The sequence below is a fragment of the Nocardia sp. NPDC052566 genome (assembly GCF_044547285.1).
In the GTDB taxonomy this organism is placed as follows: Bacteria; Actinomycetota; Actinomycetes; order Mycobacteriales; family Mycobacteriaceae; genus Nocardia.
The window spans coordinates 730,765-1,098,561 of sequence record NZ_JBIUAF010000004.1 but is presented as its reverse complement, the minus strand read 5'-3'; the positions used below and the strand labels follow the sequence as shown (position 1 = coordinate 1,098,561).

The window sequence follows — 367,797 nt, the reverse complement described above, 5'->3', positions numbered from 1 at the left end:
TACGAGCGACCGTTGGCGGCCCGTCTCGCATCCGAGTGGCCGAAGCGCATGCGCCGCAGGCGCGAGTCTCGGCCGCTCGGATGCGAGACGGGCCGCCAACACGCGCCGCCGCAGGCGGCGCAAATTCAACACAGCTCAATACCACCAGCGTTCGAGCACCCGGGCCACCCCGTCCTCGGAGTTCGCCGCCGTGACCTCGTCCGCGGCCGCGAGCGCCTCCGGGTGCGCGTTGGCCATGGCGACGCCGCGCCCGGCCATGGTCAGCATGGGTACGTCGTTGGGCATATCGCCGAACGCGATGATCGAGGGATGTTCGACGCCGAGCCGCTGCGCCACGGTGGCCAGCCCGGAGGCCTTGGTGACGCCGGGCGCGGACAGTTCGATCAGCCCGTGATCGGTGGAGTAGGTGATATCGGCGCGGTCACCGATGAGCGGGGCGAGCACCGCGCGCATGTCGCCGCTGAGCGTGCCACGTAGCCGGATCAGCATCTTGATGGCGGGCGCCTCGATCACCTCGGCGCGCGAGACCATGGTGTCGTCCGGGTTCAGCCAGGCGTGCTCGTAGGCGGGTGAGCTGACGAACTGCGGCGTCACCGCGTCGTGCGCGCGTTCACCGACCCGCTCGGCGGCCAAACCGCAACCGGGCAGCGCGTTTTCGGCCAGGTCCGCGATCCAGGCCAGCGTCTCGACATCCAGGGTCCGGCTGGCGAGCACCCGATCGCTCGCACTGTCGTAGATGACCGCACCGTTGCCGCAGACGCACAGCGGCGCGTACCCGAGCCCGTCCACTACCGGATCGATCCAGCGGGGTGGCCGCCCGGTGGCGAGGACGAACGGCACACCGTCGGCGATCAGCGCGTCGACCGCGGCCTTGGTGCGTGGCGTGACCCGTTCGTCGTGGTCGATCAGGGTGCCGTCGACATCGGTGGCCACCAGTTTGGGCTTGGGCAGGTGCAAAGGTGTCACCTATTCCATCCTGCCCGAAAGGTCGGAGGCTAGGACGGGCGACGCCAGGTCTCGTCCTCGGGGGTGGGCGTGGGCTTGGTGAGCGAAGGGGTGCTGCCGGGCCGCTGATCGGGATTCGGCGGTGCGGGTTCGAACCGCGTCGTCGCATCCTGATTCAGGGTCGTCGCGTCGGAATTGACCCGTGTCGCGTCGGGATTCAGCGTTGTCGCATCGGGATTCAGCCGCGTCGCATCGGGATTCGGTGTCGCACCGGGGTACGGCGTAGTGCCCGCCCATGGCGATGCGCCGGAATTCGGTACGGCCGCACCCGGATACGGCGTTGTCCCCGGCTGCGGCGATGCGCCCGGATACGCCGGTGCGCCACCCGGGTACGGCGGATACGGTGACGCCCCTGGATACGGCGCGGGGGTCGCACCTGGATACGGCGAAGCAGGCGCGCCGGAATACGGCGACGGAGCGGCCCCCGGGTATCCGGCACCCGGGTACGGCGGAATCGCGCCCGGATATCCGGCCGCCGGTCCCGGATACACCGCGGGCGGCGTGTAGTTCAGCCAGCGCGTCGTCAACGGCAGCAGCGCGAGGACGGCGGTTATCACGGGGAAGATCAGCCCGATGAATCCGGACAGACCGGTGGTCAACGCGGTGCTGGAGGTTTCGAGGCCCGCGGTGAACACATACCCCACCACCTGCAACAGCACCACCGCGACACACGCGATGACGATGAGCGTGCGCCCGAACGACTTCCTGAGGAACAGCGCGACCGCACCAACGCCGAGCGCGACACCGACCAGAACGCCGACCACACCGACCACGAAGAAGTAGGGACGGAACCAGCCCTTCGAGAACAGCCCGGTCGTGTCGTAGTCGGTCAGGTCGCTGGCGATATCGGTGACCGCGAGGATGATGCTGAATACGCCGCTGAACAGGTGCGGAATACAGCCGAGGCAGGCAAGCACGCCGGCCGCGATCGCGGTGCCACCATTCGGCTTCGGCGCGTTGTACACCTGCTGCGGGTACGGATCGTACCCCTGCGGATAACTCACAAGTCCCCCTCTCGACCGGCTGGTTGCCGCTATTCCGCCAGGATAGAGGACATGCCGAATGTCCGCGTGGCGCCCGCGATCGCGGGCGCGTCCCTATGATTTAGGCCGGAAACCCAACCGATACCCCCGACCACGCTGGTGAGGACAGATGACCGGCTTCTTGCTGCGACGCGCGCTGAACTATGCGGTGCTGTTGCTGCTGGCTTCGTTCCTGACCTTCAGCCTGACCTCGCTGACATTCAACCCGCTGGAGAGCTACGAGCAGCGCAGCCCGCGCCCGCCGCAGGCGGTGATCGACGCGAAGGCCGCCGAGCTGCATCTGGACGATCCGATTCCAGAGCGGTATGTCACCTGGCTGAAAGGTGTGGCGCACGGCGATTTCGGCACGACACTGGCCGGTCAGCCGGTCAGCGACGAGCTGCCGCGCCGGATCGGGGTGAGCCTGCGGCTGCTGATCGCCGGTGCGCTGGTCGGCACCGTGCTCGGCGTGCTGATCGGCGCGGCGGGGGCGATCAGGCAGTACAAGTTCAGCGACTACTTCACCACCGTGCTGGCGCTGCTGCTGCTGAGCACGCCGGTGTTCCTGCTCGCCAACCTGCTGAAATACGGTGCGCTGGAGATCAATATGGCGGCGGGCAAGCAGCTGATCCTCTATACCGGTGAGACGTCGGCGAATGCGATCTCCGGCCTCGGCCCGCAGCTGCTCGACCGGTTGCAGCATCTGATCCTGCCGACGCTGGCGCTCGCGCTCGGCACCATGGCGGGCTACAGCCGCTACCAGCGCAACGCCATGCTCGATGTACTGCAGAGCGATTTCATCCGCACCGCGCGGGCCAAGGGCCTGACCAGGAACAAGGCGCTGTACAAGCACGGGCTGCGCACCGCGCTGATCCCGATGGCGACGCTGTTCGCCTACAGCTTCGGCGGGTTGATCACCGGCGCGACGTTCACCGAGAAGATCTTCGGCTGGCACGGCGTCGGCGAGTGGCTCGTCGATTCCATCAATACGCAGGACCTCTACGTGGTGGTGACGGTGACCTCGTTCGTCGGCCTGGTCGTGCTGGTGTCCGGCCTGCTGTCCGACATCGTGTACGCGATCCTCGATCCCCGGGTGCGTGTGGGATGACAGAAGCCGAGATCATCGTCCAGGGCGCGCCGCGCGTCAGCGCCGCGGGCAGGCGCAAACTCGTCTGGCGGCGGTTCCTGCGCAACCGGGCCGCGGTGATCGCCGCGATCGTGCTGATCGCGCTGTTCATCGCCAGCCTCGTACTGCCGCACTTCCTGCCGTGGAACTACCAGGAGCAGGACACCGCGGCCTACTACCACAAGCCACCGAGCGCGCGACATCTGTTCGGCACCAACCAGATCGGCCAGGATGTGCTGGCGCAGACGGTGCGCGGACTACAGAAGTCGATGCTGATCGGGTTCTGTGTCGCGCTGATATCGACCACACTGGCCGCGCTCGCCGGTTCGGTGGCCGGGCTGCTCGGCGGCTGGACCGACCGGGCCATCATGTGGCTGGTAGACCTGCTGCTCGTGGTGCCGAGCTTCATCATCATCGCGCTGTTCGCGCCGCGCACCAAGGGCAGCGGATCCATCGCACTGCTGATCCTGCTGCTCAGCGTCTTCGGCTGGATGATCAGCGCGCGGATGGTGCGCGGGTTGACGCAGAGCCTGCGCGAACGCGAATTCATCAGGGCGGCACGGTATATGGGCGCGCCGACCAGGACGGTCATCGTCAGCCACGTGCTGCCGAACATCGCGTCGATCCTGATCATCGACGTCACGCTGACCGTCGGCTCGGCGATTCTGGCCGAAACCGGTTTGAGCTACCTGGGATTCGGTGTGCAACCACCGGATATCTCGCTCGGCACGTTGATTCAGCGCGGCACCGGCTCCGCGCTCACCTCGCCATGGCTGTACATGTTCGCGGGCGGACTGCTCGTGCTGATCGTGCTGTGCGCCAACCTGGTCGGCGACGGCCTGCGCGACGCCTTCGATCCCGGCGCCAAGCGGGCGCGCGCATGGAAGAAGGACCCCAGCATGAGCGGTCAGGCCCGGAGGCGGCAGCGCAGCGTCACCACGCAGGGCTCCGCTCATGCTACGAAAGGCACAGCATGAGCGATCAGGCCCGGAGGCGGCAGCGCAGCGTCACCACGCAGGGCTCCGCTCATGCTCCGAAAGGCACAGCGTGACGGGGCAGGTGGGGCTCGAAAAGACCTCGACGGCACCGCTGTTGGAGGTCTCCGAGCTGCGAGTGTCCTTCCCCAGCGAAGAGGGCAGGATCGAGGCGGTACGCGGGGTCGGCTACACCGTATCCGAGGGTGAGGTGCTCGCCATCGTCGGTGAATCCGGCTCGGGCAAGTCGGTGTCCTCGCTCGCGGTGATGGGGCTGCTGCCCGAACAGGCCAGGATCAGCGGCTCGATCCGGCTGCGCGGGCGCGAACTGCTCGGGCTCGGCGATCGCGAACTGTCCCGGCTGCGCGGCAGATCCGTCAGCATGGTGTTCCAGGATCCGCTCTCGGCGCTGACCCCGGTGTACCGGGTGGGCGAGCAGGTCGCCGAAGCGCTGCTGGCGCACGGCACGATGAACCGCAAGGAGGCCGCCGCTCGGGCGGTCGAGCTGCTGGAGCTGGTCGGGATTCCCGATGCGGCCGTGCGCGCCAAGGCTTTTCCGCACGAGTTCTCCGGGGGTATGCGCCAGCGCGTCGTCATCGCGATGGCCATCGCCAACGATCCCGCGCTGATCATCTGCGACGAGCCGACCACCGCGCTCGACGTGACGGTGCAGAAACAAATACTGAACCTGCTGCGCAAGGCGCGCGATATCACCGGCGCCGGCGTCGTGATGATCACCCACGACATGGGCATCGCCGCGACCATCGCCGACCGGGTCGCGGTGATGTACGCGGGCAAGATCGTCGAAACCGCCACCGCCACTGAGCTTTTCACCGCGCCCCGGATGCCGTACACGGTCGGCCTGCTCGGCTCCATCCCGCGGATGGACGGCCCGGCCAGGTCACCGCTGATTCCGATCGTCGGCGCACCGCCCGCCATGCACGCGCTGCCGCCCGGCTGCTCGTTCGCGCCGCGCTGCCCGATCGCGATCGACGAATGCCGGGCCGCCGAACCGCCTTTGGAGATGACCAACCTCGGCCACGCGGCGGCCTGCATCCGCACCGCCGAGGTCGGCTCGGCCGAGCTGTTCGAGGCATACCGCCGCGAGATCGGCGAGCCGGAGACCACCGCCGAGACCGATGCCCATGTGGTGCTGCGCGTTTCGGATCTGGTGAAGACCTTCCCGATCACCTCGGGTGTGGTGTTCCGCCGCCGCACCGGCGAGATACGCGCCGTCGACGGCATCAGCTTCGAGGTGCGCGCGGGCCGTACGCTGGCGCTGGTCGGCGAGTCCGGCTCCGGGAAGTCCACCGCGCTCACCCAGATCCTCGACCTGGTGCGCCCCGAGCAGGGCAGCATCGAGATCATGGGCAGCGATATCGCGACCCTCACCAAGGCACGCAGGCGCGAGATCCGCAGGAAGATGCAGATCGTCTTCCAGGATCCGACCGCCTCGCTCGATCCGCGCCTGCCGGTCTTCGACGTGCTCGCCGAGCCGCTGCGCATCGACGGCAGACCGCAGGCCGAAATCCAGCGCCGGGTACCGGAACTGCTCGACCTGGTCGGCCTGCGTCCCGAACACGCCGACCGCTACCCGGCCGACTTCTCCGGCGGCCAGAAGCAGCGCATCAGCATCGCCAGGGCGCTCGCGCTCGAACCGGAACTGCTCGTCCTCGACGAGCCGGTGTCCTCACTCGACGTCTCCATTCAGGCCGGTGTGCTGAATCTGCTGCGCGACTTGCAGACCGAACGCGGCCTGTCCTATCTGTTCGTCTCGCACGATCTTTCGGTGGTGCGCAACCTGGCCCACGACATCGCCGTGATGTATCGCGGCAAGATCGTCGAATCCGGCCGGGCCGAGACGATTTTCACCGACCCGCAGCACGAGTACACCCGGTCCCTGATCGAAGCCGTGCCGGTGCCGATAGTCCAGCCGCGAGCGAGGAGAGCGTCGTGCGAGTCCGATCGAACGGAATCCGGTGGGCCGTCCCCCTCGTCGCAATCGGCCTGATCGCTTCGGGATGCGGTGCCGGCGACGATTCGGCACAGGGCCGGTCGGACGCGATCGGCACCACCAACGACATCAACCCCACCCCGCTCGACCAGGTGCGTGAGGGCGGCAACCTGCGGCTGGCGACGACCTCCTTCCCTGCCAACTGGAACACATTGTCCATCGACGGCGGCGAGGGCGAGATCGCCGATATCGAACGCCCGCTCATGCCGCGCTCGTTCGATACCGATGCGGCGGGCAAACTCTCGATCAACACCGACTACTTCACCGATATCGCGCTGACCGGCACCAGCCCGCAGCAGGTCACCTACACGATCAACCCGAAGGCGGTCTGGTCCGACAGCAGCCCGATCACCTGGGAGGACATCCGCTCCCAGGCATATGCGCTCAGCGGCGCCGACAAGGGCTTCCTGATCGCCATCTCCAACGGCTTCGATCTGGTCGCGAAGGTCGACCGCGGCGTCGACGACCGCCAAGCGATACTCACCTTCAAGCAGCCCTACGCCGAATGGCGCGGCCAGTTCGCCGGTAATCAGTCGCTGTTCCCGAAATCGGTGACCGCCGACCCGGATTCGTTCAACAAGAGCCTGGTGGACGGTATGGGCCTCACCTCGGGCCCGTTCTCGGTGCGGTCCACCGATCGCGGGCAGGGCCGAATCGTGCTGGGCCGCAACCCGAAATGGTGGGGCGCGCCGCCCAAGCTGGACACCATCACCTTCAGCGTGCTCGACCGGGCGACCTGGACCGCCGCCGTGCAGAACAACGAGCTCGACGCGGCGCTGCTCTCCACCGTCGACGATGTGCGCAACCTGCGCAACGTCCCGGGTGTCACCATCCGCCGCGCACCCGGAGTTCGCTGGCGGCACATCACGTTCAACGGCGCACCGGGCTCGATCCTGGCCGATCCGAAGGTGCGCGTAGCCATTTCGAAGGCGATCGACCGGCAGGGGATCGCGAGCGCAACCCAGAACGGTCTCGTCGAGAACCCGAAACCGCTCGACAATCACGTGTACGTGCAGGGCCAGGAGGGCTATCGGGACAACAGCCTCGGCTTCGATCCCGATGCCGCCGCACGGGAACTCGACGCGCTCGGCTGGAAGCTCAACGGTGACGTCCGCGAAAGGGAAGGCCGCAAGCTGATCATCCGCGACGTCATGTACAACGATCCGACCTGGGTGCAGATCGCCCAGATCATCCAGCAGAACCTGGCGCGCGTCGGCGTCAAGCTGGTGATCGACACCAAAGCCGCCGCGAAGTTCTTCACCGACGTGGTGCAGCCTGGCGATTTCGACGCCGTGCAGTTCACCTTCCAGGGTGACGCGTTCCCGCTGTCCAATATCCCGCAGATCTACGCTTACTACCCCGATAACCTGCAGGCCAACTTCGGCCGCATCGGTTCACCGGAGCTGAACGCGCTGATCGACCGTACAGTGGCGGAACTGGATCCGAAGAAGGCGATCGAATTGGCGAACGAGGTGGACCGCAAGGTCTTCGAAGAGGGACACTCCCTGCCGCTGACCCAGTCCGACGGCAGCTGGGGCGTGCGCGCCGCGCTCGCCAACTTCGGTTCCGCGGGCCTGGCGTCCTACGACTACACCAAGATCGGATTCGTGAAATGAGCAGACTGCGTGGCACTTTGCGGTTCGTGGCGCCCGCGGCGGCACTCGCCCTGATCCTGGCGGGCTGTGGTGATGACACCACCGTGCAGGAGGGGACGAGCACCGTCGGGTCGAGTAGTGATATCAACCCGCACGACCCTGCGGACCTGCGCGACGGCGGGAATCTGCGGTTGCCGATGACCAACTTCCCAGCCACCTTCAACGCGCTACACGTGGATGCGGACGGTGAGGCCGCCGAGCTGATCGGCTGGGCAATGCCCGGCACGCTGACTTCGAACGCGGCCGGTGAACTGACTGTCGACAAGAACTACTTCACCGACATGCAGCTCACCAACACGAGCCCACAGCAAGTCACCTACACGATCAATCCGAAGGCAGTCTGGTCCGACGGCAGTCCGATCACCTGGGAGGATCTCGCCACCCAGTTCAACGCGTTGAACGGGCGCAATAACAACTTCCTGGTCTCGGCGACACACGGCTACAGCCAGGTCGACCGAGTCGAGCGGGGTGTCGACGATCGCCAAGCCATCGTCACCTTCGGTAAGCACTACGCGGAGTGGCGCGGGCTGTTCAACCCGCTGTACCCCAAGTCGACGATGGCGACGCCACAGACGTTCAACGATGCCGACCGCAACGGGCTCCCGCTGTCATCTGGACCGTTCATGATCACCTCGGTCGACCGGGGCGGGCAGCGAATTGTGCTGGGGCGCAACCCGAAGTGGTGGGGCGACAAGCCCAAGTTGGACACTGTCACCTTCAGCGTGCTCGATCGTTCCGCTTGGCTGAACGCAGTGCAGAACAACGAACTCGACTACTCCGGCCTCACCGGAATCGATGAGGTGAAGGCGGCTTCCAATAGCCCGAGCATCAAAGTGCGCCGAGCGCCGGGACTCACCTTCACCCATATGACCTTCAACGGCGCGCCCGGCTCGATCCTCGCCGATCCCAAGCTGCGCGTTGCCATTTCGAAGGCGATCGACCGGCAGAGCATCGCGATCGCGAGCCAGCAGGGCGTGGTGCAGGATCCGAAGCCACTGAACAACCATCTGTATCTGGTGGGGCAGAAGGGTTATCAGGACAACGCGCAGTCGGTGGCCTTCGATCCTGAGCAGGCCGCGCGCGACCTCGACGCGCTCGGCTGGAAGCTCAACGGCGACGTCAGGGAGAAGGATGGGCGCAAGCTCGAAATCCGGAATGTGATGTACAAGGCCGACAGCTGGGTGCAGATCGCCCAGATCGCGCAGCAGAACCTGGCGAAGGTCGGCGTCAAGCTGATCATCGAGACCTATCCCGGAAACGGCCTCTTCACCGACGTCGTCGACCCCGGCAACTTCGATATCGTCAATTTCGTCTGGCAGAAGAGCATTTTCCCGCTCGGGGCGCTGCCGCAGATCTACGCATACGATCCGGCCAATCGGCTCAGCAACAAGGGCAGGATCGGCAGCCCCGAGCTCAACGCGCTGATCAATCAGACCCTCGCCGAACTCGATCCGGAGAAGGCGATCGAGCTCGCGAACAAGGTCGACAAGATGATCTTCGAGGAAGGCTTCTCGCTGCCGCTCACCCAAGGGCCGGGCACCGTCGCCGTGCGCGAGAACCTCGCCAACTACGGCGCGTTCGGGCTCGCCTCCACCGACTACACGAAAGTCGGCTTCCTGAAGTGACATTCGGATCGGGCCGCCCGCTGGCCTATCCGATCCTCGTGACGATCGGCGCCATGGTGATCTGCCTCGCCGTGGCGCCGTTCGCCGATCTGGACCAGCTCGCGGGCCTGGTCACGGTGGCTCTCGGCATCATCGGATATACGGCGCTGCGCCTCGCCACCGCCCTCGGCCACCTACCCAACGGTCTGCCCGAGGGCCCCGCCGAGATCAAACGGGTGCGCCAGCAGCACCGCCTGGTCAGCCGCTCCTGGCTGGAAATCACCACCCCCACCGAAACCCGCTGGCTACCGGTCTATTTCGACCCCGCCCTGCTCGAGCTGACCACCAGCACCGCTCGCGTATCACCCCGCCTCCTCCGCATCACGGACGGCACTCTCTACCCCTCGGGCCGAGCACGCGACACCGAACCCCCCGGCCGCCTCCTCGACAACCCCGCCCGCCCCGCCCCGGACGCCCCGACCCTGGCCACCCGCGCCACCCGCCTCCCGCGCCGCCTCCTCCTCGACGCCCAATCCGCCGTAGCCGCCCCTTTCGCCGCTCTCCTGTGGATCTACGTAATAGGAGGTGGCCTCCCCACCTTCGCGTGCACCACCCTCGTCGCCGCCGCAACCACCACCTGGCTCGCCGCCATCCGCGGCTCCGACCCGAGCTGACCACCACCAATTCCGCGGCGCCACAAGCGCCCCTGTCGCCCGACGAGACTCGGCGGACCGGACACCACGGCCGATACCCGGGGACAGCGCCGCAACCCGCGGTCGACGACGGCTGACGCGGCGACGAAGTCATCCGCACCTATTCACCCGCCCGGACTCGGCTGAACGGACAGTTTCCCCGCAAAACCGTCCGCCCAGCCGACTCCACGCCCCAGCGCCATATCGCAGAACCGTCGACGGTCCAGCCGACAGGATTCCCCTCGGCACCGCCGACACAACGCAGCTCAACGGCGGACCGACTCGGTTGAACAGACAGTTTTCCGGCGCTCGGGGCGGACTCGCGCAGTTCGGGCGGACTACAGCGCAATTGGTCTGACCACTTGACCACCTGGCCAATGCGGGGCACAGTAGGGATATGGCGTTGCAACCTGTGGTCAAGCGGTCGGTGTCGGCGGATGTTTTCGAGCAGATCGCGTCGGAGGTGCTGAGCGGGGAGTTGGCGCCGGGGGCGACGTTGCCGAGCGAGCGGCAGCTGGCCGAAGCGCTCGGGGTGTCGCGGCCCGCGGTGCGCGAGGCGTTGCAGCGGCTGTCGCAGGCCGGGCTGGTTTCGGTGCGGCAGGGGGATGCGACCACGGTGCTCGATTACCGGCGGGGAGCGGGCCTGGAGGTGTTGCCGCGCTTGCTGATTCAGTCCGGCGAGCTCGAACCCGGCGTGGCACGCAGCATTCTGGAGGCGCGATTGCACAACGGGCCCAAGGTGGCCGAGCTCGCCGCCGCGCGCTTCGGCAAGTCCGCCCCCGAGGAGGTGCGTGCGGCATTGGACAGCAGCGTTGCGGCGCTTGCCGCCGAACGTGATCCGATCGCGCAGCAGCGGATCGCGCTCGAGTTCTGGGATCACGTGGTCGACGCGGCCGATTCGATCGTATTCCGGCTGATGTTCAACATGCTGCGCGCCGCCTACGAACCCGCGCTCGCGGCGCTGGCCCCGCTGATGTCCGCCGAGGTCGGCAATGCCGACGGCTACCGCGAACTGGCCGCCGCCATCGAGGCGGGCAAACCCGGGTTGGCCGCCGAGAAGGCGCGCACTCTGCTCGAACCGGCGACCACCGCACTGATCGCCGCCCTCGGCGGGCAGTGATCACCCGCCACCACGGCGTGCGCAACGGACCCCACACCGTCGGACGAGGAACACCATGACGAACCCGAACACCTGAGCCCCGCTCGCACGGACACCATCAACGCACCACCCGCGGCTGACGCAGGCCACCGAGGCCAGCGGTCCCCCGCACCGTCCGACAAGGAACACCATGACGAAACCCGAGTCCACCGACCAAGATCCGATCGCCCTCGACGCGGCGAGCCGAATCCGCGGCGCACATCAGCAAGCGCCAAGCACCGGCACGACCGAGCTGATAGCCGATACCGACACCACCCCGCACGAACGCACACCCGGCGCCGGTGCGCGCGAACGGGCGTCAAGCATCGAGAGCGATGCGAGAGAACGGGTGCGCCGCGACGAGGCCGCGCTGTCGCGGCCGCTGCGGCGCGGGCTCAGCCTCGGCGGCGCGTTCCGCGAATTCGTCCGGCATCCCTCGCCGTGGATGATCGGCACGGCGCTCGTTGTCGCACTGACCGCCCGAATCATGGTGGGCGACTGGCGGTTGAGCGATGCGCTGGTGCCCGCGGTGATGCTCGCGGTGTTCCCGGCATTCGAGTGGGTCGTGCACGTCATGGTGCTGCATTGGCGCCCGAAGCGGCTCGGCCCGATCCCGCTGGACAGCGAGCTGGCGCGCAAACACCGCGCGCACCATGTGGATCCGCGCGATATCCCGCTGATCTTCATCCCGACCCGTTCGCTGAGCGTGGTGATCGTCGTCCTGCTCGCCATCACGGCGTTCGCGTTCCCCCGGCCCGGCCTCGGCCTGACCTTCCTGCTCACCATCACCCTGCTCGGCCTCGGCTACGAGTGGACCCACTACCTGATCCACACCGATTACAAACCGAAGCGCTCCCTCTACCGCGCGGTCTGGCGCAACCACCGCCACCACCACTACAAGAACGAGCACTTCTGGTTCACCGTCACCACCTCCGGCACCGCCGACCGCCTCTTCGGCACCGACCCCGACCCCGCCGCCACCGAAACCTCCCCCACCGCCCGCAACCTGCACGCCACCTGATCCGGCCGCCTCGCGCACACGACGCCGACCCGAGATCGAGCGCAGTCACATGGTCGCCGAATACGGCGTGTCGCACGGCCATTCGACTGCGCTCGGCGAGGGAGCCGAATGGCCGTGCCGGTCGGTCACGGGGTGGCGAGGAGGCGGGCGGCGATGGTGTGGGCGCGGGTGGCGGCGTCGGGGGTGCCCTCGCGGACGGCGGTGACAATGGCGCCGTCAACGAGGAGGGCCAATTCGGCGGCCAGCTCGGGGGCGTCGGGGTGGTCGGCGGCCACGAGTAACTCGGTGAGGTAGGCGATGACGCGGCGCTTGTGGCGGTCGGCGGCCTGGTGGGCCGCGGAGTCGCGGTCGGCCACCTCGACCATGGTGTTGATGAAGGCGCAGCCGCGGAAATCCTTGCGGGCGAAGCGTTGCGCGAGCGCGTCGAAGACCGCGAGCGGGCGCTCGGCCGGTTCGCCGGTCTGCGCTTCGACGGATTCGCGCAGCCATTCCAGCCAGCGGTGATCGCGCCCCTCCAGCACGGCGACGACCAAATCGTCCTTGCTGGCGAAGTGCCGATAGAACGAGGCGCGACCGACGCCGGACTCCTGCAGCAGGCGATCGAGCCCGACCGCACGGATGCCCTCGGCGTAGAACAACTCTTCCGCGGTGGTGAGTAACCGCTGCTTGGCCTGTGTTGCCATGCCTCCACCGTAGCAGAACGGCACCAGTCAGTACCGTCTCGCTTGACGGAGACGGTACCAATCAGTACCGTCTTGCTCCGGAACCGATTGGTACCACCAGATTTCGACCCTTGGAGCACAGATGTCCCGGCTACCCCTCGTCTCCACCGACACCGCCGACGCCGAGCAGAACGACCTGCTCACCGAGGTGCAACGCCAGCTCGGCCGCGTCCCGAACCTCTATGCCGCGATGGCGAACAGCCCGGCGACCCTGCGCGGTTACCTCGGCTTCCGCGACGCGCTGACCAAGGGCAAACTCAACGCGCGCACCCGCGAACAGCTGGCCCTTCTCGTCGCCGCGGAGAACGGCTGCGACTACTGCGTCGCGGCGCACACCATGCGCGCGGGCCGGATGGGCTTGACCGACAACCAGATCGCGGCGACCCGCGAGGCCAGGGCCGACGATCCGCACGCGGACGCGGTGCTGCGCTTCGCCAGCGAAGTACTGCGCGCACGCGGACGCGTCGACGACGAGCTCATCGCCTCCGCCAGGAAGCGCGGCGTCAGCGATGCCGAATTGAGCGAGACGGTGGGCCATGTCGCACTGAACATCCTGTCCAACTACTTCAACCACGTCGCCCAGCCGGAACTCGACTTCCCCGCCGCCGCACCCACCGCACCGAAAGGCCCGGCCATGACCCCGAAATGGCGCAACGCCACCAAAGTCCAACTGGCCGAGGGCTATTCACTGATCGGCCGCGATGGACAACCGGTCGGCGAGATCGATGACGTCCGCGTCGCGATCGAAGGCGGTTTCCTGCACGTCCAGGTCACGGAAGACGCTGCGGCCCAAGCAGTCTCCGCCCCCGCGGTGGCCTTGGTCACTTACAGCGCGGAATCCTGACTATCCACAACCGTCGCGCACCACACCGACACATAACAGGCCAAGAGCCCGGTCGAACGCCCACACACGGCGTCGGCCGGGCTCTTGCCATTTCCCAGGCATCGCGACCGAGCCACGAACGTCACCCCGATCGGCACATCGGCACGAAGAGCAACCCACTACGGCCTCCAACACCGGCGTGCCGGGCCGGTGCGCACCCGCCTTGTAGCGGGCCCCACAGCGTGGCATGCCGATCGTTTCGGGAGTAACCACGCTCCACACGCGTGACCAGACTTGCGGACCTCGAACACGAAACGGATGTCCATTACGACCCCACATACCGACCCTGACGTGCACTGCCGGGCTTGCCGCCTGGCGCCCGGCGCGGCGTCGCACCGGAGCGCGACGTGGCATTCCCGCACAGGCAACGGGTAGCGCCGGAAATTGGTGGCGGCACAGGTGTTGACAGATTAATACCCTAGGGGGGTATGGTACGGAGGCAGTCGGCGGAGCGAACCGCCGACAGGAGAGAGGAAGAACCCATGAGCAGCACTGTTACCGCGATCACCGTCACCGTTTCCGGCATGACCTGCGGCGGCTGCGCCAACAAGGTGCGCGGTGCGGTGGAGAGCCTCCCTGGCGTCACCGATGTCGAGGTGGACCTGGCCACCGGCACGGTCACCGTCGATGGCGACGCCTCGGTCGAGCGCGACACCGTCACCGCGGCCGTCACCGAGCTCGGCTACCGAGTCGCCGAGTAACCCCCGAAACAGGAACGGAGCATCCCGATGAACGCCTCGACCAAGTTCGCCGGATTCGCCCTCGGCCTCGCGGCGGTCTTCGGGATCGCCTTCGCCGCCGGGGCGGTACTCGGCCCGGAGCCGACCGAACCGGCCGCGCACGACATGCAGGCGCACGGTGGCGGGCCAGGCGCCAAGCCCGGCACCGACGAGATCCCCGCGGGGCTGATGGCCAGCGAGGGCGGCTACACCCTGCGGTTGGCCGCCACGCAGACAACCGCCGCGGCGAACACACCGTTGCGCTTCCAGATCCTCGACGCCAACGGCGCACCGCTGACCAAGTACGTCCGCAACCACGACAAGGATCTGCACCTGATCGTGGTCCGCCGCGATATGGCCCGCTTCCAGCACGTGCATCCGACGCTCGACGGCAGCGGAACATGGAGTGTGCCCTTGGATCTCAGCCGCGCCGGGGACTACCGGGTTTTCGCCGACTTCAAACCGGAGGGCGGCGAGAATCTGACTCTCGGTGCCGACCTTCGGGTCTCGGGCGGCTACGACCCGCAGCCGCTGCCCGCACCGGCGACCACCGCGACGGTCGGCGACTACACCGTCACCTTGGACGGCGCCATCGCACCGGGACAATCGTCGAAGGTCACCCTTTCGGTGAGCCGCAACGGCAAGCCGGTCAACGATTTACAGCCCTACCTCGGCGCATACGGCCACCTGGTGGCGCTGCGGGCAGCCGACCTCGGCTACCTGCACGTCCATCCCGAGGGCACACCGGGTGACGGCGTGACGCAGCCCGGTCCGGGGATCACCTTCTTCGTCAACGCACCCAGTGCGGGCGACTACCGGCTGTTCCTCGACTTCCAGCACGAGGGTGTCGTGCGCACAGCCGAATTCACCGTCGCCGTCGGACAGCCCGCCGGCGCCCCAGCACCCGCACCGCAACCGGCCGGCCACGGTCACTGAGGCCACACCTCGCATCGAAGGGAGATAGCGATGACCGCCGCGAGCCGGCACCGCACCGGCGATCCGCACCGAGTCGGCCGCAACGCGTCCGCCGCGCTGGTGCACCGCTGTCGCCCCTCACTGCCCGAGACGCCACGAACAGCAGTAATCATCCGCAGCGCACGTACTGCCGGTGATCCAAGCGCACCACACCGAATCGATATCCGACCACGGGATTCGCGCGCACAGAACGGAGCACTCGAAATGACCACCGCGACAACACCACCTACCACCGGACAGGTCGAATTGGTGATCGGTGGCATGACCTGCGCGTCCTGCGCCAATCGCATCGAGAAGAAGCTGAACAAACTCGACGGTGTCACCGCGACGGTGAACTACGCGACCGAGAAGGCCCGCGTCGATTTCACCGGTGACATCTCACCGGAACAGCTGATCGCCACCGTCGAGCAGGCGGGCTACACCGCGGCGCTGCCCGCGCCGAAGGTCGAGGCCACCGAAGCGGTTGCGGCCGAGCCGGATCCGACGGCGGCGTTGCGCACCCGGCTGCTGGTATCGCTGGCGCTGACCGTTCCGGTGATCGCGATGGCGATGGTGCCCGCGCTGCAATTCACCAACTGGCAGTGGCTTTCGCTGACGCTGGCCGCACCGGTTGTGGTGTGGGGCGCGCTGCCGTTCCACCGCGCGGCGCTGACCAACCTGCGCCACGGCGCCGCGACCATGGACACCCTGGTGTCGATGGGAACCCTTGCGGCACTGGGCTGGTCGCTGTACGCGCTGTTCTGGGGCACCGCGGGCACGCCGGGCATGACGCACCCGTTCGAATTCACCATCTCGCGCACCGACGGGTCAGGCAGCATCTACCTGGAGGCCGCGGCGGGCGTCACCACGTTCATCCTGGCCGGGCGCTTCTTCGAAGCCAGGTCCAAGCGGCGCGCGGGCGCGGCGCTGCGGGCACTGCTCGAGCTCGGCGCCAAAGAGGTTTCGGTGCTGCGCAACGGCACCGAGCAGCGGATTCCGGTGGAGCAGTTGGCCGTCGGCGACCGGTTCGTGGTCCGTCCCGGGGAGAAGATCGCCACCGATGGTGTTGTGGTCGAGGGGTCTTCGGCCGTCGACGCGTCCATGCTGACCGGTGAATCGGTACCGGTGGAGGTCGGGCCCGAGGATACCGTGGTCGGCGCGACGGTCAATGTCGGCGGCCGGATCGTGGTGCGCGCCGGCAGGATCGGCGCCGACACCCAGCTGGCACAGATGGCGAAGCTGGTCGAGGACGCGCAGACCGGCAAGGCGCAGGCGCAGCGGCTGGCCGACAAAATCTCCGGGATCTTCGTGCCGATCGTGATCGCGCTGTCGCTGGCCACGCTCGGATTCTGGCTCGGCACCGGCGGTTCCGTCGCGGCGGCCTTCACCGCCGCGGTCGCGGTGCTGATCATCGCCTGCCCGTGCGCCCTCGGGCTGGCCACGCCGACCGCGCTGATGGTCGGCACCGGACGCGGTGCGCAACTCGGCATCCTGATCAAGGGACCCGAGGTGCTGGAGTCGACCCGGCGGGTGGACACCATCGTGCTCGACAAGACCGGGACCGTGACCACCGGCCGGATGACGCTGCTCGACGTGGTCGCCGCCGACGGCGAGGACACCGGACGGCTGCTGGAACTGGCCGGCGCGCTGGAGGATTCGTCCGAGCACCCGATCGCTCAGGCGATCGCCAAGGGCGCGCGGGACAAGGTCGGCGAGCTGCCCGCGGTCGAGGGCTTCGCCAATATCGAAGGGCTCGGCGTACAGGGCGTGGTCGACGGCCACGCGGTGATCGTCGGGCGGGCCAGGCTGCTCGCCGATTGGTCGCAGCACCTGGACACCGACCTGGAGCGGGCGATGCACGCGGCCGAGGCCGAGGGGAAGACCGCGGTCGCGGTGGGCTGGGACGGTAAGGCACGCGGCGTGCTCGTGGTCGCCGATGCGGTGAAACCGACCTCGGCCGAGGCGATTTCGCAACTGCGTGCGCTCGGCCTCACCCCGATCATGCTGACCGGCGACAACAAGGCGGCGGCCCGTGCCATCGCCGATCAGGTCGGCATCGACGAGGTGATCGCCGAGGTGCTGCCGCAGGACAAGGTCGACACCGTGAAAAGGCTGCAGGCCGAAGGGAAAGTGGTCGCCATGGTCGGCGACGGCGTCAACGATGCCGCGGCGCTGGCCCAGGCCGATCTCGGCCTGGCCATGGGCACCGGTACCGACGTCGCCATCGAGGCGAGCGATCTCACCCTGGTCCGTGGCGACCTGCGGGCCGCGGCCGACGCGATCCGCCTGTCCCGCAAGACACTCGGCACCATCAAGGGAAACCTGTTCTGGGCCTTCGCCTACAACGTGGCGGCGATCCCGCTCGCGATGGCGGGCCTGCTGAACCCGATGCTCGCCGGCGGCGCCATGGCGTTCTCCTCGGTCTTCGTGGTCAGCAACAGCCTGCGCCTGCGCGGCTTCCGCTCCACCGCCGGATAGCCGCACACCGTTTGATTTCCCGCACACCGAATCGCCTGCGAAACGGTGTGCGGGAAATTCGGATGTGTGCGGCGGATCCTTTCTCGGGCAGCACATTGCGGCCTGCTTGCTCGCCGCCGTGCCGTACCGCGCCCAGCCGACCGGCCGTGACACGCACCGCACGCTTCGAGACGCGCCGCGAAACGCGTAGCGCAACCCTTCCCGGAGCACTGCCGCTCTAGTAAAGTTAGAACATGCGTTCGAATGAGACTCGGGAGCTGCTCTACGCCCATCGACTGTCCAACGCCGTCAACGACCTGCTGTACTACCCCACGGAAAAGCTGACCGACGACGAAATCCTCGACGTGCTCGACACGGTGCGCCTGTGCCGCGTCCTCGTCGACGCGATCAGCACCCGGTTATGCGCCGAGGCCGCCGGTCGGGCGATCCAGATTCCGGCGTATCAATAGAGCCGGTCGCGTGTCCGGAAGCCGGGCAAGATCGGCGGCACGGCCTCTCACAGTGCCGCCTTCCTGGTCCTCTTCGGTTTCGATCTCGCTCGCTGCTTCGACTGTTGATAGCCGAGCCGCGGGACCGCCGGGTAATGCGCGGTCTCCGATGCCCGCCTGAACCTACACAGCACGAACTCCCCCTGTTCCTCCACCTTGACGACACGAAGATCGACTGCTGGCAGCCCCTTGTGTGCACCGTGCGAGGATGCCCGGATCAGGACAGAGTCTCCGATGTGCAGGGGCTTGTCGAAGTTCATGGGGACGTACGCCACGGTTGACATCGTTTCGCTCGCGGACCCGTTGCTCGGCATCAGCGTGACCATCGTCGAAACCCCTTACGGCTTCGCATAATCCAGCGGATGCGGTGGCTGACCTGCGAGCCTGCCGAGGTGGATGCGTATTTGCCGATCGCGGGAGCCACAGGATGGGCCTGGTCGACGCGGATTCGCGCGGATTCACTGAGAACCGCTGGTAGACCTGGGCAGGTCCGGGATAGTGGATCCCGGACCTGGCCGGATAAGAGAGCGGATGACGGGATTTGAACCCGCGACCCTCACCTTGGCAAGGTGATGCGCTACCACTGCGCTACATCCGCGTGCCGCTGACGCTGCCTGCGTCATCGTGCTTGAAAACTGTAGCCGACCAGCAGCCGATTCCGAAAATCCGGTGGTTGGGGCGGCTGCCGGGCTACCTCTGCCAGGCGGACACCTTCGACCTGTTCGCCCCGGATCGGGGCAGGTGACGGCCGAAAGTGTCCGCGCAGCAGAGTGCCGCCGACTAGGCCAGCGTGACCTTGCCCTCGCGGGCCTGGTCGGCGGCGCCGAAGGCGGCGACATGGTCGGCGGCCCACTCCGCGTAGCCGCGCGGCGCACGGCCGAGTACCCGGCGGACGTCGTCGGTGAGTACGGCATTGCCGCCCGCGCGGACGTAAGCCTGACCGGCCAGCGCGCCATCGACGAACTCCGGCGACATGCCCATCGACTCCATCTGCGCACGAGCCGCCGTATCCGGGACATCGACGACCTCGACCGGCCGATCGAGCACCCGAGCCAACGCCGCGGCCTGATCGGCACCGGTGAGCAACTCCGGCCCGGTGAGCGTGTAGATCCGGCCCGCATGCTCGGCCGAGAGCAGTGCCTCGACCGCCACGGCGGACACGTCGCGAGGATCGATCACCCCCTGCTGCCCCTGCCCGGTCATATTCGGCACCGGCTGCCCGGCGCGCAAGGCGTCACCCCAAACAAGCGTGTTCGACGCAAAAGTGCTCGGCCGCAGGATCGTCCACTCGACCCCGCTGTCCCGCACCGCCTGCTCACCGGGCAAATGCCACGTCCCGACCCGGCCGAGCGCCGGCTCCCCGGTGCCGATCGCCGAAAGCTTCACGATCCGCCGCACCCCGGCATCGCGCGCCGTCTCGATCAAGGCCCGATCGATCTCGACGAAGTCCGGCCCGAGCACGCCGACCACGAACACCGCCTCGGCGCCGACCATCGCCGCCGCCATCGATGCGAGGTCGGTGTAATCCCCACGCACCACCTCGACCCCCGCGGGCACCTGCGCCCGCTTCGGATCGCGAGCGACCGCCCGAACCTGCTCCCCGCGCCCCGCCAACTGCCGCACGATTTCACTGCCGATGGTGCCCGTAGCACCGGTAATCACGATCATGCCCACCACCATCCCGCCTACCCACCCGGCACCTATAGGAAATTTCGGCACACTCGCACCGGCATCGAATGCCCACCGCAGTTGTTCGCGCACACCCGCGCCGGACAACTCGCATGCGCCCGCGGCGCAGCATGCGCCGTCCCGCGGCAAGTCGAGGTCACGAACATCGCTGGCACGCTGTCGATCACCGAGCCCGACTTTCCGGAGCCAGCCCAAGGTCGAGCGCAGTCAAATGGCCGTCGGTTGCGGCGTGTCGCACGGCCATTCGACTGCGCTCGGCGAAAGGGGTTGGCGCTGGGTGGGGTCGCTGGTCTGCATCGCGGTCCACATGGCTACGACCTGCGGCGCTAGGAAATTTCGGCACGGACTTGGTGGCGGGTGAGGATCTACAGTGGGGGTGGTGGGCACTGTGGAGCGGGCGGCGGTCAGGACGGCGGAGCGGATCGAGACGGTCGTGGCGCCGCCGGAATCGCTGCGGCCGTGGATCACCGAGCTCGGGCATATCGGGACGGTGCACGATGTGTCGGAGCCGTTCGCGCATGTGCCGACCGCGGTGACCACGATCGTGCTGCGCAGTGAGCAGTCCGGGCGGCGGGATGCGCTCGTGCTCGGGCCGCAGACCCGCGCCTCGTATTCGAAAGCCGACAAACCCGCCGCGTGTGTCCGGCTGCGCCTCGCACCCGGCGCGACCCGCCCGCTGCTCGGCGTATCCGCCGCCGACCTGGCGGACCGTGCGTTCCGCCTCGCCGACCTGCCCGGTGTCGCCGCCGATCTGGCGGACGACCTGTCCGAGCTCGCGCCCGACGAAATCCTGCCGTACCTGGAAAACACGCTGCCGCAACGGCTCACCGAGGATCCCACCCAGCGCGCCCACCGCACGCTGCTGCATTCGGCGATCACCGAGATCGCCTCGGGCGCACCGACTCCGGTGCATCAGCTGGCCAACACCCTCGCGGTCAGCGAACGCCAGCTACGCAACCTGTTCACCATCGGTGTCGGCGTATCCCCCAAGCACTACGCCCGCATCGACCGCGTCCGCCACGTCCTTGCCAACACGCCATGGGCCCAATCGTCCACTGACTCAGACGATCAGCGTCCCAGCTCGTTCGCCGAGGTCGCGTCCCGCAACGGTTACTACGACCAATCACACATGTCCGCGGACTTCCGCGCCTTGATGGGCGTACCCCCTGCCAGCTTCTTCCGCGGGCACCTGCCCACCGCCACCCCCTGCCAGGCCATCAGCCGTCCGTGAGCTCGGCGCAGTTGCCCAGCCACCTCAACCGCCGCCAGTCGTCCTCGACTCTTGCCGCCTGCTGCGGCGGACGTCTTCGCTGCACCACAGCGGTCGCCCCCGAATTCGGCTTCGCCTGTCTGCGGCGATGGTTACCGTCGGTTGTCCCGCGACTGCGCCTTCGCCCGCCTGCGCGCCATCTCCTCCTGTTCGAGCACCTTCGCCTGCTCGAGCGTCGGCGCGGTGCCGCCGAGCCGGGCGGGTACCCAGCGCGCACCCTCGACCATCGGGTAATCCCGTTGTGCCGCATCGAGTAGCGCACCGAGGTCGTGCCGCAGTGTGGCGGTCAGCTCGTCGACCGTTTCGGCGGGCGGGATCGGCGCACCGATCCTGATATTGATCGGAAACCGGTGGCGGCCCAGCTGTTTCGGGATGTCCTTCGTCCAAACGCGGTGTGCGCCCCAGATGGCCAGCGGAATGATCGGCACGTCCGCCGCGATCGCCATCCGCGCCGCGCCGGATTTGAATTCCTTCAGCTCGAAGCTGCGACTGATCGTCGCCTCCGGATACACCACGACCAGTTCGCCCGCGCGCAACGCGTCGACCGCGCGCCCGTAGGACTCGGAGCCGTGCGTACGGTCGACCCCGATCGCCTTGCAGTGCTTCATCAGAAAGCCGACGACGCCGTGCTCGAGTTCGGCCTTCATCATGTATCGGACGTTGCGGTGCGAACGCCGCCCGACCAGCCCGACCTCCATGAAATCCAGGTAGGCGGTGTGGTTCACCGCGAGCACCGCGCCGCCGGTGCGCGGAATCCCTTCCTGGCCCGCGATATCGATCCGCAGGCCCTGCGCCCAGAACACGGTGCGCACCAGCCCGGTGAGTATGTCGAAAACCGGTTCCCGTCGCGCCATCCGTGCTCCGAACCTACTGCTGCGCTTCCTTGGCGGCCTTGCGTGCGGCCTTCTCCTCGGCCTCGGCGGCGTCGAGCGCGTCGGCCTCCTCCAGTGTGGGGGCACTGCCGCCGAGGCGGGCGGGCACCCAGTAGGCGCCCGGTTCGTGTGCGTAGTCCTGCTGCAGGTCGAGCAGCATTTCCTGCATGACGCCGCGCAGCTGCTCGGTCAGTTCGGCGGCGGGCTCGTACGGCTGGATGGGCTCGCCGACGGCGATGGAGATCGGAGTGTTGGTGCGGCCGAGGCGTTTCGGGAACCCCTTGGTCCACACGCGCTGCGCACCCCAGATGACGATCGGGATGATCGGCACGTCCGCTTCGATCGCCATGCGGGCCGCGCCGGACTTGAAGTCCTTGATCTCGAAGCTGCGGCTGATCGTCGCCTCGGGATACACCCCGACCAGCTCGCCGCGGCGCAGGTATTCCACCGCGGCCTTGTACGAGTCGGCGCCCGCCCCGCGGTCGACCGGAATGTGCTTGAGCGCCCGCATGATCGGGCCGGAGATCTTGTCGTCGAAGACCTCCTTCTTGGCCATGAACCTGATGTAGCGCTTGGGGGTGCGCACCGGCAGGCCCGCATAGGTGAAGTCCATGTAACCGGTGTGGTTGACCGCGAGCACGGCGCCACCCCGCGCGGGGATATGTTCATCGCCCTTGACGGTGAACTTCAGACCTTCGACGAAGAAGACGGTACGGGCCAGCCCGATGATCGTCCGGTAGACGGGTTCCACAATTCCGCTAGCGTAGTCGCAGACTGTCTCATCCGGCAGCGTCGGCCATCCCCCGCGCGCCGAAACGCCGCCGATGGAATACGTCCGGCGCGCGCGACGAAGAACACGTAGGGTCCAGCGGACGCCGCCGACACCAGCCCGAGCGGCCGCACGCACATCTACGGAAGAGGATCGTCGAAGTGGAACGCGCCCGACCGGAATCGCTTGAACGCGACCGGAAGTCAACTCGGTATCGGGCGGCGGGCGTCGTCGTCGGCGGGCTCGCGACGACGCTGCTGCTTGCGGGCTGCGATGCCGCGGTCGGCATACCGGGCGACGAGCAGCGCGCGACCCCCGCCGCGCACACCACACCGGCCGCCGCGATTCCGACCACGGCGAGCACCTCGACCGTCGCCGCACCGCCCGCGGACGCGCCACCGGTCGGCGAGGTACCGGGTCTGCCCGCCGCGGCGCAGGCGCTGCGCCGCTGGGCCGCGGATCTGGAGGCCGATTCGATCGCCGGCCTGCAGGCCGAATGCTGGACCATGGCGCCGCGCAATGTCGCCGAGATGTACGACAACAAGCAGGCGATCCTGACCGCGCTGGCCCAGCCCGGCGTCGCCACCGCGGACACCGTCACCTGGAAGAGCCGGACCACGACGGTCACCGCCGACCCGGACGCGATCAAGACCGGTTACGCCTGCCCCCGGGTGTTCCCGACCGGCACCGAGCCCGGCTACAACGACGCCGACGCCAGGCACACCGTGCGGCGCTATCTGTCCCGTTTCGTCGGCACACCGCTCGACCCGAGCGACAAGGAAGGCACCTACCCGCTGGTCTGCAAGGCGAGCCCGGCCTCTTGGGATCCCACCGGCAGCGGCAAGCCGATCCCCGCACCACTGGCGAACAACCCGGGCAAGCTGACCGGCGTCACCAAATTCGCCGATCAGGAGATCCGTTCGGAACAGCTGCGCCAGGACTACCTCAGCGTGCTCGTCCCGGTCACCAACTCCTCCGGGGTGACCCAGACCCGCACCTTCACCCTCACCGAGGGCGCAGACGGCTACTGCATCGGCGACGTCTCGCCCTAACCACTACCCTGGATGGCTGGTAACGGTCAGGAGGCAACAGCTCGTGCAGATCACCAGCGTCGGACACGCAGGGTTCCACATCCGCACCGCGGCCGGGTCGATCCTTTGCGATCCCTGGGTCAACCCCGCCTACTTCGGATCATGGTTCCCGTTTCCGGACAACACCCAGCTGGACTGGGACGAGCTGGGCAATTGCGACTTCCTGTACGTCTCGCACCTGCACCGCGACCACTTCGACGCGAAGAACCTGGCCGAGCACGTCAACAAGGACGCGACCGTCCTGCTGCCGGACTACCCGGTCCCGGATCTGAAGCGTGAACTGGAGGCGCTCGGCTTCCACAAGTTCTTCGAGACCGAGGATTCGGTCAAGCACACCGTGACCGGCCCCGGCGGCGATATCGACATCATGATCATCGCGCTGCGCGCGCCCGCCGACGGTCCGATCGGCGACTCCGGGCTGGTTGTCTCGGACGGCCAGACCACCTGTTTCAACATGAACGACGCCCGCCCTGTCGATATGGATGTGCTGCACGACGCGTTCGGCCACATCGATATCCACCTGCTGCAGTACTCGGGCGCGATCTGGTACCCGATGGTCTACGACATCCCATCGCGCACCAAGTCCAACTTCGGCAAGCAGAAGCGTCAGCGCGGCATGGACCGGTGCCGCAGCTACATCGAACAGGTCGGCGCGACCTGGGTGGTGCCGTCGGCCGGCCCGCCGGTGTTCCTCGACGACGAGCTGCGCTACCTCAACGACGATCGCGGCGACGAGGGCAACATCTTCCCGGACCAGATGGTCTTCCTCGACCAGATGCGGATCCACGGCAACGAGGGCGGGATCCTGATGATCCCGGGTTCGGTCGCCGATGTGCGCGGCGCGGAACTCGAGCTGACCCACCCCTTCGAACCCGGCCTGATCTACGACAACAAGGCCGAGTACATCGAGCTGATGGCCCAGCGCCTCGCGCCCGTGCTCGCGGCCGAAAAGGCTTCCTGGGCTTGGCCTTCCGAAGGCGATGAGCCGCTGCTGGCGCCGCTGAAGGCGCTGTTCGAACCGATCATGGCGCAGAGCGATCTGATCTGCGACGGCATCGGTTACCCGGTCGGCCTGGTGATCGGCGACGAGACCGTGGTGCTCGACTTCCCCAAGCGCGTGGTGCGCGGACCGATAGACGGAGAAGGCAAGTACCGCTACGGCTTCCGTATCGCGCCCGAACTCGTGCGCACCGTGCTGCGCGACAACGAACCCGACTGGGTGAACACCATCTTCCTGTCCACCCGCTTCCAGGCGTGGCGCATCGGCGGCTACAACGAATTCCTCTACACCTTCTTCAAATGCCTCACCGACGAGCGGATCGCCTATGCCGACGGCTGGTTCGCCGAGGCGCACGACGATTCCGCGTCCACCGAACTGGCCGGCTGGGAAGTGCAGCGGCGGTGCCCGCATTTGAAGGCGGACCTGTCGAAATTCGGTGTGGTCGACGGCAATACGCTCACCTGTAATCTGCACGGCTGGCAGTGGGACCTGGAATCGGGGCGCTGCAAGACCTCCAAGGGCCACGAATTGCGCTCGCGCAAATTGAGCTGAACCGGTGGAGTCCGGCCGGGGCGCACCGAGATCCGGCCGGACTCCGGGGAGCGGCCCCGCAATCAGGCGGAAACCTCTCTGGTCAGCCTCGAGGACCAGGGACACCAGAAGCATCCGGGCAGGAAGGGACCGCATGCCTCGTCCAGGTGGTCTTCGGTGTAGGTGATGCTCGCGTCACAGACTTCGATCGCCACCGTGAAGAAGGTGATCGTGTCCGGGTCGAGATGGAAGCTCCAGCCAGGGTTGTAATCGGCCTGCTGTTTGCGAATACGTCCCATCACATGGGTCGACATCGTTTCCTCGCCGGAGAGGATGCGCCGCGCTTCGGCAATCCGCTGCTCGTTGTGCAGCCGGAAAACGAATTCCTTGCCGGAGTAATCCGTGAAAGCGAAGTCCGCCATGATTTTCACCTCGATGATGGTCGGGCGATGGAGCCTTGCCATTCGATGGTAACTACTATCGCCGGCGCATTTTCGGCGAAATCGATTGCGCGGCAACATAATTACAGAACCGGCCTGTATTGTCCGGACAAAACGGCCGGTGGTCCGGAGCTCACTGGGACTCGCGTACCGAAACCTTGCTCTGTCCGTTCAATCGCTGCCGCCCAGTACTTTTCGCTTGAACTATCAGTTCCCGAGTGGCCATCGCGCCGCGGGCGACCGGTGCGGCGACCCGCCCCTCGGCGTCGATCAACACCGCCGACGGCGTACCACGGATCCGATACCGCAGCGCCGCTTCGTTACCCTGCTGCACGAGTACCGGAATATCGGTGAGCCCCTGATCGCGCCCCCACACGGCATATTCGGCCGGATCCCCGTTGCCGAGCACCACGATGGTCAGCGCCTGCTCGGTACGGGTATGCCATCGCGGCAGCTCGCGCGCCAGGGCCGCACACATTTCGCAGCCGACGTGCACGAATACCAGAAGCACCTGTTTGCCTTGCACCAGTAGGGATTCCAAACCGGACCGGCCGCCGTCGACATCGATCAGCTCGAACTCCGGCGCCACCGCGCCGACCGGAAGCCCTTCCGCGCCAAGGGTGGACAGCACCTGCGCGTCCAGCCGACGGTGCAGCGCTCCGATCGCACCGATCGCCCACGCCAGCAGCGCGACCAGCACGGCCACGATCACCAGGCCGACCACATTGTCGGCGGGCAACCCGGCAGGCACCCGTGGCCGCGCGAACGCACCCACCACGACAAGCACGGCAAGCGCCAGCAGCACACCGTTGCGCACCAGCGTGCGCGCCCCGATCGGCGTCGCACTCGACGACCCGAAACACGAACAGGCGGGACGACGCCCCTGCGCCAGCAACCGGCCGATCGCCACCGTGAACACCGTGAGCAGCAGCGCGGCCAGCACCCCCGCCCCCGCCGCCGTCCACGGTGGCAGCACGGTCACCGCGAGCACCCCCTCCGCCACCGGCAGCCCCACCGCCACCGTCGGCGCCCACCGCAACGGCACCCCGAAATCGGCGACCGCCGCCCGCGCCCCCGCCCGATCCCTCAGCTTTCCCCACGCCGAGAGACCGAACACGACACTCACCACCAGCCGCGAAATCCACACCCCGTATCCGATCAGCATCCCCGCACCATCCCACACCCCTGCGGTCCCGAAATATGGATCGCCGGAATGCATTTCGGATAGCAACGCAGGCACTCGGCTCCGCCACGGCCACCGGCGAGACAGCGAACTCGACACCCCGACCCCACACGGCTCGACCTGTTCGACTCCGAGCGGAAAAGCGTGCCGACCGAGCCGCTACTTGCCTACACCGAGGTGCCGAGCGTCCTCGAGCTGGGTCGGTCAGGCGTGCTGGTCGGCGTCGAAGGATTTACGGGCCAGGACGATGGCGTCGTGGTTTTCGCGGGACCAGTCGATGAGGGTGACCAAAGGGGCGGAGAGACTGTGGCCGATGTCGGTGAGGGCGTATTCGACCTGGGGTGGGGCGGTGGGGTAGACGGTGCGGCTGATCAGGCCGTCGCGGAGCAGGTTTCGGGTGGTGACGGTGAGCATGCGCTGGGAGATCTCAGGGATGGCGCGCTGGATCTCGCGGAAGCGATGGGGACCCGAGGACAGGACGACCAGGATCAGCAGGCTCCAGCGGTCGCCGAGCCGATCGAGCACCTCCCTGATGCCACAGTGATCGCCGCCACAGGGATCGGCGGTGGCATCGGGTGCTTCCTGGTGAGTTACCCCGGTGTGTGCAGCAGCCATAAAAGTGCCTCCTGTTACTCGGGTCCAGGGTAGCCAATACTGCTGGGGCGGAGCCACGTTCGGTCTCGCCGCGAAGGGGGCGGCGAGACAACGGCGTCGGCTTCCCTCGCCTGGTACCGCGGTTGCCGACACACCCAGGAATGGTCGATCGCGGTATCAGCGCGTGGTCGGATTCGGGTGCGCCGCGTTGCCGAGCGGGCGACGCCCGGCGTGGCGTCAGGATTGACGCCCCTTTGCCGCGACTACGACGGCCACCGAGGTCAGTGCGCAGCCGACGACGGCGAATGCGGAAAGCCCGCTGCCCGTTGGGGTCGCGATGTCGAGTACCAGTGCGGCGATCAACTGGCCCGCGACCGAGGTGAGGCCGAGCAACAGGACACCGATCCATCGGACCGTCACGGCGGCGAGCGCGATGAACACGATGCCGATGATGCCGCCGAGGTACAGTCCAGGCGCGGTGGGGAATTCGGCGGGCCAACCGGTTCGCGCCAGCACCGCCGATTCGATCGCCAGCAGCGCGAGCAGTCCGATGCCGAAGTTGACCAGCGTCGCGGTGAACGGGCCGCCTGCTCCGCCTACGCGGCCGTTGACCGCCTGCTGCCAAGCCAGTCCGATACCGGCCAGCGCGGGCAGCGCGATCAAGAGCGCGGTTGGCGCACCACGCAGCGCCTCGGGTACCGCCAACGCTCCTGCCGCCGCACCGGAACGCCCTGCCGCGGCGAGGGATACCGCCAGAATTCCGAGCACGGCCCCGGCCAGCCGCAACGCCGTCACCGGGGTTCGGCCACTCGGCGCGAGCCCGAGCCGATCCACCAGCAGACTGCTCACCAACTGACCGGCGACCACCGCGACGGTGAAGGCGGTGACCCCGATCGCCGCCACCGTAAGCCCCTGACAGGCAACGAAATACGCCCCGCACAACCCACCGAGCAACTGCCACCATCGCAGCTCACCCGCCGCGACCGCCCGGCGGGCCCGCACCACCCCGGCCCGTAGTCGGCCACTACTCGCCAGCGCCACCATCAGCACCAGAAATCCCACCCCGAAGCTGATCACCGCCGCCGCTATCCCATCGTGCAGCCGAGCCCCGAGCGCCCCATTGATCCGCCCCTGCACTGCCACACCGGCCCCGATGCAGAACCCGAACCCCAACCCGACCCGCATCTGTCCATGCACCCCCGGCACGCTACCCACAACAACCACGCACCTCACGCGCTGCGTTCCAGCACCGCACACCGGTTATGCCCGGACTACCTCGCCAGTGGAGATGTGGCAGGTGGTGTGCCCGCACTCGACGATCGTCAGACGGCGCGGAGGGTGGTGGGCGGGGTGGCGTAGGTGTCGTGGCGGGCGTAGGTGCGGTCGCCGCCGTTGCGGGCGATGGAGCCGCGGACCAGGCGGGCGCGGATCTGGGCGCCGAGGCGTTCCTGGAAGCGGGTGGCGCCGGGGATGATTCGGCGCGGGAGTTCGAGGGCGGCGTTGGCGGCCGCGGTGGCAAGCACCGCACCCTGGAAGAGTTTGCGGTCGGGCAGGCCGAGGAAGTCGGAGTTGGTCGGCCCGAGCATGATTCGGCTGTAGGCGACCATGTACTGGGTGATGACCGCGCGCACCGCCCGCTTGGGCGCGGTGTCGTCGTCGATGAACAGCCCGCCGGCGGCCGGCACCAAAGCCTGGGCCAGGCGCCGGGAATCCTCGTCCGGGATGAATTCGGTGTCGGCCAGAATCCAGTAGGCGCGCCAGGTGTCGGTTTCGCAGGTGGGCAGGATTTCGGCGTCGACACCGAGCAGGAAGCCGACGTAGCGCCAGAGCTGGAACACCGCGTCCTTCTCCTTCGCGGAGAAGCGCAGGCCGAGTGCCTGGGCGCCAACGAGATTCGCCATCGAGAACAACCCGAGCGTGCCGACGGTGAGCACCTGGTTCACCGGATGGTCCCACGCGGCGTAATCCCAATCGGGCCGGTTGTTCATGCCGGAGCGGACGAGCGCGTGCATCAGGCGCACCCGCAGCGCGCTCTTGTAGCCGACCGAATTGCGTGCCAGCCCACCGGGTGTGGTGACATCCAGCCACCACTGAGTGGTCTCCGCGAGCCGGCGCGGTGCCATCGCGTCCAGGTCGCCGGTGCTGACCAGTGTCTTGTCCGCGCGCGAGGCGAGGTAGCCGCCCATCAGCGCGAACATGCCCATCGCGATACCGCCCCACACGCCGGTCCGCTCGACAACGCGGGCGCCGCGATCCAGTTTGGCGCGGTCGAGCCAGTAGGGCTCCGATTCGACCTGTTCGAAGAACGCGAGCAGTTCCCCCGGTGCGTCCGGCACCGCGTCGATGCCGTGTTCCACCGCGGTTTCGAACATCCTGCGGCCCGCGCCCACCGGCAAGCGCTTGATCATCGCCACCACGTCGTCGGCGAGCGGATCGCCGACCTCGGTGAACCGGCGGAACGAGTCGCGCTGTTCAGCCGTGCAGCGCAGGTCGCCGGGCGCGAGCATGGGCACCGCATAGCGGAACGGGAACTCGGTGAACAGCGGCGGTGTGGGCAGAAATGCCTGGTTGTCATGCGTCATTGCATTCCACCAATCAGCTCGGGGCAGTGGTCGCGCAGCGCTCGACCGCAGCCGATCGAGCATTCTGACAAGACCGTCCCACAGAATCGAATATCTGGCAAGGATGTATGCCAGAATGATGGGCAATGAGTACTACCTCGCGCTCCTACGGTGGCGTGCCGGTCGAGCAGCGCCGGGCGCGCCGCCGCGCCGCACTACTGGACGCCGCGCTCGAGATCATCGGCAGCACCGGATTCGCCAAGCTGACCGTCTCCGGCCTGTGCGCGCAGGCCAAGCTGTCCGAGCGCTACTACTACGAGAGCTACACCGACCTCGGCACCGTCTTCAGCGAACTGTTCGACCGCATCGTCGACGAGATCGGCCAGGCCGTGGTCGAGGCGTTCGTGACGACCGACGCGGACATTCGCGCCAAAACCAGGGCGGCCATCGCGGCAGCGGTCGACTTGATCGCGGATGACCCGCGCAAAGCGCGCATCGTCACGGTCGAGGCACAGCTGAATCCGGCGCTGCTCATGCGAAGAGCCGAGGTGATGCGCTCGTTCGCGGACATCATGATGGCCGCGTGCGCCGCCGAGGTCGGCGCCGAACTCGTCGAAAATGCCGGTGACCGCGCCGAATTCGCCGCGATACACCTGCTCGGCGGGCTGTGGGAGACGACGAACAGCTGGTTGTCGGGCATGCTGACGATCAGCCGCCACGAGCTGATCGAGCGGTCGACCGACCAATTCCTGTTGACGGCGGAGCATTTGGTCGGGGTGTCACTGGGGTGAAGTGTGCGGTGGTCGTTGCACGCGACGCTGGTGTGCGCTGCACACGACGCTGGTGTGCGCTGCACGTGACGCTGGTGGGGCTGGTTGCAATACTGGGCGCTGCTAGGCGGACACTTTTCGCCTCTTCGCGGCAGAATCTGCCACTCAACCGCGATTTGTGTCCGTCCAGCAGCGTTCCCTCTCCCCCGCCCAGCCAGCGCTCTCCCGCTATCCGCCCAGTAGCGCTCACTCCTGTTCCCGCTGCGGCAACCACGACGGCGTGACCACCGCGATCGCCACCATCATCACTCCGAACATCGCGACGGTCGTCGACATCGACCACCACGCCGTCGCCAGCGCGGCAAAGCCGAACACGCCGAACGACACCACCTCACCGAGCAGCCCGGATACCGAAGTAACCGTCGCACGCGCCGGTCCCTCGATCGCATCCTGCAACCGAGCACCCGCCACCACACCGGCGTTGTAGACGATGCCGTACGAGATGCCGATCGCGGTGAAGCCAACCCCCGCAAGCACATACACGGCACCCGGCGACCGCAGCGCCAGCCCCGCGACCATCGCACCACCGAGGAACAACACGCCGCCAAGCCCCACCGCGACACCCATGGTCCGCCCCGACATCCCCTCCGTCTGCCCGGCAAGCACCGATCCGATCAGCGACCCGAGCACGGTGACACCGACCAGCAACGGCACCACCGCCGTCGAAACACCGACCTCCTGAGCAAGCAGCGCGAAATACTCGTCGAACGCGGTAACCCCGAACAGCAAGGCACCGAGCAGCACACCATTACGCACCGCCCGCACCCGAACCGCCTCCCCGACACCGGACTTCAGCATCGTCAGATACCGCGCGAACGGCCGATCCACCACCGAATGCACTGACACCGCGAGCTCGCTCGCCACCGCGGAGCCCGTTGTGGCCGAAGCGCCCATCGACGTGGCGCAACATGAGGCGACGCAACCACTCACCGCCACACCGTCACCCGCCAGTGCATGGCCGTCCACCGGGTCGCCCGAATTACGCGCCGCCGCACCAAGGCCGGCTCCGGTGACACCTGCTCGGGCCATCGCGAGGACGACATCGGCGGGAACAGGTGCGGTCTTCGTCGAACCGTCCGCGGGAGGTTCGATTTCCGCTCCGTTCGATAAGCGCGGAGTCGACCGGAGCGGATCATCCTCGCCCGCTTCGTCTTCCAGATCGTCGATGTCCGCTGCGGATACCGACTTCGGTGCGCTCGGCAGGGAGAACGTGATCAGTGTGTGCACGGCCGCGAAGGCGACGCTGGACCAGCCGATCACGGCGTAGCCGCCCCAGAGGTACAGGGGTGTGGCGGCGACGATGCCGAGGACGACGGCGGATTCCGAAGCGGCACGGGTGTAGCCGAGGATGCGTGGATAGGCCGAGGCTTCGCCGCGGGCGGTGAGCTCGTCGTACAGCAGGGCCTCGAAGGTGCCGGATACCAAGGCGCCGGAGGTGCCCCACAGGATGAAGCCCGCCGCGAAGCCGAGGTAGGTCGGCACCAGCGTCCACAGGGCGAATCCGGCGGTGAGCAGGATGCCGCTGAGGATGAGCAGGGCGCGGCGCGACACCGTATCCGCCCAGGCGCCGGAGGGCACCTCGAGCAGGAACGCGGTCGCCGACCAGATCGCGAACAGCGAGGTGATCTGCCCGGTGCCGAGTCCGTGCTCGGCGAACAGCAGGGAGTACAGCGCGTACAGCGGAATCAGGTCACCGATGCCCTTGAAGAGCACCACCCGCACAGTGAGCGAGCGCAGCGAAAAGCCATGGCGTACCCCACGCTCCGCCCTGGCCGTGGACCCGGGCCGAGTGCCCCGCCAAACCCTGGCGAGGCCAGAACCAAGCGCGAGAGCCCAAGCGAACGGCGCCGGCAAGTACCGGCGCGGCATACGGAGTGAGCTGGACAGAGCTCGTGCGCCCACCGTAGCCACGAGCACGGCTTCGATGGCCCGCAGCCCGGCGCGAAGCACTCGAGCTGCCGCGGGCAATGAGCACTGCGGAGAGATCCCGGCCGCATCCTGTGCGCCCCGCTGAGCCGTGGGTGCGCGATCGGTCCGAGTGTCCGCGCTACCCGTCAGCCGGGCGCGCAGCGAGCTGGTAAATCAATAGGCATATACGAGCAAACGCATGTCGTCAGCATGTCACGTCGACGCTATGCGTCAAGCGATTATCCGAGCGGAACCCAGCCATTGGCGGTGTGCATGGTGTCGCCACCGCCGAGTTCACGCTCCGATAGCCCGGACCCCACCCGCCCGTGCCCCTCGTTGAGGTCGCTGATCAGCTCGGAAACCGGATGCGAATCGCTGTAGTGGTAGCCCTGCGCCAGCGCGAAACCGAGCTCGGTGAGCACCGCCGCCTGATATTCGGTCTCCACGCCCTCGGCGATCACCTGCAGATCGAGCGCGCTGCTGAGCGCGGCGATCACGCCGAGCAGCGGCGGCGCGGGCGAGTCGGAGCGGATCGCGGCGACGAAGGACTGATCGACCTTGAGAATGTCGCTCGGCAGCGTCGCGAGCCTGCTCAGCGACGAGTACCCGGTGCCGAAATCGTCGATGGCGATGCGCACGCCACGCTCGCGCAAAGTGTGCAGATTCGAGATGGCCGTTTGGGATTCGGCCGCGAGCTCGCTCTCGGTCACCTCGAGCACCAGCTGATCGGCGGGCCAGCCGGTGCTGGCCAGGATGTTCGACACCCGGTCGGCGTATTCCTGCTCGGCCAGTTCCAGCCCGCTGACGTTCACGTTCAACGTCAGATCGAGTTGGGCGAAAGTCTCCTGCAGTCGCGCCGCGTCGGCGCAGGCGCGGCGCAGCACCAGCTCGTCGAGATCGGAGATGAGGTCGTACTCCTCGGCGACCCGGATCAGTCCCTCGGTGGTGACATCCGGTTGGGCACTGGAGGACCAGCGCAGCAGCGCCTCGACGCCGACCGCCTTGCCGCCGCCCTCGGTGAGGCTGACGATCGGCTGGTAGTGCACGTCGAGCGCGCCGCGGTCGATGGCCTCGCGCAGTTCCACCGCGAGCGGCAGCTGCCGCGAGGATTCGAGCACGGTGCGGTTGCGGCCCGCCTGCTTGGCCCGGTACAGGCCGACGTCGGCGCGGCTGACCAGCAGCGAGCCGGATTCGCCTGGCTGCCAAGAGGTCACGCCCGCGGAGCAGCCGGTGGTCACCGCGGCGCGCAGCTGTTCGGTGAGCAGGATCGCGGCCTGTTCGGTGGTGTTGGGCAGCAGCAGCGCGAACGCGTCACCGCCGTAGCGGGCGAGGCGCTGGCCGGGGACGAGCAGCTTCGACCAGGTGTCGGCAACCCGTTGCAGCACCGCGTCTCCCGCGCGATGGCCGAGGTGGTCGTTGATCTTCTGGAAGCGGTCGAGGTCGACGAGCACCAGCGCGAGCCCCTGCCCGGTGCGGGTGGCCTGTTCGATCGCGGAATTCAGCGCCCGGTCGAAACCGCGCCGGTTGAGCAGCCCGGTGAGCACATCGATATCGGCCTCCGAGGCCATCCTGGTGAGGATGCCGACGACAACGCCGACGCCGAAGGTCACCCCCGCCGGAATCAGCCCGGACCACCACGGCAGCCCGTCGCGGGTCGGCAACACCCATAGACACATCGCCATCGCGAATCCGATGTGCGCGGCGGCCAGCGGCCAGGCGAAGAACAGCGCGGCGTCACACGCGACGAACACGTAGAACGACGCAAGACTGATGGCGCCCACCGTATTCGGGAACGAGTGCACCGCGATCGTCACCAGGATCGTCGCGATGGCGACGTAGACGTGATGGATGCCGTGCGGCAGCCGCGGCCCCCAGCCGAGCAGGCTGAGGCCGAGCAGCAGCGCGATCGCGGCGGCCCAGCCGACCAGCGCTCTGTTTCCCTCATTGCCCGGGGCGATCCCCGTGATCAACAGACCGAGGGCGCCTCCCATGACATAGAAGGCCCCGGTCGTCCGGGACATGACCATGGCCGTCGCCAGCGCTGACGCGGCCCGCACCCGGGTTCGGGTATCGCCGCGAGACCCGATTCCTCGCACGGGGAATAGCCTAGACACAACGATTCCCAGTGGTTGCCACATCCCGCGAATAGACCCTCGCGAACATTTAGCTATCCGTTCGCCAGGCACCCGGCACGAGACCCGGCGCCTGGCGAACGGCAGGCTCCGTCGATAGCCTGCGCCGGGCCGGAGCGAAGCCGGAGGCAGCCGCCCTTACTTCGGCGGGGCCAGCACCTCGGTGCCGACGAACGGAACGAGCGCGGCGGGCACGCGCACCGAACCGTCGGCCTGCTGGTGGTTCTCCAGAATCGCCACGATCCAGCGCGTTGTCGCGAGCGTGCCGTTCAAAGTGGCTGCGATCTGCGGCTTTCCGTTCTCGTCGCGGTAGCGCACGGACAGCCTGCGCGCCTGGAACGTGGTGCAGTTCGAGGTCGAGGTGAGTTCCCGATACGTCTGCTGAGTCGGCACCCAGGCCTCACAGTCGAATTTGCGCGCGGCGGAGCTGCCCAGATCGCCCGCGGCGGTATCGATGACGCGATAAGGCACCTCGACAGCCGCGAGCATGTCCTTCTCCCAGGCGAGCAGGCGCTGGTGTTCGGCGTCGGCCTCGTCGGGGGTGGTGAAGACGAACATCTCGATCTTGTCGAACTGGTGCACCCTGATGATGCCCCTGGTGTCCTTGCCGTAGCTGCCCGCTTCGCGGCGGAAGCACGTCGACCAGCCCGCGTACCGCTTGGCCCCGTTGCTCAGGTCGAGGATCTCGTCCGAGTGGTAGCCGGCCAGCGGCACTTCCGAGGTGCCGACCAGGTAGAGGTCGTCCTCCTCGAGGTGATAGATCTCGGCCGAATGCTGGCCGAGGAAGCCGGTGCCCGCCATGATCTCCGGGCGCACGAGCACCGGCGGGATCATCATGGTGAAGCCGTTGGCCACGGCCTTCTGCGCCGCCAGCTGCAGCAGCCCGAGCTGCAGCAGGGCGCCGTAGCCGGTCATGAAATAGAAGCGCGAACCCGAAACCTTGGCGCCGCGCTCCATGTCGAACAGGCCGAGCGCCTCGCCGAGCTCCAGGTGGTCCTTCGGCTCGAAGCCGAACTCCGTTGGCGCGCCGACGGTTTCCAGCACCACGTAGTCGTTCTCGCCGCCCGAGGGCGCGCCGTCCTGGACGACGTTCGAGATGGCGCGGTGCGCGGCGTCCATATCGGCGTCGGCGGCGTTCTGCGCGGCCTCGGCCTCCTTGACCTTGGCCGACATCTCCTGCGCCTGCTCGAGGAGAGCGGATCGTTCCTCCGGCTTCGCCTTGCCGACCAACTTGCCCATCGCCTTGTGCTCGGCGCGCAAGTTGTCGGCGGTGGCCACCGCCGCACGCCGCGCCGCATCCGCTTCGAGCAGTGCGTCGACGAGGGCGGGGTCTTCGCCGCGGGCGCGCTGCGAGGCGCGGACCGCGTCGGGGTTGTCCCGCAGGAATCGGAGGTCGATCATGGGCACCCAGCCTAATAGGAGCGCCGATTCGGTTTCACCCCGATATCCACGTGCCTTTCCACCCCTATGCGTCCTATTCCAGCGCGTCGCCGCGGTCACGCGCGCATAGTTGGTTGGTGGGAACGACTTTCGACGAATCAGCCATTGATGACGCACTGTCCGAGCTGGCCGCGGGCGAGAAGGTGTGGGCGCAGACCCCGCTGCGCGGGCGTCGCGAACTGCTCGACGACATCCACGCGCGCACCGCGCGCTACGCCGAGGATTGGGTGGCGGCCGCCCGCATCGTGAAGCGGCTCGACGCGGACTCGCCGCTGGTCGGCGAGGAGTGGATGTCGGGACCGCTGACCATCCTGCAGGCCACCGCCGCGCTGTCGGCCACGCTGACGGCGCTGGAAGAGGGGCGGAGCCCGCTCGACGGCGTCGCACTCGCCGAGGCGCCGGGCGAGCGCGTCGCGGTGCCGATCCTTCCGCTCGACATCTACGACAAGCTGCTGCTGAGCGGTTTCCACGGCGAGGTGTGGCTGCGTCAGGGCGTCGACGCCGATACCGCGCGCCGCCGCGCCGGACTCGCGCAACGGGAGCCCGCCGCCACCGGCGGTATCGGCGCGGTGCTCGGTGCGGGCAACATCATGTCCATCCCACCGCTGGACGTCCTCTACGAGCTGTACGCGCACAACCGGGTGGTCGCGCTGAAGCTGAACCCGATCACCGATCCGATGTTCACCGTGTTCGAGATGGTCTTCGCGCCGCTCATCGAGCTCGGCGTGCTGCGGATCGTGCTCGGCGGCGCCGATGTCGGCGGCTATCTGGTCGGCCACCCCTCGGTCGCGCACGTGCACATGACCGGAAGCGCGAACACCCACGACGCGATCGTCTGGGGTGTCGGCGAGGAGGCGGCGCGGCGCAGGGCCGATCAGCAGCCACGGTTGGACAAGCCGATCAGCAGCGAGCTCGGCGGCGTCTCGCCGACCATCGTCGTGCCCGGCGAATGGTCCGACGCCGATCTGCGCTATCAGGCCGAACACGTGGCGACCCAGCGGCTGCACAACGGCGGCTACAACTGCATCGCCGCGCAGGCCGTCGTGCTCAGCGCGAGCTGGCCGCTCAAGGACAAGTTCCTGGCCGAGCTGCGCGACGCGATCGCGCGGGCGCCGGAGCGGCCCGCCTACTACCCGGGCAGCGATACCCGCGTCGAGAGCGCGCTCGCGGCCTACCCGGACGCCGAACGCCTCGGCGGCGGCCGGGTGCTGGTGGACGAACTGCCGCACACCGGAACGCCTTTGCTGCGCACCGAATACTTCTCCCCCGTGCTCGGCGTCGTCGAACTGCCGTACGCGGGCGGTGAATTCCTGCAGCGCGCGGTCGATTTCGCGAACGACGAACTCGCGGGCACCCTCGGCGCCAACGTGCTCGCCGATCCGGCGACCATCCGCAAGCTCGGCATCGCCTTCGACCGGGCGATCGAGCGGCTGCGCTACGGCGCCGTCGCGGTGAACGCGTGGACCGGGCTCGCGTTCCTGACCCCGCGCGCGTCGTGGGGCGCGTTCCCCGGCCACACCCTCGACGATGTGCAGAGCGGAATCGGCGTGGTGCACAACGCTTTCCTGCTCGACGACGTGGAACGCACGGTGGTGACCGGACCGTTCCGGCCCGCGCCGCGCTCGGTGGTGCGCGGCGAGCTCGCGCTCTCGCCGAAGCCGCCGTGGTTCGTCACCAACACCACCGCCGGGGTGACCGGGCGCAAGCTCGCCGAGTTCTACGCCGACACCAATCCCGCACGGCTGCCGAGCCTGTTCCTGTCCGCGATGCGCGGCTGACCGGGGAACGAGCGGAGAATACGGGCAGGTCATGGCACGGTGCCGAAGACACTGCCATGATGGATCGCGATGTCCTCCGATCATGTGCCCCAGCCCCCGCCGCACCGCACGCCCGGTAAGCCCTCGCGTGCCGCCGCGGCCCGCCGGTCGGTGTTGTCCGCACGCGACGCGATCATGAGCGGCAATCTGCACCTGTCCGCGCCGACATTGCGCTGGGGTCTGCTGCTGGTGGCCGCGGGCGCGGTGATCGCGGCGATGGTCACCCTGTTCGTCACCGGTTTCGACAACGAGGCGGGCCTGGAGGCACATACGCCGGGATTCGCCGGTTCGACCGTGGTGGACAAGCAGTTCGGCACCGCCGATCGCGGCGACTGCCTGACCTGGTCGAAGGCGGACCGCACCGACCTGACGAAGGTCGCCTGCTCGGAGAAGCACCTGTTCGAGGTGGCCGCCGACATCGATATGAGCAAGTACCCCGGCGTCGAATTCGGGCCCGGCTCACGGTTCCCCGATTCGCTGCGGCTCACCGAACTGAAAGAGGAGCACTGCGTGCCCGCGGTGCAGGACTACCTCGGCGGCCGGTTCGATCCGCGCGGGCGCTACATCGTCAACGTCATGTATCCGAGCCAGGAGGGCTGGAAGCACGGCGACCGGAAGCTGCGCTGCGGCGTGCAGCTCGGCGGCAGCACCGGAACGCCGCGGGTGGCCAACGGCAGCGCGCTCGATCCCGACCAGTCGAAGGTGTATCCGCCCGGCACCTGCCTCGGCATCAACCAGAACCTGCCGACCGATCCGGTGGACTGCGCGCAGCCGCATGCGCTGGAGATCGTCTCCACCGTCGATCTCGGCCCGCGCTTCCCCGGCGGTCCGCCCGCGAAGGAGGAGCAGGACAAGTTCGTGCAGGAGCAGTGCGCCAACGCCGCCACCGACTATCTCGGCTCACCCGACGCGGTGCGCAACAAGACGCTGACGCTGTTCTTCGACTTCATCGATGCGCGCGGCTGGCTGGCCGGTAGCCGCAAGCTCGACTGCATGATCGGCAAGGGCACCGACCGCGAGGGTTTCGCGCCGATCACCGGCTCGGCCCGCGGCGACATCCTGATCAACGGCCAGGCGCCGGTGCCGCCGCCGAACTCGGGCCGCTCGACGCCGACCCCGCTGCCCGGCGCCGCGCCGCTGCCGCCGCAGCCGCGGTAGCCCGATGGCGGTATTCATGTCCGCCGACCGGTTCGAGGAACTGGTCGGCGATGCGCTCGACCTGATCCCATCGGAGCTGGCCCGCGCCATCGACAACGTGGTGGTGCTGATCGAACCTCGCAATCCGGATGATCCACACCTGCTCGGCCTCTACCACGGGATCGCGCTGACCGAACGGGACAGCCACTACGGCGGCGCGCTGCCCGATACGGTGACCATCTATCGCGACACCATCCTCGAAATCTGTTCCGACGAAGAGGAAGTGGTGCACGAGGTCGCGGTGACCGTGATCCACGAGATAGCGCACTACTTCGGGATTGACGAAGAGCGACTGCATCAGCTGGGATGGGGCTAGTCTTAGCCAAGCTGATCGCGAGCGTACGCATATGGGTGGGTGGGCTCGCGTTCGCGGAACGACCTGGAAAGAAAACTTTGGGGATTCGATGGAACCGATTGCCTGGCTCTCGCGTCCTATCACTCGAAGGGGGAATTCTCGTGGTTCCGCCCAATAGCCGCCACTAGAAGGAGTTCGAGACATGGTTCACGTACTGGTCTCACCCGAAGCCATGCTCGCGGCCGCCGCCGAGCTCGATCTACTCGCCGACCGACTGGCGGGCGTCGCCGCGCTCGCCGGACCCGCCACCCATGTCGGCCCCTCCGGGCTCGACGAGGTCTCACTGCTCGCCGCACAGCATTTCAACAAGGCGGCGATCACACACGATCAGTCCGTCGCTCAGGGTGTGCTCGAGCTGCATCACGCCGCCGCCACCCTGCGCATCCAGCTCGCGCAGTACCTGGCTCAGGATGTCGCGCGGGCAGGCGCTATCACCGCGGTCGGCGGAGCGCTCGGCGTCTAGGGCGCGCCGAGTATCGAACTGAAGGGGAGAACAAGATGACCGCAGGAATCACCGGGGTGTTCTGGCTGCCCCGTCTGGCAGAGTTCAATTCGGCCGCACTCAACGCGGGCGCACACGCCATTCCCATCTCCGCCGCCGCCACCTCGTGGGGCACGCTCACCGGCGCGTGGGTGGACGCCACCGCGACGGTGACCAGGGTGATGGCCGAACTGGGGATCGGCCTCGAGGGCGTCAACGGCGTCGCGGCGCTGTCCCGCCTCACCGGCTTCACCAGCTGGGCCGGCCAGCAGGTCGCCATGGCGGCCGCCATGGGCTCGAAGGCCGCGGCCAACGCGACCGCCTACACCGTTGCCTCGCTGGCCATGCCGAGCCTGCCCGAGATCGCGGCGGCCGATACCGCGCGCGTCGCGGCGTACTCCACCGGCGGCGTGCTCAACGGCACCGCCGAGGCGGCCGAGGCGGCGAAGGCCGCACTCGATCTGCGCGCCGCGCTGACCATGGAAACCTACGAGGCCGCCACCACCGCCACCGTGGTGACGCCCGGTGAATTCTTCACCCCGCCGCCGATCGCCAACGGCGCAGGCTCGGCCAACTCGAGCCAGGCGGCGGAACAGGCCGCGCAGAACACCAGTGGTGATCCGGTGCAGGCCGCGATCGCCGGCGCAACCGCCTTCGTGCAGAATCCGGCCGTGGTCAGTGCCGCGACCCAGGTCGCCAATGTCGTGGGGTCGCTCGCCACCAGCGGCGTGAGCACCGTGGGCAGCCTCGGCGCCAACGCGCTCGCGGCCGCGACCAGCGTCGGCGCACCCTCGCTCGGCGGTGCGCCCGCGGCGGCGATGCCGATGATCGGCGGCCTCGGTGCCGGTGCCGCCGCGGCGGCGACCAGCTCCGCGTCGCTCACCAAGTCGGGCGCCTCGGTCAGCCTCGGCAACGGTTCGCTCAAGCTGCCCGACGGCTGGGGTGCGGGTGCGCCCAACAACGCCATCGGCGCGACGCCGGACAGCGATCCCGTCACGATCACCCGCATCGACCCAGCGGCCCGCTCGGCGACCACGCCGGCCAGCCCGCTGCTCGGCAACCAGGTCCGCGACGACGAGGACGACGAGTCGCTGCACAACACCCCGGACTACCTGCGGTCCACCGACCACTTCGACGATGGCCGCTTCGCCACCGACGGGGTCATCGGCGCGGATGCGGCCGGGATGTCTAGGTGACGGTGCTCGGCGCGGGCCGCGGCCCGTCGTTACTCGCCGGGGTGGTGTTGTCGCTCGACGAGATGCAGTTTCTTTTGGAGAAGCTGGAATTCGACGAGCTGCCCACCGTGCTCGACGCACGGGGACGCTACGACAACGTGACCGCCCACGGCGAGGCGATGGCCGCGGCCGCACAGTCACTCATCGATCGGGAACTCCTGACCGATGACGTGGTGCACCCCGAACTCGAGGATCGGCTGCGGGCGCTGTACCGCCCGCACTGGGTGGTCGCGCTGCGGCTGATCGTCGAGGGGCAGGTCAGCCGGATGTGCCTGGCCAAGGGCGACGATGTCGTCACGGTCGCTCTGCGCGGCCCGCAGTCCTATGTCATCGACGAGGTCGAGGACGATCTGCCCGGCCCGCTGATCGCGGCACTCGGCCCGGCCGAACCGCTCGAGGTCACCGGCATGAACGCGCCGACCGAACAGCTCGTGCCGATCTTCGACGACGCGGGCGATGCCGCGGCCACCGCCGCACGCCTCGCCAAGGTCGGCAACCCACCGCGCGACGCCCAGGTGCTCGCCTCGGCGATGGTGCACTGCCACTCGCACGCCGAGATCATCGGCGTGATCTACGGCGACGGCACCCGCGACACCACCGACACCCACATCGCCGTATTCAACACGCGCAACGGCAGATTCATCGCCACCGCGAGCATCGCCGACGACGGCACCAAATGGACGTCGTTCAGCAGTGGCACCCCCGCCCGCCTCCGCACCGCGATCCAAGACCTGATCACCACCCTGCCCGAACGAGAAGAGTTCCCGCGCAAGCCGGAAACAACCTGACCGGGGTTATGCGGGGAAGAACCATTCGTCGAGCATGTGGTCGAGGATGATTCCGTTGTCGAAGCGCACTCGGTAACCGGAAACGACCTGACCGTCGCGGAGCCCGCGGTGGACGCAACGCCGAGGGCGGCGGACTTCGAGGCGTTGGGCGCGATCGGATGCCGAGCAGTCCACACCTCTTATCGCAGCCGCACACCCGGTACAGAGGGTGTGGAGTTGGCAGAAAGGGTGTGGCGCAATACAACTCGGCCGGCTGATCGCTAGCCCATGGGGTCGTCGGCGGTGGGGGACGCCTGGTAGGCGAAGGGTGGGGTGTAGTGGCCCCAGCGGAGGCAGTCCCAGCCGCCGTCGGGGCGCGGGACGAGCTCGATGGTCTCGGTGTTGTCCAGATGGTTGTTGGTCGCGAACTGGAGGGGGACGCCGGTCAGCACCCGGGAGACCAAACGCATTGCGGCACCGTGGATTACCAGCAGCACCTCGCCGGTGCTGCCCGGTGTCAGATAGGTGGTGCGTAGTCGGTCGATGACGGGCAGATAGCGGGCGAGCACGTCGTAGCCCGCCTCCCCGCCAGGCGCGCGATCCCACAGGTCACCGGCGTGCCAGGCACGGTAGACGCGCTGGAAGGTCGCGTGCGCCTCAGCGCCCGTCTGCCCCTCCAGGTCGCCGACCTGCACCTCGTGCACCCCGTCGAGTACCTCGGCGGTGACGCCGGTCGCCGCCTCGATGTAGCCCGCGGTCTGTCTGGCGCGCAGCGCGGCCGAGCAGAACAGCGCGCGCGGCGTCTCGCTCAGGTTCGCCCCGAACGTCTTCGCCTGTGCCGCACCACGTTCGGTGAGCGGCAGCCCCGGCACCCTGGTGTCGAGCATCTTGGCGACATTGCCTTCGGTCTCGCCGTGCCGGATCAGAATCAGCTTGCCGGTCACGACCGCACCTCCACTCACAGATCAGCCACCCCCTTGCGCAGCTGGGTCAACCACTCCGCGGCCGCCTCGTCCGAGGGCGGCGGCGTCCCGGTGGCCGAGGTCGCGGGCCACGACCCGAGGAAACGGATGCGCGCGGTGCGATACAGCGCCTTGAGCGCCTCGGCGACCGCCGCGTCATCGATATGCCCGACGCAGTCCAGATAGAAGCGGTAGGTACCGAAACCCGTTCGGGTGGGCCGGGATTCGATCCGCGTCAGATCGATGCCCCTGGTGGCGAATTCGGCGAAGGCGCGCATCAGCGAACCCGGCTCGTTCGACAGCTCTAGCACGATCGAGGTCCGATCGGCGCCGGTCGCGGGCGGCGCCGTGCAGGGCCGGGTGACCAATACGAAGCGGGTAATCGCGTCGGCATGGTCGGCGACACCGGAGGCAAGCGCGACCAGCCCGAGCCGTTCACCGGCCAGCGCGGTCGAGACGGCGGCATCGGCCTTACCGGCCGCGACATCCTCGGCGGCCGCGGCATTCGAGGCCGAGGTGAAGAACTGCGCGTCCGGCAGCGTGTCCGCGACCCACATGCGCACCTGCGCGCCCGCCACCGGGTAGGCGGCCAGCGACCTGATGTCGGCGAGCGTGGTGCCCGGCCTGGCCAGGATCGTAAAGCTCACCTCGAGCTCGGTCTCCGCGATGATCTGCAGGCGCGGCCCGACCGCCAGCGAGTCCAGCGTCGCCGAGATCGAACCCTCGACCGAGCTCTCGATCGGCACCACCGCGCCGTCGACGTCGCCGGAGCGGATCAGCTCCAGCGCGGCCCCCTGGCTGGGAGCGGCGACCCGCTCGACCGACCCGTCGAAGACCGCCGTCGATTCCAGTTGAGCGAGGGCCATCTCGGTGAAGGTTCCCGACGGCCCGAAGTAGGCGATACGCGGCACCCTTACGACATTACTTGCGTCCCGAGGGGAAGCTTCGCCGATCCGGCTATCTCCCCGCGCCCCACCCACACCGCACCGCGCGTTCGCCGACGCACTATCGCGCGTCGCTCGTGCGGCTCACGCTGTGCGTCGATCGCGGACACAGCGGCGCACTGGGCGCTACGCCAGCAATCCAACTCACCGCGCGTTCGCCGACATACAATCACCCCTCACTCGAGCAAGGCACCGTGGCGCACCGCTCGGACGCGGCACCGTCGTGCACTACGTCAGTGATTCGCTCGCTGGGTGGTGTCCAGAACGGCGAGTGCCCGCGTGACGTCTTCGGTCGCATCGGTTTCCACCGCGAGCAAGACACCGCGCGCCGCTTCGATAGCGGGCGGTTTCAGCGCGGTCAGAAAAGCGAGATCGGGATTCCGCAACGCCTGATGAATATCCTCGCCACACAGCGCGGCCACCGTCGCCGCGACAATGCCGAGCGCACGCTCCCCGTCGGACGTACGCGCCACGAACCCACCGTCACTGTGCGCGGCTTCCGCCAGAAAATCCGCGACCTCCGCATCCGGCACATCCCCGTCGAGCACCCGCACATCCGCATCGCCCGTACCGACCGCCCGCACCAACCCCGCCGCCAAACTCCGCCGCGCCGGCGCCGTCAACGACACCAACACCGGCTCCGATCCACTCCCATCCGCCATCCCCCCACCGTATCCCCGCCCCCATCCACCCATAACGACCAGACCAGTGATCACACACCCGATGCGACAACCACCTCGCCCATGCCCGAGCCCCCCACACGATCACTGAACGGCATCAACAACCCTGCCACCCGTGCGCGAAGCAAACCCGCAAGTCACCGCCGCGACCACGCACAAAGTTGAGAGCCTCGGCGAGGCCACGAGTCGCTGCGCGGCAACTGCCGCACTCCGCCGCGCGACCCCGAGGCGCCGGGCTGTCGCCAAACAGCATTACCCCCGGCCGCCACGCGAGGCGGACCAAAGGCAGGGCGTCCGTACCGACGGCGCTCGATGACCGCAGAACCTCGAGTCGCCTTGTGCCGACGCTGCTTCCCCGTATGCAAAGGGTGTTCACGTCCCCGATGCGGTCGACCAGCGATGCGAGGGTGGCTTCGGTACGCAGCTATCCGGGCGGGGCTGTCTATCGTCGGCGCGATGCGCCGGTTGACCGCAAACATGCTGTGGCCACGGCTTTATCCACTGGTGGGAGCAATTCGGGCCGACGCGAATGGTGAGGCGGCGCAGGCGGGAACGCTGCGAGCGCTTGCGCATGTTGGCCGCGTCACTTAGCTTAGGTTTACCTAATCTTTCGCCGAGCTACGCGAGGCACTCCCACCCAAACGGAGGTTTGTATGCCGAACGCGAACGTCGCACCGTCCAGCGCCGAGCGGGTACGCAGTGCGTGTGCCCACGCGGAGCAGGCGGTGCTGGCCATGCCCGGCATCGACCCGACGCCGACCTCGGTGCATCACCTGCGCGGCTGCGGCGATGCCGTGATCGCGGTGCCGACGGCGTCGATGGCCGCGGTGCTCGCGGGGAATTCGCCCGACGCGGGCGCGCCCGCGGTACTCGAGCTGACCGATCACGCACCGCTGCGGCTGCGCGAACCGGTACGCGCACTGGTCTGGCTGCGCGGCTGGGTGCGCGCGGTGCCGACCGACGCGCAGCGCGCGCTGGCCACCGAGGTGGCCAAGGAGAATCCGGATCCGAGCCTGCTCGATGTCGGCCACGGCGCGACGCTGCTGCGGCTGGTGATCAACTCCGCGGTGCTCGCCGATGCCACCGGCGCCGAGTCGGTCTGCGTCGACGAGCTGCGGCACGCGCGGCCGGATCCGTTCTGCGACATGGAATCCGCGTGGCTGCAGCACCTGACCGCCGATCACGGCGACGTGATCGCCCAGCTCGCCCGCCACCTGCCCGCCGGCCTCCAGCACGGCATCGTGCACCCGCTCGCCATCGACCGCTACGGCGTCACCCTGCGCGTCGAGAGCCACGACGGCGACCACGATTTCCGCCTCCCCTTCAGCGCACCCGCCGACGACATCGAATCCCTCAGCCGCGCCGTCCGCACCCTCGCGGGCTGCCCCTTCCTCAACGGCCTGCGCCGCATCTGATCCCCCTACCCACCAAGCGGACCGCGTCCACCGGGCGATTCGCACCGCAGCGGAGTCCAGCAGCCCCCGCGGACCGCATCCACCGAACGATCCTCACCACAGCGGGGCCTTCGTCGCCGCGGTCCGCACCGAGGCGTTCGCTCATCCGGTACAGCCGATGACCGCGGGCCACCGCAGCCGGTTGGCGGCCTTGATCATGGCGGCCGCCACCGTCGACAGGTCCAGCAGGTTGGTTCCGCCGCCGCCGCGAGCTGTGACCGCGTCACGATCGCCCCAGCGCCCCTTACAGATCCGGCTCAGCGACCAGAGCAGGCAAATCAAGCGAGGAAAAGCGCGGCGCGTCGAAAACGATAAGCCCCGCCAGCGCCTGCATCGCGACGATACGAAAAGTTCGCGGCCGAAAGGCAGTCGAACGGCGGGCGCCTCAGCCCGAGTGGATCCGGCGCAACAGGGCGCGCCGTGGTTGCGGGAGATGCCGGGGTGGGGTGCGGGCAATAGATTCGGGGGATGCGTGTCGAATCCGATGGGACCGGGGCCGGGCTGAGCGAGCGGGAGCGGCTGGCGATCCGGATCGAGATCGCGGTCGTGCTGGTGGTGACGTTCGGGCTCAGCGGGTTCAGCGCGGCGCTGTCGCTGCTGGAGAGCGCGCTGGCGCCGGGCGGCATCGGCGGGCGGACAGTAGCGCTGAATTCGACGCGGTCGGCGCAGTCGATCATCGATCTGCTGTTCCAGCTGGTGGGGGTGGCGCGGCTGGCCGGATGGGCGGCGCTCGGCCTGTACCTGTTGTGGCGCAGCGGGATCGGGCCGCGAATGATCGGCCTGGCGCGCATGCGGTTGCGGCCGGACGTGCTGCACGGGTTGGTGCTGGCGGCGATCATCGGGCTGCCAGGGCTCGGACTGTATCTGATCGCGCACGCGCTCGGCGCCAGCGTGACGATCGTGCCGAGCTCGCTCGGCGATCACTGGTGGCGGCTGCCCGTGCTGATTCTTTCCGCGTGCGCGAACTCCGTGGCCGAGGAGGTGATCGTGGTCGCGTTCCTGATCACCCGGCTGCGCAAGCTCGGCTGGTCGGAGAATTCCTCGCTGCTCGCCTCGGCGCTGCTGCGCGGCAGCTACCACCTCTATCAGGGCCTCGGCGGCGGCCTCGGCAACCTCGTCATGGGCGTGATCTTCGGCCGCTACTGGCAGCGCACGAATCGACTGTGGCCACTGGTGATCGCCCACGCCACCATCGACGCGGTCGCCTACATCGGCTACACCCTGCTGCGCGGCCACGTCTCCTGGCTGCCATAAACGCAACCCGATACCGCGGCCGAGCGGCACAACGTCCATGCCCGACGCGAGCGGAAGCTTCCCCGACCTGCCGATGGCTGCGGGACACAGCGTGCAGGCACTCGAGATCGGCGTCCCGCCGGACCGGTCAGCGGCCGAGTGCCCGCTCGCACAGGTGCTATTCGACAGATGGCGCCGTGATCGCGCATTCGGCAGCGGTGGGTGCGCGTGGAACAGGGTGTGCGGAAAGCGGATTCGCGTTGCTGCCCGATCACGTTTCGGGGCAGCCGATAACGCCGGTGCGGTGCGTCGTGATTCCATACCGGGTGCGATCGGGCGGCGAAGAACTTGCTCGACACGCACCACACTCCGGCGGACCGGTAACGGATCGTCGCAGGACAACCCAATCAACTCGCAGATAAGTAGAGTCTCAAGGATGAACGGCGACGACCCGGACGCGCGGGCGCGCCGGGTGCCGCCGCGGCAGGGCGGCAGCGGCGAACCCGGTCAGTACCGTCCACGCCCCGCGCAGGGCAGGCCCGGCGGGCAACCGCCGCGGCCCGGTGGCCCGCCGCCACGTCGCGGTGCGCCACCGCCCTCCAGCGAGCATCCGCCGTATGACCCGACCCGGACCTACGACCTGCGACAGCCGGGATCGCAGGCGCCGCCGCACAACTCCCCGCCACCACGCAATCCCCCACCGCCGCTGATCAAGCGGCCGACGCACGCGCCGCGACAGGAACCGGTCCCCTACCGCGAAGAGCCGCCGCGCACCCACGCCCCGACGCAGCAACCGGTGCCGTATCACGAAGAGCCGCCACGCCGGGGCGCACCGCCACCGCCGCCCTCCCTCCCCCCGAAACGCGGTCAACGCCCGCCGCGCGGCGAACGCCCGCGCCGCAAACGCCATCCGTTCCGCTGGTTCCTCGCCCTGCTGCTCATCCTCGTGCTCACCGCGATCGGCGGCCTGATCAAACTGGATTCCTCGCTGAACCGGATCGACGCGCTCGCCGGTTACAAGGGCAGGGTCGGCGATACGCCGGGCACCAACTGGCTGCTCGTCGGCTCGGACGGCCGAGCCGGGCTGACTCCCGAGCAGGAGCAAGAGTTGGCGACCGGCGGCGATGCCGGTCCGGAGCGCACCGACACCATCATGCTCGTGCACGTCCCGAAGTCGGGCGCGACGACGCTCGTCAGCCTGCCGCGCGATTCGTACGTGAGCATTCCCGGCCACGGCAAGGACAAGCTGAACGCCGCCTTCGCTTTCGGCGGCCCGCAGTTGCTCGTACAGACCGTGGAGATCGCCACCGGCTTGCGCATCGATCACTACGCGCAGATCGGCTTCGCCGGATTCGCCGGCGTGGTCGACGCGCTCGGCGGCATCGAATTGTGCCTGGACGCACCGATCAACGACCCGCTGGCCGGCATCAACCTGCCCGCGGGCTGCCAGAAGCTGAGCGGTCCCGAGGCACTCGGCTTCGTCAGAACGCGCGCGACGCCGAACGCCGACCTGGACCGGGTCAAGAACCAGCGCATGTTCATGTCGGCCCTGCTGAAGAAGATGACCCAGGCGGGCACACTGCTCAATCCGTTCCGGCTGTGGCCGGTGGCCAGCGATACCGCCAAATCGCTGAAGGTCGATGAGGGCGACCACATCTGGAATCTCGGTAGCCTCGGCTGGGCGCTGCGCGGCGATCCGGTGGCCACCACGGTGCCGATCGGCGGTTTCACCGATACCGACAGCGGCAATGTGGTGCTGTGGGACAAGGACAAGGCGAGCCGCTTTTTCGAGTTCCTCGCGAAGGATCAACCCATCCCGGAGGATCTGCTGACGCGGTAACGTCGAGCACATGCCCGACACCGATCTCGCTCAGCCCTTTCCGGATCTGTTGCGCATCCAGATCCGACGTGGGTTCACCGCCGCCCAGCAGTATCTCGCCGCCGCCGTGTACTTCGACGCGAATCGCTTGCCGCAGTTGGCAAGACACACCTACGCCAGTTCGCTCGACAATCGCGCGCACGCGCTGCGCATGGTGCAGTACCTGCTCGACCGCGATCTCGAGGTACAGGTCGGCGGCCTCGACGAGGTCGTACCGACCTTCGAATCCCCGCGCGCCGCAATAGATTTCCTGCTGCAGGGCGAGCGCGCCCGCACCGAGCAGATCGGCGCACTCGCCAGGGCGGCCCGCGAATCCGGCGACTATCTGGGCGAGCGATTCATCCAGTGGTTCCTCGAGGAGCAGGTGGACGACGTCGCCGCGATGAAGACGCTGCTGACCGTGATCGACCGCGCCGAGGGCGACCTGTTCGACGTCGAAGCATTCATCGCGCGCGAGCTGCGGACGCCGCCCCGCACCGATAACGCGGCGCCGAAAATGGCCGGGGCACACCGTAATTAATTAGGCAATACTAGCCTCAATAAGGTTGCACTTGGATGACACGCGCGCTGACCAGCGCTAATGTCACCCCTATGTCCAGCCATCCGGAGACCCCACACAGCAAATTCCACAGCCTGCTCCACGACCAGATCAGGCATGAATTCAACGCCGAGCACCAATACATCGCGATCGCGGTGTGGTTCGACAATGCTGATCTGCCGCAGCTGGCCAAGCGTTTCTATCAGCAGGCGGTCGAAGAGCGTAACCACGCGATGATGATCGTTCAGTACTTCCTCGATCGGGATATCAGCGTCGACTTCACCGGTGTCGACAGCCCGAAGTCCCAGTTCAAGGAGGTGCGCGAACCCATCGCGCTGGCACTGGCGCAGGAGAAGACCGTCACCGACCAGATCATCCAGCTCGCGAGCACGGCCCGCGAGGAGGGCGACTACCTCGGCGAACAGTTCATGCAGTGGTTCCTGAAGGAGCAGGTCGAGGAGGTCGCCAATATGACGACGCTCGCCACCATCGCCGATCGCGCAGGTAAGAATCTGTTCGATCTGGAGGATTTCATCGCCCGCGAAATGGGCGGCCCGAGTGATGCTTCCGGCGCACCGTCCGCCGCTGGTGGAGCGATCTGAAACAATTCCTTCTCACGAAAACAGGTCCGGCTCGTCACGAGCCGGACCTGTTTCTTACATTCGCAATAGTGCGTGGAAATTCCACGGATAATTGTTCCGGGAATTCCGTAGCTCAGTCGATCGAACCGAACTCAGCGCAGCGTGACCTGACGCGACCGCAGACCATCGCGCGAGCGACGCTCATCGGCCGTCAGCGGCGCGTCCGAGGCCAGCGCCTCGGCCAGCCGCGCGCCGAATTCCTCAGCGTGCGCGGTCCATTCGGTGGCGTGCAGTTCGGGATCCAGATCGAACACCGGCACGAGCAGCCCGTGCGTGCGGAACGAGCCGGCGAACCGGGAGCCCTCGCCGAGGTGCAATCCGCCCGCGGCATGCAGCCGGGCGAGCGCCAGCATCAGATCGTCCTCGGATTCCGGCCGCACCCAGCGCACGTGCGCCTTGTCGCCCGCGTCGACCCACCAGGCCGCGCCGACCGCGTCGGGGCTCAGCGCGAGTCGCGCCGACGGCATGATCGCCTGCTTGGCCTGTTCGATGGTGGCGGCCACCTGTGCGTCGGGCTGCACGCCCTCCGGCACCCACCAGTCGAAGTCCTGGTGCACGGTGAGCTCGAGGTCGGCGCCGGGATCGATGACATCGGCCAGGCGCGGCCCGCCCTCGACCGCGTCGGCGGCATTGAGCGATTCACCGGGCTCGGCCGACTGCGTCCACAGGATCGACGTGGCGAGATCGGCTCCCGCGTCGGCGCCCTGGAACTGCGTCTGCACACCGACGTAGCCGACCGGCTCATCGCCGGCGCGCACCAGCGCGGCGACCGCACCGGGAAGCACCGTGGCCAGCACGACATCGCGTTCGGCCGCGACGCCGGGGGCCAGCTTCAGCGTCGCGGTCGCGGACGGTACGAACTCCCGCAGCGCGACGAGATCGCATTCGGCCGCCATGCCCTCGAACGGACGCGTCACGGCCTGCGCGGCCTGCTCCTGCGCCGCCCGCCGCTCGGCGAGACGCTGGGCCCGGTTCCCGCCGGGCTTCGGACTATTCCGCTTGCTTTTACCCACGACGCGCGAGCGTAGCAGGAACAGTCCATTTTCCCCGCTTTGACCTGCAAATTTGCGTGTCCCGTTCCCTGCGAACCTACTTGCGGTCGCCGCCGTCGAGCGAGTCCAGCATCAGCAAGATCATGACAAAAATACTGATTGCCCCGAGCGTTGCCGCCACCGGGCCGAGCGGCGATCCCCATCCGAATATCGCAATTACGACGATGCAAGCGATGAGCAGGACTGTGCACAGGCTGAACCAGACGGCGATGATGTTGCGGTCCGAGGGATCGCTGTGCCTCGCGAACTGATGCATTGCCGCGACTATCCCGACCACGGCTCCGGCAATGCCGACTACGGACGCAGCGACTTCGAGCCCGCTCACCCTGTCAGTATGACCAACGCCAGTGCCGCCCGGGCCGAGAAGCGAGAAGCGGTGCCGGCCTGTCGGTCAACGGCTTTCGCCCGCCGGGCATACGGTACCGGGGTTAGGTCACAGCAAGGCCAGGCGGCTGGCATGATCGCGGTGTGAACTTACGATTCGGTATTCAGTTGGCGCCAACGGTGACCGAGCTGCCGCAGCTCCGCGCGATGGCCAAGGAGGCGGACCGGGAAGGCCTCGACCTGCTCGGCATCCAGGATCATCCGTACGCGGGCGGGCTGGCGGATACCTTCGCGGTGATCGCCACGGTGCTGGCGGAAACCGAACGGCTGCGGGTGTTTCCGGATGTGGCCAGCCTGCCGCTGCGCGGGCCCGCGATGCTCGGCAAGCAGGCCGCGACCCTGGATCTGCTGAGCGGCGGGCGATTCGACCTCGCCCTGGGCGCCGGCGCGTTCTGGCCCGCGATCGGCGCCATGGGCGGCCCGGTGCGGTCGAATCCCGAAGCGCTGCAGGCGCTCGAAGAGGCCACCGAGATCATCCGGGCCATGTGGCTGCCAGGGACGAAGGCGAAAGTCCATGGCACGCACTACACGGTGCACGGCGTGCAATCCGGACCCGCACCCGTGCATCCGGTCGGGATCTGGTTCGGCAGCGTCGGCCCCAAGGCCAACGCGCTCACCGGGCGGATAGCCGACGGGTGGGCCGCGCCCATCCCGCACTACCTGCCGTACGAGAAATGGCAAGCGACACAGGACATCATCTCCGCGGCCGCGATCGACGCGGGACGCAAGCCGGCCGACATCACCCGGATGGCACAGCTCGTCGGAACGATCACCGAGACTCCGGGACCGGTGACCCTGCGCGGCGAGGAACCGATCCGCACCGACGCCGCGGGCTGGGCCCGCGTCCTGGCCGATCTCGCCATGGAGACCGGCTTCGACACCTTCGTGTACTGGCCGGAACATGCCGAGGAAACCCAGCTGCGCCGCTGGATCGGTGACGTCGTGCCCGCCACTCGCGCCCTGTGCGCCTGACCATTTCAGGCACACGCCGTCAGGCGGCCAGCAGCGCCTTGGTGCGGCCGGGATGGTTGGTGGCGATCCAGCTGACGCCGAGGTCAGCGCACAGGCGCACGTCATCGGGGTCGTCGACGGTCCAGCAGTAGGTCGCGCGGCCCGCCGCGGCCGCCTTGTCGACGAGTTCCGGGTGGTCGCGCAGGGTTTTCACCGAGGGGCCGACGGCGGTGGCCCCGACCGTAGTGGCGGCGCCACCGCCGAGGTAGCGCGAGGATTCACCGAGCAGCACCGTCGGCAGCAGCGGCGCCGCACGGCGGATCCGCCACATCGCGGTGGCCGCGAACGACATGACAACGGCGCGTGAGTGATCGGCGGAGGCGGGGGTCGCGATGCCGAACCGCTGCAGTTCGGCGAGCAGCTTGTTCTCCACCAGCGCGCCGTAGCGGACGGGATGTTTGGTCTCGATGAAAAGCTTGGTCGGCCTGCTGCGCCAGTCGAGCACCAGCGTGATCAGCTCGCTGAGGGTGAGCACCTCGGCGGGTGCGCCGTCGGCGCCGAAGTCGAATGCCTTGAGCTCGTCCAGTGTCAGCTCGCTGACCAGGCCGGTGCCGGAGGAGGTCCGGTCGATGGTGCGGTCGTGCACGCAGACCAGGTGCCCGTCGCGGGTCAGCCGGACATCGCATTCGACTCCGTCCGCGCCCTCCTCCAGCGCGAGTTCGTAGGCGGCGAGCGTGTGCTCCGGACGCGCCGCCGACGCGCCCCGGTGCGCGACGACGAACGGTGCGCGACTGCCCTGGCTCACGACTGCGCCTCGCTGGCGCTCGGCTCCGTCGTGCGCCAAGACGCCCTGTGCCTTCGGTTCACTCGCTGACGCTCGCTCACTTGGCCACAACCTCCTCGTGTTCACGGTCTTGCGCGTCAGTGTCCGCCGCGATGCGCGGCGCCGCGACACCAGCACCCGGCTGGACCGGCTCGATCACTGGCACCGCGGGATCGACGGCGATCACCCACCGGCGCGCGATCCTGCTGCGACCGAACAGATCACGGCCCTCGACCGCGCGCATCATCCACAGCGTCAGCACGGCGAGCGCCGCCGCGACCAGGTCGGCGAACGCGGTGAATGCCACGCCGTCCGCCTTGGCCTGCAGCGAATCCGCGAGCTTCCACAGCAGCGCCGCCGTGGCGATCGCGCCGCCGAATACCCAGCCGAGCCACCAGAGGCGGATCACTCGCAGCACCCGTGGGTCTTCGCGGTCCGCGACGGCCTCGGTGAGAAAGACGCCGGGCCACAACAGATTCACCACCGGGATCACGCAGCCGAGCGTCAGCGACCAGACGGGCCGCGGATCGGTGCGTCCCTGGCGGCGATAGGCGGCGCGGCGCATCTCGATCAGCCAGCCGAGCGCGGCGACCGCGGTGAGCAGCGCGAGCACCAGCGCGAGCATCGAGGACACCACGACCAGTGCGTCGGACACCCACAGCACCGCGGGATGGACCAGCCGGGTGCGGTTGTACAGCAGGATCGCGTAGCGCAGCAGTTCGCCGACCGCGGCGAGGGTGAAGATGCCCGCGGTCGCGATCAGCAAGCGGGTCGTCCAGCGGACGAAGGCGCCGAGCGGATTGGGCGGCAGTCCGACGGCGGGCGCGGGCGGCGGATCGAGCAGACCCCAGCGCGGCACCTGCGCATAACGCGGTGTGGGTGTCGCGGCCGTTTGCCTACCGCCGTGCGTGCGGCGGCCGCGCTGATCGGGGCGCCTGGCCACCCAGCGATAGTTGCGCCGTTCGGCGGGCGCATCGATGGGCGCGGGCGAGAGCAGCACGCCGTGGCAGCGTGGGCACCAGTGCAGCGGCGTCGCCTGCACGGCCCAGCGCGCGCCGCAGCGCGCGCAAGGTTGCACCACCGTACTCACTGTGTCTCCTTTGCGGCATTCGCGGGCCCTCCGTGGTTACGCAAGCTGCCGCCTCCGGGCCTGACGCTCATGCCGCACCCCACCTCAGCTCTTTCGTCAGTAGATCTTGGCCGGGTGGTCGCCGTCGGCGACGAGCGGACGACCGGCCTGCTGCCATGCCACCATGCCGCCGCTGACGTTGACCGCGTCGAAACCGATATGCGTCAGGTACTTGACCACTTCGAAGGAGCGGCCGCCCTGTCGGCAGACCACGTAGAGCTGGGCGTCGTAATCCAGTTCGGCCACACGGGCGGGCACGTCGACCATCGGGATGTGGATCGCGCCCGGCGCGTGCCCGAGCTGCCATTCGTCGTCCTCGCGCACGTCGAGCAGCAGCGCCGAGGCGCCGGGTTCGGCGGTGTCGAATTCGGCGGGCACGGCATCCACCGGCACGCTGGAGACTTCGGAGCTCGTCACGACTTCGATCCTGCCATGGGTGCCGCGCGGCCGGGGAGTAGCGGGGGCCGCGGGAGCACGGGCAACGGTCCCTGACCTCGGGTATGTTCCATGCCCAACGATCCTGTCCGGCACCCCGCTCCGACCCCGCATCTACCCACCCGGATCGTAGTTATCCACATAATCCACAACTTGATCCACAGGCCACAGCTATCGAACAGCGGACAAACCACAGACTCTAGCTATAAAGCAAACCATTGGCGAACCACTGCTGGCTGGCGCATACGTCGCGAGATACGGGCAATTCGGCGACATCAGCTGACTTTCAGCGAACTGCGCGTCGCGAGCGACCGATCCGAGACTCCCCTCCTAGCCAATCCCGGAGCGGTCATTCGCCTCCGACCTCGGAACTCTGTGCGCACAAAGCCCGATATGTACTTGGACGGCGCCGGAGCCGGATCGGTTCCATTAAAACGAGAACACTAGCGAAAATATGAAATACCGGGTTCCCGCAGCACCTGTCGGTAGCCTTGCGCTATGAACGTGAGCAGGGGGCTACTCGACGGCATGGACACCACCGGACTCAACACGGCGCTGTCCGAGGCGGCATGTCTCGGACTCGAGGTCGACACCGCGGCGCGCGAGTTGCGCCTCGACCTGGAAGTACTGACTTTGCCGGAGAACGGTCCGGCACCCGAGGACCATCGCGTCCGGATGACTATCACCGGCGTCAGCCGGGTCGCCGCGTCGCTGCGCATCCAGAAGTGGGACGACGTGGAAGCCCGCGTCCTGCCGCTGGAACTGGAGGGCCTCGGCGAGGCGATCGCCAGCTTCGGCGGCGGCAGGCTGCACGGCTGGGAATTCATCGACATCGACGACAGCGGCTGGTCGCACTGGAGCGAGTTGCTCAGCTTCGACACGCTGGTCGACGGGCACGTCTCCGCGCACGTGCTGGAGTTCTCCCAGGAGGAGGGCGTCGATCCGCGCGAACTCGATGTCCGGGTGTGGTTCGACAACATGACCATTCAGGACGCGAGCGGCAAGTCGATCCCGCTCGCCGAATTCGTCGCCGACGGTGCGCGCTGGTGGAAGGCGCACGACGAGGGCGATCCGCGGACCTTCCGGCACGGGATCGTGCCGCAGCTCTAGATGTCGAGACCGCACACCTTCACCGGGTGTGCGGATTTCGTTCAAGCGCCGAGGCCGACCGGGCAACTCACGCCGGTGGCGTGCACGGGGCAGTAGCCGTGGGGATTCTTCGCCAGGTATTGCTGGTGATAGCCCTCGGCGTAATAGAACCCCGACAGATCGGCCAGCGGCGCGATCTGCGTGGTGATCGTGCCGAAGCCCGCTTCGGCCAGCCGCATGCCGTACGCCGCCGCGGTGGCCGCGGCGATCTCGGCCTGTTCGGCATCGAGAGTGAAGACGGCGGAACGGTATTGGGTGCCGCGATCGTTGCCCTGCCGCATGCCCTGGGTCGGATCGTGATCCTCCCAGAAGTGCCGCAGCACGGCGGCGTAATCCAGCACCGCCGGATCGAATACCACGAGCACCGCTTCGGTATGCCCGGTCCGGCCGCTGCACACCTCCTCGTAGGTCGGGTTCGGCGTGTACCCGCCGACGTAACCGACCGCGGTGGAGTAGACGCCGTCGAGTTCCCAGAACCCCTTCTCGGCGCCCCAGAAACAGCCCATCGCGACGACCGCCACCCGCATGCCGTCCGGGAACGGCGGATGAATCGGATGCCCGTTCACATAGTGCGTATCGGGAACGACCAGTGGTTGCGCCCGCCCCGGCAGCGCCTGCTCCCGCGTCACCATCACCGGTTCCGGGAGGCGAACCCGCCCCACTAGTTCGTCGTACCACGACATGGTTCGATGCTACGCGTGTGGATACCCACGAACCGGGGGTTCGTGGGAAGGTCCACACCTGTGGCTTGCCCTGGAATGCAGGGGTATCCGGCCCGGTTGCTACCGAGCGGGTGTACGAATGATGGTTGGAAGCGCTCGACACGATGGGCGCGCACAGCCCGACATTAGGAAGGGACATCGTGGCTGAGTACACGTTGCCAGATCTGGAATACGACTACAGCGCCCTGGAGCCCCACATCTCCGGGCAGATCAACGAACTTCATCATTCCAAGCACCACGCCGCTTACGTGGCCGGCGCCAACGCGGCGCTGGAGAAGCTCGAAGCGGCTCGTGAGTCCGGCGATCACAGCGCCATCTTCCTCAACGAGAAGAACCTGGCGTTCCACCTCGGCGGCCACGTCAACCACTCGATCTGGTGGAAGAACCTCTCCCCCAACGGCGGCGACAAGCCGGTCGGCGAGCTCGCCGCCGCGATCGACGACCAGTTCGGTTCGTTCGACAAGTTCCGCGGCCAGTTCACCGCCGCCGCGAACGGCCTGCAGGGCTCCGGCTGGGCGGTGCTCGGCTACGACACCCTCGGTCAGAAGCTGCTGACCTTCCAGCTGTACGACCAGCAGGCCAACGTGCCGCTCGGCATCATCCCGCTGCTGCAGGTCGACATGTGGGAGCACGCCTTCTACCTGCAGTACAAGAACGTCAAGGCGGACTACGTCACCGCGTTCTGGAACGTCGTCAACTGGGAAGACGTCCAGGAGCGCTTCGCGCGCGCCGTCGGCCAGTCCAAGGGCCTGATCTTCGGCTGAACCATCGCGTGAGCGGTACGAACCCGCGGACGGTGCGACCGTCCGCGGGTTTTTGTTTGTCCAGTTCAACTTCCGTCCGATTAGCACTCTTTGGTACTTGTGTGCCAGGTGTTGCTCGAGCGATCCTCGGGAATCCCCTTAAAGAGGACGGGCAAGGCCGCCCCCGGGTTTCATGACGGGAGGCACGATGCATACGAACGAACCGATCGGCATCACGCCGTTCCACTCGCGCGGATCGCTGCGGGGATTCGTTATCTCCGGCCGGTGGCCGGATACCACCAAGGAATGGGCTCAGGTGCTGGTGCTCGCGGTGCGCGTTGCCACGTTGCCCGGCCTGCTCGCCACCTCGACGGTGTTCGGGGTGCGGGAGGAGGTGCCCGACGATCCCATGCCGGGCACGGTCGGGCTGGTGCTGGCCGAGGGCACGGTGCTCGGCGCGGACGCATTGGCGCCGGGGAGCTTCGCCGACCACGTCCCGCCCGCGCTGCTGATGTTGCATCCGCCGTCGGAGACCCGGCCGTCGCTGCCGGAATGCGCGGGTGCGGCATCCGGGTGTGTGCTGCTGCCCGGAGTGCCTTATCTGGGGCTGGAGCACCGGGCGGCGTGGGCCGAGGCCGAGTCCGATGGCACCGTCACGTCGCTGGTGAGCCGGGTCGGTTTGGACCCGATCAGCGATCCCGACACCGCCGTGCTCGCCATGCTGCTCGCCGCGTAACCGCCTGCGCCCCACCATCATCGCGGGCGATCGCGGCCGCCCACGGCTGCCCTTGCCGATTGCCGAGGGTGTGCTGATGCCTCGATCACGGCTGTGCGCCCAATCGAGTAAGGGCACCCGAAACATCTGGCTTGGATCGCCAAACTTATTGTGCGCATTGCGATTTCGACAACATCAAAGTGGCGCGACGGCGCGCCGCGCGGTAGAGTCGGTGGCATCGAAGGGGAGTAGCCCCCAATCATGCAGTCGACATACTGACCCCGACCGGGTCCGGTTGCATGAACCGGAATCACCCGGTGGGCGAGACCTTCGGCCTGGACAACCCATTCGTTGTCGGCCGGAGACGTACCCAGATCCCCGGCCGGCAGGCCGAAGCCCCTGGAGTACGCCACCATGATCGCCATGATATTGCTGAGTATCGGCATCGTCTTCCTCGCCGAACTGGGCGACAAATCCCAGCTGATGGCGCTGACCTTCGCGCTGCGCTACCGCTGGTGGGTGGTGCTGGGCGGCATCGCCACCGCCTCGGCCGCGGTGCACCTGATCTCGGTCGGCGTCGGCTACTTCCTCGGCGCCGCGCTGCCGACCAGGACGATCTCACTGCTCGCGGCGCTCACCTTCCTGGCCGTCGGCCTGTGGACGCTACGCGAACATCTCGGCAGCGTGGACGACGACGAGCCGAAACCGCCGCGCACCAGCATGGCGCCGTTCTTCGTGGTGCTCTCCGCGTTTCTACTCGCCGAACTCGGCGACCGGACCATGTTCGCGACCGCCGCGCTGGCCACCGACTACGACTGGGTCGGCGTCTGGCTCGGCTCGACCATCGGCATGGTCGTCGCCGACGCGCTGGCCATCGCGATCGGCATCCTGGTCGGCAAACACCTGCCCGAGCACGCGATCGGCATCGGCTCCGGGCTGCTGTTCCTCTATTTCGGGTCGGCGACCATGCTCAGCACGGCAGCACCGGGATTGAGCGGCGTGGCCGTGGCCGCGATCGCTGCGATCACCCCTGCGCTGGCAGGTGCGTTCGTGTTTGCCCGACGCGGACGGACTCGATCGCGCACCGAATCCGGCGGGCCCGAGGCGGTGGCGGTGCCTCGGTCGACCGAGGCTCGTCCGTAGCCTGCGTCGCGCCCTCGAACGGCGAACCGCGACATCGCCGTATCCGGCGAGATCGGCGCCGAGTTCGCGCAGTCCGGCAAGGGTCCTCTCCGCGTCAGGCGCGCTGGTGTTGCAGCAGCGCGGTGCCGTACAGCTCACCACCGCGACGAACCAGTTCGAGCAACGGTTGCCGCAGGGCACGGAGCCCATCCAGGTCGTCGACCGCGATCCGCGCGGTGACCATCGCGCTGATCGCGGCTGCCAGGGTCTGGCAGGCGAAGCGCTGCTGTTCGGTGCGGGCACCGAGCACGTCGGCGATCATCGCGACGAACGACTCCTGCAACAGCGCCCGGCGGGCCACCGCCTTCGAACCCACCGCGTAGACCTCGACCAGGAACAAGCGGGCGTAGGCGGGCTCGGCGACAAGGCCGTCCAGGTAGGCGCCGAGGATGCGATCGATCCGATCCGGGTCGGCCGCGGTCTCCCGCGCCGAATTACCGTGCGCGCCCTCGGCGTCGGCGATCCGGCCGAGCATCTGGCCGACCGCCCGCTCGTAGGCGGCCTCGAAGCAGTCCTCCTTGGACCGGAACTGCTCGTAGAACGTCTCCCGGGATACCCCGGCGCGCTTGAGGATCGCGGCCACCGACGTGCCGACGTAACCGCTCTCGGCCATCGCCTCCGCCATCGCCTGCAGGATCCGCTCCCGCTGGGAGGCGATCACCTGCTCGCGCGGCAGGCCGTGGCGACCGCGCGGGAGTTGGCGGGCGTGGCCGGCGGATTCGGTCATACAAGTCACTCCGTGTCGTTTGGCGGTGTTCGCGGGCCCCTACGTGGTTACACAAGCTGCCGCCTCCGGGTCCGTCGCTCACACCGCGTGTCGTTCGGCGGTGATCGCGCGGTGTTCAGGCGGGCCGCTCCATTCTGCGTGGTCGGGGTGGCTGATCCGTCGTAAAGGGGGTGTCTTCGGCGCGGGCGATGTCCAGCGCGCCCGCGACGCCGCGGTGCAGCGCGCGATCGACGACGCGCTGCGCCAGCGCACGCGACGGCAGCACCATCGTGACCCACCACGGCGAAACCACCTGCCGCTTGCGCCGGGCGATCGACCGCTCGATCGCATCGATGGCGGGCCCGAGCGGCGCGACGCCCGAGACCGTCGAGCGGCCGAGGATGGCGCGCGCGGCGGCGGTGCCGAACGCGCGCGAGGTCATATCGGTGTCGAGTTCGGCGAAGTACGCGACGCCGACTTTCGCCCCGGTGTGCCGGATTTCGTTGCGCAGCGTATTGCCGAGCGCCTCGGCCGCGGCCTTGGACGCGCTGTAGGCACCCGCCAGCGGCAGGTGCACGGCGGCGGCCAGCGAGGAGACGACGAGCGCGTACCCATCGGGGTGCCCGATATGCGGCCCGGCGGCGCGCAGCGTGTAGTAGACGCCGAGCACGTTCACCGCCAGCGTCTGCTCCATCACCACCGGGTCACCGCCGATCAGCGGAAGTTGTTTCGCCACTCCGGCATTCACCACCACCACATCGAGCCCGCCGAGCTCGCCGAGCTCGCCGACCAGCGTCGTCACCACCCGCTCCACCTGCGCGGGATCACCGACATCGCAGTACCGCCACGGCACGTCCCCGCACTCACGCGCCACCTCCCCCAACAGCTCCGGCTCCAACCCCATCAGCGCCACCTCGGCCCCACTCGCACAGAGCTGCCGAGCGAGCGCCGCCCCGATCCCCCGCGCCGCCCCCGTGATCAACACCTTGCGCCCGGCCACAGATGCCCGGGAGAAGAGCTTCATCCAGCGACCGTACCACCGGAGAACATGCCCGTTCGCAAATATTTTTCCGGCATTTATTTGCCATGTTCTCGCAGGTCCGATGCCTGTATGGAACGCCGAATCCCGCACGACACCACCTCGAATTAGTGATAGCTGAACGACATAATCGCTGTAACGCGTGGGTTGCCGCCTCGATAGGGACTACATCGGTTCCACCGCTCCACCAGGAAAGACAATGACGTCTACACCCCAGGGGCCGCCTCAGCCGCCCCAAAACCCGAACTGGGGCAATCGAACGCCGCAAGGACCGGTCTGGTCACAGGGGCCCGGATACCGCCCATTTCCCAGTCCGAGATACGAAGCCCCGCACCCGCCGAAGAAGTCGAACAGCGGCATCATCCTTCTCATCGTGATCGCCAGCATTGTCGGGTTCTGCGGATTCGTCGGCATGATCGTCTCGGTCAGCGGTAGCGACGGGAAGAAGGCGGACAACGTCACATCCAGCGCGCCAGCGGCCCCCGTCGTCGCCAAACCCACAGCACCAGACAAACCCACAGCGACTGCCGTACCCACATTGCCGGCCGTACCGTCGCCACCCACCAAACCCGAGGCAGACACGCCGCTACCCAAGACTGCTGCGCCTCCGGCGACGCCCGGCCTCGACACACCGGTGCGCGACGGCAAGTTCGAGTTCGTCGTGACCGCGATCGAGACCGGAGTGAGTGCGGTCGGCGATAGCCCGTACCTGCAGGATAAGGCGCAGGGCGCGTACACGATCGTGTCGATGACCGTGAAGAACATCTCCAACAACCCGAAGACTTTCTATTCAAGCGACCAATATCTGTACGACACGCAGGGACGAAGGTTCGAGAACGACAGCGCGGCGGAGTTTCACGTAGACCGGAACACCTGGCTGTCCAGCGATATCAACCCGGGCAACTCGGTCACCGCCAAGGTTGTATTCGATCTACCGCCGGATGCCATCCCGAGTTACCTCGTACTACACGACTCCATGTTCTCCTGGGGCGCCAAAGTGACTCTGCGGTAACACCTCTCGACGGCACGGTCACGGTGTGAGCAACCCGTGACCGAGCTCTCATCAAGCACCCGTTAGGGTGCAATTGACGAAGGGCCAACTGGCTGTCACGAACGAGAGGACCATCGTGGAGATTTCGGGTTCCGCCGCCATTGTCACCGGAGGCGCATCCGGCCTCGGCGCCGCCACCGCCAAGCGTTTCGCCGAGCTCGGCGCCACCGTCTTCGGCCTCGACGTGCCGCAATCCATCGAGCGCGCGGGTGACAGCGTGCCCGCGGGCGTCACCCTCATCCCGGCCGATGTGACCAGCAACGACGAGGTTTCGGCCGCGATCGCCAAGGTGGTCGACTCCGGCGTGCCGCTGCGCATCGTGGTCAACTGCGCCGGTGTCGGCTGGGCCGGGCGCATCCTGTCCAAGAACGGCCCGCACGATCTGGAGCTGTTCCGCACCGTCATCACCGTGAACCTGCTCGGCACCTTCAACGTCATGCGCCTGGCCGCCGACGCGATCGCCAAGACCGACGCCGTCGACGAGTACGGACAGCGCGGCGTGGTCATCAACACCGCCTCGGTCGCGGCGTTCGAGGGCCAGGTCGGCCAGATCGCCTACTCCGCATCCAAGGGTGGCGTGCACGGCATGACCGTGCCCGCCGCGCGTGACCTCGCCCAGTTCGGCATCCGCGTGAACACCATCGCCCCCGGCATCATCGACACCCCGATGCTGGCCGGTGTCACCGAAGAGTACCGCAAGGGCCTCGAGGCCGGCGTCCCGTTCCCGTCGCGCCTCGGCCGCCCCGACGAGTACGCGCAGCTGTCGCAGTACATCGTCGAGCACGACTACCTCAACGGCGAGACCATCCGCATGGACGGCGCCCTGCGCATGGCCCCGCGTTAATAGCCTGCGGCACAACGACAACGGCACCTCGTCGCCCGACGGGGTGCCGTTCGCGTCTCAGGCCTCGGGTTTGTGGCCGATGCCGAGGAAGGCGGTGGTGGACAGCGGATGGCCGGGCCGGTAGTGCTCGGTGAGGTAGGCGCGCATCGCCTCGACCCGCTCGGCCCACACCGTCTCACCGACGCTGCGCCGCATCAGCACCAGTGGCGCGCTGCTGCGCACCATGGTCTCCCACATCTCGTCCGCGCCGGCGAATCGCAGCGAGGTCGAATGCCGTTGAATGGAGACCGCTTCGAAGCCTGCCCCGCGCATCTCGGTCTCGAAGACCTCCGGATTCTCCAGGCTCAGATAGTTCGGCTGCGGCTCCTGGATACTCGGGTCGGCGGCGTGGAAGGCGCCGAACATCATCCGCATCAGCGGTGATTCGAGTACCGGCGCCCAGCTGGACACGACCGCCGTCGCGCCGGGCCGCAGCACGCGGAACAGTTCGGCGAAACCCTTGGCCCGTTCGGGAAAAAACATCAGGCCGAACATCGAGAAACCCGCGTCGAAGCCGTCGTCCGGAAACGGCAGCGCCTGACCGTCGCCGACCGTCGCCTCGATATTGGTGACGCCCGCCGCGTCCGCCGCCGCGTTCAGCCGCGCGATCATCGGCGCGGAGAAGTCGATCGCGGCGACCGAGGCCACCCGCGGCGCGGCGAGCAGGCTGAGCATGCCGGTCCCCGCGGCGACGTCGACGACCCGCGAACCCGGTGTCAGACCGGCGAATTCGAGGGCGCGTGCGGAGAAGGGCTGCATGACCGCCGGTGCGAATTCGGCGTATCCGTCGGCGACGAGGTCCCAGGGCTCGGCCGCGGCCAGAGGGTTTGCGGACATGGGCAGACGATCCTTTCGACCGCCCAAGGCTACGCGCGCGAACAGCGCTGCGCACGAACGGATTCGGCGACCCGCGGCGATACCGTCATCCCATGACTCGGGGCGTTTGCCGGGCGCGGGCGGCGGTGTCGGCCGCCGCCCGCGTCGCACTCAGAGCGTGCGGGTGAGGCGGTCGGTCAGGATGTGCGCGAAGTGCGCGGGATCCTTGAGCTCGCCACCCTCCGCGAGAACCGCTGTGCCGTAGAGCAGTTCGGCGGTTTCCGACAGTTCGGTCGCGGTACCGGCGTCGGCGGAGTCCCTCTTGCCCGCGTACGCGTCACGCAGGCCGGTGACCAGCGGATGCGTCGGGTTCAGCTCCAGAATCCGCTTGGTTTCCGGCAGCGCCTGCCCCGACGCGCGATACATGCGCTCCAGCTGGGGGCTGAAATCGAAGACGTCGCCGACCAGGCAGGCAGGAGAGGTGGTGAGCCGGTTGGTCAGGCGCACCTCCTTGACGCTCTCGTCGAGCGTCTTGCCGAGCCAGCCCAGCACATCCGCGAAATCCTTGTCCTGCTGTTCGCGCAGCGCCTCGGAGGCCTTCTTCTCGTCCTCGGTCTCCAGGTCGACCTCGCCCTTGGCGATGGACTGGAAGCGCTTACCGTCGAATTCGGGCACCGAGCCGACCCACATCTCGTCGACCGGGTCGGTGAGGATCAGCACCTCGAGGCCCTTGGCGGTGAAAGCCTCCAGGTGCGGGGAGGATTCGATCTGCTGACGGGTCTCGCCCGTCATGTAGTAGATCGTGTCCTGGCCGTCCTTCATCCGCTCCACGTACTGCGCGAGGGTCGTTTGGTCCTCGGTGGAGTTGGTGGAGGCGAACGACGAGACCTGCAGGATGGTGTCGCGGTTGTCGGTATCCGACAGCAGGCCCTCCTTGAGGACGCGGCCGAATTCCTTCCAGAAGGTCTGGTACTTCTCCTGCTCTTCGGCCCCTTGCAGGTCCTTGACCGTCGACAGCACCTTCTTGACCAGGCGCTTGCGGATCATCTGGATCTGGCGGTCCTGCTGCAGGATCTCGCGGGACACGTTGAGCGACAGGTCCTGCGCGTCCACCACACCCTTGACGAAGCGCAGGTACTCCGGCATCAGCTCTTCGCAGTTGTCCATGATGAACACCCGCTTGACGTAGAGCTGCACGCCGCGCTTGTGCTCGCGCATGAACAGGTCGAACGGCGCGTGCGACGGAATGAACAGCAGCGCTTGATATTCGAAGGTGCCCTCGGCCTTCATCGGGATGATCTCCAGCGGATCGTCCCAGGCATGGCTGACGTGGTGGTAGAACTCCTTGTACTCCTCGTCGCTGACCTCGCTCTTCGGGCGGGTCCACAGCGCCTTCATGGAGTTGAGGGTCTGATCCTCGAGGACGGTGGTTTCCTTCTTGTCCTCACCTTCTCCCTCGGTGACGGTCCGCTCCACCTGCATGCGGACCGGCCACGCGATGAAATCGGAGTACTTCTTGACGATCTCGCGGAGCTTCCACTCCTGCGTGTAATCGAAGAGGTGATCGTCCTCGTCGGCGGGCTTGAGGTGCAGCGAGACCGCGGTGCCCTGCGGCGCCTCGTCGAGGGTTTCGATGGTGTAGGTGGACTGGCCGGTGGATTCCCAGCGGGTGCCCTCGGTCTCGCCCGCCTTGCGGGTGGTCAACGTGACCTTGTCCGCGACCATGAAGGTGGAGTAGAAGCCGATACCGAACTGGCCGATCAGCTCCTCGGCCGCGGCTTCGGACTTCGCCTCGTTGAGCTTCTTACGCAGCTCGGCCGTGCCGGATTTGGCGAGGGTACCGATCAGATCGACGACCTCCGCACGGGACATGCCGATGCCGTTGTCCCTGACCGTCAGGATCCGATTGTCCTTGTCGACCGCCAGATCGATGTGCAGATCCGAGGTGTCGACGTGCAGATCCTTGTCACGGAAGGATTCCAGCCGCAGCTTGTCCAGCGCGTCGGAGGCATTCGAGATCAGCTCCCGCAGGAACGTGTCCTTGTTGGAGTAGACCGAATGGATCATCAGCTCGAGCAGCTGATGGGTTTCCGCCTGGAACTCGAGTTGTTCGACGTGCTCTGTCACGTCGCGATGGTACCGCCCGGCGGTCGAGCGACGGGGCCGGAGGCGGCAGCGCAGCGTCACCACGCAGGCCCCCGGGAGACCGCCGATCAAACATTGCCGAGCGACGGGGCCGGAGGCGGTAGCGCAGCGTCACCACGGAGGCCCCCGCTCGGCCGCGAATCAGATACAGCTCGGAAATCGGCCAGAGCCGGAACCTCGAGGTCGGCGCGGTCGGTCATCCAATCGCGCAGCACCTTGGTGGCGAGCACATCGTCCTCGTTGTACTCCAGCAACCGGGTGCGCTGGGACATATCCGGCTCGCCCTCGTACCCGACCGCGAGGCGGTACCAGCTCATCGACGCCTCACCGCTCGCCTCGGCGTCCCGCCACGCGAACCCGGCCACCGGCGCGATCTTCTTGAGCCCCTTGCCGTTCGGGCAGATGAACTGGTCGGAGACGGCCTGGAACATATCGACCCACTGCGGGCCGTCGACGAACGCGCGCACCTGCTCGTGCGTCGGCACCCCGGGCCGTCCGGCGAACCGGCGCGCCGACTCGTACAGCCACTTGTCCTCCGCGGTGCGCGAATAGCAGTAGGCGGCAAAGGTTTTCCCCTCCGCCGCGGCCTGTTCGCGCACCGACATCAGCCAGCTCCAGAACTCGCCGAAGGAGCGGCCCTCGTCCTCGGTCGGTAGCGGATCCCAGGTGACGAACGGGCGATACTGCCCGTCGAGCAGCGTGCCCCACAGGTAGGCGCCGTGCTCCTGAAAACTCTCCAGATCGACATCCACCTCGACGTCGGCGCGGCGCACCCGCACCTGATTCACCCTGCGGACCAGCGGCGCACCCGCGATCCAGGCGCGCGCGGTGACCACGGCCTCGTCGAACGGACCGTGCTGCCAGTCCTCCGGATCCGGGCCGGTCCACGCGGCCAGATCGTCGATCGTCTCGACGCCGTGCCCGCGCAGCACCTCGGCCCGCGAACCCGGCGCGACCAGGCTGACATCGCGATGTTCGGCCAGCCAGCCCGAGCAGCTCGGCGCGTCGTCGGCGGCGCGCGTCCACCACGGGCACTGCCTGCACTCGGGCACCTTCGACGGCACCGTCGGCAACTCGTTGCGCACCACCGCGACCCGATCGGCGTAGCGGCGGTCGTAATCGGCGAGCACGGGGCCCAGGTCGTGCACCAGGATGCGGTCGGGTTCGTAGAGATTGCCGTTGACGCCCTCGTGGCCGCGACCGGCCCGATCGGTGCGGCCGGTGTAGTAGCCGATCACACCGCCGACCAGCGCCGGGCTGGCCAGGCCGTGCCGCTGCAGCATCCGGTACAGGTGGGCCAGGCGCTGCTGATCGCGCGGCTGCTGGCGCAGCTTGCGATACGGATCCGGTTGCGGATTCCAGTGATACGGGTCGGAGGTGGTCGGGTGGAAATCGGCGGGTTCCGGCTGGCGCGGATCGGTCACCTTGTGGTTCACCACGATCACCGGGATATAGCCGCCGCGATCCACATCGCGCAGCAGGATCTCCGAACCGCCGCGCCTGCCGGTATCCGGCTCCTGCGGCAGCAGCGCGCCCCAAATGTGGTGCGTCGCCTCGGCACACGCGTTCATGGTCGCCGCGGCGCGCTCGTGCGCGCGCAACGCCGGATCGATCACCACCCACGAACCGGGATCGGCGGCGATCAACGCCTCGCGCACTCGGTTGCGATGCGCGCTCGCGGCCTCCCGCCGCTGCCGCACGCCGGGATCCTCGGTGACACCGACCAGAACGTCGGGATGCGTGGCGTCCAAATGCAATCGATGACGGCAGCCGATCAGCGAACGAGCATCGATGAAGGCGACCGGCGCGCTGGTCTGCCGATCCCCGGCCACGCCGTCATCCTTGCGACCATCTCGGTCACCAATGCCCGATTCCACGTAAGCAGTATGGTCCCTCCCCCCGACAGTGTTCGATTTGCGTCGCCTGCGGCGCCGCGTGTTGGCGGCCCCCTGTGTCTCGCATCCGAGCGGCCGAGACTCGCGCCTGCGGCGCATGCGCTTCGGCCACTCGGATGCGAGACGGGCCGCCAACGGTCGCTCGTACGACTCGCTCCGAACGGGGTTCGCGGTGCTTTGGTGGTTGCGGCGGCGGTGTCGCGGCACTCGCGGCGAGGGCGCACCTCCTCGCAGGTGACCGGCTTGACCGGATAGGGTGAGGCCAACCGCAGACAGCAATACGGAGGGCCTTCGATGGGGTTGTTCACGAAGCGCAAGCGGCGCCCGAGCCGCAGGGCCGAGGCGAAAGCCCTGAAGCACAAGGCCGCGATGGAGGCCAAGCTCGGCGCCAAGAATGATCGCAAGGCCCGCCGAGCGGAGGCGCGTACCGGGCGCAAGGTCGCCAAAGCCCAGATCGCGACGCTGCAGGCGGAGGAGAAGGCCGCGCTGAAGGTAGCGGCCAAGGCCGAGCGTGAGCTGTTCAGCGCGGCGCAGATCAAGAAGTACCTCGGCGTGGCGCGGGTACTCGTCCCGGTGCTCGCGCCGCTGGCCTACCGCGGTGCGACGTTCATCCGCGCCCAGATCGATACCCGCAGGGCACAGCAGCTCGGGATCGGCATCGACCAGCTCGGCGACTTCAGCGGGCACGGCGCGAAGCTGCAGGCACGCATCGCGAATACCGAAGCGGCGCTTGGCAAGATCGGCGCACGCAACGGCTCGGACAAGGCCGACGCGCAGAAGTTCGTCAGCAGCACACAGGATCGGCTCGGCAACCTGACCGCCGCCGTGCGGACCGCCGAGCAGATGCCGGCGCCACGCCGCCGCGCCGTGCACGAGTCGATCTCGAACGAGCTGTCCGGTATCGAGGCGGACGTGCTCGCCCGCCTCGGCGTGAACTGATCCCGATGCCCCGCGCGACGGCAGCGCAGGCCCCGGCGGCAGTCGCCGCGCAGGGGCACGCCGCCGTCGCATCGCGTCCCGCCGCCGCCCCCATTCGCGGCGGCTCGGTCGGCGCGCTGGCCGGTGCGCTCGCGATCGCCGCGCACGGCGCGGCGGGCGGTGGCTATCCCGAATCGTCGGGTGTGGCGCTACTGCTGATCGCCGCCGGGCTGGCCGGAGGCGCGGCGGGCGCACTCGGGCGGCAGGCACTATTCGGCCGGACCGCGCTGCTCGACCGGACGGCACTGCTCGGTCTGCTCGGGATCGGGCAGCTGGCAGGGCATGCCGCGCTCTCGGGCCGGCTCGTGCACGACCATGCCGCGCCGGCCGAGTCGCCACTGCCACAGGGCTGGATGCTGCTCGCCCATGCGATAGCGACATTCGCCTGTGCCGCACTGATTCTCGTGGCCGAGCGGCTCTACGCCGTGGCCTCGGGCGCGGTGCGCGCGGTGCTCACGGCCCCGCGCACCACCGGGATCATCGGCCGGGTCAGCTGGTCGAATCCCGGCCTCCCGCACTACGTCTTTCATCCGAACGGCGCGATCGGCCCGCGCGCGCCACCGGTGCCTGCCTGACCCGCCGCACCAAACCTCTTCGGACAGAAAGATTCCCACGCTCATGCGCACTTCGATTTCGCGCGCCTGCGGTGGCGCCGTCGCCGCGACCAGCCTCATCCTGCTCGCCGGTGGTACCGCAAGCGCCCACGTCACGGTGGACGGACCAGGCGCCATCCAGGGCAAGTACTCGGTGGTCACCTTCCGCGTGCCCGACGAATCCGAGACCGCGAACACCACCGCGCTCACCGTCTCCCTTCCGGCCGTGAAAAGCGCACGCCCGGAAGCCATTCCGGGCTGGACCGCCAAGGTCGAGCGCAACGACAAGAAGGAGGTCACCGCGGTCACCTGGACCGCGGACGCGGGCTCGGTCGGCGTGCTGCCCGGCCAGTTCCAGCGCTTCGTCGTCTCGCTCGGACCGCTGCCCGCGCAGGACACGGTGACCTTCCCCGCCAAGCAGACCTACAGCGACGGCAAGATCGTCAGCTGGGATCAGCCCGCGGGCAAGGACGGCGCCGAACCCGAACATCCCGCCCCGACGCTCACGCTCGCCGCGGCCAAGGGCGGCGACGAGCACGGCGCCGACACCAGTGCCGCGAAGAAGTCCGAGAGCTCCGACAACACCGCCCGCTGGCTGGGCGGCGCCGGGCTCGCCCTCGGCCTGCTCGGCGTCGCGCTCGGCCTCGGCTCCGTGATCCGCGGACGTCAGTCGTGAACACTCACGCATATACCCAGCGGCTGCTGACCATGCTGGTCACCGGCCTGTTCCTGCTCGGCTTCGGTGTGGTGGCCGCCGGTGCGGCACTGGCGCATTCGGCCGCGACGGGCAGCTCGCCGGAGGACGGCTCCACCGTCGACGCCGGTCCGGCGCAGGTCAGCGTCAGTTTCAACGAGGAGTTGCAGCCGAGCTTCCCGTCGCTGACCGTGGTCGGCCCGGACGGCAACCTGTGGTCGAAGGGCACGCCGACGGTGGACGGCAAGACGATCAGCGTCACGGTGGGCGACCTCGGCCCCGCGGGCGAGTACACGATCGCCTACCGGGTGACCTCCGCCGACGGCCATCCGGTCGCGGGCACCAGGAAGTTCACGCTGAGCAAGCCGGGCAACGGCACACCGGGACCGAAGCCTGGCAAGCAGGGCGACGCCTCGGGCAGCGACGACGGCTCCGGCGGAATTCCGCTGTGGGTCTTCATCGTCGGCGCCGTCGTGCTCTTCGGCGGCGGGCTGGCCTTCGCGCTGTTCGGCGGCCGGAGTCGCAAGCCGGGTCAGTAAGCCAGTGCACGATAAGACGAACAGCAGCGGCGCCGGCCATCCGTGGTCGGCGCTGCTGCTCGTCGTCCCGGCCGGGCTGCTCGGTGTCGCGCTGGCGTGGGTGCTGACGCTGCCGTCGGGGCTGTCCGGCGAGGCGATCGTGCGCGCACTCGCGGACGGCACCGGCGCGACCGTGCTCGGCCTGGCCGCACTCCCCCGGCTGCACGAGCGACTGCGCCCACCGTGGCGGCCACTCGCCGTGCTCGCCGGGATCTGGTGCGGCGCCGAGTTCGCCGTGCTCGTCTTCGATGCCGCCGCGGTGGTCGGCGTCCCGGTGCGGCGGCTCGGCGCGGGGCAGTTCCGCGACTTCCTTGTCCACGTCAGCGGTGGTCAGGTCGGCATCGCGATCCTGATCGGCAGCGGCGCGGTGGCCTGCTACAGCGCGCTGGCCTTCCGCAGGCCCGATACCGCGTCGGTCGATCTGGTGCTGGTGTTCGCCGCGGTGACGCTGGCACTGCGGCCGATCACCGGGCATATGTCGCAGCAGGCGTTCGGCTCCGTGCTCGCCGCGGTACACGCGCTCGCGGCCGCGACCTGGTTCGGGCTGCTCGTCGCGCTGGCGCTGGTGGTACGCACCCGCGGCGAGTGGGCGGTCACGCTGCCCCGCTATTCGGCGCTGGCGCTGCCGCTGATCGGCGCGGTCGCGCTCACCGGGATACTCAACGGGCTCATCAGGATCAGCGGCGTCACCCCGCTGGCGACCACCGGTTACGGCCGCATCCTGCTCGCGAAAACCGCTGTGCTGCTTACCTTGCTCGTCCTCGGCTGGTGGTGGCGGCGCACCTGGGTGCGGCGCGCGGCCGACCACCGGATGAGCGCGCGGGATTCGCTGCACCGTGCCGTCATCGAGGTGGCGGTGATGGCGCTGGCCTTCGGGCTCGCGGCCACCTTGGCGGTCACCGCGTAGCCGACCCCCCTGCGGGAAACCGGTTACAGTTTTCGGTCATGACCGAAGTGAAGATCGTCGAAGACTGTGCTGCCTCGGCCGAATCCGCGTTCGCGTACGTGAACGATTACCGCAACCTGACCCACTTCCTGCACGGCATCGAATCCTTCACCCCGACCGGCGAACAGACCGAGGGCGTCGGCGCGACCTTCGACGGCGTGCTCAAGCTCGGGCCCGCCACGCTGCGCTCGCGCGTGGAAGTGGTGCGCTGGGAGGCGAATTACGCCATCGGGATCAAGTCGATCAAGGGCTTCGAGATCGAGTCGACCTTCCTGTTCCACGCCAAGGGCGACGCGCAGTGCACGGTCGACGCCATCGTCGAGTACCGGGTGCCCGGCGGCCTCGCCGGTCGTGCGCTCGGTAAGACCATCGAACCGTTCGTGAAGATCGCGGTGAAGCACACCACCGACAACCTGATTCGCCAGATCGCGCAGTTCCACATCGCCAGCGCGAAGGAATCCGACGCCACGCACTGATCAGCGGGCCACCGCGCCGGGATGGGATGCTGGAGCCATGAGCGAGCGCACCACCCCGAGCTTCGGCCAGCGGATTCGCTATATCTGCGGACGCACGCTCCCGCCATCGATGTCGGGGTGGGTGCGCGACGATCTCACCGGGCCCGGCGCCACCCGCCGGTATCTGACCCGGTTCCTGATTCCGATCATTCCGGTGCTGTGCCTTTTCCTGCTCGTCCCCGGCCCGAAGTGGATGGGGCTGGCGATGATGGCGCTGCTGTATCTGCCGCTGATCTATTTCACGGTGGCGCTGATGTATGTCTACCGGCGCCACCGCCTGATCAAGCACGGGCTCGATCCGGCCCAGGCCGACGCGGGCGCGAAACAGCGCGCCGAAACCCAGCGCCTGGAGTACGAGCGGCGCCACGGCCGCGCCTGAGAGTCCACTCAGCAACCTGGCGGTGACCGCCGTTACAGGCATAGCCTGAGGAGATGAATACCCCCACGATCAGGCAGCGGATCGCTTACGATCTGGGCCGCGAGCTCCCCAGGGAGCTGCACGAGTGGGTTATCCACGACCTCGTCGGACACGGGGCCGTGGAGCGCTATCTCGTCCGGTTCCTCGTCCCGTTCATCCCGTTCTTCGCGTTGTGGTTGTGGCTGTTCCCGGCCCCGATGCCGATCAGGATCCTCACGGTCCTGATGATGCTCGCCCCGCTGGTCATCTTCTTCCTCGCGCCGCTGAGCTATGTCTGGCGCCGCTTCCGCATGGTCCAGCACGGCCTCGATCCGGAATGGATCAACCACAACAAGATTCGCGAAAGCGATCGGGTCAAATACCAGATGCAATACGGGCACAGGTAGCAACCTGCCCGCATCCCACGGACCAACCGAACGGTCCGTTCAGAGTCGCGCCCGACCAGCTCTCTAAGCTGAACCCGTGACCGAATCGAATGTTGTGGCTACCGCCGACCTGGCCGACGAAATCGGGCCCGAGATCCGCAGCTGCGATACGCAGTTCATCCAGTTCGGCGGCCGCGAGGCGTTCGCCGGACGGATCACCACCATCCGATGCTTCCAGGACAACCTGCTGGTCAAGCAGACCCTCGGCGAGCCGGGCGAGGGCAAGGTGCTCGTCGTCGACGGCGGCGCGAGCGTGCACACCGCACTGGTCGGCGACATCATCGCCGGACGCGGCGTCGCCAACGGCTGGGCCGGTGTCATCGTCAACGGCGCGGTCCGCGACTCGGCGATCCTGCGCACGCTGGACATCGGCATCAAGGCGCTCGGCACCAACCCGCGCAAGAGCACCCAGACCGGCGCGGGCGACAAGGACATCCCCGTCGAATTCGGCGGCGTCACCTTCGTCCCTGGCGACATGCTCTACAGCGACCACGATGGCGTCGTGGTCCGTGCTGTGTCTGATTAGCGGCGCTCCCTGTGCCCTGCCTACCGCCTCCGGGCCATGAGCTCGCGCCGCGGGGACTAACCGGTAACTCTGACCTTGTGACCGGCGAGGACGACGATGTCGCCGACGTGCAACTGCCGTCCGCGACGTAGCTCGACCTCGTCGTTCACCCGCACCAACCCTGCGGCGATCACGGTCTTGGCCTCCGATCCGGAGTCGATCAGGTTGGCCAGCTTCAGGAACTGACCGAGTCGAATGACGTCGTCATCGATCGGCACATCGACTGCATCTGACATGGGATACATCCTTACCGTGCTGCCCCGTTCCGGTAAACGGCAACCCCCGCGCGCGCGTGGACACACGTATGCGACGCGCCGATAACCGACATGCCCGGGCAGTCTTCGAGCACCGGGACGGGGGCACCACGCACACTGGTGCAGTGACTTCCACGCAAGCCCCGCAACACCTGGACACCGAACCACCGGATAAACCCTCTCCACCCGTCCCGCATCGCGGGCACGGACGCCTCAGCGAGGTCCCGCACATCGCGGGCATGGTGCTCGGTGTGTTCGCGGTGCTGTGCTTCCTGTGGAGCCTTTCGCCGGGACTGCGTTTCCTGACCCAGGTGCCGCGACGCTACGTCGACGCCTATTACTTCGACGCGCCGGACACCAGCCTCGTCTGGGCCCTCGTCGTCGGCCTGCTCGCGGGCGCGACGGCCAGCCGCAAACGCATCGCCTGGTGGCTGCTGCTCGGCTACCTCGGGCTGTTCACCGTCGTCAACTTCGCGGAGTTCGCCGAGCAGGGCGATATGCACGCGCTGGTGGCGATGGTGGTGCACCTGGCGGCGCTCGGTGTGCTCATCGCGGCGTGGCGCGAGTTCTACACCAAGGTCCGTCGCGGCGCGGGCTGGAAGGCGCTCGGCGCGCTGGCCGCCGGGCTCGCCATCGGCTGCCTGCTCGGCTGGGGCTTGATCGAACTGTTCCCCGGTTCGCTGCCCGCGGGCGTGCAGCGGCCGCTGTGGGCGGTCTACCGGGTGACCGCCGCGGTGCTGGTGGACAACGAGCACTTCGACGGCCATCCGCGCCCGTTCGTGAACTTCCTGCTCGGACTGTTCGGCGCGATCGCGCTGCTCGGCGCGGTGATCATCCTGCTGCGCTCCCAGCGCGCGGCCAACGCGATGACCGGCACCGACGAATCCGCGATCCGCGGCCTGCTCGAGCGTTCCGATATCGAGGATTCGCTCGGCTACTTCGCCACCCGCCGCGACAAGGCGGTGGTGTTCGCGCCGAGCGGTAAGGCCGCGGTGACCTACCGCGTCGAACTCGGCGTCTGCCTGGCCAGCGGCGATCCGATCGGTATCCGCGAGGCCTGGCCGCAGGCGATCGACGCCTGGCTGCGGCTGGCCGACCAATTCGGCTGGGCGCCCGCGGTGATGGGCGCCAGCGAGCTCGGCGCGACGGCCTACCGCAAGGCCGGGCTCTCGGCGATCCGCCTCGGCGACGAGGCCATCCTGGAGACCCGCGGCTTCTCGCTGGCCGGACCCGAGATGAAACAGGTCCGTCAGGCGGTGAACCGGGCGCGCAAGCAGGGCATCGTGGTGCGCATCCGTCGTCATCGCGACGTGCCACCGGAGGAATTCCCCTCGGTGATCGCGCGCGCGGATGCCTGGCGCGACACCGAAACCGAGCGCGGCTTCTCGATGGCGCTCGGCAGGCTCGGCGATCCGCTCGACGGCGACTGCCTGCTGGTGGAGGCGATCAACCCGCAGGGCCGGGTACTCGGGCTGCTCTCGCTGGTGCCGTGGGGCCGCACCGGCGCGTCGCTCGAGCTGATGCGCCGCGATCCGCGCAGCCCCAACGGCATTGTCGAGCTGATGGTTTCGCAGTTCTGCCTGACCTCCGAACAGCATGGCATCACCAAACTGTCGCTGAACTTCGCGGTATTCCGCTCGGTCTTCGAGGAGGGCGGGCGGATCGGCGCCGGCCCGGTGCTTCGCCTGTGGCGCGGTGTGCTGCTGTTCTTTTCGCGGTGGTGGCAGCTGGAGGCGCTGTACCGCTCCAACGTGAAATACCAGCCGCATTGGGTGCCACGGTTCTTCCTGTTCGAGGAGCGCAGGCAGCTACCGCGCGTCGCGGTGGCCAGCGCGCTGGCCGAGGGCTTCCTGCCGCGCTTCGGCAAGGAACCCGATACCGCGACGCACACCGGTATGCACAGCGCCGCCCCCGCGACGCTGACCGGTCTGCACGCCGACGGCAGCGCACCCGACCTGCCGGACACCATCGGCGTCGAACACCTGCCGCGCCGCCCCGAACAGGTGCGGGTGCGGATGGACAAGCTGGACCGGCTCACCGAATCCGGTATCGAGGCCTACCCGGTCGCCTACCCGCCGACACACACCGTCAAGGCGGCGCGGCATTCACCGCGCGGCACCACCGTCCGGGTCTGCGGCAGGCTGCTGCGCATCCGCGACTACGGCGGCGTCATCTTCGCGGTGGTGCGTGACTGGACCGACGAGATCCAGCTCGTCATCGATCGGGACCGGGTCGGCACCGAGCGCAGCGCCGAATTCGGCGAGTTCTTCGACCTCGGCGACCTGATCGAGGTGAGCGGCCAGATCGGGCGCAGCCGCCGCGGTGAGCTATCGCTGCTCGCCGCCGACTGGCGAATGCTCGGCAAATGCCTGCATCCGTTGCCGGACAAGTGGAAAGGCCTGTCCGATCCCGAGGCGCGGGTGCGCCAGCGCTACGTCGACATGGCGATCAACACCGAGATCCGCGAGGTGCTCGCCAAGCGCAGCGCGGTGGTGCGTTCGCTGCGGGATTCGCTGAACGCCTGGGGATACCTGGAGGTGGAGACCCCGATCCTGCAGCAGGTGCACGGCGGCGCCAACGCCGCTCCGTTCCTCACCCATATCAACGCCTACGACCTCGACCTGTATCTGCGCATCGCGCCGGAGCTGTATCTCAAGCGACTGTGCGTCGGCGGGATGGAGAAGGTGTTCGAGATCGGGCGCACCTTCCGCAACGAGGGCGTCGACTTCAGCCACAACCCCGAATTCACCATTCTCGAGGCGTACGAGGCGCACAGCGACTACGAGCGGATGATGCACACCTGCCGCCAGCTCATCCAGAACGCCGCGCTCGCGGCCAACGGCAAGATGGTCGCGCTGCGCCCGCAACCGGACGGAACCTATGAGCCGGTGGACATCTCGGGCGAATGGCCGGTCAAGACGGTGCACGGCGCGGTCTCCGAGGCGATCGGCGCCGACGTCACCCCGGAGACCGAACTCGACAAGCTGCGCGAGCTGTGCGATCAGGCGCAGGTGCCGTATCAGCACGGCTGGGACGCCGGGCAGGTCGTCCTGGAAATGTATGAGCATCTGGTGGAATCGCGCACCGAGGAGCCGACCTTCTACATCGACTTCCCGACCTCGGTATCGCCGCTGACCCGCGCGCACCGCAGCATTCCCGGCGTTACCGAACGCTGGGATCTGGTGGCGTGGGGCGTCGAATTGGGCACCGCCTACAGCGAACTCACCGATCCGGTCGAGCAGCGGCGCAGGCTCACCGAACAGTCGATGCTCGCCGCCAACGGCGATCCCGAGGCGATGGAACTCGACGAGGACTTCCTGCAGGCGCTCGAGCACGCGATGCCGCCGACCGGCGGACTCGGCATGGGTGTCGACCGGGTGGTCATGCTGATCACCGGGCGCAGCATCCGCGAAACACTGCCGTTCCCGCTGGTGAAACCGCGGTGACCAGAACTGTGGGCTTCCCACTGAGCGAATAGCCCCGCTACCCTTGAGCTTTCGGGCCCGGGAGGGGCCCGAAAGAACGAGATGGGGTTGCCATGTATGTGGATCTGCTGACGAATACCAGCCTGCTGGATCCCTCGGTGTGGACCAGCTCGGATGTGTTGAGCGCCGCGGTGGACTACCAGGCGAAGAAGCGCAAGGGCGGCAGTGGACTGTTCATCATCGGCGGGCTGTGCTGCCTGCTCGTCATCGTGGGGATCGTCGGGATCATCTACCTGCTGACCAAGCGCAAGAACCAGCAATAGACGACACGAATTCGGCCCGGCCCGCCCACCGCGGACCGGGCCGAATTCGTCTGCGCCGATAAAACGATCATCGGGTAACCCGGGTGAAGCGGACAATTTCCATGGGGCAAAGTGTGGGCCGTGCAGTTGATACTCGTGCGTCATGCTCAGCCGGTTCGGGTTCTGCGGGCGACGGGACAGGCCGACCCGGAATTGGCCGCCGTCGGGGTGGAACAGGCCGAACGGTTACCTGCGGCCCTTGGCCACCATCGGATCAGCCGAGTGGTCAGCAGCCCGCAGCTACGCGCGCGAGCGACGGCGGCACCGGTGGCGGACAAGCTCGGCCTCGGCGTCGATATCGTCGATGATCTGGCCGAATACGATCGCGACCTGCCCGCCTACATTCCGATCGAGGACGCCAAGGTCGAATTCAGAGAGGCATACGAGCGGATCAAGGCCGGGCAGCTGCCGGAACTGATCGACGGACGCGCGTTCAAGGGCCGGGTATACGACGCGATCAGCGAAATCGCGGCGGCCACCGAATCCGCCGACACCGTGGTGGTATTCGCGCACGGCGGCGTGATCAATGTGCTGCTGCAGGACGTGCTGAAGCTGGAGCGGCCGCTGACCTTCCCGATCGACTACTGCTCGATCACCCGAATCCTGTACTCGCGCACCGGCCGCCGCACCGCCGCGACCATCAACGAGAACGGGCACGTCTGGGATCTGTTGCCGCGCAATATCGCTGCGGGCTGATCTCACAGCCGATTGCCAGGGACATCGCACCGCGGTCCCAGCGCCGGAAACTTCGATGGGACCGGTGAGCCGCCCCCAAGCGGTTCACCGTTCCAGAGAAAGGAATTCCGTGTTGTTCTCCAAGACATCGCCGCTGTTCCGACGCACACTCACTCGGGTCGCCGTCGCTGGCGCGCTGGTTGCCGTTCCGCTCGGCGCCCTCGCGGTCACCGCGTCCGCCGATACCCCTGAATCCCCCGACACCGTGGTCCTGCAGCAGCCGGGTGAGGTGCAGGAAGGCACCGAAATCGGCAGGCACCCCCGGCACCATCAATTCCCCGGGCCCGGCGAGCACCGCCGCCCCGATGGCCCGCGGTTCTTCCAGCTGCGGCCGCCGACCGGTTCCGCGGGTAGCAGCTGAACACCCGCTCCCACAACTGAATACGAGCGCTGATCAAAGACGAAGACCCCCTCGGCACTACCGAGGGGGTCTTCGATTCCGGTCTGATCAGGCCTGGCCCGCGATCCAGTTGTGCATCCAGGACACCGCGGTCTGCCCACCGCCGACCTGGTAGCTGCCGTACAGGGTGTGCGCCTGCGACTTGTAGAAGTGCTCGAGATCCTTGGCCCGCTGCTGGTTGGCCGAATCGGTGAGCTGAGACTGCAGCGTCGGCACGCCGCCGTGCGCCCACAGGTCGTTCATGATCGAGCCCATCTCCAGCTGGTAGCGCCAGATATTGGCCGGGTTGGCATCGGAGCTCTGCGCGAGCCAGCCCGCGAACCGGGTGACGAAGTCGTCGGTCGCGGTGGCGCAGTAGAGGTCGTCTTGCGCGCAGATGGTCCTGGTGCGGTCGCTGAGCCAGCCGAAGCCGCCGACACGGGGGCCGCCGGCGCCCGCGCCCTGGGCGGGCGGGCCGACCTGAGCGTCGGTGGGTGAGCGGCGCGGGTCGGAGATCAGGCCGACGGCCGCGACCCGGTCCGGCGAGATGACGCCGATGCCGGTGCCGATCTCGGCCGCGAGATCACCCGCGGCGTCCGCACCCTGGCTGTAGCCGACGATGGCGATCTTGGTGGCGCCACACGTGCGTGCCTTGGCGGCGATCATGCCTCGCGCGTTGTTCACGGCCTCCTTCTTGGAGTTGCCGTAGATATCGCCCTCCCACGGGAAGGCGGTCGCCGCGTAGGTCACGTAGTCGACATCGACCGAACTCGGCATGTTGTTGGTGACACCGGCCAGCATGCCAGGCTGTGGCTTCTTCTCGTGGCCGGTCTCCCACGTGCCGGGGATCGCCACCACATACAGGCTCGGGCATCCCGGATCCGCCGTGACGGAACCGGCGCCGAACATCAAGCCGGACGCAACTGTCGCGGAAACACCGAGAGTCGCGACAATCTTCTTCAACCGCATACTGCTCCAGTTCAAACTTCTGTCCCTGTGTGGGACAGTCCCCGACACGTTGCCGCTTCGATGCTGACCTCGACGGATGTCGTCCCAGTGCACGCCGGGTTAACTCCTGTTATCCAGCGATACGACATGCACGACCCGACCCACATCCCAAGATCATCAGCACGCCGTTGACCACAATAGGGCCCCACCCGCCCCAACGCCATCCGAACCCCCACCCCATGTCCGATTTCCGACCCTTTGCCCAAAACCTTTACACCCCACCACGACCCATCCCCCGAACACTCCCGACATACCGGACAGCCTCGCCCGACAACCCAACTTCGGCTGCCCCGTGATAGCCAAAGCGTCTTGCCCGTCCAGCCACACTCGCCGAGAACAAGATCACCTCAGCACCCGGATGGCCCACGCTGTACCGACCGACTGTCGCGGTATCCACCGAACGACACCGCTCTGGCATGTACAGCTGACGACCGCAACCTGCGGAGTACTTCGACACAGAATTCCTACGGCAATTCGAGGAGATGTGGCGCAAGGCGCACCCGATCGAGGAAGGCTCTTGATGATCGAAGCCGAGCTCAAAGCACGGGCAAGCGAATCGAAACCGGAGCACGAGACCGAGATCGCAGACCCGAGAGTCATCGACGTCGTCCTACGGCAACTTGGTGCGACACCGCTGATCGCATTCCAAAAGCACTGCACCAACTATCGTTTCACCGCTGGCGGCCGGGAGCTGGTAGCTACGCTCGTGACAGTCCCCGAACTGGACGGCACTTTTCTGGAGCTGGAATCCCTTGTCCCCGAATCCGATACAGCAGCCGTTCTCGAAGACATCAGAGCCATTTTGTACGAACTCGGGATCCCCGACACCGACCTGACGACCGAGCGCTACTCCGACGCGGTACTGTCCGCCCGCCTGCAGCCGACGCAACAGCATGCTACCGACTGATCGGAACGTCGATCGGCCCGTTTCCGCAGGATGGTTATTGGATCCATGGTATGGCCAGGCGTGCCAGGGACTAGAACCAGCCGCTACCATCGGGCGAAGATCGACCTCGGAGGGAAAATTTCATGCTGATGATCGTGGGCATCGTGGTGGCGGCCTTGATCATGATCGCGGTCGGCGGGTCGGTTGTCGCCGCGTCCCGCGCGAAGTCGCGGAAGTCATGCGCTTCGTCCGAGACTGGCAGTAACGCATTCAGGTCCCCCTCCTCAGCAGGTGGAATTCGGTCGAGTCTCATAAGTCGTTGGGGGGCAGCAATCTTCCCGGCCGAAACTCCCACATCGGCGCCTTCGCCGCTCATCGTCCGCAGAATCAAAGCTATTCGCTTCACCACCCCGATCGTCATATTGATGATGACGCCAGTCCTGCTGACCGGATGTGGCTATTTCGAACAAGGACGCGACCAGGCCGAGCGTGACAGCTGGTCACGCAAGATCGAGACTGCCATCCGGGCCCTTCCGGCGGTGACGGACGCGTCACACCGGTTCGAGCACTACAAGGGCAGACACTTCAACGCCAAACTCGACGTGCGGCTCAGGGACGACGCCACACCGGCCGAGACCGCCTCTGTGGTGAGTGCCATGGGCGCTCAACAGCTTCCGCGGCGTTTCCAGGGCGACCCGACAGAGGTCACCATCGACCGGATGGCGGACTCCTATTCCGCATACTGGCTTTTCGGCCGTGACGTGAGCACTGAAGCGAACGCCGCAGACACCTGGGCGCGGCTATGGGCCGCCGGCACCGAAGTGCACTGGTCCTCGAGAGGCGGCGACGCGAGCCGCATAACCAACGCCATCGACGTCCGAGCGGGCTCCGAGAGCGAACCTCACCGCGCCACCGCGGCGATGCGCCGAATCATCCGGGACTTCCCCGAACTGGCATCCAACCAGTGGACCGTATCCACCGTTCACGAGTGGGACCGCGGGTTAACCAATCACTCGGAACGAAGCCCCGGGTCTTATCCATGGCCCCACGATCGCCTCATCCCCCACCAAGAGCCCGCCCCCCGCTTCCCGTCCAATGACGAACTCGAGCTGTGGCAGTGGTTCCTGACCGATCAACCCATCCCGTTCTTTGTTCGGGTGTCGGTCTACGACCCGCCTTCCGAGGGCCGCACACTGGGCGTCAGCGTATTCCCTCCCGTGGGTACGGAATTCAGCGCCGCGCAGACCACACAACTCGCCGATCTGCATCTTCCCTACCTGGCTGACTCCGGTGCGGTGGTCGACTACACGATCCACACACCTAACGGCCCCGGCTACTCCATGGGCCCCTTTTTCGAGGTCGTGGTCGGCGGCTGCCAGACACCCGGATACAACGTCTTACCGGAGTCGCAGCCCTATGTGCGTCAGTACGAACGCTGCTGATGAATGAATTCTGAATCGCCTCCGCCAGTTGAAAACACGCTCGGCCGACTGAGTAGTAGGTGTCCCAGTCCACCTTCATGCCCGGTACCCCGGCGCATCCCTATGTGTCCTTGCGACCGAACATCTCGAGGTTCGCCGACGCCGCGCCCGTGTAGTTCTCGTGGGCGGACTTGGCCGCCGCCTCGAGCACATCGAGGCCTTCACGGACATCCGTCGCACCGACTGCCCAATCGCGATGGGCCTGGGCGTATGCGTCCGCTGCGGGACCGGTCCATGAGGTTCCGATCGCGGCGGCTCGGTTGTCGAGTTCGGTCAGGTGGTTGGTGACGAACTCTTTGAACGCGCGCATGCGGATGGTCACCTCGTCGAGATGCGGGAGATCGACCTGAAAGCCTTGTCCGTCAGCCATGGTTCATCACGCCAACCCGCCGAGCGAGCTGATGCCGGACGCGCTGCCGGTGTCGGTGGTCCGGTAGTTCTCCGCGGTGATACCCAGCTTCTCGGCCAGGGCGAAGAGCACATCCCACACCCGCACCGCCCCTTGGTGCATTTCGTCCCACCCCGCGCCGTAGGAGTCGGCGGCGCCCCCCTTCCAGGTTTCGAGCAGTCCGCGGACCTCGCCGTCCAGCGAGTTGGATCCCGAACGCAATTCGGTGGCGATCCCGTACGCGTACCGCCCCAGGTCCTTGACCTGTTCGGGAATCACCTGAAGTGGATCCGCACCGTTCGATTCGCCGGTCATCGGCTCCCCCCTTCTGCACGCAGTGCTTGTCCAGGGTAAAGCAAAGGCGCCCGGGGACATTGGAGTCCACGGGCGCCTCGCTGCTCCGGTAAGAGAGCGGTCTGTGTTGAATTGGCGGCGCTCACGGCCCTACGTGGTTACGCAGGGCCTGAGCTCACGCCGCTGGGGGTCAGCGCTGGGCGACCATCGTGGGGGTGATGGGCGACGGGAGCGCGGTTTCGCCTTCCAGGTAGTTGTCGACGGCGGCCGCGGCGGCGCGGCCCTCGGCGATGGCCCAGACGATGAGCGACTGGCCGCGGCCGATGTCACCGGCGACGAAGACGCCGGGCACGTTGGTTGCCCAGTTCTTGTCGCGCTGGACGTTGCCGCGCTGGTCGTAGCCGACGCCGAGATCGGTGAGCAGGCCCGGCTTCTCGGGGCCGACGAAGCCCATGGCGAGCAGCACCAGATCGGCCTCGAGGGTGAAGTCGGTGCCGTCGACCTTCTCGAAGCGGCCGTTCACCATCTTGACCTCGTGCGCCTCCAGCGCCGTGACCTTGCCGTCCTTGCCGACGAAACGCTCGGTGTTCACGGAGAACACCCGCTCGCCGCCCTCTTCGTGCGCCGAGGACACCCGGTACATCAGCGGGTAGGTCGGCCACGGGGTCGAGGTGGCGCGCTCCTCCGGCGGGCGCGGCATGATCTCGAACTGGTGGATGCTCTCCGCACCCTGCCGGTGCGAGGTGCCGAGGCAGTCGGCGCCGGTGTCACCGCCACCGATGATGATGACCTTCTTGCCCTTCGCGTGGATGGGCGGCAGGCCGTCGGCATCGGTGACGTCGTCACCGAGCTGCACCCGGTTGGCCCACGGCAGGAACTCCATCGCCTGGTGGATGCCGTCCAGATCGCGACCCGGGATCGGCAGGTCACGCGCGAGGGTGGCGCCACCGGCGAGCACGACCGCGTCGAACCGCTCACGCAGCTGCTCGGCGGTGATGTCGACACCGACGTTCACACCGGTCTTGAAGATGGTGCCCTCGGCCTCCATCTGCGCGAGACGGCGGTCGATGAAGCGCTTCTCCATCTTGAATTCCGGGATGCCGTAGCGCAGCAGGCCGCCGATGCGGTCGGCGCGCTCGAACACGGTCACGGTGTGACCGGCGCGGGTCAGCTGCTGCGCCGCGGCCAGACCGGCCGGGCCGGAGCCGACGACGGCGACCTTCTTGCCGGTGAGACGGGTCGGGTAGACCGGGGTCACCCAGCCCTCGTCGAAGGCGTTCTCGATGAGCTCGACCTCGACCTGCTTGATCGTCACCGGGTCCTGGTTGATGCCGAGGACACAGGACGCCTCACACGGCGCGGGGCACAGCCGCCCGGTGAACTCCGGGAAGTTGTTGGTCGCGTGCAGCCGGTCGATGCCTTCGCGCCACTGGCCCTTGTAGACCAGGTCGTTCCACTCCGGGATCAGGTTGCCCAGCGGGCAGCCGTTGTGGCAGAACGGAATACCGCAGTCCATGCAGCGGCTGGCCTGGGTCTTGAGCGTGTCCTTGGCGAACCCCTCCTCATAGACCTCTTTCCAGTCCATGAGCCGCAGCGGAACGGGACGACGCGTCGGCAGTTCCCGCTTGGTGTGCTTCAGAAATCCCTGTGGGTCAGCCACGTGCCGCCTCCATGATCGCCTCGTCGACATCCGTGCCGTTCTTCTCGGCCTCGGAGATCGCGAGCAAAACCTTCTTGTATTCGCGCGGCATGAGCTTCACGAAGTGGTTCACCTGCTGCGACCAATCGCTCAGGATGCGTTCGGCGACAGCCGAACCCGTCTGATCGCGGTGCTGGGTGATGATGTCGCGCAGCCAGGTGAAGTCGTCGCCGGACAGCTGCTCGACGGCGTCGGCCTGCTCGGGGTTGAGCCTGGCCTCGAAGGTGCCGTTCGGGTTGTAGACGAACGCGACACCGCCGGACATACCGGCGCCGAAGTTGCGGCCGGTCTCGCCGAGGATGACGACGCGGCCACCGGTCATGTATTCGAGGCCGTGGTCACCGACGCCCTCGACGACCGTGAGCGCGCCCGAGTTGCGCACGGCGAACCGCTCGCCGACGACACCGCGGATGAACGCCTTACCGCTGGTGGCGCCGAACAGGATCACGTTGCCCGCGATGATGTTCTGCTCCGCGACGAAGGCGTCCGGCGCGTTCTGTGCCGGGCGGACGACGATGTGGCCACCCGAAAGACCCTTGCCGACATAGTCGTTCGCGTCACCGTTGACCCGCAGGGTGATACCGGCCGGGACGAACGCGCCGAAGCTGTTGCCCGCGGAACCGGTGAAGGTGATGTCGATCGTGTTGTCGGGCAGGCCCGTTCCGCCGTAGAGCTTGGTCACCTCGTGGCCGAGCATGGTGCCGACGGTGCGGTTCACGTTCGTGATCTTGGTTTCGAACTTCACCGCCTGGCCGCGCTCGAGCGCGTCCCTGCTCTGCGCGATCAGCTGCTGATCGAGTGCCTTGTCCAGGCCGTGGTCCTGCGTCTTGGTGCAGCGGCGATCCTGGTACATGAACGCCGTCTCGACGTCGTCGAGGATCGGCGACAGGTCCAGCTTGCTGGCCTTCCAGTGCGCCTTGGCCTTGGCGGTGTCGAGCATGTCGACCCGGCCGATGGCCTCGTTCAGCGTGCGGAAGCCCAACTGCGCCAGCAGTTCCCGAACCTCTTCGGCGATGAACAGCATGAAGTTCTCGACGAATTCCGGCTTGCCGGTGAAGCGCTCGCGCAGCACCGGGTTCTGCGTCGCGACACCGACGGGGCAGGTGTCGAGGTGGCAGACGCGCATCATGATGCAGCCCGAGACCACCAAAGGCGCAGTGGCGAAACCGAATTCCTCGGCGCCGAGCAGCGCGGCGATCATCACGTCGCGGCCGGTCTTCATCTGACCGTCGACCTGGACCACGATGCGGTCGCGAAGTCCGTTGAGCAGCAACGTCTGCTGGGTCTCGGCCAGGCCGAGCTCCCACGGACCACCCGCGTGCTTGAGCGAGGTGAGCGGCGAGGCGCCGGTGCCACCATCGTGACCCGAGATCAGCACGACGTCCGCGTGCGCCTTCGAGACGCCGGCGGCAACGGTGCCGACGCCGGGCTCCGCAACAAGTTTCACGTGAATCCGCGCCTGCGGGTTCGCGTTCTTCAGGTCGTGGATCAGCTGCGCCAGATCCTCGATCGAGTAGATGTCGTGGTGCGGCGGCGGCGAGATCAGGCCGACGCCCGGCGTCGAGTGCCGCACCTCGGCGACCCATGGGTACACCTTGTGCGCGGGCAGCTGGCCGCCCTCACCGGGCTTGGCGCCCTGCGCCATCTTGATCTGGATATCGGTGCAGTTGGTCAGGTAGTGCGCGGTCACGCCGAAGCGGCCGGAGGCCACCTGCTTGATCGCGCTGCGCCGCCAGTCACCGTTCTCCTCGACCTCGAAGCGGGCCGGGTGCTCGCCGCCCTCACCGGAGTTCGAGCGACCGCCGAGGCGGTTCATCGCGACCGCGAGGGTCTCGTGCGCCTCCGAGGAGATGGAGCCGTAGCTCATCGCGCCGGTGGAGAACCGCTTCACGATCTCCGAGGCGGGCTCGACCTCGTCGATCGAGATCGGCGCGCGCTCCTTGGTCTTGAACTTGAACAGGCCGCGCAGCGAGGCGAGCCGCTCGGACTGGTCGTCGACCAGCTTGGTGTACTCCTTGAAGATCGAGTACTGGCCGGTGCGGGTCGCGTGCTGCAGCTTGAACACGGTGTCCGGGTTGAACAGGTGGTATTCACCCTCGCGCCGCCACTGGTACTCGCCGCCCACCTCGAGCTCGCGGTGCGCGCGCTCGTTGCGGTTCTCCAGGAACGCGACCTTGTGCCGCTCGGCGACATCGGTGGCGATGTCGTCCAGGCCGATGCCGTCGAGGTGCGAGCGCAGGCCGGTGAAGTACTCGTCCACCAGTTCCTGCGACAGGCCGATCACCTGGAACAGCTGCGCGCCGTTGTAGGAGGCCATGGTGGAGATGCCCATCTTGGACATCACCTTCAGCACACCCTTGCCCGCGGCCTTGTTGAAGTTCGCGACCGCCTTGCGGTAGTCGGCGGCGAGATCGCCTGTGCTGCCCGGCAATTCGAGCGCGCCGCGCTCGAGCATGTCCTCGATGGTCTCGAAGGCCATGTACGGGTTGATCGCGGCCGCGCCGAAGCCGACCAGCATCGCCATGTGGTGCACCTCGCGGGCGTCACCGGCCTCCACGACCAGGCCGACCATGGTGCGGGTGCGCTCGCGCACCAGGTGGTGGTGCACCGACGAGGTCAGCAGCAGCGACGGGATCGGCGCCAGCTTCTCGTTGGATTCGCGGTCGGACAGCACGATGATCCGCGCGCCGCCGTCGATGGCCGCCGACACCTGGGTGTTGATGGCCTCGAGCGCCTTGCGCAGGCCCTTGCCACCCTTCTTCACCGGGTACAGGCCGCGCACGACCACCGAGCGCAGCTCGGGGTGCGAGCCGTCGTCGTTGATGTGCACCAGCTTGGCCAACTCGTCGTTGTCCAGGATGGGCTGTTCGATGGCGATCTGCTTGCAGGACTCAGGGCCCGGGTGCAGCAGGTCGGCCTCGGGGCCGATGGCCCGCTTCAGGCTGGTGACGACCTCTTCCCGGATCGCGTCCAGCGGCGGGTTGGTGACCTGCGCGAACAGCTGGGAGAAGTAGTCGAACAGCAGCCGGGGCCGCGCCGACAGCACCGCGATCGGGGTGTCGGTGCCCATCGAGCCGAGCGCCTCGCCGCCGGTCTTGGCCATCGGCGAGATCAGCAGGTTCAGTTCCTCGTTGGTGTATCCGAAGATCTGCTGACGGATCAGCACGCGATCGTGCGACATGTGCACGTGCGGGCGGTCGGGCAGGTCGGCCAGCTTGGTCACGCCCTCGTCGAGCCACTGCTGGTACGGGTACTCGGCGGCCAGCTGCGACTTGAACTCGTCATCGGTGACGATGCGGCCCTGCGCGGTGTCGACCAGGAACATCCGGCCCGGCTGCAGCCGCACCTTCTGGACCACCTTGGACGGGTCGATATCGAGCACGCCGACCTCGGAGGCCAGCACGACCAGGCCGTCCTCGGTCACCCAGATGCGGCCGGGGCGAAGGCCGTTGCGGTCGAGCACGGCGCCGACGACGGTGCCGTCGGAGAAGCACACCGAGGCCGGGCCGTCCCACGGCTCCATCAGCATCGAGTGGTACTCGTAGAAGGCGCGGCGCTGCGGGTCCATCGACTCGCTGCGCTCCCACGCCTCGGGGATCATCATCAGCATCGCGTGGGGCAAGCTGCGGCCGCCGAGGTGCAGCAGTTCCAGCACCTCGTCGAAGCGCGCGGTATCGCTCGCCCCCGGCGTACAGACGGGGAAGATCTTCGCGAGCCGGTTGTTGCCCGCGGAGTCGGTGCCGAAGATGTCCGAACGCAGCAGCGCCTCGCGCGCCCGCATCCAGTTCTCGTTGCCGGTGACGGTGTTGATCTCACCGTTGTGCGCGACCCGGCGGAATGGGTGCGCCAGCGGCCACGACGGGAAGGTGTTGGTGGAGAAGCGCGAGTGCACGATGCCGAGGGCGCTTTCCACCCGGCCGTCTTGCAGGTCCAGGTAGAAGGCGCGCAGCTGCGGCGTGGTGAACATGCCCTTGTAGACGAAGGTCTGGCCGGACAGGCTCGGGAAGTACACCGATTCCTTGCCGACCGAGCCCTCACCGGAGCCCGACTTGCCGAGCTGGTGCTCGACCCGCTTGCGGATGACGTAGGCGCGGCGCTCCAGGTCCATGCCGGACAGCTGCTCGGCCGAATCCTTGGGCGAGGCAATGAAGATCTGCCGGAAGGTCGGCATCGCATCACGCGACAGCGCGCCGAGCGACGACTCGTCGATCGGGACCTCGCGCCAGCCGAGGACATCGAGGCCCTCTTCCTTGACGATCTTCTCGACGCCGTAGGCGGCGCGCGCGGCCTCACGACGGGCCTGCGGCAGGAACGCGATACCGGTGGCGTAGGAACCCTCTGCCGGCAGCTCGAAATCGACGATGGCGCGGAAGAAGCGGTCCGGAATCTGGATCAGGATGCCCGCGCCGTCACCGCTGTTCGGTTCAGCGCCGGCGGCACCGCGATGCTCCAGGTTCAACAGAGCCGTAATGGCCTTGTCGACGATGTCGCGGCTGCGGCGGCCGTGCATGTCGACGACGAATGCGACACCGCAGGCGTCGTGTTCGTTCGCCGGGTCATAGAGCCCGATGGGTCCAGGGGACCTGTGGCCAGGAAGTTGCGTCATGCCTCTGCCTTCAAGAAATCGGCCTTCGATGAAAACGGCCTTCGTCGAACGCCTCCGTCAGACTGTCCGTACATCCGGGAAACCAGCCGCGCTGATGGTCTTCGGCGTGCAGTCACGTCTCCAGTTGTTTCCACCCGCTTCTGTGACGTTGTGGGTGCCCGTTGGTAACGGATCGCTTACATGATCCTTACCTCCGCGCGGGTGCTCGCCCGCTACGCTGGGGGCTGCCCTAGCGGGCGATGTGCCGAGCATTTGTGAGTTCGGCGTAAGAGCAAACGATAAGTCAGGTCCGGGGCCCAACCAACTAAGGCTGTACTAATAACCAGGTCTAGCTGGGCTTCTTCATGCGGTCCTCCACGTGTGCGCGTTGTCCAGTGTAAAGCAGCGAGCCCGGACCGATCGATCCCTTGACACCCGGTGCCATGCAGCCACAACGGCGCGGGAGTACCGATTCCACACCGCGCAACGGGCCCGATAACCGCCGCCCACCTGCGTCGAACTGGATTTCCCCCGTGACCGCCGCGGCAAACCATCGGACGGACGGCTATCGGGGCGGTGCGCCCGTGAGAGATTTCCGACAGGGTCGTGACAAGCCAGGAATGTGATCCGACCGTCCGGATTCTTTTGCCCGCTGTGGTTTTCAGCACACCTTCAGCAAACGTTGCGGAGTGGGATTCGACACATTCGATCGGGCGCGTCGCGGTGCCGGCCCGCGGCACCGTCCGCACGCTTGCCGTAAATCCGAAACATTCGCGGCCACAGCGACTAACGGCCGGAACATTCCCGCCGCGATGGCATCAATTTCCGTAGAGTGCCTGTTTCTTTCAAGGACTGCACAGCGCGGCGGCTGCGCGTGCCAGGACGACGCGATGCAGTCCGTCACCGCGCCGGGCGGCATACAAATCGAAGACGCTGTGCGCCAGCCGTTCCGCGCAGGCCGGTCCGGACAACTCCGCGCGATGATCCGCCAGCTGCTCGATGATGCCGATGTTGAGCCGATCGATCTCCGGCCGCACCGCCGCCAGCTCCGGCGAAACCGTCGGCGCGACCGCGGGATCGAAGCGCCAGCGGGTGATCAGGCCGCGCTGCACCATCTTGTTGGCCTCGATCTGACCGGAAAACACCTGCCTGACCCAGTTCTCGGACAGTCCGCGGTCGGCGCCGAGCCTGGTCATCGCGTCGTAGACCATCGCCTCGCGCGCCGGATCGTCGATCATCGGCTCGGATCCGTTGTGCGCGGCGCTGACCCACTTGGCGGCGGCGACCACGTCACCGGTGTCGAGCCGGTCGGCGACCAGCTCGACAAGGCGATCCAGCGACCCGGGATTCGGGTCGCCGGGTGCGGCTTGGGCGCTATCGACGGTGACAACCAAGAATGCCGCCGAGAGCACCATGAGGACGAAAGTTCGCATGTCCAGACCTTTTTGCTCGGAAACGAACCACCCGGTCAGTTTACTCGGGGTGGGATGAGCGCACCCGTCCTCGATGTCCGATACCCGCCGCCTGTGAGGCTGACCACATACCCGCGACCGTACTCGGTGTGTCGGGCCCCGGCCTGTCACGCTGTCACCACGAATCCGTGACAGTTTCGCAGAATGCTCGACTGCAGGCAGGCAGGTTGTTCCGAGCGACCTGCAAGCAGTCGCCGGCGGTGTTGTTCCGAGCGACCTGCAAGCGGTCGCTCGTGGCGGCGAAAGTGACTGGGACGTAGAGGATGTGGGCTTCCATGACGGTCACCGGCATATTCACCTGGCTCGGCGGCGGCCAGCACAGTGAACTGAACGAGGCCCACGAGCGATCCGGATACGCCGTCACCGGCGCCGTCGTGCTGTTGTTCGCCGCGGTCGCGGGGACGATCACCACGCTCGCCCTCGCCGCGACCGGTACCTGGTCGTTGTGGGCCACAATCTTCCTCGCTGTGCTCGTCACCGCGTTGGCGGCCGCGGTCGGTCGCGCACTGGCGACCGTGCGCCCAGGCCGGATGCCGGACCGGCTCGGCCTGATCGCGCGGATCGCGGTCGCCGTGCTGTTCGGCGGTGTCATCGCGGAGCTGGCCGCGATCGTGCTCTTCGGTAGCACCGTCGAACGGCTGCTCGACGAAAAGGCGCAACGCACAGCGAGTTCGGCGCCCGCGGTGATCGCGGCGAACACCGAGCTGACGCGGGCCAAAGCGGAGCGGACCGCGCTGGATCAATCGATTGCCAAGGCGCAGGCCGATGTCGACCGCACACTGGTGATCGCGCGGTGCGAGCTCAGCCCCGCGCCCGAATGCCCGGCGCTCGGCACCACCAGGGTGCCGGGGCGCGGACCCGAAGCGCTGACCGCCAACGACATGCTCGAGGACGCCCGCAAGCAGCTCGCCGGGGAGCGGGCCAAGGTCGACGGGATCGACAAGCGCATCACCGACGGCGAAAAGGCGCTCACCGCGGCCGAATCCACCGCGGCGGCGACACCGGAGCGCGGCCTCGGCCCGCGCTGGCAGGCCATGAACGACTACACCGTCGACTCCGCGCTGCCACTGCGTGTGCTGACCATCCTGACGCTGATCGCGCTCGCGCTACTGCCGCTGATCATGCGCTGGTGGCGCGGCGACACCTTCTTCGATCGGCGCCTGGCGGCCCGGCTGGTCCAGGATCAGGCCGAGCGCACCGCCGACGAGGCCATCGCCGTCAAACGCGCCGAGGTGCGCGCGGAGGCCGAAACCCTGCGCGCCGAACAACAACTCACCGCCGCACGGCTCGCCGTCGAGGCGGATACCGCCATCGACCGGGAACGCCAGCGCACCCGCATCATCGCCGCCATCGGCGGACTGGAGATCGGGGTCACCGAGCCACCGCGGCTCGACGAAGCGACGCGGCGCACCGAATTACCCGCCGGAACCACCGGCGACCGAACTCAGGAGGGGACCATGACACCGAACCTGCCCGCGCCCGTCACCGGAAACGCGCTCACTCCAGCCACTTCGGGCGGCGCGCTCGCGCCACAGGCACCGCGCGGCGGCGGGCTCGAACTCCCGATCATCGGCATGGTGCCGTTCAGCGACACCGCCGCCCGGCTGATCCGCCCGCTCGTCCCGTCGTTCGTCGCCAACGCCATCGACACCGCGACCCACCCGCTGCGCACCGCCCGCCAAGCCTTCGAAGAGGTCGAGGAAATCACCTTCACCCTGCGCCGCACCCGGAAAGTCACGGTGGACTCCCAGGATTCGCACGGCGCCGTCCCGGGTGTGCCCCAACCCGGCTACCAACTCCCGCCGAGCTCCCCCGACGCCTTGCACGCCCACCGCGTCGCCGCCACCGTCGTCGACGCCGACCCGCACTACGCCGCACTCCCGCCCGCCACCGAACCGCAGGCCACCGCCCTGGCCCCCGCCGACCGCAACGACGAACTCCCCACCCGCCGCCGCCTCCAACTCCCAGGCCGCCGCGGCCCCCGCGAACTCCCGCCCGCCAACTGACCCGCTCACGGTCGCGCGAATTCCCACCCGCCGCATCGTTTCTGGTGCCCTGCTCACTACACGCGAGCCCGCGAAAGGCGGAGCCAACCCGGCTGCTGCGCTAGAGGCGAGGTCCTCGTGGCTGGCCGCGGGCGCCACCACACTCGTGGTGGACCTGCCGGAGCCGCATGCTGTTGTTCCGCTCGACGCTGCGCCGCCGGTCCCTGCCGTTCGACGATGACCGCACCGATGATCTGCATCCGGGGGAAATTGCCCGGCGGCGCCACACCTAACCGGGTGCACACCGCGATGACCGGCAACTGCCCGAGCCTGACCTGCGCGCCGGAGTGAGCGTACGGAAGCGGTTCTCGTGCTGGCGCATGGCGAGCGCTCGTGCCGCTGCCGCCGAAAACTCACCTTCGGGTGAGCACCATTTATCGACGCTCACGGGCGACCCACACCTACGGGTTCGAGATCCGGGGGTGGGTCGGCGTGGGCCACTGGCAGGTGGATCGGCGTGTCGGGGCGGGGCGGAAACCGAGCGGGAGCGTTTAACCTGCTCGCATGCGCCACAGCGAGTTGCGGGCCGATAAGCGGTCGGCCGCCCCGTGGGGGTCGCGGCTGCTCGGGTCCGAGGAGGAATCGTCGGGGCTGCGGCGGCTGCGTATTCAGTTGCTGTTGACGGTGTCGCTGGTGGTATCGAACTTCATCGGGATCGTGCTGTCGATCGTGCTGATCGGGTTCGTACTGCCAGGACCCACGATTTACAGCCGTGAGCTGGTGGTGCTCGATGCGGTGGTCGCGCCGGTCTACGGGACGCTGGCGTTCCTCGTCGGCATCGCGTGGGGTACGGCGCGCAGCCTGCGTACCCTGCGGTGGGCCACCGATCCGGACCAGCTGCCGACTGCGGCGGAGCAGGCAGCGGCGGCGGCCGTGCCGAGGCAGCTGGTGTCGAGCCAGGCGCTGCTGTGGCTCGGCGGGCTCGTCGTCATCACCACCGCGTACGGGCTGGTCGATCCTGCGCTGATTCCGAAGTTCGTCTTCGGCATCGCGTTCAGCGCGATCGTCGTCTGCGCCAACAGTTATCTGCTGATCGAATTCGCGCTGCGGCCGATCACGGCGCGGGTGCTCGACGTGGCGGAATCGCGGCGGCGCAGCGGCATGGGTGTCTTCGGCCGCTCGCTGGTGGTGTGGGTGCTCGGCTCCGGTATGCCGGTCGCGGGGCTGATGGTGATCGCGGTGCTCGCGCTGACCATGTCCGATGTGAGCACCGCGCGGCTCGCAGTGTGCGTGCTGTCGCTCGGCGGTGCGGCGCTCGTCTTCGGCCTGCTGTTGATGACGCAGACCATGTCGGCCATCGTCGCCCCCATCCGCGGCGTGCGGCGCGCGCTGCGCCAGGTCGAGGACGGCGACCTCGGCGTCGCGATCACGGTCTACGACGGCACCGAATTGGGTGAGCTGCAAAGCGGTTTCAACCACATGGTCGACGGTCTGCGCGAACGCGAGCAGATCAGGGACCTGTTCGGCAAGCACGTCGGCCGCGAGGTCGCCGATGCCGCCCTCGCGGGCGATCCGACCCTCGGCGGCGTGGAATGCGAAGCGGCCGCGCTGTTCATCGACATCGTCGGCTCGACAACCATGGCCGCCACCCTGCCCGCCCCCGAAATCGTCGCCATCCTCAACCGCTTCTTCGCCATCGTCGTCGACGAGGTCGAACGCCACGGCGGCCTGCTGAACAAATTCGAAGGCGACGCCGCCCTGGCCGTATTCGGCACCCCCGCAACCCTTCCCGACGCCCCCGGCGCCGCCCTCGCCTGCGCCCGCGCAATGCGCCGCCGCCTCGACGGCACCGCCGCCAACAGCACCTCATCCAAGAGCACTGCCGCCGATAACATCTCGTTCGCCAGCACCGCCTCAGCCGGCGAGACCGCCGATAGCACCACGCCCGACGGCAGCACCGCCGAAATCATCGCCGCCATCGGCGTAGCCGCGGGCAAGGTCGTCGCAGGCAATGTGGGCGCCCACCAGCGCTACGAGTTCACCGTCATCGGCGACGCCGTCAACGAGGCCGCCCGCCTCTGCGAACTGGCCAAACAAGACAACCTCCTCCTGGCCTCCGCCCACACCATCACCTCCGCCGCCCCCGCCGAAGCCACCCACTGGCACCTAGGCGAATCCGTAACCCTCCGAGGCCGCCTGACCCCCACCCAACTAGCCCGCCCCACCCCCTAACCCCGGCACCACTCACCACCGAGAGGCAAGCCGAGCACAGCCACCCCAAACCCTGTGGCGCTCAATCCCCTCCGCAACGGACAGCCGAGCGCAGTCAAATAACCCCATTTACCGCGTGTCGCAGGGCCATTCGACTGCGCTCGCGGGTTGTGATCTCGAGAACGGGACCACGGCCAGATGACCGGGATGGAAGTCCAGCACATGCACCTGGCTCATGTTCCAAGCCGGGTACGGCACACGACGCGCCCAGCACTGCCCAGGTAAACCCCTTGCCGCCGAACCCTTTCCGGACGGTAGCGCCCGAGGTGGTCAAGTCCCGTACACACCGCACCGTCGAGCGCAGTCAAATGGCCCCTATTTGCGGCGTGTCGCAGGGCCATTCGACTGCGCTCGGCGCGGTCGGGGGTTAGGGGTTGGTGGTGCGGAGGCGGAAGGCGATCAGGGCGGCGAGCAGCATGATGACGGCGGTGCCGATGGCGGCCACGTGGATGCCGGCGACGAATGCCTCGTGTACCGAGGTGAGGAAGGCGTCGGCGGCTGTCTCCGGGAGTTCGGCGGCGAATGTGGTGGCGCCGCCGAGGGATTCGGAGGCGGCGGTGACGCGGTCGGCGGGGACCTGGGTGAGGTCGATGCCGTTGCGGAAGATCGCCATCACCACGCTGCCGAGTACCGCGACACCGAGCGCGATACCGGTCTCGTAGGCGGTTTCGGAGACCGCGGCGGCCGCGCCGGCCCGTTCCACCGGCGCCGAGCTCACCACCAGATCCGACGAAACCGTCAGCGCCACACCGACACCCGCGCCGATCAGCAGGAAGCCGAGGATGAACGGCGTGGTGCTTGTCGCCGCGTCCGGGCTGAGCCACAGGTATAGCACCGCACCGAGCGCCGCCGTGGTCAGCGCGCCGCCGAGCACCATGCCCGGCCGCCAGCGCCGCATCATCCACGCCGCCGCCAGCGAGGCGAATACGCTGGCCGCCAGGCCAGGCAGCAGGAGCAGCCCCGCCTCCAGCGGCGAATGCCCGAGCACCAACTGCACATACTGCGAACCGAAGAACAGCACACCGGCCAGCGCGAACACCGAAAGCAGATTGGTCAGCACCGCGGTGCGGAACCTGGGCAGCGCGAACAACTTCAGGTCGAGCATCGGATGGTCGAGCCGCCGCTGCCTGCGCACGAACAGCACACCGGCCAGCACGCCGAACGCGCCGATCACCAGCTTCACCGGGCTCACACCGTGCGCCGCGGTTTCCTTCACCGCGTACACGAACGGGATCAGCGCCAGCATGGACAGCGCCGCACTAGGCAGATCGAAGCGGCCGGGGTTGGGGTCACGCGATTCCGGAATCAGCAACGGCCCCAAGGCGATCAGCACCAGCATGACCGGCAGGTTCACCAGGAACACCGAACCCCACCAGAAGTGCTCGAGCAGCCAGCCGCCGAGCAGCGGCCCCGCCGCCGCGCCACCACCGGCCATCGCGGCCCACACCGAGATCGCCATGGTCCGCTCGCGCGGATCGAGGAACATCGACCGGATCAGGCCGAGCGTGGCGGGCATCAGCGTCGCACCGGCGACACCCTGCAGTACGCGCGCGGCGATCAGCATTTCGGGCGATACCGCCCATGCCGCGATCGCGGAGGCGAGGCCGAAGCCGACCGCGCCGATCAGCAGCAGCCTGCGCCGCCCGATCCGGTCGCCGAGGTTGCCCATCACGACGAGCAGGCCGGCCAGCACGAACGAGTAGACGTCGATGATCCACAGCAGCTGTGGTGTGGTCGGCGCGAGATCGGCGCTGATCGCGGGGACGGCCAGGTCGAGCACCGTCGCGTCGACCGCGAGCAGCAGCAGGGCGAGCGCGAGTACGGCCAGGCCCGCCCATGTCCGCGGCGTCGCCCGCGGTGGCGCGACCGCTTCGGCACGGGTGTCGTTCACGGTTTCGGTAGTCATCTGTTCGGCTTCCGTCGCACGTTTCATTACCGTCCAGACGGTACAGTAATTTCACCTTACCGTCCAGCCGGTATAGTGACCGTCGTGACCACGAACACCCGCGACCGCATCCTGGACGCGCTCGAAACCCTGCTGCTGGAAAAGGGCATGTCCCAGGTGACGCTGGAGAACGTCGCCGCGGCCGCCGGCGTGTCCAAGGGCGGCCTGCTCTATCACTTCAAGAGCAAGGACGCGCTGCTCGCCGGCCTGGTCCGCCGCCTGAGCGAACGCGCGACGAAGCAGATGGACGGCGCGGTGCAGCGCGGCATGACGACCGCCGAGTGGTACTTGCAGACCCCGAATCCGGATAACGCGACCGATGCGATCGAGTTGGAGCTGTACCGCTCCATGCTCGCGACCATGCGCACCATCGACGCCAAATCCGGCTCGGAGGTCGACGAGGTGCAGCAGGCGCTCACCGAATTGCTGGACGCCTGGTCGGCAGGCCTCGACCGGGAAGTCGACGATCCGGTGCGCGCCGATCTGATCCGCCTCGTCGGCGACGGCGTGTATCTGCGCGCCCTGCTCGGCCTGCCGCCGATCGACCCGACGCGCTATCGCGACGTAGTACAGCGCCTGTTGGAGAACTGACAGCTAGACTCGGCCGCGTGTTACCAGCCGCTGATCCGGCCGGTGCCGTCGGGGCGGGGAAAGATCCGGTACCAGGGTCGCCTGGAACGACGGTGCCGATCCGTCCTATGAGCTTTCGCGAACTGCTCGACGTGCCGTTCGCGGTGATCCAGGCGAATATCCTCGTCCTGGCCGGTTTCGGGGCGGCCGTGCTGGTCACCGCCGAAGCCGGCGTGCTCGCGGCGACCGCGGCGGGTTCCGCGCTGACCGACGGCGCCGACGCGGGCACCACCTGGTCCGCCGTGCTGTCCACCGCGTTCGCCATCCTGCTGCTGCGCTGCGTACTGCGCGGGGTCACCGTCCCGATCGGGCTCGCCGCCGTGGCCGGTACCCGGCTCGGCTGGACCGGCGCGCTGGCCGCCTCCGGTGCGCGCCTGCATCCGCTGCTGATCTTCCAGCTGATGTTCTCGCTGATCGGTCTCGGACTGCTGGCGCTCGGCGGCGGATTGCTGTTCACCCTGCCCTGGATCGGCGCGCTCGGCTCCGCGGTGATCGTGCTGACCTTCTTCACGCTGCCCGCGGCGCTGGTGTGGCTCGGCTCCCTGCGTGCGAGCCGATTCCTCACCGTCCCAGCGATTTTCGCCGAACAGGCGGACTACACCACCGCGGTGGCGCGGTCGAAACTGCTCACCGCAGGAACGGGACGGTCCATCACCGGGCTGTATCTGACCCAGCGCTGCCTGCTGGTGTTGCTCGCCGTTCCGCTGCTGGGCGTCCCGCTGTACCTCTCCGATTTCTCCGGAACCCATCGCTGGGCGGTGATCGCACTGATCACCTCGGGTGTGCTGCTGATCGCCGTCTTCGGTGAGATCGTCGAATCGACGACGCGCGTGGTGAGCTACGTCGACCTGCGCTGCCGCCGCGAAGGTATGGATATCCGCATCCCGGATGTAGAGCGACGATGACCGATCCCATTCCACCCACCCCACGCCTCGGCGCGGCCGAAGAGCACCGGGCCGCCGCCGAGAATGCCGCGCAGCACCGCGATTTCGACCGCGCGGTGCGCGAACGCTTCCGCGCCGTACTCCGCGGCCTCGAACAGCGGGGCATGCTGGAGGTGCGCCGCTCGCGCACCGCGCAGGAGACCGCCACCGACGCCTCGTCCACCCTCTCCGCCGAGGCCGCCAACGAATTACAGCCCGCCGCTTCGAGTTTCGATGAGGTGGTCTACGGCGGCAGGCAGGCCACCGAGGACGAGTACCGCAGGCTCGAATACGCCGACCGGTACTCCCAGGCCGCACCGCCGCCCGCACCCGAACCCGACGAGCTGGTGGCCACCGAGGCGCCACCGCGGACAAGGCGGCAACTACCGCCGCTGCCCGAACTGCTCCGCAATCCGAAGTTCTGGGCGGCCCTGATCGGCGCCATCACCGTGCTGCTGCTGTTGTACGCGGCATTGCAGTCCTGCGGCACGCCGCCCGCGGCGAACCCGCCGCCCAAACATCCGCCGCCCGCGACATCGCCGCACAAGCCGCCCCCGGAACAGAAGGAACCCGAGCAGGACCGGGAATACGGCAGGGGCCAGGATTCGATCTTCGACAGGTTGCCGGGCCCGGTCGCATTCGGCGGCCTCCAGTTCCTGATCGCGGGCGGCGCGCTGGTGTGGTGGCGGGCGCGCAGGCGCGGCGCGCTGGTCGGTGAGCCGCGCCCGGTCGAAGTGGCCGCGAACGAGCTGCTCGCCGGGCAGGCGGCGCTGTATCGCCGCGCGAAGGACTACGACCATGTCGCGGCGAAGCTGCGGGCCGCGACGCTGCGTCGCATCCGCCCGATGCTCGACGTGACCAGTGACGCACCGCAGGACCGCGTGATCGCGGCCATCGCCACCCGCACCGGCGCCGCACCGGCGCAGGTCCAGCAAGCGCTGTTCGGGCCGGTGCCCGACGCGGGCACCTTGGAACTTGTTGCCGCGCAACTCGAATGGATCGAGGAGGAGGTCGGATGACGGCCATGGACACCACCCACACCCCCACCGCCGAGCAGGCGGGCGCCGCGTTCGCCGCGCTGCGCGGCGAGATCGGCAAGGCGGTGGTCGGCAACGACAGCGCGATCATGTACCTGGTGCTCGCCCTGCTGTGCCGCGGTCACGTCCTGCTGGAAGGCGTGCCAGGCGTGGCGAAGACGCTGCTGGTGCGCGCGCTGGCGATGGCATTGGATCTCGAGCACACCCGCGTGCAGTTCACCCCCGACCTGATGCCGGGCGATGTCACCGGCTCGCAGATCTACGACCCGCATTCGGCGGAGTTCACCTTCCGGCACGGCCCGGTGTTCACCAACCTGCTGCTGGCCGACGAGATCAACCGGACGCCGCCGAAAACCCAGTCGGCACTGCTGGAATCGATGGAGGAGCGCCAGGTCTCCGTCGACGGCAAGCCGAGGGCGCTGCCGGATCCGTTCGTGGTGGTCGCCACCCAGAACCCGATCGAGCAGGAGGGCACCTACCCGCTGCCCGAGGCGCAGCTGGACCGGTTCCTCTTCAAGGTCGACATCCACCTGCCCGGCCGCGATGACGAATTCCGCATCCTGCAGCGCCATGCCGCCGGTTTCGATCCGCGCGATCTCGGCGCCGCCGGACTGCGCCCGGTCGCCAACGCCGCGCATGTCGCGGCGGGCCGCGCCGCGGTCGCGCAGGTGAACATCAGCCCGGAGGTGCTCGCCTACACGGTGGACATCTGCCGGGCCACCCGCAACTCCCCCGCCGTCCAGCACGGCGCGTCGACCCGGGGCGCGACCGCACTGATGGCCGCGTCGCGCGCGTTCGCCTGGCTCAACGGCCGCGGCTACGTAACCCCCGACGACGTGAAATCCGTTGCCATCGCGGTGCTGCGGCACCGGCTGCACCTGCGCCCCGAGGCGGAACTGGACGGGGTGACCACCGAGGGTGTCATGTCGTCGCTGCTGCTTTCGGTTCCGGTTCCGGTCTAGCCCATGGTCGTCACCGGACGGCTGGCCGCCGCGGCAGCGGTGGCGGCGCTGATCGTCACCCTGCTACTACCGAACTGGTTCGGCGTGCTGGTCATGACCGGTGCGCTCGCCGCGGCGGTGCTGTTCGACGTCGCGGCGACCGCGGCGGCGAGCGAGCTCACTCTGTCCCGCCCGCCGCTGACGACAGTGCGGCTCGGCCGGGCCGCCGAGGTGAAACTCGTCGTGACCAATACCGGCACCCGCACCGTGCGCGGCACCCTGTGGGACGACTGGCCCGACAGCGCACGCGCCGAAAACCGCGCGCACCGGCTGGATCTCGCCCCCGGCGTGTTCACCCGCTTCGGCACCGCGCTGACCCCCACCTACCGCGGCGACCGGGTGGCCGGGCCGATCACGCTGCGCCTCGTCGGGCCGCTCGGCTTGGCGGGCAGGCAGACCAGGCGCACCGTACCGGCCAGGGTGCGCGCGCTGCCGCCGTTCCGCAGCGAACCGCTGCTGCGCTCGAAGGTCAAACAGCTGCAACACCTCGAGGGCCGCAACGTGGCGAATATGCGCGGCCAGGGCACCGAATTCGATTCGTTCCGTGAATATGTCGCCGGCGATGACGTCCGCGCCATCGACTGGCGGGTCACCGCGCGCGCCACCGACGTGCTGGTGCGCACCTGGCGCCCGGAACGCAACCGGCACATGCTGATGCTGCTCGACAGCGGCCGGATCAGCGCGGGCCGGGTCGGCGACGGCACCAGGCTCGACGCGAGCATCGAGGCGGCGCTGCTGCTCGGTGGTCTCGCCGCCGCCGCGGGCGATACGGTGGACCTGCTCGCCTACGACAGGCAGGTGCGCGCCGAGGTGCGCGGTGTCGGCGGAAAAGGCTTGCAGGTCAAGCTGATGCACGCGATGGCGGGCGTCACCCCCGCGCTGCTCGACACCGACACCACCGGATTGGTGCGCACCGCCGTCCAGCGGACCAGGCGGCGCAGCCTGGTGGTCTGGTTCACCAGCCTCGACGGCGCGGCGATCCGGGAGAACCTGCTGCCCGTGCTTCCGGTGCTCACCCAGCGCCACCGCGTGCTGATCGTCTCGGTCACCGATCCGGATCTCGCGCAGGCCGCCACTCAGCGCGACAGCCTGGCCGACCTCTACAGCGCGGCCGCCGCCGAAACCGTGCTCGCCGAGCGCGCGGTGGTCCAGGAATCGTTGCGGCGCAGGGGCGTCGCGGTCGTTTCCGCCGCCCCCGACCGGCTGCCCGAAGCACTCGCCGACGAGTATCTGGAACTCAAGCAGTCCGGCACCATGTGAGCGGATGATGGCGAGATGACAACGGATCTCGCCGCTTTCGCCCGTGGGCTGCCCAAGGCTGAGTTGCACGTGCATCTGGAGGGCACGCTGGAACCGGAGCTGAAGTTCCAGCTCGCCGCGCGCAACGGCATCGCGCTGCCGGAGAAAACCGTCGCGGAGGTCAAGCAGACCTACAAGTTCCACGACCTCACCTCATTCCTGCAGGTCTACTACCCGGCCATGCGGGTACTGCAGCAGGCGCAGGACTTCCACGATCTGGCGTTCGACTATCTGACCAGGGCACATGCCGACGGCGTCCGCCACGCCGAAATGTTCTTCGACCCGCAGGCACACACCGGCCGCGGCGTCGCCTTCGACACCGTGATCACCGGATACCACTCGGCGGTCGTGCGTGCCCGCCGCGAGCTCGGCATCTCCGCCGAGCTGATCCTGTGCTTCCTGCGCGATCACTCCGCCGAGTACGCGATGGCGACACTGATGGAGGCGCTGCCCTACCGGGACCGGATCATCGGCGTCGGACTGGATTCGGACGAGCGCGGCAACCCACCGCGCAAATTCGCCGACGTCTTCGCGCGCGCACGCGGCGAGGGTTTCCTGCTGACCATGCACTGCGATATCGACCAGCCCGATTCCATCGAGCACATCAGGCAGGCGCTCGAGGAGATCGAGGTGGACCGGATCGACCACGGCACCAATATCGTCGAGGACGATCGGCTCGTCGAACTCGCCAAGAGCAAGGGCATCGGGCTCACCTGCTGCCCGGTCTCGAACTCGTTCGTCACCGAACAGATGAAATCCGCGGAGCTGAGCGCACTGCTGGATCGCGGGCTCACCGTCACCGTCAACAGCGACGATCCCGCCTATTTCGGCGCGTACGCCGCGGACAACTATGTGGCGCTGGCCCGGCACGCCGGACTCGGCATCGAGCAACTGGTGACGTTGGCGGAGAACTCGTTCCGCGCCGCCTGGCTCAGCAAGGCGCGACTGGACGGCTTCCTCGCCGAGATCCACGACTACGTGGCCGCAAGGCCGTAACGGGCGGCTACTGGAAGGGGCGCGTCCGCAGACCGCGCATGGCCGGAATGCCCTAGCCGCGCACAGCCGCCAGCGCGGCCGGGGTGAGGCCGAGCAGTTCCGGGTTGCTGTACGGCGGGGTGAGCGCCCGGCGCTGCCGTTCGGCGATGACCGCGCCGATGATCTGCATCGCCGGGAAGTTGCCCGGTGGCGCCACACCCAAGCGCGTACAGACCGTGATGACCAGCGACTGCCCGAGCCCAACCTGCGCGGCCGGCGTGAGCGTGCGGAAGCGGGTCTCGTATTGGCGCATGGCGAGCGCCAGATCCTCGGGAATGCCGGAAAGATCGAGCTGCACCACCCAGTTCGCCAGCCACGGCGGCGGCACCGCGAGCGCGGGCGCGGGCAGCTGCTTCTGCCCGTAGATGACGACCGTGCCCGCGAGCACATCGCCGACCCGGCGCGCGTTCGGCGAGCACATCGAGGTGATCACCGCGATCGCACCGAATCCGCCGAGCATCCAGAAGTCGACGATCGCGCCGGTCAGTCCCCTGGTGAGCGCGTGCCGGAAGTCGATGGGCCCGCCGTCGGTGCGCACCACCCGCAGCCCGAGCACCAGCTTGCCGACGGTCCGCCCGCGCATGAGTGTTTCGCACACCACCGGATAGCCGACCAGCGTCCCGACGATGACGGTGGTGACCGCGACGTCGATCCAGGCCGAGTCCGCGCCCATCAGTGCGATCATCAGCGTGGCGATCAAGCCGAGCACCAGGGCAAGCCCGATCTGCACCACCAGGTCCAGAATGAACGCGGTGGCGCGAGTGGGAACGCGGGCGATCGGCAGGTCGAGCGCGACCGCTTCGCCGGTTGTGAACGCAGCCATGTCAGTAGCATTCTTCCGACAGCGGGAGTGGGAGGCAACCGGTATGGATGTTGACGCGTACAGCTACGCGCATCGGCGCTCGTGGGACCGGCTGGATCAGCTGGCCAAGCGGCGCAGACTGAGCGGTGCCGAGGCCGACGAACTGGTGATGCTGTATCGGCGCACCTCCCAGCAGCTCGCCCGGTTGCAGACGCACAGCCCCGACCCCGAACTCATCGCCGGGCTCAGCGCGGTGCTCGCCCGCGCCCGCGGCCGGATCGTCGGCGCGAAGGCCGACACCTGGCGCGAGGTCGGCCGGTTCTTCACCCACCGCTTCCCCGCGGCGGTGTATCGCGCCGCGCCGTGGTGGATCGCGGTGGCCGTGGTCTTCCTCGTGGTCGCCGCCGGACTGGCCATCTGGGTCGCCGAATTCGACTCGGCGCGTGAGGTGCTCGGTATCAGGGGCAATACCGACTCGCTCACCAGGCCGGGCGGCAAATTCGAGACCTATTACACCGAACACCCGAACAGTGCCTTCGCCGCGCAGGTGTGGACCAACAACGCGTGGGTGTCCGCGCTCGCCCTGTTCACCGGTGTGCTGATCCTGCCTGCGGTTTCGCTGCTGTTCGGCAATGCGCTCAATCTGGGCGTGAGCGCCGGGCTGATGGCCGACGCGGGCCGCCTCGACGCGTTCTTCGGCTACATCCTGCCGCACGGCACGCTGGAGCTGACCGCGGTGTTCGTGGCGGGTGGCGCGGGATTGAAGCTGGGCTGGACGCTCATCGATCCCGGCAGGCTCAGCAGGCTGGAAGCGGTAGCGCGGCAAGGCAGGGCGACCGCGACCATCGCGCTCGGACTGGTCGTCGTGCTGTTCGTGTCGGGCTTGCTGGAGGGCTTCGTGACGCCGAGCGCACTGCCCGCCGCACTGCGCATCGGGATCGGATTCGCCGCCGAGGCAGCGTTTCTCGGGTACGTGTTCGTGATCGGACGGCGTGCCGTGCTGGAACAGGGCGGCGAGTCCTGGGAAATTCCGGTAGATGGACCGGCAGGCAACGGTGAGCACACGGTCAGCAAGGCGACGCTGGACAACCTTCAGCAACCGCTGGCATCTGTTCGATCTTGAACTCCCCCATTTGAGTTCCGCTGACCGCAGCGAGTCGTGCTCAGCTGCGGTCAGCGTTACCACTAACTGTACACAATCGTTATCCCGATGCAACCCTCCTCGCCGAGGTCAAGCGTATAAACCCGGACCCCAGCAAACCCATGTGGGCACATGGTTTTTCACTGTTCCAGCTAACCCGCGGCGGGGGTACGGGCAACCCTCATAAGGCACTCGAAAACACCCACCGGAACGATCCGCTCCTACGTGTGAATCGCCCTACGAAAACCGTCGACCATTCTCGAGACGATTAGCTGCACCCCCTGGATAGAGCAGTCCATGTTCTCCTGTTGTGCCGTGCCACCTGCGCGTTCGACCGCGTTAATGGCGGTAGCTGGCCGTTGGATGAACAGAAAGCGACTTAAAGTTTGTTTAGGGTGGAATAAACAAGGTCGCCATTCGGCAGTGCACCCTGCGCACCTACTCGCCCCCGGTCGCCATCCGAAATAACCAGTCGCGGAAAGGTTGTCCGACAGGCACCTCACCGCCCCGCCGCCAGCACCACGACCGCAACTTCGGCAACCGGTGTGATCTTCGCCTCACTCACCTCGAACCCGGCGAAACCGGCAGTGCGACAGGCGATCACGCCGGGGCGCGACCCGCGCGGAAGCGCCGGCTTGCCCCGCCATGTGTGCGGGTGTCAACATCGAGTCGATGACTGACATGGAAACCAAGCGCACCGAGCGGCAGGGGTACCACCACGGCGACCTGCGCAATGCACTCATCGGCGCGGCGGCCGAACTCGCCGAGACCGGTGGACCGGAGGCCGTGACCGTGCGTGCCGCGGCCCGGCTGGCCGGTGTCACCCCCACCGCGGCCTACCGGCACTTCACGAATCACGAGCAGTTGCTCGGCGCGGCCCAGGACAAAGCGCAGCACGAGCTGTTCACCGCCATGTCGATGGGGATGAACACCCTTGGGCCCGATGCCCATCCAGCACTCCGGCTCGACGCTGCCGGGCGGGGCTATATCGAGTTCGCCATCCGCGAGCCCGGACTGTTCCGCACCGCGTTCTGCGCCGCGCCTCCGCAGGCGGCGGACACGCAGGCGGCTCCGTCCTTCGGCCTGCTCTCCGGAGTGATCGATGACCTTGTCGCGGTGGGTTTCCTGGCTCCCGAGCATCGGCAGGACGCGGAGATCACCGCTTGGGCGGCGGTGCACGGCCTGGCCTGCCTCATCGTCGACGGCGCCGTCGCGTGGGCCGACGAGGCGGGCCGCGAGCGGGCGATCACCACCATGCTCGCCACGGTCGAACGCGGCTTCGCCACAGGTGCACAGACCGCTGTGCAGTAGCACCGATCCGTGAGTGGTTGCCCACCAGTGCCATCCACAGGCTGTGCACAAAAGCTGTGGAGAACGCCGTCAGCCGACGCGAATGATGCCGGTGATGGTGCCCTGGAAAACCCTGTGCGAGTTGGTGATCAGCGGAGCTGTCTGCAGCGGGTCATCGACAATAGTGCCTGGTAGAGACGATTTCGCGGCGATTGTCCCACTGTTCGGGTCGACCACGGTGAACGCGTAGCCGTCGAGTGGCGTCGTGGCGTCGGCACCTGTGCGCGTCGTTGTGTAGATGAAGCCATCGGCTGTGGATAACCGGGGCACCGCGGCGCTGCGAATCGTGTTGTCCCAAACGGTGTGGCAGCCGGAGTCATCGATATCCACACGGGTCATGCCACCCGTGAACGGCGCGGTCGGCGGGATCGCGGGACCGGCGTCCTCGGGGACGGCGGGATAGGGATAGCCGTAGGTACTCGCGACGAAGACAGACCGGCCGCTGCCGATCGGCGAGTTCTCGCTGCCCGCACCGCCTTTGGTGAGCACCGGCTGTTCACACACCGGCGCTCCGCTGCCCGATCGGTACACCAGGAGCTGCACCTGGGTGTCGGCGTTGTCGACGATGGCGAGGTAGTCGGCGCCGTCGCCCGGCCCGAAATAGGTTGGCGTCGAGCCGGTTCCCCAACTGAGCTGACCGGGTTTGCGCGCCGAGCCGCGATCGTAGGGCTGCCGCCACAGCACCCGCGGCCGCCCGGACGCATCGGCGGCGAACTCGTAGAGCGCGTGCGTGGTCGCCACCGCGATCCGCCCGCTCGGCGCGGCCGAAATGCTGTTGGCCACCAGTTCTCCCGTGGGCAGCGCGAGGGTGGCAGCCGCACCCGACGGCGTCACCGCACCAACCACGCCCTTGCCGGTGGCGAACCAGACCGTGCCGGACCAATCCGGCACCAGACCGGTCACGTTGTCGCCCTGTGGAATCACCGCGGTCAGATCGGTGGACGTATCGACAGTGAGCCGCCAACCGCTGCCATTGCGTACATGGCCCACCCGCAGCAGCTTGCGATTGCCGTCCACCACGACGAGCCGGTCGTCGTTGTCCAGATAGGCGTACACACCGCCGAGCAAGCTGCCCGTGGCGAGTTCGAGCGAGGCGAGTGAGCCGCCGAGCGGACCCGGTGCGGCCGGATCGAGCAGGTGCACGGTCGGTGCCCTGCCGATGATCGCCGTGCACAGCGCGACAACGAGACCGTCGGCCCCTTGCAGCAACGTCGGGCAGGCCGCCGCCAGCGGATAGACGGCGACGGGCGCCGCACCCGTGCCGGGTCCAGCCAAGGGGGTGGCATCCGACGAACCCGCGTCGCCGTGCATGGTCGCGGTGCCGAGCGGGCCCAGATATGGATTCGGCACGGCCAGCGGGCCCCACGTCCCGGTGGCGTCGGCCGCACCGGTCGGTACCAGCGCGAGCGCGCACGTAGCGAGCACAACCAACTGTCTACGCATCACGGTCTACCTTCGTCTCGGCACGGAATTCGATCGAATCGGATCGAGCGGCACAGGAACAGCATTCGAAACATGAATGATCCAAACAATGTGCCTACCAGGCCGGACGCACCATACGACGAGATGCCAGCGACCGATTCCGCACACACGCAACCTCACCGGCGATGCCGATTCCGCCGGGCACGGGACGGCACCCGACTTTCGTGCATCGACCGGCACCGAACACGCGGAACGGCCGATCGGCCGCGGATACGCTGGGCCCATGAATGGCGTTCGGACCCGCATCCTGTCGGCTTTCGCCGGACAACTCGGCAATCCCCACGGCGTCCTCGGCAAAGGTGTCGCGCTCATGCTCAACCGCGGCAACCGGCGCGCCGTCGAGGCGGCCGTCAACGCCACCGGCATCGAGCAGGGCGCGACCGTGGCCGATATCGGATTCGGCGGTGGCGTCGGGCTTTCCCTGCTGCTCGGATACGCGGGCAGCAAAGGCGTGGTGCACGGCTTCGAGATCTCCCCCGACATGCTGGCTCGCGCCCGCGATCGATTCGCGGGCGAAATCGCCTCGGGCCGTATGCGACTCGACGAGGGTTCGCTCACCGCGCTGCCGCTGCCCGGCGACAGCCTCGACGCGGCGATCACCGTCAACACGGTGTACTTCGTGCCGGATCTCGACGCCGTCTGCGCTGAGCTGGTGCGCGTCGTCCGGCCGGGCGGCACGCTGGTGATCGGTATCGGCGATCCGGAGGCCATGGCCACATTGCCGTTCACCGCATACGGATTCACGCTGCGCCCGGTCGCCGAGGTGATCGCCGCGCTGGAACGCGCCGGCTGCACCGTCGACCACCGGCAGCTGCCCAACCCGCCGATCCCGTTTCATCTGCTCGTCGCCACCCCGAAATAGCGGCGCTCCTACATCAACGCGCCGCCGTCGATCCTGATCTCGGTGCCCGTCATATAGCGGCCGTCGTCGGAGGCGACCATCGCCACCACACCCGCGATGTCCTCCGGACTGCCGAGCGCGCCGCCGTTCAACCACCCGGTCATCCGCGCGAACAGCTTGTAGTCGATACCTTCCGGCTGATCGAGAATCGACTTCGTGGTGATGCCACTGGTGATGCCGGCGGGCACGATATTCACCGCGCGCAATCCCTGCTTGGCGTATTCGAGCGCGATCGCATGGGTGAACGCGTTGACCCCGCCCTTCGACGCCGCGTACGCCGCGAGATAGGGCGCGGCACTGAAGGCCGCCGTCGACGACAGGTTCACCACCACGCCGTGCCCGGATTCCAGCAGCGCGGGCAGCGCGCTCTGCGTCATCAGGAAGGTCCCGGTCAGGTTCACCGTGATCACCTGATTCCACACCTCCAGCGGCATCTCGTGGGTCCGCGCCGGCCGCAGGATCCCCGCCGCGTTCACCAGTACATCGAGCCCGCCGAGAAATTCGAGCGCCGTCGCGGTCGCCGCGCGCACCGATTCGGCATCGGCGATATTCACCGGCACCGTCCGCAGCCGCTCGGCGGCCGCGTCACCCGCCTTCTCCGCCGTGGCCGCCAACCCGGGTTCGTCGATATCGGCGGCAACCAGGGTCGCCCCCTCGTCCAGTAATCGCAGGGCGATCCCCTGCCCGATCCCTGACCCCGCTCCGGTCACCACCACACGACGCCCGTCATATCTGCGCATGCCAAGAATTAGAACAGGTTCCTATCGCCAGTCAACCCACTTAGGCACGTCATTTCGGATCTATGCGACTGCAACACGTTCTAGTCTGGCGGCATGATTCGCGACGCGTTCCAGCCTGCCGCGCTCGGACCGCTCCGGCTGCGCAACCGCATCATCAAGGCCGCGACCTTCGAGGGCCGCACACCAGACGCCTTCGTGACCGATGAGCTCATCGCTTTTCATCGTGCGGTCGCGGAGGGCGGTGCTGGGCTCACCACGGTCGCCTACTGCGCGGTCGCGCCCGAAGGGCGGACCGATCGGCATCAAATCTGGATGCGGCCCGAGGCGGTGCTCGGGCTGCGGCGGCTGACCGATGCGGTGCACGAGGCGGGCGGCGCGGTCTCCGCGCAATTGGGGCATGCGGGGCCGGTGGCGAACGCGGCGTCCAATCGGGCGCATGCGCTCGCGCCGAGCCGGCAGCTGAGTCCGCTCAGCCTGCGCGTCACGCGGGCGGCGACGCCTGGCGACATCCGTCGCATCATCACCGCACATGCCAGAGCGGCACGGCTTGCCGTCGAGTCCGGATTCGATGCCGTCGAACTGCATTTCGGCCACAACTACTTCGTCAGCGCGTTTCTCAGTCCCGCGCTGAACAAGCGCACCGATGAATACGGCGGCACGCTGGCCCATCGCGCCCGGCTGGCCAGGCAGATCGCCGACGCGGTGCGCGCCGAGGTGCACGACGAGATCGCGGTGCTGGCGAAGTTCAATATGGACGACGGTGTTCGCGGCGGATTCGGTCTGGACGAAAGCCGCACCGTCGCAGGATGGTTGGCCGAGGACGGGAACCTCGACGCGCTCGAGTTGACCGTCGGCAGTTCGCTGCGCAACCCCATGTACCTGTTCCGCGGCGACGTCCCGCTGCGCGAATTCGCCGACCAGTTCCCGCCGCTCCAGCGCTGGGGCATCCGCCTCGGCGGCCGGAAGTTCCTGCGTACCTATCCCTTTCACGAGGCCTACCTGCTCGAACAGGCGCTGAAGTTCCGCGCCGAAATCGATATGCCGCTGATCCTGCTCGGCGGCATCGCCTCCCGCGCATCCGTCGACACCGCGATGGCCAACGGCTTCGATTTCGTAGCGATGGCCCGCGCCCTGCTCTACGACCCACAACTGGTCAACCGCATGCGCGAGGAATCCGAGGCCGTCTCGCCATGCACCCACTGCAACCGGTGTATGCCGACCATCTACCGCGGCACCCACTGCGTCCTGACCAGCCCATAGCGCGGCCCCGGCAACCGAACGGAAGGAAACCGTAAACCCATCCCGGCACTGTGTGGTCAACGCACCGAACACAACCGGAACAGGACAGAAATCATGCGGAAGATCATCGAATCCACCTTCGTCACCCTTGACGGCGCCATTGCCGAGCCGCACAAGTGGAGCGCGCCGTACTGGGATGCCGAGCACGCCGCGTACGCCGCAAAGCTGCTCTTCGCCGCCGATGCCCTGCTGCTCGGCCGCGAGACCTACCAGAACTTCGCTCAGGTGTGGCCGACACGCCCCAGCGGTGACGAATACACCGACCGCATCAACGCGATGCCCAAGTACGTCGCCTCCACCACCTTGGCGCAGTCCGACGCGATCTGGAACGCGACGATCCTGCAGGGCGACACCGCCGACGCCGTCCGCGCACTGAAGAAACAGGACGGCGGTGACGTCTTGAAGTTCGGCACCGGCTCTCTGTCGCGAACCCTGTTGGCACACAAGCTGGTCGACGAATACCACCTCTGGGTCTTCCCCGTCGTCGCGGGCGCGGGCACTCGGTTGTTCGACGGTCAGCCCGACGTCGCCCACCTGCGACTGCTCGGCACCACCACCCTCGCATCCGGGATCGTCATCCACCGTCTGGCCCCGCGATAACCCGCCGTACCGTGGTAGACACCGCGACCGAATCCGGTCGCGACCCGTGGTGAACCCGGCAGGAGGCGATCACTCGTGAAGGTGTTCCAGATCGGCGCGGCGGGCGGTGTCGGACGCAGGCTCGCCCGGCTGCTCACCGAAGGCGGTGACCAGGTGACCGGCATGTACCGCAATCCCGATCAGGTCGAGACCATCTCGGTCACCGGCGCGACACCGCTGGCGGGCGATCTCATCCACGACTCGGTCGACGACCTGGCAAAGAAGTTCGCGGGCCACGACGCGATCGTCTTCTCCGCGGGCGCGCACGGCACCGGCATGGACAAAACCACCGCCATCGACGGCGAGGGCCTGGTCAAGGCCGCCGATGCCGCCGCACGCGCGGGCGTCCAACGCTTCCTGCTCGTCTCGGTGTTCCCCGACGCGGGCCGCGACCGCGCGACCTCCGAGGGCTTCGAGCACTACATGCGCGTGAAGAAAACCGCCGACGTCCACCTCACCCGCACCACACTCGACTGGCTCATCGTCCGCCCGGGCACCCTGCGCGACGAACCGGGCACCGGCAACGTCACCGCGGGCCTCGCCATCGAATACGGCGACGTGGCCCGCGACAACGTAGCCGCCTTCCTCGCCGCCGCCCTGCACGAACCGGCGCTCACTCGAACCATCATCGAACTCACCGACGGCGAAACCCCAGCCGCGGCAGCGGTAACCGCGCTGCTGACCACGCCTTAGATCCCACCACCGGCGTTCGGCCGGGCATTTCCCGAATCTCGTCGTGCGTCAGGTCCACCACTCACACGCTGACCGGATCGGAGCGGCGGCGTAGCGAACCGCCTGGCGAGCGCTGGCGCAGTATCTGTTCGAGTACCGAGATGCCGTCGTCGAGCAGCTCGGGACCGATCACCAGTGGGGGAAGCAGCCGGATGACGTTGCCGTAGGTGCCGCAGGTCAGCAGTACGACGCCCTGCGTGAGCGCTTCGGCCGCAATGGCTTTCGTCAAGTCGGGCGCGGGTTCGGTGGTGCCGGGCGCGACGATCTCGAGTGCGAGCATGGCGCCGCGGCCGCGTACGTCGCCGATGACGTCGAGCTCGTGAGCGAGCGCGCGCAGCCGTGGGAGCACCGTGGCCTCGATCATCCTGGCGCGGGCGGGCAGGTCCAGTTCGCGCATCGTCCGCAGGGTGGCCACGGCCGCGGCGCACGCGACCGGGTTACCGCTGTAGGTGCCGCCGAGTCCACCGGCGTGCACCGCGTCGAGCAGCTCGGCGCGCCCGGTGACGGCGGCGAGCGGCATACCGCCCGCGATGCCCTTGGCCAGCGTGAGGATATCGGGCACGACGCCCTCGGCTTCGCAGGCGAACCACGTTCCGGTGCGGGCGAATCCGGTCTGCACCTCGTCGGCGATGAAGACGGCGCCGTTGCTGGTCGCCCAATCGGCCAGTGCGGGAAGGAATCCCGGCGCGGGCACGATGAATCCGCCCTCGCCTTGGATCGGTTCGACGATGAGGGCGGCCACCGAGCCGGCGCCGATCTGCTTCTCGATCTGAATGATGGCGCGCCGTGCGGCCTGTGCTCCGGTAATTCCCGGCTCGTCCCGGAACGGATACGACATCGGCATTCGATAGATCTCCGGCGCGAACGGACCGAAGTGCGCCTTGTACGGCATCGCTTTCGCGGTAAGCGCCATCGTGAGGTTGGTGCGGCCGTGATAGGCGTGGTCGAACGCGACCACGGCGGCACGGCCGGTCGCCAGCCGCGCCACCTTGATCGCGTTCTCGACCGCCTCGGCGCCCGAATTGACCAGTACGGAACGCTTTTCGTGGGTGCCGGGCGTCAGCGCCGCCAGTTCCTCCGCCACCCGGACGTACCCCTCGTATGGCGTGACCATGAAGCAGGTGTGCGTGAACCGGTTCGCCTGTTCGGCGATCGCTTGTGCGACAGCGGCATTGGATCCGCCGACGCCGGTGACCGCGATGCCCGAGCCGAGATCGATGAGGCTGTTGCCGTCGACATCGACGAGGATGCCACCGTCGACATCCGCGGCGAAGATCGGCACCGAGGGGCCGACACCCGCCGCGACGGCGGCCATCCGCCGCGCGTTCAACGCCACCGAACGCGGCCCGGGCAGTGCGGTGCGCAGGGCGCGCACCTGCGGCACCCGGTACGCGACCGCCGGTAGCCGATCAGACAACAGTCGCCGTCCTCCCGGCGTTTTCGAGGTAGGCGACCTCCCTGCGCAGGTCGGTCATCAGCATTTCGGCGACGTCGCGGCTGAAGCCGTTGCGGATGACGAACCTGATCACCGAGATGTGTTCCAGGTTGGGCGGCAGCGCGTAGGTGGGCGCCTGCCAACCGCGCAGCCGCAATCGGTCGGCCAGATCGTAAACGGTGAACCGGTGCTCGTGGTCGGGATCGATCCGCACCGCGAGGACGGGAATGTGCTCACCACCCGAAAGCACTTGCAGGCTGCCGATTTCGGCCATTTCCGCGGCCAGATAGCGCGCCACGTCGCAGCAGGTCTGCTGCACCGCGCGATAGCCCTCGAAGCCGAGGCGAAGGAAGTTGTAGTACTGCGCGATGACCGGCGCACCGGAACGGGAGAAGTTCAGCGTGAAGGTATCGATGCTGCCGCCGAGCAGCTCACAGCTCATCACCAGATCCTTCGGCAGCGCCGACGGCTCCTGCCAGACGATCCAGCCGACGCCGGGGAACACCAGGCCGAATTTGTGCCCCGAGGTGTTGATCGACTGCACCCGCGGCAACCGGAAGTCCCACACCAGATCCGGTTCCAGGAACGGGGTGACGAATCCGCCGACCGCGGCGTCCACGTGCAGTGGGATGTCGAGCCCGGTCCGCTGCTGGAGTGCGTCCAGCTCCGCCGCCATCCGCTCGATCGGATCGAGCTTGCCGACCTGGGTCGACCCGAGCACGCCGATCACCCCGATGGTGTTCTCGTCGCAGAACTCAGGCAGCCGGGTGGGATCGAGTGTGTACTCCGGCGCTTCGATCGGCATCCACCTCGGTTCCACGTCCCAGTACTGGCAGAACTTCGGCCAGCAGGTGTGCACCGCCGTCGGCAGCACCAGATTCGGCCGATCCTCCGGCAGCCCCGCCGCGCGCCTGCGGTCGCGCCAGCTGAATTTCATGGCCAGGCCGCCGAGCATCGCGGCCTCGCTGGAGCCGCCGGTCGAGCAGCCGACGCTGATGCCGTCGGGATCGCGCCACAGGTTGTCGAGCATGTTGACGCAGCGCGCCTCGAGCTCGACCGTCTGCGGATACTGATCGTGGTCGACCACGTTGCGGTCCAGAGTTTCCACGATCAGCGCGCGGGCCTGCGGTTCCATCCAGGTCGTGCAGAACGTCGCCATGTTCAGCCGCGCGTTGCCGTCGAGGATGAGTTCGTCGCGGATCAGCGCGGCGGCGGCGTCGGGCGACATCGGCCCGTCGGGCACCTTGAACCGCGGCACACCGCCGTCCGGCACCAGCCCGCTGTAGAGGGGATTGATCGCGACCGATTCGGTCCACCGGTGTGACTGCACATGCGTGAGCATTGTTCGCATTCCTCCTCAGCGCGGACGGCTCAGCCGACCAGCGCACCGGTCCTGTGGGACAACAGCATTCGCAAGGTCTCCAGCGCGTCGGGGGGCAGCGGCAGCAGCGGCGGCCGCGGATCCCCGACGTCCATCCCGTCCAGCGCCAAGCCTGCCTTCACCGTGCTCGGCAGCCCGCCGGTCAGAATGAACCGCAACAAGGGCAGCAACTCGTAGAAGATGCGGCGTGCCGCCGCGTAATCGCCGACCCGGACCATGTCGTACAGCTCGAGACACGGTTGCGGGGCCAGGCATGGCGTGGCGGTGCACCAGCCGGTGGCGCCGGCCAGGAACGCCTCGAGCGCAAGGGGATTGGACCCGTTGAAGAACGGAATCCGGTCACCGGACAGCTCGACGATCCGATGCATGCGCTGGATGTCACCGCTGCTCTCCTTGATCATCGTGACATTGCCGATCTGCGCGACCAGCTCGACCAGGAACTCGGGTGACATATCGATGCCGCTGGTCGCAGGGTTGTTGTACGCCATGATGGGGATATCGATGGATTCGGCGATCCGGCGGAAGTGGCGCGCGATTTCTCGTTCGGCGAGTTTCCAATACGACACCGGCAGCACCATGACCGCGTCGGCGCCCGCCTGCTGGGCGAACACCGCACGGCGCACGGCGGTGTCGGTGGTCAGATCGGAGACGCCGATGATCGTCGGCACCCGCCCCGCGACCGCGCGCAACGCGGTCTCGGCGGCCGTGTGCCATTCCGTGTCGTCGAGGTAGGCGCATTCACCTGTCGAACCGAGCGGGGCGATGACGTGGCAGCCCGCGTCGACGAGCCGGTCGATCAGCGCCGTCAGCTTTCCGGTGTCGACCGATCCGTCGGTACGGCTGAACGGCGTGATCGGATACGCGATGATGCCGCGGAATTCGGCCGCCATCTCAGTACCCGCCGATCGTCGCGAGATTGCCCGCCGCGGCGCCAACCGGAGTCGCCTGGATGCAGGTCGGGTCGGCGCGCAACGCGCGCCTGGCGTAGTAGGAGAAGGTCGCTTGGCTACGTTTGGCGGTCAGCACCCAGTCGTGTGCCTCCGAAGCCAGATCGTGCGGCAGGCTCTTGACCGTCCCCGCCGCCATCGCGAGCAACTGCAGCCGCGCCGCGCGCTCGAACAGCAGCGCCATCACACAGGCCTCCTCCACCGACGAGCAGGCGACGAGCTGACCGTGATGACTCAGCAGCAACGCCCGCTTGTCACCGAGCGCCGCGCTGATGGTTTCGCCTTCCTCGTTGCCCACCGGAACGCCGGGCCACAGCTCGAGGAAGGCGCAGTCGTCGTACAGCGGGGTGGTGTCCATCTGCGATACCGCGAGCGGCGTTTCCAGCATGGACAGCGCCGCGACATGCAGCGGGTGCGTGTGCACGATGCAGTTCACATCGGGACGCGCGCGATAGATCCAGCTGTGGAAGCGGTTGGCCGGGTTGGCCATACCGTGACCGTCGAGCACGTTGAGGTCCTCGTCCACGTGCACCAGGTTGAGGTCGGTGATCTCGTCGAAGCCGAGCCCGAGGCGCTGGGTGTAATAGGTGCCAGGCAGTTCGGCCCGGGCGGTGATCTGCCCGGCCAAGCCGGAATCGTGCCCGGCGGCGAACAGGATTCGGCAGGTCAGGGCGATCTTCTGCCGAATGGTCCAGGTGTTGTCCGGTATAGCGGACTGCATGCGTTCCTTGGCGAGCTCGACCAGATCCGATTTGCTGGCGGAAAGAGTGTCGGACATGGGACAGCACTCCTCTGTGGTCTGCGATTACCGACTCTTGCTGAAGCGATGACGCCATCCGGCCGCGGCGGGCCTCGCCGCCTGGGCGGTAGCGGCGCGTAGTTCTTGCAGGCCGCGAAACTTCCAGCCGCGCAACTGTTCCGCGTCGGGCCGGACACGCAGGTCGGGGCAGCCGCTGAGTAGCCGGTCGACGGCGACCTCGACCAGCGGCGGTATCACCGCGGCCGCGATACACCGGTGACGGCCGTAGCCGAGCGCGACGAACGGCTTGGCTTCCCGATGGATATCGAAATGCTCGGCGTCGTCGAATTCCCGCTCGTCTCGACAGGCGGAGGCGATACACGCGGCTACCATCGCGCCGGCCGGGATTCGCACGCCACCGAGCGTGACTTCCCGCGTCGCCTTACGTCCGAGCATGCCGACGGGTGGCAGCCAGCGCAGCGCTTCGTGCACGGCGGCGGGGAGCAACGTGCGGTCGGCACGCACGGCCGCGAATTGCTCGGGATGAACGGCGAGTGCGTACAGCAGATTTCCCGCCGCCCACGCGGGTTCCTTGAATCCGCTGATTATCATTTTGAGTGTCGGCAATACGGTTTCGATACTCCTGGTTTCCCCCGATTCCAGGCCGTGCCGCATCAAGGCGGACAGGAACGACCCGTCGGGGCGTTCGCCCGATTCGGCGAGCATCGGGCCCAATCGCGCCGTCATTTCCGCGCTCGCGGCCTCCGCCGCCTCGCTCCGGCCTGCCTCACCCGCGGGATTCTGTAGTGCCCCGATGAATGCGGCCGACCATGCGCGCAACGTCGGTTCGCCGAGTTCGCCGAGCCCGAGCGTCCTTGCCATCGTCTCGCCGCAGACGGGATGGAAGTACTCCGACATCAATTCGATGCCGTCCCGCCGATGCATGGCGGCCAGCTCGGCCGTCGCGATCTCGTTCGCCATGCCGACGAAGCCCGGAATCACCTCGGGGGCCAGCTTGTCGTCGACACTGGCCCGGATCTCGGTGTGCGCGTCACCTTCTCGGGCCAGGATGGATGAGCCCGGCCCGCACAGTTTCGTCAGCGGCGCATTCGGATCGCTGGTGACAAACGACTCCGGACTCGCAATGACACTCCGGACGTCCTCGCGCCGAGTGACCAGCCAGACATTGAGGGCGGGCACCCACGCCACCGGTTCTTCCCGGCGCAGCCGCGCGTAGATCGGATAGGGATCGATATATAACGCATCCATCGTGATGGACTCCGCAAAACCCATTTTCGCCATCTCCTCTGCATTGTGTGATGCAACAGAATGGCAAATCGAATAACCGGGCTGGCGCGAGATCATCGGCGCGTCAGCCGACTAGAGACTCCGCCGGAGGCGGTGGCACTGCTCACGGTAGCACTGCGGACAGCTGTGCAAAACGGGTATTTCAGAAATATCGCGGTACGACGTATTTCCTTGTGCCGTAATTGTTTTGTTCATCGGCCCATCACATTGTGATAGACCCGCTCGAATGGTTGCGGATCGACGCTGAGGTCACCGCGGAACGGATAGTCCAGCGTGGCGATGAGGAAGATCATGGTGCCGAGGAATACGGCGAGCAGCCCGCCGAGCAGCAGATGCGCGAACCGGCTCGACACGCTGTACAGGCAGAGCAGGACGAGATTGATCACCCCGCCCGCCACGATCGCCCACCACAGCACCGGCGGTATCTGCTGGGTGGTCGCGCTGATGCGGTGGCGGCGGTCCTGATCGAACTGGGCGAACTGTTCGATCGTCGCGCGGTGCAGGATGCCCGCCGCCGTGGTCGGCGGATCGAAGGCGAGCAGATGCTCCTGGAATCGGGTGACGATGGCGGTGCCGCCGTTGGGCTCGTCACCGCGGCGCAGCGCGGGCCAGGCGACGGTGAGCACATTGTCGGTGTAATCGATCAGGTCCTGCCGCAGGACCTGGCGCTGTGGCTCGGGGTAGGCGGATACCTCTCGGTAGAGCGTGCCGAGCGAGGCCGCTTCGTCGGCGACGACCGATTCGGCTTCGGAGTACGACTCGTACCCGGCCACGGCGACCAGCCCGAGCAGCAGACCATAGAAGATGCCGCCGACGGTCAGCACCATGGTGATCAGCTCGTTCTGGCCTGGTTCCGGCCCGAATATTTTCAGCACCAACGGCCGGGCCAGCAGCACACCGACGCAGGTACCGGCCACGATGATACCGGTGATCACCAGGTAGCCGGCCCAGGTCGGCATTTCCAAGATCCACGAGAACATAGGGAACTCCCGGAACCGAGTCGGGACAGATCGGCACTTGCCAGCTGAAACGCGACACCGAGAATGCAGACTGGACGGTACTTCAATCTGTGACTACCGCTATCCGGATTGCTCGTTTTCGTACGTCTGCCAGGCGGTTCGATCGCCGCGATTACCACCGATCCAGGGAATCGTTTGCCGCCGTGCGCGATTCGCGGGCGCATCGGACAACGAGGTGGTCTCGGCTACACCGCGATGATGTTTCGGTGACGATCCCGTGCGGTATGCCCAAGGTATGAAAAAGCATGAAGGCCCGATCTTTTGGGATCGGGCCTTCATGTTTTGTGGGCGAAGGGGGACTTGAACCCCCACGTCCCGAAGGACACTGGCACCTGAAGCCAGCGCGTCTGCCATTCCGCCACTCGCCCGAGCGACTGGAAGACCGTATCACGGCGTTGGGCCGGATACGAAATCGGCCCGTGACGGGGACCGTCAAGGCTGCTGGCAACCCAGGGAACCTGGGGTACTCGCCAAGAGTTACAGGTGTGGACGATCGTGGATATCATGCAATGAACGTGCTCGATAGGCGACACGCCAGGCTGGCGTGTCGTTGTTACCAATCAGAAGAGACGCTCACCGAAGGGAGGCCGAGATGGGCATCGTTTCACGGTTCGAGCGTCGTCTTCAGGGCGCCGTCGGTGATGTATTCGCCAGGGTTTTCGGTGGCAACGTAGTTCCACAGGAAGTGGAGGCGGCGCTGCAACGCGAAGCCGCCGACCACGTCCAGGATCTCGGCGGCGGACATCTGCTCGCCCCCAACAGCTATGTGATCACCATCAACTCGTCCGACCAGCAGCAACTTGATGCCGACACCGACCTCACGACCCGCGCTTTCGCGAAACATTTGCAGGACTACATCCGAGATCAGGGATGGCAGACCTACGGCGAAGTACGCGTGGTATTCGAGGCATCCCCTACGCTGCACACCGGACAGTTCAGGGCGCGCGGTCGGGTCGACCCCGACGCAGGCCGCGGAGCTACACCAGCTCGCAGCCCGGAACCCCCGCGACAACAACCTGCAAACCCGCAACCAGGAGCTGGCCCCATGACGCAGAACTCAGGCTACGACCCGAGTCGTGAGCCCGCGGAGTCCGATCCACGCAACCGCGGGTACGCGCCGCCGCCCGCGGGACGCGGCGGTCCGCAGAACGGTGCGTACCGGGACGACTACGGCCGCGGCGGCGCGGAGTACGGCGGCTATCAGGCGCCCGATGCCCAACAGGGCTACGGCGACTACCAGAACGGTTACGACTACCAGCAGGGCGGCGCCCAGGGCGGCTACGGCCAGCAACCGGGTTACGACCAGCAGGGGTACGGCGCTCAGCAACCGGGCTACGGCGACCGCGGTGGCTACGGCCAGCAGGGCTACGCCGACCCCGGCTACGGCCAGCAGCAGGGCTACCAGGATCCGGCATACGGCGCCCAGCAGGGGTACGCCGAGCCCGGTTACGGCCAGCAGGGCTACGGCCAGCAAGGCTACGGCGACCAGGGCTACGCCGATCAGGGGTATGGCCAGCAACAGGGTTACGCCCAGCCGGGTTACGGCCAGCAGGGCCAACAGGCTTATGCCGAACCGGGTTACGGCGAGCAGACCTACGCCGAGCCGGGCGCCTACGGTCAGGACGATCAGGGCGGGTATGGCCAGGCCTACTCGCAACAGCCTGGCTACGGCGCTCAGCCGGGTTACGGCGCACAGGGTTACGCGCCCGCTCCGCAGACCGGTTCCGGCTATTCGGCGACCCTGCAGCTCGATGACGGCAGCGGCCGCACTTATCAGCTACGGGAAGGCAGCAACATCATCGGCCGCGGCCAGGACGCGCACTTCCGGCTGCCCGATACCGGCGTCTCCCGCAGGCATATCGAAGTCCGCTGGGACGGCCAGACCGCGATGCTCTCGGATCTCGGATCCACCAACGGCACGCTGGTCAACGGTTCGCCCGTGCAGGATTGGCAGCTCGCCGACGGGGATGTCATCCGCGCCGGTCATTCCGAGATCCTGATCCGTATCGTCTGATCCCGTAAGCTCGCGGTGCAGGTCACGACATGGCGTACAGGCATTCTGCGGTCGTATCGTGATCGGAATCGACTGTCGGCCCTATGATGCTGCCAACACACGCGCGGCGCCGGACCCGGGGCCGGCAAGAGCAGCAGGCCGGTGGGGGCGAACCAGCTCCTACGGCACCGACGTACACGGTCGAACAGGAGGTGGAGCACCGTGCAGGGACTGATCCTGCAACTGACCCGTGCGGGGTTCCTGCTGCTGTTGTGGCTTTTCGTGTGGGCGGTGCTGCGGACCTTGCGCAGCGACATCTACGCGGCATCCGGCATTCGGATACAGCCCAGGGCCGCACGCGGTTCCGCGGTGCTGCCTTCCTTCAGCCGAGGCCAGAAGGGCGCCAAATATCTTGTGGTGACTCAAGGTTCACTCGCCGGCACCCGCATCACCCTCGGCACCCAACCGGTGCTGATCGGCCGTGCGGACGATTCAACGCTGGTGCTCACCGATGACTACGCCTCCACCAGGCACGCACGGCTTTCCCCGCGCGGCGACGACTGGTACGTCGAAGACCTCGGCTCGACGAACGGCACCTACCTCGACCGAGCGAAAGTCACCACCGCGGTGCGGGTTCCGCTCGGCACCCCTGTCCGTGTCGGCAAAACAGTGATCGAGCTGCGATCGTGACTCTTGTTCTCCGCTACGCAGCGCGCAGCGACCGCGGTCTCGTCCGAGGCAACAACGAAGATTCCGTCTACGCAGGCGCACGGCTGCTCGCGCTCGCCGACGGCATGGGTGGCCATGCCGCGGGCGAGGTCGCCTCGCAGCTGATGATCGCCGCGCTCGCCCATCTCGACGACGATGAACCGGGCGACGATCTGCTCGGCAAGCTCGACGCGGCGACCCGAGAGGGCAACGCGGCCATCGCCGATCAGGTCGAGGAGGAGCCCGAGCTCGACGGCATGGGCACCACACTCACCGCAATCCTGTTCGCCGGCAAGAAACTCGGGCTCGTGCACATCGGCGATTCGCGCGCCTACCTGCTGCGCAGCGCCGAACTCGCGCAGATCACCCGCGACGACACCTTCGTCCAATCGCTGGTCGACGAGGGCAGGATCACCCCCGAGCAGGCGCACACCCATCCACAGCGATCGCTGATCATGCGCGCGCTCACCGGCAACGAGATCGAGCCGACGCTGATCATGCGCGAAGCACGCGCGGGTGATCGCTATCTCCTGTGCTCCGACGGCCTTTCCGATGTGGTGAGCGATGAGACCATCGCCAACACCATGCGCGAGGGCAGCACCGACGAATGCGCCGACCGGCTCATCGAACTCGCGCTACGCAGCGGCGGTCCGGACAACGTCACGGTCGTCGTCGCCGATGTGATCGACCTGGACTACGGACAGAGCCATCCGATCGTGGCGGGCGCGGCTTCCGGTGTGGAAGAAGACAATCCGCCGCCGAACACCGCGGCGGGCCGTGCGGCCTCGTTACGCCCGCCGCGCGCGGCGCCACGGCGGGCCGCCGCCGAACCGGAACCACCACAAAAGGGCAAATCGCACAAACTGCGGTGGATCCTGCTCGCGGTCGCGCTGGTGCTCGCGGTCGGTGTCGGACTTCTGGTCGGGTACAAGACGATTCGCGGCTACTACTACGTCGGCGCGGACAACGGCCAGGTGGTGATCCTGCGCGGGCTACCGGGCTCGGTGCTCGGCTATTCGATCCACGAGGTGGACATCGTCGGCTGCGTCAGCCGCAGCGGCGAGATCACCAATGTGGAGCCCGGCAAGAACATGCCGTCGAACTGCAAGGCGCTCAAGGTCTCCGATCTGCGCCCGTCCGGCCGCGACCAGGTCGACAAGGGTCTGCCGCCCGGGTCGCTGGAAAAGGCCAAGGATCAACTTCGCCTGCTCGCCCAGCAGGAACTGCTGCCGCCGTGCCCGGCCAAGGAAGCGGCGACGCCGCAGCCTGGCATCGCACCACCGCCGCAGCCAGGCATCCAGCCGCCACCTGCCTCGGGTACCGTGCCGCCGCCCGCCGAGCCGAGCGGTGCCGCCGCGCCGACAACCACCGGCGCCCCCACGGCTCCCGGTGATCTCCGTACGCCCGCGCCGCAGGCGCCTGTGTCCCAGGCACCCTTGACCGCAACGCCCATCCCCCAGAACGCGGGGGAGAACTGCCGGGTGACGGACTGATGTCCGCACCGGCACCGCCGTCCGCTGGGGCCTTTCCCAGCCCGCCGGGCGGATTCGCTCCCGCGCCGCCGCCGTCGACCAGACGCAACGCCGAGTTGCTCCTGCTCGCCGCGGCGGCATTGGTGACCACCGTTTCCCTGTTTCTGGTCGAGGCCAGTCAGGAACAGTCGATCACCTGGGAGATCGCCAAATACGGCGTGGCCTACCTCTGCCTGTACGGCATCGCCCACCTGGCCGTGCGCCGGTTCGCGCCGTTCGCCGATCCGCTGTTGCTGCCGGTGGTCGCGCTGCTCAACGGCCTCGGCCTGGTGCTGATCCACCGGCTCGACCTGGCCGACGAACAGCGCGCCATCTACAACTCGTGGACCATCCCCTCCCCCGACGCGAACCAGCAGGTGTGGTGGACGGGTCTGGGCATGGTCGTGTTCATCGTGGTGCTGATCGCGCTGCGCGACTACCGGACGCTGGCCCGCTACAGCTACACCCTCGGCCTGGTCGGCCTGGTCGCGCTGGCGATCCCGGCCATCCTGCCCAGCAGGTTCTCCGAGATCAACGGCGCCAAGATCTGGATCAGGGTGCCCGGATTCAGCGTGCAGCCCGGCGAATTCGCCAAGATCCTGCTGATCATCTTCTTCGCCTCGGTGCTGGTGGCCAAGCGCGATCTGTTCACCGCGGCCGGGCGCCATTTCCTCGGTATGGAGTTCCCGCGCGCCCGTGACCTCGGGCCGATCCTCGCGGTGTGGCTGGTCTGCATCCTGGTGCTCGTCATCGAAAAGGATCTCGGCACTTCGCTGTTGATCTTCGGCACCGTGCTGGTGATGCTCTACATCGCCACCGAGCGGGTCGGCTGGCTGATCATCGGCAGCGGCCTGCTCGCGCTCGGCTTCGTCTTCGCCTATCAGCTGTTCGGCCACGTGCGGGTGCGCGTGGAAACCTGGCTGCATCCGTTCGACGACTACAACAACACCGGCTACCAGATCTCGCAGTCGCTGTTCGGCCTCGCCACCGGCGGCCTCGCGGGCACCGGGCTCGGCAGCGGCAGGCCCAACCAGGTGCCGTTCGCCAAGACCGACTTCATCATCGCCACCATCGGCGAGGAACTCGGCCTCATCGGGCTCGCCGCGGTGCTCGTCCTGTTCCTGGTGTTCGTGGTGCGCGGCCTGCGCACCGCGCTCGCCGTCCGCGACAGCTTCGGCAAGTTGCTCGCCGCCGGCCTGTCGTTCACCATCGCGATCCAGTTGTTCGTCGTCGTCGGCGGCGTCACCAAGCTCATTCCGCTGACCGGTCTCACCACACCGTTCATGTCCTACGGCGGCTCGTCGCTGCTGGCCAACTACGCGCTGCTCGGGGTGTTGATCAAGATCTCCGACGCCGCCCGCGCCCCCGCGCCGGTACGCAAGAAGGAACCACCGGCTCCGCTGGAGGTCGCGACCACCGAGCTGCTGCGCCGACCGGAAGCGAGGCCGCAGGAATGAACACTCCGCTACGCCGGGTCGCGGTGGCGGTAATGGTGATGATCGTCGCGCTGCTGGTCAACGCCACCTATGTCCAGGTGATCAAGGCCGACGCACTGCGCAACGACCCACGCAACTCCCGCGTGCTGCTCGACGAGTACTCCCGCCAGCGCGGGCAGATCTCCGCGGGCGGCACCGTGCTCGCGCGGTCCATCGCCACCGACGATCGCTACAAGTACCTGCGCAACTACCCCACCGATCCCGAGGCGTACGCACCCGTCACCGGCTTCTACTCGATCCAGTACAGCAAGACCGGACTCGAGCGCGCCGACGATTCGGTGCTCAACGGCTCGGATTCGCAGCTGTTCGGCAACCGCCTGCTGGATCTGGTCGCCGGGCGCGACCCGCGCGGCGGGAACGTGCTCACCACGATCAATCCGGTGATGCAGAAGGTCGCCTACGACCAGCTGACCAGCAAGGGCTACACCGGTTCGGTGGTGGCGATCGAGCCGAGCACGGGCAAGATCCTGACCATGGTCTCCACGCCGAGCTTCGACCCGAACCAGCTGTCGGGGCACGACGGCGCGGCGGGCACCAAGGCGTGGGAGACGCTGAACGCCGATCCGCGCAAGCCGATGCTCAATCGCGCTGTCTCGCAGACCTATCCGCCCGGCTCGACGTTCAAGGTCGTGGTCACCGCGGCCGCGCTGGCCAACGGCACCGCGACACCGGATGACCAGTTCACCGCGGCGCCCAACATCACCCTGCCGGGCACGACGACCACGCTGGAGAACTACAACGGCTCCACCTGCGGCGGCGGCCAGACCGCGTCGCTGCGTGACGCGTTCCGGTTGTCCTGCAACACCGCCTTCGCCGAACTCGGCGTCCGGATCGGCGCGGCCAATTTGAAGGACGAGGCCGCCGCCTTCGGCGTCGGCCCGCACAAGGGCGTGCCGATTCCGGTCGCCGAGAGCACCGTCGGGCCCATCACCGACAACGCCGCGCTGGCGCAGAGCAGCATCGGTCAGCGCGACGTCGCGCTGACCCCGCTGGACAACGCGGTGATCGCCGCGACCGTCGCCAACGGCGGCGTCCGGATGGAGCCATACCTGATAGACCAGTTGCAGGGACCCGATCTGAGCGAGTTGTCCAAGACCAAACCCGTCTCGGTCGGCCAGGCCGTCAGCGCCCAGGTAGCGTCGACGCTGACCAATCTGATGATCGCCTCGGAACAGAACACTGTCGGAGGCAACCAGTCCCGCTATCAGATCGCATCCAAGACCGGTACCGCCGAACATGGCACCGACCCACGCAACACACCGCCGCACGCCTGGTACATCGCGTTCGCACCCGCACAGAATCCGAAGATCGCCATCGCGGTGATCGTGGAGAACGGCGGCGACCGGGCGCTGGCGGCCACCGGCGGTTCGGTGGCTGCGCCGGTGGCCCGCGCGGTGCTCGACGCCGGCTTGCGAGGGGGCTGACCTACATGAACGTGCGAGAGAAGGTTCGGGGCCCTCGATGCTGAACAACGGCGCCATGATCGCCGACCGCTACCGCCTGCAGCGACTCATCGCGACCGGCGGCATGGGGCAGGTGTGGGAGGCGCTCGATACCCGGCTGGACCGCCGCGTCGCGGTCAAGGTGCTGAAGGCCGAGTTCTCGACCGACCCCACCTTCCGGCAGCGATTCCGCACCGAGGCCAAGACCACCGCCCAGCTCAACCACATGGGCATCGCCGGGATATACGACTACGGCGAGACGGTCGACCCGCACGGCGGCGAAACCGCTTATCTGGTCATGGAATTGGTCCACGGCGAACCGCTCAACACGGTGCTGAACCGGCTCGGCAGGCTGTCGGTCGCCCAGGGGCTCGACATGCTCGAGCAGACCGCGCGTGCGCTGGAGGTGGCGCATGCCGCAGGCGTCGTGCACCGCGATGTGAAGCCGGGCAACATCCTGGTGACGCCGACCGGTCAGGTGAAGATCACCGACTTCGGCATCGCCAAGGCCGTCGACGCGTCACCGGTGACCAAGACCGGCATGGTGATGGGCACCGCCCAGTACATCGCGCCGGAACAGGCCGTCGGCGAGGATGCCACCGCGGCGAGCGACGTCTACTCGCTCGGCGTCGTCGGCTACGAGGCGCTGGCCGGGCAGCGGCCGTTCAGCGGCGACGGCGCGATCACCGTCGCGATGAAGCATGTGCGCGATGCACCGCCGCCGATGCCCGCCGATCTGCCGCCGAACGTGCGCGAGCTGATCGAGATCACCATGGGCAAGGATCCGGCGCAGCGCTACGCCAGCGGCGGTGAATTCGCCGATGCCGTCGCCGCGGTCCGGGCCGGGCGCAGGCCGCCGCAGCCCCTCGGCGCGAACCCGGCCGCACCGCCGATGACCGATGCCACCCGGGTGCTACCGCCCGGTCCGACGGTCGCGATCCCGTCCACCTCGCACGACTACGACGGCGCGACGGTGCGCTACCCCACTCCGGCGGGTCTCGGCGCCACGGCCGTCGGCGCGGGCGCGGCCTCGGCCTCCGGTGCGCCCGCGACCGTGATGAATCCGGGGACGATATCGCCGGGCGCCAAGCCGAAGGGGCTCACCCCGACCCAGAAGGCGCTCGCCGCCTTCGCCGCGCTGGCGGTGGTGGTCGGCGGCCTCGGCGGCTGGTTGCTGTTCAGTGGCGACAACGACCCGAACAAGAACGTGCCGCCGCCGACGCCGTCGACGATCGCGCCGATCACGAGGCCGGTGCCACCGCCGGTCACCACACCACCCCCGACGACGCAGCCGCAGACCACCAGGCCGCAGCCGCAGACCACCACCGAAGAACCGACGACAACGCAAGCACCGCCCACGACGACGGAGCCACCGACGACCACCCCGCCGCCGACCACGACCGCGCCGAGCACCACCAAACCGTCGACCACGGCGCCGACTACCACCACCGGCCGTGGCCGAGTTCCCACCTTCGAATTACCATTCCCCGGGGCCCGCGGCCCAGTGGTCTCCCCGAGTTGGCCCGCTACGTATCCGCAAGGACAGCCATGACGACCCCGAAGAACCTCTCGTCTCGCTACGAGCTGGGTGAAATCATCGGGTTCGGCGGTATGTCCGAGGTGCACAAGGCCCGCGATCTGCGGCTGAGCCGCGATGTGGCGATCAAGGTGCTGCGCGCCGACCTCGCCCGCGACCCAACCTTCTACCTGCGCTTCAAACGCGAAGCGCAGAACGCGGCGGCACTGAACCATCCGGCGATCGTCGCGGTCTACGACACCGGTGAGGCCGAGGTGGACGGCGGCCCGCTGCCGTACATCGTGATGGAGTACGTCGACGGCGATACGCTGCGCGATGTGGTGCGCGGCAAGGGTCCGCTGCCGCCGCGCCGGGCGATGGAGGTCATCGCCGACGTCTGCGCCGCACTGGATTTCAGCCACAAGAACGGCATCGTGCACCGCGACATGAAGCCGGCCAACATCATGATCAACCGGGCCAACGCGGTGAAGGTGATGGACTTCGGCATCGCCCGCGCCATCGCCGACAGCTCCAACCCGATGACCCAGACCGCGGCCGTCATCGGTACGGCGCAATACCTTTCGCCGGAGCAGGCGCGCGGCGAGACCGTCGACGCCCGCTCCGACGTGTACTCCGTCGGCTGCGTGCTGTTCGAAATCCTCACCGGCGAACCGCCTTTCACCGGTGACTCGCCGGTCGCGGTGGCCTACCAGCATGTCCGTGAGGATCCGCGCCTGCCCTCGCACGTGCACCCCGGGGTGCCGCGCGAACTCGATTCCGTCGTGCTCAAGGCGATGAGCAAGAACCCGGCCAACCGGTACCAGACCGCGGCCGAGATGCGCGCCGACCTGATCCGGGTGCTCGGCGGGCAGAAGCCGAGCGCGCCGATGGTGATGACCGAGGAGGATCGCACCACCATCCTCGGCGCCAACGAGCCGCCGCCGCGCACCTTCCGCACGGTCGAGCGCCACGACGACACCGCCGAACAGGAACCCGCCGAACAGCCGAACCCGCGCCGCACCGTCTACCTCGCGGTCGGCGCCGCCGCCGCGGTCATCGTCGCGTTCGCGCTGTTCTGGGTGCTCATCGGTCCGGGAAGTAAGCCGGATCAGGTTGCGGTGCCCGATCTTTCGAACAAATCACAACAGCAGGCGACCGACGCGCTGCAGAAGCTCGGCTTCACCGTATCCGTCGTGCCGAAGGCCGACAGCAAGGTGGCCACCGGCAACGTCATCGCGACCCAGCCGCTCGGCGGTTCGCGCATCGACAAGGGCAGCACCATCACCGTGCAGGTCTCCACCGGTCCGGCGCAGGTGCAGGTGCCGAAGCTGGACGGGCTGAGCCAGCAGCAGGCCGAGCAGGTGCTGAACTCCAACGGCCTGCGGATGGACCCGAACGTGGTGCGCAAGCCGTCCAGCGCACAGGAACTCGACAAGGTGATCGCCACCGATCCGGCGGCGGGCTCGCGGGTCGACGTGGACCGGGCCATCGTCGTCATCCTCGGCGCCGGTCCGGAACAGATCCGGGTGCCGAACGTGATCGGCCAGGACATCTCCGTCGCCCAGCCGAATCTGGTGGAGAGCGCCGGATTCAAGATCGACGTCAAGTACGTGCCGTCGTCCAAGCCGAAGGGCGAGGTCATCGCGACCAACCCGGCGGGCGGCACCACTGCGGACAAGGGTTCCGTGGTCACCGTCCAGGTCTCCGACGGCGATCAGATCAGCATGCCGTCGCTGATCGGCCTGACCCCGGCACAAGCGGTAGAACGCCTGCGCCAGGCAGGCTGGACCGGCAGCACCGGCCAGATCAGCCAGACCACACAGGGCACCTTCGACGCGGGCAATGTCGGCCGGATCCTCAGCCAGCAACCCGCCGCCGGTTCCTCGATCGCGAAGAATGGGACGGTCACCATCAGCACTGGTGTCCTCGGCCCGCCGTAGGCGACTCGCTGGCGGACATCCGATTCCGTCGGGAGGGAACGATGTTCAACCCAGTTCTGGTTGCAGCCATTGCCGTGTCGGGATGTGCAGTCTGGGCGACGGGTACAGCCTCGGCAGAATCAGGGACGTCGGGGCCCCGCTCCTACACCGTAGTTGTGGTCTTCTCCGAAAAATAGACCGATCGGCACGATAGGCGGGAGAATGGGGCTGCTTCATCCCAACCAGCATCGCTGAGTACGAGGAGGTAGCCCCATATGACCACCGCACGCGACATCATGAAACCCGGTGCGCAGTGGATATCCCTGGACGAAACCGTCGGTAAGGCCGCGCGCGTCATGGCCGAGCTCGGCGTCGGCGCGCTCGTCATCGCCGATGAGAACGAGCGCATGCGCGGCATCATCACCGACCGCGACATCGTGGTGAAGTGCATTGCCCAGGGCCGATCTCCGGCCACCACCAGGGCCGCCGAGCTCTGCGAGACCACACCGCGCTGGGTGGCCGCCGACGCCGACGTCGAGCAGGTGCTCGAGGAGATGGAAGGTCACCGCATCAAGCGGATACCGGTCATCGACAACAAGCGCATGGTCGGCATGATCAGCGAGGCCGACCTGGCCCGCCATCTCGACGACAACCAGCTCAGCGAATTCGTCACCGCGATCTACGGGCGGCCTTAACCCTCACGACAGGTCGAGGTGCCGGTTCATCGCCATCGCCGCGTCCGCCAGCTCCGGCAGCTCGACGACCTCCACACCGTGCTCGCGCAACGTCTCCACCCCGACACAGTTGGTCACGAACGTCCCCGGTTCCCGCCAGGCGATGACCACCCTGGCGATACCCGCGCGCAGAATCCGGTCCGTGCACGGCAGCCGGGTCGCGGTGCCGCGCCGCGAACACGGCTCCAGCGTGCTGTAGACGGTTGCCCGCGTCAGCCGCGGATCATCCGCGCCGAGCTTGTCCAGCGCGGATTCCTCCGCGTGCACCTTCGGATCGGTCTCGCGGGAGTAGCCGGTCGCGATCTCCGCACCGTCGGCCACGATCACCGCGCCGACCGAGAACGCGTCGGCGCTCGTCGGGCACAGGTAGGCGAGTTCGATTGCCCTGCGCATGAATTCGCGATCCAGGTCGCGCTGCCCTGCGGCATCGTCGGTACTCACTGCCGGACCTCCGGATTCGCGGCGCAGGCCCGTGGACGGGAATCGCGCCATGTCGTGCGGGCTGCCGGTTCAGTTGTCGTCGGCTGAGTCATCGTCCACCTGTTTCGGCAGATAGTGCAGCACCACGACATCGCCGAGCTGCTCGGTGTCGACCAGGTGCATCCTGCGCCGGGGGCCGCCCGGAAAGGCGGCGGCATCGAGGAAACGTGGAGCGGCCTTGTCCCCGACCAGAATCGGCGCGACCGCGACGTGCAACTCGTCCGCCAGCTCGCCCGCGAGGAATCCGGTATGGACGCGGGTGCCGCCCTCGACCATCAGCAGTTCGATGCCGCGGCCGCCGAGATCGTCGAGCAGCGCACCGAGGTCGATGCCGGCGCCGAGCGAGACGACCTCGGCCAAACCCGCCAGCCGATCACCGAGCTTCGCCGCGCCCGCGTCGGTCGTATAGACGAGCTTGTCGCCGCCGTGATGCCAGAACCGCAGCTCGGCATCGAGATCGCCGCTGGCCGTGACCGTCACCCTGAGCGGATACTCCGGCTTGCCGATCTCGATCCGCCGTGCCCGCCGGTCCGCACTGTTGACCAGCAGCCGCGGATTGTCCCGGCGCAGCGTCTCGGCGCCGACGAGGATCGCGTCGGATTCCGCGCGGACCGCGTCCACCCGATCGAAATCCGCCGCGTTGGACAGCAGCAACCGCTCATCGCTCGCATCGTCGATGTAGCCGTCCAGGCTGACCGCCACCGATAGCAGGACGTACGGCCTGGTGCCGTCCGAAGCCCGCGCGGGAGTGGCCGTCACTGCACCACCAGTGCCGCGACCTCCGCTTCCAGCATCTGCACCAGCCCCTCGGCCGGGCGCTCGCCGCACACCTCCAGCCAGTTGGCCAGCATCCGGTGCCCGCCCTGGGTCAGCACCGATTCGGGATGGAACTGCACGCCGTGGATCGGCAGGGTGCGGTGGCGCATGGCCATCACGATCCCACTCTCGGTGCGACCGAGCACCTCGATATCGGCGGGCAGGGTGTCCTCGAGCACGGTGAGCGAGTGGTAGCGGGTGGCGGTGAACGGATCGGGCAGACCGGCGAGCACGCCGACGCCGACGTGGAACACCGAACTCGTCTTGCCGTGCAGCAGTTCGGGCGCACGGGTGACGGTGGCGCCGAAGGCCTCACCGATCGCCTGATGGCCGAGGCACACGCCGAGCAGCGGCTTCTCGTGCCTGGCACAGGCGTGCACCAGATCGATACTGGCTCCGGCCCGGTCCGGTGTGCCGGGGCCAGGGCTGATCAGAATGCCGTCGAAATCGGCGACGACGGCGTCCAGATCCGCCAGATTCGGGTCGTCGTTGCGCCAGACCACGGCCTCGACGCCAAGCTGTCCGAGGTACTGGACCAGGTTGAACACGAAGCTGTCGTAGTTGTCGACGACCAGAACACGCATGGTTCGAGAGTACGTGCCACTGCCAGCTGGCACCTATTCCTTATCCGGCCCGGCGTCCGCCTGCCGATGCCGCATCTAATACCAGTTGGGATAGCCTATGGGTACACCGGCGGGCGCCGGAACCTCGCCGCAAGGCGAACCGCGACAAGCTGTGATCGGGGAGTCCGAACAGGACAATCGCGGCAGGTCGCGAGTCCGGTTCGGCGCACACACCACCGAATCCGCCCCGCCGGTACCGACCGCACGCCGAACACGAGGACGTCATGCCCAAGTCCAAGGTCCGTAAGAAGGCCGATTATTCGATCAACCCCGCCAGCCGCACGCCGGTGAAGGTGAAAGCCGGGCCGTCGCCGGTCTGGTACGTCGCGATCATGCTCGGTTTCATGCTCGCCGGACTGATCTGGCTGCTCGTCTACTACCTGGCCGGCGAGAAGATCAGCTGGATGAACAGCCTCAACGCCTGGAACTTCCTGATCGGTTTCGGCCTGATGGTCATCGGCCTGATCATGACCATGCGCTGGCGGTAATATTTGGCGGTGCTCCGTGGTTACGCTGCGCTGTCGCCTCCGGGCCCGTCGCGCACACCGCGGAATTCGGCCGAACAGCCCTTTCGTCAGATTACAGACATGTCATTCATTCACATCTGTGGATGAGCCTGTGGACAACTCGAGGAAGAACCTGGGGAGAGCGCCGCACGTGAACGCCGAAACCCGCCTCGCTTGGGCCACGCCGACCCCCGCGCTCATCGCGGTGACGGTCGGCGGGGTGGTCCTGGCCGGTGCCGCCATCCTGTCCGGCGATCCGGCCGCACGGCTGCTCATCGCGCTGGCCGCGGCGGGGCTGCTCGGCCTGGCGGTGCTCGGTGTCCGGCAGCGCCCCCGGCTCGCCGTGCAGCCGGGACCCGAACCGCGGCTCGTCGTGCGCAACCTGTTCGGCCCCACCACCTACACCAGCGACCAGATCATCCGCGCCCGGGTGGTCGGCTACCGCCGCCTCGGCCGCAAGATGCCGATGCTGGAGATCGATGTCGACCACGACGGAACCGAACGTCTGCTGATCTTCGGCCGCTGGGATCTCGGCACCCATCCGGAGGACGTGTTCGACGCGCTGGTCACCACCGGCCTCGCAAGCCTGGCTTGAGCAACTGCGGTGAGCGGTCCGCCGCACAGGATCCACCACGCTGCGGATTCGGCTAGTGCCGCGACGATGGCAACCCGCCCCGGTGTGCGCGGGCCCGGCAAATCGCCATGCGCGCGAAATCGGTTGTGGCGTTGCCCCTTTTCCCGGATCCGATAGTCGGGCAATGTTTCGCGTGAAACGTTAGGCACGGCAAACAGCACCGACCGCCCGCGGTGTGCCCGCGGGCGTTCAGGTGTCAGCGGTTCACTCGATAGTGATCTTGTTGATCACCACGGGCTCGATCGGGCGGTCGCTGCGGTCCGTCGGCGTGGCCGCGATGGAGTCCACCGCCCTGCGCGATTCGGGATCGACCACCTCACCGAAGATCGTGTGCTTGCGGTTGAGGTGCGGCTGCGGGCCGACGGTGATGAAAAACTGCGAACCGTTGGTGCCCGGTCCGGCATTCGCCATCGCCAGCAGGTAGCCACGATCGAAGCGCAGCTCCGGGTGGAACTCGTCGCCGAATTCGTAGCCGGGTCCGCCGCGGCCGGTGCCGGACGGGTCGCCGCCCTGAATCATGAAGCCGGCCATCACTCGATGGAACAGCGCGCCGTCGTAGAACGGGCCGGTGCTGCCGCCACTCGCGTTGTCCGACGTGTACGGCGCGGTCCCGTCGGCGAGGCCGACGAAGTTGCGCACCGTCTTGGGAGCGTGGTTACCGAAGAGCGAGATCTTGATATCGCCGTGATTTGTGTGCAGCGTCGCCACGGCGGTCTGATTCGGTGAGGTCACGCCGGTCATCGTGCCACGAGGAGTGCACAGCGGCTGTTCCGCCTCCCCGGGACATCTGGCCGGATTCGGCTGCCCCGTCAGTGACGACGGCGACCGACGGTCCCCTGATGCGGCACGGTGGCCGGTACCCGGCGAGCTACCCGTGTTCGTACGAGATCAGCTGTCTCGTAGTGCAATTCTGCGCGAATCGTGGGGCTGTGCCAGAGTGGATGGATGAGCTCCGGGCGTTTCCACGTATCACCACGTACCCGTAGGGGACTGCTGGCCGCGACGCTGATCTCGGTGGTCGGCGGCGTGCTGTGGCTGGTGCGCAGCAAACGGCCACAGCCGCCGGCGCCCGCGCCGGCCCCGCCGCGAATCGGCTACTCCCGCAACGGGTCCGCACCGGCCCCGGTGGCGGGCGCCGGTGCGGAGAACAGCCACTAGCGGCTGACCGCCTTCTTGTACTGCCGCAGCGCCAGCGGCACGAACACCGCCAGGATCGCCACCACCCAGATCAGCGTCGTCGCGACCGGATGCCGCATCGGCCAGGTATCCGGCGGCGGCGCCAGCGGGCTGGTGTTGCCGAACAGATCGCGGGCCGCCTGGGTGAGCGCGGAGACCGGATTCCATTCGGCGAATACGCGCAGTACCGTCGGCAGCTTCTCGGCGGGCACGAAGGTGTTGCCGATGAACGTCAGCGGGAAGACCACGATGAAGCTGGCGTTGTTGAACACCTCGGGTGCCCGCACCAGCAGTCCGACCACCGCCATGATCCAGGACACCGCGTACGCGAACAACAGCAGCAGCACGTAGGCCAGCACCGCGTCGAGGAATGATCCACGAATCCGCCAGCCGACGAGCAGGCCGGTCAGCGACATCACGGTCAGGCTGACCACATTGATCACCACATCGCTGAGCGTGCGCCCGAACAACACGGCCGACGGCGCCATCGGCAGCGACCGGAACCGGTCGATGATGCCCTTCTGCATATCCTCGGCCAGGCCGGCGCCGGTGAACGACGCACCGAACACCACCGTCTGCGCGAAGATGCCCGCGATCAGGAACTCCCGGTAACCGCCCGCGAGGCCGGGCACGTCGATCGCCGCACCGAAGATGTATGCGAACAGCAGCACGAACATGATCGGCGACAGCGTCGAGAAGATCAGCACGTCGGGCACTCGCTTGATCTTGATGACATTGCGCTTCGCGATGGTCAGGCTGTCGCTGAGGACGTACGAGAGTCGTTGGGCGAGCGGGATCGCCTGCGGTTTGTCGACCACGGTCGCGGCGGTCATAGCACCTTTCCTTCCGTGACGTCGAACTCGGCGTGCGCGTCGTCGGACCGGTCGTCGCCGTTGATCAGCTCCTCCGCCTCGTGCCCGGTGAGTGTCAGGAAGACATCGTCGAGCGAGGGCCTGCGCAGGCCGACGTCGTGGATCTTCACCTGGTGCTCGCCCAGCCGCCCGACCGCCGTGACCAGCGCCGCCGCCCCGTCGGCAACCGGAACGGTGATCTTGCGCAGCCCCGGCTCGAGATGAATCTCCCCGTCCGCCAGCCCTTTCAGCGCCTCCAGCGCGGTGGAGAACTTGTCGGCGCTTTCCACGGTCAGCTCGATCCGGTCACCACCGACCAAGGTCTTCAGCTCGTCGGCGGTGCCGCGCGCTATGACCTTGCCGTGGTCGATCACCGCGATCGAATCGGCAAGCCGGTCGGCCTCGTCCATGTACTGCGTGGTCAGCAGCAGCGTGGTGCCGCCGGCGACCAGTTCCTCGATGACATCCCAGAGATCGAGGCGGGCACGCGGATCGAGGCCGGTGGTCGGCTCGTCGAGGAACAGCACGGGCGGGTTGGCCACCAGCGCGCCCGCCAGGTCGAGCCTGCGGCGCATACCGCCGGAATATCCCTTCACCGGCCGGTCGGCGGCATCGGTGAGCCGGAATCTTTCGAGTAGTTCGCGGGCTCGCTGTCGACTGCGTTGCACGCCCATGTGATACAGCCGCCCCACCATTTCGAGGTTCTCGAATCCGGTGAGATATTCGTCGACGGCGGCATACTGCCCGGACGCTCCGATATGCGCGCGCAGCGTTTGCGGATCGCGCAGTACATCGATTCCCGCGACGACCGCGCGGCCTGCGTCGGGCACGAGCAGCGTGGTGAGCACGCGGACCGTGGTCGTCTTACCTGCGCCGTTGGGGCCCAGCAGCGCGGTGACGGTACCTTCCGGCACCGTGAGGTCGAGTCCATCGAGGGCAATCAGCCGGCCGTATCGTTTGACCAGTCCCTCGGCGACTATTGCGTCGGGCATGATTCTCCTGAAGTTGGGGGTTCTCTCTATACGACGTCGTCGAGCATGCGAATTAATCGGCGCCGCGCGTATTTCTTCGGCTCGATCGGATCGGCCGATACCGGATTCAGTATTGAGCAAGGCACCGACACATTTCAGTTCATTCGCCGCCTTGTACCTCTGACGCCGTCCATTCCAAGATCTGAACGACGACACCGTTGGGGTCGGTCACCTGGAAGAGCTTTTCGCCCCACGGCTGTTCCACCAGCGGCAGCGTGATGTTCGCCCCTTCGGCACGCAGCCTGGCCTCCTCCCGCTCGGCGTCGTCGACCGTGAAGGCGATGGCGAAGCCCTGCGACACCACGTGACGCTGCTCCTCGGGCAGTACCTCGAGGCCGCGCCGGTGCACCGCGACACCGAGCGGCACCTCGGCGTGGATCAGCGAGACGAATCCTTCGGCGGCGATGGCCTCGGTGTAACCGAAGTGGTCGATGAGGAACCGCTTCGTCGCGGCGATGTCGTTCACGGTGAGGGACAGGGTGCAGGCGGTGATCGGCATCTTCGATCCTTCTGTGCGGGTAGCTCGATTACTATCTACAACGTACAGAGTTTTAGGACGGCCGCCTACCCCCTGTTTCCGACCGGGGAGAGAAACGAACGGTCGCATCCTGATCCAGGCGGTGCTCGGGGGAACCGGATCGGGATGCGACCGGTTCGATCATCCCGTCGAGACGGCCGGTGGGTCGCGCGTAGCGGACTACCCGATTCGACCGGCCATGGTCGCCCGGGATACTCGAACGGAGCACGACGGCTTGACACGACATGCCGCCCCACGGACGACACGCGACAAATCCGACGGAATTCAGCGCTATCCCGCGGCGAACCGGCGCGAGATCGAACACACGGCGACCGGTCGGCATGTTTCATCGGTTCGGCCCGGTCCGCGATCCGGGTGCGGACACAACGCGTAACTACCTGTCCGACAAGGATTTTGGCAAATCAGGGGCCACCGGCCAGCGAACGCCGGACAGCACCGGACAGGCGTCCACGCAGCGGTACCGCCCGACCTCGATCGGCTTACCCGGAAATTCTTGGAAAGTGGCCGTCCCCACTCACACACAATCACGGATCATCGCGTAGGATCGTTGACGTCGGCCCCTCCCCCCCGGGCCGACCTTACGCGGGCCTCGGCTAACTCCCCCCCTTCGCCGAGGCCCGCTCCCCATTTCCGGGGAAGGTCAACTCTCTTACGCTCCTTGCGCTTCGGCCCCCGCGATCGATTGCCAGGCCGCTTCCAGCCGCAGCGCGCGCACCCGCCCCGCCGTCGCCAGCAGTGGACGATCACGCTCCCACCGCTGCCTGGTCACCGCATCGGCCCGCTCCCACAGCGGCTCCAGCTCGGCGCGCAACTGGTCGAAGTATTCGTAGGCGCCACCGAACGCGATGTGCACACCAGGCGAGCCCGGCCGCGCGATATCGAGACCGCGCACCAGCGCGATCGCCGCGAGCAGCCGCTGCATGGCCCACTGTGGCCACTCCGCTTCGCGCCCGACCCGGACGAACCAGCCCAGTGCCGCGGCGAGCACGTGCACGTCCTCGATGGTCCGGAACGGCTTGAGATAATCGGCGTAGCCGTCGCCGGGCAGCACCCTCGCCGGCGCGCCGGTGAAAGTCACCGTGGCATGCGGAATCTCGGGCGCGAATGGGGTCGCGGGCAGATTCATCACTGTCACCTCGGGGCGGGTGGCGTCGACCAGCGCCGCCCGCAGCCGGTTGCGCCCGTCCACGGCGCCGATGCTGGCGATAACGAGCAGCCGCCGCGCCATGATCCCCAGCGTCGCAAAGGACTTGGTGCCGTCGACGGTCCAGCCGTCGCGCTCGGTGAGCGTGGTCGCGATGGCCGAGGGATGCGCGCCGCCCGCCTCCGTCGCGCACACCGCGACCAGTTCGTCAGCGGGCAGTTCGGGCACCAAGGCACGCAACGCCTCCTGATATCCGGACAGGAAGGCGAAGCCGAGCCGGTCGGCGCCGAGCCCGGCGGCCAGCGCGACATCCACCGTCGCGGCGAAGCGCGGCGCGACCAGCCGATGACGGTCCCAGGCCGCGGGGACGGAGTCGAGCGGCCCGGGCAGCGGTGCGCGGAGCAGATAATCGAACACGGATTCCACCCGTGCACCGTAACCCGGCTAGGACTGCCAGATCCGGCTGCGCAGATCCCGGCCCCTGATCACCTGGATCCGCCACGGCTCCAGGCGCAGGATCTGCAACTGCGGATCGTCGGGGGTACGCCAGAACCGGCCGAGTTCATAGCCCGCGCCGCGCGGGCTGGTCTGCCGGTAGAGATCCCACACATGCTTGCGCACCTCGAGATTCGCGGGTCCGTCGGCGAGACCGAGATCGTCGATCCATTCGGCCACCGCGTCGACGGCGACTGAGTCGTTGCGCTGATCCCAGTAGGAGAAGTTGACATGGGGATTGCGCGCGATATGCGCCGCCTTGATCGGCGTCCGATAGGTGGCCAGCCACCCGAGCGGAGTGCCATCGACGTTCTCCCAGATCGGGATGAGCACGCGGGTCCTCGGCCGGTTCGAGCTGTCGACGGTGACCATCGTCGAGTAGCCGATGCGGCCGACGTAGGCGTCGAACTCCGATTCGATCTCGGCGAACGCGCCGACCTTGGCGGTCATGCCGCACCCCCGGCCGTACCGTGCCGCTGCTTATCCGTTCTCGATCTCCGCATGCTGGTTCCTCATGATGTGGCCGGTTACCTGTTGTTACCGACCTGATCATGCGCCGATCGAAATACGCACGGAAGGAGGCACTTTGGCGTGTGCTCGGTTACTCCGGGGATACCGGGCGCGACCTATCGCCCCGCTCGACAATCGCGGAGCCCCTGGCAATCCACAGGTAACCGCACGGCGGTGCATCAGCCGATTCCCAGAGTCGGCGGGTATCACTGAGTGGTCATCAGCCGCGAGGAGGAGCCTGACCTGTGCCCAAGCCAGACGAAGCACGACGAAATGCACTCTTCGACAACGAAGCCAGGATCTCCTGGGTGCTCGCCGGACTGGCCGGGCTCATCGGCGCGGCGGCCTTCATGCATACCGCCGGCTATTTCGTCACGTTCATGACCGGCAACACCGAACGCGCGGTACTCGGCTATTTCCATGGCGAATCGGACATGGCGGTGGCCGCGGCCTCGCTGCTGCTGTCGTTCCTATCCGGCGTCGTCATCGCCTCCTGGTGCCGCAGGCACTACTGGCACGGTCATCCGCACGGCCCGGTACTGCTCACCACCATCAGCCTGGCCGCGGCCTCCGTAATCGACGTCGTGCTCGCCCAGCGGGATACCTCGCGCATCGAGTTCATCCCTATTCTGTTCGTGGCCTTCGGCGTCGGCGGGCTGAACACCTCGTTCGTGAAGAACGGCGAGGTCTCGGTGCCGCTGAGCTATGTCACCGGCACCCTGGTGAAGATGGCGCAGGGCATCGAACGCCACCTCAGCGGCGGCGACTACGCCGACTGGCTCGGCTACTTCCTGCTCTACGTCTCGTTCGCCCTCGGCGCGCTGTTCGGCGGTCTGCTGAGCCTGATGGTCGCAGGCTGGGCAATGCTCATCACCGCCACCGTCGTCTGCCTGATCGTCACCTGCTACACCTACCTGCACCTGGACCGCCACGGCCCCCTGGCAACCGAATAGCCTGCCGCGCAGCGTGTCTCGGAGCCATAAAACAGTCAAGGCGAGTGCTCACAGGGAGCGCTCGCCTTGACTGTTTTGCGTGGAGCCTAGGGGAATCGAACCCATATCCTTAGGTTCATTGACCTGGGTGGTTTCGGTTCCGTTGGGCCCAACCTGCGGCGACATGAACCATGGTGAATCACGGCGCGGGATGGTGCAGTGACTGTACCCCGCGAATGTGGACCCGGTCCACAGTGAAATCCGTGCGGAATTCGACGGAGGGGGCGGACATCGGAGGACAACCGGGCCGCCGCCGAAACCAGCCCGACGGCGAGGCGCGTCCGTACTTGCATGAGCGAGCACACACATGACGATCCCAAATCCGCGCAACCCTCCTTCGATCTCGGCCCCTACACGGCGGAGGGCTTTTTGAGTCAATGCCGCCTGTGGGACGAGTGGACGCAGGGGACCTACTTCATCAATAGCCCTCAGCCCATACGCGATGCCGAAGGCTAGCTGTCCAGCGGCTTTGTCGCAGTTAGCTGGGTCGTGTGGCGATCAACGCCTCGATGGTGAGAGGTTCGGTCGCAACGCCAGTGGGGTACCGGTCGAGCAGTGCTGCGCGCAGTTCGGCAGCGAACGCGACACAACGCTCCTCGGAGCCGAATTGGGCTGGGTTTGAATAGGAGTAGGAGAATTGCAGGCCGACGATCGCGTCAACATCACGTTCGACGTTCCATTGCCACCCGAGGGTTTCAACGTTGCTGAACGGTGAACTAGCCAGTACGTCGAAATGAGTTTCCTCGGCGCGCCGGTAGGTGCCGGAACCAGCGCGACGCCGTGGGCCGAGGTACTTGACTCGCAGGGATGCGACCAGGTCATCCCATGGCGCGACGGCGGCGGCGGCGTGCAGCTCTCCGGTAACGACCACTATCGCTCCGTATGGCTGAATCAGGGTGTCGAGGTCCGATACCAATGCGGTGCGGTCGGTCCAATGGAACGACTTGCCCATGAGAACCGCGTCCAACAGCGGCAGATTCAGGGAGCGCAGGTTGTTGGAGTCGCCGCGCAACCACTCGATATTGCTGGTTCCGGCGACGTTGCGCTTCCCCTCGTCCAGCATGTCGAGGTCAGGGTCGACCGCGAATACCGTTGCGGCCGCAGGGGCTAGCGGTATCGCAATCTGTCCGGTGCCGCAGCCGAGGTCGAGTACTTGTTGAGTTCCATTCAGCCCGAGCCGCTTCCGGAGTTCGGCGAAGAACTGCGGCGGGTATCCGGGGCGGTATCGGGCGTAGTAGGGCGCGGCACCGTGGAACAACTCGTCAGGCTTGTAAGGCATCAGTCCGCAACTCCTGCCGAGTTCGCCAGTGATCGGAGCGTGTTGCTCGCGCGGCGCTGCTGATCGGCCGCGGCTCGTACTGTGGCCTTCACGGTCGGGTTTGAGCGGAAGTGCTCAGGTGCTATCGCGCGGGACTCGAGCAGAGCCTCGATGGCGGCGTCAGGGTTACCGGCGAGCAGGTGCGCCCGCGCGGTGTCGAGCCAGAAATACGTTTGCCGCTCAGCGCCGACAGCCCCTGTGGTCTTCGGTAGCCGTGTGTTCTTGGCGATTTCGACTGCGCGCCCTGCGTCGCCGAGATCGACCTCGGCACCGACTCGATAGAACCTCACGTTGGTTGCGCCAGCCACTGTGTCATAGACGACGCCCTCGGGGAACTGCGTCGCGAGTCGTGCCGCTTCGGCGAAATGCATTCGGGACGTGTCGGCATCGGTCAGTGTCGCCGCGATTGCTCCAGCCTTCATGTGCAGTGTGCTGTAAACCGCCGTGGCGACCGGGTCGGACCCGATCATCGGTTCGATCTCGGCCATGGATCTGATCAGCAACCGCATGGCCTGCCGAGTCGCACCGATCCGCGCGAGTGTGGAGGCTTTCACGAAGTGGGCACTGGCCAGGCGCAGCGGGTCACCGGATTGGGTTGCAGCCCATTCCATGCGTTCGGTCGCGGTCATGGACAGATCGTTGTAGCCCAGCTTGTGCGATAAGGAGTTCGCCGCCCGGTAAGCATCGGTGAGCATCGCGTACGCAGGCTCGCCCTCCACTTGGGCGGTAACGAGTAGCCGGTCGACCAGATCCGGGAGCACTTCGGCGACCTTGCGGTATTGGGTGCCGCGCCTCCACTTCGCAACCTGTTTGACCAGCGGGCGGAGTTGGTCCAGGGGTTCGGGCTCAAGTCTGTCGTCCATGAGGTCGACTGCCGCCAGTGTCCGGCGGATGATCGGCAAGATGTCGAGGGTTTGCTCTTGCTCCTCGGCTCCGTAGAGCCGCGACGGGTCGACCCGCAGTGCCTGCGCGATCATTCCAACGAAGGCCGCGCTGGGCGTTGCATGCCCGGACTCGACCTTGCTGAGCATGCTGTAGCTCACATCAGCCAGTGCGACGAGTTGATGCTGCGACAATCCGCGCATTTTGCGGTATTGGGCGACGCGCGCACCTACTGAGTCGCTCTCTTTCACGCCCCCGAGCCTAGCACCTTCAATTTGAAGAAAATTTGAAGATTCGATGTCGAAACGGGGCTTAGCGTCGGAGTGAGCACCCGGTGCCGGGTCGACTAACACCGATCCTCGACACCGGGTTCCGTCCCAATGACGACGAGGGGATCAACTCATGCCACTCACCGAACCGCAGGCCAAGGTCTTGGGCACCCTGGCGGTCGTCGACCCCGCTGAGGCACGCACTGTCAGACAGCTTTCCAACACAACAGAATTCGGAACGGGGCGAACTCGTGCGGCGCTGTTGCGCCTGTCGAACCTCGGGCTGGTGCTTGGCACCAGTGGGATTCCGACGCAGTACTGGATCTCGGCTCAGGGCCGGGCGCTGATGCGGACACGGATGTATCGCGACTTCGTCCCAGACAGTGCCGCTTCTCACCGTAAAGGGGCATAGCTCAGTGCTTCAATCTCAACGGGCGCACGAGATTGCGCCCTCTGTCCAAGCATTGCTGGCGGAATTCAACCGAGATACCCCGAGCAAGCAAAAGATCGCACCCAGAAACAGCGCGCCACTGCTCCAGCGAATGGACGGCTCGCGGTACCGCGTCGACGAGGACGGCTGGGCCGACGACTACGACGACCTGGACAAGGCCGACGCGATCGACGTGGTGCCTATCAGTGTCCGCGATATCGAGGACCCGCAGTGATCGAGCATCGCATCGTGACCGACCACATCCACGTGACGATTCCGAAGGATCTCGCACAGTCCGCGTGGTGCGAATACGTGGCGCTCGGACTGCCGGTACACGCTCTGCCTGCCGCTGATGACTCGAGCTGGATTCTGTTGTTGCCGGTCGAGGGAAAATTCGGCGCGGTGACAATGCCGATCGGCCTCGCGCGGTCGGTTCAGGACAGGCTGACCCGTGCGCCTGCTCCGGTAGTCCAACATCCGATCACGCGGCGCGCGACCATCCTGGTCGACGCTCGGCACCCCGTGGAGGAGCACATCGTGCGTGCCCTCCAGCGCGCCGGTATTTGCCTCGCACCCCCAGGTAGCCGGGTCGTACTGCCTGTTCCGCATTCCGACCTGCCGTTCTCGTGGATGCATCCGCCAACGTCAAAACCATTGCCTCTACTAGCGACGATCGTCGACCTGCTCAAGATCCTCGGCGCCATCCCCCTCTGTTTCTCCCCTTCGTGGAGGAAATCATGACCGACCCTGTGCTCGACGGGTGCGATATCGCGCCGACCGACCTCGACAGAGATAGAGCGGCCGCGATCGTCGAGATACATCAGGAACACAACCGGCTGGGTCGGTCGTGCAAACGGTTTTGGGCGGCAGCCTGGTATCTCGCACAGACCGAGACCGCAGCGCCGTCCGCGACCGCGTACCCGCCCGTGCTCGACATGGAAGGCCCCCGGTAAACGACGACGACGGTCTTGTGCTCGACATCGTGCGGCTGCTGGTCCAGATCGGCGCAATCAACACAGGCGTAATGCTCGGCACCCCGCCGTGTCTCCGAGCGGTCGCTGCGATGCAGATCCTCAAGACCTCGGAAACAGACGCCCAAGAAGGACGGGAATGAACCTCCTCGACATGTTCGACCTCCTCGAGCTGCTGAGCGACTATTTCGGCCGCCGAGCCGATCGACGTCGCCGTGTCGCCGCCATGCTCCTCGCTGGAGACGGCCGACAGACCGAAGACGATCTGTGCTTCCACCTCATCAGCATGAGTCCGCGTCAGATACGCCGGACTCTGCGCTGGTTCACCAAGCGCGACTGGGTCATTCGTACCGTCGACATGCCCCACCCGACCACCGCGGTTTACCGGGTAACCGACGCCGGGCGACCGTACGTAGAGAAGCTCGCCGCCGAGGACGGGACCGACGCGAGCCGACGCTCATGACCGACGACGAGCGCCGACTCCTGGCTGACGGGCAGCGCGTCATCCAGCTTCTGGCGTGCATATCGGGAGTCACGGGGCGGTGGCCGTGTTGGTGTGGCGCCGCCAGTTCTGAAAGAAGACGTCCCCTGACCAATCAGGGGCAAGTGGGGAAATGAGGGGAAACAATGAAACACCTGATGAAGATTGTTGCGGCGTGCGCGATCCTATCGACGGCACTCGGCGGCGCGACCGCCGTCACGGCACCCGCCGCAATGGGAGCCGGGCCGTGTCTGTTCGGCCATGTCGACCCGAACGACAGCAGCTCGGCATGCCGCGGCAGCGACGCCTCCATCCCAGAGTCCACCACCCGCCCGGACGGAACTCCGGCGCTGAGCTGTAGCCGACTCAGCGTCGGCAAGCGCGTCCGGACCGACGCAGGCGAACACGGCTGGCGGCACTGGATATGCCAGGAACGCAAAGACCAGTGGGGCAACCGCTCCTACGAGTGGGACGAAGTCCTCGGTTCGTAGGAGACTGGACCGATGGAGAGCATGCGACGCACCGAGGTGTACGAGCAGACGCTCGCAACCGCGGAGCAGATCGCCCGCGACCGCGGCGACGGATACGTCGGCGTCGAGCATCTGATGCTCGCGATCCTCGCCGATGCCAATTCGATGCCGACATTCGAAATGCAGTATCGGATGGGCATCGACGTCGGCGACCTCGCCCGCCGTGTGGCACTGTTCCTCGACACGCCGCCACCGGAGCCTGACGCACAACGCGCCCGGTTCCTCGATGGCCGGGTCGTCGACCACTACCTGGACGGCAGGGTGATCACCCGTTACCCGGACGGCCGAATCGACGAGCGGCACGAGCCGCCGTCGGAGTAGACGACGAGCCGCCCCGCCCTCGATATGAGGACGGGGCGGCTCGATTTTGAGATGGATTCCGTGGACGACGGATGCACCAGCGAGTACCGTCACGGCCACATCTGATGAGGGGCAAGATGATGAAATCCATTGCCGCACTGGCGATCGGAGCAGCGATCGCACTCACTAGTTGCAGCTCGACCAACGACGCGACCGCACCGCCGCCGAGCAGCACAGCCCAGTCCAGCACCGCCGTTCCGCAACCCACGCCGACAAACCAGACCTCGGCTCGGCGGAATCTCGTCAAGAAGCTTGGCGAGTCGGCCGCCATCGGCAAACCGGGACTGCCGCCGGTCGTGACATGGAAGGTCACAAGTATCACCGTTGATTCGCCGTGCACGGCACCTGCCGCGCTTCCGTCGGTCGCAGGGCATTTCGTTGTCGCCACCGTGGAGGCGGAGACGACAGCGGAGTTCGAGTCGGCGGCGCTGCCTGGAGGCTTTCATCCCGGCAATAATTGGAGTCTCGTGGACAGCGACGGGGTTACTCAACCGCGGCCGGATTCGGATGCGGTGTATCGCTGTCACACCGCCGACTGGCCGACGAGCTTAGCGCCCGCCTCGAAGTATCGGTTCCGGGTGACCTTCGATTCGCGAACCCCGAGCGGTGTCCTCACGTTCGTTCCGCCGCCCACCGATGGCGGCGGATGGGAATGGAACTTCTGAAACGCCAACAGCGCCCCAGCCGGGAAGGGCTGGGGCGCTGTTGGTTTCGTCGCTGTGTCAGGTGATGGCGAGGGCGGTTCCGGTGTTGGCCAGGGTGCCGCACCAGTTGTCGGTGCCGGTCATCTGAAGCCCGATCGACGTGATGCCGGTCAGGTCCACGCCGGTCGCAGTCACCTGGCATGTGCCGCTGTCGGCATTGACGGTGGCTCCGGGTGTGCCGATTTGGGCACCAGTCTGGTCGACGAGTCGGATCCGGTGGGCCCGGGCGAACGATCCGCCGCTGAAGGCTGCGGCGGCCGACACGGTCGCAGCCGCTTTGGCACCCTGGACGACCAGCCGGTCGCTGACCACAGAGCTACCTGGGTACGTGCCGGTATTCGGTGTCCAGGCCACGATGTTCGTCCATCCCGCGTCGCCTGCGGTCGCCCACGGCTGCGTGCCGTTCTTGGTCATCCCTGACGGCTTGAACGTGGTAGCTGGCGCCGCCACGCCGGCCGTTGCGGTGAACGGCGCCGCAACGGCTGGTGTAGCGGGGGCTGATACAGATCCGGATCCGGTGAACGGTGCGGTGGCCGATGCCGACGCTGTGAACGACACTGTGCCTTCGCTGGACAAGGCTGCCCCGGGGGAGGCTGCGGACGAGAACGCTGCGGTTGCGACACCGGAGAACGTGACCGCGGCCGCGGTGGTGGGAAAATCTGTCCGGCTCTCTGTCGAAAAGTTGGCAGCAGCGGCCGGACTGGTGGCGGCGGTCGCCGTGGCGGAACTCGAGAAGGCGACGGCCGCCGACGGCGCCGCCGAGAACAACACGGTGGCGTCGGTGGTGAACATCTCGAACGTCAGCGGCGGCGGTATGTGGATCGCGCCCGCAGGCAGGCCGATCGCGCCGGCCCGGGGCAGCGGCACCGATACGACCGATCCGGCGACCGTCGCGGCGATGATCGGCCGGACCGGTAGTGGCGCCTGCCAAGTGGTCACGACTGTGTGAAGCTCGGCGTCACGTCGATAGGGCCGGTTCCGCCGAGCGTGATCGACGGATTCAATACGTCGCCGTTGATGAAATCGGCGGCTGTGCCGCCGGAGGCGACTTTCCATAGACCGGCGTGGGTGTAGGTTCCGGCCTGCATGCCTGCGAAGGTCAGTTTGGCCATCGTCAACGTGCCGCCGCTGCCCGGCACCCAGGTGCCGAGCTGGCGCGCGTAGCTTCCTCCGGATGCTTCCGCCTGCCCCGTGGCCCCCGGGGGCCCGGTGTGCAAGCTGACGTACATCTGGTTCGACCCTGCGCCGAGGGTCGCGAAGAACGTCGCGAGCGCCTGCCGGACTGCTGCAACGGAAATTGCCATGGTTGAAACCTCTTTCAGTGCTTGCGGATCACCGCGCCGCGGACCCAGACGAAGTCGGTGCCGTCGGTGAAGTGCGCGTAGACGCGGTAGATCAGGCTGGGCGCGGTGATCGCGTCGGTGATGGTGGAGGGCACAGACCATGTCGCTTCCGCGGTGGACACCGCGGCGGGCCAGGTCGCGACGGTTGTTGTGTCCTGTGTATTGCGGATGACGAGTTCGACGGTCGTGCCCGTGGGGATCGACTCGCCGGCGGCCGGGCGGATCGTGGCGACGAAGTCTTGCCCGGTCAGTAGCACCATGTCGTCGTAGAGCGGGTCGTGTCCCAGTGGCATGTCGGCCTCCCTTCAGGACAACGCGTAGTACGGGACGAAACTGGCGTTCCAGGTCAAACCGCTGTAGGCGATCGACGGCATGGGCACCGCGGAAGCCGGTGCATAGGCATACAGTGCTGCTGGGCGGAAGCCCGGCGGCGCTGCCATCGGCCAAATCGGCAGGGCCAGAATGGATTTGCATGTTTGACCGGTCACGGTCACCTGTAGAAGGCCAGCGGCGAAGATGTCGGACTTCTTCGCCGCGATCGAGTTGCCGAAATTGAAGGTGTACTCGGTGTTCCTGCTCGATACCGATGCCTTGATGTCGCTGGTCTGCGCCTGGAGCGACAGCGTGCCGGTGGCCGGGTCCATTTTGTAGACCGTCGCGTACATGGCCTGGATACCTAGCGCGGTGATGCTGTTCCCGGTTCCGAACGTGAGCGCTGTGTAGCTGCGGTCCTTGCTGCATTGGATGAATCCGAGCTCGCACAGGTTCGCCCCGTGCCCGGCAGGTTTGTAGTCGGGTGGTTCGTCGAAGGTGATCGAGTGGCTATGGGAGTTGCTGCCGGAGGAACTGCCGGTGCTTGTCACGGTGGGCACCAACATGATTCGGGGGAAGGTGGAATCGGCGTTGCGGGAGAAGGTCGACCACAGCGAATCCCCGCTCGGGATGACGTTGCCGGTCGTGCTGCCGATCGAGGTTTGCACCCGGTTGTAGGAACCCTGCGGGCCGACGACACCGCCCTTCATGATGATTCGGGCGGTCTCGGCGGTGAGGTCTTGTCCGTAGCGCCATGCGCCGCCGCCGAGTACCCATGAGCTGTCGGGCGGTTGTCCGTGTGGCGTGGTCACAGTTCGTCTTCCAGCGTGGTGGGGATGGCGACGGGATTCGCGGGGGGCGCCTCGCCGGTCCGGAGCTTGATGAACGCGCCGAGCTCCTCGATGTGGCGCAACAAGGCCCGGATCATCCTGACGGCTGCTTTGAATCGCGAGCGGTCTTCGGCGAGTTGGTCTTCCAACGCCTCGATACGCTCGCGTAGCTGGCGCACTTGCCGGGCCTGCCAGGCTGTCAACGCCCCGACGACGGTGGCGATCGCGATGCCGGTCGCCTGCACAAGGTCGGCGTTGAGCCAGTACATCAGCCAGCCGTGTCGTCGACGATCGGTGTCACCACGCGGCGAATCAGGTAGCCGGCGAGGATCGGCGACACTGCGGCGTAGATGGTGACCGCGGCCTCGATCCACGCCGTGTCCACCTGTCGACCGAGGACGAGTGCGAGGATGCCGGTAATCGCGACCAGGCTGGAACGGACGAGCGCGGGCTCGGGGACACGGTGAATTCCCATCACGCGGCCGCCTTGCCGAGCACCTCGAGGATTCGGTCGACCTTCACCTCGAGTGCGCGGAGTCGCTGCTCGTTGCGGTAGTCGGCCGCGTCGGAGTTGAGGACGTAACCGGCCATGGTGTCGCGGTTTCGCGAGTCGGCTACCCGCGATTCGAATGGGTAGGTCAGCTCGAAATGCATGCGCCGTACGGCGTCGAGGAGCTCGCGCTGTTCGGTCTCGCTCAGTGCTGCCATGAGGTTCTCCTGTGTGTCGAGGCGCCGCTGAATGTCGGCGCGGAAACGGTCCATGTCCAAGCCGCCGGGGTCCCATTTGCCTTGTTTGGGTCCGGCCCATTCCTTGTGTCCGATCACGCGGTCGGCGCTGTAACCGAGGCGTCGAATGATCGCTGAGCAGCAGCGCACGTAGGCGTCGTACTGTGCCGGTGACCAGCCTTCGGTGCCGTTGTTGGCGGCCTCGATCCCGATCGTGTGCCAGTTCGCGTTGTCTTCGGGCAGCCCGGGCCACGCGCCGGCGCCGGCGTGCCAGGCGACACCGAGGGCGACGACGGTGACGGTGCCGTCGCGGGCGAGGTGCAGCTGAGAGAGCGGTCCGTCCAATGACGGTATGCCGTAGGCGATTTCGCTCGGCGGTGTGTTGGATCCGCCGGTGTGGTGGCATACGACACCCCAGATGTTGCCGAAGTCGCCGTGTCCACGTTCCTGCCAGTCGGGGAACTCGACAACCCGCAGACCTTCGCCGCGCAGCACATCGGCCAACCAGACGGGGTCACCTGACCATGACATCTATTCGTCTCCGTTCTCTATCCGTGCGACGTTGGGCGGTTCCTGTGGTTCGGGAACCATGCCCAGCGCGCGGGCTTGCGCTATCACCGCGTCCCGCTCGGCCGGTGTCATCTCGGCGAGGTTGGGCAGAATCACCGGTTCGGGGTCGGGTTCGTTGATGTCGACCCAACGGCCGGAGCCATTGAGCGGATGCTGTGCCCCGCGGTAGGGCCGTTGGAACTTGCGAGTTTGCAACTCGGGATGGTGGCGAAATCCGCAGTGCCACAACGCTGCTGATATTTGGCGGGCGACCCATTCAGGAATCAACATCGGTGTCTCGCCGGCGGCCGGCGGGCACACCAGCGCCCACAGTGCATGCTGTTCCGGGTCGGTCGGGTCGCATTGGTCTTGACGCGGGATCCGCATCACAGCACCCCCAAATCTTGTGCGATGCCGAGGATTTCCTGAATGGCCTCATACGCCTTGAGGACCGGGTCCTCGAATTCCCGGACACCGACCTGGATTTTCCAGGCGGGTGACTCGGTGCGGCTCCAGCCCATCGTGAGCTCGGTGATGCGGTCGACATAAACCTTGCCGCCGGGCATGCCCATCACGGTCGTGCCAACACGGTCGCCGATGTCCATGTGCCCGTAGCCGCGGGCACCGACCAGATACGGCGCGGCATCGGCGACAACAACCGAGTGCGAGATCTGCTCTCGTGTCGCCCAGAAGCCAGTGCGTAACGCAATCAGCGCGGCGAGCGTGTAGGCACGGTCGGCGCCGTCGCCCCATTTCTCGTGGTAGTGACTCCACCCCGCTCGCTGTGCGCGTGCCGGTGACTTCCACGCCATGAACGCCAAGATGGTGTCGGTGTAGAGCGGCTTGAGCACGGCGTCGAGCGCGCCGCCGATCGGCGGGATAAAAACCGCGGCGGCGATCAAGTCTCCGATGGTGTTGTGCGACCAGATCCCGTTGCCGGAGTAGTTCACCCAGCCTGGAACGTGCAAATCGTAGAAGTCAGCGACTCCGTGGGGCTCGATGGACACGACGGCGGAGAACTCGACAGCAATCCCCTCGGCGATTCCGAGCCAGGCAGAGTCCGGCAAGTCGTTCGACGGCGCTTGTGCTTCACTGTCAGCCATCGCAAGACGCGAATGGTCGACTGTGGCGACTTCGGTTCCGATGGTGGCCTTTTCGGTTGGCATCCATCCTGCACGGGTCAGCCATCTATGTTGTGTGGTGGCGGTCAGTTTGCGGCCATTGGCGAGGGTGTACTCGAAGAGTTCGGTGCGGCCCTTCTTGAACGCGAAATCCGCTGTAGCAGCGACGCGTCGCCCCCTCGGTGTAACCGACCAGACACGGAACGGTCCGCCGCGCTCAGCAAGGACATCGATGCGCTCATCGCCGTCTGGTCCTTCGATGATCGTGCTACCGGAAACGCAATTGATCGCCGCCGAAATCAGCTCGTTCACGCCCGGTGACGAGTGACCACCCGTGGTCACCTGCACATCGGTTGCGGGCCGCCATTTGAAGGTCGAGGACTGCACGCCGATGCCCTGGCGCAGCACAACCCAGGGCGCCTGGGGCAGTGTCCCGAGCCATCCCGGTTGTGTGTACTCCGGCGGAAATGCCGGATCGGAGATGATGTCGATGCCTTCGGTGAGACCGTCGCTGGCGATGTTGATTCGCGCCCGGTCGAGCCCGGTGGCGAGGTTGCCGCCGAACGACGTGCCGCTCGTCCACCCCGATTTGTCGATGATGTCGAACACGAGGCAGCCGTGCCGCAGGTTGGCGCCCGGCCAGGGCGGTGGGTCGCCGGTGAGGTATCGCCGTGCGACCCAGGACAATTGGCCGTCCTGCATGATCCGTTTGGACATGTCGTACGCGGATTTCATTCGCGAGAACGGAATCGCGAACGGGCTGCTGTCGCTGTGGATGTCGCCGGGGGCGACGACCATCGACCAGGTCGACTGGTCGAAGTTGAACCACTGCTTCGGGTCGAGCGGATCATCGGGCAACATCCACAGCGACGACTCCAGCCGCATGATGTTGAGCATCAGCGCCAGTTTGACGGCCCACTTTGCCGGGCCGAACAGGAAGAACAGGCGCGGAAATTGAGTCTCGGCCAACAGGAACGGGTTCGGCCAGATCCGGATGTGCTTGAGTTCCTCGAGGTCGTGGCGAAAGGTGCACCGCACCTTCTCGTCGTCGATGATCTCGAACTCGTCGAGCCTTCCGCCCCAACGGATTCCGTCCTTGTCGACGGTCACATGAATGTTCGCGGTGCTGCGTTGATCGTGTCCGATGACCCACTGGGACAGGAAGTAGTCCAGCGGCATCTCGAGCACACCGATGCCGGTTTCGTTGTCGAGTAGCTGCCATTGTGCGGTGATCTCGTTGCGGACGGTCCCGCGTAGCACCCAGTTGCCGTCCCACAGCCGCACCAGCGGTGGGCGGCTCCGGCGGAGTTTGCGATCGAGCCGTTCGGCGACCGCGTCGGCGTGTGCCTGTTGCAGCGACTGCGGCAGGATTCCCGGCCATGTCGATTCGCCCGGATACAGGTTTGGTTCCGGGTAGAGGTAGGCGGGCATCTCAGAGGTAGGTTCCCGAGTAGATGATCAGTAGCCCGGTGCCGGGTGTGCCGCCGAGCGCGGTGATTTCGGCGGTCAACGCGTCGTTCTGGGCGAGGGTGATCGGTGTGGCTGCCCAGGTCTGCATGAGTCCCGGTGCGGCGACCGAGATCAGCGGCATGTCGGTCGTGGCACCGTTGCGGCGAAGTTGGATCGTGGTCGCGCCGGAGGCGTCCGACGAACGGAACCGGACATGCACACGTTCGAGAGCGAGACCGGCGGGTGCGATGACGCCGAGGTCGGCGCCGTTGTAGCCGAGTGCCCGTGTGCCGGTGTCGGTGACGCGCAGCTGGTGCGACCATTGCACCGCGGTCGCGGTGTTGCCGTCGAAGATGCCCTGTTCCATGTGGGCCAGCCGCGCCGCGGTGATCGGTGTGCCGCCGAGCGCGCCGTCGGCCCAAGTTTGTTTGGTGTAGGCCATGTCAGTGCATCCCCCATGCTCGCGTCCACTGGCGTTCACACATCACGAGCACGGTCGATCCGACCGGGCCGTCGACCTTGACCGGTAGTGCGGTCTGCGGTGTCCAGGGCGGTACCGGGAACAGGAATTGCAGCCCGTTCATCAACGCCCAGAAGTTCGGGTAGCCCGCGCGTACCACCTGTTCCTCGAACGGGTCGGTGTCGATATCGACGGCCGGACCGCTGGCCAGCGTCGGCATGACGATCTTGCGGGCCGTCGAGGTCGCGGCACGGTCGGCGATATCGGCAGGCAGATCGCCAGCGCTGAACGTCGGCGACCCGAACCACGAGTAGTCCGGCAACGTCCACGTCCCGGGGGCGCTGATCACCCATTTCAGCCACATCGGGCGGTCAGTCGGATTCGACACGGTCACGGTTCCGGACCCGACGCCAGCAGCCTGCGAGACCCAGGTGTCGATGACATCGGCCTCGATCCACCACGGAACCCCTGCGCGGCAGGTCATTTCGACCTGGGCAAGGTGGTTGCGTCGCGGGTCGCGCGCGGTCAGCGTGTGCGGAGCCTCGATGGGACGCAACGCCAAATGCCGTCGCGACGTAGGGGTTTCGACCCACAGCCGCGAGTCCTCGGAATAGCTCCACGCCTGCCGGAACTGCGAGTCGAGCCGCTCCCAGTCCTGAGGGGCCTTCCCGTGCTGGAGCGCGCCGGCGATGGTGACCGTGAAACGAACATCGCGGGCGTCCCAGCGGACACCGCCGGGTGAGGATCCGGGCCGAAACGCCGTCTGTGTCCAGTCCGTTTTGACCGGGGCGTCGATGATGCCCTCGATCTCGTTGAGGACCACCCCGCGATCACCCTGGCCGATACCGTGCAGTGTCCACCATTCGCCGGTGTAGCTCTCCAATTGGACGACGGTTGCCGACATGGTCACCTCCTCGCGAACGTGTTGGATTGGGTCGCGCGGCGGCGCATCTCTTCGGCCATGGCCTTTTGCATGGCCTGGAAGACCTGGTCGACCAGCGCCTGAATCGCACCGCCCGATTTCCGAACCTTCACATCGCCCAACAGCTGGTCGAAGTTGGCTTGCAGGAAGTTGCCCGCCGCCTGGTTCGTGATTGCCGCCACGTTGGGCGCGACCGCCGGTTGATCCGCGGCGGCGGTCTGCGTGACTGCTTGCGGTGCCAGCGCTTCCGAGGGTGTCGGAGTCAGATTCGTCGAGCTGCCCACGATCCACACCGGTGTCACCCCAGCGGGAATCTGGGCCGCATCGAAAGTTGCGCCCGTGCCTGTGCCTACACTGCTGGCGCTGCTGCCGAGTCCGGTAGCGCTGCCAGGGCTGGCGCCGGGCGTCGCGCCGCCCGCGCCGCTGCCCTGTCCCGGTGTCGTCTTGGTGGTGGGGTTGTCGGTTTCGGGTGGGCTCCAGATGTCGCGCGGCAGGTTCCACACCGATGGCAGACTGTTCGCGCCGTCGGCAGAGCCGCCGTACTGGATTCCGTTGGTGGCATCGCTTTCGACCGGGACGCCGAGCAGGGTGCCGGCCATGTGACCGGCGGTGCCGGACCCACCGTTGGTCCCGACCGAGAAACCGTTCGGGTCGTAGCCGGGTACGAATCCGTAGGCGGCGAGGTCGGCGTCGCTGGTGAATCGCGCTGAGCGGCCGGTGAGCTGGTTGTAGATGCCGCTGAGAAACCCGGAGCAGTCCAGTTTGCCGTACTCGTAGGGGGCACCGTTGTGTGCGCGGGCGTAGGAGACGGCTCGCTCGCTGGCGAGCCCGCCAGCGGAGAACCCCGGGATATCGCCCACCATGGCGCGCAACGACTCCGGCGACGGTGTCCATCCGGCGTTGATCGCGTCCAGCAAGGGCAGATTCCTCGCCGTGGCTGCCGCATTGACGATGAACTCGCGATCGGACAGGCGCACGACGTTCGCGTCGTCACGCGGGCCACCCGCACCGCGGAACAGACCACCCGCCGCGTAGCGGACGTAGCCGGGCGAGTAGGTCTGGCGGCCCGAGTTGGCAGCGGCCTCGGCGATGCGGCGTGATTCGGCGCTCAGCGATGCGGCGATCTCGACCGGGATTACCTTGCCGCTGTTGCGGGCGATGAAGCCGTCGAGAAGCGCTTGCCCCTCCACGGTGTTCGCGGTAACTCGCACCTCACCGCCCGGCAGGGTAGCCACCTTGAGGCCGAGGGCCTCGAGCCGTGCGGTGGTTTCGGGTGTGTTGTCGCGCAGCACGATGTCGTGGCCGCTCGGCAGCGCCGTCACGGTGTCGCCGAGCGCTCGAAACACGACCTGCGCGCGTTGTGTCGTCTCGATTTGGTCGGTGACGGTCTTGCGCATCCGGTCCAGACCGGGGCGCGCGGTGTTGTCGATTCCATCGGCCAGCGCTCGCGCGCCGTCGGCGACGCCTCGGAACTTGTCGTCGAGCCCCTGGACCGACTTCCCCAGGTTCTCGAGGTCGTCGTTGTGGGTGAGCCTGCCGAAAATCTCGGTGACCTTGCCCAGCGGTTCGAGCACGCGTGCGAGCGTGCCCCCCGCGCCTTCGGCGAACGAGGCGAGCGCGCGCAAGCTGGTGGAGGAGAACGCGAGGAACGCATCACCGGCACCGAATGCGAAATCGACCACCCTGCCGAGGAATCCCAGCACCTCGGGCTGATGCTTGGTGACCCAGTCGGCGAGCTTGGCCAGCTGCGGTCCGAAGGCCTGCGCGAGCGCTGAGGAGATCGCGTCGGCCGAGATCTGGATCGAGCGTTTGGCGCTTTCGATCGAGGTGGATGCGTTGCTGTCCATCGTGTGCAGTGCGTCTTGTGCGGCGCCCGCGACCTTGCCGAGGCTCTCGACTGCCGTGTCGAGGTTCATCGCATTGAGCGCGCCACCTAAGTCTTCGAATTGCGTGCCGAACAGCGCCAACGCGATCTCGTTGCGTTTGACCGGGTCCTCGATCTTGCGGATTTCGGCGAGGAGATCGCCGGTTGCCGCGCGGGCGGTCGCGCCGCCCGCGGCGAAGCGTGCGGTGAGGTCCTCGGCGTCGAACCCCAGCGTCTGGAATGCTTCGGTCGTCGCCTTGGATCCGTCGACGACGCGGATCGAGAATTCCTTGATGGCGTCGGCGGCGACGTCGACATCGCGGGCGCCGCCCTTGAATGATTGATTGATCAGGCCGATTGCTTCCGGCCCGGACAGGCCGAGCTTGCGGAACTGTGTCGAGTATTCGCTGATTGTGTCGAGGAAGTCCTCGCTGACGTTCAAGCCGTTTTTCTCGGCGGCGGCGAACAAGTCCATCGCTTCGGTTGCGTTCATGGCCATACCGGTGCGGATGGCCTGTCCGGCCGCCCGGGAGACGGCGGGGATTTCCTCGCCCATCAACTCCGAGATGCCTGATAGCTGCGCGATGACCTGTTGTGTTTGCTGTGCTGTCGCGTTCGGATCGAGCAGCCCGGATTGCATCGCGCGCCGCGCGGTGTCGACGTTCTCCTCCACGCTCGCCCCGAAGGCGCCTGCGTAGGCGCGGGCGGCTGCCGTGCCGATCCGTTGCATGGTCGCGTCGTCGACGCCGAGGCGTGCCTGGGTCATGTCGAGGGTCTTCTCGCGCTCCATGCCGTTTTGCAGCGCTTTGACGAACAGTCCCGCGGCGCTGACCCCGGCGACTGCGAAGGCGGCGCCGAGGACTTCGCCGAACATTCCGGCTTTGCCCTTGAGACTGTCCAGGATTCCGCCTGCGGCGGCCTGTCCGCCTTGCTGGCCTGCTTGGTTGCCCGCTTGACCGAATGCGCGCCCGAGTTCGCCTGGCACGCGGCTGGTTTCGGTGGTGACCGTGACGTATCCGGTCGCGAGCTCTACACCTGTAGCCACGGCGTCACCTCCTCAGGGGGTCAGGCCCAGCCGAGCCACCGGTCGAGTTCGTCGATAGGGATCGCATCGGCAGCCGTGCCGACGATGCGTTCGTCGTCAGGGATCGCCTCGAGCGCGGCCTGGTGGCGCATCTCGCGCACCAGCGCCGAGGTGGTGTCGGTCTGGTATTTGAGCCAGATGCGAAATTCCCACCACGACAGCGTGTTTCCGATGCTCTCGATCCGGCGGCCGATCGAGAGCAGGTCGTAGGCGATCGCCTCCTCGTGGTCGGCTAGGAACCGTCGGAGGCCGAGGATTCCCCCTCGGTGACCCGCGATACCCGGTTCCATTCATCGCGCAGCGCGGCGAGCTGGTCGCGGGAGAGCCCGTCGACGACGGCAGCGATCTTCGGTTCGGCCTTGGCCATGAATGCCTTCAGGAAGGAGGTCAGGCCCGGATCGGGGATGGTTCCGGAGTTCACGCCTTCGAGGTACTCCGACGCTCCGGCGGGCAGGAATTCCAGCTTGGGCATCGAGTGCGTCTTGCCCTTGCGGTCGAGGAATTCGAACCGGTTGGCGGGGTCGTCGCCGCCAGGCTCCGGAATCTGAAATGTCATGGTGTGCAGGCCCTTTCGTGTGTGCAGGCCAAGGGGAGCCCGGCGGCGCGGCGGGCCTGCGAGGTGACCGCGCCGCCGGGGTACGGGCGGGCGCTAGGCGTAGATGACCGAGCGCGCCGCGGAGGGGCCGACACCGTTGGTCACGATGACCGGATAGGTGCCCGCAGATTTCGCCGGGCTGGTGATGACGAGGGTCTGGTCGTTGACGACGATGTACTTGGTCGCCGCGGTGCCGCCGACGGTCACGCCGGCCGTACCGGTGAATCCGGACCCGACGAGCTCGAGCAGATCACCGCCCGCGACAGCCAGCGATGCCGGGAGGTGCGCGGTGATCGTGGGTGCGCTCGGTGTCGCGCCGTCGTCGTAGTACCGGTACGCCTTGACGCCCTGGTCGTCCTTGTAACAGGTGAGCGTGATGTCGAACGCCTGCAATCCGTTCCGGATGAACGGATCCTCAGCCACGGCGGTCACCTGGCCGATCGGCACCACGATGCGGCAGCGTTTGGTCTTGTCCCGCATGTCGAACAACCACGGATGCACGCTCAGCGGTTCGCCGGTCTCCTTGACCGTGGTCAGCGACCCGACGGTGGTGACCTGCGTGTCGCCGAAGACCTCGGCGAGTACGTCTCGGTCGAACGCACCATAGGCCTTGAATTGAAATGCCGTGGAATGGTTTTCCTGCGGCGATGCGATCAAATCGCCTGCCCAGTCGTAGATGTCGGTCGAGGTGCGCTCGCCTGATGGGCGCAGACCGTCATCGGCGACATAGCCGAGCCGTGTCCAGGTCGCGGTCGATGAGGTCGCGTTCGTGGGCAGGATCGTGCCGACGGGGGCGACCATGACACCGCCCGTGGCGAGCGGTGCGCCGACGCCGATCTTGGCAACGGAGGGTGCAGCCATGATTTCTGTCCTTTCGGGATTCGCAGGCCCCGAACGGTTTTCGTGGTGATGGTCAGACGATGTCACCGCGCATCAGTACGTCGACGGTGAATTGGTAGCGTGCCGCACCGGTGTCGGGATCGGGGAAGTTCACCAGGCCGCCGACCTCGACGACTGCGGCAACCCAATCGGCGCCGACGTTCTCGCCGTCCATGGCGTGCACGAGGGCGTAGGTGATCCGTGCCAGTGCCGACGCGGCGGGCTCGGTGGCGTCCCAGCATTCGATGATCAGCCGGGCCGCGAAGTGCGCGAGGGTCTGTCGGGTGGTGTCGGCCAGCGACAGCCGTACGAGCCGATCCGGTCTCGGATTGGGCACTTTCGTTGCTACCCGGGCGGTTTCGCCGCTGGCGGCGAACTGGGCGCGCAGGTAGGCGACGACGAGGGCCTCAGCGTCCGGTGGTGCGACGACGTCAGCCACGAGCCGCCCCGAAGTTGCGGACCAGGGTGTTGTGACGGGCGTTGCTGCGCATCGCTCGGGCGGTGGCGGTGAATACTGCGACGCGCCAGCGGCCCTGGGGATTGCGTGCGCCTTGGCTCGACGACATCATGTAGCCCGCTGCCTCCCCGCCGACGGCCGCCAGCACGGCGCGGCCGCGGCGTTCGAGGTCACGGATGACGCCGGGCTGTCGGCGCAGCTCGTACAGGCCGTCTCGTTTCCAGACGAGCCGAACTCGGCTAGCCATCGGGTAGTACCTTGCTCGGCGAGATGACGGTGAGATCCGCGCAGGCCAGCGTGAGCGTCAGACCTGGCACCGGTTCGCCGTTCTCACCCTCGATGACGGTCGGTGTGACGTCGCGGTAGAACCAGGGCAATTCCTCGCCGTCAACCGTGATCGCACCGGTATCAACGTCAACGGTGACCAGGCGTGCGTAGTCGCTCATCCGTCCACTTTCTGTAGGTTGATGACCGCGCCGGGCTGAAAACCGAAGGGCCCCTTGGTGTAATCCTCGGCGTATCCGATCATTTCGAACTGGCCTGCCGGGTCGGCGGGCAGGTCGATCACGTCGCGCGGTTGCACGTGCAGGGTGGGTGGCGCGAGTACTTGCACGTCGACGAGCACCCGGTCGTGGCCCGCGAGAGACGGTTCGGTCGAAGACGGTATCGACCAGCCGTAGACCGGCTGCGTGGTGCCCGGCTGGTCGAGCGGTGGTGTGTAGAGCGCGATCTCATTGCCGTGCGCGTCCTCACCGGTGCCGCTGTAGCTGTGGTGGCCGATGGAAAACAGCAGCGGGAACGTCATGGTGTCACCGGGATTGTGTCGACGGTGAACGCCTTTTGTCCGGCGCCGAGGCTACCGAGCCCGCTGAGTTCGTCTCGGTCCTCATCGAGCAGAGCCAGCGAGCCGGGCTCGTCGCCGCCGAAGGTGCTCGCGGTCGAGTACGGGCCTGCGCCCAGGGTTTTCGACCGCATCCCTTCCGGATTCCGGACATGACGCAAGATCACGCGGCACACCACCTTGACCACGCGAACAACGGGGATAGCCCGCGGATTCGGTGGATGCGGTGGCGTCGCGTAGTCGTCGATACGCCGCTGGATATCGGGGAACTCGCCGAGGATCGAGTCCTCTACATCGGCGATCAGCGTCGCGAGCTTCTGGTCGGTGACATCCGCCGGGAACGAACCGGGGCCGACCCAGCGGTCGCGCACATCGCGTGCCGTTGCCCATGCCATGACTCGGCCCCAGCCCGCTACGCGTAGAGCCCGCGCAGCACGCCGTGCGCGGCCTGGTTGCCCCACTTGAGCCCGATTTCGCCGTAGAGCTGGGTCTTGTCCGAGGCGCCGGTCTTGGCGAGCTGTTCCTCGAACAGCACTCCCTTGCCGGGGACGTTGAGGAATACCGGGTCGATCTGCTCGAGCGACGCCACGGCGACCGCGTCGGCAGGCAGCACCCGGTCGACCACGATATTGAGCTCACCGAAATCGGTGACGATCGTCTGCATGTCGACGCCGCCGACATTGCGGGTGCCGCCCATGATGCCCGCGGTCGAGCTGTAAGCAGTCGCGTACGCCTTGGTGATGGCGCGCTTCTGCCCCGACGGCACGAACAGCGTCGCGGTACCGGTTTCGCTGATACCGCCGTTGTCGAACACGCTCTGCAGAAGCTGCCCGATCAGGTCGGGGGTGACGACCTGGGCGGCCTTGGCTTCATAGAATTCGATGCCGGTCGCGGTGCCGATGGTGATCGCCGGGCCGCCCTTGGTGGCCGCCACTTTGAACGAGGCGGTCGTCGAGTTCGCTACCACCCAGTACGCGCGGTGCGGCACGATCGCCGTTGCCGCGCCGACCGTGGTGAACACGACTTTGTCGTCGACCACGAGCGAGTGCGTCACGGTGATGGTGTCGGTCGCCGCGCTGGCGCCGGTCCGCTTCGCCGCGCCCGCAACCTGGGCATTGCTGGTCATGACCGACAGCAGGCCTGCGGTCTGGCGGGCGACGGTGTTGTCGGTCGGCTTGACGAGATTGCCGTGCCAGAACGTGTAATTCACATCGCGCGCCATCTGCTTGAGCGCCTGCATGATCTGCCAGGGATGCTCACTGCCGACCGGGTTCGGCTCACCGGCCGCCGAGGAGAACGGCGCCGAGCTCGGCGTCGCGTACTGCCCGGTCGCGGCCTGCTTGGTGTAGGAGGTCGACACCGATTCGTGGAAGATCTGGCAGACGTTCTCGACCTTGGCGCGCACGCGTTCCTCCGCAGAGGGAGCGTCAGCACCCTCGAGGCGCGGGCGCGATGCGGCGTCGCGCAGGTCGTAGGTCTGCCACTCGAACACGGTCGAGTCGACCTGGCCGCCTCCACCGATGCCGCCGATCGCGGACAACAGCGGGGTGTCGGCCGGGGTGAGTGCGTAGAGCTCGCCGTGAAAATTCGGCAGGTTGAAAGTGGTGCCGATGCCGGTGATTCCGGACATGTCAGCCTCCTATCGGGATGGTCGTTGCTGCGCTGCGCGCTGCTGCTTGAGCGCGATCGCGCGCGGAAAGTCCCTGCGTTTGGTCGCCTCGGCGATCTGCTCGTCGAGGTTCGAGGCCGCCGGGGTGCGCCCCTCGCCGGGCACATAGATGCCCGGTTGAGGTGCGGGCGCGGTACTGCCCGCCATGAGCTCGGCTAGCCGCTCGGCTTGGCGTCCGATGGTCTTGTCATCGGCGCCGGTGAGGAACAGCTCGGCGTCGGCATCGGAAATGTGATGGGCGGCGGCGGCTTTGAAGCGTCGCGCTTCGGCCTTGGCTTCGGCGGCATCCATTTCGGCGGCGGCGAGACGGTCGGCCTGTTTCTCGGCGTCGGTCTTCTGTGCGTCCTCGAAGGCTTTGACCTTGGCCTCGGCCGCCCGTTGCGCCTTCTCGGCTTCTGCGCGTGCCTTCCGCTCGGCCTCGAGCGCCCACTTACCTGCGTCGCCGAGGTTGTCGTCGGTCTGCGGTTCGACTGGCGCCGCCGGTGCGGGTGCGCTCGGTTGCGGGTCGGATGTCGGTGCTGATGCGGCGTTGGGAGGGTCGCCCTCCGGGGATGCGCCGCGGACCGTCCAGATGGGTGTGCCGTTGGCGCGCAGGCCGATGGCGGGGCCATAGACAGGATGGGTAGGCAGAACTGTGGTGTCCATTTGTGCTGCTCCGTCGCGGAGAACTCCGGCCAGCCTCGCGCTGGTCGGGACGAATGCGCCCGTATCGCCGGGCGGTGGCGTGAATTCCCGCTAGCTGCGCGGTGATTCGGTGGCGTCGCGACCGGACTGCCAGCCGGAGAGCCACAGTCGAATCAGTGCAGCCGCTTTCGGGGTCGGCTCGGCGTGGTCGACGACGATGTCACGGCGGGTCAGGCCCTCGTGCGCGGCCACGGTGTACGGGTTCGCGGTGCTCGGCTCGCCGCGGTCGTAGGCGGCGCGACCGGCAGCGTAGGCGTCGGTGTAGTCGCTCATTGCAGGTAGTCCCGTCCGCTCGATTGGATGCGCGCCAGCTCGATCGGGTCGAGCATCTGGGCTTTCAGTTCTGCCCTTGTGACGCGGCCGTTCTCATCCCACCACCCCCGCAGCTCCTCGGAGGCATATCGGCGGGCGCGGTCTTCGGGCATCGACCACAGTTGCCGCGGATCCACGCCGGCTTTCTGCCCGATCTTGGACAGCATGTAGCCGTTGGTCGAGTCCTCAGCAGCCAGCCACGCCCGATGTGCCTCGTCGCGATGCCACGCTCGAACTTGTTCGTCGAGGCTCTTGCCGTCGTAGCCCCATCCGGACAGGGTTGAACGTGCGCTGCGGCGCCGCTGCTCCTCGACGGGTACGCCATAGGCCTGCTCGATGGCAGTCTCGTCGTCGACTCCGTCGTTCATCAACCGCTCGTATTCGTCGTCCTGCGCTTTCGCTTTCGCGTCCCGGGCCGCGGCGCGGCGGTCGCGCTCGACTCTGGCTCGGTGATCGCGCCGGTTGATCTCGGCTTCAAGGGCGTCGAATTCGTCGTCGATCTCGTCGGCGGCGATCTTCGCCTCGAATCTGGCCATCAGATCACCCGAAGACTGGCCCGCGAACGGTGAGTTCTTGCGCGACTTCTTCGCTGGCAATGCCTGGGGCATAACCGCGCTCGACTCGGCTGCGGTCTTGGTCGCCGCGGGCGGCGGTGTTGGCGGCGCCTGAATCGTCGGCGGCGCGGGTACCGGAGCGTTGTCGAGCTTGGCCGCGGTGCGGGAATCCTCGAGCGACTCGCGCATGTGGGCGAGCACGGCCTTCGTGTCGATCGCGCCGTACTTGCCGGTCTTCGCTGTTTCGCGGGTGGCCTTGATGTACGCGGCTTCCCACTCCTGCACGTAGTCGGGTGGGGTGTAGATCTGGCCGGGCCGAACCTCCTTGGCTTGGCAGTGGCAATGGTCGTGATACCGCTCGCCGAGCTTCCGTTTGCCGCGTGTGCGGATGCCGCCAGCGGCGAATTTGCCGCCCGCACGGCGGTCACCACCTGCCGCGCGGATTCTCCTGTCCGACAACGACATCTCTTTGCCGCGGCCCACGACCCTGGTCGCGGCAGCCGCGGAGGAATACACATTGGATCGGGTGGCGAGCATCGCACAGAACGCGCACGCGCCAGGCCGGGCGACTCGCGCCCACGTCGAGCCTGGTTCGCTCTCGGCGTTGCCGATGATGGTGTCGCGGTTGGCGGTCCAGATCTGGCGTTGCGCGATTCCGGACAGGCGCCCGAGTGCGGCGTCGCCCGTCGCGCCGAGTGCCCATTCCGCCGAGGTCGACAGCCCCGCCGTGTCCGGCAGGAACGACGTGGGCTGATACGTCGCACTCGGCGGGGCCGATTCGGCATACCACTCGGCCCCGAGCTCGGCCGCGGCCACGGAATACGGTTCGACCAACTCGGGAAACGCTTCGATGAGCATCTGCGCGAATTGGGTATCGCTGGCTGTCGCGACCTGCGCCCATAGGGTCGTAATATCTTGCGCGGCAAGCCTGCTCAGCTCGTCGAGTAGCTGCTGACGCTCGGCGACCGTGGTCACGGCTGGGCCTGGGCCTCGGCGTCGACCGGCTGCTCGTCGCCGGGGGCCGCTGTGGCGACGGTCGGGGGCAGTGTGGTGGTCAGCCGTTGCGTCAACGCTGATACAGCCGATCGTCGCTTGTCCGCGAGCGCCCGTTCGATCGTGGTTTCGTCCCAACCGAGTTGCTCGAGCGCGACTCGCGATTCGGCCAGCCACGGGAACGCGGTCACCGTCTTCTGCACCGCATCCGCGGCCGAGGACCGTGACGGGGTGGCCGGGTCGCGCCAGTTCACCCGCAACCGGTTCCATTCCGGCGGCATCTGGGTCCGCTTCTCACGCAAGAGGAGCGCGGTGCGCATGGCGTTGGTCCATCCCATACCGAACACGTCGCACGCGTACTCGGCCTCGGTGACCAGTTCCTCTTTCGCGGCATAGATCGCCTCGGCCGAGGACGGGTTGTCCTGCACGACGCCGAGCGCGCCGACGGGCAGATTGGTCGCGCCGGAGAACCGCGTCGCGACGCTGCGCATGTGCTCGAGGTGCGGTTGCATCGTCATCTGCGGGAATTGGCCGACCTCGGGCACGTTGCCGTCCTGGTCGCGGCCGATCGCCAGCATGTGTCCGAGGATCGCTTCCCATCCGGTGCGGACACGGCCCTTCGCGTCGACGAACGCATCGGGGTCCGCGCCGAGCATGTAGCGCTGCGGTGAGCTGTAGAACTCGGCCGAAACCTCGGTGCGCAGAACGGTCCGCACCGCTTCGTCGGTAATCGACATGACCGCGCGCGAAATGCGCGAGGCCCCGAACGACCGGTCGAGACGCGGCCGGAATGGGAGCAACTCGACCGGGACGCGCCCGAGGGTGTGCTTACGCACGTCGATCGCCCATTTGCCGGTGCTGTTGCGGTTCATGATCACCACCCGATCGGGCAGATACATCACCAGTTCGGTAATGCGGTGATCGTGCGGCCATGCCTCGTCATAGGCGACGATCGACAGCGCCGCGGACAGTTGCCGACGCCGCGGATCCCAAATCCCGGTGCCCGACAACGCCGATCGCGCCGTCATCAACACCTCGGGCTCGCCCGATCGCACATCGCCGAGGGTGGTCGCGATGAACGCGCACGAATGAATCAGCGCCGAAGTATGTGCCTGCGGCGCATCGACGTTCATCCTGTTTGCGGTCCACATGTCGGTTATGCCGAGGCTGTCCGCGTCCCCGCCGGGGAGCACGAACCCGTCGTGCCGGATCCGCCGTGCGAGGGCGTCGACGGCCTTCTCCGGCCACCCGACGACGGTCTCGACATCCTTGAGCTGCGGAGGGATCGAGATACCGAAGTCCTTGAGCACGTTTTTGTGGTCGTAGTAGCGGGCGCGCAACTGGTTGCGTGGCCACTTCGCGCGGAACTGCCTGACCAGGCGGTCGAGGGTGTTCTGGTCGGTGTGATCCAGTCCGGTAACCTGCGGAATCTCGGCCAGCGCAACGAGATCGGTCACATCACCACCACCTTCCCGCTACCGCCGGTGCGGACCCTGCTGGAGTTCAACACGATGCGGCGGCCGAGCAGCGCGCCGACCATGCACACCGCGAGATCGACCTTGTTTTTCGAGTCGCGCGACTGTTTGCCGAGGCTGGTGCCCCATCGGTTCGGTCGCCGTTTGGCGTGGTGGACGTGCGCGCGCAATGTCGCGTCACCGTCGTGGCTCAGCGCCTGGTCGTCGTCGATCGACCGGGCGACGAGCTCGGCCATCTCGGTGAATGCCTTGTTGCGTTCGGCGCCGCCACGCTGAGACAGACGCAGGTCGTAGCGCACCGAATGCCCCTGCGCGCCGGGGGTTGCCCAGACCGCGAGCTTGCGCCCGAAATCGCGATGCCACGCATCGATCAGCGCCAACCAGTACGACGACTCGGACTCGTCCTCACGCGCCGGCGAGGGATCCACCCCGAACCACAACACCCGATACCGGGCCTCTGCCGCGCGCACCGCAGCGTCGACTTCGTGCCGGGGTACGAGCCAGTTCTTACCACGATCACCGTGCGGGCGCTGCCACACGCCGAGGGTCATCACGTGCCCATCGGACAGCCGAACGGCAACCAGGCCGGTCGCGTCCTCGGATTTCGAGCAGTCCAGGAACATCGCGATCCGTTCGCCGTCGGCGACGACGATGTCGGGGCGGGCGAGCGCATCGAACTTGCGGGGGTCGACCCAGGCGTCCTCGGCGGCCGCTAATCCGTTGAGGTAGTAGCGGATCGCGTCTGCCTCGGTGGTGCGGGTGTCGACTTGGATGTCGTCGGCCAGCCGCTCAAGGTCGGCCCACGGCGCATCCTGATACGCCTGCTCAAGCGCCCGCATGAGCTGGATGTAATCGGCGAGATCGGTTGCCGGGTCGGCCTCGATCGAGTCGTAGAGGATGTCGAGCTTGCGGACTCGGCCCGACACCTGGTTCTGCCACGCCTCATACGAGCGTTCGGCCTCGGAGTCCATGCCCTCGCGGTGCGCGTTGGTGTACTCACACACCCTCGCCTGCAACGCTTTCGGCGACTTCGCGACATTGCGGCGCGCCACCGCGGCGACCTTGTGCCCGCCACTGCTCTCGGTCATATGGTGGGTCTCGTTCAACGCAATGAACGTCGCCGGATCGCCCTCGCTCGACATCTCCGACGCGGTCAGAACCTCGGTACGGCCGCCGTCGCGCAGGATGGTTCGCGTCTCGCCGCAATCGATGCCGTAGTAGTCGCGGGACTCACGGCCGAACATCGCGTTCGCGATCCTGAGCATGTCCTTCGACTGTGCTTCGGAGTTCGACGCGATCTGAACGAGCGGCAACATGTGACGCTGCCCGACCCAACGGCCAATGTCGTTGTCCCACACCAGTTGCGTGCGGCCGACCAGCTCGATATCGCACATCGCCGCACCCATGGGGTCTTTGCCGGTGCCCTTCGCGCCGCGCTTCACCCCGGAGCGGTAGCGCCATCGGCCGCGCTCATCGTAGGCATACCAGAGGATCAGGAAACGTTTCTGCCCGTCGGTGAATCGCCAGTTCCCACCGGTGAGGTAGTCGGTCAAACCTGGTTCGTCGGTGCGACACTCGGCCCAATCGATCAGCGACGGCCCCAGCGACGACGCGATCAGCGCCGCTTTCTCCTCCGGATCGCTCGGCCACGGAATCGTCAACCAGGCACCGGTGATCGGATCGAGCCGATACCCCGGAGGTAGTTCAGAGGGCTCGGTAATCGGCAATGCTGGTTACCTGCGCATCCCGATCGCTACGCGGCACCTCGCTGATCTCCCACTGAAGCCGCCTCATCGACATCGGCGACAGACCGAGCCGGTCCTCGAGCTGGCGAGCCTCGGCCAGGATCGACGCCGGAGCTTTCGGGCTATCACAGCGTGCGAGTACCTGCGCGTAGCGAGCAACGACCCGCGTCCAGCCGAGGGACTCCCACGCCACCGCTTGCGGTGTCGCCCACAGCGATTCCCAGATCTCGCGCTGCGCCGCGGTCGAGCGCCCGGTCGGCCATTTCGGCGCCGGACCGCTCCGCCCTTCGGCGGGAAGTGAGCGCCATTCCGGCCCGAAGTTGCGGCGGCGCGAGTTGCGTTTCGGAGCGGGACCTGGCACGAATCCCACCCCCTCCAAGAACTCAACCAAAAGTCGAGGTTGACAAGCCCCGCACACTCAGTAGATGAACAGCAAATGTAAGACAATGCAGCTCAGCGCCCCAGAGTGGTTCAGCGGCAAATTGCTAGAGAAGCATCTCGAACGAGAGGTTCGGTGCGTTGCGCTCGCATCGGGCGAGCTCGTGATCCGCTTAGCGATCGAGATCGGCACCGACGAACTGAGCCGCGACCAGCGGACGCGCATCTGGACGGTTCACTACCAATCGATTCCGTCAGGCGACGCGATCGCGGCCTGAGCGATTCCGGAACCCGTACGAACTGGCAGGCCCTATGCCCAACGCCAGCGCGTCTACCGGGGGGAGGGGGCTACCGCCCCGGTCTGCCGCAGCCCCGGATGCAACAGACCGGAACGCTTGCGGCTGCGCCGAGCTCGGCCCGCTGCCGCTTCGCTGGCAGTCTTGATCCGATGGCATTGGGTGCACAGCACCCACAGATTCGCCTCGTCGTCGCTGCCCCCGGCGGCTACGTTTTCGATGTGGTCGACTTCGTTCCCAGGGTCGCCGCACTTCTGGCATGTCCAGCGATCCCGGTATCGGATCCTCTCGGCCAGCGGTTGCGGGACACCGCGGTATCGACCAGGTTCTCGGGACCAGGACACAGACACCCCCTTGTCAACGATCGAAGGCTCTGGTTTGCCATGCTGCCGAGGGTAATTCGAGCCACTACTGTTGAATCCTGTTGTCAATGAGTACTTGCACATGGCTTGCCAACAGGGATTTACACACGGTCGTGACCAGTACACTCGATTCCAGCACTGGCACAGGCGAACTCGCTGGTTCGACTTCCGTCTTGGGTGTCGTTGAGGACTCGACACCCTCGGGCCCGCAAGGGCCCGTCACCAAAGATGGAGGTCGATGCCAATGAGACTCAAACGCCTGCCACCACACGTGGTGGAGAACGTGAAAACCGCTGCGGTACTTACGTCCGCAGCGGCCTCACTGGTAAACGCTGGAGTTGCGGTCTACCGACTTGTGAGTGCTGTTCAGGAGAGTGGTTGGCTCTAGGTCAACCAACGGCCCTGGTTCCGTTCCAGCGGGACTGGGGCCACTCTTCTGTTCTTGCTTGTCACACATCTCACGCATCTCACACAATCATACGGGAGCAGCAGAGTTCGGATACCGCTTCACTAACTCCACCGTTAATGGCCGTGCACCTAACGCCGCAGATGAGAGACCGGTATCCAAAATTGCCTAGATCGCTGCCCTGATCAGCGCGCCGACGATCTTCGCCAGACCGACGCCGACCTCGACCCAGTCGACGGCGGACAGGACAGCAGACAAAGTGGACAGCACGGTGAGCTCCTCGCATCAGGATCGTTGATCGGGTGATTGTGGCGGCGGCCGGACTCGAACCGGCGACCCTCGGCACATGAAGCTGATGCGCTACGCCGCTCAGGCATGAAAAAACCGCCACCAGGCGACCGTAGGGTCGGCTCGTCAGCAGCGGTTTCAAGTGCCACTGTACAGCAAGGGTTGAATTTGCTGTACAGATTGTTCCAACTACTCCAGTTTCCGGGTCTCCTCGGTGTAGATCCGGAGGCCCTCGCTGAGCTTGCTCGCGGCGTTCTCTAACTGTTCGGGGGTCAGGCACTTGCCGAACGCGGCGGCCGCGAGCAGTTGCTCGCGGACCTGCGCAATGTTCGTGTACGCCCATTCGAGGCGGGATGGCGGCGGCATGGCCGAGAGATTACCTCGAGTCGAACACGCATTCGATAGCCGCCAGGGGCTCGGTCGTCATCATCGATGCCATTCGAGGTTACGCTACATCGAGTGTTGTGAAACCATAGTTGAGTGCTGTAATATACTAATTGTTGGACGGGGTCGGACCCGACCGACAGCAATCACCAACAACTCTCCTGAAAGGGGAAACACAATGAGCGAATCAGAATTCGAGGCCATGTTCCTGAGCTTCCAGCTCCGGGCGACGATGTCCTACATGCGGGCGACGAAGCTGCTGCTGCGTCTTCCGCTGCCGATCAGCCTCGAGCCGTTCTCGCCGGAGATGACGCCGACCGAGTTGGTGGACAACATGAAGATCGGTCATCGGGCGGTCAAGGACCTGCCCATGCCGAGGTTCCTTCGGGTGGCAGTTTCGACGGCGCTGCTCGACTGGATGTCGGGTGTGGCGCTGGCGGCCGTCGCCGCCACGGAGGAAGAGATCTGGACGATCGAGGCCGCGCTGGTCGCGGTGGGCCGCGCGAACGTGGAACTCGAACTCGCTGAAGGGCTGCTCGACGGCGATATCGACGAAGACGACATCGAGATCGTGGACGAGTAACCAACAAGGCGAGGCCCGGTCGGACAGACCGGGCCTCGCCCCCGTTGAAGCTGGGCGGACGGCGGAGCGAGGCAAGCCTCTATGTCGGAACTCCGCCGTCCAGCAATCGACCAACCTCGAAAGGGGTCAACACATCATGATAGCCCCGGTCAGAACCCTGATCGCGCCAGAAATCGCCGAACGCTACGGCCGCGCCCTGAACACCGTGCAGACGGTGTGGATGCCACACGAACGTTGGCCACGGTCGATCGGCAAACGGGGTCGATGGAACGCGTACGACGAGGCGGAAGTCGAGCAGGTCGTGCGATCGGTGTTCCTGCGCGCGCAGCCCACTGCCCTAGAAGGCGCACCTGATGATCTGCTCACCGTGCCCGAGCTCGCGGCCGCGGCCCAGATCGCGCCGTCGACACTGCGCGCCTACATCTCCCGCCAGCAAGTCGACCTGGGCGACCCAGACGACGAAACCGGCGGCGTGAAGCGCTGGCGGCGTGCACCAGCCCTCGCCATCCTGGCTCAGCGGCGGCGCCACAAACAGGGCGGCTAGAGCCGAGGGTCGTGCACAAGCCGGAAGTCGTGCAGCTCCTGCGCGTCGCCGCGCGCGGTCAACTCACGGCCGACGACTTCGTTCTCGGGCATGCCGCAGTCACGCGCGATCTCGGCCACCGACACCAACATCGGCGACTCAGTGTCGTGCCACGGAGTGACCGCGTGCCCCTGATCGCCCACGGCCAGGACAACCCGTAGCGGGATACGTCCATCCGGCAGGGGCGCATAGGTGCGTCGGGCAGCATCGCCGCTGGTCAACGATTCTCGCCAGGCCCGCCCGCCCGCCGCGTCATCACCGATCATGCTGTCGGTCCTCCTGCATCGTCACCGTGCCCCACGCACGGCGGTAGTCGGGGTGCTGCGGCCATATCTCGGCAATCGCCCGCAGCGCGAGTATCTGGTCGACCGAGTCCGAGCGCTGTCCCGCGCTCGGCGCGAGGTAATCGATTTCGCCCTCGTATTCCAAGATCGCGCGGACGATGGTGCGCCACGCACGCGCCTGGCGAACTCCGTGCTCGTCGGCGCTGGCGTGCGCCGCCGACTCGTCTTCTGCAACCCGGCTCTGGATAAACTCGACGATCGTCGTCATGCTGCCGATCCTCTCGTGCGCTGCGCGCGCCGCGCCAGTGCCAGCACGTCGCCGAGACGGTAGACGTGCACCGATGAAGCGTCGATCGGATGGTCGGTGATTCGTTCGCCGTGCTGCCATGCGCGAGGCTCGATCCGGCGTTCGCGAGCCCACCGGTACAGCGTCGTTTTCGGCACCGCAGCGCCGACGCCCTCGGTCACTCGGACGAGATCGCCGAGGCTGTAGAGCATGTCCTCGGCCGCTGCCCGCACGGCGTCGAGGATCTCAGCCACTTCGTGCTGCGTGCGACACCGGCCGCACCGGACCCAACTCGCGCCGAGTTGCGCGCGCAGCTCCCACCGGCACTCGCCCCCGTCGTCGAGCACGCTCGGGCACGGCCCGAGATAGCGCCGCTCGACCGGCCGGTCGACGACATCCCGAATCTGGGCAAGCGCGCCGGAAACCTCGACCAGCAGATCGTGCGCAGCCTCGTGTGCGCGTAGCTGGCGGCGGTGCCCGGCAAGCCATACCGCCGCCTGCTCAAGTTGGCTCGGCGCGGTGAGTGGCAGTGTGCCGGGGTCGCGGTCGTCGGGGCCGCGATGCTGCCGTGCGAGGAGGATCAGCGCCGGACCACCGATGTACGGGGTCACCCGCAGATCCTCAGCGAGGGCACGTGTCCAGCCGTTCACCGTGGTCTCGAGCCGCGACACGGCACGGTCGCCCTGCATGCTCGTCCGGTAGTTGGTGGCGCGAATCGGTAGCGGCGTTTCGGCCGCGCGGCCGCCGGCCGAATGTGGCCCGAGCCGTCCGAGGCCCGCGCGGGTGATCGCCAATTCGACGAGCAAGCCGGGCACGGCGCGCAGATCGGCGACGACACCGTCGGTGCACGTCTGGCACAGCGGCAGGCCATCGACGACCGGACGGTCGCACTCGGCGCACGGCGAGGTGCTCATCGGCGCACCGCCGCGAAGGTGGTCCGGATGGCGTCGAGCACCAGGCCGAGCGGCCCGCCTCCGGTTCGTCCGGGAGGTTCAGCCACCGCGAACGGAGCGTTTTCCGCAGGCGGGTCCGGCAGCGATATCGGGCGCGGTCTGGTCGGCCAAGGTTTTCCGGGATCGCCGAGTACGTCGCGTTCGTAGGTTTCGAACCAGGCCATTCGCTACGCCTCCTCGGGTCGGACACCGGTCAGGATCGCGGCGAGGTCGCGCAGGGTCATCAGGACGATTTGCGAACCGGTGTCGGCGATTCCGCGTCGTTTGGCGACGACGAACGAGGCAAGGGCGGCGTCGTGGCCGCGCTCGGTCTCGGCTTCGGCGAGCCACTGGCCGGGCAGTAGTCGGCCGCCGTAGTCCTTGCACTCGCCGACGAGTCGGCCGCCGCCGGGTGCGCGCACCGAGGACAGGTCTCCGCGGTCGCGGGTGCCGTGCTTCGCGCGTCGCTCGATCCGGTCGTCGACGTGTTCGGCGAGGTAGTGCGCGGTTGCCGACTCGTGCCGGGTGCCAGCGGCTTTGGCGCTGCGCCGGGTGCGGCGCGGACGGCGGGTCGGTGGCTCGCTGATCGCCTCGGCGACGGTGTCCAGCATGCTCAGCAGCGGGGCGTTTGGTTCAGGCATTGCGGTTGTCCTGTTCGATCGCGGCGCGGGCGCGGGCGGATGGCTCGTGCTCGGCGAAGTCGTGAACGGTTGAGCGGCGGATCGTGTGAGGGCGGCAGACCGGGCACGGCAACGGGCGATACTCGTTGTCGTGTCCGAGCCAGCCGCTACGGCATCGGGGGTCATGCCATGGCGCCGAGTCGTCCTCGGGCTCGCCGGTGCGTTCGAGGGTCATGAGTTCACCGCCGCTCGCGCGGGCGGTCGTGAGTTCCGTACACAAGCCAGCATCGCGGCGGGTAGTTAGTGGTTGTGGTTGGTTTGGAGTGGTGGCGTATCACGGGTGATCCCCAGACTCGCGCCAAATGATCCCCAGACATCGCGCAAATGATCCCCAGACCCATCGGCGTTTCAAATGTCTCGGGGTCACTGGTGATACGCAGACTCTCGCCTTGTGGATAACTCTGGGGATCACCCCCGATCCCCAGAGGGCCAGCGGCGCACCGATGTCCACACATCACCGGTGATCCCCTGAAATCGTGGACTCGTCCGGATCCAGCATCGGGTGATCGAGCAGATTCGAGGGCACGGTCAGCCGGTACTCGTCGGCCAGCCCGGCATGCCGATTCCCTCGCCGTGTCCGTTCGATGAGCCCGAGCGCACGCAGTGCCGACAGGGCCCGTTTCACGGTCGGTTCGGACATGCACGTCACCAGCGCCAGACGCTCGACGCCAGGCCGCACACGCGTGCCGTCGCGCTCGGCGTAGGTCGCGAGCATCAGCCCCAAATACTTCGCTGTCTTGTCCATTTCGATTCGGCGCACGAGCCGCTCCCACTCGAAACGGTCGACCGGCAGCAGCCCAACGCCCGAGTCCACAGCACCACCTTCCGCACGGACAGCGCAGCCCCGGATTCATCAATCTTGGACGCCCCTATCCGTCAGGTGCTGTCGGGATGTCGCCTACGGCGATCTCGCCGGTGCCTAGGCAGGTCGGGCAATCCTCGGCGGCATAGCCACCAACCGCGGTCCCGGTGCCTTCGCAGTCAGGGCAGGGGAAATAAGAGGTCATGGCCCGACCACCAGCGGGGCGAGCAGAGCGTCGATGCGGGCGGCGGCGGGATCGGCGGCCGCGCTCACCGGCTGGGCGATGGGGCGCTCGCCGAGGATCCGAGCAATCAGTGACAGGACGCTGGTCCGGCGGTGTCCGGCGTGGTGGCGGGGGCTGTCGGAATGACGACCGGTCATATGCTCCCCGCATTTCCGAGCAGCGTGCACAGAACAGCGATAGCTAGGACGCTGAGTGCCACGAGACCTAGATCGGCGAGTAGCCCGACGGTTTCGCGGTCGAGGTGGAGCGAGTGGAAGCGCCTCACGATGCACTGGCCAACTTGTCGGCTGGCCGCCGTTCGACGGAGCGCGCAACGATCACGGCGTCGATGGGTGCCTCACCAGTGAGCTCGCCCGCGTTGCGCAATCTCTCGTATGCGTAGTCGAACTCGGCGGTGGCACTTCCGGTGCGTTTGGCGTGCTCGGCGGTGGCCTGTGCGGCGACGGCGTTGGACTGGGCCACCATACGCGCGGCGGCGGACACGATGCCGCGCGCTCGGTTGATTCGCTCGCGCTGGGCCACGACATGCTCAAGCTGATGCGCGGAGCTGAATCCGAACGCCCTCGCGATCATGTCCGCGTCGCTCGTCGTGACCGGTAGCCCGTTGGCATACTGGCACGGAATTCGTTGGGGTGGAGAGGTTTTCATGGTGGTCGGCATGGGTTCTCCGGTCGAGTGGGTAGGGTGCGCACCCCGGGAGCCGGGTGTGAGGGGTTCACCGGGCGGTCCTGCCCGGGGTGCGCGCCCTCGATGCGGCCTCGGCGCGCGCCGCACCGAGGGAACTCAGGGGGTGCGGCCGAGGCGGCGGCGACTGGTGCGGGTGAGCCCGGTCAGGTCGGCGGGCGCGGGCGGCTCGGGGACGGCCAGCGGTCCGGTGGGTACGTCGAGGCCGGGGCCGAGACTCACGATCATCGCGGCGATATCGCTACGGGTCATGCTCCAGGTTTTGCCCGCCCTGCGGCCGGAAAAGGTTCCGGCGTTGAGTCGCCGTTTCAGCCAGTCCTCCGAGGGAAGGTGCACCTTCTCGACCACCTCGGCCAGCGTGAACGTGTCGGTCTCGAGTTCGCCCGGAGTACTCACGATGCCCTGGCCTTCGGGGCGGATGCGGAGTTCGGCCGCATGATGGCTATTTGCGGGACGTTCAGCACGGAGGCGGCGCGCGCGAGCAGGATATTGGTCAGCCTTTTGCGGCCCGCCTCGATATTGCACAGGTAGGCGCGGCTGATACCGAGGTGATCAGCCAGCGTGGCGGGCGGGAGGCCGCGAAGCTCACGCAGCGTTCGCAATGTCGTGCCGACGCGTTGCCAGTCGGATTCGAGGAGCGGGGCGGAGGTCGAATGCCTCCCGTCATGTCCCTTAAGATCCGCTATCACGGCAGCAACATTAGGGATATAAGAGGAACTCGTCAACGACGATTTGGACGACCTACCAGTATTTCACGAGGACATCCGGCACATAGTGGAAACAACATCCGCCGACCTACCGAGGCATAGTCCGCTAACTTCCCTGCAAGATCATCATGCAGTCACGTCCTTGAAGTTCCCACATGTTCCCTGAAACACTGGGCACATGGACGCTCCGGAATCAGCACAGCCGCCACAGGCAGACGACTCCGAGGACCCACGCGTGCGTGTCGGCAGAGCGGTCGTGCGACGCCGGATCGAGCTGAAGATGGATCAGTCTGATTTGGCCCGCGAGGCCCAGGTAGATGCGAAGACAGTTCGCTATCTCGAACGCGGCGAGCGATGGCCGCGGGACTCCTCCCGGGCCAAGATCGAGCGGGCGTTGGACTGGATTCCCGGCGCGCTGGACGACTTGTTGGGCAACCGTCCCTCATTCCAATTGCAAGCGCATGCGATGGATCCGGCTACGAAATCCAAGCATGTACCGGTACGGGGCGCCCGACCGGACAGCGAGAAGCCGCGGCCGCCGCTGTCGGCGGCAGCACTGCAAATCCTGGCGGATCAGCAATGGGTCGTCGAACGGATCATCGAGTTCTCGGCTGAGGACCGCGAAACCATCAAGCGATTCATCGACGAGTTGGGCCGCAAACGATTCGACGACTGGGACCGCCGGTTCGTCACGGACCGAAGCGCTCTCCTCGCGCTGACAGACCTGCTCGACCACGCCATAGACGTGTCGTCCTATCTACGGGCTGGCCGGGTCGTGTGGGCATCACCAACGCCTGAGCACGAGGCCGAGTTGGAGGCCCGGGACAGCGAGCAGCACCGGGTACCGCCGGGCTGAGGTACCCGCACACATCCGATCCATCCCAGCTTCGGGTTGTACCGCCAACTCGAGCGGGGACCTTGTAGCCATGCGTCCTCGACCGCCTCGAGAAATTGCAGATACAGGTCGTCTGCCAGCCCGACGCGCGGCACCGCCTCGATACTGCCGTCGGCACAGATGACGGTGCCGATCTCGATCATGGCATCAACAACGGTGCTGTCGCCGCACGGCGCGCTGACCGTGATGCCGAGTGCGCGCAGCGCCGCCGAGTAGCCGTTGACTGTTCTGCGTGGCACCGCGGGCGTGTTGTCGAAATCGTCCGCAGCGGATAAGCCGGTCACCGTCCCACCACCCGACCGGCGAAGAATTCCCCTGGCGCACAGCGCATTGCCCTCATCTGCATACTCCCACCCGCAATCCCCTGTAGGGCATGGTTCAGCCAAACGTGACAAGGTACCGCGGGGAGTCGCTGCCGATAGGGGCAAGTCAGCGCTCCAAGACAAAAGGTAGTACGAAATATGTTTGAACGGAAGGAAATACGGGAAACCCGGTTGGTTCGCCTAGGCTTTTCGGAGCTTGACCAGCGCGGCCGATGTCTCCGACTTGCGGGTCAGCACAACGAGTTTCGCGGTCAGTGCGACCTGGAGCCAGCCGCCGTCGATCTTTCGCAGGCGCACCGAACCGCTGACCTGACCGTCGCGGCGCAGCTGGCGGGCGAGCTGGCGCGCGGTGGTGAGGTCGGCGGGATGCAGCGCCGGGTCGCGGCTGCTGATACCGGTCTTCTCCCAGGCCACCTCCGGCATCGGGTCGCGCAGCCATTCAAACCCGGTCAGGCTGCGCATGTCGACCAGGATCGGCCACACGTCGTCCTCGCGTAGCTCTCCTTCGATCAGCGCCTCGGCGTAGGTCAGCGGCGGGACCTGGGCGTTGTCGTCGAGTCCGCCGGGTGTGATGTCGTGGGTGATGCCGTGCAGAAACGGCACCTCGTCGATGTAAGCGCCGCGGGCACAGAAATTGATGTCACGCAGGACACCGTCGTCCCGCAGGATCTGCCAGGTTGTCTGGAACGACTTGGCCATGTCGTGCAGCAGCTCGGCCGACAGCGACGCGGCGAGGGCGGCGGACTTGTCGTCGGCGGTGGTGATGTGGCGCAGCCCGCTGATGCGCGAGACTTCGGGCAGCCGGCGGTGCGGTGGGACCGCATAGATATCGTGCATCTCCTCGGTGGCCAGCGTGGTCACCTTGGCCTCGTCCCAGTCCCAGGCGCCGGAGCGGCTGGGCTCGGGCACTTCCTCGTCGAGCCCGCCGATCCACAACCTGACCCCGTGGCACATCCCCAAGACGTTGAGAATCGGCTGTGCGATGACCCTTTCGCCTTTCGTCGCCGACTCCTCGGTGTAGTCCTCACGGGTCTGGCGGACGTGGGCGATCACCCGGTGCGCGGTGCTGCGGTGCGGGCCGCGTAGTACCGCGTCAACAGCCTTGAGCGGCACGGGTTTCCGGCCGACAGCCATGATCGTCGGTGTCTCACGGATGCATTCGATGAGTATCCATTCACTCCCCATTCGGCGAGCCTGTCAGCTTCGCATCCGAAGCGTCAACGATTCGCTCGAAATCGGTTGCGCGACAGCAATTCAGGCAGCTCGTGCCATCTGATCGGGGTTGCCCGCGATATCGTCTCTCGACATGGTGGGGCGAGGAAGACAGTGACCGGCTCGACCGGCGGAATCGAGCCCGGAGACTCCGGCAACAGATGGGAGTGGCTTCGGCGCCGACCGCTCCCGGTCGACCTGGGGCTCATCGTGGGTGGCTCTGCGACAGCAGGGTTCGGTATCGCTCTGCTCTCGGGTGTTCCGGCCAGCTTCTCGCAACCCCTCGCCACCCTGCTGGCCGGAGCAGGAGTGCTCACCGCGGGCGTCCTGGCCTACGTCACGGGGAAACGCGGCCGCGATCTCACCGATGCCCACCATCGGGATGACATGACCCGCGACCGAGAGTCGGACCTACGAGATCGCTACACCGCCATCGCCGCCCAGATCGCCGACGACTCCGCCGCCATCCGGCAGGCGGGTGTCTACGCGCTGACCGCGCTCGCCGACGACTGGCATCGCTTCGGCGAGGACGAGGAACGTCAGGTCTGTATCAACCTGTTGCAGTGGTATCTGCGTGTTCCGATGGCAGCGGCCGAGGATGCCACCGAGCGAGTCCTGTCCGAACGCGAGATCCGACAAACGATCGTCGGCATCGTCGCCGAACGCCGACGGCGCCCCTCTGAGGATCCGAAGTCCTGGACCAAGACCACACTCAGCCTCCAACACGCATCGCTACCGTACTGCGCCTTTGGCCGGGTCGATCTCGCTGAGCTCAATCTGTCGCGCGCGAACCTGACCGGCGCGAACCTGACCGGCGCGAAGCTGACTGGCGCGAACCTGACCAAAGCGGACCTGACCGGAGCAGTGCTGATCGGCGTGAACCTGGGCCACGCGGATCTGTTCGGCGCGAACCTGAATGGTGCCAGCCTGACGCACATGCTCCTGACCGGCGCGAACCTGCACGGCGCGGATCTGATCGATACGAACCTAACCAAAACGTCCCTGACCTACGCGAACCTAAACGGCGCGAACCTGTACCGCGCGGATCTGACCGACACAGACCTCAGCGATGCAGAAATGATCGGCGCGAACCTGACCGGCGCGACTATGCGCGATGCGTTCTTGACCCACGGGAACTTGAGCCACGCGAATCTGACCGGCGCCGACCTGACCGGCGCGGATTTGACGGGCGCCGACCTGACCGGCGCGAATCTGACCGACACGATCCTGAGCCACGCGGACCTGACCGGCGTGGAGTGGGAACGTGTCCGCTACAGCGATGCCACACAATGGCCAGCCGACTTCATCCCACCGCCACGGTCAGCTTGAGGAAAGCGGGCACAGCACCTCCGCTGGCGGTCGGCACAGTTGATCAAGGCGATCTCCTACGCCGCGTGACCGGCGCGCGCGGTCCGGCGGCGGTGCGCCGCCGGCGGCGGCACCGCCCGAGGTGTCGGCCGCCCGCGCAACGTGGGCGAGGCGATGAGGTGCGCGGTCAGCGTGGTCACGAGTGCGCGGTGGGCGGCGCGCTCGGCCGCGAGCTCGGCGATGTGGCGGTCGTGGGCACGTTCGCCCGCCTGCCGCACGGCGGCGAGTTCGGTGCGCTGGTCGCGGAGTTCGCTCAGCGCGGTGTCGGCGACGGCGCGGATGCGGTCGCGTTCGTGGTGCAGGGCGGCGAGTTCGGCGTCGGCGACCGCGGTCTCGCGGGCGAGCTGCTGGTCGCAGTCCGCGCGCACCCTCGTCACGGCCGCGGCCGCCTCGTCACGGGTGGCGATCGCTTCCTCGGCGGCCGCCACCGCGATGTCTTGCAGCTCGAGTGCCGCGTCCCGCTCGGCGAGCGCGGCGTCGCGTTCCCGGCGGTCGAGGGCGGCCGCGTGTTCGGCGGCGGCCTGCGCGGCGAGCGCCTGCGCGATGCGCGCGTCGGCGTCGGCCCGGATGGCGGTCAGTTCGGCGGCGAGGAGATCGGGGTCGGCGATGGCGGCGGCGAGGTCGTCGGCGTCGGCCAGCTCGGCGCACAGCTCGGCCTTGAGCGTGTCGAGCCGGTCGAGGGCGGCGGCCAGGGCCGAGATCCGGTCGGTGACAGGCCGTTCGGCCGGGGTGTCGGTCGCGTTCTTCGCCGCGCGGGCGCGGGCGCGTTGCTCGGCGCGCAGCCGGGCGACGCGGGTGTGTTTGGGGTCGTCGCAGTATTCGCGGGGGCGGCCAAGGCCGGACCGTGGCGGCACGGTCCGGTCGCAGGCGGGCATATTGCAGGTGCGGATGTCGGTGGCAGTCATCAGGATTTCGTTTCGTTTCACGAGATTTCGCCGGTGGAGGGGATACGAATTCAGGCCGCGGCGGCGAGATGGTCGCCTGCCTCGTAGCGGGCGACGTGGTCGACCGCGTGGTCGTAGTCGGCGAACACCGCCGAGTGCACGAGCCCGTGGCGGTCCATCCAGATCGCTTCGTATCCGTCGGGGACAGCACAGATTTCGCCGAGTTCCCCGGTGCGGACCTCGCGGCGGCGGCGCGCGCGGGCGAGGTCGACGACCTCGGCGCGCAGGCGGGGCAGGCGCCCGGCGATGGTACGCGCGGAAGCGGCGCTGGCCCTGCCGCTGATATGCCCGTACCGGGCGTCGGTGGTCGTGATCGATTCGTGCCCGGCATCACGGGAGACGACCCAGATCGGTTCGCCGAGCTGCAATCGCCACGAAATGCCGGTGTGCCGCAAGGTGTATGGGCTGAGTTTCTTCTCGAGCAGGCGCTCGACCAGGTGCCCGTAGCAAGCCAGCAGCACCGCGGGTGTCTCGCCGTCCCAGTGGGCGCGCCGGGAGAACGGCGAGAGGTGGCGCGTGAGCGCGTCGTCGAGGTCGGCGGCGCCGGTCGGCGGCTGCGCCATCGGGCAGTGTGGGCCCTGTCCGCAGTCGCAGCGCAGGTATCCGGTGCCACCTTGCCAGGCGGCGACCGCGTCGGCGCGCCGGGCCCGGGTGCTGCGGCCGTCGGCGGGGCACACGTACCGGGTCATCTCCCGCAGTGCGGCGTCCAGGGCCCGCAACCGTTTCGTCGCGGGCAGGAACGCCTTCCGGTACAGATACGTCACGGTGATCGGGCCGCCGGTGGCGGTGGCGAACAGCCGCTCGTCGCGCTCGCGCCCGTCGAGGTCCAGGCGCTCGACGGTCTCGAGGGGCACGTAGGTGGTGCGGACGCCGCGCCGCGATTTGGGCTGGCCCAGGCGCAGTGCGCCGTCGTCGTATTTGTAGGCCCGGGTGATGCGCACGGCCCCGGTCGCGGGGTCGATATCGCCGACCTGGAGGGCGGCCTGTTCGGACGGGCGCGCCATGGACATGATCGCGAACTCGCATTCGGACCGCCACCGCGGTTTGAGCAGCTGCTCGTAGAACTCCCACTCGTCGGGCTCGAAGTAGTCGATCTCCGCGCCGTAGGCGCGCGGCAGCAGCGTGTCGGCGCAGGGGTTGTACGGAATCAGCGGCGCCGGGCGCCGCCGCACCGCCGCGCTGCACGCCGCGCTGAGGAAACCGTGCTTGTTGCTGATCGTTTTCGGGGCGTTGCCGACCTCGTGTTCGAGCCAGGTCACCCACGCGGCGTCCATCTCCTGGGACAGGGCCTCGAGGGGCAGGTGCTCGGTGAAGTAGGGCGCGATGTCGCGGTCGATGTAGCGCAGATACCGCCGCCGCGTCGCGGGTTCGACACCGGTGCGGGTGGCGACATAGCGGCGGCACCAGCCGACCACGGTTTCGACCTCGGCGGTGGCGGCGAGCTGGGCGGTAAGGATGCGCTCGGCCTCAGTGGCGCCGAACTGGTGCAGCAGCACAGCCCAGCGGGCCGCGGCGTTCACCTCGTCGAAGCTCTGCGAGGTCTGAACGAGCTTGCCGGAGCGGAGGATTCGGTAGCGGACCTGGTAGTAGATCGACCCGTCCGCGCGGCGGCGCGGGCGCGGGGTGGGCGGAGTGCTGCGGCGAGACGGAGCGAGGGTGAGAGTTGACATGCGCAGGAACCTTTCGGTCGTGCGCGCCGAATCCCCTCAGATTCAATGTGGACCGCAATGTGGACCCCGAGGCCCTAGGAAAGTGGAAAAGCCTGGCGTGACCAGGCTATTCCGTTGTGGAGCCTAGGGGAATCGAACCCCTAACCCCTGCCTTGCAAAGGCAGTGCTCTGCCAATTGAGCTAAGGCCCCGAGTCAGCGGGTAGTGACCTCGTGCCACAGGTCTGCGTCGTCGCGCTTGCGCAGCTTGGTGATTCCGAGGAGAACCAGAACCACGACACCGACCGTGAGAAGAATTTTCATGGTTCCCACCCTACTGTGATGTTCGGGAGTGGGCCTAGGAGGACTTGAACCTCCGACCTCTTCGTTATCAGCGAAGCGCTCTAACCGCCTGAGCTATAGGCCCTCATCCGCTCGGTTTTTTTACTAACCGAACCGAGGCACGAGATTACCCTAACCACCTGCCGAAGACCAAAACGGCCGGTACCGGCCCTGCGCGGGCGGGTACCGGCCGAGTCGAGATCACAGTGGCGCGGAGCCTCCGTGAGGGGTGGTGGTCGGGCGACGGGCGGGCCTAGTCGGGATCGGCCAGGGTGACCTGGATGCCGCCGACCAGATCGCAGCACTGGTTGTAGATGAAGGTGCCGACGGTGCCCAGCGCGGTGAACAACACCACATTGATCAGACCGATGACACCCGCGTACCCGAACACCGAGCCGGCGCCGAGGGCACCGCCGCCGCCGTCGGCGGACACAACGTCGACGAGGGCGCCGTTGAGCCGCTCCCACACGCCCATGCCCTCGAGCACGATGTAGAGCAGGCCGACGGCGAGCATCCACACGAAGAACATCGCCACGCTGATCACCAGCGAGATCTTCAGCGTCGACCACGGGTCGATGCGGCGGATCTGCACCGTCGCCCGCAGCGGTTCACCGGAGGTGACCGCCTGGGCCACTGCCGCGGGCACCGCGGGCGAGACCGCGGGCTGCGGGCCCGTGGTGTCCACCGGCAGCGGGTGCCGGATCTCCGACAGGTCCGGCATGTCCTTGATCAGTTCCGGGCGGGCGATGCTGCGCGTCGGCCCGTCGATCCCGACCGACTTCACCATCGCCGCTTCCTTGCGCGCCGCCTTGGCCGCGAGGTCGGCGGTGGTGCGCGCGTTGGTGACGCCGCCGCCGAGGCCGACGGAGCCGGTGGTCGGGCGACCGGTGACCGGGGCCTGCCCAGGGCGGTACAGATTGGACTGCGGTTCCCGTTGCGGCAACTGCGACCATCCATCCTGGAAGGGCGACGGAGCGCCGCCGTTGGCTGTGCCGTGGCCCTGATCCATCGCTTCGGGGACGATGGGTTCGGGCGCGGTGTTCATGCGCACTGTTGTCTGGTCGAACGATTCGTGTCCCACGGGGACGGCCGGATGGTCCGGCCCCGTCGGCTTGGGAGCGAAATCGCCCTGCTGGTCCGGCATTTCGTGCGGCTGGGCACCACCCGGCTGGCCGCCATTGGGCTGCCCGTTCTCACCGGAAGCGACCGGCCGTGGGATCGGGCGCGGCGGGATCGGAGACGGTGCGATCCGCTCGGTCACGCCGTTCGTCTGGTGCCGCTCGTCGTTCGGCTGGTTCGGAGTGGTCAATGGGATTCCTTAGATCCGTTCGTTGCCGCCGCTGTAGGAATTACTGCTCGGAAGAACCATTGGTGTTTTCTTCGCCGGCTTCGGAATCCGGCTCGTCGGCATTGCGCGCGATAGCAAGCAACGTATCGCCATCGCCCAGGTTCATCAATCGCACGCCCTTGGTCTGTCGTCCAGCCTTGCGAACCTGATTGGCCGCCGTCCGGATGACACCACCGCCGGATGTGATCGCGTAGAGCTCATCCTCGTCGTCGACGATGAGCGCACCGACAAGGGTGCCACGTTTCTCGTCGTACTGGATGGTCAATACACCTTTACCGCCGCGGCCCTGTGCCGTGTACTCCTCGATCGCGGTGCGCTTCGAGTAGCCGCCCGACGTCGCGACCAGCAGATAGGTACCTTCGCGAACCACGTTGAGCGACAACAGTTCATCGGAGGCGTTGAACCGCATACCCTGCACACCGGAGGTGGCGCGGCCCATCGGGCGCAGCGCCTCGTCGGTGGCCGAGAACCGGATCGACTGCCCCTGCGCCGAGACGAGCAACAAATCGTCCTCGGCCGAGCACAGCACGGCACCGACGAGCTCGTCCTCGTCGCGCAGGTTCACCGCGACGATGCCGCCGCTGCGGTTGGAGTCGAAATCCGACAGCTTCGACTTCTTCACGAGGCCATTCTTGGTCGCGAGGACCAGATATGGGGCGTCTTCGTAAGACTTGATCTGGATGATCTGGGCGATGCGCTCATCCGGCTGGAATGCCAGCAGGTTCGCCACGTGCTGTCCGCGCGCGGTGCGGCTCGCCTCGGGCAGCTCGTAGGCCTTGGCGCGGTAGACCCGGCCCTTGTTCGTGAAGAACAGCAGCCAGTCGTGCGTCGAGGTGATGAAGAAGTGCCTGACCAGATCGTCCTGCTTGAGGCCCGCGCCCTGCACGCCCTTGCCGCCGCGCTTCTGGCTGCGGTACAGATCGGTCTTGGTGCGCTTGGCGTAGCCGGTCTCGGTGATGGTGACGACCACGTCCTCGCGGGCGATCAGGTCCTCGTCGGCGACATCGCCGTCGGCGGCCACGATCTTGGTGCGCCGCTCGTCGCCGTACTTGTCGACGATCTCCTTCAGCTCGTCGCGCACGATCGCGCGCTGGCGCTCCGGCTTCTCCAGGATGTCCTTGAGGTCGGCGATCTCGAGTTCGATCGAGGCCAACTCGTCGACGATCTTCTGCCGCTCCAACGCCGACAGGCGGCGCAGCTGCATATCGAGGATCGCGGTCGCCTGGATCTCGTCGATCGTCAGCAACTCCATCAGGCCCGTGCGCGCGGTCTCGGTGTTGGCCGAGCGCCGGATCAGGGCGATGACCTCGTCGAGCGCGTCGAGCGCCTTCACCAGGCCGCGCAGGATGTGGGCCCGCTCCTCGGCCTTGCGCAGCAGGTAGCGGGTGCGCCGGACGATGACGTCCAACTGGTGGCTGACGTAGTACCGGATCATCTGATCCAGGCGCAGCGTGCGCGGCACACCGTCGACGATCGACAGCATGTTGGCGCCGAAGCTGGTCTGCAGCTGGGTGTGCTTGTACAGGTTGTTCAGCACGACCTTGGCGACCGCGTCGCGCTTGACCGTGACCACGATCCGCATGCCCGCGCGATCCGAGGACTCGTCGTGGATATCGGAGATGCCCGCGATCTTGCCGTCGCGCACCTGCTCGGCGATCGAGTTGATGAAGTTGTCGGTGTTGACCTGGTAGGGCAGCTCGGTGATGACGATCGTGGTTCGTCCCTTGCTGTCCTCCTCGATCTCGACAACGCCGCGCATCCGGATCGATCCGCGCCCGGTGGTGTAGGCGTCGTTGATGCCCTGCCCGCCGACGATCAGGCCGTAGGTCGGGAAGTCCGGACCCTTGACCCGCTCCATGCAGGCGGCCAGCGTGGCTTCCTCATCGGCGTCGTGGTGCTCGAGCGCCCAGTAGATGGCCTCGGCCAGCTCGGTCAGGTTGTGCGGCGGGATATTCGTCGCCATACCGACCGCGATGCCGTTGCTGCCGTTCATCAGCAGGGCGGGCACCCGGCTCGGCAGCACCGTCGGTTCCTGCGAGCGGCCGTCGTAGTTCGGCGTGAAATCGACCGTCTCGTGGTCGATTTCGCGCAGCATCTCCATCGCCAGCGGCGTGAGGCGGCATTCGGTGTAGCGCATGGCGGCCGCGCCGTCGTTACCGCGGGAACCGAAGTTGCCCTGGCCGTCGACCAGCGGGTAGCGCAGCGACCACGGCTGCGCCATGCGCACCAGGGTGTCGTAGATCGACGCGTCGCCGTGCGGGTGGTAGTTACCCATGGTCTCGGCGACCGGGCGCGCGGACTTCACATAGCCGCGATCGGGCCGGTAGCCGTTGTCGTACATCGCGTACAGCACGCGGCGGTGCACCGGCTTGAGGCCGTCGCGCACCTCGGGCAGCGCGCGGCCGACGATCACGCTCATCGCGTAATCGATGTAGCTGTTCTGCATTTCCTGCTGGATGTCGACCGGGTCGATCCGGTCGCCCGCGCCTCCGTACGGAGGCAGCGTCGTGTCGGTCATCAAGTCTCCTTAGCGGGCCGGGTGGCTGTCGAGGTGTCGCACAGGCGCACCGGCTTATACGTCGAGGAAGCGAACGTCCTTGGCATTGCGGGTGATGAAGCTGCGCCGTGCTTCGACGTCCTCGCCCATGAGCACGCTGAACAGCTCGTCGGCGGCGGCGGCATCGTCGAGGGTGACCAGCTTGAGCACGCGGACCGTCGGATCCATCGTGGTCTCCCACAGCTCCTTGGCGTTCATCTCGCCCAGACCCTTGTAGCGCTGGACGCCGTCGTCCTTGTTGATCTTCTTGCCCGCCGCGAGACCGGCCTCGAGCAGACCGTCTTTTTCCCGGTCGGAGTAGGCGAATTCCGGCTCGGAACGCTGCCACTTGAGCTTGTACAGCGGCGGCTGCGCCAGATACACGTGCCCCTGCTCGACCAGCGGCCGCATGAAGCGGAACAGCAGCGTCAGCAGCAGCGTGGAGATGTGCTGGCCGTCGACGTCGGCGTCGGCCATCAGCACGATCTTGTGATACCGCAGCTTCGAGATATCGAACTCGTCGTGGATGCCGGTGCCGAACGCGGTGATGATCGACTGGACCTCGTTGTTCTTGAGGACCTTGTCGATACGCGCCTTCTCGACGTTGATGATCTTGCCGCGCAGCGGCAGGATCGCCTGGTACATCGAGTCGCGGCCGGACTTGGCCGAGCCACCGGCGGAGTCACCCTCCACGATGTAGATCTCGGACTTGTGCGGATCCTTGGACCGGCAGTCGGCCAGCTTGCCCGGCAGGCCGCCGAGATCGGTCGCGCTCTTGCGCCGCACCAGCTCGCGCGCCTTACGCGCCGCGACGCGGGCCTGCGCCGACGAAACCGCCTTGTTCACAATGGTCTTCGCATCGGCCGGGTTGGCCTCGAACCAGTGCGTGAGATGCTCGTTGCAGGTCTTCTGGACGAACGACTTCACCTCGGTGTTGCCGAGCTTGGTCTTGGTCTGGCCCTCGAACTGCGGCTCGCCGACCTTCACGCTCACGATGGCGGCCAGGCCCTCACGGATGTCGTCACCGGTGAGGTTGCCGTCCTTCTCCTTGAGCAGCTTCTTGTCCTTGGCGTACTTGTTGACCACCGTGGTCAGCGCCGCGCGGAAACCCTCTTCGTGCGTACCACCCTCGTGGGTGTTGATGGTGTTGGCGAAGGTGTGCACGGATTCGGAGTAGCCCGAGTTCCACTGCATGGCGACCTCGAGCTCGTGCCCGGTGCCCTTCCCGGTGAAGCCGACGACCGAGTTGTGGATCGGCTGCTTGGTCCGGTTGATGTGCCGGACGAAATCCTCGAGACCACCCGGGTAGTGGTAGGTCCGCGTCTTCACCTTGTGCTCCGGCGGCGCGGCGTTCTCGTCCACATGCTTGGGGGCGTCGGCGGTCTCGCTGACCACCTCGTCGGTGATATCGCTGTCGGTGACCCGCTCGTCGGTGAGCTTGATGGTGAGTCCCTTGTTCAGGAACGCCATCTCCTGCAGCCGCCTGGCCACCGTTTCGAAGTTGTAGGTGGTGGTCTCGAAGATCTCCGGATCAGCCCAGAACCGGATGGTGGTACCGGTCCGCTTGGACACCTCACCCTGGACGAGCTCGCCGGGCGTCGAGTCCTTGTAGGTCTGGGTCCAGTGGTAGCCGTCGCGGTCGACCTCGGCCTCCAGCCGCTTCGACAGCGCGTTCACCACGGAGATACCGACGCCGTGCAGACCGCCGGACACCGCATAGGAGTCGGAGTCGAACTTGCCGCCCGCGTGCAGCTGGGTCATGACGACCTCGATGGTCGGCACCCCCTGCGCGTGCATGGCGACCGGAATGCCGCGACCGTCGTCGACGACCTCGACGCCGCCGTCGGCGAGCAGGGTGACCTCCACCTTGCTCGCGTAACCGGCCATCGCCTCATCGACGGAGTTGTCGACGACTTCCCAGATCAGATGGTGCAGACCGCGCTCACCGGTCGAGCCGATGTACATGCCCGGACGCTTCCGGACCGCCTCGAGTCCTTCGAGAACCGTGATGGAAGAGGCACCGTAGTCCTGCTTGCCTGATGTCGCGTTGGTCGAGCCCGATGCGTTGGAGTCCATGGCAGCCACTGGTCGGTAGCTCTCCTTACTTGCTGATCCTTTGGCGAGGCACTGGACAGCACACGTGGGGCCCGGGTCATTTCCGCTAGAGATTTACGGGGCCACGCGCGCGCTGCGCGGAACGCGCCGAAGGTATCGCCGCTAGTTACGTCACCATCCTACTGGTACACCCAACCTACAACGCACCTACGACACCCCTCACGGCTCCGTGAATGCGAGAAATCGGACTACGCCGACTCGGTTCCGCCATTCGGCGGTTTGATACGCGCCTCCGCGCGTTCAGGCCGCAGTAGCCGAGTCCGGTGGCGGCGGCGTGTCCGATCACCGATCGCGGAGACCACGCCGCGCGGTGCGCGCGGCCGGAAGATCAGCCGTCCCGGGCGGCGATGGTCGATGGTTAATCCACAGACGCCGTCGCGCATCGCCGGCGGTCACGCCTTCATTATCCGGCGTCACGGCCATATACCGAGGCTTTGACCACGCGAAATCGGTTGTCCGTCGCGCAGTTTCACGTGGAACGGCACCGATCGCGCACCGCTGGCTATCCGTAGGTGTCGCGGGGACCGCGCCCCTTGATGTGCCGCTCCCCCTTGCGCCAGCTCGGCGCCTGCGGTCCAGAGATCTTCAGCGATGTCACCACGCCCTGCCCCACCGCGGCATTGATCTTCGCCAGAATCTGGCCCTGGAGCATGCGCAGCTGGGTGGCCCACGCGGTCGATTCGGCCGCGATGCTCAGCACGCCGTCCTTCAGCGTGACCGGGGTGGCGTGCGAGGCGATGTCCTCACCGACGACGTTGGGCCAGCGGCCGAAGACCATGCCCTCGGCGACCTTCGCCGACCAGCCGCGGTTCTTCGCGATCGATCCGGCGAGCTTGAACAGCGGCTGCGGATCGCGCTCATCCGGCCGCGGGCCCGACCACCCGGTGCGCCGCCGGGCGCCGGTGCGCAGGCTCCGCTTCGGCGAGGCTCGGCCCTGACCGACCGATTTGCCGCTGGCCCTGGCCGCGGCGCGCGCCTCCTCCAGTGCGCGACGGGCCAGATCGATGCCGCGCAGCTCGGGTTCCCCACCCGATTGCTGCGTGCCCGGCTCGGGCTGATCGGTCATAGCTGGCGAGCCTCCTTCGCGAATTCCGAGCGTCGCGGCGTGACGAACAGGAGGTCACTGTACGGGAGCGCACCGACAACACACAGGCCCGACGAAGCGTGGCCGAGTGATAGCGAGTTCTCCACAGGTGATGTTGATAACTATGCTTTTCTGTGCATATCTCGAGCGATATCGCGGCGTAGCCGCTGTTCATGCCGTATCGGCGGCAGGCTCGGCAATCCTGGAGATACGCCGATCCGCCTCGCCGATGGTCTCCACCCGCAGCGGTGTGGCGACGAGTTCGGCGGGCACATCCTCCGGCACCGCGGCCGTGATCAGCACCTGCTCGGCTCCCGCGGCCACCTCGGCGAGCGCGGTCCGCCTGCGCCGGTCCAGTTCGGCGAAGACATCGTCGAGCAGCAGCACCGGTTCGGCGCCGGTGCTGCGCAGCAGTTCGAACGCGCCGAGCCGCAGCGCGAGCGCGAACGACCAGGATTCGCCGTGGCTGGCGAACCCCTTGGCCGGCGCGTCGCCGAGCATCAGGTCGAGCTCGTCGCGATGCGGGCCGACCAGGCAGACGCCGCGCTCCAGCTCCTTCGTCCGCGCGGCCGCCAGTTCGCGCAGCACGATCGCCTCGAGTGCCTCGGCGTCGTCCGGCTGCGGCTCGCGCGCGGGATCGAGGAATTCCGGCGGCAGGTACCCGCTGCGATAACCGATTGCGGCGGGCCGGGATTCGGGGGCGATCGACCGATACGCCTGGGCGAGAAAGGGATACAGGTCGTACACCAGGCGAAGGCGCTGAGCGAGCAGCACCGAGGCATGGGTGGCCAGGTGCCCGTCCCACACGTCGAGCGTGCTCAGATCCGACTTCGACCTGGCTTGCCGCCCAGCGGATTTCAACAGCGCCGAACGCTGCCGCAGTACCCGGTCGTAATCGGCGCGCACGGCGGCCAGCCTGGGGAGACGGGCTGTGCACAACTCGTCCATGAAGCGTCTGCGCTCGCCGGGATCGCCACGCACGAGGGCGAGATCCTCGGGTGCGAACAGCACCGTCTGCAGGATGCCGAGAATCTCGCGCGGCCGTCGCGCGGGCGACCTGTTGATCTGCGCGCGGTTCGCGGTGCCCTGGTTGATTTCGATATCGATCCGCAGCTCACGGCCGGTATTGACCACCGAGGCCCCGATCCGCGCCCGCTCGGCGCCGAGCCGGATCAGCGGTGCGTCGGCGGCGACCCGATGAGAGCCGAGGGTAGCCAGATAACCGATCGCCTCGAGCAGGTTCGTCTTGCCGTTGCCGTTCGATCCCAAGAAAACCGTTCGTCCTGGGGATAACTCGAGTTCGGCATGCTCCCAGGAACGGAAGTCGCGCAACGACAGATTCCGGATGTACATCCGCCTAACCCACCTTGCCTGCCCATGATGTGCGCACCGGAACACGCGGCGCCACACAGCGGGGCACCGGAGAACGCACCCGCGCTAGCCCGGCAGCCGGACCGGCATCAACAGGTAGGTGTACGGGCTCTCCAGCGCGGCGAAGGCACCGGATTCGAGCACCTTCGGCTCGTCCTCGCTCGCGGGCAGCAGCACCGCGGGACGGCTCGGCGTGGTGAACCCGAAGGTCACCCGGTCGGCGTGCAGCGCGGACAGGCCGTCGATCAGGTAGCCCGGGTTGAACGCGATGGTCAGCGATTCACCGCGGAAGTCGGCCTCGAGCCACTCCTCCGCGCGTCCCGCGTCGTCACCGCCCGCGGACAGCTGCAATCCCTCGGAGGTGAACTCCAGGCGCACCTGGGCGCCGCGCTCAGCGACCAGCGCCACACGCTTGATGGCCTCGGTGAGCGAGGCGACCGACAGCGTCGCGATGGAGGTGTGCTCCTTGGGGAGCAATTGGCGGAACTTGGGGAATTCGGCGTCGAGCAGCCGAGTCGTGGTGCGGCGACCGGCATTCACGATGCCGAGCAGGCCGTCCGAACCCGCTCCGGTGCCGAGCGAGAGCTGCACGGGCGCATCGGAGGGGCCGAGCGTCTTCGCGGCTTCGGAGAGCGTGCGCGCCGGGATCAGCACCGAGGTCTCGATATCGGTGCGCGATGGCTGCCATTCGATGTGGCGGACCGCGAGGCGGAACCGGTCGGTGGCCGCGAGAACCACGTGCGGGCCCTCGATCTCGACCCGGATGCCGGTGAGCATGGGCAGCGTGTCATCGCGGCCCGCGGCGACCGCGACCTGGCCGACGGCCTCGGCGAAGACATCGACACCGAGTTCGCCGGTCTGCTGCGGCACCTCGGGAAGCTGGGGATAGTCCTCGACCGGCATGGTCGGCAGCGAGAACTTCGCACTGCCACAAGCGATCAGCACGCGCGTGCCGTCGACGGAGACGTCGACCGGCTTGTTGGACAGCGCCTTGGTGATATCGGCGAGCAGCCGACCGGAGACCAGGACCTCGCCGGGACCGGCGACCTCGGCGGCGACGCGCATCTGCGCGGACACCTCGTAGTCGAAGCCGGAGACCGTCAGACCGTCCTCGCCTGCGACGAGGAGCACACCGCCGAGCACCGGCACCGGCGGCCGGGACGGGAGGCTACGGGCCACCCAGGCAACGGATTCCGCGAAGTCCTCTCGGGCGACCCGAAACTTCATGCTTGCAAGCTCCATCGCCCGATCTGTCCTCTCCCAGTTCCGTGATTCTGTGTGCGAAGGCCGGACCTTGCGTCCGCCAAGCGCTCTCGGCTCGTCAGCGTGGTTCTCGAAAGGGTGCTGGATCGGCCGCCCTCGAAGTGTGGCACAGGCGACCGACAACAAACCGTACTCGTCTCGGCCGGATGTACCTAGCCCGACCCGCCTTTCTCGCGATGCGCGACTTCCTTGTGTACCGATCGCCGGGCCTTCGGCGATGTAGGTGAGTGAGTCCCCTCCTCGTTGATCTCCTTGCCGGTGAACCGAGTTGGTCCGGATCGGATGCTCATCGATCGACTTTCCACACAGCCTGTTTTCAAGAGAGTTCTCTAAGAAGAAGAACTGAAGTAGTAGTAGGCACTGTGGAATCTGTGGAGTGGCCGCGTATCCGCTGGTCATAGCGGGTGGCGGCGTGGGGATGGCCGCCGAGTGTCTCGAGGATGAACGCCGGGCGACTGTGGAGCGGCGAGGTTGTCCCAGATTCATCCTCGAGTGCTCCTCGAGTTGTTCCACCGGATTCACCCACTTGTTCACACGTGTGAACGAAATCGTGGACAACTCGAGGAATCCTCGAGGACTCCACATCGATTCCTCGAGGATTCCACAGGCCGCTGACCGATCGCCGTGCTGGTCAGGGGCTGTGGGCGGGAAAGGTTGTGCACTCTGTGGATTCCACCCCTGTGGGTAGCCGCGCGCGGATCGCTCCACAACGCTGTGCACGAACCGGTGCACAACGGTGAGTTTCCTCGAGGACTCCACAGGGATTCCTCGAGGAATCCACAAGGCATAAAAAAGCACCGCCCCTGGTCAGGGGCGGTGCAGGGGTGTGGATACCCGTCAGCGCGAGCGCTGTTTGATTCGGGCTGTGAGTTCTTGAACCTGGTCGTAGACCCGGCGCCGCTCGGTCATCTCCTTGCGGACTTTCTTCTCGGCGTACATCACCGTGGTGTGGTCGCGGCCGAACGCCTGGCCGATCTTCGGCAGCGACAGGTCGGTGAGCTCACGGCACAGGTACATGGCGATCTGGCGGGCCTGCGCGAGCGGCCGTGCCTTACCAGGCCCGGTCAGCTCCTCCAGCGTGGTGTTGAAGTACTCGGCGGTGACGGCCATGATCGTCGCCGCGTTGATCTCCAGCGCCGCGGTCTCCGGCATCAGATCGCGCAGAACCACCTCGGCCAGCGGCAGATCGAGCGGCTGACCGTTGAGCGAGGCGAACGCCGTCACCCTGATCAGCGCGCCCTCCAGCTCGCGGATATTGCGCTCGACCCGGCTCGCGATCAGCTCCATCACGTCATGCGGGACATCGAGGCGGTCCATCCTGGCCTTCTTGCGCAGGATCGCGATGCGCGTCTCCAGCTCCGGCGGTTGCACATCGGTGATCAGGCCCCATTCGAACCTGGTGCGCAGCCGTTCCTCCAGCGTGGCCAGCTGTTTGGGCGGCCGGTCGGAGGAGACGACGATCTGCTTGTTGGCGTTGTGCAGCGTGTTGAAGGTGTGGAAGAACTCCTCCTGGATGCCTTCCTTGCCCTCGATGAACTGGATGTCGTCCACCAGCAGGATGTCGGTCTCCCGGTAGCGGCGCTTGAACGCCACCTTCCGGTCGTCGCGCAGGCTGTTGATGAAGTCGTTGGTGAACTCCTCGGTGGAGACGTACTTCACCCGCATACCGGGGAACAGCCGCTGGGCGTAGTGGCCGGCCGCGTGCAGCAGATGCGTTTTGCCCAAACCCGAAGCGCCCCAGACGAACAGCGGGTTGTAGGCGCGGGCGGGCGCCTCGGCGATGGCCACCGCCGCCGCGTGCGCGAAGCGGTTCGACGCACCGATGACGAACGTCTCGAAGGTGTATTTGGCGTTCAGGCTGGCCGATCCGGTCGGCGCGGCCTGCGCCTCCTGGTTCTTGGTGAAGTACGTCGGCCAGGAGTTGCGTACGTTGACGACCGGTTCGTCATCGGCGTGCTCGGGGCGCTGGTCCGGCATCGGCTCGCGCACCGATTCGTTCATCGGCGCGGGCTCGCGCATCGGGGCCTGCTCACGAACGGGCGCCCTGCCCTGGCCTCGGGCGGGCGCGGGAGCGGGCTCGGGGGTGAACAGCGATTCCTGCCCCGGCGGGATCGCCGACTCGCGGCGCGGGGGCATTCCCTGTTCCCGGCGCGGCGGCTGCGGCGGCTCGGGGACCGGCGGTACATCCTGTTCGGGACCCGGATAGTCGCCGCGGGCCGAATAAGTGCTGGTGGGATAGTCGTCGGCGGGGGCGTACTCCGCGTACTCCGGTGCCGGTTGATAGTCGGGCGTCTCCGCGTAATCCGGGGCGGGCGCGTATTCGTTGGGCGCGTAGCGCGGCGGGGCGTACTCGGTGCGCCCGTAGTCGGCCTGCTGTGGATATCCGCCCTGACCTCGGCCGGAGTCGCGGCCGCGCTCGGGCCTGCTCGTCATCCGCGCATGCCTGGGGTTGGCGCCGGAGCGCTCGGCGGGCTGGCTGGTCGGTGCGGCGATGCGCACGCCGAGACCCTCGACCTGCGGGCCGAGGCGGCGGGCGAGCGAACGCAGGATCGGTTCGCGCAGATCGCGTTCGATGGCCTCCTGGGCCAGCGACGAGGGGACCGAGAGCAGCGCGAATCCCTGGGCCACAGTGAGCGGCTTGACCAGCTTCAGCCAGGCCTGCTGTGCTCTGGTGACCGGTGGGATGGCACCATCGGGAGACCCGGTGGTGAGCTCGGCAACCACCTCTGGCCACACCGTGGCCAACACGTTCTGCTCGTCGTCCATGCAGTTGCCTCCCCGGAGTAGGTCGATAGGAGCAGACGGCCGGGGCACGCGGGAACACCCACCACATGGGTAGATTCAGTGATCCCGCATACGTCCGTAACCGGTTCGGGCGCTGCTCGGATCCCCCATCCTGGCAGCGGCGTGGCACCGTCGGCCCTACGAATATGCCACTCCAGGGGTCTTTCCACACAATTATCCACAGATGTGGAGAACCCTGGGGAGTTGTGAAACGCGGGCGCGCGCCGCATGTGCACCGCCTGGACCTGCGGTTCTGCAGCAATCTTCTGGCAACGCGCCGGGAGTGTCGTGGCGACCTGTGGTTAGGGGTGTGGACGAACTCACCCGTTGTGCACAGATGCGTGACTCGGTGCGGAGGAGAACCTTAGCGGGTCGGACGCCGAATCGGCAACGGGGGCCGAGTTTGACCCCGTCATGGCAGATCAGTACCCTCGTACAGTCACCCCTTGGTGCGGTGGCGGTCTTGTGCTGACTATGCGCCAGGATCGACGCGCGCCGATGATGACCGACTGCGATTCATCGCGACATACGTTTCACCGAAAAAGCTTCGGGCACCGCCTGGTGCCCACCTACTCGAGGAGTGTTGACCGTGGCCAAGGGCAAGCGGACGTTCCAGCCGAACAACCGTCGTCGGGCGCGCGTCCACGGCTTCCGCCTCCGGATGCGGACCCGTGCGGGTCGCGCCATCGTTTCGGCGCGTCGCCGCAAGGGCCGCGCCGAACTCACTGCCTGATCCTCGCTCTCGGACGCTCGGGTGTTGCCTGAGCCGTATCGGTTGCATCATCGTGCCGACTTCTCCCGGACGGTGCGCCGCGGCCAGCGAATCGGGAGGCGCGATCTGGTCGTACACGTGCTGACGCACGGGTATGACGGAAGCGTGGGCGCGAGTGGACGAGGAGACGACCCGGCGGTAGCCGGGCCGTTGGTTCGCGTTGGCGGACCGCGTTTCGGATTGATTGTCAGCAAGGCGGTGGGCTCCGCGGTGGTACGTCACCGGGTGGCCCGCCGCCTGCGTCATATGTGCGCTCAGCTGCTCCCCGAGCTGCCCGCCGAGGCCGATATCGTCATTCGCGCGCTGCCCGGCGCCGCGGACGCCGAATCGGAGGAGCTGCTGCGGCAGCTGCGCGCCGGGCTGCGCAAGCTCGGAGTCGCGCGCACGGTCGGGGCGGGATCGGGTGTTCGGTCATGAACACCGTCGCCCGGCTACCGGCGCGCGCACTGATCTTCCTGATCGAGTTGTATCGGACTTACGTCTCCCCCACCCGCATGCCGGTGTGCCGTTTCACTCCGACCTGTAGTGAATACGCTGTCACTGCGCTGCGCACCCGTGGACTGTTCGTCGGCCTCGGATTGACGGCCGTGCGATTGGCCAAATGCGCGCCCTGGCACCCTGGTGGGTGGGACCCCGTTCCGGAACGTCATCGGAACGAGGCAGCCGCCGCCGACGCGTCGGCGCCGAAGGCTTGTAAAGGATCACCGTCAGCGGTGATCGGCGATACGAACGACGGGAGTGCATAGAGCCGTGCTCAACTTCATCTACTATCCGGTGTCCTGGATCTTGTGGTTCTGGCACCGGGTTTTCGCGGCCGTGCCCGGCTTCGGCAAGGACAGTGGCGCCGCTTGGGCACTGGCGGTGGTGTTCCTGGTCTTCACCCTGCGACTGGTGCTCTACAAGCCCTTCGTCAAGCAGGTGCGCACCACCAAGCAGATGCAGGAGCTGCAGCCGCAGATCAAGGAACTGCAGAAGAAGTACAAGAACGATCGCCAGAAGATGGCGACCGAGATGCAGAAGCTGCAGAAGGACAACGGCTTCAACCCGCTCATGGGCTGCCTGCCGATCCTGGCCCAGGTGCCGGTGTTCCTCGGTCTGTTCCACGTGCTTCGCTCGTTCAACCGGACCGGTCACGGTCTCGGTCAGCTCGGCATGACGCCGGAGCAGAACGCGAACACCGCGAACTACGTCTTCAGCGCGACCGACGTGCAGTCGTTCCTGAGCGCCCGTATCTTCGGCGCGCCGATCTCCGCCTTCATCACCACCCCGGTCAACGAGCTACAGGCGTTCGCCAACTACGGCGGCGTGCCGACCAAGCTGAGCATCGCGCTCGTCGCCATCCCGCTGATGGTGATCGCCGGTCTGGCAACGCATTTCAATGCGCGCGCCTCGGTGGCGCGGCAGACGCCGGAGGCCGCGGCCAACCCGCAGGCCGCGATGATGAACAAGCTCGCGCTCTGGGTGTTCCCGCTCGGCGTGCTCGTCGGTGGTCCGTTCCTGCCGATCGCCATCCTTCTCTACTGGGTCTCCAACAACATCTGGACCTACGGGCAGCAGCACCTCGTCTTCGGCCGGATGGCCAAGGAGGAAGAGGAGAAGAAGCAAGCCAAGTTGGAGCAGCGTGCCCAGAACGCGCCGAAACCCGGTGTGAAGCCGGTCGATACGCGTAAGAAGCCGGCGGCTCAACCGGAGGACGCGGTCGCGTCGACGAATGGCACCGACCCGGCCGCGAAGCCCGCGGTCAAGTCGTCGGGCCAGCGGCGCCCGAGCGGTCAGAAGCGACCCGGCCGCGGCCGAGCGAACCAGAAGCGGCGGCACTGACCCCACCAGCTACCCCTTGTATCGCGGCGGTGTCGGCGGCGCTCCCCCGGTTCCGTGCGATGAGCAGATGAAGGAAATCAAATGACTGTTGAGACCGACGGAGGGGACGCCACAGTGGCGACAACGATGGCAGAGGCCGAGCCTGATGTCGTGAATGACGCGAACGACGCTGAGGAAGCCCTCATCGAAGAGGGTGAGATCGCGGGCGACTACTTGGAACAGTTGTTGGACGTACTGGATTTCGATGGCGACATCGATCTGGACGTCGAAGGCGATCGCGCCATCGTCAGCATCGACGGCGGTCGCGATCTGTCGAAGCTGGTCGGTCGCAACGGTGAGGTACTCGACGCGCTGCAGGAGCTGACCCGGCTGGCGGTGCAGCAGGCGACCGGTGTGCGCAGCAGGCTGATGCTGGACGTGGCGGGCTGGCGGGCCAAGCGCCGCGAAGAGCTGAGCGCGCTGGGAACCGCTGCGGCACAGCGGGTGCTGGAGTCGGGTGCGCCGGAGCCGCTCGCGCCGATGACTCCGTTCGAGCGCAAGATCGTGCACGACGCGGTCGCCGCGGTCGACGGTGTCAGCAGTGAGAGCGAGGGTGTCGAGCCCAACCGTCATGTGGTGGTCGTACCCGCCTGAGATCGAGCTGCGCTTGGGGTATGGCGTGTTTCGTCACCCTGACGGAAGTGGTTGGATAGGCCTCTGGTTCTCCGGACCGGAGGCCTTATCCATGTCGTCCTATTCGGATCCGGAAGGATGTTTCACGTGGAACGAGATCTCGGTGCAGCCACCACCTTGCCCACCGAGCTGGAGGCGCCGCCGATCGCCGCGACCGTCTTCGGTGATCGGCTCGAGCTCGCGCGGCGCTACTGCGCCGCCCTCGCGTCGGCCGGTGTGGAGCGCGGACTGATCGGTCCCCGTGAGGTGCCGCGCCTCTGGGATCGGCACATCCTCAACTGCGCGGTGCTCGGTGAGCTGATTCCTGAGGGTGCGTCCGTGGTCGATGTCGGCAGCGGCGCCGGACTCCCCGGCATCCCGCTCGCGCTCGCTCGGCCCGACCTTCGCATCACGCTGGTCGAACCGCTACTGCGCCGGACGGTCTTCCTGAGCGAGTTCATCGAGGCGGGCGGACTGGAACACATCACCGTGGTGCGCGGCCGGGCCGAACAATCCGGTGTGCTGAAGGAAGCGGGCGGCGCGGATGTGGTGACCTCGCGGGCGGTTGCTCCGCTGGCCAAGCTCGCTCAGTGGTCACTCCCCCTGCTGCATGAGCACGGGCGGATGCTCGCGCTCAAGGGAGTCAGTGCGGCAGAGGAATTGGAGCGGGACGCCGAGGCGCTGGCGAAGGCCGGGGCGGGCAATGCGAAGGTACTGGAGTGTGGCGCGGGCATCGTCAGTACGCCGACGCTGGTGATCAGCGCCGAGCGTTTGCCGCGGGCCGAGCGGGCGCCGCGTCGGGCGCAACGCGCACGGAAGTCGAAGTAGCACAGTCGCTGCGTGCGATGTTTCATGTGAAACATCGCACGAGAGCGGCGAAGTATGCGCGGAATACGGACAGATTTGCGTGTCCTTTGCGCCGCACCGCGATTCAGCTTTCTAAACGCGCTCAGTGCTGGCAAGCTATTCACGTCGGGCGTGAGCGTAGGTGCCACGGAGGGATCTGGATGTGCGGGAAATGCTCCGCTCGATCGATCGGGCTCCGCGTTCCCGATTGAGCATCATGTTCGATCCGACACGGCTGTTGATGACACGGCGCCGACGCTCGTCGGGGGCACGTGATCTGAAGTTCTCGGGTTAGGAGCTGTTATGTCGAGCGGTCCGGCGAATGTTTCACGGGAAACGGCGTCGCGAGTGCCGGGGATGCTGGACTCCAGCAACTTCGACGCGGAGGCATTCGGAAGTACACCGTTCGGGCACATCTCCCCCAGTGAGACCCCGATAGCGGCGGAGGCGCAACGCGCCAGTCAGATATTGCATCCAGGAAAGGTGACAGTGCCGAAACCGCACGAGCAACGCATCATCACCATCGCCAATCAGAAGGGCGGCGTCGGCAAGACGACTACCGCGGTGAATCTCGCGGCCGCGCTGGCGCATCAAGGGATGACCGTGCTCGTCATCGATCTCGACCCACAGGGCAACGCCAGTACCGCCCTTGGTATCGAGCATCATTCGGGCGTCCCGTCCAGCTATGAACTGCTCATCGGCGAGGTGTCGGTCAAGGACGCCATTCAGCAGAGCCCGCACAGCGAGCGCCTGCTCTGCATTCCGGCGACCATCGACCTGGCCGGTGCGGAGATCGAATTGGTGTCGATGGTGGCTCGGGAGGGGCGGCTCAAGGCGGCCATCCAGGAGGCCAACATCGCCGGCTACGACATCGACTACGTGATGATCGACTGCCCGCCCTCGCTCGGTCTGCTGACGGTCAATGCGATGGTCGCGGCGAAGGAGGTGCTGATCCCGATTCAGTGCGAGTACTACGCGCTGGAGGGTGTCGGTCAGCTACTCCGCAATATCGGCCTGGTGCAGGCGCATCTCAATCCGGATCTGCATGTCTCCACGGTGATCCTCACGATGTACGACGGCCGGACCAAACTGGCCGACCAGGTCGCCGAGGAGGTCCGCGGGCACTTCGGTGACGTGGTGCTGCGCTCGGTGATTCCGCGCAGCGTGAAGGTCTCCGAGGCGCCGGGCTACGGCATGACGGTGCTCGATTATGATCCAGGCTCCCGGGGTGCGATGAGCTATCTCGACGCCGGGCGTGAGATGGCCGCTCGTGCGGTGGCTCGAGAGGCCGCCGTCGCGGCGGCGAATCAGGAAGGGGTCGGTTAACCGATGAGTCAGGCGAAGAAGGGCGGTCTCGGTCGTGGCCTTGCCGCGCTGATCCCGACGGGCCCGGCGGGCGCACCGGGACTCAGCAGTGCCGCGGCGAGCACCCTCGGGCTGGATCCGATCGGGCCGCAGCCCGCGACGGCGTTCCTGCATCGGGTACCCGACCCCGCCGACGAGGACGCCGACCTCGCCTCCCCCGGCGGTGCCGTATACCGCGAGATCGCGCCGGAGCAGATCGAGCCGAACCCGAAGCAGCCGCGTCAGGTCTTCGAGGAGGAGGCGCTCGCCGAGCTGGTGCACTCCATCCGCGAATTCGGGCTGATGCAGCCGATCGTGGTGCGCCGGGTCGAACCGGGCGTCGATCGCTTCCAGCTCGTCATGGGCGAGCGGCGTTGGCGTGCCTGCCAGGAGGCCGGGCTTGCCGCGATCCCCGCGATCATCCGGGAGACCGCCGATGGGTCCATGCTGCGCGACGCGCTGCTGGAGAACATTCACCGCGTGCAGCTGAACCCGCTCGAAGAGGCGGCGGCCTATCAGCAGCTGCTCGAGGAATTCGACGTCACGCACGAGGAGTTGGCCTCGCGCATCGGGCGCTCGCGCCCGGTCGTGACGAATATGATCCGCCTGTTGAAGCTGCCTATTTCGGTGCAGCGACGGGTCGCGGCGGGCGTGCTGTCCGCGGGTCATGCGCGTGCGCTGCTGGGTCTCAATGCCGGTGCGGACGCGCAGGAGGAGCTTGCGAAGCGGGTCGTGGCCGAGGGGCTGTCGGTTCGCACGACCGAGGAAGCCGTCACGCTGGCGAACCGGGAGCCGGAGCCCGAGGCGGAGAATTCCGACGAGGAGTCCACTCCCCAGCGCAAGCCGATCCATGCGCCGGGTCTGCAGAAGGTGGCCGATCGGTTGTCGGATTCGTTCGACACCCGAGTGATCGTCAGCATGGGTAAGCGCAAGGGCAAGATCATCGTGGAATTCGGTTCCGTTGAAGACCTCGAGCGCATCGTCGGTCTGATGGAGCAGCAGCAGCTCGGCATGTGACAGAAGTGGCAAAAATAGCTCTGTGTTTCCGGTAGGCACGGACCCGACGCCGAAACGTCACTGTGACGGCGAGGAAAATGGGCATGGAGCTCCTGACCAAATGCACAGTGAAGTGGAATGAGGCGGGTTCTCGTTGATCGCATATTCTCCGCGTATGCCCGAAGCCGAACGCTGGCGAAGCGGAGGCATGGTTCTGGAGCCGAGCGCGAGCGAGGCGGAGGCATGAGTGTGGATGAATCGGAGAGCTGGAGGCTGAGTAGAGCGGTGTCGACCAGCGTCACAGCACTGACCCTCGGCGAGCTGGACAAGCTCCCCGCACACGCCCGGCGTTGTGTGTTCTGGGAGATGGATCCCGCGGTCGCCGAGGACTCGCGCGGATTCAGCGATCCGGTCTTCGAGAAGGAGGCCTGGCTCTCCACCGTCATGCTCGAATGGGGTTCGTGCGGGCAGGTGGCCAACGTCGATGGCAACATCGCAGGCTGCGCCCTCTACTCGCCACCGCGGGTGGTGCCGAGGGCAGGCCTCTTCCCCACCTCGCCGGTGAGCCCGGACGCGGTCCTGCTGACCACGCTGCGGGCCGAATTTCCCTATCAGGACGCGGACATTGCCCACCGGCTGATGCAGGCCGTGGTGGCCGATCTGGTGCGTCGCGGCGTTCGTGCCCTGGAGGCCTTCGGACTGCGCACCGATCCGCCGGCCAAGGCGCTTGCGGAGCGGACGGTCGGCTCGATGATGCTGATGGAGCGCATCGCCTCGCCGATCCGTGATGCCGCCTCGAACCCGGCGACCGAATGCTCGCCGGAAACCTGCATGATCGACGCCGATTTCCTGGAGGAGGTCGGCTTCGAGGTGATCGCCCCGCATCACCGCTTCCCTCGGCTGCGGTTGGAGCTCAACTCCGATCACGGATGGAAGGAAGACGTGGAGCACGCGCTCGACCAGCTGCTCGCGGCCGCGGCGATGACCCCGCCCACCCGCATCGGCGCCCGCTAGTCCGCCTCTCCGCGTATTCAGGCCAGACTCGTGTGCCGCAGGACTGGGCATTCGCGGCTGGCGGTCGCGTCGTGGTCGGGTTGGCCCGTGTGCCCCAGGGGCTACCCATGTACGAACGAAATCAGTTGTTACGCTGGCAAACTGAATGAGAAAGCCCCCGCAGATGTTTCGCCTGCGGGGGCTTCTTTTCGAAGATCTACATGCGGTCCGCGGCGGCCAGTTCTTCGGCAAGCAGTTCCGCGAAAGTGTATGTGCCGGTGGGCTGGTCGTCCTGGCCGAGCAGGTACAGGCGCTTCACCGAAATCAGGATGGCCTCCGCGATCACATCGCGCATGCGCGGGTTGGTGAGTACCGAGGCATCGTAATCGTTTGTCAGATAACCGATGTCGACCTGCACCGTCGGCATCTTGGTGAGCCGCAGCAGATCCCAGGTCCTGGCGTGGGTCCGGCAGTCCTGCAACGAGGTTCGGGCCACCACCTCGCGCTGGATGAACCCGGCCAGCACCTGGCCGATCATCGACACCGACCCGTGCGAGTTGCCGAAATAGAAGCCGGCGACACCGTTGGCGAGCGGGCTCGGGTTGGTCGCGCAGCGCAGCGAGATCATCAGATCGGCGTCGAACGCGTTGGAGGTGTCCGCGCGCTCGGCATCGGTCGGATTGGCGCCCCACGGCCGCGACAGGAAGGTCTCCATGCCGGTGGCGGCCATCCGGCCCTCCAGCCTGCTCGCCAGATCCCAGAGGATCTCCGACTCGTAGACATCGCCGAATTCGCTTGGTACCGAATGGCCTTTGTCGGGTCCGCCGAGACCGGGATCGATGACGATCCGCTTACCGGTCAGCTGCGGGCCCGCCCGGTGCACCACCTCTTCCTCGGCGATCCGGTGCGGATTGCCGCCGGTGACGCGCGCGCCGAGCAGGTCGAGCGAGCGCAGCGTGTCCGGACCGCAGATGCCGTCGGCGGACAGGCCGATCTCCCGCTGGAACGCCGTGAGCGCGTCGTGGGTGTGCGGGCCGAAGTAGCCGTCGACGCGGTGCACGTAGAAACCGAGATCCTGCAGCCTGCGCTGCAGTGTGGCGACATCGTCACCGTAGAGCGGCGCGGACAGCTGATAGATCAGCGTGCGCGCGCCGAGTCGGTAGGACGCCTCTTTCAGAGCCCGATAGGTGGCCGGTCCGACCACACCGTCGACGAGCAGGCCGCGATGCTGCTGGAACGCGCGAACCGCCGAGTCGAGATGATGGTCGAAGGTGGCCTCGGTGTCTTTCCAGTACTCGCCCGCGTCGGCGTGATCAGCGGCGGCGGCGTGCGCGTGGAGGAAACCGAGACTTGCCAGGGTGCTCCGAACCTCTGCTACGGCTGGACCGGTGTCGCCGTGACGAAGTCGGTGCATGCGTGAGAGCCCTTTCCTTCCGTCAACCCGGGTACCCACTCATGCGACGGATACACCTTCGCACGACCGGAGCGTCGGTCGATTGTCTCAGACCCGGCCCATAATTCGGCAATTCCCGGGTGCAGGCATCGTACGGCGCGTCGTCAGATGACGCCGTCGAGTTCACGCAAAAGGGCGGCTTTGCCCTTGGCTCCGACGATTTGCTTGACCGGCTTACCGCCGCGGAACAGCATCATAGTCGGCAGCGAGAGAATCTTGTAATCGCGGGCCGTCTCCGGGTTGTTGTCCACGTCGATCTTCGCGACGACCAGCTTGTCCGCGTGCGTGCCCGCGATCTCCTCCAGCACCGGGGCGACCATCTTGCACGGGCCGCACCAGTCGGCCCAGAAGTCGACGAGGACGGGCTTCTCGTTGAGCAGCACGTCGTCGGCGAAGGTCTTGTCGGTAACGGTGACCGTGTTTGCGGACATCGGGTTTCTCCTTGGGGGTGGTGCGAAATCAGTTGGCGGACCTGGCATGAGCGGTCAGGCCCGGAGGCGGAAGCTTGCGTGACCACGCAGGGCCCCGCTCATGCCACATCAGACGACAGCGATCGGCTGCCCGGCGTGGTCGAGCGTGTTCGTGGTGATGTCACCCTGCTCGGCCAGCCAGCGCTCGGCGTCGATCGCGGCGCGGCAGCCGGTGCCCGCGGCGGTGATCGCCTGCCGGTAGGTGTGGTCGACCAGATCGCCCGCGGCGAAGACGCCGGGCACCTTGGTCGCGGTGGAGGGATGTACGACCTGGACGTAGCCCTCGTCGTCGAGCTCCACCTGGCCGTTGACCAGCTCACTGCGCGGATCGTGGCCGATGGCGACGAACAGGCCGGTCGCGGCCAGTTCGGAGGTTTCGCCGGTGTGGGTGTCGCGCAGGGTCAGGCTGGTGACGCTGGTGTCGCCGTTCACCGCGGCGACCTCGGCGTTGAGCACGAACTTGATCTTCTCGTTGGCCTTGGCCCGCTCCAGCATGATCCGGGAGGCGCGGAACTCCTCGCGGCGGTGCACGATGGTGACGCTCGCGGCGAACTTGGTCAGGAAGGTGGCCTCCTCCATGGCGGAGTCGCCGCCGCCGACCACCACGATGTCCTGGCCCTTGAAGAAGAAGCCGTCGCAGGTGGCGCAGGCGCTCACGCCGCGGCCGAGCAGCTTCTGCTCACCGGGGACGTTCAGGTAGCGCGCGGCCGAGCCCATGGCGAGGATCACGGCGTAGGCCTGGTAGGTCTCGTCGCCGACGGTGACCGTCTTGATCGGGCCGGACAGGTCGATGGCGTCCACGTCCTCGGTACGGATGTCGGCGCCGAACCGCTTGGCCTGCTCGCGCATCTCCTCCATCAGGTCGGGGCCCATGATCCCCTCGCGGAAGCCGGGGAAGTTCTCCACCTCGGTGGTGGTCATCAGCGCGCCACCGAACTGAGTGCCCTCGAAGAGCAGCGGCTGGAGCTCGGCACGGGCCGCGTACACGGCGGCGGTGTAGCCGGCAGGCCCGGAGCCGACAATGATCAGGTCGCGAACTGGCGTGCTCATGGGACCCTTCCGAGAGATATTGCGGGAGACAGGACGATCAACAACAGCGTAAACGCACTTGTTCCCGAGCGGTCTGGCCGCTCGGCCGAAGCGCAAGGGTTGTTGTGACCGTGAATTCTTTTCAGCCGATGTCGGTCTGGGTGAGGATTTGTGGATCCCCTGTCGTGCAACCGGTTCCGACGATCAGTGCGGTGATCTTGTGCGGGCTCGGCCCGGTGAGCAGGATCAGCACGGCGTCTTTGCCCCGGTAGGTCCAGTTCGACGAGCCGAGGACGGTGCGGTCGAGGCCGGTGGCGTGCACGCAGCGGTTGAGCGCGGCCTGCCCGGCCAGCGGGCCGGTGACGTCGCTGCGGCCGAGCGCGCTCAGCGCCGCGGCGGAGCTCAGCTCCTCGCCGGGGGCGAGCGTGCCGGTGGTCGGTTGCGCGGTGGAGCTGACCTCGTTGCCGCGCAGTGCGGTCACGGCGAACGCCACGCCCGCGGAGACCACTACAGCGGCCGCCGCCGCGGCGAGCCAGCGCATCGGGTGCCGCCGCCGGCTCGGTACCGTGGCGGAAACCGTTGGCTCCTCGGCGAATTCGAGACGCCGAGATGCCGAGGGAGCGGACGGCAATTGGTAGACGGTGGCGACGCGCTCGGTCGGCCCCTCGGAGAAATCCAGCTCCTCGACGAACCGCTCCAGCCGGGCGAGCACATCGCCGGGCATCGGATGAATGATGCGCTCGTCGCGGCCGAGCTCGCGCAATTCGGCGCTGACATCGTCGAGCGAATGCAGGAAGCGCAGCGCCTCCGGATCGCGGCGGACCGAGGGCCACAGCTGTTTGCCCTGCTCAGGAGTCACGTTATCGGCGTGTAGATCGGCAAGCAGCTCCGGTGAGAACGGGGGCTGCGGCACGGACCGGGTCGCCATCGCACCTCCGTTGGTCTCATCTGACTGCGCGATTCCCGAATAGGAGTCTGCACGTACATCGCCTAGTAGTTCGTCACTATTAATGACGCATCTCAACTACTTCCGGTTCCCCGGATCCCGCAGAAATTCCAATCGTTCTTTCAGCCGCTGCCGCGCGCGGGCACATCGGCTCTTGATCGTCCCCTCCGGAACACCGAGCATCGCCGCGGCCTCCGTCACGCTATACCCCTCCAGATCGATCGCGACCAGCGCGGTCCGCTGTTCGGCAGGTAGCGAGAACAGGGCGCGATCGACGACGAGTGACATCTCCAGCTCGGCGAAGTCGTCGCGCTCGTCGCTCGGCTCCGGCATGGTCTCCGGTGACAGCGAGACGGCCTTGCGGGTCTTGTTGCGCCGGATCCGGTCCAGGCAGGCGTTCACCACGATCGCGTGCAGCCAGCTGCGCACCTCGGCCTCGCCGCGGAACGAGCCGGCGGTGCGGTGCGCGGAAAGCAGTGCGTCCTGCAGTGAATCGGCGGCGTCCTCGCGGGTGTAGGAGGTGCGAAGCGCGATCTGCCACAGATGATCGTGATGCCTGCGCAGCAATTCGGCGAAGGCGTGCTTGCGGCCATCGACATGGGCGCGCAGCAGTTCGATATCGCTGAGTTCGTCGAGCACGAACGAGCGTTCGCGGTACGCGCCCGAGCGCGTCATCCCCCCGCGTAAATCGTTCACTTCCGACGACAAAAGCCAACCCCTTGGACAGCGCTCACGGCGGCGACAGACCGATCGACCATCGCCGATTGTTTCGCAGCATCCAGGATCGAAACCCAGATCCCGGGAAGCTCCCCTGCGAGAGCGCGAGGCCGATCATAACGTCCGCGACGAATCGGCAGCAACCAGACCGAAAAGTATTCGGCGGGTAGTGGAAGGCGGGAATCTCGACGCCGGGAGGAGACACGGCGGAGGCAGAAAGGTGGCGCTGAGGCCGGTGGTGGAGCCGCTCGCGCGGTTACGGCGCGGCGTCGAACCTGAGGTCGGAGATGGCCGTCTGGAATCTACCGCCGGAGTTGCCCAAGCCGGTGATCCAGACGAGCACGTAGCGCGCGGCCTGGTCGGCGCGGACGGGGATCTCGGTGACGCCGTCCCCTAGTCGGGCCGTGCCGATCAGCTGGGTCTGATCCAGCGTCGGCGAATCGGTGGGCGAGGTGCGGATCTCCACGGTGGTACCCGGGCTCGGCGAAGTGATCGCGACATTCGTCAGCTTCGCCGGGCTCGGTAGCGTCGCTAGTAGGCCGACACCTTTCTTCAACGCCGGGAACTGCTGGAAATACTGATCGGTGCGCCATGCGGTGACCGGATCGTTGTCCAGCACCGCGCCGACACCGCCGACGCTGTCCGGCGTGCCCTCCGGGGAGAACACCGAGACACCGGTCACCGGCACCGGCACGCCGCCGGAGGCGGGCGTGCTCGGGCCGGGTGGCGCCGCGGGCGCGGGGGTCGCGTTGGTGGTGAGGCCGATATTGCGCTGTTCGTTCAGCGGCGCCTCCGAGGCGCCCGGCGCGAACACACTGACCATCCACCAGATCACGATGCCGACCACCAGGGCGGCCAGTATGCCTAGGCCGACCATGATCCACATCATCCGCTGCGACCGTTCCCGTTCCGCCGCAAGAAGTTCGGGATCCGCCAGCGAGTCATCGGCTTCCGCGCCGTAGGCCCGCTGTGCCGGTCGTTGACCTAGACGTAGGACGGGGATGAAGTCGGTCTTCTGATCGACTACCGACGCCTGCTCCAGCACGTGCTGGACGGTGGCGGCGGTACGCACGCCCTTGTTCGATTCCAGCGAGCGCACCGCGACCGCCGAGATCTCGAAGGGCACCTCGGGCCGGATCTGACGCGGTTCGATCGGCGTGCCGTCCGGGCCGAAATCGGCAAGGCGCAGGCCGCCGACGGTGGCGGCGGTGCCGGTGAGCCCGCCGGAGCGGATCGGCCAGCGCGCGGTGATCAGCGCGTAGAGCATCGCGCCGAGTCCGCGCACATCGGACTGCGCGTCGGAATCGGACAGGGTGCCGGGGAAGGCGAGCACCGCGTCGCCGGAGGCGCTGATGCGCACCCGGTCCGGATGATCGATGGACAGCGAACCGCCGCCGCGATGCGCTAGCTCGGCGGCCGAGGCCAGCGCCCGAATCGCACGCGCGGCGCCGATCGGCGACGGCACCGTTTCCGCCATCTCGCGTAGGGAACGGCCCGGGGTCCACTCCGCGACCACGATGCCGCCGGAGCTGCCGCGCACCACATCGAGTACGCGGGCCAGGCCGGGCGAGTTGATCCGGCCGAGGCGCAGGGTGCGCGACAGGATGGCCTGCGGGCCGTCGTGGCCGGAGTTCTCGGTGGCCTTCTGGTCCGCGTCGACGAAGGTGAGCGCGACCTCGCGGTCGAGTTTGATATCGAGTGCCTGCCAGAACCGCAGACCGCGCGCGCCGCCGTGGCCGGCGAGCAGCCGGTAGCGGCCGCCCGCGACGGAGGCGCCGGGAATCAGCTTGGGACCGCGCGGAATTCGGCGCGCGCCCAGGTTCTCCCCGCCCATCGGCGGCAGCACCGGCGCGGCCACCGGCAGCATGCCGGTGTCGTACATGGGATCGCGGGGCGGTGCCTGATCGACCTCCGGCTCCGGCGCGTCGGGCGCCTGCGGCGGACCGGGATCGGCCGGCTGCTTCGCGTACGCGGGATCCGATGCCTCTCCGGCGGCCGGCGGGACGTCCGTGGAGAGCCCGCCTGCCATGGTCGCAGAAGAATCGGCGGCCGGGACGCCGCCCACCGCGTCGTCGCTCACCCTCGGTCCTCCTTCGCCCTGATGTGTCGCGGTTCCGGCGAATTCGCCACTTGTGCTTCTCTGCCGAACAGGGTACGGGAACTCACGCACCCGGGTGTTGTCAACGGCGTCGGGTCGGATCACGGGTAGCACCATCGTTTGGGTGTCCATGTACGGGTCGAACGTCGGGTACCCATAGAGATCGGGGCGACGCATGACCTGCGTGGCGTAGACGTCCTCGACCGGGGTCTCGAGATCGAGATCCGGTGCGGGCGGGGTGAAGCCGAGCCTGCGCGAGATCGCCACCGTGAGCCCGACGATCTCCGGAATGCCCGCGAGGCGCATGAGGCCGAACGCCACGGCGAACATGATGATCGCCGACAGCGCCACCCTGATCAGCGCGCCGGGGCCGCCGTGCAGCCGTTCGATGCCGAGCACCCGGTCCGCGATCATCATGACCGCGCCGCCCGCCAGCGAGGCGAGCACGACCCTGGTCACCGTGCGGCCGACGTTGGTCATCCGCAGATCGCCGAGACTGCGGTGCAGCAGGTAGCCGCCGATGACGGCGCCCGCCGCGTAGCCGAGTCCGTTGGCGAAGCCGAGGATGATGACCACCGTGTCACTGGAACTCGCGACGAACGGGGCCAGCGCCGAGAACAGGATCTTGACCGCGGTGATGCCGAGGACGATCCAGGTCGGCGTCCATGCCTGTCCGCGAGCGTAGAAGACCCGCAGATGAATCAGCACCAGCGCGTAGGGAATCAGCGCGAACGCGGACCAGCTCACCGCCGAGCCGAGCCGCTCGGCGTCACCGGCGAAGCGCGCATAGCCGAACAGCGCCTCGCCGATCTGCGGGCCTGCCAGCGTCATGAAGGCGACGACAGGGACGAGGGAGATCATGGTGAGCCTGGTGGCGACGCCGAGATCGTCCACCACCGCGGGCGTGTCGTCGTTGGCGGCGTTGCGGCTCAGCCGCGGCATGATCGCGGTCAGCAGCGTGACGCCGAGAACGCCGTAGGGCACCTGCAGCAGTAGCCACGCGTTCGAGTAGATCGCGGGTCCGGCCTCGTCGGCGGCCGAGGAGATGTGGTTCGCGACGATCAGCCCGACCTGGCTGATGAACACGTACAGGATGATGGCCGTGCCCATTTTGCCGAACTGCTTGAGCCGCGCGTCGATACCCCACAGCGGCCGCAGATCGATGCCGTGACGGCGGATCGCGGGCAGCACGCTCAGTGCCTGGGTGGCCACGCCCGCGGTGATGCCGAGGCCGAGGACCAGCAGTTTCGGATCACTCATCCGTACCGGGTCGAGTGTGATCTCGCCAGGGGTCAGCGCGTAGACCGCGAGCACGACGAGCACGACGAGGTTGTTCAGCACCGGCGCCCACGCGCCCGGTTTGAACGCCTGCCTGGTGTTCAGGATGGCCGTCAGCAGCGCGGACATGCCGTAGAACAGGATCGCGGGCAGCAGCAGGAAGGTCAGCGCGGTGGTGAGCTGGGTGTTCACCTTGCCGTCGGAGGACAGGAAGACGTGCGAGGCGAGCAGCGGCGCGGCGGCCATCGCCAGCACGGTGGCGATCAGCAGCACCGTGCACGCGGCGGTGACCAGCCTGCGCACGAAGGCGACACCGCCGTCGGCGTCCTCCTCCTCGGCGCGGACCAGCGTCGGTACCACCATCGCGGTGAGTACGGCGCCGAGCACCAGCTCGGTGATCATGTTCGGGATCAGGTTGGCCGAGGTGAACGCGCTCGCGATGGCAGGCCCGAGCACCGTCAGCAGCAGCAGCTGTTTACCGAAGCCGGTGATCCGGCTGATCAGTGTGGCGACCGCGATGGAACCGGAGTCCTTGAGCAGCTGGGCATTCGAGCTCGGCTTCGGCGCGGGCGTCGTCTTGGGCAGCGCGCCGGTGGCGATCCGGTCGGCGGGCGATTCGGCGCGCTCGACCAGTGGACGCTGCGGGGCCTGCCGCCGCTGCGGCGGATATTGCTGCTGCACAGGCGGATACGGCCTGGGCGGTGTGGTGCCCGCGGGACGCGGTGGCGCGTAGCGCGGTGGGGGTACGTGGCTCGGCTGTCCCTGGGGCGGCCCCGGCGGTACCGGGCGCGGCCTGCCGGGTGGCGGGCCTGCGGGGTACTGCTGCTGACCGGGATGCGGCCGGGGGCCGGGACGCTGCGGCGGCGCCGGTTGGCGCGGAATCGGTCCCGAAGGCGGTGGCGGCAGGCGCTGACCTGGCCGCTGCTGCGGCGGTGGTCCCGGCTGCCGTGGTGCGCGCGGCGGCTGCCCACGATACGGATCGCCGGGGTTCACGCCGGATTCCTCGGGCGCCTCGGCCTGCGGTGGCGCCACCTGTCGTTCCCACGGTGCGGCGGGCGCCCGGCGGATCGGTGGTCCGTCGGGGCGCTCTGCTGGTTGAGGGCGCTCTGCTGGTTGAGGGCGCTCTGCTGGTCGGGAGTGATCAGCTGGTCGGGGGCGATGAGCGGAATATTCATCGTCGCTCATCGTGCCTCCTGAATACCGTGGTACCGCCGCACCTGGTCGATCGGATGAGCGTTTCTCGCGTGTCGCTCATCCCTGCCCCTCCAGTGTGCTGCGCACTCGATTGTTCCGTACCGTGCGCAACCGTGTCTGCCGGTGTGTCTGCTGCCCTGGTGAAAAGCCGTTCGTGAGGGGCCGATCCGGTCCCTCACACGTCCTCCAGGTGCTGCTCCTGCTGCCGAAGCACTCGTTGCCGCGCACGCCTATACCTGTTCACCCTGCGCCTGGTGCCAGGGTCGAATCCCTCGTCGGCCGGATCCGGCTGTCCGCGGAACCGGCGCCACAGACGGCGCCCGGCCAACAGGAACAGCAGCAATCCGGCACATGCCGTAATTATTGCCAACGCTTGACCGTAGGCGTTCGAACGCACCGAGACCGAGGTGCCGTCGCCGAGGGGAGTCCCGTCCGGCGTGGTAAGGGAAATCGGAATGACCAGGTTACGGCTGTCGCTGACCTCGGTCGGAATCTGGAACGAGCGCGTTCCGGTCGCCGGGAGGATCTGCTCACCGATATCGGTGATCTTCGTCTCGGCGGGCGCCTCGATCTTGAACTCGACCCGGATGGCGACCGGCAGCTTGTTGCGCGCGACCAGCAGCAGTGGGCTCTGCTCGGAGGCGAGCGTGTACACACCGCCCGGCGGCAGCACGGTGACCGATCGATACAGGTCATCCAGCTTCTTGGTGGTCTGATCGAGCCTGCGCTGGGCGAAGGTATCCGGTTGCGTCGCATCGCCGGTGCGGCGATCCGACAGGGTGAGCGCCCGGACCAGATCGTCGCGCAGTGGCGTGACGAATTCACGTGGCGTCGGATAGGCCTCCGGGACCTCGACCAGCGCGCGCTGCAGCTCGGTGATCCGCTTGGCCTGATCACGGACCGGCGGCACGAAGCGGTCGGGCACCGCGTCCGCTCCGGCCTGGGGCAGGTAGTCCAGTTCATACGGCTGCGGATCCGGCGGCTGGGCGAGCAGGTCGGCGAACGAGCGCGGGGTCGCCAGGTTGCCGCGGATCAGCAGTTCGACCTGGCGCAGCAGCGCGGTCGCCTCGTCCCGGTTGGCGCCCCACTGCTGCGGCGGCACCAGCAGCAGCGAACGCGGGCGGTTCGGCTGCGGGTTCAGCGCGTTCCAGGAGATCGCGCCGAGCGCGTCTTGCAGCCGGGCGCTGCGGGAATCGATGGTGACGTCGTAGCGGACCCTGGCCGGGGTGAACGACGGCGTCGGCGGGTTCGAGCCGACCGCGGCCAGCGCGGTCGCCGACCAGATGTCGAACGTCGCCGCGCGCAGAGCGGGATCGGCGGGCGGTGCGGGGGGCGTGCCCGGCGGCGTGGCCTCGGGGGTGGGCGTCTCCGGTGCGACCGGCGGCGCGGTGATCGCGGGTAGCCGGACCACATCCGGCGCGGCCGGTTCGACGGCGTTGGCGTTCGTGCTCGCCTGCGCTGCGGTGCTCTGGTTGCCCGCGCTTCCCGAACCGCTGGAGCTTCCGGTGCGTCCCGAGGTCGGCTGCTGCTCGCGGGTGCCCGCGGTGCCCTCGGGCGCGACCGCGGTATCGGCGAGGATCGCGGTGCCGAAACCGTGGCCGCGCAACAACGTCGCGGCGCTGTCGTCGATGCTGCCCGAATCCGGCAGGCTCACCCCGCGCACCGAACGGGTGGCCAGGATCTGGTCGACGATGTCGGCGGGCGCGTTGAGCCCGCGCGCGGACAGGTCCGGATCGTTGACCGCGGCCAGCGCGTTCAGATCGACCTGCGCGAACGGCAGCGCCACCGTGCACACCGTCGAGGCGAGCGAGCGCAACCGATCCAGCCAGGTCTGGGCCTGGCTCGCCCCGGTGCCCTGCCTGGTCGCGCCGTCCGGATCGGACGGGCTGGCGAGCACGCGATAGCCGCGGGTCATGGCCTGCGCGGTGAGCAGCAGGTCGGGGTCGACGGCCACGCAGACCGAGGAGGCGAGCACCCGCTCGCGGCCGCTGTTCTGGCCGAGCACCGCTTCGAGCGCGCCGAGCAGCTGATCGAGCCGCCCGCCCTTGCCCAGCGAGGCCGCGAGTTCGTCGTCGGTCAGCTCGGCGTGGCCGTCCACCGTGCCCGGCCTGCCCGCGACCATGCGCGGCCGATCGGCCAGCGGCCACAGCATGGTCGTCGCCACGGGCGCGTCGGTCGGCGCCTGCACCGGCTGCGCCGCGTCACCGCCGCCCGACGCGGGCGGCAGGCCGAGCACCGGCAGCAGGAATCGCGCGTCGTCGAGGCGGGCCTGGGTGCCGTACGCCGGTTCCCCGTTGACGTTCAACAGCAGCGGGTACACACCGGGTTTGGTGATATCGAGCGAGGAACTCGCGCCGCGTCCGCCGCCCGCCCGCAACGCGATGCTCAGCGTGAACTGCTTGCGCTGCCCCGGCGACAGCCGCTGCGCGACATCCTCGAACTGCCCGACCACGTCGTAGTTGACCTGATCCAGGCGCAGCGTCGCGCGCAGCGCGCTCGGATTGGTCACGGCGGCGGCGCGCTGGATGCGGATGCTGATGTCGTCGACCACCCGGTCGCCGATATTGGTCACCGTGCCGGACACGGTGAGCAGCGGATCGCTGCTGCTCGTCACCGCCGTCGGTGTCACCGAATCAAGGGAGAGTTTCAGGAATTTCGGCGTCGACGGTGCACCGGTTCCGGTCGGCTGCCCGGCCGCGAGCGCGGGCAGGGTCAGCGCCGAGCCGAGGATGGTCAGGACCGCCACGACAATCCGGAACAGTCCTTCTCTCATCGCTTGCCGGTCTCCATCCGGTCGATCAGCCGATTCGCCACCTCTGCCAGCCGCCGTTCGTCGGCGTAGGCCAATCGAGAATCCAGTTCGCTCAACGGGACCCACGCGACCTGGGTGACCTCCACGTCGGCGTCGGACAGCTCACCGCCGACCGAACGCAGTAAGTAATGATGCACGGTCTTGTGTACCCTGCGCCCGTCGGTGACGAACCAGTAATCGATGCTGCCGAGTTCGGCGACCACCACACCGTTGATGCCGGTCTCCTCGGCGACCTCGCGGATCGCGGTCTGCTCGGCGGTCTCGCCCTCTTCGATATGTCCTTTGGGTAGCGACCACAACAGCCGTCCGCGCCGGTCGGTACGTCCGATCAGTGCGGCACTGCGTTGGTCGGACGGCCCGTCGAGGCCGTCGACCACCAGCCCACCCGCGGAGGTTTCGCGGACCGTGCGCATACGTGGTTTCGCCGCGCTGGCGGCCGAACCGCGGCGCCGAGGCTGGCGGCGTCGACTGTTCGCGCGATCGGCCGGAGACACCAAGCAATCCTACTGTGCGCTGGAATGTCGCTTGCCCTGGCTCGGTAAGCTGCTGATTCGTGGTTTCGCCCCGTTCCGAGGATGCAGCAGTATCCGATGCAGCCCAGTCCCCCTCCGAGGATCGGCGTACCCGTCTGCTCGCCGCGGCCGCGGTCACGCTCGGTCAGCTGTCCGATGTGCTGACGCCGCTCGGCGAATTGTTCGCCGCGCGTGGGCATGAGCTGTATCTCGTCGGCGGCAGCGTCCGCGACGCGGTGCTCGGCAGGCTCGGCACCGATCTCGACTTCACCACCGACGCCAGGCCGGAAGTGGTGCAGGAGATCATCCGCGGCTGGGCCGACCACCTCTGGGACACCGGCGGGCTCGCCTTCGGCACGGTGAGCGCGGCCAAGGGGGATCAGCAGCTGGAGATCACCACCTTCCGCAGCGACAGCTACGACCGGGTCTCGCGCAATCCGCAGGTCACCTTCGGTGATTCGCTCGAGGGCGATCTGATCCGCCGCGATTTCACCGTCAACGCGATGGCGGTGCGGATCGGCGCCGAGGGGCAGCTCGAATTCGTCGACCCGCTCGGCGGAATGGACGCGCTGCTCGAGGGCATGCTGGATACCCCTGCGGCGCCGGAGGATTCGTTCAACGACGATCCGCTGCGCATGCTGCGCGCCGCGCGGTTCGTCGCCCAGCTCGGCTTCGCACTGCATCCGCGGGTGCGCGCCGCGATCACCGCGATGGCGGGCGAGCTGGAGCGGATCACCGCCGAACGGGTCCGCGCGGAGCTGGACAAGCTGATCGCGGCCCAGCATCCGATCGACGGCATCAACATCATGTGCGAGACCGGGCTTGCCCAGCTGGTGCTGCCCGAGGTGCCCGCGATGAAGCTGGAGATCGACGAGCATCACCAGCACAAGGACGTCTACTGGCATTCGCTGACGGTGCTCGAGCAGGCCATCGATCAGGAAGAGGGCGATCCGGATCTGGTGCTGCGCTGGGCCGCGCTGCTGCACGACATCGGCAAACCCGACACCAAGCGCAACGAGCCGGGCGGCGGCGTCAGCTTCCACCATCACGAGGTGGTCGGCGCGAAGATGGTGCGCAGGCGGATGAAGGCGCTCAAGTACCCCAAGCAGTTCACCGAGGACGTGTCCCGGCTCGTGTTCCTGCACTTGCGTTTTCACGGCTACGGCAAGGGGCAGTGGACCGATTCCGCGGTGCGCCGCTACGTCACCGACGCAGGCGAGCTGCTACCGCGCCTGCACAAGCTGGTCCGCGCCGACTGCACGACACGCAACAAGCGCCGCGCCGCCGCACTGCGCGCGACCTATGACGAGCTCGAACAGCGCATCGCGCTATTGCAGCAGCAGGAGGATCTGGAGCGGGTGCGCCCCGATCTGGACGGCAACGCGATCATGGAACTGCTCGGCCTGCCGCCGGGGCCCGCGGTCGGCAAGGCGTGGAAGTTCCTCAAGGAGCTGCGGCTCGATCGCGGTCCGCTGAGCCGCGACGAGGCGGAGGCCGCGCTGCTGGAATGGTGGAAGTCGCAGGGCTGAGCCGGATTTCGCTCAGAACACGATCAGCGTGGTGCCCGCGACGATGGCGGCGCGGATCTGCGCCAGATCGAATGAGCCGACGATCTCCGGCAATTCGATCCGGAACCGCACCAGATCGCCGTCGCGTGCCGCGCTGACCACCCGCGCGTCGTTCGGCAGGTTCGTCAGCCGGGCGCTCGGCACGGTGATCAGTCGTCGCGGCATGCGGATGCCGAGCCAGTTCGCCCGGCGAATATCGATGGTGAGCCGGTTGTCGGTGATCGAGCCGTCGACGAGCGCGGTCAGCTTGCGGCGGCGGTGCCGCGCCTCGATCAGCCCGGTGTGGTGCACGCTCAGCGTCCAGTCCGGCTGCTGCGTGTTCAGCCAGCCGGCCAGCGCCGCGGTGGTGACCGTGCCGTCCATATCCAGTTGGGACGTGCGGACCTTGGTCGGCACGCCCGGAATCATCCGGACACCGTGCGCGATGACGGTGAGCGCCTCGATCGGGTGATGGTCCCAGCGCAGCAGCGACAGCACGGTCTTGGTCTGGAAATGCGCGCCGCGCCTGCGCACCTTCAATACCTGCAGCGTCGCGTGCAAATCGTGGCCGAGCAGCGTCGCGCTGACCTCTTGGCCGCCGAATCGGCTGAGGATGCCTTCGCTGAGGACGGTCATCAGCACATCGGGCATGAGCGCCGTGACCGCGCCCGCACCGAGATCGGCCACCGGATCCACCCAGGCGGTGGTGACGGAAACCCACTGCTCCAGCCAGGACTGGTCGTACAGGCGCCGACCGAAATCCACTGCCCGTAGCGGCGACCAGGACTTCGGGTCGAAATACATCGCCATGATTGATCCGAGCGTACTTGCCGTGCGGGCGCACAACCATCGGGCACGGATATCACACCGCATTTGCGGAATCATCCAATTGGTAGGTCCGCAGATGCGGAACTATCCTCCCTTTCATGGCGACTCTGCGGATACGTGACGCCGCCGAGCTGCTCGGCGTCAGTGATGACACGGTGCGGCGCTGGATCGATTCCGGCGCACTCGCCGCGACCAAGGACTCCTCCGGGCGTCTGGTGATCGAAGGCAAAGAGCTTGCCGCGCTGGCCGTCGAGCAGGCGCGCACCCCGCGTACCAGCGTCGGTAGTGCGAGCTCGGCACGGAATCGATTTCCCGGGCTGGTGACCCGCGTGGTCACCGACACGGTGATGGCACAGGTGGAGATGCAATGCGGACCGTTTCAAGTGGTGTCGTTGATGAGCAGCGAGGCGGTCCGGGAGCTCGGACTGGAGCCGGGCAGCGTGGCGATGGCCAGCGTCAAGGCGACCACCGTGGTGATCGAGACGGCCGCAGGGTGAGGCGGGTCGCCGCGGCGTCGGTCGCGGGCGCGCTCACGGTCGCGGTGCTCGCCGGGTGCGGTAGCGGCGACACGAAGGACTCCGCCGGTAGCGATACCGGCACCATCACGGTCTTCGCCGCGGCCTCGCTGAAGCAGGTGTTCACCGGTCTCGGTAAGGAATTCGAGGCGGCGCATCCCGGTGCGAAGGTGGAATTCTCGTTCGCGGGCTCCTCGGACCTCGCCGCGCAGATCACCCAGGGCGCGCCGGCCGACCTCTTCGCGGCGGCGGATCCGGTGACCATGGCCAAGGCGGTCGAGGGCGGGCGGATCACCGAGCAGACGGAGAACTTCGCCACCAACGTGCTCACCATCGTCACCGCCCCCGGCAACCCGAAACACATCGGCGGGCTGCGCGACCTGACCCAGCCCGGCCTGCAGCTGGTGGTCTGCGCGCCGCAGGTGCCGTGCGGGCGAGCGACCAAGAAGGTCACCGACAGCGCAGGCGTCGCGCTGACGCCGGTGAGCGAGGAGTCGGCAGTGACCGACGTGCTGACCAAGGTCACCTCCGGCCAGGCCGACGCGGGCGTGGTCTACGTGACGGACGCGGCCTCGGCGGGTGCCAAGGTCGCCAGCGTCGCCATGCCCGAGGCATCGGCCGCGGTGAACACCTATCCCATTGCGGTATTGAAGGATGCCAAGCACGACAAGCTGGCACACGAATTCGAGAGCCTGGTCACCGGGCCGCAGGGGCGGGCGGCGCTGGCCGCGGCCGGATTCGGCGCACCGTGAGCGGGGTCGTGAGCTGGTGAACACCGGGCTGCCGAGGTGGCTGCTGTTGCCTGCGGCGGTCGGGTTCGCGCTGGTCGTCGTGCCGTTGGCGGCGCTGGGCGGCAGCGTCGAGTGGTCGCGGTTCCTCGAGTCGATCAGCACGCCCGCGTCGCAGGACGCGCTGTGGCTCAGCCTGCGCACCGCGACCGCGAGCACCGTGCTGTGCGTTCTGCTCGGCGTGCCGATGGCGGCGGTGCTGGCCAGGGCGCGCTGGCGTGGGCTGCCGGTGTTGCGCGCACTTGTTTTGCTGCCGTTGGTATTACCGCCGGTGGTCGGCGGCATCGCGCTGCTCTACACCTTCGGCAGGCGCGGACTGCTCGGAAAGGAGCTGGAGGCGGCCGGAATTCACCTCGCCTTCAGCACCACCGCCGTCGTCCTCGCGCAAACCTTTGTGGCGCTGCCGTTTCTGGTGCTCACGCTGGAGGGCGCCATGCGCACGGCGGGCAGCCGCTACGAACAGATCGCCGCCACCCTCGGTGCCCGCCCCACCACCGTCTGGGTCCGTGTCACTCTCCCGCTGCTGCGCCCCGCCCTGATCTCCGGGGCCGTCCTCTCCTTCGCCCGCGCACTGGGTGAATTCGGCGCGACCCTCACCTTCGCGGGTAGCCTCCAGGGCCGCACCCGCACGCTTCCCCTAGAGATATACCTGGAGCGCGAAGCGGATGCCGATGCGGCAGTTGCCTTGTCGCTGCTGCTGGTCGTCGTCGCGATGTTGATCGTGCTGGTCGCCTACCGCCGCACGGGTCCTGTGCCGGGTACCGCACTCCAGAGCGGCCGCTCCACGATCCGCGGTTGGCTGCGCGGTGATGTCGGTGCCGCGTCAGCAAGCGGTGAGCGATGACCGCTCCCGTCGCGCGTCGCGAAATCATCGGTGGCGAAACGGGTCTCGCCACCGCGCCGGGTGACCGCGCCCCGGCCGATGCCGATTACCGAGCTGCCGCGCGGTCGCATGGAGCGGATCCGCGCGCTCCGCGTCGTGCGATCTTCGTCATCGATGTGAAACCCGATGCGGCTACGGCGGCACCAGCGTCGTGTATGTCGCATATTGCGCTCGATGATGTGCACAGGATCCCTACATGTGAAAAGGCTATTGGTGATGGCACATGGTCGCTTCGACAACCGTTGCGGGTCCGTGAGTTTCGGGCGGCGCGGTCCCGCCGTGCGCTCTCGCCTCCGGCTGCGGTAGGGCCTGGGCTATCCAGCAGCACTCGTACCAATGGTGGTGTCGGCCATCTCGATCGACCTGCTGCGCCGCGTATCCGCGTCGACGGGGCAAGCACGATGGGGGTGCGATCTGCCGGAGGCCGTGCGCAGCACAGGGATCGGGCACGACTCGATGTGGGCGCGGCGATGACGCGACCAGTGCGGAGGCAGGGATGACGCGGCCCATGCGGCGCGCTGTGGCGGCGCGATCAGATCGAGTCGATGACGGCGGTCTGGAAGTGGTTGCGCGGCTGGCGGATCGGGACCTGGACGTGGAAATCGAGGTCGCGGCGGGTGAGGTGCTCGCCGTGCTCGGGCCCAATGGGGCGGGTAAGTCGACGCTGCTCGAGATCGTGTCCGGGCTGGTGGTGCCGGATGCCGGGCGGGTGCGGCTCGGTGCGCGCACGCTGACCGATACGGCGAAATCAGTGGTGGTGCCGCCGCATCGGCGCGGGATATCGCTGCTCGCGCAGGATTCGCTGCTGTTCCCGCATTTGACCGTCGCGCAGAACGTGGCCTTCGGACCGCGCAGCCGTGGCGCTCGCGCCGCGGCCGCGCGGACCATCGCGCGCGACTGGCTCGCCGCCGTCGACGCCACGGAGTTCGCCGAACGCAAACCGGGTCAGCTATCCGGCGGGCAAGCACAGCGCGTCGCATTGGCGCGCGCACTGGCCGTCGACCCGCACCTACTGCTCCTCGACGAGCCGATGGCCGCTCTCGATGTCGCGGTGGCACCGGCCATGCGCGCCCTGCTCCGCCGCGTCCTGCGCGACCACTCCCCCACCGACACCCGTACCCGCAGCGCCATCCTGGTCACCCACGACATCATCGACGCGCTCACCCTGGCCGACCGGCTGGTGGTGATCGAGTCCGGCCGAGTCGTCGAGTCCGGCCCCGTCGCCACCGTCCTCGCCCGTCCCCGCAGTTCCTTCGCCGCCCGCATCGCCGGAGTCAACCTCATAGTCGGTACCGCGGTCGCCGCGAAACACGCCGGCTCCTCGCCGGACTGGTCGTCGGCGCACCGCGACCGATTCGACGCCTCGGCTGCGGGCGCATTGTTCGAGCAACTGGACATCGCCGACCAGCCGCCGACAGGGGGTGCGGCCGCATCCGGCGCGAGGTCGGTGGCTCGACTATCAGGCGCGACGGGAGGCCGCGCGGTCGACGCCGGGGCTGCCGGGCAGGAGATGGCCGGCGGCGCTCAGGTGGTCGGGGCGGTGCTGGCGGATGGGGTCGAGGTGGTCGGTCGGGCCGATGGTGGGTGGGCTTCGGGCGGGCGGGCTGCGGCGGTGTTCTCGCCTGCCGCGGTGGCGGTGCATCGGGAGGTGCCGGAGGGTAGTCCGCGCAATGGGTTTCGGGTGCTGGTGGCGGAGTTGGTGGATCGGGGCGGGATCGTGCGGGTGCGGGGGGCGGAGCGGGCGGACGGGTCGGCGGGGCTGGCGGCGGATCTGACGCCCGCCGCGGTCGCCGAGCTGGGTTTGCTGCCGGGGATGTGGGTCTATTTCGCGGTCAAGGCGACCGAGGTGCAGGTGTATCGGTTGTGAGCTGACATCCTGGTGGGTGGGAATGGATACGCGCACTACGCCGGGAGGTTGTTTTATGCCGCTGGATCTGAACAGTGACCTCGGTGAGGGGTTCGGCCCATGGACCATGGGTGATGACGCGGCGATGCTCGATATCGTCACCAGCGCCAACATCGCCTGCGGTTTCCACGCGGGTGACCCCTCGATCATGCGCCGCATGTGCGCGCTCGCGGTCGAGAAGGGCGTGCGGATCGGCGCGCACGTGGGTCATCGCGATCTGGCCGGCTTCGGCCGCCGCACCATCGCCATCGATCCGGCCGAGCTGCGCGACGAGACCCTGTACCAGATCGGCAGCCTGTCCGCGTTCGCGCAGGCCGCGGGTGATCGCGTGCGCTACGTGAAACCGCATGGCGCGCTCTACCATTCGGCCTCGCGCGACCGGCCGCTCGCGGATGCGGTGCTTGCCGCGGTCGTCGACTTCGATCCGGAGCTCGCGCTGCTCGGCCCGGCCGGTTCCCAGCTGGAGCGCGCCGCCGAGGACGCCAAGATCCGTTTCGTCGGTGAGGGTTTCGCGGACCGCGCCTACACCCCGAGCGGCACCCTCGCCCCGCGCGGTGTGCCCGGTGCGGTACTGCATACGAATGAGGCCGTCGCCCAGGCGGTGTCGATCGCGATGTCCGGCACGGCCCGCACCGTCGACGGCTCCGGTGAGGTCACCGTCGCCGCCGCGAGCCTCTGTGTACACGGCGACACCCCCGCCGCCGTCGAGATGGCCCGCCTGATTCGGTCCAGACTGGACGAGGTCGGCGTTCCGGTCGAGCCGTTCGCCTGATCGGGACGTGATGCCGATCGGTCCCACGATCGTTGACACGGCGGCGCCGTGTGGCTTCGGCGCAGGTGTAGCCGTGCCCGCGCCCGGCGCTTTCGCCTACCTCGCCGACCGTCTGACGACGAACTCCGTTGTGTCCGCGGTGTGCTGCCGGGGATGCCGCGATGCTCGGCGTACCTTTCGCGGCGGACTCGGCTACTTCGGCGGTGTGACGGCGACCGAGATCGCTCAGCCCATCCGCGCAACGGTCGGTGCCGGGGCGGCGGCACGGTGACCGATATCGATCGGCTCATCCGTGCCGCGGGTGACCGGGCATTGCTTGTCATGCCGACCGAGCATCGCCTGGTAGCGGAACTGGTTGCGGCGCTGCGTAAGCGGCCGGTGCCCGGTGTGCTGGATGTGTTGCCCGCCGCGGAAACGGTTCTGGTCACGCTGCTTTCGGCGCGGGACGCCGAAAGGGTCCGCCGTGACCTGACGACGCTGCTTCAAGCGCTTATCGAGCAGCCGACTGTTTCCCGTGGAACACCGTGGGACGCCGACCCTTCCGAGGACCCGGTGATCATTCCGGTGCGCTACGACGGTGCCGACCTTGCCGACGTGGCGCGGCTACTGGATATGACGCCAGCGGAAGTCGTCGCCGCGCATACCGGTACGACGTGGCGCTGCGCCTTCGTCGGCTTCGCCCCCGGCTTCGGCTATCTCGAATCACCGGACGGCAGGTTGACCGTGCCGCGCCGAGATCAGGCACGCACTGCGATTCCGGCGGGTGCGGTGGCTTTGGCGGGCGGTTTCGCCGCGGTCTACCCGCGCAGCACGCCGGGTGGTTGGCAACTGATCGGCACCACCGATCTGACCTTATGGGACGTCGACCGCGATCCGCCCGCCCTGATCCGGGCCGGTGCCGCAGTACGGTTCGTCCAAGTGGGTTAGCCGGCGCAGGGGCTTAGCCGGCGCAAGGGCAGTGGATTCCGCCGCGCTGCCTAACCGGTCGGCGAATCCAGTTGAGCGTGTATCAGATACACGTTGTAGGTGTCCCAGGCCGAGATCGTGAAATACAGGTCTTTGCTGGTCGACCACGGGTGGATGAAGCCGCCGTAGGATTTCGGATAGTCCGAGGTGTCGACGAGTGGGATGCCGTCGGTCCACGCGCCCTGCGGTGAGGCGGAGGTGCGCAGGACGATCGCGCCGCGCGCGGAGTCCAGATAGACCATCTGCCACCGGTCCGCGGCGGCGTCGTAGCGCACCGACAGTTCGCTCGCGGTGCCGAGAACCAATGGGGTCGCGAGGTTTTCGGCGGCGGGCGCCCAGGTACCGCCGACCCAGTACTGGTAGGCGGATTTGTTCAGCACCTCGTCCTTGGGCACCCGCGCCAGGCCGATGACGCCGACGCGGCCGTTGGGCGTGCCGAACATGTAGACGTAGTCGCCCTGCGGCACCATCGCAGCCACCTGGAACCGGCCGAGGCCGAACATGTTGTCCCACTTGGCATGCTGGTCTTTGACCCAGGTGCGGCCATTGTCATCGGAGTAGGCGAGGCCGCCGTAGTTGGTCGACCACATGCCGGGAATCCGGCTCCAGTGGTTCACCGACATGAAGCTCAGGTACTGCCTGCTGCCGATGGCGAAGCCGGAGGTCGGGATGGTGGTGGTCTCCCAGTTCTTGATCTTGCGGCTGGCCAGCAATTCGGCCGCGTGGCACCGCTTGTCCTGCACCATGCTGTCGATGGTGAGCCCGTCGGACAGGTCGCGGTCGGCGCTGTAGCCGAGCACGTTGCTGCGCCAGTCGGGTCCGCCGACGCCGCCGCTCTCCCAGCCTTCGCCGAAGGTATCGCCGAAGACCACCGCGACCTCACCCGGCTTGGTCTCCCACATCAGCCCGAGGTCGGTGCCGTCCACCTGCCAGCGCATATCGGTGCGGTTCTGCGAGCCGTGCCCCGTCACCTGCCCGACCAGGCGCACCTCGTCGACGCGCGGCGCGTCGACCGCGGCGGTGAGCGGTCCCGGCTCGGCCGGGTGCACCACCTGCGGCGGTGCGGGTTGCGCCGGATCGCCCTCGCCGCCGGGCACCGGGATCGGAATGGGTTCGATCTCCGGCTTGAATTCGATGCGCGGCACCCTGATCGGCGCACCGGATCCCGAGCCCGAACCGGAGCCCGACCCCGATCCGGAAGCCGAGCCCGAGGCCGACCCGGTATTCGGCGTGGGTGCCGGTGCGGGTTCGACGGCCGGTTCCTGCGGCTTCGGTGTGTCCCGGACATCCGGGCACGGATTCTGACACGGATCCTGCGGCAGTGGCTCGGCGTCGATCCTGGTGTTGTTCTGCGGCGGATCGGGTACCGGCACCGGCGTGAGCTCCGGAACCGGCACCGGGATATCGATTTGTGGCGGCACCTGAATCACCGGTGGTGGCGGCAGGCTCGGATCCGGCGCCCGGTTCAGTGGATCGAATCCCGTTTCGCCGCAGCTGTTCACCGGCGGCGGCGCCCATGGATGCTGGGTGGCGTGGGCGATCGGGGCGGGCAGGCCGAACAGGCCGGTGAGCAGCACACCGAACAGCGCCGGTGCACAACGGCTTCCGCGACCGATTCGGGGATTCACCGCGTGGGCAACCTGTTTCGCCCCGCAGCGGCCTGCCCGGACCCGTCGGTGCGGTCGACTACCTCACCGGGGTTCTGCGGCAGAAATCCCATGAGTTGTTGACTCCCTGTCGAATCGGCTCGCTGGAAGATCAACTTACCGGACCGGACTGCGCGAACGCGGGACGACAATGCGTGAAAAATCCGAATGATCCGGAACCGAGACCTAGCGGCTCGCGTCCAATCAGATATGACCGATATCGAGTACGCCTTCGGCACCGGTGACGGCATCGTCCACGGGTGGGTCTCCCAGGCCGAGCTCGAGCTGGCGCGGTCGGGCGCCGCCGACGCGATCCAGCTGGACTTCGACGGTGACGGCCTGCTCGACGACGCGATGTGGGACAGCGACGGTGACGGCATCGCCGATGTGGCCGCCCTTGATCTGGACGACGACGGCGTGCTCGACCACTTCTACACCGACCCCACCGGCCTCGGCACCTGGGCGCATCAGGTCACCGGCGCCGCCGCCGACGCCGTCAGCGAACCGCTGGCCTGGATCGTGCGTACCGGGCCCTGATCACCGCTCAGCCGGCCCGCGCCTGCTGTTCAGCGCGATGGCCGCCATTCCCGCGCAATAGATTCCGGCCCCCGCGAGCACCACCGCCAGCGACTGCCCGGTATCGGGGATGACCATCGCGGTGAGCGCGATCGCCAGTACGAAGGCGATATTGAAGACCGTGTCCTGCAACGCGAACACCTGTCCGCGCCGCGAATCGTCGATATCGATCTGCATCGTCGCGTCACCGGTCAGCTTGATCGTCTGCCCCGCGAGCCCGAACAGGAAGGCGCCGACCAGCAACAGGTAGTACGCCTGCTGGGTGGCCGCACCCGGCGCGGATACGGCGATCGGCGTCACCAGCGTCAACTGCACGACGGTCGCGATGACCAACCCGGTGACCACCGTCCGCGGCCGCCCCCACCGCGGAATCAGCAGCGGCGCGACCACGGCGGCCACCAGCATGCCGGTCACCGTCGCGGCGATCGCGATGCCGAAACCCTCGAATCCGCCCTTGAAGAACGGCAGATGGACCGGCGCGCTGCGCAATACCAGCACCATGATCAGCGTGTTCATCCCGAACACGATCCGATGTGTGCCGATGCCGAGCATCGCCGTCGTCACGTGCACCGACGCCCACACCGCCGCGGCACCGTGGCGCAACCCGGTGGCGATGGCGCGCACCGCGCTCTCGGTGACCGCCGCACCTGGATCGGGCCCCAACACACCGGCGCGGAAGTGGGCGGCGAGCAGCGCGCCGACCACCGATCCCACGCCGCTGCACGCCACCGCGACGGCCGAGGCGGTATTGCCGTCGCCGAGCGAGCGGATGACCGCCACCGCGATCGCCGCGCCGACCCCGGCACACCCCGAGGCCACCGTGGCGAGTACCGAATTCATCGGCACCAGCCACTGCTGGGCCAGCACCCGTGGCAGCGCCGCGGAGACACCGGCAAGCACGAACCGGCTGATCCCGACTACGGCGAGGGCGAGCAACAGCAGCGGCGTGTTGTCGATCCCGGCCAGCAACCCCACGCTGACCACACCGATCAGCACCGCCCGCAGCACATTGGCCACCAGCAGCACCGCCCGCCGGTCCCAGCGATCGAGCAGCGCACCGGCATACGGGCCGATGATCGAGTACGGCAGCAGCAGCACCGCGAAGCCGCCAGCGATGGCAAGCGGATCGGTCTGGCGCTCCGGGTTGAACAGGATGGCGCCGGCCAGCGCGGCCTGGAACATGCCGTCGCCGAACTGCCCGGCGAAGCGGACGATGGCGAGGCGAAGGACGCCAGGACTTTCGCGCAGCGCGGTACGCAGGGAAACCGGCCGCTCGTCCGCGGGGGTGAAGCTATCGGGGCGACCAGTAGGCACGCCGCGAGGTTACTGGTTTTGGCCGCGGCGTGTCTGTGTTGGCTGGGGCCCGGCGCGGAGCCCCTGCGTGGTGACGCTGCGCTACCGCCTCCGGGGCTTGACCGCGCCGGGCCGTCCGGCTCAGGAGACCCGGTCCACCAGCGTGCTGACGGTTTCGCGCATATCGCGAGCCATCGGCAGCGAGTCGAGCGCGGCGGCGTCGATCCAGGCGTGTGCGTCGTGCTCGCCCGGCGCCAGCTCGACCTCGCCCGGCTCCACCTCGACGATGTAGCTGTACTTGCGCACCCTGGACTTGGTCCGGGTGGCGTAGTCGAAGCCGCCGAGGTAGTCGACGATCGAGCGCACCCGCAGCCCGGTCTCCTCCAGTAGTTCGCGCGCCACGCATTCGGCGAACGTCTCCCCGGATTCCACACCGCCACCTGGCAGTTCGTACATGCCGCCGTGATAGTCGTCCGGGACCCGGCGCACCACCAGGAGTTTGCGGTCGCGGAACACCGCGACGCCGACGACGAAGTGCGAGATGCCGTCGCGTCGTGCCTCGGTGCGGAGTTGGCGCTCGATGCGCGCGAGATCCTCCGGTCGCATCCGCTCGTCACCTCCGGTTCCGTTGTGGCAGTTCCTGTTACGAAATCGGCGCCGGTGCGTGGTGCCGGCCGGTGGCGCTACCCGGCTGTGCCGCCGCCCATTCGACGAACCGGTCGGTACTGCTCGCCTGCCGTTCACCCGCCGGTCGCTCGCGTAAAATGCCGAGTGCAGGACAATTTACTAGGAATGTGGAGTACCGCGACGCAAGTACTCCTACCCTGAAAGGCGATCGGTGCTCGGGCCCGAGAGGAGGACCATGATGTCCACACTCACGACACCACACATCGATGTCCATCGTGGCGGCGACCGCATGAAAACGCGCGTCTCCTGGCTCGATTCGAAGCATTCTTTCTCGTTCGGCGAGCACTACGATCCCGACAACACCCACCACGGCTTGCTCCTTGTGAACAACGAGGACATCGTGTCCCCTGGTCAAGGCTTCGACACCCATCCGCACCGGGATATGGAGATCGTCACCTGGGTGCTCGGCGGTTCGCTGGTGCACCAGGATTCACTCGGCCACAACGGCGTCATCTATCCGGGCCTCGCCCAGCGGATGAGCGCGGGCACCGGCATCCTGCACTCGGAGAAGAACGACTCGTGGCGGCTCGACGACACCGCCGCGCACGAGGATCCGGTGCATTTCGTGCAGATGTGGGTGGTGCCCGACGAGCCGGGCCTGACCCCCGGCTACCAGCAGTTGGAGATCGACGACGAACTGGCGGGCGGCGGCCTGGTGACGGTGGCCTCCGGCCTGCCGCGCTACCGCGACCGCACCGCGATCGCCATCAACAGCAGCCATTCGGCGCTGCACGCGGCGCGGATGATCATCTCCGAGCCCGGCGCCGAGGCGGTGGTCGATCTGCCCGACGCGCCGTATCTGCACCTGTTCGTCGCACGCGGCGAGGTCGAGATGGAGGGTGTCGGCCCGCTGTACGAGGGCGATGCCGTGCGGCTGACCAGGTCCGGTGGGCAGCGGGTGATCGCGCGGCAGCCCGCGGAGATATTGGTGTGGGAGATGCACGCTCGATTGGGCGGGCAATAGCCGGCACGGTATTAACATCGCTGTGCAGGGCGCGCGATCAGTAGGCGACCCCGCGAACGCACAACCCGGAGCAACCTTTCCGGACCACGTCAGCGGCACCGACGGAGAGGAACATCCATGTCGCAGTACCCGCCCCCGGGCCAGTATCCGCCGCCGGGGCAGTACCCGCCGCCGGGACAGCAACCCGGCTACTGGCAGGAGTCGCCCAAGGGCAAGGGCATGGCGATCACCGCGCTGGTGTTCGGCATTCTCGGCATCATCACCTGCGTCGGCGGCTTCCTGTTCGGGCCGCTCGCCATCATCCTCGGGCTGATCGCGATGCGGAAGGCGCGCGCAGGCACCGCGGGCGGATCGGGGATGGCGCTGACCGGTGTGATCCTCGGTATGGTCGCCGTGGTCGTCGCGGTGCTCTCGGCCATCTTCATCTGGCGGATCTACATCGATACGGGCGCCAAGGATCTCGTCGACTGTGTCAACAAGGCGGGCAACGACCAGGCCAAGATCGACCAGTGCGAACGGGATTTCAGCGACAAGCTGGAGACCAAGTACAGCATCACCCTGACGCCGCAACCGACCCGATAGATGACGCTGCCGGGCGGAGCCCGTCCACAGACCCGCGCATGGCCGGAGCGAATGCGGAGGTACGCCTAGGCGCAGGCCTTCGTCGCGGTGACCACTTCGGCGAGTTCGGGCCGGAAGTCGGCCTGCGGCGGGGCAATCCAGAGCCGGTAGCCGCCGCGCTCGTCGGTCGGCGATGGCAGCACGATCCGGCTACCGGGCAGCGCCACCGAGGCGCATACCCGGAACAGATCGGCGAACAGGGTCATATCCATATAGGAGTTGTCGGTCGGACCGGTCAGGAAGGTCCACCGGTCCGAGCGCGGATGCGCGATGATCGGTCCGCCCGATAGTCGTTCGCGCACACGGGCGCCGAGCGGTGCGGGCATCACCACCGCGCCGACCGCTCCGATCTCCAGCATGATCCGGCCGAGCGCGGGATCGACGACGCCGTACAGTCCGTGGTCCTTGCGGTAGCTCCGGCAGCGGGCGATCGCATCCTGGACGGTGGCGTAGCCCTGAGCCGCGGCATAGGCGCCTGACGCGGTGTCGCTTTTCGATTCCATGCGGGACGTACTCATGACGAACCTCGCCTAGGTGCCGGGATCACATGTTGTGGTAGATCGACCGCCGAAAACGACCCTAGTCCTGGGCAACTGGGTTGACAATAGTCACGCGCCGGTATGTTATCCGGCGTACCATCGCATTTCATGGCACCCGTGTCGCCTACCGTTGCCCGCTGGGAACTGGTGCTGCGTTTGCGGGAATTACGCGAACAACGCGGATTCGATTCTGCCACCTTCGCCAAACGCGTCGGATTCACCCCGGCCAACTGGTCCCATGTGGAAAAGGGAAGACGCGTTCTCACCACCAACACCATCGGGCCCGTTCTCGAACTGCTCGAGGTGGACGCGGAGGAACGCACGGAACTGCTCACCCTGCTCGAGGCCAGCAAACTCCGCGGCTGGTGGGCGAAATCGTCGGCATTGATCGGGCCGGAACTGCAGCGGCTCTACGGTATGGAACTCGGCGCGCACAGTATTCGCAGCTACGACAGTCTCGTGGTGCCTGGACTATTGCAGACCGAGGACTATGCCCGCGCGTTGATCAGTGCCGATGTGATGATCCGCCCGGTGCAGGTCGACCAGCTGGTCGCCATCCGGATGCGACGTCAAGAGCGGTTGCGTGGGCCGGATCCGGTCGAGATCACCGCGGTGATCGGCGAGGCGGCGCTGCTGCAGCAGACCGGCGGGCCCAAGGTGCTGCGCGGGCAATTGGAGCATCTGGCGACCATGATCGAGGAACTCGATCATGTCGAGGTGCGGGTCATCCCGTTCCGCGCGCAAGCGGGCGCGACGCTCGGCGGTTCGAGTTTCCATCTCATCGATATCGAGGGCGAGCAATTACCGACCTTCGCGTGGGCGGAGAGCGCGGTGTTCGGCGGCGCCGTCGAAGATCCCGAACAAGTACGCGATCTGAGCTTCGCTTATGTGCGCGCGCTCGAGCAATCTTTGTCGCGGGAAGAATCATTGACCCTGATACTGAGAAACGCTCGCGTGTAAAATGCTGCGCATGGCCACCACCGCTAGCCGGCCGGAATCTACCGGCTGGTTCACGTCGTCTCGATCAAACAATGGCAACCAGTGTGTCGAGGTCCGGTTCGATGGTGACGCGGTGCACGTCCGTGACAGCAAGTACCGCCGCAACCCGGTGAACCGCACCGCCGACGAGCCCATCATCACCGTCACCGTCAGCGAATGGACCGACTTCCTCATCCTCTTGCGCAGCGGGCGCTCCCAGCCCGTCTCCGCGGGGGCGCACACGCTGTTCGCGCACACCGACAGCAGTGGCGATACGACTCTGCGCCACGGCTACCTCACCCTGACCTACACCCCCGAGGAATGGACCGCGTTCCTCGACGGCGTGCACGACGGCGAGTTCGACCGGATCAGCCTGCCCGCCTGAGGTTCTCGTAGCGCAGCGACACCCGGGCCGTACCCTCCGGTCGGTGAGCGTGCCGCCACCACAACGCTGGTGACAGCACGCGATCCGTCATGCGTTGCAGGGCTACCCGAACTCACCAGCTCCTATATCGCGAACTTCCTGATCGCGCCCAGACCGTGACCCGCCCGCACACGCACCACCGCCGGTGCGCCGGATCGGCATACTGGAGATCGTGACTTCCGAGCTGACCAGTCCCTCCGGTATCGACCTGTCCTACCTCGACGAGCGCGTACGGGTGCAGGACGACCTGTTCGCGCATGTCAACGGCACCTGGCTGGACGAATACGAGATACCGGCCGACCGCGCGGTCGACGGCGCCTTCCGCACGCTGTACGACCAGGCGGAGCTGGATGTGCAGACGATCATCCAGCAAGCCTCCGGCGAGCCGGGCAGCGACGCGCGCAAGATCGGTGACCTGTACGCCAGCTTCATGGACACCGGCACGGTCACCGCGGCGGGGCTCGCGCCGATCGCCGGCGAACTCGCGGCGATCTCCAGCGTCACCGATCTCGGCGCGTTCGCCGAGCTGCTCGGCAGGTTACAGCGGACCGGGATCAGCGGTGCGCTCGGTTTCTACGTCGACACCGACGCCAAGGACTCCACCCGCTACCTGGTGCACGCCTCGCAATCCGGTATCGGGCTGCCGGACGAGTCGTACTACCGGCAGGACGAGTACGCCGAGATCCGCACCAAGTACATCGCGTACCTGGACCGCCTGTTCGCGCTGGCCGCCGCCGATTCGTCGATCGCGTCGCTGCTCCCCGCGGATCTCGCGACGGCCGGTCAGCGGATCTTCGAGCTGGAACGGAAGCTGGCCGCCGGGCACTGGGATGTGGTGCGCCGTCGCGATGCCGAATTGAGCTACAACCTCACCACGTTCGACGCGCTGGTCGCCGAGAATCCGGAATTCGACTGGGCCGCTTGGACATCGGCGCTGGCCGAGGGTTTGGACCGGTCGGGGCCCGAGCTCTTCGCCGAGGTCGTGGTGCGTCAGCCCAGCTATGTGCGCACTTTCGCGCAGGCGTGGGCGAGCGAGCCGCTGGCCGACTGGCAGGCCTGGGCGGCCTCGCGGGTGCTGCGGGCCAGGGCGCCGTATCTCACCGACGACCTGGTCGAGGCGAACTTCGACTTCTACGGCCGCACGCTCACCGGCGCGCAGGAGAACCGGGAGCGCTGGAAGCGCGGCGTCGGCCTGGTGCAGGAACTGCTCGGTGAGGTCGTCGGCAAACTGTATGTGGCCGAACACTTTCCACCCGAGGCCAAGGCGCGGATGGTCGAGCTGGTCGCCAATCTGCAGGAGGCCTACCGGCGCAATATCGCCCAGCTGGACTGGATGGGCAAGGACACCCGCGCGGCCGCGCTGGCCAAGCTGGAGAAGTTCACCCCGAAGATCGGCTACCCGGACAAGTGGCGCGACTACTCGGCCGTGTCGATCGATCCCGCCGACCTGGTCGGCAACTACCGCAACGGCCATGCCGCGGAACACGATCGGGATCTGAACAAGCTGGGCGGCCCGGTCGACCGCGCCGAATGGTTCATGACGCCGCAGACCGTCAACGCCTACTACAACCCCGGCATGAACGAGATCGTCTTCCCCGCCGCGATCCTGCAGCCGCCGTTCTTCGACATGCACGCCGACGACGCCGCCAACTACGGCGGTATCGGCGCGGTGATCGGCCACGAGATCGGCCACGGTTTCGACGATCAGGGCGCCAAGTACGACGGCGACGGCAATATGGTCGACTGGTGGACCGATGACGACCGTGCCGAATTCGGCAAGCGGACAAAGGCTTTGATCGAGCAGTACAACGTGCTCTCGCCCAAGGACCTCGACGACGAGCACACCGTCAACGGCGAATTCACCATCGGCGAGAACATCGGCGACCTCGGCGGCCTCTCCATCGCACTCGAGGCCTACAAGATCTCTCTCGACGGTGCCGAAGCCCCGGAGATCGACGGTCTCACCGGCTTGCAGCGGGTCTTCTACGGCTGGGCCCAGGTCTGGCGCACCAAGGCCCGCCCCGAAGAAGCCATCCGCCGCCTGGCTGTAGACCCCCACTCCCCGCCGGAGTTCCGCTGCAACACGGTGGTCCGGAACCTCGACGGCTTCCACGAAGCCTTCGCCGTCGAGCCGGGCGACGCCCTCTACCTGGACCCCGCCGAGCGCGTAAAGATCTGGTAGGGACCTACCGGTGCCCGGAGCGAACGGAAACGTCGCTCCGGGCAAGGTTTTTCACCGTGGCGGCCGATCAGCGCAGGCGGGATTCGGTGGTGGCGTCGAAGAAGAAGACCTCGTCGAGCTTGGGGCGCAGCCGGAGCTGATCGCCGAGCGCCACTCGGAAGTGGCGGTCCACCCGGGCAACCACCTTGCCGGAGCGGCTGTTCCACTCCTCGGCCACGCCGTGGCTGTACATGAAGGATTCGGCGCCCAGTTCTTCGACCAGCTCAGCGGCGACCGTGAGACCCTCGTCGGTGGCGACCTCCCAGGATTCCGGGCGGATGCCGACGATGATGCGATCGCTGGTTTTCACGGTGCGCGGCAGCGGGATTCGCAGATCGTCGAGAATCGCTTCGCCGTCGCGGACCGGGGCCTCGAGCAGGTTCATGCCCGGTGAGCCGATGAAACCGGCCACGAAGGTGTTGACCGGGTTGTCGTAGAGCTCGCGCGGCGCGGCGATCTGCTGGAGCTTGCCGTCGAGCAGCACCGCGACGCGGTCGCCCATGGTCATCGCCTCGACCTGATCGTGGGTGACGTAGACGGTGGTGGTGCCGAGACGTTTTTGCAGACCGGCGATTTGGGACCTGGTGCTCACCCGCAGCTTGGCGTCCAGGTTGGACAGCGGCTCGTCCATGCAGAACACCTGCGGGCGGCGCACGATGGCGCGCCCCATGGCGACGCGCTGGCGCTGGCCGCCGGACAGCTTTGCCGGTTTACGGTCGAGCAGCGGCTCCAGCTCCAGCATCTTGGCGGCCTCACGCACCCGAACCAGGGTGTCTGCCTTGTTCATTCCCGCGTTGCGCAGCGCGAAGCCCATATTCTCCGCGACCGTCATATTCGGGTAGAGCGCGTAGCTCTGGAACACCATCGCCACATCGCGGGCGCGCGGCGGCAGGCCGGTGACGTCCTTGCCGCCGATCAGGATGCGCCCCTCCTCCACCGATTCCAGACCGGCGAGCATGCGCAGGCTGGTCGACTTGCCGCAGCCCGAGGGGCCGACGAGCACGATGAACTCGCCGTCGGCGATATCGAGTTCCAGCTTGTCGACGGCGGGGGTCGGCGCACCGGGGTACAGATGCGTGACACCCTCGAACTGCACAGTCGCCATGCGGATCCGGTCTCCTTTTTCGAATCGTTGGGGCCGCTCCCGCGCACCAGGGGCACGCGGGAACGGCAAGGTACTACTTCGGCAGCTTGGGCGTGATCTGCCGGTCGATGATGGCCTGCAGCTGGCTGGCCACATTGGCGAAAGCCGTTGCCGGATCGGTGTTCTGCAGCCCGATCTGCTCCAGCCCGGTGCCGATGATCTGGTCGCCGCCCGGTACGAACACCCGCGCGTAGTCCTGCGACTTGGTCAGCGGCAGCTGATCGATGGCGACCTTCGCGTTCGGGTTCTTCGCCAGGAAGTCCTGCTCGCTCGGATCGCTCACCGCCGACTTGCGCACCGGCATGTACCCGGTCTGCTGCGAGAAGTACGCGGTGTTGGCGCCGTTGGTGATGAACTCGATGAACTTGAGCGCGTTCACCTTCCGCTCATCGGAGATGCGCGCCGGAATGGCCAGGCCCGCACCGCCGGTGGTGACGCCGGGCCCGTTCGGGTGCGGCAGGAACGCGGTGCCGAATTCCAGCTTGCCCTCGGCGTTCTTCTTGATGCCCTTGAGGTCGCCGGTGGAGGCGATGGTCGAGGCGATCACGCCGGCACCGAAATCGGTGGCGATCTGCGGCTTGATGCCCGCGTACTTCTTGGTGTGGATCATGTCGCGCAGGAACTGGCCCGCCGCGATGGTGCCGGGATCGGTGAACTTCAGCTTCCACTGATCGGAGTACGCGCCGCCGAAGGTCCAGTTCGGGCCCTGGAAGGTCCAGGCAAGGTAGTTCTTCGCGTCGCCCCAGCCGTGCGCGAGCTTGCCGTCGCCGACGACGCTCTGGATCTTCGGGCCCCACTCGTCGAATTCCTGCCAGCTGTTCGGACCGCGGTCGGGCAGACCAGCTTTCGCCCACACGTCCTTGTTGTAGTAGAACAGCGGCGTCGAGCGGGAGTACGGCAGCGCGTAGTGCTTGCCGTTGAACAGGTAGTCGGCGGCCAGCGAGTCGACGTAGTCGTCGAGCTTCACGCCCGCGTCGGCGAAGTGCCCGTCCAGCGGTTCGATGGAGCCGTTGAGGGCATAGTTGAACCACCAGACATCCGACAGCACAACGACATCGGGCAGTTCACCGCCGGAGAGCGCCGCGTTGAACTTCTGCGACACCTCCTCGTAGTTCTTGCCCGCGTCGATCAGGTTGACCTTCAGGTCCGGGTACTTCGCCACGAACCGGTTGATCAGTTCGGTTTCCTGATCCTTGGACGTGCCGGGGTGGTTGGACCAGAAGTTGATGGTCTTGGCGTCGCCGCCCTGCTTGGAGCTGCTTCCGGTGCCCGCGCACGCGGTGAGCGCGACACCCGCCGCGGCCGCGCCTGCCAGACCGAGGAACCCGCGCCGCGACAGTGCGAGTGCCTTCGACTCCGCTGGCGCTCCGCTGCGGCCCGGCGCGAAGCGACCTCCGGCCGCTGCTGGAAATTGTGATGGGGACACGAATTACTCCTGTTGTTATCCCTTGACCGCACCGGAGGTGAGGCCTTTGATCATGTGACGTTGCAGCAGCAGGAACACGATGAGGATCGGCAGCATCGTCAGCAGCGTGCCCGCCATCACCGGCCCCCAGTTGGTGACGCTGGGGTTCTCGGTGTTCTGCAGCAGGGTGAGGCCGACCGGCAGCGTGGCGACCTTCGTATCGTCGGCCATCAGGAACGGCCAGAGGTATTCGTTCCACTCGTTGACCAGCGTGACCACCGCGAACGCGACCATTGTCGGCCCGGACATCGGCAGCACCACCCTGGTGAGCAGCCGCCACCAGTTCGCGCCGTCCATCCGCGCCGCCTCGATCACCTCCGAGGGCAGCGAGAGGAAGTGGTTGCGCATCAGGAAGGTGCCGAAGGCGACGCCGCACAGCGGAACGATGATGCCCTGGAAGGTGTTTCGCCAGCCGAGCTGGGCGATCAGCGCGTAGTTGGAGATCACCGTGATCTGGTTGGGCACCATCAGCGCCGCGATGATCACCAGGAAGACCACCGTCTTGCCGGGGAAGCGCAGGAACACCAGCCCGTACGCGCTGAGCACGCCGAGCACGAACTTCACCGCCGAGATGATCCCGGTGATGATCAGCGAATTGCGCAGGAAGGTGAAGAACGGCAGCTTGGTCGTGGCCTCGGAGTAGTTCTCCGGATGCCAGCTGTGCGGCCAGTACACCGCGGGCTGCACGTAGATGTCGGGGCGCGCCTTGAACGAGGTGATGAACATCCAGAACAGCGGCACGCCGACGATGGCGAGCACGCACAGCATCGCGGCGTAGCCGAGCACGGTCACCGCCAGTTTGCGCCGCCGGTAGGAAAGCGTTTCTACGCCTATGTGTTTCACTGCTCGCCCCGATCCATGATGCGAACCTGCACGAGCGTGACGACCAGCAGCACCAGGAACATGATGGTGGCGACGGTCGCGCCGTACCCGGCGCGGAAGTTACGGAATGACTCTTCGTAGACCTGGTAGACCATGGTCGTCGTGCCGGTGCCGAGCGGCCCGCCCCTGGTCATCACGTTGATGATGTCGAAGACCTGCAGCGAGTTCAGCAGCACGGTGATCGACAGGAAGAACGTGGTCGGACGCAGCTGCGGCAGCAGCACTTTGCGGAAGGTGGTCCAGCGGCTCGCGCCGTCGATCTCGGCGGCCTCCATCAGCTCGGCCCGAACCCCTTGCAGCGCGGCCAGATAGATGACGAAGCTGTAGCCGAGGTTCTTCCAGATGTAGGTGACCGTCACCATGAACAGCGCCCAGTGCGGGTTCTGGTAGAAGTCGGGCACGTTGTCGACGCCGAGGCGGTGCAGCACGTCCTGGACCAGGCCGAAGCTCGGATCGAAGATGAACTGGAAGGCCACGCCGATGGCGGCGCCGGAGATGACGAACGGCGCGAAGATCGCCGAGCGGACCACGTTGCGGCCGAACAGCTTACGGTCGAGCAGCATGGCGAGCGCGAGGCCGAGCACCATGCTGCCGACCACCGCGGCCACGGTGAAGATCACGGTGTTGGAGACGACGTCCCAGGAGTCGGCGCGCCCCCACCACTCCTTGTAGTTGTCCAGGCCGATGAAGGTGGCCACCGGATCGGAGATGTTCCAGTCGAAGAACGACAGGCGGATGTTGTCGATCAGCGGCCGGTAGACGAACAGCGTCAGCAGCGCCAGGTTCGGCACGACGAGCACGAGGAACAGCGCGTAGTCCTGCCACGGCCGATTGCGCAAGCCGCGCCCTTGGGGTTGGGGCAGCACTCGTTCCGGCCTGGTTCGCACCGCCGAGACTTTACGGACGGGAGCAAACGATTGGTTAACGTCGGCTTCCGACACGCTGAACTCTTCTGGCACGCGCTAAGTAGAGCAGAGCCAAGCGTCCCGTTCGGCGATTTCGGTCAACGAACTGGACGCTTGGCGCTACCGCCGAGCGATCAAAAAGAACTAAAGCGTCGATCGCATTCAGCTATGGAACGCGACAACTGATTTCGTGAGCACATGGGTAACTCGTCGGGCACGCCCAGAGCTGAACCACGGCACCATCCGCCGGCCGCCAACGCTGACCGGTGTTGCACCCGGTCTGGCCTGAATACGCGGAGAGGCGGACTAGTTCCAGTCGCCGAAGCCGTCGGAGGTGCTGAGGGTGCCGCCCTTGGTGTTCTCCACGACGACCGGGTCGCCCTTCTTCGCGTTCTCGAAGAACCACTTGGCGTTCTCCGTGCTCACGTTGAGGCAGCCGTGGCTGGCGTTCGAAACGCCCTGCTGTGCAACCGACCACGGGGCCGCGTGTACGAAGATGCCGCTGTTGGAGATGCGGGTCGCGTACTCGACCTCGACCTTGTAGCCCTCGGGATCGGTGACCGGGACGCCATAGGTCGAGGAGTCCATGGTCATCTTGCGCAGCTGCTCGCCCACGTAATAGGTGCCGTTGGGCGTCTCGTGCTTGGTCTTGCCCATCGAGGTCGGCATGGTCTTCACCACCTCGCCGTTGCGGGTGATGGTGATTTCGTGGGTGCTGTCGTCGGCGGTGGTGACGAACGCGTCGCCGATGCGGAAGGCGGTCTTGGTATCGCCTGCCTCCACCTTGACGTCGGTGTTGTCCGGCCAGTAGTCGTTCGGCCGCCAGCGGACCTGCTTGTCACCGCGCCAGTAGAAGTGGCCGGGGGCCGCCTTGGACGAGGTCACCTTGATGAACTTCTCGGCGGCGGCCTGATCGGTCACCGGCTCCTTGAAGTTGATGATGATCGGCTGCGCCACCCCGACCGTCTCGCCGTCGGCGATATTGATCGAGGGGGGTGCGAAGTTCGGCTTCTGCGGGCCGGGGTTGGTTGCCCCGTTCGACGAACCCGTGCCGAGCGCGCCGGGCAAGCCCGGCTCGGCCTGAGCGGGCGCGACGAGCAGCGCGCCCGCTGCCGCGACTGCCGCCGACAACAGAACGCCTTGCCGAATGCGGCGCGATAGCCGCCTTTCCGTGGTGGAACTCGACTGCGATCTGTTGCTCATAGCGGCATGCATAGGTATTCGTCCATTTCCATCTCTCGCCCACGCGCGCGCGGACGAGCGAGATTCATAATCCTTTGTGACGCCCGACCCTTCGCTCATTCCTACCGTCCGGAAGCGGGCCGAGGCCAGCCGCATTCGCCACTGATTCGACCCGACCGTTCGGTGTGTGCCACGCCACATAACGCATTGGCGGCCTTCGGTTTTCGTGAAAGTTGCCGGTCACGTCGGCGTGTCCGATGATGTGCCGTGCGGTGCGGGCGGTTGCCGATTCCGCTGTGGCCAAACGGCATAGTGATGTAAATCACTCCGCGGTGCTCACGCCACTTCGAAGGTGATCGCCCTGCGCGGCCCGGTAGCGATGTTGTGCGGCACCGAAAGCGGCGCGCGTCCGCGCGCGAAACGCGGTGTCAGCCGAAGCTGGACCAGGCTCAGTATGGTCGCGAGTGCGATGCGCAGTTCGTAGTCCGCCAGCCCGGCCCCGACGCAGCGCCGGTGCCCGCCGCCGAACGGCGCGTACTCGAACGGCGTATACCGGCGGTCGGCGAATCGGTCCGGCTGGAAGCGCTGCGGGTGTGTCCAGGTCTGCGGCGCGGAGTGCAGCAGCGGCACCGCCAGGCCGATGGTGTCGCCCGCCGCCAGCTCGATGCCGCGAAAGGTGAACGGCTCGGTCAACCTGCGCACCACGATCGGCACCGTGGGGTGCAGGCGCAGCGTCTCCTGGCAGACCGCGTCCAGATAGGGCAGCCGCGCCAGCTCGGCGGCGGTGGCGGTGGACCCGGCGGTGCGCAGTTCCGCCCGCAGCGCGGCAAGCGACTCCGGTTCGCGGTGCAGATGGAACAGCGCCCAGACGAGGCTCGTCGCGGTGGTCTCGTGCCCGGCGACGAGCAGTGTGCGCAGCTGATCGCACAGATCGGATTCCGGCATCGTGCCGCCGTCCTCGTACCGGGCGGTCAGCAGCAGGCCGAGAATATCGCCGGTCCTCGGCTCGGAATGCGTTGTGCGCCTGGCGATATCGGCGAGGATGAGGGCGTCCAGCCGGTCGCGCGCCCGCACGAAGCGATCCCACGGCAGCCGGTCGAACAGCCCGCGCCGCAGCGTCGGCACCAGCATCAACGGCCCGGTGTACGCGTCGAGGAATTCGGCGACCACTGCGGTGTACTCGGCGCGGCGCTCGCGGCTGTCCACCCCGAACACCGCCTCGAGGATCACCCGCAGCGTGATCGCCCGCGCCGCGGCCCGCGCATCGATCCTGGTGCCCGGCGTCCAGGCCGATCCGTTACTGCCACCGGACATTTCGTGCACGGTCGATTCGCGAATCAGCTGGGCGTACTCCCGGATTCGCGCACCGTGGAATGCGGGTGCGAGCAGGGCCCGATCGCGCCGGTGCCGCTGGCCCGAGGTCAGGATCAGCGACGCGTCGCCGACCAGCGGTTCGACCGGATTGGGCCGCGGCGGTTCGAGCGATTCGACCGGCGCGCGGAACATCTCGCGCGCCCCCTCCGGCGTTCCGGTGAACAATCCCGACCCGAATCCGGGAAACCGCACGACGAACGGATCACCCTCGCGCGCCCGCCGCCACCGGAAGTATCGCTCGAAATCGACACCCGCCGCCAGCGCGTGCAGTGGGACGAGCCTTGGCTGCCGCAGCACCGAGTGCGCATCCTCGCCCCGCCCCTGTGTCCGCACGCCCATATAGATACCTACGACGTTGCCGATACCACGGTTCGACTCGCCGCACCGCTCCCGGCACTCCACACCCTTATCGATACTGCACACCCCCTGTATTGGATGTGCAGTTCAGGCAAAGGGTGTGGACACGCTGAATCCCGCGATCCCCGTTGTCCTCGCGGTGGTCTTTCCGTGGCGGTTCATAGTTCGGCGGGTGTCGCGGTCGGCTTCAGTTTGCGGACGGTGGTCTGCGCCATGGCCGCAAGTCGGGCGAGTCTGGCGTCGCCCAGCGCGGTGGCGGCGTTGCCGAGCCGATTGGTGACGAAGGCGACGGACATGCCGAGCTGGGGATCGGCGTACGCGCCGGAACCGCCGATGCCGTAGTGCCCGAACGCCTTTCGCGGCTGCACCTTCGACATCAGCACCGGGCGGTGGTAGCCGAGGGTGAAGCGCAGCGGCAGTCCGAGCACGTAGTCCAGTCCGGCGGCGGGCTGGGTCTTGCTGATCTCGGCGATCGTCTCGGGCTGCAGGAATCGCAGGTCATCGATCTGCCCGCCGTTGGCCATCGCGCCGTACATCCGTGCCAGCGCCCGCGCGGAGAACACTCCGTTCCAGCCGGGCATCACCGCATCGTGCACGCGCGGATCGCGGACCAGCTCGTCGAAACTCTCCGGCATCCCCGCCTCGGCCAGCCCACGGCTCGGGCGCACCCAGGACAGCACCGAAGAGGCCGTGTTCCAGCGGATTCCGGGCGGACTCAGGTGCGGGAAGATCTTGGCGATCCTGCGGCGCTCGGATTCGGGGACGCGGAACCAGAATTCGTCCGTCCCGAGCGGTACCGCGATCTCCCTGCGCAGCACCTCGGTGAACGAATCGCCGGTCACCCGCTGCACGATCTCGGCGACCAGCCAGCCGAAGGTGATCGCGTGATAGCCGGAGGTGCGGATGCGCCGTGGGTCGGGCGGGCTGTCGGCGAGCGCGCGCACCACGGCGTCGTAATCGAGGATGCCCTCGCGGCCGGGCACCAGACCGCGCACCCGGTGCAGCCCGGCCCGGTGCGAGAGCACATCGCGCACGGTGATGTCGCCCTTGCCGTGCGCGGCGAATTCCGGCCAGTACGCGGCGACCGGCGCCTCGTAGTCGATCAGCCCGCGTTCGGCCAGCCGGTGCACCACCGTGGAGGCGACGCCCTTGCCGGTGGAGAAGGTGAGCGCGACGTTGGCGCCGTTCCAGCGGCGGTCCTTGGCCGCCCAGCCCGCCCAGATGTCGACGACGGGCTTGCCGTCCAGGTAGACGGCGAGTGCGCCGCCGCCGCGACTGGGCTGGGTGAACATGCCGAAGAAGTGGTCGGCCAGCCGGATGAACCGGGGGTCGACCAGCATTTCCCGTGGTGCGGGCAGTGCGGCGCGCGGACCGCCTGGTGTGCCCGGTGGCTGGAAGGCCGCGACCATGGCTACCAGGGTAACGCCGTTCAGGCGGTTTGCCAGGTACCGAACGGAGTGGCCAGGCAGGCTTTTCCGGTGCCCGCGTCCCAGGCGACGGCGCCCGCGCCCAGGCAGGTCACCGTGGCTTCGGCGGAGGACACCAGCGCGCGCGAGCCGTCGAGCGCGATGGTCACGGCGAAGTTCGCCCCGATGCCGACGTGGTGGCGCACGTCGGGTTCGTGGCCGCTCGTCGCGGTGAGCTGGTCGCTGCGGGAGTGGCCGGTGCTCGAAATCGAGGAGATGGCAACGGCATCCGGGCCGATGCCGATGGCGATCGGGGTGCCGCCCTCGCCGTCGCTCGCGCCGACCCCGCCCGAGATGCCGACGCCGAGGGCATAGGCGCCGAGGGTCGCGCTGGCGTAGCCGACCCCGTCGTAGCCCGCGGCGCGGGCCCGGCCGATCGCATCGCTGGCGGCGCGGCATGCGGTGCGCCCGTCGATGATGGTGATGTCGGCGCCGTTGTCGGAGGAGCAGTGCACATCTGTTGCCGAGGCGACCGCAGGGAGCGCGAGGTATGCGCCGACCGCGACGGCCGAGCACAGAACTGCGCTGATCAACCTCACCCGACAACTCCTTTCACACCTGGACTTCCCACATTACCCAGGTTGGTTGTCCGCGAAGTGATTCGAGGATTCCGGCGCGGTGGTCGCCGACGCGCCGGCCGGAGCGGGCGCGACAGTTAGGGGCGCAATGACTTTGGCGGTGTTGCGGTCGGCGGCGGCGCCGCGATTCAAAGATGTGAAAGTGGGTAACAGCACAGCGGGAGCAACCGGCCCCGCGGCGGTAGCTCACGTCACCATGCGGTGCGGCGTGTGCTCGACTCGACGGTCCGCCGGCCATGGTGTAAGCATTGCGTGTTATTTCGGCGTCGCAGCTCGGGAGGACTGTGCGTGACTGGTCAACTGAACTGGGGTCGCCTCGCGATGGCCGGGGTCGCCGTGCTCGCGGCGGTCGCGCTCACTGCCTGTGGGCAGACCATCAGCGGCCGGGCACTGCCCGCCAACGGCACCATCGACGCGGTCTCCGCCACGAACACCCCGAAAACCACGTCCGGCAAACCGAGTTCGACCGCTCGCCCGACCACGGGCAGGCCGAACCCGAGCGCGGGCCCGACGCCGACCGCGGCCGATCGTGGCGGCAATACCGACTTCGAGGCCAATATCGGTGACTGCGTCACCCTCGGCGGCAGCGTCGAGGATGCCACCATCGCCAAGGCGCCGTGCGGCAGCCGCACCGCCAACTACAAGGTGATCGGCAAGACCCAGCGCAGCTCGCAATGCGCGGCCGACAGCGACTCCTACTACGTGGAGACCATCAACGGCGTCGAACAGGGCGCGTTCTGCCTCGATATCGACTGGGTCGTCGACGGCTGCATGGATGTCGGCGGCGATATCGCCAAGCGCATCGATTGCACCGGGAGCAAGGCCAAGGACGGCGTCCGGATGGTCAAGATCGCCCAGAACACCACCGACGTGAACTCCTGCGCCGTGGGCAACCGCGGTTTCGTCAAGAAGGAACGCCGGTTCGTCGTCTGCGTGAAGGACATCTGAACCACCGCGCCCCGCCGGATGTCGCTCCTTACATCGGGACCGTCCGCTCCGTATGTTGAGTCAGGTGACCAGTGCGGAGTTGCCAAGGCTGCGGTCGGCGACCGGCCGATGGATTCTGCTCGCGACGATTCTCGGCTCGTCGGTGGCGATGCTGGATGCCACCGTCGTCAATATCGCCCTGCCGCGGATCGGGTCGGACTTGCACACCGACGTCGCGGGGCTGCAGTGGACGCTGAACGGCTACACCCTCACGCTCGCCTCGTTCATCCTGCTCGGCGGTTCGCTCGGCGACAAACTCGGCAGGCGCAAGGTATTCGTTTGGGGCACCATCGGTTTCGCGATCGCCTCGGTGCTGTGCGGTGCCGCGGTGAATATCGAGATGCTGGTGCTCGCCCGCGTTCTGCAAGGCGTGGCCGGTGCGATGCTGACCCCGGGCAGCCTGGCACTGATCTCCTCGTCGATCGATGCCAGGGATCAGGGTTCCGCGATCGGCCTGTGGTCCGGATTCGGCGGCGTGGCGGGTGCGATCGGGCCGTTCCTCGGCGGCTGGCTGATCGAGCTGGCGGGCTGGCGGTCGATCTTCTTCATCAATGTTCCGCTCGCCGTGATCGTCGTGCTCGTCGCGCTGCGCCATGTTCCGGAGAGTCACGACCCGAATGCCTCGGCACGCCTCGACATTCCGGGCGCGTTCGTGGTCGCGGTCGCGCTCGGCGCGCTGACCTTCGGCCTGATCGACGAGATGCCGCTGCTCGTGCTCGCCGGTGTGCTGCTGCTCGCGGTATTCGTGGTGATCGAGCGGCGCAGCGATCATCCGCTGGTGCCGCCCGCGCTGTTCCGCTCGCGGGTGTTCACCGCGGCGAACCTGGTCACCCTCGCCGTCTACGCCGCGCTCGGCGGTGTGTTCTTCCTGCTGATCCTGGAACTGCAACTGGTGGCGGGCTATTCACCGCTGCGGTCCGGGGTGGCCACCATCCCGGTCACGCTGTTGATGCTGGTGCTCTCGGCGCCCGCGGGCCGCTGGGCACAGGTGCACGGCCCGCGCATTCCGATGGCACTCGGTCCGGTGCTCGCGGCGGCGGGCCTGGTCCTGCTGCTGCGAATCAGCGCCGACACCAACTACTTCACCGATGTGCTGCCCGGCATCGTCGTCTTCGGCCTCGGGCTCTCGGCGCTGGTCGCACCGCTCACCGGTGCGGTGCTCGGCGCGGTGCCGTCGAGCGAGGCGGGGATCGCGTCCGGGGTGAACAACGCGGTGGCCCGCACCGCCCAGCTGCTCGCCGTCGCCGCGCTGCCCGGACTGGCCGGCATCTCCGGATCACTCACCGACCCGGTCGAATTCGACCGCGGTTTCGGTGTCGCCATGTGGATCTGCGTGGGGCTGCTGCTGGCCGGCGCGCTGCTCGCGGCGGTGCTGCTGCGTCCGCCGCGGCACGTGCCGGATATGGACAACGTCGATTGCCTGCCGCAGTGCGCCGCGGCGAGCGGTCCCGCGCTCGCCCCGGCCAAGACACTCCGGCCGGGTGAAGAACCGGGCGAATAAACAGAAAGAGAGCGGGCGCGCTGCCCGCTCTCTTCGTTCGACCGTCTGGAGTCTGTGTGGATCAGATGGGCCGGAAGCCCGCGCCCACGCTGCCGCGCGCGTTGATATCGCCCATGATCGCGCTCATGGTGGTGCCGACCTCGGGGCCGAAGCAGGCCAGCGCCAGGTAGGCGTTCACCATGCCGACCAGCGTCGTGCCGACGACCACCGGTGCGCCGGAATCGCCCTCGACGACGCACATCTGGGACCAGGTCTCGACATTCGTCTGGAATACGTCGCCCCAGGCCAGGCCACAGGTGTTGCCGGTGGTGCGGCCTTCCTTGCAGACGATCATCGGGAACTGGGCCGGGCCGCCGATGCCGGTGATGGTGACGTTGCCGATCCGGTTCACCGGGATGACCTTGCCCGGATCGAACTCGATGATCGCGTAGTCCAGATCGTGGTTGGAGTAGACGAACCGGCCGATCTGGCCCGCGCCGCGCGCGGCCTCGGCGTACACCTTCGCGCCAGGGTCGCCGCAGTGTCCAGCGGTCAGGCCGACCAGACGGCCGCCGCCGTCGAAACCGACCGTGGTGACCGTACATTCGAACTGTTCGTCGATGATGATCCCCGAGCCCCCGCCGATGACCGCCCCGTCCGCGGCCTGCGCGCTCCCGGCGCCCGTCCCGAGCAGCGCCGCACCGAGCGCGACGGCGAAGACGGCGTTGGCCGCCTTGGCGAGTTTGCTGAACATGTCCCTCCAGACGTCGGAAGCCCGCACGATATCAATCTGTCGCACCCATCGTGTCAGTATTCGGCCCCGGGCGCGTCACGTACTGCTGGGGTGTCCAGCCCGGGTCGATCTCACACATTTTGGACGTTTTCGGGGCGTCGTCTCATACCTGCGCGCAATAGCGATTTGCTATCAGAATTCTCATCGGCGCTTGGTAACCCGATGTTTCAGTGCTGGATGTATGGCGGTGTGACGCGTTTCGAAATTCGGCTTAATTTTGATGAATTCATTCCGAGTAATTCGCGTTCATGTCGTTGACCGGCCGGACAAACGACCAGGTCTACTGTAACTTGTTCCAGAAGAAGCGCAGGTCAGTTGGGCTGCGCAACAAAGTTGTCGACACACCGCATAGCTATTTCCCAACAGTGACGGCCATCTATGACCGCAATCACAGCGAGGTGGTGTGTTCTGGCTTACTACGTAGTAAGGTGCGTCAAGCAAACAAGTCGTCGGGGCGGGCAACCGGCGTCGAGAGGGGTTAGCCAGTGCAGTCGACCGAGAGTCCACCTTCAGGGTCACGGATCAGTGATGCGGTCGATTGGACGAAGGCTTACTGGGAAGATCATCCGAAGGCCTCGGTCGAAACCTTCGGCAGGCAGATCACCATGGGCATCGCCGCGGTCGCGGAGCTGTTCGTGGCAATCTTCCGGCGGCGCTTCCCGTTCCGTGAGTTCATCCGGCAGTGCGCCTTCATGTCCAGCGTCTCCGCCGCCCCGACCCTGCTGGTCGCCATCCCGATCGGCGTCATCGTCTCCATCCAGGTCGGCTCGGTGGCGGGCCAGGTCGGCGCCACCTCGTTCATCGGTGCGGCCAACGGCCTCGGCATCATTCAGCAGGGCGCCCCGCTGGTCACCTCACTGATGGTGGCGGGCGCCGTCGGTTCGGCGGTCTGCGCCGATCTCGGCTCGCGCACCATCCGCGAGGAGATCGACGCGATGAAGGTGATGGGCGTCGACCCGCTGCGCCGCCTCGTCGCCCCCCGGCTCGGCGCCGCCATGATCGTCTCCGTATTGCTCTGCGGCTTCGTTGTTTTCGTCGGCTTCCTGACCGGCTACATCTTCAACATCTTCGCCCAGAACGGCACCCCGGGCTCCTATATCGCCACTTTCTCCTCGTTCGCGGTCACCCGCGATCTGCTTGCGGCACTGATCAAATCGCTCATCTTCGGCCTGCTCGCGGCGATCATCGCCTGCGATACCGGCCTCAACGCCAAGGGCGGCCCCGGCGGTGTCGCCAACGCGGTCAACTCCGCGGTGGTCAGCTCCGCGATCATGTTGTTCGGAGTGAACGTGATCATCACCCAGATCTACAACGCACTGTTCCCGTCACAGGTGGTCTGAGCCGGTGTCCTCAACTTACGTACCCCCGCTGCTGCGGCCGTTACATACGCTCAAGCGCTCCGCCCAGGCGCCGGTCGACTGGCTCGCCCGCCTCGGCCACCAGGTGTTCTTCCTGCTGCGCTCGCTCGGTTCGATCCCGTTGGCGCTCAAGCACTATCCGAAGGAAGTGTGGCGGCTGCTGTCCGATGTCAGCTGGGGCAACGGCAATCTGGTCGTCGGCGGCGGCACCATCGGCGTCGTCCTGATCCTGTCCGCCTTCGGCGGTATGACCGTCGGCATCCAGGGGTACAACTCGCTGAACCTGCTCGGTCTGAGCCCGATCACCGGCGCCATCTCGGCGTTCGCCACCACCCGCGAGATCGGACCGCTGCTGGCCACCGTCGCGTTCGCCGCACAGGCGGGCTGCCGGTTCACCGCGCAGCTCGGCGCGATGCGGATCTCGGAGGAGATCGACGCGCTGGAATCCATCGCGATCCGGCCGCTGCCCTACCTGATCAGCACCAGGATCTTCGCGGCGATGGTCGCCATCATCCCGCTCTACTGCCTCGGCCTGGCCATGGCCTACATCTCCTGCGCGCTGACCGTGCAGCTGCTCGGCGGCACCGCGAGCGGTACCTACCAGCACTACTTCTACCAATTCCTGGTGCCGACGGACGTGATCTACTCCTTGTTCAAGGTGATCCTGTTCGTCGCGATCACCACGTTCATCCAGTGCTACTACGGGTTCTTCGCCTCGGGCGGCCCGGAGGGCGTCGGCGTCGCGGCCGGCCGCGCGATCAAGAACTGCATCATCGCGGTGGTTTTCGCGAATCTGTTCATGACATTGGCTATCTGGGGCGTCACCGCCGGGATCCGGATTTCGGGGTAGGGCTACATGATCATCGATCCCAGTGGGCGCGGGCCCACCATGCGGCAGTTGCTTCTCGCGGGCGTGGCCGGACTCGTGGTCTTCGCGGTGGTGCTGACCTTCCTGTACATGCGTTATCAGGGCAAGTTCGTGTCGAAGGTGAACGTGGTCGCCAACCTGACCACCACCGGTGACGGTCTGCCGGAGAAGGCGGACGTCAAGTTCCGCGGCGTGCTCGTCGGCGAGGTCAAGGCGGTCGACGTCGCGGCCAAGGGCGAACTGCAGAAGGTGCAGATCGAGATGAAGCCGGACTTCGCCGGCGGCGTCCCGGCCACTGTCACCGCCCGCGTCGTACCGAGCAACCTGTTCGCGGTCACCTCGGTCGAGCTGGTCTTCAACGGGCCCGCCGACACCTACCTGCACGAGGGCTCGACCATCGAGGAGGACCGCAGCCAGGGCACCATCGCGCTGCAGGACACGCTCACCACGGTGCGCAACATCCTCGGCAAGATCGACCCGGTGAAGTTCGGCAACGTGCTCGGCACGCTGTCGCAGGCATTGGACGGCAGCGGCCGGATGCCGGGCTCCACCGTCGAACGGTTCGATCGCTGGTTGCAGTCCGTCGATGATTCGATTCCGGATCTCGGTGTGCTGCTGACGGATCTGTCCACCTCGTTCCACGCGCTCAACCAGTCGGCGCCGGAACTGCTCGATTCGCTCGGCACCTCGGTGCAGACGGCGCGCACCATCGCGGAGCGGCGCAACGAGCTTGTCGCGCTGATCACCGGGACGGGTACGACGGTGGACACGGTGAACGCGCTGTTCGCGCGTAACCCCAACGTGGGCAAGGACATCACCGCGGGCACCTCGGACATGTTCGGCGCGCTCACCGCGGATCCGAACGCGATCACCGAGGCGCTGCTCAACCTCAGCGAGTCGGTCCGCAAGCTCGACACCACCTTCACCTGGGGCTCGCAACAGCAGCAGGTGTGGAACGCGGGTCTCACGCTGACGCCGTACAAGCCGTACACCGTCGCCGACTGCCCGCGCTACGGCAACCTCGCCGGGCCGAGTTGTGCGACCGCGCCCGCGGTGAACGAGCTGCCGCCGCTGCCGGAGCAGCTGCGCCCGCGCGCGCTCGAATCGGCGGCCGGGCTGCCACCCGCCGTGCCGGTGCCCGGTCTGCCGCTGATTCCCGGCCTCACCGACGGCGGCCTTCGCCCCAACATCGGTACGCCGGTTCCCGGTCAGCCAGGCGCGCCGAAGCCGTTCGCGGGTACCCCGCTCGAGGGGCTGTTCCCGAATCTGCCCGGCATCCTCCAGCCGCCGGCTCCCGCGCCCGCGGCGGCTCCGCAGGCAGGCCCGATCGCCTACCAGGGCGAGGCGGCGATCACCCAGCTGCTCGGCCGTAAGCCGACCGTCGCCGAATACTTGCTGCTGAGTTCGATTTTGAAGGGGGGGACCATGCAGGTGTCCGGAAACGGTACCGGCCGATGAGCATTCGCAAACCTCTGATCGGCTTCGGCCTCTTCGCGGTGGTGTCGATCCTGGTCACCGTGCTGGTCTGGAACACGCTGGCGCGCGTGGTGGTCGGCGATACCAACAGGTACTCGGCCATCTTCACCGACGTGCTCGGGCTGCACGAGGGCGACGATGTCCGGATGGCCGGTGTGCGCGTCGGCAAGGTCGAGAAGATCGAACTCGGCGGGCGCGACGCCAAATTGCAGAAGACGGTCGCCAAGGTGACCTTCGTGGTGCAGCGTGACCAGCAGGTCTACGACGACACCAAAGCCCTTGTCCGCTACCAGAACCTGATCGGCCAGCGCTATCTCGCGCTGGCGCCGGGCAAGGCCCCCGGCCCACTGCCGCTGAAGAACAACGCCTCGATCCCGCTGGAGCGCACCGAGCCCTCCTTCGATGTCTCGGCGCTGCTCAACGGTTTTCAGCCGCTGTTCCAGGTGTTGCAGCCGGAGCAGGTGAACCGGCTCTCGGAGACCTTCATCCAGGCACTGCAGGGTGACGGCGTTTCGTTGAGCGCGTTCATCACCCAGGCCGCGACACTGGCCACCGACTTCCATCGCAGGGACGCGATTCTCAGCGATGTGATCACCAACCTCAGCGGCGTGATGGGCGGATTGGCTCGACGAGGTGATGAATTGGAGACCCTGGTGACCCAGACCCGGGCACTGATCGGCGGGTTGTACGAGCAGGGGCAGTCCCTGCAGCAGTCCACCGTGCAGATCGCCGCCGCGACCGGCTCGCTGGTCGACATGGTCGGCCTGATCCAGCCGAAACTGCAGAGCGCGCAGAACTCGACGAGCGCCGCGCTGACCCTGTTGCTCGCCAACGGCGCCAAACTGGATCAGGCGGCCATCGACCTGCCCGCGATCGTGGCCGTCGGCGGCAGGCACACCTCGGAGGGCGCCTACGCCAACGCCTACCTCTGCGGCTTGGATATCTCGCTCTACGGGGTCCTGTTCCCGCGCGGCCTGATCTCCCAGATCGGCGGCACTTCGAATTCGGCGGTGTGCCGCCCATGATCGCGAACATGAAGAACAGGTTCAACAGCAACCGGCACTTCTGGCTCGGCATCCTCGGCGGTGTGCTCGTCGTGGTGCTGCTGCTGATCTCCAGCGCCTACAAGCTGATCGGCGTCGGCGAGCAGTCCATCGAAGCGGAGTTCGTCCAGGCCGCGGGCATCAAGGTCGGCGACAGGGTCAACGTCGCCGGCGTGGCCAAGGGCCGGGTGTCGGGCGCGAAGATCGAGGGCTCACATGTGCTGCTCACCCTCAATGTCGACAAGGGCGTGAAGTTCGGCCCGGACGCGAAGGCCGCGATCAAGATGGCCACGCTGCTCGGCGCCCGCTACGTCGATCTGGAGCCCGGCGACGGTTCCGGACTGAAGGGCGCGCGAATCCCGCTGTCCAACACCGTGGTTCCGTACAACCTGGCCGATGTGGTGCAGGAGGGCACGCCGAAGTTCGAGGCGCTCGACACCAAGAAGCTGGCCCAGTCGCTCGACATGATCAACACCCAGATGGGCGATTCGCCCGCACTGATGGCGCAGGCGCTCGACAGCGTCGGCGCGCTGGCCAAGGTGATGGATGCCCGCAAGACCGAGATGGACAGCCTGCTCAAGGATATGGACCGGGTCACCAAGATCCTCGGCGACAACCGCAACAGCGTGCTGCTGGTGATCACCCAGGGCGAGGCCATCGCCAACCGGGTGATGGAGCGGCAGAGCCTGCTGCGCCAGCTGCTGGACAACATCGCCACCCTGACCAGGCAGCTGCAGCAGATCGGCGCGCAGAACGACAATCAGTTCGGCCCCACCATCGTCCAGCTGAACACCATGGCCGAGGGCCTGCAGAAGAACAAGGACAACCTCGATCGGCTGCTGTCGATCATGCCGCCGACCGTGCGCTATATGGCGAACTCCTGGGGCGGCAACGGTCCGTACGGTGATGTGGCGGCGCCGTGGGGGTTCCCGGACAACTGGTTGTGCTTCGCCAACGTGATCGAAGGGTGCCAGCCGCGATGAGACGCACGACCTCGGCGGTCAAGAACGCCGCGAAGATGATGGTGATCAGCGCCGCGGCGCTGGCGCTCGGCAGCTGCTCGTTGGTGCCTGCCTCGGTGAACGACGCGCTCGGCAACACCATCCGGATCACCGCGGACTTCGAGAACATCGCGGGCATCTACGAGGGCAACACGGTCACCGTGCTCGGGCTCGACGTCGGCAAGATCGAGAAGATCGTGCCGAAGGGCACCCTCGTCGAGGTGCACCTGTCCATCGACAAGGACGTGAAGATCCCGAAAGACGCGATGGCCGCGATCATTTCGCCGTCCGTCGTGACCGATCGGCACATCGAGCTCACCCCGGTCTACACCAGCGGCGCCACACTGTCCGACGGCGCGCACCTGCCGAAGGCGAAGACCAAGACACCGGTCGAGCTGGACACGATGATCAAGACCATCGACCAGTTCTCCGCCGCGCTGAAACCGCAGCCGGGCCAGGAGGGGGTCGGCGTGCTCTCGGGCCGGGTGCTCTACCCGATGGTCAACGGCCAGGGCGAGAAGATGCGTGACACCCTGAACGCGCTGTCCGGCGCGCTGAAGGTCGGGGTGGACAACAAGGACGCGGTGTCCAACATCATCGTCAAGCTCAACGAGCTGACCACCATGCTGGCCGAAAACGACCAATCGGTGCGGGATTTCAGCAACCGGATGACGCAGCTGACCGGGCTGCTCGCCGAACAGTCCCCCGGCCTGCAGGCGACCCTCGACCAGATCAACGGCTTCCTCGCGAACACCAGCGGTGCGTTCGGGCAGTACCAGAACGAGCTGAACGGCGCGCTCACCGGGCTCACCAATGTGACCGCCCAGCTGCGCGCGAACGCCTACGGCATCACCGAGGTCGTCGATGTGGCGCCGCTGCTGTTCCAGAACCTCGACGGGATGGTCAATCGCGAAAAGGGCTATGTCCGCCTGCACTTGCTGGCCGGAACATTCCTGTCCGGCGAGATCGTCAGCCTGTTCTGCGAGCGGATCCAGATGAAGTCGGACGGTTGCCGGACCGGCAAGGTACAGGATTTCGGGCCGGACTTGGGGCTCACCGCGGCACTGTTGGGGCTGACGAAATGATCCATCACAAGATTCGCAAGGCACGGACCGCGCTCATCGCGGTGGCCGCCGTCGCCGGGGTCGCCATCACCGCGGGGTGCGGCGTCACCGTGGAGAAGCTGCCGCTGCCCAAACCGGGCATGTCCGGTGAGACCTACACCGTCCAAGCGGAATTCGACAACGCGCTGAACCTGCCCGACCAGGCGAAGGTGAAGATCGGCGGCTCGGATGTCGGTGTGGTCTCCCACATCAAGACCAAGAATTTCAAGGCCGTCGTCGATCTGACGATCAGCAAGGACATCGAGCTGCCGAAGGGCAGCAGCGCCGAACTGCGTCAGGCCACCCCGCTCGGCGACGTCTTCGTCGCGGTATCCAAGCCGAAGACGGAGCCGGGCACGGCGATGCTGCGCGACGGCGACAAGCTGGAGAACACCTCGGCGGGCGCGAGCGTCGAGGAGCTGCTGATCTCGGTCTCGTTGCTGTTCAACGGCGGCGGTGTCGCGGCGCTCAGCAAGCTTACCTCCGAGATGGACTCCATCGTCGGCGGCCGTGGTGGGCAGCTCGCCCACCTGATCACCGAGATGACCGGTGTGGTCGGCAGTTTGAACGCCAACACCACCAAGGTCGACAGCGTGCTCGCGCAGTTCGGCGCGCTGGCCGACACCATCGAGACCAGGCGCAACCAGCTCGGTCAGGTCGCCGACACGCTGCCGCAGATGATCGGCGCGGTGGCCGAGAACAACAGGGCCATCGGCGATCTGCTGACCAAGGTGTCCACCGCAAGCGCCGCACTCGGGGACTACGCGAACACCTCGGGCGATCAGCTGGCCTCGCTGCTGGACAACACCCGTCAGCTGATGGACGCGGTGGCGCGCACCGGTGACGGTTTCGGCGTGCTGCTCGACCGGCTGCACACCATCCGGCCGAAGGTCGACGCGACCTTCCGCGGCAGCGGCTTCGCGGTCTACGCCACCCTGACCAACCTGGATCTGAGCGCGCTGTCCGATCCGCAGCACGGCCGCATGCAGGATCTGTCGGATCTCAGCGACTTCGCGGGCACCATGATCCAAGTGCTGCAGGTCGTGCAGAGCAGAGTACAGGGGGGTCACCGATGAAGCTCCTCGGCAATAAGCTGGTCCTCTCGGGTATCGGGCTGGTGCTCGTCCTGATCGCAGGCGCGAGCTACCTGATGGTGAGCGTCATGCGGGTCAACCCGCTGAAGTCCACCTACACCGTCACGGTGGATCTGGACCGCTCCGGCGGACTGCAGCCGGGCAACGACGTGACCCTGCGCGGGTACCGGGTCGGCAAGGTGACCGGTATCAAGCTGACCGATCGCGGGCAGGCGATCGCCGCGACGGCCGAGATCGAGAGCAAGTTCCGGATCCCGGCCGACACCGCCATCTCGGTGCAGGCGCTGTCCGGCGTCGGGGAGCAGTACATCGACTTCCGGCCGGAGACCGAGCAGGGCCCGTTCCTCGGCGACGGCTCGCGGATCAAGTTCGATCCCAACAGGATCAAGACGCCGACTCCAGTGTGGTCCGTGCTCGACAACTCCAGCGCGCTCATCGCGCAGATCGATCCGGATAAGTTCGGCGTCATCCTCAACGAGCTCGACACCGCGCTCAGCGGTGGACCGGATCAGCTGCGCGGCATGGTCAACGGCATCAGCCTGGCCATGGCCGGATTCGATTCGCTGCTGCCGCAGACCACGAACCTGATCGCCAACCTGCGGGTCATCGCGAACACCACCTCCAACGCCCAGCCCGATCTCGGCACGCTGACCAGGAACTCCGGCGCGCTGTTCGACCAGTTCAACAAGGCCAACACCGAATTGCAGAATGTGCTGGAGCAGGCGCCCGGCCAGCTGCAGACGCTGGGGGCGGTGCTGGACAGGACCTCGGATCCGATCACCGGTCTGCTGGTCAACTTCACCGCGATGACCAAGGCCGCGCAGCTGCGGCTGCCCGCGCTGCGCGCGCTGTTCCCTTCGCTCGCCGCCGGCGCTTCCGCGCTCGGCGTGCCCGCGCACGACAACGAGTTCTACGCGATGATCGACCTCTGGCCGCGCCCGTACTGCACCTACAACACGCCGAGGATCCGCCCCGAGGTCGTGCAGGACGGCAGCATCCCCAAATGGAACTACTGTGAGAACCCGCCGCCGGGACAAGAGATTCGCGGTGCGGCCAACGCGCCCCGACCCGATGTGCCGAACAACGGCGCGCATATGCCACCCGGTGTGGATCCGAACGAGCGGACCCTCCCGCCGGTGCGGTGAGTTCGACCCGGCCCCGCGGTGACACCGCTGGTCCGGGCATACTCGCCGATGGAACGTGAACGGCCCGCCCCGTGCGGGCCTTTCAGCCGATCGGCGCGCCCAGGCGCCGGGAAAGTGCAGGTATGCATCGATGTCTACCGATGACGCCGAAAACACCAAGGACACCGAGAAAATCGAGGACGCCACCGACAATGTGGTGGCCGATGACGCTGTGGCCGATAAGGACGCGGCGGTGACCGACGCCGCGGCGGACGCATCGGAAGATACCGTGGCCCTTGCCAAGCCCGCGGCGGAGAAGAAGCAGGCCAAGCAGGCCAAGCCCGCGCGTCCGTCCGGTGCCGCGCAGGGCACGGGGAATACGACGCCGCCGCTGATCGCGGCGTTCGTGGCCGGTGTGCTGCTGGTCGGCGCGATCACCGCGGTCGTGCTGTTCTTCCTGCAGGCCAAGAATCGCGGCGACGAACTGTCCGCGCGCGACGACGCACTGGCGGCGGGCTGCAAGTTCGGCCGTGACGTCTCGCTCTACGACTACTCCAAGGATCTCGACGCCTACTTCGATCGGGTGAAGGGCGATTCGACCGGCGAATTCCTCTCGCAGTTCAGCGACGCGTCGAAGGCGCTGAAGGACGGGATGACCAAGGCGCAGGTGAAGTCGTGGTCCGACGATCTGCTGTGCGGTTACCAGTCCGGTGACAAGGATTCGGCGAAGGTGCTGGTCACCATGACGCAGTTCCGCACCAACTTCGCGCAGCCCGTGCCGGATCGCGGCTACTTCGTCGTGGTCGCCACCATGAAGCGCGACGGTGACAAGTGGCTGGTCGAGAAGCTGGATTCGCCACTGACCAAGGATCAGGGCCTCGGCGGACTGCCCGGTGCGCCCGCACCGAACCAGCAGGCCCCGGCCCAGCCCGCGCCGAACTCGCAGGCCCCCGCGCCGGGCAATTGACGCCCGACTGTCCGAAACGAGCTGGACTGACCGAAAAGGCCCCCGGCGGTGGTCCGAGCCACCACCGCCGGGGGTCCTCCGGGCGGCCCCACTACGGTCGCGCACGGCGCTCAGAACAGTGTCAATGCCTGAGGCGCCGCCTGCGTGACCGTCTTCCCCGTGGCCCGCGGCCGGGATGTCTTCTCCGCCAGCACTTCTGGTAACGGAACCACCTCAGGCGCGATCGGCGCCTTCGGTTCCTCGGCCGCCGTCGAGGCGGCCCTGCGCGCCGCCTCGCCCGCGAGCGCGTCGGCCTGCTCGTTGAAGTAGTTGCCGACATGTCCACGGACCCAACGGAACCGGACCGGGCCCGGCCTGCCGGAGATGGCCCGATCGATCTGCTTGATGAGTTCCACGTTCTTCACCGCGCCACCGCTGGAGGTGCGCCAGCCGTTCGTGCGCCAGCCGTTGATCCACTCCGAGGCACATTTGATCGCGTAGAGCGAGTCGCTCTCGATCAGCAGCGGTTCGGCGCCGGGATGAGCGGTGATCGCCTCGAGTACCGCGCGTAGTTCCGCGATCTGATTGGTTCCCGACGCGGCGCCGCCGCTGGCCGAGGAACCCTGATGATTGACCCAAGCCCAGCCGATAGCGCCGCCGGGATTTCGGAGGCAGGATCCGTCGGTGCTCACGATGATCATGGCTGGCACCCTACGCAATCCGACCGACAAGATCGGTACCGTGGAATTCCTCTATCTCCCTTCGCAATTGGGACTCCGTGCGGCGCAGCGCCGATTTCACGGCGGCATCGACCACACCGGCGAACACGCGGCCGAGAAGTCCCCGAGGAGCAGCGTACTCCGCCTCGGATGTCAGCACGGATCGCCCATAGCCCAGCGGATCGAAACGCAATGTCAGCGTTCCGGCCAAGCGCCCCCGCAACGTGTAGCCGATCACCACGTTGCGGCGGTATTCGGTGATCTCGCATTCCAGCGTGGGATGCCACAGCGCGAACCTGGCCGCGGTGCGGAAGCGCGCGCCGAGGCCGTTGTCGAGGTCACCGGTCGGTTCGAAGTCGGCAACGCCGAACATCCAGTCCGGTACGAACAAGTGGTTGTCGGTGTAGGTGAACGCGACCTCGACGGGGGCTCCGACGTCACTCGCGTACTTGATATGGCCCATAGGCCCTCCCTCCACGACTGCCGCTAAAAGTACTACAGCTCTCCTCTTTATTGGAGGAGTTGAGCGGTAATTTGGTGAATGGGATTTCCACATTTGCGACCGGACGGTTGCTTATTAGCCAGAAGGTGCCTGCTGGCTAACTTTTCAGCCGGTCGACGAGATATTCCGCGATCGGCATGGCCGAGGTCGCCGCGGGTGACGGCGCGTTCAGGACGTGGATCGAGCGCGGCGTGCGCTCGATCATGAAGTCGTGCACCAGGGTGCCGTCCCGCAGTACGGCCTGCGCGCGGATCCCGGCTTCGCGCGGTCGCAGATCACCCATCGTCAACTCCGGGCAGTAGCGGCGGCACTCGGCCAGATATCCGCGCTTGAACAGCGAGTTGCGCAGCTCGCGCAGCCCCGTCCGCACATGTGCGCGGGCGACCCGGTGCACGCCGGGGAAGCCGAGCACCTCGCGGGCGTCGCGCGCGTCGAAGCTGCCCTTGCGGTACCCCTCCCTGGCCAGGCCGAGCACCGCGTTCGGGCCGACGGTCAGCGCGCCGTCGATGGTCGGGCTCAGGTGCACGCCGAGGAACGGCAGTGCCGGATCCGGGATGGGATAGATCAGCGTGCGCACCAATCCGGCTCGGGCCGAGGGTAATTGGTAGTACTCGCCGCGGAACGGGACGATACGCAGGTCGGTGCGCAGTCCGGCGAGCCTGGCCATCCGGTCGGCCTGCAGCCCGGCGCACACCACCAGGGTGCGTGTGGTCCACGAGCCTGCGGGGCCGGAGACCGTCACCGCGTCGGAGGTCTCGGCCAGCGCGGTGACCTCGGCGCCGAGCGCCAGCCGCCCGCCCATGGCCACCACCTCCTCGGCCAGCGCGGCGGTGACGCGGGAGTAATCGATGATCCCGGTGGCGGGCACGAACAGCGCGCCGACACCGGCGACATGCGGTTCCCTGCGGGCCAATTCGGCCGCGTCGATCAGCTCGACGTCCACCCCGTTGGTGATCGAGCGCTCGTGCAGCGCGAGCATCCGCCGATACTCCGCGGCGTCGGTGGCCACCAACAGCTTTCCGCACACCTGGAACGGAATGTCGTGTGCGGCGGCGAAATCCTTGGTCCACTGGGCGCCGCGGCGGCACAGCTCGGCCTTCAGGCTGTCCGGCGGATAGTAGATGCCGGAGTGGATGACGCCGCTGTTGTGCCCGGTCTGGTGGGTGGCAAGCGCGGAGGCCTTCTCGACGAGCACCAGGCTCGCGCCGGGATGGCGGGTGAGGATGCGGTGCGCCGTCGCGACACCGACGATCCCGCCGCCGATGACGCAGAAGTCGAGCGTGGCTCCCCCGCCTCTCCGTGACTTCTGCCGGTCGTCGGGTGCCGCGGGAGTGCCGCCGCGGGCCGGCGGCTCGTTGTCCGGCTGGGCTTCGGGCGTACCCGGTGCGTTACCCATGTGCCTACGAAATCAGTTGTCCCGTCTGGGGTTGCAAGGGGGGGTCCGTTTTATACGGCGATGGTGTTGTGCGGCGCCGACCCGGGGATCTTCGCGGGCTCGACCGATGGGGTGTCGCTCAGGGTGTGCCCCGCGGTGGCGCTGCTCTGCGCGGTGGGTGGCGTGGTGAAGGCCCGCTGGTCCGCCGCGTCCGGGGCGGTGTCGCCGGGAGTGGGCTGCGGTGCGGGGCCGCCGGTGACGTGCAGGGTGTGGGTGCCGAGGGTCGGGTCGGAGAAGGCGAGCACCACCTCGCCCCGGTTGGCGTCGATTTCGGTGCGCAACTGGGTGATTCCGGCGGGATCGGCGTAGACGCCGAGTTGCTGGCGCACCGGCTCGGCCAGGAGGAAACCCGACAGCGCGGACAGCACGTTGGTGTCGAAGGTGACCGCGATGGTGTTGGTGCGCACCGGGCCGACGTACGCGCCGACGTAAGTCGTACCGAGACCGAGCTTTCCGCTCACGCCGGGCGGTGTGGTGGGGCCCGCGATCGAACCGGTAAGCGGCTCAGCGGGATTCGGTGGGACCACCGGTTCGGGCACGGTGCGGCCGAACAGGACGGGCAGCTCGAAACTGCCGCCGGTCAGCACCGTATCGGAAAGCAGTGGCCTGGCCGGGATCTCGGCGCCGGAATCCAGCGGCGGGGTGGGCGCGGCGATTTCGCGCGGCGCGGGTTCGGTGGTGGCGATCTCGTGCACGATGTAGGCGCCCGCGGTGACGGTGAGGCTGAGGCTTGCGGCGCCGGCGAGCACGATCGCGGCATGTCTGGCGACCTGGCGAGGTCGTTGTGCGGTCACGATGCGTCCTTTCCCTCCGGTCGTGTCTCCCCCTGCACGCGGCCCGCATCCCGCGGCACGCGCGGGGTCCGGAGGTGGCAGCGTGTGTAACCACGGAAGAACCCGTGCGCGCCGCCATTGAACGCTCGAGCCGTACGACTGTCCAGGTTACGGGGTCGTCGGTTTGTTACGCCGGGGTGAGATCAGGATCACAATCGGTTCAGATGCAAGGTGAGGCTCGGATGCGAATCGGTCGCGTCAAACATGTTTCTGGGAGCTGACATACGGGTAAATCACCGATAGTCGGCGAGCGCCACCCTCGACTGCCACCTCGAGACACCCGGCCAACGGCGTCCGGCCGTCGACACTACGGCGCACCCAAGTGTGACGCTCGCCGGCGTCCGAAATCGCTAGGCCGGGTCGGATCGAGTGACGGCCGGACCATGGGTCCGGTCGTCACGTCGAGCGACCTGCCTTCTCAGGCGAACTGCCCTGCGGCTCAGGCGAACTGCCCTGCGGCGCGGCCCGCTCCCGTCGGCCCCGCGAATGCCTGTGCGATGGTCAGCCATTCCGCGGCGTCCGCACCTTCCGCGCGCAGCGCGAGATCGTCCCGATGCCGCCGCTGGGTAACCAGCAGGCAGAAATCCAGTGCGGGCCCGGTGACCCGCTGCGCCGCGTCCTCGGGCCCCCACGACCAGACGCCGCCGTCCGGCGCGATCAGCTCGACGCGGAATTCGGCTGCGGGCGCGGCCTTTCCGTGCACGGTGTAGGCGAAATTCCTGGTGCGCACGCCGATATGGGCAACGGTGCGCAGGCGGGCGGTCGGCGCACGGTCGACGCCGAGCGCGTCGGCCACGTCCTGGCCGTGCGCGAAGCTCTCCATGATGCGGGCGCTGATCATCGACGCGGTGCTCATCGGCGGGCCGAACCAGGGCAGTTTGGTCCCTGCGGGCACCGCGCGCAGGGCGTCGATCAGGCCGGCGCGGCCGCGGCGCCAGCGCTCGAGCAGTTCGGCGGGCGGCATGGTCGCGGCTTCCTCGGCGGCCTCGTCGACGAAGGTCGGCGCGCGGGGCCCGGCTTCGGTCAGCAGTTTCGCGAATCTGTCGGCGTCGGCGGCCGCGACGGTGGCGATCTCGTCGGTCCAGGCCAGGTGACCGATCTGGTGGGCGATGGTCCAGCCCGGGGCCGGTGTCGCGCGGGCCCAGTCGGCCGGTGTCAGCGGGGCGACGAGTCGTTCCAGTTCCGTGCATTCCGCGGCGAAGTCGCCGAGTAGCGCGTCGAGGTCAGCTATCATGTCCCTTGCCTTTGCGGCACGCCACATCGGATGCCATCGCGGTTCAGCATCGCAGCGGTGGAAGAAAAATGCAAGCACGCGTGCTTGTATTTCCGATGCGCTCGGAAAAGGCTGTCTACCAGCCGAAGATGATGAGATGCGCGGCGCCGACCACCAGGCCGAGCACCGCGCCGTGCAGATACAACAGCCAGGCATCCTGTTCGACCGAGGCGTAGAACATCTCCATGAACTCCCCCGGCGTCAGCTGTTGCAGCTTGCGCGCGGCGAACTCATCGATCTTCTCGGCCTGCTCCAGCGCGAACTCCTCGTCCTCGACGAGGCTCGGCGCCAAGCTCACCGCGGCGCCCGCCGCGCCGACCTTGAGGTTGTCGAAATTGCGCCTGCCGAACGCCACCCGCACCACACCGGTGGTCGGCCCGAGCTGGCGGTGGATCTCGTCGGAGATCAAACGCTCCAGCAGCTGACGGGTCTTGTCGCCATTGGGGCCGTCGAGCAGTTCCTTCGCCAGATTCGGCAGGGTCAGCACCTGGTAGGCCAGGATGTGCGCGAGATCGTTGGCCGCCTGCGCCTGGCGCTTGGCCAGCAGCGCCTGGCGCCACAGATATTTGTAGCGCGGCTGCGGTTCGCCGGGCTCGAACACCATCTTGACCGCGATGACATTGACGATCACGCCGATCGCCGCCGCGCTTGCCAGCACGATCACCCACAGCGGAATCCAGCCGAACACCGGAATGCGCTGGTGCACATGCAGATACAGCGCCATCAGCAGGCCGAACGGGCCGCCGAGCAGGCCGATTCGCACCATGAAACGCAGTTCGGGCGCGGCGATGGTGGTGGTCAGGTCCTTCAGGATGTACGGATTGTCCTGCAGGTATTTGATGACGAAGCTCTTGATATCGATCAGGTGATCGACGTTGTCGCCCAGCGATTCGAACGCGCGGCGCGACAGCGCGGGTAGCTCGCGGTCCACACGTTGATAGACGATCTGGCGCACGGTACGCGGCACGCCGCGCCACAGATCCGGGTTCTCCCGGTACATCAGCTCGTTGACCAGCGACGGCACCTGTTTGCGCGCGAGCACCGCGATGTAGTCGGCGATGCCCTCCAGGTCCAATTCGTGGATGAAATCGCGCGGGCTGCCGATCCGCATCAGCGCCTTGTCGACGCAGATGCTGGCCATCTTCTCCGCGCGCGCCGGAATGAAGCCCTGGAATCCGAGCCTGCTGCCGTCCGCGGAGAAAATCGGCAGCACCTGCACGCGGCGCGGGAAATACGGATAGAGCACCCGCAGCCCGGGAATGTAGAGACCGCGGAACTGCATCGGCCAGAACAGCATCAGCACGCCGGTCCAGTTGGTGAGCAGACCGGCGATGGCGCTGAAGATCGGGAAGGTGATCAGGTCGACGGCGAATTTGGATTGCCCGGTCAATTCCTCCCAGTCGATGAACACGCCTGCGGCGAGTGTCGTCATCGCTGGGGTCTCCCTAGGCCGAACCGGCGAGAGAACGCCGGTATGAGAAGTCGAGGCCCCCACATTCTCATCGGTTTCGTCGAGGTGTCAACGCGACGCGGATCCGGGACAACTCGCGAATCCGCACCGCGTTGCGAGCGTCAGGCCCGGAGGCGGTAGCGGAGCGTGACCACGCAGGGGCCGGGAGCAGCGCCAATCCGACACAGCGGGCCGACATCTCGGGGTCAGGGCTTCAGGACGATGCGGATCGGGTTGCCCTCCTTGGCTTCCAGAGCGTGCACCGCCTTGGGCGCGTCCGCGAGCGGCACCACCGCGCTGACCGAGCGAGTGAAGTCGACGCGCTGCATACGCTGCAGTTTCACCAGCTGGGTGACGTGGTCGGCGGTGGAACCGTAGTGGCCGCGCAGCTGCTGCTGGAAGAAGCTGAACGCGGAACCGCCGGTGATCGTGATCGGCTTGTCGGTCAGCCCGACGAGAACCAGCCGGCCGCCCGGCCCCATGCAGGTGACGGCCTGTTCGCGCACGGCGGCGACGCCGGCGAAGTCGAAGGCCGCGGCCAGGCCGGCACCGTCGGTGGCGGCGAAGATCTTGGCGCGCAGGTCGGGGTCGGCCGGATCGAAGGCCGCGTCGGCGCCGAATTCGAGCGCGCGTTCCCTGGCGGCGGGCAGCGGATCGACCGCGATGATCGGCGCCGCGCCGACCAGCCGCAACAGCTGGATGCCGTGCGCGCCGAGGCCGCCGACGCCCCAGACGCCGACGGGTTCGGCGGCCTGGATCTGCGCGGTCGCGGTGATGGCGGCCCACGGGGTGGACACGGCGTCGGGGATGAAACAGGCCTGCTCGAACGGCAGCTCGTCCGGGATCGGCACCAGCGTGTCGATCCGGGCGAGGGTGTATTCGGCCCAGCCGCCGTCGTAGTCGACGCCGCGGGTGAACACCGCGCCGCCGCGTTCCTCACCGGCCTGCAGCAGCACGCGATCGCCGACCTTCGCGGCGGTGACGCCGGGGCCGAGCGTATGCACGGTGCCCGCGACCTCGTGTCCGAGGGTGACCACATCGCCCTTCAGGAACAGCGGGGTCAGCGTGCCGTCGATGAGGTGCACGTCGGATAGGCAGACACCGGCAGCCTCGACCTTGATGAGCACGTGATCGGGGCCCGGTTCCGGGACCGGCACCTCCTCGACCTCCAGGCGGCGTGGTGTCCCTAGGTGAAGGCGTGCGGCCAGCATGATCATCTGCTCCTCGCGGGTCGATCGATGGCGCTGCGGGTCAGCAGCGCTGGGACGTTCGGCCCGACCTTTCGATGAATCCGGCCGGTGGCCGACCTTTCGAGTATTACACCGAGGGGCCGGTTGCCGAGGAGATCAGTCGCGGGCCCATCCCGGCATCGGCGCTTGGGTGCGCACGGACGGCTGATGCACCCCGAGATATTGGACCTGATCCATCAGCCAGTGCTGCCGCTGCACCAGTTGGCGCCGGTTGTAGGGGCCCGATTGCTGAATCGCCTTGCGGGCCCGGCGCCTAGAGCCCCGGGTCACCAGCGTGTTCAGTTCCGCGGGCGTCGCGATGCCGCGCGCCGCGGCCCACGGGATGATCGAGCGGAACCAGCTCCGCTCGGTCCGCACCACCCACGCGTAGACCACCGCGAACACCACCACGTAGAGCACCGCCTTGCCGACAGTGTTCAGCGCGTCGAAACCGGTGAGATCGGGGGCGTCCCAGCCGAAATGCATTGCGCAGCCGAGCAGATAGAACGCGGCGAAGGCGCGGACCCGATGCGCCATCGGCAGATCCGTCCTGGCCAGCGCCGTCACGATGCCGATACCGGCGAGCGCGGTGAACATCCAGTGCGAGGCCACACCGGCGAGCAGCCGGACCACGCCGACCAGGATGGCGGGCACCGCACCGCCCTGCGCCGACGACAATCCCGAATTCGCCTCGTAGGTAAGGTCTTCCACCACTTGGAAGCCGAGGCCGACGAACCCGCCGAGCAGCAGGCCGTGCATCGGCCGCGACAGCAGCGGCTTGGCCAGGCCCGCCACCGCGTATACCCCGAGCCCCTTGATCCCCTCCTCGACGATCGACGCGGAGATCGGCGCCTGCCAATTGATGGCGAATTCGTCACCGGCCAGATTCTGGATGACCCGCATGATGTGGTCGTTGGCGTAGATGGCGATGCCGGGCCCGGCCAGCGCACCCCACAGAAAACCGAGGACGAGCACGGTGCGGATCGGCCGGTGGGCGCGCAGCCGATCCAGATGTAGGAGCAGCCACCCGAAGACGACCAGCGTCGCCGCGACGAACGGCAGCCCGACAAGCACCTCGTTCCAAGTCAGCGCCAGCACCGGGGCCAGCTGCACGAGCATGGCGATCGCGCCGCCGAGCAGGGTCGCGCAATACACCCAGAACAGTGCCGATTTCGGCTGGAACCACCTCATGGCGCCACCCGCAGCGAATCGATGATCGGCAGCAGCCGCGGCAGCGTCGCGTACTCGCCGCCGAGCGCGAGCGTGACCGCCAGATTGTCCTTGCCGACGATCGCGCACACCGCGGACTCCTCGGTGCCCCGGCAGGTCGGGCCGTGGAAACCCTGCTGTGTGGTGATTTCGCCGCCGTCGAATTCCGCGTCGAAGCCTTGCGCCCCGAGCACTTTCAAGCGCCACCGCGCCGCCTCGTCGAAATCGGTGACCCCGTTGACCACGGTGGCGATCAGCACCAGGTGGTCGGGCCCGACCAGCACGGCCGTCGTCTGATCGCCGGTCACCCTGCGCTCCCAGCCCGGCACCCCGACGAAGCCGATCGTGTCCGGATCCTCGCCGGGCGCCGTCAATTCGATCAGCGTGTACGGCTCGACCGCGGTCTCTCGCACCGGCACCACCTCGGCCAGCGTCGCCGGAATCCCGATCAGCGCCGCGACAACGAGCAGCACCAGCCCGGCCTGCCGCCAATCATGACCGGCCCGCTGCGGTATCGCCGCTCTCGGCGGCGTCGATCCGGTAAGCCCAGTGCTGTCCATGCACGCGCTCCTTCCCACCGGCTCGAGTCGACCCCGCCATCTTCGACCTGGACCAGCGCAAACGACGCCAGCGACGCACCGGCAGTTCGGTGCGGGGCGCTTGTCAGTGCGGTATCAGTGCGATGACTGCCCGGTATCAGGGCGGCTGACGATCGTTGCTCCCATGAACGAGAACAGCAAGGACCGGATGCCACGGATCGTCCGGCGGGCCGGAGTCACGGCGGCGGCCGCGGTCACGCTGCTCGCCGGCGTGGCCTGCACCACGGCCGAGCCGAAAGCCGCTGCCGCACCGGATCGTCCGGAGTTGCAGGCGGCCGCCCAGCAGATCGTCGATGCCGGTTTCGCCGGGGTGCAGGTGCGAGTACGCGACGAGCGCGGCGAATGGGTCGGCAGGGCAGGGGTGCGCGAGCTCGGCAAGGCAGACAAGCCGCCGACGGACGGGAAGTTCTGGACGGGCAGCTCCGTCAAGCCCTTCACCGCGACCATGGTGCTGCAGCTGGTGGCCGACGGCGCGATCGGGCTCGACGCACCGGTGGCCGACTACCTGCCCGATCTCGGCCTCGACCGGCGGATCACGGTGCGAATGATGTTGCAGCACCGAAGCGGACTGTTCAACTACACCGGCGAGTACTACGCGGACGGGACCATCGCGCCGGGGATCCCGGCCACCGGGAAGGAGTGGTTCGACAACCGCTTCCACAGCTACCGGCCGGAGGAACTGGTCCGGCTGGCGCTGTCCAAGCCTGCCCGGTTCGAGCCGGGAACGGACTGGAACTATTCCAACACCAACTACACGCTGGCCCTGCTGCTCATCGAAAAGGTCACGGGCCGGTCGTATGCCGAGCAGATGCAGCTGCGGATACTCGGCCCGCTCGGCATGCACGACACCGTAGTGCCCGGCCCCACCCTGTCACAGATCCCCGGACCGCACGCCCACGGCTACTTCCGCTACCAGGACGGCGACCAGTGGAAGACGGCCGACGTCGCCGACCAGAACCTCTCCCTGCTGCCCGCCGCGGGCGACCTGATCTCGACCACCGCGGATCTGGCCACGTTCTTCTCCGCGCTGAACGCGGGCAAGCTCCTGCCCGCGCCGCTGCTGACCGAGATGCGCAAGGCGGACCCGAAGCTCAGCTACGGCCTCGGCGTCTTCGTCATGGATATGGGCCCGAACTGTGGCACGGTCCTCAACCACAACGGCAGCCCGCCCGCGGGCTACGGGACGATGATGTACAGCTCGTCCGACGGCAGTAAGACCCTCACCGCCTCGGTGACCATGGGCGACGCCGCGATCGATGCGGCGACGGCATTCCCGAAATCGACTCAGCGGCTCATCGACGAGGTGTTCTGCGGCGGGAAGAGCGGGGGCAAGTAATGACCACGAGCACCGTGTCAGCGGACGTGTCAGGTCGGCATCAGGTGAGTATCAGTCAGTTTCGCGAAGGTATTCCTATGAACAGCGCAGCAATTACCGTGACGGGCCTGCGAAAGGCCTACGGCGACAAGACGGTTCTCGACGGCATTGATTTCAGCATCGAGGCCGGTTCGATTTTCTCGCTGCTCGGCCCGAATGGGGCGGGCAAGACGACGACAGTGAATGTATTGACCACGCTGCTGACCGCCGATGGCGGCACGGCGCGCGTCGCCGGGCACGATCTCGCGACCGAACCCGAAGCGGTCCGCGCGGCGATCGGGGTCACCGGTCAATTCGCGGCGGTGGACGATCTGCTGACGGGTGCGGAGAACCTGGAGCTGATGGCGGATATCCACCGGCTGCGCGGCGCCGAGCGCAAGCGGGTGGTCGGCGGGCTGCTTGAACGGTTCGGGCTGGTGGAGTCGGCGCACAAGCGTGCGGCGACCTATTCCGGCGGTATGCGCCGGAAGCTCGACCTGGCGATGACGCTGGTGACCAAGCCACAGATCGTCTTCCTGGACGAGCCGACCACCGGACTCGATCCGCGTAGCCGCCGCTCGCTGTGGGAGATCGTGCGCGAGCTGACCTCCGACGGCGTGACGATCTTCCTCACCACGCAGTATCTGGAGGAAGCCGACCAGCTCGCCGACCGGATCGCGGTGCTCGACCAGGGCCGCATCGTCGCCGAGGGCACCGCCGCCGATCTGAAGCGCCAGATCCCAGGCAGCCACATCCGGCTCCGGTTCGACCACGTCGCCGACCTGGCCGCGGCGGCGGAGGTGGTGCCGGGCGGCACCCGCGACGACGAGGCGCTGACCCTGCGGGTGCCCGGCGACGGCGATACGAAATTCCTTCGGGGCCTACTGAATCGGCTCGACGAATACTCGGTCGAGGCCGCGGAGGTCTCGGTCCACACACCCGATCTCGATGACGTTTTTCTCGCCCTCACCGGGCACGCGACCACGGAGGCCAACGCGTAATGAGCACCATCTCTGCGACCATGACCGATTCGTCGATCATGCTGCGCCGCAATTTCAAGCACACCGCCCGCAATCCAGTCACGATTTTCAACGCCGCGCTGATGCCGGTCGTCATGCTGCTGATTTTCGTCTACGTATTCGGCAGCGCGTTCAATGTCGGCGGGCACTACATCGATTACGCGACACCGGGAATGATCCTGCTCGCCATCAGCTACGGGCTCTCGGGCACCGCGGTGTCGGTGAGCTCCGATATGGCCAAGGGCATCATCAACCGGTTCAAGGTCATGGACGTCTCCCGCGGCGCGGTACTGACCGGACATGTCGTGGCCACCATGCTGACCAACGCGATCGCCATCACCGCCGTCCTCGGCGTTGCCTTCGCGCTCGGCTTCCGGCCCGCCGCGACCGCGCTCGACTGGCTCGGCGCGATCGGCATCATGGCGGCGACCGCGTTCGCGGCCTCCTGGCTCACGGTCGCGCTCGGCATGGCCGCGAAAACCCCTGAGTCCGCTGGCATGTCGGTGGTGCCGCTGATCATGCTGCCCTTCCTGAGCAGCGCGGTCGTCCCCGCCGAACAGATGGGGCAGGGCATCAGGCAGTTCGCGCAGTATCAGCCGTTCACGCCGATCATCGAGGCGCTGCGCGGCTTCCTCGAGGGCAACCCGTCGGGCGGCTACACCGCCGCGGCGCTCGCCTGGGCCGCCGGGTTCGCCATCGTCGGATACCTGTGGTCGCGCGCCACGTTCAGCAAGCGAGCGTAGTGGCGGCCAGTTCGCTCCAGTCCGCTTCCGCACCCGCCCGCATCGCCTCGGTGAAGTCCGCTTCGCCGAGGCGATCTCGTGCCGCCCGTTCGATCCTGGCGATATCCGGCTGGGAGCGATCGGGCAGTCCGCGTACCGCGTCACCCGCCGCGAGCAGTCGCACCGCCAGCTCGTGCCGGTCTGTGCGCAGCGCCAAGTCCGCGACGCCGACCAGTGCGCTGGCGATGACCGGCGCGTGGCCCGCCTCGGTGGCGGCACGGAAGGCCACGGCGTGCTGGGTCCGTGCTTCCTCGAGATCGGCGGCGAGGTAGCCGCGCAGGTTGTGGAACGTCGCGCGGACGTTCGCCTGCTCCGCGGCGCTGCCCAAGATCTTTGTCGCGATACCGATTTCGAGGTGCGCCTGCTCGGTGTCGCCGCGCCAGCGCGCCAGCTCCGCCTTCGCCAGCGCCAGTTCGGCGAGCCCGTTCGGCCACGCGGCCTCATCGGCGCACCGCTGCGCCTCGGCCAGCGCCGCCGCGCTCGCTTCCGCGTCGTCGAGCAGCCAGTACAGCTGGGCCTGCCGCGATCGGATATGGACCGCGTCCTCGATCGTGCCGACCTCGGCGAGCACCGCGATCGCCTGATCGAAAAGCGCACAGGCATCGGCGAATTCGCCCCGGGTGGCGATGCGGTTCGCCAGCTCGTCCAGCGCGAACGAAATCCCCCAGCGCTCACCGAGGGCACGGAACTCGGCGAGCGCCGCCTCGAGATACTCGTCCGCCTCCCGTCCCGGCCTGCCGAGCATGATCCGCATCTTGCCGAGTTGCAGCCCGGCCAGTGCCCGCACCCACGGATCGTCGTCGTCGGTCAGCGGTTCGAACGCGGACAGGATCGCGTCCGGCCCCTGCAGCAGGCGTTCCAGCGCGTCGACGAACCGCACCGCGGGGTGGCGGGATCGGCTGTCCTTGCCGAACCGGTACGCCTTATTGATCCAATCCTGTACGGAGTACTGGTCATTCGGGCCCGAGGACACGAAATGCACGACCAGCGCGTACACCGTGGCCCTGGTGTCGTCGTCCACCTCGCCGGGCAGCTCGGTGGCCGCGATGATCAGCTCCGTGCCCTCGGCCTTGTGGCCGCCGAGCCACCAGTACCAGCCCGCGGCCGCCGCGAGCCGCATCGCCTCGGCCGCATCGCCGTCCGCAAGCGCGCCGCGCATCGCGGCGGCGATGTTGTCGTGCTCGGTCTCCAGTGTGGCGAGCCATGCCAACTGCTCGGCGCGGCGCAGATGCGGCTCCGCGGTGTCGGCGAGCCCGGTGAAATACGCGAGGTGGGCGCGGCGCGCCGAATCCGATTCTCCCGACTCCTCGAGCCGGTCCATGGCGTATTGCCTGATGGTGCCGAGCATTCGATAGCGCGGTCCGCCATCAGCAGTGCCATTTCGGCCGACCTGCAAGCAGTCGCCAGCGGCCGTGAGCAGCAGCGATTTCTCGGTCAGCGTGGTCAGCAGCTCCAGCACCGCCCACTCCTCGGGCCCGCCGTCGATGCCCGCGCACACCCGTTCGGCCGCTTCGAGACTCGCGCCGCCCGCGAACACCGCGAGCCTGCGCAGCACCGTCCGTTCGGCGTCGGTGAGCAGCTCCCAGCTCCAGTCGACGACCGCGCGCAAGGTCCGGTGGTGCGGCAGCGCGGTGCGGCTCCCGCCGGTGAGCAGGCGGAACCGATCGTCGAGCCGGGTGGCGACCTGTTCGAGGGACATGGTGCGCAGCCTGGCCGCGGCCAGCTCGATGGCCAGCGGAATCCCGTCGAGCGCACGGCAGACCCGCGCCAGGTTCGCCAGCGCGGCGGGATCGGCCGCGAGATCCTTGCGCACCGCACCGGCCCGATCCAGCAGCAGCTGCACCGCGGGGGACGATTCGATCTCGCCGTGGGTCGCGTCCTCGGCGGGCAGTGCCAGCGGCGCGATATGCCACAGCGCCTCGCCCGTGATGCCGAGCTGTTCCCTGCTCGTCGCGAGGATCCGCAGCCGGGGGCATTCGCCGAGCAGCCGGTGCGCGAACGCCGCCGCGGCCTCGATCACATGCTCGCAGTTGTCCAGGATCACCAGCGTTTCGCGCTCGCGCAGCGCCGCGACGAGCCGGTCCATCGGTTCCGCGTTCGCGCCGAGCAGCGCGTCGCGCAGCCCGAGCGCGGACAGCGCCGCCTGCGCGATATCGCCGTTCGCGCCGACGGGCGCGAGCTCCACCAGCCAGGCGCCGTGCGGCAGATCGTCGAGCATGGTCCGCGCGGTTTCCAGGGCCAGCCTGGTCTTCCCCGAGCCGCCAGGCCCGGTCAACGTGGTGAGCCGATTGCCCGCGATGAGTTCGCGCACGACGGCGACCTCGGCGTATTTGCCGACGAAGCTGGTCAATTCGGCCCGCAGGTTCGTCCTTCGGTCCTGCTTCTTCGCTTCCGTCTCACCGCGCAGCAGCGCGACGTGCAGTGCGGATAGCTCCGGTGACGGGTCGACGCCCAGCGTGTCGGCGAGTGCCTCCCGCGCACGCTGATAGACCATCAGCGCCTCGGTGCCACGGCCCGCGGCGCCGAGCGCGCGCATCAGCGCGGCGGCGAGCCGCTCCCGCACCGGATTCCGGGCCACCAGCTCGGTCAGCTCGGCGATCACCTCCGCGCCGCGGCCGAGGCGGATCTCCGCTTCGTACCGATCCTCCATGGCGGCGAGGCGCAGGCCATTCAGCCTGGTGATCACCGCCTCGAACGCTTCGCTGTCCTGGATGCCGACGTCCTGCATCAGCGGGCCGCGCCACAGTTCGAGCGCCTCGCGCAGCGCCTCGGCCTGATAGGTGTCGCCGCCGCCGCGTGCCTGTTCGAGCAGCCGCTCGAAACGGATGGCGTCCACGTCGTGCGGCTCGACGGCCAGCCGGTAGCCGCCCGCCTGCGCGTCGAGCGATCCGTCCGGCAGCAACTTCCGCAGCCGGGAAACCAGCGCCTGCAAGGCGTTCGCCGCGTCGGCAGGCGGCTGCTCACCCCAGATCCAGTCGACCAGCCCCGCTTTCGAGACCACGCGACCGGGGTCGAGCGCCAGAGCGACAAGCAGCGCCCGCAACCGGGTGCCTGGTATCTCGATCGATCCGCCGTCATCGGTCCGGATATCGAGCGGGCCAAGCATTCCGATCTGCACCGGGCCATTCTGCCGTGAGCATCGGACGTGTCGGCCGCCGACTGCGCGATCCGACCCGCTTTATCGGCTGTGAACAGGCAGAACGCCACGTCAGCCGACGTATCAGATGGCTGTCAGCCCGGTATCAGCCGGGCTGGCGAATGTAGTCACATCAACCGAACGCACCGCCCCGCAGGAGTATCGAAATGACCACTTTCCAGACCCCGAACCCGATCGCCGTCACCGTCGACGTGCTCTCCGCCACCGTCACCGTCATCGCCTCGGACCGCACCGATACCGTCGTCGACGTCCGGCCCGCCGATGCCACCAAGAAGGGTGACGTGCGCGCCGCCCAGCAGACCAAGGTCGATTTCGCCGCGGGTGCGCTGACCGTGAAGACGCCCAAGGATTGGCGGACCTACACCGCGTTCGGCGGCAACCCGACCATCGACGTGACCATCGAGGTGCCCACCGGCTCCCGCCTCGGCGGCACCGCCGGTGTCGGCAGGCTGCTCGGCGTCGGCGAATTCGGCCAGTGCGATCTGGAGGTGGCCGCTGGCGACATCATCGTGGAGCGCACCAGCGGTGCGGTCACCGCGAAGGTCGCCAAGGGCGATATCCGCATCGGCGAGGCATCGCGCGGCGAGCTGCGGCTGGAAACCGCCATGGGCGAGCTGGAGGTGGGTATCCACCCGGGCAGCGCGGTCCGGCTGGAGACCAGCGCCATGCACGGCAGCGTGCAGAACCAGATGCTCCCCGTGGCGAACAAGAGCGCGGACACCGTGCAGGTGTTCGCGCGAAACTCTTACGGCAACATCATCGTTCGCCACGCGACCGCCGCCTAGGCCAAGGGGAAATTCGATGACTGAAACAGTTCCCGTTCCGCACGGTCTGCCGATGGAGCGCACCGCGGGCCCGTTCGACCCGCCGCGTGAAATCACCCTGTTGCGCGAGGCCCGCCCGGTCAGCCCGCTGGTCTTCCCCGACGGTCATGAGGGCTGGCTCGTCACCGGCTATGACGCGGTCCGCCAGCTGATGGCCGACACCCGGTTCAGCTCGCGCCAGGACATCGGCGTCATCCACGTGCCGTACGAGACCCCCGGCATGCCCGTGCAGACCGAACCTTCGCCGCAGCTGCCCGGTCTGTTCGTCTCGATGGACCCGCCGGACCACACCCGGCTGCGGCGCAAGCTGACCGGCGCCTTCACCGTCCGGCGCATGAAGCAGCTCGAGGACCACATCGCCGAGATCACCGAGCAGCGGCTGGACGAGCTGGCGCGCCTGACTCCGCCGGTCGACCTGGTGCAGGAGTTCGCGCTGCCGGTGCCCTCGCTGGTGATCTGTGAGCTGCTGGGCGTCCCCTACGCGGATCGTGCGAATTTCCAGGCCAACTCCGCCCAGTTCCTGGTCAGAGATCAGACACTCGACGAGAAGATGGCCGCGTTCGGCGCGATGCACGGCTATCTGACGGATCTGGTTACGCGTAAGCGCGCCGAACCCGGCGAGGACATCCTGTCCGACCTGGCCCGCGATGACGACGTCAGCATCGAGGAGCTCACCGGCATCGCCTTCCTGCTGCTGCTCGCCGGTCACGAGACCACCGCGAACATGTTGGCGCTGGGCACTTTCGCGCTGCTCGAGCATCCGGAGCAGCTCGCCGAGCTGCGCGCCGACCTCGAGCTGATGCCCGATGCCGTCGAGGAGCTCATGCGCTACCTGTCCGTCGCCGATATCTTCTACCGCTACGCCACCGATGACATCGAACTCGGCGGCGAGGTGATCGCCAAGGGATCGACCGTCGTCGTCTCGCTGCTCGCCGCCAACCACGACCCCAAGCGCTTCGATGATCCGGACACCCTGGACCTGCACCGCAAGGCCCGCGGACACCTGTCCTTCGGCCACGGCGTGCACCAGTGCCTCGGCCAGCAGCTGGCCCGCATCGAGATGCGCGCCGGGTTCGCCGGGCTGCTGCGCCGCTTCCCCACGCTCGCGCTCGCCATTCCCGCGGCGGAGGTGAAGCTGCGGACCGATATGAACATCTACGGCGTCCACGAACTGCCGGTCACCTGGACCGAAGGGTAGAAATTCGCCGTCAGCGAACGGTCGGCTCGGGCCGGAACAAAGCGGAACCGCGTGGGGTTGACAAGGCATCGCTCAACTTTTGAGCCCAGTGATTTGGAAAGGGTCGAAGCCGTGACTACACCACAGAACCTGCCGGTGCTGTTCCTGACCGATCCGATCGTGCTGCCGGGCATGGTCGTGCCCATCGAACTCGACGAAGCCGCGCAGGCCGCGATCGACGCCGCGCGTGCCGCCAAGGAGAGCCAGGTGCTCATCGCGCCACGGCTCGACGAGGGTTACGCCACCTACGGCGTGGTCGCCACCATCGAACAGGTCGGCCGGATGCGCGGCGGCGCGCCTGCCGCGGTCCTCAAGGCCGAGCGCCGCGCGAAGATCGGTCACGGCGTGACCGGTCCCGGCGCCGCGCTGTGGGTCGAGGCCGAACCGGTCGACACCCCGCCCGCCGACGGCAGGACGAAAGAGCTTGCCACCGAATACAAGAAGCTGGTCGTCTCGGTGCTGCAGCGCCGCGAGGCCTGGCAGATTGTCGACGCGGTCAACCAGCTCGACGATCCGTCGGCCATCGCCGACACCGCGGGCTACGCGTCCTACCTGACCGCGGAGCAGAAGCGTGAACTGCTCGAAACCCCGGACACCGCACAGCGTTTGCGCACGCTGATCGACTGGACCAAGGCGCATATCGCCGAGGCCGAGGTCACCGAGAAGATCAGCGACGACGTCCGCGAAGGTCTGGAGAAGAGCCAGCGCGAATTCCTGCTGCGCCAGCAGCTCAACGCGATTCGCAAGGAGCTCGGCGAGGACGAGCCGGACGGCGCGGAGGACTACCGTACCCGCGTCGAGGCGGCCGACCTGCCGGACAACGTGCGCGCCGAGGCGCTGCGCGAGGTGGGCAGGCTGGAGCGGGCCAGCGATCAGAGCCCGGAATCCGGCTGGATCCGCACCTGGCTCGATACCGTGCTCGAGCTGCCGTGGACGGTGAAAACGACGGACAGCACCGATGTTTCGGCCGCCCGCGCCGTACTCGACGCCGATCACCACGGCCTCGACGAGGTGAAGGACCGGATGGTCGAGTACCTGGCCGTGCGTTCGCGGCGTGCCTCGCGCGGTCTGGACGTCGTCGGCGGACGCGGCTCCGGCGCGGTGCTCGCGCTGGTCGGTCCGCCCGGTGTCGGCAAGACCTCGCTGGGTGAGTCCGTGGCACGGGCCATGGGGCGCAAGTTCGTCCGCGTCGCACTCGGCGGCGTCCGCGACGAGGCCGAGATCCGTGGCCACCGCCGCACCTACGTCGGCGCGCTGCCCGGCCGGATCGTCCGTGCGATCAAGGAATCGGGATCGATGAATCCCGTTGTCCTGCTGGACGAGATCGACAAGGTCGGCTCCGACTTCCGCGGCGATCCCGCGGCGGCGCTGCTCGAGGTGCTCGATCCGGCGCAGAACCACACGTTCCGCGACCACTACCTCGACCTGGATCTCGACCTGTCCGACGTGCTGTTCATCGCGACGGCCAACGTCATGGAGACCATCCCCGGCCCCCTGCTGGACCGGATGGAGCTCATCACGGTCGACGGCTACACCGAGGACGACAAGGTCGCCATCGCGCGTGACTTCCTGGTGCCGAGGCAGCTGGAGCGCAATGCGCTGACGGCGGACGAGGTTTCGATCACCGAGGCGGCGCTGCGCGAGATCGCGGCGAACTACACCAGGGAAGCCGGTGTGCGGCAGATGGAGCGCCTGATCGCGAAGGCGTTGCGCAAGGCCGCGACTCGGCTGTCCGAGGACGGTTTCGAGGAAATCGTCAGCGCCGGACTGGGTTACGACGTGACCCTGGGTTACGACGTGCGCCCGGAGGGCGAAAGCGATTCGCTGACCATCGATCTCGGTGATCTGAAAGACTACCTCGGCCGTCCGCGGTTCACCCCGGATTCGGTGGAGCGCACCGCGGTTCCCGGCGTGGCGACCGGTTTGGCGGTGACCGGGCTCGGTGGCGACGTGCTCTACATCGAGGCCAATGCCGCCGAGGGTGAGCGCTCGTTGACCCTGACCGGCCAGCTCGGCGACGTCATGAAGGAGTCGGCGCAGATCGCCCTCACCTACGTGCGTTCGCACCTGGCGGAGATCGGCATCGAGCCGTCGGTGCTCGACCGCAACATCCACATCCACTTCCCGGCGGGTGCGGTGCCGAAGGACGGTCCTTCGGCGGGCGTCACCATGGTCACCGCCCTGGTGTCGCTGGCGCTGGGCAGGCAGGTGCGCGCGGACGTCGGCATGACCGGTGAGGTCACGCTGAACGGCCGGGTGCTGCCGATCGGCGGGGTGAAGCAGAAGCTGATGGCCGCGCAGCGCAGCGGCCTGAAGACGGTGTTCATCCCGGCGCGCAACGAGCCGGATCTGGACGAGGTCCCGGCCGAGGTGCTCGCCGCGCTGGATGTGCGTCCCGTCGCGGACGTGGCCGACATCCTGGCCTACGCCATCGAGCCGGTCGCCGAACCGGCGCTGGATGGTCCGGCCTTCGCCAAGTAAGACGCTGCCGGGCGGAGCCCGTCCTCGGTCCGCGCATGGCCGGAGCGAGGGCGGAGGTACGCCCTGATCAGTTCGCGGGAACGAGCCGTACGCCGTCTTTCCGGACGGTGTGCGGCTCGTCGGCGTTTCGGCGGGCGAGCAGCGAAACCGTTGTGCGCGTGTGTCATCTCGCGCGACTCGGAATGCGAAGGTGGCGCCACCGCGATGCAAGGGTGGTGCAAGCACCTGTTCCGACCATGAGGGCATGACTTCTACGCAGCGGGTTCCGGTACTGATCGCCGGCGGCGGCCTGGTCGGGTTGTCGGCCGCCCTGTTCCTCGAATATCACGACGTGCCCTACCTCCTGGTCGAGCGCAGGGCGACCACGTCGGTGCTGCCGCGTTCCCGTGGCCTGCACACCAGGACCGGCGAGTTGTTCCGCCAGCTCGGGATCGAGACCAGGATCCAGCAGGCCGCGGCCACCGCGCTCGCGGCGGGCCGGTTCGGTGGCGCGAGCCGGGGGACATCGCTGCTCGACGCCGAAGCATTGGACCTTTCCGGATTTGTCGCCTCGCTCGGCGTCGCCGACCCGAGCCCGGCACAGTTCTGCTTCCTGCCCCAGGATCTGCTCGAACCGGTGCTGGCCGATACGGCGCGCCGGCGCGGTGGCGAGCTGTGCTTCGGTGTCGAGCTCATCGACTTCGACGAGGACGACACGGGTATCACCGCGACGGTGCGGGACGAGGCGGGTGGACTCTCGGCCGTGCGTGCCGATTACCTGATCGCCGCCGACGGTGCGGGCAGCCCGATCCGGCGCGCGCTCGGCATCACCGGCTGGCAGCTGCCGCCGACCCACCACTACATCAACGTCTTCGCCCGCGTCGATCTCGCCGCGGTACTCAGCGGGCGCACCTTCAGCCAGTGCGAGATTCGCAACGATCGGGTGCGCGGGCTCGTGCTGTCCAAGAACAACACCGACGAATGGTCGTTCCACCTCGAATACGACCCGCGCACCGAGACATTCGCGGACTATCCCGCAGAGCGATGCGCCGATCTGGTGCGCGCACTCATCGGCGTGCCCGATATCGAGGTCCAGATAGTGGCCGCAAGTGCTTGGGACACCGGAACTTTCGTGGCCGACCGCTACCGCCACGGCCGGGTCTTCCTGGTCGGTGACGCCGCGCACCGCCACGCGCCATGGGGCGGCTACGGCGGCAACACCGGCGTCGCCGACGCGCACAACCTCGCCTGGAAACTCGCGGCCGTACTGTCCGGCACGGCGGGTGAGGCGCTGCTCGACACCTACCAGGCCGAACGCCACCCGCGCGCGGTGATCGCCGCCGAGCAGGCCAGGATCGGCACCGACTTCCTCGCCCGCTACGGCATCGAAACCCCGGACAACGCCGCCGATCTGGCGCTGCGCCTCGAACTCGGCACGGTCATGACCAGATTCCGGTACCGTTCCGCGGCCGTCCTCGGCGAGCCGTGCACCAGCCAGCACGTCGACCGGCTCACGGGCCAGGTGGGAACCAGGTTGCCGCACTTGTGGATCGACACTTCCCGTACCATCTCGACCCTCGACCTCTGCGGCCCCGGCTACGCCCTGCTCGTCGCCGGAACCTCCGCCGCCTGGCGCGATGCCGCGGCAAAAGCACAGCGCGACACCGGAATCGACATCGCAGTGCATGCACTCCCCGCTGCGGACTGGACCGCGTCCACCGGACTCCCCGAGGGCGGAGCGCTCCTGGTGCGCCCGGACATGCACATCGCCGCCCGCTCCGACGAAGGCATGCACCCGCCGGCGTTCACTCAGGTCCTCCGGTCGCTCACCGGCCGGCCCTCCGCCGCCGCACCGGCTTCGATGCACGCCGCAACCGCCTGACCTGTATGGCCGACACCCGAGATCCCCTGCGCCCCTTGCCCAAAACCCTGGCTTCACGTGAAACAACGGCACGCCAGATCAACCGCACATCGCTGCCGCCCCGCCTTGGTACTGCCATGCCGCGCACGAATCGACGACCCGCGCGAGGACTGCCGCGTCGCGCACGGACTACACCGCCGCGCACGAATTGCGGGCGAAATCGATGCGCGGCGCTATGAAAGGTGCGTCGTGATCGTGGCTCAGTCGGTGGGCGGTTGATTGCCGTTAGGTAGGTTGCGGTCGACGGTGCGTGCGGTGCCCTGGGCGACGGCGCACAGCACTGGTGTGGAATCGGTGCTCTCGGCGTAGATTTCGCAGTTCACCACGGCTTGTCGGCGGGTGGATGCGGTGACCACGGCCTCGATGCGCAGGTGGGTTCCGGCGGCCGGGCGTAGGTAGGTGATGCTGAATCCGCCGGTGAGGACGTTCGCGCCGAGGACGGTGCCCGCCGCGTAGGTGAGTGCGTTGTCGGCGGCGTAGGCGAGAACGCCGCCGTGTACGAAACCGAACTGCTGGCCGAGTTCGGGGCGGATCGGGATCACCAGGGTCGCGGCGCCGTCACCGAATGCGGTGATCTCGGTGCCGACCAGCTGCGCGAACGGCTGAGCGGCCAGCACCTGCCTGGCGAGATCGATATCGAGGGTGGGCGTTGTCATCGGGTGCCTTTCGTGCGTCGCGCCGGCTTCCGTGGCGCGGGATCCGGTTGGCCGGGCGGCTTCGCGGGCCTCTTGTGGCTATCCGTGCCGAGTGCCGACCATGCGGCGGCGGCCAGTTCGTCCGCGACTGTCGTTGGCGCGCTGCGCATGTCGCCGCCGAGCCATTGACGTGTGTACTCCTGGGCCGGGCCGAGCCAGAGGGCGTAGACGAGGTCGAGGTCGAGATCGCGGACCGTGCCGTATCCGGCGTGCGTGCGGTACCAGCGCGTCACGTTGGTCATGAACTCGCGGTTGCTCTCGCTCGTGCGTACGCCGGGCGGCCGCGCGGAGGTGAGCACCATTGCGCGGTACTGGTTTTCGGTGACCCAGCGCAGATGGACGCGCACCACCGCGGCGATCCCCGCCCCCGCGTCGGCGCTGTCGCCGAGTGCGCTCCAGAAATGCCGCTGATAGTCGGCGAGCGCATGCGCCCATACCTCGCGATACAGCTCCGCCTTGTCCGGAAAGTGGTGGTAGAGGGCCCCGACGCTGGCGCCCGCCGCGTCGCGGATCTGAGTCAGCGTCGCCTCCAGCGCGCCCCGCTCCGCGAACTGCCGCTCGGCCGCGAGCAGCAACCGATCTCGAATCTTCATATCCAGAATTTAGTTCTGTTTTCCGCACCGCACAATGCCCGGAAGTGCCGATCCATCCGGATATCCGCTGGAAGTCACCGCGGTGCGGTAAGAACGGACGTATGCCCAGGTGGCTGTTGCACGTCGATCTCGACCAGTTCCAGGCGGCGGTGGAGTTCCGCCGCCATCCGGAGCTGCGCGGGCGGCCGGTGATCGTCGGCGGCAACGGCGATCCGAACGAGCCACGCAAGGTGGTCACCTGCGCGTCCTATCCGGCCCGCGCGTTCGGGGTTCGCGCGGGCATGGCCCTGCGTTCGGCGCTGCGCAAGTGCCCGGAGGGCGTCTTCCTGCCGCTGGATATGGTCGCCTACGAGGAGGCGTCCGACGAGGTGATGTCGCTGTTGCGCACCTTCCCCGGCCGCGTCGAGGTATGGGGCTGGGACGAGGCGTTTCTCGCCGCCGACACCGACGACCCGGAGGCGCTGGCCCGCGAGATCAGGTCCGCCGTTGCCGCATTGGATCTGACCTGCGCGATCGGCATCGGCGACAACAAGCTCACGGCGAAACTGGCCACCGGTTTCGCCAAGTCGTCCGGAAAATCCTCGACGGAGCCGGGACTCGGTGCGGCCGAAGGGATGTTCCGGCTCACCGCCGACAATTGGGTCGAGGTGATGGCGCATCGGCCGACGAATGCGTTGTGGGGCATCGGCGCTCGGATCGCCGCTCGCCTCGCCGAGCTCGGTATCGAGACCGTCGCGGATCTGATGGCCGCCGATCGCCACCGCCTCGCCGCCGAATTCGGGCCGAACACCGGCCCCTACCTCTGGGTGCTCGGCCACGGCAAGGGCGATACCGAGGTCACCACCGAGCCGCGAATACCGGTGGGCCGCAGTAAGTCCGAGACCTTCCCGCACGACCTCACCGACCGTGCCGAGATCGACGAGCAGGTGGCGCGGCTGGCCAAGGAGGTCGCCGAGGAGATGGCCGCGGCGGGCCGGATCAGCGTGCGCGTCTCGGTCACCGTGCGCAGCAACACCTTCTACACCCGCAGCAAACAGGAGAAGTTGCCGCGGCCGACCACCGATATCGACGAGATCGTCGACACCGCAGTACGCATCGTCGGCCGGTTCGAGCTGGATCGGCCGGTCCGGCTGCTCGGCGTGCGCCTCGAACTCGTCCCGGAGTAGATGCGCGCGACCGGCTGCCGTCGCTCGTATGCTCGTCTGCATGGAGTTCTGGGCGATGGTGGCACACGAATCGGACAGCGGGATCGTGCTGACGCGGCAGCAGGTCGACGAGGATTTTCTCGGACCTGGCGACGTCACGATCAAGGTGCACTATTCGAGCGCGAACTACAAGGATGGGCTGGCGATCACGGCGGGCGGCGGAGTCGTCCGCAAGTACCCGATCGTGCCCGGTATCGACATCACCGGTGAGGTCGTCTCGTCCGACGACGACGAGTTCGCCCCCGGCGACCTGGTGGTGGCGCACGGCTACGACATCGGCGTCTCGCACAACGGCGGCTACGCCGAATACGCCAGGGTGCCGGCCGACTGGGTGGTCAAGCTGGAGGGTCTGAGCACCCGCGACGCCGCCGCGATCGGCACCGCCGGTTTCACCGCGGCGCTGAGCGTGCAGGCGCTGCTCGACCGCGGCCTCACCCATGAGGCGGGCGCCATCCTGGTCACCGGCGCCACCGGCGGCGTCGGCACCGTCGCCATCGATATCCTCTCCGGCCTCGACTTCGAGGTGATCGCCTCCACCGGTAAGACCGACGCGAACGAGCTGCTGTCCGAAATCGGGGCCAACGAGGTGATCGGCAGGCTGCCGGAGGATCCCGCCGCCAAACTCCGCCCGCTGGCCAAGGCACAGTGGGCGGGCGCGATCGATAGCGTCGGCGGCCGCTCGCTCGCCTACATTCTCAGCGCCATCGGTTACGGCGGTGCGGTCGCGGCCAGCGGTCTCACCGGCGGCTCCGACCTGCCGACCACCGTGATGCCGTTCATCCTGCGCGGTGTCGCCCTGATCGGTATCGACTCGGCCTACGTGCCGATCGAGAAGCGCCGCGAGGTCTGGGCCGCGCTCGGCAAAGAGCTGCGCCCACAGCATCTTTCGACGCTGGAGCGCTACGCGCCGGTCACCGAGGCCACCACCGTGCTGCACGCCATCCAGTCCGGTACGCACACCGGCCGCACCGTGCTCGGCGTCGCCGGGGAATTCTGATCGGGCAGTAGACGATTCCGGCCCGCCACCCAGGGACGGGTGGCGGGCCGGGCCGCTTGTTGCGCGAAAATCTATGGCGCCGAGAACAATCCCTTGGCGAGCACCGGCCACGACGAGTGCAGGTCGTCCTGCCAGTAGCCCCAGGAGTGGGTGCCGGTCGGGCGGTAGACGAAGGTCGCCGGGATGCCGAGCTGGTTCAGCCGGTTGTTCAGGTTGAGCGTCATCACGCCGACGCCCGCCTCGATCACCCCGCCGAGCGCGACCGTCTTCGGGGTGTCCTCCGGCGCCTCCATCCGGAACTTGCCGCCCGGCAGGTCGTAGACGCCGGGGATGCCGGTGCCGGTGGAGGCGAAAAGGTTGATGCCGCGCAGCTTTTCCGCGTTCAGCATCGGGTCGTTGGCCGACCAGAGCGGGCCGCCCACCGGGCCCCACATGTTGGTGACGTCGCCGTCGCCGTAGGTCTCGACGACGGCCTTGACCAGGCGCTGGCCGATCGGGTCGCTGGTCTGGTAGATGCCGCTGTATACGGCGGCGCTGCGGTACAGCTCGGGCTTGGCGATCGCGAGGTTGAGCACCGAGGCGCCCGCCATCGACAGGCCCGCGATGGCATTGACCTTGTTGGTGCCGAGCGCGGCGTCGATCAGCGGCGGTAGCTCCTCGTTGAGGAAGGTCTGCCACTTGTTGACGCCGAGCACCGGGTCCGGCGCGATCCAGTCGGTGTAGAAGCTCCATGCGCCGCCGAGCGGCTGCACCACGTTGATGTTCTTGTCGCCGAGAAACGACAGCGCGTCGGTGTTCTGCCGCCAGGTCGCATTGTCCACGCCACCGCCGCCGCCGTGCAGCAGGTACAGCGTCGGGCGCGGCACCGAGGTGTCGCTCGGTCGCAGCACATCCACCGCGATCAGCTTGTTCATCGCGGCGGAGCGCACCTGTAGTCGCAGGCTGCGCGCATCCTTCACCTCGACGCGCTCGAGCGTGGAGCCGTCCGCCGAGGGCGGCACGCTCGTCACCACCCCCGGGTCGGCGGCGGGCTCCGCCATCGCGGGATACCCGCCGACGCCGATTGTCAGCGCGGCCAATAACGCAGGCAGCACACGCCTACCCATTCGACGGTTCAACACCCACCCCTTCGAGATCGCGGCACAAACAGGCCCAGCTGTGGCCCGCTCTGCTGATCGGCGCCAAGCCCGCTCTCGTTACTACCGGAAAGTACTGGCGCACAGCAAAAGCCCGGTTCGATCGGATGTCCGATCGAACCGGGCTCAATGTATCTCGTTGCGCTACTGCGCGTTCACCAACTCGTCGGCCTCGGTCACCGGCGCCTCGGTCTTGCGATTGCGCATGACGAACAGGGCGAGGACCGCCGCGGCGAAGATGCCCGCCGCACCCGCGAGGAAGCTGGCCGACATCGCGGTGCTGAACGCCTCGCGGGCGGTGCCGATCAGCGCGCTGTCGCCGGTGCTCGCGGCAACAGCCAGCGCGTCGCCGATCGAATTCCGCGCGGCCTCGGGGGCCGAATCCGGCATGGCGCCGGTGAAGGTGCTGGACAGGATGCTGCCGAGTACGGCGATGCCGAGCGCCGCGCCCGCCTGCTGGATGGTGTCGTTGAGCGCGGAACCGACACCCGCCTGCTCGTGCGGAACCGCGCCCATCAGTGCCGACACCGCCGCGGGCTGGGCCATACCCGCACCTGCACCGAGGATGACCAGCGCGAGTGCCAGCATCCCGAAGCCGCTGTCGGCGGAGAGGTTCGCCAGCAGCACCAAGCCCGCGGTGGAGATCAGCATGCCGGTGACGGCGAGGGTGCGGTTGCCGATCTTGGTGCCGAGTGCGGCGCCCAGCGCGTTGAACAGAATGGAGGCGATCATCATCGGGATGAACGACAGGCCCGCCTTGGTCGGCGAGTAGCCGAGCACGAACTGCAGGTACTGGGTAAGGACAAGCAGCAGACCACCATTGGCGACCTGCACCAGGGTCAGCGACAGGCTGCCACCGGCGAAATCACGGTTGCGGAACAGGTTCAGCGGCACCATCGGGTGCTCGACGCGCTTCTCCCAGATCACGAATCCGACGATGCTGAGCACCGCGATCGCCAGGGTGATCAGCGTGCTCGCGTGATCGAAGCCGCCCTTGGGGAATTCGATGATGGTCCACACCAGCGCGGTCATGCCGACCGCCGAGAGCAGCGCACCCGGCACATCGGGCTTGGTCCACGGGCCCTTGGACTCCGGCATCAGCACCAGCGCCGCGATAATGGCGACCACCGCCACCGGAATATTGATCAAAAACGCCGCGCCCCACCAGAAGTGCGCGATCAGCACACCGCCCAGCACCGGGCCGCCGACGAGTCCGAGCACCGACGCGGCGCTCCAGGCGCTCATCGCCTTGCGGCGCTCCGTCTCGTCGAACACCGTGATCAGGATCGACAGCGTGCTCGGCAGCACCAGCGCACCGCCGACGCCCATGACCGCGCGGGCCGCGATCATCTCGCCGGGGTTGGCGGCGAGCGTCGCGCCCAGTGAGGCCAAGCCGAACAGGGCCAGGCCGATGATCATCACCCGGCGCCTGCCGAACCGGTCGGCCAGGCTGCCCGAGGTGAGCAGCAGGCCGGCGAAGACCAGGATGTAGGAATCCAGGATCCACTGGATGTCCTGTGCGCTCGCGCCGAGATCCTCGGCCAGCGGCGGCACCGCCACCGCGAGCACGAAGTTGTCGATGACCAGGACCAATGTGCTCAGGCACAGCACGATGAGAATCCACCAGCGCCGCGGGTCGCGGATCGCGTTCGTGTCCATCGGAAGCTCTTTTCTCGCAGTCTTGCGTACAGCGTTTGCTTGTTGGGAACACTGTACTCATGAATTCGAAGCGTTCGCAAGTGCGAACGGCGTGCGCTATGCTGGTGGCAACGGAAGGAGTCGCTATGCCAAGTGAGAAAGCACAGGTCGGATCGGTGTGGACACGGCCGCGCCGCGGTCGCGAGCAGCCCGCGCTGACCAGGGAACAGATCGTCGCCACGGCCGTGCAGCTGCTGGACGCGGAGGGAATGGAGGCGTTGAGCATGCGCACCCTCGGCGCGCGGCTCAACGCGGGCGCCACCTCGCTCTACCGGCACGTGGCCAACCGGGACGAGCTGATCGAGCTGGTGGTCGACGAGGTGTACGGCGAGATCCGGGTGCCGAAGATCGACGACCCCAAGCAATGGCGCGCGGCGACAGTGGAATTCGCGGGCAGCCTGCGCGCCATGATCCTCGGCCACCCGTGGATGGCCTCGACGCTCGGCCACGTCGGGCTGTCCTACCTCGGGCCGAATGTCATGCGGATGACCGATGATTCGGCCGCGCTGTTCGAGGTCGGCGGCTTCGCGGCGGTGGAAATGGGCGACGCCGTCGGCGCCGTCACCAGCTATGTTGTCGGCTGTGGCATTACCGAGGCCGCCTGGCTCGCCCTGCTCGCGCGCAGCGGCCAGACCGAACAGGAAATGGTCGACAGCCTGCGCCCCGCCGCCGAAGCGGCCGCGAAAGACTTTCCGCGCCTGCAAGGTTCGGGCGGGGAGGACGATCTGTCGGCCGATCCGAAGGTGGTCCGCGACCGGAAGTTCGGCTACGGACTCGATCGGATCCTGGACGGGCTCGAGGCGCACCGGGACGCGTGAGCCGCGGCCGATTGTCGGGGCCTCCTGGCATGCTGTCCACCATGACGGCAGGTCAGGAGAAGTCGGTGGTCGGCGAGATCGATTGGGTGAAGGTGGTCTTCGAATTGCCCCGTGCCGACAGCGAATGGCCTCCTGTCGGCACGGAGAGCATGTGGGCGATGCGCCGCGAGGGCGACCGTGCGGAGTTGAACAACATCCCGTTCTTTGTGCGCGGATACGCGTCCGGGGATGTGGTCCGGGTCGAGGCCGACGGCGAGGGCGTGCTGTGGGTCAGGGAGGCTGTCGAGTACTCCGACAATTGCACGATTCGCATCATCCCGGTGGGCGGCGATGGCAGCAGCGAAGCGAGGCAGGCGGTGCTGGATGCGTTCACCCCGCTGGGAGTCGAAGGAGAGGGCCTCGCCCGGTTCAACCTGGTCGCCCTGCATGTGCCTGCCGGTGTGGACATTCGGGCCGTGAAGCAACTGGTGATTCAGGGCGCGGAGGCCGGGCGGTGGCACTACGAGGAAGGCTGTGTGACGGATGCGTGGCGTGCGGCGGGATAAGTAGTTCACACACGGCGATCCCTCGGCGCGGTTGCCGGGCCGAGGGATCGCCGATGACTCAGGCGGCGACGGTGACCGGTTCGTCGGCGAACTGGGTGCGGTACAGCTCGGCGTAGCGGCCGTCGGCGGCCAGGAGTTGGGTGTGCGTGCCGCGTTCGACGACGCGGCCCTGCTCGAGCACGAGGATCTGGTCGGCCGCGCGGATGGTGGACAGGCGGTGCGCGATCACCAGCGCGGTCCGGCCGACCAGTGCCTCTGAAAGCGCTTCCTGCACAGCGGCTTCCGAGGTCGAGTCCAGCGAAGCCGTTGCCTCGTCCAGTATCACCACGCGCGGCTGCTTGAGCAGCAGGCGGGCGATGGTCAGGCGCTGGCGTTCACCGCCGGACAGGCGGTAGCCGCGTTCGCCGACCACCGTGTCGAGACCGTCCGGCAGCGAGGCGACCAGATCGCCTAATCTGGCACGCTCCAACGCATTCCAGAGTTCTGGCTCGTTCGCCTCCGGCCGGGCCAGCAGCAGGTTTCCGCGAATCGTGTCGTGGAACAGGTGCCCGTCCTGGGTGACCAGGCCGACGGTGTCGCGCAGTGACGTGGTGGTCAGGTCGCGCACATCGGTGCCGTTCAACCGGACCGCGCCGCCGTCCACGTCGTAGAGCCGCGAAACCAGCTGGGCGATGGTCGATTTGCCGGCGCCCGAGGAGCCGACGAGCGCCACCAGCTGTCCCGGCTCGGCCCGCAGCGAAACCTGGTGCAGCACATCGACACCGCCGCGGGTGTCCAGCGTCGCCACATCCTCCAGCGAGGCGAGCGAAACCTTGTCGGCGGACGGGTAGCCGAAGGTGACATCGTCCAGCTCGACCGCCACCGGCCCGTCCGGCACCGCGACCGCGTCGGGCGCCTGCTCGATCAGCGGTTTCAGATCGAGCACCTCGAAGACCCGCTCGAAGCTCACCAGCGCGGCCATGACCTCCATCCTGGCGCTGGCCAGCGCGGTCAGCGGGGTGTAGAGCCTGGTCAGCAGCAGCGACAGCGCGACGACCGCGCCGGCGTCCAGCTGCCCGCGCAGCGCGTACCAACCGCCGAGGCCGTAGACCAGCGCGATCGCCAGCGCCGACACCAGCGTCAGCGAGGTGACGAACACCGTCTGCAGCATCGCGGTGCGCACCCCGATATCGCGCACCCGCCGTGCGCGCAGCGCGAACTCGTCGGATTCCTGCTCCGGACGGCCGAACAGCTTCACCAGCGTGGCGCCCGGCGCGGAGAACCGCTCGGTCATCTGGGTGCTCATCGCGGCATTGAGCTTGGACGCCTCGCGCTGCATGCCCGCCAGCCGATTGCCCATCCGCCGGGCCGGGATCACGAACACCGGCAGCAGCACCAGCGCGAGCAGCGTGATCTGCCAGGAGATGCTGACCATCACGCCGAGGGTGAGCGCGAGTGTCACCAGGTTGGCGACCACACCGGACAGCGTGTCGCTGAACGCGCGCTGTGCGCCGATCACATCGTTGTTCAACCGGCTGACCAGCGCGCCGGTGCGGGTACGGGTGAAGAACGCGACGGGCATCTTCTGCACGTGATCGAAAACGGCGGTGCGCAGATCGAGGATCAGCCCCTCGCCGATCCGTGACGACAGCCACCGGATCGCCAGCCCGAGCCCAGCGTCGAAGATCGCGAGCAGCCCGATGACCAGCGCGAGCGTGACGACCACGCGCGGCGCCGCCCCGCCGACGATGTCGTTGACCACCCGCCCCGCCAGCACGGGCGTCGCCACCGCGAGCAGTGCCGCCACCACACTGAACAGCAGGAACGCCCCGATCCGCCGTCGATGCGGCGCCGCGAACGCGACGATGCGCTTGGCGGTGGCCATGCTGAACGGACGCTGCTCATCTGGCGCGTTCGCCCGCCGGTACATCTGGCTGTACGCCACCGATTCGATACTCACTGCTGCTCCTTCAAGTCCCCGCCCATCAAACTCCTGGCCACCGACACTAAGACCTCAACAAAGGTTGAGTGCAAGTCGATTCCGGAGCCGCCACCATTCCGCCCAGAGCGAACAGTTGCCTGGTCAGCCCACCAACCGGCCGGGCACCGCCTGGGCGTCGAACACCGAGCGCAGTCGAATGGCCGCGCGATACACCGAAACCAGCGGCCATCTGACGGCGCTCGTCAGCTCGGGTTTGCTGAGCGCGCTCGCATCATCCCGGCGTCGGTCATGTGGCTGTCGCGCTCAATGGGCGTATCGGTCCTGCGGCATAGGCTGGCGGGGTGACCGAGGAGCGGATGGCGCGGGCGTTGCGTGGGCGGATTTCGGGTGAGGTCGACGCGTCGGTGCGGCGGCGGGCGGAGTACTCCTCGGACGCGTCGAACTATCGGGTTCGGCCTGCGCTCGTGGTGTTTCCCCGTGCCGATGAGGATGTGGCGGTCACGCTCGAATTCGCCAGGGGTAACGGGTTGTCGGTGACGGCGCGGGGTGGCGGGACCTCGGTGGCGGGGAATGCGATCGGGACCGGGATCGTGCTCGATTTCAGCAGGCATATGAATCGGGTGCTCGAGCTCGATCCGCAGCGACGGGTGGCGCGGGTGCAACCCGGGGTGGTGCTGTCGGAATTGCAGCGGGTCGCGCGGCCGCACGGTGTGCGATTCGGGCCCGACCCGTCGACACAGAACCGGTGCACGCTGGGCGGGATGATCGGCAACAACGCCTGCGGGCCGCGCGCGGTGGCCTGGGGGCGCACCGCGGATACCGTCCAGGAGCTGCGCGTTATCGACGGAACCGGCACAGAGCGGATGCTCGCACACGATCACGCGGTGCTGCCCGGCCTCGCCGAGTTCACCATGGCCAACCTCGCTGTGCTGCGCACCGATCTGGGCCGCTTCGATCGACAGGCCTCCGGCTACGGGCTGGAACATCTACTGCCGGAACGTGGTTCGTCGGTCGCGAAATCCTTCGTCGGGAGCGAGGGCACCTGCGGGCTGCTGCTCGACGCGACGGTCGATCTGGTCTCCCTACCGGGCGCGACGGTGCTCACCGTGCTCGGCTATCCCGATATCGCCACTGCCGCCGATGATGTCGCGGCGGTCATGGCGTGCGGGCCGATCGCCGTGGAGGGTATTGATGCCGGGCTGGTCGATGTCGTGCGCGCGCATCGGGGTGCCGTCCCGGAACTGCCGCGCGGCACCGGCTGGCTGTTCGTGGAAACCGCGGGTGCGAGCCGGGCCGAAGCGATCGCGGCAGCCGAACAGCTGTGCCGTACGGCCGGTGCGTTGGAGTCCCGCATCGTCACCGATCCCGTTGCCGCCGCGGCGCTCTGGCATATACGGGCCGATGGCGCTGGGCTGGCGGGTCGCACGCCGGACGGTCATCCGGCCTGGCCCGGCTGGGAAGACGCCGCGGTACCGCCGCAACACCTCGGGGCGTACTTGCGCGATTTCGCGGAGCTGACCAGCAAGCACGGCGTGAACGGCCTGCTCTACGGCCACATCGGCGACGGCTGCATCCACGTGCGCCTCGACCTGCCGATCGCCGATGCGCCGCAACGTTTTCGATCGTTCCTGTTCGACGCCGCCGAGCTCGTCGTCAGCCATGGCGGTTCGCTCTCCGGCGAGCACGGCGACGGACGCGCGCGCTCGGAGCTGCTCTCCCTCATGTACTCCCGCGAGGCGCTCGACGTATTCGCCGGATACAAGGCGCTTTTCGATCCGGACAACATCCTGAACCCGGGGATACTCGTCGACCCACGTCCGGTCGACGCCGATCTGCGCGTCGCCGGATTGAAACCGCTACCGCTGGCAGGAGGATTCGCCCTCCCGCACGACGGCGGCGATCTGTCGACCGCGGTGCACCGATGCGTCGGCGTCGGCAAATGCCGCGCCGATACCAGCTCGGCCGGCGGCTTCATGTGCCCGTCCTACCTGGCCACGTCCGACGAAAAGGACAGCACTCGAGGCAGAGCCAGGGTCCTGCAAGAAGTCGTCCGCGGCGCCATCCCCTGGACCTCCCCCGCCGTCGCCGAATCCCTCGATCTCTGCCTGTCCTGCAAGGCATGCCGCTCCGACTGCCCTGCCGGCGTCGACATGGCCACCTACAAATCCGAAGCCCTGTACCAGCGGTATCGCCGCCGCCCCCGCCCCATCGATCACTACGCCCTGGGTTGGCTACCGCGCTGGCTGGCCGGTGCAACCCGAGTGCCGCGCTTGGCCAACGCCATATCCAGCATCGACTGGCTGCGCCGAATCGGATTGCGAGCCGCCGGAGTCGACCCCCGCCGCGAGATCCCACGCTTGGCGGACCGGAGCTTCCGCCACATCTGGCGCGATGCGGGCGGGGAGGCGACTCGAATACGACCGCTTGCTCAGCCTGCCGGGCTCGGGGGCCTGCATGCGAGCCCCTGGCGCCATACTGCGGATGCGATAACCGAACGTGGGGTCGCCGACACGGTCACCGGTCGGGACAGTACGGGATCTGCTGCCGACTGGAGCGCGAATCCTGTTGCTGGACACCAGGAGTCATCCCCGTCGACGTCGTTGTCCACGGGGGGAGCATCTGCCGCGGGACAGTCCGGGCCAGGCGAGGTGATGCTCTGGATCGATACGTTCACCGACGCCTTCGAGCCCGAGATCGCGCTGGCCGCAGTCGAATTGATCGAATCGCTCGGGTATCGGGTGCGGATTCCCGCGCGGCGGGTGTGCTGCGGGCTCACCTGGATCAGCACCGGTCAGCTCGATGGAGCGCGTGCCAAGCTGCGGGCCACCTTGGCGGAGTTGGATGAGCATGTGCGCGCGGGCGGCATCGTCGTCGGGCTGGAGCCGTCGTGCACCGCGGTGTTGCGTTCGGATCTCCCGGAGCTGCTGCCAGACGATCCGCGCGCGGCGGCCACCGCGGCGGCGGTGCGCACACTTGCCGAGTTCTTGGCCGAGCATCCGCAGTGGCAGCCGCCCCTGCGCACCGGACAGCCGGTGGTGGTGCAGCCGCATTGTCATCAGCACGCGATTATGGGATTCGATACCGACCGCAAGTTATTGAAGAAGGTCGGTGTGCATGTGACCGAAATCACCGGATGCTGTGGTCTTGCCGGAAACTTCGGAATGCAGCAGGGCAAATACGACATTTCTGTCGCGGTGGCCGAGAACGGCCTACTGCCCGCATTACGCGAGGCGCCGGAGAATGCGATCGTGCTCGCCGACGGGTTCTCCTGCCGCACGCAGGCCGCTCAGCTGGCGGGCAGGAAGGGCCTACATCTCGCGCGATTCCTGTTGGGCCGGTGAGATTTTCGCGCCCCGACGACACCGGCGGGGCGCGACGCGCCCTCAGCTGCCGAACGGCAGCGTGCCAGGCGGAATCTGATAACCCGAGCTACCCGCGGAAACTCCGCCCCACGCATTGAGTAACCAGTTGAGCAAATTGGTAATCATTCGAAACCTCCATCATGGCGACTGCCAGCTGTTTGCCGAACGAACCACTATCGCCACCGCAATTAGTCGCGTTACAAAGTACCGAGTGCCTCCCGCGGCGCTGAACCGGGCTGCTCGATATTCCCGAACCCGTTGTGCGCGAACCGACTTGACTTCGGACGCGGCACACCCGTCGAGCAGGCCGCCCCGATGAGCAAGAATGGTCCGATGCGCAGCGGTTTGATCGACTCGGCGAGCCACGCGGGTCTGTCCCGCACGGTGACGTCCGACCGGCCGATCGATCTCGCCGCCACCATCGCACCGCTGAGCCGAGGCACCGGCGACCCGTGCCACCAGAGCACCCGCGACGGCGCGCACTGGCACGCCTCGCGGATGCCGACCGGCCCGGTCACCTACCGGTTGACCCAGGCCGGCCCGAACGCGGTCGACGCCCGCGCCTGGGGTGCCGGCGCCGCCGAATTCCTCGACCGCCTCGACCACATGCTGTGCCTGGACGAAGACCTCTCCGGCTTCGCCCCCGACCATCCGAAGATCGCCGAAGCGCACCGCCGCTTCCCCGGACTGCGCATGCTGCGCACCGGCTTGGTCTTCGAGGCGCTGGTACCCGCGGTGCTCGAACAAAAGGTGCACACCGTCTCCGCCCGCGCTTCGTGGCGAAAACTGGTGCGGCAGTTCGGTGCACCCGCACCCGGCCCCGCGCCCGCCGGTCTGCTGCTCCCGCCGGACGCCGATGGCTGGCGCCGCATTCCGTCGTGGACCTTCCACCGAGCCAACGTCGGACCGCAGCGCGCACAGACCATCGTGCGTGCGGCGAGGGTGGCGAGCTCACTCGAACAGTCGGCCGGTGTCGATCCCGCCGAGGCCGCACGCCGATTGCGCACCGTACCCGGTATCGGCGTGTGGACCGCCGCCGAGATCGGCCAGCGCGCCTTCGGTGACGCGGATGCGCTGTCCGTCGGGGACTTTCACCTCGCGGCCATCGTCGGCTGGACGCTGCTCGGACATCCGATCGACGACGACGCGATGGTCGAATACCTGAAACCCCTTCGGCCGCACCGTTATCGGGCGGTCCGCCTGCTCGAGATCAGCGGCCAGGCGCACAAGCCGAAGTTCGGCCCACGCACCCCGCTCACCGATCACACCTGGCACTGACGGTTTTCTACTGCGGTAGCGCGCGTTCGTCCAGTACGCACCGTCCGGCCTCGACCAAGGTGGTCCGTGCCCTGCGGCGCACCCGGCAGCGGTCGACGGTGCAGTCGATGTGTAATTGCATTGCGGCATGGGCTTGTTCGGCGGTGAGTTCGCCCGGATCCCGTACGCAGATCAGCAGCGCGTTCATCACGCGGCCTGCCATGGCGACTGCCACACCGCCATGCCGACCGCTTCCAGCGGCGAGAGCCCGACCTCATCGGCGAACCCATCGATGGCGTCGAGTAACGGTGGCACCACATCGGCAACCTGCATTGCCGCGACCGCTTGGGCACACGTTAAAGTGCGACCGGGCAAATAGGACACCACCCAGCTTTCCTGTCCGACGCTGCGGGCTCGGTGCGGAGAAAGATCACTGGTCATCAACGACGACCCTATGACGTGTACAGCCATGACTCCTCGTTCCTGGTGAGATGTATTGGGTGCCCGGAGGTTTCGCAGAATGGGAGGGAACGACGGGCCTGCTCGGCTCCGGGCACACGGCTAGCACACCATCCGCGCGTACCCGGGGTGCCGCCCTTGCTGGATATCCAAAGATTTGGCGCGAATTCCCAGCACGACAACCAACCGGGAGAGGAAGATTCTCCATAGTGGACGAAAGACCCTTGTGCCCTTGAAGAGCCTTCCACCCAAGCGAAGTCACGGGGAACCGAGCTTGTGGGTCGCCCCGTGCGCGTTCGGGTGAGCATCCGAGCACAGAACGGAGCCCTGCTGTGTCAGCGAGATCGGCAAGAGCGTCACTGAATTCGGAAAGTCCGGCCAGGAGTAGCGATTCCGACAGCGCCTCCTCCACCCTGCCCCGCCGCCAGCTCGGCCGCTACCTACGCGACTGGCGCACCCAGGCCGGCCTCACCATCGCCGAGGCATCGCGCCTGATGGAATGGGGCGCAAGCACGCTGCAGCGCCTCGAAAAAGGTCAAGCCGACCGCATCCGCACCATCGATATCCAAGAACTCTGCCGCATCTACGGCATCCCCGACACCGTCACCGACGGCCTCAAAGGCCTAGCCCAACAAGCCGCCGTCAAAAGCTGGTGGCACGCCTACGGCGACCTCATCCCCGAAAACTTCGACGTCTACGTGGGTCTGGAGGCCTCGGCCCAACAGCTGACGGCCTACCAATCCGAACTGGTGCTCGGCCTGTTGCAGACCGCAGACTATGCGAGAGCGCTGAATCGCCTTGGATACCCGGATGATTCGGATACCGAGATCGAACGCCGGGTACAGCTGCGGCTGCAGCGCCAAGCCCTGATCACAAGGAAGGTGTCGCCTGCCACCTTGGATGTGGTGTTGGACGAATCAGTGTTGCGCCGGGCGGTCGGTGGTGCAAAAGTGATGGCGGCACAGCTGCGCCATCTCGCCGATATGAGTACACGGCCGAACGTTTCATTGCGTATCCTCCCGTTCGCGGCCGGCGTCCCACTAGGAGACACAACTGGACCGTTCACGGTGCTGACGTTCGGCACCGACGGCAAGGGTCAGCCGATAGAGCCACCGGTGGTGTACGCGGAGGGCTTCACCGGAGATCTCTATCTCGAACGACCCGCCGATGTTCGGCGATATCTCCAGGCACATGTGTGCCTCCAGCGTCATGCGCTGGATGTCCAACCCAGTAGACACCTGCTTCGGCAGGTAGCGAAGGAGTGCGCGACATGAGTAGTGATCTGGCGGGGGCACATTGGTTCAAGAGCACCCGCAGCGGTACCAAAGACTGTGTGGAAGTGGCGTTTCTAGCTGATGGCCGGGTCGGTGTGCGTGACAGTAAGAACCCGAACATTCCGGCGCTGGTGTTCACCGCCCAGGATTGGCAGGGGTTCACCGCGCGGGTAACCGAGGGTGCCTTTGAGCTGAGCTGAGTGTGGGGAGTCGAGTGACCGGCGTCCGTCCCGGGCGCGTCACGTCGGTCACTCGCTTGTCGTGTTCGCCCGCATTTCAGCGATCTTTCCCAAGAACCGTGTTGCTGCGGTGGCACCCGACTGGTCCGGAACACGATCGAACACCGACCGGGCATGGTCCGCGTCTCTGGTCGCTTCATTCAATCGACCCAGGTCAGCGAGTGCTTTGGCCCGGACCATCAGAGATCGTCCCTGCCACAGCGGTATTCCGGTCTCGGTCGCGAGTGTCAATGCTTCGCTTGCCTGCGTAACCGCAAGTTCGGGCAGCCCTTTGCCGTGGGTGATTGCCGCACGCATAAACAGAGCTGTCACTTGTCCGTCTTCATAGCCGATTCGTTCGGCCAGCATCAGATGTTCATGCGCGATGGGCTCAGCCGCACGAAAAGCTTTGCGTTCCAGTAGAACTTCCTGCAGTGCGACCATCGCATTGACTTGCCCGCGCGGATTGTGGTTCGACTTGTAGAGCTCCAGAGCTCTGCGGGCTGATGACTCCGCGTTGTCGAGATCGCCGCCGAGTCGCTGCGCCCAGCTCAGGGCTCGCACCGCTTCAGCGCGAAGATGAGCGGCCCCAGCGTCAATAGCTGCTCGCTCGGCTGCGGCGGCGAGCACGCCAGCTCGATCGAAGTCGCCGGATCGAATATGATCCCACGCCATTGAGGACAATGCATCACTCTCACCTGCCGGGAGACCGAGCTGCCGATAAAGGTCGAGGGCTATCTGCGCGTTCTCTGCGACTGTACGGCGATCTCCGTGGGTGGACGCCGCGGTCAGGATGGCCAACAGTGTGTCAGCTACTCCCTTTTTGTCGCCCAGCCCCTCGAACCTGTTCTTGGCGTCTTCGAAGAACCGGGTGGCTTCCTCCCAACGAGTCCGAGAGAAGGCGAGCCGTCCGGCTAGATAGGCTGCGCGTGCCAGCAGTTGGTCCATGCCGATCGCCGCGAGTCTCGTATCTTGTTCGGCGACCAGCGCAAGATGAAGCTGCGCCGTACCGGAATCCTGGCTCAAGATCGCCTTCTCGGTCTGGGTTGCCCACCATTCGGCTTGGCGTGTATCGCCAATCGCGAACCGATGGTATGCCTCCTCCAGTGGCTGGCCTATTTCATTGAAGTATTCGGCGGCCATGCGGTGCAGGCGGATGAGCTGGCGTGGCGCTCGCTGTTCGAGTTCCGACAGGACAGCTTGCCTGATCAGTGCGTGAATCTGCAGCTTGCCGTTGGTGCTCTGAACGAATGAATGACGCCTGAATCGACTGAACCAGTCGTGCGGAAGGTCATCTCCGGAAACAAGTTCCGATAGCAGCTCTTCGGTCAGTTGTCGCGGTACTACGGCCGCTCTCAAGGCCTTCTCCTGAGCAGGCGATAAGCGCTCGAGGAAGGTTTCGGTCAGCCAGTTCTCTACCGGGCGCCCTGCCGCTTCGCGGCGCAACAGTTCGGGAGTGAGAGCCGTGCCCTGCCGCTCCAACTCGCCGTTCCATTCGGCGAGCAGCGCCAGCCACATCGGCATTCCGTGGCATAGGCGGTGCGCCTCAGCCACCAACGCCTGATCGGTAATTCCGCACGAGCGAAGGAATTCGACCGTGTGTGCTGATTCCCAGTGGGTCAGTTCGAACACTTCGGCCTCGATCCCTAGAGATTGTGGTGGTTTGTCCCGGCCCGCAATCACCAGCTTGATGTGCGGATTACAACTGGTCAGCCTGAGGAGTACGGCATGAGTGAACCAGTGGCTGAGCGGCGGTTGATGCGAAATCCGCTCCCGTGCAACGTCATCCAGCAGGAAGAGCAATTCGCTGGTGTCAATCAGGAGCATTCCTGGGTGCGTTACCTGGCGGGCAACATCAACCAGAGCGGAAACCAGTTGCCGACGATAGGCGGTGAATGCCTCGGGACTTGGCCCAGCGATCACCTGCGTCTGGTTACCGGTGATTGCACTGTGCCCCTTGGCCTGCAGGAGTATTTGAACGTCGCTTGATCGCAGAAGGTCTACGGCCTTTGATGCAGCTTCGGTATATTGCCGCTCCAATCGGTGGGATTGCGCCCACCCGGCCATGGCCCCAGCGATCTGGGCCAATAGTTCACCCGCCGGGCCCTGTGGTCTGTCGATGTGATCGGTCGCGATCACTGACGACAGGTCGATTATGAAGCCACGTCCGTCGGGAACCCGTGTCGCCAGCTCAGAGATCAACCGAGACTTGCCCATCCCCGCGACGCCCCACAGCATGAAGATCTGACGGTCCGACCCGACGAACCGTTCGAACGCAGACAAGATCTCGTCGCGATCGGTGAAGCTCCCCACCCAGGCCACGATCCGTGCAACCCTCCGTCAGAGGACCCCTTTGCACAGTATTTTGGCACTTATCAACCCGCTGAACACCGGGATGGACCGATGAATCTTCGAACCACCGCGGCGGCAGCTGCCGCGCTGAACCTGCTCACCATCCTCGCGAGCGTGGTGGTCAACAAGGTCACGTCGTTCAGTGACTGGCGGTGGATTGTGGTCGGGTCAGCGGTGTTAACCGTGATGACGGCGTCAATTTGTGCACTTGCCTGGCGGATCGAGCGAAATCGAGCGGTACGCAATCGCACCACCGTCAAGATCTCCGCGAAGGATCGTTCTTCGATCACCGGTTCGGCGGTCAGTGCCCAGGGCGGCGCCGGTATCGAGCTTTCAGCCAGCACAGCCTCGAAGCTGCGGCGGAACAAGGTAAAGGCGGCGGCGGCCCAGGTCGATCTGCGCGCGGCCGATCGCAGCCGGATCAGCGACCAGCATATCGACGCTGACAGCTGAGGTGAATCAGCAAGTCGAGTAACAGTTTTCGCAGCTGATCGATGATCTAGGCTGACAGCTCTAGACCCTGTCGAAGGAGTTCATATCGTGAGCGTCAACGAGGGTGCGAAGGTGAGTCTGTCCGGTGCGACCTGGCTCCGTGCCAGCGATGATCCAACGGAAGACGGCGTCGAGGTCGCGATGCTGGCGGAGGGACACGTCGCGCTGCGGGACAGTAGGCAGCCAGACGGTCCGGTGCTGATCTTTACTCCGGGTGAGTGGACGGCCTTCACCGCCGGTGCGCGTGACGGGGAGTTCGATCGGCCCAAGTAGCTGTCGCCAATGGCTGAGCTCCAGCGACCTGCAGTGACCAACCGCGAGCGGATGATCACGAAATGGAACAGATTCGGCCACAGGTTGGGGTTTGCCGTGGACGAACAGGGGTAGACATACCTTGTGGACCGTGGGATCAAGAATTCGCGTCCCCGGTATCGGAAGCTGGGGCCCGGCGATTGGGTGGAATGGCTGATCGTCGTGTTGCTCTTCGCGGTGTCATCGGTGGGCGTCTTCGTACTCACCAGCTCCGTGCTGTCGGCCTTACTCGTCGGTGCGCTGGTGTGGCTGGTCGCCGTCGGTGTGGTCGCGACAATATAAGGCGGGTGCGCCGGACCGGCCGGGAGCAATCCCCGGCCGGTTGTCGGGTCAGCGACGGAAGAGCTTGTTGCCCAGCCAGACCAGCGGGTCGTACTTGGTATCGGCCACCCGCTCCTTGAGCGGGATCAGCGCGTTGTCGGTGATCTTGATGTGTTCCGGGCAGACCTCGGTGCAGCACTTGGTGATGTTGCAGTAGCCGAGGCCGTGCTCGTCCTGCGCCATCTCGCGCCGGTCCGCGACGTCGAGCGGATGCATCTCCAGTTCGGCGATGCGCATGAGGAACCGCGGCCCGGCGAAGGACTGCTTGTTCTCCTCGTGATCGCGCACCACGTGACAGGTGTTCTGGCACAGGAAACATTCGATGCACTTGCGGAACTCCTGCGAGCGCTCCACATCGATCTGCTGCATCCGGTAGTCCCCCGGCTTCAGATCGGCCGGTGGCGTGAACGACGGAATCTCGCGCGCCTTCTGGTAATTGAAGGACACATCGGTAACCAGATCCTTGACCACCGGGAAGGTGCGCATCGGGGTCACCGTGATCACCTCGGCCTCGGTGAACGTCGACATGCGCGTCATGCAGAGCAGCCGCGGCCGCCCGTTCACCTCCGCGGAGCAGGATCCGCACTTGCCCGCCTTGCAGTTCCACCGCACCGCGAGATCCGGCGCCTGCGTGGCCTGCAGCCGGTGGATGATGTCGAGCACCACCTCACCCTCGTTCACCAGGACGGTGAAGTCGTGCAGTTCGCCGCCGTCGAGGTCGCCGCGCCACACCCGGAATTTGGCGTCGTAACCCATGGCTACGCCTCTCCCTCGGTCGTTTTCCCGGCCGTCGCCGGATGTCCGGCGAGTTCGGCTGGGGTGTAGTACTTTTCGAGCTCGCCGAGATCGAACAGGGCGAGCAGTTCCGGCCGCATCGGGGTCTGATCCTTCGGCGTCACAGTGACGGCGGGGATGGTCTGGCCCGCGGTGCCCGGATCGATCGCGCAGACGAGCAACCTGTTGCGCCAGTCGGGATTCATCGACGGGTGATCGTCGCGGGTGTGCCCGCCGCGACTTTCGGTACGCTGCAACGCCGCTTCGGCCACGCATTCGCTGACCAGCAGCATGTTCTGCAGATCGAGCGCGAGGTGCCAGCCCGGATTGAACTGCCGATGTCCCTCGACGATCACCTGCGCGAAGCGGGTCCGCAGCTCCGCGAGCTTGGTCAGCGCCTCGCGGACCTCCTGCTCCTTGCGGATGATGCCGACCAGATCGTTCATCGCCTGCTGCAGATCGGTGTGCAGGGTGTACGGGTTCTCGCCCGCGCCCTCGGCGGGCGGATCGAACGGCGCGAGTGCGACCTTCGCGGCCGCGGCGACATCGGCGTCGGAGACCGACGGCCGGGCAGCGAGACCCTCGACATAGGCGGACGCGCCGAGCCCGGCCCGGCGGCCGAACACCAGCAGATCCGACAGCGAGTTGCCGCCGAGCCGGTTCGAGCCGTGCATACCGCCGGAACACTCACCGGCGGCGAACAATCCGGGCACGGTGGCCGCGCCGGTATCGGGATCGACCTCGACGCCGCCCATCACGTAGTGGCAGGTCGGACCGACTTCCATCGGCTCCTTCGTGATGTCTACGTCCGCGAGCTCTTTGAACTGGTGGTGCATGGACGGCAGCCGCCGCACGATCTCCTCGGCGGGCATCCGCGAGGCGATATCGAGGTAGACGCCGCCGTGTGGTGTGCCGCGCCCGGCCTTGACCTCCTCGTTGATCGCCCTGGCGACTTCGTCGCGCGGCAGCAGGTCGGGGGTGCGGCGCGCGGAGTCGTTGTCGCGCAACCACTGATCGGCCTCGGCCTCGGTTTCGGCGTACTGGCCCTTGAACACCGGCGGGATGTAATCGAACATGAACCGCTTGCCCTCGGTGTTCTTGAGGACGCCGCCGTCACCGCGCACACCTTCGGTGACCAGGATGCCCTTCACGCTGGGCGGCCACACCATGCCGGTGGGATGGAACTGCAGGAATTCCATATTGATCAGCGTCGCCCCGGCGCGCAGCGCGAGCGCGTGCCCGTCGCCGGTGTACTCCCACGAGTTGGAGGTCACCTTGTAGGACTTGCCGATGCCGCCCGTCGCCAGCACCACGGCGGGCGTTTCGAAGAGGATGAACCGCCCCGATTCGCGCCAGTAGCCGAACGCGCCGGAGATCCGGTCGCCGTCCTTGAGCAGTTCGGTGATGGTGCATTCGGCGAAAACCTTGATGCGCGATTCGTAGTCGCCGGTTTCCGCGAAGTCCTCCTGCTGCAGCGAGACGATCTTCTGCTGCATGGTGCGAATGATCTCCAGCCCGGTGCGGTCGCCGACGTGCGCGAGCCGCGGGTAGGTGTGACCGCCGAAGTTGCGCTGGCTGATTCGCCCGTCCGCGGTCCGATCGAACAGCGCCCCATAGGTTTCCAGCTCCCACACCCGATCGGGCGCCTCCTGCGCGTGCAGTTCGGCCATCCGCCAGTTGTTGAGGAACTTGCCACCACGCATGGTGTCCTTGAAATGGGTTTGCCAGTTGTCCTTTTCGTTGGCATTGCCCATCGAGGCGGCGCAACCGCCCTCGGCCATCACGGTGTGTGCTTTGCCGAACAGCGACTTGCACACCACCGCGACGGAAAGCCCGTGTTCCCTGGCCTCGATCACCGCCCGCAATCCGGCGCCACCGGCACCGATCACGACGACGTCGTACTTGTGCCGTTCCACTTCTGGCATGGCCGCGAATACTCCTGAGGTTTAGTGTGCGGTCAGTTGATGAACCGCAGGTCCTTGATGGTGTCGCTGGCAACCAACATCACGTAGAAGTCGGTGAGCACGAGGGTGCCGAGTGTGGTCCAGGCCAGCGCCATGTGGCGGGTGTTGAGCTTGGAGACCTGGGTCCAGAACCAGTACCGCACCGGATGCGCGGAGAAGTGCTTGAGCCGTCCGCCCGCGATATGCCTGCACGAGTGGCAGGACAGTGTGTAGGCCCACAGCAGGATGACGTTGCCGAGCAGGACGAGATTGCCGAGGCCGAAACCGAATCCGCCGGTCTTGCCGTGGAAGGCGATGATCGCGTCGTAGGTGTTGATCAGCGAGACGATGACCGCGACGTAGAAGAAGTAGCGGTGCACGTTCTGGATGATCAGCGGCAGCCGCGTCTCACCGGTGTACTTGGCGTGCGGTTCGGCGACGGCGCAGGCCGGCGGGGAGAACCACACCGCGCGGTAGTAGGCCTTGCGGTAGTAGTAGCAGGTCAACCGGAACCCGAGCAGGAACGGCAGCACGAGGAAGCCGAGCGGGAGGATCTTCGGCAGTTCGCCGAACCAGGCGCCGAAGTGCCGCGCGCCCTCGACGCACGAGGTACTCACGCATGGCGAATAGAACGGCGTCAGATAGTGATAGTCGTCTACCCAATATGCCGTTCGCACATAGGCTCTGATGGTCGCGTAGATGACGAACGCGGCCAGGCCGACCACGGTGATGAGTGGTGGCACCCACCAGCGATCGGTGCGCAACGTGCGTTCGGTGATTCGGGCCCTGGTCTTGCTGAAAACGCCGGTCCCCGTTTCCGGGGTGACGGTCGGTGCGGCACTCACAGGTGGATGCCTCGCTGATCTGCTGTGCGGGGCTGGTCATCGCCTCCGCAATCCGATGTGATGCTGAGCACCATACGACACCCTAGCTATCGCGTGAGCGGGGTCCCGGCAAACCCAACCCGTCGGAATGCCCGTGATTTGCGCCACATCAACTGGATTCGCGTCGGGTTTCGCTCGGCAGTGAACCGACCGCAAATGTTTCGAAGTCGACTAAAACAGAACAGGATTCGAGCGGCTATCCGGAAATGGAAACTTCGGGTCGTATTTTTGGGTCGTCGATCGTCATACGACGGCAACAATCCTGTGGTCATCTCTTCTCGAATAACTACCCGCTGACGTGCGCCGATGCGGATCAGTACCAGTCTTGGCCGGAGGGAGACCGAGATGAGAAGAGCCGCGATCGTGGCGCCGGTTCGCACCCCGAGTGGTGTCGAAGGGGGATCGCTCTCCGGTATGCCGCCGGAATGGCTTGCCGCCACCGTCCTCTCGGCGGTGATCGACCGTTCGGGGATAGACCCGTTACGCATCGAGGATGTCGCGATGGCCTGTGTCGACAACGGCAGGACCAGCGCGCCCACGCTCAGCAGGCTGGCCGCGCGCGGCGCCGGGCTGCCGTTCGCCGTGCCCGGATTCCTGACCGACCGCCGCTGCGGCAGCGGTCTGCAGGCGGTGATCACCGCCGCGATGATGGTGCAGACCGGCGCCGCCGATGTGGTGGTGGCGGGCGGCGTCGAATGCGCGGCCGATGCCGTTCTCGCTCAAAGCGATCCGGGCCGGACCGCCGATCTGGCCAACGCCGAGGAGCTGGCCCGCCACTACGGCATACGGCGGGTGGAGGCCGACGAGTTCGCCGTGGCGAGTCATCGCAAGGCGGCCCGAGCCTGGCGGCAGGGCACGTTCTCGGCCGAGGTGATCCCGGTCGGTGTCACCGAGTACGCGCCGGAAACGACGGCGGGACACCGGATCATGCGCGACGAGGGGGTGCGCGAGGATGTCTCGACGCATACGCTCGCCGCGCTGCGACCGCTGATCGCCCATGGCGTGGTGACCACCGGGAATATGAGCGCGCACCGCCACGGCGCGTCCGCCTGCCTGGTGGTCGCGGAGGATCGCCTCGACGAGCTCGGTCTGGCACCGATGGCCTACCTCGTCGGCTGGGCCGCGGCCGGCTGTGATTCGGACACCGCGACGCTCGGTGCCGCGCCCGCGGTCGCGAAACTGCTCGGCCGCACCGGGTTCCGCTTCGACGATCTGGATCTGGTCGAGGTGAACGAGGGGTTCGCGGTGGAAGTGCTTGCGCTGGCGCGGGAATGGGATATCGACCCGCGCGAGCGCCTCAACGTCAACGGGTCGGCTATCGCGCTCGGTCATCCGGTCGGCGCGACCGGGCTGCGCATCATGACGACGATGCTGCACGAACTCTCGCGCACACAGGGCCGCTATGGGCTGGAAGCGATCGCGCTCGGCCACGACCACGGCATCGCCGCGCTGTTCGAGTCGGCGAGCACGGCGGAACAGCCGGTGGCTCCGAGGGGCGCCCGCTTCCACAGTGCTCGTCCCCGCCGCAGCGGCCGCCACCGCGCGTAAAGCGGCCGTACTTCGCTAGGCGTGTTCGGTTCCCGTGCGACGCGCAGACGCCCGTCGTCCCGGCGAACCCCGGGGACCAGGCACTATGCACGACTGGGTTCCGGAGGTCGCCGGGACGACGTTGCCCCGGGGCGGTCTTACTTGGTGCGCGGGCGCGAGTGGAAGCCGAGTCCCTCGTCCTGCGCGCCCATCCACGCGGCCTCGTCGGACTTGCTGTCCGGCACGTAGATGGTGTCCTGGCTGCCGCGCCTGCGCACCTCCGGCGGCGGCGTCTGCTCGAACTCGTCGGCGTCGATGACGAGCCGTTCGAGGTCGTTCTCCAGCCTGCGGACTGTATTGGCATCGCCGTAGTGCGAGCGCAACGCGCCGATGGACTGCCGGAGCTGGCCGACCGCGTAGCGGAGTTCCGCGATTTCGCTGCGTGTCATCGATACCTCCTGTATTCCTAGGCGGGCACAAAACCCGTTGGGCAGCGATGGCTTCATGGTCCGCCTGTTTGCTGCGCCGTGCTCATGCTCGTACCGGGCTTGTGACCTACCGCACATCGTGATCTACAACACAGTACGCGAGGAATTCATTCCTGGCTCGCCTGGGCCCCCTACCTGCGCGATTTGCGTCGAGATAGCCGGTTGTCAGCCCGCGGCGGCGTATTCGGGACCCTCGCCGCGCATGGTCGTGAAGACCCGATCGACCAGTGCGACGATCGACAGCGCGACCTCCTCGGCGCGCTCCAGGATCACGCTGTGGCCCGCGCCTTCGACGCGCACCAGTTCGGAGCCGGACAGCTGCGAGGCGAGCACCACCGAGTGCGCGAAGGGCACCACGATGTCGGCCGTGCCTGCCAGCACCAGCGCGGGGATGGCGCCGAGCCGATGCAGCGTCGCTGTCTCGTCGAAGGTGATCAGCGAGGCGAGGAAGCTGGACATGGTGAGCAGCGGGGTCTCGTTCAGCATGGCCGTCGCGACCGCGAGCATCCTCGGGTTGATCTTGCGGGTGCCGAAGGTGGCCTCGCGCATGATCGGTTCGAAGATCCTGCGGGACAACCGCTTCGATGCCTGCATCACCCGCGGCGCGCGCAGCACCGCGACCTGCAGCGAGTTCACCGCGTACCGGTTGAGGAAGCGGCCGAGCCCCACCTCGGTGATCCCGTTGGCCGCGCCCGCGATCAGCCCGACGCCGACGATGCGGGTGCCGATGGCCTCGGGGAACAGCCTGGCGTAGGCGAGGACGACCATCGCGCCCATCGAATGCCCGATCAGGATGACCGGTCCGGTGGGCGCGATCGCGCGCAGCACCGCGTCGAGATCGTGGCCGAGCTGGTCGATGGTGTAGGTCGACGGATGGGCGGCGCCCGATTCCCCGTGGCCGCGATGGTCGTAGAACACCATCCTGGTGTCGGCGCCCCACAGGCGGAGCAACTGATCGCGCAGGAAGGTCCAGGATTCGGTGCGCAGGCAGTGGCCGTGCGCGAAAACCACGGTGAGCGGCGCGGTGTCGGCGCCGAAGGTCCGGACCGAGATCGGAGTGCCGTCATCGGCCGACACCGTGACGCGGTGGCCGTCGTAGTCGGCGGCGCGGCGGGCGATGGTCGTGGACATGAGTTCTCCTGGATGCACGGAGCGTTCTTGCCCGGTTGTCGAAGATGATTTCCACTCCGTTAACGCCCTATACCTGGCGTTATGCACACGTTGCGCAACCGACGCGGGTGATCGACATTGCCGAGCGGCCATCGCCCGTCGCTCGGCTCGTCTACGAAAGAGTAGGTCAGACGCTAGATTCCGCTAGATCTTCATGATCGACCGGACCGCTTGCGGTATCTCGCGCTGTCGAGCGGGATCCATAGATACCCCTAGATTCCGTGATCGAACGGAGATCACCCACTGTATAGAAACTCTTCGGTTATCTAGTGATTTTCCAATACACCTGCATACTTCCTGATCGACCGGCCGGACACGACGAACGGGCGCCTGACACCGAGACAGTCGAGCGCCCGTCGCCGTGACCACCGTCAGGTGGTCACGCGGGTGGACGGCAGGAACGGCCGCAGCAGGTTCGGTTCGCTGGACGGGCCCATCTGCCATTCGGCGATCCACGGCCCGGTGCCCTCGCTCGGATCGAAGACGCCCTCCTCCAGCCACTTGTACTTGCCGTCGAGAATGCCGCGGGTCAGCGTGCGGTCGTCGTCATCGGTGTTGTCCCACAGCGCCGCGAACAGCTTGCGCACCCGGACGCTCGACTGTGCGCAGAAGGTGTCGGCCAGCTCCTCGGCGGCCCTGCCCTCCGGCGCGCCCGCGGTGCGCAACGCCTGCGCGCGCACGCAGGCCGCCGACATGGCGAACAGTTCGGCGCCGATATCGACGATCCGGCCGAGGAAGCACTGCCGGTACTCCAGCGCGGCCTGCCAGCGCGCCATCGCGTACACCAGCGACCTGGCCTGCTTGCGCGAGCTGCGCTCGACGAAGCGCAGATGCTTTGCCAGCGGGCCGAATTCGGCGTACGGGCCGGGTACCGTGCCCGCGCCGACCGCGAGCTGCGGGAACCACTTGGCGTAGGAGCCCGCCGCGCCGACCGCCGCCTTGGCCTTGTCCTTGAACTCGGCGTTGCGATCGACAAGCGCCCCTGCGGCTTTCATGTGCGCGTCGGCCATCTCGCGCGCGATGAGCAGGCGCATGATCTCGCTCGAGCCCTCGAAGATGCGGTTGATGCGCAGATCGCGGACCAATTGTTCGGCGCCGACGGCACGTTCGCCGCGTGCCGCGAGCGAGGCCGACGACTCGTAGCCGCGACCGCCGCGGATCTGCACGAGTTCGTCGGCGATCGTGCAGCTCATCTCGCTGGCCCACAGTTTCGCCAGCGCGGCCTCGATGCGGATGTCATTGCGCCCCTCGTCACACATGGCGGCCGAAAGATCAAGGGCCGCTTCGAGTGCGTAGGTGGTCGCGGCGATGAAGGACAGCTTCTCGCCGACCGCGGCGTGCTCGCCGACCGGCCGACCCCATTGCACGCGTTGGGAACTCCACTCCCTGGCGATCTTCAGCGACCACTTCGACGCGGCGGTGCACAGCGCCGGAATGGCGAGCCTGCCCGCGTTCAATGTGGTGAGCGCGATCTTCAGGCCGTCGCCCTCGCGGCCGATCAGGTTGCGCTTGGGGACGCGGACGTTGTGCATCCTGGTGACGCCGTTCTCGATGCCGCGCAGGCCCATGAACGCATTGCGGCGCTCCACCGTGATACCCGGCGAATCCGCCTCGACCACGAATGCGGAGATGCCGCCGCGGTGGCCCTCGCTCTTGGGTACCTTGGCCATCACCACGAGCAGTTCGGCGACAACGCCGTTGGTCGTCCATAGCTTGACGCCGTTGAGCTCGTAGGCCTCGCCGTCCTCGGTGGGCGTCGCGGTGCTCGCCATCCTGGCCGGGTCCGAGCCGACATCGGGTTCGGTGAGCAGGAAGGCGCTCACCGCGCCCGCGGCGCAGCGCGGCAGGAATTCGGCCTTCTGCTCCGGGGTGCCCGCCAGCTTCAGCGGCTCCGGCACGCCGATGGACTGGTGCGCGGAGAGCAGCACGCCGAGGCTCGGGTGCGCCGAGCCGACCAGCATCAGCGACCGGTTGTAGCCGAACTGGGAAAGGCCTTGGCCACCATAGGATTCCGGAATCTTCAGGCCGAAGCAGCCCAGTTCGGCCAGGCCCTTGACGTACTCGTCCGGGATCTTGGACTGCGCCTCGATCACGGTGCCGTCGAGTGATTCGCAGAACGGGCGCAGCCGGGCCAGGTAGGCCTCGGTGCGCGCGGTGTCCTGCGCGGAGGGCTGCGGGTACGGGTGGATCAGATCGAGGCGGAACCGGCCGAGAAACATCTCCTTGGCGAACGATGGTTTGGCCCAGCTGGTTTCGCGGGATTCCTCGACTAGCGCGCGGGCCTGTTCTTCGGTGGCGTCGACTTTCGCGGGAGTCGCCATGGTGTCCTCCTCGGCGGTGATCAGAATCACATTCGAGTGTAGGAACTTTAGTTACTCACCGGTAGGCCTGCGGCTACATCGATATCTACCGATCTCTAATGATCTTGATAGACAAGCGAATACGTGGCTAATCGATGGTCAGACACTCCTGAGGTAGCGGCCGAAGTGCGGCACGGTGAACCCGATGGTGCCGCGCTCGGCCGAGTAGATCAGGCCCTTCTTGATCAGTCCGTCGCGCGCGGGCGACAGCGACGCGGGTTTGCGTCCCAGCTCACTCGCCACCGCCGAGGTGGCCACCGGACCCTCGTCACCGGCCAGATCGGCCATGGCGCGCATGTACTCCCGCTCGGCCGGGGTGGCGCGTTCATAGCGCGAACCGAAGAAGCCGACGGCGAGTTCCTCCTCCGCCGTCGGCGCGGCGACCTCGACATCCTCGGCCGAGATCGGGCTCTCCGGCGCCTGATCCCACGCCGCTTTGCCATAGGCCTGCACGAAGTACGGGTAGCCATCGGCCTTGCGGTACAACGCGTCCAGCGCCTCGTCGGTGAACTTCACCTCCTCGCGCTCGGCCGGCGCGATGAGCGCCTGATCCGCCGATTCGCGGTCGAGCCGATCGATGCGGTGGTAGCTGAACAGCCGCTCCGAGTAGCTCTTCGACGCGGACAGCACGGCGGGCAGATGCGGCAGGCCTGCGCCGACCACGATGAGCGGCGCTGCGTCCTGGCTCAATTCGTGGCAGGCGCCGCAGATGGCCGAGACATCGGCGGGCCCGAGATCCTGCATCTCGTCGATGAAGATCGCGATCCCGACACCGATATCGCTGGCCAGTCCGGCCGCCTCTTTCAGCAGCTCGACCAGATCGATCTCGATATCGCCGGAATCGGCGCGGCCCGCGACCGCGGGCACATCGATGCCGGGCTGCCAGCGCTCGCGCATCCCCTTGTCCGCGGTGGCGCGCAGCGCGAAAGCCTTGAGTATGCCCAGGAAGTCGTCGACGCGTTCCGGATTGCGGTGTGCCATCGCGATCGCGCGGACCGCCATGTGCAGCGCGGAGGACAGCGGGCGGCGCAGCTCCTGATCCGGGCGCGCCTCGATTTTTCCGGTGCCCCAACCGCGGGAGATGGCCGCGGAGCGAAGTTGGTTGAGCAACACCGTTTTTCCGACACCCCGGAGTCCGGTGAGCATGACACTGCGCTCGGGGCGACCGCGTGCGATGCGCTCCAGCACGACGTCGAAGGCGTTGAGTTGCTTGTCGCGCCCGGCTAGTTCGGGCGGGCGCTGTCCGGCTCCAGGAGCATACGGATTCCGCACGGGGTCCATGCCCTAACACCGTAGCCCGCGTCGGCCCGAATCTGGGACGATCTACGGCGTGTCCTAGATATGGCTAGCGAAACCTGATGTTGTGCCGCTGCCTCCGGGCCTGATGCTTGCGCCGGTGTACTGCTCAATCACTGTCGCACTACTGCTCTATCACTATTGCTATCGCTTCGGAACTCTCTACGCTGGGTGCGTCCGGCGAACTTCTCGCGCGAACGGAGCGGCATGTCCGACGAATCCAGCCCGACCACGACCGCCGAGGTCGTCGAGTCGTGGAACGTGCCCGCCGGGGCGACCGTGGCAGGTCGGATCCGCTCCAATATTCTGGTGGCGATCGAGCGCGGGTACGACGATCCGCAGCTGGTCGCCGATCTTGCGGTCGGTCCGCTGGTGATGGCGCTCGGTCAGCTCGAGGTCGGCCTCGCCGACGCGCGGCGCCGGATCGATGAGCTCGAGCGCGCGCTGGCCGACAAGGACCGGCCGCGCGGATCCTGAGCCGTGAATCCTGGTCGGCGCATGGGCGATTCGGGCAACTCTCGGTTGGGTAACGGTCCGAGACCGCGTCGTTATCTTTCCGGCGTGTCGCGATTGCGGGGCCGCATCCAGCACGTTTGCGACGCTTGCCGTAGATGTGGAAAACACGGTGGTCTGTGCGCTGGACAACACCGCGTCGACATCGTAATCTTCTCGTGACTTAGTGGAATCCAGTCGCTTCGTCAGAGAAACGGCGCCACTGAGTCACCGCCTAAACGGCTGTCGGGGCCACCTTTTCCCGGCTGTCGTATCGGGAACCACGGATGTCTCTGGGGTTTACATCGTGCTGGCCGCAACGGTTGTTAGCACGCCCGATCGGCGGGAGAGCAGCAAGATCGGAGACGCAGCTCAGTGGGTAAACACAGCTTGCAGCGGGATTCTCGCGTGCCGAATTCCGTCAAGGGTGCCCTTGTCATGGGCGCGGTAGCCGCGACCGGTGCGATGCCTGCCATCCCCGCGATGGCCGCGACCATCACGGTGCCCGGTATCGGCAACTTCGATGTTCCGGTGCCGCAGGAGTTCGAGCAGCAGGTCCAGCAGCTCAACCAGACTCTCGCCTCGCTGCCCCAGGCGCCCGCCGCGATGCCGCAGGCCCCCGCCTTCGCGCCGCAGTTTCCGAACCTGTTCGACAACTCGCCAGGCAATGTCGCGCTGGACGCCGCCAAGACCAAGGTCGGCGCCATGTACTCCTGGGGTGCCGCCGGTCCGTCCAACTTCGACTGCTCCGGACTCGTGCAGTGGGCCTACCGCCAGGCCGGTATTGAGCTACCCCGCACCAGCTTCGAGCAGTCGCATGTCGGCAAGCCGATTGCCTTCCAAGACCTGATGCCCGGCGATATCGTCGTCACCAACGGCGGCGGCCACGTCGGCATGTACGCCGGTGACGGCAAGCTGCTCAACGCCGTCCAGTCCGGTGAGCCCGTCAGCTACACCCCGCTGCGCGCCGACCAGATCGTCACGGCCCGCCGTATCGTATAGCGGGTGGCACCCGCAGAACAGCGCATCGCGACCCAGGTCCGAGTGGACTCGTGGACGTGGTCGGTGCGATTGTTCAAGACGAGATCCGCTGCCGCGGAGGCTTGTCGAGGTGGGCACGTTCGTGTCAACGGTGCCACGGCCAAACCCGCCCAACCGGTCAAACCCGGAGATGAAGTCCGCATCCGTGTCGGCGGTGTGGAGCGCATAGTGATCGTCGAGCGCCTCGTGGTCAAACGAGTCAGCGCTCCGATCGCCGCCCAGTGTCTCATCGACCGCAGCCCACCACCACCGCCCCGCGAGGTCCTCGCGACCATGCCGCGCCGTGACCGAGGGGCCGGTCGGCCTACCAAACGCGAACGGCGCGAGACAGATCGGCTCCTGGGCCGCACCGAGTAGCAGCCGCGTCGGTCCTCGATGGGGCCGTGCACTCACGCTGGTGATACTCGCCCGACGCCGCCCAGCAGACCGCCGCGGTGGCCGAGGAATTGTGTTGCCGCGCACGGATCACCGTGCCGCGCGCCGATTCAGCTGGTATTCGCTGCGCGGCGTCACAGCAGAGGTATGTGCGCTCCCCGGTGTTGCGGCCATGGAGCAGTGGTCAATTCGCCTTGGGGTGGGTGTCGGCGGTGGTGTGTGCGGCGATTCTGCTGGCGGCCATGGCGGCTGCGGCGATGGTGCACAGGGCGCCGAGCATGAGGGCGGAGCCCTCGCCGGGGATCAGGACGTTCAGTTGGGAACCTACGGTGACGGCGGCTACTGGGACGCCGATTTGGGCGGCGGCCAAGGTGCCGTGGGTGATCGGCTGGCCGAGTAGGCGGGGTAGGAGGTGGACCAGGACCGCGCCCATGCCGAGGGTGAGGCCGAGGAGGATCAGGTGGGGGTGTTCGCCGAACTCGCGGAGGTTGAGGCGGGCGCCGAGCCAGACGAAGAACAGGGGGCCGAGGAAGCCGTCGTTGATGGCGAACAGTTGGCGGGCTACCCGGCGTGGTTCGCCGATGCCAGCGACCGCGAGTCCGGCGGCGAAGCCCGCCAACATGATTGAGACATGGGTTTGGGTGGCGACCGCGCACAGGGCGAACAACAGTGCCAGGCTCACTCGCAGCTCCAAGGCGAAGGAGCGGTCCTCGGAGACCCGGTGCGCGCGACGCCGCATGCCTGACTGTTCCAGTCGGCGCAGTACCAGGAACAGTGCGACGGCGCAGGCCGCCACCGCGACGGCGCCGATCGCGGCGCGACCGGCGTTGGCCGGATCGATGACGAGTGGCAGTGCGACAATGCACGCGGTATCCGCGACGGCCACCTGAGCGGTCAGCGCGAGTACCGGTTTGCCTTGTAGCCCAAGGGAATCGATGATCGGCAGCACCAGCGCGGCGGACGACGAGGCCATCAGGACCGCGTAGATGGCGCCGTGACCGGTGTCGAACCAGCGGGCGATGCCCCAGCCCGCTGCGGCGGCGAGCACTCCGACGAGCACCGCGCGCACAGCACCGGCGCCCAGTGCGGAACGCACGGCCGGATCGCGCACCGGGACATGGGTGCCCGCGACGAACATGACGACGGCGAAGCCGATATCCGCGAGGAAGGCGAAGATCGCGTCGTCGCTGTTCAGCACGCCGAAACCGGTGGCGCCGAACACGATCCCGGCAACCAGTTCGCCGAGGATCACCGGCACATGCCAGGATGTGCGCAACGCGAGTACCGGTCCGAGTAGCCCGAGTGCGACTACCAGGGCGAGGGTGGAGAAGGTCACGACCGCTTGCTTGTCGTCGAGCGCAGTGTCGTAAGCGGGGCGATCTTCGCCGGGATGGCGATGTTCTCGTCGGCCCAGTGGATCGCGCAGACGCGGTGGTAGCCGTCGGCGATCACCATGGGGGTTCCGGTGCGAAAATCGCCCCGTACCAACAGGACCGGTGACAGCGCCTTGCCATTGTTGATTTTGATGAGGTCGCGGCGCACGTGCGAGTTCTCCGCCGACAGCAGTTCGAGCTGTGCGGCGCGGAGAATGTCCTTGGCCTTCTTGTGCACGATCGGCGCCTCCCGCAGTCGCGCGACCACCGCGTCGACGACGTCCGGTTCGGCCAGTAGCTCGAGGTAGTCGGCGGCCGCGGGATAGTCGTGGTCCTCGGGCTCGTCTTTCCATTTCACCGAGATGAGTTCGCTCGCCATCGACTCATCATGGCTGGCCACCCGGCCGATCACGGGGACATCGGCGGGTGTTTCGGCGCCATGCCCACCCGGTCGGCCGGGCGCACGGTGACAGGTCAGTTGTCCGGGTGGTCGAGGGCGAGTAGCTGGGGTCCGTCGTAATGCAGGGCCTGCGCGAGCAATTCGGTGCCGCGTTCGGTGTCGAAGTCGTGTGCTGCGGGCGGTCCGGCTTCGGTGCGACCGGACGTGCCCCAGCCGATGCTCAGCACCCGGCGGTCTGGGTCGGCGAGGGCGAGCGCGTCCATCGCGGCATTGGCGCAGGCATAGGCGGCCTGGCCCGGCGCGCCGAGTGCGCCGACGGCCGAGGAGAACAGCAGGATGAAGTCGGTCGGATCGGCGGCGGTGAGCTCGATGAGGTTGCGTGCCGCAGTGAGCTTCGGTGAGAACATGCGCGCGAGCTGCCCGACGGTGACCGCGTCGAACGGTGCGTCCTCCCTCGTGCCCGCCGCGTGCACGACACCGCTGATGGTCGAACCGCATTCGCGAATGTCGTTGAGCGCGTTGGCGAGATCGCTGCGATCGGCGGTATCGCAGCGGACGACGACGATGCGATCCTCCAGCCCGTCGAGCGGGGGCGGTACCGGACGGGGTGCCCTGGTCAGCACCACCACATCGCGCGCGCCCGCGTCGAGCAGCCAGCGCACCGCGACCGCGCCGAGCGCGCCGAGACCACCGGTGACCACATAGGTGCCGTTGGCATCGCAGCTGATCGGGGTACCGGATCTGGGCGCGGCCGGTGTGAATCGGCGGACGGCGGCACCACCGGTGGTCAGACGCAGTTCCGACGTGCGGGGTGTCCGCTCGCCCACCGGGGTTGCGGTGACCAGCCCGCGCAGCAGCGAAATGGTCCGCGGATCCCGATCGGCCCAGATCAGCCGCACCGCACGACCGGACTCGCGTTGCATCGACCGCACCAATCCGGCGATCGCCATCGGTTCCACCACCGAGCGACTGCCGGTGGGCTGTTCGCGCTGATCGATGTGCAGCAGCTCTGCGGGCAGTACCACCGTCAATGAGGCTGTGGCAGCGGCGGATTGGGTGCATTGCAGCAGGTCGAGCACGCGTCCGACGACGGCGACATTGCTCCGGCCTGGTACCGGCGCCGCGAATTCCGATGCGGTCGCGTCGTTTTCGGCATCCGGTACCGAGTCCGTGTCGCGTCCCGTCGGCCACACCAGCACGATGGCCATGGCCGTGTCACTCGGCCGTCCGGCGAGCACGGCGGACACGATGGGGCCCGCCGCATCGGGCTCGCGCGCGACGTGCTCGGTCGGCAGTCCGCGGTCGAGTTCCCTGGCCAAGCGGATCGCCAGCTCGGATTCGCCGATGACCAGCGCGCGGCGCGCGCTTGCGGGCCGCGGACTGTCGGGTCGATTCCCGTCGGCGTGGTCGCCGAGCCCGATCGACTCGGGCGGCACCGGCGCCCATGTCTCCCTGCGGAAGTGACTCGGACCGGTATCCGCGGGTGCCGCGGAATCCCCCGGCTCGTGACCCGAATCGGTGGTGGCGCTGACTGATACGTCGTACCCGACAGGCACGTGCGCGATAGGCGCGCGACCGGACACACTGTCGGACAGGCGGGCTACGGCCGGAACGCGATGGCCCGAACTCCCGCTGCCTCGGCCATCGGCAGGCGTGCTGGTCTGTGTGATTTCTGGACTGGTGTCGGTAGCTCTCGTGCCGGTTCGAGTCGTGCCCGGGTCGCCGTGTGCGGTTTCACTGACCGTTCGTGTGGTTTCCAGGCCGCCGCGTGTACTTCCTGGGCTGGTGGGCGGGAATGGCGGGCTGGTTCGCGTGTTTCCCGTGCCGGTTTGTGTGGTTGCGCCGCCGATGAGTTCGGCCGTCGGATAGGTGTCGCCCCGACCCAAGGGGGCGAATCGAAAGTGGACTCCCGACAGTGAGACCGCGGGTGCGCCGTGCTGATCGGTGCCGATCACATCGCCGATCAACCCAGTGGCCGAACGTTCGCGGACGAAGGCGTGTGCTTCGAGCAGTAATCGTCCCGATTCGCCGGATACCCAGGCGGATTCGATCGCGATCGGCAGCGGTGCCAGCCCGGCGGGGAGCTCGGCATCGTCCGCGGCGATGAGCACTTGCAGGCACCCGTCGAGGGTGGCCGTTCGCTGGACCTCGGCGTTGTCGAAAGTGCCGAGTGCGCAGTCGGTTCCGGCGAGGATGGTGCGTAAGGTGCGGAAACCCGGACCGTATTCGATTCGGCGGGACCACAATTCGGCGTAGAACGCGGTCGGATCGATGGTGTGCATGCGGTGTGAGCGGGCCCGGTTGGTATCGACCACCCGCATCCATGCGACGATATCCGCGGGCGTCGGCCCACCGGCGGGCCGGGTCGAAGCCAGCGCCTCGGTGCCGGTGGCCTGCGCCCGCATACTTCCATCGCCGTCGCGGTGATAGGTGACCGCGGGCAGCGCCGCGAGGTCGATGTGGTCGCGCACCACGAAATCGGTGCCGACGGTCGTCGGGCCGCTCGCGTGCAGCAGCCTGCGCAGCCAGTACATCGCGGGTACGGTCGCCACGCCCCGCACCACGTGATCCGTGAGATCCTCTGCAGGAAAGACGGATTCGTTCGATCCGGGCACGGGGGGCAGCACCGGCGGAAACCGCCGCTCGGCCCAGTGCCGCCGCGGCGGCGCCGCGGTGAACGGTCCGTGCGCTGCCCAATCCAATGCGCGCCCGTCCACGTAGAGCCGGGCCAGACAGGTCAGGAACGCACCGGCCTCGTCCTCGCGGGTGGCCACGGAATACGCGGCGTCCTCGAAGCCGGGGTACTCGCGCACCGCGGCAAGCAGCACCGGATCCGGCGCGATCTCCAGTACGGTCGAATGCCCTTCGGCGGCAGCGGTTTCCAGAGCCGCCGCGAACTCGACGGTGCTCGAGGCGTTGGCCGCCCAATAGCCGGCGTCCAGCGCGGCGGTGCGGAGGACGGTGCCGCGCCGGACCGTGGAGTAGATCGGGGTGTGCGGTACCCGTGGCGCCAAATCGGCCAGCGTTTCCACGAATTCGGGCAGCACGGCACCGAGTCGTGGGCCGTGCGCGGCGGCATCGGCGGCGATCGGCTGCGCGAGGAGCTCGCGGCGCTTGGCTCGTCGCACGATCGTCTCCACATAGCGTGGCTCGCCGACGATGACGACCGAGCGCGGTCCATTGATCGCCGCGATCCGCACCGTCGCCCGCATCGGTGCGACCAGTTCCGCGGCCTCGTCCGCCGTGGCCGCCAGCAATGCCACCGCGTCCGTGCTGTCGACACTGTCGATGATCATGCTGCGGCGCACCATGATTCGCGCCGCATCGGCCAGTGTCAGGCCACCGCTCACTACGGCACCGGCCAGCTCGCCGTGGCCATGGCCGAGCACCGCGTCCGGGCGCACACCCCACGACGACAGCAGCTCGGCGAGCGCCACTTGAAATACGAAGATCGCCGGTCGCGCGAATTCGGTGACGGCGGCGGCGAAACCGTGCCGCGGCGTCCACACGCGTGGTCCGCCCGCCGCGACCAGCGCGTCGGCCGCGTCGGTGAGCGCGGCGGCGAACACCGGATACCGCGCGGCGAGCGCGCGGCCCATGCGCGCGTGGCCGCCGCCGTGCCCGGAGAAGAGGAAGATCAGCCCGCCCGGCCGCCGTGCCGAACTCGGGCCGATCACCGCCGGATCGGCCTCGCCACCGGCGAGCGCGTACAACCGGCCGGTCGCCGCCAGCCGATCGTCGGCGATCACCGCCGCCTTGACCTGTTCCGGCAGCATCCTGGCGACCGCAGAGGCGATAGCGCGCATCGAGCCGTCGCCGGGACGCTCGGCCAGTGCGACACTCACCGGGTGCGCCTCGAGCTCCGCCGGTGATTCGGCGTCCGCCGGTTCGTCGGCGAGCCGGTCTGCCGCGGTGCCATGCGCGAATTCGTGGTCGAGTTGTTCGGCCACGCGCTGTGCCCGCGCGCGCAGATCCGCGATATCGCGCCCGGTGATCGGGAAGACAACCGGCGGTTCGTCACCGCGGTCGAGTCGCGGTGCCGGCCTGCCGCGCAACACCACGTGAGCACCGGTCCCGCCCGGCCCGAAGGAACTGACCCCGGCATATCGATCGGACAGCGGGGTCGGGCCCCAGTCGACCGGCGCGCCGGGGAGGGACAACCCGCCGAACTCGCGCGGCGGCTGCGCTGTATCGATGGCGACAGCAGGCGCGATGACACCATGGTGGATGGACAGTGCGGCCTTGATCAGCCCCGTCACGCCTGCCGCCGCCGCGAGCTGCCCAACCGTGTCCTGCACCGACCCGACCCACCCTGGTTCGATGCGATCCCCGCCACGACCTACGGCTACCAACGCGCTCAACTCCGCCGCGGTGCCCAATTGACCTCCGCTGCTGCGATTTCCGGCGCTGTGATGTTCGAAGTATCCGGCGCTGCGCGGATCGAGCCCGGCACGATCCCAGGCGAGGCTGATGGGCCTCGCACCGGAGCCGATCGCCGCACCGGCGATTTCGGCATAAATCCGCTGCTGATCGCGCAGCGCGTCCACCGTCCGCCGCAAAACGACGACACCACACCCATCCCCACACCGGCCGCCGCCACCCGCCACCAATCCGCCGCTCGCCGCGAACCCACCATGTGCAGCGCACGTGCCGGGCGCAGCGAATCTGTCGTCGTGCCGTACATCGTCGCCGTGCTGGACGCCCTCCGCCGCCGCGTATCCGTCGTGCTCGGTAGTCCCGTCGGGTGCTGCGGGCCCGCTGGTCGTCGGGGATCCGGCGGGTGCAATGGCGGGTGGCAGGAGGGTGAGGTCGACTCCGCCGACGATGGCGAAGGGGATCGCCGGGTCGGCCAGCAGGCGGATCGCTACGTCGATCGCGGCGAGGGACGAGGAGTAGCCGCTGTCCACCACCAGGCTCGGTCCGCGGAGGTCGAGGGCCGACGAGAGTCGGTCGGCGATGATGCCGAGGGCCGGGGTGGCCACCACGTGGGGTTCGGCGCGGTATGCCAGTGCGACGGCGTGGTCGTGGCCGCAGGCACCGAACACCACCGCGCCGCCGGAACCTCGTGTGCGATAGCCGATTCCGGCGTCGTCGACGGCCTCGATCGCGACCTCGAGCGCGAGGCGCTGTCGTGGGTCGGTGAGTGCGGCCTCGCCTGCCGGGATGCCGAACCAGTCGTTGTCGAACCATTCGGGGTCGGGCAGGGAGCCGGGCGTCCCCGGTGCGGCGGCGCGCCCGGCGAGCAGCAGACGCCAGAATTCGGTCGCGTCGGCGGCGCCGGGTACCCGGCAGCCGATTCCGACGACCGCGACCGGGGGGACGGGTGCGGTATCGGCGGCGGTCATCGCGCCGCGGGATACTCGACCAATTGCGCGAAACGGGGGTGGTCGTAGCGCGGGGCTACTACCGAAACCGCTGATAGATGGGTGATCGCGGCGCGGCGGCGCGCACCCCTCGAATTACCTTGCCCGTTCGGAAGACTGGTCCGCATCGCGCCCTCCTCCCGTCTCGGCGACGGCTGTGCCGGTCGCGAAAGGTACCCCCGCCGATTATGCCGGAGAATCACGCGCAGACAAGACCGTCGTCCGTGCCTTACCGTTGGCATCGTGCCCGAATCCGACACCGGTGCCGAGCGGACGCCGACTTGGCCCACCGTGCTGCGCTGCTGCGCCGCGCTTGCCGCCACGCCGGGCAGGCTGCTACGCCCGCGCCGCCCCGATCGAGCGTTGCTGGCGAGCCTGATCGATGCGCCGATTCCGCAGGCCCGCAACACGATTCGGCTCACCGTCCTGGAGCAGGCCACCATGTCCGCCCCGACGACCATCGTCGCGGAGGGCGCGCGCAGCCTGCGCGAGATGACGCTGACCATGTCGGCCTTCCTGATCGAACACCCCGCGGCGCGCTTCCTGGTCGATCCCGCGCTGTGCTCGGGCGTGCACGATCGGGTGCTGCCCGAGCTACCATTCCCGATTCCGCTGCTGGTGGCACCGGACAAACCGGTGCTCGGCCTGGCCGACGCGCTGGCCGCCCGCGATATCGGCCTCGACACCATCGATTTCGTCATCCCGACGCACCTGCACTGGGACCACGTCTCGGGCCTGCTGGAACTACCCGCCTCGGTCCCGATCCGACTACCCGCGGTCGAGCACGAGTGGGCCCTCGGCGGCACGCACGCGCCGATCGGCGTCGCCCGCGGACCGTTGCGCGAGCGTACCTTCGACACGTTCACGCTGGACGGCCCGCCCGTGCTGAGTTTTCCGCGCAGCCTCGACCTGTTCGACGACGGGTCGGTGGTACTGGTCGATCTCGCGGGCCACACGCCGGGCAGTATCGGCGTGCTGCTCGCGGTCGACGACGGCACCAGGGTGCTGCTCGCGGGCGATGCCGTGTGGAGCAGGCTCCAGATCGAGCTGCTCCGCGAAAAGGCGCCGATGCCAGGGCAATTGTTCGATGCCGACCGGGACGCCGCCTTCGCGACGATCCATCGATTGCACGCGTTGCCGGACGGGATCGAGGTGATCGCCGGCCATGATTACGCCGCGGTCACCGCGTTGGCGGCCCGTCGGTAGTCGATGGCGGATCTCGTTTGCCGCTTGCTCGGTTACCGCTTAGGTTGACGTTCATGCTGTTCGGACGCTCGCTGGAGATACGGCAGATCGGCGCCGTACTCGATGCGGCGCGGTCGGGCAGCAGCGGCGCGCTGGTCGTCGTCGCCGATCCCGGTGGGGGAAAGTCGGCATTGCTCGAGCACGCCGCGGAGACGGCGGGCGGCGGCTGGCAGGTGCTGCGCGCCAACGGCATCGAGAGCGAATCCGAGCTGCCCTTCGCCGGTCTGTATCTACTCCTCGGCCCGGCGCTCGATCGGGTGGACACCTTGCCCACCCCGCAGCGGGACGCGCTGCGCGGCGCGTTCGGGCTCGGCGCTGTCGACCAGGATGATCGCTTCCTCGTCGGCCTGGCGACGCTGTCACTGCTCGCGGAACTGTCGACCGATGCCCCGGTGCTGTGCCTGATCGATGACGCGCAATGGCTGGATCGCCCGTCGGCCGACGCGCTGGTGTTCGCCGCGCGCAGGCTCGGCGCCGAGTCGATCGCCGTGCTCTTCGCGGCTCGACCGGAGTTCAGCACGGCGGGGCTGCGCGAGCTGCGCCCCGGGCCGCTCGACCCCGACGATGCGCGGGCGCTGCTGACGGCACGGATGCCCGAGCTGGCGCCGGAGGTGCGCGATCGCGTGCTCGCCGAGGCGGCGGGCAATCCGCTCGCGGTGCTCGAGCTGCCGCGAATGCTGGCGAAAGCCGCACCGGCGGGCCCGATTCCGCTGCCGGAACGGCTGCGCACCGGATATCAGGCGCATATCGCGAACCAGACACCGTCGGCGCGGTTGGCCCTGGTGGTCGTCGCGGCCGAGGAGACCGGCAACCTGCATCGCGTGCTGCGGGCCATGACGAAACTCGGTCTGCATGCCGGAGTACTTGCCGAGGCCGAGGCATCGTGCATGGTCACGGTGTCGTTTCAGTCGGTGACCTTCCGCCATCCGCTCAAACGCGCGGCGGCATATCAGCTCGCCTCGTTCACCCAGCGTGCCGTGGTGCACGCGGCGATCGCCGAGGTATTGCGCGACGATCCGGATCGGCGTGCCTGGCATCTCGCGGCCGCCGCGACCGGGCCGGACGAACCGGCCGCGGCGGCGCTGGAGGCGGTGGCCGAAAGAGCCAGGGAACGTACCGGTTTCGCGACCGCCGCCACCGCGTTCGAGCGGGCGGCGAAGCTCACTCCCGACCCGTCCGAGCGGATGCGGCGCATGGTGTGCGCCGTGGAGACGGCCGCCGAGGCGGGCCGGGCCGAGCGGGCGCGGCGATTGGCGGCGGAGGCCGCGCTGTGGTCGCCCGATCCGCTGGCGCGTGGCCGGATCGGCAGCGCGCTCGGGCTGATCGCTTTCGAGCACGGTGCGCTCGGCAAGGCTTATCAGCGGCTGATCGTCGCGGCGCGGGATACCGCCGCCGCCGACCCGCAGCGCGCGGGCGCCATCTACATCGAGGCCGCGCGGATGGCCTGGACCGGCGCGGATCTCGTGGGCGTCGTCGCGGCGCGGGACGAGCTGGCCGTGCTGCCGCTCGGCGAACATCGCGACACCCTCGTGCACGCGGTGGAAGGGCCGTTGGCGCTGCATTCGGACGATCCGGCGGCGGGCGTCGCGATGATCAGGGAGAACGTGGCGAACGGCCGATCGTGGCCGGTCGATTTCCCGATGCTGCGGTTCACGTTCGCGGTGCAGGCCGGGCTGATCGGCGATTCGGTGAGCGCGCGCGAGCTGCTGAGCGACCTCGCCGACGAATTCCGCTGCCACGGCAGGGTCGGCTGGCTGCCCGCGGTCACCGCGGCGCTCGGCGCCGCCGAGGTGCTGCTCGGTCATTTCCGCGAGGCGGCGGTGGTTTCGGAGGAGTGCCTGCGGATCGCCACCGATGTCGGGCAGCCGAACCGGATCGCGGGTGCCGAAGCGAATCTGGCGCTCGTCGCCGCCGTGCGCGGCGACGAGGTGCGCTGCCGCGAACTCGCCGAACGAAATCTGCGCCACACGGGCGATGTCAACTCCATCGAGACGGCGTACTTCGAATGGGCGCTCGCGCTGCTCGATCTGGGCTACGGTCGCTGCGAATTAGCGCTGGACCGTTTGGAATTGCTCTATCACTCGCCGAATCGCGCACTCGGCCAGTGGATTCAGCTGCTCGCCGACCGGGTGGAAGCGGCGGTCAGGCTGCGCCGCCCCGACCGGGCCGAGGAAGCGATGGCGGCGATCGAACGCTGGGCGGCGGCGATCGCCGCGCCGTGGGCCGACGCGTTCGTGCTGCGCTGCCAGGCGATGCTGCACGGCGACGGCGAGCTGTTCGCCGATGCCGCGAAAATACAAGCCGCCGAGGGACTCTGGTACGACTGCGCGCGGACCGAGTTGCTGTACGGCGAGGCGTTGCGCCGTGAGCGGCGCAACGCCGACGCGCGCACGCGGTTGCGTAAAGCGATGGAGATCTTCGACCGGCTCGGCGCGACACCGTGGGCCGAGCGGGCCCGTGCCGAACTGCGGGCCGCGGGGGAAGGCACCGTGCCGGAACCGGAAACCGATGTGGCGGCGGTGCTCACCCCGCAGGAATTCCAGGTGGTCCGGCTCGCCGCCGCCGGCGCGACCAACAAGGAGATCGGTGCCAAGCTGTTTCTGAGCCCGAAAACCGTTGGCCACCACCTCTACCGCGCCTTCCCCAAACTCGGGGTGACCAGCCGCGTCGAGCTGGCCCGCCTGGATCTGGACTGAATCGTCAGGCGACGACCGCGCTCGCGAGGCGGGCGGTGATCAGCTCCTCGGCCTCGGCGATCATGCGCTCGATCAGCTCGGCGCAGCTGGGAATGTCGTGGATCAGGCCCTGGGCCAGGCCCGCGGACCAGATGCCCGCGTCGAGGTCGCCGTCCTCGAAGACGCGGCGGCCACGGGCGCCGGACACCAGGTCGCGCACGTCGTCGAAAGTGCCGCCGGACTTTTCGATCTCGACGACCTTGCGGCTGATCTCGTTGTCGGCGACCCTGGCGGTGTTGCGCATGGTGCGGAAGATCAGCTGGGTGTCGAGTTCGCTGTTGGCGACGATCTGTTCCTTGACCTTCTGATCGATGGCCGACTCCCGGGTGCACAGGAAGCGGGTGCCCATGTTGACGCCGTCCGCGCCGAGCGCCAGCGCCGCGACCAGCCCGCGGGCGTCGGCGATGCCGCCGGAGGCGATCATCGGGATGTCGAGCACGCGTGCGGCGGCGGGGATCAGGATCAGGCCGGGGATATCGTCCTCGCCGGGGTGGCCCGCGCATTCGAACCCGTCGATGCTGACGCCGTCGACGCCGATCCGCTGCGCCTTCAACGCATGTCGGACGCTGGTGCACTTGTGCAGTACCTTGACGCCCGCGTCCTGGTAGTACGGCAGGAACGGTTCCGGGTTGCTGCCCGCCGTCTCGACGATCTTGATGCCGCTGTCGATGATCGCCTGCACATATTCGGCGTAGGGCGGCGGGTTGATCGACGGCAGGATGGTGACGTTCACGCCGAACGGCTTGTCGGTCAGCTCCCTGGTGCGCGCGATCTCGCGGCGCAGGTCGTCGGGGGTCGGCTGGGTGAGCGCGGTGATGAATCCGAGCCCGCCCGCGTTGGCGACGGCCGCGACAAGCTCGGCCCGCCCGACCCACATCATGCCGCCCTGCACGATCGGGTGCTCGACACCGAAGGTTTCGGTGAATCTGGTCCGCAGCATTGCGCTTCTCCTCTGTTCGCTGGGCGGCGTTCGCCGGTCCCTGGGTGGACCACGGGCCGCCCCGACTCCACGATGGTGACACGAGCGTCGGCCGGTATTCAAGCCGTAAGTGAGCGGTGATTCGCATCGAAGATGATCACTCGGCAAGCATCTGGCGCTATGTCACTCTGAAAACTTGCTGGTAGATCGTCTTTTAAAGGCCGGAACCCCGCGCTGAGATGATTAACGGCGATTCCTCTCGTGTTCTCTTGTTCAAGAGATAAGTTAGTTGCTATTCTGCGGGCAGTTCAGCCCGTCATCGTGACGGTCCGGAAGGAGTTCGTGGATGATCACCGGTGCAGCAGCGCTCGACGAGCCGATCAGGTCGCGGCGCAACCACTGGAACAACCAGATCGCCACCCACGCGATGATGCGCCCGGACGCGGTCGCGGTGCGGTTCCGCGGGGCCGACACCACCTGGCGGCAATTGCGCGAGCGCTCGCAGAAGTTCGCCGACGGCCTGGCTCGCCGCGGTGTCGGCTTCGGTGACCGGGTGCTCGTCCTCGCGCTCAACCACACCGAATACATCGAGGCCGTACTCGGCATCACCGCGCTCGGCGCCATCGCGGTCCCGGTGAATTTCCGCCTCACCCCGCCCGAGGTCGCCTATCTCGTCGCCGACAGCGGCGCCAAGGCCATCGTCTCCGACGTCGTGCTGCGGCCCTTGGCGGTCGCCATGTGCGCGCAGACGCCCGCGCTGGAAGTCTGTGTGGTGATCGGTGGCGACAGCGGCGACGGCATCCTCGGATTCGACGATCTGCTCGCCGAAGACGGGGAACCCCATGTGCCGCTGGACATTCCGGAGGACACCCCGGCGTTGATCATGTACACCTCCGGCACAACCGGCAGCCCGAAGGGCGCGGTGCTTTCGCACGCGAATCTGAACGGCCAGGCGTTCACCAGCATTCGGGCGATCGACATCACCCCGGATTCGGTGGTCTTCTGCACCTCGCCGCTGTTCCACATCGCCGGCCTCGGCGGCCTGACCGCGTACTTCCTGCTCGGCGGCAAGATCGTGCTGCATCCGCTCGGCGCGTTCGATGCCACCGAATTCCTGGACGCGGTGGAGCGCGAGCAGGCGACGGTGGCGTTCTGCGTGCCCGCGCAGTGGCAGTTGATCTGCGACGAACCGACGGTCAAGCAGCGCAAGCTCGCGCTGAAGAGCCTCAGCTGGGGTGCCGCGCCCGCCTCCGATTCGGTGCTGCGGGCGATGGCCGACTGCTTCCCCGACGCCGCCAATGTCGCGGTGTTCGGCCAGACCGAGATGTCGCCGGTCACCTGTGTGCTCGAGGGGAAGGACGCGATCGCCAAGCTCGGCTCGGTCGGCAAGCCGATCCCGACCATCCAGGCGCGCATCGTGGACGAGGAGATGAACGATGTCGCCCCCGGCGGGGTGGGCGAGATCGTCTATCGCGGACCGACTCTCATGTCCGGCTACTGGAACAAGCCGGCGGAGACGGCCGAGGCCTTCGCCGGTGGCTGGTTCCACTCGGGTGACCTGGTTCGCCAGGACGAGGACGGCTTCATCTATGTCGTCGACCGCAAGAAGGACATGATCATCTCCGGCGGCGAGAACATCTACTGTGCCGAGGTGGAGAACGTGCTGTTCGCGCATCCGAAGATCCGCGAGGCCGCGGTGATCGGGCGGGTGCACGAGAAGTGGGGCGAGGTGCCGGTCGCGGTGGTCGCACTGCACGACGCCGACGCGGGGCTCACGCTGGCCGAGCTGGAGCCGTTCCTCAACGAGAACCTGGCGCGCTACAAACATCCGAAGGATTTGGTGCTGATTGCCGAACTGCCGCGCAACGCCAGCGGTAAGGTAGTGAAAGTACAACTGCGCAAGGATCATTCAAGCTGACTTTAGTCAACTGATGTAAGGTCGTCGGCATGGCGATTCCCCGTATCCGCGCGGCCGTGCTCGCGCTGCACTGGCAGGTGAACGTGATCAAGCCCGAAGGCTTCTTCGGGCCGATGCTGGCCGAACCGGTCGCGAGCAGCGGCGTGCTGCCGCGCGCGGCCGGGTTCCACGCCGCGGCGCGCGAACGCGGGCTGCCGATCGCCTTCACCCGCTTCACCATTCCGATCGGTGAGGGCGAGCTGGTGCGCAATACCGGGTTCATGCGCTCGGTCGGTGCGGCGCAGACCGACTTCCGGCCGGAATCGCCTGGCTCACAGCTGGTTCCGGAGCTGGCCGAGCAGGCGGACGCGGTGTTCGACAATCAGAAGCTGTCCGGGCTCGCCGGTAACAAACTGGCAGGCTGGCTGGAGGAACGTGGCATCGACACGCTGTTCCTCACCGGTGTCGCCACCAACCTCACCGTCGAGCAGACGGCGCGGCACGGCACCGATCTCGGATTCACCGTGTACCCGGTGTCGGACTGTGTTACGGCGGGATCGCCGGAGGCACATACTGCCTCGCTGGCGAACCTCGAACTCGCCACCGCGGGCGCGCTGACGGCGGAGCAGGTGCTCGCGCTGCTCGACGAGCACGCGGGCTGAGGGCTATCGCGCCGGAGTGCGGACCCGGCCCGAAAGCCCGGGGCCGACCAGCATTTCCAGGCGGTCGTACGCCTCCGCGGGCGGCAGCGGCGGCTCGGATTCGGTGATCGCGCCTAGTAGCCCGACCACACCCCACGCCAAAAAGGTGACGGTCGCGGCGAATTCGGTCTCCGACATGTCGAGCCGCCCCGCCAGCTGTTCGGTGAGTACCTCGGCCACCATCACCTGCGTCGCGCGCAGCAGCAGTCCACTGCTCTTCGGACCGAGCAGCGCCCGGTACACCTCACGGTTCGCGGCGGCGAGGCCGAACAGTGTCGCGATCGGCGCGAGCGGAGCCGCCCCGCCTGCCGAGACCGCGCCGGACGCGGCGACCGCCGCGCGCAGATATTCGGTACTGCTCACCACGAGCAGATCGTCCTTGTCACGGAAATGCGCGTAGAACGTGGACCGGCCGACATCGGCGCGGGCGAGGATGTCGCGCACCGTGACTCGGTCATATCCGCGTTCCAGCATCAGTTCGATCAACGCCCGATGTAGCAGGCTCTTCGTCCGTCGGACGCGCCGATCGATCGCCATCGTTTTCCCTCTCGAGCCATTCTGGAGATTCCGTTCCGAGTGGAACGGTATGCGCCGCTGGGGCTCTGGACCGCGCGGCGAATAATTCCGGTGATGGATATATGACCCGAAATGAACGGCACTCCGCAACTCGACGGTAATTATCGCGGCGATTCCGGATTTCGGTTACGCCGCTTGGGAATTCGGGTAGCCGGGGTACGCGGGGTTCAGATCATGTTGCGCGAGCTGAGCCAGCGCATGGTCGGCCACCCGCAGAACACCGGCAGCCAGCAGGTGAGTACGCGGTAGAGCAAGACCGCGGGCACGGCCACGGAGGCGGGCAGCCCGAACGCGGCGAGACCACCGATCAGCGCGGCTTCCACGGCGCCGACACCGCCCGGCGTCGGCGCGGCCGAGGCGAGCGTGCCGCCGATCATCGTGACGATGGTGACGGTGACGAAACTGGTTCCGCTGCCGAAGGCTTCGACGCTGGCCCACAGCGCGCCCGCCTGACCGAGCGTGATCGCCGCGCAGCCGAGGATGATCACCGAGAACCGCTTCGGATCGCGCGCCAGGTCACCCAGCTCGCCGAGCACTTCCTGTAATTGCGGGCGCACCGAATTGTTCAGCCAGCGCCGCAGCTGCGGCACGAACATGAACGCGCCGATGATGCCGACGCCTGCGCCCGCCACCAGATACAGCACGGTGGCGCTCGGCACGAAATGCGACAGGTCCGCCTGCTGCCCCGCCGCGATGCTGAACACCACGAGCAGGGTGAGATGGGTGATCACCTGCACCGCCTGCTGCAGCGCCACCGCGGCGGTGGCGCGCACCGCGCCCATGCCGCCCTTCTGCAGGAAGCGCACGCTGAGCGCGAGACCGCCGACCCTGGCCGGCGTGGTGGTCGCAGCGAAGGTGTTGGCGATCTGCATGATCACCAGATTGCGGAAGCTGACCAGCCCGGAGGCGCAGGCCCACAGTGCCGCCGCCGCACCGACATAGGTGAGCGCGGAGACGCCGAGGCCGAGCAGCGCCCACCACCAGTTGGCCGTCTTCAGCTGGGTGAAGAACGTCGGCACCTGGCTGATGAACGGGTAGGCGACATAAACCAGGCCGATCAGCAGTACCAGCTGGATGATCTGGTTGCGGCTGAACCGGGTGATCTGCTGCGCCTCGATCTTGTCCTTGCCGGTCTGCTTGCCCACCTCGTCGCGGGCGGCGGAAAGCGCCGCGCCCCAGTCGGGGACGGACTTCTTGAGGCTCGATGGCATGGCGGACTTGGTGAGCCGGGCCGACGCCGTCAGGACCTTCTGCTGGCCGAGCCCATCGATCGCGGCGCGCACCGCGGCCTCTTTGCCGAACAGCGCCGTCGTCGAGACGAGCAACTGCGCGACATCGGAATTCAGCTGCGCGTCGGTGGCGCCGAATTCGGCGGCGGTGAAACCGTTGAAGACGGTGGCGCCGTTGGCGATCCGGATCTCGGTCGGCCGCAGGTCGCCGTGCGAGATCTGGCCGCAGTGCAGTGTGTCGAGCGATTTCCACACGGCGGGCAGCACATCGCCGGACATCTCGTTGAGCGGCACGCCTTTCGGCATGGTGTGCGCGTAGAGGGTCCAGCCGCGGGCCAGCGACGCGAGCGCGACCGGCGCATGCGCGGCGAGCCCGATGTCCTCGACGGCCAGCGCCATCAGCGCGCGATGCTCCACCGCGCGGTGCAGCGAACCGTGCAGTGCGGCAGTCTCGCTGGAGCGGAAGGTCAGCCAGCGCCACAGCATGCGCAGCGCGCCGTAGCTGCGTTGATTCTTGCCGTACATGTCGACGACCAGACGGTTCTCCGGCCCATCGATGACGGCGTCGAGTACCAGCGGCCCCGGCCCTGCGGGCCGCACCACGGTGAACGCGGTCACCGTATGCCCGCGCTTGGCGAGTACCCGCACCGCGGCTTCCAGCGGCACCTCGAGCGCGGGCGTGCCGACCACGAGCACGATCACCGCGCCGACCAGCCAGCCGACGCCGAGTCCGAACATCGCCCGCGCGGGGACGACGAGGCTGACCACCAGATGGATCGGCGCGAACGCGAGCAGCAGGAACCACAGCCAGCGCCGCGGCCGGTTCGGCAGCCACGGGCTGGCCACCGTGAGCATCGCGGCGAGCATGGCGATCCACCGCGGATCGTCGAGGAATTGCGACAGGAAGGTGTCGAGCCGATCCGGTACCTGCAGATGCCATTTCGGTGCGGAGAGCCCGGTGCCGGTGATGGAGAGCAGCAGGCCGGCGATCAGCCCGGCCGCGGCGTAGCCCGCGAGCAGTTTCCATTGCCTGCCGATGATCAGCTCGAGCAGGATCGCGAACGGCAGCGCCAGGATGGCCATGCCGTAGATCAGGTAGACCAGGTTCGACTGGTCGGGATTGAGGAACCCGACGATATTCGACACCGACCGTTCCAGCGCCAGCCATTCCGGCCTGGTGATCAGCGAGCCAGCGATGACGACGGCGACCCACAGCGCGGCCAGAACGACACGGATGATGTCGCTGGTGCGCCGCCTGAGCGGTTGTAGCAGGCTCCCGGTGACCGGGATCTCCCGCCCGTCGACTCGCATGTCGTATCGGCACTTTCGATCGAGGTGAAGCTGCGTCGGCGACCCGTCATCTCACGTTTCGTGAGTATGCAGCAGGACGCCACGGACGATCGGCACCAACACGCGACGAGCGGTTCGACGTCGCGGATCCCGCTTCGGCCGGTGGTTACATTGCCAGAGGCGGCGCGGATATGGCAGGCCGGGCCGGTGCGCGGTAGTCGCGCCAGGCCGCGGCGAGACGCTGTACGGCGGCGCTCAGCGCGTGTGGTGGATGCAGAAAATGCAGGCGCACATGGTCGGTGCTGCCACCGCCCGCGTCCATACCGCTGCCCGCGAGCACGACCACCCGGTGCCGCAGCGCGGCCTGCGCGAACGAGGTGCCGTCGCCGTACGGCAGCCGTACCCACAGGGTGTGCCCGCCCGATACCGGGTGCACCTCCCAGTCCGGTAGCAGCCGAGCCAATTCCGCGCGCAGGTGATCGTGGCGCGCCGCGCGCTCGGCGGCGGAGTGTTCGCGCAGGGCGGGCAGATTACCGAGCAGATCGGCGGCGGCCAGCTGCGCGGGCAGGTTGCCGCCGAGGTCGTGCACCGCGCGCAGCCGGGCCAGCCTGGCGACGGTCGCGGTGGAGGCGCGGACCCAGCCGACGCGCAGGCCGCCCCAGGCGATCTTGCTCAGCGAGCCGACGGTGATCTGCAGTTCGCTCGATGGCGCGAACGCGGCGAGTGGCGGTGGCGCGTGCGTGCCGGGAAAACCCAATTCGGCCCGCACCTCGTCGTCGATCAGCGGGACGCCGTGCGCGTCGGCGGCCTCCGCCAGCGCGCGCCGCGCCAGCGTCGGCAGCACCGCACCGGTCGGATTCTGGTAGGTGGGCACGACATACGCGAGCGCGGGCCGGTGTGCGCGGACGGCCGCGGCGAAACCGTCGAGGCCGAGCGGCAGCGGCCGCGGCACCGCGGCCGCCTCCCGAAAGGCTTCCAGCGCACCGGGATACGTCGGCGCCTCGAGCACTACCTGGTCGCCGGGCCGCAGATACGCGCGGGCGAGCAGCGACAGCGCCTGCTGGCCGCCGGTGGTCACCAGGATCTGCGCGGGCTCGGTCGGCAGGCCGCGATTCGCGTAGTACTCGGCGACCGCCCGGCGCAGCACCGGATGTCCGGTCGGGTGGTAGCCGATATCGCCGGTGGTCGCGGCGAGCACCGGCAGTATCCGGTGGTAGGACTCGATGAGTTGCGGCGGCGGGGTGTCGGGTGCCGCGCAGGCCAGGCCGATCACCTCCGAGCGCGGCTCGAGCAGATCGAGCAGCGCGGGCGCGCTCGTGGTGTCGGGAGTGGCCGACGCCGTGCCGGAGACCCTGGTGCCGCTGCCCTGCCGCCGGACGATCCTGCCTTCCGATTGCAGCAGGTCATAGGCGGCGACCACGGTGCTGCGGCCGACCGCGAGGCTGGTTGCTAGTGCGCGATCCGGTGGCAGCTTGGTGCCCGGCGGCAGCTCGCCGTCATCGATCAGCTCGCGCAGGCGCGCGGCGAGCAGCGCGTACAGCGGGCCGCGGCCCGAAGACCATCGGCCGAGCCGCTCGGTGACATTGATTGGGTCCATTACCAAACCAATTCTGCTCGATTGGCGCTGGATCGGCGAGTTCGCCCGCCCGACGATGGATCGCATGACACAGACGACACCGCAGCAGGTCTCGATTCCCGACCTCATCGCCGAACTGCCCGGCCCCTTCCAGCAGCGCCAGGTGGCGCTGGTCAACGACGCGGTGGTGCGCGTCGCCCAGGTGCACGGCGAGTTCCCGTGGCACTACCACGACGAGGATGAGATGTTCCTGTGCTGGGACGGCACTGTGCGCATCGAATTGTGGGAGCAGCCGTCCATCCAGCTCGGCCCCGGCGATACCTTCGTGATTCCCCGCGGCGTCCGGCACCGCCCGGTCGCCGACGAGGTGGCGCACGTGCTGCTGATCGAACGCCCCGAGACCAAGCAGTACGGCAACTAGACCGGCTCCCCGCGGACCGCGTCGAGGTAGCCCGCGATGGCATCGCGATTGCGCATCAGGCAGGCGATGCGATCGGACATCCGGTCGCGTTCGTGTTCGAGCATGGCGAGCATTTCCGGTGTGGCGTCCGGGAAATAGATGGTGCGCGGCTTGTCCAGGCACGGCAGGATCTGTTTGATGATCCTGGTCGGCAGCCCGGCGTCGAGCAGCCCGCGGATCTGCATCACCCGGTCAACGAAGCGCTCGTCATAGCTGCGGTAGCCGTTGGCGCAGCGGTCGGCGACGATCAGGCCCTGTTCCTCGTAATAGCGGAGCAGCCGCGGCGGGGTGCCGGTTCGCTTCGACAATTCGCCGATTCGCATGTGCGCCACCTCACTTCAGCGGGGTTTGACCTTCACACCGGTGTGATGGTTCGAGCATAGGCGCATGGACAACGAACTCTTCGACTACAGCCCCATTTCCGCGGCGCGAGCGACGGGCCCGGAGGCGGCAGCGGAGCGTAACCACGGAGGGACCCGGGAGGGCCGCCAATCGGATACTGCTCGTGCGCCTATTCAGTGGCCGGGTGGTGCGCGGGTCGCGTTCTATGTCGGCCTGAATGTCGAGCATTACCAGGTGGATAAGCCGTCCACGAGCACCTTCGCCGGCACCGCCGGGCTCACGCCCGATCCGCTGAACTACGGCTGGCGCGACTACGGGCCGCGGGTGGGTTTCTGGCGGACGCTCGAAACTTTGGACCGGCACGGCATTCGCGCCAGCGTGCTGCTGAATTCCGATGTCACCGTGCACAATCCGCAGATCATCGCGGCGGGTGTCGCACGGGACTGGGCATGGCTCGCGCACGGTAAGAACAACTCGATCTTCCAGGCGGATATGCCCGTCGACGAGGAACGCGCCTACCTCACCGAGGTGGTCGAGACCATCGAGCGGGCGACCGGGCGCAGGCCGCGCGGCTGGATGGGCCCCGCGCTCACCGAAACCTTCCGCACCCCCGAGCTGATCGCCGAACTCGGACTGAACTACGTCCTCGACTGGACCAACGACGATCAGCCCTACCCGCTCAATGTGCCCGGCGTATTCAGCGTGCCGTATTCGGTGGAGCTCAACGACATCGGGCTGTTCGTCGGAAAGAGCCTCAGCGGACCGGATTTCGTGCGGATCGTGCGCGATCAGCTGGACCAGCTCTACGCCGAGTCGGCCGACAGCGGCCGGGTGATGGCGCTCGCGCTGCATCCGTTCGTCATCGGGCAGGCGTTCCGCGCCAAGTACCTGGATCAGGCGCTCGAATATGTGGCGGGCCACCCCGGTGTATGGCTGACGACCAGCGACGATATCGCCGCGCATTACGCGGCGGGTCTTGCCGGAACCGCCGCGGTCGATAACGATCGGAACGGGTAGGTCGACACAGCAGGAGGCGGCATGGCAGAGCAGGACTTGATCGGCAAGACCATCGTGGTGACCGGAGCCAGCTCCGGTCTCGGCGCCGAGGCGGCCGCCAAACTGACCCGGCGCGGCGCGACCGTCGCGGTTGTCGGGCGCTCGGTGGAACGCACCACCGAGGTGGCCGGTACCGTCGGCGGCGAGGCGTTCATCGCCGACTTCGCCAGGTTCGACGAGGTGCGCAAGCTCGCCGATCAGCTGCTCGACCGGTATCCGCGCATCGATGTGCTCGCCAACAACGCCGGCGGCGCGTGGCCGAAGCGGGAGATCACCGTCGACGGCAACGAGCAGACCTTCCAGGTCAACCACCTCGCGCCGTTCCTGCTCACCGCCCTGCTGCTCGATCGCCTCGTGCAGTCCGGCGCCAGGGTGATCAACACCGGCAGCATGACCTACCGGACGGCGCGGCTGAACCTAGACACCGTGAACGCGCCGACCGGGTCGTTCACCATGCTCGGCTCCTACGGCGCGTCCAAGCTGGCGACCATCCTGTTCACCAGGGAGCTGGCCCGGCGCACCGAGGGCACCGGGCTGACCACCGCCGCTTTCCATCCCGGTGCGGTCGCCACGCACGTGTACGACCGCTCCAGGATCGCCGCGCCGTTCGTCCGCTCCCCGCTCGGGCGGCTGATCTTCCTCAGCCCGGAGAAGGGCGCCGATCCGCTGGTGCGGTTGGTGGACACCACCGACGAGATCAACGGGCGCTACTTCCACCGGTTCAAGTTGGAGCGGCCGAGCAACAAGCAGGCGGTAGATCAGGACCTCGCGCAACGACTCTGGGTGCTGTCGGAGCGGATCACCGGAACCACCGCAGGCGTCGCGGAGTAGTCACATGGCGTGGCGGCCGGACACCGCCGCCTCGGCGTCCACGCTGAATACCTGGCCGGTCACCTCGGCCTCGTCCAGTTCCACGATCGATCGCGCCACCCGCTCGGTGGGCACGATGGACGGAAAGCTGTTGGGCGCCACCGCATTCACCCGGACGCCGAATTCGGCGAACTCGGCGGCGAGGTGGCGGGTCAGGTGGTTGAGCGCGGCCTTGGACGAGCCGTACAGCGCCTGCCCGCCGGGATAGACCGCGGAACCGGCGATGCTGGAGACGTTCACGACATTGCGGTTGCGCGCCCGGTTCTCGGCATCGGTGCGCAGCCAGCTGCGCTGCGCCAGCCGAGTCGCGAAGCGCAGCGGCACAGCGACATTCATGGCGTAGTGCGGATAGAATTCGTCGAGCGCGACATCGCCGTCCACCACGCCGCGCGGCAGCCACCTGCTGTAGGCGGCATTGTTGACCAGCAGATCCACCCGCCCGAAACGCGCGAGCGCCAGATCGACCACCCGCTCCACCTCGCCCGGCTCCAGCAGTTCGGCGCGCACCAGGTGTACGCGCGAATCGTTCTCCGGCACCGGCGTTTCCGGATCGAGCGGATCGACGAACCATTCGTCCTGCGACGGCGCGGCGGGCGTGCGGGCGCGGCAGACGGCCACGATGTCGTACTGCCGGTGGTAGGCGCGGCAGAACGCGTCACCCAGTACGCCGCCCGCGCCGGTGAGCAGACAGACCCGGCGTTCACCAGTACTCAATGCGATCCTCTCCCCAGCGCTGGGTGGCAGCGTCTTTCGTGCGATGCGCCCACATCACCAGGCTGTTGCGTTCGCGGGCGTTGTTGCCGGCGAAGGTGTGCCACGTCCGCGGCGTCACCTCGAACAGCAGCAGCGAATTGTCCAGTGGCGGAACGAGAAACGGTGGCGTGGTGCCGTCGCCGAGATGGTCGTACAGCGCGGTCTCCCCGCCGTCGCCCTGCTGCCAGCCCGGGTTGCCGAGGTAGAACAGCACCGCGACGGCGCGCACCGTCTCGCGTGCTGGCACACCGGCCGCGCGGTCGCCGGTCTTGGTGGCCACCGTCGGATTCGGCAGCCGCACCTCGTCGGGGCCCGGCGTCTCGCCGGAGAACCACGCCGGGTTCAGGTCGTTGTGCGGCCATCCGTAGGGGCTGTCCGGCGGATGATGGTGGCTCGAACCCTCCATATCGCCGGTCGCGGTGACACCGGCGACACCGGTGATCAGGTCGTGCCACTCCCGGGAGGTGAAGATCGCCAGCGGGCCGTCGCGTAGCGCGCCGAGCGGCATCCCCGACGCGCTGTAGCCCTCGCCGACCGAGCCGAACTCCGCCGGGCGCTCGCGGCGCACCTGGGCGAGCTGGTCGGCGAGCCGCTGATAGAACTCGGGGACGAAGACATCCTGCGCGTACACGTGCGGGAACGGTTTGGTGCGGCGTATCCAGCGTCGATGCGCGAACAGCTCCGCGAACCACTGCGGCACCGCCGAGGTGCGCGGCAACGAATCCACTGTCACCAGCGCGATCCTATTGGGTCGGCGCGCCGCGCGCCGCTCACGCCGTCGCGGACTCCGTCGCCTCGGCATCGACGCCCGCGCGCAGCACCGAGTACTCGTAGTCGTCCAGCGGGAAGCGGCGGTTGCCGCGGCGCGCCTCGAAGAATCCGGATGGCCGCACATAGGTGGTGTCGCCCTGCGAGTTCCGGTAGTAGGTCGGCACGTGCCCGTTGAGGTCGGCGAGATAGAAGCGCAGCGCGGCCGCCTTCTGATGGATACGGCGGTGGTAGGTGTCGTGCACCACCTGGCGGACCGCGACCATGGTCGCCTTCCTGCGGCGGGCCGCGGTGATCGCGCGCACCGCGTGATCGGCGGTCATCTCGACGAACGCGTGCCAGCCGCTGCCGGTCCACGAGTACGGGCCGACCAGCGTCCACCGATTGGGCAGCTGCGGCAGCGCGACGCTCTGATAGGCCTGTAGCCCCTCTTCGGCATAGAACTTGCTGAGGTCGAACCCGTTGCGGCCAACGATGGCGCCCGGCTTGTAGGTTTCCGGATCGGAGAACACCTCGTAGCCGGTGGCCAGCACGATCATGTCGAACTCGTGCGTCGCGCCGTCGGTGGTTTCGATACCGGTCGCGGTGAATCGTTCGATCGGTGTGGTGATCAGCCGGACGTTGTCGCGGTTGAACGCGAAGGTGTAGCCGGAAATGGTGGGGCGCTTGGCGATCGGGCCGTAGTCGGGTGCCAGCGCCGCCGCTGTTTCCGGATCCTCGACCACCCGGCGCAGGTATCGGCGGTAGGCCGCGATGGCCACCGAGTCGATGGTGCGCAGCGCCGGGCGCACCGCCCACATCGGCGCCGAAACACCCGCCCGCAGAGTGAGATCCACCGCGATCAGCACCGCGCCGTGAATTCCGGCCTGTACTCCCGGGATTCGCAGTACGGTCTGTACCGGGCCGGGTATCGCGACGTCCGGCTTCGGTAGCGACCAGACCGGTGTCCGCTGGAAGACCGCGAGTTCGGCGACATGCGGTGCGAGCGACGGCACGATCTGCACCGAGCTGGCGCCGGTGCCGATCACCGCGACTCGCTGCCCGGTGTAGTCGTAGTCGTCGTCCCAATCGCTCGGCCGCTGAAGCTTGCCCCGATACGCGTCCAGCCCCGGAATACCGGGATCCGCTTTGGGATTCACGAACGCGCCGACCGCGCTGATCACATAGCGCGCGGTGATCAGCGAACCCGCCGCGGTGTGCAGCCGCCAGATGTGGCGATCGTCGTCCCATTCCTGGCGCACCACATCGGTGCCGAATCGCATGTGCGGATACAGGCCGTAACGGCGCGCCACGTCGACGTGATAGGCCTTCACCTCGGGACCGCGCGGAAAGATCCTGGTCCAGTTCGCGTTTCGGGCGAACGAATACTGATAGGCGATGGCGGGGATGTCCACGCTCAATCCCGGATAGTGATTCTCGTGCCAGCTGCCGCCGACATCGTCGGCGCGCTCCAGGACGACGAAATCGTCGATGCCCGCGCCGCGCAGCTTCACCCCGGCCGCGATACCGCCCGGCCCGGCGCCGATGACGGCCACCTCGTGGTCATAGGCTGGCACTACCATCTGAAACTCCTCGTGCGGTGGTCATCACGGCCGGACGTCCCGGTGTATCCGTCAGCGTGCGGAACGCGTAGTGGCGGAACGGGAAATACCTATTCCCCACCACATCTCGAAGCGGGTAGCCGAAATCGATGCCGAGCGTCACCGCGGCGCGGATCGCCCGGTGCAGCGGCCCGACATTCACCATGATGTCCTTGGCGATGGCGGGTATCGGGAAATCCGGTTTCGGCGCCACCCAGATCGGGCGGCGCTGGAAGACCGTCAGCTGTTCGGCGACAGCGGCGAGCTCCGGAATCAGTTGCAGCGCGGTGGCTCCGGTGCCGATCACCGCGATCTTGCGGCCCGCGTAGTCGTAGTCGTGATCCCACTGCGCGGTGTGCACCACCTTCCCGGCGAACGTCTCGATGCCCTCGATCTCCGGCAGTTTGGGCACCTCCAGCCCACCGACCGCGCCGACGACGAAGCGGCTCGTCACCACCCGGCCGCTGTCGAGGGTGCCGCGCCACAGGTGGTTGGCCTCGTCCCACGCGCCGCCGACCACCTTGGTATTCAGCCGGATTCGCGGCCGCAGCCCGTAGGCGTCGACGACCTGATCCGCGTACGCCTTCACCTCGGCGCCCTGCGGAGTTCGACCCCCATGCCGATACCGCCGAAACCCGCGCCGATCACGACGACCTCGAAGTCGGGCCGCTCGGTCTCCGCTGCCTGCTCCGCCCGCACCCGTGCTGTCGACACGCTTACCTCCATTGGTAGTGCTACCTCGACAGTAGCACTGTCTGGGACGGCGAGCTATCGCTGGTCGGATGCCTTTCTCAGCTGACCACCGAGATGTCGGGCCGCGTCACCGCACGCCGCTGTCTGGCCAGCGCCAGATCCACCGGGAGCGTGTCGTCGCCGACGGCCTGTTCGAGCACCTCGTCCAAAAACGGGACCCAGCGCAGTATTTCGGCGCGCAGCGCACCCTCGGTCTCCAGCTGGCACATCACGCCGATCAGGGTGAGCGTCGAGCGCACGAACGGGGTGAAGTAGGCGGGCATGGTCAGCTGCCGCACGACATTGGTCAGCCGGAGGTCGGTGGTGCGCAGCACCTGCTTGCGCAGCCACGGCGTGGACAGCCGAAAAGTGCTGTGCCGGAAGGGTTCGCTGCACGGGACCACCGCCGCGAACAGATCCTCGATATCGAAATCGCGGCTGGCCTCCACGAATCCGTGCGTGCGGGTGGCCACCTCGAGATCATGCGGGCCGCCGTTGAAGATTGCCTGGCAGTAGTTCAGGGCGAGTTGGTCGAAGCCCTCGGGCGGCCACTCGTAGCAGGCCCCGAAATCGACGACGCCGAGCCGCCCGTCGGGCATGATGCGGAAATTTCCCGGATGCGGGTCGCCGTAGAGCAGGCCGTGACTCGTCCAGCCGGACAGCACGAACCGCAGCATGAGCATGCCGGCCCGGTCGCGCTCGGCCTGTGTGCCCGAGGCCAGGATGCGGGTGAGCGGTGTGCCTTCGAGCCATTCGGTGATCAGCACGTCACCCCGCTGCTCGATCACCTGCGGCACATGGAATTCCGGATCGTCGGCGTAGGCGACGGCGAAGGTGCGCTGCCACTGTGCCTCGGCCGCGTAGTCGAGTTCCTCCTCGACGCAGCGGCAGATCGCCTCGGTGACCGACTTGACGTCGGCGCCGGGCAGAAACACGGTGGCCAGCATGGAGATCCGGCGCAACTGCTCGAGATCGCTCGCCACCGATTCGCGGGCGCCCGGGTACATCACCTTCACCGCGACCGCCCTGCCGTCGCGCCACACCGCGCGGTGCACCTGGCCGATCGAGGCCGCCGCGGCCCGGCGATCGTCGAATTCCCGGAAATGCCAGCGCCAGTTGTCGCCCATGCTCGCGGCCATCGCCGCGTGCACCGTGGGTGGCAGCATCGCGGGCGCCGAATCCTGCAGCTGGCTCAGTGCCATCTTGTAGGGTTCGGCGAGATCCGGCGGCAGCGCGAGCTCGTAGATCGCCAGCAACTGGCCGAGCTTCGCGGCGCACCCTTTGAGCTCACCGAGCACCTCGAAAATATGCTGCGCGGTACGCAATTGGATATCGCGGTTCACCTCGGCCGAGGAGCGGCCCATCGCCCGCCTGCCGACGCCCGCTGCCTGGCGCCCGGCGAACGCGACCGGCAGTGCGGCGAGCTTCGCATTGCGAACCGCGGCGCGAACTGGAGGTTTGCCATTCGACCCCACGGCGAACAGACGAGTGCGCTTACCTGTTGACTCGTCATTCTGTTGACCGTTGCCGCGACGCTTAGCCATGACTCACCTCACACTGTGCGCTGACCAGTGTTACACACGTGCAGTCTGGCACAGCAGGGCTTAGACTGTCTGGGACGTATTCGAACGTAGTCGAAAGGTGACAACTGATGGGATCCCAAACGGTAGTCGCCGACGTTGCCGATGAGCTGGCACGCCGGGTTGCCGCGGGGGAATATCAGCCGGGGGATCTCATGCCGTCGGTCCGTCAGGTCGCCGAGGAATTCGATATGAACCGGGCGACCGCGCAGCTGACCCTCGGGCGGCTCGAGTCGTACGGGTTCGTCGAGGCCCGCCGCGGCAAGGGATTCACCATTCGTGACGTGCGCGAGGCCGGCGGTATCGATGTGTACCGGCACCTGTTCCGCTTCTCGATTCCCATGCCGGATATCGCGATCGAGATGTTCCGCGACGTCGTCGAGGTGGAGCGCGGCATCGTCATGGAGGCGCTGCTCGCCTACACCAGCAGCGAGCAGACGGTCGACCCCGCGGTGCTGAAGGCCGATATCGACGAGCTGGAATCGCTTGCCCGGCTGGAGGTTCCGGACTTCCGCAAGATCCTCGGCATCGAGGTGCGGCTGGTCAGGCGGCTGCTCACCGCGCTCGGTGCCAGCATGCAGCGCGCGGTGCTCAACTCGATCGGCGAGATGGTGCTCGACGTGCCCGAGGCCGTCGACGCGTACTTCGCCGGCGCCGCGGACCTCCATGTGCTGGTATGGCGCGCCCTTGCGGCAGTGTGGGATTCGGGCTCTGCCCCGTCGGACGCGCAGCTCGCGCTGTTCGAGGACTTGTTCGGGATGTACCACGAGAAGGTGGTCGCCCGATTCGTCGAATTGCTCGACGCGACAGAGGAAGCCGACGGCTCGCAGGCCGCCACCGCCTGACGGATCCCGTCTGGGCCGATTTCGCAACGCCTCGCTGGCGGAGGCTGTCGCGCATCCGTCAACAAGGCTTTCGGCGTGATCACCCGAGTGATCAACTGTCTGAGACGAAATGTCGCATATCGGCGCGGACTCGACAGGCAGCCAGCCCGGCGCCAGCCGGGCGACTCATCGTCACCCGGCTGTGCCTACGCCGAAAGCGAAGTCAGCGAACGCTGTTCAGGTGCCGGACGAGGAAGCGGCCCGCTTCGTCGCCCGCGGCCTGTGGGACGCCGGTGTGGCCGCCCATGTTGGCATGCAGGGTCTTTTCCTTGGAGCCGAAGGCGTCGAACAGGTCCAGTGCCATCTGCCGGTCGTTTCCTTCGTCGTCCCACTGCAGCAGTACGTGCAGGGGGATGGTGACCTGCCGGGCCTCCTCGAAGATGATGCGGGGCACGAAACTTCCGGCGAACAGAACGGCGGCCGTGATGCGCGGCTCGACCACCGCCAGCCGGGCACCGAGGGAGATCACCCCGCCTGAATACCCGACCCTGCCGCCGATTTCGGGTAGCGCGAGAAGCGCGTCCAGAGTGGCCCGCCACTCCGAGACCGACTGATCGAGCAGCGGGAGGATGAGCCGGTCGACGATATCGTCGGTGACCGGCTCACCGGCCCGCAGCGCCTGCCGCAGGTCGGCGCGGGCCTGGTCGACCACGGCGATCCGGGGGCGGTCACCGCTACCGGGCAACTCGATAGTGGCCGTGGCGAACCCGTCCGCCGCGGCGTGCCGGGCCCGGGCCAGCAGTCGCGGGTACATCGTGCGCAGGCCGCCGCCGGAGGGTCCGGCCAGGATCAGCGGGGCCGGTGTGGATTCGGATGCGGATTCGGGCGTCCACAGGATGCCGGGGACCTCACCGAGGATGAATTCGCGTTCGCGGATGCCGTCGTCGAAGCGCTGTTCGGAAATGAATTGCATGGTCGTGCCTTTCGGGAGTGCTCTCGAGTGGCGCTCCCGGACGACCTATCGCCCGACCGTGACCCCAGAGGGGAGCACCCATGTAGATACTGCGTTCACGGGTATCACCTCCTCGTTCTCCGGCACGGATGCTGGAAAGCTAGCAGTGGTCGCCGTGGTCCGGCAACAGGTTTTCCATCCGATGGGTGCCGATGAATTTCGAACGCGGAGGAGGTCTACTCGGTCATGAGGAAACTGGTCTACGGATTCGGCGTGTCCCTGGACGGCTACATCAACGATCGCGACGGCAATATCGACTGGACCGACCCGGACGAGGAACTTCATCAGTTCCACAACGACCGCTACCGCGAGATCGAGGTCTCGCTGCACGGCCGCCGCCTGTACGAGCTGATGGCCGACTACTGGCCGCACGTGGCCGAGGACGCGCCGCCCATCGCGCGTGAGTTCGGCAGGCTCTGGACGGACAAGCCGAAGTTCGTCTTCTCCCGGACGCTCACCGAGGTCCGCTGGAACAGCACGCTCGTCAGCGAGCACGCGGTCGAGGAGGTCCGCAGGCTCAAGGCGGACGGCGACGGCGTCATCGAGGTCGGTGGCGCGAGTCTCGCGGCATCGCTGATGCCACACGGGCTCATCGATGAGTATCAGCTGTTCCTCTCGCCCGTGATACTCGGCGGCGGCACACCGATGTTCCCCGCGCTGGACAAGCGCGTTCCGCTGCGGTTGGTCGAAACAAGGCACTTCAACACCGCGGTGCTGCTGCGCTATCTCGTCGACCAGCGGTGAGGACCGCCGATCCCCACCAGAACCGTTGCGGGACAACCGAGTCGCTAGGTCACCGGTGGCGCGGTCATCGGTGTCCCACCGCGGTGGCGGCGAGTACGAGCGCGGCGATGATCGTCAGGGCCAGCAGGCCGAGGATCACCAGATTGCGCGTCTGTCGCGGTTCGACGACCAGATTCGGGCAGTTCGGCGCATCGTGCGAACTGCTTTCACAGGCGGCATTGCTACACGGAAACATTGCGGATCTCCCAACCGAAAAATCAGATCCGGGTCCCTGGCCGGCGCATTGCCATCTCGGCGATGGGCCTGGCCGGCGGGGCGAGCACCTGCACGGGTAGTACGGAACCGGACCGCGGGTGCGCGGCGAGCGTCCACTTGAGCACGGTCCCACCGTAATTCGTCGGCCTCGGCGGGTAATCCTCGGCCACCGATTTCGTCACGAACGGCACCGAACCCGTGGTTCCGATGCGCACGATGCGCTGGTCCGGCGCCCAGCTCACCCGCAATGGCCGTGACTCAGGTTTCGGTCCCGGCGACCGAGGCGGGCACCGGTTCCGCTGGCGCCCAGAAGGTTTGGTACCCGCGGCGCAGCGGCAGCAGTTCGATGGCGCGCCGCGCGGGGGCGAAGGCGGCCATCGACGCCACGTTCACCAGCTGCCCGCCCCGGTCACCACGGCCAACCCCGGGTACTTCATTGGGTCCTCCAGGCACAAAATCCCTTTGCGCACTTCGGCGTTGAGCGCACCCTTCGAAGTCTATACTGTCTGGGACAGTATGAGCTAGAGCGGGGGAAGTCACATGGCAGGCTTCGACAACGAGGTTGTCGTCATCACCGGGGCCGGCGGCGGCATCGGCCGGGCGACCGCACAACGCTTCGCCCGTAAGGGCGCAACGGTCATCGCCGCCGATATCGACAAGAATCGGGTGGTGGAGACGGTCGACGCGATACTCGCGGAGGGCAATACGGCGGAGCCGTATCAGGTCGACGTCGCCGATGTGGCGCAGATGGAGGGCTTCGCCGACGACGTCCGCGCGGCACACGGCGCGGCGCGGATATTGGTCAACAACGCCGGATTCACCACGGCGGGACCGTTTTTAGAGCACACCATGGACGACTGGAATCGGTTGATGGGTGTGAACCTGTGGGGGCTGATCTACGGGTCGACCTTCTTCGGCAGGCAGATGGTGCAGGCCGGGCACGGCGGGCGCATCATCAACGTCACCTCGGTGGCCGCCTTCACGCCGATCCCGCTGAGCACGCCGTACTGCACGAGCAAGGCGGCCGCGCAGATGCTGACCGAGGGTCTGCGCCTCGAGTTCGCCGGTACCGGGGTCGGGGTCACCGCGATCTGCCCGGCCTTCGTCGACACCGGTTTCTACGATGCCGCCCAGCCCGTCGGCTTGGACGATCGCACCGCGCGCCGGGCCGGGAACATCGCGAACTACGCGGCCAGGCTCGTCGCCCACAAACCCGACACCATCGCGAAAACCATTGTGCGCGTTGCCGCCCGCAACCCGGCCGTGGTACCGACGCCGATCGAGGCGCGTGCGCTCTACCTCGCCACCCGGATCTCACCCGGCGGCGCCAGGCTGGTCGCCCGCGTCCTGAAGGTGGACGACCTCTCCGACCTGATGAACCGCCTCGTCCCGGACGCCGTGCTCGGACGGCTGGACACCTTCCTGGAGAAGCGCCTGAAGTCGTCGTGAGATCGGCGATCCGCCCGGCCGCGTCAGCACGGCGAGCCCGAGTCCGGCGGTACCGTTCGGCTATGACCGCCGCATCCGAGCCGCTACCCGCCATCCCGCTGGAGTCGTGGCGGCCGACCAAGGAGACGCTGCACCGATTCGCGCAGGTCGTCGGCAAGGTCGCGCTGGCCCAGGGCATCCGCCGCAACCACTGGTGGCATATGACCTACCGGCTCACCGCGCGCGGCTGGACCACCGTGCCGCTCGGCACCGCGCGCAACGGTCCGGTGTTCACCTGCGCCTTCGACTTCTTCGATCACGTGCTGCGCATCGCGACGACGCACGGGGTCGAGGTGGAGATCGAGCTGATCGACCAGTCCGTATCCAGTTTCTACGGCGATGTGATGAACGGGCTGTCCGATCTCGGCGTGGATGTCGTACTGCCGCACCCGCATCCATTCGATCTGCCGGACAAGACCCGTCCGTTCGAGGACGACACCGAGCATGCGAACTACGACCCGGACAAGGTGCGCCACGCCTTCCGGGTACTGAGCCAGGTCGGGCAGATACTCGAGGAGTTCGGTGCCACCTACTCCGGCAAGATCAGCCCGGTCCAATTGTTCTGGCACTCCTTCGATCTGGCGGTGCAGCGGTTCTCCGACCGGCGTATCGATATGCCCGCGTCGGTGGATTCGGTGACGCGCGAGGCCTATTCGCGCGAGGTGATCAGCGCGGGCTTCTGGTTCGGCGACGACAAGGTGCCCGCGCCCACGTTCTACTCCTACGTCGCACCGGAACCCGGCGGGCTGTCCGATCGGATCCTGCGCCCGCCCGCCGCGCGCTGGGTGAGCGCCGGGTCCGGGCACACCGCCCAGCTCGCCTACGACGACGCGCGAAAGGCGGACGACCCGGTCGGCGCCGCCCTCCAGTTCTTCCAGTCCGTCTACGAGAACGGCTCCGAGCTCGCCGGCTGGAATACCGCCGAGCTGGCCTGCTGGGCGGGCATCACCGATCCCGTGCTCGAGCAGCCGTTCGCGGACTGGCCGCGTTAACCGCGGTTAACGAAACCCGCGACCGCCGAGATTTCACGCTGTCCGGATAGCCCGGGGAGCGAGAATCACGGCGCCGCCGACGCGGCGGCGCGCGGGGAGGGAAACAGATGGCGTTCGAAATGAGCCGTGCGGCAATGGATTCGCCTGGCTGCGAGACACAGGACATGGTGCTGGTGCACCGCGTGTTCACCCGCGAGTTCGGCCTGCTCGGCCGGATCGTCACGGCCACGCCCGCACGCGATGTCGAGCAGGCAGGGCGGGTGGCCGCGCATGCCCGCGAAATGCTGGCCGCGCTGCACCATCACCACACCTCCGAGGACGAACTGGTGTGGCCGCGCCTGCGTGCCGCCGATATCGATCCGGCACTGGTTGATCGGATGCAGGCGCAGCACGAGGCGATGGACGAACCGATCCATGCCGTCGAGAGCAACCTCGGGGTGTGGGCGCGCACGGCCGATCCCGAGATCGGCGCGCGCCTCGCCGACGCGTTCGTTCAGCTGCATCGGGTGCTGACCGAACACCTTGTGGAGGAGGAGAATTCGGTACTCCCGATCGTCGCGCGCACGATGACGGCCACGCAGTGGGCCGAACTCGCCAAGCGCGGCATGGCGTCGATGTCCAAGAGCCGCGGCCTGGTCTTCCTCGGGCATATCCACGAGGAGGCCGACGCGCACGAGTGGTCGGCCTTCACCAAGGAGATCCCGCCGCCGGTGCGCCTGCTGTACCGGGTGCTCGGCAAGCGCGGTCACGCCAGGGAGACCGCGCTGCTGCGGCGGGATCTGCCTACCCGTTGAGCTTGTTGAGGCGGTCGCACGCCTCGACGTATTCGTTGATCAAGCGTGCGACCACGTCGGCCGAGCGCTCCACGCGGTTCATCATGCCGACCACCTGGCCGACCGGATTGAAGTTCACGTCCTTGGCGGCCTCGGGGTAGCGATGCCCGCGCTTGACGCCGTCCAGCGCGACCATCATCTGCAGCGGCATGGGCAGCGGATCGGGGGTGTCGGTCTGCTCCCAGGCGTCGGTCCAGTCGTTGCGCAGCATGCGGCACGGCTTACCGGTCCACGACCGCGAGCGCACGGTGTCGTGGCTGGAGGCGTCGATATAGGTCTGCATCTGTGCTGGCGGCACATTGGCCTCCTCGACGGTCAGCCACAGCGAGCCGGTCCACGCGCCCGCCGCGCCCATCGCCAGCGCCGCGGCGACCTGGCGGCCGTTGCCGATGCCACCCGCCGCGAGCACCGGCAGGTCGCCGACCGCATCGATCACCTGCGGCCACAGCACAAGCGAGGAGATCTCGCCGCAGTGCCCGCCGCCCTCGGTGCCTTGGCAGACAACGAAATCCAGGCCCGCTGCCTTGTGGTTCAGCGCGTGCTTCACCGATCCGCACAGCGCGCCGATCAGCCTGCCCGAACCCTGGATCTGCTCGACGACATCCGGCGGCGGCGTGCCGAGCGCGTTGGCGACCAGCTTCGCCTTGGGGTGGCGCAGGATCACCTCGATCTGCGGTGCGACGGTGGTCGCGGTCCAGCCGAGCAGCTGGTTGTGGTGCTCGCTGTCGGGCAGCGGCGGCACGCCGTGATCGACGAGCAGCTGCTCCGCGAAATCCCGGTGGCCCTGCGGAACCAGTTCCGCCAGTTTGCTTTCCAGCTCCTCGGGGGACAGGCCGTCGATGCCCTTGCCCTCGTACTTCGACGGGATGACCAGGTCGACGCCGTACACGCCGTGCACATGTTCGTCGAGCCACGCCAGTTCGACCTCGAGCTGTTCGGCGGTGAATCCGACCGCCCCGAGCACGCCGAGCCCCCCGGCATTGCTGACCGCCGCGGCCACATCGCGGCAGTGGGTGAACGCGAAGAGGGGGAATTCGATCCCCAGCCGGTCGCAGATGTCGGTACGCATGGGTGAGGGTCTCCCTACTCGCGCGGCGGTCGCCGAAGATGCTCAGAACGGGTTCTCCCGAATGTAACACGTTCTAGTTTTGCTGTCTCCGGCCTTGCGCGGCCCTCGCTACAGTGCGGCCTCCTCCAGCGCGGTGAGGGATTGTTCGAGGTGGTCGAGCAGGCGCTCCAGTCGCGGGACGCTGCGGCGGCAGCCGACGAGACCGAAGTCGAGGTTCTCGGCGTTGGTGGTGAGGGTGATGTTCACGGCCTGGCCGTCGAAGGGGATCGACATCGGATAGGTGGCGTCGAGGCGGGCGCCGTTCCAGTACATGGTTTCGCGCGGGCCTGGCACGTTCGAGATGACGATGTTGAACGGCGGGTTGGTCAGCGAGACGATGCCGGGCAGCAGCGTCAGCGCCAGCGGGCTGAGCATCAGCGCGGACAGCGCCATGGTCTGCGTACTCGACAGCGAGCGGTAGATCTCCTTGCTGCGGCACATGGATTCGCTGACCACGCGCAGCCGCTCCAGTGGATCCGCGACATCGGTGCCGAGGTTGCACAGGATGGCGCCGACCTTGACGCCGCTCTGATCCCCGTTGTCGTCCTCACCCCGCAGCGAGACCGGCACCATGGCGATCAACGGCTTGTCCGGCAACGCGTTCCGCTCCAGCAGATAGCCGCGCAGCGCGCCGGCCGACATGGTGAGCACCACGTCGTTGACGGTCGAGCCGGTCGCCTTCTTCACCTGCCTGATCCGCTCCAGCGGCCAGGAGCGCATGGCGCAGCGGCGTGCGCCGCCGATCGGCACATTGAACATGGTGCGCGGCGCGGCGAACGGCAAGGTCAGCTGCTGTTGCAGCAGTGCGGCCCTGGCCACCCGCAGCGCGGCGGGCGCCGCGGCGGCCGCGGACCTCAGGTTCCTGGCCACGCCGCTCAACGTCGATCCGCCGGGTGATTCGGTGCGCTTCTGCCGCCGTGGCAGCTGCCACGGCACCAGTGCCTCATGCGACGAGGCGTCGCTGGTCAGCGTGCGCTGCACCAGTCGCTGCGCGGCGACGCCGTCGATCAGCGCGTGGTGCATCTTCGAATACAGCGCGAAGCGGCCGTCGCCGAGCCCCTCGATCAGATGGATCTCCCACAGCGGGCGGTGCCGGTCGAGCAGCACGCTGTGCAGGTCGGAGGCCAGCTCGAGCAGCTGAGCGATACCGCCGGGCGAGGGCAGCGCCGAGCGGCGGACGTGATAATCGATATCGACCTCGTCCTCCTGTGACCACGCCAACTGCGGTGTGCCCCACAACTTCGCGGGGCGCTTGCGGAACGTCGGATCGAAATCGCGGTGTTCCAGCAGCATTTCGTGGGTGCGCTGGGCGAAGTCGGGCCCGGCGTCCTCCGGCGCCTCGAACAGCTGCAGCGAGCCGACGTGCATCGGGTGCTCACGTGATTCGCCGAGCAGGAACGCGGCATCGATAGGTGAAATGAACTCCATGGTCAGTCGCCCCCTGACGACAGTGGTGAGTTTGTTTCGATGATGAATCGACCACTTTGTCGGATGGGCCGCGCGGCCATGAATCCCGCGCAGGTTCAAAGTTACCGGTTCGGCGGCGCAGGTGCGCCGATTTCAACGATCCTTTGACACCAGCAGGTAGCCCTGGGTGAACCGCTCCTCGGGCAGCGGCGCCCGGACCGACTGCAACACCACCGAAAACCCCTGTGCCACAAGGAGCTCGGCGAGTCGGTCGGGCGCCCAGCGGTACGCCCGCACCACCTTGTGGTCGAACGCCGCCGCCACATCGGCGGCGTCCGCGCCGAAGAAGGCAAGTAACGCATGCCCTTCCGGGCGGAGTACCCGATGGAGTTCGGCCAACACGTCAGGGACGCGATCGGGCGTCAGATGAATGATCGAGTACCACGCGACGATCCCGGCCAGGCTCGCGTCGGCGAGCGCGAGCGACTCCATCGAACCCTCGTCGAAGCGCAGCGTCGGATGCGCCTGCCTGGCCAGCTCGATCATCTGCGGCGAGAGATCGATGCCGAAGACGTCGAGCCCGAGCTCGGCCAGATGACCGGTCAGCCTGCCCGGCCCGCAGCCGAGATCGGCGACCGGCCCGGAACCGTTGCCGCGCACCAGTTCCGCGAACACCGTGAGCATCGCCCGGTCGAACGGGTTGCTCGCCAGAAGGTCCGCGGTTATCCGGGTATACAGCTCAGCGACATTGTCATAGGCGGTGGCGACATCGATCAGATCCGGATTCTGCTGGCTCACCGGACCATACTGCCCGACATCACACCGGCCGGGTGACCGCCTCGTCGCGGTCCGGTGGTTCGGCATCCGCCAGCGCCGCGTCCTTTTCGGCCGCGCGGCGGGTGCCGAGGATCGAACCGAGGATGACCAGCGGGAAGCCGATCAGCATGCCGAGGGTCAGCGGCTCGCCGAGCGCGGCGACGCCGAGCACGATGGCCACGGCCGGGTTGATGTAGGTGATCACCGTGGCCCGCGCCGGGCCGACCTCGCTGATCAGCGCGAAGAACACCAGGAACGCCGCGGCCGTGCAGATCACCGCCAGGCCGAGCACCGACCAGCCCGCGTCCGCGGTGATGTGCTCGGGCCACAGCGCGATCGCGAACGGCGTGTAGATCACCGCGGCCAGCAGCAGCGAACCGGTGACAACGCCCATCGGCGGCAGATCGGCCAGCGCGCGGTTGATGATGATCGGGCCGACGGCATAGCCGATCACGCTGACCGCGAGCGCGCCGAGCGCGGCCGGATGCGTCAGATCGAAATCGAGGCCGACCAGCGCCGCGACGCCGGCGAAGCCGACGATCAGGCCGATGGTGCGGCGGGCGTCGAACCGGTCGTGGCCGAGCTTGGTCACGATCACGATGGCGATCAGCGGGACGGCGGCGATCAGCAGACCGGTGGTCGAGCTGTTCAGCGTGGTCTCGGCGTGCCCGATGAGCAGCCACGGGCCGGTGATCTCGACGACGGTGTAGAGCAGCAACGGCTTCCAGCGGCGGAAGACCGGGGTCAGCACCTTCATGTACACGGCGATCGGCAGCAGGATCAGCGCGCCGATCGCGGTGCGCCCGAAGGCGACCACCATCGGATCCAGATCCTCGACCGCGATCCGGATCATCGCGTAGGGAACGCCCCAGATCAGGCCCATCGCAAGGAACAGCGCCCAGCCGCGCCGTGTCATCGGATCACCGCGCGGACGCACGCAGGATCAGGACTGAAGGTTGTACATGACATGGCACAGCTCGCTTTCGACCAACCGGAGCATAGAGGCGGGATGATGGGTTGTCTGCCCTGGGTATCGAGGCATGAACAGGTTGGCCGTATCTGGCCTGAGCTCGGCGGGATATTGATGCGCCCCTGGTGGTTCCCTTAGAACAACCCGCAGCGTGCGACGGCAATTTCCGTAGGTGCGCGCCGGGACGCGGCGTATTCGGGACGCGGCGGCATGCCGCGATCTGCCGCGATCGGCCGGATCGCGACAGCCGTTCAGGGCTGGATGCGCGGGAACGGCTGTGCCGCTTCGAGGGTGTAGGCGGCCTCGAGCAGCGTGCGTTCGTCGCCGTGGGCGGCGGACAGGTGGACGCCGATGGGGACGCCCTCGGCGGCCAGGCCCATCGGCAGCGATATCCCGGGCGCGCCCGCCACGTTCTGCAGCGGCGTGTAGCCGACGTAGTCGGTCAGCCGCTGCAGCAGCACGTCGAAAGCGATTGCCGGACTGAGGTAGCCGAGCGGCGGGGTGATGTGCGCCAGCACCGGGGAGACGACGATGTCGAACCGGTCGAAGGCGCGCGCGTAGTCCGCGGCGGCCTTGCGCAGCCGCAGCAGCGCACCAGGTGTGCGCAGCAGGTGGGCGCGGTGGCCGCGGGCGAGCCCGCGGGTGAGCGGGTCGAGTTCGCCGCTGTCGAACGATCGGTCGAAGGAGAGCTTTCCGGTCAGCGTGATCACATCGGCGAGCAGCTCCCAGTACTGGAGGAAGTCGGCGACGAACTCGGTGCCGACCGGCGCGGCCACGGGTTCGACGCTGTGCCCGGCCTTTTCGAGCAGGCTCGCGGTCTGCTCGACGGTCGCCTTGGTCTGCGGATCGACCTGCGCGCCGGTCACCGTGTCGATCAGTAAGCCGACGCGGAGTTCGCGGGTGCCCGGCCCGTGCACCATGCCGACCGGGCGCAGCGCCGGGTTGCGCCAGAATTCTTCCGCCGCGGCCAGATACGCGGCGGTATCGCGGACGGTGCGGGTCAGCACGCCCTCGGAGACCAGCTTGATCGGCAGCTGCCTGGCCTGCGGGCCGTCCACATGGCGGTACCTGCTCGGTTTGAGCCCGACCAGTCCGGCGCAGGCCGCGGGGATGCGGATCGAACCGCCGCCGTCGTTGCCGTGCGCGAACGGCACGACGCCCGCGGCGACGAGCGCGGCCGAACCGCCGGACGACGCGCCGACGGAATACCCGGTGTGCCAAGGGTTTCTGGTCGGCTCGCGGCCGGCCCACTCGGTGGTCGGGCTGAGCCCGAACTCCGAGAGCGTCGTCTTGCCGAGCACGCTCACCCCGGTGCTCAGGAACTGCCGCGTGTAGTCGGTGTCCTGTTTCGCGGGACGTGCGCGGAAAGCCGCGCTGCCGTGCCCTGTCGGCATACCGCGCACATCGGTGTTGTCCTTGACGAACGACGGCACACCGTAGAACCGTCCACCCTTCGTCGTCGGCAGGCGCGGGTTGTCGAGCGCGTCGAAAACGATGGCGTTGAGCTGCGGTTCGACCGCGCGCGCCCGGGCCGCCGCCGCGTCGGCCAGCTCTCGCGGGCTCACCTGCCCATCCCGGACCAGCTCCGCCAGCCCGACGGCATCGTGCTCGCCGAGTGCGTCGCCGGTGAATGCGTGAACCCGATCGCCGGTAACCATCGTTGGCAGCCTCCCCTGCGGAACAGCGATAACGGCCATCTGGTCGGCCGTCCGTCATCCCATCATGCCCCGCCCCGCCCCGGTTTCGATTCCCGCGATGTCGGCGACTGCGGAGTGCGACGGGGAGATACTGCGCCTCGTCGCGGTCACGCCACCTTGCTGAGGTACTTCATGCCGGTGTCGCACAGGAGGGTGACGATGGTCGAGTCACGGCCGAGTCGATCGGCCACGCGCAGGGCGGCGACCACGTTGGCGCCCGTTGAGGTGCCCGCGAACAGGCCTTCCTCCCTGGCCAACCGGCGGGTCATGGCCGCGGCTTCTTCGGTCGACACCTGTTCGATCCGATCGGCCAGACCCGGCTGCCACAGCGGTACGACGAAGCCTGCCCCCACTCCGTCGATGCCGTGCGCCCCGGTCGTGCCGCCGGACAGTACCGGGGATTCGGCGGGCTCCACGGCGACGATGCTGATCCGTGGGTTGTGACGGCGCAGTCTCGCGCCGATGCCACGCAGTGATGCCGCGGTGCCGACGCTCTGTACGAAGGCATCGATCCGCCCGCTGGTCTGGGTCCAAATCTCCTCGGCCAGTTCGTCATAGGCCTGCAACTGGTCGGTGTTGTTCAGCTGATCGGTCCAGTAGCCGCCGGTACGCATCGTCGCTTTGCGCGCTGCCTCGACCATGTCTCGTGTCAGCTGTTCGGTCATCCTCCCGTCAACGCTCGGCAAGACCTCCAACTCGGCGCCCAGAACCCGCATGTGCTCGAGTTTTTCCCGCGCGAAGGCATCCGAGGTGACGATACGCAGCGGATAGTCGAGCACCGCGCAGATCAGCGCGAGTGAGACGCCTGTGCTGCCGCCGGTGTATTCGACGACCGTGCCACCCTGGGGCAGCCGCCCGTCCCGTTCTGCCGCCCGGATCATCGCCAGCGCCATCCGGTCCTTCATGCTTCCGGTGGGATTCTCGCTCTCGAGTTTCATGACGATGCGCGCGCCGTTGTCCGGCAGAACGCGCCGCAAAGGCAACAGCGACGTATTGCCGATGCGGTGCAAGATATTTCGATCCGATTCCATGATGTCGATCGTCGATCGGCGTATTCGGCGGATCCAGTTCAAGAATTGAACCGCGTACTTACCCTTCGGATATGAGTGGTTACGGTCAGTTCTGTGCGGTCGCACGAGCATTGGACGTGCTCGGGCAGCGATGGACGATGCTGATAGTTCGCGAACTGCTGCTCGGCGCGACCACGTTCACCGATATCCGGCGCGGTCTGCCCCGCATCCCGCGCGCGACGCTGTCCGCCCGTCTGCGCGGGCTGCGCGCCGCCGCGGTGGTCGAGTTCGTCGATGGTGAATACCGGCTCACCGCAGCGGGGTTCGCTCTCTCGCCGGTGGTACGGGAATTGGCCCGCTGGGCAATGGATACCGATAGTGCGGCCCTGTCCGATGATCATCTCGATACCGCCGCCTTGACCTGGGACATTCAGCGCCGCATCGACACCGAAGCCCTCCCGGGCCACACCGTCGTTCTCGCCATCGAATTCACCGACCGCGCCGCGCCCGACCGCGACTTCTGGCTGCACCTGTCCCGAACGGGCGTGAATCTGTGCCGCGACGATACCGGCGCCCCGATCGACCTGTGGCTCACCGCGCCAACCGCCGCCGTGACGCGCTGGTGGCTCGGCCATCTGACCTGGCCGCAACTGCTCCGCGATCCGGCAGTAGATGTCCACGGCGACAAAGCTTTACAGCGCCAGATGCACCGCTGGTTCCTCCGCTACACCTTCACCCCCGACACCTTCGCCGAAGGGGCTACGGGATAACGGAGCCGGGAGTCGATCCGGCGGCGACCGTGTAGTGGGTGACGGTGGGTTCGTGGTCGAGGAGGTAGTCGTCGTCCTCGGGGTAGTAGACGGCCTTCTCGATATCCTCGCCGGCGAATCCGCGGATCACGTCCAGTGATTCCCACCAGCTCAGCGTGCGGATCTCGGTGCGGCCGTCGCCGAGGTCGCGGGTCAGCATCTGGGCACCGAGATTGCCTGGGGTCTCCAGATATTCGCGGATGCCGGTGCCGTTGATGTAGGCGACGTAGTCGGCGGCGCGCTCGGTGCGTACGTGGCCACGCCAGATTCGTGCGATCAACTATTCCTCCCGGGATCCGGTCGCCCATGGTAGTCGTGGCACCGCGCTGCCGCTGAATTACGAACGCCCTGCTCGGCACCTATTTCGGTGCCGAGCAGGGCGTTTCGGTTCGACGTGCTTATCCGACCGCCGTTGTGGTCGGTGCGGGGGTGGTGGTGGGCGGCTGGGTGGTGGTCGTAGGTGCGGCGGTCGTGGTGGGAGCCGGCGGGGTTGTCGTCTCCGAAGTGGTTGCCGGGCTCTGGGTTTCGCGCTTCGGCGCCGAAGCGATCGGCGCCGGGGTCGCCGGTGGCGTTGTTGTGGCCGGCTGCTGTGTGGTGGTCGGCTGACCGGTGGTGGTGCTCGGTTGACCGCTGGTGGTCGTCGGTGTGGTGCTGGTGGTGGTCGGCGCCGTGGTCTTCGTGCTCGTGGTGGTGGTCGGCGCCGCCGTGGTGGAGCTGGTCGCCGTGGCCGCCTTTGCCGCCGTGGTGGCCGCCGCGGCCTTGTACACGGCGGCGACGTCCGCCGACTCCGGCTTGGCCTTGGTGTCGACCGGCTCGCCAGCCTGCGCCTGCTTCGCCAGATGCGTGAGCCAGGCGGCCGCGTATTCGGCGGAGGTCAGCGGCTTTCCGTTGGCGGGGTCGGCGTCCTTCCAGTAGTCGAAGTGGTGACCGGTGTGGTTCGGGCCGAGCGTCTGCTGGTAGGGATCGCTCATGATCACCGGGATGGTGTTCTGGTTGGTCACGATGAGACCGATGATCTCGTTCAGGATCTTCTGCGGCAGGTAGGCCAGCGGCGACATGTCACCGGCCGCGATCGTGTCGGCGGCCGCCTGCGCCTTCGGCGTCTGGCCCGGCTTGTAGGCCGGATCCGAGACACGAAGCAGCACCTGGAGGAAGGTCTCGTCGCTGCGCATCCAGTTCGGCTGCGAGGCGATATCGGCGAAGGCGGCCAGCGCGATGCGGCCGAGCGCGGCGGCGACATCGCCGCCGGTCGCGGGCGTCAGCCCCTCGCGCTCGAGCGCGTCGACGTTCACCTGCCTGCCCACGTTGATCGCCAGCTGCAGCAGCGAAATGTTCTTCGGCGCCGAACAGGTGAGGTCGCCGTCGGAGCAGAACGAGGCGACCTTGCCGTTCAGCTTGCCGAAGCTGCCCGCGGTGCCGGGCAGCGCGCCCTGGCCCGGCGTCGCCTTGCCGCCGTAGGCCGGGTCGAAGTTGTCGGGATGGTTCGGATCCTTCGCGCCGGGGAACGGACCGCCCTCGGCCGAGCGGCCCGCGTCCGCGAGGATCACCACGCCGACCACCTTGTCCGGGTCGACGACGCCGTACTTACCGTCCTTGTCCGCCTCCGAATTGCCGACCTTCGTCGCGACCCGGCGCACCACGTCGGCACCCTCGCTGTAGCCGACGATGGAGAACCTGGTGTTCGGACAGGCCTGCGTGATCTCCCGCATCACCTGTTCGGTATTCGCGACGCCGGTGTTGACGGCATCCTCATAGGTGGACATATTCGCCGGATACGCGATGTAGACCGCGGCGTAGGAGCCGGGATCGGTGCCGTTGGCCGGTGCGTTGACCACCGGATCCAGCCATTCGCTGCTGTGGTCACCGGACAGCGCGGCGGGCAATTCATTGCCGTTGGCGTCGACGAGCAGCTTCGTGGTCCCCGCGCGTGGCGTGTCGTTACGCCCGGCCACCGAGATCGTCACCATGTCGTGGCATTCCGTCACCGACGACGTCAGCACGGTATCCCTGGTCTGCGGTGTCGATGTCGTCAGCGCGAACGACGCGGCGACCACCGCCGCCACCCCGAGCGCCGCGGGCGCGGCGACGGCCGAGGCCATGCGATGTCGCGCGAAGAACTCACGAAGAGCCATGTCCAAATCCCCATCTCAGAACCAACAAGTGGACGGACAGGCCCCCCGACAGGCCATGTGTCACGAGAGACGTCGTCTTCCGGGACCGAAGCGTTACTGCGGCGTCACCAGTTCCATATGGCGTCGATGCGACAACCAGGGCCGATGGCGGTCGGCCGCTATTGCCCGGCTTCGGGGATGAGCGCGATCGCGTCGATCTCCACGAGTGCGCCGGGGCGGGCGTGGCCCGCGGTGGAGATGACGGTGATGGCGGTGCGGTGGTCGCCCCACACCGATTGGGATGCCGCGTATCCGGCTTGTACGTCGGCGCCGTCGATGAGATAGATGTTGAGTTTGACGACGTGTTCGGGGCCGGTGCCCGCGGCGGCAAGGACGGACAGCACGTTGCGCATGGCCTGTTTGGTTTGTTCTTCGAGTCCGTCGAGCAGCTTTCCGGTGCGGTCGGACCCGAGCTGGCCGCCGACGTAGAGTGTCGGCCCGGCGGGGGCGATCACGCCCTGGGTGAAGGCCGGATTGTTGTAGAGGTCTTCGGGGTCGACGTGCTTGATCATCAGTTCCCTTCCGCGGTAACGAGATTCGAGTGAACGTAGAGGTCGCGCAGCAGGCACACCTCGGACAGATGATGGATCAGCTCGCGGTGGATGTGCAGCACCAGATCGGCCACGGTCAGCTCGGGGAACGGCTCCTTGTTGCCGACAGGGACCAGGAGTCCGTCCGCGCCGAGGTCGCGCACACCGGCCAGCCAGGTGTCGATCTGGGTTTCCAGCTGGTCGAGTGCGGTTGCCGCGTTGCCCGCGTACTCCCACGTCTCATAGGACGCCGCCGGTGCGCCGAAGTGCGCCGCGTTGCGCGCGGCGAGCACGCCGACGATGACGTGGCCGAGGCGCCAAGCGATCGTGGTGAACGGCGCGGGGTCCGGCTGCGGGTAGGCGAAATCGATAGTGAAGTCGCCGACGCCTGCCTGCATCTGCGCCGTCGAGGCGCCGCGCGGGCGCACACTCCAGTTGTCCGGCACCGGTGACCAGAAGTATTCGTCGTCGGTGAGGCCCTCGAGCCTGGCCTTGACCTGGTGTGTCCAGTGGAATTCCCACTGTTCGCGCAGCGAGTGATTCCAGTCGAGCGCCATCCCCGTCGCTTCGTCTGTGTCCGTTGCTTCTGTGTCCATAGCGTCACCCTCGCACCCCTAGCGGACAGTATCGGTCCGCTATTGTGCCAAGCTGGGTGATATGGACTTCGACGAGCTCGGCACGACCGAGCGGGTGCTCACCCTGCTCGGGCTGCTGCAGCAACGCCAGGTCTGGACCGGTCCCGAACTAGCCGACCGGCTCGGGGTCACGCCGCGCACGGTGCGCCGCGATATCGAGCGGCTGCGCACGCTCGGCTATCCGGTGCATGCCAGCCACGGCGTCGGCGGTGGCTATCAGCTCGGCCGCGGTCAGGACCTGCCGCCGCTGCTGCTCGACGACGAGGAGGCGATCGTCACCGCGGTCTCGCTGCTGCTCGGTGTGAACGGCGCGGTCGCCGGTACCGGTGACGCCGCGCTGCGCGCGCTTGCCAAGCTCGACCGGGTGCTGCCGACCCGGCTGCGGCACGAGGTGCGGGCACTGTCCGGCGCGGTGGAATCCTTCGACGGCGGCCGTACGCCGGTCGATCCCGATGTCCTGATGACGCTCGCCAGAGCCTGCCGTGACGAGGTCGAGGCCTGCTTCGACTATCCGTCGCGCGGCGAGGTGCGCGGGCGGCGGGTCGAGCCCTACCGCGTGGTCGCCTCCGATCGTCGCTGGTACCTGCTCGCCTATGACCTGGACCGCGACGACTGGCGCACCTTCCGCGTCGACCGGATGACCGAGGTGGCCGCACGGACTTGGCGCTTTCGTCCGCGCCCGGCCCCGGACGCGGCGACCTATGTGCAGGAGAGTGTTTCGAGCCGGGTGTACCAGCATCGAGCGCGCTTCTTGATCCACGCGTCCGCCGATGTCGTGCGCGCCCAGATTCCGGCGGGGGCTGCCGTCGTGCGAGCCCGCGGGACCGAGCGATGCGAAATACTCAGCGGCGCGGACAATCTCGACCGCATAATCGCATACGTGCTGCTGCTCGGCCACGACTTCGAGGTGCTCGACCCGCCGGAACTCGGAATCCTTTGCCGCACAATGGCGCAGAGACTCTTGGCGGCCGGTGCGGCAACGGGGCAGGGCGGCGAAGACGGCTAGATTGCCCGACCCTGCCGGTCACGCAGACAGCACATCTCGTGCGCGCCGCCATCCATTGCCTTGTGGCGCATGCTGTTTCGAGGGAGCGGTTGCCGGATCATCACCGCGGTTCGGCCGCGTCACGTAGCGGGGCCGAGTAGCGGCGTAAGCGGATTCGATGGGAGTCGTCTTTTCCGGGTTGTGCGGACTATCGGCCTGGGCCGAAGGCTTTGAGGAAGGTGCGCACCGCGGCGTCGGTGACGGCGCGGAGTTCGGTGTCGGAGGGTTGGCTGGTGCCGAGCCGGAGCAGGCTGTCGGCGGGGCCGGCGAGGAGCGCGGCGAATTGGGCGGCCGCCAGCTCCGGGTCGTCGATCTCGAGTTCACCGGCCAGTGACAGCCGCGCGAGCCGGTCGGCCAGGGCCGAGGTGGCGCGGCGGGACACCTCGGTCACGAGGTCGACCAGGTCCGGGAATTGGGTGGCTTCGGCGCAGACCAGGCGGCGCAGCGTTCGCGATTCCTCGGTGCAGTAGCACTCGATCAGGTGCCGCCCGACCTCGGTCAGGCGAGTGGTGAGGTCGCCATCGGCGGACGCGAGCTTCTCGATCGCGGCGAGGTTGGCCGCCAGGGCGGTGCGCGAAAGCGATTGCACCGCTTGGCGAAACAGCGACTCCTTGTCGTGGAAGTGGTTGTAGACGGTGGCCTTGGCGACTTGGGCCTCGGCGGCGATGTCGTCCACTCGGGCCTGGGCGTAGCCGCCACGGGCGAAGACGGCGAAGGCCGCGGCCAGCACGGCCTGCTGCTTATCGATCCGCCCGCGGGACGGCGCCTGCTCGGCGGTTTCCAACGCGCTCATCGGTCCATCGTATCGGCCGGACTAGTTGTTTGTACTCACGGGTCTACTGAAGCAGACTTATTGACCTATACCCATCGGTCTAGTTTACTGATCTAGCTAGTCCACTAGGAAGGGAAGATCCGTGAAGACAGTCGTGATCACCGGTGGCACCGACGGCATGGGAAAGGCGCTCGCGCTGACCTACCTCCGCCGTGGCGACCGGGTAGTCGTCATCGGTACCAATGCGGGGAAAGGGCGGGCGTTGCTCGAGACGGCCGCCGAATTCGGCGCCGATGAGCGCGTCGAATTCATCCAGGCGGATCTGAGCACGATCGGGGAGAACCGGAGGGTGATCGAGCGGATCGAGGCGGCCCACCGGGTCGTCGACATCCTCGTACTCGCCGCACGGTATTACCGCGCAACGCGTTTCGTCACCGCCGACGATCTCGAAGCGAATTTCGCGCTGTTCTATCTCAGCAGGTATCTGTTCGTGCACGGCCTCGTCACGCGGCTCGAACAGGCCGACGAACCGGTGGTTCTCGATCTGTCGGGCCCGGGCGGTGACCTCGCTGGAATGCGTTGGGATGACCTGCAATTCGCCCGAACCTATGATCCGGATGCGGTCATGGGGCAATGCGGGAAGTTGAGCGATCTCCTCGCGGTTGGCTTCACCCGCCGCTATCCGGACAGTCGAATCCGTTATGTCCTACTGCATCCCGGGCTGACGGCAACCGCGTTCACCGGCGAATACGATGCCGTCAGCGCCGAGATCGTCGCGGGCATGCGCGAGCGCGGCCAGCCGATGGAAGCCGCGCTCACCCGAATCCTGCGCCACCTCGACCACCCGCCGACGGCGCCACTGAGCGCGTTCATGCAGGACAACCCGGTCGACGTGCACGGCGCACCCTTCAGTCCGGAAGCCGCCGATCGACTGGCCCGACTCACCGCGAACCTGCTCGACCGCCAGCCGGTCTGACCACAGCCGCGCACTTTCTGATTTCCGGCACACGGTGTCGCAGGCGATTCGGTGTGCGGGACGTCGATGCGCGCGCGGCTGAATCAGTTGGGTGAGTGTGGGCTGGTGAACGCGCCGGCGGATGCAGCGAGTGTGGCGGTGCGGGCGGCGTGGTCAGGGAGGCTGGGGTCGGGGGTAGCGCGGAGCAGGACCAGCTGGTGGTAGATCGGCGCGGTCGCGGCGAGCAGCACGGCGCGCGCGTCGGTGCCCTCGGGAAGTTCGCCACGCCGGATCGCGCGCTCGATGATGATCTCGCAGTCGGCGTACTTGCCTTCCCATAGGCGCAGCAGGGCGCGAGCGGCTTCGTCGGAGCGGAACGACGCCGCGATCAGCGCGATGGCGAGTGATGGCTGCTCCGTGAGGGATTGCTGGATCTCGTGGTTGAGCGCGGCCAGATCGCCGTGCAGGGAGCCGGTGTCGCGTGGCCGCCAGTCGTTGTCGCCTGCGTCGTCGAAGACGTCGGTGAGTAACCCGCCGACGTCGCGCCAACGGCGGTACACCGTCGTGCGGTGCACGCCCGAGCGCGCCGCGACGGTGTCGACGGTGAGTGCGTCGTAGCCGTTTTCGGACAACTCCGCGCGGACCGCGTCGAGCACCTGGGCGCGGATGCGTGCGGTGCGGCCGCCCGGCCGGGCGGATGCGGTCGGCCGGGGCTGGTCCGGTGCGGGTGTGGAGCTCATCGTCGGTAATCCGTTTGCTCGATGGGGCGGGGCGTGGTTGCATCGTAACGCAACAATTGTCGCACTAAGGAGGTTGTCGATGCCCGCGCTCGTTCCCGCGGACCCGGCCGTACTGCACCCCATGCCGGGCCAGCCCCGGGTGGTGCTGCTCAAACCGCTGGTCACCTCGCCACTGATCGAGGTCGGGGAGTTCTCCTACTACGACGACCCGGACGACCCGACCGCCTTCGAAACCCGAAATGTGCTGTACCACTACGGACCCGAAAAGCTGATCATCGGAAAGTTCTGTGCGCTCGGCACCGGAGTGCGGTTCATCATGAACGGCGCCAACCACCGCATGGACGGACCGTCGACCTTCCCGTTCCCCACCATGGGCGGCTCGTGGTCGGCACACTTCGACCTGCTCACCGGCCTGCCGAACCGGGGAGACACCGTCGTCGGCAACGACGTCTGGTTCGGTCACGGCACGACCGTGCTGCCGGGCGTCCGCATCGGCCACGGCGCGATCATCGCCTCCGGCGCCGTGGTCACCGGCGACGTACCCGACTACGGCATCGTCGGCGGCAACCCGGCCCGCCTCATCCGCACCCGCTACGACGATGAGGACATCGCCCGGCTGCTCGCGGTCTCCTGGTGGGACTGGCCGTTGGCGCACATCACCGAACACGTGCGGACGATCATGTCGGGCAGCATCGCCGATCTCGAAGCCGCCGCCCCGCGCGAGTGACGAAAGTCCTTCCACCCCTTCCGATTTGAAATGAGTGATCTGCTATGCCTCGTCGCGCTCACATCGCGATGATCGGGGTCCCCGCCGTCAGCCACGTGCTGCCGAGCCTCGAGATCATCCGCGAACTGGTGGCCCGCGGCCATCGCGTGACCTACGCCAACGACCCGGTCGTGACCGAACTGATCACCGCGGCCGGGGCCGAACTCGTCGCCGTCCCCTCGATACTCCCGGTCGCCGACAACAACTGGCCGGACGACCCCATCGCCGCGATGGATCTGTTCCTGGACAACGCCATTCAGGCGCTCCCGCACTTGCGCGCCGCCTATGACGCCGACCCGGCCGATCTCTACCTGTACGACATCGGCGCGTATGCCGCGCGGGCACTCGCCGAGGTGCAGGGCCGCCCCATCGTGCAGCTGTCACCGGCGTTCGTGGCCTGGGACGGTTATGACCAGGACATCGCCGCGCAACTGCGGCAACTGCCGGGAGCCGACAACCATCGCGCGAAGTTCGCGCGGTGGCTCACCGACTGCGGGGCGGCCACCACCGATGTCGACGCGTTCTCGGGCCTGCCCGCGCGTGCGCTGGCGCTGATCACCCGTGCGATGCAGCCGCACGCCGACCGGGTCGACGCCGACGCGGTGTCTTTCGTCGGCCCCTGCCTCAACGTCCGTGCGGCAGAGGAGAATTGGGTCCGCCCGGCCGGTGCGGAGCGGGTGCTGCTGATCTCACTGGGCTCGGCGTTCACCCGTCAGCCGGAGTTCTACCGCCGGTGCCTCGCCGCCTTCGGCGACCTGCCCGGCTGGCACGTCGTGCTCCAGATCGGCAAGTACACCGACCCGGCGGAGCTCGGCGATATTCCGGCCAATGTCGAAGTGCACTCCTGGGTCCCGCAGCGCGCGATCCTGGAAAAGGCGGATGCCTTCGTCACCCATGCCGGAATGGGCGGCTGCGGTGAAGGATTGGCGGCGGGTGTGCCGATGATCGCCGTGCCGCAGGCCGCCGATCAGTTCATGAACGCCGACCGGCTCGTCGAACTCGGCGTGGCCCGGCGCATCGACACCGAGCAGGCCACCGCCGAGAACCTCAGGGCCGCACTGGATTACCTCGTCACCGACGCGGAGGTCGGCCGCCGCTCCGCGCGGCTGCGCGCCGACGCGCGCGCCGAGGGTGGCACCGTGCGTGCCGCCGATCTGATCGAAGGCATGCTCGGCTGAGGGTTTCTGTCGCGTATCCGGCGCCGCGTCACCGTGCTTCGCCGACCGGCGCCTCGTTGTCGAAGCGCGCGCGGGCGCGTTCGACCAGATCGGTGCGCTACTCGGCGCGGCATTTCAAAGGTGTTGGCTGGCAACGCTCGACGTGCTGAGGGCGCGGCGGATGGCGCCGCGCAGCCAGCGGTGGGCTCCGTCGGCAGTGTGCCGAGGGTGCCAGGCTATACCGATGGTCAGCGGCGGCAGGGGCAGGGGGATGTCGAGGAGGCGCAGTCCGAGGGCGGTCGCGTCGTCGGTGAGGGGGGATGGGGCGGCGCCGGGGAGTGCGGCGGGGACGAGGCAGACGATGTCGGTGCGGGCGGCGAGGGTCATGGCGGCCAGGTGGCTGGGGAGCACCACGCTGACGCGGCGGTACAGATTCCGTTCCGCCAGTGCGGTGTCGAGCGGGCCGGTGAACCGGCCGCGCCTGCTGACCGCGACGTGCTGGGCGGCGGCGAGCCGGGCCGGGGTCAGGGGTTGTTCGGTGAGGTGGTGACCGGGCCGGACGGCCGCCACCATGCGCAGGGTGACCAGCTCTTCGACCTGGGTTTCGGGATCCACATGATCGATGGATCCGATCTCCAGATCGATCCGGCCGTCGCGGAGTGCGGACCCGGCCTCCAGCTCTTCGGCCCGGAGCCGGAAGGAGACTCCCGGCGCCTCCTGCTGGGCCAGTCGCATCAACCGAGGGGCGAGTGCCGCACCGACCAGGTCGGCGGACTGAAGGGTGAAGGTGCTGCTCAGCGCGGCGGGGTCGACGCCGGCGCCGGGGCTGAGCAGTGCCGCGAGGCTGCGCACCACCGCGGCGGCCTCGTCGCGCAATGCCTCGGCCCGCGGGGTGGGGACCATGGTCTGTCCGGCCCGCACCAGGAGTGGATCTTGGAGGATGCGGCGCAGGCGGGCGAGGGTGCGGCTCATGGCGGCGGGCGAGGAGTGCAGGCGGGCGGCGGCGCGGGTGACGCTCTGCTCGGCCAACAGGGCGTCCAGCGCGATGGCGAGGTTGGCGTCGAGGGCCGGTTTCGAGCTGTTCACCAGCATTATTCCATTTCAGTCAATGATTCAGTGCCGAAGTTCCCATTGTGGCAACGCCTGGCTCTCCGCAGGATGGCGGTGTACCGATCCGATCCGACCAGCGAGGCTTTCATGATCGTTATCACCGCTCCCACCGGGAACATCGGGCGTCCCCTACTCGCCCGGCTCCTGGCGTCCGCGGACGAGGAACTGCGGGTGATCGCGCGCGATCCCGCGCGACTCCCGTACGCGGCGCGCGAACGCGTCGAGGTGATCACCGGTTCGCACGGCGACGCCGCGACCCTCGACCGTGCCTTCGACGGCGCGGACGCCGTCTTCTGGCTCGTCCCCCCGGACAGCTCCCTGCCCCCGCAGGACGGCTTCAGCGGCTTCGCCCGTCCCGCCGCGAAGGCGCTCGCCGCCCACGGCGTCGGCCATGTCGTCGGTGTCTCCGCGCTCGGCCGCGGCACCCCGGTCGCCGACCGCGCGGGCCTGGTCACCGCCTCCTTCGCCATGGACGACCTCATCGCCGACACCGGCGTCGCCTACCGGGCGCTGGCCAATCCGTCCTTCTTCGAGAACTTCCTGGAGGAGGTCGACTCGATCGGCGACAACGGCGTGTTCGTCGACGTCCTGGACGCCGACCGCGCAGCGCCCCGCGTCGCTGTCGCCGACATCGCGGCCGTCGCCGCCGGGCTGCTGCTCGATCGTTCGTGGACCGGCAGCGACAGCGTTCCCGTCCTCGGGCCGCAGGACCTGTCCCCCAACGATATGGCCCGCATCATGACCGAACAGCTCGGCCGCCCGGTCCGCTACGAACGCCAGTCGTTCGACGAGCTGTACACCACCCTCGTCGGCTACGGCCTCGACGAGGCGTTCGCCCGAGGCGTGGTCGATATGAAGCGGGCCAAGGACCAGGGCCTCGACGCCGGGGTCGCCCGTACCCCGGACACCGTGTCCCCCACCAGCTTCGAGCAGTGGTGCGCCGAGACCCTCGCGCCCGCTGTCCGCGGCTGAGACCGAACACCCTGCACACCAACACCTTTGGAGGCACCCCCATGCCCGTTGCGAAACCCGAACCGCCGGTCACGGCTTTCATGCTCGTCAAGACCACACCCGAGTGGCTCGCGCTGACCGTCCAGGAACGCTTGGACGCCTTCACCACCCAGGTACTGCCCGCCATCGAGGCCAAGACCACCGGCGTGCGGTCACGCTTCTACGACACCGAGTTCTACTCCGCGCACGTCACCGACGTCTGGGTATGGGAGGCGGACGACCACCGCGCCTACCAACTCCTCATCGACGCACTGCGCGAAACCCCGTTCTGGGACCGCTATTTCGAGATCGTCGACCTCCTGGTCGGCATCGAGAACGGCTACGCCCGCACCTACGGTCTCGAACCCGTCGCGACCATCACCACCTGACTAGCGGCGATCGGTGAGGTCTCGGGCGCAGGCGGCCAGGATTCGCCCGAAGACGTGGGACACCATCGGGCGGGAGAGCAGGCGGGTGGCCAGGTCGGCGCCGAAGGGAACGGCCATCTCGACGGTGGTGGACCAGACGACCTTGGTGCCACCGGGTACTTCGGTGAATGTCATGGTGCCGCCTTCGTGGCGGGCCGGAGGGAAGCTGCGGTCGACGACATAGTCGAAGGAGTGCGGGGCGTCGTAGCGGGTGACGCGTTCGTCGAAGCGGCCGATCAGCCAGGTGTGCAGGCGAATCGCGCCGACGCCGTAGGGGGCGCCCTCGCCGGGTTGGGCCAGGGTGCAGCGCAGGATCCAGCGGCTGCGTTCGTAGTTGGTGGTTACCGCGCACCAGTCGAAGACTTGGTCGATCGGGGCCGCGATGGTGCGTTCGACGGTGATGGTTTGCATGGTCTTCTCCTCCACGCCGCGTTGATTCCGGACAACCCTGAGACACCGCGGGATTCGCGAGGGTGACATCCGGCCGCTGTGGTCTCAGTCACGCTGGATGGCGCGCACGACCTCGGTGGTGCGGAGCTTCTCCGGGTTGCGCACCGCGTACAGCCCGGTGATGCGGCCGTCGGTCAGCTCGATCATCTGGATGGTATCGAGCCGGCCGTCCGCGGTGGACCGGCACAGGATCGCGGGCAGTGCGTTGAAAGTGCCGTACTCGTAGGTCATCTCCGCCATGGGGCCGCGGGCGAGGGCGATGAGATACTTGGCGACCTCGGCGGCACCGACGATCGGGCGGCGGGCCGCGGTGACCACGCCGCCGCCATCGGTGAGCTGCACGACGTCGGGGGCGAGCACGTCCATCAGGGTGTGCACGTCACCGGTGCGGGCGGCCAGCATGAACTGCGAGATCACCGCGCGGCTTGTCGCGCTGTCGGGCTCGAAACGCTTGCGGCGGTCCCCGACGTGCGCGCGTGCCCGGTGGGCGATCTGGCGGACGGTGACGGCGGACTTGCCGATCATGTCGGCGATCTCGATGAGGCTGTGGCCGAACACCTCCGACAGCACGAACACGGCCCGCTCGGTCGGGCCGAGGGTTTCCAGCACGAGCAGCATGGCCATCGATACCGATTCGGCAAGCAGGACATCGTGACTGGCGTCGTGCTCGGTGCGGATCGGTTCCGGCAGCCAGTTGCCGACGTACTCCTCGCGGCGCCTGCTCAGCGACCGCAATCGATTGAGCGACTGCCGCGTGACGATCTGCTTCAGATAGGGCCGCAGGTACTCGACCGTCGCAGGGTCGGTATCGCGCCAGCGAAGATAGCTGTCCTGCACGGCATCCTCGGCATCGGCCGCACTACCGAGGATCTCGTACGCGATCGTGAACAACAGCGGACGCAGCTCATCGAACGCGCCCTCCCCCACCTCATCCATCCCGCCAACCCTACCGCCGGCGGTTCATCCGACGGAGAGGTTAGCCGCGTGCCATATCCACGAACCGGCTCAAATGCAGCTGGTGGGCGACGGTGATCGTGGCGGTCGGGCCGTTACGGTGCTTGCCGAGAATCAAGTCGGCTTCGCCGCCGCGCGGATCGTCGCGCTCGAAGGCGTCGGGCCGGTGCAGCAGGATGACCATATCGGCGTCCTGCTCGAGCGAGCCGGATTCGCGAAGGTCGGACACCATGGGGCGTTTATCGGTTCGCTGTTCCGGACCACGGTTCAGCTGACTGATCGCGACCACCGGAACTTCGAGTTCCTTGGCCAGCAGCTTCAGATTTCGCGAGAAGTCCGAGACTTCTTGCTGACGGGATTCCACCTTCTTGCCGGAGGTCATCAGCTGCAGGTAGTCCACAACGACGAGCTTCAGGTCGTGCCGCTGCTTCATCCGCCGCGCCTTCGCCCGAATTTCCATCATGGTCAAGTTCGGTGAATCGTCGACGAACAGCGGCGCCTCACTGATCTCACTCATCCGCCGCGCGAGTTTCGTCCAGTCGTCATCACTCATCCGCCCCGAACGCATATCACCGAGTTTGATCTTCGCCTCGGCAGAGAGCAGTCGCATAACAATTTCCGTGCGGCTCATCTCCAAGGAGAAAATAACGCTCGCCAACCCATGCTTGATCGAGCAACTCCGCATGAAATCCATGCCGAGCGTGGAGTTGTGGGTCGGCACCATCGAGTGACCCGCGAGGTAGAGATGCTCGGCATTGTCGACCTCGACGCAACGCACCGGCACGCTGTCGATCTTGCGGACATCGACGATGTATCGCGAATTGGATCGCGCGGTACTGCGCGTCGCGCGACGTTCCTTGTGGAGCAGGGCTTTTCGATACAGCCCGAACACCTCGTCGTCTGTCGAGAAGGTGACTGTGTAAGCGATGGAGGACGCTTCGGTCCGGCCGCGGACGCGCTTGGTCGAGACCTGGCAGCGGTATCCGAGGCTGACGATGAGCTCCTGCACGTCGCGAATCAACCGCTCGCTGGCGACGCTGAACTGAACCGAGCCACCGTGGGTGACTGTGCCGTCGGTGTCGAGCAGCCCCGCGAGCAGGGCACGTCGTTGCGCCTCGGACGCGCGCAGATAGTGGACAGGAATGTGCTTGTCGCCGAGCACGCCGATGGTCCGTAGCCGGGCCTGCACGCTGCCCACGCTGTTGCGGCACGGCTGGCACAGGCGCAAGCCGATCGATGGGCCACCGCACTGCGAGCAGGTGGGGGCGGCGACCGGCGCCGAGTAGAAACGCGCCTTACCGCCACAGGATCGGCCGCAGGTACGAACCTCGCTGGTGTGTGGAATGAACTCGGCGCCGCATACCGCGCAGTGCCGCGCGGCGATCGGATCGTCCGACGGGAGTCGCAGGTGATATCGGAGATGCGCGGACGGCGACGGGACGGCGACGATCCCTTCGCCCTCGATGCAAGCGATGATCTCCGGATCCGCCGATGTGATCTGTGCCGACGCCGATGTTCCATCGCCGAGCCAGGCGCCGAGCGTGTACGGCGGAACCAGCAGCTCGCGTGTGGGCAGTTGCAGCGCACGGGTATTCGTCACCGAGTGATTGAGTCTGCGATCAGCCGTATCGCAGCGCAGCGTATTCGCGATCTCGCTCGTTGTTCGGACTGCGGCGAAGGTGCGCTGGTTGCGATAACGGTGGTAGCCGGTCTTCGCCTGCTGTGCGGAGCGCCGCGAAGCGCGCGTCTCGGTGAGCCACTGGTGCTCTCCATCGGCGACGACGACTGTGCCGTCGGAGAATTCGACCTCGTAGCAAGGACGTTCGGTCATTACCTCGGTGGCGCCGACGACGCGGGTCGGGCGGCCATGGTTGTCGAGGAGTTCGTCGCCGACCTTGATCTCACCCATGGTGGTCCAGCCGGTGGGGGTCGGCAGGGGTGTGTCGAGTGCGAGAGCCTTTCCGACGCCGGGGCGGGCCGCGACGATGATCATCTGGCCGGGGTGGAGGCCGTTGGTTACTTCGTCGAGTTCGGTGAAGCCGGTGGGGACGCCGAGCGAGATGCCGCCGCGGGAGGCGATGGAGTCGATTTCGTCCATGGTGGGCTGGAGGAGGTCCTCCAGTGGCATGAAGTCTTCGGTGGTGCGGCGTTCGGTGACCTCGTAGACCTCGGCCTGGGCGCGGTCGACGACCTCGGCGATGTCCTGGCCGTCGGCGCCCGCGTAGCCGTATTGGACGATGCGGGTGCCCGCCTCGACGAGGCGGCGCAGAATCGCCTTCTCCGCAACGATTTCGGCGTAGTAGCCGGCGTTGGCGGCGGTCGGCACGGTCTGGGTGAGGGTGACGATGTAGGGGGCGCCGCCGATGCGCTTGAGCTCACCGCGGCGGTCGAGACCGGCGGCGACGGTGACCGGGTCGGCGGGCTCGCCGCGACCGTACAGATCGAGGACGGTGTCGTAGATGGCCTGGTGCGCGGGACGGTAGAAATCGCCGGGGCGCAGCACCTCGATGACGTCGGCGATCGCGTCCTTGCTCAGCAGCATGCCGCCGAGCACCGACTGTTCCGCCGCCATGTCGTGCGGTGGCTGGCGTCCGAAATCCTCGCCGGGCGCTTCCTGTGGGTAGTCCGCGTGTCCGCGGTCGTCGACGACTGCCACCAGACTCGACCGTCCTCTCTTTCCCCACGACCGGGTGCGACCCTGTTGATCACTCGTTATTGATGACTCGTTCTACTCCCCGGGTACGACAGGCCCGCTACGGTTTGCCAGCTATCGCCGAGGTGAGCGTCGAATCGTGCGGTTCCGGGTGCTTCGTTCAAGGCATTGCGACGAACCTAAGCGACCCGGTGGGCGGTCGCCAAACGCTACTGTGCACACACCTGTGGATAAGTTGGGGACTGTTCACCTAACCGTGTGCACCCCCTGTGTACTACTTGGGGAAAACCCAGGTCACAGTGTTCAAACGTGCAGATAGATATCGATTTCCGAATCTATCCACGTGTGGATGAATGAACTTCCGGCGTGTCGGTCCAGTTGAACAGCCGGGCGTGTTGGGTTAACGGCATGTGGCATGGATATGTCCCGGATCACATTGCGAACGGTTGGTTTTCTCGGTAATCCACAGGCCGGAAAACCGGCGGTAGATCAAGCCGCGCATAGTGCCGTCGAGATTGCTGAGCAGCGCATATCAAACGTCCGCTAATGGACAGCTATCAATGCCGCGTTCAGGAAAAAGCGCAATCGAAGGCCACCCCGGTGCCGAGCACGGGGGTGGCCTTCGATGGGTACTGAATCAGCTGGCCGCTGCGACCTGCAGGTCGAACTTGGCAACCACATCGGGGTGCAGGTGCACCACGACGTTGTGCTTGCCGGTCGACTTGATGTGCGCCTTCGGCAGCTCGATGCTGCGCTTGTCGACCACGGGGCCGCCCGCCGCCTTGATGGCAGCCGCGACATCGGCCTGGGTGACCGAACCGAAGAGCTTGCCGGTGCCTGCGGTCTTCACCGACAGCGAGACGCCTTCCAGCTTCTCGATGGCCTGCTTCAGCTCGTTGGCGTGGTCCAGGTCGCGCACCTTGCGGGCATCCTGCGCCCGGCGGATGCCGTCGACCTGCTTCTGCGCGCCACGGCTGGCAACGATCGCCAGGCCGCGCGGCAGCAGGTAGTTGCGGCCGTAGCCGTCCTTGACCTCCACGGTGTCGCCGGGGGCACCGAGGTTGTCGACATCTGCAGTCAGAATCAGCTTCATGTGCGTGCCTCCCTTACTCAGCGAGCCGTCGACACGTAAGGCAGCAGGGCGACCTCACGCGAGTTCTTCACGGCAACGGCGACGTCGCGCTGGTGCTGCACGCAGTTGCCGGTCACCCGGCGAGCGCGGATCTTGCCGCGATCACTGACGTACTTGCGCAGCAGCGCCGTGTCCTTGTAATCAATGTTGACGGTGCCGGTCTTGGCTTCCTTGCAGAAAGTGCAAGCCTTCTTCTTCAGCACCTTTTCGCGCGCGGGCGCTTTAGGCATGGTCTTCTACTCCGTAATGTGATTGGTCCGAGCCGATCGGACCTATGAAAGCCGTTGTCTAGAACGGCGGTTCGTCATCCATGCGGCCGCCCCCGAAGGAGCCTGCCGCGGGCGCGCTGCCCCACGGATCGTCCTCGGCGCCTCCGCCGGAACGTCCGCCGCCACCGCTGTTGGCGTTGTAGCCGCCACCACCACTCGAACCGGCACCGGCGCCGCCGCCGAAGCCGCCGCCACCGCCGCCGCGGCTGGTCTTGGCGACCTTCGCGGTGGCGTAGCGCAGCGAGGGACCGACCTCGTCGACCTCGAGCTCGACGACCGTGCGCTTCTCACCCTCGCGGGTTTCGTAGGAGCGCTGCTTCAGTCGT

354 protein-coding genes, 4 tRNA genes and 2 pseudogenes are annotated in these 367,797 nt (G+C 67.4%); 163 read left to right on the top strand and 197 right to left on the bottom strand.

What is annotated here, in order from left to right:
• Positions 1-135: 135 nt before the first annotated feature.
• Positions 136-966: an HAD family hydrolase gene (locus tag ACIG5A_RS24975; RefSeq protein WP_397243900.1), complete on the bottom strand. Its 831-nt coding sequence runs from the start codon at positions 964-966 to the stop codon at positions 136-138.
• Positions 967-995: 29 nt separating this feature from the next.
• On the bottom strand, positions 996-2,009 hold the full coding sequence (locus tag ACIG5A_RS24970) for a hypothetical protein (protein WP_397243898.1): 1,014 nt from the start codon (positions 2,007-2,009) through the stop codon (positions 996-998).
• 148 nt (positions 2,010-2,157) lie between these two features.
• Here ACIG5A_RS24970 and ACIG5A_RS24965 point away from each other — a divergent pair, with 148 nt between their 5' ends.
• From ACIG5A_RS24965 to ACIG5A_RS24930, 8 genes are all read left to right on the top strand, one after another.
• A complete protein-coding gene (locus ACIG5A_RS24965) occupies positions 2,158-3,135 on the top strand; it encodes an ABC transporter permease (protein ID WP_397243896.1) in 978 nt (325 codons plus the stop codon).
• A complete protein-coding gene (locus ACIG5A_RS24960; RefSeq protein WP_397243894.1) occupies positions 3,132-4,130 on the top strand; it encodes an ABC transporter permease in 999 nt (332 codons plus the stop codon). Before ACIG5A_RS24965 ends, ACIG5A_RS24960 begins: the two co-directional genes overlap by 4 nt.
• Positions 4,131-4,200: 70 nt before the next feature.
• Positions 4,201-6,138: an ABC transporter ATP-binding protein gene (locus ACIG5A_RS24955; protein ID WP_397243892.1), complete on the top strand. Its 1,938-nt coding sequence runs from the start codon at positions 4,201-4,203 to the stop codon at positions 6,136-6,138.
• Positions 6,081-7,757, top strand: a complete 1,677-nt coding sequence (locus tag ACIG5A_RS24950; RefSeq protein ID WP_397243890.1) for an ABC transporter family substrate-binding protein — start codon at positions 6,081-6,083, stop codon at positions 7,755-7,757. Before ACIG5A_RS24955 ends, ACIG5A_RS24950 begins: the two co-directional genes overlap by 58 nt.
• Entirely contained in the window at positions 7,754-9,421 is a 1,668-nt protein-coding gene (locus tag ACIG5A_RS24945) for an ABC transporter family substrate-binding protein (RefSeq protein WP_397243888.1), read from the top strand. The genes ACIG5A_RS24950 and ACIG5A_RS24945 overlap by 4 nt, the downstream gene beginning before the upstream one ends.
• A 56-nt stretch (positions 9,422-9,477) precedes the next feature.
• Positions 9,478-10,074: a hypothetical protein gene (locus tag ACIG5A_RS24940; RefSeq protein WP_397244005.1), complete on the top strand. Its 597-nt coding sequence runs from the start codon at positions 9,478-9,480 to the stop codon at positions 10,072-10,074.
• A 415-nt stretch (positions 10,075-10,489) separates the two neighbouring features.
• Complete coding sequence (locus ACIG5A_RS24935; RefSeq protein ID WP_397243886.1) at positions 10,490-11,212, top strand: FadR/GntR family transcriptional regulator; 723 nt, start codon at positions 10,490-10,492, stop codon at positions 11,210-11,212.
• 463 nt (positions 11,213-11,675) lie between these two features.
• Positions 11,676-12,251, top strand: a complete 576-nt coding sequence (locus ACIG5A_RS24930; protein WP_397244003.1) for a sterol desaturase family protein — start codon at positions 11,676-11,678, stop codon at positions 12,249-12,251.
• Between the two features lie 125 nt (positions 12,252-12,376).
• Here ACIG5A_RS24930 and ACIG5A_RS24925 read toward each other — a convergent pair whose 3' ends face one another.
• Positions 12,377-12,934, bottom strand: coding sequence for a TetR/AcrR family transcriptional regulator (locus tag ACIG5A_RS24925; protein WP_397243884.1), 558 nt, complete (start codon positions 12,932-12,934; stop codon positions 12,377-12,379).
• 121 nt (positions 12,935-13,055) lie between these two features.
• Here ACIG5A_RS24925 and ACIG5A_RS24920 point away from each other — a divergent pair, with 121 nt between their 5' ends.
• The 5 genes from ACIG5A_RS24920 to ACIG5A_RS24900 all read left to right on the top strand — a co-directional run bounded on the left by ACIG5A_RS24920 (position 13,056) and on the right by ACIG5A_RS24900 (position 18,456).
• A complete protein-coding gene (locus ACIG5A_RS24920; RefSeq protein WP_397243882.1) occupies positions 13,056-13,817 on the top strand; it encodes a carboxymuconolactone decarboxylase family protein in 762 nt (253 codons plus the stop codon).
• Between the two features lie 521 nt (positions 13,818-14,338).
• The gene (locus ACIG5A_RS24915) at positions 14,339-14,557 is read left to right on the top strand and encodes a heavy metal-associated domain-containing protein (RefSeq protein ID WP_397243880.1); all 219 of its coding nucleotides are present in this window, start codon (positions 14,339-14,341) and stop codon (positions 14,555-14,557) included.
• A 27-nt stretch (positions 14,558-14,584) separates the two neighbouring features.
• Positions 14,585-15,511, top strand: a complete 927-nt coding sequence (locus tag ACIG5A_RS24910; protein ID WP_397243878.1) for a hypothetical protein — start codon at positions 14,585-14,587, stop codon at positions 15,509-15,511.
• A 243-nt stretch (positions 15,512-15,754) separates the two neighbouring features.
• Complete coding sequence (locus ACIG5A_RS24905; RefSeq protein ID WP_397243876.1) at positions 15,755-18,007, top strand: heavy metal translocating P-type ATPase; 2,253 nt, start codon at positions 15,755-15,757, stop codon at positions 18,005-18,007.
• A gap of 233 nt (positions 18,008-18,240) precedes the next feature.
• Positions 18,241-18,456, top strand: coding sequence for a hypothetical protein (locus ACIG5A_RS24900; protein WP_397243874.1), 216 nt, complete (start codon positions 18,241-18,243; stop codon positions 18,454-18,456).
• 47 nt (positions 18,457-18,503) lie between these two features.
• On the opposite strand, the gene ACIG5A_RS24895 is transcribed toward ACIG5A_RS24900, so the two are convergent.
• The 3 genes from ACIG5A_RS24895 to ACIG5A_RS24885 all read right to left on the bottom strand — a co-directional run bounded on the left by ACIG5A_RS24895 (position 18,504) and on the right by ACIG5A_RS24885 (position 20,163).
• Positions 18,504-18,821, bottom strand: a complete 318-nt coding sequence (locus tag ACIG5A_RS24895; RefSeq protein ID WP_397243872.1) for a hypothetical protein — start codon at positions 18,819-18,821, stop codon at positions 18,504-18,506.
• Between the two features lie 200 nt (positions 18,822-19,021).
• Positions 19,022-19,093 (bottom strand) — tRNA-Gly (locus ACIG5A_RS24890).
• 182 nt (positions 19,094-19,275) lie between these two features.
• Positions 19,276-20,163 carry an NAD(P)H-binding protein gene (locus ACIG5A_RS24885; protein ID WP_397243870.1) on the bottom strand — a complete coding sequence of 296 codons (888 nt, stop codon included), beginning with the start codon at positions 20,161-20,163 and terminating at the stop codon, positions 19,276-19,278.
• 400 nt (positions 20,164-20,563) lie between these two features.
• On the opposite strand from ACIG5A_RS24885, the gene ACIG5A_RS24880 reads away from it, so the two are divergent.
• Positions 20,564-21,415, top strand: coding sequence for a helix-turn-helix domain-containing protein (locus ACIG5A_RS24880; RefSeq protein WP_397243868.1), 852 nt, complete (start codon positions 20,564-20,566; stop codon positions 21,413-21,415).
• A 131-nt stretch (positions 21,416-21,546) separates the two neighbouring features.
• Here ACIG5A_RS24880 and ACIG5A_RS24875 read toward each other — a convergent pair whose 3' ends face one another.
• Positions 21,547-22,308, bottom strand: coding sequence for a lysophospholipid acyltransferase family protein (locus tag ACIG5A_RS24875; RefSeq protein ID WP_397243866.1), 762 nt, complete (start codon positions 22,306-22,308; stop codon positions 21,547-21,549).
• 13 nt (positions 22,309-22,321) lie between these two features.
• Positions 22,322-23,077: a lysophospholipid acyltransferase family protein gene (locus ACIG5A_RS24870; RefSeq protein WP_397243864.1), complete on the bottom strand. Its 756-nt coding sequence runs from the start codon at positions 23,075-23,077 to the stop codon at positions 22,322-22,324.
• Between the two features lie 179 nt (positions 23,078-23,256).
• Between ACIG5A_RS24870 and ACIG5A_RS24865 the strand changes: the two genes are divergently transcribed.
• Positions 23,257-24,147: a hypothetical protein gene (locus tag ACIG5A_RS24865; RefSeq protein WP_397243862.1), complete on the top strand. Its 891-nt coding sequence runs from the start codon at positions 23,257-23,259 to the stop codon at positions 24,145-24,147.
• Positions 24,148-24,190: 43 nt separating this feature from the next.
• Complete coding sequence (locus ACIG5A_RS24860; protein ID WP_397243860.1) at positions 24,191-25,738, top strand: Rieske 2Fe-2S domain-containing protein; 1,548 nt, start codon at positions 24,191-24,193, stop codon at positions 25,736-25,738.
• Between the two features lie 62 nt (positions 25,739-25,800).
• On the opposite strand, the gene ACIG5A_RS24855 is transcribed toward ACIG5A_RS24860, so the two are convergent.
• The 5 genes from ACIG5A_RS24855 to ACIG5A_RS24835 form a co-directional block, all read right to left on the bottom strand.
• A complete protein-coding gene (locus ACIG5A_RS24855; RefSeq protein ID WP_397243858.1) occupies positions 25,801-26,139 on the bottom strand; it encodes a calmodulin in 339 nt (112 codons plus the stop codon).
• Between the two features lie 151 nt (positions 26,140-26,290).
• Positions 26,291-27,322 (bottom strand): TlpA family protein disulfide reductase, encoded by a 1,032-nt coding sequence (locus tag ACIG5A_RS24850; protein ID WP_397243856.1) that lies wholly within the window; start codon positions 27,320-27,322, stop codon positions 26,291-26,293.
• Positions 27,323-27,544: 222 nt separating this feature from the next.
• Positions 27,545-27,955, bottom strand: coding sequence for a winged helix-turn-helix transcriptional regulator (locus ACIG5A_RS24845; RefSeq protein WP_397243854.1), 411 nt, complete (start codon positions 27,953-27,955; stop codon positions 27,545-27,547).
• 216 nt (positions 27,956-28,171) lie between these two features.
• Complete coding sequence (locus tag ACIG5A_RS24840; protein ID WP_397243852.1) at positions 28,172-29,131, bottom strand: DMT family transporter; 960 nt, start codon at positions 29,129-29,131, stop codon at positions 28,172-28,174.
• A gap of 125 nt (positions 29,132-29,256) precedes the next feature.
• Entirely contained in the window at positions 29,257-30,516 is a 1,260-nt protein-coding gene (locus ACIG5A_RS24835; RefSeq protein ID WP_397243850.1) for an oxygenase MpaB family protein, read from the bottom strand.
• A 125-nt stretch (positions 30,517-30,641) separates the two neighbouring features.
• Between ACIG5A_RS24835 and ACIG5A_RS24830 the strand changes: the two genes are divergently transcribed.
• The gene (locus ACIG5A_RS24830) at positions 30,642-31,286 is read left to right on the top strand and encodes a TetR/AcrR family transcriptional regulator (RefSeq protein ID WP_397243848.1); all 645 of its coding nucleotides are present in this window, start codon (positions 30,642-30,644) and stop codon (positions 31,284-31,286) included.
• Positions 31,287-31,511: 225 nt separating this feature from the next.
• Here ACIG5A_RS24830 and ACIG5A_RS24825 read toward each other — a convergent pair whose 3' ends face one another.
• From ACIG5A_RS24825 to serS, 3 genes are all read right to left on the bottom strand, one after another.
• On the bottom strand, positions 31,512-33,041 hold the full coding sequence (locus ACIG5A_RS24825) for an MFS transporter (RefSeq protein ID WP_397243846.1): 1,530 nt from the start codon (positions 33,039-33,041) through the stop codon (positions 31,512-31,514).
• A 431-nt stretch (positions 33,042-33,472) separates the two neighbouring features.
• Positions 33,473-35,329, bottom strand: coding sequence for a putative bifunctional diguanylate cyclase/phosphodiesterase (locus ACIG5A_RS24820; protein ID WP_397243844.1), 1,857 nt, complete (start codon positions 35,327-35,329; stop codon positions 33,473-33,475).
• A gap of 174 nt (positions 35,330-35,503) precedes the next feature.
• Positions 35,504-36,766 (bottom strand): serine--tRNA ligase, encoded by a 1,263-nt coding sequence (gene serS, locus ACIG5A_RS24815; RefSeq protein WP_397243842.1) that lies wholly within the window; start codon positions 36,764-36,766, stop codon positions 35,504-35,506.
• A gap of 116 nt (positions 36,767-36,882) precedes the next feature.
• Here serS and ACIG5A_RS24810 point away from each other — a divergent pair, with 116 nt between their 5' ends.
• The 6 genes from ACIG5A_RS24810 (at position 36,883) to ACIG5A_RS24785 (ending at position 42,678) form a co-directional block, all read left to right on the top strand.
• The gene (locus ACIG5A_RS24810) at positions 36,883-38,583 is read left to right on the top strand and encodes an aldehyde dehydrogenase family protein (RefSeq protein ID WP_397243840.1); all 1,701 of its coding nucleotides are present in this window, start codon (positions 36,883-36,885) and stop codon (positions 38,581-38,583) included.
• Positions 38,584-38,652: 69 nt separating this feature from the next.
• Complete coding sequence (locus ACIG5A_RS24805; RefSeq protein ID WP_397243838.1) at positions 38,653-39,780, top strand: septum formation family protein; 1,128 nt, start codon at positions 38,653-38,655, stop codon at positions 39,778-39,780.
• Positions 39,781-39,784: 4 nt separating this feature from the next.
• Positions 39,785-40,135: a metallopeptidase family protein gene (locus ACIG5A_RS24800; RefSeq protein ID WP_397243836.1), complete on the top strand. Its 351-nt coding sequence runs from the start codon at positions 39,785-39,787 to the stop codon at positions 40,133-40,135.
• 181 nt (positions 40,136-40,316) lie between these two features.
• A complete protein-coding gene (locus ACIG5A_RS24795; RefSeq protein ID WP_397243834.1) occupies positions 40,317-40,637 on the top strand; it encodes a PE family protein in 321 nt (106 codons plus the stop codon).
• Positions 40,638-40,672: 35 nt separating this feature from the next.
• The gene (locus tag ACIG5A_RS24790) at positions 40,673-41,851 is read left to right on the top strand and encodes a PPE domain-containing protein (RefSeq protein WP_397243832.1); all 1,179 of its coding nucleotides are present in this window, start codon (positions 40,673-40,675) and stop codon (positions 41,849-41,851) included.
• Positions 41,848-42,678 (top strand): ESX secretion-associated protein EspG, encoded by an 831-nt coding sequence (locus ACIG5A_RS24785; protein WP_397243830.1) that lies wholly within the window; start codon positions 41,848-41,850, stop codon positions 42,676-42,678. The genes ACIG5A_RS24790 and ACIG5A_RS24785 overlap by 4 nt, the downstream gene beginning before the upstream one ends.
• 260 nt (positions 42,679-42,938) lie before the next feature.
• On the opposite strand, the gene ACIG5A_RS24780 is transcribed toward ACIG5A_RS24785, so the two are convergent.
• The 3 genes from ACIG5A_RS24780 to ACIG5A_RS24770 form a co-directional block, all read right to left on the bottom strand.
• The gene (locus ACIG5A_RS24780; RefSeq protein WP_397243828.1) at positions 42,939-43,601 is read right to left on the bottom strand and encodes a histidine phosphatase family protein; all 663 of its coding nucleotides are present in this window, start codon (positions 43,599-43,601) and stop codon (positions 42,939-42,941) included.
• A 14-nt stretch (positions 43,602-43,615) separates the two neighbouring features.
• The gene (gene pheA, locus ACIG5A_RS24775; protein ID WP_397243826.1) at positions 43,616-44,530 is read right to left on the bottom strand and encodes a prephenate dehydratase; all 915 of its coding nucleotides are present in this window, start codon (positions 44,528-44,530) and stop codon (positions 43,616-43,618) included.
• Positions 44,531-44,796: 266 nt separating this feature from the next.
• Positions 44,797-45,117, bottom strand: coding sequence for a hypothetical protein (locus ACIG5A_RS24770; protein ID WP_397243824.1), 321 nt, complete (start codon positions 45,115-45,117; stop codon positions 44,797-44,799).
• 779 nt (positions 45,118-45,896) lie between these two features.
• Here ACIG5A_RS24770 and ACIG5A_RS24765 point away from each other — a divergent pair.
• On the top strand, positions 45,897-46,658 hold the full coding sequence (locus ACIG5A_RS24765) for a DUF2470 domain-containing protein (protein WP_397243822.1): 762 nt from the start codon (positions 45,897-45,899) through the stop codon (positions 46,656-46,658).
• Positions 46,659-46,799: 141 nt separating this feature from the next.
• Here the strand turns inward: ACIG5A_RS24765 and ACIG5A_RS24760 are convergent, their stop codons facing one another.
• Positions 46,800-46,979, bottom strand: a complete 180-nt coding sequence (locus ACIG5A_RS24760) for a hypothetical protein (RefSeq protein ID WP_397243820.1) — start codon at positions 46,977-46,979, stop codon at positions 46,800-46,802.
• A gap of 186 nt (positions 46,980-47,165) precedes the next feature.
• Between ACIG5A_RS24760 and ACIG5A_RS24755 the strand changes: the two genes are divergently transcribed.
• From ACIG5A_RS24755 to ACIG5A_RS24740, 4 genes are all read left to right on the top strand, one after another.
• Positions 47,166-47,951, top strand: a complete 786-nt coding sequence (locus ACIG5A_RS24755; RefSeq protein ID WP_397243818.1) for a CPBP family intramembrane glutamic endopeptidase — start codon at positions 47,166-47,168, stop codon at positions 47,949-47,951.
• Positions 47,952-48,366: 415 nt separating this feature from the next.
• Positions 48,367-49,770, top strand: a complete 1,404-nt coding sequence (locus ACIG5A_RS24750) for an LCP family protein (protein WP_397243817.1) — start codon at positions 48,367-48,369, stop codon at positions 49,768-49,770.
• Positions 49,771-49,780: 10 nt separating this feature from the next.
• Positions 49,781-50,329: a ferritin gene (locus ACIG5A_RS24745; protein ID WP_397243816.1), complete on the top strand. Its 549-nt coding sequence runs from the start codon at positions 49,781-49,783 to the stop codon at positions 50,327-50,329.
• A 71-nt stretch (positions 50,330-50,400) separates the two neighbouring features.
• Positions 50,401-50,949: a ferritin gene (locus tag ACIG5A_RS24740; protein WP_397243815.1), complete on the top strand. Its 549-nt coding sequence runs from the start codon at positions 50,401-50,403 to the stop codon at positions 50,947-50,949.
• 131 nt (positions 50,950-51,080) lie between these two features.
• Here the strand turns inward: ACIG5A_RS24740 and ACIG5A_RS24735 are convergent, their stop codons facing one another.
• Both ACIG5A_RS24735 and ACIG5A_RS24730 read right to left on the bottom strand, forming a co-directional pair.
• Positions 51,081-52,001 carry a DUF5926 family protein gene (locus tag ACIG5A_RS24735; RefSeq protein WP_397243814.1) on the bottom strand — a complete coding sequence of 307 codons (921 nt, stop codon included), beginning with the start codon at positions 51,999-52,001 and terminating at the stop codon, positions 51,081-51,083.
• A 76-nt stretch (positions 52,002-52,077) separates the two neighbouring features.
• The gene (locus ACIG5A_RS24730) at positions 52,078-52,365 is read right to left on the bottom strand and encodes a hypothetical protein (RefSeq protein ID WP_397243813.1); all 288 of its coding nucleotides are present in this window, start codon (positions 52,363-52,365) and stop codon (positions 52,078-52,080) included.
• A gap of 143 nt (positions 52,366-52,508) precedes the next feature.
• On the opposite strand from ACIG5A_RS24730, the gene ACIG5A_RS24725 reads away from it, so the two are divergent.
• Positions 52,509-53,396: an LLM class flavin-dependent oxidoreductase gene (locus tag ACIG5A_RS24725; protein ID WP_397243812.1), complete on the top strand. Its 888-nt coding sequence runs from the start codon at positions 52,509-52,511 to the stop codon at positions 53,394-53,396.
• A 19-nt stretch (positions 53,397-53,415) separates the two neighbouring features.
• Here ACIG5A_RS24725 and ACIG5A_RS24720 read toward each other — a convergent pair whose 3' ends face one another.
• The 3 genes from ACIG5A_RS24720 to ACIG5A_RS24710 form a co-directional block, all read right to left on the bottom strand.
• Positions 53,416-54,270 carry a glycerophosphodiester phosphodiesterase gene (locus tag ACIG5A_RS24720; protein WP_397243811.1) on the bottom strand — a complete coding sequence of 285 codons (855 nt, stop codon included), beginning with the start codon at positions 54,268-54,270 and terminating at the stop codon, positions 53,416-53,418.
• Entirely contained in the window at positions 54,257-55,288 is a 1,032-nt protein-coding gene (locus ACIG5A_RS24715) for a DUF4328 domain-containing protein (RefSeq protein ID WP_397243810.1), read from the bottom strand. Before ACIG5A_RS24715 ends, ACIG5A_RS24720 begins: the two co-directional genes overlap by 14 nt.
• Positions 55,289-55,384: 96 nt before the next feature.
• The gene (locus tag ACIG5A_RS24710) at positions 55,385-55,744 is read right to left on the bottom strand and encodes a rhodanese-like domain-containing protein (RefSeq protein ID WP_397243808.1); all 360 of its coding nucleotides are present in this window, start codon (positions 55,742-55,744) and stop codon (positions 55,385-55,387) included.
• Positions 55,745-56,260: 516 nt separating this feature from the next.
• Between ACIG5A_RS24710 and ACIG5A_RS24705 the strand changes: the two genes are divergently transcribed.
• Complete coding sequence (locus ACIG5A_RS24705; protein ID WP_397243806.1) at positions 56,261-56,872, top strand: hypothetical protein; 612 nt, start codon at positions 56,261-56,263, stop codon at positions 56,870-56,872.
• Positions 56,873-56,913: 41 nt separating this feature from the next.
• On the opposite strand, the gene msrA is transcribed toward ACIG5A_RS24705, so the two are convergent.
• On the bottom strand, positions 56,914-57,594 hold the full coding sequence (gene msrA, locus ACIG5A_RS24700) for a peptide-methionine (S)-S-oxide reductase MsrA (RefSeq protein WP_397243804.1): 681 nt from the start codon (positions 57,592-57,594) through the stop codon (positions 56,914-56,916).
• A gap of 179 nt (positions 57,595-57,773) precedes the next feature.
• On the opposite strand from msrA, the gene ACIG5A_RS24695 reads away from it, so the two are divergent.
• The 3 genes from ACIG5A_RS24695 to ACIG5A_RS24685 all read left to right on the top strand — a co-directional run bounded on the left by ACIG5A_RS24695 (position 57,774) and on the right by ACIG5A_RS24685 (position 60,234).
• Complete coding sequence (locus ACIG5A_RS24695; protein WP_397244001.1) at positions 57,774-58,397, top strand: superoxide dismutase; 624 nt, start codon at positions 57,774-57,776, stop codon at positions 58,395-58,397.
• A gap of 187 nt (positions 58,398-58,584) precedes the next feature.
• Positions 58,585-59,112: a peptidase gene (locus ACIG5A_RS24690; RefSeq protein ID WP_397243802.1), complete on the top strand. Its 528-nt coding sequence runs from the start codon at positions 58,585-58,587 to the stop codon at positions 59,110-59,112.
• Positions 59,113-59,505: 393 nt separating this feature from the next.
• Positions 59,506-60,234 carry a TMEM165/GDT1 family protein gene (locus ACIG5A_RS24685; RefSeq protein ID WP_397243800.1) on the top strand — a complete coding sequence of 243 codons (729 nt, stop codon included), beginning with the start codon at positions 59,506-59,508 and terminating at the stop codon, positions 60,232-60,234.
• Between the two features lie 94 nt (positions 60,235-60,328).
• Here ACIG5A_RS24685 and ACIG5A_RS24680 read toward each other — a convergent pair whose 3' ends face one another.
• Together ACIG5A_RS24680 and ACIG5A_RS24675 are read right to left on the bottom strand one after the other, a co-directional pair.
• Complete coding sequence (locus ACIG5A_RS24680) at positions 60,329-61,000, bottom strand: TetR/AcrR family transcriptional regulator (protein WP_397243798.1); 672 nt, start codon at positions 60,998-61,000, stop codon at positions 60,329-60,331.
• A 115-nt stretch (positions 61,001-61,115) separates the two neighbouring features.
• The gene (locus ACIG5A_RS24675) at positions 61,116-62,003 is read right to left on the bottom strand and encodes an SDR family NAD(P)-dependent oxidoreductase (protein WP_397243796.1); all 888 of its coding nucleotides are present in this window, start codon (positions 62,001-62,003) and stop codon (positions 61,116-61,118) included.
• Positions 62,004-62,391: 388 nt separating this feature from the next.
• On the opposite strand from ACIG5A_RS24675, the gene ACIG5A_RS24670 reads away from it, so the two are divergent.
• Together ACIG5A_RS24670 and ACIG5A_RS24665 are read left to right on the top strand one after the other, a co-directional pair.
• Positions 62,392-63,030: a DUF4352 domain-containing protein gene (locus tag ACIG5A_RS24670; RefSeq protein ID WP_397243794.1), complete on the top strand. Its 639-nt coding sequence runs from the start codon at positions 62,392-62,394 to the stop codon at positions 63,028-63,030.
• 115 nt (positions 63,031-63,145) lie between these two features.
• Positions 63,146-63,913 carry an SDR family NAD(P)-dependent oxidoreductase gene (locus ACIG5A_RS24665; protein WP_397243792.1) on the top strand — a complete coding sequence of 256 codons (768 nt, stop codon included), beginning with the start codon at positions 63,146-63,148 and terminating at the stop codon, positions 63,911-63,913.
• Positions 63,914-63,970: 57 nt separating this feature from the next.
• Here the strand turns inward: ACIG5A_RS24665 and ACIG5A_RS24660 are convergent, their stop codons facing one another.
• The 3 genes from ACIG5A_RS24660 to ACIG5A_RS24650 form a co-directional block, all read right to left on the bottom strand.
• A complete protein-coding gene (locus ACIG5A_RS24660; RefSeq protein WP_397243790.1) occupies positions 63,971-64,789 on the bottom strand; it encodes a methyltransferase domain-containing protein in 819 nt (272 codons plus the stop codon).
• 150 nt (positions 64,790-64,939) lie between these two features.
• Positions 64,940-66,895 carry a molecular chaperone HtpG gene (gene htpG, locus ACIG5A_RS24655; RefSeq protein WP_397243788.1) on the bottom strand — a complete coding sequence of 652 codons (1,956 nt, stop codon included), beginning with the start codon at positions 66,893-66,895 and terminating at the stop codon, positions 64,940-64,942.
• Between the two features lie 86 nt (positions 66,896-66,981).
• Positions 66,982-68,745, bottom strand: coding sequence for a TM0106 family RecB-like putative nuclease (locus ACIG5A_RS24650; protein WP_397243786.1), 1,764 nt, complete (start codon positions 68,743-68,745; stop codon positions 66,982-66,984).
• A 357-nt stretch (positions 68,746-69,102) separates the two neighbouring features.
• On the opposite strand from ACIG5A_RS24650, the gene ACIG5A_RS24645 reads away from it, so the two are divergent.
• The 9 genes from ACIG5A_RS24645 (at position 69,103) to rraA (ending at position 74,481) form a co-directional block, all read left to right on the top strand.
• Complete coding sequence (locus ACIG5A_RS24645; RefSeq protein WP_397243784.1) at positions 69,103-69,747, top strand: DUF6474 family protein; 645 nt, start codon at positions 69,103-69,105, stop codon at positions 69,745-69,747.
• Positions 69,748-69,752: 5 nt separating this feature from the next.
• The gene (locus ACIG5A_RS24640) at positions 69,753-70,361 is read left to right on the top strand and encodes a hypothetical protein (protein WP_397243782.1); all 609 of its coding nucleotides are present in this window, start codon (positions 69,753-69,755) and stop codon (positions 70,359-70,361) included.
• 43 nt (positions 70,362-70,404) lie between these two features.
• A complete protein-coding gene (locus ACIG5A_RS24635; protein WP_397243780.1) occupies positions 70,405-71,055 on the top strand; it encodes a YcnI family protein in 651 nt (216 codons plus the stop codon).
• 32 nt (positions 71,056-71,087) lie between these two features.
• On the top strand, positions 71,088-71,612 hold the full coding sequence (locus ACIG5A_RS24630) for a copper resistance protein CopC (RefSeq protein ID WP_397243999.1): 525 nt from the start codon (positions 71,088-71,090) through the stop codon (positions 71,610-71,612).
• A 4-nt stretch (positions 71,613-71,616) separates the two neighbouring features.
• Complete coding sequence (locus tag ACIG5A_RS24625; protein WP_397243778.1) at positions 71,617-72,558, top strand: CopD family protein; 942 nt, start codon at positions 71,617-71,619, stop codon at positions 72,556-72,558.
• Positions 72,559-72,596: 38 nt separating this feature from the next.
• Complete coding sequence (locus ACIG5A_RS24620; RefSeq protein ID WP_397243776.1) at positions 72,597-73,073, top strand: SRPBCC family protein; 477 nt, start codon at positions 72,597-72,599, stop codon at positions 73,071-73,073.
• 37 nt (positions 73,074-73,110) lie between these two features.
• The gene (locus ACIG5A_RS24615) at positions 73,111-73,491 is read left to right on the top strand and encodes a DUF5313 family protein (RefSeq protein ID WP_397243774.1); all 381 of its coding nucleotides are present in this window, start codon (positions 73,111-73,113) and stop codon (positions 73,489-73,491) included.
• Between the two features lie 53 nt (positions 73,492-73,544).
• On the top strand, positions 73,545-73,916 hold the full coding sequence (locus ACIG5A_RS24610) for a DUF5313 family protein (RefSeq protein ID WP_397243772.1): 372 nt from the start codon (positions 73,545-73,547) through the stop codon (positions 73,914-73,916).
• A gap of 76 nt (positions 73,917-73,992) precedes the next feature.
• Positions 73,993-74,481, top strand: a complete 489-nt coding sequence (gene rraA / locus ACIG5A_RS24605; protein ID WP_397243770.1) for a ribonuclease E activity regulator RraA — start codon at positions 73,993-73,995, stop codon at positions 74,479-74,481.
• 56 nt (positions 74,482-74,537) lie between these two features.
• Here rraA and ACIG5A_RS24600 read toward each other — a convergent pair whose 3' ends face one another.
• Positions 74,538-74,756: an RNA-binding S4 domain-containing protein gene (locus ACIG5A_RS24600; RefSeq protein ID WP_397243768.1), complete on the bottom strand. Its 219-nt coding sequence runs from the start codon at positions 74,754-74,756 to the stop codon at positions 74,538-74,540.
• A 143-nt stretch (positions 74,757-74,899) separates the two neighbouring features.
• On the opposite strand from ACIG5A_RS24600, the gene lysX reads away from it, so the two are divergent.
• From lysX to ACIG5A_RS24580, 4 genes are all read left to right on the top strand, one after another.
• The gene (gene lysX, locus ACIG5A_RS24595) at positions 74,900-78,220 is read left to right on the top strand and encodes a bifunctional lysylphosphatidylglycerol synthetase/lysine--tRNA ligase LysX (protein ID WP_397243766.1); all 3,321 of its coding nucleotides are present in this window, start codon (positions 74,900-74,902) and stop codon (positions 78,218-78,220) included.
• Between the two features lie 92 nt (positions 78,221-78,312).
• Entirely contained in the window at positions 78,313-78,522 is a 210-nt protein-coding gene (locus ACIG5A_RS24590) for a hypothetical protein (protein WP_397243764.1), read from the top strand.
• A gap of 120 nt (positions 78,523-78,642) precedes the next feature.
• A complete protein-coding gene (locus ACIG5A_RS24585; protein ID WP_397243762.1) occupies positions 78,643-79,257 on the top strand; it encodes a histidine phosphatase family protein in 615 nt (204 codons plus the stop codon).
• A 112-nt stretch (positions 79,258-79,369) separates the two neighbouring features.
• Positions 79,370-79,657: a hypothetical protein gene (locus tag ACIG5A_RS24580; RefSeq protein WP_397243760.1), complete on the top strand. Its 288-nt coding sequence runs from the start codon at positions 79,370-79,372 to the stop codon at positions 79,655-79,657.
• A gap of 87 nt (positions 79,658-79,744) precedes the next feature.
• Here ACIG5A_RS24580 and ACIG5A_RS24575 read toward each other — a convergent pair whose 3' ends face one another.
• Positions 79,745-80,644, bottom strand: a complete 900-nt coding sequence (locus ACIG5A_RS24575; RefSeq protein WP_397243758.1) for a cutinase family protein — start codon at positions 80,642-80,644, stop codon at positions 79,745-79,747.
• Between the two features lie 559 nt (positions 80,645-81,203).
• On the opposite strand from ACIG5A_RS24575, the gene ACIG5A_RS24570 reads away from it, so the two are divergent.
• On the top strand, positions 81,204-81,590 hold the full coding sequence (locus ACIG5A_RS24570) for a hypothetical protein (protein ID WP_397243756.1): 387 nt from the start codon (positions 81,204-81,206) through the stop codon (positions 81,588-81,590).
• Positions 81,591-81,660: 70 nt separating this feature from the next.
• Here the strand turns inward: ACIG5A_RS24570 and ACIG5A_RS24565 are convergent, their stop codons facing one another.
• Positions 81,661-81,990 (bottom strand): hypothetical protein, encoded by a 330-nt coding sequence (locus ACIG5A_RS24565; protein WP_397243754.1) that lies wholly within the window; start codon positions 81,988-81,990, stop codon positions 81,661-81,663.
• A gap of 4 nt (positions 81,991-81,994) precedes the next feature.
• Between ACIG5A_RS24565 and ACIG5A_RS24560 the strand changes: the two genes are divergently transcribed.
• The gene (locus tag ACIG5A_RS24560) at positions 81,995-83,011 is read left to right on the top strand and encodes a hypothetical protein (RefSeq protein WP_397243752.1); all 1,017 of its coding nucleotides are present in this window, start codon (positions 81,995-81,997) and stop codon (positions 83,009-83,011) included.
• Between the two features lie 100 nt (positions 83,012-83,111).
• Here the strand turns inward: ACIG5A_RS24560 and ACIG5A_RS24555 are convergent, their stop codons facing one another.
• The 5 genes from ACIG5A_RS24555 to aroQ form a co-directional block, all read right to left on the bottom strand.
• Complete coding sequence (locus ACIG5A_RS24555; protein WP_397243750.1) at positions 83,112-83,420, bottom strand: WXG100 family type VII secretion target; 309 nt, start codon at positions 83,418-83,420, stop codon at positions 83,112-83,114.
• 6 nt (positions 83,421-83,426) lie between these two features.
• The gene (locus tag ACIG5A_RS24550; protein WP_397243748.1) at positions 83,427-83,753 is read right to left on the bottom strand and encodes a WXG100 family type VII secretion target; all 327 of its coding nucleotides are present in this window, start codon (positions 83,751-83,753) and stop codon (positions 83,427-83,429) included.
• Between the two features lie 169 nt (positions 83,754-83,922).
• Positions 83,923-85,392 (bottom strand): glutamate synthase subunit beta, encoded by a 1,470-nt coding sequence (locus ACIG5A_RS24545; protein WP_397243746.1) that lies wholly within the window; start codon positions 85,390-85,392, stop codon positions 83,923-83,925.
• Complete coding sequence (gene gltB / locus ACIG5A_RS24540; protein ID WP_397243743.1) at positions 85,385-90,037, bottom strand: glutamate synthase large subunit; 4,653 nt, start codon at positions 90,035-90,037, stop codon at positions 85,385-85,387. The genes ACIG5A_RS24545 and gltB overlap by 8 nt, the downstream gene beginning before the upstream one ends.
• A gap of 824 nt (positions 90,038-90,861) precedes the next feature.
• Positions 90,862-91,449 (bottom strand): gamma subclass chorismate mutase AroQ, encoded by a 588-nt coding sequence (aroQ, locus tag ACIG5A_RS24535; protein WP_397243741.1) that lies wholly within the window; start codon positions 91,447-91,449, stop codon positions 90,862-90,864.
• Between the two features lie 314 nt (positions 91,450-91,763).
• On the opposite strand from aroQ, the gene ACIG5A_RS24530 reads away from it, so the two are divergent.
• Both ACIG5A_RS24530 and ACIG5A_RS24525 read left to right on the top strand, forming a co-directional pair.
• On the top strand, positions 91,764-93,494 hold the full coding sequence (locus ACIG5A_RS24530; RefSeq protein WP_397243739.1) for a DUF4407 domain-containing protein: 1,731 nt from the start codon (positions 91,764-91,766) through the stop codon (positions 93,492-93,494).
• A 543-nt stretch (positions 93,495-94,037) separates the two neighbouring features.
• The gene (locus ACIG5A_RS24525; protein WP_397243737.1) at positions 94,038-95,705 is read left to right on the top strand and encodes an adenylate/guanylate cyclase domain-containing protein; all 1,668 of its coding nucleotides are present in this window, start codon (positions 94,038-94,040) and stop codon (positions 95,703-95,705) included.
• 406 nt (positions 95,706-96,111) lie between these two features.
• On the opposite strand, the gene ACIG5A_RS24520 is transcribed toward ACIG5A_RS24525, so the two are convergent.
• Positions 96,112-97,650, bottom strand: a complete 1,539-nt coding sequence (locus ACIG5A_RS24520) for an MFS transporter (protein WP_397243735.1) — start codon at positions 97,648-97,650, stop codon at positions 96,112-96,114.
• Between the two features lie 84 nt (positions 97,651-97,734).
• Between ACIG5A_RS24520 and ACIG5A_RS24515 the strand changes: the two genes are divergently transcribed.
• The 6 genes from ACIG5A_RS24515 (at position 97,735) to add (ending at position 103,575) form a co-directional block, all read left to right on the top strand.
• The gene (locus ACIG5A_RS24515) at positions 97,735-98,280 is read left to right on the top strand and encodes a TetR/AcrR family transcriptional regulator (RefSeq protein WP_397243733.1); all 546 of its coding nucleotides are present in this window, start codon (positions 97,735-97,737) and stop codon (positions 98,278-98,280) included.
• 107 nt (positions 98,281-98,387) lie between these two features.
• Entirely contained in the window at positions 98,388-99,224 is an 837-nt protein-coding gene (locus ACIG5A_RS24510) for a hypothetical protein (RefSeq protein WP_397243731.1), read from the top strand.
• A complete protein-coding gene (locus ACIG5A_RS24505) occupies positions 99,221-100,261 on the top strand; it encodes a DUF4129 domain-containing protein (protein WP_397243729.1) in 1,041 nt (346 codons plus the stop codon). Before ACIG5A_RS24510 ends, ACIG5A_RS24505 begins: the two co-directional genes overlap by 4 nt.
• A complete protein-coding gene (locus tag ACIG5A_RS24500) occupies positions 100,258-101,241 on the top strand; it encodes an AAA family ATPase (RefSeq protein WP_397243727.1) in 984 nt (327 codons plus the stop codon). The genes ACIG5A_RS24505 and ACIG5A_RS24500 overlap by 4 nt, the downstream gene beginning before the upstream one ends.
• A 3-nt stretch (positions 101,242-101,244) precedes the next feature.
• Positions 101,245-102,540 carry a DUF58 domain-containing protein gene (locus ACIG5A_RS24495; RefSeq protein WP_397243725.1) on the top strand — a complete coding sequence of 432 codons (1,296 nt, stop codon included), beginning with the start codon at positions 101,245-101,247 and terminating at the stop codon, positions 102,538-102,540.
• A gap of 15 nt (positions 102,541-102,555) precedes the next feature.
• On the top strand, positions 102,556-103,575 hold the full coding sequence (add, locus tag ACIG5A_RS24490) for an adenosine deaminase (protein ID WP_397243723.1): 1,020 nt from the start codon (positions 102,556-102,558) through the stop codon (positions 103,573-103,575).
• 52 nt (positions 103,576-103,627) lie between these two features.
• Here add and ACIG5A_RS24485 read toward each other — a convergent pair whose 3' ends face one another.
• On the bottom strand, positions 103,628-104,437 hold the full coding sequence (locus tag ACIG5A_RS24485; protein ID WP_397243721.1) for an RDD family protein: 810 nt from the start codon (positions 104,435-104,437) through the stop codon (positions 103,628-103,630).
• Between the two features lie 43 nt (positions 104,438-104,480).
• Here ACIG5A_RS24485 and ACIG5A_RS24480 point away from each other — a divergent pair, with 43 nt between their 5' ends.
• On the top strand, positions 104,481-105,539 hold the full coding sequence (locus ACIG5A_RS24480; protein ID WP_397243719.1) for a stage II sporulation protein M: 1,059 nt from the start codon (positions 104,481-104,483) through the stop codon (positions 105,537-105,539).
• Between the two features lie 690 nt (positions 105,540-106,229).
• Positions 106,230-106,868, top strand: coding sequence for a TetR/AcrR family transcriptional regulator (locus ACIG5A_RS24475; protein ID WP_397243717.1), 639 nt, complete (start codon positions 106,230-106,232; stop codon positions 106,866-106,868).
• A gap of 69 nt (positions 106,869-106,937) precedes the next feature.
• Here the strand turns inward: ACIG5A_RS24475 and ACIG5A_RS24470 are convergent, their stop codons facing one another.
• The gene (locus ACIG5A_RS24470; RefSeq protein WP_397243715.1) at positions 106,938-108,350 is read right to left on the bottom strand and encodes a hypothetical protein; all 1,413 of its coding nucleotides are present in this window, start codon (positions 108,348-108,350) and stop codon (positions 106,938-106,940) included.
• A gap of 262 nt (positions 108,351-108,612) precedes the next feature.
• Here ACIG5A_RS24470 and ACIG5A_RS24465 point away from each other — a divergent pair, with 262 nt between their 5' ends.
• Entirely contained in the window at positions 108,613-109,251 is a 639-nt protein-coding gene (locus ACIG5A_RS24465) for a class I SAM-dependent methyltransferase (protein ID WP_397243713.1), read from the top strand.
• Positions 109,252-109,259: 8 nt separating this feature from the next.
• On the opposite strand, the gene ACIG5A_RS24460 is transcribed toward ACIG5A_RS24465, so the two are convergent.
• Positions 109,260-110,030 carry an SDR family NAD(P)-dependent oxidoreductase gene (locus tag ACIG5A_RS24460; protein WP_397243711.1) on the bottom strand — a complete coding sequence of 257 codons (771 nt, stop codon included), beginning with the start codon at positions 110,028-110,030 and terminating at the stop codon, positions 109,260-109,262.
• 93 nt (positions 110,031-110,123) lie between these two features.
• On the opposite strand from ACIG5A_RS24460, the gene ACIG5A_RS24455 reads away from it, so the two are divergent.
• The 3 genes from ACIG5A_RS24455 (at position 110,124) to ACIG5A_RS24445 (ending at position 112,661) form a co-directional block, all read left to right on the top strand.
• A complete protein-coding gene (locus tag ACIG5A_RS24455; RefSeq protein ID WP_397243709.1) occupies positions 110,124-111,290 on the top strand; it encodes an NADH:flavin oxidoreductase in 1,167 nt (388 codons plus the stop codon).
• 93 nt (positions 111,291-111,383) lie between these two features.
• Complete coding sequence (locus tag ACIG5A_RS24450; protein ID WP_397243707.1) at positions 111,384-111,929, top strand: dihydrofolate reductase family protein; 546 nt, start codon at positions 111,384-111,386, stop codon at positions 111,927-111,929.
• Positions 111,930-112,004: 75 nt separating this feature from the next.
• Positions 112,005-112,661: an NAD(P)H-binding protein gene (locus tag ACIG5A_RS24445; RefSeq protein ID WP_397243705.1), complete on the top strand. Its 657-nt coding sequence runs from the start codon at positions 112,005-112,007 to the stop codon at positions 112,659-112,661.
• A 61-nt stretch (positions 112,662-112,722) separates the two neighbouring features.
• Here the strand turns inward: ACIG5A_RS24445 and gabT are convergent, their stop codons facing one another.
• The 7 genes from gabT to ACIG5A_RS24410 form a co-directional block, all read right to left on the bottom strand.
• Positions 112,723-114,117 (bottom strand): 4-aminobutyrate--2-oxoglutarate transaminase, encoded by a 1,395-nt coding sequence (gene gabT / locus ACIG5A_RS24440; RefSeq protein WP_397243703.1) that lies wholly within the window; start codon positions 114,115-114,117, stop codon positions 112,723-112,725.
• Positions 114,110-115,477, bottom strand: coding sequence for a glutamate decarboxylase (locus ACIG5A_RS24435; protein WP_397243701.1), 1,368 nt, complete (start codon positions 115,475-115,477; stop codon positions 114,110-114,112). The genes gabT and ACIG5A_RS24435 overlap by 8 nt, the downstream gene beginning before the upstream one ends.
• A gap of 29 nt (positions 115,478-115,506) precedes the next feature.
• Positions 115,507-116,406, bottom strand: coding sequence for a dihydrodipicolinate synthase family protein (locus tag ACIG5A_RS24430; protein WP_397243699.1), 900 nt, complete (start codon positions 116,404-116,406; stop codon positions 115,507-115,509).
• Position 116,407: 1 nt separating this feature from the next.
• Positions 116,408-117,241 carry an aldolase gene (locus ACIG5A_RS24425; protein ID WP_397243697.1) on the bottom strand — a complete coding sequence of 278 codons (834 nt, stop codon included), beginning with the start codon at positions 117,239-117,241 and terminating at the stop codon, positions 116,408-116,410.
• A gap of 27 nt (positions 117,242-117,268) precedes the next feature.
• Complete coding sequence (locus ACIG5A_RS24420; RefSeq protein WP_397243695.1) at positions 117,269-118,495, bottom strand: cytochrome P450; 1,227 nt, start codon at positions 118,493-118,495, stop codon at positions 117,269-117,271.
• Positions 118,496-118,701: 206 nt separating this feature from the next.
• Positions 118,702-119,469: a hypothetical protein gene (locus tag ACIG5A_RS24415; protein ID WP_397243693.1), complete on the bottom strand. Its 768-nt coding sequence runs from the start codon at positions 119,467-119,469 to the stop codon at positions 118,702-118,704.
• A 345-nt stretch (positions 119,470-119,814) separates the two neighbouring features.
• Positions 119,815-119,897, bottom strand: a tRNA-Leu gene (locus tag ACIG5A_RS24410).
• Between the two features lie 224 nt (positions 119,898-120,121).
• Between ACIG5A_RS24410 and ACIG5A_RS24405 the strand changes: the two genes are divergently transcribed.
• The 8 genes from ACIG5A_RS24405 to ACIG5A_RS24370 all read left to right on the top strand — a co-directional run bounded on the left by ACIG5A_RS24405 (position 120,122) and on the right by ACIG5A_RS24370 (position 130,809).
• The gene (locus tag ACIG5A_RS24405; protein WP_397243691.1) at positions 120,122-121,543 is read left to right on the top strand and encodes an FhaA domain-containing protein; all 1,422 of its coding nucleotides are present in this window, start codon (positions 120,122-120,124) and stop codon (positions 121,541-121,543) included.
• Between the two features lie 201 nt (positions 121,544-121,744).
• Positions 121,745-122,212, top strand: coding sequence for an FHA domain-containing protein (locus tag ACIG5A_RS24400; RefSeq protein ID WP_167471289.1), 468 nt, complete (start codon positions 121,745-121,747; stop codon positions 122,210-122,212).
• On the top strand, positions 122,209-123,723 hold the full coding sequence (locus ACIG5A_RS24395) for a protein phosphatase 2C domain-containing protein (protein WP_397243688.1): 1,515 nt from the start codon (positions 122,209-122,211) through the stop codon (positions 123,721-123,723). The genes ACIG5A_RS24400 and ACIG5A_RS24395 overlap by 4 nt, the downstream gene beginning before the upstream one ends.
• Positions 123,723-125,198 (top strand): FtsW/RodA/SpoVE family cell cycle protein, encoded by a 1,476-nt coding sequence (locus tag ACIG5A_RS24390; protein ID WP_397243686.1) that lies wholly within the window; start codon positions 123,723-123,725, stop codon positions 125,196-125,198. The genes ACIG5A_RS24395 and ACIG5A_RS24390 overlap by 1 nt, the downstream gene beginning before the upstream one ends.
• A complete protein-coding gene (locus ACIG5A_RS24385) occupies positions 125,195-126,661 on the top strand; it encodes a peptidoglycan D,D-transpeptidase FtsI family protein (RefSeq protein ID WP_397243684.1) in 1,467 nt (488 codons plus the stop codon). The genes ACIG5A_RS24390 and ACIG5A_RS24385 overlap by 4 nt, the downstream gene beginning before the upstream one ends.
• A 37-nt stretch (positions 126,662-126,698) precedes the next feature.
• Entirely contained in the window at positions 126,699-128,231 is a 1,533-nt protein-coding gene (locus tag ACIG5A_RS24380) for a protein kinase (RefSeq protein WP_397243682.1), read from the top strand.
• Complete coding sequence (gene pknB / locus ACIG5A_RS24375; protein WP_397243680.1) at positions 128,228-130,135, top strand: Stk1 family PASTA domain-containing Ser/Thr kinase; 1,908 nt, start codon at positions 128,228-128,230, stop codon at positions 130,133-130,135. Before ACIG5A_RS24380 ends, pknB begins: the two co-directional genes overlap by 4 nt.
• 254 nt (positions 130,136-130,389) lie before the next feature.
• Positions 130,390-130,809: a CBS domain-containing protein gene (locus ACIG5A_RS24370; protein WP_397243678.1), complete on the top strand. Its 420-nt coding sequence runs from the start codon at positions 130,390-130,392 to the stop codon at positions 130,807-130,809.
• 3 nt (positions 130,810-130,812) lie between these two features.
• Here the strand turns inward: ACIG5A_RS24370 and ACIG5A_RS24365 are convergent, their stop codons facing one another.
• The 3 genes from ACIG5A_RS24365 to ACIG5A_RS24355 all read right to left on the bottom strand — a co-directional run bounded on the left by ACIG5A_RS24365 (position 130,813) and on the right by ACIG5A_RS24355 (position 132,728).
• On the bottom strand, positions 130,813-131,289 hold the full coding sequence (locus ACIG5A_RS24365; RefSeq protein ID WP_397243676.1) for a deaminase: 477 nt from the start codon (positions 131,287-131,289) through the stop codon (positions 130,813-130,815).
• A gap of 69 nt (positions 131,290-131,358) precedes the next feature.
• Positions 131,359-132,087 carry a RibD family protein gene (locus ACIG5A_RS24360; protein ID WP_397243674.1) on the bottom strand — a complete coding sequence of 243 codons (729 nt, stop codon included), beginning with the start codon at positions 132,085-132,087 and terminating at the stop codon, positions 131,359-131,361.
• Positions 132,084-132,728 carry an aminodeoxychorismate/anthranilate synthase component II gene (locus tag ACIG5A_RS24355; protein WP_397243672.1) on the bottom strand — a complete coding sequence of 215 codons (645 nt, stop codon included), beginning with the start codon at positions 132,726-132,728 and terminating at the stop codon, positions 132,084-132,086. Before ACIG5A_RS24355 ends, ACIG5A_RS24360 begins: the two co-directional genes overlap by 4 nt.
• Positions 132,729-132,991: 263 nt before the next feature.
• On the opposite strand from ACIG5A_RS24355, the gene crgA reads away from it, so the two are divergent.
• Positions 132,992-133,255, top strand: coding sequence for a cell division protein CrgA (gene crgA / locus ACIG5A_RS24350; RefSeq protein ID WP_397243670.1), 264 nt, complete (start codon positions 132,992-132,994; stop codon positions 133,253-133,255).
• A gap of 130 nt (positions 133,256-133,385) precedes the next feature.
• A complete protein-coding gene (locus ACIG5A_RS24345; protein WP_397243668.1) occupies positions 133,386-133,868 on the top strand; it encodes a PH domain-containing protein in 483 nt (160 codons plus the stop codon).
• Between the two features lie 243 nt (positions 133,869-134,111).
• Here ACIG5A_RS24345 and ACIG5A_RS24340 read toward each other — a convergent pair whose 3' ends face one another.
• Entirely contained in the window at positions 134,112-134,639 is a 528-nt protein-coding gene (locus tag ACIG5A_RS24340; protein WP_397243666.1) for a peptidylprolyl isomerase, read from the bottom strand.
• 213 nt (positions 134,640-134,852) lie between these two features.
• On the opposite strand from ACIG5A_RS24340, the gene ACIG5A_RS24335 reads away from it, so the two are divergent.
• Positions 134,853-135,065: a hypothetical protein gene (locus tag ACIG5A_RS24335; RefSeq protein ID WP_397243664.1), complete on the top strand. Its 213-nt coding sequence runs from the start codon at positions 134,853-134,855 to the stop codon at positions 135,063-135,065.
• Here the strand turns inward: ACIG5A_RS24335 and ACIG5A_RS24330 are convergent.
• The 5 genes from ACIG5A_RS24330 to ACIG5A_RS24310 all read right to left on the bottom strand — a co-directional run bounded on the left by ACIG5A_RS24330 (position 135,062) and on the right by ACIG5A_RS24310 (position 139,592).
• On the bottom strand, positions 135,062-135,916 hold the full coding sequence (locus ACIG5A_RS24330; RefSeq protein ID WP_397243663.1) for an ABC transporter permease: 855 nt from the start codon (positions 135,914-135,916) through the stop codon (positions 135,062-135,064). The genes ACIG5A_RS24335 and ACIG5A_RS24330 overlap by 4 nt on opposite strands.
• Positions 135,913-136,926 (bottom strand): ATP-binding cassette domain-containing protein, encoded by a 1,014-nt coding sequence (locus ACIG5A_RS24325; protein ID WP_397243662.1) that lies wholly within the window; start codon positions 136,924-136,926, stop codon positions 135,913-135,915. The genes ACIG5A_RS24330 and ACIG5A_RS24325 overlap by 4 nt, the downstream gene beginning before the upstream one ends.
• A 139-nt stretch (positions 136,927-137,065) precedes the next feature.
• Positions 137,066-137,464, bottom strand: a complete 399-nt coding sequence (locus tag ACIG5A_RS24320) for a VOC family protein (protein ID WP_397243660.1) — start codon at positions 137,462-137,464, stop codon at positions 137,066-137,068.
• A gap of 688 nt (positions 137,465-138,152) precedes the next feature.
• The gene (locus ACIG5A_RS24315; RefSeq protein WP_397243658.1) at positions 138,153-139,073 is read right to left on the bottom strand and encodes an acyl-CoA dehydrogenase family protein; all 921 of its coding nucleotides are present in this window, start codon (positions 139,071-139,073) and stop codon (positions 138,153-138,155) included.
• Positions 139,074-139,091: 18 nt separating this feature from the next.
• Positions 139,092-139,592: a pyridoxamine 5'-phosphate oxidase family protein gene (locus tag ACIG5A_RS24310; RefSeq protein ID WP_397243656.1), complete on the bottom strand. Its 501-nt coding sequence runs from the start codon at positions 139,590-139,592 to the stop codon at positions 139,092-139,094.
• Positions 139,593-139,897: 305 nt separating this feature from the next.
• On the opposite strand from ACIG5A_RS24310, the gene ACIG5A_RS24305 reads away from it, so the two are divergent.
• Positions 139,898-140,605, top strand: a complete 708-nt coding sequence (locus ACIG5A_RS24305) for a YoaK family protein (protein WP_397243654.1) — start codon at positions 139,898-139,900, stop codon at positions 140,603-140,605.
• A gap of 517 nt (positions 140,606-141,122) precedes the next feature.
• Here the strand turns inward: ACIG5A_RS24305 and ACIG5A_RS24300 are convergent.
• Positions 141,123-141,902 carry a class I SAM-dependent methyltransferase gene (locus ACIG5A_RS24300; RefSeq protein WP_397243652.1) on the bottom strand — a complete coding sequence of 260 codons (780 nt, stop codon included), beginning with the start codon at positions 141,900-141,902 and terminating at the stop codon, positions 141,123-141,125.
• A 20-nt stretch (positions 141,903-141,922) separates the two neighbouring features.
• Positions 141,923-143,095, bottom strand: a complete 1,173-nt coding sequence (locus ACIG5A_RS24295; protein WP_397243650.1) for a helix-turn-helix domain-containing protein — start codon at positions 143,093-143,095, stop codon at positions 141,923-141,925.
• Between the two features lie 151 nt (positions 143,096-143,246).
• Between ACIG5A_RS24295 and ACIG5A_RS24290 the strand changes: the two genes are divergently transcribed.
• The 7 genes from ACIG5A_RS24290 to ACIG5A_RS24260 all read left to right on the top strand — a co-directional run bounded on the left by ACIG5A_RS24290 (position 143,247) and on the right by ACIG5A_RS24260 (position 145,846).
• The gene (locus ACIG5A_RS24290; RefSeq protein ID WP_397243648.1) at positions 143,247-143,525 is read left to right on the top strand and encodes a hypothetical protein; all 279 of its coding nucleotides are present in this window, start codon (positions 143,247-143,249) and stop codon (positions 143,523-143,525) included.
• A 130-nt stretch (positions 143,526-143,655) separates the two neighbouring features.
• Positions 143,656-143,778 carry a hypothetical protein gene (locus tag ACIG5A_RS24285; protein ID WP_397243646.1) on the top strand — a complete coding sequence of 41 codons (123 nt, stop codon included), beginning with the start codon at positions 143,656-143,658 and terminating at the stop codon, positions 143,776-143,778.
• A complete protein-coding gene (locus ACIG5A_RS24280) occupies positions 143,775-144,284 on the top strand; it encodes a hypothetical protein (RefSeq protein ID WP_397243644.1) in 510 nt (169 codons plus the stop codon). The genes ACIG5A_RS24285 and ACIG5A_RS24280 overlap by 4 nt, the downstream gene beginning before the upstream one ends.
• Positions 144,281-144,496 (top strand): hypothetical protein, encoded by a 216-nt coding sequence (locus ACIG5A_RS24275; RefSeq protein WP_397243642.1) that lies wholly within the window; start codon positions 144,281-144,283, stop codon positions 144,494-144,496. Before ACIG5A_RS24280 ends, ACIG5A_RS24275 begins: the two co-directional genes overlap by 4 nt.
• A 157-nt stretch (positions 144,497-144,653) precedes the next feature.
• Positions 144,654-144,977 carry a hypothetical protein gene (locus ACIG5A_RS24270; protein ID WP_397243640.1) on the top strand — a complete coding sequence of 108 codons (324 nt, stop codon included), beginning with the start codon at positions 144,654-144,656 and terminating at the stop codon, positions 144,975-144,977.
• A gap of 176 nt (positions 144,978-145,153) precedes the next feature.
• On the top strand, positions 145,154-145,486 hold the full coding sequence (locus ACIG5A_RS24265) for a hypothetical protein (RefSeq protein WP_397243638.1): 333 nt from the start codon (positions 145,154-145,156) through the stop codon (positions 145,484-145,486).
• Positions 145,487-145,498: 12 nt separating this feature from the next.
• Positions 145,499-145,846 carry a Clp protease N-terminal domain-containing protein gene (locus ACIG5A_RS24260; RefSeq protein WP_397243636.1) on the top strand — a complete coding sequence of 116 codons (348 nt, stop codon included), beginning with the start codon at positions 145,499-145,501 and terminating at the stop codon, positions 145,844-145,846.
• A gap of 761 nt (positions 145,847-146,607) precedes the next feature.
• Here the strand turns inward: ACIG5A_RS24260 and ACIG5A_RS24255 are convergent.
• A complete protein-coding gene (locus ACIG5A_RS24255) occupies positions 146,608-147,003 on the bottom strand; it encodes a hypothetical protein (protein WP_397243634.1) in 396 nt (131 codons plus the stop codon).
• A gap of 10 nt (positions 147,004-147,013) precedes the next feature.
• Here ACIG5A_RS24255 and ACIG5A_RS24250 point away from each other — a divergent pair, with 10 nt between their 5' ends.
• Positions 147,014-147,538 carry a hypothetical protein gene (locus ACIG5A_RS24250; protein WP_397243633.1) on the top strand — a complete coding sequence of 175 codons (525 nt, stop codon included), beginning with the start codon at positions 147,014-147,016 and terminating at the stop codon, positions 147,536-147,538.
• Here the strand turns inward: ACIG5A_RS24250 and ACIG5A_RS24245 are convergent.
• The 26 genes from ACIG5A_RS24245 to ACIG5A_RS24120 all read right to left on the bottom strand — a co-directional run bounded on the left by ACIG5A_RS24245 (position 147,525) and on the right by ACIG5A_RS24120 (position 167,814).
• A complete protein-coding gene (locus ACIG5A_RS24245) occupies positions 147,525-147,893 on the bottom strand; it encodes a hypothetical protein (protein ID WP_397243631.1) in 369 nt (122 codons plus the stop codon). The genes ACIG5A_RS24250 and ACIG5A_RS24245 overlap by 14 nt on opposite strands.
• A 14-nt stretch (positions 147,894-147,907) precedes the next feature.
• Positions 147,908-148,225, bottom strand: coding sequence for a hypothetical protein (locus ACIG5A_RS24240; RefSeq protein WP_397243629.1), 318 nt, complete (start codon positions 148,223-148,225; stop codon positions 147,908-147,910).
• 12 nt (positions 148,226-148,237) lie between these two features.
• A complete protein-coding gene (locus tag ACIG5A_RS24235) occupies positions 148,238-149,056 on the bottom strand; it encodes a hypothetical protein (RefSeq protein WP_397243627.1) in 819 nt (272 codons plus the stop codon).
• Positions 149,053-149,343, bottom strand: coding sequence for a hypothetical protein (locus ACIG5A_RS24230; protein WP_397243625.1), 291 nt, complete (start codon positions 149,341-149,343; stop codon positions 149,053-149,055). The genes ACIG5A_RS24235 and ACIG5A_RS24230 overlap by 4 nt, the downstream gene beginning before the upstream one ends.
• On the bottom strand, positions 149,343-149,549 hold the full coding sequence (locus ACIG5A_RS24225) for a hypothetical protein (protein ID WP_397243623.1): 207 nt from the start codon (positions 149,547-149,549) through the stop codon (positions 149,343-149,345). Before ACIG5A_RS24225 ends, ACIG5A_RS24230 begins: the two co-directional genes overlap by 1 nt.
• Entirely contained in the window at positions 149,549-150,331 is a 783-nt protein-coding gene (locus tag ACIG5A_RS24220) for an N-acetylmuramoyl-L-alanine amidase (protein WP_397243621.1), read from the bottom strand. Before ACIG5A_RS24220 ends, ACIG5A_RS24225 begins: the two co-directional genes overlap by 1 nt.
• Positions 150,332-150,736, bottom strand: coding sequence for a DUF2744 domain-containing protein (locus ACIG5A_RS24215; protein ID WP_397243619.1), 405 nt, complete (start codon positions 150,734-150,736; stop codon positions 150,332-150,334).
• Positions 150,736-152,754, bottom strand: a complete 2,019-nt coding sequence (locus tag ACIG5A_RS24210; RefSeq protein WP_397243617.1) for a hypothetical protein — start codon at positions 152,752-152,754, stop codon at positions 150,736-150,738. Before ACIG5A_RS24210 ends, ACIG5A_RS24215 begins: the two co-directional genes overlap by 1 nt.
• A gap of 148 nt (positions 152,755-152,902) precedes the next feature.
• The gene (locus ACIG5A_RS24205) at positions 152,903-153,361 is read right to left on the bottom strand and encodes a hypothetical protein (RefSeq protein ID WP_397243615.1); all 459 of its coding nucleotides are present in this window, start codon (positions 153,359-153,361) and stop codon (positions 152,903-152,905) included.
• Position 153,362: 1 nt separating this feature from the next.
• Positions 153,363-154,283, bottom strand: coding sequence for a phage tail protein (locus ACIG5A_RS24200; RefSeq protein WP_397243614.1), 921 nt, complete (start codon positions 154,281-154,283; stop codon positions 153,363-153,365).
• A 2-nt stretch (positions 154,284-154,285) separates the two neighbouring features.
• Positions 154,286-157,210 carry a phage tail tape measure protein gene (locus ACIG5A_RS24195; RefSeq protein WP_397243612.1) on the bottom strand — a complete coding sequence of 975 codons (2,925 nt, stop codon included), beginning with the start codon at positions 157,208-157,210 and terminating at the stop codon, positions 154,286-154,288.
• A gap of 20 nt (positions 157,211-157,230) precedes the next feature.
• Positions 157,231-157,539, bottom strand: a complete 309-nt coding sequence (locus ACIG5A_RS24190; RefSeq protein ID WP_397243610.1) for a hypothetical protein — start codon at positions 157,537-157,539, stop codon at positions 157,231-157,233.
• On the bottom strand, positions 157,482-157,805 hold the full coding sequence (locus ACIG5A_RS24185) for a hypothetical protein (protein ID WP_397243608.1): 324 nt from the start codon (positions 157,803-157,805) through the stop codon (positions 157,482-157,484). The genes ACIG5A_RS24190 and ACIG5A_RS24185 overlap by 58 nt, the downstream gene beginning before the upstream one ends.
• Before the next feature lie 93 nt (positions 157,806-157,898).
• Positions 157,899-158,705 carry an IPT/TIG domain-containing protein gene (locus tag ACIG5A_RS24180; RefSeq protein WP_397243606.1) on the bottom strand — a complete coding sequence of 269 codons (807 nt, stop codon included), beginning with the start codon at positions 158,703-158,705 and terminating at the stop codon, positions 157,899-157,901.
• A 52-nt stretch (positions 158,706-158,757) separates the two neighbouring features.
• Positions 158,758-159,162: a hypothetical protein gene (locus ACIG5A_RS24175; protein ID WP_397243604.1), complete on the bottom strand. Its 405-nt coding sequence runs from the start codon at positions 159,160-159,162 to the stop codon at positions 158,758-158,760.
• A complete protein-coding gene (locus ACIG5A_RS24170) occupies positions 159,155-159,427 on the bottom strand; it encodes a hypothetical protein (protein WP_397243602.1) in 273 nt (90 codons plus the stop codon). The genes ACIG5A_RS24175 and ACIG5A_RS24170 overlap by 8 nt, the downstream gene beginning before the upstream one ends.
• Positions 159,420-159,626 carry a hypothetical protein gene (locus ACIG5A_RS24165; protein ID WP_397243600.1) on the bottom strand — a complete coding sequence of 69 codons (207 nt, stop codon included), beginning with the start codon at positions 159,624-159,626 and terminating at the stop codon, positions 159,420-159,422. Before ACIG5A_RS24165 ends, ACIG5A_RS24170 begins: the two co-directional genes overlap by 8 nt.
• Entirely contained in the window at positions 159,623-159,985 is a 363-nt protein-coding gene (locus tag ACIG5A_RS24160) for a hypothetical protein (RefSeq protein ID WP_397243598.1), read from the bottom strand. Before ACIG5A_RS24160 ends, ACIG5A_RS24165 begins: the two co-directional genes overlap by 4 nt.
• Positions 159,982-160,416: a hypothetical protein gene (locus ACIG5A_RS24155; RefSeq protein ID WP_397243596.1), complete on the bottom strand. Its 435-nt coding sequence runs from the start codon at positions 160,414-160,416 to the stop codon at positions 159,982-159,984. Before ACIG5A_RS24155 ends, ACIG5A_RS24160 begins: the two co-directional genes overlap by 4 nt.
• Positions 160,417-160,433: 17 nt before the next feature.
• On the bottom strand, positions 160,434-161,651 hold the full coding sequence (locus tag ACIG5A_RS24150; protein ID WP_397243594.1) for a DUF5309 family protein: 1,218 nt from the start codon (positions 161,649-161,651) through the stop codon (positions 160,434-160,436).
• Positions 161,652-161,660: 9 nt separating this feature from the next.
• Positions 161,661-162,335: a hypothetical protein gene (locus tag ACIG5A_RS24145; RefSeq protein ID WP_397243592.1), complete on the bottom strand. Its 675-nt coding sequence runs from the start codon at positions 162,333-162,335 to the stop codon at positions 161,661-161,663.
• A 90-nt stretch (positions 162,336-162,425) separates the two neighbouring features.
• A complete protein-coding gene (locus ACIG5A_RS24140) occupies positions 162,426-162,647 on the bottom strand; it encodes a hypothetical protein (RefSeq protein ID WP_397243590.1) in 222 nt (73 codons plus the stop codon).
• Positions 162,644-164,215 (bottom strand): hypothetical protein, encoded by a 1,572-nt coding sequence (locus ACIG5A_RS24135; RefSeq protein ID WP_397243588.1) that lies wholly within the window; start codon positions 164,213-164,215, stop codon positions 162,644-162,646. Before ACIG5A_RS24135 ends, ACIG5A_RS24140 begins: the two co-directional genes overlap by 4 nt.
• The gene (locus ACIG5A_RS24130; RefSeq protein ID WP_397243586.1) at positions 164,212-165,690 is read right to left on the bottom strand and encodes a phage portal protein; all 1,479 of its coding nucleotides are present in this window, start codon (positions 165,688-165,690) and stop codon (positions 164,212-164,214) included. Before ACIG5A_RS24130 ends, ACIG5A_RS24135 begins: the two co-directional genes overlap by 4 nt.
• Positions 165,687-167,435: a terminase gene (locus tag ACIG5A_RS24125; protein WP_397243584.1), complete on the bottom strand. Its 1,749-nt coding sequence runs from the start codon at positions 167,433-167,435 to the stop codon at positions 165,687-165,689. Before ACIG5A_RS24125 ends, ACIG5A_RS24130 begins: the two co-directional genes overlap by 4 nt.
• Positions 167,413-167,814 (bottom strand): hypothetical protein, encoded by a 402-nt coding sequence (locus ACIG5A_RS24120; protein WP_397243582.1) that lies wholly within the window; start codon positions 167,812-167,814, stop codon positions 167,413-167,415. Before ACIG5A_RS24120 ends, ACIG5A_RS24125 begins: the two co-directional genes overlap by 23 nt.
• 64 nt (positions 167,815-167,878) lie before the next feature.
• On the opposite strand from ACIG5A_RS24120, the gene ACIG5A_RS24115 reads away from it, so the two are divergent.
• Positions 167,879-168,109, top strand: a complete 231-nt coding sequence (locus tag ACIG5A_RS24115; RefSeq protein ID WP_397243580.1) for a hypothetical protein — start codon at positions 167,879-167,881, stop codon at positions 168,107-168,109.
• Between the two features lie 53 nt (positions 168,110-168,162).
• Here the strand turns inward: ACIG5A_RS24115 and ACIG5A_RS24110 are convergent, their stop codons facing one another.
• Positions 168,163-168,573, bottom strand: coding sequence for an HNH endonuclease (locus tag ACIG5A_RS24110; protein ID WP_397243578.1), 411 nt, complete (start codon positions 168,571-168,573; stop codon positions 168,163-168,165).
• Between the two features lie 799 nt (positions 168,574-169,372).
• Positions 169,373-169,549 (bottom strand): DUF6374 family protein, encoded by a 177-nt coding sequence (locus tag ACIG5A_RS24105; protein WP_397243576.1) that lies wholly within the window; start codon positions 169,547-169,549, stop codon positions 169,373-169,375.
• A 196-nt stretch (positions 169,550-169,745) separates the two neighbouring features.
• Here ACIG5A_RS24105 and ACIG5A_RS24100 point away from each other — a divergent pair, with 196 nt between their 5' ends.
• The gene (locus ACIG5A_RS24100) at positions 169,746-170,150 is read left to right on the top strand and encodes a hypothetical protein (RefSeq protein WP_397243574.1); all 405 of its coding nucleotides are present in this window, start codon (positions 169,746-169,748) and stop codon (positions 170,148-170,150) included.
• Between the two features lie 136 nt (positions 170,151-170,286).
• Positions 170,287-170,694: a hypothetical protein gene (locus ACIG5A_RS24095; RefSeq protein ID WP_397243572.1), complete on the top strand. Its 408-nt coding sequence runs from the start codon at positions 170,287-170,289 to the stop codon at positions 170,692-170,694.
• On the opposite strand, the gene ACIG5A_RS24090 is transcribed toward ACIG5A_RS24095, so the two are convergent.
• The 11 genes from ACIG5A_RS24090 to ACIG5A_RS24040 form a co-directional block, all read right to left on the bottom strand.
• A complete protein-coding gene (locus ACIG5A_RS24090) occupies positions 170,691-170,999 on the bottom strand; it encodes a hypothetical protein (protein WP_397243570.1) in 309 nt (102 codons plus the stop codon). The two genes, ACIG5A_RS24095 and ACIG5A_RS24090, sit on opposite strands and share 4 nt — an antisense overlap.
• Positions 170,989-171,285, bottom strand: a complete 297-nt coding sequence (locus tag ACIG5A_RS24085; RefSeq protein ID WP_397243568.1) for a hypothetical protein — start codon at positions 171,283-171,285, stop codon at positions 170,989-170,991. Before ACIG5A_RS24085 ends, ACIG5A_RS24090 begins: the two co-directional genes overlap by 11 nt.
• Positions 171,282-172,217: a hypothetical protein gene (locus tag ACIG5A_RS24080; protein WP_397243566.1), complete on the bottom strand. Its 936-nt coding sequence runs from the start codon at positions 172,215-172,217 to the stop codon at positions 171,282-171,284. Before ACIG5A_RS24080 ends, ACIG5A_RS24085 begins: the two co-directional genes overlap by 4 nt.
• Positions 172,214-172,420, bottom strand: coding sequence for a hypothetical protein (locus ACIG5A_RS24075; protein WP_397243565.1), 207 nt, complete (start codon positions 172,418-172,420; stop codon positions 172,214-172,216). The genes ACIG5A_RS24080 and ACIG5A_RS24075 overlap by 4 nt, the downstream gene beginning before the upstream one ends.
• Before the next feature lie 3 nt (positions 172,421-172,423).
• Positions 172,424-172,876, bottom strand: a complete 453-nt coding sequence (locus ACIG5A_RS24070; protein ID WP_397243563.1) for a hypothetical protein — start codon at positions 172,874-172,876, stop codon at positions 172,424-172,426.
• Positions 172,869-173,090, bottom strand: a complete 222-nt coding sequence (locus ACIG5A_RS24065; RefSeq protein WP_397243561.1) for a hypothetical protein — start codon at positions 173,088-173,090, stop codon at positions 172,869-172,871. Before ACIG5A_RS24065 ends, ACIG5A_RS24070 begins: the two co-directional genes overlap by 8 nt.
• 279 nt (positions 173,091-173,369) lie before the next feature.
• Positions 173,370-173,729 (bottom strand): hypothetical protein, encoded by a 360-nt coding sequence (locus tag ACIG5A_RS24060; protein WP_397243559.1) that lies wholly within the window; start codon positions 173,727-173,729, stop codon positions 173,370-173,372.
• A gap of 189 nt (positions 173,730-173,918) precedes the next feature.
• Positions 173,919-174,098, bottom strand: coding sequence for a hypothetical protein (locus ACIG5A_RS24055; RefSeq protein ID WP_397243557.1), 180 nt, complete (start codon positions 174,096-174,098; stop codon positions 173,919-173,921).
• 124 nt (positions 174,099-174,222) lie between these two features.
• Positions 174,223-174,621 carry a hypothetical protein gene (locus ACIG5A_RS24050; protein ID WP_397243555.1) on the bottom strand — a complete coding sequence of 133 codons (399 nt, stop codon included), beginning with the start codon at positions 174,619-174,621 and terminating at the stop codon, positions 174,223-174,225.
• A gap of 123 nt (positions 174,622-174,744) precedes the next feature.
• On the bottom strand, positions 174,745-175,041 hold the full coding sequence (locus ACIG5A_RS24045; RefSeq protein ID WP_397243553.1) for a hypothetical protein: 297 nt from the start codon (positions 175,039-175,041) through the stop codon (positions 174,745-174,747).
• Complete coding sequence (locus ACIG5A_RS24040) at positions 175,038-175,334, bottom strand: helix-turn-helix domain-containing protein (RefSeq protein WP_397243551.1); 297 nt, start codon at positions 175,332-175,334, stop codon at positions 175,038-175,040. Before ACIG5A_RS24040 ends, ACIG5A_RS24045 begins: the two co-directional genes overlap by 4 nt.
• A 196-nt stretch (positions 175,335-175,530) precedes the next feature.
• On the opposite strand from ACIG5A_RS24040, the gene ACIG5A_RS24035 reads away from it, so the two are divergent.
• Positions 175,531-176,208, top strand: coding sequence for a multiprotein-bridging factor 1 family protein (locus ACIG5A_RS24035; RefSeq protein ID WP_397243549.1), 678 nt, complete (start codon positions 175,531-175,533; stop codon positions 176,206-176,208).
• Positions 176,209-176,750: 542 nt separating this feature from the next.
• On the opposite strand, the gene ACIG5A_RS24030 is transcribed toward ACIG5A_RS24035, so the two are convergent.
• Complete coding sequence (locus ACIG5A_RS24030) at positions 176,751-177,755, bottom strand: GAF domain-containing protein (RefSeq protein WP_397243547.1); 1,005 nt, start codon at positions 177,753-177,755, stop codon at positions 176,751-176,753.
• A 141-nt stretch (positions 177,756-177,896) separates the two neighbouring features.
• On the opposite strand from ACIG5A_RS24030, the gene ACIG5A_RS24025 reads away from it, so the two are divergent.
• The gene (locus ACIG5A_RS24025; RefSeq protein WP_397243545.1) at positions 177,897-179,111 is read left to right on the top strand and encodes a pentapeptide repeat-containing protein; all 1,215 of its coding nucleotides are present in this window, start codon (positions 177,897-177,899) and stop codon (positions 179,109-179,111) included.
• 56 nt (positions 179,112-179,167) lie between these two features.
• Here the strand turns inward: ACIG5A_RS24025 and ACIG5A_RS24020 are convergent, their stop codons facing one another.
• From ACIG5A_RS24020 to dnaA, 12 genes are all read right to left on the bottom strand, one after another.
• Complete coding sequence (locus tag ACIG5A_RS24020) at positions 179,168-180,055, bottom strand: hypothetical protein (RefSeq protein WP_397243543.1); 888 nt, start codon at positions 180,053-180,055, stop codon at positions 179,168-179,170.
• A gap of 50 nt (positions 180,056-180,105) precedes the next feature.
• On the bottom strand, positions 180,106-181,764 hold the full coding sequence (locus ACIG5A_RS24015) for a tyrosine-type recombinase/integrase (protein WP_397243541.1): 1,659 nt from the start codon (positions 181,762-181,764) through the stop codon (positions 180,106-180,108).
• Positions 181,765-181,881: 117 nt separating this feature from the next.
• A tRNA-Ala gene (locus ACIG5A_RS24010) sits at positions 181,882-181,954 on the bottom strand.
• Between the two features lie 3 nt (positions 181,955-181,957).
• Positions 181,958-182,065, bottom strand: a complete 108-nt coding sequence (locus ACIG5A_RS24005) for a DLW-39 family protein (protein ID WP_397243538.1) — start codon at positions 182,063-182,065, stop codon at positions 181,958-181,960.
• A 29-nt stretch (positions 182,066-182,094) separates the two neighbouring features.
• Positions 182,095-182,168: transfer RNA gene (locus ACIG5A_RS24000), tRNA-Ile, on the bottom strand.
• Positions 182,169-182,336: 168 nt separating this feature from the next.
• Complete coding sequence (locus ACIG5A_RS23995; RefSeq protein WP_397243536.1) at positions 182,337-183,392, bottom strand: DUF3566 domain-containing protein; 1,056 nt, start codon at positions 183,390-183,392, stop codon at positions 182,337-182,339.
• Positions 183,393-183,432: 40 nt separating this feature from the next.
• Positions 183,433-185,949, bottom strand: a complete 2,517-nt coding sequence (gene gyrA / locus ACIG5A_RS23990; RefSeq protein ID WP_397243534.1) for a DNA gyrase subunit A — start codon at positions 185,947-185,949, stop codon at positions 183,433-183,435.
• 54 nt (positions 185,950-186,003) lie between these two features.
• On the bottom strand, positions 186,004-188,043 hold the full coding sequence (gyrB, locus tag ACIG5A_RS23985; RefSeq protein WP_397243532.1) for a DNA topoisomerase (ATP-hydrolyzing) subunit B: 2,040 nt from the start codon (positions 188,041-188,043) through the stop codon (positions 186,004-186,006).
• 541 nt (positions 188,044-188,584) lie between these two features.
• On the bottom strand, positions 188,585-189,148 hold the full coding sequence (locus ACIG5A_RS23980) for a DUF721 family protein (protein ID WP_397243530.1): 564 nt from the start codon (positions 189,146-189,148) through the stop codon (positions 188,585-188,587).
• 189 nt (positions 189,149-189,337) lie between these two features.
• On the bottom strand, positions 189,338-190,519 hold the full coding sequence (gene recF, locus ACIG5A_RS23975; protein WP_397243528.1) for a DNA replication/repair protein RecF: 1,182 nt from the start codon (positions 190,517-190,519) through the stop codon (positions 189,338-189,340).
• 84 nt (positions 190,520-190,603) lie between these two features.
• Positions 190,604-191,779 carry a DNA polymerase III subunit beta gene (gene dnaN, locus ACIG5A_RS23970; RefSeq protein ID WP_397243525.1) on the bottom strand — a complete coding sequence of 392 codons (1,176 nt, stop codon included), beginning with the start codon at positions 191,777-191,779 and terminating at the stop codon, positions 190,604-190,606.
• A gap of 858 nt (positions 191,780-192,637) precedes the next feature.
• The gene (gene dnaA / locus ACIG5A_RS23965) at positions 192,638-194,566 is read right to left on the bottom strand and encodes a chromosomal replication initiator protein DnaA (protein ID WP_397243523.1); all 1,929 of its coding nucleotides are present in this window, start codon (positions 194,564-194,566) and stop codon (positions 192,638-192,640) included.
• Positions 194,567-195,173: 607 nt separating this feature from the next.
• On the opposite strand from dnaA, the gene rpmH reads away from it, so the two are divergent.
• From rpmH to ACIG5A_RS23920, 9 genes are all read left to right on the top strand, one after another.
• Entirely contained in the window at positions 195,174-195,317 is a 144-nt protein-coding gene (gene rpmH / locus ACIG5A_RS23960; protein ID WP_005516618.1) for a 50S ribosomal protein L34, read from the top strand.
• Between the two features lie 21 nt (positions 195,318-195,338).
• Positions 195,339-195,773 (top strand): ribonuclease P protein component, encoded by a 435-nt coding sequence (rnpA, locus tag ACIG5A_RS23955; protein ID WP_397243521.1) that lies wholly within the window; start codon positions 195,339-195,341, stop codon positions 195,771-195,773.
• Positions 195,770-196,102 (top strand): membrane protein insertion efficiency factor YidD, encoded by a 333-nt coding sequence (yidD, locus tag ACIG5A_RS23950; RefSeq protein WP_397243519.1) that lies wholly within the window; start codon positions 195,770-195,772, stop codon positions 196,100-196,102. The genes rnpA and yidD overlap by 4 nt, the downstream gene beginning before the upstream one ends.
• A 4-nt stretch (positions 196,103-196,106) precedes the next feature.
• Positions 196,107-197,177 (top strand): membrane protein insertase YidC, encoded by a 1,071-nt coding sequence (gene yidC, locus ACIG5A_RS23945; RefSeq protein ID WP_397243997.1) that lies wholly within the window; start codon positions 196,107-196,109, stop codon positions 197,175-197,177.
• An 81-nt stretch (positions 197,178-197,258) separates the two neighbouring features.
• The gene (locus ACIG5A_RS23940; RefSeq protein WP_397243517.1) at positions 197,259-197,810 is read left to right on the top strand and encodes a protein jag; all 552 of its coding nucleotides are present in this window, start codon (positions 197,259-197,261) and stop codon (positions 197,808-197,810) included.
• 117 nt (positions 197,811-197,927) lie between these two features.
• Positions 197,928-198,656 (top strand): 16S rRNA (guanine(527)-N(7))-methyltransferase RsmG, encoded by a 729-nt coding sequence (rsmG, locus tag ACIG5A_RS23935; RefSeq protein ID WP_397243515.1) that lies wholly within the window; start codon positions 197,928-197,930, stop codon positions 198,654-198,656.
• A 375-nt stretch (positions 198,657-199,031) separates the two neighbouring features.
• A complete protein-coding gene (locus ACIG5A_RS23930) occupies positions 199,032-200,000 on the top strand; it encodes a ParA family protein (RefSeq protein WP_397243994.1) in 969 nt (322 codons plus the stop codon).
• A gap of 3 nt (positions 200,001-200,003) precedes the next feature.
• Positions 200,004-201,035 (top strand): ParB/RepB/Spo0J family partition protein, encoded by a 1,032-nt coding sequence (locus ACIG5A_RS23925; protein ID WP_397243513.1) that lies wholly within the window; start codon positions 200,004-200,006, stop codon positions 201,033-201,035.
• Between the two features lie 264 nt (positions 201,036-201,299).
• The gene (locus tag ACIG5A_RS23920) at positions 201,300-202,028 is read left to right on the top strand and encodes a GNAT family N-acetyltransferase (protein WP_397243992.1); all 729 of its coding nucleotides are present in this window, start codon (positions 201,300-201,302) and stop codon (positions 202,026-202,028) included.
• Positions 202,029-202,224: 196 nt separating this feature from the next.
• Here the strand turns inward: ACIG5A_RS23920 and ACIG5A_RS23915 are convergent, their stop codons facing one another.
• From ACIG5A_RS23915 to ACIG5A_RS23880, 8 genes are all read right to left on the bottom strand, one after another.
• Positions 202,225-203,421, bottom strand: coding sequence for a peptidoglycan-binding protein (locus ACIG5A_RS23915; RefSeq protein ID WP_397243511.1), 1,197 nt, complete (start codon positions 203,419-203,421; stop codon positions 202,225-202,227).
• Positions 203,422-203,564: 143 nt separating this feature from the next.
• Positions 203,565-203,891, bottom strand: coding sequence for a thioredoxin (gene trxA / locus ACIG5A_RS23910; protein ID WP_397243509.1), 327 nt, complete (start codon positions 203,889-203,891; stop codon positions 203,565-203,567).
• Positions 203,892-203,999: 108 nt separating this feature from the next.
• Positions 204,000-204,980, bottom strand: coding sequence for a thioredoxin-disulfide reductase (gene trxB / locus ACIG5A_RS23905; RefSeq protein WP_397243507.1), 981 nt, complete (start codon positions 204,978-204,980; stop codon positions 204,000-204,002).
• A 121-nt stretch (positions 204,981-205,101) separates the two neighbouring features.
• Positions 205,102-205,887, bottom strand: a complete 786-nt coding sequence (locus tag ACIG5A_RS23900) for a hypothetical protein (protein WP_397243505.1) — start codon at positions 205,885-205,887, stop codon at positions 205,102-205,104.
• 96 nt (positions 205,888-205,983) lie between these two features.
• Positions 205,984-206,580, bottom strand: a complete 597-nt coding sequence (gene sigM / locus ACIG5A_RS23895) for an RNA polymerase sigma factor SigM (protein WP_397243503.1) — start codon at positions 206,578-206,580, stop codon at positions 205,984-205,986.
• Between the two features lie 298 nt (positions 206,581-206,878).
• Positions 206,879-210,598, bottom strand: a complete 3,720-nt coding sequence (locus tag ACIG5A_RS23890; protein ID WP_397243990.1) for a murein biosynthesis integral membrane protein MurJ — start codon at positions 210,596-210,598, stop codon at positions 206,879-206,881.
• Positions 210,599-211,367: 769 nt separating this feature from the next.
• A complete protein-coding gene (locus ACIG5A_RS23885; RefSeq protein WP_397243501.1) occupies positions 211,368-213,965 on the bottom strand; it encodes a hypothetical protein in 2,598 nt (865 codons plus the stop codon).
• Complete coding sequence (locus ACIG5A_RS23880; RefSeq protein ID WP_397243499.1) at positions 213,962-214,498, bottom strand: NUDIX hydrolase; 537 nt, start codon at positions 214,496-214,498, stop codon at positions 213,962-213,964. The genes ACIG5A_RS23885 and ACIG5A_RS23880 overlap by 4 nt, the downstream gene beginning before the upstream one ends.
• A gap of 59 nt (positions 214,499-214,557) precedes the next feature.
• Here ACIG5A_RS23880 and ACIG5A_RS23875 point away from each other — a divergent pair, with 59 nt between their 5' ends.
• Positions 214,558-216,045, top strand: coding sequence for a CCA tRNA nucleotidyltransferase (locus ACIG5A_RS23875; RefSeq protein ID WP_397243497.1), 1,488 nt, complete (start codon positions 214,558-214,560; stop codon positions 216,043-216,045).
• 12 nt (positions 216,046-216,057) lie between these two features.
• Here ACIG5A_RS23875 and ACIG5A_RS23870 read toward each other — a convergent pair whose 3' ends face one another.
• Positions 216,058-216,873 carry a hypothetical protein gene (locus ACIG5A_RS23870; RefSeq protein ID WP_397243495.1) on the bottom strand — a complete coding sequence of 272 codons (816 nt, stop codon included), beginning with the start codon at positions 216,871-216,873 and terminating at the stop codon, positions 216,058-216,060.
• A 116-nt stretch (positions 216,874-216,989) separates the two neighbouring features.
• Between ACIG5A_RS23870 and ACIG5A_RS23865 the strand changes: the two genes are divergently transcribed.
• From ACIG5A_RS23865 to ACIG5A_RS23840, 6 genes and pseudogenes are all read left to right on the top strand, one after another.
• Positions 216,990-217,388, top strand: coding sequence for a molybdopterin-binding protein (locus ACIG5A_RS23865; RefSeq protein WP_397243493.1), 399 nt, complete (start codon positions 216,990-216,992; stop codon positions 217,386-217,388).
• The gene (modA, locus tag ACIG5A_RS23860) at positions 217,385-218,158 is read left to right on the top strand and encodes a molybdate ABC transporter substrate-binding protein (protein WP_397243491.1); all 774 of its coding nucleotides are present in this window, start codon (positions 217,385-217,387) and stop codon (positions 218,156-218,158) included. Before ACIG5A_RS23865 ends, modA begins: the two co-directional genes overlap by 4 nt.
• 16 nt (positions 218,159-218,174) lie before the next feature.
• A pseudogene (locus tag ACIG5A_RS23855) lies at positions 218,175-218,921 on the top strand (ABC transporter permease); the annotation flags it as partial.
• 652 nt (positions 218,922-219,573) lie between these two features.
• Positions 219,574-220,944: a sulfate/molybdate ABC transporter ATP-binding protein gene (locus ACIG5A_RS23850; RefSeq protein WP_397243489.1), complete on the top strand. Its 1,371-nt coding sequence runs from the start codon at positions 219,574-219,576 to the stop codon at positions 220,942-220,944.
• Between the two features lie 55 nt (positions 220,945-220,999).
• Positions 221,000-221,755 carry a LamB/YcsF family protein gene (locus ACIG5A_RS23845; RefSeq protein WP_397243487.1) on the top strand — a complete coding sequence of 252 codons (756 nt, stop codon included), beginning with the start codon at positions 221,000-221,002 and terminating at the stop codon, positions 221,753-221,755.
• Between the two features lie 321 nt (positions 221,756-222,076).
• Positions 222,077-222,682 carry an allophanate hydrolase subunit 1 gene (locus ACIG5A_RS23840; protein ID WP_397243988.1) on the top strand — a complete coding sequence of 202 codons (606 nt, stop codon included), beginning with the start codon at positions 222,077-222,079 and terminating at the stop codon, positions 222,680-222,682.
• Between the two features lie 50 nt (positions 222,683-222,732).
• Here ACIG5A_RS23840 and ACIG5A_RS23835 read toward each other — a convergent pair whose 3' ends face one another.
• On the bottom strand, positions 222,733-224,349 hold the full coding sequence (locus tag ACIG5A_RS23835) for a DUF4185 domain-containing protein (RefSeq protein ID WP_397243485.1): 1,617 nt from the start codon (positions 224,347-224,349) through the stop codon (positions 222,733-222,735).
• A 228-nt stretch (positions 224,350-224,577) separates the two neighbouring features.
• Between ACIG5A_RS23835 and ACIG5A_RS23830 the strand changes: the two genes are divergently transcribed.
• Positions 224,578-224,904: a hypothetical protein gene (locus ACIG5A_RS23830; RefSeq protein ID WP_397243483.1), complete on the top strand. Its 327-nt coding sequence runs from the start codon at positions 224,578-224,580 to the stop codon at positions 224,902-224,904.
• On the opposite strand, the gene ACIG5A_RS23825 is transcribed toward ACIG5A_RS23830, so the two are convergent.
• Together ACIG5A_RS23825 and ACIG5A_RS23820 are read right to left on the bottom strand one after the other, a co-directional pair.
• The gene (locus tag ACIG5A_RS23825; protein WP_397243481.1) at positions 224,905-226,257 is read right to left on the bottom strand and encodes an MFS transporter; all 1,353 of its coding nucleotides are present in this window, start codon (positions 226,255-226,257) and stop codon (positions 224,905-224,907) included. It lies immediately after the preceding gene.
• A 120-nt stretch (positions 226,258-226,377) separates the two neighbouring features.
• Positions 226,378-226,842, bottom strand: a complete 465-nt coding sequence (locus ACIG5A_RS23820; protein WP_397243479.1) for an NUDIX domain-containing protein — start codon at positions 226,840-226,842, stop codon at positions 226,378-226,380.
• A 259-nt stretch (positions 226,843-227,101) separates the two neighbouring features.
• On the opposite strand from ACIG5A_RS23820, the gene ACIG5A_RS23815 reads away from it, so the two are divergent.
• Together ACIG5A_RS23815 and ACIG5A_RS23810 are read left to right on the top strand one after the other, a co-directional pair.
• A complete protein-coding gene (locus tag ACIG5A_RS23815) occupies positions 227,102-227,887 on the top strand; it encodes a pirin family protein (RefSeq protein ID WP_397243986.1) in 786 nt (261 codons plus the stop codon).
• Positions 227,888-228,004: 117 nt separating this feature from the next.
• A complete protein-coding gene (locus tag ACIG5A_RS23810) occupies positions 228,005-228,469 on the top strand; it encodes a DUF4190 domain-containing protein (protein WP_397243477.1) in 465 nt (154 codons plus the stop codon).
• Between the two features lie 65 nt (positions 228,470-228,534).
• On the opposite strand, the gene ACIG5A_RS23805 is transcribed toward ACIG5A_RS23810, so the two are convergent.
• Positions 228,535-229,026 (bottom strand): hypothetical protein, encoded by a 492-nt coding sequence (locus ACIG5A_RS23805; RefSeq protein WP_397243475.1) that lies wholly within the window; start codon positions 229,024-229,026, stop codon positions 228,535-228,537.
• A 129-nt stretch (positions 229,027-229,155) separates the two neighbouring features.
• Between ACIG5A_RS23805 and ACIG5A_RS23800 the strand changes: the two genes are divergently transcribed.
• From ACIG5A_RS23800 to ACIG5A_RS23790, 3 genes are all read left to right on the top strand, one after another.
• On the top strand, positions 229,156-230,007 hold the full coding sequence (locus ACIG5A_RS23800) for a Scr1 family TA system antitoxin-like transcriptional regulator (protein WP_397243473.1): 852 nt from the start codon (positions 229,156-229,158) through the stop codon (positions 230,005-230,007).
• A gap of 10 nt (positions 230,008-230,017) precedes the next feature.
• Complete coding sequence (locus tag ACIG5A_RS23795; protein WP_397243471.1) at positions 230,018-230,410, top strand: DUF397 domain-containing protein; 393 nt, start codon at positions 230,018-230,020, stop codon at positions 230,408-230,410.
• Between the two features lie 202 nt (positions 230,411-230,612).
• Complete coding sequence (locus tag ACIG5A_RS23790; protein ID WP_397243984.1) at positions 230,613-232,631, top strand: M13 family metallopeptidase; 2,019 nt, start codon at positions 230,613-230,615, stop codon at positions 232,629-232,631.
• 67 nt (positions 232,632-232,698) lie between these two features.
• On the opposite strand, the gene ACIG5A_RS23785 is transcribed toward ACIG5A_RS23790, so the two are convergent.
• The 8 genes from ACIG5A_RS23785 to ACIG5A_RS23750 form a co-directional block, all read right to left on the bottom strand.
• A complete protein-coding gene (locus ACIG5A_RS23785) occupies positions 232,699-233,775 on the bottom strand; it encodes an ABC transporter ATP-binding protein (RefSeq protein WP_397243469.1) in 1,077 nt (358 codons plus the stop codon).
• 73 nt (positions 233,776-233,848) lie between these two features.
• The gene (locus ACIG5A_RS23780) at positions 233,849-235,153 is read right to left on the bottom strand and encodes an ABC transporter substrate-binding protein (RefSeq protein ID WP_397243982.1); all 1,305 of its coding nucleotides are present in this window, start codon (positions 235,151-235,153) and stop codon (positions 233,849-233,851) included.
• A 102-nt stretch (positions 235,154-235,255) separates the two neighbouring features.
• Entirely contained in the window at positions 235,256-236,047 is a 792-nt protein-coding gene (locus tag ACIG5A_RS23775) for a carbohydrate ABC transporter permease (RefSeq protein ID WP_397243980.1), read from the bottom strand.
• A 71-nt stretch (positions 236,048-236,118) separates the two neighbouring features.
• Positions 236,119-237,048 carry a carbohydrate ABC transporter permease gene (locus ACIG5A_RS23770; protein ID WP_397243467.1) on the bottom strand — a complete coding sequence of 310 codons (930 nt, stop codon included), beginning with the start codon at positions 237,046-237,048 and terminating at the stop codon, positions 236,119-236,121.
• A 324-nt stretch (positions 237,049-237,372) separates the two neighbouring features.
• On the bottom strand, positions 237,373-238,269 hold the full coding sequence (locus tag ACIG5A_RS23765) for a L,D-transpeptidase (RefSeq protein ID WP_397243465.1): 897 nt from the start codon (positions 238,267-238,269) through the stop codon (positions 237,373-237,375).
• Positions 238,270-238,584: 315 nt separating this feature from the next.
• Positions 238,585-239,961, bottom strand: a complete 1,377-nt coding sequence (locus ACIG5A_RS23760; RefSeq protein ID WP_397243463.1) for a cytochrome P450 — start codon at positions 239,959-239,961, stop codon at positions 238,585-238,587.
• A 176-nt stretch (positions 239,962-240,137) separates the two neighbouring features.
• Positions 240,138-241,388, bottom strand: a complete 1,251-nt coding sequence (locus ACIG5A_RS23755) for a serine hydrolase domain-containing protein (protein ID WP_397243461.1) — start codon at positions 241,386-241,388, stop codon at positions 240,138-240,140.
• A gap of 20 nt (positions 241,389-241,408) precedes the next feature.
• A complete protein-coding gene (locus ACIG5A_RS23750) occupies positions 241,409-241,984 on the bottom strand; it encodes a DUF6764 family protein (protein ID WP_397243459.1) in 576 nt (191 codons plus the stop codon).
• Positions 241,985-242,311: 327 nt separating this feature from the next.
• Between ACIG5A_RS23750 and ACIG5A_RS23745 the strand changes: the two genes are divergently transcribed.
• A complete protein-coding gene (locus ACIG5A_RS23745) occupies positions 242,312-242,971 on the top strand; it encodes a hypothetical protein (RefSeq protein WP_397243457.1) in 660 nt (219 codons plus the stop codon).
• A 64-nt stretch (positions 242,972-243,035) separates the two neighbouring features.
• Positions 243,036-244,511, top strand: coding sequence for an MFS transporter (locus ACIG5A_RS23740; RefSeq protein WP_397243455.1), 1,476 nt, complete (start codon positions 243,036-243,038; stop codon positions 244,509-244,511).
• Between the two features lie 61 nt (positions 244,512-244,572).
• On the opposite strand, the gene ACIG5A_RS23735 is transcribed toward ACIG5A_RS23740, so the two are convergent.
• Positions 244,573-245,244 carry a serine protease gene (locus tag ACIG5A_RS23735; RefSeq protein WP_397243453.1) on the bottom strand — a complete coding sequence of 224 codons (672 nt, stop codon included), beginning with the start codon at positions 245,242-245,244 and terminating at the stop codon, positions 244,573-244,575.
• Between the two features lie 524 nt (positions 245,245-245,768).
• On the opposite strand from ACIG5A_RS23735, the gene ACIG5A_RS23730 reads away from it, so the two are divergent.
• The 9 genes from ACIG5A_RS23730 (at position 245,769) to ACIG5A_RS23690 (ending at position 255,317) form a co-directional block, all read left to right on the top strand.
• Complete coding sequence (locus tag ACIG5A_RS23730) at positions 245,769-246,623, top strand: ABC transporter permease (protein WP_397243451.1); 855 nt, start codon at positions 245,769-245,771, stop codon at positions 246,621-246,623.
• Positions 246,624-246,627: 4 nt separating this feature from the next.
• Positions 246,628-247,491 carry an ABC transporter permease gene (locus ACIG5A_RS23725; protein WP_397243449.1) on the top strand — a complete coding sequence of 288 codons (864 nt, stop codon included), beginning with the start codon at positions 246,628-246,630 and terminating at the stop codon, positions 247,489-247,491.
• Between the two features lie 6 nt (positions 247,492-247,497).
• Positions 247,498-248,967 carry an MlaD family protein gene (locus ACIG5A_RS23720; protein WP_397243447.1) on the top strand — a complete coding sequence of 490 codons (1,470 nt, stop codon included), beginning with the start codon at positions 247,498-247,500 and terminating at the stop codon, positions 248,965-248,967.
• Entirely contained in the window at positions 248,964-250,010 is a 1,047-nt protein-coding gene (locus ACIG5A_RS23715) for an MCE family protein (RefSeq protein ID WP_397243445.1), read from the top strand. Before ACIG5A_RS23720 ends, ACIG5A_RS23715 begins: the two co-directional genes overlap by 4 nt.
• An 8-nt stretch (positions 250,011-250,018) precedes the next feature.
• Positions 250,019-251,011 carry an MCE family protein gene (locus ACIG5A_RS23710; RefSeq protein WP_397243443.1) on the top strand — a complete coding sequence of 331 codons (993 nt, stop codon included), beginning with the start codon at positions 250,019-250,021 and terminating at the stop codon, positions 251,009-251,011.
• Positions 251,008-252,114, top strand: coding sequence for an MlaD family protein (locus ACIG5A_RS23705; RefSeq protein WP_397243441.1), 1,107 nt, complete (start codon positions 251,008-251,010; stop codon positions 252,112-252,114). The genes ACIG5A_RS23710 and ACIG5A_RS23705 overlap by 4 nt, the downstream gene beginning before the upstream one ends.
• Positions 252,111-253,208, top strand: a complete 1,098-nt coding sequence (locus ACIG5A_RS23700) for an MCE family protein (RefSeq protein WP_397243439.1) — start codon at positions 252,111-252,113, stop codon at positions 253,206-253,208. Before ACIG5A_RS23705 ends, ACIG5A_RS23700 begins: the two co-directional genes overlap by 4 nt.
• On the top strand, positions 253,205-254,371 hold the full coding sequence (locus tag ACIG5A_RS23695; RefSeq protein ID WP_397243437.1) for an MlaD family protein: 1,167 nt from the start codon (positions 253,205-253,207) through the stop codon (positions 254,369-254,371). Before ACIG5A_RS23700 ends, ACIG5A_RS23695 begins: the two co-directional genes overlap by 4 nt.
• Before the next feature lie 130 nt (positions 254,372-254,501).
• A complete protein-coding gene (locus tag ACIG5A_RS23690; RefSeq protein ID WP_397243435.1) occupies positions 254,502-255,317 on the top strand; it encodes a hypothetical protein in 816 nt (271 codons plus the stop codon).
• A 110-nt stretch (positions 255,318-255,427) separates the two neighbouring features.
• Here ACIG5A_RS23690 and ACIG5A_RS23685 read toward each other — a convergent pair whose 3' ends face one another.
• From ACIG5A_RS23685 to ACIG5A_RS23645, 9 genes are all read right to left on the bottom strand, one after another.
• Positions 255,428-255,997, bottom strand: a complete 570-nt coding sequence (locus ACIG5A_RS23685; RefSeq protein WP_397243433.1) for a ribonuclease H — start codon at positions 255,995-255,997, stop codon at positions 255,428-255,430.
• A 10-nt stretch (positions 255,998-256,007) separates the two neighbouring features.
• Entirely contained in the window at positions 256,008-256,478 is a 471-nt protein-coding gene (locus tag ACIG5A_RS23680) for an SRPBCC family protein (protein WP_397243431.1), read from the bottom strand.
• A 136-nt stretch (positions 256,479-256,614) separates the two neighbouring features.
• Positions 256,615-257,913: an L-2-hydroxyglutarate oxidase gene (gene lhgO / locus ACIG5A_RS23675; protein ID WP_397243429.1), complete on the bottom strand. Its 1,299-nt coding sequence runs from the start codon at positions 257,911-257,913 to the stop codon at positions 256,615-256,617.
• 50 nt (positions 257,914-257,963) lie between these two features.
• Positions 257,964-258,746 carry a hypothetical protein gene (locus ACIG5A_RS23670; protein WP_397243427.1) on the bottom strand — a complete coding sequence of 261 codons (783 nt, stop codon included), beginning with the start codon at positions 258,744-258,746 and terminating at the stop codon, positions 257,964-257,966.
• 478 nt (positions 258,747-259,224) lie between these two features.
• On the bottom strand, positions 259,225-260,016 hold the full coding sequence (locus ACIG5A_RS23665) for a TIGR03084 family metal-binding protein (RefSeq protein ID WP_397243978.1): 792 nt from the start codon (positions 260,014-260,016) through the stop codon (positions 259,225-259,227).
• 118 nt (positions 260,017-260,134) lie between these two features.
• Positions 260,135-261,490, bottom strand: coding sequence for a hypothetical protein (locus tag ACIG5A_RS23660; RefSeq protein ID WP_397243425.1), 1,356 nt, complete (start codon positions 261,488-261,490; stop codon positions 260,135-260,137).
• Positions 261,491-261,714: 224 nt separating this feature from the next.
• Positions 261,715-262,725, bottom strand: a complete 1,011-nt coding sequence (locus tag ACIG5A_RS23655) for a zinc-binding dehydrogenase (protein ID WP_397243423.1) — start codon at positions 262,723-262,725, stop codon at positions 261,715-261,717.
• A 129-nt stretch (positions 262,726-262,854) separates the two neighbouring features.
• Complete coding sequence (locus tag ACIG5A_RS23650; protein ID WP_397243421.1) at positions 262,855-263,928, bottom strand: PrsW family intramembrane metalloprotease; 1,074 nt, start codon at positions 263,926-263,928, stop codon at positions 262,855-262,857.
• On the bottom strand, positions 263,925-264,506 hold the full coding sequence (locus ACIG5A_RS23645) for a hypothetical protein (RefSeq protein WP_397243419.1): 582 nt from the start codon (positions 264,504-264,506) through the stop codon (positions 263,925-263,927). The genes ACIG5A_RS23650 and ACIG5A_RS23645 overlap by 4 nt, the downstream gene beginning before the upstream one ends.
• 163 nt (positions 264,507-264,669) lie before the next feature.
• Between ACIG5A_RS23645 and ACIG5A_RS23640 the strand changes: the two genes are divergently transcribed.
• From ACIG5A_RS23640 to ACIG5A_RS23630, 3 genes are all read left to right on the top strand, one after another.
• On the top strand, positions 264,670-265,881 hold the full coding sequence (locus ACIG5A_RS23640) for a serine hydrolase domain-containing protein (RefSeq protein WP_397243417.1): 1,212 nt from the start codon (positions 264,670-264,672) through the stop codon (positions 265,879-265,881).
• Positions 265,882-265,958: 77 nt separating this feature from the next.
• On the top strand, positions 265,959-266,900 hold the full coding sequence (locus tag ACIG5A_RS23635; RefSeq protein ID WP_397243415.1) for an ATP-binding cassette domain-containing protein: 942 nt from the start codon (positions 265,959-265,961) through the stop codon (positions 266,898-266,900).
• Positions 266,900-267,661, top strand: coding sequence for an ABC transporter permease (locus ACIG5A_RS23630; protein ID WP_397243413.1), 762 nt, complete (start codon positions 266,900-266,902; stop codon positions 267,659-267,661). The genes ACIG5A_RS23635 and ACIG5A_RS23630 overlap by 1 nt, the downstream gene beginning before the upstream one ends.
• Here the strand turns inward: ACIG5A_RS23630 and ACIG5A_RS23625 are convergent.
• Complete coding sequence (locus ACIG5A_RS23625) at positions 267,645-270,818, bottom strand: BTAD domain-containing putative transcriptional regulator (protein ID WP_397243411.1); 3,174 nt, start codon at positions 270,816-270,818, stop codon at positions 267,645-267,647. The two genes, ACIG5A_RS23630 and ACIG5A_RS23625, sit on opposite strands and share 17 nt — an antisense overlap.
• Before the next feature lie 185 nt (positions 270,819-271,003).
• On the opposite strand from ACIG5A_RS23625, the gene ACIG5A_RS23620 reads away from it, so the two are divergent.
• The 4 genes from ACIG5A_RS23620 (at position 271,004) to ACIG5A_RS23605 (ending at position 277,260) form a co-directional block, all read left to right on the top strand.
• On the top strand, positions 271,004-271,642 hold the full coding sequence (locus ACIG5A_RS23620) for a hypothetical protein (protein WP_397243409.1): 639 nt from the start codon (positions 271,004-271,006) through the stop codon (positions 271,640-271,642).
• 16 nt (positions 271,643-271,658) lie between these two features.
• Positions 271,659-272,879, top strand: a complete 1,221-nt coding sequence (locus ACIG5A_RS23615; RefSeq protein WP_397243407.1) for a cytochrome P450 — start codon at positions 271,659-271,661, stop codon at positions 272,877-272,879.
• 171 nt (positions 272,880-273,050) lie between these two features.
• Positions 273,051-275,399: an endopeptidase La gene (gene lon / locus ACIG5A_RS23610; RefSeq protein ID WP_397243976.1), complete on the top strand. Its 2,349-nt coding sequence runs from the start codon at positions 273,051-273,053 to the stop codon at positions 275,397-275,399.
• A 244-nt stretch (positions 275,400-275,643) separates the two neighbouring features.
• Positions 275,644-277,260 carry an FAD-dependent monooxygenase gene (locus tag ACIG5A_RS23605; protein WP_397243405.1) on the top strand — a complete coding sequence of 539 codons (1,617 nt, stop codon included), beginning with the start codon at positions 275,644-275,646 and terminating at the stop codon, positions 277,258-277,260.
• Positions 277,261-277,499: 239 nt separating this feature from the next.
• On the opposite strand, the gene ACIG5A_RS23600 is transcribed toward ACIG5A_RS23605, so the two are convergent.
• Entirely contained in the window at positions 277,500-277,955 is a 456-nt protein-coding gene (locus tag ACIG5A_RS23600; protein WP_397243403.1) for a PaaI family thioesterase, read from the bottom strand.
• Positions 277,952-278,587, bottom strand: coding sequence for a TetR/AcrR family transcriptional regulator (locus ACIG5A_RS23595; RefSeq protein WP_397243401.1), 636 nt, complete (start codon positions 278,585-278,587; stop codon positions 277,952-277,954). The genes ACIG5A_RS23600 and ACIG5A_RS23595 overlap by 4 nt, the downstream gene beginning before the upstream one ends.
• A gap of 101 nt (positions 278,588-278,688) precedes the next feature.
• Here ACIG5A_RS23595 and ACIG5A_RS23590 point away from each other — a divergent pair, with 101 nt between their 5' ends.
• Both ACIG5A_RS23590 and ACIG5A_RS23585 read left to right on the top strand, forming a co-directional pair.
• Positions 278,689-279,753: a DNA polymerase IV gene (locus ACIG5A_RS23590; protein ID WP_397243399.1), complete on the top strand. Its 1,065-nt coding sequence runs from the start codon at positions 278,689-278,691 to the stop codon at positions 279,751-279,753.
• 40 nt (positions 279,754-279,793) lie between these two features.
• Positions 279,794-280,789, top strand: coding sequence for an oxidoreductase (locus tag ACIG5A_RS23585; RefSeq protein ID WP_397243397.1), 996 nt, complete (start codon positions 279,794-279,796; stop codon positions 280,787-280,789).
• A 71-nt stretch (positions 280,790-280,860) separates the two neighbouring features.
• Here the strand turns inward: ACIG5A_RS23585 and ACIG5A_RS23580 are convergent, their stop codons facing one another.
• Together ACIG5A_RS23580 and ACIG5A_RS23575 are read right to left on the bottom strand one after the other, a co-directional pair.
• Positions 280,861-281,895, bottom strand: coding sequence for an alpha/beta hydrolase (locus ACIG5A_RS23580; RefSeq protein WP_397243395.1), 1,035 nt, complete (start codon positions 281,893-281,895; stop codon positions 280,861-280,863).
• A gap of 174 nt (positions 281,896-282,069) precedes the next feature.
• Positions 282,070-283,584 carry a DHA2 family efflux MFS transporter permease subunit gene (locus ACIG5A_RS23575; protein ID WP_397243393.1) on the bottom strand — a complete coding sequence of 505 codons (1,515 nt, stop codon included), beginning with the start codon at positions 283,582-283,584 and terminating at the stop codon, positions 282,070-282,072.
• A gap of 125 nt (positions 283,585-283,709) precedes the next feature.
• Between ACIG5A_RS23575 and ACIG5A_RS23570 the strand changes: the two genes are divergently transcribed.
• Positions 283,710-284,441 (top strand): TetR/AcrR family transcriptional regulator, encoded by a 732-nt coding sequence (locus ACIG5A_RS23570; RefSeq protein WP_397243391.1) that lies wholly within the window; start codon positions 283,710-283,712, stop codon positions 284,439-284,441.
• A gap of 29 nt (positions 284,442-284,470) precedes the next feature.
• Positions 284,471-284,986 (top strand): DUF4265 domain-containing protein, encoded by a 516-nt coding sequence (locus tag ACIG5A_RS23565; protein WP_397243387.1) that lies wholly within the window; start codon positions 284,471-284,473, stop codon positions 284,984-284,986.
• 58 nt (positions 284,987-285,044) lie between these two features.
• Here ACIG5A_RS23565 and ACIG5A_RS23560 read toward each other — a convergent pair whose 3' ends face one another.
• Entirely contained in the window at positions 285,045-286,895 is a 1,851-nt protein-coding gene (locus ACIG5A_RS23560; RefSeq protein WP_397243974.1) for an ABC transporter ATP-binding protein, read from the bottom strand.
• A 368-nt stretch (positions 286,896-287,263) separates the two neighbouring features.
• Between ACIG5A_RS23560 and ACIG5A_RS23555 the strand changes: the two genes are divergently transcribed.
• On the top strand, positions 287,264-290,248 hold the full coding sequence (locus tag ACIG5A_RS23555; RefSeq protein ID WP_397243972.1) for an FAD-binding and (Fe-S)-binding domain-containing protein: 2,985 nt from the start codon (positions 287,264-287,266) through the stop codon (positions 290,246-290,248).
• Positions 290,249-290,602: 354 nt separating this feature from the next.
• Complete coding sequence (locus ACIG5A_RS23550; protein WP_397243385.1) at positions 290,603-291,547, top strand: DNA-3-methyladenine glycosylase family protein; 945 nt, start codon at positions 290,603-290,605, stop codon at positions 291,545-291,547.
• A 7-nt stretch (positions 291,548-291,554) separates the two neighbouring features.
• On the opposite strand, the gene ACIG5A_RS23545 is transcribed toward ACIG5A_RS23550, so the two are convergent.
• Together ACIG5A_RS23545 and ACIG5A_RS23540 are read right to left on the bottom strand one after the other, a co-directional pair.
• The gene (locus ACIG5A_RS23545) at positions 291,555-291,749 is read right to left on the bottom strand and encodes a hypothetical protein (protein ID WP_397243383.1); all 195 of its coding nucleotides are present in this window, start codon (positions 291,747-291,749) and stop codon (positions 291,555-291,557) included.
• On the bottom strand, positions 291,734-291,859 hold the full coding sequence (locus ACIG5A_RS23540; RefSeq protein ID WP_397243381.1) for a hypothetical protein: 126 nt from the start codon (positions 291,857-291,859) through the stop codon (positions 291,734-291,736). The genes ACIG5A_RS23545 and ACIG5A_RS23540 overlap by 16 nt, the downstream gene beginning before the upstream one ends.
• 485 nt (positions 291,860-292,344) lie before the next feature.
• Here ACIG5A_RS23540 and ACIG5A_RS23535 point away from each other — a divergent pair, with 485 nt between their 5' ends.
• Both ACIG5A_RS23535 and ACIG5A_RS23530 read left to right on the top strand, forming a co-directional pair.
• Positions 292,345-293,259 carry a helix-turn-helix domain-containing protein gene (locus ACIG5A_RS23535; RefSeq protein ID WP_397243970.1) on the top strand — a complete coding sequence of 305 codons (915 nt, stop codon included), beginning with the start codon at positions 292,345-292,347 and terminating at the stop codon, positions 293,257-293,259.
• Complete coding sequence (locus ACIG5A_RS23530) at positions 293,256-293,459, top strand: DUF397 domain-containing protein (RefSeq protein WP_397243379.1); 204 nt, start codon at positions 293,256-293,258, stop codon at positions 293,457-293,459. Before ACIG5A_RS23535 ends, ACIG5A_RS23530 begins: the two co-directional genes overlap by 4 nt.
• A gap of 48 nt (positions 293,460-293,507) precedes the next feature.
• On the opposite strand, the gene ACIG5A_RS23525 is transcribed toward ACIG5A_RS23530, so the two are convergent.
• Complete coding sequence (locus ACIG5A_RS23525) at positions 293,508-295,790, bottom strand: hypothetical protein (protein ID WP_397243377.1); 2,283 nt, start codon at positions 295,788-295,790, stop codon at positions 293,508-293,510.
• A 90-nt stretch (positions 295,791-295,880) separates the two neighbouring features.
• Between ACIG5A_RS23525 and ACIG5A_RS23520 the strand changes: the two genes are divergently transcribed.
• From ACIG5A_RS23520 to ACIG5A_RS23510, 3 genes are all read left to right on the top strand, one after another.
• A complete protein-coding gene (locus tag ACIG5A_RS23520) occupies positions 295,881-296,282 on the top strand; it encodes a hypothetical protein (RefSeq protein WP_397243375.1) in 402 nt (133 codons plus the stop codon).
• Between the two features lie 87 nt (positions 296,283-296,369).
• On the top strand, positions 296,370-296,594 hold the full coding sequence (locus ACIG5A_RS23515; RefSeq protein ID WP_397243373.1) for a DUF397 domain-containing protein: 225 nt from the start codon (positions 296,370-296,372) through the stop codon (positions 296,592-296,594).
• Positions 296,595-296,717: 123 nt separating this feature from the next.
• Positions 296,718-296,915, top strand: a complete 198-nt coding sequence (locus ACIG5A_RS23510; RefSeq protein ID WP_397243371.1) for a hypothetical protein — start codon at positions 296,718-296,720, stop codon at positions 296,913-296,915.
• A 48-nt stretch (positions 296,916-296,963) separates the two neighbouring features.
• On the opposite strand, the gene ACIG5A_RS23505 is transcribed toward ACIG5A_RS23510, so the two are convergent.
• From ACIG5A_RS23505 to ACIG5A_RS23495, 3 genes are read right to left on the bottom strand one after another with little or no spacing between them, the layout of a single operon-like run.
• Entirely contained in the window at positions 296,964-297,710 is a 747-nt protein-coding gene (locus tag ACIG5A_RS23505) for a succinate dehydrogenase/fumarate reductase iron-sulfur subunit (RefSeq protein WP_397243369.1), read from the bottom strand.
• Between the two features lie 2 nt (positions 297,711-297,712).
• Positions 297,713-299,653: a fumarate reductase/succinate dehydrogenase flavoprotein subunit gene (locus tag ACIG5A_RS23500; protein WP_397243367.1), complete on the bottom strand. Its 1,941-nt coding sequence runs from the start codon at positions 299,651-299,653 to the stop codon at positions 297,713-297,715.
• Between the two features lie 32 nt (positions 299,654-299,685).
• The gene (locus ACIG5A_RS23495; protein WP_397243365.1) at positions 299,686-300,516 is read right to left on the bottom strand and encodes a hypothetical protein; all 831 of its coding nucleotides are present in this window, start codon (positions 300,514-300,516) and stop codon (positions 299,686-299,688) included.
• A gap of 384 nt (positions 300,517-300,900) precedes the next feature.
• On the opposite strand from ACIG5A_RS23495, the gene ACIG5A_RS23490 reads away from it, so the two are divergent.
• Complete coding sequence (locus tag ACIG5A_RS23490) at positions 300,901-302,103, top strand: acetyl-CoA C-acyltransferase (protein WP_397243363.1); 1,203 nt, start codon at positions 300,901-300,903, stop codon at positions 302,101-302,103.
• A gap of 137 nt (positions 302,104-302,240) precedes the next feature.
• Here the strand turns inward: ACIG5A_RS23490 and ACIG5A_RS23485 are convergent, their stop codons facing one another.
• From ACIG5A_RS23485 to ACIG5A_RS23470, 4 genes are all read right to left on the bottom strand, one after another.
• On the bottom strand, positions 302,241-302,531 hold the full coding sequence (locus ACIG5A_RS23485; RefSeq protein ID WP_397243361.1) for a hypothetical protein: 291 nt from the start codon (positions 302,529-302,531) through the stop codon (positions 302,241-302,243).
• A gap of 204 nt (positions 302,532-302,735) precedes the next feature.
• Positions 302,736-303,701, bottom strand: coding sequence for an alpha/beta fold hydrolase (locus ACIG5A_RS23480; RefSeq protein ID WP_397243359.1), 966 nt, complete (start codon positions 303,699-303,701; stop codon positions 302,736-302,738).
• Positions 303,702-304,111: 410 nt separating this feature from the next.
• Positions 304,112-306,061 carry an acyl-CoA dehydrogenase family protein gene (locus ACIG5A_RS23475; protein WP_397243968.1) on the bottom strand — a complete coding sequence of 650 codons (1,950 nt, stop codon included), beginning with the start codon at positions 306,059-306,061 and terminating at the stop codon, positions 304,112-304,114.
• 138 nt (positions 306,062-306,199) lie between these two features.
• Positions 306,200-307,381 (bottom strand): AAA family ATPase, encoded by a 1,182-nt coding sequence (locus tag ACIG5A_RS23470; protein WP_397243357.1) that lies wholly within the window; start codon positions 307,379-307,381, stop codon positions 306,200-306,202.
• 222 nt (positions 307,382-307,603) lie between these two features.
• Here ACIG5A_RS23470 and ACIG5A_RS23465 point away from each other — a divergent pair, with 222 nt between their 5' ends.
• The 3 genes from ACIG5A_RS23465 to ACIG5A_RS23455 all read left to right on the top strand — a co-directional run bounded on the left by ACIG5A_RS23465 (position 307,604) and on the right by ACIG5A_RS23455 (position 309,286).
• A complete protein-coding gene (locus ACIG5A_RS23465) occupies positions 307,604-307,873 on the top strand; it encodes a hypothetical protein (RefSeq protein ID WP_397243355.1) in 270 nt (89 codons plus the stop codon).
• Between the two features lie 423 nt (positions 307,874-308,296).
• Positions 308,297-308,890 (top strand): C40 family peptidase, encoded by a 594-nt coding sequence (locus ACIG5A_RS23460; RefSeq protein WP_397243353.1) that lies wholly within the window; start codon positions 308,297-308,299, stop codon positions 308,888-308,890.
• A 3-nt stretch (positions 308,891-308,893) separates the two neighbouring features.
• On the top strand, positions 308,894-309,286 hold the full coding sequence (locus ACIG5A_RS23455) for an RNA-binding S4 domain-containing protein (RefSeq protein WP_397243351.1): 393 nt from the start codon (positions 308,894-308,896) through the stop codon (positions 309,284-309,286).
• Between the two features lie 202 nt (positions 309,287-309,488).
• Here ACIG5A_RS23455 and ACIG5A_RS23450 read toward each other — a convergent pair whose 3' ends face one another.
• From ACIG5A_RS23450 to ACIG5A_RS23440, 3 genes are all read right to left on the bottom strand, one after another.
• Positions 309,489-310,640: a cation:proton antiporter gene (locus ACIG5A_RS23450; protein ID WP_397243349.1), complete on the bottom strand. Its 1,152-nt coding sequence runs from the start codon at positions 310,638-310,640 to the stop codon at positions 309,489-309,491.
• Complete coding sequence (locus ACIG5A_RS23445; RefSeq protein ID WP_397243347.1) at positions 310,637-311,056, bottom strand: hypothetical protein; 420 nt, start codon at positions 311,054-311,056, stop codon at positions 310,637-310,639. Before ACIG5A_RS23445 ends, ACIG5A_RS23450 begins: the two co-directional genes overlap by 4 nt.
• Before the next feature lie 95 nt (positions 311,057-311,151).
• On the bottom strand, positions 311,152-316,422 hold the full coding sequence (locus ACIG5A_RS23440; RefSeq protein ID WP_397243345.1) for an SDR family NAD(P)-dependent oxidoreductase: 5,271 nt from the start codon (positions 316,420-316,422) through the stop codon (positions 311,152-311,154).
• A 261-nt stretch (positions 316,423-316,683) separates the two neighbouring features.
• Between ACIG5A_RS23440 and ACIG5A_RS23435 the strand changes: the two genes are divergently transcribed.
• Together ACIG5A_RS23435 and ACIG5A_RS23430 are read left to right on the top strand one after the other, a co-directional pair.
• Positions 316,684-317,646 (top strand): MBL fold metallo-hydrolase, encoded by a 963-nt coding sequence (locus ACIG5A_RS23435; protein ID WP_397243343.1) that lies wholly within the window; start codon positions 316,684-316,686, stop codon positions 317,644-317,646.
• A gap of 53 nt (positions 317,647-317,699) precedes the next feature.
• Entirely contained in the window at positions 317,700-320,381 is a 2,682-nt protein-coding gene (locus tag ACIG5A_RS23430; RefSeq protein ID WP_397243341.1) for an AAA family ATPase, read from the top strand.
• 4 nt (positions 320,382-320,385) lie between these two features.
• On the opposite strand, the gene ACIG5A_RS23425 is transcribed toward ACIG5A_RS23430, so the two are convergent.
• Positions 320,386-321,360: an NAD(P)H-dependent flavin oxidoreductase gene (locus ACIG5A_RS23425; protein ID WP_397243339.1), complete on the bottom strand. Its 975-nt coding sequence runs from the start codon at positions 321,358-321,360 to the stop codon at positions 320,386-320,388.
• Between the two features lie 325 nt (positions 321,361-321,685).
• Here ACIG5A_RS23425 and fadD5 point away from each other — a divergent pair, with 325 nt between their 5' ends.
• Positions 321,686-323,257, top strand: coding sequence for a fatty-acid--CoA ligase FadD5 (gene fadD5, locus ACIG5A_RS23420; RefSeq protein ID WP_397243337.1), 1,572 nt, complete (start codon positions 321,686-321,688; stop codon positions 323,255-323,257).
• A 29-nt stretch (positions 323,258-323,286) separates the two neighbouring features.
• On the top strand, positions 323,287-323,898 hold the full coding sequence (locus ACIG5A_RS23415) for a cysteine hydrolase (RefSeq protein WP_397243335.1): 612 nt from the start codon (positions 323,287-323,289) through the stop codon (positions 323,896-323,898).
• A gap of 3 nt (positions 323,899-323,901) precedes the next feature.
• On the opposite strand, the gene ACIG5A_RS23410 is transcribed toward ACIG5A_RS23415, so the two are convergent.
• The 3 genes from ACIG5A_RS23410 to ACIG5A_RS23400 form a co-directional block, all read right to left on the bottom strand.
• Entirely contained in the window at positions 323,902-324,474 is a 573-nt protein-coding gene (locus ACIG5A_RS23410) for a TetR/AcrR family transcriptional regulator (RefSeq protein ID WP_397243333.1), read from the bottom strand.
• 206 nt (positions 324,475-324,680) lie between these two features.
• Complete coding sequence (locus ACIG5A_RS23405) at positions 324,681-327,053, bottom strand: lysylphosphatidylglycerol synthase domain-containing protein (protein ID WP_397243331.1); 2,373 nt, start codon at positions 327,051-327,053, stop codon at positions 324,681-324,683.
• A 145-nt stretch (positions 327,054-327,198) separates the two neighbouring features.
• Positions 327,199-328,629 (bottom strand): PLP-dependent aminotransferase family protein, encoded by a 1,431-nt coding sequence (locus ACIG5A_RS23400; RefSeq protein WP_397243328.1) that lies wholly within the window; start codon positions 328,627-328,629, stop codon positions 327,199-327,201.
• Between the two features lie 64 nt (positions 328,630-328,693).
• Here ACIG5A_RS23400 and ACIG5A_RS23395 point away from each other — a divergent pair, with 64 nt between their 5' ends.
• Entirely contained in the window at positions 328,694-329,029 is a 336-nt protein-coding gene (locus ACIG5A_RS23395; protein ID WP_397243326.1) for a cupin domain-containing protein, read from the top strand.
• Here the strand turns inward: ACIG5A_RS23395 and ACIG5A_RS23390 are convergent.
• Entirely contained in the window at positions 329,026-329,391 is a 366-nt protein-coding gene (locus ACIG5A_RS23390) for a MerR family transcriptional regulator (protein WP_397243324.1), read from the bottom strand. The two genes, ACIG5A_RS23395 and ACIG5A_RS23390, sit on opposite strands and share 4 nt — an antisense overlap.
• Before the next feature lie 64 nt (positions 329,392-329,455).
• Between ACIG5A_RS23390 and ACIG5A_RS23385 the strand changes: the two genes are divergently transcribed.
• Both ACIG5A_RS23385 and ACIG5A_RS23380 read left to right on the top strand, forming a co-directional pair.
• Positions 329,456-330,427, top strand: a complete 972-nt coding sequence (locus tag ACIG5A_RS23385) for a polysaccharide deacetylase family protein (RefSeq protein ID WP_397243322.1) — start codon at positions 329,456-329,458, stop codon at positions 330,425-330,427.
• A gap of 21 nt (positions 330,428-330,448) precedes the next feature.
• Positions 330,449-331,297, top strand: coding sequence for an SDR family NAD(P)-dependent oxidoreductase (locus ACIG5A_RS23380; protein ID WP_397243320.1), 849 nt, complete (start codon positions 330,449-330,451; stop codon positions 331,295-331,297).
• On the opposite strand, the gene ACIG5A_RS23375 is transcribed toward ACIG5A_RS23380, so the two are convergent.
• From ACIG5A_RS23375 to ACIG5A_RS23350, 6 genes are all read right to left on the bottom strand, one after another.
• Positions 331,298-332,050, bottom strand: coding sequence for an SDR family NAD(P)-dependent oxidoreductase (locus tag ACIG5A_RS23375; protein WP_397243318.1), 753 nt, complete (start codon positions 332,048-332,050; stop codon positions 331,298-331,300).
• Positions 332,037-332,822, bottom strand: a complete 786-nt coding sequence (locus ACIG5A_RS23370) for a 2OG-Fe(II) oxygenase (RefSeq protein WP_397243316.1) — start codon at positions 332,820-332,822, stop codon at positions 332,037-332,039. The genes ACIG5A_RS23375 and ACIG5A_RS23370 overlap by 14 nt, the downstream gene beginning before the upstream one ends.
• Positions 332,823-332,859: 37 nt before the next feature.
• Positions 332,860-334,419 carry a flavin-containing monooxygenase gene (locus tag ACIG5A_RS23365; protein ID WP_397243314.1) on the bottom strand — a complete coding sequence of 520 codons (1,560 nt, stop codon included), beginning with the start codon at positions 334,417-334,419 and terminating at the stop codon, positions 332,860-332,862.
• Positions 334,400-335,026, bottom strand: coding sequence for a flavin-containing monooxygenase (locus ACIG5A_RS23360; protein ID WP_397243312.1), 627 nt, complete (start codon positions 335,024-335,026; stop codon positions 334,400-334,402). The genes ACIG5A_RS23365 and ACIG5A_RS23360 overlap by 20 nt, the downstream gene beginning before the upstream one ends.
• The gene (locus ACIG5A_RS23355; protein ID WP_397243310.1) at positions 335,023-335,151 is read right to left on the bottom strand and encodes a hypothetical protein; all 129 of its coding nucleotides are present in this window, start codon (positions 335,149-335,151) and stop codon (positions 335,023-335,025) included. The genes ACIG5A_RS23360 and ACIG5A_RS23355 overlap by 4 nt, the downstream gene beginning before the upstream one ends.
• 77 nt (positions 335,152-335,228) lie before the next feature.
• Positions 335,229-336,713, bottom strand: coding sequence for an ABC1 kinase family protein (locus ACIG5A_RS23350; protein ID WP_397243308.1), 1,485 nt, complete (start codon positions 336,711-336,713; stop codon positions 335,229-335,231).
• A 107-nt stretch (positions 336,714-336,820) separates the two neighbouring features.
• Between ACIG5A_RS23350 and ACIG5A_RS23345 the strand changes: the two genes are divergently transcribed.
• The gene (locus tag ACIG5A_RS23345; protein ID WP_397243306.1) at positions 336,821-337,594 is read left to right on the top strand and encodes a GntR family transcriptional regulator; all 774 of its coding nucleotides are present in this window, start codon (positions 336,821-336,823) and stop codon (positions 337,592-337,594) included.
• Between the two features lie 202 nt (positions 337,595-337,796).
• Here the strand turns inward: ACIG5A_RS23345 and ACIG5A_RS23340 are convergent, their stop codons facing one another.
• A complete protein-coding gene (locus ACIG5A_RS23340) occupies positions 337,797-338,546 on the bottom strand; it encodes an alpha/beta hydrolase (protein ID WP_397243304.1) in 750 nt (249 codons plus the stop codon).
• A gap of 225 nt (positions 338,547-338,771) precedes the next feature.
• Between ACIG5A_RS23340 and ACIG5A_RS23335 the strand changes: the two genes are divergently transcribed.
• Positions 338,772-339,329 (top strand): dihydrofolate reductase family protein, encoded by a 558-nt coding sequence (locus tag ACIG5A_RS23335; RefSeq protein ID WP_397243302.1) that lies wholly within the window; start codon positions 338,772-338,774, stop codon positions 339,327-339,329.
• A gap of 64 nt (positions 339,330-339,393) precedes the next feature.
• Here ACIG5A_RS23335 and ACIG5A_RS23330 read toward each other — a convergent pair whose 3' ends face one another.
• Complete coding sequence (locus tag ACIG5A_RS23330) at positions 339,394-339,564, bottom strand: hypothetical protein (RefSeq protein WP_397243300.1); 171 nt, start codon at positions 339,562-339,564, stop codon at positions 339,394-339,396.
• 22 nt (positions 339,565-339,586) lie between these two features.
• A complete protein-coding gene (locus ACIG5A_RS23325; protein ID WP_397243298.1) occupies positions 339,587-339,799 on the bottom strand; it encodes a hypothetical protein in 213 nt (70 codons plus the stop codon).
• A 325-nt stretch (positions 339,800-340,124) separates the two neighbouring features.
• Between ACIG5A_RS23325 and ACIG5A_RS23320 the strand changes: the two genes are divergently transcribed.
• The 3 genes from ACIG5A_RS23320 to ACIG5A_RS23310 all read left to right on the top strand — a co-directional run bounded on the left by ACIG5A_RS23320 (position 340,125) and on the right by ACIG5A_RS23310 (position 342,858).
• The gene (locus tag ACIG5A_RS23320) at positions 340,125-341,033 is read left to right on the top strand and encodes an SDR family NAD(P)-dependent oxidoreductase (RefSeq protein ID WP_397243296.1); all 909 of its coding nucleotides are present in this window, start codon (positions 340,125-340,127) and stop codon (positions 341,031-341,033) included.
• Between the two features lie 62 nt (positions 341,034-341,095).
• The gene (locus tag ACIG5A_RS23315) at positions 341,096-342,064 is read left to right on the top strand and encodes a DUF5996 family protein (protein WP_397243294.1); all 969 of its coding nucleotides are present in this window, start codon (positions 341,096-341,098) and stop codon (positions 342,062-342,064) included.
• A 107-nt stretch (positions 342,065-342,171) separates the two neighbouring features.
• Positions 342,172-342,858, top strand: a complete 687-nt coding sequence (locus tag ACIG5A_RS23310; protein WP_397243292.1) for a hemerythrin domain-containing protein — start codon at positions 342,172-342,174, stop codon at positions 342,856-342,858.
• Here ACIG5A_RS23310 and ACIG5A_RS23305 read toward each other — a convergent pair.
• The 6 genes from ACIG5A_RS23305 to ACIG5A_RS23280 form a co-directional block, all read right to left on the bottom strand.
• Positions 342,848-343,966, bottom strand: coding sequence for an NAD(P)H-dependent flavin oxidoreductase (locus tag ACIG5A_RS23305; protein ID WP_397243290.1), 1,119 nt, complete (start codon positions 343,964-343,966; stop codon positions 342,848-342,850). The two genes, ACIG5A_RS23310 and ACIG5A_RS23305, sit on opposite strands and share 11 nt — an antisense overlap.
• A 108-nt stretch (positions 343,967-344,074) precedes the next feature.
• On the bottom strand, positions 344,075-345,433 hold the full coding sequence (locus ACIG5A_RS23300) for a wax ester/triacylglycerol synthase family O-acyltransferase (protein WP_397243288.1): 1,359 nt from the start codon (positions 345,431-345,433) through the stop codon (positions 344,075-344,077).
• A 132-nt stretch (positions 345,434-345,565) separates the two neighbouring features.
• Positions 345,566-346,210, bottom strand: coding sequence for a class I SAM-dependent methyltransferase (locus tag ACIG5A_RS23295; RefSeq protein ID WP_397243286.1), 645 nt, complete (start codon positions 346,208-346,210; stop codon positions 345,566-345,568).
• A gap of 19 nt (positions 346,211-346,229) precedes the next feature.
• Positions 346,230-347,144, bottom strand: a complete 915-nt coding sequence (locus ACIG5A_RS23290) for a DMT family transporter (RefSeq protein ID WP_397243284.1) — start codon at positions 347,142-347,144, stop codon at positions 346,230-346,232.
• A 305-nt stretch (positions 347,145-347,449) separates the two neighbouring features.
• Entirely contained in the window at positions 347,450-348,856 is a 1,407-nt protein-coding gene (locus tag ACIG5A_RS23285) for an amidase (protein ID WP_397243282.1), read from the bottom strand.
• Between the two features lie 146 nt (positions 348,857-349,002).
• On the bottom strand, positions 349,003-349,926 hold the full coding sequence (locus tag ACIG5A_RS23280) for a PLP-dependent cysteine synthase family protein (protein ID WP_397243280.1): 924 nt from the start codon (positions 349,924-349,926) through the stop codon (positions 349,003-349,005).
• Between the two features lie 71 nt (positions 349,927-349,997).
• On the opposite strand from ACIG5A_RS23280, the gene ACIG5A_RS23275 reads away from it, so the two are divergent.
• Positions 349,998-350,675, top strand: a complete 678-nt coding sequence (locus ACIG5A_RS23275) for a winged helix-turn-helix transcriptional regulator (RefSeq protein ID WP_397243278.1) — start codon at positions 349,998-350,000, stop codon at positions 350,673-350,675.
• On the opposite strand, the gene ACIG5A_RS23270 is transcribed toward ACIG5A_RS23275, so the two are convergent.
• From ACIG5A_RS23270 to ACIG5A_RS23255, 4 genes are all read right to left on the bottom strand, one after another.
• Positions 350,665-350,994, bottom strand: a complete 330-nt coding sequence (locus ACIG5A_RS23270; RefSeq protein WP_397243276.1) for an antibiotic biosynthesis monooxygenase family protein — start codon at positions 350,992-350,994, stop codon at positions 350,665-350,667. The genes ACIG5A_RS23275 and ACIG5A_RS23270 overlap by 11 nt on opposite strands.
• 118 nt (positions 350,995-351,112) lie before the next feature.
• Positions 351,113-352,846 (bottom strand): cutinase family protein, encoded by a 1,734-nt coding sequence (locus ACIG5A_RS23265; protein ID WP_397243274.1) that lies wholly within the window; start codon positions 352,844-352,846, stop codon positions 351,113-351,115.
• Positions 352,847-353,004: 158 nt separating this feature from the next.
• The gene (locus ACIG5A_RS23260) at positions 353,005-353,397 is read right to left on the bottom strand and encodes a RidA family protein (protein ID WP_397243272.1); all 393 of its coding nucleotides are present in this window, start codon (positions 353,395-353,397) and stop codon (positions 353,005-353,007) included.
• Positions 353,397-354,011, bottom strand: a complete 615-nt coding sequence (locus ACIG5A_RS23255) for a DinB family protein (protein ID WP_397243270.1) — start codon at positions 354,009-354,011, stop codon at positions 353,397-353,399. Before ACIG5A_RS23255 ends, ACIG5A_RS23260 begins: the two co-directional genes overlap by 1 nt.
• Before the next feature lie 61 nt (positions 354,012-354,072).
• Here ACIG5A_RS23255 and ACIG5A_RS23250 point away from each other — a divergent pair, with 61 nt between their 5' ends.
• Complete coding sequence (locus ACIG5A_RS23250; RefSeq protein ID WP_397243268.1) at positions 354,073-355,056, top strand: helix-turn-helix transcriptional regulator; 984 nt, start codon at positions 354,073-354,075, stop codon at positions 355,054-355,056.
• 187 nt (positions 355,057-355,243) lie between these two features.
• Here ACIG5A_RS23250 and ACIG5A_RS23245 read toward each other — a convergent pair whose 3' ends face one another.
• Positions 355,244-355,888: a TetR/AcrR family transcriptional regulator gene (locus tag ACIG5A_RS23245; RefSeq protein WP_397243266.1), complete on the bottom strand. Its 645-nt coding sequence runs from the start codon at positions 355,886-355,888 to the stop codon at positions 355,244-355,246.
• 121 nt (positions 355,889-356,009) lie between these two features.
• On the opposite strand from ACIG5A_RS23245, the gene ACIG5A_RS23240 reads away from it, so the two are divergent.
• Positions 356,010-356,843: an SDR family NAD(P)-dependent oxidoreductase gene (locus ACIG5A_RS23240; RefSeq protein ID WP_397243264.1), complete on the top strand. Its 834-nt coding sequence runs from the start codon at positions 356,010-356,012 to the stop codon at positions 356,841-356,843.
• An 83-nt stretch (positions 356,844-356,926) separates the two neighbouring features.
• Here ACIG5A_RS23240 and ACIG5A_RS23235 read toward each other — a convergent pair whose 3' ends face one another.
• The gene (locus ACIG5A_RS23235; RefSeq protein WP_397243262.1) at positions 356,927-357,562 is read right to left on the bottom strand and encodes a TetR/AcrR family transcriptional regulator; all 636 of its coding nucleotides are present in this window, start codon (positions 357,560-357,562) and stop codon (positions 356,927-356,929) included.
• Positions 357,563-357,641: 79 nt separating this feature from the next.
• Here ACIG5A_RS23235 and ACIG5A_RS23230 point away from each other — a divergent pair, with 79 nt between their 5' ends.
• Both ACIG5A_RS23230 and ACIG5A_RS23225 read left to right on the top strand, forming a co-directional pair.
• Positions 357,642-358,289, top strand: coding sequence for a CatB-related O-acetyltransferase (locus tag ACIG5A_RS23230; protein ID WP_397243260.1), 648 nt, complete (start codon positions 357,642-357,644; stop codon positions 358,287-358,289).
• A 44-nt stretch (positions 358,290-358,333) separates the two neighbouring features.
• Positions 358,334-359,506, top strand: coding sequence for a macrolide family glycosyltransferase (locus tag ACIG5A_RS23225; RefSeq protein WP_397243258.1), 1,173 nt, complete (start codon positions 358,334-358,336; stop codon positions 359,504-359,506).
• Between the two features lie 114 nt (positions 359,507-359,620).
• On the opposite strand, the gene ACIG5A_RS23220 is transcribed toward ACIG5A_RS23225, so the two are convergent.
• Positions 359,621-360,571 (bottom strand): LysR family transcriptional regulator, encoded by a 951-nt coding sequence (locus tag ACIG5A_RS23220; RefSeq protein WP_397243256.1) that lies wholly within the window; start codon positions 360,569-360,571, stop codon positions 359,621-359,623.
• Between the two features lie 111 nt (positions 360,572-360,682).
• Between ACIG5A_RS23220 and ACIG5A_RS23215 the strand changes: the two genes are divergently transcribed.
• A complete protein-coding gene (locus ACIG5A_RS23215) occupies positions 360,683-361,567 on the top strand; it encodes an NAD(P)H-binding protein (protein ID WP_397243254.1) in 885 nt (294 codons plus the stop codon).
• Between the two features lie 41 nt (positions 361,568-361,608).
• Complete coding sequence (locus ACIG5A_RS23210; protein ID WP_397243252.1) at positions 361,609-361,974, top strand: darcynin family protein; 366 nt, start codon at positions 361,609-361,611, stop codon at positions 361,972-361,974.
• Here ACIG5A_RS23210 and ACIG5A_RS23205 read toward each other — a convergent pair whose 3' ends face one another.
• The 6 genes and pseudogenes from ACIG5A_RS23205 to ACIG5A_RS23180 form a co-directional block, all read right to left on the bottom strand.
• On the bottom strand, positions 361,975-362,424 hold the full coding sequence (locus ACIG5A_RS23205) for an SRPBCC family protein (RefSeq protein WP_397243250.1): 450 nt from the start codon (positions 362,422-362,424) through the stop codon (positions 361,975-361,977).
• 84 nt (positions 362,425-362,508) lie between these two features.
• Positions 362,509-363,399, bottom strand: coding sequence for an RNA polymerase sigma-70 factor (locus ACIG5A_RS23200; RefSeq protein ID WP_397243248.1), 891 nt, complete (start codon positions 363,397-363,399; stop codon positions 362,509-362,511).
• 40 nt (positions 363,400-363,439) lie between these two features.
• The gene (gene dnaB, locus ACIG5A_RS23195; protein WP_397243246.1) at positions 363,440-366,073 is read right to left on the bottom strand and encodes a replicative DNA helicase; all 2,634 of its coding nucleotides are present in this window, start codon (positions 366,071-366,073) and stop codon (positions 363,440-363,442) included.
• Between the two features lie 634 nt (positions 366,074-366,707).
• A complete protein-coding gene (gene rplI / locus ACIG5A_RS23190; protein WP_397243244.1) occupies positions 366,708-367,163 on the bottom strand; it encodes a 50S ribosomal protein L9 in 456 nt (151 codons plus the stop codon).
• Between the two features lie 17 nt (positions 367,164-367,180).
• Positions 367,181-367,432 carry a 30S ribosomal protein S18 gene (rpsR, locus tag ACIG5A_RS23185; RefSeq protein ID WP_227997676.1) on the bottom strand — a complete coding sequence of 84 codons (252 nt, stop codon included), beginning with the start codon at positions 367,430-367,432 and terminating at the stop codon, positions 367,181-367,183.
• 58 nt (positions 367,433-367,490) lie between these two features.
• Positions 367,491-367,797, bottom strand: a pseudogene (locus ACIG5A_RS23180) (single-stranded DNA-binding protein); the annotation flags it as partial.

Bases quoted from the DNA above. Each gene is read 5' to 3' on its own strand.
- ACIG5A_RS23900 (WP_397243505.1), bottom strand. From the start codon at position 205,887: ATGGCGACCCGGTCCGTGCCGCAGCCCCCGTTCTCACCGGAGCTGCTT.
- ACIG5A_RS24830 (WP_397243848.1), top strand. From the start codon at position 30,642: ATGAGTACTACCTCGCGCTCCTACGGTGGCGTGCCGGTCGAGCAGCGC.
- ACIG5A_RS24330 (WP_397243663.1), bottom strand. From the start codon at position 135,916: ATGACCGCCGCGACCGTGGTCGACAAACCGCAGGCGATCCCGCTCGCC.
- ACIG5A_RS23655 (WP_397243423.1), bottom strand. From the start codon at position 262,725: ATGATCATGCTGGCCGCACGCCTTCACCTAGGGACACCACGCCGCCTG.
- ACIG5A_RS23430 (WP_397243341.1), top strand. From the start codon at position 317,700: ATGCTGTTCGGACGCTCGCTGGAGATACGGCAGATCGGCGCCGTACTC.
- ACIG5A_RS24180 (WP_397243606.1), bottom strand. From the start codon at position 158,705: ATGGCTGCACCCTCCGTTGCCAAGATCGGCGTCGGCGCACCGCTCGCC.
- ACIG5A_RS23735 (WP_397243453.1), bottom strand. From the start codon at position 245,244: ATGTTCAGCAAACTCGCCAAGGCGGCCAACGCCGTCTTCGCCGTCGCG.
- ACIG5A_RS23615 (WP_397243407.1), top strand. From the start codon at position 271,659: ATGACTGAAACAGTTCCCGTTCCGCACGGTCTGCCGATGGAGCGCACC.
- ACIG5A_RS24555 (WP_397243750.1), bottom strand. From the start codon at position 83,420: ATGGCTGACGGACAAGGCTTTCAGGTCGATCTCCCGCATCTCGACGAG.
- ACIG5A_RS23865 (WP_397243493.1), top strand. From the start codon at position 216,990: ATGGCGACTCTGCGGATACGTGACGCCGCCGAGCTGCTCGGCGTCAGT.
- ACIG5A_RS24155 (WP_397243596.1), bottom strand. From the start codon at position 160,416: ATGGCATGGGCAACGGCACGCGATGTGCGCGACCGCTGGGTCGGCCCC.
- ACIG5A_RS24905 (WP_397243876.1), top strand. From the start codon at position 15,755: ATGACCACCGCGACAACACCACCTACCACCGGACAGGTCGAATTGGTG.
- ACIG5A_RS24260 (WP_397243636.1), top strand. From the start codon at position 145,499: ATGGAGAGCATGCGACGCACCGAGGTGTACGAGCAGACGCTCGCAACC.
- ACIG5A_RS24960 (WP_397243894.1), top strand. From the start codon at position 3,132: ATGACAGAAGCCGAGATCATCGTCCAGGGCGCGCCGCGCGTCAGCGCC.
- ACIG5A_RS24705 (WP_397243806.1), top strand. From the start codon at position 56,261: ATGAACGTGAGCAGGGGGCTACTCGACGGCATGGACACCACCGGACTC.
- rplI (WP_397243244.1), bottom strand. From the start codon at position 367,163: ATGAAGCTGATTCTGACTGCAGATGTCGACAACCTCGGTGCCCCCGGC.
- ACIG5A_RS24245 (WP_397243631.1), bottom strand. From the start codon at position 147,893: ATGGCAATTTCCGTTGCAGCAGTCCGGCAGGCGCTCGCGACGTTCTTC.
- ACIG5A_RS24055 (WP_397243557.1), bottom strand. From the start codon at position 174,098: ATGACCGGTCGTCATTCCGACAGCCCCCGCCACCACGCCGGACACCGC.
- dnaN (WP_397243525.1), bottom strand. From the start codon at position 191,779: ATGGAGCTTGCAAGCATGAAGTTTCGGGTCGCCCGAGAGGACTTCGCG.
- ACIG5A_RS23485 (WP_397243361.1), bottom strand. From the start codon at position 302,531: ATGACACGCAGCGAAATCGCGGAACTCCGCTACGCGGTCGGCCAGCTC.
- ACIG5A_RS24920 (WP_397243882.1), top strand. From the start codon at position 13,056: ATGTCCCGGCTACCCCTCGTCTCCACCGACACCGCCGACGCCGAGCAG.
- ACIG5A_RS23840 (WP_397243988.1), top strand. From the start codon at position 222,077: ATGCCGACCGAGCATCGCCTGGTAGCGGAACTGGTTGCGGCGCTGCGT.
- ACIG5A_RS23205 (WP_397243250.1), bottom strand. From the start codon at position 362,424: ATGCAAACCATCACCGTCGAACGCACCATCGCGGCCCCGATCGACCAA.
- ACIG5A_RS24390 (WP_397243686.1), top strand. From the start codon at position 123,723: ATGTCCGCACCGGCACCGCCGTCCGCTGGGGCCTTTCCCAGCCCGCCG.
- ACIG5A_RS24750 (WP_397243817.1), top strand. From the start codon at position 48,367: ATGAACGGCGACGACCCGGACGCGCGGGCGCGCCGGGTGCCGCCGCGG.
- ACIG5A_RS23505 (WP_397243369.1), bottom strand. From the start codon at position 297,710: ATGGGTTACGACGCCAAATTCCGGGTGTGGCGCGGCGACCTCGACGGC.
- ACIG5A_RS24310 (WP_397243656.1), bottom strand. From the start codon at position 139,592: ATGACCGCCAAGGTCGGCGCGTTCGCCGAGATCGAATCGGAGTTCGAC.
- ACIG5A_RS24600 (WP_397243768.1), bottom strand. From the start codon at position 74,756: ATGTCAGATGCAGTCGATGTGCCGATCGATGACGACGTCATTCGACTC.
- ACIG5A_RS24900 (WP_397243874.1), top strand. From the start codon at position 18,241: ATGCGTTCGAATGAGACTCGGGAGCTGCTCTACGCCCATCGACTGTCC.
- ACIG5A_RS24140 (WP_397243590.1), bottom strand. From the start codon at position 162,647: ATGAGCGACTACACCGACGCCTACGCTGCCGGTCGCGCCGCCTACGAC.
- ACIG5A_RS23565 (WP_397243387.1), top strand. From the start codon at position 284,471: ATGCTGTCCACCATGACGGCAGGTCAGGAGAAGTCGGTGGTCGGCGAG.
- ACIG5A_RS24425 (WP_397243697.1), bottom strand. From the start codon at position 117,241: ATGTCCGACACTCTTTCCGCCAGCAAATCGGATCTGGTCGAGCTCGCC.
- ACIG5A_RS24450 (WP_397243707.1), top strand. From the start codon at position 111,384: ATGCGGAAGATCATCGAATCCACCTTCGTCACCCTTGACGGCGCCATT.
- rpsR (WP_227997676.1), bottom strand. From the start codon at position 367,432: ATGCCTAAAGCGCCCGCGCGCGAAAAGGTGCTGAAGAAGAAGGCTTGC.
- ACIG5A_RS24495 (WP_397243725.1), top strand. From the start codon at position 101,245: ATGGTCGTCACCGGACGGCTGGCCGCCGCGGCAGCGGTGGCGGCGCTG.
- sigM (WP_397243503.1), bottom strand. From the start codon at position 206,580: ATGACGCGCTCGGGCGCGTACCGCGAACGCTCGTTCGTGCTCGACGAA.
- ACIG5A_RS23690 (WP_397243435.1), top strand. From the start codon at position 254,502: ATGTCTACCGATGACGCCGAAAACACCAAGGACACCGAGAAAATCGAG.
- ACIG5A_RS24255 (WP_397243634.1), bottom strand. From the start codon at position 147,003: ATGACCAAGAACGGCACGCAGCCGTGGGCGACCGCAGGCGACGCGGGA.
- ACIG5A_RS24690 (WP_397243802.1), top strand. From the start codon at position 58,585: ATGCATACGAACGAACCGATCGGCATCACGCCGTTCCACTCGCGCGGA.
- ACIG5A_RS23405 (WP_397243331.1), bottom strand. From the start codon at position 327,053: ATGCGAGTCGACGGGCGGGAGATCCCGGTCACCGGGAGCCTGCTACAA.
- ACIG5A_RS23230 (WP_397243260.1), top strand. From the start codon at position 357,642: ATGCCCGCGCTCGTTCCCGCGGACCCGGCCGTACTGCACCCCATGCCG.
- ACIG5A_RS23550 (WP_397243385.1), top strand. From the start codon at position 290,603: ATGCGCAGCGGTTTGATCGACTCGGCGAGCCACGCGGGTCTGTCCCGC.
- ACIG5A_RS24275 (WP_397243642.1), top strand. From the start codon at position 144,281: ATGACCGACCCTGTGCTCGACGGGTGCGATATCGCGCCGACCGACCTC.
- ACIG5A_RS24590 (WP_397243764.1), top strand. From the start codon at position 78,313: ATGTATGTGGATCTGCTGACGAATACCAGCCTGCTGGATCCCTCGGTG.
- ACIG5A_RS24500 (WP_397243727.1), top strand. From the start codon at position 100,258: ATGACGGCCATGGACACCACCCACACCCCCACCGCCGAGCAGGCGGGC.
- ACIG5A_RS23225 (WP_397243258.1), top strand. From the start codon at position 358,334: ATGCCTCGTCGCGCTCACATCGCGATGATCGGGGTCCCCGCCGTCAGC.
- ACIG5A_RS23600 (WP_397243403.1), bottom strand. From the start codon at position 277,955: ATGACAACGCCCACCCTCGATATCGATCTCGCCAGGCAGGTGCTGGCC.
- ACIG5A_RS23330 (WP_397243300.1), bottom strand. From the start codon at position 339,564: ATGTTTCCGTGTAGCAATGCCGCCTGTGAAAGCAGTTCGCACGATGCG.
- ACIG5A_RS24220 (WP_397243621.1), bottom strand. From the start codon at position 150,331: ATGTCATGGTCAGGTGACCCCGTCTGGTTGGCCGATGTGCTGCGCGGC.
- ACIG5A_RS24675 (WP_397243796.1), bottom strand. From the start codon at position 62,003: ATGAAGCTCTTCTCCCGGGCATCTGTGGCCGGGCGCAAGGTGTTGATC.
- ACIG5A_RS24355 (WP_397243672.1), bottom strand. From the start codon at position 132,728: ATGCGTGTTCTGGTCGTCGACAACTACGACAGCTTCGTGTTCAACCTG.
- ACIG5A_RS24050 (WP_397243555.1), bottom strand. From the start codon at position 174,621: ATGCCGACCACCATGAAAACCTCTCCACCCCAACGAATTCCGTGCCAG.
- ACIG5A_RS24455 (WP_397243709.1), top strand. From the start codon at position 110,124: ATGATTCGCGACGCGTTCCAGCCTGCCGCGCTCGGACCGCTCCGGCTG.
- ACIG5A_RS24685 (WP_397243800.1), top strand. From the start codon at position 59,506: ATGATCGCCATGATATTGCTGAGTATCGGCATCGTCTTCCTCGCCGAA.
- ACIG5A_RS24165 (WP_397243600.1), bottom strand. From the start codon at position 159,626: ATGAGCGACTACGCACGCCTGGTCACCGTTGACGTTGATACCGGTGCG.
- ACIG5A_RS23465 (WP_397243355.1), top strand. From the start codon at position 307,604: ATGTCCGACGAATCCAGCCCGACCACGACCGCCGAGGTCGTCGAGTCG.
- ACIG5A_RS23210 (WP_397243252.1), top strand. From the start codon at position 361,609: ATGCCCGTTGCGAAACCCGAACCGCCGGTCACGGCTTTCATGCTCGTC.
- ACIG5A_RS24485 (WP_397243721.1), bottom strand. From the start codon at position 104,437: ATGGCTGCGTTCACAACCGGCGAAGCGGTCGCGCTCGACCTGCCGATC.
- ACIG5A_RS23365 (WP_397243314.1), bottom strand. From the start codon at position 334,419: ATGGTAGTGCCAGCCTATGACCACGAGGTGGCCGTCATCGGCGCCGGG.
- ACIG5A_RS24525 (WP_397243737.1), top strand. From the start codon at position 94,038: ATGCGCCACAGCGAGTTGCGGGCCGATAAGCGGTCGGCCGCCCCGTGG.
- ACIG5A_RS24430 (WP_397243699.1), bottom strand. From the start codon at position 116,406: ATGGCGGCCGAATTCCGCGGCATCATCGCGTATCCGATCACGCCGTTC.
- ACIG5A_RS23575 (WP_397243393.1), bottom strand. From the start codon at position 283,584: ATGGACACGAACGCGATCCGCGACCCGCGGCGCTGGTGGATTCTCATC.
- ACIG5A_RS23590 (WP_397243399.1), top strand. From the start codon at position 278,689: ATGCCCAGGTGGCTGTTGCACGTCGATCTCGACCAGTTCCAGGCGGCG.
- ACIG5A_RS23635 (WP_397243415.1), top strand. From the start codon at position 265,959: ATGAACAGCGCAGCAATTACCGTGACGGGCCTGCGAAAGGCCTACGGC.
- ACIG5A_RS24420 (WP_397243695.1), bottom strand. From the start codon at position 118,495: ATGGGTTTTGCGGAGTCCATCACGATGGATGCGTTATATATCGATCCC.
- ACIG5A_RS23820 (WP_397243479.1), bottom strand. From the start codon at position 226,842: ATGCGACCGGAGGATCTCGCGCGCATCGAGCGCCAACTCCGCACCGAG.
- pknB (WP_397243680.1), top strand. From the start codon at position 128,228: ATGACGACCCCGAAGAACCTCTCGTCTCGCTACGAGCTGGGTGAAATC.
- ACIG5A_RS23555 (WP_397243972.1), top strand. From the start codon at position 287,264: ATGGCGCGGGCGTTGCGTGGGCGGATTTCGGGTGAGGTCGACGCGTCG.
- ACIG5A_RS24080 (WP_397243566.1), bottom strand. From the start codon at position 172,217: ATGAGCACCTCGCCGTGCGCCGAGTGCGACCGTCCGGTCGTCGATGGC.
- ACIG5A_RS24845 (WP_397243854.1), bottom strand. From the start codon at position 27,955: ATGGCTGCTGCACACACCGGGGTAACTCACCAGGAAGCACCCGATGCC.
- gyrB (WP_397243532.1), bottom strand. From the start codon at position 188,043: ATGGACTCCAACGCATCGGGCTCGACCAACGCGACATCAGGCAAGCAG.
- ACIG5A_RS23545 (WP_397243383.1), bottom strand. From the start codon at position 291,749: ATGGCAGGCCGCGTGATGAACGCGCTGCTGATCTGCGTACGGGATCCG.
- ACIG5A_RS24415 (WP_397243693.1), bottom strand. From the start codon at position 119,469: ATGCCGACCTGGGCCGGCTACCTGGTGATCACCGGTATCATCGTGGCC.
- ACIG5A_RS23380 (WP_397243320.1), top strand. From the start codon at position 330,449: ATGGCAGAGCAGGACTTGATCGGCAAGACCATCGTGGTGACCGGAGCC.
- ACIG5A_RS23440 (WP_397243345.1), bottom strand. From the start codon at position 316,422: ATGACCGCCGCCGATACCGCACCCGTCCCCCCGGTCGCGGTCGTCGGA.
- ACIG5A_RS24005 (WP_397243538.1), bottom strand. From the start codon at position 182,065: ATGAAAATTCTTCTCACGGTCGGTGTCGTGGTTCTGGTTCTCCTCGGA.
- ACIG5A_RS24835 (WP_397243850.1), bottom strand. From the start codon at position 30,516: ATGACGCATGACAACCAGGCATTTCTGCCCACACCGCCGCTGTTCACC.
- ACIG5A_RS24325 (WP_397243662.1), bottom strand. From the start codon at position 136,926: ATGCCCGACGCAATAGTCGCCGAGGGACTGGTCAAACGATACGGCCGG.
- ACIG5A_RS23470 (WP_397243357.1), bottom strand. From the start codon at position 307,381: ATGGACCCCGTGCGGAATCCGTATGCTCCTGGAGCCGGACAGCGCCCG.
- ACIG5A_RS23305 (WP_397243290.1), bottom strand. From the start codon at position 343,966: ATGCGTACCGACATCTGCGACCGGCTGGGGATCGAATTCCCCCTCTTC.
- ACIG5A_RS24795 (WP_397243834.1), top strand. From the start codon at position 40,317: ATGGTTCACGTACTGGTCTCACCCGAAGCCATGCTCGCGGCCGCCGCC.
- ACIG5A_RS24145 (WP_397243592.1), bottom strand. From the start codon at position 162,335: ATGGACACCACAGTTCTGCCTACCCATCCTGTCTATGGCCCCGCCATC.
- ACIG5A_RS23645 (WP_397243419.1), bottom strand. From the start codon at position 264,506: ATGGACAGCACTGGGCTTACCGGATCGACGCCGCCGAGAGCGGCGATA.
- ACIG5A_RS23760 (WP_397243463.1), bottom strand. From the start codon at position 239,961: ATGGGCGTGCGGACACAGGGGCGGGGCGAGGATGCGCACTCGGTGCTG.
- trxB (WP_397243507.1), bottom strand. From the start codon at position 204,980: ATGAGCACGCCAGTTCGCGACCTGATCATTGTCGGCTCCGGGCCTGCC.
- ACIG5A_RS24095 (WP_397243572.1), top strand. From the start codon at position 170,287: ATGATAGCCCCGGTCAGAACCCTGATCGCGCCAGAAATCGCCGAACGC.
- ACIG5A_RS23810 (WP_397243477.1), top strand. From the start codon at position 228,005: ATGTCGCAGTACCCGCCCCCGGGCCAGTATCCGCCGCCGGGGCAGTAC.
- ACIG5A_RS24800 (WP_397243836.1), top strand. From the start codon at position 39,785: ATGGCGGTATTCATGTCCGCCGACCGGTTCGAGGAACTGGTCGGCGAT.
- ACIG5A_RS23705 (WP_397243441.1), top strand. From the start codon at position 251,008: ATGAGACGCACGACCTCGGCGGTCAAGAACGCCGCGAAGATGATGGTG.
- ACIG5A_RS24635 (WP_397243780.1), top strand. From the start codon at position 70,405: ATGCGCACTTCGATTTCGCGCGCCTGCGGTGGCGCCGTCGCCGCGACC.
- ACIG5A_RS24030 (WP_397243547.1), bottom strand. From the start codon at position 177,755: ATGGGGAGTGAATGGATACTCATCGAATGCATCCGTGAGACACCGACG.
- ACIG5A_RS23490 (WP_397243363.1), top strand. From the start codon at position 300,901: ATGAGAAGAGCCGCGATCGTGGCGCCGGTTCGCACCCCGAGTGGTGTC.
- ACIG5A_RS24575 (WP_397243758.1), bottom strand. From the start codon at position 80,644: ATGCGGTTGAAGAAGATTGTCGCGACTCTCGGTGTTTCCGCGACAGTT.
- ACIG5A_RS24895 (WP_397243872.1), bottom strand. From the start codon at position 18,821: ATGGTCACGCTGATGCCGAGCAACGGGTCCGCGAGCGAAACGATGTCA.
- ACIG5A_RS24270 (WP_397243640.1), top strand. From the start codon at position 144,654: ATGAACCTCCTCGACATGTTCGACCTCCTCGAGCTGCTGAGCGACTAT.
- ACIG5A_RS24020 (WP_397243543.1), bottom strand. From the start codon at position 180,055: ATGACTGCCACCGACATCCGCACCTGCAATATGCCCGCCTGCGACCGG.
- ACIG5A_RS24480 (WP_397243719.1), top strand. From the start codon at position 104,481: ATGGATGTTGACGCGTACAGCTACGCGCATCGGCGCTCGTGGGACCGG.
- ACIG5A_RS24925 (WP_397243884.1), bottom strand. From the start codon at position 12,934: ATGGCAACACAGGCCAAGCAGCGGTTACTCACCACCGCGGAAGAGTTG.
- ACIG5A_RS23785 (WP_397243469.1), bottom strand. From the start codon at position 233,775: ATGGCGACTGTGCAGTTCGAGGGTGTCACGCATCTGTACCCCGGTGCG.
- ACIG5A_RS24290 (WP_397243648.1), top strand. From the start codon at position 143,247: ATGCCACTCACCGAACCGCAGGCCAAGGTCTTGGGCACCCTGGCGGTC.
- ACIG5A_RS23915 (WP_397243511.1), bottom strand. From the start codon at position 203,421: ATGCACCGACTTCGTCACGGCGACACCGGTCCAGCCGTAGCAGAGGTT.
- dnaA (WP_397243523.1), bottom strand. From the start codon at position 194,566: ATGGACGACGAGCAGAACGTGTTGGCCACGGTGTGGCCAGAGGTGGTT.
- ACIG5A_RS24015 (WP_397243541.1), bottom strand. From the start codon at position 181,764: ATGTCAACTCTCACCCTCGCTCCGTCTCGCCGCAGCACTCCGCCCACC.
- ACIG5A_RS23250 (WP_397243268.1), top strand. From the start codon at position 354,073: ATGGACTTCGACGAGCTCGGCACGACCGAGCGGGTGCTCACCCTGCTC.
- ACIG5A_RS23570 (WP_397243391.1), top strand. From the start codon at position 283,710: ATGCCAAGTGAGAAAGCACAGGTCGGATCGGTGTGGACACGGCCGCGC.
- msrA (WP_397243804.1), bottom strand. From the start codon at position 57,594: ATGTCGTGGTACGACGAACTAGTGGGGCGGGTTCGCCTCCCGGAACCG.
- gyrA (WP_397243534.1), bottom strand. From the start codon at position 185,949: ATGACCGACACGACGCTGCCTCCGTACGGAGGCGCGGGCGACCGGATC.
- ACIG5A_RS23640 (WP_397243417.1), top strand. From the start codon at position 264,670: ATGAACGAGAACAGCAAGGACCGGATGCCACGGATCGTCCGGCGGGCC.
- ACIG5A_RS24615 (WP_397243774.1), top strand. From the start codon at position 73,111: ATGAGCGAGCGCACCACCCCGAGCTTCGGCCAGCGGATTCGCTATATC.
- ACIG5A_RS24790 (WP_397243832.1), top strand. From the start codon at position 40,673: ATGACCGCAGGAATCACCGGGGTGTTCTGGCTGCCCCGTCTGGCAGAG.
- ACIG5A_RS23540 (WP_397243381.1), bottom strand. From the start codon at position 291,859: ATGCAGGTTGCCGATGTGGTGCCACCGTTACTCGACGCCATCGATGGG.
- trxA (WP_397243509.1), bottom strand. From the start codon at position 203,891: ATGTCCGCAAACACGGTCACCGTTACCGACAAGACCTTCGCCGACGAC.
- ACIG5A_RS24405 (WP_397243691.1), top strand. From the start codon at position 120,122: ATGGGCATCGTTTCACGGTTCGAGCGTCGTCTTCAGGGCGCCGTCGGT.
- ACIG5A_RS23275 (WP_397243278.1), top strand. From the start codon at position 349,998: ATGAGTGGTTACGGTCAGTTCTGTGCGGTCGCACGAGCATTGGACGTG.
- ACIG5A_RS24115 (WP_397243580.1), top strand. From the start codon at position 167,879: ATGAACAGCAAATGTAAGACAATGCAGCTCAGCGCCCCAGAGTGGTTC.
- ACIG5A_RS23260 (WP_397243272.1), bottom strand. From the start codon at position 353,397: ATGATCAAGCACGTCGACCCCGAAGACCTCTACAACAATCCGGCCTTC.
- ACIG5A_RS24945 (WP_397243888.1), top strand. From the start codon at position 7,754: ATGAGCAGACTGCGTGGCACTTTGCGGTTCGTGGCGCCCGCGGCGGCA.
- ACIG5A_RS23320 (WP_397243296.1), top strand. From the start codon at position 340,125: ATGGCAGGCTTCGACAACGAGGTTGTCGTCATCACCGGGGCCGGCGGC.
- ACIG5A_RS23940 (WP_397243517.1), top strand. From the start codon at position 197,259: ATGACTGTTGAGACCGACGGAGGGGACGCCACAGTGGCGACAACGATG.
- ACIG5A_RS24190 (WP_397243610.1), bottom strand. From the start codon at position 157,539: ATGGAACCGGGTATCGCGGGTCACCGAGGGGGAATCCTCGGCCTCCGA.
- ACIG5A_RS24565 (WP_397243754.1), bottom strand. From the start codon at position 81,990: ATGACGATCGGGGTGGTGAAGCGAATAGCTTTGATTCTGCGGACGATG.
- gltB (WP_397243743.1), bottom strand. From the start codon at position 90,037: ATGACGCAACTTCCTGGCCACAGGTCCCCTGGACCCATCGGGCTCTAT.
- ACIG5A_RS23425 (WP_397243339.1), bottom strand. From the start codon at position 321,360: ATGCTGCGGACCAGATTCACCGAAACCTTCGGTGTCGAGCACCCGATC.
- ACIG5A_RS24085 (WP_397243568.1), bottom strand. From the start codon at position 171,285: ATGACGACGATCGTCGAGTTTATCCAGAGCCGGGTTGCAGAAGACGAG.
- ACIG5A_RS24200 (WP_397243614.1), bottom strand. From the start codon at position 154,283: ATGTCGGCAACCGTCGTCCAATTGGAGAGCTACACCGGCGAATGGTGG.
- ACIG5A_RS24915 (WP_397243880.1), top strand. From the start codon at position 14,339: ATGAGCAGCACTGTTACCGCGATCACCGTCACCGTTTCCGGCATGACC.
- ACIG5A_RS24070 (WP_397243563.1), bottom strand. From the start codon at position 172,876: ATGCCTGAACCAAACGCCCCGCTGCTGAGCATGCTGGACACCGTCGCC.
- ACIG5A_RS24435 (WP_397243701.1), bottom strand. From the start codon at position 115,477: ATGCTCACGCATGTGCAGTCACACCGGTGGACCGAATCGGTCGCGATC.
- serS (WP_397243842.1), bottom strand. From the start codon at position 36,766: ATGATCGACCTCCGATTCCTGCGGGACAACCCCGACGCGGTCCGCGCC.
- ACIG5A_RS24520 (WP_397243735.1), bottom strand. From the start codon at position 97,650: ATGACTACCGAAACCGTGAACGACACCCGTGCCGAAGCGGTCGCGCCA.
- ACIG5A_RS23765 (WP_397243465.1), bottom strand. From the start codon at position 238,269: ATGAGCAACAGATCGCAGTCGAGTTCCACCACGGAAAGGCGGCTATCG.
- ACIG5A_RS24465 (WP_397243713.1), top strand. From the start codon at position 108,613: ATGAATGGCGTTCGGACCCGCATCCTGTCGGCTTTCGCCGGACAACTC.
- ACIG5A_RS23475 (WP_397243968.1), bottom strand. From the start codon at position 306,061: ATGGCGACTCCCGCGAAAGTCGACGCCACCGAAGAACAGGCCCGCGCG.
- ACIG5A_RS23930 (WP_397243994.1), top strand. From the start codon at position 199,032: ATGCTGGACTCCAGCAACTTCGACGCGGAGGCATTCGGAAGTACACCG.
- ACIG5A_RS24385 (WP_397243684.1), top strand. From the start codon at position 125,195: ATGAACACTCCGCTACGCCGGGTCGCGGTGGCGGTAATGGTGATGATC.
- ACIG5A_RS23885 (WP_397243501.1), bottom strand. From the start codon at position 213,965: ATGAGAGAAGGACTGTTCCGGATTGTCGTGGCGGTCCTGACCATCCTC.
- ACIG5A_RS23530 (WP_397243379.1), top strand. From the start codon at position 293,256: ATGAGTAGTGATCTGGCGGGGGCACATTGGTTCAAGAGCACCCGCAGC.
- ACIG5A_RS24505 (WP_397243729.1), top strand. From the start codon at position 99,221: ATGACCGATCCCATTCCACCCACCCCACGCCTCGGCGCGGCCGAAGAG.
- ACIG5A_RS23560 (WP_397243974.1), bottom strand. From the start codon at position 286,895: ATGTACCGGCGGGCGAACGCGCCAGATGAGCAGCGTCCGTTCAGCATG.
- ACIG5A_RS23815 (WP_397243986.1), top strand. From the start codon at position 227,102: ATGTCCACACTCACGACACCACACATCGATGTCCATCGTGGCGGCGAC.
- yidD (WP_397243519.1), top strand. From the start codon at position 195,770: ATGAACACCGTCGCCCGGCTACCGGCGCGCGCACTGATCTTCCTGATC.
- ACIG5A_RS23660 (WP_397243425.1), bottom strand. From the start codon at position 261,490: ATGACGACACTCGCCGCAGGCGTGTTCATCGACTGGGAGGAATTGACC.
- ACIG5A_RS24185 (WP_397243608.1), bottom strand. From the start codon at position 157,805: ATGACATTTCAGATTCCGGAGCCTGGCGGCGACGACCCCGCCAACCGG.
- ACIG5A_RS23245 (WP_397243266.1), bottom strand. From the start codon at position 355,888: ATGAGCGCGTTGGAAACCGCCGAGCAGGCGCCGTCCCGCGGGCGGATC.
- ACIG5A_RS23755 (WP_397243461.1), bottom strand. From the start codon at position 241,388: ATGGTCGCGGCCTTCCAGCCACCGGGCACACCAGGCGGTCCGCGCGCC.
- ACIG5A_RS24370 (WP_397243678.1), top strand. From the start codon at position 130,390: ATGACCACCGCACGCGACATCATGAAACCCGGTGCGCAGTGGATATCC.
- ACIG5A_RS23315 (WP_397243294.1), top strand. From the start codon at position 341,096: ATGACCGCCGCATCCGAGCCGCTACCCGCCATCCCGCTGGAGTCGTGG.
- ACIG5A_RS23290 (WP_397243284.1), bottom strand. From the start codon at position 347,144: ATGACACGGCGCGGCTGGGCGCTGTTCCTTGCGATGGGCCTGATCTGG.
- ACIG5A_RS24205 (WP_397243615.1), bottom strand. From the start codon at position 153,361: ATGGCCTACACCAAACAAACTTGGGCCGACGGCGCGCTCGGCGGCACA.
- ACIG5A_RS24935 (WP_397243886.1), top strand. From the start codon at position 10,490: ATGGCGTTGCAACCTGTGGTCAAGCGGTCGGTGTCGGCGGATGTTTTC.
- lhgO (WP_397243429.1), bottom strand. From the start codon at position 257,913: ATGGGTAACGCACCGGGTACGCCCGAAGCCCAGCCGGACAACGAGCCG.
- ACIG5A_RS24645 (WP_397243784.1), top strand. From the start codon at position 69,103: ATGGGGTTGTTCACGAAGCGCAAGCGGCGCCCGAGCCGCAGGGCCGAG.
- ACIG5A_RS23850 (WP_397243489.1), top strand. From the start codon at position 219,574: ATGACGCGGCCCATGCGGCGCGCTGTGGCGGCGCGATCAGATCGAGTC.
- ACIG5A_RS24160 (WP_397243598.1), bottom strand. From the start codon at position 159,985: ATGACGTTCCCGCTGCTGTTTTCCATCGGCCACCACAGCTACAGCGGC.
- ACIG5A_RS24285 (WP_397243646.1), top strand. From the start codon at position 143,656: ATGGACGGCTCGCGGTACCGCGTCGACGAGGACGGCTGGGCCGACGAC.
- ACIG5A_RS23700 (WP_397243439.1), top strand. From the start codon at position 252,111: ATGATCCATCACAAGATTCGCAAGGCACGGACCGCGCTCATCGCGGTG.
- ACIG5A_RS24610 (WP_397243772.1), top strand. From the start codon at position 73,545: ATGAATACCCCCACGATCAGGCAGCGGATCGCTTACGATCTGGGCCGC.
- ACIG5A_RS23830 (WP_397243483.1), top strand. From the start codon at position 224,578: ATGACCGATATCGAGTACGCCTTCGGCACCGGTGACGGCATCGTCCAC.
- ACIG5A_RS23400 (WP_397243328.1), bottom strand. From the start codon at position 328,629: ATGGACCCAATCAATGTCACCGAGCGGCTCGGCCGATGGTCTTCGGGC.
- ACIG5A_RS24075 (WP_397243565.1), bottom strand. From the start codon at position 172,420: ATGGCCTGGTTCGAAACCTACGAACGCGACGTACTCGGCGATCCCGGA.
- ACIG5A_RS23595 (WP_397243401.1), bottom strand. From the start codon at position 278,587: ATGAAGATTCGAGATCGGTTGCTGCTCGCGGCCGAGCGGCAGTTCGCG.
- ACIG5A_RS23605 (WP_397243405.1), top strand. From the start codon at position 275,644: ATGACTTCTACGCAGCGGGTTCCGGTACTGATCGCCGGCGGCGGCCTG.
- ACIG5A_RS23300 (WP_397243288.1), bottom strand. From the start codon at position 345,433: ATGGAGTTCATTTCACCTATCGATGCCGCGTTCCTGCTCGGCGAATCA.
- ACIG5A_RS24620 (WP_397243776.1), top strand. From the start codon at position 72,597: ATGACCGAAGTGAAGATCGTCGAAGACTGTGCTGCCTCGGCCGAATCC.
- ACIG5A_RS23630 (WP_397243413.1), top strand. From the start codon at position 266,900: ATGAGCACCATCTCTGCGACCATGACCGATTCGTCGATCATGCTGCGC.
- ACIG5A_RS23335 (WP_397243302.1), top strand. From the start codon at position 338,772: ATGAGGAAACTGGTCTACGGATTCGGCGTGTCCCTGGACGGCTACATC.
- ACIG5A_RS24380 (WP_397243682.1), top strand. From the start codon at position 126,699: ATGCTGAACAACGGCGCCATGATCGCCGACCGCTACCGCCTGCAGCGA.
- ACIG5A_RS24215 (WP_397243619.1), bottom strand. From the start codon at position 150,736: ATGCGGATCCCGCGTCAAGACCAATGCGACCCGACCGACCCGGAACAG.
- ACIG5A_RS23215 (WP_397243254.1), top strand. From the start codon at position 360,683: ATGATCGTTATCACCGCTCCCACCGGGAACATCGGGCGTCCCCTACTC.
- ACIG5A_RS24230 (WP_397243625.1), bottom strand. From the start codon at position 149,343: ATGTACTGGCTCAACGCCGACCTTGTGCAGGCGACCGGCATCGCGATC.
- ACIG5A_RS24560 (WP_397243752.1), top strand. From the start codon at position 81,995: ATGATGACGCCAGTCCTGCTGACCGGATGTGGCTATTTCGAACAAGGA.
- ACIG5A_RS23345 (WP_397243306.1), top strand. From the start codon at position 336,821: ATGGGATCCCAAACGGTAGTCGCCGACGTTGCCGATGAGCTGGCACGC.
- ACIG5A_RS24100 (WP_397243574.1), top strand. From the start codon at position 169,746: ATGAGCGAATCAGAATTCGAGGCCATGTTCCTGAGCTTCCAGCTCCGG.
- ACIG5A_RS24460 (WP_397243711.1), bottom strand. From the start codon at position 110,030: ATGCGCAGATATGACGGGCGTCGTGTGGTGGTGACCGGAGCGGGGTCA.
- ACIG5A_RS24805 (WP_397243838.1), top strand. From the start codon at position 38,653: ATGTCCTCCGATCATGTGCCCCAGCCCCCGCCGCACCGCACGCCCGGT.
- ACIG5A_RS24965 (WP_397243896.1), top strand. From the start codon at position 2,158: ATGACCGGCTTCTTGCTGCGACGCGCGCTGAACTATGCGGTGCTGTTG.
- rsmG (WP_397243515.1), top strand. From the start codon at position 197,928: ATGTTTCACGTGGAACGAGATCTCGGTGCAGCCACCACCTTGCCCACC.
- ACIG5A_RS24320 (WP_397243660.1), bottom strand. From the start codon at position 137,464: ATGCCGATCACCGCCTGCACCCTGTCCCTCACCGTGAACGACATCGCC.
- ACIG5A_RS24570 (WP_397243756.1), top strand. From the start codon at position 81,204: ATGATCGAAGCCGAGCTCAAAGCACGGGCAAGCGAATCGAAACCGGAG.
- ACIG5A_RS24930 (WP_397244003.1), top strand. From the start codon at position 11,676: ATGATCGGCACGGCGCTCGTTGTCGCACTGACCGCCCGAATCATGGTG.
- ACIG5A_RS24850 (WP_397243856.1), bottom strand. From the start codon at position 27,322: ATGCTGATCGGATACGGGGTGTGGATTTCGCGGCTGGTGGTGAGTGTC.
- ACIG5A_RS23235 (WP_397243262.1), bottom strand. From the start codon at position 357,562: ATGAGCTCCACACCCGCACCGGACCAGCCCCGGCCGACCGCATCCGCC.
- ACIG5A_RS23720 (WP_397243447.1), top strand. From the start codon at position 247,498: ATGATCATCGATCCCAGTGGGCGCGGGCCCACCATGCGGCAGTTGCTT.
- ACIG5A_RS24150 (WP_397243594.1), bottom strand. From the start codon at position 161,651: ATGTCCGGAATCACCGGCATCGGCACCACTTTCAACCTGCCGAATTTT.
- ACIG5A_RS24765 (WP_397243822.1), top strand. From the start codon at position 45,897: ATGCCGAACGCGAACGTCGCACCGTCCAGCGCCGAGCGGGTACGCAGT.
- ACIG5A_RS23255 (WP_397243270.1), bottom strand. From the start codon at position 354,011: ATGGACACAGAAGCAACGGACACAGACGAAGCGACGGGGATGGCGCTC.
- add (WP_397243723.1), top strand. From the start codon at position 102,556: ATGACAACGGATCTCGCCGCTTTCGCCCGTGGGCTGCCCAAGGCTGAG.
- ACIG5A_RS24680 (WP_397243798.1), bottom strand. From the start codon at position 61,000: ATGACCGAATCCGCCGGCCACGCCCGCCAACTCCCGCGCGGTCGCCAC.
- ACIG5A_RS24755 (WP_397243818.1), top strand. From the start codon at position 47,166: ATGCGTGTCGAATCCGATGGGACCGGGGCCGGGCTGAGCGAGCGGGAG.
- ACIG5A_RS24110 (WP_397243578.1), bottom strand. From the start codon at position 168,573: ATGTGCAAGTACTCATTGACAACAGGATTCAACAGTAGTGGCTCGAAT.
- ACIG5A_RS24910 (WP_397243878.1), top strand. From the start codon at position 14,585: ATGAACGCCTCGACCAAGTTCGCCGGATTCGCCCTCGGCCTCGCGGCG.
- ACIG5A_RS24035 (WP_397243549.1), top strand. From the start codon at position 175,531: ATGGACGCTCCGGAATCAGCACAGCCGCCACAGGCAGACGACTCCGAG.
- ACIG5A_RS23800 (WP_397243473.1), top strand. From the start codon at position 229,156: ATGGCACCCGTGTCGCCTACCGTTGCCCGCTGGGAACTGGTGCTGCGT.
- ACIG5A_RS23285 (WP_397243282.1), bottom strand. From the start codon at position 348,856: ATGGTTACCGGCGATCGGGTTCACGCATTCACCGGCGACGCACTCGGC.
- ACIG5A_RS23650 (WP_397243421.1), bottom strand. From the start codon at position 263,928: ATGAGGTGGTTCCAGCCGAAATCGGCACTGTTCTGGGTGTATTGCGCG.
- ACIG5A_RS23310 (WP_397243292.1), top strand. From the start codon at position 342,172: ATGGCGTTCGAAATGAGCCGTGCGGCAATGGATTCGCCTGGCTGCGAG.
- ACIG5A_RS24065 (WP_397243561.1), bottom strand. From the start codon at position 173,090: ATGACCCTCGAACGCACCGGCGAGCCCGAGGACGACTCGGCGCCATGG.
- ACIG5A_RS23415 (WP_397243335.1), top strand. From the start codon at position 323,287: ATGGCGATTCCCCGTATCCGCGCGGCCGTGCTCGCGCTGCACTGGCAG.
- lon (WP_397243976.1), top strand. From the start codon at position 273,051: ATGGTCGTGCCCATCGAACTCGACGAAGCCGCGCAGGCCGCGATCGAC.
- ACIG5A_RS24225 (WP_397243623.1), bottom strand. From the start codon at position 149,549: ATGGGAATTCACCGTGTCCCCGAGCCCGCGCTCGTCCGTTCCAGCCTG.
- ACIG5A_RS23695 (WP_397243437.1), top strand. From the start codon at position 253,205: ATGAAGCTCCTCGGCAATAAGCTGGTCCTCTCGGGTATCGGGCTGGTG.
- ACIG5A_RS23715 (WP_397243445.1), top strand. From the start codon at position 248,964: ATGAGCATTCGCAAACCTCTGATCGGCTTCGGCCTCTTCGCGGTGGTG.
- ACIG5A_RS24265 (WP_397243638.1), top strand. From the start codon at position 145,154: ATGAAGATTGTTGCGGCGTGCGCGATCCTATCGACGGCACTCGGCGGC.
- ACIG5A_RS24640 (WP_397243782.1), top strand. From the start codon at position 69,753: ATGCCCCGCGCGACGGCAGCGCAGGCCCCGGCGGCAGTCGCCGCGCAG.
- ACIG5A_RS24875 (WP_397243866.1), bottom strand. From the start codon at position 22,308: ATGGCGCGACGGGAACCGGTTTTCGACATACTCACCGGGCTGGTGCGC.
- ACIG5A_RS23445 (WP_397243347.1), bottom strand. From the start codon at position 311,056: ATGGCGAGCGAACTCATCTCGGTGAAATGGAAAGACGAGCCCGAGGAC.
- ACIG5A_RS23520 (WP_397243375.1), top strand. From the start codon at position 295,881: ATGAATCTTCGAACCACCGCGGCGGCAGCTGCCGCGCTGAACCTGCTC.
- ACIG5A_RS23870 (WP_397243495.1), bottom strand. From the start codon at position 216,873: ATGGCGATGTATTTCGACCCGAAGTCCTGGTCGCCGCTACGGGCAGTG.
- ACIG5A_RS24475 (WP_397243717.1), top strand. From the start codon at position 106,230: ATGACTGACATGGAAACCAAGCGCACCGAGCGGCAGGGGTACCACCAC.
- ACIG5A_RS24105 (WP_397243576.1), bottom strand. From the start codon at position 169,549: ATGCCGCCGCCATCCCGCCTCGAATGGGCGTACACGAACATTGCGCAG.
- crgA (WP_397243670.1), top strand. From the start codon at position 132,992: ATGCCCAAGTCCAAGGTCCGTAAGAAGGCCGATTATTCGATCAACCCC.
- ACIG5A_RS23980 (WP_397243530.1), bottom strand. From the start codon at position 189,148: ATGACCGATCAGCCCGAGCCGGGCACGCAGCAATCGGGTGGGGAACCC.
- ACIG5A_RS24660 (WP_397243790.1), bottom strand. From the start codon at position 64,789: ATGTCCGCAAACCCTCTGGCCGCGGCCGAGCCCTGGGACCTCGTCGCC.
- ACIG5A_RS24550 (WP_397243748.1), bottom strand. From the start codon at position 83,753: ATGACCGGCGAATCGAACGGTGCGGATCCACTTCAGGTGATTCCCGAA.
- ACIG5A_RS24740 (WP_397243815.1), top strand. From the start codon at position 50,401: ATGTCCAGCCATCCGGAGACCCCACACAGCAAATTCCACAGCCTGCTC.
- ACIG5A_RS24510 (WP_397243731.1), top strand. From the start codon at position 98,388: ATGAGCTTTCGCGAACTGCTCGACGTGCCGTTCGCGGTGATCCAGGCG.
- ACIG5A_RS23340 (WP_397243304.1), bottom strand. From the start codon at position 338,546: ATGCAATTCATTTCCGAACAGCGCTTCGACGACGGCATCCGCGAACGC.
- ACIG5A_RS23265 (WP_397243274.1), bottom strand. From the start codon at position 352,846: ATGGCTCTTCGTGAGTTCTTCGCGCGACATCGCATGGCCTCGGCCGTC.
- ACIG5A_RS23385 (WP_397243322.1), top strand. From the start codon at position 329,456: ATGGACAACGAACTCTTCGACTACAGCCCCATTTCCGCGGCGCGAGCG.
- ACIG5A_RS24530 (WP_397243739.1), top strand. From the start codon at position 91,764: ATGACGGTCACCGGCATATTCACCTGGCTCGGCGGCGGCCAGCACAGT.
- ACIG5A_RS23845 (WP_397243487.1), top strand. From the start codon at position 221,000: ATGCCGCTGGATCTGAACAGTGACCTCGGTGAGGGGTTCGGCCCATGG.
- ACIG5A_RS24335 (WP_397243664.1), top strand. From the start codon at position 134,853: ATGAGCTCCGGGCGTTTCCACGTATCACCACGTACCCGTAGGGGACTG.
- ACIG5A_RS23395 (WP_397243326.1), top strand. From the start codon at position 328,694: ATGACACAGACGACACCGCAGCAGGTCTCGATTCCCGACCTCATCGCC.
- ACIG5A_RS23390 (WP_397243324.1), bottom strand. From the start codon at position 329,391: ATGCGAATCGGCGAATTGTCGAAGCGAACCGGCACCCCGCCGCGGCTG.
- ACIG5A_RS24745 (WP_397243816.1), top strand. From the start codon at position 49,781: ATGCCCGACACCGATCTCGCTCAGCCCTTTCCGGATCTGTTGCGCATC.
- ACIG5A_RS24240 (WP_397243629.1), bottom strand. From the start codon at position 148,225: ATGCCACTGGGACACGACCCGCTCTACGACGACATGGTGCTACTGACC.
- ACIG5A_RS23480 (WP_397243359.1), bottom strand. From the start codon at position 303,701: ATGTCCACGACCATCGCCCGCCGCGCCGCCGACTACGACGGCCACCGC.
- ACIG5A_RS23680 (WP_397243431.1), bottom strand. From the start codon at position 256,478: ATGGGCCATATCAAGTACGCGAGTGACGTCGGAGCCCCCGTCGAGGTC.
- fadD5 (WP_397243337.1), top strand. From the start codon at position 321,686: ATGATCACCGGTGCAGCAGCGCTCGACGAGCCGATCAGGTCGCGGCGC.
- ACIG5A_RS23280 (WP_397243280.1), bottom strand. From the start codon at position 349,926: ATGGAATCGGATCGAAATATCTTGCACCGCATCGGCAATACGTCGCTG.
- recF (WP_397243528.1), bottom strand. From the start codon at position 190,519: ATGTACATCCGGAATCTGTCGTTGCGCGACTTCCGTTCCTGGGAGCAT.
- ACIG5A_RS23350 (WP_397243308.1), bottom strand. From the start codon at position 336,713: ATGGCTAAGCGTCGCGGCAACGGTCAACAGAATGACGAGTCAACAGGT.
- ACIG5A_RS24630 (WP_397243999.1), top strand. From the start codon at position 71,088: ATGCTGGTCACCGGCCTGTTCCTGCTCGGCTTCGGTGTGGTGGCCGCC.
- ACIG5A_RS23500 (WP_397243367.1), bottom strand. From the start codon at position 299,653: ATGCCAGAAGTGGAACGGCACAAGTACGACGTCGTCGTGATCGGTGCC.
- ACIG5A_RS23620 (WP_397243409.1), top strand. From the start codon at position 271,004: ATGACCACTTTCCAGACCCCGAACCCGATCGCCGTCACCGTCGACGTG.
- ACIG5A_RS23685 (WP_397243433.1), bottom strand. From the start codon at position 255,997: ATGATCATCGTGAGCACCGACGGATCCTGCCTCCGAAATCCCGGCGGC.
- ACIG5A_RS23805 (WP_397243475.1), bottom strand. From the start codon at position 229,026: ATGAGTACGTCCCGCATGGAATCGAAAAGCGACACCGCGTCAGGCGCC.
- ACIG5A_RS23580 (WP_397243395.1), bottom strand. From the start codon at position 281,895: ATGGGTAGGCGTGTGCTGCCTGCGTTATTGGCCGCGCTGACAATCGGC.
- ACIG5A_RS24170 (WP_397243602.1), bottom strand. From the start codon at position 159,427: ATGGCTAGCCGAGTTCGGCTCGTCTGGAAACGAGACGGCCTGTACGAG.
- ACIG5A_RS23795 (WP_397243471.1), top strand. From the start codon at position 230,018: ATGGCCACCACCGCTAGCCGGCCGGAATCTACCGGCTGGTTCACGTCG.
- ACIG5A_RS23410 (WP_397243333.1), bottom strand. From the start codon at position 324,474: ATGGCGATCGATCGGCGCGTCCGACGGACGAAGAGCCTGCTACATCGG.
- ACIG5A_RS23925 (WP_397243513.1), top strand. From the start codon at position 200,004: ATGAGTCAGGCGAAGAAGGGCGGTCTCGGTCGTGGCCTTGCCGCGCTG.
- aroQ (WP_397243741.1), bottom strand. From the start codon at position 91,449: ATGCGAACTTTCGTCCTCATGGTGCTCTCGGCGGCATTCTTGGTTGTC.
- ACIG5A_RS24885 (WP_397243870.1), bottom strand. From the start codon at position 20,163: ATGATCGTGATTACCGGTGCTACGGGCACCATCGGCAGTGAAATCGTG.
- ACIG5A_RS23710 (WP_397243443.1), top strand. From the start codon at position 250,019: ATGAAGAACAGGTTCAACAGCAACCGGCACTTCTGGCTCGGCATCCTC.
- ACIG5A_RS24090 (WP_397243570.1), bottom strand. From the start codon at position 170,999: ATGATCGGTGATGACGCGGCGGGCGGGCGGGCCTGGCGAGAATCGTTG.
- ACIG5A_RS24855 (WP_397243858.1), bottom strand. From the start codon at position 26,139: ATGGCGGACTTCGCTTTCACGGATTACTCCGGCAAGGAATTCGTTTTC.
- ACIG5A_RS24470 (WP_397243715.1), bottom strand. From the start codon at position 108,350: ATGCGTAGACAGTTGGTTGTGCTCGCTACGTGCGCGCTCGCGCTGGTA.
- ACIG5A_RS23200 (WP_397243248.1), bottom strand. From the start codon at position 363,399: ATGGATGAGGTGGGGGAGGGCGCGTTCGATGAGCTGCGTCCGCTGTTG.
- ACIG5A_RS23585 (WP_397243397.1), top strand. From the start codon at position 279,794: ATGGAGTTCTGGGCGATGGTGGCACACGAATCGGACAGCGGGATCGTG.
- ACIG5A_RS23775 (WP_397243980.1), bottom strand. From the start codon at position 236,047: ATGCTGTGCGTGCTCGCCATCGTCGGCGTGCCGCTGTTCTGGATGTTC.